This window comes from Bacillus sp. 37MA (assembly GCF_000372765.1).
Classification (GTDB): domain Bacteria; phylum Bacillota; class Bacilli; order Bacillales; family Domibacillaceae; genus Domibacillus; species Domibacillus aminovorans.
This window is the reverse complement of sequence record NZ_KB889752.1, coordinates 528,984-883,194: the sequence shown is the minus strand read 5'-3', so window position 1 is coordinate 883,194 and position 354,211 is coordinate 528,984. Positions and strand designations below refer to the sequence as shown.

At 40.4% G+C, this 354,211-nt stretch carries 386 protein-coding genes, 3 tRNA genes, 13 pseudogenes, 2 riboswitches and 3 other annotated features (1 of these 407 running past the window's edge); of the genes and pseudogenes, 71 read left to right on the top strand and 331 right to left on the bottom strand.

The window, feature by feature from the left end:
* Positions 1-252, bottom strand: a sequence feature (16S ribosomal RNA rRNA prediction is too short).
* Between the two features lie 72 nt (positions 253-324).
* Positions 325-1,208: a sequence feature (16S ribosomal RNA rRNA prediction is too short), on the bottom strand.
* A gap of 463 nt (positions 1,209-1,671) precedes the next feature.
* The 9 genes from A3M5_RS0104905 to A3M5_RS0104860 all read right to left on the bottom strand — a co-directional run bounded on the left by A3M5_RS0104905 (position 1,672) and on the right by A3M5_RS0104860 (position 7,289).
* Positions 1,672-1,746, bottom strand: a tRNA-Gln gene (locus tag A3M5_RS0104905).
* Between the two features lie 16 nt (positions 1,747-1,762).
* Positions 1,763-1,838: transfer RNA gene (locus tag A3M5_RS0104900), tRNA-His, on the bottom strand.
* Between the two features lie 17 nt (positions 1,839-1,855).
* Positions 1,856-1,939, bottom strand: a tRNA-Tyr gene (locus A3M5_RS0104895).
* Between the two features lie 791 nt (positions 1,940-2,730).
* A complete protein-coding gene (locus A3M5_RS0104890) occupies positions 2,731-2,985 on the bottom strand; it encodes a hypothetical protein (RefSeq protein ID WP_018392647.1) in 255 nt (84 codons plus the stop codon).
* Positions 2,986-3,014: 29 nt separating this feature from the next.
* Positions 3,015-3,905 (bottom strand): acyl-ACP desaturase, encoded by an 891-nt coding sequence (locus A3M5_RS0104885; protein WP_018392646.1) that lies wholly within the window; start codon positions 3,903-3,905, stop codon positions 3,015-3,017.
* A gap of 408 nt (positions 3,906-4,313) precedes the next feature.
* Complete coding sequence (locus A3M5_RS0104880) at positions 4,314-5,033, bottom strand: DUF421 domain-containing protein (RefSeq protein WP_018392645.1); 720 nt, start codon at positions 5,031-5,033, stop codon at positions 4,314-4,316.
* A gap of 51 nt (positions 5,034-5,084) precedes the next feature.
* The gene (locus A3M5_RS26385) at positions 5,085-5,210 is read right to left on the bottom strand and encodes a hypothetical protein (RefSeq protein ID WP_018392644.1); all 126 of its coding nucleotides are present in this window, start codon (positions 5,208-5,210) and stop codon (positions 5,085-5,087) included.
* A 1,448-nt stretch (positions 5,211-6,658) separates the two neighbouring features.
* Positions 6,659-6,997, bottom strand: coding sequence for a nucleotide pyrophosphohydrolase (locus A3M5_RS0104865; RefSeq protein ID WP_018392642.1), 339 nt, complete (start codon positions 6,995-6,997; stop codon positions 6,659-6,661).
* Positions 6,998-7,091: 94 nt separating this feature from the next.
* Positions 7,092-7,289, bottom strand: a complete 198-nt coding sequence (locus A3M5_RS0104860; RefSeq protein WP_018392641.1) for an XtrA/YqaO family protein — start codon at positions 7,287-7,289, stop codon at positions 7,092-7,094.
* Positions 7,290-8,616: 1,327 nt separating this feature from the next.
* Between A3M5_RS0104860 and A3M5_RS24370 the strand changes: the two genes are divergently transcribed.
* Entirely contained in the window at positions 8,617-8,787 is a 171-nt protein-coding gene (locus tag A3M5_RS24370; protein WP_018392635.1) for an aspartyl-phosphate phosphatase Spo0E family protein, read from the top strand.
* Positions 8,788-9,084: 297 nt separating this feature from the next.
* Here A3M5_RS24370 and A3M5_RS26380 read toward each other — a convergent pair whose 3' ends face one another.
* Entirely contained in the window at positions 9,085-9,213 is a 129-nt protein-coding gene (locus tag A3M5_RS26380) for a hypothetical protein (RefSeq protein ID WP_018392634.1), read from the bottom strand.
* A gap of 135 nt (positions 9,214-9,348) precedes the next feature.
* Here A3M5_RS26380 and A3M5_RS25980 point away from each other — a divergent pair.
* Positions 9,349-9,450: pseudogene (locus A3M5_RS25980) on the top strand (YjcZ family sporulation protein); the annotation flags it as partial.
* 241 nt (positions 9,451-9,691) lie between these two features.
* Here the strand turns inward: A3M5_RS25980 and A3M5_RS25975 are convergent.
* The 5 genes from A3M5_RS25975 to A3M5_RS23640 all read right to left on the bottom strand — a co-directional run bounded on the left by A3M5_RS25975 (position 9,692) and on the right by A3M5_RS23640 (position 12,328).
* Entirely contained in the window at positions 9,692-9,850 is a 159-nt protein-coding gene (locus A3M5_RS25975; RefSeq protein ID WP_227431920.1) for a hypothetical protein, read from the bottom strand.
* Between the two features lie 150 nt (positions 9,851-10,000).
* A complete protein-coding gene (locus A3M5_RS0104810) occupies positions 10,001-10,534 on the bottom strand; it encodes a hypothetical protein (RefSeq protein WP_018392631.1) in 534 nt (177 codons plus the stop codon).
* 75 nt (positions 10,535-10,609) lie between these two features.
* Positions 10,610-10,882: a DnaB-like helicase N-terminal domain-containing protein gene (locus A3M5_RS0104805; RefSeq protein ID WP_231373214.1), complete on the bottom strand. Its 273-nt coding sequence runs from the start codon at positions 10,880-10,882 to the stop codon at positions 10,610-10,612.
* A gap of 47 nt (positions 10,883-10,929) precedes the next feature.
* Complete coding sequence (locus A3M5_RS26375) at positions 10,930-11,058, bottom strand: hypothetical protein (protein ID WP_269765877.1); 129 nt, start codon at positions 11,056-11,058, stop codon at positions 10,930-10,932.
* A 403-nt stretch (positions 11,059-11,461) separates the two neighbouring features.
* Entirely contained in the window at positions 11,462-12,328 is an 867-nt protein-coding gene (locus A3M5_RS23640; RefSeq protein ID WP_018392629.1) for a PfkB family carbohydrate kinase, read from the bottom strand.
* 786 nt (positions 12,329-13,114) lie between these two features.
* Here A3M5_RS23640 and A3M5_RS24365 point away from each other — a divergent pair.
* Complete coding sequence (locus A3M5_RS24365; protein ID WP_018392628.1) at positions 13,115-13,219, top strand: YjcZ family sporulation protein; 105 nt, start codon at positions 13,115-13,117, stop codon at positions 13,217-13,219.
* 203 nt (positions 13,220-13,422) lie between these two features.
* Here A3M5_RS24365 and A3M5_RS0104790 read toward each other — a convergent pair whose 3' ends face one another.
* The 3 genes and pseudogenes from A3M5_RS0104790 to A3M5_RS0104780 form a co-directional block, all read right to left on the bottom strand.
* Complete coding sequence (locus A3M5_RS0104790; RefSeq protein ID WP_018392627.1) at positions 13,423-14,043, bottom strand: NAD(P)-dependent oxidoreductase; 621 nt, start codon at positions 14,041-14,043, stop codon at positions 13,423-13,425.
* Between the two features lie 294 nt (positions 14,044-14,337).
* Positions 14,338-15,435 (bottom strand): annotated as a pseudogene (locus A3M5_RS22265) (GerAB/ArcD/ProY family transporter).
* A gap of 276 nt (positions 15,436-15,711) precedes the next feature.
* Complete coding sequence (locus A3M5_RS0104780; RefSeq protein WP_018392624.1) at positions 15,712-15,930, bottom strand: hypothetical protein; 219 nt, start codon at positions 15,928-15,930, stop codon at positions 15,712-15,714.
* A gap of 207 nt (positions 15,931-16,137) precedes the next feature.
* Here A3M5_RS0104780 and A3M5_RS0104775 point away from each other — a divergent pair, with 207 nt between their 5' ends.
* Together A3M5_RS0104775 and A3M5_RS0104770 are read left to right on the top strand one after the other, a co-directional pair.
* Positions 16,138-16,368, top strand: a complete 231-nt coding sequence (locus A3M5_RS0104775) for a hypothetical protein (protein ID WP_018392623.1) — start codon at positions 16,138-16,140, stop codon at positions 16,366-16,368.
* A gap of 219 nt (positions 16,369-16,587) precedes the next feature.
* Positions 16,588-16,815, top strand: coding sequence for a hypothetical protein (locus tag A3M5_RS0104770; protein WP_018392622.1), 228 nt, complete (start codon positions 16,588-16,590; stop codon positions 16,813-16,815).
* A 496-nt stretch (positions 16,816-17,311) separates the two neighbouring features.
* Here the strand turns inward: A3M5_RS0104770 and A3M5_RS0104765 are convergent, their stop codons facing one another.
* Genes A3M5_RS0104765 through tenA form a run of 4 tightly spaced genes read right to left on the bottom strand, consistent with a single transcriptional unit; the run spans position 17,312 to position 20,892 of the window.
* A complete protein-coding gene (locus A3M5_RS0104765; protein ID WP_018392621.1) occupies positions 17,312-18,049 on the bottom strand; it encodes an energy-coupling factor transporter transmembrane component T family protein in 738 nt (245 codons plus the stop codon).
* A complete protein-coding gene (locus A3M5_RS0104760) occupies positions 18,046-19,635 on the bottom strand; it encodes an ABC transporter ATP-binding protein (RefSeq protein ID WP_026221587.1) in 1,590 nt (529 codons plus the stop codon). The genes A3M5_RS0104765 and A3M5_RS0104760 overlap by 4 nt, the downstream gene beginning before the upstream one ends.
* Positions 19,613-20,209, bottom strand: a complete 597-nt coding sequence (locus tag A3M5_RS0104755) for an ECF transporter S component (protein ID WP_026221586.1) — start codon at positions 20,207-20,209, stop codon at positions 19,613-19,615. Before A3M5_RS0104755 ends, A3M5_RS0104760 begins: the two co-directional genes overlap by 23 nt.
* A complete protein-coding gene (gene tenA, locus A3M5_RS0104750) occupies positions 20,209-20,892 on the bottom strand; it encodes a thiaminase II (RefSeq protein WP_018392618.1) in 684 nt (227 codons plus the stop codon). Before tenA ends, A3M5_RS0104755 begins: the two co-directional genes overlap by 1 nt.
* A gap of 108 nt (positions 20,893-21,000) precedes the next feature.
* A riboswitch (TPP riboswitch) is annotated at positions 21,001-21,104 on the bottom strand.
* Between the two features lie 585 nt (positions 21,105-21,689).
* Here tenA and A3M5_RS26560 point away from each other — a divergent pair.
* Positions 21,690-21,806, top strand: coding sequence for an immunoglobulin-like domain-containing protein (locus A3M5_RS26560; RefSeq protein ID WP_332455456.1), 117 nt, complete (start codon positions 21,690-21,692; stop codon positions 21,804-21,806).
* A 1-nt stretch (position 21,807) separates the two neighbouring features.
* Here A3M5_RS26560 and A3M5_RS0104740 read toward each other — a convergent pair whose 3' ends face one another.
* The 3 genes and pseudogenes from A3M5_RS0104740 to A3M5_RS0104735 all read right to left on the bottom strand — a co-directional run bounded on the left by A3M5_RS0104740 (position 21,808) and on the right by A3M5_RS0104735 (position 24,038).
* Complete coding sequence (locus A3M5_RS0104740) at positions 21,808-22,461, bottom strand: MIP/aquaporin family protein (protein ID WP_018392616.1); 654 nt, start codon at positions 22,459-22,461, stop codon at positions 21,808-21,810.
* 493 nt (positions 22,462-22,954) lie between these two features.
* Positions 22,955-23,253 (bottom strand): annotated as a pseudogene (locus A3M5_RS24360) (winged helix-turn-helix transcriptional regulator).
* 197 nt (positions 23,254-23,450) lie between these two features.
* Positions 23,451-24,038: an NAD(P)H-dependent oxidoreductase gene (locus tag A3M5_RS0104735; RefSeq protein ID WP_018392615.1), complete on the bottom strand. Its 588-nt coding sequence runs from the start codon at positions 24,036-24,038 to the stop codon at positions 23,451-23,453.
* A gap of 120 nt (positions 24,039-24,158) precedes the next feature.
* Between A3M5_RS0104735 and A3M5_RS0104730 the strand changes: the two genes are divergently transcribed.
* Complete coding sequence (locus A3M5_RS0104730) at positions 24,159-24,602, top strand: MarR family winged helix-turn-helix transcriptional regulator (protein ID WP_018392614.1); 444 nt, start codon at positions 24,159-24,161, stop codon at positions 24,600-24,602.
* A 52-nt stretch (positions 24,603-24,654) separates the two neighbouring features.
* Here A3M5_RS0104730 and A3M5_RS23630 read toward each other — a convergent pair whose 3' ends face one another.
* The 4 genes from A3M5_RS23630 to A3M5_RS22250 all read right to left on the bottom strand — a co-directional run bounded on the left by A3M5_RS23630 (position 24,655) and on the right by A3M5_RS22250 (position 26,439).
* Positions 24,655-24,843: a hypothetical protein gene (locus A3M5_RS23630; protein ID WP_026221585.1), complete on the bottom strand. Its 189-nt coding sequence runs from the start codon at positions 24,841-24,843 to the stop codon at positions 24,655-24,657.
* 219 nt (positions 24,844-25,062) lie between these two features.
* Positions 25,063-25,269, bottom strand: coding sequence for a hypothetical protein (locus tag A3M5_RS0104720; RefSeq protein ID WP_018392613.1), 207 nt, complete (start codon positions 25,267-25,269; stop codon positions 25,063-25,065).
* Between the two features lie 172 nt (positions 25,270-25,441).
* Positions 25,442-25,636: a hypothetical protein gene (locus A3M5_RS0104715; RefSeq protein ID WP_018392612.1), complete on the bottom strand. Its 195-nt coding sequence runs from the start codon at positions 25,634-25,636 to the stop codon at positions 25,442-25,444.
* A 401-nt stretch (positions 25,637-26,037) separates the two neighbouring features.
* Positions 26,038-26,439 (bottom strand): COG3650 family protein, encoded by a 402-nt coding sequence (locus A3M5_RS22250; RefSeq protein WP_018392611.1) that lies wholly within the window; start codon positions 26,437-26,439, stop codon positions 26,038-26,040.
* A 155-nt stretch (positions 26,440-26,594) separates the two neighbouring features.
* Here A3M5_RS22250 and A3M5_RS24355 point away from each other — a divergent pair, with 155 nt between their 5' ends.
* Entirely contained in the window at positions 26,595-26,765 is a 171-nt protein-coding gene (locus A3M5_RS24355; protein WP_018392610.1) for an aspartyl-phosphate phosphatase Spo0E family protein, read from the top strand.
* Between the two features lie 1,082 nt (positions 26,766-27,847).
* Positions 27,848-27,970, top strand: a complete 123-nt coding sequence (locus tag A3M5_RS24350; protein WP_018392607.1) for a YjcZ family sporulation protein — start codon at positions 27,848-27,850, stop codon at positions 27,968-27,970.
* Positions 27,971-28,109: 139 nt separating this feature from the next.
* Here A3M5_RS24350 and A3M5_RS0104685 read toward each other — a convergent pair whose 3' ends face one another.
* Positions 28,110-28,403 carry a hypothetical protein gene (locus A3M5_RS0104685; protein WP_018392606.1) on the bottom strand — a complete coding sequence of 98 codons (294 nt, stop codon included), beginning with the start codon at positions 28,401-28,403 and terminating at the stop codon, positions 28,110-28,112.
* A 165-nt stretch (positions 28,404-28,568) separates the two neighbouring features.
* Here A3M5_RS0104685 and A3M5_RS0104680 point away from each other — a divergent pair, with 165 nt between their 5' ends.
* Both A3M5_RS0104680 and A3M5_RS24345 read left to right on the top strand, forming a co-directional pair.
* On the top strand, positions 28,569-28,760 hold the full coding sequence (locus tag A3M5_RS0104680) for a hypothetical protein (protein WP_018392605.1): 192 nt from the start codon (positions 28,569-28,571) through the stop codon (positions 28,758-28,760).
* 162 nt (positions 28,761-28,922) lie between these two features.
* On the top strand, positions 28,923-29,093 hold the full coding sequence (locus tag A3M5_RS24345) for an aspartyl-phosphate phosphatase Spo0E family protein (protein ID WP_018392604.1): 171 nt from the start codon (positions 28,923-28,925) through the stop codon (positions 29,091-29,093).
* Here A3M5_RS24345 and A3M5_RS22240 read toward each other — a convergent pair.
* The 5 genes from A3M5_RS22240 to A3M5_RS26370 all read right to left on the bottom strand — a co-directional run bounded on the left by A3M5_RS22240 (position 29,088) and on the right by A3M5_RS26370 (position 30,685).
* On the bottom strand, positions 29,088-29,303 hold the full coding sequence (locus A3M5_RS22240) for a DUF1064 domain-containing protein (protein WP_018392603.1): 216 nt from the start codon (positions 29,301-29,303) through the stop codon (positions 29,088-29,090). The genes A3M5_RS24345 and A3M5_RS22240 overlap by 6 nt on opposite strands.
* Before the next feature lie 71 nt (positions 29,304-29,374).
* Positions 29,375-29,596: a hypothetical protein gene (locus A3M5_RS0104665; protein ID WP_018392602.1), complete on the bottom strand. Its 222-nt coding sequence runs from the start codon at positions 29,594-29,596 to the stop codon at positions 29,375-29,377.
* Positions 29,593-29,760, bottom strand: a complete 168-nt coding sequence (locus A3M5_RS25175; protein ID WP_018392601.1) for a hypothetical protein — start codon at positions 29,758-29,760, stop codon at positions 29,593-29,595. The genes A3M5_RS0104665 and A3M5_RS25175 overlap by 4 nt, the downstream gene beginning before the upstream one ends.
* A 96-nt stretch (positions 29,761-29,856) precedes the next feature.
* Positions 29,857-30,102 carry a hypothetical protein gene (locus A3M5_RS0104655; RefSeq protein ID WP_018392600.1) on the bottom strand — a complete coding sequence of 82 codons (246 nt, stop codon included), beginning with the start codon at positions 30,100-30,102 and terminating at the stop codon, positions 29,857-29,859.
* Between the two features lie 451 nt (positions 30,103-30,553).
* Positions 30,554-30,685 (bottom strand): hypothetical protein, encoded by a 132-nt coding sequence (locus tag A3M5_RS26370; RefSeq protein ID WP_018392598.1) that lies wholly within the window; start codon positions 30,683-30,685, stop codon positions 30,554-30,556.
* A gap of 342 nt (positions 30,686-31,027) precedes the next feature.
* Between A3M5_RS26370 and A3M5_RS0104640 the strand changes: the two genes are divergently transcribed.
* Positions 31,028-33,085 carry an alkaline phosphatase family protein gene (locus A3M5_RS0104640; RefSeq protein WP_018392597.1) on the top strand — a complete coding sequence of 686 codons (2,058 nt, stop codon included), beginning with the start codon at positions 31,028-31,030 and terminating at the stop codon, positions 33,083-33,085.
* A 434-nt stretch (positions 33,086-33,519) separates the two neighbouring features.
* Here A3M5_RS0104640 and A3M5_RS0104635 read toward each other — a convergent pair.
* Positions 33,520-33,802, bottom strand: a pseudogene (locus A3M5_RS0104635) (MFS transporter); the annotation flags it as partial.
* A gap of 483 nt (positions 33,803-34,285) precedes the next feature.
* On the opposite strand from A3M5_RS0104635, the gene A3M5_RS0104630 reads away from it, so the two are divergent.
* Positions 34,286-34,711, top strand: a complete 426-nt coding sequence (locus tag A3M5_RS0104630) for an SRPBCC family protein (protein WP_018392596.1) — start codon at positions 34,286-34,288, stop codon at positions 34,709-34,711.
* 940 nt (positions 34,712-35,651) lie between these two features.
* Here A3M5_RS0104630 and A3M5_RS0104625 read toward each other — a convergent pair.
* From A3M5_RS0104625 to A3M5_RS0104580, 10 genes and pseudogenes are all read right to left on the bottom strand, one after another.
* A complete protein-coding gene (locus A3M5_RS0104625; RefSeq protein ID WP_018392595.1) occupies positions 35,652-35,873 on the bottom strand; it encodes a helix-turn-helix domain-containing protein in 222 nt (73 codons plus the stop codon).
* A gap of 15 nt (positions 35,874-35,888) precedes the next feature.
* A complete protein-coding gene (locus A3M5_RS0104620) occupies positions 35,889-36,371 on the bottom strand; it encodes a DUF2975 domain-containing protein (protein ID WP_018392594.1) in 483 nt (160 codons plus the stop codon).
* 95 nt (positions 36,372-36,466) lie between these two features.
* Positions 36,467-36,661, bottom strand: a pseudogene (locus A3M5_RS24340) (flagellin); the annotation flags it as partial.
* A 461-nt stretch (positions 36,662-37,122) separates the two neighbouring features.
* Positions 37,123-37,494 carry a DUF192 domain-containing protein gene (locus tag A3M5_RS22235; protein WP_018392592.1) on the bottom strand — a complete coding sequence of 124 codons (372 nt, stop codon included), beginning with the start codon at positions 37,492-37,494 and terminating at the stop codon, positions 37,123-37,125.
* A 570-nt stretch (positions 37,495-38,064) separates the two neighbouring features.
* Positions 38,065-38,835, bottom strand: a complete 771-nt coding sequence (locus A3M5_RS0104605; RefSeq protein WP_018392591.1) for a DUF817 domain-containing protein — start codon at positions 38,833-38,835, stop codon at positions 38,065-38,067.
* A gap of 138 nt (positions 38,836-38,973) precedes the next feature.
* Positions 38,974-39,168, bottom strand: a complete 195-nt coding sequence (locus tag A3M5_RS0104600) for a helix-turn-helix domain-containing protein (RefSeq protein WP_018392590.1) — start codon at positions 39,166-39,168, stop codon at positions 38,974-38,976.
* Between the two features lie 38 nt (positions 39,169-39,206).
* Positions 39,207-39,686, bottom strand: a complete 480-nt coding sequence (locus A3M5_RS0104595) for a DUF2975 domain-containing protein (protein ID WP_018392589.1) — start codon at positions 39,684-39,686, stop codon at positions 39,207-39,209.
* 236 nt (positions 39,687-39,922) lie between these two features.
* Complete coding sequence (locus A3M5_RS0104590) at positions 39,923-40,459, bottom strand: GrpB family protein (RefSeq protein ID WP_018392588.1); 537 nt, start codon at positions 40,457-40,459, stop codon at positions 39,923-39,925.
* 196 nt (positions 40,460-40,655) lie between these two features.
* Complete coding sequence (locus A3M5_RS0104585; RefSeq protein WP_018392587.1) at positions 40,656-41,096, bottom strand: NUDIX domain-containing protein; 441 nt, start codon at positions 41,094-41,096, stop codon at positions 40,656-40,658.
* A 460-nt stretch (positions 41,097-41,556) separates the two neighbouring features.
* A complete protein-coding gene (locus tag A3M5_RS0104580; RefSeq protein ID WP_018392586.1) occupies positions 41,557-42,027 on the bottom strand; it encodes a hypothetical protein in 471 nt (156 codons plus the stop codon).
* A 1,576-nt stretch (positions 42,028-43,603) separates the two neighbouring features.
* Here A3M5_RS0104580 and A3M5_RS0104570 point away from each other — a divergent pair.
* From A3M5_RS0104570 to A3M5_RS0104560, 3 genes are all read left to right on the top strand, one after another.
* Entirely contained in the window at positions 43,604-44,842 is a 1,239-nt protein-coding gene (locus A3M5_RS0104570) for a saccharopine dehydrogenase family protein (protein ID WP_018392584.1), read from the top strand.
* Position 44,843: 1 nt separating this feature from the next.
* Positions 44,844-45,971 (top strand): carboxynorspermidine decarboxylase, encoded by a 1,128-nt coding sequence (gene nspC, locus A3M5_RS0104565; RefSeq protein WP_026221582.1) that lies wholly within the window; start codon positions 44,844-44,846, stop codon positions 45,969-45,971.
* Positions 45,972-46,435: 464 nt separating this feature from the next.
* Positions 46,436-46,687, top strand: a complete 252-nt coding sequence (locus A3M5_RS0104560; RefSeq protein ID WP_018392582.1) for a DUF2535 family protein — start codon at positions 46,436-46,438, stop codon at positions 46,685-46,687.
* Positions 46,688-47,481: 794 nt separating this feature from the next.
* Here A3M5_RS0104560 and A3M5_RS0104550 read toward each other — a convergent pair.
* Together A3M5_RS0104550 and A3M5_RS22230 are read right to left on the bottom strand one after the other, a co-directional pair.
* Positions 47,482-47,934: a GNAT family N-acetyltransferase gene (locus A3M5_RS0104550; protein WP_018392580.1), complete on the bottom strand. Its 453-nt coding sequence runs from the start codon at positions 47,932-47,934 to the stop codon at positions 47,482-47,484.
* A gap of 68 nt (positions 47,935-48,002) precedes the next feature.
* Positions 48,003-48,473 (bottom strand): annotated as a pseudogene (locus tag A3M5_RS22230) (phage antirepressor KilAC domain-containing protein); the annotation flags it as partial.
* 537 nt (positions 48,474-49,010) lie between these two features.
* Between A3M5_RS22230 and A3M5_RS0104540 the strand changes: the two are divergent.
* Positions 49,011-49,658 (top strand): 2OG-Fe(II) oxygenase, encoded by a 648-nt coding sequence (locus tag A3M5_RS0104540; protein ID WP_094777205.1) that lies wholly within the window; start codon positions 49,011-49,013, stop codon positions 49,656-49,658.
* A gap of 406 nt (positions 49,659-50,064) precedes the next feature.
* Here A3M5_RS0104540 and A3M5_RS0104535 read toward each other — a convergent pair whose 3' ends face one another.
* The 5 genes from A3M5_RS0104535 to A3M5_RS23625 are packed head-to-tail and all read right to left on the bottom strand — an operon-like array spanning position 50,065 to position 54,429.
* A complete protein-coding gene (locus A3M5_RS0104535; RefSeq protein ID WP_018392578.1) occupies positions 50,065-50,412 on the bottom strand; it encodes a hypothetical protein in 348 nt (115 codons plus the stop codon).
* A gap of 31 nt (positions 50,413-50,443) precedes the next feature.
* Entirely contained in the window at positions 50,444-51,832 is a 1,389-nt protein-coding gene (locus A3M5_RS0104530) for a hypothetical protein (protein WP_018392577.1), read from the bottom strand.
* A 37-nt stretch (positions 51,833-51,869) separates the two neighbouring features.
* A complete protein-coding gene (locus A3M5_RS0104525) occupies positions 51,870-52,241 on the bottom strand; it encodes a hypothetical protein (protein ID WP_018392576.1) in 372 nt (123 codons plus the stop codon).
* A gap of 19 nt (positions 52,242-52,260) precedes the next feature.
* A complete protein-coding gene (locus A3M5_RS0104520) occupies positions 52,261-52,824 on the bottom strand; it encodes a hypothetical protein (RefSeq protein WP_018392575.1) in 564 nt (187 codons plus the stop codon).
* Between the two features lie 33 nt (positions 52,825-52,857).
* Positions 52,858-54,429: a DNRLRE domain-containing protein gene (locus A3M5_RS23625; protein WP_018392574.1), complete on the bottom strand. Its 1,572-nt coding sequence runs from the start codon at positions 54,427-54,429 to the stop codon at positions 52,858-52,860.
* A gap of 445 nt (positions 54,430-54,874) precedes the next feature.
* On the opposite strand from A3M5_RS23625, the gene A3M5_RS0104510 reads away from it, so the two are divergent.
* Entirely contained in the window at positions 54,875-55,408 is a 534-nt protein-coding gene (locus A3M5_RS0104510; RefSeq protein ID WP_018392573.1) for a GNAT family N-acetyltransferase, read from the top strand.
* A gap of 165 nt (positions 55,409-55,573) precedes the next feature.
* On the opposite strand, the gene A3M5_RS0104505 is transcribed toward A3M5_RS0104510, so the two are convergent.
* Positions 55,574-55,786, bottom strand: a complete 213-nt coding sequence (locus A3M5_RS0104505) for an XtrA/YqaO family protein (protein ID WP_018392572.1) — start codon at positions 55,784-55,786, stop codon at positions 55,574-55,576.
* Positions 55,787-56,261: 475 nt separating this feature from the next.
* On the opposite strand from A3M5_RS0104505, the gene A3M5_RS0104495 reads away from it, so the two are divergent.
* The gene (locus tag A3M5_RS0104495) at positions 56,262-56,489 is read left to right on the top strand and encodes a hypothetical protein (protein WP_018392570.1); all 228 of its coding nucleotides are present in this window, start codon (positions 56,262-56,264) and stop codon (positions 56,487-56,489) included.
* 103 nt (positions 56,490-56,592) lie between these two features.
* Here A3M5_RS0104495 and A3M5_RS25165 read toward each other — a convergent pair whose 3' ends face one another.
* The 3 genes from A3M5_RS25165 to A3M5_RS0104480 all read right to left on the bottom strand — a co-directional run bounded on the left by A3M5_RS25165 (position 56,593) and on the right by A3M5_RS0104480 (position 59,004).
* A complete protein-coding gene (locus A3M5_RS25165) occupies positions 56,593-56,733 on the bottom strand; it encodes a hypothetical protein (protein WP_018392569.1) in 141 nt (46 codons plus the stop codon).
* A gap of 187 nt (positions 56,734-56,920) precedes the next feature.
* A complete protein-coding gene (locus A3M5_RS0104485) occupies positions 56,921-58,120 on the bottom strand; it encodes an MFS transporter (RefSeq protein ID WP_018392568.1) in 1,200 nt (399 codons plus the stop codon).
* A gap of 44 nt (positions 58,121-58,164) precedes the next feature.
* A complete protein-coding gene (locus A3M5_RS0104480) occupies positions 58,165-59,004 on the bottom strand; it encodes a pirin family protein (protein ID WP_018392567.1) in 840 nt (279 codons plus the stop codon).
* 233 nt (positions 59,005-59,237) lie between these two features.
* Here A3M5_RS0104480 and A3M5_RS0104475 point away from each other — a divergent pair, with 233 nt between their 5' ends.
* A complete protein-coding gene (locus A3M5_RS0104475; RefSeq protein WP_018392566.1) occupies positions 59,238-59,600 on the top strand; it encodes a winged helix-turn-helix transcriptional regulator in 363 nt (120 codons plus the stop codon).
* A gap of 657 nt (positions 59,601-60,257) precedes the next feature.
* Here the strand turns inward: A3M5_RS0104475 and A3M5_RS0104460 are convergent.
* From A3M5_RS0104460 to A3M5_RS25970, 8 genes and pseudogenes are all read right to left on the bottom strand, one after another.
* Positions 60,258-60,707: a DinB family protein gene (locus A3M5_RS0104460; protein WP_018392564.1), complete on the bottom strand. Its 450-nt coding sequence runs from the start codon at positions 60,705-60,707 to the stop codon at positions 60,258-60,260.
* A 798-nt stretch (positions 60,708-61,505) separates the two neighbouring features.
* Positions 61,506-61,697, bottom strand: a complete 192-nt coding sequence (locus A3M5_RS0104450) for a hypothetical protein (protein WP_018392562.1) — start codon at positions 61,695-61,697, stop codon at positions 61,506-61,508.
* A 1,146-nt stretch (positions 61,698-62,843) separates the two neighbouring features.
* Entirely contained in the window at positions 62,844-63,071 is a 228-nt protein-coding gene (locus A3M5_RS22220) for a carboxymuconolactone decarboxylase family protein (protein WP_018392560.1), read from the bottom strand.
* Between the two features lie 10 nt (positions 63,072-63,081).
* Positions 63,082-63,831 carry an ABC transporter permease gene (locus A3M5_RS0104435; protein WP_018392559.1) on the bottom strand — a complete coding sequence of 250 codons (750 nt, stop codon included), beginning with the start codon at positions 63,829-63,831 and terminating at the stop codon, positions 63,082-63,084.
* Entirely contained in the window at positions 63,832-64,593 is a 762-nt protein-coding gene (locus tag A3M5_RS0104430; RefSeq protein ID WP_018392558.1) for an ABC transporter ATP-binding protein, read from the bottom strand. It lies immediately after the preceding gene.
* A 200-nt stretch (positions 64,594-64,793) separates the two neighbouring features.
* Entirely contained in the window at positions 64,794-65,147 is a 354-nt protein-coding gene (locus A3M5_RS0104425) for a DUF1048 domain-containing protein (RefSeq protein WP_018392557.1), read from the bottom strand.
* Between the two features lie 71 nt (positions 65,148-65,218).
* On the bottom strand, positions 65,219-65,539 hold the full coding sequence (locus A3M5_RS0104420) for a PadR family transcriptional regulator (RefSeq protein WP_016131412.1): 321 nt from the start codon (positions 65,537-65,539) through the stop codon (positions 65,219-65,221).
* 971 nt (positions 65,540-66,510) lie between these two features.
* Positions 66,511-66,612 (bottom strand): annotated as a pseudogene (locus A3M5_RS25970) (competence protein ComG); the annotation flags it as partial.
* 509 nt (positions 66,613-67,121) lie between these two features.
* Here A3M5_RS25970 and A3M5_RS0104415 point away from each other — a divergent pair.
* The 3 genes from A3M5_RS0104415 to A3M5_RS0104405 all read left to right on the top strand — a co-directional run bounded on the left by A3M5_RS0104415 (position 67,122) and on the right by A3M5_RS0104405 (position 67,983).
* Complete coding sequence (locus A3M5_RS0104415; RefSeq protein WP_018392555.1) at positions 67,122-67,355, top strand: hypothetical protein; 234 nt, start codon at positions 67,122-67,124, stop codon at positions 67,353-67,355.
* A gap of 124 nt (positions 67,356-67,479) precedes the next feature.
* Positions 67,480-67,620 carry a hypothetical protein gene (locus tag A3M5_RS25700; RefSeq protein ID WP_018392554.1) on the top strand — a complete coding sequence of 47 codons (141 nt, stop codon included), beginning with the start codon at positions 67,480-67,482 and terminating at the stop codon, positions 67,618-67,620.
* A gap of 129 nt (positions 67,621-67,749) precedes the next feature.
* Complete coding sequence (locus A3M5_RS0104405; protein WP_155894664.1) at positions 67,750-67,983, top strand: hypothetical protein; 234 nt, start codon at positions 67,750-67,752, stop codon at positions 67,981-67,983.
* 114 nt (positions 67,984-68,097) lie between these two features.
* Here A3M5_RS0104405 and A3M5_RS26365 read toward each other — a convergent pair whose 3' ends face one another.
* Positions 68,098-68,289, bottom strand: coding sequence for a hypothetical protein (locus A3M5_RS26365; protein ID WP_018392552.1), 192 nt, complete (start codon positions 68,287-68,289; stop codon positions 68,098-68,100).
* A gap of 328 nt (positions 68,290-68,617) precedes the next feature.
* On the opposite strand from A3M5_RS26365, the gene A3M5_RS0104395 reads away from it, so the two are divergent.
* Positions 68,618-69,118, top strand: coding sequence for a YhcN/YlaJ family sporulation lipoprotein (locus A3M5_RS0104395; RefSeq protein WP_018392551.1), 501 nt, complete (start codon positions 68,618-68,620; stop codon positions 69,116-69,118).
* A 21-nt stretch (positions 69,119-69,139) separates the two neighbouring features.
* Here the strand turns inward: A3M5_RS0104395 and A3M5_RS25160 are convergent, their stop codons facing one another.
* From A3M5_RS25160 to A3M5_RS25960, 7 genes and pseudogenes are all read right to left on the bottom strand, one after another.
* Positions 69,140-69,331, bottom strand: a complete 192-nt coding sequence (locus tag A3M5_RS25160; RefSeq protein WP_018392550.1) for an S-layer homology domain-containing protein — start codon at positions 69,329-69,331, stop codon at positions 69,140-69,142.
* Positions 69,271-69,645: an N-acetylmuramoyl-L-alanine amidase gene (locus tag A3M5_RS26555; RefSeq protein WP_082193849.1), complete on the bottom strand. Its 375-nt coding sequence runs from the start codon at positions 69,643-69,645 to the stop codon at positions 69,271-69,273. Before A3M5_RS26555 ends, A3M5_RS25160 begins: the two co-directional genes overlap by 61 nt.
* 394 nt (positions 69,646-70,039) lie before the next feature.
* Positions 70,040-70,339, bottom strand: a complete 300-nt coding sequence (locus A3M5_RS0104385) for a hypothetical protein (protein ID WP_018392549.1) — start codon at positions 70,337-70,339, stop codon at positions 70,040-70,042.
* A gap of 36 nt (positions 70,340-70,375) precedes the next feature.
* Positions 70,376-70,458, bottom strand: a riboswitch (cyclic di-GMP riboswitch).
* A gap of 466 nt (positions 70,459-70,924) precedes the next feature.
* The gene (locus tag A3M5_RS0104380) at positions 70,925-71,134 is read right to left on the bottom strand and encodes a hypothetical protein (protein ID WP_018392548.1); all 210 of its coding nucleotides are present in this window, start codon (positions 71,132-71,134) and stop codon (positions 70,925-70,927) included.
* A gap of 18 nt (positions 71,135-71,152) precedes the next feature.
* Entirely contained in the window at positions 71,153-71,341 is a 189-nt protein-coding gene (locus tag A3M5_RS25155) for a hypothetical protein (RefSeq protein ID WP_155894663.1), read from the bottom strand.
* Between the two features lie 4 nt (positions 71,342-71,345).
* Positions 71,346-71,501: a hypothetical protein gene (locus A3M5_RS25150; protein WP_018392547.1), complete on the bottom strand. Its 156-nt coding sequence runs from the start codon at positions 71,499-71,501 to the stop codon at positions 71,346-71,348.
* Positions 71,502-71,536: 35 nt separating this feature from the next.
* Positions 71,537-71,707: pseudogene (locus A3M5_RS25960) on the bottom strand (DUF1064 domain-containing protein); the annotation flags it as partial.
* Between A3M5_RS25960 and A3M5_RS26550 the strand changes: the two are divergent.
* The 6 genes from A3M5_RS26550 to A3M5_RS24010 all read left to right on the top strand — a co-directional run bounded on the left by A3M5_RS26550 (position 71,702) and on the right by A3M5_RS24010 (position 73,632).
* Positions 71,702-71,824 carry a helix-turn-helix domain-containing protein gene (locus tag A3M5_RS26550; RefSeq protein WP_155894757.1) on the top strand — a complete coding sequence of 41 codons (123 nt, stop codon included), beginning with the start codon at positions 71,702-71,704 and terminating at the stop codon, positions 71,822-71,824. The pseudogene A3M5_RS25960 and the gene A3M5_RS26550 sit on opposite strands and share 6 nt — an antisense overlap.
* Positions 71,817-72,044, top strand: coding sequence for a helix-turn-helix domain-containing protein (locus A3M5_RS0104365; protein ID WP_018392545.1), 228 nt, complete (start codon positions 71,817-71,819; stop codon positions 72,042-72,044). Before A3M5_RS26550 ends, A3M5_RS0104365 begins: the two co-directional genes overlap by 8 nt.
* A gap of 126 nt (positions 72,045-72,170) precedes the next feature.
* Positions 72,171-72,776 carry a hypothetical protein gene (locus tag A3M5_RS0104360; protein WP_018392544.1) on the top strand — a complete coding sequence of 202 codons (606 nt, stop codon included), beginning with the start codon at positions 72,171-72,173 and terminating at the stop codon, positions 72,774-72,776.
* Positions 72,777-72,921: 145 nt separating this feature from the next.
* Positions 72,922-73,062, top strand: coding sequence for a hypothetical protein (locus tag A3M5_RS25140; RefSeq protein WP_018392543.1), 141 nt, complete (start codon positions 72,922-72,924; stop codon positions 73,060-73,062).
* A gap of 11 nt (positions 73,063-73,073) precedes the next feature.
* Positions 73,074-73,274, top strand: coding sequence for a hypothetical protein (locus tag A3M5_RS24305; protein WP_155894661.1), 201 nt, complete (start codon positions 73,074-73,076; stop codon positions 73,272-73,274).
* 22 nt (positions 73,275-73,296) lie between these two features.
* Positions 73,297-73,632, top strand: coding sequence for a DUF4352 domain-containing protein (locus A3M5_RS24010; RefSeq protein ID WP_018392541.1), 336 nt, complete (start codon positions 73,297-73,299; stop codon positions 73,630-73,632).
* Positions 73,633-73,736: 104 nt separating this feature from the next.
* On the opposite strand, the gene A3M5_RS22205 is transcribed toward A3M5_RS24010, so the two are convergent.
* Positions 73,737-74,060 (bottom strand): hypothetical protein, encoded by a 324-nt coding sequence (locus A3M5_RS22205; RefSeq protein WP_018392540.1) that lies wholly within the window; start codon positions 74,058-74,060, stop codon positions 73,737-73,739.
* 647 nt (positions 74,061-74,707) lie between these two features.
* Between A3M5_RS22205 and A3M5_RS0104330 the strand changes: the two genes are divergently transcribed.
* Positions 74,708-74,926: a hypothetical protein gene (locus A3M5_RS0104330; protein WP_018392539.1), complete on the top strand. Its 219-nt coding sequence runs from the start codon at positions 74,708-74,710 to the stop codon at positions 74,924-74,926.
* A 744-nt stretch (positions 74,927-75,670) separates the two neighbouring features.
* Positions 75,671-76,006, top strand: coding sequence for a L,D-transpeptidase (locus A3M5_RS0104320; protein ID WP_018392538.1), 336 nt, complete (start codon positions 75,671-75,673; stop codon positions 76,004-76,006).
* A 51-nt stretch (positions 76,007-76,057) separates the two neighbouring features.
* Here the strand turns inward: A3M5_RS0104320 and A3M5_RS0104315 are convergent, their stop codons facing one another.
* The gene (locus A3M5_RS0104315; RefSeq protein ID WP_018392537.1) at positions 76,058-76,243 is read right to left on the bottom strand and encodes a hypothetical protein; all 186 of its coding nucleotides are present in this window, start codon (positions 76,241-76,243) and stop codon (positions 76,058-76,060) included.
* A gap of 207 nt (positions 76,244-76,450) precedes the next feature.
* Here A3M5_RS0104315 and A3M5_RS24300 point away from each other — a divergent pair, with 207 nt between their 5' ends.
* Complete coding sequence (locus tag A3M5_RS24300) at positions 76,451-76,621, top strand: aspartyl-phosphate phosphatase Spo0E family protein (RefSeq protein ID WP_018392536.1); 171 nt, start codon at positions 76,451-76,453, stop codon at positions 76,619-76,621.
* Positions 76,622-77,150: 529 nt separating this feature from the next.
* Positions 77,151-77,258 (top strand): YjcZ family sporulation protein, encoded by a 108-nt coding sequence (locus A3M5_RS24295; protein WP_018392535.1) that lies wholly within the window; start codon positions 77,151-77,153, stop codon positions 77,256-77,258.
* Between the two features lie 143 nt (positions 77,259-77,401).
* Here the strand turns inward: A3M5_RS24295 and A3M5_RS0104300 are convergent, their stop codons facing one another.
* The 4 genes from A3M5_RS0104300 to A3M5_RS25695 form a co-directional block, all read right to left on the bottom strand.
* Positions 77,402-77,698, bottom strand: coding sequence for a hypothetical protein (locus tag A3M5_RS0104300; protein WP_018392534.1), 297 nt, complete (start codon positions 77,696-77,698; stop codon positions 77,402-77,404).
* Between the two features lie 12 nt (positions 77,699-77,710).
* The gene (locus A3M5_RS22200; protein WP_018392533.1) at positions 77,711-78,208 is read right to left on the bottom strand and encodes a hypothetical protein; all 498 of its coding nucleotides are present in this window, start codon (positions 78,206-78,208) and stop codon (positions 77,711-77,713) included.
* A gap of 12 nt (positions 78,209-78,220) precedes the next feature.
* Positions 78,221-78,661, bottom strand: a complete 441-nt coding sequence (locus A3M5_RS0104290; RefSeq protein ID WP_018392532.1) for a DUF1064 domain-containing protein — start codon at positions 78,659-78,661, stop codon at positions 78,221-78,223.
* Between the two features lie 142 nt (positions 78,662-78,803).
* Entirely contained in the window at positions 78,804-78,977 is a 174-nt protein-coding gene (locus A3M5_RS25695) for a hypothetical protein (RefSeq protein ID WP_018392530.1), read from the bottom strand.
* Between the two features lie 72 nt (positions 78,978-79,049).
* Here A3M5_RS25695 and A3M5_RS0104275 point away from each other — a divergent pair, with 72 nt between their 5' ends.
* From A3M5_RS0104275 to A3M5_RS0104260, 3 genes are all read left to right on the top strand, one after another.
* Complete coding sequence (locus A3M5_RS0104275; protein ID WP_018392529.1) at positions 79,050-79,409, top strand: helix-turn-helix domain-containing protein; 360 nt, start codon at positions 79,050-79,052, stop codon at positions 79,407-79,409.
* 612 nt (positions 79,410-80,021) lie between these two features.
* Entirely contained in the window at positions 80,022-80,204 is a 183-nt protein-coding gene (locus A3M5_RS0104265; RefSeq protein WP_018392527.1) for a hypothetical protein, read from the top strand.
* Positions 80,205-80,615: 411 nt separating this feature from the next.
* Complete coding sequence (locus A3M5_RS0104260; protein ID WP_018392526.1) at positions 80,616-81,176, top strand: hypothetical protein; 561 nt, start codon at positions 80,616-80,618, stop codon at positions 81,174-81,176.
* Positions 81,177-81,433: 257 nt separating this feature from the next.
* Here A3M5_RS0104260 and A3M5_RS0104255 read toward each other — a convergent pair whose 3' ends face one another.
* The 10 genes from A3M5_RS0104255 to A3M5_RS0104195 form a co-directional block, all read right to left on the bottom strand.
* The gene (locus A3M5_RS0104255; protein ID WP_018392525.1) at positions 81,434-81,997 is read right to left on the bottom strand and encodes a hypothetical protein; all 564 of its coding nucleotides are present in this window, start codon (positions 81,995-81,997) and stop codon (positions 81,434-81,436) included.
* 1,049 nt (positions 81,998-83,046) lie between these two features.
* Positions 83,047-85,095: a catalase gene (locus A3M5_RS0104245; protein WP_018392523.1), complete on the bottom strand. Its 2,049-nt coding sequence runs from the start codon at positions 85,093-85,095 to the stop codon at positions 83,047-83,049.
* 342 nt (positions 85,096-85,437) lie between these two features.
* Positions 85,438-85,872, bottom strand: a complete 435-nt coding sequence (locus tag A3M5_RS0104240) for an S-layer homology domain-containing protein (RefSeq protein WP_018392522.1) — start codon at positions 85,870-85,872, stop codon at positions 85,438-85,440.
* Between the two features lie 358 nt (positions 85,873-86,230).
* Complete coding sequence (locus A3M5_RS0104235) at positions 86,231-89,026, bottom strand: response regulator (RefSeq protein WP_018392521.1); 2,796 nt, start codon at positions 89,024-89,026, stop codon at positions 86,231-86,233.
* Between the two features lie 1,481 nt (positions 89,027-90,507).
* The gene (locus tag A3M5_RS0104220; protein ID WP_018392518.1) at positions 90,508-90,915 is read right to left on the bottom strand and encodes a hypothetical protein; all 408 of its coding nucleotides are present in this window, start codon (positions 90,913-90,915) and stop codon (positions 90,508-90,510) included.
* Positions 90,916-91,408: 493 nt separating this feature from the next.
* Positions 91,409-92,218, bottom strand: a complete 810-nt coding sequence (locus A3M5_RS0104215) for a class I SAM-dependent methyltransferase (protein WP_018392517.1) — start codon at positions 92,216-92,218, stop codon at positions 91,409-91,411.
* A gap of 336 nt (positions 92,219-92,554) precedes the next feature.
* Entirely contained in the window at positions 92,555-92,740 is a 186-nt protein-coding gene (locus A3M5_RS0104210) for a type II secretion system protein (protein ID WP_018392516.1), read from the bottom strand.
* Entirely contained in the window at positions 92,730-92,924 is a 195-nt protein-coding gene (locus A3M5_RS22190) for a competence type IV pilus major pilin ComGC (RefSeq protein ID WP_502685414.1), read from the bottom strand. The genes A3M5_RS0104210 and A3M5_RS22190 overlap by 11 nt, the downstream gene beginning before the upstream one ends.
* Before the next feature lie 174 nt (positions 92,925-93,098).
* Complete coding sequence (locus A3M5_RS0104200; protein WP_018392514.1) at positions 93,099-93,806, bottom strand: DNA alkylation repair protein; 708 nt, start codon at positions 93,804-93,806, stop codon at positions 93,099-93,101.
* Between the two features lie 680 nt (positions 93,807-94,486).
* Positions 94,487-95,734 carry an MFS transporter gene (locus A3M5_RS0104195; protein ID WP_018392513.1) on the bottom strand — a complete coding sequence of 416 codons (1,248 nt, stop codon included), beginning with the start codon at positions 95,732-95,734 and terminating at the stop codon, positions 94,487-94,489.
* Positions 95,735-96,206: 472 nt separating this feature from the next.
* On the opposite strand from A3M5_RS0104195, the gene A3M5_RS0104190 reads away from it, so the two are divergent.
* Together A3M5_RS0104190 and A3M5_RS0104185 are read left to right on the top strand one after the other, a co-directional pair.
* Positions 96,207-96,629, top strand: coding sequence for a MarR family winged helix-turn-helix transcriptional regulator (locus A3M5_RS0104190; RefSeq protein WP_018392512.1), 423 nt, complete (start codon positions 96,207-96,209; stop codon positions 96,627-96,629).
* Between the two features lie 334 nt (positions 96,630-96,963).
* A complete protein-coding gene (locus A3M5_RS0104185) occupies positions 96,964-97,179 on the top strand; it encodes a hypothetical protein (protein ID WP_018392511.1) in 216 nt (71 codons plus the stop codon).
* A 46-nt stretch (positions 97,180-97,225) separates the two neighbouring features.
* On the opposite strand, the gene A3M5_RS0104180 is transcribed toward A3M5_RS0104185, so the two are convergent.
* Entirely contained in the window at positions 97,226-98,212 is a 987-nt protein-coding gene (locus A3M5_RS0104180; RefSeq protein ID WP_018392510.1) for an S-layer homology domain-containing protein, read from the bottom strand.
* 386 nt (positions 98,213-98,598) lie between these two features.
* Between A3M5_RS0104180 and A3M5_RS0104175 the strand changes: the two genes are divergently transcribed.
* Positions 98,599-98,832, top strand: a complete 234-nt coding sequence (locus A3M5_RS0104175) for a hypothetical protein (RefSeq protein ID WP_018392509.1) — start codon at positions 98,599-98,601, stop codon at positions 98,830-98,832.
* Here A3M5_RS0104175 and A3M5_RS25690 read toward each other — a convergent pair.
* The 8 genes and pseudogenes from A3M5_RS25690 to A3M5_RS0104145 all read right to left on the bottom strand — a co-directional run bounded on the left by A3M5_RS25690 (position 98,796) and on the right by A3M5_RS0104145 (position 103,732).
* Positions 98,796-99,113, bottom strand: coding sequence for a hypothetical protein (locus A3M5_RS25690; protein ID WP_018392508.1), 318 nt, complete (start codon positions 99,111-99,113; stop codon positions 98,796-98,798). The two genes, A3M5_RS0104175 and A3M5_RS25690, sit on opposite strands and share 37 nt — an antisense overlap.
* Before the next feature lie 43 nt (positions 99,114-99,156).
* Complete coding sequence (locus A3M5_RS26545) at positions 99,157-99,219, bottom strand: prepilin-type N-terminal cleavage/methylation domain-containing protein (protein ID WP_152333368.1); 63 nt, start codon at positions 99,217-99,219, stop codon at positions 99,157-99,159.
* Complete coding sequence (locus tag A3M5_RS26780) at positions 99,220-99,375, bottom strand: hypothetical protein (RefSeq protein ID WP_502685408.1); 156 nt, start codon at positions 99,373-99,375, stop codon at positions 99,220-99,222.
* 36 nt (positions 99,376-99,411) lie between these two features.
* Positions 99,412-99,528 carry a prepilin-type N-terminal cleavage/methylation domain-containing protein gene (locus tag A3M5_RS25955; RefSeq protein WP_018392507.1) on the bottom strand — a complete coding sequence of 39 codons (117 nt, stop codon included), beginning with the start codon at positions 99,526-99,528 and terminating at the stop codon, positions 99,412-99,414.
* Between the two features lie 1,242 nt (positions 99,529-100,770).
* A pseudogene (locus A3M5_RS26775) lies at positions 100,771-100,872 on the bottom strand (competence protein ComG); the annotation flags it as partial.
* Between the two features lie 234 nt (positions 100,873-101,106).
* On the bottom strand, positions 101,107-102,396 hold the full coding sequence (locus tag A3M5_RS0104155) for a homocysteine synthase (protein WP_018392505.1): 1,290 nt from the start codon (positions 102,394-102,396) through the stop codon (positions 101,107-101,109).
* 409 nt (positions 102,397-102,805) lie between these two features.
* The gene (locus A3M5_RS26360; protein WP_018392504.1) at positions 102,806-102,940 is read right to left on the bottom strand and encodes a hypothetical protein; all 135 of its coding nucleotides are present in this window, start codon (positions 102,938-102,940) and stop codon (positions 102,806-102,808) included.
* A 339-nt stretch (positions 102,941-103,279) separates the two neighbouring features.
* A complete protein-coding gene (locus A3M5_RS0104145; RefSeq protein WP_018392503.1) occupies positions 103,280-103,732 on the bottom strand; it encodes an OsmC family protein in 453 nt (150 codons plus the stop codon).
* 180 nt (positions 103,733-103,912) lie between these two features.
* Between A3M5_RS0104145 and A3M5_RS24285 the strand changes: the two genes are divergently transcribed.
* Positions 103,913-104,083, top strand: a complete 171-nt coding sequence (locus A3M5_RS24285) for a DUF4352 domain-containing protein (RefSeq protein WP_018392502.1) — start codon at positions 103,913-103,915, stop codon at positions 104,081-104,083.
* Between the two features lie 567 nt (positions 104,084-104,650).
* Here A3M5_RS24285 and A3M5_RS25130 read toward each other — a convergent pair.
* Both A3M5_RS25130 and A3M5_RS25950 read right to left on the bottom strand, forming a co-directional pair.
* The gene (locus tag A3M5_RS25130; RefSeq protein ID WP_018392501.1) at positions 104,651-104,809 is read right to left on the bottom strand and encodes a hypothetical protein; all 159 of its coding nucleotides are present in this window, start codon (positions 104,807-104,809) and stop codon (positions 104,651-104,653) included.
* Positions 104,810-104,833: 24 nt separating this feature from the next.
* Positions 104,834-105,073, bottom strand: a pseudogene (locus tag A3M5_RS25950) (IS1595 family transposase); the annotation flags it as partial.
* Positions 105,074-105,173: 100 nt separating this feature from the next.
* Here A3M5_RS25950 and A3M5_RS0104130 point away from each other — a divergent pair.
* Both A3M5_RS0104130 and A3M5_RS23615 read left to right on the top strand, forming a co-directional pair.
* Positions 105,174-105,632 (top strand): immunoglobulin-like domain-containing protein, encoded by a 459-nt coding sequence (locus A3M5_RS0104130; RefSeq protein WP_018392500.1) that lies wholly within the window; start codon positions 105,174-105,176, stop codon positions 105,630-105,632.
* 248 nt (positions 105,633-105,880) lie between these two features.
* On the top strand, positions 105,881-106,330 hold the full coding sequence (locus tag A3M5_RS23615; RefSeq protein ID WP_018392499.1) for a DUF5063 domain-containing protein: 450 nt from the start codon (positions 105,881-105,883) through the stop codon (positions 106,328-106,330).
* A 124-nt stretch (positions 106,331-106,454) separates the two neighbouring features.
* Here A3M5_RS23615 and A3M5_RS0104120 read toward each other — a convergent pair whose 3' ends face one another.
* From A3M5_RS0104120 to A3M5_RS0104085, 9 genes and pseudogenes are all read right to left on the bottom strand, one after another.
* Positions 106,455-107,228 (bottom strand): class I SAM-dependent methyltransferase, encoded by a 774-nt coding sequence (locus A3M5_RS0104120; protein WP_026221578.1) that lies wholly within the window; start codon positions 107,226-107,228, stop codon positions 106,455-106,457.
* 380 nt (positions 107,229-107,608) lie between these two features.
* Entirely contained in the window at positions 107,609-107,749 is a 141-nt protein-coding gene (locus A3M5_RS26770) for a DUF7674 family protein (RefSeq protein WP_502685407.1), read from the bottom strand.
* 67 nt (positions 107,750-107,816) lie between these two features.
* Positions 107,817-108,569 (bottom strand): annotated as a pseudogene (locus tag A3M5_RS22160) (PBSX family phage terminase large subunit); the annotation flags it as partial.
* Positions 108,569-109,295 (bottom strand): annotated as a pseudogene (terS, locus tag A3M5_RS22155) (phage terminase small subunit). The pseudogenes A3M5_RS22160 and terS, both read right to left, overlap by 1 nt.
* A gap of 120 nt (positions 109,296-109,415) precedes the next feature.
* Positions 109,416-110,474 carry an S-layer homology domain-containing protein gene (locus A3M5_RS0104105; protein ID WP_018392496.1) on the bottom strand — a complete coding sequence of 353 codons (1,059 nt, stop codon included), beginning with the start codon at positions 110,472-110,474 and terminating at the stop codon, positions 109,416-109,418.
* 131 nt (positions 110,475-110,605) lie between these two features.
* On the bottom strand, positions 110,606-110,749 hold the full coding sequence (locus tag A3M5_RS25125; RefSeq protein ID WP_018392495.1) for a hypothetical protein: 144 nt from the start codon (positions 110,747-110,749) through the stop codon (positions 110,606-110,608).
* A 130-nt stretch (positions 110,750-110,879) separates the two neighbouring features.
* The gene (locus A3M5_RS22150) at positions 110,880-112,376 is read right to left on the bottom strand and encodes a GGDEF domain-containing protein (RefSeq protein ID WP_018392494.1); all 1,497 of its coding nucleotides are present in this window, start codon (positions 112,374-112,376) and stop codon (positions 110,880-110,882) included.
* 186 nt (positions 112,377-112,562) lie between these two features.
* The gene (locus tag A3M5_RS0104090; RefSeq protein WP_018392493.1) at positions 112,563-112,769 is read right to left on the bottom strand and encodes a hypothetical protein; all 207 of its coding nucleotides are present in this window, start codon (positions 112,767-112,769) and stop codon (positions 112,563-112,565) included.
* A 150-nt stretch (positions 112,770-112,919) separates the two neighbouring features.
* Entirely contained in the window at positions 112,920-113,288 is a 369-nt protein-coding gene (locus A3M5_RS0104085; RefSeq protein ID WP_018392492.1) for a type II toxin-antitoxin system PemK/MazF family toxin, read from the bottom strand.
* Positions 113,289-113,526: 238 nt separating this feature from the next.
* On the opposite strand from A3M5_RS0104085, the gene A3M5_RS0104080 reads away from it, so the two are divergent.
* Positions 113,527-113,997, top strand: a complete 471-nt coding sequence (locus A3M5_RS0104080; RefSeq protein WP_018392491.1) for a small multi-drug export protein — start codon at positions 113,527-113,529, stop codon at positions 113,995-113,997.
* Positions 113,998-114,348: 351 nt separating this feature from the next.
* On the opposite strand, the gene A3M5_RS0104075 is transcribed toward A3M5_RS0104080, so the two are convergent.
* The 5 genes from A3M5_RS0104075 to A3M5_RS25120 form a co-directional block, all read right to left on the bottom strand.
* Positions 114,349-114,765, bottom strand: a complete 417-nt coding sequence (locus A3M5_RS0104075) for a hypothetical protein (RefSeq protein WP_018392490.1) — start codon at positions 114,763-114,765, stop codon at positions 114,349-114,351.
* Positions 114,766-114,910: 145 nt separating this feature from the next.
* Positions 114,911-115,441, bottom strand: a complete 531-nt coding sequence (locus A3M5_RS23610) for an N-acetyltransferase (protein ID WP_018392489.1) — start codon at positions 115,439-115,441, stop codon at positions 114,911-114,913.
* Between the two features lie 55 nt (positions 115,442-115,496).
* A complete protein-coding gene (locus A3M5_RS0104065) occupies positions 115,497-115,988 on the bottom strand; it encodes a sigma factor-like helix-turn-helix DNA-binding protein (RefSeq protein WP_018392488.1) in 492 nt (163 codons plus the stop codon).
* 11 nt (positions 115,989-115,999) lie between these two features.
* Positions 116,000-116,191, bottom strand: a complete 192-nt coding sequence (locus A3M5_RS0104060; protein WP_018392487.1) for a hypothetical protein — start codon at positions 116,189-116,191, stop codon at positions 116,000-116,002.
* Between the two features lie 263 nt (positions 116,192-116,454).
* Positions 116,455-116,991: a DUF2238 domain-containing protein gene (locus A3M5_RS25120; protein ID WP_034298961.1), complete on the bottom strand. Its 537-nt coding sequence runs from the start codon at positions 116,989-116,991 to the stop codon at positions 116,455-116,457.
* Positions 116,992-117,727: 736 nt separating this feature from the next.
* Between A3M5_RS25120 and A3M5_RS25685 the strand changes: the two genes are divergently transcribed.
* The 3 genes from A3M5_RS25685 (at position 117,728) to A3M5_RS0104030 (ending at position 121,081) form a co-directional block, all read left to right on the top strand.
* On the top strand, positions 117,728-117,886 hold the full coding sequence (locus A3M5_RS25685; protein ID WP_018392484.1) for a hypothetical protein: 159 nt from the start codon (positions 117,728-117,730) through the stop codon (positions 117,884-117,886).
* Between the two features lie 772 nt (positions 117,887-118,658).
* Positions 118,659-119,294, top strand: a complete 636-nt coding sequence (locus tag A3M5_RS0104040; protein ID WP_018392482.1) for a DUF3862 domain-containing protein — start codon at positions 118,659-118,661, stop codon at positions 119,292-119,294.
* A gap of 1,292 nt (positions 119,295-120,586) precedes the next feature.
* The gene (locus tag A3M5_RS0104030) at positions 120,587-121,081 is read left to right on the top strand and encodes a CBO0543 family protein (protein ID WP_018392480.1); all 495 of its coding nucleotides are present in this window, start codon (positions 120,587-120,589) and stop codon (positions 121,079-121,081) included.
* On the opposite strand, the gene A3M5_RS0104025 is transcribed toward A3M5_RS0104030, so the two are convergent.
* On the bottom strand, positions 121,082-121,261 hold the full coding sequence (locus A3M5_RS0104025) for a hypothetical protein (RefSeq protein ID WP_018392479.1): 180 nt from the start codon (positions 121,259-121,261) through the stop codon (positions 121,082-121,084).
* 383 nt (positions 121,262-121,644) lie between these two features.
* Here A3M5_RS0104025 and A3M5_RS24265 point away from each other — a divergent pair, with 383 nt between their 5' ends.
* The 3 genes from A3M5_RS24265 (at position 121,645) to A3M5_RS26765 (ending at position 122,876) form a co-directional block, all read left to right on the top strand.
* Complete coding sequence (locus A3M5_RS24265) at positions 121,645-121,815, top strand: aspartyl-phosphate phosphatase Spo0E family protein (RefSeq protein WP_018392478.1); 171 nt, start codon at positions 121,645-121,647, stop codon at positions 121,813-121,815.
* Between the two features lie 167 nt (positions 121,816-121,982).
* A complete protein-coding gene (locus tag A3M5_RS24260; RefSeq protein ID WP_018392477.1) occupies positions 121,983-122,153 on the top strand; it encodes an aspartyl-phosphate phosphatase Spo0E family protein in 171 nt (56 codons plus the stop codon).
* 552 nt (positions 122,154-122,705) lie between these two features.
* Positions 122,706-122,876, top strand: coding sequence for an aspartyl-phosphate phosphatase Spo0E family protein (locus A3M5_RS26765; protein ID WP_082193955.1), 171 nt, complete (start codon positions 122,706-122,708; stop codon positions 122,874-122,876).
* 452 nt (positions 122,877-123,328) lie between these two features.
* Here the strand turns inward: A3M5_RS26765 and A3M5_RS25115 are convergent, their stop codons facing one another.
* The gene (locus A3M5_RS25115; RefSeq protein WP_018392474.1) at positions 123,329-123,496 is read right to left on the bottom strand and encodes a hypothetical protein; all 168 of its coding nucleotides are present in this window, start codon (positions 123,494-123,496) and stop codon (positions 123,329-123,331) included.
* Between the two features lie 610 nt (positions 123,497-124,106).
* Here A3M5_RS25115 and A3M5_RS24245 point away from each other — a divergent pair.
* Positions 124,107-124,253: a YjcZ family sporulation protein gene (locus A3M5_RS24245; RefSeq protein WP_018392473.1), complete on the top strand. Its 147-nt coding sequence runs from the start codon at positions 124,107-124,109 to the stop codon at positions 124,251-124,253.
* Positions 124,254-124,356: 103 nt separating this feature from the next.
* On the opposite strand, the gene A3M5_RS0103990 is transcribed toward A3M5_RS24245, so the two are convergent.
* Complete coding sequence (locus A3M5_RS0103990) at positions 124,357-124,650, bottom strand: hypothetical protein (RefSeq protein ID WP_155894755.1); 294 nt, start codon at positions 124,648-124,650, stop codon at positions 124,357-124,359.
* A 160-nt stretch (positions 124,651-124,810) separates the two neighbouring features.
* Between A3M5_RS0103990 and A3M5_RS25675 the strand changes: the two genes are divergently transcribed.
* Positions 124,811-124,984 (top strand): hypothetical protein, encoded by a 174-nt coding sequence (locus A3M5_RS25675; RefSeq protein WP_018392471.1) that lies wholly within the window; start codon positions 124,811-124,813, stop codon positions 124,982-124,984.
* Between the two features lie 191 nt (positions 124,985-125,175).
* Here the strand turns inward: A3M5_RS25675 and A3M5_RS22130 are convergent, their stop codons facing one another.
* The 5 genes from A3M5_RS22130 to A3M5_RS0103955 all read right to left on the bottom strand — a co-directional run bounded on the left by A3M5_RS22130 (position 125,176) and on the right by A3M5_RS0103955 (position 127,008).
* Complete coding sequence (locus A3M5_RS22130; protein ID WP_018392469.1) at positions 125,176-125,355, bottom strand: XtrA/YqaO family protein; 180 nt, start codon at positions 125,353-125,355, stop codon at positions 125,176-125,178.
* A gap of 212 nt (positions 125,356-125,567) precedes the next feature.
* The gene (locus tag A3M5_RS0103970; protein WP_018392468.1) at positions 125,568-126,047 is read right to left on the bottom strand and encodes a LexA family protein; all 480 of its coding nucleotides are present in this window, start codon (positions 126,045-126,047) and stop codon (positions 125,568-125,570) included.
* Positions 126,038-126,160 (bottom strand): hypothetical protein, encoded by a 123-nt coding sequence (locus A3M5_RS26355; RefSeq protein ID WP_286130521.1) that lies wholly within the window; start codon positions 126,158-126,160, stop codon positions 126,038-126,040. Before A3M5_RS26355 ends, A3M5_RS0103970 begins: the two co-directional genes overlap by 10 nt.
* A 29-nt stretch (positions 126,161-126,189) precedes the next feature.
* Positions 126,190-126,483, bottom strand: coding sequence for a hypothetical protein (locus A3M5_RS0103960; RefSeq protein WP_018392466.1), 294 nt, complete (start codon positions 126,481-126,483; stop codon positions 126,190-126,192).
* 15 nt (positions 126,484-126,498) lie between these two features.
* Entirely contained in the window at positions 126,499-127,008 is a 510-nt protein-coding gene (locus tag A3M5_RS0103955; protein ID WP_018392465.1) for a hypothetical protein, read from the bottom strand.
* 225 nt (positions 127,009-127,233) lie between these two features.
* Here A3M5_RS0103955 and A3M5_RS0103950 point away from each other — a divergent pair, with 225 nt between their 5' ends.
* The gene (locus A3M5_RS0103950; RefSeq protein ID WP_018392464.1) at positions 127,234-127,509 is read left to right on the top strand and encodes a hypothetical protein; all 276 of its coding nucleotides are present in this window, start codon (positions 127,234-127,236) and stop codon (positions 127,507-127,509) included.
* 246 nt (positions 127,510-127,755) lie between these two features.
* On the opposite strand, the gene A3M5_RS0103945 is transcribed toward A3M5_RS0103950, so the two are convergent.
* The 6 genes from A3M5_RS0103945 to A3M5_RS0103920 form a co-directional block, all read right to left on the bottom strand.
* Positions 127,756-128,199: a DUF1064 domain-containing protein gene (locus A3M5_RS0103945; protein ID WP_018392463.1), complete on the bottom strand. Its 444-nt coding sequence runs from the start codon at positions 128,197-128,199 to the stop codon at positions 127,756-127,758.
* A 77-nt stretch (positions 128,200-128,276) separates the two neighbouring features.
* The gene (locus tag A3M5_RS0103940; RefSeq protein ID WP_018392462.1) at positions 128,277-128,498 is read right to left on the bottom strand and encodes a hypothetical protein; all 222 of its coding nucleotides are present in this window, start codon (positions 128,496-128,498) and stop codon (positions 128,277-128,279) included.
* Complete coding sequence (locus A3M5_RS25670) at positions 128,495-128,668, bottom strand: hypothetical protein (protein ID WP_018392461.1); 174 nt, start codon at positions 128,666-128,668, stop codon at positions 128,495-128,497. The genes A3M5_RS0103940 and A3M5_RS25670 overlap by 4 nt, the downstream gene beginning before the upstream one ends.
* On the bottom strand, positions 128,665-128,844 hold the full coding sequence (locus tag A3M5_RS0103930; RefSeq protein WP_018392460.1) for a hypothetical protein: 180 nt from the start codon (positions 128,842-128,844) through the stop codon (positions 128,665-128,667). Before A3M5_RS0103930 ends, A3M5_RS25670 begins: the two co-directional genes overlap by 4 nt.
* Entirely contained in the window at positions 128,837-129,217 is a 381-nt protein-coding gene (locus A3M5_RS22125) for an ATP-binding protein (protein WP_286130757.1), read from the bottom strand. The genes A3M5_RS0103930 and A3M5_RS22125 overlap by 8 nt, the downstream gene beginning before the upstream one ends.
* 135 nt (positions 129,218-129,352) lie before the next feature.
* Positions 129,353-129,598, bottom strand: a complete 246-nt coding sequence (locus A3M5_RS0103920; RefSeq protein WP_018392458.1) for a helix-turn-helix transcriptional regulator — start codon at positions 129,596-129,598, stop codon at positions 129,353-129,355.
* Between the two features lie 119 nt (positions 129,599-129,717).
* Between A3M5_RS0103920 and A3M5_RS0103915 the strand changes: the two genes are divergently transcribed.
* On the top strand, positions 129,718-130,095 hold the full coding sequence (locus A3M5_RS0103915; RefSeq protein WP_018392457.1) for a helix-turn-helix domain-containing protein: 378 nt from the start codon (positions 129,718-129,720) through the stop codon (positions 130,093-130,095).
* An 82-nt stretch (positions 130,096-130,177) separates the two neighbouring features.
* On the opposite strand, the gene A3M5_RS0103910 is transcribed toward A3M5_RS0103915, so the two are convergent.
* From A3M5_RS0103910 to A3M5_RS0103890, 5 genes are all read right to left on the bottom strand, one after another.
* On the bottom strand, positions 130,178-130,456 hold the full coding sequence (locus A3M5_RS0103910) for a hypothetical protein (protein WP_231373213.1): 279 nt from the start codon (positions 130,454-130,456) through the stop codon (positions 130,178-130,180).
* Positions 130,457-130,677: 221 nt separating this feature from the next.
* The gene (locus tag A3M5_RS0103905; RefSeq protein ID WP_018392455.1) at positions 130,678-131,763 is read right to left on the bottom strand and encodes a sensor histidine kinase; all 1,086 of its coding nucleotides are present in this window, start codon (positions 131,761-131,763) and stop codon (positions 130,678-130,680) included.
* On the bottom strand, positions 131,760-132,440 hold the full coding sequence (locus A3M5_RS0103900) for a response regulator transcription factor (protein ID WP_018392454.1): 681 nt from the start codon (positions 132,438-132,440) through the stop codon (positions 131,760-131,762). The genes A3M5_RS0103905 and A3M5_RS0103900 overlap by 4 nt, the downstream gene beginning before the upstream one ends.
* A 475-nt stretch (positions 132,441-132,915) precedes the next feature.
* Positions 132,916-133,731 carry an ABC transporter permease gene (locus tag A3M5_RS0103895; RefSeq protein WP_018392453.1) on the bottom strand — a complete coding sequence of 272 codons (816 nt, stop codon included), beginning with the start codon at positions 133,729-133,731 and terminating at the stop codon, positions 132,916-132,918.
* Positions 133,728-134,759 (bottom strand): daunorubicin resistance protein DrrA family ABC transporter ATP-binding protein, encoded by a 1,032-nt coding sequence (locus A3M5_RS0103890; RefSeq protein WP_018392452.1) that lies wholly within the window; start codon positions 134,757-134,759, stop codon positions 133,728-133,730. The genes A3M5_RS0103895 and A3M5_RS0103890 overlap by 4 nt, the downstream gene beginning before the upstream one ends.
* A 569-nt stretch (positions 134,760-135,328) precedes the next feature.
* On the opposite strand from A3M5_RS0103890, the gene A3M5_RS0103885 reads away from it, so the two are divergent.
* On the top strand, positions 135,329-135,514 hold the full coding sequence (locus tag A3M5_RS0103885) for a hypothetical protein (protein WP_018392451.1): 186 nt from the start codon (positions 135,329-135,331) through the stop codon (positions 135,512-135,514).
* 415 nt (positions 135,515-135,929) lie between these two features.
* Here A3M5_RS0103885 and A3M5_RS0103880 read toward each other — a convergent pair whose 3' ends face one another.
* From A3M5_RS0103880 to A3M5_RS0103860, 5 genes are all read right to left on the bottom strand, one after another.
* Positions 135,930-136,658: an MOSC domain-containing protein gene (locus tag A3M5_RS0103880; RefSeq protein ID WP_018392450.1), complete on the bottom strand. Its 729-nt coding sequence runs from the start codon at positions 136,656-136,658 to the stop codon at positions 135,930-135,932.
* A gap of 170 nt (positions 136,659-136,828) precedes the next feature.
* Positions 136,829-137,641, bottom strand: a complete 813-nt coding sequence (locus A3M5_RS0103875; RefSeq protein ID WP_018392449.1) for a DUF899 domain-containing protein — start codon at positions 137,639-137,641, stop codon at positions 136,829-136,831.
* Positions 137,642-138,411: 770 nt separating this feature from the next.
* A complete protein-coding gene (locus tag A3M5_RS0103870) occupies positions 138,412-139,659 on the bottom strand; it encodes a DUF4153 domain-containing protein (protein ID WP_018392448.1) in 1,248 nt (415 codons plus the stop codon).
* A 48-nt stretch (positions 139,660-139,707) separates the two neighbouring features.
* Positions 139,708-139,923: a helix-turn-helix domain-containing protein gene (locus A3M5_RS0103865; RefSeq protein WP_017153334.1), complete on the bottom strand. Its 216-nt coding sequence runs from the start codon at positions 139,921-139,923 to the stop codon at positions 139,708-139,710.
* Between the two features lie 11 nt (positions 139,924-139,934).
* A complete protein-coding gene (locus tag A3M5_RS0103860) occupies positions 139,935-140,417 on the bottom strand; it encodes a DUF2975 domain-containing protein (protein WP_018392447.1) in 483 nt (160 codons plus the stop codon).
* Positions 140,418-141,400: 983 nt separating this feature from the next.
* Between A3M5_RS0103860 and A3M5_RS0103855 the strand changes: the two genes are divergently transcribed.
* The gene (locus A3M5_RS0103855) at positions 141,401-142,957 is read left to right on the top strand and encodes a zinc-ribbon domain-containing protein (protein WP_018392446.1); all 1,557 of its coding nucleotides are present in this window, start codon (positions 141,401-141,403) and stop codon (positions 142,955-142,957) included.
* A gap of 464 nt (positions 142,958-143,421) precedes the next feature.
* On the opposite strand, the gene A3M5_RS0103850 is transcribed toward A3M5_RS0103855, so the two are convergent.
* A complete protein-coding gene (locus tag A3M5_RS0103850) occupies positions 143,422-143,652 on the bottom strand; it encodes a hypothetical protein (RefSeq protein WP_018392445.1) in 231 nt (76 codons plus the stop codon).
* Positions 143,653-144,280: 628 nt separating this feature from the next.
* Complete coding sequence (locus A3M5_RS0103845; protein ID WP_018392443.1) at positions 144,281-144,907, bottom strand: cysteine hydrolase family protein; 627 nt, start codon at positions 144,905-144,907, stop codon at positions 144,281-144,283.
* A gap of 384 nt (positions 144,908-145,291) precedes the next feature.
* Here A3M5_RS0103845 and A3M5_RS0103840 point away from each other — a divergent pair, with 384 nt between their 5' ends.
* From A3M5_RS0103840 to A3M5_RS0103830, 3 genes are all read left to right on the top strand, one after another.
* On the top strand, positions 145,292-145,774 hold the full coding sequence (locus tag A3M5_RS0103840; RefSeq protein WP_018392442.1) for an ImmA/IrrE family metallo-endopeptidase: 483 nt from the start codon (positions 145,292-145,294) through the stop codon (positions 145,772-145,774).
* Positions 145,775-145,976: 202 nt separating this feature from the next.
* A complete protein-coding gene (locus A3M5_RS0103835; RefSeq protein WP_018392441.1) occupies positions 145,977-146,426 on the top strand; it encodes a hypothetical protein in 450 nt (149 codons plus the stop codon).
* Between the two features lie 57 nt (positions 146,427-146,483).
* Positions 146,484-147,578: a thermonuclease family protein gene (locus tag A3M5_RS0103830; protein ID WP_018392440.1), complete on the top strand. Its 1,095-nt coding sequence runs from the start codon at positions 146,484-146,486 to the stop codon at positions 147,576-147,578.
* A 109-nt stretch (positions 147,579-147,687) separates the two neighbouring features.
* Here A3M5_RS0103830 and A3M5_RS0103825 read toward each other — a convergent pair whose 3' ends face one another.
* Positions 147,688-148,785 carry a GerAB/ArcD/ProY family transporter gene (locus A3M5_RS0103825; protein WP_018392439.1) on the bottom strand — a complete coding sequence of 366 codons (1,098 nt, stop codon included), beginning with the start codon at positions 148,783-148,785 and terminating at the stop codon, positions 147,688-147,690.
* Between the two features lie 380 nt (positions 148,786-149,165).
* Between A3M5_RS0103825 and A3M5_RS22120 the strand changes: the two genes are divergently transcribed.
* Positions 149,166-150,062 (top strand): site-specific integrase, encoded by an 897-nt coding sequence (locus tag A3M5_RS22120; RefSeq protein ID WP_018392438.1) that lies wholly within the window; start codon positions 149,166-149,168, stop codon positions 150,060-150,062.
* Positions 150,063-150,164: 102 nt separating this feature from the next.
* Here the strand turns inward: A3M5_RS22120 and A3M5_RS0103815 are convergent, their stop codons facing one another.
* Together A3M5_RS0103815 and A3M5_RS0103810 are read right to left on the bottom strand one after the other, a co-directional pair.
* Positions 150,165-151,169, bottom strand: coding sequence for an SLAC1 anion channel family protein (locus A3M5_RS0103815; RefSeq protein ID WP_018392437.1), 1,005 nt, complete (start codon positions 151,167-151,169; stop codon positions 150,165-150,167).
* 258 nt (positions 151,170-151,427) lie between these two features.
* Positions 151,428-152,348: a LysR family transcriptional regulator gene (locus A3M5_RS0103810; RefSeq protein WP_018392436.1), complete on the bottom strand. Its 921-nt coding sequence runs from the start codon at positions 152,346-152,348 to the stop codon at positions 151,428-151,430.
* A gap of 233 nt (positions 152,349-152,581) precedes the next feature.
* On the opposite strand from A3M5_RS0103810, the gene A3M5_RS24240 reads away from it, so the two are divergent.
* The gene (locus A3M5_RS24240) at positions 152,582-152,767 is read left to right on the top strand and encodes an excalibur calcium-binding domain-containing protein (protein ID WP_082193836.1); all 186 of its coding nucleotides are present in this window, start codon (positions 152,582-152,584) and stop codon (positions 152,765-152,767) included.
* A 223-nt stretch (positions 152,768-152,990) separates the two neighbouring features.
* Positions 152,991-154,154: a tyrosine-type recombinase/integrase gene (locus A3M5_RS0103805; protein ID WP_018392435.1), complete on the top strand. Its 1,164-nt coding sequence runs from the start codon at positions 152,991-152,993 to the stop codon at positions 154,152-154,154.
* A 118-nt stretch (positions 154,155-154,272) separates the two neighbouring features.
* On the opposite strand, the gene glnA is transcribed toward A3M5_RS0103805, so the two are convergent.
* The 3 genes from glnA to A3M5_RS0103790 form a co-directional block, all read right to left on the bottom strand.
* The gene (glnA, locus tag A3M5_RS0103800) at positions 154,273-155,607 is read right to left on the bottom strand and encodes a type I glutamate--ammonia ligase (RefSeq protein ID WP_026221576.1); all 1,335 of its coding nucleotides are present in this window, start codon (positions 155,605-155,607) and stop codon (positions 154,273-154,275) included.
* 47 nt (positions 155,608-155,654) lie between these two features.
* Positions 155,655-156,050, bottom strand: a complete 396-nt coding sequence (locus A3M5_RS0103795) for a MerR family transcriptional regulator (RefSeq protein WP_018392433.1) — start codon at positions 156,048-156,050, stop codon at positions 155,655-155,657.
* Between the two features lie 128 nt (positions 156,051-156,178).
* A complete protein-coding gene (locus tag A3M5_RS0103790) occupies positions 156,179-157,453 on the bottom strand; it encodes a methionine gamma-lyase family protein (protein ID WP_018392432.1) in 1,275 nt (424 codons plus the stop codon).
* 141 nt (positions 157,454-157,594) lie between these two features.
* Here A3M5_RS0103790 and A3M5_RS0103785 point away from each other — a divergent pair, with 141 nt between their 5' ends.
* Positions 157,595-158,197 (top strand): trimeric intracellular cation channel family protein, encoded by a 603-nt coding sequence (locus A3M5_RS0103785; protein ID WP_026221574.1) that lies wholly within the window; start codon positions 157,595-157,597, stop codon positions 158,195-158,197.
* 113 nt (positions 158,198-158,310) lie between these two features.
* Here A3M5_RS0103785 and A3M5_RS0103780 read toward each other — a convergent pair whose 3' ends face one another.
* From A3M5_RS0103780 to glpK, 6 genes are all read right to left on the bottom strand, one after another.
* A complete protein-coding gene (locus A3M5_RS0103780) occupies positions 158,311-158,943 on the bottom strand; it encodes a TetR/AcrR family transcriptional regulator (RefSeq protein WP_018392430.1) in 633 nt (210 codons plus the stop codon).
* Positions 158,944-158,980: 37 nt separating this feature from the next.
* Positions 158,981-159,895, bottom strand: a complete 915-nt coding sequence (locus A3M5_RS0103775) for an AAA family ATPase (RefSeq protein ID WP_018392429.1) — start codon at positions 159,893-159,895, stop codon at positions 158,981-158,983.
* 82 nt (positions 159,896-159,977) lie between these two features.
* Positions 159,978-160,229: an RNA chaperone Hfq gene (hfq, locus tag A3M5_RS0103770; protein WP_018392428.1), complete on the bottom strand. Its 252-nt coding sequence runs from the start codon at positions 160,227-160,229 to the stop codon at positions 159,978-159,980.
* 42 nt (positions 160,230-160,271) lie between these two features.
* Entirely contained in the window at positions 160,272-161,222 is a 951-nt protein-coding gene (gene miaA, locus A3M5_RS0103765) for a tRNA (adenosine(37)-N6)-dimethylallyltransferase MiaA (protein ID WP_196803579.1), read from the bottom strand.
* 44 nt (positions 161,223-161,266) lie between these two features.
* Positions 161,267-162,892: a glycerol-3-phosphate dehydrogenase/oxidase gene (locus A3M5_RS0103760; RefSeq protein ID WP_018392426.1), complete on the bottom strand. Its 1,626-nt coding sequence runs from the start codon at positions 162,890-162,892 to the stop codon at positions 161,267-161,269.
* A gap of 143 nt (positions 162,893-163,035) precedes the next feature.
* Entirely contained in the window at positions 163,036-164,526 is a 1,491-nt protein-coding gene (gene glpK / locus A3M5_RS0103755) for a glycerol kinase GlpK (RefSeq protein ID WP_018392425.1), read from the bottom strand.
* Positions 164,527-164,653: 127 nt separating this feature from the next.
* Between glpK and A3M5_RS0103750 the strand changes: the two genes are divergently transcribed.
* Positions 164,654-165,415, top strand: a complete 762-nt coding sequence (locus A3M5_RS0103750; RefSeq protein WP_018392424.1) for a polyphosphate kinase 2 family protein — start codon at positions 164,654-164,656, stop codon at positions 165,413-165,415.
* Positions 165,416-165,471: 56 nt separating this feature from the next.
* Here the strand turns inward: A3M5_RS0103750 and mutL are convergent, their stop codons facing one another.
* From mutL to A3M5_RS0103175, 115 genes and pseudogenes are all read right to left on the bottom strand, one after another.
* A complete protein-coding gene (mutL, locus tag A3M5_RS0103745) occupies positions 165,472-167,259 on the bottom strand; it encodes a DNA mismatch repair endonuclease MutL (protein ID WP_018392423.1) in 1,788 nt (595 codons plus the stop codon).
* Positions 167,260-167,362: 103 nt separating this feature from the next.
* On the bottom strand, positions 167,363-169,924 hold the full coding sequence (mutS, locus tag A3M5_RS0103740) for a DNA mismatch repair protein MutS (RefSeq protein WP_018392422.1): 2,562 nt from the start codon (positions 169,922-169,924) through the stop codon (positions 167,363-167,365).
* 85 nt (positions 169,925-170,009) lie between these two features.
* Positions 170,010-170,507, bottom strand: a complete 498-nt coding sequence (gene cotE, locus A3M5_RS22115; protein ID WP_018392421.1) for an outer spore coat protein CotE — start codon at positions 170,505-170,507, stop codon at positions 170,010-170,012.
* Between the two features lie 156 nt (positions 170,508-170,663).
* Positions 170,664-171,098, bottom strand: coding sequence for a YlbF/YmcA family competence regulator (locus A3M5_RS0103730; RefSeq protein WP_018392420.1), 435 nt, complete (start codon positions 171,096-171,098; stop codon positions 170,664-170,666).
* A 1-nt stretch (position 171,099) separates the two neighbouring features.
* Positions 171,100-172,638, bottom strand: a complete 1,539-nt coding sequence (miaB, locus tag A3M5_RS0103725; RefSeq protein WP_018392419.1) for a tRNA (N6-isopentenyl adenosine(37)-C2)-methylthiotransferase MiaB — start codon at positions 172,636-172,638, stop codon at positions 171,100-171,102.
* Positions 172,639-172,764: 126 nt separating this feature from the next.
* The gene (locus A3M5_RS0103720) at positions 172,765-173,631 is read right to left on the bottom strand and encodes a 2-oxoacid:ferredoxin oxidoreductase subunit beta (protein ID WP_018392418.1); all 867 of its coding nucleotides are present in this window, start codon (positions 173,629-173,631) and stop codon (positions 172,765-172,767) included.
* A gap of 2 nt (positions 173,632-173,633) precedes the next feature.
* Entirely contained in the window at positions 173,634-175,376 is a 1,743-nt protein-coding gene (locus A3M5_RS0103715) for a 2-oxoacid:acceptor oxidoreductase subunit alpha (protein WP_018392417.1), read from the bottom strand.
* A 231-nt stretch (positions 175,377-175,607) separates the two neighbouring features.
* Positions 175,608-175,868, bottom strand: coding sequence for a stage V sporulation protein S (locus tag A3M5_RS0103710; protein WP_018392416.1), 261 nt, complete (start codon positions 175,866-175,868; stop codon positions 175,608-175,610).
* A 66-nt stretch (positions 175,869-175,934) separates the two neighbouring features.
* Complete coding sequence (locus A3M5_RS0103705; RefSeq protein ID WP_018392415.1) at positions 175,935-176,735, bottom strand: TIGR00282 family metallophosphoesterase; 801 nt, start codon at positions 176,733-176,735, stop codon at positions 175,935-175,937.
* Between the two features lie 67 nt (positions 176,736-176,802).
* Positions 176,803-178,362, bottom strand: coding sequence for a ribonuclease Y (rny, locus tag A3M5_RS0103700; protein ID WP_018392414.1), 1,560 nt, complete (start codon positions 178,360-178,362; stop codon positions 176,803-176,805).
* Positions 178,363-178,610: 248 nt separating this feature from the next.
* A complete protein-coding gene (recA, locus tag A3M5_RS0103695; RefSeq protein ID WP_018392413.1) occupies positions 178,611-179,684 on the bottom strand; it encodes a recombinase RecA in 1,074 nt (357 codons plus the stop codon).
* A 305-nt stretch (positions 179,685-179,989) separates the two neighbouring features.
* On the bottom strand, positions 179,990-181,282 hold the full coding sequence (locus A3M5_RS0103690; protein ID WP_018392412.1) for an O-acetylhomoserine aminocarboxypropyltransferase/cysteine synthase family protein: 1,293 nt from the start codon (positions 181,280-181,282) through the stop codon (positions 179,990-179,992).
* A 69-nt stretch (positions 181,283-181,351) separates the two neighbouring features.
* Positions 181,352-182,596, bottom strand: a complete 1,245-nt coding sequence (locus A3M5_RS0103685; protein ID WP_018392411.1) for a competence/damage-inducible protein A — start codon at positions 182,594-182,596, stop codon at positions 181,352-181,354.
* A gap of 60 nt (positions 182,597-182,656) precedes the next feature.
* Positions 182,657-183,235 (bottom strand): CDP-diacylglycerol--glycerol-3-phosphate 3-phosphatidyltransferase, encoded by a 579-nt coding sequence (gene pgsA / locus A3M5_RS0103680; RefSeq protein ID WP_018392410.1) that lies wholly within the window; start codon positions 183,233-183,235, stop codon positions 182,657-182,659.
* Between the two features lie 25 nt (positions 183,236-183,260).
* Positions 183,261-184,121 carry a helix-turn-helix domain-containing protein gene (locus tag A3M5_RS0103675; protein ID WP_018392409.1) on the bottom strand — a complete coding sequence of 287 codons (861 nt, stop codon included), beginning with the start codon at positions 184,119-184,121 and terminating at the stop codon, positions 183,261-183,263.
* Positions 184,122-184,139: 18 nt separating this feature from the next.
* Positions 184,140-184,931: a YmfK family protein gene (locus A3M5_RS0103670; RefSeq protein WP_018392408.1), complete on the bottom strand. Its 792-nt coding sequence runs from the start codon at positions 184,929-184,931 to the stop codon at positions 184,140-184,142.
* A gap of 136 nt (positions 184,932-185,067) precedes the next feature.
* Positions 185,068-185,313 carry a DUF3243 domain-containing protein gene (locus A3M5_RS0103665; protein ID WP_018392407.1) on the bottom strand — a complete coding sequence of 82 codons (246 nt, stop codon included), beginning with the start codon at positions 185,311-185,313 and terminating at the stop codon, positions 185,068-185,070.
* Positions 185,314-185,372: 59 nt separating this feature from the next.
* A complete protein-coding gene (gene ymfI, locus A3M5_RS0103660) occupies positions 185,373-186,095 on the bottom strand; it encodes an elongation factor P 5-aminopentanone reductase (RefSeq protein ID WP_018392406.1) in 723 nt (240 codons plus the stop codon).
* A complete protein-coding gene (gene yfmH, locus A3M5_RS0103655) occupies positions 186,095-187,390 on the bottom strand; it encodes an EF-P 5-aminopentanol modification-associated protein YfmH (RefSeq protein ID WP_018392405.1) in 1,296 nt (431 codons plus the stop codon). Before yfmH ends, ymfI begins: the two co-directional genes overlap by 1 nt.
* The gene (gene yfmF / locus A3M5_RS0103650) at positions 187,390-188,667 is read right to left on the bottom strand and encodes an EF-P 5-aminopentanol modification-associated protein YfmF (RefSeq protein WP_018392404.1); all 1,278 of its coding nucleotides are present in this window, start codon (positions 188,665-188,667) and stop codon (positions 187,390-187,392) included. Before yfmF ends, yfmH begins: the two co-directional genes overlap by 1 nt.
* 268 nt (positions 188,668-188,935) lie before the next feature.
* The gene (locus A3M5_RS0103645) at positions 188,936-189,661 is read right to left on the bottom strand and encodes a GntR family transcriptional regulator (RefSeq protein WP_018392403.1); all 726 of its coding nucleotides are present in this window, start codon (positions 189,659-189,661) and stop codon (positions 188,936-188,938) included.
* A gap of 147 nt (positions 189,662-189,808) precedes the next feature.
* A complete protein-coding gene (locus A3M5_RS0103640; protein ID WP_018392402.1) occupies positions 189,809-192,073 on the bottom strand; it encodes an FtsK/SpoIIIE family DNA translocase in 2,265 nt (754 codons plus the stop codon).
* Between the two features lie 100 nt (positions 192,074-192,173).
* On the bottom strand, positions 192,174-193,841 hold the full coding sequence (locus tag A3M5_RS0103635; RefSeq protein WP_018392401.1) for a ribonuclease J: 1,668 nt from the start codon (positions 193,839-193,841) through the stop codon (positions 192,174-192,176).
* Positions 193,842-193,986: 145 nt separating this feature from the next.
* Positions 193,987-194,853, bottom strand: a complete 867-nt coding sequence (gene dapA, locus A3M5_RS0103630) for a 4-hydroxy-tetrahydrodipicolinate synthase (RefSeq protein ID WP_018392400.1) — start codon at positions 194,851-194,853, stop codon at positions 193,987-193,989.
* A 36-nt stretch (positions 194,854-194,889) separates the two neighbouring features.
* The gene (dapG, locus tag A3M5_RS0103625; protein WP_018392399.1) at positions 194,890-196,116 is read right to left on the bottom strand and encodes an aspartate kinase; all 1,227 of its coding nucleotides are present in this window, start codon (positions 196,114-196,116) and stop codon (positions 194,890-194,892) included.
* A gap of 258 nt (positions 196,117-196,374) precedes the next feature.
* Positions 196,375-197,427, bottom strand: a complete 1,053-nt coding sequence (gene asd, locus A3M5_RS0103620) for an aspartate-semialdehyde dehydrogenase (protein ID WP_018392398.1) — start codon at positions 197,425-197,427, stop codon at positions 196,375-196,377.
* Between the two features lie 187 nt (positions 197,428-197,614).
* A complete protein-coding gene (locus tag A3M5_RS0103615; RefSeq protein WP_018392397.1) occupies positions 197,615-198,199 on the bottom strand; it encodes a dipicolinate synthase subunit B in 585 nt (194 codons plus the stop codon).
* 3 nt (positions 198,200-198,202) lie between these two features.
* The gene (dpsA, locus tag A3M5_RS0103610) at positions 198,203-199,072 is read right to left on the bottom strand and encodes a dipicolinate synthase subunit DpsA (protein WP_018392396.1); all 870 of its coding nucleotides are present in this window, start codon (positions 199,070-199,072) and stop codon (positions 198,203-198,205) included.
* A gap of 101 nt (positions 199,073-199,173) precedes the next feature.
* A complete protein-coding gene (locus A3M5_RS0103605) occupies positions 199,174-200,415 on the bottom strand; it encodes a M16 family metallopeptidase (RefSeq protein WP_018392395.1) in 1,242 nt (413 codons plus the stop codon).
* Between the two features lie 135 nt (positions 200,416-200,550).
* On the bottom strand, positions 200,551-202,671 hold the full coding sequence (pnp, locus tag A3M5_RS0103600) for a polyribonucleotide nucleotidyltransferase (protein ID WP_018392394.1): 2,121 nt from the start codon (positions 202,669-202,671) through the stop codon (positions 200,551-200,553).
* Between the two features lie 75 nt (positions 202,672-202,746).
* Positions 202,747-203,016, bottom strand: a complete 270-nt coding sequence (gene rpsO, locus A3M5_RS0103595; protein WP_018392393.1) for a 30S ribosomal protein S15 — start codon at positions 203,014-203,016, stop codon at positions 202,747-202,749.
* Positions 203,017-203,128: 112 nt separating this feature from the next.
* Positions 203,129-204,091: a bifunctional riboflavin kinase/FAD synthetase gene (gene ribF / locus A3M5_RS0103590; protein ID WP_018392392.1), complete on the bottom strand. Its 963-nt coding sequence runs from the start codon at positions 204,089-204,091 to the stop codon at positions 203,129-203,131.
* Between the two features lie 21 nt (positions 204,092-204,112).
* Positions 204,113-205,006 carry a tRNA pseudouridine(55) synthase TruB gene (truB, locus tag A3M5_RS0103585; RefSeq protein ID WP_018392391.1) on the bottom strand — a complete coding sequence of 298 codons (894 nt, stop codon included), beginning with the start codon at positions 205,004-205,006 and terminating at the stop codon, positions 204,113-204,115.
* 82 nt (positions 205,007-205,088) lie between these two features.
* Positions 205,089-205,445, bottom strand: coding sequence for a 30S ribosome-binding factor RbfA (gene rbfA, locus A3M5_RS0103580; protein ID WP_018392390.1), 357 nt, complete (start codon positions 205,443-205,445; stop codon positions 205,089-205,091).
* A gap of 25 nt (positions 205,446-205,470) precedes the next feature.
* Positions 205,471-207,249: pseudogene (gene infB, locus A3M5_RS0103575) on the bottom strand (translation initiation factor IF-2); the annotation flags it as partial.
* Positions 207,250-207,521: 272 nt separating this feature from the next.
* The gene (locus A3M5_RS0103570; RefSeq protein WP_018392388.1) at positions 207,522-207,830 is read right to left on the bottom strand and encodes a YlxQ family RNA-binding protein; all 309 of its coding nucleotides are present in this window, start codon (positions 207,828-207,830) and stop codon (positions 207,522-207,524) included.
* 1 nt (position 207,831) lies between these two features.
* A complete protein-coding gene (gene rnpM, locus A3M5_RS0103565; protein WP_018392387.1) occupies positions 207,832-208,107 on the bottom strand; it encodes an RNase P modulator RnpM in 276 nt (91 codons plus the stop codon).
* A 12-nt stretch (positions 208,108-208,119) separates the two neighbouring features.
* Entirely contained in the window at positions 208,120-209,268 is a 1,149-nt protein-coding gene (gene nusA, locus A3M5_RS0103560; protein ID WP_018392386.1) for a transcription termination factor NusA, read from the bottom strand.
* 40 nt (positions 209,269-209,308) lie between these two features.
* Positions 209,309-209,782 (bottom strand): ribosome maturation factor RimP, encoded by a 474-nt coding sequence (rimP, locus tag A3M5_RS0103555; protein WP_018392385.1) that lies wholly within the window; start codon positions 209,780-209,782, stop codon positions 209,309-209,311.
* A gap of 150 nt (positions 209,783-209,932) precedes the next feature.
* Positions 209,933-214,249, bottom strand: a complete 4,317-nt coding sequence (locus A3M5_RS0103550; protein ID WP_018392384.1) for a PolC-type DNA polymerase III — start codon at positions 214,247-214,249, stop codon at positions 209,933-209,935.
* Positions 214,250-214,305: 56 nt separating this feature from the next.
* Positions 214,306-216,012, bottom strand: a complete 1,707-nt coding sequence (locus tag A3M5_RS0103545; protein ID WP_018392383.1) for a proline--tRNA ligase — start codon at positions 216,010-216,012, stop codon at positions 214,306-214,308.
* A gap of 39 nt (positions 216,013-216,051) precedes the next feature.
* Positions 216,052-217,308, bottom strand: coding sequence for an RIP metalloprotease RseP (gene rseP, locus A3M5_RS0103540; RefSeq protein WP_018392382.1), 1,257 nt, complete (start codon positions 217,306-217,308; stop codon positions 216,052-216,054).
* Positions 217,309-217,326: 18 nt separating this feature from the next.
* Complete coding sequence (gene dxr / locus A3M5_RS0103535) at positions 217,327-218,472, bottom strand: 1-deoxy-D-xylulose-5-phosphate reductoisomerase (RefSeq protein WP_018392381.1); 1,146 nt, start codon at positions 218,470-218,472, stop codon at positions 217,327-217,329.
* Positions 218,473-218,485: 13 nt separating this feature from the next.
* Positions 218,486-219,274 (bottom strand): phosphatidate cytidylyltransferase, encoded by a 789-nt coding sequence (locus A3M5_RS0103530; RefSeq protein WP_018392380.1) that lies wholly within the window; start codon positions 219,272-219,274, stop codon positions 218,486-218,488.
* Between the two features lie 25 nt (positions 219,275-219,299).
* On the bottom strand, positions 219,300-220,061 hold the full coding sequence (uppS, locus tag A3M5_RS0103525) for an undecaprenyl pyrophosphate synthase (RefSeq protein WP_018392379.1): 762 nt from the start codon (positions 220,059-220,061) through the stop codon (positions 219,300-219,302).
* A 125-nt stretch (positions 220,062-220,186) separates the two neighbouring features.
* On the bottom strand, positions 220,187-220,708 hold the full coding sequence (gene frr / locus A3M5_RS0103520; protein WP_415874128.1) for a ribosome recycling factor: 522 nt from the start codon (positions 220,706-220,708) through the stop codon (positions 220,187-220,189).
* Between the two features lie 38 nt (positions 220,709-220,746).
* On the bottom strand, positions 220,747-221,469 hold the full coding sequence (gene pyrH / locus A3M5_RS0103515; protein ID WP_018392377.1) for a UMP kinase: 723 nt from the start codon (positions 221,467-221,469) through the stop codon (positions 220,747-220,749).
* A gap of 90 nt (positions 221,470-221,559) precedes the next feature.
* Positions 221,560-222,441, bottom strand: a complete 882-nt coding sequence (gene tsf / locus A3M5_RS0103510) for a translation elongation factor Ts (protein ID WP_018392376.1) — start codon at positions 222,439-222,441, stop codon at positions 221,560-221,562.
* A gap of 163 nt (positions 222,442-222,604) precedes the next feature.
* Positions 222,605-223,357, bottom strand: coding sequence for a 30S ribosomal protein S2 (rpsB, locus tag A3M5_RS0103505; protein ID WP_018392375.1), 753 nt, complete (start codon positions 223,355-223,357; stop codon positions 222,605-222,607).
* Positions 223,358-223,507: 150 nt separating this feature from the next.
* Positions 223,508-223,984 (bottom strand): DUF6115 domain-containing protein, encoded by a 477-nt coding sequence (locus A3M5_RS0103500; RefSeq protein ID WP_018392374.1) that lies wholly within the window; start codon positions 223,982-223,984, stop codon positions 223,508-223,510.
* 36 nt (positions 223,985-224,020) lie between these two features.
* Positions 224,021-224,785, bottom strand: coding sequence for a FliA/WhiG family RNA polymerase sigma factor (locus A3M5_RS0103495; protein ID WP_018392373.1), 765 nt, complete (start codon positions 224,783-224,785; stop codon positions 224,021-224,023).
* A gap of 128 nt (positions 224,786-224,913) precedes the next feature.
* The gene (locus A3M5_RS0103490; RefSeq protein WP_018392372.1) at positions 224,914-225,411 is read right to left on the bottom strand and encodes a chemotaxis protein CheD; all 498 of its coding nucleotides are present in this window, start codon (positions 225,409-225,411) and stop codon (positions 224,914-224,916) included.
* Positions 225,404-226,045: a chemotaxis protein CheC gene (locus A3M5_RS0103485; RefSeq protein WP_018392371.1), complete on the bottom strand. Its 642-nt coding sequence runs from the start codon at positions 226,043-226,045 to the stop codon at positions 225,404-225,406. Before A3M5_RS0103485 ends, A3M5_RS0103490 begins: the two co-directional genes overlap by 8 nt.
* 12 nt (positions 226,046-226,057) lie before the next feature.
* Complete coding sequence (locus tag A3M5_RS0103480; RefSeq protein ID WP_018392370.1) at positions 226,058-226,495, bottom strand: chemotaxis protein CheW; 438 nt, start codon at positions 226,493-226,495, stop codon at positions 226,058-226,060.
* 15 nt (positions 226,496-226,510) lie between these two features.
* Positions 226,511-228,538 (bottom strand): chemotaxis protein CheA, encoded by a 2,028-nt coding sequence (locus tag A3M5_RS0103475; protein ID WP_018392369.1) that lies wholly within the window; start codon positions 228,536-228,538, stop codon positions 226,511-226,513.
* Positions 228,539-228,544: 6 nt separating this feature from the next.
* The gene (locus A3M5_RS0103470) at positions 228,545-229,636 is read right to left on the bottom strand and encodes a protein-glutamate methylesterase/protein-glutamine glutaminase (RefSeq protein WP_018392368.1); all 1,092 of its coding nucleotides are present in this window, start codon (positions 229,634-229,636) and stop codon (positions 228,545-228,547) included.
* A complete protein-coding gene (locus tag A3M5_RS0103465) occupies positions 229,633-230,523 on the bottom strand; it encodes a MinD/ParA family protein (RefSeq protein WP_018392367.1) in 891 nt (296 codons plus the stop codon). The genes A3M5_RS0103470 and A3M5_RS0103465 overlap by 4 nt, the downstream gene beginning before the upstream one ends.
* A complete protein-coding gene (flhF, locus tag A3M5_RS0103460; RefSeq protein ID WP_018392366.1) occupies positions 230,516-231,634 on the bottom strand; it encodes a flagellar biosynthesis GTPase FlhF in 1,119 nt (372 codons plus the stop codon). Before flhF ends, A3M5_RS0103465 begins: the two co-directional genes overlap by 8 nt.
* Positions 231,631-233,667, bottom strand: a complete 2,037-nt coding sequence (flhA, locus tag A3M5_RS0103455; protein WP_018392365.1) for a flagellar biosynthesis protein FlhA — start codon at positions 233,665-233,667, stop codon at positions 231,631-231,633. Before flhA ends, flhF begins: the two co-directional genes overlap by 4 nt.
* 21 nt (positions 233,668-233,688) lie before the next feature.
* A complete protein-coding gene (gene flhB, locus A3M5_RS0103450) occupies positions 233,689-234,768 on the bottom strand; it encodes a flagellar biosynthesis protein FlhB (RefSeq protein ID WP_018392364.1) in 1,080 nt (359 codons plus the stop codon).
* A 4-nt stretch (positions 234,769-234,772) separates the two neighbouring features.
* Positions 234,773-235,549 (bottom strand): flagellar biosynthetic protein FliR, encoded by a 777-nt coding sequence (fliR, locus tag A3M5_RS0103445; protein ID WP_018392363.1) that lies wholly within the window; start codon positions 235,547-235,549, stop codon positions 234,773-234,775.
* Positions 235,550-235,555: 6 nt separating this feature from the next.
* On the bottom strand, positions 235,556-235,825 hold the full coding sequence (fliQ, locus tag A3M5_RS0103440) for a flagellar biosynthesis protein FliQ (protein ID WP_018392362.1): 270 nt from the start codon (positions 235,823-235,825) through the stop codon (positions 235,556-235,558).
* 12 nt (positions 235,826-235,837) lie between these two features.
* Positions 235,838-236,503, bottom strand: a complete 666-nt coding sequence (gene fliP / locus A3M5_RS0103435) for a flagellar type III secretion system pore protein FliP (protein WP_018392361.1) — start codon at positions 236,501-236,503, stop codon at positions 235,838-235,840.
* Entirely contained in the window at positions 236,496-237,164 is a 669-nt protein-coding gene (locus A3M5_RS0103430) for a flagellar biosynthetic protein FliO (RefSeq protein ID WP_018392360.1), read from the bottom strand. The genes fliP and A3M5_RS0103430 overlap by 8 nt, the downstream gene beginning before the upstream one ends.
* Positions 237,165-237,176: 12 nt before the next feature.
* On the bottom strand, positions 237,177-237,542 hold the full coding sequence (locus A3M5_RS0103425) for a response regulator (RefSeq protein WP_018392359.1): 366 nt from the start codon (positions 237,540-237,542) through the stop codon (positions 237,177-237,179).
* Between the two features lie 23 nt (positions 237,543-237,565).
* A complete protein-coding gene (gene fliY / locus A3M5_RS0103420) occupies positions 237,566-238,768 on the bottom strand; it encodes a flagellar motor switch phosphatase FliY (protein ID WP_018392358.1) in 1,203 nt (400 codons plus the stop codon).
* A complete protein-coding gene (gene fliM / locus A3M5_RS0103415; RefSeq protein WP_018392357.1) occupies positions 238,758-239,759 on the bottom strand; it encodes a flagellar motor switch protein FliM in 1,002 nt (333 codons plus the stop codon). The genes fliY and fliM overlap by 11 nt, the downstream gene beginning before the upstream one ends.
* Positions 239,760-239,775: 16 nt before the next feature.
* Positions 239,776-240,225, bottom strand: coding sequence for a flagellar basal body-associated protein FliL (fliL, locus tag A3M5_RS0103410; RefSeq protein ID WP_018392356.1), 450 nt, complete (start codon positions 240,223-240,225; stop codon positions 239,776-239,778).
* Positions 240,215-240,436 (bottom strand): flagellar FlbD family protein, encoded by a 222-nt coding sequence (locus A3M5_RS0103405; protein WP_018392355.1) that lies wholly within the window; start codon positions 240,434-240,436, stop codon positions 240,215-240,217. Before A3M5_RS0103405 ends, fliL begins: the two co-directional genes overlap by 11 nt.
* 60 nt (positions 240,437-240,496) lie before the next feature.
* Positions 240,497-241,336 (bottom strand): flagellar basal body rod protein FlgG, encoded by an 840-nt coding sequence (flgG, locus tag A3M5_RS0103400; RefSeq protein ID WP_018392354.1) that lies wholly within the window; start codon positions 241,334-241,336, stop codon positions 240,497-240,499.
* Positions 241,337-241,366: 30 nt separating this feature from the next.
* Positions 241,367-242,152, bottom strand: a complete 786-nt coding sequence (flgG, locus tag A3M5_RS0103395; RefSeq protein ID WP_018392353.1) for a flagellar basal body rod protein FlgG — start codon at positions 242,150-242,152, stop codon at positions 241,367-241,369.
* A 94-nt stretch (positions 242,153-242,246) separates the two neighbouring features.
* Entirely contained in the window at positions 242,247-242,639 is a 393-nt protein-coding gene (locus tag A3M5_RS0103390; RefSeq protein WP_018392352.1) for a TIGR02530 family flagellar biosynthesis protein, read from the bottom strand.
* A gap of 15 nt (positions 242,640-242,654) precedes the next feature.
* Positions 242,655-243,311, bottom strand: a complete 657-nt coding sequence (gene flgD / locus A3M5_RS0103385; RefSeq protein WP_018392351.1) for a flagellar hook assembly protein FlgD — start codon at positions 243,309-243,311, stop codon at positions 242,655-242,657.
* 4 nt (positions 243,312-243,315) lie between these two features.
* Entirely contained in the window at positions 243,316-244,656 is a 1,341-nt protein-coding gene (locus tag A3M5_RS23600; protein ID WP_018392350.1) for a flagellar hook-length control protein FliK, read from the bottom strand.
* A gap of 53 nt (positions 244,657-244,709) precedes the next feature.
* On the bottom strand, positions 244,710-245,339 hold the full coding sequence (locus A3M5_RS0103375) for a MotE family protein (protein WP_018392349.1): 630 nt from the start codon (positions 245,337-245,339) through the stop codon (positions 244,710-244,712).
* A 5-nt stretch (positions 245,340-245,344) separates the two neighbouring features.
* Positions 245,345-245,791, bottom strand: a complete 447-nt coding sequence (gene fliJ / locus A3M5_RS0103370; RefSeq protein ID WP_018392348.1) for a flagellar export protein FliJ — start codon at positions 245,789-245,791, stop codon at positions 245,345-245,347.
* Between the two features lie 7 nt (positions 245,792-245,798).
* Positions 245,799-247,112, bottom strand: coding sequence for a flagellar protein export ATPase FliI (gene fliI, locus A3M5_RS0103365; protein ID WP_018392347.1), 1,314 nt, complete (start codon positions 247,110-247,112; stop codon positions 245,799-245,801).
* Positions 247,113-247,115: 3 nt separating this feature from the next.
* Positions 247,116-247,874 (bottom strand): flagellar assembly protein FliH, encoded by a 759-nt coding sequence (gene fliH / locus A3M5_RS0103360; protein ID WP_018392346.1) that lies wholly within the window; start codon positions 247,872-247,874, stop codon positions 247,116-247,118.
* Positions 247,867-248,880, bottom strand: coding sequence for a flagellar motor switch protein FliG (gene fliG / locus A3M5_RS0103355; RefSeq protein WP_018392345.1), 1,014 nt, complete (start codon positions 248,878-248,880; stop codon positions 247,867-247,869). The genes fliH and fliG overlap by 8 nt, the downstream gene beginning before the upstream one ends.
* Before the next feature lie 11 nt (positions 248,881-248,891).
* Complete coding sequence (gene fliF, locus A3M5_RS0103350; protein ID WP_018392344.1) at positions 248,892-250,469, bottom strand: flagellar basal-body MS-ring/collar protein FliF; 1,578 nt, start codon at positions 250,467-250,469, stop codon at positions 248,892-248,894.
* A gap of 37 nt (positions 250,470-250,506) precedes the next feature.
* The gene (fliE, locus tag A3M5_RS0103345) at positions 250,507-250,812 is read right to left on the bottom strand and encodes a flagellar hook-basal body complex protein FliE (RefSeq protein WP_018392343.1); all 306 of its coding nucleotides are present in this window, start codon (positions 250,810-250,812) and stop codon (positions 250,507-250,509) included.
* Between the two features lie 16 nt (positions 250,813-250,828).
* The gene (flgC, locus tag A3M5_RS0103340) at positions 250,829-251,275 is read right to left on the bottom strand and encodes a flagellar basal body rod protein FlgC (protein WP_018392342.1); all 447 of its coding nucleotides are present in this window, start codon (positions 251,273-251,275) and stop codon (positions 250,829-250,831) included.
* 2 nt (positions 251,276-251,277) lie between these two features.
* Positions 251,278-251,664 (bottom strand): flagellar basal body rod protein FlgB, encoded by a 387-nt coding sequence (gene flgB / locus A3M5_RS0103335; RefSeq protein WP_018392341.1) that lies wholly within the window; start codon positions 251,662-251,664, stop codon positions 251,278-251,280.
* A gap of 239 nt (positions 251,665-251,903) precedes the next feature.
* Positions 251,904-252,686, bottom strand: a complete 783-nt coding sequence (gene codY / locus A3M5_RS0103330) for a GTP-sensing pleiotropic transcriptional regulator CodY (protein ID WP_018392340.1) — start codon at positions 252,684-252,686, stop codon at positions 251,904-251,906.
* 23 nt (positions 252,687-252,709) lie between these two features.
* Positions 252,710-254,119, bottom strand: coding sequence for an ATP-dependent protease ATPase subunit HslU (hslU, locus tag A3M5_RS0103325; RefSeq protein WP_018392339.1), 1,410 nt, complete (start codon positions 254,117-254,119; stop codon positions 252,710-252,712).
* A gap of 11 nt (positions 254,120-254,130) precedes the next feature.
* Entirely contained in the window at positions 254,131-254,673 is a 543-nt protein-coding gene (gene hslV / locus A3M5_RS0103320; RefSeq protein WP_018392338.1) for an ATP-dependent protease subunit HslV, read from the bottom strand.
* 17 nt (positions 254,674-254,690) lie between these two features.
* Positions 254,691-255,590 (bottom strand): tyrosine recombinase XerC, encoded by a 900-nt coding sequence (xerC, locus tag A3M5_RS0103315; RefSeq protein WP_018392337.1) that lies wholly within the window; start codon positions 255,588-255,590, stop codon positions 254,691-254,693.
* 70 nt (positions 255,591-255,660) lie between these two features.
* Positions 255,661-256,965: an FADH(2)-oxidizing methylenetetrahydrofolate--tRNA-(uracil(54)-C(5))-methyltransferase TrmFO gene (trmFO, locus tag A3M5_RS0103310; protein ID WP_018392336.1), complete on the bottom strand. Its 1,305-nt coding sequence runs from the start codon at positions 256,963-256,965 to the stop codon at positions 255,661-255,663.
* Between the two features lie 151 nt (positions 256,966-257,116).
* Positions 257,117-259,195, bottom strand: coding sequence for a type I DNA topoisomerase (topA, locus tag A3M5_RS0103305; RefSeq protein WP_018392335.1), 2,079 nt, complete (start codon positions 259,193-259,195; stop codon positions 257,117-257,119).
* A gap of 221 nt (positions 259,196-259,416) precedes the next feature.
* Positions 259,417-260,286: a DNA-processing protein DprA gene (dprA, locus tag A3M5_RS0103300; protein WP_018392334.1), complete on the bottom strand. Its 870-nt coding sequence runs from the start codon at positions 260,284-260,286 to the stop codon at positions 259,417-259,419.
* A gap of 71 nt (positions 260,287-260,357) precedes the next feature.
* Entirely contained in the window at positions 260,358-261,260 is a 903-nt protein-coding gene (gene sucD, locus A3M5_RS0103295; protein ID WP_018392333.1) for a succinate--CoA ligase subunit alpha, read from the bottom strand.
* Positions 261,261-261,294: 34 nt separating this feature from the next.
* Positions 261,295-262,455 (bottom strand): ADP-forming succinate--CoA ligase subunit beta, encoded by a 1,161-nt coding sequence (gene sucC / locus A3M5_RS0103290; RefSeq protein ID WP_018392332.1) that lies wholly within the window; start codon positions 262,453-262,455, stop codon positions 261,295-261,297.
* Positions 262,456-262,608: 153 nt separating this feature from the next.
* Positions 262,609-262,881: an EscU/YscU/HrcU family type III secretion system export apparatus switch protein gene (locus tag A3M5_RS0103285; protein WP_018392331.1), complete on the bottom strand. Its 273-nt coding sequence runs from the start codon at positions 262,879-262,881 to the stop codon at positions 262,609-262,611.
* Positions 262,878-264,755 carry a TP0910 N-terminal domain-containing protein gene (locus A3M5_RS0103280; protein WP_018392330.1) on the bottom strand — a complete coding sequence of 626 codons (1,878 nt, stop codon included), beginning with the start codon at positions 264,753-264,755 and terminating at the stop codon, positions 262,878-262,880. The genes A3M5_RS0103285 and A3M5_RS0103280 overlap by 4 nt, the downstream gene beginning before the upstream one ends.
* Positions 264,756-264,778: 23 nt before the next feature.
* The gene (gene rnhB, locus A3M5_RS0103275) at positions 264,779-265,546 is read right to left on the bottom strand and encodes a ribonuclease HII (protein ID WP_018392329.1); all 768 of its coding nucleotides are present in this window, start codon (positions 265,544-265,546) and stop codon (positions 264,779-264,781) included.
* 70 nt (positions 265,547-265,616) lie between these two features.
* A complete protein-coding gene (ylqF, locus tag A3M5_RS0103270) occupies positions 265,617-266,471 on the bottom strand; it encodes a ribosome biogenesis GTPase YlqF (RefSeq protein WP_018392328.1) in 855 nt (284 codons plus the stop codon).
* 31 nt (positions 266,472-266,502) lie between these two features.
* The gene (gene lepB, locus A3M5_RS0103265) at positions 266,503-267,042 is read right to left on the bottom strand and encodes a signal peptidase I (RefSeq protein ID WP_018392327.1); all 540 of its coding nucleotides are present in this window, start codon (positions 267,040-267,042) and stop codon (positions 266,503-266,505) included.
* A 98-nt stretch (positions 267,043-267,140) separates the two neighbouring features.
* On the bottom strand, positions 267,141-267,488 hold the full coding sequence (gene rplS / locus A3M5_RS0103260) for a 50S ribosomal protein L19 (protein ID WP_018392326.1): 348 nt from the start codon (positions 267,486-267,488) through the stop codon (positions 267,141-267,143).
* Between the two features lie 127 nt (positions 267,489-267,615).
* On the bottom strand, positions 267,616-268,356 hold the full coding sequence (trmD, locus tag A3M5_RS0103255; protein WP_018392325.1) for a tRNA (guanosine(37)-N1)-methyltransferase TrmD: 741 nt from the start codon (positions 268,354-268,356) through the stop codon (positions 267,616-267,618).
* Positions 268,353-268,871 (bottom strand): ribosome maturation factor RimM, encoded by a 519-nt coding sequence (gene rimM, locus A3M5_RS0103250; protein WP_018392324.1) that lies wholly within the window; start codon positions 268,869-268,871, stop codon positions 268,353-268,355. Before rimM ends, trmD begins: the two co-directional genes overlap by 4 nt.
* A 5-nt stretch (positions 268,872-268,876) precedes the next feature.
* Entirely contained in the window at positions 268,877-269,266 is a 390-nt protein-coding gene (locus A3M5_RS0103245; RefSeq protein WP_018392323.1) for a YlqD family protein, read from the bottom strand.
* 82 nt (positions 269,267-269,348) lie between these two features.
* On the bottom strand, positions 269,349-269,621 hold the full coding sequence (gene rpsP, locus A3M5_RS0103240) for a 30S ribosomal protein S16 (protein WP_018392322.1): 273 nt from the start codon (positions 269,619-269,621) through the stop codon (positions 269,349-269,351).
* Between the two features lie 212 nt (positions 269,622-269,833).
* Complete coding sequence (ffh, locus tag A3M5_RS0103235; RefSeq protein ID WP_018392321.1) at positions 269,834-271,183, bottom strand: signal recognition particle protein; 1,350 nt, start codon at positions 271,181-271,183, stop codon at positions 269,834-269,836.
* A 12-nt stretch (positions 271,184-271,195) separates the two neighbouring features.
* Positions 271,196-271,510 (bottom strand): putative DNA-binding protein, encoded by a 315-nt coding sequence (locus A3M5_RS0103230; protein WP_018392320.1) that lies wholly within the window; start codon positions 271,508-271,510, stop codon positions 271,196-271,198.
* Between the two features lie 102 nt (positions 271,511-271,612).
* On the bottom strand, positions 271,613-272,632 hold the full coding sequence (gene ftsY, locus A3M5_RS0103225) for a signal recognition particle-docking protein FtsY (protein ID WP_018392319.1): 1,020 nt from the start codon (positions 272,630-272,632) through the stop codon (positions 271,613-271,615).
* A gap of 21 nt (positions 272,633-272,653) precedes the next feature.
* Complete coding sequence (smc, locus tag A3M5_RS0103220) at positions 272,654-276,214, bottom strand: chromosome segregation protein SMC (RefSeq protein ID WP_018392318.1); 3,561 nt, start codon at positions 276,212-276,214, stop codon at positions 272,654-272,656.
* Positions 276,215-276,231: 17 nt separating this feature from the next.
* Complete coding sequence (gene rnc / locus A3M5_RS0103215; protein ID WP_018392317.1) at positions 276,232-276,966, bottom strand: ribonuclease III; 735 nt, start codon at positions 276,964-276,966, stop codon at positions 276,232-276,234.
* A 117-nt stretch (positions 276,967-277,083) separates the two neighbouring features.
* Entirely contained in the window at positions 277,084-277,317 is a 234-nt protein-coding gene (gene acpP / locus A3M5_RS0103210; protein ID WP_018392316.1) for an acyl carrier protein, read from the bottom strand.
* Between the two features lie 60 nt (positions 277,318-277,377).
* Positions 277,378-278,121, bottom strand: coding sequence for a 3-oxoacyl-[acyl-carrier-protein] reductase (gene fabG, locus A3M5_RS0103205; RefSeq protein ID WP_018392315.1), 744 nt, complete (start codon positions 278,119-278,121; stop codon positions 277,378-277,380).
* Positions 278,118-279,065 carry an ACP S-malonyltransferase gene (gene fabD / locus A3M5_RS0103200; protein ID WP_018392314.1) on the bottom strand — a complete coding sequence of 316 codons (948 nt, stop codon included), beginning with the start codon at positions 279,063-279,065 and terminating at the stop codon, positions 278,118-278,120. The genes fabG and fabD overlap by 4 nt, the downstream gene beginning before the upstream one ends.
* Positions 279,065-280,066 (bottom strand): phosphate acyltransferase PlsX, encoded by a 1,002-nt coding sequence (plsX, locus tag A3M5_RS0103195; protein WP_018392313.1) that lies wholly within the window; start codon positions 280,064-280,066, stop codon positions 279,065-279,067. The genes fabD and plsX overlap by 1 nt, the downstream gene beginning before the upstream one ends.
* Positions 280,050-280,640, bottom strand: a complete 591-nt coding sequence (gene fapR, locus A3M5_RS0103190) for a transcription factor FapR (RefSeq protein WP_018392312.1) — start codon at positions 280,638-280,640, stop codon at positions 280,050-280,052. The genes plsX and fapR overlap by 17 nt, the downstream gene beginning before the upstream one ends.
* A 91-nt stretch (positions 280,641-280,731) precedes the next feature.
* The gene (gene recG / locus A3M5_RS0103185; protein WP_018392311.1) at positions 280,732-282,789 is read right to left on the bottom strand and encodes an ATP-dependent DNA helicase RecG; all 2,058 of its coding nucleotides are present in this window, start codon (positions 282,787-282,789) and stop codon (positions 280,732-280,734) included.
* 57 nt (positions 282,790-282,846) lie between these two features.
* The gene (locus A3M5_RS0103180) at positions 282,847-284,511 is read right to left on the bottom strand and encodes a DAK2 domain-containing protein (RefSeq protein ID WP_018392310.1); all 1,665 of its coding nucleotides are present in this window, start codon (positions 284,509-284,511) and stop codon (positions 282,847-282,849) included.
* A 17-nt stretch (positions 284,512-284,528) separates the two neighbouring features.
* Positions 284,529-284,891, bottom strand: coding sequence for an Asp23/Gls24 family envelope stress response protein (locus A3M5_RS0103175; protein WP_018392309.1), 363 nt, complete (start codon positions 284,889-284,891; stop codon positions 284,529-284,531).
* A 224-nt stretch (positions 284,892-285,115) separates the two neighbouring features.
* On the opposite strand from A3M5_RS0103175, the gene rpmB reads away from it, so the two are divergent.
* Positions 285,116-285,304: a 50S ribosomal protein L28 gene (rpmB, locus tag A3M5_RS0103170; RefSeq protein ID WP_018392308.1), complete on the top strand. Its 189-nt coding sequence runs from the start codon at positions 285,116-285,118 to the stop codon at positions 285,302-285,304.
* A 56-nt stretch (positions 285,305-285,360) separates the two neighbouring features.
* Here rpmB and spoVM read toward each other — a convergent pair whose 3' ends face one another.
* The 14 genes from spoVM to remA form a co-directional block, all read right to left on the bottom strand.
* On the bottom strand, positions 285,361-285,444 hold the full coding sequence (spoVM, locus tag A3M5_RS26540) for a stage V sporulation protein SpoVM (RefSeq protein ID WP_034285583.1): 84 nt from the start codon (positions 285,442-285,444) through the stop codon (positions 285,361-285,363).
* On the bottom strand, positions 285,441-286,103 hold the full coding sequence (locus A3M5_RS0103160) for a thiamine diphosphokinase (protein ID WP_026221570.1): 663 nt from the start codon (positions 286,101-286,103) through the stop codon (positions 285,441-285,443). The genes spoVM and A3M5_RS0103160 overlap by 4 nt, the downstream gene beginning before the upstream one ends.
* Before the next feature lie 79 nt (positions 286,104-286,182).
* Entirely contained in the window at positions 286,183-287,058 is an 876-nt protein-coding gene (rsgA, locus tag A3M5_RS0103155; protein WP_018392306.1) for a ribosome small subunit-dependent GTPase A, read from the bottom strand.
* A gap of 11 nt (positions 287,059-287,069) precedes the next feature.
* A complete protein-coding gene (pknB, locus tag A3M5_RS0103150) occupies positions 287,070-289,004 on the bottom strand; it encodes a Stk1 family PASTA domain-containing Ser/Thr kinase (RefSeq protein ID WP_018392305.1) in 1,935 nt (644 codons plus the stop codon).
* A gap of 5 nt (positions 289,005-289,009) precedes the next feature.
* Positions 289,010-289,762 (bottom strand): Stp1/IreP family PP2C-type Ser/Thr phosphatase, encoded by a 753-nt coding sequence (locus A3M5_RS0103145; RefSeq protein WP_018392304.1) that lies wholly within the window; start codon positions 289,760-289,762, stop codon positions 289,010-289,012.
* Positions 289,763-289,767: 5 nt separating this feature from the next.
* Entirely contained in the window at positions 289,768-290,853 is a 1,086-nt protein-coding gene (gene rlmN / locus A3M5_RS0103140) for a dual-specificity RNA methyltransferase RlmN (RefSeq protein WP_018392303.1), read from the bottom strand.
* On the bottom strand, positions 290,850-292,178 hold the full coding sequence (gene rsmB / locus A3M5_RS0103135; protein ID WP_018392302.1) for a 16S rRNA (cytosine(967)-C(5))-methyltransferase RsmB: 1,329 nt from the start codon (positions 292,176-292,178) through the stop codon (positions 290,850-290,852). The genes rlmN and rsmB overlap by 4 nt, the downstream gene beginning before the upstream one ends.
* 1 nt (position 292,179) lies before the next feature.
* Positions 292,180-293,118 (bottom strand): methionyl-tRNA formyltransferase, encoded by a 939-nt coding sequence (gene fmt, locus A3M5_RS0103130; RefSeq protein ID WP_018392301.1) that lies wholly within the window; start codon positions 293,116-293,118, stop codon positions 292,180-292,182.
* A complete protein-coding gene (gene def / locus A3M5_RS0103125) occupies positions 293,118-293,600 on the bottom strand; it encodes a peptide deformylase (protein WP_018392300.1) in 483 nt (160 codons plus the stop codon). Before def ends, fmt begins: the two co-directional genes overlap by 1 nt.
* A gap of 19 nt (positions 293,601-293,619) precedes the next feature.
* Positions 293,620-296,016, bottom strand: a complete 2,397-nt coding sequence (gene priA, locus A3M5_RS0103120) for a primosomal protein N' (RefSeq protein ID WP_018392299.1) — start codon at positions 296,014-296,016, stop codon at positions 293,620-293,622.
* A complete protein-coding gene (gene coaBC / locus A3M5_RS0103115; protein ID WP_018392298.1) occupies positions 296,013-297,218 on the bottom strand; it encodes a bifunctional phosphopantothenoylcysteine decarboxylase/phosphopantothenate--cysteine ligase CoaBC in 1,206 nt (401 codons plus the stop codon). The genes priA and coaBC overlap by 4 nt, the downstream gene beginning before the upstream one ends.
* A gap of 80 nt (positions 297,219-297,298) precedes the next feature.
* On the bottom strand, positions 297,299-297,526 hold the full coding sequence (gene rpoZ / locus A3M5_RS0103110; RefSeq protein WP_018392297.1) for a DNA-directed RNA polymerase subunit omega: 228 nt from the start codon (positions 297,524-297,526) through the stop codon (positions 297,299-297,301).
* A complete protein-coding gene (gmk, locus tag A3M5_RS0103105) occupies positions 297,526-298,143 on the bottom strand; it encodes a guanylate kinase (protein ID WP_026221569.1) in 618 nt (205 codons plus the stop codon). Before gmk ends, rpoZ begins: the two co-directional genes overlap by 1 nt.
* Positions 298,144-298,148: 5 nt before the next feature.
* On the bottom strand, positions 298,149-298,409 hold the full coding sequence (gene remA, locus A3M5_RS0103100) for an extracellular matrix/biofilm regulator RemA (RefSeq protein WP_018392295.1): 261 nt from the start codon (positions 298,407-298,409) through the stop codon (positions 298,149-298,151).
* A 166-nt stretch (positions 298,410-298,575) separates the two neighbouring features.
* On the opposite strand from remA, the gene A3M5_RS0103095 reads away from it, so the two are divergent.
* Positions 298,576-300,279: an Rqc2 family fibronectin-binding protein gene (locus A3M5_RS0103095; RefSeq protein WP_018392294.1), complete on the top strand. Its 1,704-nt coding sequence runs from the start codon at positions 298,576-298,578 to the stop codon at positions 300,277-300,279.
* 100 nt (positions 300,280-300,379) lie between these two features.
* Here the strand turns inward: A3M5_RS0103095 and pyrE are convergent, their stop codons facing one another.
* The 37 genes from pyrE to A3M5_RS0102910 all read right to left on the bottom strand — a co-directional run bounded on the left by pyrE (position 300,380) and on the right by A3M5_RS0102910 (position 340,573).
* Positions 300,380-301,006 (bottom strand): orotate phosphoribosyltransferase, encoded by a 627-nt coding sequence (pyrE, locus tag A3M5_RS0103090; protein WP_018392293.1) that lies wholly within the window; start codon positions 301,004-301,006, stop codon positions 300,380-300,382.
* A 1-nt stretch (position 301,007) separates the two neighbouring features.
* Positions 301,008-301,718 carry an orotidine-5'-phosphate decarboxylase gene (pyrF, locus tag A3M5_RS0103085; protein ID WP_018392292.1) on the bottom strand — a complete coding sequence of 237 codons (711 nt, stop codon included), beginning with the start codon at positions 301,716-301,718 and terminating at the stop codon, positions 301,008-301,010.
* The gene (locus A3M5_RS0103080; RefSeq protein ID WP_018392291.1) at positions 301,718-302,629 is read right to left on the bottom strand and encodes a dihydroorotate dehydrogenase; all 912 of its coding nucleotides are present in this window, start codon (positions 302,627-302,629) and stop codon (positions 301,718-301,720) included. Before A3M5_RS0103080 ends, pyrF begins: the two co-directional genes overlap by 1 nt.
* Positions 302,626-303,405, bottom strand: a complete 780-nt coding sequence (locus A3M5_RS0103075) for a dihydroorotate dehydrogenase electron transfer subunit (RefSeq protein WP_018392290.1) — start codon at positions 303,403-303,405, stop codon at positions 302,626-302,628. Before A3M5_RS0103075 ends, A3M5_RS0103080 begins: the two co-directional genes overlap by 4 nt.
* Entirely contained in the window at positions 303,402-306,608 is a 3,207-nt protein-coding gene (gene carB / locus A3M5_RS0103070) for a carbamoyl-phosphate synthase large subunit (RefSeq protein WP_018392289.1), read from the bottom strand. Before carB ends, A3M5_RS0103075 begins: the two co-directional genes overlap by 4 nt.
* Positions 306,601-307,692, bottom strand: coding sequence for a carbamoyl phosphate synthase small subunit (locus A3M5_RS0103065; RefSeq protein ID WP_026221568.1), 1,092 nt, complete (start codon positions 307,690-307,692; stop codon positions 306,601-306,603). Before A3M5_RS0103065 ends, carB begins: the two co-directional genes overlap by 8 nt.
* Positions 307,689-308,975 (bottom strand): dihydroorotase, encoded by a 1,287-nt coding sequence (gene pyrC / locus A3M5_RS0103060; protein ID WP_018392287.1) that lies wholly within the window; start codon positions 308,973-308,975, stop codon positions 307,689-307,691. The genes A3M5_RS0103065 and pyrC overlap by 4 nt, the downstream gene beginning before the upstream one ends.
* Positions 308,959-309,867 (bottom strand): aspartate carbamoyltransferase catalytic subunit, encoded by a 909-nt coding sequence (locus A3M5_RS0103055; protein WP_018392286.1) that lies wholly within the window; start codon positions 309,865-309,867, stop codon positions 308,959-308,961. The genes pyrC and A3M5_RS0103055 overlap by 17 nt, the downstream gene beginning before the upstream one ends.
* A 190-nt stretch (positions 309,868-310,057) precedes the next feature.
* On the bottom strand, positions 310,058-310,594 hold the full coding sequence (pyrR, locus tag A3M5_RS0103050) for a bifunctional pyr operon transcriptional regulator/uracil phosphoribosyltransferase PyrR (protein WP_018392285.1): 537 nt from the start codon (positions 310,592-310,594) through the stop codon (positions 310,058-310,060).
* Between the two features lie 161 nt (positions 310,595-310,755).
* Positions 310,756-311,667 (bottom strand): RluA family pseudouridine synthase, encoded by a 912-nt coding sequence (locus tag A3M5_RS0103045; protein WP_018392284.1) that lies wholly within the window; start codon positions 311,665-311,667, stop codon positions 310,756-310,758.
* A gap of 1 nt (position 311,668) precedes the next feature.
* The gene (gene lspA / locus A3M5_RS0103040; RefSeq protein WP_018392283.1) at positions 311,669-312,127 is read right to left on the bottom strand and encodes a signal peptidase II; all 459 of its coding nucleotides are present in this window, start codon (positions 312,125-312,127) and stop codon (positions 311,669-311,671) included.
* A gap of 72 nt (positions 312,128-312,199) precedes the next feature.
* A complete protein-coding gene (gene ileS, locus A3M5_RS0103035) occupies positions 312,200-314,971 on the bottom strand; it encodes an isoleucine--tRNA ligase (protein WP_018392282.1) in 2,772 nt (923 codons plus the stop codon).
* Between the two features lie 59 nt (positions 314,972-315,030).
* Positions 315,031-315,252 (bottom strand) — a binding site (T-box leader).
* Between the two features lie 55 nt (positions 315,253-315,307).
* Positions 315,308-315,817 (bottom strand): DivIVA domain-containing protein, encoded by a 510-nt coding sequence (locus A3M5_RS0103030; RefSeq protein WP_018392281.1) that lies wholly within the window; start codon positions 315,815-315,817, stop codon positions 315,308-315,310.
* A gap of 92 nt (positions 315,818-315,909) precedes the next feature.
* Positions 315,910-316,686, bottom strand: a complete 777-nt coding sequence (locus tag A3M5_RS0103025; RefSeq protein ID WP_018392280.1) for a YlmH family RNA-binding protein — start codon at positions 316,684-316,686, stop codon at positions 315,910-315,912.
* Positions 316,687-316,698: 12 nt separating this feature from the next.
* Complete coding sequence (locus A3M5_RS0103020; protein ID WP_018392279.1) at positions 316,699-316,959, bottom strand: YggT family protein; 261 nt, start codon at positions 316,957-316,959, stop codon at positions 316,699-316,701.
* 5 nt (positions 316,960-316,964) lie between these two features.
* The gene (locus A3M5_RS0103015; RefSeq protein WP_018392278.1) at positions 316,965-317,390 is read right to left on the bottom strand and encodes a cell division protein SepF; all 426 of its coding nucleotides are present in this window, start codon (positions 317,388-317,390) and stop codon (positions 316,965-316,967) included.
* Positions 317,391-317,406: 16 nt separating this feature from the next.
* On the bottom strand, positions 317,407-318,081 hold the full coding sequence (locus A3M5_RS0103010; RefSeq protein WP_026221567.1) for a YggS family pyridoxal phosphate-dependent enzyme: 675 nt from the start codon (positions 318,079-318,081) through the stop codon (positions 317,407-317,409).
* A gap of 4 nt (positions 318,082-318,085) precedes the next feature.
* A complete protein-coding gene (pgeF, locus tag A3M5_RS0103005; protein WP_018392276.1) occupies positions 318,086-318,901 on the bottom strand; it encodes a peptidoglycan editing factor PgeF in 816 nt (271 codons plus the stop codon).
* Between the two features lie 51 nt (positions 318,902-318,952).
* Positions 318,953-319,213 (bottom strand): YlmC/YmxH family sporulation protein, encoded by a 261-nt coding sequence (locus A3M5_RS0103000; protein ID WP_026221566.1) that lies wholly within the window; start codon positions 319,211-319,213, stop codon positions 318,953-318,955.
* Positions 319,214-319,287: 74 nt separating this feature from the next.
* The gene (sigG, locus tag A3M5_RS0102995; RefSeq protein WP_018392274.1) at positions 319,288-320,067 is read right to left on the bottom strand and encodes an RNA polymerase sporulation sigma factor SigG; all 780 of its coding nucleotides are present in this window, start codon (positions 320,065-320,067) and stop codon (positions 319,288-319,290) included.
* A 61-nt stretch (positions 320,068-320,128) separates the two neighbouring features.
* Positions 320,129-320,848, bottom strand: coding sequence for an RNA polymerase sporulation sigma factor SigE (sigE, locus tag A3M5_RS0102990; RefSeq protein ID WP_018392273.1), 720 nt, complete (start codon positions 320,846-320,848; stop codon positions 320,129-320,131).
* 22 nt (positions 320,849-320,870) lie between these two features.
* Positions 320,871-321,719 carry a sigma-E processing peptidase SpoIIGA gene (locus tag A3M5_RS0102985; protein WP_018392272.1) on the bottom strand — a complete coding sequence of 283 codons (849 nt, stop codon included), beginning with the start codon at positions 321,717-321,719 and terminating at the stop codon, positions 320,871-320,873.
* Positions 321,720-321,880: 161 nt separating this feature from the next.
* Positions 321,881-323,050 (bottom strand): cell division protein FtsZ, encoded by a 1,170-nt coding sequence (gene ftsZ / locus A3M5_RS0102980; RefSeq protein WP_018392271.1) that lies wholly within the window; start codon positions 323,048-323,050, stop codon positions 321,881-321,883.
* 39 nt (positions 323,051-323,089) lie between these two features.
* Entirely contained in the window at positions 323,090-324,394 is a 1,305-nt protein-coding gene (gene ftsA, locus A3M5_RS0102975; RefSeq protein WP_018392270.1) for a cell division protein FtsA, read from the bottom strand.
* A gap of 220 nt (positions 324,395-324,614) precedes the next feature.
* On the bottom strand, positions 324,615-325,409 hold the full coding sequence (locus tag A3M5_RS0102970) for a cell division protein FtsQ/DivIB (RefSeq protein ID WP_018392269.1): 795 nt from the start codon (positions 325,407-325,409) through the stop codon (positions 324,615-324,617).
* A gap of 47 nt (positions 325,410-325,456) precedes the next feature.
* On the bottom strand, positions 325,457-326,554 hold the full coding sequence (murG, locus tag A3M5_RS0102965; protein ID WP_018392268.1) for an undecaprenyldiphospho-muramoylpentapeptide beta-N-acetylglucosaminyltransferase: 1,098 nt from the start codon (positions 326,552-326,554) through the stop codon (positions 325,457-325,459).
* A gap of 131 nt (positions 326,555-326,685) precedes the next feature.
* Positions 326,686-327,744, bottom strand: a complete 1,059-nt coding sequence (gene ftsW, locus A3M5_RS0102960) for a putative lipid II flippase FtsW (RefSeq protein WP_051080854.1) — start codon at positions 327,742-327,744, stop codon at positions 326,686-326,688.
* A gap of 97 nt (positions 327,745-327,841) precedes the next feature.
* Positions 327,842-329,191, bottom strand: a complete 1,350-nt coding sequence (murD, locus tag A3M5_RS0102955) for a UDP-N-acetylmuramoyl-L-alanine--D-glutamate ligase (RefSeq protein WP_018392266.1) — start codon at positions 329,189-329,191, stop codon at positions 327,842-327,844.
* Complete coding sequence (gene mraY, locus A3M5_RS0102950) at positions 329,188-330,159, bottom strand: phospho-N-acetylmuramoyl-pentapeptide-transferase (protein ID WP_018392265.1); 972 nt, start codon at positions 330,157-330,159, stop codon at positions 329,188-329,190. The genes murD and mraY overlap by 4 nt, the downstream gene beginning before the upstream one ends.
* Positions 330,156-331,631: a UDP-N-acetylmuramoyl-L-alanyl-D-glutamate--2,6-diaminopimelate ligase gene (locus A3M5_RS0102945; RefSeq protein WP_018392264.1), complete on the bottom strand. Its 1,476-nt coding sequence runs from the start codon at positions 331,629-331,631 to the stop codon at positions 330,156-330,158. The genes mraY and A3M5_RS0102945 overlap by 4 nt, the downstream gene beginning before the upstream one ends.
* Positions 331,632-331,756: 125 nt before the next feature.
* Entirely contained in the window at positions 331,757-333,676 is a 1,920-nt protein-coding gene (locus A3M5_RS0102940; protein WP_034298434.1) for a stage V sporulation protein D, read from the bottom strand.
* 74 nt (positions 333,677-333,750) lie between these two features.
* The gene (locus A3M5_RS0102935) at positions 333,751-335,958 is read right to left on the bottom strand and encodes a penicillin-binding protein (protein ID WP_018392262.1); all 2,208 of its coding nucleotides are present in this window, start codon (positions 335,956-335,958) and stop codon (positions 333,751-333,753) included.
* Positions 335,955-336,305 (bottom strand): cell division protein FtsL, encoded by a 351-nt coding sequence (gene ftsL, locus A3M5_RS0102930; RefSeq protein WP_018392261.1) that lies wholly within the window; start codon positions 336,303-336,305, stop codon positions 335,955-335,957. The genes A3M5_RS0102935 and ftsL overlap by 4 nt, the downstream gene beginning before the upstream one ends.
* An 11-nt stretch (positions 336,306-336,316) precedes the next feature.
* A complete protein-coding gene (gene rsmH / locus A3M5_RS0102925) occupies positions 336,317-337,264 on the bottom strand; it encodes a 16S rRNA (cytosine(1402)-N(4))-methyltransferase RsmH (protein WP_034285764.1) in 948 nt (315 codons plus the stop codon).
* A 22-nt stretch (positions 337,265-337,286) separates the two neighbouring features.
* Positions 337,287-337,718: a division/cell wall cluster transcriptional repressor MraZ gene (gene mraZ, locus A3M5_RS0102920; protein WP_026221563.1), complete on the bottom strand. Its 432-nt coding sequence runs from the start codon at positions 337,716-337,718 to the stop codon at positions 337,287-337,289.
* Between the two features lie 147 nt (positions 337,719-337,865).
* A complete protein-coding gene (bshC, locus tag A3M5_RS0102915) occupies positions 337,866-339,482 on the bottom strand; it encodes a bacillithiol biosynthesis cysteine-adding enzyme BshC (protein WP_018392258.1) in 1,617 nt (538 codons plus the stop codon).
* Positions 339,483-339,685: 203 nt separating this feature from the next.
* Entirely contained in the window at positions 339,686-340,573 is an 888-nt protein-coding gene (locus tag A3M5_RS0102910) for a 2-dehydropantoate 2-reductase (protein ID WP_018392257.1), read from the bottom strand.
* A 118-nt stretch (positions 340,574-340,691) separates the two neighbouring features.
* Here A3M5_RS0102910 and A3M5_RS0102905 point away from each other — a divergent pair, with 118 nt between their 5' ends.
* Positions 340,692-341,147: an N-acetyltransferase gene (locus A3M5_RS0102905; protein ID WP_018392256.1), complete on the top strand. Its 456-nt coding sequence runs from the start codon at positions 340,692-340,694 to the stop codon at positions 341,145-341,147.
* A gap of 43 nt (positions 341,148-341,190) precedes the next feature.
* On the opposite strand, the gene A3M5_RS0102900 is transcribed toward A3M5_RS0102905, so the two are convergent.
* The 3 genes from A3M5_RS0102900 to A3M5_RS0102890 form a co-directional block, all read right to left on the bottom strand.
* Positions 341,191-341,955, bottom strand: a complete 765-nt coding sequence (locus A3M5_RS0102900) for an enoyl-CoA hydratase/isomerase family protein (protein WP_018392255.1) — start codon at positions 341,953-341,955, stop codon at positions 341,191-341,193.
* A 111-nt stretch (positions 341,956-342,066) separates the two neighbouring features.
* Positions 342,067-342,240, bottom strand: a complete 174-nt coding sequence (gene rpmF, locus A3M5_RS0102895; RefSeq protein WP_018392254.1) for a 50S ribosomal protein L32 — start codon at positions 342,238-342,240, stop codon at positions 342,067-342,069.
* 62 nt (positions 342,241-342,302) lie between these two features.
* Positions 342,303-342,833 carry a YceD family protein gene (locus tag A3M5_RS0102890; RefSeq protein ID WP_018392253.1) on the bottom strand — a complete coding sequence of 177 codons (531 nt, stop codon included), beginning with the start codon at positions 342,831-342,833 and terminating at the stop codon, positions 342,303-342,305.
* Between the two features lie 146 nt (positions 342,834-342,979).
* Here A3M5_RS0102890 and A3M5_RS0102885 point away from each other — a divergent pair, with 146 nt between their 5' ends.
* Positions 342,980-344,179, top strand: coding sequence for a nucleotidyltransferase (locus A3M5_RS0102885; RefSeq protein ID WP_018392252.1), 1,200 nt, complete (start codon positions 342,980-342,982; stop codon positions 344,177-344,179).
* Here the strand turns inward: A3M5_RS0102885 and A3M5_RS0102880 are convergent.
* Positions 344,171-345,226 carry a SepM family pheromone-processing serine protease gene (locus A3M5_RS0102880; protein WP_034298431.1) on the bottom strand — a complete coding sequence of 352 codons (1,056 nt, stop codon included), beginning with the start codon at positions 345,224-345,226 and terminating at the stop codon, positions 344,171-344,173. The genes A3M5_RS0102885 and A3M5_RS0102880 overlap by 9 nt on opposite strands.
* The gene (locus A3M5_RS0102875; protein ID WP_018392250.1) at positions 345,205-345,996 is read right to left on the bottom strand and encodes a patatin-like phospholipase family protein; all 792 of its coding nucleotides are present in this window, start codon (positions 345,994-345,996) and stop codon (positions 345,205-345,207) included. The genes A3M5_RS0102880 and A3M5_RS0102875 overlap by 22 nt, the downstream gene beginning before the upstream one ends.
* Positions 345,997-346,125: 129 nt before the next feature.
* Between A3M5_RS0102875 and spoVV the strand changes: the two genes are divergently transcribed.
* Complete coding sequence (gene spoVV, locus A3M5_RS0102870) at positions 346,126-347,262, top strand: dipicolinic acid transporter SpoVV (protein WP_018392249.1); 1,137 nt, start codon at positions 346,126-346,128, stop codon at positions 347,260-347,262.
* Between the two features lie 21 nt (positions 347,263-347,283).
* On the opposite strand, the gene coaD is transcribed toward spoVV, so the two are convergent.
* From coaD to A3M5_RS0102855, 3 genes are all read right to left on the bottom strand, one after another.
* Positions 347,284-347,778 (bottom strand): pantetheine-phosphate adenylyltransferase, encoded by a 495-nt coding sequence (gene coaD / locus A3M5_RS0102865; RefSeq protein ID WP_018392248.1) that lies wholly within the window; start codon positions 347,776-347,778, stop codon positions 347,284-347,286.
* A gap of 2 nt (positions 347,779-347,780) precedes the next feature.
* Positions 347,781-348,347, bottom strand: a complete 567-nt coding sequence (rsmD, locus tag A3M5_RS0102860) for a 16S rRNA (guanine(966)-N(2))-methyltransferase RsmD (RefSeq protein WP_018392247.1) — start codon at positions 348,345-348,347, stop codon at positions 347,781-347,783.
* A gap of 105 nt (positions 348,348-348,452) precedes the next feature.
* Positions 348,453-349,862: a stalk domain-containing protein gene (locus A3M5_RS0102855; RefSeq protein WP_018392246.1), complete on the bottom strand. Its 1,410-nt coding sequence runs from the start codon at positions 349,860-349,862 to the stop codon at positions 348,453-348,455.
* Positions 349,863-350,017: 155 nt separating this feature from the next.
* Here A3M5_RS0102855 and A3M5_RS0102850 point away from each other — a divergent pair, with 155 nt between their 5' ends.
* Complete coding sequence (locus A3M5_RS0102850; protein WP_018392245.1) at positions 350,018-350,407, top strand: DUF7147 family protein; 390 nt, start codon at positions 350,018-350,020, stop codon at positions 350,405-350,407.
* Positions 350,408-350,442: 35 nt separating this feature from the next.
* Here the strand turns inward: A3M5_RS0102850 and A3M5_RS0102845 are convergent, their stop codons facing one another.
* The 3 genes from A3M5_RS0102845 to A3M5_RS0102835 all read right to left on the bottom strand — a co-directional run bounded on the left by A3M5_RS0102845 (position 350,443) and on the right by A3M5_RS0102835 (position 352,346).
* Positions 350,443-350,718, bottom strand: a complete 276-nt coding sequence (locus A3M5_RS0102845) for a YlbG family protein (RefSeq protein ID WP_018392244.1) — start codon at positions 350,716-350,718, stop codon at positions 350,443-350,445.
* A 73-nt stretch (positions 350,719-350,791) separates the two neighbouring features.
* Entirely contained in the window at positions 350,792-351,241 is a 450-nt protein-coding gene (locus A3M5_RS0102840) for a YlbF/YmcA family competence regulator (RefSeq protein WP_018392243.1), read from the bottom strand.
* Between the two features lie 37 nt (positions 351,242-351,278).
* Positions 351,279-352,346, bottom strand: coding sequence for a CAP domain-containing protein (locus A3M5_RS0102835; protein ID WP_196803548.1), 1,068 nt, complete (start codon positions 352,344-352,346; stop codon positions 351,279-351,281).
* Positions 352,347-352,523: 177 nt separating this feature from the next.
* On the opposite strand from A3M5_RS0102835, the gene A3M5_RS0102830 reads away from it, so the two are divergent.
* Complete coding sequence (locus tag A3M5_RS0102830; RefSeq protein ID WP_026221561.1) at positions 352,524-352,883, top strand: YugN family protein; 360 nt, start codon at positions 352,524-352,526, stop codon at positions 352,881-352,883.
* A gap of 37 nt (positions 352,884-352,920) precedes the next feature.
* Here A3M5_RS0102830 and A3M5_RS0102825 read toward each other — a convergent pair whose 3' ends face one another.
* Together A3M5_RS0102825 and ctaG are read right to left on the bottom strand one after the other, a co-directional pair.
* The gene (locus A3M5_RS0102825; protein ID WP_018392240.1) at positions 352,921-353,388 is read right to left on the bottom strand and encodes a DUF420 domain-containing protein; all 468 of its coding nucleotides are present in this window, start codon (positions 353,386-353,388) and stop codon (positions 352,921-352,923) included.
* Between the two features lie 66 nt (positions 353,389-353,454).
* A protein-coding gene (ctaG, locus tag A3M5_RS0102820; protein ID WP_018392239.1) for a cytochrome c oxidase assembly factor CtaG crosses the window boundary here: on the bottom strand, positions 353,455-354,211 show its 3' portion. 152 nt of this gene lie beyond the right edge of the window; only the last 757 of its 909 coding nucleotides appear in the window; its start codon lies off the right edge, out of view — the gene reads right to left on this strand; its stop codon occupies positions 353,455-353,457.

The window sequence follows — 354,211 nt, the reverse complement described above, 5'->3', positions numbered from 1 at the left end:
CATGATGATTTGACGTCATCCCCACCTTCCTCCGGTTTGTCACCGGCAGTCACCTTAGAGTGCCCAACTAAATGCTGGCAACTAAGATCAAGGGTTGCGCTCGTTGCGGGACTTAACCCAACATCTCACGACACGAGCTGACGACAACCATGCACCACCTGTCACCGCTGTCCCCGAAGGGAAAAGTATATCTCTATACCGGTCAGCGGGATGTCAAGACCTGGTAAGGTTCTTCGCGTTGCTTCGAATTAAACCACATGCTCCACCGCTTGTGCGGGCCCCCGTCAATTCCTTTGAGTTTCAGCCTTGCGGCCGTACTCCCCAGGCGGAGTGCTTAATGCGTTAGCTGCAGCACTGAGGGGCGGAAACCCCCCAACACTTAGCACTCATCGTTTACGGCGTGGACTACCAGGGTATCTAATCCTGTTTGCTCCCCACGCTTTCGCGCCTCAGCGTCAGTTACAGACCAAAGAGCCGCCTTCGCCACTGGTGTTCCTCCACATCTCTACGCATTTCACCGCTACACGTGGAATTCCGCTCTTCTCTTCTGCACTCAAGTCTTCCAGTTTCCAATGACCTTCCACGGTTGAGCCGTGGGCTTTCACATCAGACTTAAAAGACCGCCTGCGCGCGCTTTACGCCCAATAATTCCGGACAACGCTTGCCACCTACGTATTACCGCGGCTGCTGGCACGTAGTTAGCCGTGGCTTTCTGGTCAGGTACCGTCAAGGTACGGACAGTTACTCCCGTACGTGTTCTTCCCTGACAACAGAGTTTTACGATCCGAAAACCTTCATCACTCACGCGGCGTTGCTCCGTCAGACTTTCGTCCATTGCGGAAGATTCCCTACTGCTGCCTCCCGTAGGAGTCTGGGCCGTGTCTCAGTCCCAGTGTGGCCGATCACCCTCTCAGGTCGGCTACGCATCGTTGCCTTGGTGAGCCGTTACCTCACCAACTAGCTAATGCGCCGCGGGCCCATCCTGCAGTGACAGCGAGATGCCATCTTTCAAAAGAAGATCATGAAATCTTCGATATTATTCGGTATTAGCCCCGGTTTCCCGGAGTTATCCCAATCTGCAGGGCAGGTTGCCCACGTGTTACTCACCCGTCCGCCGCTAACTTGAACGGAGCAAGCTCCGTCAAGTCCGCTCGACTTGCATGTATTAGGCACGCCGCCAGCGTTCGTCCTGAGCCAGGATCAAACTCTCCAAAAAGTGTTTGACTTGCTCATAAATAAAACATAGTAAAAATTAACGTTGGCGTTTATTTTGTTCAGTTTTCAAAGATCAATTTCATTCACCGCCATCAACGACAGCTAGATAATAATACCACCATTAAAACTGAAAGTCAAATACTTTTCGAAGATAATTATTCTTGGAAAATAATTATTCACTAGAAAGCTACTATCTTTGTCTCTCTTTAAAAATTGAATGCCGCATTTATTAATGGCGGATGAATAATATAACATGTTATAGAGTGGATAATCAATATGATTTCAACAAAAGATTTATTTACCAAAAAAACGAATTTTCTTTCACTCTAACATAAAGATATCGACGATTCATACGACATTCTTTAAATAGAAATAAGTGAATGATTCCTTTGAAATCGAACAAAACTATTCTGGCCCTTACAAGTATGGGCGATCACTGAATGTTTCTGCAAAAAATGGCTGGGCTAGCTGGATTCGAACCAGCGCGTGACGGAGTCAAAGTCCGTTGCCTTACCGCTTGGCTATAGCCCAATAAAAAATAAAAATATGGGGCGATCGAGGGGAATCGAACCCCCGAATGTCGGAGCCACAATCCGATGCGTTCACCACTTCGCCACGACCGCCACTCTATAAAGAATAATGGTGGAGGGGGACAGATTCGAACTGTCGAACCCGAAGGAGCGGATTTACAGTCCGCCGCGTTTAGCCACTTCGCTACCCCTCCATATAAAAAAGACTGCTCAAAAAAATGCAGCACTAAACTAAAGCAAAAAAAATGGGCCTGAATGGACTCGAACTTGCGACCGATCGGTTAACAGCCGATTGCTCTACCACTGAGCTACTGCGGAATAATTTATTTAAACGACAGCTTTGAAATAATATCATTTTTTAAATTTAAAAGTCAATAATTTTTTAAACAAATACAAATAAAAGCAATAATGAAGTGCTTCTACTCAATACATTTTACTTTTTCATGTTGATTCACTCTTGAATAATACGTAATAAATAAAAGCACACCCAATTATAATTTGTAAGAATATGATTAAAAGTGTTTTAAACCATCTTGATTTTTCTCTTCCTTATAGCTCATTCAATTTCTTGATTTTAGGCTCTGTTAAACTTTGTTGTTGGATTTTTAATCAAAAGAAAAAGACCTCAATAAACGGTCTTTGTTTGGTAAGGCTTGTTTAACTAACGCACCCGTTAGTTTAAGTATATTTCTTCACAAACGATTAGTTCAATATATAATAAATAAAAAGCCAGTTTTCCGCAAACTAGAAAAACTGGCTTTTTGTTATTGTGCTATGGAATCCTGATAGCTGCTGAAATGGAGTTAAGTAACCACGGTATTCATCGGTTAATCCATGGTAGGTTATGAAAAATGAAGAACTGAATTATAATTGGTCTAGCCCTTTGTATACTTACTCCTAGAGGACAAAAAAACAATTTCCTCCTTGGAAACTGGTCAAATTATTATTTTATATTTTTTCCAAGTTTAGTAATTTGCAACTAGAATTAACTTTCGATTTCAAGAATAGCCTCGATTTCTTCTTGGATCTCTTTATTTACCGAGAGAGAACGTTTTTTTCTCAATTCAAGATCCATTTCTTTGTCAATAAAATTATTGGTATGTTTGTCAAAACAATCGAAACAAATAGAGTAAAAATCTTTTTTCTCTTTCTTTAAAAAATCAAATTCCCACGTTTCAAGTTCTAAATAACTTACTTTATCTTTCGTTTCTTTTTCACATAATTCGCAAGTTGCTTTCATTATAAAAAATCCTTTCTTACATCTACCTTTTATTTTTTTACTAGATGGCGATCTCTAATTCTTTTTAAACGGCCATGATATTTCAATATATTCGCTTGTGATTGTTTGGCATCTTCGCTAGTAGGTTGTAAGTTGGCTATATCCCAATAAGACACAATTACATCTAATACTTGGTCAAAATATTGTAGTGGGCCATAATTCGCATCTATTGCAATGGTTTTCATTCTATCGTTAAAGTCTGGCATAACGGCGCCTGGCATAGAGAAATTAATAATTACATTCTCAAAATAAACAATGAAATTCGGATCAAGTTCAAGATGTGCTTTTACTGTGTCACGATAGAATGCATAATGAAGTGCTTCGTCTTTCGCTAAACGTCGAAGTATTGTTGCTAACTCTTTGTCGTGCGGACTCGCTATTTTAGCTACATTATTATAAAAAACTAGTGTGGCTAACTCTTGCAATGAAGTATAGGCCATTGTTGCTAGAGGGTTAGTGAAGTCTGGAAACCAACCGCTTTCAACTACTCGTCTTCTTAATTCATGCAACCTTGTAGGATTTACGTTTCGTGTCACCAATAAATACGTTTCAAGTAAGTTAGAGTGCTGGTCTTCTTCAGCCGTCCAAGTGCGTACGAAATCATTTATTACTTCCATTGAATTTTTAAATGTATAATCCAAATGCGAAGTATACCAAGGTAAATTTACTTCTGTAAGTAACGCTGTTTCTATCGCTACAATTACACCTTCTGGAAGAGTTACTTGACTCTCATCCCAAGGAACTCGTTTAAAGGACATGGCCTTGTCCCATGGAATAAATTCGTGATAGCTCCAGTCAATATTTGCAGAACGTTCCTTATGTAATTGATATAATTCTTTAATGCGCGGTTCTAAGCGTATATCCAAATCAGAATTTAACATTATCTTTTCTCCTTAAGGTTTTTTTGCTGTCTAACTTTAAATCATTAAAGTTGAATGTAAGATGGAAAATACTTCAGCAACATCCGTTGCTTTGTCCCTCTGCTGGCAATAGCTGCAGTCTTTTGTCTCTTCAACGAACTTTTTTCAAATAGCTCGTTTCCCTTCCTTTTTGTTTTTGCTTTTCTTTTTTCACAATCAAACGGAAAAAATTTTCTACTGGACTTTCTTATATTAACGCACCCGTTACTTTAAGTACAATACTTCACAATCTTCTACGTTAATCAAACAAAACAGGCGATGCCTTATTTAAGCATCGCACCCGTTAGCACAATAAGACCAAAGGCTATTTAAATTATTTCTTAGGCTGTTTTGAACTGTACCCCAAATAGAGACTTTTTTAACTCTTCATTATTCAGAGTACAACTCACTTGCTCTATTTACATCATCTTTATAGTCTATAAAAAGAGTACCATCTGATTGGATTTCTGCATAAAAGACATCTGAAATCGTTTTTACTCCAGCCTGTTGTAATTGTCGTTTCAGCCAGGCTGTGTCTAGGTTCAGTTTCAATAAGTTTGGTGTGTTAATAATTCCATCTGACACAACTTCAGTTATTGTAGGGAGAATAGCCTTATGATGATTTTCAATATTCAAATCACCTTTTGTTACAGGCTGTTTTTGATCTTTTTTCACAACTGAAATTTTTCCATTGATTTCAAAAATAACATATTCCACATCTCTGATTGAAAATATATTTTTTTCTCTTAGCAAGGCATTTAGAGTATCTAAATCTAAACTAGCTTTACGAAGTGGTTTTTCCATAATCTTACCGTTTTTTATGATGATTAATGGCTCTCCATCAATGATTTTTCGTGCCTTTTTAGATTTGATAACAATCCATCCCGTGAAAAAGGTAAGTAAGCCCCATCCGATTAGTGAAATAACACCATTACGAATGCTTAATTGTGAATTGAATACAAGGTTCCCAGCTATGGAACCTATGGCAATAGCAGAAGCAAAGTTGAAAAAAGTCATTTGTGCAATTTCTTTTCTTTCCATAAGCCTAGTTAGACATAATAAGAGTACGAATGATAATAAAATTCTAATGATTACTTCTGTAACGTCCAATTCATATCCCACCTTTCAATGAATATCATTTCTATATTTAAGAAATACTATTCATTGAAAAAGAGAGTTCCGCAAAACGAATGAGAATAACTGGATCGACACTTCCTCAACGAGTGGATAAATAAAGTCAAAATTAATGGCCGCCTTGTTTTTACGGACTAAATGATCGTTCGGCACGAGCTGATACCTCCATTTAATTTCGGTGATCCTCCAGCCTATACAAATCCCCCCACAAGATCTTGTTGTTTTTATTATACAAAAAAGCCTGCAGACATCGTCTTCAAAATAAAAACTTTGTCTACAGACTGTACAAGGACATTCCCTGGAGTCAAGGATGTCCTTGTTTTATATCATCTACCATTATTAAAGAATGACATGAAAGAACCAGCCTGTCTTAACATATTGATTCCATTTGATACATTCCCTACATGTTTCATAACCTGATTTAGATTGTTCCACATACTAGGAGATCGTTGCCCGTTATACTCGTATTGGCGCTGTCTAGGATATAGACCGGACGGATAATACCTAGGCGGGTGGGACATTTGTCTAGGATAAGGCCGGTATGGTCTAGGACCGGGATTTGGAGGATAAAACGACATTCTTCATCACCTCTCTTCTTTTAAAAGGTTTTAGTAAAATCTCGCAAGTGACCATTTTGCTCTTCGTACTACTTATATTTTTATCATATGAAAAAAGCCATAGATTGACTGGGACAAATTCATTTATCAAACCTTTATTTACATCTACACATAATATTTCCAGCTGTGTAATTTTTGAGATAATTGTTTCACCAATCGCCCAAGCTATTATATTCAGGATGCCCGATGAAATATCAGTAACTTGTTCATAAATACCACCTCTTTGCCAATTATTATATTGATAATAGAGATATTTTTCTAATGATTATCAAAAAACGCCACCGCAAGGATAGCGCCTGTTTGTGTTCATATCCACCTTTTTATTTACCTTCTCACATATACGGCAGCTGTATCACAAAAAGAAGATAACAGCTGTAAACGGTACCTTAACTACTCCAGCGGGAACCTTTAAAAATGTAATTACTGTAAATTCGAGTGATGGCTATACAACTTACTACGCTCAAAATGTTGGATTTATAAAAACAGTTTCTAATGGCGTAACGATTAGTGAATTAACTAGTCTAGCCAACAAGAAATAATTTTAAAGATACCTGCCTGCTTATAAATTCCTTAAAGGATTCTTCTTTAACCCTGTCATCTGATAGGGTTTTTATTTTAGGCAATGAAAAAACACCCACGAATAACAGTGAGTGCCCGCTCGATTCTGGAAAGACGATTTAATGCTCGATCTAAATTGTTTTCTAAGTGCTCAAGTTCTTGCTCCTTCTCAGCGTTCCATATAGCGGCCTATTCCGCAGGATTAGCCCCGGAATAGGTTTGGCCATGATAAGGCGGTATATTAGCGGGGGTCACTTTCATTTCCCGTCTGATAAAACCGATCTGCTTTACGATATTGACCTATTTAATAGCATACTCATAATACAAATAATCGAGGTCAATTCCTCTACTGTATTTCTCTAAAAAATGGACTTGAGCTTGTTTATCACTAGCAGTAAAGTAATAAAGCATTTTTTCCCTCTCTTTCTATAAATCAGTATATTTTTTCTTTGAGTTAAAAGCTTTTTCAACTGGATATTTCTTTTCGTTTTTCTTAATCTTTTGCGTTATTGCGTCTCCCGGGTCGATTCCTAGTTGATGAGCTAATAACAAGGAATAAATCATGACATCCGCAAGCTCGTCTTTAATATCATCTTTTTTCTCGGACGCTGCTTCTTCGTTTGTTCTCCATTGGAAATTCTCTAATAACTCACTCGCTTCTATAGAAAGAGATATAGCCAGATCTTTAGGATTGTGAAACTGTTCCCAGTTTCGTTCATCTCTAAATTTTAAAATTTCCTTAATTAAGTTTTCCATCTTATTCATAATCCCTCTTTCTTTTCTTATCGCTGCGTTTATTAATTATTGAAATTTTATTAGTTCGACTCCCATAGTTCTTTTCGAATATTCTGGCCTTCCTTTAGCATTCCTCTCCCTGATCCCATTTAACACGTTTCACTTTCCCCTGATACGTAATAATCTTTGTCTCACCATGCTGCGGCAGGTCAGCAATTTTCACCTTGCCATCACAGATGACAATGGCTTTATTATTCAATTCCATTATATCCAATTCTAGTCGCATAGTACTAGGATCTATCACAATATCTTGTAATTTCATCATTATCTCCTTCTTTTCTCAATAAAAAAGGACACCAAGCTCTAAAGTAGATGTAAACCTACTCTAAAGTTTGATGTCCGTCGGTTTTTCCGTTGGGACGTTGGTTATTTAGTTTTTACGTTTTATCATCGAATTGCTTACCAATCCTCTTCTTTATCCCACTGCGTATAACAATGTCTGCATTCTAAACACTCGTAAACAACCAATTCATAGCCTTCCTTACGATTAAGGCCTTTACTAAAAGCTACCTTACTATAGTCTTTATGGTCACAAAATAATTGGCGTAAGCGAGTTAGAACATTCATCTGATGTTTCTTATCTAAATTTATTATGTCACCCTCCCTAATGCACAGTTTAGCCGAACTGCTTATCATTATTTTTCTAAGGTGTTTAATGCTTCCACCGTCACATGACCAACTTTATCGGGATTTAAAGCCCGCTCTTTTTCTGAATAATAAGCCACCATTTCGTTATAATTCTTCTAAGGCTTTAATACAAATTCCTGCTTTTTTTTCCATTTCTCATAATTTTCTTTGTATGCTTCCAGTGACATTCCAGCATCTTTTCGTAATCGGCCAACTTTATCGGCGTACTGAATTACAATGTTTAAATTGTCAATAAACATGTGAGTAAAGCCGTTCTCTATTGAATAGTCTTGCATTGGAATGGGATACCTCAGTGGTCATCCCTTTCTTTATTTGTCTGCTGGATGGATACGGTTTGATTATTTTGTATAAACTTTTATTAGTCCGTTTTTTAAAGTCGAGGCAACCGGGCTGTTTTATGCAGCAATATGATCGAACTGTTTACTAAAATCGTCCAAGTTTACATCTTACACAAATAACTTCTCTGTCCTTACCACCCTCAGTGAAGCCTTCACAATCTTTACATGTAATTACGTTATTCACTCCCTAATAGTTTCGGTCTAGTATTCATTAAATTTTCCGTTTCTGCGTAGTCTCCAGACGGTCCACCTTGCCACCCATCGTAATGACGACTGTTTCACCTTAATCCGGTAGCTCATGCGGAATCAGCTGACCGTCCTTCACCACGTACATTGTTTTGTTACTCATTAGATCTATTTCGGCTATCATCTTTTCATGGTCAATCTTCATTCCACAGGATGTCCCCAGTCTGTTAAATTAGAGTTACAAGCAATATTCAACGGTTGGGCAGAGTCCTAGCCTTTTATATTTTCTTTACCCCTGCAAGAATGTAATATTTCTGGAACTTTTGTCGAATATCTTGTATTTCTCTCCAGAATATTTTATGATGCTTTTCGTTATATTTTAAACTTAATAAAACAATATTTATCAGGAGAAATGTCATGTCATCCACTCAATTAAATTTAGATGACTTATCCACCCAAATTAACGATATTCGCGAGTTAATGATAGCCTCTGGTTTAAAAAAGGGATTTACAGATATCGAAACCCTTAAATATAGCGAAGAACTGGACAAATTAATTCTCCAATTTCAATTGCAAAGCAGACTTTAAAAATCTATCGCGAATAAATATCATTTTTTGTATAAGTGTCTCTAGATTGGTTAAACTGTTATTGTGTTAGGTTTTCTCATAAGTAAGTTCCTTCCACTCGTTTTAGTCAGGGCAACCTGGCTATTTTTTTATTGCAAAATATAAAATAGTTCCTCTTTGCATAAACTTTTCTGATACGGGCATACTGTTACTGCTTTATGTCAATCCTCGACATTCCAATTCTTTTACAGTTAGGTATTAACCTGACTGTTTTTTTGTTTAAATTTCCACTTTTACTTTGATTTTCATTGGGATTTCCTACGCTAACCGTGCTGTTCTATGACCTGCTTCAACGAGCTCTTCCACCCAATCTTTCGCTTCATCTAACCATTCAAAACTTTCGATGCTGTATGCACCAAATCCACCTGGAACAATTACAAAATACATGTCAATTCCCCTCGGTTATCTGACGAATTGTTACCCTCGTCCTCGCTGCAGATAACGTTTTTTATTTTTATATGACCTTTTGCACAAGATTCCATTGAATTTTTTCATACTATAATCAACAAAGAGGTGATAATTATGAGTTCCGAAAACTGTAATGACTCTGGATCTGGATATGGATCAGGCTTTGCGCTAGTTGTTGTCTTATTCATTCTTTTAATCATCATTGGAGCATCTTACATGGGTGGCGGATACGGCGGCGGATACGACGTTGGCGGATACGGCGGCGGTTTCAACAACGCTGGTTTCAACAACGCCAGTTTCGGCGGCTGATGCTGCTAGGTACCAAGCCATTATCCGTAAGACCCTTTTAAATTAGTCTAGCTCTTATCTTCTCACCCTGCTGTAACCACCAATATAATGTTGTGCGGCTGTATATAGTAAATACAGCCGCTTTTTTCATTCAATATTTGTGAACGTTTTACGCATCCCGCATCATCCTTTCTCTTAACTCAAAGAACCATTCCTTATCTGCAGTCATGATCGCTAAATCGATCATTGCCTGATAGTCTTCTTTTGCGAGCGTATTATTCATCACAGATATCGATCTTAGTGAGACGATAGCCAGGGTGGGTTCCATCCATTCGGGCTCCCCGTCTATAACTCTGGCCACTTTTATTACGTATGCGGTGGTAGTATCCTTCAAAAAATGATCAATATAGCTGATGTACCTACTCTGGCCAGACGCTGCTAAAACCCAATCGCCAATGTTCATCATGCCATCCCTCTCTTAAAATAAGCTGAGCTGTTCGATAAACTGCGATGATTCTTCATCGAATTTCACTGCTTCTGGAGCCTGTTCTGATACGCTTTCTTCGCTTGCCATAAACGTGACAGCTTCATTGCGTCTAAATTTCTCAAAGCAATGCACAGGCAAGCTACCGAGTAGTTCTTCTAGTTCTGGATTAGGATAGTAATCAACATGAATACCGGATCCTCGGACAATAACGTAATATTCTTTATCCATCCGATCTTTAGATGCTTCCCAACACCATATGAGCTTTGCGGCATATACCTCGTTTAATCCCATTTCCACCGCTCGTTTTGGCGGTTCTAGCGGTTCTGGCGGTTCTGGCGGTTCTGGCGGCCATGATATCGGCTTTATTTCTTCCTTGATCTGAAAGTACTTCTTTTCAAAACAATCAGAATGCGCGCTTTTTCGCGGGAATCTTGAAACGTACACATAATCATCATTAGCCGGAAATAAGTAAAATGCTTCTCCTGCCGGTAAAATGTCATTATTGATGCACGTGCCTTGCAGCATGACAATCACCTTTTATCGTTTTCTGTTCCATTCACCCCATTTGTATTCTATGACTGTCACTTCCTGCCCGATCTCCTACGCCTCAATAAATGTGCTATACATTTTCTCAGCGGATTCTTCTGTCGGATTTGCCAGGTAGTCTGTGACTGCTCGTGTCATCAAGCGCTTTTTGTACTGATCAATCAGAATTGCTTGGTAAAACGGAAAGTTCGCCGTTGTCGGTACCGATCCAGCCAATTGACCAAGATAAGTTGTGCCGCCAATATTTTCAATTTGATCCGTATTTACAAGCTCCTGAGTAACGGTCATGACATCGACTGGTGTATTGGATTCGGTCAGCTTTTTCACTGCATGAAAAATGATTCGGTTGGGTGATAGCGTAAAATGCCCGACGGTTAAAATCGTTTCATATGCCAGATCTGGTTCAAGGAAGAAGAGCCGATTGCTGTGCCTTCTACCTCTGTTGACTGATAAACGTCAAGCGAAAGGGTTTGGTGATTTAGGTCGGTGTTTATCTCTCTCAATCCGTTCAGCCCCTTCACGTTCCAACTGCTTTACCTTCTCCAGATGCTCATTTTCCGGTGCTTCATAAACCGATATTTCCGCAATCGGCAGCTGGAGGAAATGCGGCGAATTTGGGATTTTATCAAAAAACAGGGACTGAATAAATAAACACGCTACGGCGTGTATTTATTATTTTCATATTCGATTGCCTTCTAAAGAAAGCAACTAAAAATCCCGCTGGATTCGTTATTCCTCCAGCGGGACTTTTTCTTTGATTTACCGTTATTTATGATACTGTTCTCCGTAACTTTAATAAACTACAAAATTTATTAATTGGAAATATTATATAACTTAAAAGCCATTGAAGATCTTTTTAATGACAATGAATGGCTTTTGTTAGGCTTCTTACTATGATGTTGTATCTTATTTTGTTTGCTCTACAACATGATAGACACCTTCACGAGCGCCGTAATATTTTACACTTTCTGAGGCTACTATTGTAGCTTTTTCCAATGCACTTACAAACGATAATCCCTCATGATAACGATAGTAGCAATACGCACCGTGTAATACATCTCCAGCGGCTAATGAATCGACCGCTTGAACTTTCGGCACTTTAATAACTCCACTATTCGATTTTTCAAACCATAATGTATCATTTTCACCGTCTGTAATCGCTATATTATTGACAGGTGTATTTTCCAAAAATGTGAGTAGATCACTTTCCCGCGGCTGACAGTTTACCGATGCAATAACTTCATCTGCCAGTTTTAGACATTCAGGGAAATGCGGTTTCCATGAACCAGAATCTAAAATAATTTTTTTGTTTAATGCTTTAGATTTTTTCAAAAAATCGATGGATACTTCAGGAAGATTACAATCCGAAAAACAGAAGCTCGCTTCATTAATTAACTTTTCATAACTAGTTTCTTTATGAATAGAAAATTGTTGTTGCCCACTCCAAATGGTACGAGTTGCTTTTTCTATATTAACTAACACACTTGATAAACTAGGCAAAAGGTTAGAACCGGCTGCCATATCAATTACAGTGACATTGTAAACATCGAATAATTCAGACTTAATTGCTTTAGCAATGGTTGTATCGCCAAGGCAAGTTATGAGCGTAGCATTACCACCTAAAATAGCGTATGTAATCGCTGCGTTTGCAGCAGGTCCACCAATAAATGTTTGATAATCATTCGTTTTACTTTTAAAGTTTTCTTTCGGGAACTCATTCTGATAGAATGCAATATCTAAGCCCGTTATTCCAGTAAATACTCCTTGAACCATATCAATTTTCTCCCCTTACAATATCTACTTACTTAGAAAAATATTCTTTAATCCCATTTGCAATCGTTTCTGAAAACGGACTTTCTCGGCAAACATAACAAATCTTGTATGTTTTCTCCAATAGTAGTCTTGCGAGATCGTTAAAATCATTTGCCCTCATAATCTGAAGAAATCTGCAAACGACGGACATCTAGGGTAGGAACTATCTGAAATAACGCTCAAAGAGATGAATGGTTACTTTCGCCGTGGAATTGAGAAGCTCCCACTTCAAGCGTTAGCTAAGCGGTGAATAGTTCACGTGATGTAATAAAACTAGTGTAATGGAAAAGTCACTTTACTTCAATAAAATGATAGAGGTTTTTCCCTGATTTAAAAGGATAAATGCAAAGGATTGCTAAGATAATTTTAATTATATTTAACAATATATTCCCCCTATGTTCTGCACAATCTCTTGTAAAATCATCTCATTCAACACTATTTATTTGGAAATAAAATGGAAAACTCTTCTTATGCTAACCTACTTCGTTAGTTCAATAAGGAAATTAACACGATTCACTAACAGAGCCTTAATCTAAAGCTTCAAAACTCCGCCCAAAACATTTACTCACATAGTAAAAAAGCCGTATCAGCATAATAACTGATACAGTTTTTTCTCATTCTTCTCGTTTAAGCAGCTGTTCTTTGATCACTTTTATTTTCTCTTTTATTTTTCTTTATTTATAGCTCTTTGTCCAACCAGACAATGGAGTTTTTCATACACTGTATTAAAAGGAGGTGAAGTGTATTATGAGTTACTCAGGTGGCAGCTACGGTTCTAGCTTTGTTTTAATTGTGGTGTTGTTCATTCTCTTAATCATTGTTGGAGCTTCTTTTTACGGAGGAGGGTACTAAACCCCAATATCTAGTTTTTGGAACGCTTTTTTAGTCAGTATTCAGTGGCTCTGGTTTCTGCTCATGTTTTCTATCCACCACTCTTTAAACGGCTGTATGAACTACAGCCGTTTTTGTATTTGTTTTCTTTGTTGCTTCAGAATAAAGTTTGATCATTTTTGTGTTTCTTGTTCTACTTGGGCAAAATTTCATAATAAGTCATATTAGTACGCGATGCCGACACGAGATTTTAAATATTTTGTACTTTTAATCTGTTGATATGTAAATTTTGCGGTGTCTGCAACAGATATTACCGTTCCACCTTCAGGCAAAAAATTATGTTCAACACGGTACATATTGGTACATTCTCCGTCGGGTAAATACGTAGGGCAAACAATAGTCCATTCTAATTCTGAGTGAGTGAGAATATCATAAACTCTATGATGTTCTTTGGCTGCACGTGTTGACTTACGTTTTGACTCACTTGACTGATAACGGAGTAAATCAGGAGTTGTTCGACTTTGTAGGATACCAGCTGTACCAACAGTTATTATCCGTTTTATATTTTCTTTTTTCATCGCTTCAATAATTAATGGCATACTTTCTGATAAAGTATTGGTACCATCAGTATTTAATGCGCTAATGACTATATCAATCTCAGACATCACACATTCAATGTCATTTTTGTTCAAGACGTTACCTTGAATAACAGTTAATTTTTTATCCATAATTTGAATGTTATCTGGAGTACGAACTAATGAAGTAACATGATGTCCATCACGCAGGGCATATGAAACCACTTGGCTTCCAACTCGGCCTGTTGCACCTAAGATTAAAATTTTCATGAGAAGCACCCTCTTTCTAAAAACAGTATATATTAATTTGGGAGCTAGTATAGAATAACTAATACATTATCTTTTTCGAAGCAACTTCACCTTATTCTTCTACAATTTTTATTTCAGTTTTCGGATCTCTCCTTTTTACTTTAACCATATACGTTTATCTTTTAATCTATTCTAATGTATGTAGTGGGGATCTCTACCGGTATATTTCATATATTCCTTTTATAGTAACTCTGGAGTATCCGTAACATACCAAATGACGATGACGAATAAACGATAAAAGTGATCTTATTCTTTCTATCCTGCTTTCTTTCTGTTTTTGAAAAAAGCAATGATCAGAAGAAAGATCGGAATGATGACTTGAAACGAGGGATCGACATACGGCGAGAAAATCTTCGTCCATTCTTGAGTATATTCCGTATAATTGCTTGCCATGGCCATGGATACAAGTAAAACGACAATGCCCATCGGATAAGCAAGACGGGAAGGGTGCTTCACCTGAAATAGACGGGACACTGACAACAACGCCACATAAAAAAATATACTTATTTTAACAAAACCAGTGATGATTACAAAAAGGATAAAGTAAATATCTAAACGCTCTAAAAACCCGGCTACTTCAATCGATTGGATCGTCGCTAGAAGAGGAAATTGTGCATGGGAAGTAAGATCAACGCCAAGAGCACTTATGTTACCCGCTGCGAAAAGTGCCAATATGAGGCCACTCATGCCCATGGCCCATAATCCGGTGCGTTTCACTTTTTCACGTTCTTTGACATAAGGCAAAATTATCGCAAAGACGATGATTTGTCCAAATGGAAAGTACAGTGTTTCTGTGAAAGCGGTTTTGATAATCGGCGAAAGTCCTTCTTCCAGTACCGGTTTTAAGTTTTCAATATGAATAATTCCTGAAATCATTATTAAAATGAAGCCGCTCAAAAGAAGCAGAAACATGGCGACAAACAACACTTCACTTGTTCGGGAGATGACTTCAATCCCTTTATCAACCATATAAACAATCACCAGAATGAACAGAGCATTGATGATAAATATAGGCGTTGCCGGGTAAGCCACGGTGACCAGCATTTCCCCAAAAGCGCGCAATATGCCTGCGGCTACATACACAAAATAGAGAACGAAAAAGAAGGCGAGTATTTTTCCTAAAACGGATCCTAGTAAAATTTGCATATATTCCGTCGGTGGAAGATCCGGATAGTAGCGGTAAAGGGCGTAATGAATGAAAAATAGGCAAAAACCGCCGGCCATTGCGATGAGAATCGCCAGTCAAGCGTCTTGTTTCGCTTCACTGGCAAGCGGAAGCACCAAGGCACTACCAAATTCAAATAAAAGGATGAGTGTGAATAGCTGATAAGCACTAATTTTTGCTTTTTCCATAATATGATCACTCTCCTTCCTTTTTCAACGTTGTATGAAGTGAGTTGTTGACTAATCCTTAGCTGCTGTTGATTCCTTCTGTTTTTCTTTTGCTTGAAGAATGAAAAGCATCATATTAACTTACCTTTCTTTCTTTTTTCACACATTCCATCCGAGTACTTCCTTCCTTATACATATTGGTTGTTTAAACAGGCAGGGACGATTGTTTTTTGTAGTATATTCTAAATTACTATCTAATTCTCCCGGAAAAAATATGTAGCCCGTCTACTTACTAATTCAAATGATTATATAATTATATTTAAAATTGGCAGCTGCTAAAATGTTCGATCTTTTAAACGTACGTGTCTGCTTTCTAGTAAAACAATAAGCCTTAATATAATCCTGGTTGGCCGCCGTTACGATGATTTGGCGTTTCATGATCGTATTATCCGTAGCCATGTACATGATTTCAATTGGCATTTTCTCTTCCAACGACGTAAGCAATAATCCATTCATTTTACAGCCCCCTTCTCCATTTCCATCACACCAAACAAACGTTCTTTAATCGACATAAAAACAAACGTATTTTCGTTCCTTTACTAAAAGTTTATGGAAATATTATAGAGTTGTAAAACGCCTGTCTTATTTATTGGGTATATTAGCGATAGAGGTGATTTTTATGCTTAATAAATTGTTTTTTAACGAAGAAAAGGAGATGATCATTTGAAATTGCTCAAATCAGTTAAATTTCATGGTTTATTTCGGTTATGGAATGTCAAAGAGAAAGAAGTGACCGACGCTCTTTTTTTCAGTGAAATTTTAAAGTTTATTAGTAATCAGGAGACTAACTGGGATCCGGGCTTCTTTGAGTGGTACCATCAAGAGGAGATTAACTTTGCAGATTGGCAGGAATTTGAGATTGAGGTTTTGCCAATATTGATTATTGAACAATGACGACTGGCTTCGACCGGTCTTTTTTATTTACATAATCTTGACAAAGCCCCTCACCTCTTCCTTATCTAATAGAAGGAGATAGTTTTTTACATTATAAAGAGGAACCTGTCCAATCATTATAAGCAGGTGGATTTTTCGCTTCTGTAAAATTAAATTTATCTAGTCTTTATAGTAGTTTAATTGAAGATAGTTATCATGAATGAAAAGGAGTTTTTCATGATGAAATTGCTCGAAGCAGTTAAGCAGCCCGGTTTATATCGGCTTTGGAATAGTAGAGGTAAAGAAGTGACCGAAGCTCTTTTTTTCAATGAAATTTTAAAAAGTATTGTTGATGATGGAAATGATTGGGATCCAGGCACCTTTAATTGGTACCTTGAAGATGAAATCAATTTTGCGGATTGGCAGAAAATCGAGGTTGAGGTTTTGCCAATAGTGATTGTAAAATGAAAAAAGCCCCGGCCGCAAACGCGTAACCGGGGCATGCTCGTGTTTATCATTTTTCTTTTCATACAATCGGTTTAAACCCAACAGCCTTTGCAATTTTATCCCGTGCTTCCCCCGAAGTGAACTGCCCTATATATACACGATACAGGCTAGACGTTGTCGTGGCAGCCTTCTCCGTTTTAGGAGCTACACCAACCGCTTTTGCAATACCGTCAGCTGTTGCCTAACATAGCGCATTAAAGTACGCCTGATTGTTTAGCAGCTCCATATCCATTCTTGGCCGTACTTCACTGCACCTGGAGAAAAACAGCCCAACAAAATTTGTTAAACTGTTTCATTTAACAAAACCCGAAACCTCATATACTTATGGTACGGTTCACCGCTACTAATCAAAATGAGGTTTAAGTAATCGAGTGTTTTTCATATTAAACAGGAATGGAGACTATGGGTAGTTATCCTATATTTGAATTTTCATTGAAGCCGTCTCCTAACTTCCACTTCATTTAATAAAAATAAGAACCCCCAGTACAACTATTAACAAAGAGAGTGAATAGGCCCAGTCTTTTGTTACTATTTTAGTTGTTTGATAATATGTTCTGTCCCTTGTACCCGTAAATCCACGTGCTTCCATGGCTATAGCAATTCGTTCTGATTTTCTTATTCCTTGAGTAAACAGCGGTAAAGAGTACCTCATAAAAGCTTTCCATCTATTTTTTTGCTTATACCCTCTGACTTTATGAGCAGTCTTCATTTGGCTTAGTTCAGATTGGAATAGCGGGATAAAGCGGAACCCCGCTAATAGCCCATACGCCCATTTAGGTGACAGTTTACATTGATGAATTAAACTCATAATGAACAACGTTAAGTCTGTTGTAGAGGTAAATAATAATCCATACGTTACAAACCCTAACATCCGCAAAGATATAGTTAAGCCATGATTCATACTCTCCTCAGTAATATGGAACCAGGCCCATTTCCAAATCGTTTCTTCTCCTTCTCCAAAAGCCGCCATCATCCAAAATACAAGAATAAAAAAACCTAAATAAGGAAAAAGCCTTTTCAAAAGGTAAGTAATTCTCCATCCGCCTAAAAAAATGCCGATTAATACAGCAACTAACCATATCAAAAAAGTCACTTTTGGATTTGAAATTGCCATTAGTAGAAACATAACTAAAAAATGAGAAAATAGCTTGCAAGAAGGATTTAGAGTAGCGAGGAATGAGTCGTTAGCCTTCATACCAAAATACACTCCTTTCGTGCCTGCATCAACTGGTAATGGAGTGGTGGAATTAACGCACTTTCACGTAAAATAGTTTGATTAGTAAATAACCCCTTTGGTGTCCCTTGATAGGTTACTCTTCCCTTGTTGAAGAGAATGACTTGGTCTGAAAATTCATCAACTACATCCATATCGTGGGTTACCATGACAATCGTTGTTCCCTGTTCCTGTCTCTCCTTTAAGCGTTTAATAAGTTCTCTAGCTGTTTTTTCATCTTGACCAAATGTTGGTTCATCAAGCAATAATAAAGCTTGATCAAACAATAACATCGTCGCAACACTTAACCGCCGTTTTTGCCCTAAACTTAGAGTAAAAGGGTGAGCATGATGATGAGATTCCAATCCAAACTCCTGTAACAGTTGTTTTGTTTTAGTATTAATTAGCTCTTCAGGCCAATTTCGTTGTCGGCCGCCAAAGGCAATTTCCTCAAATACAGTATCTGTTATAAATTGAAGTTCTGGATTTTGAAAAACAAAGCCTGCTTTTTCATATAATTCTCGATCTGACCATTTTTTTAATTCCGTATCTTGAAAGTGAATTTTACCTTTTTTTATCGGCTCCAAACGAATAAGACTTTTTAAGAAGGTGCTTTTCCCACTACCATTTTCTCCGACGATTGAAATCCATTCACCTTTATGTATTCTTAAATTAATGTCTTTCACTATTGTCTTTTTCCCATAGCCAATCTCAACATTTTCTGTACGGATAAAAATATCCTCTTTTCCGTATTCTTTCGTTTTTACTAGCGGCTTCTTTCCATACATTTTCGATAGTTTGATCGCTAATGGGTGTGAGTCATTTCGAACAACTTCCGTCCATTTTTCTGGAAATACCTTAGGTCGCCAAATACCCGCTTCTTCCATTTGATGATTAAAATTTAACAGAATCTCTTTTGGCTCCCCATCCCCGATAATATCTCCACTCTCATTTATGATAATGACCCGATCCATCCATTCGATGCAGCCATCTAGTACATGTTCTACAAATACCATCGTTTGGTTTGTCTGTTGGCCAAGTTGATTCAATAAATCAAATATCTCGTTCCTGCCAGCAGGGTCAAGTTGGGCTGTTGGTTCATCAAAGAACAATACTTCTGGTTCTAATGCTAATAAACAAGCTAACGCCAATCTCTGTTTCATCCCACCTGATAGTGTTTCAATTGGTGTTTTTTTATCTATCTTTAGCCCTACTTTATTCATCAAGTCAGAAATCATTTTGTCCATATCTTTTCGCGGAATTGATCGGTTTTCGAGACTAAAAGCAATCTCTTCATCCACATGAAGCATGCAAAATTGAGAATCAGGATCTTGAAACATCACACCAGCATCTTTCCTGAGAAATACTTCACCACTTAACTCTGCCTCAATATGCTCAGGGATAATCCCTGCAAGAGCGGAAATCAAAGTAGACTTCCCGCTCCCACTAGGCCCTAGTATTAATACTTTCTCTCCTTTATTTATTGACAAAGTAATATTACTGAGTATTTTTTCAGATCGATTATAAAAGCGAATGGAAAGATCTTTACATCCCAGAAACATTTTCATTGCCGATTTCCCTTTTCCTTTTTTCCTTCATAATTTCATATTGTTCTAAAACACCTGTTTTTGCGAGTGCGTCCACGACTACCTTCGCTAACAAACCACCAAGAATCATTCCGCTAATGATATGAATTACTAACGTGGTAAAAAGTACTCCCGTAGTGTAGTATCCAAAACCGTTGGCCATTAAGTTATAGATCATGCCTCCAACCGCTGCAAGAGCCCCCGATAGCATTAATGTAAAGAGAGTGTAGCGTTTATATCTGAATATCGCGAATGCAATTTCTGAACCAATACCTTGAAAGACACCAATTAAAAGAGCTGATAGACCAAAATGACTTCCAGTTAATAATTCAACAGCTGCTGCTGCAACCTCTGCAATAAACGCAGCTCCTGGTTTACGGATTATATACGCTACTATTGGACTAGCAATCACCCAAATTCCAAACATAAAACCTGCACCCGTCGGCCCCACAATAGCGGAAATCGGAATCCAAAGCGTAGACCATCCTAAATAGATCACTCCACAAGCCACCGCTAGAATGACAGTAAGAACGACTTCTTTCATCTTCCAATCCATCATTTCACTACCTCCATTTTTACAGGCCATTCTTCAAGTTTATAGGCCATATCCCAAAACATATATTCAAGCTGACAACTTAATAAGAAATGCTCTTTCATCTTTTCTTTTTCTCTCTCTGTTGCTTCCTTTGCCCACTCATCTAAACGGGCACAAAATTTTGGTGTTATCGAATCTGTACGATTACCATAAAAATTTATCCACTCATAAAATGGATGAGAACGATCTGGATTAACCTCAGTTAATAATCTTTTTCCAATTTCCCAATATGTCCACGGACATGGTAATAACACAGCTAAAATTTCCCCTAATGTTCCTTCATGTGCAACTGTAAGCATATGACGGGTGTAATGAAGGGCAGATGGAGCTAACGGATACCCTTGTAATACCTCAAATGGAACACCTGCAACTTGACAAAAATTATTATGTGGATGGGTTTCACTGTTTAAAACAAATGAAATTTGCTGATTAAACATAGCCATATCTTCACGTTTCTCACACTTTGAAACCGCTATTCCATAGATTCTGGTAAAGGAATTCAAATATTCAAAGTCCTGTTTAACATAATGAATTAATTGTTCCTTTTTTAATTCTCCATTGGCAATTCCTTGTACAAAAGGATGTTCAAAAATCGCATTAAAGATAGGCGTTGCTTCTTTCCTCAGTTCTGCTGAAAAACTCATACTATTTCCCCCTTATTGGTTAAATGGGAAGACACTAGATGAAGCGACTAAAAATTAAAAACGAAAAAGCCGCTCCAAAAAAGGAGCGGCAGAATAATTGTATATATCCATACACAGACTCCACTTTCCTACGCTAGTATTACCTAGATCAGGTCCAAAGGGTCCAGGATCACTCCTGTCTCAGCCATTAAATGACTCCCCTAGTGGTCTTCCTATTAATTTAATATTTACTCTACACACGCTTTCTAATAAAGTCAATCAAAATTCCAAAAATTTTCATGAAGCTGACAACACGAACATGCTATTTGATTTTTTAGATCCCTAGATGTTATAAGTTATATATTTGGGAAGAAACTTGGACTTCCATTTATCAAACGATTTGGTTCAAGGGTACATATTACCGAAAAAAATATTAATTGGACTCAAAATTATTTTAGGTAAATAATGATACTTTTTACCTAAAATGGGAAGACAAAAACATAATTCTTTTGAATTGTGCTCTGTTAAGGTCTAATATTGATTTTTGTCTGGTTTCTTAAACTAATGCACCCGTTAGTTGAATAAAAAGATTAATGGATTTCTTGTAGCAATAATTCCATTTCATCTTTCAGACTGCTTCACATTTCCTCACTCTGCTCTCCCATCACTTCTGCTGATGGGTATTTGTTTCGATAAATAACAGCATGTTTTAGTTTCAAATATGCACTTAACGGAAAATCAAATTCATTCCATTTTTCGCGGTAGCCAACGAGACCATTTCTTTTAAAATCATAATTAATATTAAGAATGCTAGCGGTATGGAGTATTCGACTGGTACTCAAGTCTTTCTTGAAAAGAAAATTGAAGATGTATGGTATAATGTTCCTATGAAAGCTGAATCTTTTACTGAAGAAGCAATTATTCATCCTCAGTAATCTATTCATGAAGCAATTTATAAATGATGGCAGCTACAATAGCTCCTAATGTTGTAGCTACAATATAAATCCATAAATATTCTAATTGTCCAGACATAAGCGCTGGACCTATATCACGAGCAGGATTCATTGATGCCCCACTTATAGGTCCAGCAAACATTAATTCTAAACCTATTGTTGAACCTATAGCAATACCTGCAAAGGATTTTACTGCTTTTCCATGAACGGCTGATCCAAATATGACCATCATTAATAAAAAGGTAAGTATAAATTCCAATACAAATGATTGCTGCCATGAATATCTAGGCATATTCGCTCCTAAATTAGCTACATTACCGAACATCGCCAATAAAGTTGAACTTGCTGCAATAGCTGCAATGATCTGAACAATAATATATTGAATAGCTTCTTTTATAGAAATATCTCGACTAACTAAAAATCCAATCGTTACAGCAGGATTAAAATGAGCGCCAGAAACGTGACCAAACGTATAAATTAACGCTATAACGACTAAGCCGAATGTTAGGGCAATGCCTATATGTGTTAAACTTTCTGTCAATGTGTTACTGATAATAGCTCCAGTACCGGCGAATACTAAAAAGTAAGTACCAATAAATTCCGCAATTAATTTTTTCTGAGTTATTCCCGTATTCATAATTAAAAATTAATTCCTCCTATTTTAAAAAATCAGAAATTTTAAACTAAAAAGCCACCTTAAGAAACTAAGTATTTTATAACATGTACATTCTCCTCCTTTTATGAAAATGATAATCATTATCAATTATTATAATATTAAAAGGTACAATAATTGTCAATACTATTTTTATATAATAAGTAATTTGCAGATATATTGTCCTCCTTTTCTGGTGATCGGTCGCTTTTGTTGCTTTGAAATAAAGTTTGATCAAAACACGCTCTTTCTATACTCAATTGGATCATTCTTTTATAAAAAAGTTTGATCATTTCTGTGATCCTTCCTCAATTAAAGCGCCCGATTGTTGAACAAAATAAACCTTTTTTCCCTTTCTGCCTTTTTAATATAAGTGAGGATTAAGCCCGAAATCTCACACATAACAAAATATCTAATATATATCTATCGTTTAAAGGACAGGCATTTTATATAACTGAAAACGATCTCGTTATTTTTCTTATTCAAAATAGTTGTTTTCTTGTTTAATTTGATCTATTCTCATTTTTCCCCATTCATACATCATCTCAACGATTGGTAATAACGTCATACAATGTCAGTCATTGAATATTCGATTTTCGGAGGAATGTCTGGATACACTTCTCTATGAACAATTCCATCATCTATGAGTTCACGTAATTGATTTGTTAATATCTTATAGGATATTTTTGGGAAAAGCCTTTGAAGTTCGCTGAAGCGATGTGGCCCTTCTACACCTAAATGCCACAAAACAACAACTTTCCATTTTCCACTAATAATTGATAAGGTATATTCTTTTTCACAATGATAATCATGATAACGTGAAAACTTGTTTGGAAAAGAAGCCCTTTGGAATTTATTCCGGACGGCTTCTTTTCATAATTTGATGAATTAGCGTTTTCGTCTTCTAAAGAAACATTTCTACTTTATTAAAAAATTCAGTACCAACCATTTAAAAAGTAACGAAAACGTTTTTCTTAACAGTCTACTTTTCTGAAATAACGATAAACTTTTTCTAATTTCTTTATTTGTTTTCCCTTAGGACTTTCCATATTGCCAAATTCAAAAAACTTCACTTTTTTGATTCCTACAAAATTAAATAAGGCTCTTTTCATCAATATTTTATGTGCATTATTCAACCAGAGAAGCGGATAATTTGTAGGTCCCTTCATCGTTGAAATACAAACAACCGATCTCCCCTTCAAAAGTCCTTCTGGCAGAAGTCCACCCTTATCTTTGTAGGCAAAGTCTGAGGCAAACATTTGGTCTATATACCCCATAAGCATAGCGGGAGGTCGTCCCCACCAGATCGGATACACGAAAACTATTTTATCGGCCCAAATAATTTGTTCTCGATATTTTTCAAGTTGGGGATCGGAGTGTATATCCCTTCTGCGTTTTTTCTCATTGAAAACCAGGATCGGATTAAACTCCTTCTCATATAAATCTAGCACCTTTATTTCCGCTATATTGGGGTTCTCACTACTTCCTTGCATGACTTTTTTCAAAAATGCATAACTTAGGCTCTGATGATTAGGATGCGTATAAATAACCAGTGCTTTCATCGTACCACCTCTTTACTTATCATTTGATAAATAAATCGTAGCACACCCTATTTTTAGTTGTCAAATGATAATTGTTTTTTGATAATCATTTTGTTATCGTGTCAATAGGAGGTGATCCCTGTGGACAAAAAAGCTTTTTTTCATAAATTTGTGGCCTTTACTACCGCTGTTCATCAAGTGTCACATGAAATTACAAAAGATGTTAAATCCGATGCCATTACCCCCGTTCAATATAGTATTCTTGAATATATAGCGGTTAGTCAGCCTGTTACCCTTAGTCAAATTAGTGATTGTCAGCATATGTCCATGCCGAACACGAGTCGTGAACTGAAAAAACTAAGCGAAAAAAAGCTATGCGAAAAATTTGCCGTTGCCGAAGATCGACGAAAGCAATATATCCGTCTTTCCAAAGATGGGGAAGCCATTATGAACGAAGCCTTTAAACGTATAGAAGCCCGTTTCCTGCAACGGATAAAGGATGCTTCTGAAGAAGAGTTGGAAGAAATCGACCGCGCTCTGGATGTGCTTCACTCAAAAGTGTTTTATTCTGGTAAATCATTGTGATAGGCGTAAAGGCGTATCGTGTGGTACCGTAAAACGACGATAAGCTCTTCTCCTAATAGGAAGAGCTTGTCTGTTCATAATCCTCAAGTTCAAAGTAATGCCATAACTCAATGGTAGCCGCATAAAAATCTTCATCAAACTTTGGGCCATCGTAATCGATTGCTATTTGAGAACGGTACTCTTTTTCTAAACATTTTTCAGAAGTTAAGCCTTCTATTTCGTCTCCACAATGTCTCTGCAAACCCACACTCTTAAGTTCTGTTTTTCCTGGCTTTTAAATTCGTTTACATATTTTCTTTGAAGAACTTTACTCCGTTCTTCTCCTAACTTCCCTAATTCAACACTTCTCTAATTCAACTATACTCCTTTTTAACTCTTTGTTTATCTCACTTTCTGGAATCAATACATACCTATCATCAATCTCATATAGAAAAAAGCACCCCGGAAGATGCTTGTATAATTACATTATAAGTTCTATAGAATAAATATCAGCAGCTGAAAATGTTCTTTCACCAGTGGTATTCTCAAATTTAGAATCCCCTGATTTATTCTTAATCCCTGCTATTAGGACATCGATAAACGGGCCTTCCGTTTCACTCGGATCATAATTTTCAATAGAATTATAAGCAAAAACCTTACCATTTTTAAGCTTTACTACCGCTTTCAAAATACCATCTCCTCTCCCTTATATGATTCGACAAAATCAGACAATTTCCTGCAATGTAGAAGAACACTACAAATGTTTCACATCGCATCGTATCAACCCCTTATGCTATTTGCTTTGTGTATTTTAGTCATGAAAAAAGCATCCCATAGGATGCTTCTACACTATTCTTTCGTTATAGTACACGAGCTTTAATACTGAATGTGCTGTCGTCATTTTTAGCAATGTCTATTATTTCGATTATTCCATCATCTTGTAGCTTTGAAGCTGCTAAGTATTTAGCATTCATATCTTCTTCCGTGTCACAACCGATAACTAAGTGATTTCCGCCTGCTTCTTTTAACTTCGTTAACAATACATCCTGCGACATAGTAACACCTCCCTTCGCCTTACATTTCGACAAAAGGAATCATCCCCCCTCTATGCTGGGTACTTTTCCTGGATTTTTTGCATTATTTTCTCATTAATGGTTATACTGCTTTCAATCGGAACATTTTGCTATGTTCATTTCGAATAATTAAAGCTGGGGTAACCTGGCTTTTTTATATCGAAATATTGTCGTATTGTTCATTTAACTGATTGAATTTTCACAGTTTGAATCGTTGTTGCATAGATTAAATATAAATAGGAGCCTTTTCTTCCTCCTAGCGCCTTTTCCATTTCTTCTATAGCAACTATTCTTGCCCTGGAATAGTTGCTTTTTGTCATATTAGTGTTATGTCTTGCATAACCACCCCAATACTCTTGTTAAAGAGGGAAACTGCTTTTTTATTAAAATTGAATTCCTGGACTCGTTGATATGTCATCTGATATAACGGCAATTTCCGTTACCTTCGTACCCGGCCTTACTTCGGGCTGAACAGAAGAGTTTGATGGATATCCATTAGCTCTATATTTAATCTCCGCATAATATGGTTCTATCCCTCCCCCAGATACAAACATAATCAGATCGTTATATCCGTTTGTTTTATTGCGGCTTACGATAATTGGATTGTTTACTAGCGTAAAACTGGAGATGAGTTGGTAGCTTTGGTTGAGTTGTTTAAAAATGACTAGACTGCATCCACCAGTTCCGCAAACGAAAGGACCGACAAGATATACGATTACTTCTGGTACACCGTCTCCATTAATATCAATCCGATTATAATAGTACCTAACCTTGATATATATCACAGCTGGGCAGAGTCCTGGCCTTTTATATTTTCTTTAGCTCAACAAAAGAATGTAATATTTCTAGATATTTTGTCGAATACATGGTAATTCTCTCTAGATTATTTTATGATAGCTTCTATTATGTTTAATAAACAAACTCGCACAGGAGAGATGTAATGTTATCTACTCAGTTAAATTTAGATGACTTATCCACCCAAATTAACGATATTCGCGAGTTAATGATAGCCTCTGGTTTAAAAAAGGGATTTACAGATATCGAAACCCTTAAATATAGCGAGGAGCTAGACAAATTAATTCTCCAATTTCAATTGCAAAGCAGACTTTAAAAATCTATCGCGAATAAATATCATTTTTTGTATAAGTGTCTCTAGATTGGTTAAACTGTTATTGTGTTAGGTTTTCTCATAAGTAAGTTCCTTCCACTCGTTTTAGTCAGGGCAACCTGGCTATTTTTTTATTGCAAAATATAAAATAGTTCCTCTTTGCATAAACTTTTCTGATACGGGCATACTGTTACTGCTTTATGTCAATCCTCTAAATTCCAATTCTTTTACAGTCAGGTATTAATCTGGCTGTTTTTTTGTTTAAATTTCCACTTCCACTTTGATTTTCATCGGGATTTCTTCTGCCATCATGATGTATCCTAGTTGATGACTATTTTCTGAATTGAATTTTTGCACTTCATCCACTGATTTCATCCTCCTTATATGTCTACTGTTGATCACTCTCCCTTACACCTCTTATATAAGATTTTGTGCTTGATTTCTGTTTCCACAGTATTCTTTTTGTTTAATTTTTTTCCCATTGGGTATGACTAGTAACTAACCCAAATTTACTCAGTTTTCACATAAAAGGAGTATCCATTGTGACGTATTTAATTATTAGTCTAATACTTCTAGCAATTTTATTTTTTATCATCCCAGAATATGGATGCGGTTGTTTAGGCCTAATTATTCTTGTATTGATCGTAATAATTGTATCTCGAGTGTTTCCTAACCTTTTTCTAATTTTGAATCAACTCATCTCTGCATGGCAATGGCAACAACCCTTGGAGCTTTTAAAAGGTATTTTTTAATTTGATTACTTTTTTCTTATGAAACAGTCAGCCGTTTTGAGCCAGAATTATTCTGGCTTTTTATTTTTCTCCGACATATTTAAACATCCTATTGAAATGACTATTACCGTACCGACTAGCCTCAGCTGCCTTTCTTTGCTGCTTAATTCATTCGTATTCGTCATAACCGCGGTAACGATCGACCGTGAAAAGAAATGTTGTTATGGACCCTTGTTACCAAATGAATTGTTGCCCTTGTCCTCGCTACAGATAACACTTTTTATTTTTATAGGACCATTTGTACAAGATTCCATTGAATTTTTTCATACTATAATCAACAAGGAGGTGATAATTATGAGTTCCGAAAACTGTAATGACTCTGGATCTGGATATGGATCAGGCTTTGCGCTAGTTGTTGTCTTATTCATTCTTTTAATCATCATTGGAGCATCTTACATGGGTGGCGGATGCTGCTAGGTACCAAACCTTTATCCGTAAGACCCTTTTGAATTAATTTAGCTCTTGCCTTCTCTCTCTACTGTAGCCACCAATATAATGTTATGCGACTGTATATAGTAAATACAGCCGCTTTTTTCATTCAATATTTGTGAACGTTTTACGCATCCTGCAGAATCCTTTCTCTTAACTCAAAGAACCATTCCTTATCCGCAGTTATGATCGCTAAATCGATAAGGCTGTCATAATCTTCTTTCAAAAGAGACGATTCCAACTGCATAATTAAGTTCAATGAGCAGGTAGCCGGTGCCGGCTGGATGTATTCAGGAATTCCACTTATAAATCTAGCTATTTTCGTAACATGCACCGTTTCTAAATCTTGCGAAAAGCCATCTATATAACTCATATACCAGTATCGGCCAGACGCTGCTAAAACCCAATCGCCTGCTTTCAAGGCTGTCACTCCTTTTCAGTTCACATTTTCGTCGACCTGTTAAGTAGGAATATTCATTTGATAAATGGGTATATAACAAATACTATGGTCCTCTCGTTTATCCTTTACACAAAGTTTTCTCTACTATCTTTAAGGTTTAGAGAAATCTTGGTGGGAGGTGATTAAATGAGAAGAATACAAGGAATCAATCAATTAATTTCTTACCTTGATTCGATCAACTTTCCACTAACTGAAGAGGAAATTCATGATCTAATTTTAAAAAGGGAAATTCCTCACAAAAGACCTATTAACAGCCTTGTTATTTTTGATTTGGACCATATTGATTGGTGGATCAATGAAAATCGAACCAAAGAATAATGTTTTGAAGCCCTATTTTCGAGTGGGGCTTTAATTCTTTAAATGCAACTGATTTCTCGTACTGTGCATTACTATGAAAATAAATACTTCTAGGTTTTTAATGAGCAATGTATAATTCATTCTCCGTTATAAAAGCTAAGAAAAAATTTGGAGGAAAAAATTATGAGCGATAATAAGCTCAAAGGCATCAATACTCAAATTGAAAAATTAAGAACGTATCTCAATGAACTTACAAAAGAAAAATCCCTATCTGACCCAGAAGTCGTTGAAACAAGCCAAATGCTTGATGCATTATTAAATGAATATGATCGATTAAATAATTCAAGATTATAAATCATCTTTTAGGCTTGTTCGACGTCCTGATCCATTACAGCGATAGCATGTAACTCGGCTTGAAGAAATCACATCGAATACTGGCTGTACTTCCACCTTTTCAACAGCTGGATCTGCCAGAAGAAGCTTGTAATAATCGGCTTCGGCTTTGCTGTCAAAAAGAATGCCGTATACAAATGTTTTCTTCGCGTTCCAATTACACACTCTCATTTAGAAACGTCCTCTTTTTATTTATAACTTTGTTCTTTTCATTTTATTATTTGAATTTTACATACTGTTAATTATGTTATTATTATATTTGTTATTTCCTCAATACCGCGTCCCATCCGCGGCATAATGTACCTTGACACAAGCGTCCTGCTCATTCCATCCAACCTTTTGAATGCTGCCTGTGCCACGTCACGTTCTTTCGAGCTAATCGCCGACAAATGCTTTCGTTGCGCATACCAAATCAATTTACGCTGGGCTTTGGTTAAATCATAGTATCCTTTGATTTCGTTCACTCCGCTCCCCCTCTCTGCAGGTCCACATATTTATCAAACATCCGGATGCCTCTAATCAATTCCATTGGACTTGTATTACCGACGGCCAATATCATTTGTTCACTCGTCATCACCTTTCCTGTCAATTGGATGCGGGTAGTGTAGCAAGCGTATTTTTTGTACAAAAAAGGCAACATCCCTTTCTAGGTGTCGTTGCCTTTAAAGGTTTATTCAGCTAAATTCATACTTTCGTATTGGTTAATGTCAGCAATTTTAATCAGCTATTCTTCTTGTACGAACTTCACCACATCATATCCGCACTTATTACAGACCATTAAATGAGGACAAATCTGATTTTTAGCTGTATTGGGATAGCCATCACCCATTTTTACAGTCTCTTCATCATTATAATGACCGTAAGGGTCTAAAAAATCTGATACCTTACCTGAATCGTCTAATTGAGAATTACATTTTGGACAATACATTTCTAATACTTTTAATGAATTACATAAAGGACACATTGCCATAAGTATCACTCCTTTTAGCTTTCAAATTTAGTATCCATTTTTTTTATCGATACTATGTAACATAATAAAAAGTTAATTGATACTGCATTTTTAGCTAGTTCAAGTTCAACAAAAGAGTTTTAGATTGAATGCTCTATAACAGAGCCTTAATCTAAAGTGGCAAGACTCCGCCCAAAACATTTACTTACATTGTAAAAAAGCCGTACCAGTATAATGACTGATACGGCTTTTACTTATTGGAAGCCCAATTCTTTTGCGAAACCTTTTCTTTGCTTTATTAATATCAGTATCCATATCCATAAATTTTCCCTCCATTCTATTGGAGCAATTGTCTTTAATATTACTACCACATCAGAAAAATAAAAAATTTTTTTCCATAACAATCCCTTATTCCAAAATAGCCCCCAGTTACTTGAATAATTAAACTCTTATTTTATTTGCTTTAAATGAATTACTGAGATGTAATCATATTTGCTTCGAGTTCATTTCTACCTTTTGCATCGACACTGTTCCCTTGAAAATAGAAAAATGTTATTGCCAAACCTAAAACAAGAAGAGATAAAACATCGATTTTTCTCTTCATATTCTCACTTCCAAATCCTAATTTTTAATAATATCATATCACAATTTTTTCCACTTAATATAAAGTTCTTGTTAAATTAAACTGGCCCATTAGTTCAAGAAAATGGTTAAATTTAATATTTTTCGTTGATTTCGTTGTTTTATTTCTTCAGTTTCCCTATTATGAAATCGATTCAAAAAACAACATGAAACAAATTAATTTTAAAGATTACAATGACTGTTTTCGTTGTTTATTATGGTTTTTTACAAACATTTAAGGAAATTTTACAGAAATCAACTCATTTATTTACATTCCCTCTTTACAATTGACATGTAACATTATTTTAAATTGGAGGTAAAATGAATGAAATCTAACATGTTTAAAAAAGTAGTAGTGGGTACAACATTATCCATGGCGATGTCGTTTGCTGTAACTAGTACAGATATCCCATATAATGTCTTATCCCATGGGACGTCTTCCATTGCATTTGCTAATGAAGAAACCGTTCTAGACTTAAAATTTGACAACAATGCGAACGATAACTCTTCAAGCGTCGTAACTCCTTCGGTCTTCGGCAATCCCGAATTTGTTAAGGGGCGTATCGGACAAGCCATTAAATTTAGATCCCCAGGACAATATGTAGACTTGGGCAATCGCGACGGGTTCCGTTTCGGTGAAAGTACAGATTTTTCTGTTGCCTTCTGGATCAAATCGGAAGGAATCAAGGGCGACCCTTCCATTATTTCAAATAAGGACTGGAATTCCGGAAGCAACACCGGGTGGATTTTGGCCGTGAACGGTTCGGGTGAACTCATCTGGAACTACAAAACATCTGGGAGCGGGCGATTAGATTATCGCATGCCGAATGTTGCCGACAATTTGTGGCATCATATCGTTGTCACGCACGACCGAAAAAACGGAAGCGCCCGCTTTTATAAAGACGGAAGCCTGATTAAAACAGTCGATATCTCCGGAATGAAAGGAACGCTTGACTCATCCTATACGACCAAAATTGGTCAAGATGGTACAGGAAAATACGGTTCTACTCTGACTGCACAAGTTGATGAGCTTCAAATGTATCAAAATGTCTTGAGCGAATCGAAAGTCCGCGCCATGTACGATAGCGCTCCTCCCCTTCCACCCACTTTAGTAGAATCCGTCTCGCTGGATCAGACTAACGTCAACCTGAAAGCGGGTGCACCTATGCCGCTGACAGCTACGGTCTCTCCAATTGATGCGACGGTAAAAGAGGTCGAATGGATCTCTAGTGATACAACGGTAGCGAAGATAGAAATGATCAACCAGCGCCCCACTATCATTGCTGGGAAGCCAGGCGACGCAACGATCACGGTCAAAACCGTTGATGGTGGCAAAACAGCGACAGCCAAGGTACATGTATCTAACTCTATTGATGTGTCGGGAGATGGGTTGTTAACGAATGATGATTTAAAAATCATCCTGAAAAACCAAAATAGCCGTGAAGGTGACAATCGTTGGGAACAAGCTCAAAAAGCGGATATTAACGATGATAAAAAAGTAAATCGCGCTGATGTACAAATGATGAAAGATAAGTTGGCTCCTTACAAGAAAGATTTTCTTTACAAGCGGGTTGTATTCATCGGAATCGATGGGGCTGGGAATGCAGTAAAAGACCCACAAGCAAACGCAAAAAATATTCAGAAGCTAATAAGCGAAGGTGCTGGAACATATGAAGCAAAAGCAATGCTACCGACGATAAGTGCAGAAAACTGGGGATCCATGTTTCATGGAGTCGGTCCTTCAAAACATCAACTAACCAACGATATTGTAAATAAAAATCCTTATCCTGAGAAAAATCCTTATCCGTCCTATATGAAAATGCTGAAACAAGAGCGTCCTATGCTCCAACAAGCTTCCTTCACCACATGGTCACCGATCAACAAAGGAATCATTGAAGATTCTGCAGGTGCATATAAAGTAAATGGTGGGAATGATGAAACTACGACAAAAAAAACTGTGGACTATATTAAAACAAAAGGTCAAAGCACTCGTAACATTTTTGTTCATTTGGATGAGGTGGATGGTGCCGGTCACGGTAATGGCTATTACACCCCCAAATTTTATGAGCAAGTACAAAAAGCGGATCAGTATGTTGGTCAAATTGTCCAAGCTTTAGAAGAAGAAGGACTGACGGAGGATACGCTAATCATCCTGACTGCTGATCATGGCGGGACAAGTTCTGGTGGTCATGGCGGAAGCTCCCCTGAAGAACAGACTGTTTTTTGGGCAGCAAAAGGAAAATCGATTAAACCTGGTACCGTGTTGTCTGATGAAGTAGAAGTGGTTGATACTGCAGCCATCGTAGCCCGTGCACTACGTCTGGACATCCCTGAAAATTGGGAAGCAAAAATCCCGACAGGACTATTTCAAGACAAAAAATAAGAAAAGTTGAAAAACAGGTACCATTTTTCTTATTGAAGAAAATGGTACCTGTTTTTCATTAATTCTCCTTTTATTCCTTTCGTGAAGAGAGGAATAATATCGTTTGTAGCTTTTGAATAAAGTTTGATAAAAAAGGGGGCAGCAAATCCTAATTTGGCAATAAACAATAAGAAACCATTTTGAAACAAAGATTGATCAGAATGGTTTCTATTCTTGTGAAAATTTATGATGTTTTTATAACAAAGTTTGATAATTTCTGATGATCCTTATTAAAGAAAAGCCCCGGTTAGTTGAACAAGAAAGTAACAAATAATGTGTGATAGAGAATATGAATAAGATGACCATAGAATCACGAAGCAACAATTAAAAAAAGTAATATACCCTGACCAATCCATTAAATATCATCCAATACAAATATTAACTTATGCTAGCCACTATTTTGAACGGGACCAGATAACGATGGGGATAAGCAGTAGTGAAAGAATACCTCCGACAAGTGAGAGCGTAGCGTAACTCAATTGTGCTACAACTATCCCAGAAAGCGCTCCCCCAGATGCCCCAGCCAAGTCCAAGCAAAGCTAGAGCAATGATGAGTACTAGCATGGAATCGGCAGGTGCAATAGCAGCCAAAACGCCCGCAACCAGTAGAGTGAATCCAGAAGCAATTGCCATTGTAGTTCTCCCAATCTTGTCAACAAGTACTCCAGTTACAATTGAGAAATTAATTTTTTACAGTTTCTCAATCTATCTCATCCGACCTGTCCCTTTATGAGACAGGTTTTTTCTTTTACACTTAAAACAAATACCAGTTCTATTTCGTGATTTAAGTACATTCTCTATAATAGCTTTCCTGCTTCACATCAGAGCTGCGCCAATTGTGTACCCACGACAGGCTTGAAGAAGTACATTTTTATTATTACGCTCAAACAAAGAAGATTTGAAAGGAGAACGATCATGGCGGCATTCAGAAAACATGGGAATAAAATGTTCCTGAAAAATTTAAATCGATCTTCATTTTCCATTTCAAAATCCCAATGCTAGTTACAAGGTTAGTGGAAGGGAAGAAATGGATTACAAGGACGGTAAAAGGAACCAATGAAGAAGTAGCGTAACTTTCCGAAATCATCTACTATATAGTCAGGCACCTATTGTGGACAAATCGCTTAAAAAATATTCGTATTAAGAGAGGCGGTAAATGAAATGGAAACATCTAAAAAAATAACAGTAGAAACAATAGTTCAAGCACCAGTAGAAAAGGTATGGAAATATTGGACAGAGCCAACTCATATAACAAAATGGAGTAAAGCTTCAGATGACTGGCACACACCATTTGCTGAAAATGATTTAAGAGCAGGTGGGAAATTCCTTTCAAGAATGGAAGCCAAAGATGGCAGTTTTGGTTTCGATTTTGGTGGAATTTATGATGAAGTAAAATTACATGAGGTTATTGCTTATACACTGGGTGATGGAAGAAAAGTTAAAATCACTTTTAAAGGTCAAGAAAACGAAACCGAAGTAATTGAAACTTTTGATGCTGAAACTACGAATCCAATTGAGTTACAACAACAAGGATGGCAGGCAATTCTAGATAATTTCAAAAAATATGCAGAGCAAACAACCATTTAAAAAAGCAAAGAAGAGATGCTCTAGTTATGATTTTTATAAGGCACTAAAATAAATTAGTGGCGTGTGTCTGTGGCTATGATTATTCAATAACCACGGATACTGCCATTTTTTATTTTTATGATTATCGTAAGAAGTCGTGGTGTCAGGCACCCTTCATGGGCAACTGTTCATAGAAGGTGCCTGACATCTTTCTTTCAAAAAGTTAAGACGTTAGCAGTGCAGCTGTTGAAAAAATGACTCTTCAACTTTTCTGCTTATGATTGTGATAACAAAGTTTTATACAGTCTAATGACGGTCAAGTATCTTCAACAAAAAAGGGCACCATTCCTTACTTCGTTCAACTAACCTGCCCCGTTAGTTGAACAAGAAAATCAACACCAGTCTTTATGTACATATGATCGTCCCTACTTTATAAACAAAGTGATCATCTGACGGCAGCTTTTGTCCTCCATAGGTGTTTTCCCATTTTTCATCTCTCTAACTACTACATTCTTCATAAAATAGGCTACACGTGCTTCTGAAGACTTGCTCATCATCGTCTACCCGTTTTATTATGTTTATCATAAAAATCAATCCATTTAAATTCTGGTTAAAATACGTTTAATTGTTTTTCAGCCCTATTATGAAATTTTATTAGAAATTCGCCGTTACGTGAATCGTATCCGCTCCCTTCTAGGCTTCTATGATACCTGCCTTTGTATGCGTTTATATGTATAGGGACTTGACAGCCTTATATGATTTCTTCTTTGCTCCTTTATAATTAATTTTATAAAACAAAATACAGGAAGAACCAGCCCCTCCTGTTTTCAATTCAATAACTGTAATACTTGTTCTGGTGTTTAGTTCGATTGTGCTAGCATCGTCTGCGCCGCTTTTCTAAAATAGGAATAGAAATTAAAAATCTCTCCTTTTCTTCACAATGTTAAATATCCCTACTTTATTATCCTTGAGTGTCTTCGTCACTTTTGTATTCTAAAATATCTCCAGGCTGACATTCTAAAGCCTTACAAATCGCCTCTAAAGTTGATAATCGAATCGCCTTTGCCTTTCCATTTTTCAATATAGAAAGATTAGCCATCGTTATTCCAACCCTCTCCGAAAGTTCTGTTACGCTCATTTTTCTTTTAGCAAGCATCACATCAATATTGATTATAATTGCCATATTATTCACCTCAGATCAGACTATTAAATCATTTTCCGCTTTTATATCTATGGCTTCTTTTAAAAGCCTTTGAAGAACAGCAGCAAAGACTGCAATCACCATTGAAGCAAAAATAATGACCAATCCGATTACTATGATACCTGGGGCGTCGTCTTTATCCCCCATGAGAAAAAAGAGTGGCATGCCTACCACATACAAGATACTGATTGTGATTGCACAGTATTTGATAGTCTTTAAAGCCTTTACAGATAAATCCGAGAAAGCTTTATTCTTGTCAATATAGCTTAAAAGTTTAAAAGCCTGATACAGAGCAATGTAAAAAGGTATCGCCGCTGCATACAAATCGATTAAAACGAGATATTTCATATAAGCAATATCTGGATACAATTCTGCTGCAAAATTCGCTATCTCAGGAACCAAAAATATGCACAATGCAAGAACTGGAATTCCAATAAGAATAACAGCTATCTTTAAAAAGAGTGTTGTTCCTCGTTTCATAAAAAGCACCTCACTTATTTATTGTTAATTTGATTTTAATACACGATTTATCGTTTTACAATAAAATATTATTGATTTTAATTATATTTTTATTATTACAGAAATATTCCTTTAATTTTAGACAAGGAGAAAAAGCATTCCTCATTTGTTTGATTTGCTTGTGACAGCATTGCCTGAGCGGCTTCACTAATAATATTGTTCTTCGTCAATTCCATCATACTCTTTGCCATATCCATATCACGTATTCTGGACTCTGCCACTGTTAAATTCTCCCCGTAGTTAAAAACATTTTAATTAATATTGTAATTAAATATAGTATAAATGTTGTTTCAATATGGAATGTATATCTTATTGATTGAAAACCAGGTCGCACATCAGATTTGCTTTGATTTTTATTTATCTTTTCAATATGGGGACTTATAAGAAATGACAATATAGATACTTGAAAGTTTTACTTTAGGTTAAAGAAAAACGGCCTATTGTGGTTGTCTTTGATTAGCCCTTTCATCGAATAAGAAGTGGTTTATGTCCTTACTATAAAAACACAAAACAAAAAGACAACGATTCACGTTGTCCTTTCAACCTAATTTTGTAAAGATAATACAGTTATATATAACTCTCTTACTGATCTTTTGAAAACACCCTACCATCGCTATAGGAAAATGACCCAATTTTAAAATAAACCTTTTCAGTATCTGCATCACTAAATATTAAAAAAGAAAAAAATAAGCGCAGATACTTTCAAATAAATTTAATCTGAGAATACATAATCCCCTTCTTTGATTTGATTCTTTTCGAACCATCCAAGATTCACTTCAATTGCATAACGATAAGAAAGTTCCGGATCATAAGTAGGGCATCCTTCCTCTTTACAAGGCTTCATATCTAGTATTTTGAGAATTTTACCATCTGAATCAAGAAAAGCAATAGATAAAGGAATTAAGGTGTTTTTCATCCAAAAACCGCCATATGTTTTTTCTGAAAGCACAAATAATATTCCCTCGTTTTCGGGTAATTTTTCAACAAACATTAAGCCCTTTTCTCTTTTTTCTTGAGTATCTGCAACTTGAACGGTTAATCTGATTTCCCTTTCTCCACCGATTATTTTTATCCTTTTTTTCAATATATTCCCTCACCTTCAAGAATTATTATAAGCAGGAAAGAATTTTGGTATCTTTTTTTAAAAGAAGTTCATTATATTCAAATTTCCCTTTTTCGCAAAAAACGCCTTTTCCCCTTAACCTTCTCAACTAACCTGCTCCGTTAGTTCAATAAGAAAATCAACACCAGTCTTTATATACATATGATCGTTCTTGCTTTATAAACCAAAGCGATCATCTAGCGGCAGATTTTATCCTCTACAAGCGTTTCTCCTTTTTTCAGTTGATTTTTAACCAAATAAAAAAGACCGAAAAAAAATCGGTCTATTTTGCATGTCTTCTTGAACTAACGCACCCTATAGTTTAAGTGAATATTTTCACAAGAACCCCTATTAAATGCATTCCGGCAGTATTATCAAAAGCTATTTATAAAGAAAAAAGCAACAATTCGAACGTTGCTTTTTCCAATTTATCTTATTCGGAATTTTGTACGCTAGGAGAACTTCAACCTAAAAAAGTCGAATTCCTTACTATGCTAAGGATCCGACTTTTTTAAAAGAGGGTTCTTAACAGTTATAAAAATTGACTAGTATCTATCCTAGTGGAATTTTTCCTTTAACCTGCTTTAACGTCGCTACTATAAGAAAGCTAACAATCACTAATAAGAGCCATGAACTCACCTTTCCTAGATGAACGAGACTCCATGCATCGGTTTGGTTTGGATATTCCCAAGCTCCAAAGAACGTTGCGATATTTTCGGCTATCCATATAAAAAATCCGATGAGCACAAAAGAAAGTGCGAGTGGCATACGGTAACGAGTTCCATTAACCTCGTATGTGACCCATGATTGCCAAAAGACGATAATTACAAGTCCAGATAACCACCAACGAACGTCAATCCAATAATGGTGGGTGAAAAAGTTCAAATAAATCGCAGCTGCAAGAGGTACAACTACGAAAAGCGGTGGCCACTTAACCAGTTCAACCTTAAGCCTCCTCCACGCCTGGCAAAGATAACTCGCTACACTTGCGTACATGAATCCGCTATACAAAGGCACTCCAAAAATTTTGAAATATCCTTCCTCTGGATAAGACCAGGAGCCCATATGTACCTTGAAAAGTTCAAGAGCAAGTCCAATAAGGTGGAACAATGTGATAACCTTTAGTTCATCCCGTGTTTCAAGCCCAGAACGCACCATCCACCACTGCATCAGAAGGCAGATGATGAGCAGCCAGTCATACCGTGGTAGGAAGGGAAGTTGCATGATTTGTGTAAAAGCCAAAGAGGCAAAAATAACGACAGGAAACAAACATGATAGGGCCTGCTCCCAACCAAAACGAACGAGTTGTTTTAGTGCTCTCATGATTTGTGCCTCCAAAGGTTTTTTCTGAATATATGTAAGTCCTGCTTAGTATAGTAGCTAAATAGATTTAGGGTTATGTACATAGGTTCACCGCCGAATAACTTTCTTTTCTTTTCGATGTTAAATATTCCTACTTTATTATCCTTGAGTGTCTTCGTCACTTTTGTATTCTAAAATATCTCCGGGTTGACATTCTAAAGCCTTACAAATCGCCTCTAAAGTTGATAATCGAATCGCTTTTGCCTTTCCATTTTTCAATATAGAAAGATTAGCCATCGTTATTCCAACCCTTTCTGAAAGTTCTGTGACGCTCATTTTTCTTTTAGCCAGCATCACATCAATATTGATTATAATTGCCCATGTTATTCACCTCAGACCGTTAAATCATTTTCTGATTTTATATCTAGTGCATCTTTTAAAAGCTTTTGAAGAACAGCTGCAAAGGTTGCAATTACGCTTGAAGCAAAAGTGCACATTAATCCCAGACTTATAACACCTGCTACGTCACCTTCAATAAATATAAGTACGAATATTATTCCTACTACAATTAAGATACTGATTGTGATTGCACAGTACTTTATATACCTCAAAGCTCTAACAGATAATTCCGCGAAAGTCTTGTTCCTATCTATGTAGCTTAAAAGTTTAAATGCTTGATACAACGCAACAAAAAATGGAATAGACAATATATACACACATACTAAAAAGGGATATTGCAAGTAAGCAGTCTCTGGATTCGCTTCCGCATCTCTACTGGCTATCCCAGGCAACCAAAATATACACAAAGCAAGTACCGTAATTCCAATAAGAACAATAACTCCCTTTAGGAAAAATGTTGATCCTCGTTTCATAAAAAGCACCTCACTGATTTATTGTTAATTTGATTTTAATACGCGATTTATTGTTTTACAATAAAACATTATTGATTTTAATTATATTTTTATTGTTATATAAATATTCTTTTAATTTTAGACAAAGATAAAAAGCATTCCTCATTACAAAGAAATGCTCTATAACTTTAAACTATTCAATTTATAACTTGTTCAACTAACCTGCTCCGTTAGTTGAAATAGACAAAAATAGAAGATTACCTTTTATTTTTTTGTCTCCACTCAATTGCTCTTCGTTCCAAGTTTTTGACAAAGTTATCCTTACCATCACTATATCCTTCGATGTCTTTTGGGAACTCCACGGCAAGACGTTCCTTTAATTCCCCATATTTAATTGCTTCATCTTTATGTGATATTAAATATTCACGAACAGCTAGATGGCGTTCAATTTCAAATTCATTATCAAATTGAAAAATGTGTATTTGGTGTGTCCTATTTTCTCCACCTTTTCGGAAATATCTTCTTCCCCTAATCCCTAACTCCCCAAGAGCCTCATATCCTATTTCAACCATCTTTGCATTAAACGTATCAACAATTTTAATATCTTTAACTATTGACATAATATCAATGATTGGTTTAGCTTTTAAACCTGGTACGGCTGTACTGCCTATATGATGAATTTCAACGATTTCGTCTTTAAAAATTTCACGGATTTTTTTTGCTTCAGTTCTGAAAAATTGAATCCAGTCGTCATCATAGTCAGTAACAATAATGTTCATTGCACGATTAATCATTACAATTTACCTCCTTATAAACACTATAAGGCTTCCATAAAAATATGAGGTGTTAAATGTTTCATTTATTCCACATCCTTAGGTAAAACTAAGTTGTATAGATCTCATATTGAACTAACGTACCCGTTACTTCAATATGAAGAGCCATACTTCCCTCTTGATGTATGGCACTCTTTACTTCAATAAGGATATCACTTTAACGAATGAATGCCATTTCTCTTTTAGCAAGGGCATCTTTTAACCATCGAGGATGCATTTTCAACAAGTCTTGCGGTAGGTTCTTTTGTTCAAAAAACTTAATTTCTAATGATTCAGAAGAATTACATTTAAGTTCCCCACCTGTAATTTCAGCAAGGAAACAAGTTGTTATAAAATGTACTACTTTACCTTTTGGGTAATAAAACACTTGTGAATTAGGATCAGAGTAAACACCAATTAACTTTTTAATTCTTATATCTAAGTTGGTTTCCTCTTTCACTTCCCTAATAGCTGCTTCAGAGACCGTTTCACCTATTTCTATATGTCCCGAAGGAATACCCCATAGTTTTACATCAGCTCTTTTCTGTAACAAAACTTGATTCTCTTCATTCAAAATAATAACAGCAACACCAGCTTTTAATTCATCAATTCTCTTCATAACAATAAAACCTCCTTTAAAAATAAAAAAAGTCCGAAAGGAAAGATTTCAACGCATAACAAATACGCTGAACCTTTCCCCTCGGACCTTTTATGTCAATAGGTGCCTTTTACATTTGTAAAAGATGTAGCCCTCGGTCACAGACCTATATAAATAGCGGAACCCTAGCTGCAATTTTCCAGTTCATAAATTATAATTTTTATTTTTAGTGTACTTCATTATTTTACAACTAATATTCAAAAAATTAAAGGTGTTATTAAACTAAACTGCCCCGTTAGTTCAATAAGGAAATTAACACTATTGGCTAACAGAGCCTTCAATTAAAAGCAGATTGCTTCCTGCCGGTGAATGACGGTCTGGTTCTGGATGGGTCAGTTTAAAAGCAAAAAAGACCTTATGGTACTTTTGATAAAAGTATCCTTGCAAGGTCTTTTTTGATGGCCGCATGCATATCCTTGGCTTAATGGTCGTCTCCCTGCTCAAGCCGGCCGTCTTGCTGTCCCGCTAATTCCATTTCATGAAAAAGCGAGAGTTCGGATAGGTCAATATGTTCGTCAGGGCCGACTTTGTTGGTCAGATAGCCTTCATAGCGTGCGTCCATCATGCCGATAAACCCTTCCGGTTTGTCTGAAACAGCCTGGCCGGTTAATTCATAAGCAGGCAGCGCAGTTTGAACAAAACGCATTTTTTCGCGATGGGTAAAGTTGCCCCATTCCGTCATGGAAAACGAGTGAAGGGTTTCTTTGCTGATGGTCTGTTCACCCAAAAAACCGGGTTCCTCTCCGCCCGTATTTTCAGAAGCGACAAGGGATTCTATTTTTCCAAACAGGCTGGAAGAAGACCATTCTTCCACTGTAGCTGATAAGCTTAATCCAGCACTTAACAGCACCATAAAAACCGGCATAAGCAGCAACATGAGTACGTATTTCATAAGAGGCACCTCCTTTTTACGTAGTGTGCTAGGTGTCCCGATGCAAATAGATACCGGGGGTTTTTGCCTTGCTGTTTTCTCGTAAAACAAAGGCTTCGTTCCCCGTAACCTCTATCTTTTCTACAAAAGCGGAAGTTTATTCAAAAAACATGAAAAATATTCCTTTTCGACAGCCCAGTGAACAGGGGACACAAGAGGAAAAGACGGCTCTCTTTTTTATATCCCCATGATTTGTGAAAAAGTGGTTGTGACAGCAGAAGTCTGCTGCAAGAGGTCTAGAATACCCCCTGTTTCTATCTTTGTTAACGATGTGTTTTTAATCTGTTCGCAAAGATAAAAAACAGGCTATGCGAAAAATAAGTATCAGTAAAATTTCAATTCTCAACCAATCACTCTCTTTTATAAGATGGGGTTTTATTTTAAACTAAAAAAGAACATATATTTATAAAAGTTCATCTTTCACATCATCTGGAGACAATTCGATTCTCATTAAGTCCCCCTCCTGCACATCTGATCCTATTTTTCCAACTAACATTAACTCCTGAATCAATTCGTCCTTACGCCAGAACAGCTGTATTGGAGGAATTGTGGCAGACTTGGGAAGTAATCAAAAAACGGGGACTGAATAAATAAACACTCTGATACGTTTATTTAATCTCCCATTCAATGGACTTAAAACAACAAAAATCCCGAACAGGGATTTTTTTAAGTGTCCGCTATTCGGGGTATAGTTCACTCCAACAGGAGTTTTTTAGTTAACAGTTATAAATTATTTTAACGTTGAATAGAAAAAACACTAAAACTAAATATCATTTGTTATTAAGTGACCTCTACCCTGTCAATTCACAAATAAGCGTTTTTTCTCATTTCTTGAACTACCCTTAAAGCCTTTACTATCAAGGCTTTATAGGCATAGTCCTAATCAAAGGACAAATAAGTTAAACTCTTAAAGCTTCTACCAATGAATTATATTGCTAGCTGGAGTTTTTGAATAATTTCTAAACTTGCTGATTGCTATTTTCATTACATGCTGATAATATAAAGAAGCATGAATTGGAAAGCTAATATTCAAAATTCTTGAGTCTTTCCAAGCAGATAATTTTTGACCACTTCCCTTAAGGAAGTTAAGGCCATACGGACAGCCGGGTCAAATGCCGATTGGCAACTTCAGTTGCCTTATTGATTGAGTTAAAAGCTCAAATTTTATAAGTTGGTTACTTTACAACCAGTGCATATGCATACAACTTGTGAAACAGTCAATAAGAGTGATAAAAGTAATTATTTGCTATTTAGACTCTGATCCTATGAAGATATATTTTGAATATTAATAAGCTTCTACTATAATGTCCCAGAGCATTTTAAGGTAGACGTATACATATGACTTTTATCATAGATATACTTATTCTTTTTAATATTTGGTAAATATATTTAAAGCAAGTGTTGTGCGCGATTATGCGTTTTGCACTTGCTTTTTTTGTTGTTCAAAACTTTGAGGGGGTTTACAATAATCTTTTCCATAGGCTGTTATGGAGTCCCTCTTTGCTTTACAAAAATCTAGCTAGGAGATGATAAGAGAATGGGAAAAGCGCTTATTATAGGTTGTGGTGGAGTGGCATCAGTAGCCATCCATAAATGTGTTCAAAACAGTGACGTATTTGAAGAGATTTGTATCGCAAGTCGTACAAAGTCAAAATGTGATGACTTAAAAGCCATACTAGATGGCGGTAAAACAAAAATTACAACTGCACAGGTTGATGCAAACAATGTGGACGAGCTGATTGCTTTGATTGAAGCGGTAAAACCAGATATCGTGATGAACTTAGCTTTACCGTATCAGGATTTAACAATCATGGATGCTTGCCTGGCAACAAAAACAAACTATATGGATACAGCAAACTATGAGCCGGAAGATACGGCAAAGTTTGAATATAAATGGCAGTGGGATTATCGCGAACGCTTTGAAATGGCTGGTATTACAGCTCTTTTAGGTAGCGGATTTGACCCTGGTGTAACAGGTGTATTTTCTGCTCATGCGCTTAAGCATCATTTTGATGAAATTGAATATATCGATATTCTCGACTGTAATGCAGGGGATCATGGCTATCCGTTTGCAACAAATTTCAATCCTGAAATCAATATCCGTGAAGTTTCAGCTAACGGAAGATACTGGGAAGATGGTGAATGGATCGAGACTAAACCAATGGAAATCAAACGCGTTTATAACTTCCCTGAAGTTGGCGAGAGAGATATGTATTTGCTTTACCACGAAGAACTTGAATCTCTTGCTGTAAACATCCCAGGCATTAAGCGTATCCGTTTCTTCATGACATTTGGCCAAAGTTACCTTACTCACCTAAAGTGCCTTGAAAATGTAGGAATGACTTCCATTGAGCCTATTGAATACGAAGGAAAACAAATCATTCCGCTTCAATTCTTGAAAGCAGTATTACCAGATCCTGCTTCACTTGGACCACGCACAAAAGGTAAAACGAACATTGGCTGTATCTTCAAAGGTAAAAAGGACGGAAAAGATAAAACGTATTATGTGTACAATGTTTGTGACCATGAAGAATGCTATAGAGAAGTGGGTTCTCAAGCAGTTTCTTATACAACAGGCGTTCCTGCTATGATCGGTGCCATGATGTTAATGACTGGAAAATGGAATAAACCGGGCGTATACAATATTGAAGAATTTGATCCAGATCCATTTATGGATGCATTAAACAAGTGGGGACTTCCATGGCAAGAAGACCTTTATCCAGATCTTGTAGATTCTGATCCTATTAAAGTTAAAGAATCCGGGCTTGTTCGTTAAGATGCGGTTTGAACAATTACCAACACCATGTTATGTAGTCGACGAAGGTCTTGTGGAAAAAAATCTAAAAATCCTGAACGGAGTCATGGAACGTACAGGATGTAAGATTATTTTGGCACAAAAAGCATTTTCAATGTATAAGATGTATCCTCTCATTGCAGAGTATTTAAGTGGTACGACAGCAAGCGGCTTATTTGAAGCTCGCCTGGGTTACGAGGAAATGGGCAAAGAAAATCATGTCTTTGCCCCTGCCTATCGTGAGGATGAAATCGACGAAATTATCTCGATTTGTGATCATATCATCTTTAATTCTTTCTCACAGGTGGAAAAATTTAAAGAGAAAGTGCTTCAAGCTGGTAAAAAAGTTGGCTTGCGTATAAATCCAGAATGCTCCACCCAAGATGGGCATGCCATTTACGATCCATGCTCACCAGGTTCTCGATTCGGTGTAACCAAAGAGCAGTTTCGTCCTGAATTGCTTGAAGGTGTTTCAGGGCTGCATTTCCACACACTTTGTCAGCAGAACTCTGACGATTTAGCAACCACTCTTCAGGCAGTGGAAGAAAAGTTTGGACAATGGCTTCCGCAGATGGAATGGATCAACTTTGGAGGCGGCCACCATATAACGAAGGAAGATTATAACATTTCATTACTTGAAGATTGTATTAAGAGAATGCAGGAGAAATACGGTTTAGAAGTCTATCTTGAACCAGGTGAAGCCGTTGCTCTTAATGCAGGATATCTGGTTACGACTGTCCTTGATACGACTCAAAATGGAATAGAGATTGCTATTCTTGACACTTCTGCATCTTGTCATATGCCTGATGTATTGGAAATGCCTTATCGTCCCCCTCTTTTTGATTCAGGGGAAGCAGGAGAGAAGCCATTTCTGTATCGACTTGGCGGCCAAACTTGTATGGCAGGCGATGTGATAGGAGATTACTCGTTTGATCAACCATTAAAGAGCGGGGATCGATTAGTTTTTGGTGATATGGCCATTTACTCGATGGTGAAAAATACTACGTTTAACGGTATGGCACTTCCAGCCATTGCTGTACAAGATAAAGATGGAGATTGTCAGGTCGTGCGCGAATTTGGCTATCAAGATTTTAAAATGAGGCTATCTTAAAGGAGCAGTATAAAATTCATAGGTTATTTGTTTCTGTAATGGAGAGCACGGCTTAAAAATGAGGCTCCTCACAGAATACCTTTTAAAGAACCAGATTCTGAAACATGAATCTGGTTTTTTGTGTAAAAACTTATAAAATCCTGTTTGACGGGTTTAACATAATTTTAAGAAAAGCTCTGGTAATCTTTAATGTTGATATTGGATAAGATGCTAATCTGTGTGGAGGGATGCAAGAAGCAGGAAGTCTTTCTTAATAAATGCAACGAGCTTCCTTGTTATTACTATTCATAACAATAAACCACCATTCTTAAGAGATCAGCTAGATGTTTCTCGAAATAAACGATATTTTTAGCCTTCAGTTGATCCAAAAGTATATCGAATTTTATTTAACACATCCTATTTATACATGTTTTGGATGATAATAAGGTATAATATAAAGAAACGGGTAAAAGAGGATGATATTTTTGTTATATAAGAGCCTTGAGTTCAAAAATATTGTTGGACAGAAAGTAAAAGTCATTGAAATTCCTGTATTAGAAAAAAATAATCATTATCATTTTATGATTCAAGTTCGTTTACAAGTTTTTATTTCAACAATTTACAATAAACCTGAACAAAAAAGCTGCTATTCCTTTTATGATTATTTGAAACGAAAAATGAAATGGTCTGATTTCATTGATTTATTTAGTATTCAAGAATTCAGCAACAACGCTTAAGAAAACATTCAATCTGGCTCCTCTGCATTTTTTATATGATCTATAAAGAAGTAAATTAAACACTTATATTATTACCTAAAATGTAATCCAGCAGCTGTGTGCTGCTGGATTTTTTTGAATTTTCAAGTTACTTATAGCAGGTTTATTATAATTAATCTAGAATAACCTCATTTACTTATGATACGGTTAACCTCAATTAATTCTAAAGATAGCTACAGACTCTATGATGGACATCCACTTTTTCTGCAAGCTCTTTATAAGTGATCGTCTCTTTTCTTCCGCCCTTTTTATTAATACGTCCCAAGTGGAGAATACTCTTAATTCATGATTTGACTGCTGGCTTATATAAGTAACTTCCCCTCTACAAACACCCTTTTATTTTTACGTAAAAATGGTACTATTTTCAAATTCGATTATTTTTGTCTCAATGCGCCGCCCCGTCCCCGACCGTACCGCGGTCTGCCCATCCCCATAAGTTCCTTCACTTCCTGCTCAGACAATATTTCCAGCTTTCTCTGTTTTGCAGGTAGGCCCTGCTTTTCAAGATTATCCTGCACATCATTTCTCTTCGCTCAAATCACTACTTGATCCTTAAAATCCTTCACGTGCTCACCCTCACCCCTCTCAAAACGAAAAAAGAGGACACCGATCACACAGCAATTCAGCTGCACAATCAGTGTCCTCAGGCTTTCCTATCTTGGGCGTATTCAGTTACACATATTATAACAAATTTCCAATCGAAAAAGTCGCTAATTACTTTTGAATATAATGCACGTACTGTTAACTAACAAATTCTACAATTCTTGCGATAATCGAACCATATCCCTGCACTGTATACCTTTTTCAAAAATCTCTTCTGAATAGTGTCTGATGAAAAAATCTCTATCAACACCAGTAATTCTAAAACCGCATTTTTGATAGAGAGCTAATTGTCCTATACTTGAATTTCCAGTACCGACTTCTATTGTTCTGTATCCTTTTGACTTGGCTCTCTGAATGGCATCTATTATTAACTGTTTCCCAATGCCTCTGTCGTGATGGGTTTCCATTACGGCAATATTCACTAACTCTACCGTTTCAGGTCTCGTCGGAAGTAACACATAGACCCCAATAATTTGACGATCACTCTCAGCTAAAAAGCATTCTCCTCTCTGAACATAATCCTCAATAAGTGCCTGAGAAGGATCAGCTAATAACAATAAATCCAATGGAAGCTCTTCATCTGTCTTTAGTTTCCGAATATCCATATTTCCCCCTAAAAACTATATTTTCTTTTATTTTATCATATTTTTTTATAATTACTCAGCTTCTTTGTTTAAATAAGACAATTAACATTACTGTTTAATAGATACATATTTCTTTTTCCGTTTCTCTTCCATTCTTTCAATTCAAAAAGCACCGGTACATGCTGCGCGTACGGTTTCAGTTTCCCTTTTGAATCTCGGTATAAATAGCGTTTCTCCAAAAGCTAATTAATTAGCTTTCGCTCACCAGTCTTCAATTCTTTAGCCGTATCACGAAAATTCGTTAGCAGATGGCGATCCACGAGCGCGTCAAAGTATTCTGCTTTTGGCTGCATGACTTCAATTTGCTCGTTCTGCTTTCTGACCGTTTCAAGTGTTGCCCTGAACATCAATTTTGTCTGCGGATCTGCATGGGTTAAATATGTCTGAACAAACAAATCATCGTTTGCTACATATCCGCCGGTTTTTCGAATTGTCGGCAATACCTCATGAGTTATCCAGCATTTAAACAGCTTCGCCTCTTCTTTCCTGCTACCAAGAACAAATTAATAAAACATACAGCAAAATAAAAAGCAATTCTTTTATTAGCGATGAGTTTTACCATTTTTCTACTAAACTAACCTGTCCCATTAGCGGAAGCAACATTAGTCGCTAACAGATCTTTAATCTAAAGCTTCAACACTCCGTCCAAAACATTTACTTATTGGTTACGGTTGAATTAGGTCAACCATCTCCTTCGTCAACTAACACAGCCTATAGTTGACGAAGGACCATTTAAAATTAACTAACTTTATTCTCACATAACATTTCATTGAACATAAAAAGGGCAAATTATTGCACCAATACTTGCGTATGCCAAACGGCAATTTGAAAATGCGGCATCATTTTATAGCCGTGCGGGTTGGGCACTTATATATGCACCCCTTTAACAAGGGAGTATTAGTTTTTGTTCATGTAACAACAATTTGGAACTTTGAACTAAATTTATGATATAATTACTATAGGTAGCCGCTTACACAAATAAAATAAATGAATTATTCAGAAAATTAAATCTTTTAAGGGGCTGATGAAAGTTGATAATGGATAGTAAACAATCAACTATTAAAGAACAAACCATTTTTAATCACATTGGAAGTAATATCCAAACTGAAGATAGAGAAATTAATATCATCGCTCGATTAGAAGAACCTCTAATAGTCATTTTAGGAAATGTTTTGAGTGACGAAGAATGTGATGAGCTAATTACATTATCAAAAGACAAAATGCAGCGTTCAAAAATTGGAACTGCACGCGAAGTAAATGAGATAAGAACAAGTAGTGGCATGTTTTTTCAAAAAAATGAAAACGATATCATTACCAAAGTTGAAAAAAGAATATCATCTATTATGAATATACCCATTGAACATGGGGATGGTATTCAAATTCTTAAATATACTCCTGGTCAGGAGTATAAAGCTCATTTTGATTTTTTTTCACCAACAAGTAAAGCAGCAAAAAATAATAGAATTAGCACACTTGTCATGTACTTAAATGATGTAGAACAAGGTGGAGAAACCTTTTTTCCTAAACTAAATTTTTCAGTATCCCCACAAAAGGGAACGGCGGTGTATTTCGAATATTTCTATAACGATAAAAACGTAAACGAACTAACTTTACATGGTGGAACACCAGTTATAACTGGTGAAAAGTGGGTTGCAACACAATGGATGAGAAGGCAAAAATTATGATGAGCGTTATGTATAATTCCCCTTCTCTTTTATGATGTGTGAATTCTTCAATAAGCCGGAACCAATACTCTTCTTCAAAGAGATGAAAGAAGCACCTGAGGAACAGCTGGAGGAAATGCGGCAGATTTGGGAAGTACTGAAGCGACGCAGCTTAAAATAAAATAAACACGCAAATGCGTGTATTATTTTTGCATATTAAGTGGTATTATTTTCATGATTTGTATGAACTATGCAATAGTGAGAAGAGCATCTAAATGGTTAAGTATACAAAACTAAACAATCAATTTGCTGTAGTTGAGTTTCCTGCCACCTTAGAAAAAATGAAAGAAATATCATTCAGTTCTTCACACATTAGTTTCTTATCGATTTTGAATTAACTTCTCGCCATGCATTATTTTACGTAAGGTCACCACTTAAATGTACCGTCTTTATCACCGGCAAAGTTAGGAACGTGAATTTTCACTTCACGAATTTTTAAAAGTCCAGGATGAAAAGCCTGTCCGTCTTCATCGATAAAGCTTGTATATGGAATACTCTCACTCCCCCTAGGAACCAGTTCTGCATGATATGTATAACGGTCATCAATGGTGATCGTTGCATTTTCCCATACGGTAGGATCTCCATTTTGAATAATAAGATGCTGATTCGTTGTCGTAATCAAAGCAATTAATGGCAATTGGTTCGGTTCATTGGCATAGCTGCAGCCACTAAGCAGCAATATCATCGCCCATCTTGACAGACCGATTTTCCGCATGACTCGTTCACCTCATCTCTTCTCATTATCATTATTTTTCATACGATAGGCTTAAATCAAATAGCAAATTAGGCGATTTAGGATGGCTACGATGAACTTCAACAGCAATTACGTTTGTTCCTTTAACAAGCTTAGGAATATGGTTATTTAAATCTTTGCTTTGATAAATAGCAGGTTCGTTATGAAATGCTAACGATGAATGCATCAATAATCCCGTTCGAATCCCATCACGGGAAACCTCTTCTCCGTTGAGGTATACAACGTAGCCATCCTCATATGTCATATGAAGAAGCAGTTTTGTAAATTGGTTCGGATCCTCGTTAATAACAAACGATTTACGAAAATAATACGTTGGAGACTCCGCAATAACCGGCAACGTTTTATAGATTACTCGTTTCATTTCATTGTCTTTCGTATGCCCTAACGGTGCTTGGCCTAAACTCCAATTAGAATCGTTATACTCGGAACTCCGCCAATCTTCCGGTGGCACAGTCAGCCTTTTGGTGATCGGATTCTCCCCTGTTATGTCATATCCTTCGGGAAGCGTGTTTTGAATATCATTCCCGCCGGGATGATAACGCCAAACGGATTTCATACCTACTAGTGTCGGCATATTTTCGTTTGCATTGAGTTCAATCGAAGTAACATCCTCCTCTAGCTGATCAAGTGGATTTCCCTGACGATCAACGGCTTTCACGCTCAATCGTTCCCCTTGTCCTTCAATCACAAGCATTTGTGTATCCGTAAATTGCACCGCCGGCTTCCATACCCTCCAATCCGGATGTTTTCCTAAACCCAATTCCGACGGCTCTTGAGCAATTAGGTGTGCAGGGGCAAATACTTCATCCTCGGTTATGACGAGATTCACATTCAAATTACGCATCGTTTCCCAGAAAGACAGAAACGTCGGGACTTTATTGATGAAGACGACAGAGTGCTGTTGTTTATTTGTTATGACCGTTTGTTGTACCCAGTTTAAGCCTGCATGGTCAGAATCTAAGATAGCTTTATCATGTAAAAACAAAAAACGGGTATTCGCATAATCTATCGTGTAAACAGACCTCCCGAAATTTTCAATGGCATCTGACGGAAGGTAAGGATAAACGGCATTAAATTGCTCCAGCGAAGAAGAACCGTCGAAAACAGGATAAAAGTTTGACAAGGGCACGGTTGAATTTTTGTCAAATAAACGATCCGCTCCTGCGATAAAAGGAACGCTCTTGTTTTTATCCAACCATTCCTTAATGTTTACCCGATCTGGCGAATCGAGCATATATCCGAATCGAAACGCCGTTTGTTCAGGGGTATTTTTACTTAATGAACCTTCCTTGGGAAGGTTAGTCAAAAATAAAGGGCTGGCAATAATGACTAACATCAATAGCATCATAGAAGACAGTTTATATTTTTTAAAAAAGGACACCGGCAAGACTCCTAACCTCTTTAATGTATCCCATCGTTTAAAATGGCAGCGTCGGAAGCCAACCCCAAATAGCATGATAGACAGGCGGCCATGTAAAGATGATAATTATTGAAAACATAATAATAAAACCATATGTCCATCCTTTTAAAGATACGTTAGTACGTTTGAATATAAAATGAAGAACGAACCAGCTTGCAATCCAAAGCACGAGACCAACCGTTTCTTTCCCTGCGTAGGGCCCGATGCCCCACCATCCCGGCATCCAGGATCCGATTTTCAGCAGTATCAAATGAGAGTTGATTTGGTCAACCACACTCCATATATGACTTGCTATCATACTTATTAAACCAATGCATATAGCAAGAATTGCGGCCGCAATTTCCCCTGTGTTTCTTTGTTTTTTATCCATGACAATTGTTCTCCTTTAATTAAACCATCCGTAATTTCGCTAAACCGATGCCAAGTACAAATCCGATTATTAAACAGATCCACATGAGCGTCACGAGTATGGCTATAACGGAGGCGAAGCCCCTATCTTCACTTAGCTGATCACGAAAACGGCGCAGTATCCAAGCAGCAGCAACGCCTAACGGAAGCGGGAATAAAGAGACGAATTCTTTAAACTCCATCATCACCGTATGCCCTAGCGGATTATGGTGTAAAAGCCACTGCTGCCCACTGTCCGGCGCGCGATAACCGATATAGAGCCAGTTCGCCGTAATAATTGTCGCAAGGACAAGAACATTAGTTAACCATAGCGTTAATTCCAGCTTAGCCGCCGACCCTTTTTTCCCCCGAAGGAGCGGATATACTTGATGGAGGCTGTAACAGCTGATTATAACCGTAATAGTTGCACCTAATCCGTGAAGAACGCTGGCTAGTGTGTAGGAACTGATTCCCATTAGATTAAATAAAGGAATCAAAAGAAAAAAAAGGGCGGCAACGCACGCCTGCGTTATCGCCAAATCACGCGAATTAAAAATAGGCTTCATAGGTTTTGTCATCGCCTTTATAAATTTTTGGATTTAATAATTTACTGTGAGCTTTGGTCGCTGACTTGTTGTCGACGCTTCGCTTGAAGAAAAGTCAAGTCCGTTAGAATTGGCACCATCCATCAAAATCATTCCGTTGTTAACTGCCGGATTATTGATCCAGGATTGAACAAGGGCAATACCTGCCGTGTTCAAATTGATCGTATAGGCTCCGTTTGCACTTGCTGTAATTGTGCCAAGCACTGTCGCCCCTCTGTCAGTGGACCCATTCGCTCCTGCAGTAGCCCAATTGGATCCAGATGTATATTGATTCCATGTCGCAGAGCTTTCCGACCAGTTGCGTTTCATTTCATACAACTCGTATGTTTGGGTACTCGGGTCAACCACATTTAGCGTAATGTTGGCCGAAGTCACCGTGCTTCCTGCAGGAATGGCTGAAACATCCCATTTCAGAATGGACGATACATCCTTCGAGCTGGCGCTAGGCTCGTCTCCATCGACAAGAAGGGTTGTTACATTTCCATAATTTGTAGTCAGGGCGTTTTGGGAAATATAAGTATCCCAGTTGCCTGCATAAGATGTTGTAGGCAACACTCCATTTTGGAACGATTTTGAATTCGATGCCGGAGGAGGTGTCGAACCGTTGCTATTTACCGTGAAAGAATCAATTTGGACATTGTTAACATCATAAACTTTAAAGGTTGCTATCTCATCCGCGATATCCACAACCATATAACTATACTTTGCTACCGGTCCAACAACTACGTTTGTTGAATTGCTGTTCGTGGAAGAAAGCGGTGCGCCGCCTCCGCCGATAGTCACCTGATTAATTGAATTTTCAAATGTATAACCGTTGCCGTTAAAAGTGCTGTCGATTGCACGGCGGTTATAGTTGTGTTCGTGCCCTACTAATACAGCTGTCACATTATATTTGTCGAAAATATCCCAAAGTGCATCGCGTTGAGCTGGATTTGCATCAAGGGAAGCTCCGTAGTGCGCTCCGATCGGATAAGCCGGAACGTGGAACTGTACAAAGTTATGAGTTTTACCGTTATTTTGCAGCACGCTCTCAAGCCAAGCGCGTTGGTTGGCATCAACGACGTACTTGCCGTTAGCATCTTTGCGGTTGGAGTTCAGTGTAATAAAACGAGCATTCCCATAGTCAAAATAATACGATGTTCTTTGATAGCCGGACAATTGTCCTGTCGGCAAATGAGTAAACGCATTACTAAAAATCGTTTCGTCATTTTCATGATTTCCTAAGGAAGGGTAGTACTGGTTGATTGGATAGTAATCGTCTACAATCGCTTTCCAATCCGTTAATTCTGTGCCGACATCGGAACCGCCCTGTACTTGGTCACCTGTAAACATGATGAAAGAAGGTTGTGTAGACAATCCTTTTACCTTTTGCAGCAACGAATGCAATGTACTGCTGTTGATGCCGTCCGTTGATCCTCGGCTATCACCCATAACTACAAAGCGGAACGATGTGGTTGCAGCTTTGGCGTTGTTGTTTTTCATGCTTGTGAATACCCAAAGCATGGATAACAACAAAGCGCAGATGATCAGGATGATCATCCATTTCTTTTTAAGTACCAAATTCATTATCTTTCCTCCTAAATAATATATTGGCTACCACAATAGCTACATTGACGCCAACGTTGACAGGAGATAACTAGTACCAATGTGTTTCCTTCTTCATTATAAAATCTAAATGTAAACGGAATGTAATATAATTATTTAAAAATTATAAATTTTCACTACAATAATCATTCTACTTTAATAGCGAGTAACATTAGAATTCAAAAACAAGGACCACCAATTGTTGGCAGTCCTTGTTCATTGTCGTTTAAGGACTTTTATAATTTAGGTCTTGATAATATTTTATAAAGTTGTTTACTTTTGGAACGTACTGTTGACTAAATTAATCTTTTTAAAAAATCTTTGAACTAAGTTATAATTGAAAAATCACAGTATTCGAAGGGACTGAATTATGCGCAGATATCAATACTTAAATCCACTATTAAATTTAAAATTGGAGGTTAAGATATTGATAACCGATTTATTACGTACAGAAAGATTGTATTTAAGAAAAATGACGGAAGCCGATTCCCCCTGTTTATTTAAAATTTGGTCAAACCCAGATGTTACAAAATTTATGAACATCGAGAACTTTTCAGGTGAAAATCAAGCGAAAGAAATGATTAATTTTCTAAATGAACTTTCTGCTCAAAACAAGGCTATGCGCTATACGATCATTGAAGCAAAAACGAATCAAATCCTTGGCTCATGCGGATTTAATACACTTGATTATGAAAACATGAAAGCAGAAATCGGTTATGATCTTGATAGCACTTTTTGGGGTAATGGCTACGGAACTGAAGCCGTTTCTTGTCTGGTAGATTACGCATTTGAACATTTAAATTTCATTAGAATTGAGGCTAAAGTTGAACCTGAAAACCTTAATTCAATTAAAGTACTGCAAAAATTAGGCTTTACATTTGAAGCTACACTTAGAAAAAGCGAGAAATCTAAAGATAGATTTATTGATCTTAATACTTACTCAAGACTTAAAACAGATTAACCATTTTTCAGTCTCTATTTTTTAAAGATAGAGACTTTTTTGTAGAATGCTTGATAAATAATTCACAGTTTGTGTCATTTGTTAATCAAAATTAAACGACTTTATTGTTTCTAATCACGTACAGTATTAATGAATTCGCAGCTGTCCGGCTGCACATCCGGCTTTTCACCTTGCAAACGTGCTTTCATCCCAGTACGCTTTTGCAAACTTGCCTTTCGATGTCTCAATAACCGTTTTGCCATGTTCAGCTGCTTCGAATTTCCGAACATCGCCGTATACACCATCCATGACGATGACAACAACTTTATCAGGCTCCATTTGTTCAGTGATGGATAAATCATCTTGCAGTTCAACTTCTTTAATTTCACGTTTCGCCACTGTTCTTCACCCCATGATTTTCGGTATAATGTAATTAACTAGTTTGTTGGGGCGGGGCGCTGTTGCTCTGCCTTTTTTCTATTTTGCGGCCATCGCCAATCACGTGGCTTTTCACCTTTCTAATAGCGCGGCCGTTTCTGATCAAGACGCTTTTTATAATTCCCCAGCTGCTCTGGTGTCAGCTGTGAAACGATCACTTGCCCAGTCATCTCCTTTAGCCCCCTCTCCAATCAGAAGAATATCACCATGATTTAATCGGCAATTTCTCTTCTCTCGACGTAAGTAATATTCCGTTCATTTCAGATGCTCCCTTCTTTTTTACAATTTTAACGAACATATGCTTTATAACCAAACAAAAAGAACAGACTTTCGCTTATTTACTTTCGCTAATCTTTACATATATACCGTTTTACACCATATTATCCAGCATATATAATGAAGTGAAAGAGGAGAAAAGGAGCTGGTCAAGTTAATATTGCTCAAAGCAGTTAAATTTCATTGTTTATTTCAATTATGGACTGCTCAAGAGAAAATAGTGACCGATGCTCTTTTTTTCAGTGAGATTTTAAATTGGCTTGTTGATGACGGTAATGATTGGGATCCTGGTATGTTGGATTGGTATCATGAAGAGGAAATTAATTTTGATAACTGGAAGGAAATGAAGGTTCAAATTTTCCCAATGGTAATTAATGATCAAGGATGACTGGCTGCGGCTGGTCTTTTTTATTTACATAACCTTTATACAATGAGTCACGCCTTCTCTTTATATAATAGAAAAAAAGGAGATGAATATTTACAGCCATTATTTACAGGAAGCGGATGAACGTGCTGCCAGTAAACTTGATGCTCTTTTTCCCCCGTACACCAAGAACAAAATAAGCAGGCATAGAAAAAAGCACCGCGCAAAAACGGTGCTTTTCTGTACTTTTATAAAGTTCACCACCCATCTACCACCTAATCCCCATCTGCTTCTACCTACCCTTGTAATAAGAAAAAGAAACACTAAACAAAACGTAATGCGTCATTCAGTGTCTTTTGATTTTTTCGTTAGGTAATAATTATTTTCTAAAAGAAATCATAGTCTCTTTTCTATAGTTTTCGTAAAACACTAAATTTGTGTCCCATAAGGTTGGCTTACGATATTCTATGATTGCGATTAATTTCTCCCGATTGTTGTTTTCTTTTTATGGTAGTAGCGGCAATCTGCACGACCATCATCACTACGTTAATTACAATCAGCCCCGCTATTGCTGTTGAAAAGCTATCCGTCGCATCGTGAATCCAGCCAAGAATAAGGGGGCCGGTTGCCCCGATCACATAGCCGGCTGATTGAGTCATGGCCGACCAAGCAGCCGCCTCCTGCGGATTGTCGGTAGCGTCCAAAGGCAGTAGTAGATTGAGAGAAAACAACCCGCCGGCGCCTACACCAATAAAGATCGTGGCAACCCACGGTTCAATGGAACACGCAAGCATCACAAGCCCGACGAGTTCCAACAGCGCTGCAACCATTAGCCAAAGGCGACGGGAAGGGAATTTGCGAAGCAAGATCGGCAGAACAAGGCTTACCGGAATCTGAACAACGACGAAAATCGTAAGCACGCTTGCAGCGTAGGACTTACTATAGCCCATCCCTTGAATAATGTCTGGCAACCAAGCTGTGAATGAATAGAATAGCATGGCCATCAAGCCGAACGTCAGTGTAAGTAGCCACGCTTTCTTATTTGTCCATGGCATTCTCATCTTCGTGCCGGTTGAAGTGGGATGATCTTGCGGTCTAATATGCCGCATAACGAACAACCACCATAACAGCACTGCGACGAATGCGATTACCGCCCATATCCCGAGCGCGCTCTGCCAAGAGTTCATACTATTCTGCATCGGCACGATCAAGCTCGAGCTTAGTGCTGCTCCCAGAGTAAGCGCAACCGTGTATATCGCAATCATCGAGGGCACATGCTTAGGAAAGTGGCGCTTAATAAATCCGGGAAGAAGCGGTCCTGCAAATGCAATCCCTATACCCGCGATAAATGCGGTAATAAGCAAAAATGAGACCGAATTCGTGAAGAACCTAAGAATAGTACCGACTCCGATGACAAGCAGCGACCATCCCAATACCCGCTCAATACCCCATTTTCCGCTGAACTTTACGGCTACAGGAGCGAAGAGGCCCATGCAAAGAACAGGAATCGAGGTCAGCAAACTCGCTACGGAGGCGTTCATTCCTAAGCTGGTTCTAATCGTTTCGAGCATTGGTGCGATCGAGTTAATTGCCGGACGCAAGTTCAATGATGCAACAAATAAAGCTATTATCATTAGAATATATTTTTTTTCCATGAAAATTCCATACTCTCCTTTAGGATGTTATTATAAATTTCAATTTAAAATTTACCATCGTTATAATCGCGATAAGCCTGTATGATCTCTTGCTCGGTGTTCATGACGAAAGGGCCTCTTGCAACGACAGGCTCGCGAATCGGCTCGCCGGCATACAACATGACACGCATACTGCTGCGTGCTTCGATCTTTATTTCGCTCCGCTCGGCAGTTCCCGCAGATCCCATCCATAATACCTGTCCTTGCTTCCCTACGGTGCTATCGGACCCAAAGGAGCCTTCGCCTTCCAAAATATACAGAAACCCGTTGTAGGAACCTGGAAGCTCATACTTGAAGGCTGCGCCTGGCCCCATATTGATCTCAGCCATCGTAACAGGAGCAATATTTAATGTATCTGAGGCCTTATCGCCGAGTGACCCGGAAAATAGACGGATTTCAGCCCCGTTTTCATGAATGACAGGCATATCGGTCTTCCGCAAGTCCTGATACCTGGAGGGTGACATCTTCTGTCCCGAGGGAATGTTCACCCACAATTGAAGAAGGTTTACTGTCTCGCCCTTTGCCGCGTCCTCGAGGTGTTCAACGCCTCTGCCCGCAGTCATCCATTGCGCGTCGCCGGCATGAAGCGCGCCTGTTCCATGCTTGTTGTCATAATGGTTAAGGTTGCCGTCAATCAAAAAAGTGACCGTCTCCATTCCGCGATGAGGATGGATGCCAAACACTCCGCTGCGCATATGGTCATGTGCCATGAGCAGAAATGGATCATGCTCTTCCCAATGACCGGGTTCAACTATCCATGCCATCGTATGAATGTCGCTATTTCGTTGGAAATGAGGGGTACGGACACTTTTTATACCTCGACTAAATACATCTAGATTGTTCATCATAATCTTCCTTCCGTAAATTATTTATTAACTAACAAAGGTGTTAGGCGGTGTGGATTCATTATGCAACGAATCGAATGATTTATGAAGTACGCACAATAATGAAACCGTGTATCTTCAAAGTAACCTTGCGGATTAGCAAAGCTTCTGGATGCCCTTTACACATCAAGTCGAATCGTAATAAAATTGAAATTACGATACAATAGGATAATCAACAGGCTGGAGGACCAAAAATGGATGAAAAACCGGATAATTGTAAAGTCGCGACAACGTTGGATATGATTGTGGGCAAGTGGAAAATCGCCATAATGCTCCATTTGCTTCATTACGGGACGATGAGGTTTAATGAATTACGAAAAGTAATGCCCGGCGTTTCTCAAAAAGTACTCACCACCCACTTGCGAGAGTTGGAGGAGGAGGGAATAATCATGCGGGTAACTTACCCTCAGGTTCCTCCGAAGGTTGAATATTCGATGACCAAATATGGGGAGTCGCTCCAAATGGTTCTTGATATGATGCATGACTGGGGAATGTCTCATTTGGCACGAAAGCAACGGCAACAATCGCGACAACTGTTCGAGAATGATAATAGTTAACATTTGACACTTACTTTTAATACAGGAGGGGCTGCAATGAGCAGCCCCTTCGCCACGCTATTTGGCAGGAGTGTACAGAAAGTCCCAGCACCTGACAATGTACCCTTATTAGAATGAATATCATCACATAATTTTATGTGGTATAATATGGATAAAATATTCGCCGGAGGATTGATGCATTTGGGCAATAAAGAGACCGTTTAGTTATAGGTCGGTTTCTTTAGTTCTTCATTTCATGTAGGCGATTCCCTCTTTAAAATATCGGACTAGATATATACTCAAACTGAACTGATGGTTCTATATCCTTTTTTAGCTTCACATTTCTCACGCTAAGGATAAATCCTTGATAAATAAGAATTTTCCCTCGTTTTACTTGATGCTCTTTTTTCTCCACTACAACAAGAACAGAATAAGCAGGCATAGAAAAAAAGCACCGCGCAAAACGGTGCTTTTTTTTGTGTTTTTATAAAGTTTACCACCCATTTACCACCCAAATGACTGTATTAGTCCATTTAAGCGTAAACTGTATCACTCAAAATAGCGGCATAAACCGTTGATATAAAAGGGTTTTCCCTCTATCTGTATCATTGATCGAAAAGCAATTGCTTTATTACTTCTCCATCCATTCAGTATTGAACAAGGCTACCCTGAATACATCTATCTCACGAATGTAATAAAGTCAATATTAACTGGTTCAATACCATCTGCTCGAAGTCGTGAGTTAATCTGTCCTCGATGATATTGACCATGCAATGCTACATGAGTTAAAACATCCCGTACAGAATTCTTAAACTCTGTTCCTTTATTATTTGTGTAGAATATTAATTTATCTAGGTCAGCATTTACTAAATTAGTAAGAAACGCTGTGAAGCTCTCTTCATTTTGCCTAACAAGTTCTGCACAGACTTCAATATCGACATTTGACCAGATGGGCAGTCGTGAACTGTCCATTCCTTGTAATCTAGTTATCCATATTCTTTCTCCAAATAGTATATGGGAAAATAAACGATTCCCCTCTTGATTTTCATCTTCAATACTTTGCAATGTTTCAAGAATACGTCGATTAGCCCAATTTAAATGGTCATACATCTTTTGGATAGTTTTCAATAGGATTTCCCCTTTTAAAAATCAATTTTCCCCATTTTAAACTTACCATATAATCTCACTTATTCAAGAGAATTAAAAGGATTCTTCTTCCACTAAACTGCTCCGTTAGTTCAATAAGAAAATCAACATCAGTCTTTATATACATATGATTGTTCTTGCTTTATAAACCAAAGCGATCATCTAGCGGCAGCTTGTGTCCTCTATAGGCGTTTCCCCATTTTCCCATCTTTCACACTACCTTATGCATAAAATAGGCTACACGTGCTTCTGAAGGCTTGCCCGTCATAGTCTCTCTGTTTCAGTTCCATCATGTAATTTCATTAAAAAGTCACCGTTAATTGAATCTGCTCCCCGCTAAGCTTCTATGATACTTGTTTTTGTATGCGTTTATATGTAAATAAGCCAAACAGCCAAACACGGGTTTATGACATAATTTAAATAATTATGTTTACTAAACAGGCTCTGTTAAATTCTATTGTTGATTTTTAACCAAAGAAAAAAGACCGAAACAAAATCGGTCTTTTTTGTATATCTTCTTCAACTAATATACCTCTCAAATTATTCCGACTAATGATATTTCACCCGTACATGATTATTAGCAGCAAAGATCGGTTTTCCCCTTTCTCATGGTTTTTGTACAGTCATTATAAAATAAGCGGAGTATGATGGTATGGATACTAATTATGAAGGAGGAAATTAACTTGTACTATTTTATCCCTGTAATTCCTGTGTTTTATAGTCAGCAGGATCAAGGTGTTCATTTCATTGCCTTCCAGATGGAACATGTATTGGAGTAGATCAAGGAGCTGGATCTCCAACTTCGTTTCCAATACTCCCATTACCTGGTGGAACAGGGACTTTTTCGATACCTACAATGCCTGGACCAACAATGCCTAGACCTGGAATGCCCTCGCCTGGTGGATCACGAGGCTTTGCATGTCCAACTGGCTCTACGTGTTGTACCCGAATTTGTAATGATCCAGACTGCAAAACTTGGATTGATGCTTGTTATTGTTGCTAATATAATTTCTTAAGCTTTTGAGCATTAATTTTATGACGCTCAAGACCTAAAAACTGATTTAAAAACAGTTCTACCCTCTATACCCAGAGATAGGGGCATGAACATTAATGGTTTCGTTCATTCAGTGTTCACACTTTGAGATTACTGGTTAGAAAATTTTTTTGAAAAGGGGTCTTTATGTGTATTATATGTATCCTTTTGTTCCACATTATTACTATCGTAGCCCTAATCCAACAACACTACCAACCCAACTACGATTTCCAACACCTTTTCCTGGGCAGGGGCCTATTATCGGACCTGGTCTATGGCCTAGTCAACCTAGTCAACCTAGTCAACCTGGTCAAGGGCAAAGACCCTCAACACCTCCTCCATCTGTAGTACCAGTAAAACCTATAAGAGGTTTCGCAATTGATGCACCAAGCATGGCACTTTGCCTTTTCCGATGGACTTCTATATGGCTTACTAATGGAACCCAGATTTGGTTTTGGCCGGTTTTTGTTGGTGCCACATCAGTTGCAGGTTTTACTTGGCCTCCAGGGTCAGGAGCATTTGGAATAGATGCTAGACATATCGATGTCTTTGTCTGCCCGTAAATCACCTAATATTCTTTTTTATTAGGAAGAGAAGGTTTTCTTTACATCTATATGGATCTCTGCTTTTCAAACATTAGTTTATGGCATGGCTTAAATAAGTACGTTTAATAAACAGGCTCTGTTAATTTTTAGCCAAATAAAAAAGACCGAAAAAAATTGGTCTTTTTTTCTTTATTCTTATTCAACTAACGCACCCGTTAGTTGAATAAGAAAGAAAGAAAGCAACCTCCCTTATTTGAAGTAAAGAACCTGTTAGTTCTATAAGACTTATTGCAGAGTTGACACAAACTGTGAAGCAAAAAGCCCTCATTCAGAGGACTTGGAAGGATTCGAAATCCGATTTAAGTGAGAAAAATTCTCTCTTTTCGTGCTGCCTTAAAATTTTTTCCTTCAATCGAAAAAAAACTATGAATCACATTCCAACTGAAATGTAATCCATAGTTCCTTAAGTTAATGACATTGATTACCAAAGCGGTTTTGCCTCGGAATCTACTCTTTTACTGTCAATAATATCTATGGGCTTTATTCTTTTAATTTCTCCTCCTGCGAAAGAGCACTACCCGCTGTAAATTCTTCTAAAGCATGCATGGCAAACCTCGCGTTGGGATAAGTGATCGAGCCGCCATCAATCACACCAATTTTGAGGGTTTCCATGATTTCATCGATGGTTGCCCCGGTATTTAAGCAGCCTTCCATGTGATAGCAAATGCATTCATCGCAGCGGCTGACTATTGATATGGCTAATCCCATAATGGTGTACTTACCCTAACTGGCGTTTAAATTCTTTACTGGCGAAGAAGTAAGCGATGACCATGATGCCGACGCACCAGGCAAGCGCGATCCAGATACCGTTGCCAACAGACCCTTCATACAAGAGGGCACGAATCGCATTCACGATTGAAGTCACGGGCTGGTTCTCAGCGAACGCACGGACAATTTTAGGCATGGTTTCGGTGGGGACAAAGGCCGAACTGATAAACGGCAGGAAAATCAGCGGGTACGAGTAGGCTGTCGCCCCTTCCATAGACCCCGCTGTCAATCCGGGAATGACCGCCAGCCATGTCAGCGCCAGCGTAAACAGCCCGAGTATCCCAGCTACCGCGAGCCAATCCAGGATATCAGCGCTGGAACGGAAGCCCATCAAGAGCGCGACGAGGATAACCACCACGACAGTAAGCGCATTGGAAACAATCGAGGTCAACACGTGAGCCCACAATACCGACGAGCGCTTGATGGGCATGGTAATGAAACGCGCCATCAGCCCGCTCTTTACATCCGTAAACAGCCGCACGGAAGTGTAAGCGACACCGGATGCGATAGCCATCAGCAAGATTCCCGGCAATAAATAATTGACGTAGTTGTCCGTGCCTGTCTCTATGGCGCCGCCAAATACGTAGACAAACAACAGCAGCATCATAATCGGCGTAATCGCCACCGCGATAATTGTATCCGGGCTGCGCATGATGTTACGCATTAAACGCCCTAGTAATACCCCTGTTTTGTTTTTCATTTACATCTCCTCCTTTTTACCGATGATCGCGAGGAAAATTTCCTCCAATGTCGGCTGCTTCTCGATGTACTCCACTTTCGCTGGCGGGAACATCTCCTTGAGTTCGGTAAGGGTCCCGGTCGAGATGATTTTTCCGCCATGCAGGATGGCGATACGGTCCGCCAGTTGTTCGGCTTCCTCCAGGTACTGGGTCGTCAGCAAGATGGTCGTGCCGCCGCCGGCAAGCTCCTTGACGGTATCCCAGACTTCAATCCGCGCTTCGGGGTCAAGCCCTGTCGTCGGTTCGTCGAGAAAAATGACTGCTGGCGTCCCGATCAGGCTCATGGCGATGTCAAGCCGGCGCTTCATCCCGCCGGAATATTTTTCCGCCCGGCGGTTGGCCGCATCGGTCAGGCTGAATCTTGCAAGCAGATTGTCGGCGACTTGAGCGGGACTGGAAACTCCCCGCAACTTGGCGATCATCATCAGGTTTTCCCGCCCGGTGAGCATGCCGTCTAAAACTGCGAACTGCCCTGTCAGGCTGATGCTCTGGCGAACATGATCCGGTTGACGCTGGACGTCAAAGCCGCAAATACCTACTTCGCCGCCATCGGCCTTCATCAGCGTCGAGAGGATGTTGACCGTCGTCGTCTTGCCCGCTCCATTTGAACCCAGCAGTGCGAAAATTTCGCCACGCCGCACCTCAAAATCCACCCCCCTTAAGACTTCCTTGTCTTTAAAGGATTTTTTTAACCCTTTTACAGAAATCGCTGCATTGCTCATACTTTTTTCCTCCTTATAAAAAGCGCAGCAAGGCCGCTTGCGAGATCCGTAATTATCCGGTCGAGCGCCTTGCGGAGCTAGATTGCCTATACCCTTCTATTTAGTCTGACTGATAATCTGTATAACTTATTACCGAGTTGAAAATATAACTGAATAGCGAAGGTGGCAATTCACATTTGTAACCAGCTATTCAGTCGGTATTATCTATTGAATTTATTTTTTCCCAATCGCTTCATGATACTCTGATTCAAATCTTCACGATACTTGGCGACATAGGTTTTAGCGTTTGCCACTAGTTCGTCGGCAAAGGACGCCACGTCGTCCCCAGTGATTTCTAGCACTGGTCTGCCTTCCGCCGCACCGGCTTCGAACAACTCGATTAATTCATACTGCATGTGTAGCATATCCATCCCGCTGCCCGCTGAGAAATTCCACATGTAGTTTTGAATTTTCTTAAATACAAACTGGTAGTCCTCTGGCAGGGCTTCAACCCGTGCCATCATCATCTTGTACTCTTTTTTATCACCAATCATTTTTTTGAACATTTCCATCATGTTATTTTTCCTCCTTTTTTATAAAGCTGAACAAGACACTCCAAAAATATCGTACGGAATATCTTATGAAGCTAGATTGACTTCAAGACGTTGATTTTTGATGATACAAAATCCCATTTTTTCCAAAACAATTCAAGTTCCTGGCGGCCAGCCTCATTAAGTGAGTAAAACTTGCGGGGCGGCCCCATATCTGACGGTTTCTTTTCTATGTTCACCAGTTTTTTCTTTTCTAATCGCACGAGGATGGTGTAGACCGTCCCTTCCACGACTTCAGTAAACCCAAGCTCGTTCAGGCGGCGGGTAATCTCGTAGCCATAGGTTTCATGGCGGCTGATGATTTCCAGTACGCAGCCTTCCAGCGAACCCTTCAGCATTTCAGTTAAATTTTCCATTTTCAGAGCCTCCTCTATTTTGTCTGACTTATATTCAGTATAACTTAGTACTAAGGGAAATTTTTACTGAATAGCTTTTGGGAAATCACGCTATTAAGTATTACTTATTACATGTACATTGTAACACCGAGTAGCAGAGGTGTCAGCTATTTTTCTTAAAAATATTTTTGCAACCTAACTATTCAGTGGTGTTGATATCCAGTGTGACCTACTACAGGTATACCGTAACACGTAGTAGGTGGACTGTCAACTGGATTTTCTAAATATTTTTAAAACCAGCTATCCCCATTGGATACAGCCGATTTTCTTTATGGAGCTTTTACTTCCTCCTATGCTTCTTTCAAAATGATTACACCGCGGATCATTCCCATCCAGCAGCTGTATTAGTAAAATAGCTGAGGATTATTAATGTAACTCCTTCGCGTTCTTCACTTTTCCACTATCGGGCGCGATTATGAAATAACTCTTAGATTTAAACGACTTTATTGTTATATTTTTAAGTGCGGTGAAGTAATCTACATCAAAAATTAAATAACTTTATTGTCACTCTACAAATAAAAAACCTTGATTTTTTTACACTAAGCAGAATAATCAAGGTTTTTACTTCCAAAAAATATCTTACCCTATAAAATTCGTGTTTCTTTAATTTTTTTGTATATCGTAGATATGGAAATAAAAGTAAGCCTATGACCCATTTTTACACGTATCTCGGCTGAACCCCTATATATTTACCTATCATTCCTTCTTGAACTATCCTGCCCCGTTAGTTCAATAAGAAAATCAACAACAGTCTTTATATACGTATGATCGTTCTTGCTTTATAAACCAAAGCGATCATCTTAAATTCTGATTAAAATACGTTTAATTGTTTTTCAGTCCCATTATGAAATTTCACTAGTAATTCGCCGTTACTTGAATCCGCTCCCCGCTAGGCTTCTATGATACCTGCTTTTGTATGCGTTTATATGCGCAAAAGCATCGCAGCCTTTTGCATTGATGTTCTGGCTTTGTTTTGCTACATTCGGAATCGCAATGAACAATAAGACGGTAATAACAAGTAAAACAATCATCATTTCAATAATAAGGGGGATAACCTCTAATTTGGAGGGATATCGTGTTTCTTCTATATAATATTGAAATATAAAAAAGCCCTTTACATAAAAGGACTTCTTAGACGAATATCTTCATATAGAAAGCTAACCTCACGTTGCTTCTTGTTGTCTTTGACGTAGTTTGGCAACTTCTAAAATGTTCTCCAGCTTAAACATCCTCTTCTGTTTTCCCGTAAAGCAATAAGCATTAATATAATTGTCGTCCATACCCGTGACGATAATACGTCGGTGATCGTATTATCCGCAGCCATGTACATGATCTCAATCGGCAAATTCTCTTCTTTCGACGTAAGCAATCATCTCTTCATTTTACAGCCTCTTTCTTCACTTTATTACAGCGAACAAACATTCTTAGATCAACAAAAAAGCAATCGTATTTTACTTCCTTTACTGGAAAGTTATAGAAATGTAATAGAACTGTAAAACGCCTGTCTTATTTATTGGGTATATTAGCGTTAGAGGTGATATTTATGATTAATGGATTGTTTTTTAACGAGGGTACAATTTTAAAAGAAAAATTGAATGAAGACCAAATCAAACAGCAAGCCGCATTTTGGAAAGAATGCGTGGATAATGGCAAGGATGACATATATATGATGAGTTATATAAAATTATGCGCTCAGATTAATGAACCTGTGAAGGCAGACATCTTAACGGCTAGACTAGATCAGGTGCATGATATGTGTAACGGAATGATGGTATAAGATCGGTTTCGGCCGGTCTTTTTTGCATACTTACCTCTTTTCATTGGCAAATTAAGTTTGGGTTGATTATAAACTCGTAAAAGTCAAGATGGTTAACAATGCCAAAAGTAAGGAGGTATTATATTTGAGCCCCAAAAACCAGGATCCTGGACAAAAGATTCAAAACACTGTGGACGAACTAAAGAAAAAAGGCGTTCCACCGAGAACAGCAGCATATGCAGCGTCAATGGGTTACTTAAGAGCATTTAAAAAAGGTAAATTATAAAAAAAGCGCCCGCCCACTCGTCATGAGCAGGCGGGTTTTTCGTTATCGTTAATATAAAATTAAATTTACCTAGTCTTTAGAGTAGCTTACTGAAGGGATATTATAATGAAAATAAAGGAGCTGATCAAGTTGATATTGCTCGAAGCAGTTAAATTTCATGGTTTATTTCGATTGTGGAATGTCCAAGAAAAAGAAGTGACTGAACCCCTTTTCTTTAGTGAGATTTTAAAATGCATCGGTGATAACGATAATGATTGGAACCTTGGTGTTTTTAATTGGTTTCATGAAGATGAGATTAATTTTGAAGATTGGCAAGAACTGACGGTTGATGTTTTGCCAATGGTGATGACTGAGCAAGGATGACTGGCTGAGGCTGGTCTTTTTTGTATCGTTAGCTTAATTGATCAATTTGATCCAATAAAAAAAGTCCCGCCATCAATAACAGATAGGGGGCTTAAAAGTTTCAAATTAAAATAATTATTTATTTGGTTTATCCTTTGTCGGTGGTTCTGTTGGTGTTTCCGCCGGGGGTTTTATCGGTGTCTCCACTGGTGGTTCTGTTGGTGTTTCTTCCGGGGGTTTTATCGGTGTCTCCACTGGTGGTTCTGTTGGTGTTTCTTCCAGTGGTTTTACTGGTGTTTCTTCCGGTGTTTCTGCAAAATCGCTCATATCGATCCTCCTTAACTTTAGTAGTGTTTAGTATGATTAATTGACTCTATCCTTATGTTTTAAACTTATTTTTCAAAAAAAGCCCCTACCGCAAAAAGCGTAACCGTAACCGGGGCATGCTTGTGTTTATTCTAATTCTTCGCTGATCCCAATTTAGCAAATGTATTGCTGTATGTCCTCAGCCCGACAGGGGAGACTATTCCTTACCCCTTTCACATTGGAACAGTCATTTGTTTATTCAATGACTGCTTTTTATTACCCTTACTGAATATAAATTAATCCATTGGAGAGCCTATCCTTTATTAACATTTATAAGGGAGGACTTTCAATGAAAAAAATATTGATTTATATGACAGCCTGCATGACCATGTTTTCACTCGGGGCTTGTATGAATAACCGTGATAATGCTACGGATAATGCCAAAAACGATTCGGTCGAAAATGTTGTGCATGATGATCAAAAAGCAGACAATGGCATGGATAATACTGATCAAACCACTAATGCCAATTTGGATGTGTCAGAAAAGACTGCTGACCGTGTTGAAGAATTAGACGAAGTAAATGGTGCAACAGTACTTGTAACAGATCATAAGGCTTATGCAGCCGTTGATTTAAAAAACGGCACGAAAGTAAATGACGATCTGAAAAATAAAATTGAAGAAAAAGTAAAAGAAGCGGATACTTCTGTTGAAAAAGTGTATGTTTCCGAAGATCCAGATTTCAGCACTCAAATGAAGGATTATGCTGATCGGATAAGGGGCGGTGAACCAGTTGAAGGGTTCTTCGATGAATTTAGTGATGCTGTTCGCAGAGTATTTCCGAATGCCTGACTACAAACCTTATCAATTGTTTCATAAATAACACCCCCGGTCGAAACCGGGGCTATTTGCTATTTTGCTTCTCATACGATGCAACATCGACCACACTTCTTCTCGTGTAACCGGACGTTGCGGATATGTTCCATCGCTAATGCCGTTTTCTTTCACCCATTGTTTTGCTTCTTCAAACCGTGGTGAAGGTGCTGCGTCTTTTTTATATTCCACTTCTGTATCCTCCTTTTCGCTTGATATAGCTTGGCTCGAACCTGACACAACTGTGCTAAGTATGTCTGATTATTAAGCAGATCCATATCAGCCTTATTATCAATAAAAGCCATTTCAAGCAGCAAAGCCGTCGCCTTCGTTCCTTTTAACACTGCTAAATCTGGTCGATTTTTAATTCCTCGATCTTTTACGTTGTACTTATCCAGAACCTTTCTAATTTCGGCGTGAATGATACTGGCTTCTTTATTTTGGGAGTATACAAGTGTTTCATAACCCGTTCCCCCACCTGCATTTAGGTGGATCGAAACAAATATCTTTGCGCCTGAGACGAGACAATCTTATCCTGCGTTTCATTTTGTTTATCAATCTGAGCCATAAGCTTATTCTCCCGCTCTTTTGATTCCGTCATCTGAAATCTCAAAAGCCATACAAAAAAGGGTACAAAATACTCCCTGCGCTCATAACTCTGGTGGTAGTTGAGTTAATTCCAATGGTGTGTCTCCTTACTCTCCTTTATGAAAATCTATATAAAAAGAGCGCCCGAATGGACGCTCGTTGTGTTGCTATTTATTTTTCGTTAATCCACTATTTGTTCCTCAAGGATTCCATATCTGTAAACGTTGATTTATCAGCATTTATATCCATTTCTAAAGAGAAATAAATACTACTGTTGATTAACGATTAATGTCTGTACTAAACTTTTTCAACTTACGCTTTTACCTGCTCTTCATAGCTTAAGGATAATTCAGCATATTTTTTGTAATGATATAATTTCTTTTCTCTGAACTCTTTTCTGATTAGTATATTAATACATCCCCGCTCTAAATACTCATATTTCAGATATCTATGTCTATGCCAACCACTGATCGTGTCTAAAACAAGTTTTGATACCTTTAGTTTACTTTCTTTTCTTTTTTGCTCGTACCATTCAATTGCTTTGCTCTGTTTTGAAGTTAAATAGCCTATATAAATTCTCCGAGCGTTTTTTCTCATATTTCTTTTATTCATTTTGTTTCCCCCATCTAAATCGTACGGAGGCCCGTATTCGGCAACTGGCTGGCTTGGCGTCTACTTTAGCCCCTGTAGTTTTGCGTCCCCACTTTTCAGTAGTTTTGCCCTTTCGTACAATTTCAATTTATTTCTTTTATCATACGACAATTCACATAAAAATATAAGCTAAATTTTATTGAAATTTGTCGATCTTTGTAGAATTTAGCTTAATAATTGTTTTTAAATAGTAGTATGATCATGGGTACTGTATTTATAATTGTAAATTTTCTAGTATTTAACATATAAAACTATCAATAAAAAAAGCACTCGATATGGGCGCTTCTTCCGAATTTCCTCAATTATTTTCTCTTCTTCATGAATATTTATTAATACATACTACTCATCCTTATATTTCCTAGTCACACGACCTTTCTTTGAATAACCTTCTATTTATTACGCAGGCTGTGCAATAGGCGTAATCATCTTGATCATATTTTTATTAACAATGCTGTCACCAATAACAACGACGGAAAGGCGCTGGTCATTGATTTGAGATGAATAGTCAGTAGCTTTGTAATTCTCGACGGTTTCTTTCATTTCTGGTCAGTTACTGAGATAAATCGCCACGTTCGCATTCGGATCAATTTCAGACGGCGTGATTGAGACGATAATGTTTTTATTTAAAACAATGCTACCAATGGCAATGGCCATGAGTTTTGGTTCGTTCAGATTCGACGCAAAAGCTGAAGCTGAAAAGTCTGGAATTGTGGCCGAAATGGAGCTCCCGTCATTTAAAGTGATTGAAAGGTTCATAATGTTGTTTCCTCCTTTTTAAATCAATGAATTTAAGCTATCTCGTAATCCGTTTAATTGCCCATGTGTGGTATTTGTATTGCTTGAAACAGCAGATGGCACAGAAACAGGCAGACTCATTTCCGCTATCGCTGACCGCGCTTGGATAAATTGATAGGCATAAGTATTGCTGTCCTGCTGCACAGTATCCATACCGTACGCACTCAAACCTTTATACACTCTTACTTGATTTCAATATGTTGTTATGCGTCGCTATTGCTTTAGCTGCACCGACAGGTAGTTCGTTATTGATCGCTTCCTTCTCTTTCTTCCTTTTCGTCCGATTCCTCACCAGCTGGTCTAGCTCGATCCACCCTCCATCAATCAATCTGCGAATAAGCCACCACAGACAGATGATTGCGGATATTTCGCTTCAAACAGCTTTCTTTTGAGTGCAAATACAGGTGTTGACACACCTTTTATGTCGATCACTTCAATATGCCCGTCATGATGCAATACTTCAAAATCAGCGATGTATTCAATTTTCCGTTGTGTTGTGCCGCCCTTTTTAAACTTATCCTGTAATAAATATCGGAGAATGAAACAAAGCGTATCGATGCCAATACTACCTACGTACTGTGCAAATTCTTCGAATGTGAAATCGGCGATCTAATTAAGCTTGTTGAAAAAGAAGAAAACGCTAGTGAATAATCACCAATACCCGGACCTGCGTGTTGGGCGTATTAAAAGCAACCTGCGCATATTAATGGAACAACATAAAATGTCTATCAAAGATGTTCATGATGCTACTGGGTTAAGCCGCACAACAATTTCAAAGCTACTTAATGAAACGTCCACAACGATTGCTTTTGAAACAATCTTTAAGCTTTGCCGACTCTTTAATATCAAAATCGGTGATTTACTTTGTTAAGAAGAAGAAAACAACCAATAAGCACCACCGCCTTTATGCAATTTTATATATTTACTAATTTGTATAATTCCAGATTTAAATAGGAACTTTCGTTCTGTATCCTTTAATAAAAGGGAGGACTTTCATATGAAAAACAAATTAGGCCTATCTTTACTTTTTTTGCTTTTAAGCTTTGTTTTGGCAGCATGTAGCGAAGAAGCTACACCTGAAAAAGAAACTGCGGTAGAAACAAAAGAAGAACCAGCTGCAACGAAAACCAGCAGTGAAAACAAAACAATCTTGAACGAAACAGGTACGTTCACACAGATTAAAAAGAGCATGAGCGTTGATCCTGTCACGTCCGGCCCATTCACTGTTTCACTCCCACTCGTATCAACTGTATCCGGTAAACTGGCAGGCGAAGCCGCTACTTATTACGGAACAAATAACTTGCAATTCGTCCAAGTGGAAATGGATATAGCGCATTCAACCGAAGCGACAGACAATCTTTGGCTCAGTTTTGTCAAAATCGTAACGAATACGGGCGAGCAACTTGATCCGGACATCACGTTGTCGAATATGATATCTGGTGATTTTTACGGAAAAGTGAATCATACAGGATCATATGTATATGTTTTGCAAAACTCACAGCCCGAAGATATTGAATGGATACGGGTTTTGATTGATCCACCTCATGATGAAAACAATAATGAGATTGGCGAATCGTTCGACATTCATGTTGATTTTCAATAAGCACCACCACCTTTATGTATGAGAAAGCCGAGCCAATGACGGCTTTTTTCTTTGCGCTTTTTCCCTTATTTGTCGAAATTTATCTTGTATGCCAAACTTTTGTCCTGTATCGTTTAGATAATAAATACGTAAAGGATGATAAATAATGGATATTACCGCCCTACTTTTGGCTTTACTCGGTTTTCTCGCTATCGGTGTTGGGATCGTCTTATTGATTGTCCGCGCAATCAAAAAGCGGTCGTTGAAACCAGCTGCATTTATCGCCGGTGGTGGATTAGCGACATAGCAATAATGCCGGTGTCGGAAGAAACAGCGTCTGAGCAAAAATCAGAAGAAACTTCCGAGAAGGAAGCAGCGAAACCTGTCAACTCTGAAAAAGTTGAGAAAGCTGCCGCTGACGAAAAGATTAAAGCTGAACAAGTAGCTGCTAAAAAAAAGGAAAAAGAAGCAGCAGCCAAAGCTAAGACTGAACAAGAAGCAGCCGCTCAAAGTCGCTGATGTAACCTTTATCGCAAAGGAAGTGTCTACTGCTACAAACTTAGGTGGTGAATATGGCGGTAATGCGAAAAGTCAATTCACGCTCATAAAAGTGAACGTCACGAACGAAGGCGACGAAGCTATCACAGTCGATTCTAATTTCTTCAAATTGTTATCGGGCGGTAAAACGTATAAAGCTGACGGATCGGCTGCCATTTATGCAAATGACGACACCGGATTCTTTTTAGAAAGCGTCAATCCTGGCGTAGCATTAGAAGGCTATGTGGTGTTTGACGTTCCTGCTGATCTACCTAACCCACAACTTCAAGTACAAACGGGATTTTGGGGAACGGAAACAGGCATCATCAACTTGAAATAAGGACACCAAGCTCTAAAGTAGATGTAAACCTACTCTAAAGTTTGATGTCCGTCGGTTTTTCCGTTGGGACGTTGGTTATTTAGTTGTTTATATAATACTGTTGACTAACCTTCCAGTGCCTTTCTTGCAATTTCTTTTAAGTTATACAGTTGTAACAAGTAATTTTCATTTAACAAAGGTTCAGAGTCGTTTATTTCTCGCAGTGCTTCCTCATAAGCAACAATAAGATTACTGTTAATACTGCTCGTTTCGTATATTGCTTCAATAACAGTTGTTAGTTGTTCCACGGTTTCAAATAGTAGATGCTCGCCTTGTTCTTCCTCAATGGGGATAGGCGTACCATTTTCCTCTCGTTGCAAAAAGTAAATGCCATCTTCTGTTCTAATTAATAAAGCGCCATTCGCTAAATAGATTTTCTTTTCGGCCATTCCACTTTCACCCCTTCACTTTATAGGTCTACTCATTGCGTCTATATTGGTGCAAGTATTATAAAAAAAAGTGACTAAGTTGGTGATTAAACTTGCGACAACAGCGATTAACATATAACCATTCATAGCGACTTTTTTCCATTTTGTATTAACTGGATACATTTTGTTTATTTTTGTATAAACTTTAATTAATTGGAAATACTGTTATTATACGAAACATTTTGCTGCGTTAATTTCCGGTTTTTAAAGTCGGGGCAACCTGGCTTTTTTAATCGTTCTTTTCATTTAACTACTTACATCTTCACCCTTTGAATCGTTGCTACATATTCTGAAAACAGGTAGGATCCCCTTCCTCCAATCTGCTTTTGCTTAGGTCTTCCTCAGCTTTTTGTATAAAATTCCATGTAGAGGGTAAACTTCTTCATAATTAGATGTTCGACTTTTATGGTAATGGGCTTTTTCCAGCCAGTCTTTGTCCTGGCTGGTTTTTACCTGTTCCAAAATTTCCTCTTTGCAGAGGTTTTCTGCTATATATCGTCGAACTTCAAATTATGGATCTATGCGATATCGCTCTAACTTCATGCGCATTATAGATGGAGTATAAAATCCACTACACTAATGCCATCGGCTAAAGAGGAGGGTTGAAAATGTCTTTAGAAAGTCTAAAAGATCTGTTAGGAACGTTATGTTCTTACAATACGATCGACATCACTCATACCTTTGAAAGAGACGGACAATCTATAGCATCTGTTTGTTGCTTAAAAGACACTTCTACAATTGAAGTAACAATGCTTCAAACTCAATCTATTGAACAATATGAAAATGTAGATGAAGCAGCCATTGTGATCGAAAGATTGGTAAATTAACTATCCATGTATAAATCAAACTTGATTCGTCCATAATGTAAACAAGGGTATTACCCTTCCTACAATTGAATAGTCTTGCTTTGGAACGGGATACCTAACTGGTCATCCCTTCCTCTGTTTATATATTGGTTACCGCACATAAATTTCTCTTGGATGGTTAAACTTTTATTGGATGAGAGTTCATTCTTGCATATGATGTTTCCCCACTCTCTCCGGCCGAGGGGCCCGGATCCCCCGGCCTTTTTTATGCATTTTGATCGTACTGTTCATCTAGCAGATTACATCTTCACCGTTTGAATCGTTGCTGCGTATACTGAAAACAAATAGGAGTTCTTTCTCCCTCCTATTTAAAAGCCATATACCTTTCTTTTCGAGCAACTATTCTCCCCTTAGAATAGCTGCTCTTTTGATCAAGCTGGATATAACTTCGGCTGCCATACATAAATTTCTCAGAAGTGGTTAAAGTATTGTTGCATGAGCGTTCACTCTTGCTTGCGCCAACGTCACCTACCTCTACTGGCCGAGGGTTTTGGCTTCCCTCGGTTTTTTGATTTAACTTTAAATAAAATGGAAATAATTTTATTAACCGGAACATTTCTCCATGTTAATGTCCGGTTTTTCAAAGTCGGGGTGAAAACCCGGCTTTTTATGTTGCGATATTGTCGAACTGTTCAATCAATGCCTGTTAATTAACAAATGCCTGAGTTACTTCATACAATAATTTAAAAAATGGAGTTGATCTTCATGGCAAAATGGATTGACGTATCAACATCACAACATCAATTAAAACTTTTTGATGGAAATAAGGTTATAAAAGCTTACCCAATTGCAGTTGGTAAAATATTGTCACCAACACCTTCCGGGACATACACGATTATCAATAAACAACCTAATCCTGGCGGACCATTTGGAGTGCTTTGGATGGGGTTGTCAAAACCTCATTACGGTATACACGGAACAAATAACCCAGCTTCAATCGGTAAGTATGTCTCACATGGATGTATTAGAATGTTTAATCATGATGTTCTAGAATTATCATCTAAAGTTTCAATTGGCACTAGAGTTTTTATTCATAAATGACTCTATTAATCTTCCTCCCTTACTACATAATTTCGATCTACTGTTGATCATTCATCTTTTTCTACTCGTGTAATGTATGTCGAATCCAATGGGCTTCCCGTGCTGCCAGGCAATAGTTTGTGAACCAAAACCCGTCGGCAGATCATCCACTTTCTTAGGTACTCCATCGACTACGTAATAAGTGGCATTCTCCATCAAATTAATTTCAGCTGTCATTTTTTCATGGTCAATCTTCATACCACAGGACGCCCCCAGTCTGTTAGAATAGAATTGTGAGTAATATTCTAACGGCTGGGCAGAGTCCTGGCTTTTTATATTTTCTTTAACTCAACAAAAGAATGTAATATTTCTAGATATTTTGTCGAATATATGGTAATTCTCTCGAAATTATTTTATGATGGTTCCTATTGTGTTTAGTAAACAAACGCGTACAGGGGAAATGCAATGTTATCTAATCAATTAAGTCTGGAAGACTTATCCGCTCAAATCAATGATATGCGTAAGTTGCTGATAGCCACTGGTTTAAAAAAGGGATTTTCAGATATCGAAACCCTTAAATATAGTGAACAACTAGACAAGTTAATTATCCAATTTCAATTACAAAGCAGATTTTAAAAATTTTAACCAAGAGAAATTTGAGTTTTTTGTATATATTTCTTTGGAATGGTTAAACTTTTATTGTGTGAGTAATTCTCATAAATAAGGACCTTCCAATATTTGTAGCCGGGGACTTTCCTCGGTTTTTTTGTATAAACTTTTCTGATATGGGCATACTGTTTTTATACGACGGTTTACCGTCACACTCCAAACCCTTTATTTTTCCGTTAGTATAGCCGGGGCGACCTGGCTATTTTTTTATTGAAAAATATACCTGTTTCCCTCACCAATTCTTAAACATTCCACAAAAAAGACTATTACCATACCAACTATATCCAGCTGCCTTTCTTTGTTGTTTGATTCATTCGTATTCGTCATAACCGCGGTAACGATCGACCGTGAAAAGAAATGTTGTTGTGGACCCTGGTTACCCAACGAATTATTGTCCTCGTCCTCGCTGCAGATAACACTTTTTTATTTTTATAGGAGCATTCATACAAGACTCGATTGTATTTTTTCGTACTACATTTAAAAAGAGGTGATAATTATGAGTTGTGAAAAATCTGGTGGATACGGCTCTGGCTTTGCGCTATTTGTTGTCTTGTTCATTCTGTTAATCATCATTGGAGTATCATACATGGGTGGCGGATACTGATAGGAAGAAACCCATTATCCGTAAGACCCTTTTGAATTAATCTAGCTTTTGCCTCCTCCCCCTGCTGTAGCCACCAATACAATATTGTGCGACTGTATATAGTAAATACAGCCGCTTTTTTTCATTCAATATTTGTGAACGTTTTACGCATCGGCCATGATCCTTTCTCTTAACTCAAAGAACCATTCCTTATCTGCAGTCATGATTGCTAAATCGATCATTGCCTGATAGTCTTCTTTTTCGAGCGTATTATTCATTACAGATATCGATCTTAGTGAGACGATAGCCAGGGTGGGTTCCATCGATTCCGGCTCCCCGTCTATTACTCTGGCCACTTTTATTACGTACGCGGCGATAGTATCCTCCGAAAAATGATCAATATAGCTGATGTACCTATCCCGACCAGACGCTGCTAAAACCCAATCGCCAATGTTCATCATGCCATTCCTCTCTTAAAATAAGCTGAGCTGTTCGATAAACTGCGATGATTCTTCTTCAACGAATATTGCTACTTCTGGAATCTGTTTCGTTACGATTTTCCCCGATTCGATAGCCAGTAAATTTTCAGCGAGTCGGAAATTCTCAAACCAATGCACTGGCATGCTGCCAAATAGTCCTTTTAGTTCCGGACTAGGATAGTAATCTACATGGGTACCTGATCCTCGGGCAATGACATAATATTCTTTACCACACCGATCTTTAGATGCTTCCCAACACCATATGAGCTTTGCAGTATACACCTCGTTTAGTTCAATTTCTACCGCTCGTTTTGGCGGTTCTGGCGGCCACTCAGACGCTTCAACTTCTTCTTTATCGATTGGAAAACAGCCGGTGTGTGCGCTCTTATGTGGAAACCTCGACACGTACACATAATCCGTACCTGCAGGAAATAAGTAAATCGTTTCTCCTGTCGCTAAAATATCTGGATCAATGCACGTCCCTTGCAACATGGCCATCACCTCTTATCGCTTTCTGTTCCATTTGCCTTTGTTGTATTCTATGACCGTCACTTCCTGCCCGATCGTCTTTTCAAGCAACTTTCGCCGCAATGAAAAATCCCTCGAAGCAGGTCCGCCTTTTACATCCACAATTTCTGTCCGACCATCCTTGTAATAGACTTTAAAATCAGCCTTATATTTGGCCCCTATCTTCATTTTCTCACCTTTTCCCGAGCAAAGGGTACAATTGATAGCCCGTCCTTTTTTCGAGCTTGGCAGCCTACCTGATCCATTACAGCGGCGGCATATAACTCTATATATCGGTATGATTTCAAACATTGGTTGCACTTCTACCTTTTCGACATCTGGATCTGCTAGAAGGCGCATGTAGAAATCGGCTTCGGCTTTGCTATCAAAAAGAATCCCGTATACAAATGTTTTCTTCGCGTTCCAATTACGCACCATGAGCTGTCGTTTCCTGCATATCGATTACTTCATCCATCTTGACTTGGATCTTTTCAAACTCCGCATCTTCAATGGCCTGCTTTTTCTTGCAGACACGTCCCATTCCATCCAGCCATTAATACAGCCAGTCTAAAACGTACTGTCAAGCGACTCCCTCTCTCTGCAGGTCCAGATCTTTATCAAGCATACGACGTCCGAACATCAACTCTGTCGGATCCGTCGATCCACAGGCATTAATAACCTCACCCGCGCTCATGACCTTACCTGTACGATCATGATGAGCTTTCAATATTCGATACACTTCATGACGATTCAAGCTGCATCGCCCCCTAACAGCTTAGAAACGTGATAAAATAATATTGCTGATATAAAAGTTGGTGATTGCCAAGTGATTGGCGAAAGAATCATTAAGTTAAGAGAAAAAAGAGGCTGGAGCCAACGTGAACTAGCAAACAGAGCCGGCTTAAACTTTAGTGTAATGAACCGCATTGAGATCGGAAAAAGAACGGTAACTGATCAGGTAATCACTGTTTTCGCTGACCTCTTTGACGTTTCTACGGATTACCTTTTAGGTCGTAATGAAAAGCCCTTAAGTGATTTGGCCACTGATGAAAAAGAAATGATGGAGTTCATTAAAGATCCAAACCTTAATCTTTTCTTTAAAGAAATGAAAGAAGCGCCCGAGGATCAGCTGGAGGAAATTCGGCAGATTTGGGAAGTCATCAAAAAACGAGGTCAAAATAAATAAACACGCTGCGGCGTGTATTTATTTTGACCTTACACTGGTACTTACTTTTATTAAAGGCTGTTTTCTTAAAGAATGTTGTTTTTAACAAGATGGATTATAAATATTTATAAGTGTATAGTACAACGCTTAAAAAATGCTATTTTGAGGGGGATTTATTCTGAGTAGTTTTAATATTGGAGATATGTTATTTCAATTATTTTCTCTTGGGTTTCTTGCACTAATTATCATATTAATCGTGTCATTTTTTCGTTCTAACAAGAACCGCAGAAATCAACTCAATAGAATTGAGAAGAAAATTGACGATATGAACGAACAAAGAAAAAAAGGGAACGATTAACGGCTGTATAATGAAGCCGTTTTTCTATGCACTTTTTAGCATTTGAACAGTCGCTTTATTCGATTTTGACAAATCGAACTAAGTATTTGCTCCACTCTATTTTCAAATGCTAAGTTCTTATCACTCTATTAAATTTTATTGTTGATTTTTTTTAACCAAAGAAAAAAGACCGAAAAAATCGGCCTTTTTTGTCTGTTTTCTTCAGCTAACCTGTCCCCGTTAGCCATCCAGCGCAAGCACTCCACGACGGACTATGTAAAGAAACCCGCTCTTACATGGGAACTGAAGAAGACATTATGATTGATTATAATGAAGATTCTTCCGTATTGGTTTATGAACAACAAACTAAAATCGACAAGGTGAAAGATATTGTTTTTGGTAACGGTGACTTTGATGACAGCATCTTTAAAGAACTAGAAAAAGTGTTAGGTACGCCACTATCCAGTGATTTTGAATGAGGTGTTGAACAGAATAAATTGCCGCAAACTTTAACAGCTTACTGCGATCCGAAAAATAAATGAATACTTCTGTGCAGTCTTATAAAAAATAAAAAAGCACTGTCCACTAAATGAGACAGTTCTTTTTCCAATTAAAGTAATACGTCATCAATCGGCGCAGCTTGCTTGCATAGGCTAATCCAATCCAACCCTATAAAGTAGATCCTGAGCCGCATCATGAGACACCTCTTCATTATTAGCACGGTCCCAAACAGAAGTTATTTAGATAACATCTAATATAAAACTTATTATACAAGGATTTTATAAATACTTATACTAAGTTTTTTTGTGAAAAATAATTCTTTAATGCACAATTAAGTACGTAATATTAAATTTTTTTAAAAATAAGTACATAGGAGTGTAGGTAAATATATGAAAGTTAATGAATTTATAGAAAGGTTAAATGATACAAATACTTTTAGGTCTTTATGTAAAGAAGTACAAATACCTGAAAAAAGGTCACGGAATGCTTTGAAAGATTTAGGTTTAGAGTACAATAAACTATCTAGAGAGTGGGTGTTTAATGGAGATGAGAATGTATTAGAAGATGAAGTTAACAAATATGTACCAGTAACAAATAAAAGAACATCTACAAGAAGTGAAAATAATGAAGATGTAAAAGCGAGTTTAGAAAAGAACGCAAATGTACAAAAAAGTGCAAAAGATAATAGTGATTTCACCATCGAGGAAATAAAAGAACTTAAAAACATGATCGAAGAACGTAAAAACGATTATGAGTTGTTTGATAAATATAAAATTTATGATGAGTTATCGAAAGTTCCTACTGATGAAGAAATTGAAAGATGTGCCTATAATCTAAGCAAAACAACAAATGCACGATTGAAAAATTACGCAAAAGAACGTAGATTACCACTTCAAGATTTGGTGGAATTAGCGATTATAGATTTGTTGGATAGGTTTGATAAAAACTAACTAAAAATGAGCCATAGCCGGATGGATTTTAGGGAGTTTATAAAAAGGTTCTAGTGCAAAAAATCCAGTAGCTATTGTAGCTTTGAAATAAGTTTGATCAAATTAACTCTAATTAACCTTGATATAAGAACGAATTGAAAGAGCATATTTTATCAAAACATGCTCTTATCTAATGCGATGGATTAACTTCTTTATAAAAAAGTTTGATCATTTTTGTTCCTTGTTTAACTAACGCACCTGTTAGTTAAATAAAAAGATTAATGGATTTCTTGTAGCAATAACTCCATTTCATTTTTCAAATAACTTCGCATTTCCTCATCCCGTTCTCCCATCACTCCTGCTGATGGGTATTTGTTTCGATAAATAACAGCATGTTTTAGTTTCAAAAATGCACTTAACGGAAAATCAAATTCATTCCATTTTTCGCGGTAGACAACGAGACCGTTTCTTTTAATTAAAGAATCGACTTCGATGACAACCTTTCTTAAAAAATCATCATACGGGTACTCTGTTTTGATTAACAATTCTTGATTCTCTTTATCGTCTAAGTCTTCATAATACATAACCTTCAAAGACAACATCCACTTTTCTTTCAGCTCAAACGACCAGACAATTCCCTCTGGTTCTCCATCCCATTCACACTCCGTTTGTTTCTTCAACTCGTATTTTGGAACACAATGGATATTTAAATACATTAACGCTTTCAGGAAATCATCTAAACAATCAGAGAGGTAACTAGCTGTGAATTCAAACTTTTGTGAGTTAACTTCAATAAAGCAAGTTGCCCATCCGGATCCGGTTAAACAATATTTGAATTCCATTCTCGTTTCACTCTCTTTCCCTGTATATTTATATCTTATCGTGCTTCTCCAGCTAACCTCCCCTTTAGCGGAAGAAGGAGTTACCTTTTATTTTTCGTTTAATTGCTTTAACCAATCTATAAACCAATCTTGAGGTAACTTTACTTTTGAGAGGTCTAAGTTCTGCAATTCTTCTGATGAGTAAGTATTTATCAAAAGTCGCTAACAGAGCCTTAATCTACAGTTTCAAATCTCCCTCCACAACATTTACTTACATAGTAAAAAAGCCGTACCAGTGTACTGACTGATACGGCTTTTATTCATTTGTTACGCTTGAGCAACTGCTCTTTTATTGCTCTAGCTCTCTTTAATACTCTCCATTTCTTCTGTTAAAAGTTCCACTTTCACACCCTCTAGAAAGAATTTGATTCTGCTCAAGTTTTTCAACTAACATTAACTCCTGAATCAATTCGTCCTCGCGCCAGAACAGCTTTACTAGAGGATATACGGCAGATTTGGGAAGTCATTAAAAAACGAGGTCTTAATAAATAAGCACACTGCGGCGTGTATTTATTTTGGCTTCATACAAGTAGTAATTTAAAGTTGCAGGGTATGAGTAATTATGAAAAAACAAAGTAAGGCTGTTGTCTACCTCTCTGCATTGCTTCTGGTGATCATCGTTTTCTTCATGTTTCTTCTCAATCAGCTTTTGAAGAATTAAATAAATGTTAGCACAACTATTTGGGAAAACTAACCTTTACCTCTTTCGCTAACCTGTTCCGTTAGTACAGAAATTCAACATAAAGAGCGTTAATCCTTCTTGGATCAACGCTCCCAGTTAGTTTTATCTGGATACTTGTTTTATTTTAAAATGATACCTCAAATTTATTTATATAAACGTATTACTTGTAATCTCTATATTATAATTGTCCTTATTATTTATATAAGTCACTCTTACTCTACAGTATCATTCCCTATTCAATAAGGAAATTTAACTTTTCATATAGTTATCACTTTAATCTATTTTCAATCTATATTTCTCTATTATGAACTCTTAGATTACAAATTCATTAAATTACCTTTCTCTTCCAAAAGCGATGTTGTGAAATCGCATTAATAAATTCATTTGAGAATTGTTCCATATCATCCCCTATGACTACTCCCAGTTTTCCAGCAAAATTGTTTGTTTCCATCCAGTTCTTTACTTCAAGATTGGCACCAATTGGCTTATAATGAGAAAATGCTTCATCAATAAAATAAACTGCATTTTTATTAAACTTCTGACTCTCACTACTTCCTCTTACGAGATAAACTGCATCAAATTGGACTGACTTTGCTGTTAAAAATGTATATTCTGCTTTTAATTTTACGCCATTTGTCCCTTTCACTACACCAATGTTTTTACTGATAATTTTTGGCATGATTCCTTCTGCTGTCAAGCGGTTCAACACATATTTTAAATTTGGACCGTTGAAACCATCTGTAACAATTACAGCGACTGTCAGTGTCTTAGGACTCTTTATGGTATTTTCCTGGCTAAGTGCTGGTGAGGATTGCTTGATATTTGAACCTCCTGATTTAGGAGGTTTTGCACCAATGTTTCTAGCTAATGCTTTGGCTAATTCTAAGCTCACGTTAGCAAACATCTCGACCACTTGCTGTTTTACGGAATCACTCTTAACTTTGGAAAGCTCGAAGCTGAATGCATCAAATATATGTTTTTTCTCTGTTGGACTCATACTATTCCAAAATAGAGTTGCTTGTGAAAAATGATCCTTAAAGCTTTCACTTCTGGCACGAATTTTTCGGCCTTCCACTTTTTCTTGATAAGATTCATACCCACCTTCAGCTGGACTAGCAGGTTCTGGGGTATTTCCCGCTAAAGAATTTCGGTGATAACTCACTTTTCCTACATTGATGGTTTGTCGGTGATATCCATCCCTTTGATTATTATGGACAGGTACGACGGGTCTATTTATTGGAATTTCATGAAAGTTTGGTCCGCCCAATCGGATTAATTGTGTATCTAAATATGAAAATAAACGACCTTGTAGTAATGGATCATTTGTAAAATCAATTCCCGGCACCACATTTCCTAGATGGAAAGCAACTTGCTCTGTTTCTGCAAAAAAATTATCTACATTTCGATTTAATGTCATCTTTCCAATAATTTTAACCGGGACAACTTCCTCTGGCCAAATTTTCGTTGCATCCAAAATATCGAAGCCAAGTTTAAATTCATCTTCTTCTTTAAGAATTTGAACCCCTAATTCGTACTCAGGGTAAAATTCGTTTTCAATTGCACCCCACAAATCATTACGATGAAAATCAGGATCAATTCCTGCGAGTTTATGTGACTCATCCCAAACAAGTGAGTGTACTCCCAGCAGAGGCTTCCAATGAAATTTTACAAAATGCGCCTTTCCTTGAGCATTCACTAATCTAAAAGTGTGCACGCCAAATCCTTCCATCATACGGAAGCTTCTTGGAATCGCTCGGTCTGACATAATCCACATAATCATATGTGCAGATTCCTGGTTATTCGCTACAAAGTCCCAAAAGGTATCATGCGCAGTTGAAGCTTGAGGAATATCATTATTAGGCTCTGGTTTAAATGAGTGAACAAGATCTGGGAACTTAATTGCATCTTGAATGAAAAAAACCGGTATATTATTACCAACTAAATCGTAATTTCCTTCTTCTGTATAGAATTTCGTTGCAAATCCTCTTGCATCTCGAACCGTATCAGAAGATCCACGTGCTCCATTCACCGTAGAAAACCGAACAAAAACAGGTGTTTTTACAGATGTATCCTGCAAAAATTTTGCCTTTGTATAATCTTTCATGTTTTCGTATAATTCGAACACTCCATGTGCAGCAAAACCACGTGCATGAACAACCCGTTCCGGTATACGTTCATGGTCAAAATGAGTTAATTTTTCACGAAAATGAAAATCTTCCATTAATGTAGGACCGCGTTCACCAGCTTTCAAGGAAAACTCATCTTCTGATACTTTTAATCCTTGGTTCGTTGTAAGGTTTTTTCCCTTATCATCAACTCGAAATGGTTCTAACTGTTCATTTTTACTATTTTCATTTACTTTACGCTTATCATCCATGAAGATCCCTCCCTCATCGATAAAACTTATGAGTATATTTAAGGGAATATTCTAGAATGACACTCACTTGCTTATTTCAGGTACAACTTTCTTTTTAACTTCACATGTATAAAAGAATTTCAACCATTCCAAAATTATTCTCTATAAACAAGACAATTACTAAATCATGAAAATCAACATTAGTCGCTAACAGAGCCTTAATCTACAGTTTCAAAGCTCCCTCCACAACATTTACTTACATAGTAAAAAACCGCCAAATAGCTTGGCGGTTTGCTTTTTACTTTAATGTCGTCATCCCAGTCTCTTCCATGCGTTGGAAAAAAGCAGAAATTTGAGCGCGGGTTAATGGCTAAGAGAAGTGATAGTCTTCAAACGTTTTAGCACCAGTCGTTCCAGACGAAAGGTTGTTCTTATACATAAATCCAACTGCTGCTTTTGGTCCGTAAACGGCTCCTTGCGAGCTGCAATGACTTGCGCTAACTGGCCGCGTGTCACTGTACCGTTTTTCGCGGTATCATTCGTGTATCCTTTCAGTGGCAGATTATACGGTTTAAAGAAATCATAGTATTGTTGTGTCCGATGTCCATACGTTGCGCCTGGCTTAAGGCCGAGATACTTAGCTGCGATCACTGTAAAATCGGCTTCTTTTAATAATACAAGCAGCTGGAAGCGTCCGTCCGGATATCCTTGAATCAAGCCTGTCCGAAATGCCCAAGTGATGTTTCCGCGTGCCCAATGATCTTTACGTACATCTTTTGTGCCACATCGTTTCTTCATCAAGCGCAATGCCTTTTACCTTTCCATAATCAGAGAAAATATTTACTTCCCCTACTTTCAACATGTCGATTGGCATTTGTTTTTATACCATTCTTCCGAACTTGAACCTGAGCTGATTGCAAATTCATGAATAACGGTCCCTTCTGGAATCAAATAGTCTTCCCCCGGGAACATTGTGCCTATTAAATCTGTTGCTTTCGGCTGGCCAAAATGAAAGTAGCCAAATTGATTGTCTTCATCAATAAATTTTCATTCATCATACTGATCACGCACCTCATCTTTTCGAGAGCAGTAGTATAATGTCCCAATATCATAGATTTTTCGCACCAGAATCCTATAAATCATACTGAACTCTCACCTATCTGTATAACCATACCCGTATGATTGAAAACAGTTGATCTAAATTTACTGGTTTACTAATATAATCGGATGCCCCTGCCTCAATACATTCCTTTCGATCATTTTTCATTGCTTTAGCTGTAAGGGCAATGATCGGAAGACTTTGGAATTCAGGTAATTGACGGATTACTCGAATCGTCTCAAATCCATCCATTTCAGGCATCATAATATCCATAATAACGAGATCGATGTCTGGGTTTCCTTGCAAAACGGTAATCCCATCTTTTCCGTTTTCTGCAAACATTACTTCAACTTGATAGCTTTCAAGCGCTGTTGTTAAAGCAAACACGTTACGCATATCGTCATCCACTACGAGTATTTTCTTACCTTCTAGCAACGCTTTCCTTTCAGGTATTTGTTTCCAAGAATCCTCTGTCTGAAATGGATACTCAGCCGAAACAACAGGTACGTTGCTTGAATTTTCGAGATGCGTTGTGGCTGCCTCTGCTTCAGAATGGGCTATTTCCTTCCTTGCTATGTTTTGACCTTCCTCCTTTACGATGTTTTGATAATGAGGCAAATATAACGTAAAGGTGCTTCCATAGCCTTCTATGCTTTCGACTTCAATGAAACCGCCTAATAACTGAGCGAGTTCTCTGCTAATGGAAAGCCCTAATCCCGTTCCACCATATTTTCGGCTGATTGTCCCATCCGCTTGTTTAAACGCGTCGAAAATGATGTCCTGATTTTCTGTTGCAATCCCAATTCCTGTATCTTTAACGGAAAAGACAAACTCTATATTTGAATGCGTGAAAGCATCCTCTTTCTCTTTTGAAAACATCCCTTTTTCCGCTTTTTCTATTGTTAATGTGACAGCACCATGTTCGGTGAATTTAAATGCATTGGATAATAAATTTTTCAATATTTGCTGTAGTCGCTGTTTATCTGTATGAATAACCTCTGGCAAATCAGAAGCGAGCTGAACATGCAATTGAATATTTTTCTTACGAGCGACAGGAGTAAATTGCGCCTCCACAAATTCTTTCACGTTAGTCAGTTCCACATCTTTAGATATGACCTCTGTTTTTCCTGCTTCAATTTTCACGATGTCTAAAATATCATTGATTAAATGCAATAAATCATTCCCTGACGAGTAGATGGTTTTCGCGTAACTCACCTGTTTATCCGTCAGATTTCCATCGACATTATCCGTGAGCATTTGAGCGAGAATTAACAAGCTATTAAGTGGCGTTCGCAGCTCGTGGGACATATTAGCCAAGAATTCCGATTTATATTGCGAACTGAGCGTTAACTGCTGTGCCTTTTCTTCCAGAATATCTTTTACTTTTTCGACTTCTTTTGTCTTCTGTTCGGAGTGTTCATACTGCTCTTCCAGTTGTTCATTAACGTTTCTTAACTCCTCTTGCTGAGATTGAAGTTCTTCCGATTGACTCTGCAATTCTTCCGTTAAAGCCTGTGATTCTTGAAGCAGCTTTTCTACTTGCATATGTCTTAAAATACTTTTTATGTTCGTACCGAGATTGCTCATGACCTCTTGCAGCAGCATTTCCTCTAGGTCATTAAACGGTTCAAATGAAGCTAATTCAATCACAGCCAATACCTCTCCTTGAAATTCTGCTGGAAGAACGAGTACATTAGACGGTCGGGCTGAACCTAAGCCAGAAGTGATCTTTATATAGTCTTCTGGAACTTGATTGAGTGAAATGATGCGATTCTCTAGTGCACACTGACCAACGATTCCTTCTCCTAAACGGAAGCTGCTAGCACCAACCTCTTGTTGATTATCATAATGATCTGCATAGGCAGCAAGCTTCTGGAAGCTCCCGTTGTATCTCGTATCCTCCTTTATATAGATGACGCCATACGCTCCCCTCACCATAGGAGTAACTTTTGTGATGAAGATGTGGGCTAACGTCTCTACATTATCTATTCCAGGATACATGGTCGCAATTTCAGCAATTTTCGTTTTTAACCAGCTTTGTTTCTCTGCCGCATTTTTTAATTCTTTCTCCTGCCTTGTATGTGTTTCAAGAGCTTCCGCCATTTCATTGAATGAAATAGCAATTTTTCCAATCTCATCTTTTGTTTTAAGGTGTATACGAGGTAATTTATTCAAGCTATTAAAATTAACTTCTGACATGACGGAACTGACCTTATTCAATCTGCTCGTTACATTTCGCCTAATAAACAGTAACATTGTTAATCCAAGCAAATAAGAGACAGACACATATACTTTAGCTATTATAAATATTTGATTATACGTTTTATTTATTTCGATGGAATTTTCAGCTGCTATACTATTCTCCCTATTTTTTAGTTGAAAGGCAACTTCATTCATATTGTCCATACTTTCTCGAGCCTTATACCAGTACAGTTGAGCTGCTTCCTCATTTTTTCCTTCTTTTATGAGAGTAGACATTTCTTTATCTATTTCAGCATACGTTCTCATCGTTGCCTTTAAATTCTCCACTATTTCCTGTGATTCTTCGCTTTTCTCCAACTTTTCTAGGGAATTAATCGCTAGATTCACATCTTGAAGGTCTTGATCCCGATTTACCTCAATTGTACCTTGAAGGTCTTCAGGTGGATTCGCAATAAGATCTCTTGATTCTTTGCTGTAATCATTCAATCCATCTTGAATGATGTTCGCATACATAAGTACCTCATTGCTTTTAGTAAAATTCTCCATCTCTTGATTAAAGTTAACCATCCTTGTCCCAACATAAATATGCATAAGAGCATCGATTCCATAAATAATGCCAAAAGCTAAAAATAGTTTCTTTTTAAATGTCATATAACTCCTCTTTTCTAGTCTATTATTTTCCTATCAAATATCACTTGCTAAGGAGTAGAATAACGTTCTTTTACTGACTAGTATCACTACCATTATAATAAACATAATCACATGTGATCTTTTTATTGTAATTCAAAATTTTCAGAATTAAAATACAAATCAGAATTATTAAATATTTTATTTCACGGATGTTGATTATCCAAAATCCTTCTATGATTTTCAAAATAAATAGGCAGAATTAACGCTATTTCTGTATGCTATTCCAGTAGCAGCATTCCTGCAAGAAGCATTCGCTGAAAACCGTGGTTCTTCAAGAAAGCTTTGCAGTCTTGTGATTTCTTGTTTTACTAACGAGGATTAAATAAATAAACACGCTGCGAGCTGTCTTTATTATTTTCATATTGGATTGTCTTCTAAAGAAAGCAACTAAAAATCCCGCTGGATTCGTTATTCCTCCGGGGGATTTTTCTTTGGTTTACAGTTATTTATGATACGGTTCACCGTAACGTATCTAAATGAGGTTTTTATTTTTCATTTAGAAAAATAGCATAATCTAATTGAAATTTCATTTATAAGACCTGACTTTAGGTTGGATTTAAAGTAAATAAAGACAAGCTTAATAGCTTGTCTCATTGAGGACAATTGCCCCCTTTATTATGTGTATTAGATTTGTTACAGCTCTTCGTACCCATATTCTTTAAACAATGATTCTAACCGTTGCATTATATAGTCATGTGCTCTTTCTGTTACTTACAGGTGAGACTTCTGTCTATGTGTATAAATAATCTCATTGAAGTTTGACTTTGGATTAGGGTACAAGTCAGTTTGTAACTCCCGAGCAAACTCTCTTAGTGTAATCCCTTCTTTAATAGGACCCTTTAGGAAACGACCACTCGTTAATTCGACAAAGTAAGGATATCTACCTCTCCTTTCATTTGAATTAAAAGGTGCATTATCATCGACAATATTTTTCTCATTATATCCTGATGTAATTGCATAACCTACAATTATAGGAGTCCCTTTATCATCTTTATCAGTACTTACCATAGTCATAAACAATAGTTAACTAAGGCTAATGCTGTTTTATAACCAATGAATGGAGAAATAATTCGAATCTGTTTCTTAGTTGAATCTAATAATGAGAAAAACGTACTTCCAAAATTCTTGTCTAAGAAGCTAATTGGCATTTAAATACCCCCTTTTTATCGCATAGTGCAGTTGTATATCTTCATCATGGAGCGTCTACACTTATCTGGACAGAAAAATTAAGGTCACGTACACTTGACCTAAAACAGATGAGGAGCTCCAAATATGACAAAGCGAGAACGCCGCACATTCACGCCCCAGTTCAAAAAGCAAATGGTGCTGCTGTACTAAAATGGAAAAACGAAAAGAGCGATTATTGATGAATATGATCTGACTCCGTCTTCCTTTGATCTATGGATTCAGCAGACGGAGTTTTATTATATATCGCAGAGAGGTTATTCTCTTTTTTCATATGCCTCGTCGATAAATTCTTTAATATCTTCAAGGTCGTTAACCCAGTCTAGTCTAATAAAAACTTCATTAGGTTTTTCATTAATTTGCATTTCACTTCTGTCGTATGATTGACCTAATTTCTCATCTACTTCATTTTGTTTTTCCAGTCCTAGCCCCCCACGCTTTTTTCCTATGTGAAGAATTAGATTCGGACACCCTTTAATCATCATCAATGTTGCAAATTTTTTTGTAAGACTTCCATCAGTTCTAACTTTTTTAAATCCAACTACAAACTCTTTATCAGATAGCCTTCTTTTCACTAATTCTTTATTTGAAATATAGGCGTCTATTGCTGACCCTTTATATTCAACTATTTGAAACGCTTTTTTGATATTTTTAAATGATGGCATAAAGTTCCCAACTCCTTAATTAATTTTATTAACCATTTTTTCTCATCAAAACCATATTTCTACATAAACAACCAAAATCCCTTTTTATTTTACCAAGCAAATGGTACTGTCTACTTAATGAGGAAATCAAAAAAATAATTCTTTTGAATTAGGCTTTGTTAAAATCCAATGCTGATTTTTATTCAAAGAAAAAAGACCGAAAAAATCGGCCTTTTTTGTCTCTGTTGTTGAACTAACGCACCCGTTAGCAGTCCATGCTACAGTGTGTCACCACAGAAGATGGAAGATCCACCGTTCTTCCATGGCAGTTCAATAAGAAAGGCTGCCTTAGCAACCCTGTTTCTTTAATTCAAGCACCTCATTAGTTGAACAAATAAATTCTTATAAATTTAGTTATAATCGGTTTATCAAAAGAAATCACATCAATATAGCTATTCATAATTACCAATTTGTATCAAGGGAATAACTTTTGTAGGCAGCCTTCTTGGATAATTTATAAGAGCCGCACCCCTTCTACAGCTAACATATACATCGTTAAAGATTGGGCCTCTTGAATCATCCATTCCCGATATTCGTTTTCCGCTGTCACATATTCTTTTTCAGTGATGAACCCATCTCTTTCCATTTGGATTCCTCTGCTTGAAGCAGTATCCGCCCATATTCCAATTCGAGTTTTAAAATCTGGATCTGTTCGTTTAGTTATCTCATGTTGGGGGGTTATAATAATTTCTTCAATACCACTTTTTTGAAACATTTCAGGAAGGTGATCGGCAATCGCATTATCCATACCCGCATCGGAACGCCATTTCAAATATGCAGAATAGAAAGAAAGCATACTTGAGGGAGGCTGTGGTTCCCATGATATTTTCTTATGATTATAATCAGCAACCAAAATACGCCCACCAATTTTAGTGGTTGATATCATCATTTTCAATGCCCTCAAAGGATCAGACAGCCATATTAAAACACGAGCCGAGGTAACGATGTCAAATTCTTTGTCATAGGTAAGATTATAGATGTCGCCTGTTTCAAAAGTTAATCCTGGCGTATTGCCATGAGCTTGACGGGCTTTTTCGATTAGGCTTGGATTACTATCAATTCCTACAACTCGCCCGTTTGGACCTACTGCTTCTGCTATTCCACGTGTAATTGCTCCTGTACCACAACCAACATCAAGAATCGTCATTCCTTTGGTGAGTATCTCTGCAAGCCTTTTATGAGAATTTGTTAACGATCGAGAATCTAATACGTTTGTTAACTTTCCCGATAACTCAGCCCGATTTCGAGCCATTTTTGTATCCATATAACTTCCCCTTCCCAACAATGATAATTTCCACTAAGTTTATTTTATCAATTAATGTCGAGTGTTCTAATAAATAATAAGTAAAAATCTAATTCCAATATGGAATCAATAAGGTTTCACTATAAAATTTGAGCATATGTATTAATGGGGTACCGCCAGCAAAACGCGAATTTACAACGTTAAGGAAATTCCAAAATATAAAGCACAATTTCTCAGCATTAAAATAATGAATGATTAGGAAAATACCCGAAAGTTTTCGAGCTTCTTAATTCAACTAAAAAACCGTATCAGCATAACAACTAATACGGCTTTTTTCTATAATTAAAATGCACTCTGTTAAATCACTCTCAACGTCCGCGACTTTCCTTCTCCCCATGTAACATACCCAGCTTCTTTCATATTCTCATTCACTTCATTCGTTACATTCAAAATCGGAATGAGTACTGCCCCAAAGCAAGCCATAAACACCGTTAACACAAGCATCATTTCCAACAGCGTAAAGCCGCCTTCTTTATGTTTCACTTACCAAAACTTCGCCTTCCGCATCAATGGTAATATCCCCACCACCAGGGCATTTCGTTTCATCCTCTCGCAAGTATCCATCTGTTACCATCGTCCCAATGGAATCAGGAAATTTCTTATTGTCAATCCGATACGCCTGCACTTGTCCTTGTACCATATGTAAATAAGCGGAACAGCCAAATATGGGTTTATGGCATAACTTAAATAAATATGTTTAATAAACAGGCTCTGTTATTTTTTATAGGTCTTATTGAACTAACGCACCCTTTAGTTTAAGTATTTCAACAAAAATAGCGATAAACCCTCGTTGGATCAACGCTCTGGATAATTGAAGATCGTTTCGCGATGCGAGGAAAATTTAACATCTTACATACTTGCGTTTAAAACCAAGCTTTCCTTTATCGACTACTTTTTGAATACTTTCGTAAGCATTTAGGAAACTGCTTTTTTTCTTGTCCCGTTTGACTTCTACTGTACCTATTGCCTTTGCGGTCTCGACTGCCTTTTCATGGAGCGGCAAATATGAAATCCCCACGGTGTATAGAAAATTATTCATAGAGGATTTCGTTCGTTCTGGCGAGTCGTGAATCGTATTTTTCACAATATCAAGCAAATTGGAAATCTTGCTTTCTGAAAATTCAACGTCTAGTCGATTCCCTAAAAGCCAACAGTAGCAACTCCAGCCCGCTGACATTCTCAGCTCTTCACCGCTTGCGATCCATTTATCAGCAACTTCTTGTGCGATATCTGACTCTGATAAAGTTACGGCCACTACAAAATCGGACAGCATATAAAAATACGCCGCATCCATCCACCGATCATAATCCGACTCAGTCATGGCTTTTGGGTCTGCAATAATGCCTGCAAAGTACATTGCATCGTAGTTCCCTGTGGCATAAAGCTCTTCAGCTAAACGTTGACTTATTTTTATTTTCTTTGCGATTGGTTTCATAGCGCCTGTAGTCACGCCAAAAAGCGGCTCATGCGCACCATTGGATATGTATATTTTTTTAGTTCGTTCCTTGCCAAGGGCTTCAAGCTCCTGCATAACCATTTCTAAATTCATCGTTTAGCACTTCCTTCTTTTTGGAGTTTTCCCCCTAATATTTTGCCCATCAAATACATCACCATTATCCTATAACAAACTACCATTCGTCAGCAAAAATACCGTCTGAACGCGTGAGTGTTATGTAGGAATCCACTTAATGCATGTTGGCACTATGTTCTCGAACTGGTGGTAAGAAAGAAATGTTTTACAATGCCTTCTGTTTTAGTTGCTTACAACGCTTAGAATCAAGGTATTACTCCATTAAATAGCCCTATTGTTAGTCACAAATAAAACACGACTCTTAAACTAACCTGCCCCGTTAGCTCAATAAGAAAATCAATAAAATTTTTTTGTACATATGATCATCCCTGCTTTATAAAACAAAGTGATCATCTGGCTGCATTTTTTGTCCTCTATAAGGGTTTTCCCATTTTTTCATCTCTCTAAGCTACACGTGCTTCTGAAGGCTTGCTCATCATCGTCTACCTTATTTCATCATCTTTATCATAAAAATCAATCCATTTAAACTCTGGTTAAAATACGTTTAATTGTTTTTCAGTCCCATTATGAAATTTCACTAGAAATTCGCCGTTACGTGAATCGAATCCGCTCCCCTCTAGACTTCAATTGTACCTGCTTTTGTATGCAATCCTATATATACTAAAGGATTTGCCATATGGCAGATCCTCTAAATAAAATCAATGAACTGTTTCAACAGAATCAACATGCTTTACATGCTTATAATTGAACCAAATAAACAGCACCGAAATAAATACAAACAATGCACCCACAATGAAAGGTACACTTGGGTTGTAAATCTCCGCCAGTTTCCCTGCCATATACGGTGCAATAGCTCCTCCTATGAAACGCAAGAAGCTGTAAGCAGCAGAGGCGGTTGACCGTTCGACAGGTGCTGCATTCATAACAGCTGTCGTAATTAACGTATTGTTATTCCCCAATAATGCACCAGCGAAAATTACAGCAGCGATAACTACCCATTGGGTCGACGTCCAGATGCCCATTGCGACCAAGACGATAGCAAACAAGATCAACATCATACACATAGATCTAATTGTTCCAAACCATTGCTGAAGCTTTGGAGCCATGAAAACAGAGGTGATGGCAAGCAGTATCCCCCAGCCCAGGAATACAAAGCCCAATCCATGCTCATCTAGACCCATAACGAAAGGCGCATAAGCCAACAAAGTGAAGAACCCAAAATTATACAGAGCGGCTGCAATTCCGAAAACTAAGAGAGAGCGGTGCTTCAATGCCCGAAATGGATCCATTAAAGATGTTTTGGATTTTACAGTATTTGTTGGTTTTTTGGATTTTGGCATTAATATAAAAAGACCAATAAAAGCAATGACCATCAATGTGGCGACCCCGAGAAATGGATCTCTCCATGACATAGCGCCTAACCAACCGCCAATCAAGGGTCCGACTGAAATTCCAAGTCCGATCGCTGCTTCATATAGAATGATGGCTTTCGCGGTCCCGCTATTTGAAAGAGACACGATCGCTGCTAAAGACGTAGCAACAAACAGTGCGTTACCAAGGCCCCACCCGCCTCGTAGTCCAACGAGTGTCCAAATATCATTCGAAAGCCCTCCGAATGCTGAAAATAATGCAATGATTACGATACCAGTAAGCATTGTCCACTTAATGCCAATTCTTGAAGAAACGGTACCGGTAATCAGCATCGCAACGGCCATAACGGCATTATAGCTGGTGAAAAGTAAAGTTACTTCACTATGCGAGGCGTTTAATTGTTCGGCAATTGCTGGCAAAATCGGGTCAACAAGCCCCAGCCCCATGAAGGCAATAATACAAGCGAAAAAGACTGCCCATACTGCCTTTGGCTGTTTAAGAAGACTTCCCTCTTCTTGATTAGTTGGTTTTGTGTTACTTATAACAGATGAATCCTTTTGAGTTGCGGATGTCATATACTTCCCCTCTTCTACTAAATATTTTGTTTGGCATTCATAGTTTGATTCGAAACAGGAATATTTTCTAATAAAATGTTGCATTAACTACCTGTAGTGATCCTTAATAACTAATGACTGAGCGTACACTTGGCTGTTCATGATTTCATGAGCATGCATATGCATCCTCCTATAGTGCTTAAAATCGGAACCACAGACAAAAAACAGCTGGCTAGGATTCGATCTATAGAAATCATTAATTATTTCTGACAGTATCACTAAGATAGTTGTATATATTATTCCTAATTAGCCTCCTTTTATATTTAATTGTATGATACAACTATGTAATTGTATCATACAACCATATGATTGTATATTACAATTATATTCCAATTCGTCTAATACGGCTTCTGCTTGATTGTGGTAAATTGACAAACGCTTACGGTAGGTTATCATAGTTTTTATAGAAGGCAATTGTGAGGTGTTAAAAGAGATGAATGAAAATCCACTGGAAACCATAGAACTTGAATTGGCGGTCTTGATTCGCCGTCTCACATCTATTACAGCTGATAAAAGAAATGCTACTCTAGATCGGTCTGCCTATCTTTTGTTACATCAACTATACCTTCAAGGTTCTTCTGGAGTAAGAGCTTTGGCAGATGAATTCCAATTAGATATTTCCACCGTAAGCAGACAAGCTGCAGCTCTTGAGCAAAAAGGATATGTGGACAAAGTTCCAGACCCAATGGATGGAAGGGCCTACTTCTATCAAATTACTGATTTAGGAACAAAGATGTTAGTTGAATATAAACAAGGACGATTGGATAGGTTAACAAAATTGCTGAACGGATGGTCGGATGAGGATTGCGAAAGATTTGGAGATCTGTTGAGAAAATTTAATCAATCTATAAAATGAAGAAACCCAGCTAATCTTTTAATGTGAAGGTAGCTGGATTTTAAAGTTGGATGTGCAAAATAGCACTTAAAATAAGCGCAAATTACCTCCTAAAGTGACAGGCATAGTTAATCCAATAGCAATAGAAAATGTCTGAATATATTCCTGCATAAACAGACGTTTAGATTTCAACTAGTTATGTTTAGGGATTGCTATAATAAAAGCCCCAGCCGGAACCGGGGCATGCTCGCAATTATATTAAGCAGATCGGCTACAGCCGGTCTTTTTCTTTATCTAAACTTTACAAACCTCCTTATCGCTCCTTTATATAATAGAAGAAAAGGAGTTGATCAAGTTGATATTGCTCGAAGCAGCCAAACATCGGGGATTATTTCGATTATGGAATGTCACAGGAAAAGAAGTCACCGAAGCTCTTTTTTACAGTGAAATTTTAAAATGTATTGTCGATGATGGTGATGATTGGGACCCAAGTAGCTTCGATTGGATCAACGAACGAGAGATTAATTTTGAAGATTGGCAGGAAATTGGGCTTGAAGATTTATCACCCTGATGTTAGCAAAGAAAAAGCAGAAAGCCATTTGGCTCTCTGCTCCCTTTTATACGGCTGTACCTACTGTTCCAGGCAGTTTTGTATAATCAAATTTTTCGTTTGGTAGATTATAACTTGTTGTTATCTCGGTTTGTTCATAGTTAAATGGCGCTTCAATGGTATTTTCCCAATCGTCTATAAGCAGAACACCTTTTTTTCCGTCCAAATCATAATTTTTATGCTGAATTGTCAATGTCTTGCGGTCGGCTGATAGTGTGGCTAACGTCGGCTCAAGATCTGTCTCCGATCCATCTTCTAATTTTACTGTAAAGTAGAAGAAATCTGCTAATTCTCTCGGTCTATACTCGGCCGGGACTGCTTCTGTGAAGACAATTTGAGTAGAAGTCGTCGATGTTACTTTCGCACTTTCAATGACTGGAGAATAGGAGTTTTCAATCATAAACGTAAACGTTTTGTCTAACAAGTTAGCAAACTCACCACGTGTAATATTAAGATGTGTGCCATATGAAGTTGGTGTCTTGCCACTAGTGATTTCGGTACCATAAAGGGCCTCAATATAAGGAGCAAACACACCTCCTGCATCTGTGAACGGCGTTTCTATTTCATAACCCTGCAATTCGAACCCTAACACAAGAAATTTTGCCATGGCACCCCGGCTCAATGTATCGTTAGGCTTAAATTCTGTTTTCGTTACACCGGAAATCACACCTATTTCAGCCAATGCATTAACAGATCCTTTAACTCGGCTGTTTAAATCTTTAAATCCTGCATCCGGGGCATTTTCTGTATCCACCCCGATAGCATTGGCTAAAATAACCGCCGCATCTCCTCGCGTTAACGACTGAGATGTACCAAATTTTGTAGAAGAGATCCCCTTAATGATTTCAATTTCATAGAGAAAACTGACTGCTTCCTCATAGTTTGGCCCTACGTCTGTAAATGGATGGCCAGATGCTGCACTAGCAGGTGCTGAAACACTAACAGCAGCAATAGTCACAGCCGTTGCTGCTGTGAAAAGTTTATATGTATTCATCGTGTTGAACCCCTATCTTGTAGTATTACGCTGATTGTAACATTAACCTATTTAACCGTAAATAGATTGTTAATATATGGTGTATGTAAAATAAAGGGTTATGATGCACACAATCTATGAAATTTGAACACACGGATAATACTACTTTCACAAAGGTGCTAAATCCGTATGACGAATAAACATGTATTTAAGTGGAAGCACCACTAGCCTGAAATCATTTTATTAACGATAAAATAATGAATGAGCAAGGATGACGGGCTTCGGCAGGTCTTTTTTATCTACCTAATATTTTAAAACGCCTTCTTTTTTCTATATTTCTAGCATATATAATTATTTCCCCACATATATATACATAGAGATAGTTTAGGAGAAAAGGAGATGATCAATTGAAATTGCTCGAAGCAGTTAAAGTGCCTGGGTTATATCGCCTTTGGAATAGCAAAGGAAAAGAAGTCACGGAAGCTCTTTTCTTCGACGAAATTTCAAGAAGTATTGTAGATGACGGTAATGATTGGGATCCTGGTATGTTAGATTGGTATCATGAAGAGGAAATTAATTTTGATGACTGGAAGGAAATGAAGGTTCAAGTTTTGCCGATGGTGATTAATGATCTTGTATGACTGGCTTCGGCCGGTCTTTTTTGTATCATTAACTTTTTCCTATTGAGTACTATAGGTGAAAGTAGTTTACGCCATTTCCCTTTAGCTGGTTTCACAGTTGCTAAAATGCTCTCAAGCTTAAACGTCCATTTCTGCTTTCTCGTGAAGCAATCATCCTTAATATAATCCTGGTTGACTGCCGTGATGATGATTCGGCGTTTCGTGATCTTACTATCGTCAAACATGTCCATCAGTTCAATTGGCATCTTCTCTTGCAATGACATAAGTAACAAGCCGTTCATTTCAGCAGCTCCCTTCTCAATCTATTATAAGAAACGACTGTCCTTATATTGACATAAAAACAAGCATCATTTCCAACAGTGTAAAGCCGTCTTCTTTATGTTTCACTTACCAAAACTTTGCCTTCCGCATCAATGGTAATACCCCCCCAGCGTAGCATTTCGTTTCATTCTCCCGCAAGTATCCATCTGTTACCATCGTTTCAATGGAATCAGGAAATTTCTTATTGTCAATCCGATACGCCTGCACTTGTCCTTGTACCATGTGTACATAAGCGAAGCAGCCATTTGCATTGATATTCTAGCTTTGTTTCGCTATATTTGGAATCGCAATAAACAATAGAAAGGTAGTAATCAAACGGACGAGCATCATTTCAATTAGGGTAAAGCCCTTTTCATTCTGCAGCCACTTTTTCATCTTCTATTCCTCCTTTTATACTGAGCCCATCATTTCAAGTATTGATTTTTACCATAACTATAAAAAACTTTTCCCTCTCTCATGTTTTTTGTACAGTCATTATAAATTAAGCGGAGTATGATGGTATGGATAATAGAAAGAGGAGATTAAGAAGTTTGTCATGATCCAGAATGCAAAAGATAGTCCTAGTTTTGTTATTGTTGCGAATCGTAATGGTTTCGTTCATTCAGTGTTCACACTTTGAGATTACTGGTTAGAAAATTTTTAAAAAAGGGGTTTTTATATGTATTATATGTATCCTTTTGTTCCGTATTATTACTATGGTAATACTAACCCGACAACCTTACCTGCCCAACTACCATTTCCAATGCCTTTTCCCGGTCAACGCAGTCCAGGGCCAGGTCAGCAAGGGCAAGGACGAGGACAAGGACAAGGGCAAGGGCAAAGACCAACAACACCTCCTCCATCTGTAGTACCAGTAAAACCTATAAGAGGTTTCGCAATTGATGCACCAAGCATGGCACTTTGCCTTTTCCGATGGACTTCTATATGGCTTACTAATGGAACCCAGATTTGGTTTTGGCCGGTTTTTGTTGGTGCCACATCAGTTGCAGGTTTTACTTGGCCTCTAGGGTCAGGAGCATTTGGAATAGATGCTAGACGTATCGATGTCTTTGTCTGCCGGTAAATCACCTAACAATCTTTTTTATTAGGAAGAGACGGTTTTCTTTACATCTATATGGATCTCTGCCTTTCAAACATTAGTTTATGGCATGGCTTAAATAAGTACGTTTAATAAACAGGCTCTGTTAATTTTTAGCCAAATAAAAAAGACCAAAAAAATTGGTCTTTTTTGTATGCCTTCTTGAGCTAATGCACCCGTTAGTTCAAGAAGAAAATCAACAACAGTCTTTATATACGTATGATCGTTCTTGCTTTATAAACCAAAGCGATCATCTGGCGGAAGCTTGTGTCCTCTATAGGCGTTTTCCCATTTCTCCATCTTAACTACTACCTTCTTCATAAAATAGGCTACACGTGCTTCTGAAGACTTCCTCATCATCGTCTACCAGTTTTATTATATTTATCATAAAAATCAATCCATTTAAACTCTAGTTAAAATACGTTTAATTGTTTTTCAGTCCCATCATGAAATTTCACTAGAAATTAGCCGTTAAGTGAATCGAAGCCGCTCCACTCTAGGCTTCTACAGTACCTGCTTTTGTATGCGTTTATATGCGCAAAAGCATCGCAGCCTTTTGCATTGATGTTCTGGCTTTGTTTTGCCACATTCGGAATCGCAATGAACAATAAGACGGTAATAACAAGTAAAACAATCATCATTTCAATAATAAGGGGTGATAACCTCTGAGTTAGAGGGATATCGTGTTTCTTCTACATCTCTCTTTTTCATATTTTCATGATTTAAAAACTTTTCTTCAATAAAAAAAGCAAAAGTATATTTAACAAAATGGCTCCCAAATCCTGTTATTTCTTTCAATTAAAAACGCTACTCTATCATTACAAACTGATAGAGTAGCGTTTTTAATTAGTTTATGATCAGTTGCGGGTAATTAATTATTGCTGGCTGGCCTGGAGAGCCTGATCTAGATCATAAAGAATATCATCGATTGTTTCAATACCGATAGAAAGACGAATCATATCTGGAGTAACACCGGCTTTCGCCTGACTTTCTTCATCCAGCTGTTGGTGAGTCGTGCTGGCAGGGTGAATGACTAATGATTTTGCATCACCAACATTTGCTAAATGACTAAAAATCTTCACATTGTTAATAAATTTCTTCCCTTCTTCTACACCACCTTTAATGCCAAATGTGAAGATAGATCCTGCTCCTTTCGGTAAATACTTTTGAGCAAGTTCATGATAAGGATTTGAGTCAAGACCCGGGTAATTAACCCAGGAGACGTACGGATGTTTTTCTAAAAACTTTGCCACCTTAAGGGTATTTTCTACATGGCGCTCCATCCGCAAAGGAAGAGTTTCTAATCCTTGAAGAAATAGGAAGGTATTAAATGGCGAAGCAGAAGCTCCAATGTCCCTAAGCAAAGTAACCCGTGCTTTTGTAATATAAGCCAGCGATCCCAGTGCTTTTGTATAAATTAGCCCATGATAACTTGGGTCTGGTTCTGACAAACCTAAAAATTTCCCGTTATCCCAATCGAATCTTCCAGAATCTACAATAACACCTCCAATTGAGGTTCCGTGGCCACCAATAAATTTTGTAGCTGAGTGAACCACAATATCTGCGCCATGTTCAATAGGTCTGCATAAATAAGAAGAAGCAAATGTATTGTCGACGATAAGTGGAACATTATTTGCATGGGCAACATCGGCAATTGATTGAATATCCGCAATATCAATTCGGGGATTTCCAATTGTTTCTATAAATACCGCCTTTGTATTATCGTTCATTTTTTCCTGGAATTGAGCTGGATCATCTACATCAACGAAGTGAACTTTAATCCCAAGCTTTGGCAAAGTATGGGCAAATAAAGCATATGTGCCCCCATACAGACTACTAGAAGCGATAATTTCATCTCCTGATTCCGCAATATTCAAAATAGAATATGTAATAGCTGACTGTCCGGATGAAGTAGCTAACGCACCTACTCCACCTTCTAGTTGAGCAACACGCTGTTCAAAAACATCATGAGTAGGATTCATAATACGTGTATAAATATTGCCGGGTTCTTTTAAAGAAAACAAGTCTGCAGCATGATCTGTATCGTTGAAAACATATGAACTTGTTTGGTAAATAGGAACTGCTCTAGAATTTGTAGCTGGGTCGGGTACTTGTCCTCCATGAAGTGCAATTGTTTCAAATCCTAATAAATGTTTTTCCTTCATCATCAAATCCTCATTTCTATAATTTGTGTATTCTAGATATTCAAGCATTATACAATGAAGTTATTCTATTTTCTACAATTCCTTTATTTTTCTGTTAGCATAGTAAGAATTTTTATGAATAATACAAAAAAGGATTGGATTAGATCTGAGTCAATAATCTGTATATAAAAAATTAATCTTAAGCTGTTTTTCTAACCTGGTCCTTAAGGCTTATGATGTTTAATAGCCAATACTGCTATAGATTCTTTTTCAATTATACCAGCCTTCTATAAATCGAAATAAAGCTAACTTTGCTGATGGATAGTCTATGTATTGCGCATGGCTGACTTCTTTTTTCTTTCTGCATCTCGGCTAATTCTTTTGGTGTAAGGGCTTCTTCTCCTGAACCGATAGGTGTAAATTCTTTGATTCACTTATAAATCGTTACGTCTGATATGCCATATTCGCTGCTTAATTCCTTGAGCAAGTTCCCAGAGTGGTATAGATCCACAATCGTTTTCTTAAAATCATCACGATATTTTTTGCCTGCAGGTTTACGTTTCAATCCGGATACATCCTCTCAAAAATAATTGTAAGGACTTAATTAAACTGTGTCCACGAAACTATCCTAACTCTGCAGGCGGATTTTTCATTTCTGCAAAATTAAATTTACTTGTTATTTACAGTAGCTCATTTGCTTGTGACAGCATTGCCTGAGCTGCTTGACTAATAAACTTGCCTCTGATGGGATGATAAAGTCTTTTACATCTGATCTTCTATACAAAATATGAAATCCACCTGCGAATAACCAAAAAAGCCTTATTCCCTTAATAAGAAGAGGAATAAGGCTTTTTATTTTCACTTTTTACAACGGGTTCCCTTTTTGTGATAATGACAGCTAAAGTTATTTAACTAGGTTCTCAACCACTACTTTAGCGGAAGCAAGATTAACTGTATTTGCAATTGTATCTCCTACAGGGCAATGTGCTTCAATATATTCTTTATATGCTTCAATTTTTTCTTCAGGTGCTGTTGTTTCAATATGGAATGTATATCTTATTGATTGAAAACCAGGTCGCACATCAGATTTGCCAAGAAAACCATCAATGTCAATATCTCCTTCTAATTCAACCCAAAAATTTTGCAGATCAATCCCAAATTTCTTCGCATAAGTTCTCGCTACAATTGACTGGCAAGCACCTAGAGCAGAAAGAAGAAGCTCAACCGGATTCATCCCTTTATCTGTGCCGCCTAAATTGGTGGGCTCATCGATAATTACCTTATGTCCTCTGGCTTCAGCTTCCACTAACACATTTTCTTTTAAAACTGTTTTTGCTTTAAATGTTGATAATGCCATGATAGATCGCTCCCTTTTTTCATTTTTATTGATAACAGAAAATTATAATTCCGATTAATTTTATATGTTTTTAAGTATATATCATATCATTTCTTACAGTCAACTATTTTTGATTGTTATTTATCTTTTCAATATGGGGACCTTATAAGAAATGACAATATAGATACTTGAAAGGTTAATGTGAAAAGTCAGTTTACTATTGTAAAAGTTAGCGTACTTAACGAAGGAAACGAAGCAATCACAGTGGATTCATCCTTCTTTAAATTGCTGTCAGATGGAAAGACATATGAATCAGACAGTTCAGCAGCCATTTATGCAAATGAAAACGCTGATTTTTCTATGAAAGCGTAAATCCAAACGTGACACTTGAAGGATATGTTGTATTCGATGTACCGGCAGACCTTCCAAATCCACAAATGCAAGTACAAACTGGTGTATTCGGTACAGAAACAGGCGTTATCAACCTTCAATAAAGAACATACATTTCAAAAAGAGATTTATGGTGAGTCCGCTCCCTTGTACGCTTTTATATTACCTGTTTTTGTATGCGTTTATATGCACAAAAGCATCGCAGCCTTTTGCATTGATGTTCTTGCTTTATTTTGCCACATTCGGAATCGCAATGAACAAAATAAATATAGGTGATAACCTCTAATTTAGAGAGATATCGTGTTTCTTCTATAATAAAGATTGAGATATAAAAACCCGTCCACTCGATATGAGCAGGCGGATTTTTCGTTTTGGTAAAATTAAATTAAATTTACTTATTGTTTACCATGGCTTAATTAATGATATTTATATTTAGGCTACGTTAAATCTTAATGTTGTTTTTTACCCCAAAAGAAAACCGCCCTTTGAAAAGGCGGTTAATTTAACTATCGTTCTCCGTTTCTTCAACGAATTCCGAAGCATTGTTCCCTAATTTTTCTCTAATATAACAAGTGAATATACCATTGGTACCGACCCACCTGCTGCACTCTGAGATACAACCTTCCATCCCTCTTGAAGAAGTTGATTTAACTCACTTAAGTTATTCTTTTTATCGGAATAATAATAAACTACGATTGCCTTTTGCATGTTACACCTCCCGAACCCATTAGTTCAGCAAGAAGAAGCCGTTTGTCGAAGTTTATTGTTTGTCTCGTTTACAGTAAACAGGCACGAGGCGACCAACATATTTTTCTTATTCGACGTTGTGTTCTCATATTCCTTGCTGTCTAGATAACGGAACCAAGCCAAATAATGTTGCAGGTACTTCGTTGCAACGCCGTTAAAGCGGTTCATCCATTTTTTTAGTCGACTATGGTAGCTATTCACGTTTTGGATATGGTAAACACCCTGTTTGTTCTGTAATACGTTGTTTGGACGAACTGTTGATTAACTTTTCTTGCTGTTTCCCCCTCCAATTATTGGTACAATAAAGATAGGAGGTGCTCCAGTAATGAAGAAATATTCACTAGCTGCTTTTTGTTTCACAGCGTTAATTCTTCTTATAACAGGCTGCCAACCAGATGACTCTCAAAGCACAAAAGATTCAGACACATATCTCACAGAAGAAGCTCCTGCTCAAGAAAGACCGAACTCGGAAAATGGCGTTACCATCAAAACGGAAAAAGCCCAATACCCGATATCAGTTGAGAATATCATTGTTGAAATTCAAAATGACAGCAATACACAATACGGTACAGGCACTCACGTTTTCCTTGAAAAAAAGATAGAAGATATATGGTACAGAGTGCCAATGAAAGCAGACTCTTTCACAGAGGAGGGGATTGTTCATTTTCCAGGGGAATTGTCATCCATGGGTTTGGATGTAAATGACCTGAAATATGAACTAACACCTGGTGAATATCGAGCTACTATTAGCGAGCTGGCTGCTCCGTTTAAAGTTGTAGAATAAGAAAAGCCTTTTTAGGCTCTTTTTCTTTTGGATAAATTAATACAGAATCATTTATTTACTTCGACATTTTGTTCGAACTGTTGAGTAAGAAATCCCTCTTTTAAGTGCGAAATTAGTAAGAAATGCACTAAGTAATGTTTGTCACGCTCTTTTCATTTGAGTTTATTATTTATTTTCCTGTTAAAATAATGGAGTAGCTAACGCAAAAACTGTCATTGATTATGATTAAAAATGAGGCGGGATGGAAAATGAAATTTGAAGCAGCAGAAGACTTTTTGGAATCAGCATTACATTACTGTCATCTAATTGATTTATTTAATACGAATGATGGAATTAACCGTCTAAATAAACTCCTTTTTTCTCTTTCTGATTTGTATTCAAAAGCGTTGTATTTACCTCAAGTTGAATCTAATGCAACAGAGGCAGTAAGCTCCGATTTAACCTTGCCACAAGTAGATTTTGACCAGCACGAAATGTATTGGACCATCTTCGAACCTTATCACTTAGAAGAACCTATTCAGGGAAGCTTGACTGATGACATTTTGGATATTTATCAAGATGTAAAAAAAGGAATCCTATTATATCAGCGAAATGAACCTCTAGAAGCAATCTGGCATTGGAAATTCGATTTCGAAACTCATTGGGGGCACCACCTCGTAGAGGCGATGCGTGCCTTACATTCTGTTCGTTTTAACTAAACGTTTACATTAAGTATTCATGGTCAACACTAATTAGAAAACATATAGATCTGCATCACCTTGTTAAATAAACGCCCTCGTTAGTTAAATAAAGGAGTTTCCCTTATAATAGAGAAGTGAACGCTTATTTCCTTCCACTCAAAATCATGGCATTTCCTAATACTTTTTTGTTCAATAAGAGCTTTGGCAATTTCATTTCTTTAGCAAGCTTGTAGCCATTCAATTCAGATACACCATGTTTCTTTAAGACATTTAAGAGTTCTTTTTCATCCCCAAATATTTTTTCACCCATAAACAAATCTAAGAAGACAAATTCACCACCAGGCTTTAACACTCTTAATGCCTCTTTAATTACTTCAGTTTTATTTTCTGTATCTTTTACTTCATGAAATGTTAAACAACTTACAATTATATCAAATTCATCATCATTAAAAGGGAGTTCTGCAGCACTGGCTTTCAGAAAATCAATCCTATCAGAGACCCCTTCTATTTCAGCATTTTGTTGGCATTGAGCTTTCGAATATTCCCAATTCCCGCCCCAATAATCAATTCCAGTTAAAAAGGACTTAGGAAAAGTCTTTGCTAGTTTAATAATCAGTGAACCACTGCCTGTTCCTATATCTAGTATTTTTCCTTTTCCATCCCAATTCACCTTAGCAACAATTAAATCATGTATTTTTGACTGATAATTCCCCCCAAATGCTGCAAATTGGTAAACTGAATAAGAAAGTATAAATGCTATATAAATAAAAGGTAACGCTAAAATCCCTGATAGGACTCGCAGATATAAATTAACAGGTAATAATGTGACCAAGAGAAGAATGAGTGAAATAACGCAAAAAATAAGTAGTTTGTAAATTCGTATCCAAGTTTGATATTTAGCTTTTATTTTCAAGATATCAGCCATCCTTAAATAATCTATTTTTTATTTGTTATAATTATATAGGAAATTAATGATCCTTTTTTAAATCTTTAAAGATATTCTTATTAAATAATCCTAACCTATAGTTTAAGTACATTACTCCGCGATCTGACCCTTTAGGGGTCTCGCCAACAAGAAAATCAATAATATCCTTTAACGAGCCTTTCCTTTAAGTCAGTTATCGAAGGAGCCTTTTACTCAACAGTTTCGATCAACTGCCGTCTAAGTTGGGATTAGTGCTGCTTACTTATAGGGACGAACTGTTGAGCGATAAGTGGTTTTTTCCTTTTTAAATCTCTTGTTTTCTGGGCCACCTACATATTTTGTTTTTCACTCCAAAAATCATTAAGGCGGCTTCACCATTTTAATGATTCTTCCTTCAAATATTGCTTAAAGATCTCAGTATCAATCCGATTACTAATTAATTTATTTTGTATATCTTCTAATAAACCAATTGTTGCTACTTCTCGAACAATATCATCACCATCTGTATGCAATAACTCAATTACATCAAATATTACTGGGAATTCGGCTATCTGATTTTGTTGATATAAATTTACCTTCCATCACAGCATCGTGCGGCTTTACTTCGAATTGTAGCAACACCTTCACGTCGTTCACGCCAAAATGACCTTTCCGGGCAATACGGTAAAGGTCTGGATCATAATCTTTCAATTCATCTAGTTGGGCAACATAGCTTTCTGGCAAAAATAAATTATCTTCTGCTGTGGAATGGTGATAGTAAGTATCATTCGTCACAACTGTTCTTTTCTCATACAGATCCGCGTCATCAAGTATCAAGCGGTTGTTTATCTCATCCTTGAAGAAATGTTTAAAGGACCAATTATCCTCACCTACTGGATTTGTAGACAAAATCATATGCAGTTTCAATGTGGGATGTCGGAGCCGTCCGAGCAATTCTTTAAAACCCGAATATTTCACTTCAGAACACTCTTCGATCCAGACGATGGAGATATTATTGATCGATTTCAGCTTTTGCGGCTTATCCATTCCTTTAAAGATGATCTTGCTGCCATTTGGGAAGCGGATTTGCACAGGAGATGTTATGCATTTAATTCGACCATCCAGGCCTAAATCAATCACCAGCTCTTCCAGTAATGAATATGTGGAATCACGATGCGTGTCATATACTTCGCGAACAACAAGAGCAGTTCTCTTTTCTTCTAGCATCTTCAAAATGAGTTTTAATGCCACATGATAACTTTTTGATGAGCCATAACCACCAACAAGGAACTGAAACTTCGTTGACCAATCAAACAGAAAATCTTCAAAATGGGGGTTCACTTCTTTTTCAATCATGAGCCCGCCTGCTTTCTCTTGATGAATATTTCAATTGGCCCCTCATCCTGGTTGCCATTCAGTTTTTCGACCTCGGCTTTCGTTTTCTCAACCACAGCGCTCATATGCTCAAGCTTCAAGCGGCGTTCATCTTGAATGTGAGCTTGCTCATCAAACTGTTTAATCAGATTGCGAAGCTCTGCCATGGCACGGGACGCTTAAATAAGCATAATATTGTTCGTACGCAAAAGACACTTTATGCGATGCACTGCCTCCGGTATCTCCCCAGCTACTTCCTGACTCTTCTTTTAGATGATCATCACCACCAGCCACCCACATCACTTTTTGAGCACGGATGATAGCAGTATATTGAATAACGATTTGCTCCCAAATTAAATCAATCGGATTTGCCCGTCTCACTTCATCCATTATTTCTAAAAATTCTTCTGGAAGGTGCTTTGCATAAAAACCATGTTTGAGAGCATTTGAGTTTTGTTTCGGAGGTGATGCTGATTTGTTTCCTTTATTCCCTTTCCCATTAGAGTTACCAACGGGTGCGCCCTTCTTTTTGGGTGCATCCTTTTTGTCGACGGTTGCAACCTTTTTCGTTGGATCTCTCGACCATCCTTCACGGCTTTTTCGGCTCTTTAAGGCACCGAGTTTTACATCATGTTTTTCTGCTAATGCAGCCAGCGTGATTTTAGATGTTTCCCACTCTTTTCTGATTTCATCCCAGTTCGCCACGTCACACCATCACCACCTCCACTAATTTATTTTGGGCAAAGAAAAAAGCACCCACTAGCATTAATGAGTGCTCCCTTCATTTTGGGATGTTTGTAAATAAGATGATTACAAACTAATAATTTATTCAGTAATTGTGAATTGTGCCGCCAAAGTTGTAGTCCACTTAGCAACATCGTTATTGTTATTATTATTGTTAAATGATTGCACTACTCGATATTTACCAGCTTTAAGCGGTGATTCAAATGTGTCATCCTTAAGTGAGATAGACTTTTGATATTTTCCTCCAGTTTGCAACGTGTTTATAATCGCTGGAAAAGCTAATTCTTTGTTAAATGGCACTATATACCACGAACCATCTTTCATTACTTCTATTCCGAATTCTGCTCCAAACATTTGATTCAATGAGTTATCATTTGTGATTATCAGTTTAGGCGACTCTGATTTGCTGTAGCTATCTTTATCTAGCGTCATAGATATATCTTTATCAGAGGACGGTAGTTCACCATACAAAGATGGATCTGGGTCTGGTTTATTGGCTTCAAAAATTCTATGAATCATCAACGCCAGTTCACCTCTTGTCAAAGGATCGTCCATGCCAAATCGAGTCTCTGTTTTACCCTGTACAATGCCATAAGCAACTAGATTTTGAATAACTTCTCTGTATCGATCCCCCACATCGTCAAACTTAATGTTCGCTTTTTTATCAGATGGAAGCAATCCAGAAAGAATAACTGCCGCTTCGCCCCTTTTCATCGTATCATTAGATCCAAATAATTTATCAGTCTTACCTCTTATAATTCCCGCCTCATAAAGAGCGGATACCGTTCGAACTGCACGTTGAGGAAGATCTGTGAACGGTGCTTTTTTAGGATTTTGATTGAGTCCTTCGATGCCATAGTTTCCAACGATCATCGCCGCATCCACTCGTTTAAGTGGCTCGGAAACGCCAAACCGAGTTTCGCTCTTGCCTTGAGCAATTCCGTTAATCCACATGAAGTAAACAGCATTTGCGTATCTTGTACCGTTAGCGTCTTGGAACGGTGAGAACCCTTCGCCAGTTTCTAATGGTGGCAACTCTGTCGGCTGTGGTTGCTCCTCTGCAAATACTGATGGGATCGCTGAAGCGAATAACGCCCCTGTTATTGCCGCAACTGCTATAATACGTTTGAACTTTTTCATAAATTTCTCTCCCTTACTTCCAATTGGAAATATATTCATTAATTGATATAGTATAACAGAAATAGAAGGAGATTAATTATAAATATAAATAAAGAAGAACCACATACCACCTTAACCGGGATTCTATTTCTTCATGCCCCGATTTTTGAAACAAAAGAAAAAAACACCCCGCAGGGTACTAGCTCAATGATCACTCTGATTTCTGTTTCTGAAAAATTATCGTCGTCGATTTTAGTTGCTTCCCATTCTTTTCGTATTGCATCCCAATTGACCATGTCACATCACCTTCATTCCTCCCCATCTTTAGTTTCACATTCGATCAACCCCTTGCGCTAGTCGCTTTGTTTATTTCGAGCAAAGAAAAAAGCATCCTGGTAAATGTGGTAAAACAAAGTGAACTTTTTCTTATTTAGTCACTATTTTATTTTTGTCTTTATACATTTCCATATCAGCAAATTTTATTATTTCTTCAAGAGTGATATTCATTCCACTCTTATAATGGAACATACCACGGCTAATAGAAATAAAATAGGGTTTATCTATTGTTTGATTCGTTTTATTTATTTCCTTCATTATATTGTTCCATATGTTATTGATATTGGAAATATCTTTGTTTAAGAAAGCAAGGACAAACTCATCTCCACCATAACGAAATAGAATATCATCATTTTCAATAGCTTTATTAATTGCTAGACAAGTCAATTGAATTAAACAATCACCCTCGAAATGCCCGTATACATCATTAACATATTTTAGTTTGTTGACATCAATAAAACAGACAGTTAACTTCAAATTTTGCTTTTGTGCTTTTTCCAGTTCATGTTGAAGTAATTCCATACCATACCTTCTATTGAATATCCCTGTAAGAGTGTCCGTAGAAGCATGTTTTAACAACTCATTTTCCATCTTTTTTAGATGAGTAATATCTGTAATTCCAGTTAATATACAATTTTCATTTTTATAAACAACTAGTTCACAATTTAGTAATACCCATACATTTGATCCTTTAGAATCTTTTAAATTAAGTGTATAGTTTTTAACACAGCCTGAATCTCCAAGTTCCTTGGCTAGGATATCCCGTTCACTTAGGTCCTTATATAAATGACTTGCTCCAAACTTTTCAAGTGAATCTGTAATCGAATTGAAGAAAAACTTAGCTTTTTCATTAATTAAAATAGCTTTACCATCCCTAACACTTGTAAGGAGCATAGGATAGGGATTTACCTCGAATATTTTCCTGAAATTCCTTTCATTTTCCTTTAGCTTTTTATTATTGTAAAAGTCTTTTTTTCTATAAAAGAAGAATGTTGTAGCAATCAGTACAGCGAAAACTACTGCTGCCGTAGAATTTACTTGTTTTGATAGTAAGGAATACTTCGATTTTTCTAAGATGGAAAGACCTATAAGAAAAAAACTATGATTTATTAAAAGTATAAAAAACAAGTATTTTATATTTACTGGAAACAACACAGCCACCGTGATAAGAATAATCACATAAGCATCAATATTTCCAGTCAGTCGTTGGCTATTAATTGATGCTAATGCACCTAAAAAAACATAACCAAAAATATAAAAATGCGCTATTGCGGACAACAATTTAGGGTTTATTGATCGTTTTCTATTTCTGATCAACCTCTGAAAAGATAAAAAAACAAGGGATAAAATGAACCCAGCTGAATGAATGCATACAAGAGTAAACTTAAAAATCGAATCTAATACATCCTTTAATGCTATAAAATCAAAATATAAATAAAAGACATAACTCATGACTAACACTATAGAAGCAATTTTTATTCTGTACCATACAATCTCATTATTTAGTCTAGTCAACTCTTCCGTGAATATATCTTCCGCAAGGATATCTTTAATATGTCGAAAAAGAATCGGTAGTTTAACAAACAATAACATCATTTCCTTTAATATTAATTTTTATTATTTTAACACACCCCTTCATTTTTCCTTTTTAAGAAATTACTTCACTAAATAAAAACAATTAAAAAAGTTTATCCTTCTCATATATACGGCAGCAGTACGACATAAAAAGTTTATTTTGGACATAGAAAAAGCATCCCGGAGATGCTTGTATAATTACATTATAAGTTCTATAGAATAAATATCAGCAGATGAAAATGTTCTTTCACCAGTGGTATTCTCAAATTTAGAATCCCCTGATTTATTCTTAATCCCTGCTATTAGGACATCGATAAACGGACCTTCCGTTTCGTTCGGATCATAATTTTCAATAGAATTATAAGCAAAAACCTTACCATTTTTAAGTTTTACTACCGCTTTCAAAATACCACCCCCTCTCCTTTACATAATTCGACAAAACTAGACAATTTCCTGCAATGTAGAAGAACACTGAAAATATTTCACATCGTATCAACCTCTTGTGCTATTTGCTTTGTTTATTTTGAGTAAGAAAAAAGCACCCCGGAGGATGCTTCAACTGATGTTTATCATTGTTTCTGTATCAATTCCTAAACTAACCAATATTTTTTCTTCTACTTCTCGCATTTTTTCTTCATCAAGAACCGTGATTTTCGCCCCGATTCTGAACTTATCTATTGTTCTTATCTGTTCAAGCATTATTGTAGAATCTACCTTTAAACCATGTTTCCCTTTGTTTATCTCTACATGAGTTGGAAGTGGCTTCTTATGTACTTTAGTTATTATTGCTACAATCACAGTGCTTGAATATCTATTGCCCACATTATTTTGAATTATAAGTGCCGGTCTAACCCCCAATTGTTCCGACCCTATCCCTGGAGAAAAGTCAATCATGTAAATTTCTCTCCTTTTAATATCAGCCATCAAATCACATCCCCTTCATCCTATATTTCGACAAAATCAGACAATCCCCTGCAATATAGAAGAACACTGAAAATGTTTCACGTCATATCAGCCCCTTGCGCTAATTGCTTTATTTATTTTGGCTCTTTTCGTAAACATTGTTGCTTTTGAATAATACAAGAAAATTAAACGGTTTTTTATTACTATTGTATAATTGGTAAAGAGAGAAAATTTTGTTATTTTACAAGGGGTTGTTCAGATGGTTGAATGGGTTCAACAAGCAGATGGAATTTGGCAATACATCGCTTTATTTTTAATATCAATATTGCCATTACTGGATGTTTTTTATATTATTCCAGTAGGTATTATGTTGGAGATGTCACCTGTAGCCGTTGGGATTATTGCTTTTTCAGGAAATTTTATTATGGTTTTAGTCTTTGCAATGTTTTTTAGACAAATTTCTGAATGGCGTAACAAACGGAGAGAAAAAAAGGGGAAATCAGAGCCTTCAAAAAGAGAAACTAGAGCCAGACATATTTGGGAAAAATATGGTCTTCCAGTGTTTGCTTTGCTTTCACCCTCGTTACTTGGAACAGATTTAGCAGCTTTAACAGCTCTTTTGCTTGGTTCATCTAGAATTAGAGTAATTACTTGGATGGGAATCAGTTTAATCATTTGGTCAATTCTTATGACAGTTGGCTCTGTTTATGGCCTCAAATACGTAAATTGAATTTAAATTTAGACACCATAACAAAAAACTATTTATCTAGTCAGTAAATAGTTTTTTTGTTGTTAGCTAGGATAGTATAATCTCTGAATAACTGGTTAATTAGATAAAATTGTTTTCACCTTCAATACTACTTTATTGCTCAGTGCGGTAGCATCTTTTTTTTACTATCAACTGGTTCCAAAAGTTCTATTTCTATTGCAGCCAGCTTAATCCGTCCATTATTGGCTTCCATTAATTTAAAGGCTGTTTTCTATAGCCATGTCCTAGCAGTATCGGTAAAAAAACAACAATCTTTGCGAAAACAGCCTTTATTTTAGTCATAAAAATAGCACCCCATTAGGATGCTTTTATTTACGCATTTATAATTTTTTCGAACGCCTTTTTTAAATATGAATCAAATCTGCAATCATTTAAATAACCACCCAATCGACTAACACAAATCTCATTACTAGAAGGTAAGATCGAATCCAATATCTTTAGTTCACTTTCTTCTCCTACATCGATGCACACTTCAATACTCCCAACCTTGCGTTTAAAGGCCAGTTTATTGTCATTAATTATAATTTTAGCGAAAAATTCTTCCCCTGGTATATTGTAATTAACCTGAATTTCCCCCCTTGAAACAGGAATGAAGACTCTCATACCCTCTTCAAATCGCTTAACATGGTTATTTATATAGTTCTCAGCTTCATCTAATTTAGTTTGATAATCTAAAGCTTTGACATATTTCCGTCTTAAATGCTGTAGTAACTGACTTTCAAAATTCATACTTAAACATCACCTTTCAACTTATATTTCGTTACATTTCGACAAAAGGTGATGATTTCCTTCAATACAAAATGCTACCTTAAAGATAACTCCTGCGTACTTTATTTTTTACCTTCTCATATATACAACAGATGTACGACAAAAATTAAGTATCTTTCTTTCTCCAAACCAAATCTACCATGTTCATCTTTCTTTCCGAGTTATAGATCAAATCGAATTCGTGTTTCTTGTAAAACTTTTCCAATCTTTCAATGTGATCTTCGTCAATCCTAGATATCCATCCTTCAATAACCTTAAATTTATTATCAATCGCATATTCTTTTAAACAGTTTAAAAGTAAAGAGCCATATCCCTTATTTATAATTTCCCCAAATACTCCAATATCGGCTAAAATTAACTTACCATTCTCATCTTGGTATGCGTGCAAATGAGCTCTCTCTATACTAACTCTTTCTTCTGGTATTATTAATGCTTTAATAAGAATAAATTCAGGCTCCATGTCGTCTCTATTAAAGATTATAACTGTATCTTCCTCCCTCTGAACGATTTTCCTAATATGGTTTCCTGATTTTTTAAGATCATTTATTTGAAACTCAACCTCTTCTTGCCTTGATCTTCTACGTGTTGTTTTTCCTGTATCTTCTGAACTAAATAATCTATAAATTTCATCAAACAAAAAAACCACCCTTTATTCCTGATGTTTTATACCTATAAATATAAGTCAGACTCCTTTATGAAACAAGAAAAAGTCTGCCATTTTTCCGATCTTCAATTTTCCGCTCTGCCCGTTCTAAATACGTCTGAACGGATGATTTTGTGACACCGAGCAATTCGGCTGTATATTCAAATGATAATCCCTCTGCCCTAACCAGTGTGAACACATCTTTTTCCCTTTCTGTTAAATCACCAAGCACGTCATCAAGCAGCCATTGTTCATCCGCTGTGATCTTTCGTTCTTCCATAACCACACGATTCGGCACAACGGCTTCAATCAGTTTCGGATCCAATGTATAAGCACCAGTCTGATCCGCTCCACGCCTTGCATCTGGATTCCGTCCGGACACCATCCATTGAATCACAAACTCTGTTTCGCTGATCATGCTGTTGATTAAGCTTTTATCCTGGTTGTCTTGTTCCGACAATTCCGGTTTCGATTCTATGGCTGCCTTCATTTCTCTCAATGACCGCAATGATTGTTTGTATTCATAAATGAGTGCCCGCATGGTTGTCCTCCTTATTTTTGTCTAAACGCTCCGCCTTTTGCTCGTCCATATCGTGCTCGACCCATTCCCGTGATTTCTTTCCATTCTCGTTCAGACAGCTTCTCCTGCTTCTTCTGTGGTTGCTTTTCTTTCTTCCATTCTTGTTTCACTTCCTGGTGGTCCTTCTTCCACTGCCTCAGCTGCTCTTTCATCGATAGATTCATCACGAACACTTCTTTGGTAGCAAAAATAGATATAAAATTGCAGATTGGTTGCAACGATAGACGCTGTTGCCAAAATGATTGGTTTTGGGTAAATTTGTTACAATCTAAAAACATGGAAAAGAAAAAGGGCACCGAATAGACGCAGCTGCAGAATATGCTTGCGTTCATTCAGTGCCTGTCGGTTTTTCCGTAGAGGCTTTATCGATATTTAAGTTAATAAATATTTTATGCTGTCTTAACGTTTCGACTTCAAAAGGCAAAACTTATTTTGTTTTAGTCAAATTTTTTCGAAGCACTGCATAAATAGCTACAACCACCGCTCCCACTAAACCCATTATCAAATCCGTCATTGTATCCTTATTGCTGTCTTCTTTTAAAGCACCTATAACAGCCCCGGTAAATTCAGCGCTTTCCCACAGAACACTGATCATCACCGAAAATGATAAAACAAACAAAAAGATCATCCATCGCGAAACTCCTTTTTGTAACCCATTTGGCAAAAGAAAGTTGTAAATAGCTATGCCATTAAAACCTGAAAAGGCAGCCCCAAAGAAATGAAGCATTGTATCCCACCATGGAAAACGATCATAAAATTTCAAGGTGGCTCCCAAAAAAAGCGTACAAAACAAGAGAAGATAGTAGCTGATAATCAAAGGCAGGTTAAAAGGAGTCTTTTTAAAAAATAAAAGCGAAAGGGGCACCGCACCGCATAAGATCCTGCCAAGTGCAGCCGGCCAGGTAGAGAAATTTCCATTTAACATGTCTCGAATAACAACTGCTATTATTAGAACGGCAAACATTATACTTAAAAACAAAATAACTTTTTTTTCACATCATCACCCTCTAAAAATTTTTTCTTAGTATGTTCAATAAAGGTCGTCTCAACCCAATGATGAGAGCAACCATCCCTTTATACAATTTTTAAGCGTACGCTGATCAAATTAATCCTTTGAGATTTGTTAAGGTATTGTACCAAAAAGTAATTTTCAGCATGAAATAAGATTGATACGAAGAGTTAGTTGATATCGTTTTATTAACAGGAGGTGAAGATAATGAATAAAAATTAATTTAAATTTTAATCAAAATGGACAAAATTCACCGCTACCAGAAAATTATGCTGCCAAGCTAGCCGTTATTGCTTCAGCAATTACTACGTTCGGTGATGCCTTAGCAACTGTTGCAGCAGCATTAGCATTATAAGAAGCTGAGTCTTCTAACTCCGATACACAAAATCAAAGAAGTCAATCTGACCGTGATAAACAGTTGATAAAGATGCAAAAGCAAATTGACTACTTAACAGATCAATTATCAAATAATAATAAACGGAAGAATTAAGCTACATATCATAGATTTTCACATTTGAAAATGATCACTTTCAAGGTTTGTGTCTCCTGTTGATCACTCTCCCTTACACCTCTTATATAAGATTTTATGCTTGATTTCTGTTCCCTCAATATTCTTTTTGTTTAATTTTCTCTCCTTTGGATAAGACTAGTAACTAATTCAAATTTACTCACCGAAGGAGGCCATCACAGTATGCAATTAATTGATATTGTTGCATGGATAATCTCAATCCTTTTATTTATAGGTTTCGTTTTTTCTTTAATTGCTTTATTAAAAAAACCGAAATTGTCACATGAAACTGAAAGTGAATTTTCCTCAAAGTTGAACAAAGATGCTCTTAAAAGAAAATGATGATGCTTGCCTAAAATTCAACAAGTTCAAATAATTAAGTACTGCGTGATGCTTTATTATTTGCTGTGCAACGCCTACCATTGATTAAACCTTCCGTTTCTGCGTTGTCTCCAGACGGTCCACCTTGCCGCCCATCGTAATAACGACTGTTTCTCCATAATCCGGCAGCTCATGTGGAATCAACTGATCGTCCTTCATGTTGCAGCTGCTCTTTCAAACTAGGTTTCATCACGTTCACTCCTTTTCGACAATAAAAAAGGACACCAAGCTCTAAAGCAGGTGTAAACCTACTCTAAAGTTTGATGTCCGTCGGTTTTTCCGTTGGGACGTTGGTTATTTAGTTTTTAATTTGTATAATTTTTTTCTTGACTAGTTAAACTGTCACTGTTCGATAGTTCCTTACTGAATCCGGCAGATTCACTCCTAACCACCGGGGGTTTTTTAGCTCCCCGGCTTTTTATGCTGTAAGATGATCGTACTGTTCATTTAACTGATTACATTTTCACCGTTTGAATCACTTATTAAAAACAAATAGGAGCCCTTGCCCTCTCCTATTTAGATGCCTTCATTTTATCACCTTGTAGCAACTATCCTTGTCCTGGAATAGTTGCTTTTTTCGAGCAGCTAATTAAAATCGAAAACGACAACCAATAAGCGCCACCATCCTTATGTAATTATATATATTTACCAATTTGACCAAATTTATCTTGAATGTACATCTTTTGTAATGTAAACTAGTGTGAAAATATACATATAAAAGGAGGTTATACACTTGGGTAAACTCTTTAAATTGGGTTGTTTTGGTTTAATCGCTCTAATCATTATCATCATTGTCATCATTACCTTTGTAGCAAATGGCGGCGATGACGCAACCGCTCCGACATCATCGACCGGAACAACAACAGAAGCGCCGGCAGAAACATCCGAACCTGCTCCAAAAGGTGTCCTCACACAAGATAAATTCGATCAAATCAAGGATGGCATGTCTTATGAAGAAGTCGTTGGCATTATCGGTTCAGAAGGTGAGCTCCTTTCTGAAACAGGTGAGGCTGGTACTGAATTCCACACACTCATGTACCAGTGGACATCCTCTGACACCACATTCGGCAATGCAAGCTTCATGTTCCAAGGCGGCAAATTAATCAGCAAAGCACAAGCAGGGCTTGGTAAATCAAGCGATGTAAAGATTACCGCTGAAGAATTTAACCAGATCCAAAACGGCATGAGCTATGCAGAAGTACAAGAAATTGTCGGCGGCGCTGGTGAGCTAACATCTGAAACAGGTAGCGAAGGCGACCAATTCCACATGACCATGATTACGTATTACGGTGATTCACTTGGAGCTAATGCAATACTTAGCTTCACGGCTGATAAACTAGATTCAAAAACGCAATTAGGATTAGAATAAATTTACGGCTCTGCTCACGCAGGGCTTTTTCTTTTGCCCTTTTTGAATAAACCGTACAAATTCGGGTATTAGCCTATAAAAAGGAGAGTTTCATATGAACCAAAAAACTACCTATTTTGAGATTCATAAAGACTACCTACTCCGACTCGACGAACAAACAAGACAGTACGAACTAGATCAGTTTGAGACAGTCCAGCTTCACATGTATAACTGGCTACAAAAGGAACGAAGACTCTCGCCTGATCGAGCACAAGCGGTCATTGAGCATCTTCCCGTAAATCGCACTTTAGAAGAAATACTGTAGTAAGTAACCAATGAGTCTACAGGCTTTTTCTTTTGTCTTAATAAGGACATATATTCTATATGAGACGGAAAGAAAGGCCGGGGATTAGCCCCGCTTGTTTCTTGCATTTCTTTAAAGCTTAAGTTGTATAAATTACTCCGGGATGATTAAACTATTTTTGCATGAGAACTCAACTCCCTCTTGCATACGTCAGATTTACTCCTACTAGCCGAGGGTTTTGGCCCCCTCGATTTTTTGATTTAACTTTAAATAAAATGGAAATAATTATATTAACTGGAGCATTTTGCTATGTTAATGTCCGGTTTTTCAACGTCGGGGTGGAAACCCGACTTTTTATGTTGCGATATGTTCGTACTTTTCATTTAACTGATTACATTTTCACCTTTTGAATTATTGCTGCGTATACTGAAAACAATTCCTTGCTTTTTAACTTTTTTAGAAATCTTGCCCTTTTCGAGTAACTATTCTTATCATGGAATAGTTACTCCTTGGCCATACTGTTGTTCACTTTTGGCTGCCTTACATAAATTTCTCTTGGATGGTTAAACTGTTGTTGCATGAGCGTTCACTCTTGCGTATGTGTCAACCTCACTCTTCTCAGCCAGGGGTTTGGCTCCCCCCTGGTCTTTTTGTTAAACCTTAATTAATATGGATATAATTTTATTTGCCGGAACATTTTGCTGTGTTAATGTCCAGTTTTTCAAAGTCGGGGTGGAAACCCGGCTTTTTTGTGTTGCGATATGTTCGTACTGTTCATTTAACTGATTGAATTTTCACCGTTTGAATCATTGCTGCGTATACTAAAAATAGATAGGGGCTCATCTTCCCCCTATTCAACGACCTTCTTCGAAGCAACTATTCTGCTCCTCGAATAGTTGCTTTTCAACATGCAAAAAATAAGTTTATATTGTATATTGATCGTATATTTTGTTTTCAAATGGATACTTTAGGTAAAAACTCTGGTTGCGAAAAGGAGCAGCAGAACAACATGTATTTTATAATCATCGCCTTTATCATTCCTTGGCTCATTGTGCTGCTACATCTTCATCCAAAAGATAAGAAACTAATCCCTTTGATCGGTCCATTTGGTGTAGTTGTCTCATTTTTAACAAATGAGTTAGGACTTTATTTTGGCTTTTGGGAAGTGTATCCCTTTCCAGATCTTAAAACCATAGCCACGCTCCCTTTTAATTTAGGCCTTTTCCCTATCCTTGGCTGCTACATGATTTTTTTTATAAAAAAGAGAATGACCCACCCTTACTTTGTCGTTTTTCTCGCCACACTCTTTACTACTATTCTTGAATTCATATTCGTTTTAATGGGGAAAGTGACCTATGGAAACGGATGGAACATTCTTTGGACTTTTGTTTCGTATCTGATCCCTTACCTCTCTGCTTATTGGTTTTACCTCTATTTAATAAAACTAAAAGTGAAATGGTACTTTCCATTGATTTTTTCATCAACAGTTTGTGTCTACTGTTGATTAAATTTTTCTTTTCGTATTATCTTCAAGACGATCTACTCTGCCACCGACCATAACAACAACGGTTGAACCATAGTCAGGCAATGTATGAGGAATCAGTTTACCGTCCTTCACCACGTACATTGTTTTATCATTCATTAAATCTATCTCAGCTGTCATTTTTTCATGGTCAATCTTCATAACACAGGACGCCCCCAGAATGTTAAAATAGAATTGCGAGTAATATTTTAAAAGCTGAGAGAAATCTCGGTTTTTTTGCATACATTTTGTCGAAACGGGTATAGTTTAATTGTTCAATACTTTTTCTCAATCATCTCTAATACCTTTTTAATCTTTGTAACCGGGAGAAATCTCGGTCTTTTTTGTTTAGTTTTCTCCTGGATGGTTAAACTGTTACTGTGTTAAGTTTTCTCATGAGTAAGAACCTTCCAATATTTGTAGCCGGGGCTTCCTCGGCTTTTTTTATTTTAAAGATAATATCCTCTCACAAAAACCATTTCATTTTACCTAGTTTTATGATATATTTTACCCGTGTTAGTTACCAGGAAACCAGGAGGATTATCATGAGTAACACTCAGGTTACTTTTTGCGAATTGCTATCTCACATTAACAGCCTTCGACATCTTATGATTACTGCCGAAAAGCAACATGGTCTTAACAGCCCAGAAACGTTACGGTACAGTGAAGAATTAGATGAGCTCATTCTTCAATTTCAACTTCAACTTCAAAAATAAGTAATGATTGTAGCCAGGGACTTGCCTTGGCTTTTTACCTTTTCTGTAACCCATCAAAAATTGTGATATTTTTAGATGCTTTGTCGAATGCATGGTAATTCTTTCCGCGGTATTTTATGATATTCCCTGTTATGCTTTAGCAAACAAATGCGTACAGGGGGAATGCAATGTTATCTACCCAATTAAGTCTGGAAGACTTATCCGCTCAAATCAATGATATGCGTAAGTTGCTGATAGCCACTGGTTTAAAAAAGGGATTTTCAGATATCGAAACCCTTAAATATAGTGAAGAATTGGACAAGTTAATTCTCCAATTTCAATTGCAAAGCAGACTTTAAAAATCTGGGGAAGATCGATCTTATTTAATTTTAGTTTTTTGCATAATCTTTTCTAAATTGAATATATTTTTTTCGTATGACGTATTCTCGTCATACTCATCTCAGGCCTTTATTCTTTAATACTCAATTCTTTTACAGTCAGGTATTAATCTGGCTGTTTTTTTGTTCAAAACTCCACTTTCACTTTGATTTTCATCGGGATTTCTTCTGCCATCATGATGTACCCTAGTTGATGACTATTTTCTGAATTGAATTTTTGCACTTCATCCACTGATTTCATCCTCCTTATATGTCTACTGTTGATCACTCTCCCTTACACCTCTTATATAAGATTTTGTGCTTGATTTCTGTTTCCACAGTATCCTTTTTGTTTAATTTTTTCCCAGTTGGATATGACTAGTAACTAATTCAAATTTACTCAACGAAGGAGACCATCACAGTATGATGCTAATCGATATTGTTGCGTGGATAATATCAATAATTTTATTCATTAGTTTCATTTTTTCTTTAGTGGCTTTATTAAGTAAACCAAGATTGTTACGTGAAACTGAAATGTTATCTACTCAATTAAATTTAGATGACTTATCCACCCAGATTAACGATATTCGCGAGTTAATGATAGCCTCTGGTTTAAAAAAGAGATTTACAGATATCGAAACCCTTAAATATAGCGAAGAACTGGACAAATTAATTCTCCAATTTCAATTGCAAAGCAGACTTTAAAAAACTATCGAGAATAAATATCATTTTTTGTATAATGTTCTCTTTGATGGTTAAACTGTTACTGTGTTAAGTTTTCTCATGAGTAAGAACCTTCCAAATATTCGTAGCCGGGGACTTTCCTTGGCTTTTTTTGTATATATTTTTCTGAATTGGTTATACTTTGGTTATAAGTCGGTTTCACCTAACCGTCATTCTCTTCCCACTCTTGCATCCGGACAGGGAAACCGGTCTTATTTAACTTTACTTATTGTACATATATTTCTATGAATTGAATAAACTAGTATTACGTCAGGGTAAATTCCTTCTATATTTTGTACCGAGGATTTCCCTCGGCCTTTTTTGTGTAAACTTTTGAATAACGGGTATATTGTTTTTGTATGACGTTCCCTCGTCAGACGCACCCTGCAAATACAACTCTTTTACAGTCAGGCTCCGGCCTGGCTATTTTTTGTTTAAATTTCCACTTTCACTTTGATTTTCATTGGAATTTCCTGCGCCATCTTTGCTGTTCTATGGCCTGGCTCAATGAGTTCTTTCACCCGATCTTTCGCTTCATCTAGCAATTCAAAACTTTCGATGCTGTATGCACCAAATCCACCTGGAACAATTACAAAATACATATCAATTCCCCCTCTGTTTTTAATGCATTAATCCTCGTTTAATGTAATTCGGTAACTCTTGTCCGCATCGAAGAGCCTGTGCAAACGTGCATTGAGGACAAATAACTTCCCCTTTATCATCTGGATATTTGAATTCTGTGATTTTACTTTTCGTATCTTTAATCTTCCACCCTGTCAAAAGGACAGGTAGCTAGGTAGCTATCTGTATTAGGTTTATGTCATTTATAGCAAATTTAAAATCTCACCCATGTTGTTTGTCCGTTTCCAAGTTACTATGAGGTGCATCTAATAGAGTAAGTAAGGAGGTGTTTTTAATGTATCGTCCTGTTAGACCAATCATCTGTCCCCCAAAGTGTGTATTTCATGATTCCTACATTACACGTGAGGTTCCTGTTATTCACCCAATCGTGAATATCAATCGTCAACATATTGTCAATGTTCCCCGCCATATTTATCAACCTACTACAAGAAATGTCGTGGTAGACCCTGGTTATCCGACGGATTGTTGCCCTCGTCCTCGCTGCAGATAACACTTTTTGATTTTTATAGAACCATTCCTACAAGATTCGGCTCTATTTTTTCATACTATATTTAGAAAGAGGTGATAGTTATGAGTTCCCAAAATTGTAATGACTCTGGATCTGGATATGGATCAGGCTTTGCACTAGTTGTTGTCTTGTTCATTTTGTTAATCATCGTTGGCGCATCTTTCATGGGTGGCGGATACGGTGGTGGTGGTGGTGGATGCTGCTGCTAGGTACCAAACCATTATCCATAAGACCCTTTTGAATTAAATACATTATTGTGCGACTGTATAAAATAGCTACAGTCGCTTTTTAAATTCAATATTTGTGAACGTTTTACGCATCCTGCAGCATCCTTTCTCTTAACTCAAAGAACCATTCCTTATCTGCATTCATGATCGCTAAATCGATAAGACTGTCATAATCTTCTTTCAAAAGAGACGAATCCAACGGTACAATTAAACTCATTGAGCACGTAGCTGGAGCTGGTTTGATGTTTTCGGGAATACCTTTTATAAACCTGGTTATTCTCGTCACATGAACCGTCTCTAAATCTTGCGAAAAGCTATCAATATAACTCATGTACCAATACCGGCCAGACGCCGCTAAAACCCAATCGCCTGCTTTCAAGGCTGCCACTCCCTTTTTAATAGATAGTTTTGACGTACTGTGACGTATTTTTTTAAATTGCTTATCCATTTCTGCTTTCCAAACATTAAATATAAAATTACTTTTAATTTATCAATTCTAACCATATAATTAAGCAATTAAACGAAAGGAGGAATTGAAATTGAAACATAATGCTTTGCACCAATGGCAAAAAGATCATAATAAACGTGTAAAAGAATTCCATAAAAATCACGCTTCTCAAATAGCCAATGGAGAAAACGGGAATGGTTGGTTAGCCAAACTAGAAAGATTTGTCTATACCAAAGGAAGGACTCTTTTAAAAACAGTGAAATAATATTCTAATAATCAACTGCTCCTTTTTAGGACAGTTCTTTTTTTATTATTGATGTATATTTTGTTACGCAGTTTGTGTCTACTGTTGATCAATCGTCTTTTCGACTGCCTATTTTGATTTCGCTTAAACAACCAAATATGAGTACAATCCACAACGTCGTCCACCATGGATGCTCGAAAAAGATTTCCATATCACACCTTCCTTTTCTCTTTTGTCTCGAATCGGTCCACATTCCCACCCATCGTAATGACGACGGTTTCGCCGTAATCCGGCAGCTCATGCGGGATTAACTGACCGTCCTTCACCACGTACATTGTTTTATCATTCATTAAATCTATTTCAGCTGTCATTTTTTCATGGTTAATCTTCATACCACAGGACGCCCCCAGTCTGTTAAAATAGAATTGCGAGTAATATTTAAAAAGCTGGGGACTTACCTCGGTTTTTTTTGTATAAACTTTTCTGATATGGGCACACTGTTTTTATACGACGGTTTACCGTCACACTCCAAACCCTTTATTTTTCCGTTAGTATAGCCGGGGCAACCTGGCTATTTTTTTATTGAAAAATATATCTGTTTCCCTCACCAATTCTTAAACATTCCACAAAAAAGACTATTCCCATACCGACTATATCCAGCTGCTTTTCTTTGCTGCTTAATCCGTTCGTATTCGTCATAACCACGGTGACGATCGACGGTGAATAAAAATTGCCATTCCATGCCGTCTGGAAGACGAGCCGTTATTAAATCCACTGTGTATGCCTTTGCTTCAATTTCCTTACGACTCAATTCATGTACTCCTGATCTCACAACATCCATCACTTTCTGCACCGGTTTATTTTCAATTCGTGTGACTTCTTTCTGTTTTTCAACACGTTTCTTTTTACTCTTATAGTTAATAACCCCCGCTTTTCGCAAGGTTTGCATATATCGTCCGACTGTACTATCACTCACTCCTCCCAGAGCAAAACCAATCCGTTTGTATGTTGGAAGTACTGCGTGTTCTGCTTGGTACGTCCGGACAAAAGCAAGTGTTTCTCGCTCACGTTTGGTCAAGTGCATGATTTTCCCTCTTTCTTTTCAAGACTGGCAATGCGCTTTTCTGCCCTTGAAAGGCGAATTGTTTGTAAAACTCCAGTAATAACAAGAATGCTAATGGTCATACTCGCCATCATGCTTCCTCCTTTTTATCTCGATCATTCCCCTACGCATCCTGCAGCATCCTTTCTCTTAACTCAAAGAACCATTGTCGATCTCCTGTCTTCATCGCTAAATCAATCAGTTCATCATAATCCTCTTTTATAAGAGACGAATCCAACGGTACAATTAAACTCATAGAGCACGTAGCTGGCGCTGGTTGGATGTTTTCGGGAATACCTCTTACAAACCTGGTTATTTTCGTCACATGAACCGTCTCTAAATCTTGCGAAAAGCTATCGATATAACTCATGTACCAATACCGGCTAGATGCTGCTAAAACCCAATCCCCAATGTTCATCACGCCACCCCTTTTTTAAAATAAACTGAGCTGTTCGATAAACTGCGATGATTCTTCTCTATCGAATATTGCTACCTCTGGAATCTGTTCCGTTGCGATTTCTCCCGATTGGATAGCTTGTAAACTTTCAACGTGTCTAAAATTCTCAAACCAGTGCACAGGCAGGCTGCCAAGTAATCCTTCTAGTTCTGGATTAGGATAGTAATCCACATGGCTACCATATCCTCGAGCAATGACGTAATATTCTTTATCTCGCCGATCTTTTGATGCTTCCCAACACCATACAAGCTTTGCGACATATACTTCGTTTAGTTCAATTTCTACCACTCGTTTTGGCGGTTCCTGTGGCCACTCAGTCGTTTCAACTTCTTCTTTGACCTTGAATCTATCGATTGGAAAACAGCCGGTGTGTGCACTCTTGCGCGGAAACCTAGATGCGTACACATAATCCGTACCTGCAGGGAATAAATAAAATGTTTCGCCTGCAGGTAAAATATCCGAATCGATGCATGTCCCTTGCAACATCAAGGCTACCACTCCTTTTCAGTTCACATTTTGATCGTACTGTTGATTAAAAATTAACTCTCAGTAGCAAATTGTCTCTTTTCAATGATTGATTATTTAACCATTCTCCTTCACTCTTTCGTTTGAGATTTGTTAAGGTATTGTACCGAAATGTAATTTTTAGCATAAAATAAGATTGATACGATGATTCATTTAACATCGTTTTATTATTGAGAGGTGAAATCTATGAATAAAAATAATTTAAACAATAATCAAAAAGGCCAAAATTCATCATTACCAGAAAATTATGCTGATAAGCTCGCCGTCATTGCTTCAGCAATTAGTACGTTCGGTGATGCCTTAGCAACTGTTGCAGCAGTATTAGCATTGGAAGAGGCTGCTAACTCCAATACACAAGATCAAAGAAGTCAATCTGACCGAGACCAGCAGTTGATAAGGATGCAAAAACAAATTGACTACTTAACAGATCAACTATCAAATAATAATAGACGGAAGAATTAAGCTACATACCATAGATTTTCAGTTCATTATGGCATTTGAAAATGATCACTATTCGTAATGAATTTTCGAATTATTGAAACGCGCTAACTTCTCGTTTCCCTTCTGTACTTTTCAGCTTGTCCCATGAACCCTTTTTAGTCTTGATAATTATGCAAATCGCTTAATACCTGATCTCCATTCCAATTCTCAAAAACTCCTTTTACACTCATTGAAATTTACTCCTTCACAGTTTGTGTCTACCGTTGATCAGCGTTTTCTGTACCATTTGCCTTTGCTGTATTCCATGACTGTCACTTCCTGCTCGATCGCCTTTTCTAATAGCTTACGCCGCAATGTAAAATCCCTCGAAGCAGGTCCACCTTTAACATCGATAATTTCTGTCTGGCCATCCTTGTAATAAACTTTAAAATCAGCCGTGTATTTGGCCCCTGCCTTCGTTTTCTCACCTTTTCCCGAGCAACGAGTACAATTGATAGCTCGTCCCGTTTTCGGGCTTGTCCCCTTGCCTGATCCGTTACAGCGATAGCATGTGACTTGGTATGAAGGAATCACTTCGAATACCGGTTGCACTTCCACCTTTTCGACGCCTGGATCTGCTAAAAGACGCATGTAATAATCAGCTTCGGCTTTGCTGTCAAAAAGAATCCCGTATACAAATGTTTTCTTCGCGTTCCAATTACGCGCTCTCATTAAGAAACGTCCTCTTTTCATTTCGTATGTTTTTAATTGAATTTTGCACATTGTTAATTAAATTATTTGTTATTTCTTCAATACCATGTTCCATTTGAGGCATATATCCACCATTTTCCGTCTACAAAATGTACCTCAACACAAGCGTCCTGCGTATTCCAATTCACTTTCTGAATGTTGCCGGTCCCATATTTGTCACGCTCACCTGGGCTCATTGATGATAAATGCTTTCGTTGGACAAGCCAGAACAGTTTGCGCTGTACTTCGGTTAATTCGTTATAGCCTTTGATTTCGTTCACGCGGCTCCCCCTCTCTGCAGGTCCAGATCTTTATCAAGCATGCGGCGCCCAAACATCAACTCTGCCGGATCCGTCGATCCACAAGCATCAATAACCTCACCCGCGCTCATGACCTTGCCTGTACGATCATGATGAGCTTTCAATATTCGATACACTTCATGACGACTCAAGCTGCATCGCCCCCTAACAGCTTCAATTCAGCTTCAGCTATTTTTTTATCAAGCAATTCTCTCCGCGCCTTTCGAATTTGTTCTGGTACCGGTCCGCATGTCGGGCACGCTTTCACAAGACGTCCGATCGCTCCTTCGTATGCGACACGATGAGTGCCGCCGCATAATTTACACACTGCGTTTCAACCTCCAATCCTGTCCTTCTGCATCAAGCAGAAAGCGATATTGTTCATCGCTGCATTGCCCAATCAGTCGGCTAGCTGCAGCATATCCGATCTTGTCCGCCAGCGTGCCTCGATCTTCATTACTGTTAAAGACAATCGGCATTTGCTTGCGGTACCGCTCGTTAATAATCCGGTAGTACATTGTTTCCCTTGCTTCCGTCCATTTTGATTTACCGATGTCGTCCCATATCAATACATCCGCTTCAAGCGCAGGTTCTAACAGACGGTTCAGCTGCTCCCCTTCATCCCCTGCTCGTTTCGCCTGCATCAAGTCATCAATGAAGACTGCATCCGAGACAATCAGCACCTGAAAACCTTTTTTCAGATTGATTCATCTTTCGTTTCTTGCGTTCAAAAATGAGACGATCTAGCTTTACACTTTTCACGTTGCTCCATTCAGTACTGGGTGCTTTTACTTTTTTCTTGGATTTCGTTTTGCGATTGCCACCAGACCACCTCCTTAGCTAACTTCTTTTCGGACCTTTCTACCACACGATACGTGCGGTGAAGGATCAAAAAAAATTTCTTGGACAGTAGTATTGTAATGATTAGCCAGTCTAACTTTTATTTCATCTTTTGGTATACGATGGCCATTTTCATACATCTGTAATGCACTGATGCTAATACCTATTTCAATACTTACTTTTTCACGAGATTCATCACCTCGTAACATCATAAGTTTTTGTCCAATCTCTTTTTTATTCATTTTCACCACCCTTTCCGCACGTTATGTGCTGGTTGTAACTTTATAATAACCCACACATTTCATGCGGTAATTTAAAAATTAACACACATCGTGTTATTATTATGATAGGTGATAAATTTATGAACACATTAGGCGAACGGTTAAAAGCATTACGGTTGAGTCAAGATACAAAAAAATCACAAAAAGAATTTGGTAAGCTCTTTGACTTAAGCGAGAGTACAATAGGTATGTATGAAAGAAACGAGAGAAAGCCCGATTATGAAATTCTTCAAAAATTCGCTGAGCATTTTTCTGTTTCAATTGATTATTTAATTACAGGCAAAGAAAGTATCAATGTTAATACCGATATATCCAGTGGTGAAAAAGAAATGATGGAGTTCTTTAAAGATCCAAACCTTAATCTTTTCTTCAAAGAGATGAAGGAAGCGCCTGAAGAGCAACTAGAGGAAATGCGGCAGATCTGGGAAGTTATCAAAAAACGAGGATTAAATAAATAAGCATATAGCCGTATAAAAAGCAAAGCCTCTAAACTTCTTAATTAGAAGTTTAGAGGCTTTATTTAAATAACTATGAATTAAGTTACTCTGTTGGTTCATCCGGTGTTATAGAGTCTTTATCGCTAGAAATTCCGTTCCAAAAGTTTCTAACTTCAGGAAGAGGATCTATTTCACAAGAATGCTTCCATTTTTCTAATGTATCAGGAATTTCCTCACCGTTTAACTGATACTGTTGGTAAAGCAACGAAGCCAGTTCAGATGCTGCTGATCGAATCTCAGGAATACTCTCTAATGGTATGTTATTATTATCGTTAATCTTTTCTAAGTTTGTTTGTTCTAACAAACTTTCTAATCCAAACAATAATTTTCTCGGTTCTGGTGCAACTGTCTTGAAGTTTTTGCACCAGAACCTCTGAAAGTGGACCTACAACCTTTTTCTATTTATCTTGGTATTTGCACCAGAACCCGATAAATTACCGTTAAAAAGAGGCCAGAGAATTTCTCCCCTGCTCCACAGGTTGACCAAGTGTGTTTACAGACCTTCATCATCACTGAGCTTTTCATCATTTTTACACCGCATTATTAGCCATCATGATCACTTAAAGGTCGATTAAACGTCACGGTTATTTCAGATCCTTTTCCGAGTTCACTTTTGACCTGAATCCTGCCTTTGTGCAAGTCAATTATCTTTTTGACAATGGGCATACCGAGGCCATTGCCGCCTGAATTCCGGTTTCTCGATGGATCGGCTTTGTAGAATCGTTCGAACAGATGCATCTGTGTTTCCTCGCTCATGCCTATACCGGTGTCGGTTATTCCTACAATTACGTGGTGATCGGACGTTTCGAATGCTCTGACCTTAATGGTACCCTCTTTCGGTGTGAACTTAATGCTATTGTGCAGTAGATTGATCCATACTTGTTCCATTAGGTCCCCATCAGCAATTATCGTCAGGGGTTCAAGTGAAATATCCATGTTCAACTCTTTCTCTGACCATTGCGGTTCATTAGCAAGGATGATGCGACGGAGCTGATGATCCAGTCGATAGGCCTTCAGTTCGCAGGGGATATACTCAGACTCCAACGCCGTTAGCTTCAATAGATTATCACTTAATTTCGAAAGCCTGTTGCTTTCTGTTTCAATGATTTCCAAGTAGTGATTCCGTTCCTCAGGGGTAAGATGCTCATTCTTTAGTGCATGGGCAAATCCGCTAATGGATGTCAGGGGCGACTGGATTTCATGCGAGACATTGGAGATGAATTCTTGCCGCATTTCCTCCATTTCACCGAGTCTATCCGCCATATGATTCATACTATCAATAATCTTCGTATACGGATGTTCACCTCCTTTAAATTGATCCCTATAATGGGATAGATCAATACTGAAATTCCCCTCAGCCATCATTTTCATCGCATGAATAATTGGGTGCAGGAATTTATCTTGGCGCTCTCGCACGAATTTAATTTTGGAAATATAATACATGCAACAGCCAAACAGGAACATTCCCAGAAAGGAAGTAATTAGCTGCCTTGCGAATTCAGGGGTTGCCCAATGAATGGCGCTATAGAGCAATGATGTTAACCAATAAGCAAGAGACCAGCATAATAGTAAAGATACAGCGCCCGTTAAAAAGCCCAAAATGCGCTTCACTACTTCAGGTATCTTCAATGTTTCATCTCCAAACGATAACCAAGTCCGCGAATGGTGGTGATGATGAATGGGCAATCTTCTTTGGCAAATCGTTGCCGCAAACGTTTAATATGTACGTCAACAGTTCGCTCATCCCCCTCATAGCCGAATCCCCAAATATCTTCAATCAATTGTTCCCTTGAAAAGGTCTTATCCTGATGTGTTGCTAGCTTGAATAATATTTCAAATTCTTTAAGTGGCAAGGTCAGATCATGATCCTTGAAATATATTTTGTAAGAGGTTCGATCAATTATGATGTCTCCTATTTCAATTTGGTTGGAGAGGCTAATTTGGTAACGCTTGAGTAACGCTTTTACCCTGGCGACCAGCTCAGCTGCGGCGAATGGCTTCACCATATAGTCATCCGTTCCAAGATCGAAGCCTTTTACCTTTTGAGCTGTTTCCCCTTTGGCCGTGACCATTAGAATTGGCATGGAGTCGGAATAATACGTTCTTACCTCGCGACAAAATGTCCACCCATCCATATTCGGCATCATAATATCAAGAATGATTAGATCGATCTTGTCTGTTTCAAGTATCGCTAATGCTTGTTCGCCATCTGTTGCTTCTGCAATCAATATCCCTTCTTTGGATAGCAAGATGTGAATCAATTCACGGATATGGGGATCATCATCAACGATTAATATTTTTGGCATGGTTGTTCACTCCTTTATATGTCTTAATCTTCATTCCTATAGAGCGTTATTCTAAGTTCGGCAAACCACGAAGCCCTTGGGTCCCATATAGAATGAGGGCCGTACAGACTCCCCCAAGAATTGCTGCTCCATGAATACCTCCTTCACCCACTGCTAAAACATTTCGTTAATTCCTTAGTAGGCACTCTTAAAATCGTACACTTCCTACTTATATAGTACAATTCAGCTAAATGGAAAGAGATCACGAAACGATTACAATTGAGGCAGAGCCGCTCCCAGAACCAGCGTATGAAATTCCCCTTAACCCTAATGAGCTAGAAATCGTCACTTAATCACCACGACAGATTGTGCTATATATTAGGATACAACAGGTTGAGAATTTATAACAAAGACCAGGTACACGATCAATTGCTGATTGTGCACCTGGCCTTTTGCCTATTATCCGGAGATTACGTGTATCTTAAACCTTTTTCTCCTAAGTCCGTCTCATGTATGCCCGAACTGTTATCGGTGCAAAGATCGCTACAATAACAGCTGCTCCAATAAGAGAGGCAATCAGGTCCCAGCCGACAGTCCCGGCATTGGCAAGATCTCTGACGGCAGTAACGAGATGCGAGATTGGGTTAACATTCACGAACCATTGCAGCCAATTGGGCATTGTATCTGCTGGAACAAATGCATTGGAAAGGAATGTAAGCGGGAACAATATAATCATCGATATCCCTTGTACGCTTGATGCTGTACGTGCAATAACGCCGAAGAAGGCGAAGATCCAGCTGATGGCCCAAGCGCACACAATGACAAGCAGGGCTGCGATGACAACAGAGCCCAGACCGCCTTCAGGTCGATAGCCCATAATATAGCCCATAGTGAGCGTGAGTACTGTCGCAATCGTGTATCGAACCGTATCTGCAAGCAGGGCGCCCGCTAGTGGTGCGATGCGCGCAATGGGCAATGACTTGAACCTGTCGAACACACCCTTATCCATGTCCTCACGCAATTGGGTACCGGTAACGATAGATGTCGTAATGACTGTCTGAACGAGGATACCGGGTATAATGACTGGCAAATAACTTTGGACATCTCCCGAAATGGCGCCGCCAAAAATATACGTAAACATCAATGTGAAGATAATTGGCTGAAGTGTTACATCGAATAATTGCTCAGGTGTGCGCCTGATTTTGAGCAAGCCCCGATAGGCCATTGTTAATGAGTTGCGGATTGTTTGGCCAAAGCTTGTTTTGTTGCGCAAACGACGCTCAGTACCTTGTGTCATGGAACTCGGTTTCATGCTTCTATCCCTCCTGCTTGTTGTGATTTATTTGATGGCTTTGCTGCATCCTCATTAGGATTATTGCCGGTGATGGTTAGGAAAACGTCGTCAAGCGTCGGTTTCTGCACACTTAGCTCGGCCAATTGGATGCCCGACTGGCGGAAGGCAATAAGTAAGTCGGTGACTCTGTCAGCATCTGCCATCGGGGCCGTGATCTTCCCGCCCTCTGGTGAAACAATGGATTGGACCTTGAGCACCTCTTCCACTTTCTGACGCGCATTTTCGACATCATGGGGATTCTGGATGCTTAATTGCAAGGATGAAGTACCAACGGACGCCTTTAGTTCATTCACAGTACCTTCAGCAACAACGCGGCCATGATCAATCACCGCAATCCGGTCGGCCAGTTCATCTGCTTCTTGAAGATACTGCGTTGTTAATAATACAGTCGAACCCGACTCAACCAAGCGGCGGATCGTATCCCACATTTGATTACGTGTCCTGGGATCGAGCCCAGTAGTAGGTTCATCCAGAAAAATGAGCGGTGGCTGGGCAATGAGGCTTGCCGCAAGATCTAGCCTGCGACGCATGCCCCCGGAGAAATTCTTCAGTGGACGTTTCGCAGCTTCCGTTAGACTGAATTCCTCCAACAACTGCGCTGCCTTTTGCTTCGCCTCTGCACGTCCAAGCCCGAGCAGCCTAGAGAAGATGACCAGATTCTCCGTCGCGCTAAGTGACTCATCAACCGACGCATACTGACCCGTAATGCCAATCAATTGACGTACAATCTGCGACTCCTTCACCACATCATGCCCGAAGATATGTGCCGAACCCTCATCTGCTCTAAGCAAAGTCGCCAACATTCGGATTGTGGTCGTTTTACCTGCCCCGTTTGGACCAAGCACGCCGTAGATCGAACCCGCGCGTACATTAAGATCTACACCGTCAACTGCACGATAATCGCCGAACTTCTTGACAAGGCCACACGCTTCAACTGCCAAATCGCCATTGTTTGGCGTTATTTTACTGCCATTTAGATAATTCATATTTTTTCCTCCCGCTTCGTATCGAAGTTCTCTAGGTTATTAAAGTAAACGCTCTTAAAAAGGTTCGTTTCAATTTGATGTTCAACTGTTCCTGAATTAGATCATATAACAAATGTATGAACTAAATATGAACTTTACATCGGGTTGCTAAAGCATGCAGGAGATAAGCTCAATTTAGCCACTGTAATGATGGCAAGCACTTTGGCCAAATGAGTATTCCAGCTCTTCTATTCTTAAGAAGTCGAGGAGTCTCTTATTAATCGGAATAATGATGTCTTCCAGACGTTCGTAAAAGTAAGCCCATTGCTCCCAAGGATCAAAGCATTCTTCAGGGACTAATAAATATCGCACCTCTACTTCACTATAAGGGAGAGGTTTATTCATTTTTTCAGTCCAATTTAAAAGGGGATTAAGTTCAATAGTACTGACAACCATAAAGATAAGTGAGAGGGTTCTGTTGCAAATAATTGGGGAAGATATAAAGAGGCGAAAAGTTTCCTAGTGGAATCGAGTCTTAAGTTTCTATCTATGCCAACTGGGAATATGGGTTCCGTGACCCGGACAAAGATATGATAGCTAAAATTGCTGAATTATACGATGTAACTACAGATTATTTGATAACAGGCAAAGAAAGTACTAATGTTAAAACCGATATATCTAAGTATGAAAAAGAAATGAAAGAAGCGCCCGAGGATCAGCTGGAGGAAATACGGCAGATTTGGGAAGTTATTAAAAAACGTGGTTTGAATAAATAAACACGCTACGGCGTGTTTTTTGTTTTGATCTCACATAGATACTTATTCTTATTAAATTTCGGGTCTTATCAAGAGTAAAGTGTAAAAAATATTATAAAATCAATTATTTCACTTTGACTACACGTCTTTAAAGAGACCACCATTTTTGATGATTAATCCAAATACACATAACCCCGTTCTTACCAAAACGGGGTTATGTGTATTTAACTTTTAATGTAAAATACTTCACTGCACTAAAAAGTGCTAACAATCAAGTTATTTAAATCTAAGTGTTATTGCATAATCGCGCCCGATTGTGGAATATGATTATTTAAAGGTAGTAATAAAATCTAAAGTAACCTTCATTTAAAACCCCGTGTTGAAGAATTCGTTAAATTAATAGAGTTTAATTTTTACTGGAGTTGATTTTATAAATTCATTCAATTAAAAGGACTTCATCACCCACTTGAACTTCACCTGTTTTTATCACCGAAGCATAAACTCCAAAATGATTATTTCTTTCCTTTACAACCGTTTTGAGCAAAGTCGAATCTCGCTTTGCATTATCAGGATCAACAGTAATAATCATGCACCTTTCACAATGTCTTTTTAATTGAATTTCTACTTCTTTTCCTATTTTCATTCGTTTGCCAAACCACTTTTCCTCAACAAATGGAATTTTTTCTCTTAATGTTATCAGTAAATTAGGACGAAAACGTCTATGATCAACCTCTGCCTTTCCCCATATTTCTTTTAATTTATCTAATGAGGCATCGGTTACTAGTTGAATATTTTCTTCCTCAATGGCCCCTAAAGGTACATGCGAAGGGGTATATATAATTGGAGAGATTTTTCGTTCTGATTTAGTTTCTACTTCTTTCGTTAGTTCTTCATCCCCCCAATTGAATATTTTACCTTCAGGTGTCATAATTTCAACTTTAGGATATTTCTCTATTAACTCTTCTCCTACAAATCTTGCTTTATATCGAACCATTTCTGGAAATTGTGTAATGGTTAAAAACTTTCCTTGTCTTGTATCATCTAAAAAAGCATGACTGCGATCCCCATACAATCCATATTCCATTATTTTAGTTTGATTTACACTCTCGCCATGAAAAGATTTTACAGGATGGCGAACAATTTCCTTGATATGTCCGATTAACATTTCATCACTCCTTAACTAATTTTCCCTATTAAAATTATAACAAGAAAATAAGTGAAATTGCTTTTACTCCACAAAATGTCCAATACAAAAAGACGCCTTCTTATTCAAGAAAAGCACCCGTTTCTTAAACATCTGTTAACTAATATTTATATATAGATGAACTACATTGATTACAAATCGCTCTTTTTTGAATGGCAACAAGAATCCGATTCAAAAGAGTGTTCATATTCGTCATGGCGACGAAGCCATGTCTTGCCGTTGCCGTCACTGCGTCCAGGTGGCTGTTCCCAGTCCTCCTGCCTGCCAAGAGCTGTTAAATCGAGGTAGTTGAAGGTGCCAATTAATAGGTCAGTTCCACGGGCGTAAGTCGTATACGTGTGAAAAATTCTTTCACCATCGCGAAGAAAGGTACTCACGCCAGGCACTTCCATTGACTGTCCGGAATCAAGGGGTACGCCCTTCTGAACAAGCTCGTCCTTGGTCAAGTAGTTGTATTCGATCGGAGCGACGGATTCGTCTAGCGTAACATGAAAGTCATAGTTAAAGTCGCTACCGAAGGACGAGTACCAAGGAATGTTCCAACCCATGCGTTCCTTGTAGCGTTGGAGCTTGGGAAGTGGAGCACGGGATATCAGAGCCAGTGACGTGTTTCGTGCATGCAGGTGGGCGAGATGGCCGATGTTATCCGCAGCGAGCGAGCAAGCCGGACAACCTGCTTCCCAATCAGGATCGAACATGAAGTGATGCACGATAAGTTGAGGACGTCCTTCAAACAGATCAAGCAGACTGGTCTTACCATGCGGACCATCTAAGACATAGTCCTTATTAATCTCTACCATTGGGAGTCGACGGCGCTCGGCATTCAGCGCATCCCGTGCCCTAGTGAATTCCTTCTCTTTGGCCAGCAGTTCCTTACGAGCAACAAGCCATTCGTCTCGTGACACGACATTTGGTAGTTGCAGATGATTTTGCGTTTTTTTCATATAGTCTTCTCCCTTCTTTTGTTTTCTTAAGCTTATCACACACGATGGCTATGGATTTCTTCTCGATTGCTAAAAACATTTCCTTTATTTCTTTGCCATCACTTATATTCAATTAACTGCCCCGTTAGTTCAATAAGGAAATTAACACTATTCTTTACAGATCCTTAATCTAAAGTTTCAAAGCTCCGCCCAAAAGAAGTAAAACCGTATGAGCATAATGACTGATACGACTTTTCTTCATTCGACTCGTTTAAGTTGTCGCTCTTTTATTGCACTGGCTCTCTTTAATACTTTCCATTTCCTCTTTTAAAAACTCAATCTTCATATCTTCTCTTAACTCCCTTTTCCTAGTTCTAAAAAATACTTCTTTTTGTAGGCTCTGTTAAAATCCAGTACTGATTTTAACCAAAGAAAAAAGACCGAGAAAAATCGGCCTTTTTTGTCTCTGTTGTTGAACTAACGCACCCGTTAGTGTAAGTACATCTTTTCACATTTAATCTAAATCAAACTCAAACTTAAAACCTGCAAGTTTAGCTTATCAAATACGTTTCATGAAGTCCTTTTTCGTTGGGCACATGATACTGGACATATTTTAAAGAATCCAGTTGCAACAATATATTATGTCTTCTAGTTTGAATACCCTCTTTTTAACTTTAGTAATGAAAATAAGCCAAAAATATGCAATTCTGTATAAAAAGCTGCATAATATCGGCTCTAAGGATTTTATACGTTATAGAAGATTAGCTTTTCGTTACATTAACAGAGCCTTTCTAATTAAAAATTATAGGAAAAGTAAATGTAACGAAAGCTGCCCAAAGTCCGTAGACCGGCAAATACTTAGTAACGGCATCTTGGATAGTTGAAGGTCCGGATTTGTTTTGTAGAAAACGCATATAGGAGAGCATAATCCAAATTAGATTTGCCCAGATAAGTATGTTTACTCCTAAAACAGCAAGTCTATTAGGCGTAATCCCATAAGAAGAAAGTCTGAACACGATGGCTAACAAAGCCACACTGTCAATGATAAGCGCAAGAACAATTAAGGCAAAATTTATATAATCTGAAATGTTCTTTTTCTCGTCTGAGTCGCTCTCGATAATGGAAAATATGGTAACGGCCAATACACCAAGGAGTATTCCGTTGAAGGCTATCAGGAAATTGCGGTCCAAGAATGGATTTTTTCCGACCCATATAACCGTTATAAGATAGACCAACAATGTGACCAGGACAAGAGGACTAAAAATTTTAGCTATATATGGTGTAATATTCTTAGCAAGTTTAAGATTTATTGATACCAGATATGCAGCCACAATAGCGAGAGCGGCAGCACCAAATAAAACGACATTACTAAAATAGAAGTCTTCTATATCCAAGCCAACAAAGCTAAATAACTGCATGGTTAATGCTGCTAGTACCATTCCGCTAACTGCCATGCTGGCGTAGAGAATACAATATTCCAAATTAAATTTAATATAGGCTAATCTTGTACTGCCTTTTGAATATTCATTTCCTGTAAATGCAAGCCCTACCAATACCCATAAGAATATGGGAAGGTGTAAATAAGCAAGGATAATACTGTCCTTATAATTTAATGGCAGCATATTAAGATAAAACCCGGAAATTAGGAACAACGCTGCAAGGGAATAAATAACACTTTTTTTCGGAGTATTATTGTAAACAAAATAGGCAGCAATAAAGGGAATTATACCAAAAGCCAGGTTAATTGGAGCAATTGCTTCCTGTTCGACAAAATGGAAAATGATCCTGGTGCTTATCCCGGCCAGAATAGCTAAAATGCCCATGAATAAGAAACCTTTTTGAAGCAAGGAAGATTTTTCTGTATTTGCCGTCTCCTTGAAATGTAATCTTTCATACCAAACATCAAGAACCTGAGAATCAGGATTTTGTTCCCATGCGTGTGAGAATGACTTTTTAAAAGCTTTCGGGTCTTTTCTATACATTCTCTCCAGCTCATGAGGGTTAGCAATATTTTCAATAATCAAATTGTTAATGTCCATAGTTATACCTCCCCTAATAATTGTTATATTAAGTTTCATCCACAATGTTTAACTGTCTTCGTCACTTTTGTATTCTAAAATATCTCCAGGCTGACATTCTAAAGCCTTACAAATTGCCTCTAAAGTGGATAATCGAATCGCTTTTGCCTTTCCATTTTTCAATATAGAAAGGTTCGCCATTGTTATTCCAACCTTCTCCGAAAGTTCTGTTACGCTCATTTTCCTTTTTGCTAACATCACATCAATATTGATTATAATTGCCATTGTTATTCACCTCAGACCGTTAAATCATTTTCTGATTTGATATTAATTGCTTCTTGTAAAAGTTTTTGGAGAACAGCCGCAAAGACTGCGATAACCATCGAAGCAAAAGGAACAACCAATCCGACAAAGATAACTCCTGGTGCGTCGTCTACTTCCGCAAAGATATAGAAGAGCGGCCAAACTAGCACATGCAAAATACTGATTGTGATGGCACAGTATTTGATTTTCTTTAAAGCTTTTACAGATAAATCGGAGAAAGCTTTATTTTTGTCAATATAGCGTAAGAGCTTGAAAGCCTGATACAAAGCAAAGTAAAAAGGTATCGCCGATGCATCAAAAGCGATGAAAACGAGATATTTTATAAAAGCAAACTCTGGAAGCAATTTTGCTGCAAGATTCGCCATCTCAGGCACCAAAAAGATGCACAGAGCAAGAACTGGGACTCCTAAAAGAATAACAGCTATTTTTAAAAACAACGTTGTTACTTTTTCCATAAAAAGCACCTCACTTATTTTTTCTGATTTTTATTTTAATATACATTTTATCGTTTTACAATAAATTTTTATTAATTTAAATAACATTTTTATTGTAAGTTTTTGTTTTAAGCAAAAATAAAAAGCATTCCTCATTCAAAGAAATGCTCTATAACTTTAAACCATTAAATTTATAACTTGTACAGCTAACCTGCCCGTTAGTTCAATAAGGAAATTAACACTATTCGCTAACAGAGCCTTAATCCAAAGTTTCGAAACTCTCCTAAAACACTTATTTACATAGTGGAAAAGCCGTATCAGTCAGTATACTGATACGGCTTTTACTTATTAATCTTTATTGAGCAGCTGTTCTTTGATCGCTTTTATTGTCTCTTTATACTTTCCGTTTCTTCTTTTAAAATCTCATTTTTTACATCGCCTGGAGACAATTCAATTCTTATTAATTCCTCTTCCTACACATCTAATTCTATTTTTTCAACTAACATTAACTTCTGAATCGATTGGTCCTCGTACCAGAACAGCTTTGCTGGAGGAAATGCGGTAGTGAACTTTTGATCCGCTATGATACAATCCCCCTTACCTAAACATTCAAAACTTTGTATCCTTTATTATCTTAATAGTCTGATGACTTAGACTTGATTCTTCGAGGTATGAGAGGCATCTTAGCAAAGCTATTCAATATGAAAAATCTCTCTCTTACAAAGGAAAAAACACATCTATGATTCAGCGTGTTGGAAAGGCAATTTTACTTATAGAATTATTATTGTAATTGTACTAAATCATCACATCTCAATACTCTTCCATTTTACGTATAACATTCATTTAATGTGACCAAGACTTATTAACAATTGCCACTTCCCCACATACAAATCATAATTCCCTATCTAAATTCTCACCATCCAAATCCTATATTTACAGTAAGTACCAATAAATCACGATGTTTTTTTTGCTACAATTAACAAGTTATAAAGGAGTGAGATTAAATGGGGAGTAACAAATTGACGGATGAGAATCGTTTATCCATCAAACGTCCAGACGTTGCAAAATGGCTTGCATCAACAGAAATAAATAAAAATATTACAGCTGATAAGTTAACGATCAATAGCAATAAAAAAGTGTACTGGATTTGTGAAGATTGTGGATTTATTTATCCAATGATTGTTCAATCTAGAGTAAAAGGGAGTAAACCTAGACTATGTGATTGTAATAGACTTTCGATAAATAATCCTTACTTGTCAGCCCAGTGGCACCCAAATAAAAACGGGACACTTGTTCCGGAAGAAATTAGTACAGGAAGCCAAAGAAAAGTATGGTGGAAGTGTCATAGATGTAATTATGAATGGGAAACGACTGTTTGGCTACGCCATGTCAGAAATACAGGTTGTAAAAGGTGCAATAGTAAAGGCACCTCACTTCCAGAACAAGCTATTTTATATTACCTTTCCAAAGTCTATTCAGACATTCAACATCGACATATTTTAAAAATTGACAATAAATCTTTCGAAGCAGACCTTTTTATACCATCGTTAAGCGTTGTAATTGAATACGATGGTCACTATTTCCACTCTGGAAAAACTAAAGAGACATATGACATATATAAAAATAGACAATTATTTAGCGCAGGATTGACAACCATTCGTATTAGAGAGAAACTACCACCTTTAGAGCAATCAATTTGTTTCATTAGAAATAATCCTAATAGTCTTTCTTCGCTGGATGAAGTAATAAAAACCTTATTAACTTATCTGGCAGAAAAAGATACCTCAAACACTGAGAAACTTAATGAAGTAAAGGTAAACACATTTGCAGACTTCATTGCAATCCAAAGCCAGTATTATAAAAGTGAAATCAGCAACAGTGTTCTGTATTCGCACAAAGAAATAGTGGAAACCTATTGGGATTTTGAAAAGAATCTGATTAAGCCTGAACATGTTTCTTCAGGAAGTAAGGTAAGGTTATTCTTTCATTGCAAAACACACAAGCAAAGTTGGCAAGCCTATGCTTATAACATTTTTAACGGTAACTATATTGGATGTACAAAATGTGAAGCGAACAAAAGTGCGAGTACCCGAAGAAGCAAAGTGGATTTTAAAGATAGTGTAGCCTTTACCCATCCTAAAATAGTCGAGCAATATTGGGACTTTGAAAAGAATAGAGTAAAACCCGAAGAGATTACAGCAGGTTCACACTTCAAGCTTGATTTGTATTGCAAAGAACACCATAAATCTTGGCAAGCAGTAGCATTTAGTGTTTTTGGTAATAATTCAAGCGGTTGTAAGGCATGTGAATCGAAAAAAAAGTCTGCTGCACGTCGAAGAGTTTCGTTTGAAAAAAGTGTCGCTAATACACATAGTGAATTAGTTGAAAAATATTGGGATTTTAAAAAGAATACCATCACACCTGATAAGATTTCCTATGGTCATAGTGGACGTATTTTCTTTTACTGTAAAGAACATCAAACGGCATGGGATAGCATTGCTTCTAACGTATTCCGTCTTGGAGCTATATCATGTCGTAAATGCAGAACTGCAAATAATTAAATATTATATGTTAGCACGAAGATCGCAAAACCATCCTATTTTGATGGTTTTGCGGTTTTTAATGATCTATATAATCCGGCTCTCAGCCAATTACTGTTTACTTGGAAGCCAATTGAAGTCTTCTCTACCGAGAAAGTTTAAAGTTTAAGAATCAATTTTAGAAATTTTGTTTATTCTCTCTCTTACCAAACAGATAAAAAGCCGTACCAGTATACTGACTGATACGGCTCTTACTTATTGATTACGCTTGAGCAGCTGCTCTTTTACTGCTCTGACTCTCTCTTTAATGCTCTCCGTTTCTTCTTTTAAAAACTCAATTTTCACAGTTTTAAAATTACTTCTTTTTGTAGGCTCTGTTAAAATTCAGTGCTGATTTTAACTAAAGAAAAAAGACCGAAAAAATCGGCCTTTTTTGTCTCTGTTGTTGAACTAACGCACTCGTTAGTGCAACAAGAACCTGATAATTACATAGCTCTTTTTCTTGTGTGAAAAGCAAGAAAAAAAGAAATCGAAGGAAGCAAGACAAGTAATCTAAACCAATTTTCTACACCAGAGAAATATAGTGATGGTAGTATTAGTGCGATTCCACTAAATAAAAATGCTTCCCAATATTTTTCCATATACCCCCATATAAATAAAAGAACCGAAGCTCCAATTAAAAACCAAAAAATAAGACCAATCCAATAAAAATCCATTGATTTTCCTCCTTTATTTCATCTCCTATAATTATTGTATGTAAGTATACTTCAATGCTTATTCTTTAACTTCCTTGTTGAACAATCCGGCCCCGTTTGCTACATAAGAAAAGAGCTGCCGCAGCAACTCCCATTTTCAACAAAAGCACCCGTTAATTTAAGTACAATTCTTCACAAACTCACAAATCGTAAATATTCATAATAAAAAACTGCAGAAAGGTCGTTTACACGAACTTATCTTTTTCCGTACCTTTACAAAATCAAAGTTATTGGTGATATTGAACTAGCTAATAAAGAAGTATGAATAAAAGTGAATTTGTTGCTATCATATCGCATGAGCTTAAATCACCCAGAACTGCTGTGATGTTTAAGTTGGAAGCAATTATCGAAAAGTAGGTCTGTATCAAGATCGGTTAGATATTTGAAAAAGTGCTACAAGATGATGGGAGAGATTCAGGAACTAGCAATGGATATGGTGGAAATCTATCTAATGAAACACACTGTACTTGAATCTAAATTTTATAAGAATGGACTTATTGGATATCGTTAATGAAAGCACCTAACGGCTGCAACATTACAATTAATCAAAGAATAATCTCTTCTTTAGTATGCCTTTTTAAGAGTATCATTACATATTTGAAATGGCTTCACGTGTTGTCCATGTAGCACTACTGAAAGCTCGGTAGTTCGTAACAGCAGCATGAAAATCGTTTTCACTAATCGTGGCAGTTGCATCGTAAACAACAGCTGTCTTGAAGCCATTTTCGATTAAATCTCTCATATGCGATTCAACACATACGTTTGATAATACCCCAGCCAAAATTACTTGTTCTTTTCTGCGTTGCCTTAGTTGATAGACCAAATCATTTGTCTGAGGACTGGCCACCTTGTGCGGTGTTGCAATGACGGATGTTTTGTCCCAGATATACGGAGCTAAAGTTGGAACATAATCGGCTTCCGGAGTTGGAGGACTAAATTGATTTAATTTCTGATAAACACGCAAACTAATCAACATCTCTTGTTCGTTCCCTGTAAACTGCCAATCATAGTCATGTGGATATAAAAAGTGCGGGGAAACAAAGAGCTGATAACCTTTACTACGGGCAGTGCTTAATAGTAGTTCCAAGTTGGCTAAAGTATTATTCTGTTTAATGTTAGCCTTTGTCAAATGATATCCTCTTCCGCCTGGAGACAAAAAGTCATTTTGAGGGTCAGTAATAACTATTGCAGTATTCGCTGGGTTTGGTTTAAACATAGAATTGTTCCCACCTTTTTTATGTTTTGACTTATCGATTATATGAACTACTTTGATTAAAAATTCCTTAGGAAAATGAAATTTTGAATTTAATGAGTGACAATAAAGTACGGATAAACAAATACAACTATTGCATAGAAACCCCATTTCTTTTTTTGTATGATTTCCTTCCAATAAACATAAAAAAGAGCTGTATTTCACCTTACTTGTTCAACCTGCCCCGTTAGTTCAATAAGGAAATTAACACTATTCACTAACAGAGCCATTTTCAGTTGATAATATGATAATTTTCTAAACTCTCCCTTTCCTTAGATAAGCTTTTGCTGTATAATTATACCAAACATACATTCCTATATCTGTTAATTTGGAAAAGAGGCGGTCACTTTGGTCTATACGAAAACACATTTAGAAGATTTTATCGAAAATCTCTACATGAACATTGGAATCCACCATCCTCGACAACTAAACCCTGAACAAATTTCCGAAAAGCTTGGTATTGTCGTTGATTATGTAAATGGCGCCAGCAAGTGCATAGAGCATGAACAATTTTCATTTATCATGCTGAATCAAAATCTCTCCCCTGCTGTGCAATGGCAGGAATTTGCTCATGAGCTCTGTCATCTGCTGCGCCATGCAGGGAATCACTATACACTTACTCCCTTCTTTTTAAGGATGCAGGAATGGCAGGCGAATAGCTTTGCCCTGTATTTTTGTATTCCGACTTTTTTGCTCGAAAAACTTGACTTAACAGATCATAAGCAAGCAGCTATAGAAATTATTGCTCAAACATTCGGTGTTGAATATGATTTTGCCGAAGAACGGCTTGAACGTTGGCTGATTCAACCCTCTATGGTGTATTACGGATAAAAGAAAAGGTTTCTATTTCTCACTTACTTTTTGTCGCATTGTGTCGAAGGAAAAGTGTGGAAATCAGCCTTTTTTTATAGGAAGATAGATAGAATGACTTATCAGGCATTATCAGCACGCTATGGCGTTTTTTATTTTAATCACACACCGGTACTATTTACGCAATAAATATGAATCAATAAATTGAGAGTAGGTTACAAAAATGAAAAAAATCTGGGTTTTAGGAGTTGCTTTATTGTCTGTGGGATTGATTTTAGGTGGTTGTAATAGTGATGAAGACTTTACTAATGGAAGTAACTCTTCATCACAAGAAGCTGTATTGTCTTCCGAAGAACAGCTTAAAAAGGATGCTCAAGTACTAAATTATAAAACAATGGTTGAAGAAGGAATCGAGGAAGGAACTGAAGTTGTTATTGATGGCGATGTTACACATGCTGATGAATTAAGTGATGACAATGCTGTTACAGCTGGCACTACTTTCACATTAGCAAAAGATGAAGATGCTATTGCCTATTGGGTAGAGAATGAAACTGATGAAAAGTTTAAATTGAATTCTAATATAAAAGTGTACGGAATCTACAAAGGTATAGATCCGGAAAGGCTTCTTCCACTTGTTGAAGCAAAATTGATTGAGGGTGAAGTTGTGAAGTGAGTGAACTTTCCCACAACTAATATTCTTAACCAAACTTAATTAAAGGAGGAAAACAATATGAAATTTATCAAGTGGGGCCTTATTGCCTTGGTTGCATTATTTTTTCTTAGTCTTATTATAAATGCTCCATTAACCTTAATAGGTCTGGCTGTTCTTGCTTATGGTATTTATGAATTGCGGAATAAAAGACATGGACGAAATAAGGTTTCAAAGCCTGGATGGGTTGTCGCGGCGGGGATCTTTCTCCTTCTTATTTTACCTTCTTTTTCTGATTCTAAAAATGTAAATGAAGTCACTCAAGAACAGCAGAAAAAGCAAGAAGAGTTAGATGAAAAAGAGAAAGCTCTTGAAGAACGTGAAAAAGAATTAGCTGCTAAAGAAAAAGAATTAGAAGATACGCTGCAGCAAGAAGAACAGGTCGCAAAAGAAGTCGCTGCTCCGGCAACTACAGCAGTTGTTAATAAGGAACAAGCAGCCAGTTCCCTTCCTGACGGGTTAATTGCCGTTACGGTCAATAGAGTCGTAGATGGCGATATGCTAAAAGTGACTATAGATGGCAAAGAAGAAACCGTTCGACTGATTCTTGTCGATACGCCGGAAACAAAGCATCCGCAAAAAGGCGTGCAACCATTCGGCCCAGAAGCATCTGCCTTTACGACTGAACAACTGTCGGGTGTAGAAGTAAAGATTGAACCGGGCATCGAAGAACGAGATCGTTATGGTCGTCTGCTTGCCTACGTGTATGTCGGAGAAAAGATGTTTAATAAGATGCTGTTAGAAAAAGGATTAGCTCGTGTAGCTGTATATCCACCGAATACGCAGTACCTTGACGAATTTGAAAAAATACAGGCTGATGCAAAGAGTAAAGCAATCGGGATATGGTCTATTGAAAATTACGCGACGGACGATGGTTATAATTCTGAATCAAATAAAGAACCAGAGACGATACCTGCTCCAGTTCAAGAAGAACCCGAGCCAATTCCTGTTGCTGAACCACAACCTGCTCCCGACCCAGAACCGGTTGCTCAATATGAGTCCTATCAGAACTGCACAGAGTTGAGAAAAGTGTACCCTGCTGGCGTCGCTTCCGATCACCCTGCTTACGAATCAAAGCATGATCGTGATAAAGATAATTGGGCTTGTGAGAACTAATATATAATACTTCCCCCGCCTGCTTTTGTGCTAACCAAAAAGAGTAACAGCAGCTGGCGGGGATGTTGTAACTAAAATGGATCTCTCCTTAAAAGTTATCTTATTCTTTCTAGACTGCTTTCTTTCTGTTTTTGAAAAAAGCAATGATGAGGAGAAGAACAGGGATGATGACTTGGAAAGGAAGAAGAACATACAGCGGTATAATCTTTACCACTTCTTGAATATGTTCCATAATACTACTTCCACTGGCCATAGATAAAAGTAAAATGACAATGCCCATCGGATAAGCAAGACGGGAAGGGTGCTTCACATGAAATAAATGAGACGCTCCCATCACCGCCGCATAGAAATAAATACTTATTTTAAAAAAACTGCCGATCATCGCAAAAAGGATAAAATAAATATCCAAACGCTCCAAAAATCCAGCTACTTCAATCGACTGGATCGAAGCGAGAAGAGGAAAGTATGCACGGGAAGTAAGATCAACACCAAGAACACTTATGTTAATCGCTGCGAAAAGCGCCAATAGGAGACCACTCGTGCCCATGGCCCATAATCCAGTGCGTTTCACTTTTTCACGTTCTTTGACATAAGGGAAAATCATCGCAAAGACGATAACTTCTCCAAACGGGATGAACAGCGTGTGTGTGAAAGCGTTTTTGATCACCGGAGAAATTCCTTTTTCCAGTATCGGCTTTACGTTTTCGAGATGAATAATTCCTGAAATGATCAGTAAAAGGAAGCCGCTCAAGAGAAGCAAGCACATGGCGATAAACAACACTTCACTTGTTCGGGAGATGACTTCAATTCCTTTATAAACCGTATAAATGATCACCAGAATGAACAGGACATTGATGATAAATAAAGGTGTATCTGGGTAAGCAATGGTGATCAGCATTTCCCCGAAAATGCGCAATATCCTTACAGCTATATACACAAAAAAGAGAACATAAAAGAAGGCGAGCACTTTTCCTAAAAAGGATCCTAGTAATCTTTGCACATATTCCGTCAGCGGAAGATCCGGATAGTAGCAGTAAAGGCTGTAATAAATGAAAAACAGGCAAAAACCACCGGCCATTGCAATGAGTATCGCGAGCCAGGCGTCCTGCTTCACTTCAGGGGTAACCGGAATCAGCAGGATACTTCCATATTCAAATAAAAGGATGAGTGTGAATAACTGATAGCCACTTATTTTCGCTTTTTCCATCACGTGATCACTCTCCCTTCCTTTTCGACGTTGTACAAAATGAAAGCATCGTATTAACTTACCTTTCTTTGTTTTTTCATCCATTTTGTCCGAGTACTTCCAGTCCTATGCATATTGATTGTTTAAATAAAAATGAGGAGGTCACTTTGTTCTATACAAAAACGCACATTAATTCTCACCCAACCCCTCCCTTTTATGAGACGGGGTTTTGTTTTATACTTTAAACAAACGCCTGTTCTATTTCGTGATTTACGTACATTCTCTATAATAGCTTCCCCGCTTAACATTAGAGCTGCACCAATTATGTACCTACGACCATCTTGAAGAAGTACTTTTTTAACATTACGCTCAAACAAAGAAGATTTGAAAGGAGAATGATCATGGCAGCATTCAGAAAACGTGGGTATAAGTGGGAGTATCGTGCCTCATTTAAAAATCCCTTTACACAAGAATATAAAGTAAAGTCCAAAGGCGGGTTTTCCACTAAAAAAGAGGCGCAGATTGCTGCTGCAGATATGGAAAGACAAATTGTTGAAGGCTCGGAAACAAGCGAGGAAAATATGAGCCTTTCCTTTTATTTAAAAAATTGGCTTGTTGAATATAAAAAAGAAACAGTCCGGAAAAATACGTATGAGCTGCATGAACGGAACGTGAGGAATCATATTCTCCCCTACTTCAAAAATATCAACCTTGTTGAAGTGAAGCCGATCATGTACCAAAAGTTTTTGAACCATCTCACCAACCAAGATTACAGCAAGCGTACAGTCGAAATTATTCATGGGACCATGTACAATGCCATGGAAAAAGCTCTTATTCTGGGCAAATTGAAAAAGAATCCTTGCCGTGGCGCGACGATCTCCAATCGAAATGCAAAAGAGGATACCGGTTTAAATTATATGCGCTCAGAAGACGTCCCTACTTTCTTACAGACTGCCTTTAAGTACAATTACATATACTATATTTTCTTTAAGGTTTTAATTGAAAGTGGTATGCGAAAAGGTGAGGCTGCTGCACTCCAATGGACAGACATCGATTTAAAAGAAAGCCGGATCAGCATCACGAAGTCGCTTGATTTCCAGGCTGATTCAGAAGAAGATTTATGCGGAGATACAAAAAACTATAACTCAAAGCGTGAAATTGTGATGAGCCAGTCAATCATGAATGAGCTGTGGGATCATAAGAAATGGCAGAACAACAATAAACTGACGTTAAACGATATTTATAAGCATGATGTAAACCCTAGGAATGCAGCAGCCAACAACATTAATATCATATAGAGTAATTTTGAGCGTTTCATTGAATCTCACATCCCTTAATTTTATTTTGTATATGTGAATTAAGCAGAAAAAAGAACAATATTTTGTTCCTTTTTCTGATGATTATGCTTTTAGAAGTTCACCTTTGAAAAGATAAATTAAAGTACGAACAAATATAACTGCTAGTACTACAGTGAGCACAAGGAGAGTAATAGCAGCGATTGCTTTTAGCGGCCACGTATTTACATGTGCTGCATATTTAAACGCTGCATTAACTACAGCAGCCATTGGAAAGCTTACTGCCCACCAAGATGCATCGAAAGGCAGTCGTCTTTTAAATACCTTTCCAAAAAAAACAATTCCTAAAAATAATCCAAAATAAAATAATATTGAGGCAAACATATCAACGTCTTTAATAATGTTTGTATATGCCAAGAAACCTACTCCAAACGGTGCAATTAAAATCATTAGTGAAGGGGTTAGTTTTTCAGGCATAGGATCGTGATGCATCAAGCGTGAGAAAATTAAAACGAAAAACACGAGCGCTAATATACCTCCTACTGCAAAGCCAAATAAATTTATTTCCTCGCTCCAAGAAAATGGCATTGTGCCACCTGCAACAGCTATATCAAGTGTTCCTACACCTGGAATTAGCCAGGCAGGTGTAGCATGAAGGATTTCTTGTTTTTGATTCATCAGGCGATGAACAATGATAAAAGCTAAAACTATGGTAAGAATTGTCCCAGTAACCCATACTATTTCAGAAAGCGCTTTGCTATAGGGTGCAATAACTGAGGAAAGTAGCAGGATTGCAATTGTTATTGTCCCAAAGAAATTGCCGATTATTGGATTCTTAAATTCTTCAATAACTTTTTGTGGATACTTAAAAAGTTTCGTTATATAAGAAATGCTTAATACGATAAAAATGATAACAGCTAAGGCTCCAATTAACTCACCAATAAGTGCATATGTTCCGAATAGTTCATGAGACCATCTCCATGCTAGGGCGAGCCCCGATATCCCCATTACAGAACCAAATAAGTTTACAGGCAAGAATTGCAGTGTACTTTGTTTACTGGCTGTTAGTTCATCACTCATTACATGATCGTTTTTTGAATATGCACCCATTTTTCCTCACTCCTAATAATTCTAAATTTAATACTAGCAATCTTATCATTAATTTATAGTTGCCCAATGATGTTCACTAATATGTGACTGAATTATAGATGAGAGGGATTTATATAACAATATTATGTTTTCAATAATAATGATAGATAATTTCTATCATAAAACTATATGTTAGCTTATGAATCCCTTATGAGATAATCAGTAATTCCTGTACAGCCTGTTTATCTCACAAAGGAATATTCTGCAAAAATTCAGCCTTCATCCAATTGCATCACAATTTATTGGTTCTTTTAAATTCAAGCTTTTGACGTGATCTGTCAACAAATCTATAAAATGCCGGGCTGCAAATCCAATATATTTATCTTTGTGAATAACAATACCAACCTGCCTGCAAATCGTTGGATTTACAATTTTAATCACTTTTAATTTAGATGTATCATTAAGACCTAATAATGTTTTGGATAAAATTGTTGCTCCTGCCCCAGCCCGTACTAAGCTGATTATAGATTCAAAAGTATTCGTTTCTATATGGGGCTGTATTTTAAATCCTATAGAGTTACATATAATATCAACTAATATTCTACACTGATGGGTTTGTGGAAACATAATAATAGGTATCTTATTTATTTCTGCAAAATCAATCTCCTCCTTACTGGCTAAAGGATGAGTATCAGGTACAGTTAAGAAGAATTCTTCACGGTATAAAGGTATAGTGGTAACTCTTTCATCGGCATGAATAGGTATAATGGTGACTGCTAAATCGATCTCATTTTTTAAAACACGTTCATAAAGATCATCTACGCCCACGAGTTTTATTTGAATATCAGGATACTTATAGTGAAAATCCAGTAATTGTAATGAAACAAGGTGATTTATTTCTCCTGGTAACGCTCCAATCGCAAGTTTCCCTCTTTTCATTTTCTGAAGCTCCCGAATTTTTTCTGAAGCACTTTTTAAGTTGCTAAAGATATTAGTGCATTGCTCTTGCAACAATAATCCTGCCTCAGTAATGGCGATTTTCTTTCCTATCCGATCAAATAAAGGCATTCCTACTTCGCCTTCCAATGCTTTAATTTGATGACTAAGTGTAGGCTGTGTAATGCCTAGTTTTTCAGCAGCCCGGGTAAAGTGTAACTCCTCACAAATTGCCATAAAATATTCTAGTTGTCTGAATTCCATCCTGATCAACCTCATTCTAATTATAATTGGTATTGTTTTTAATGTTTAAAGGCAAAAAACTATTGATTTATTACATAATTCCAAAATAATTCAAAATTCCATATAATATAAAAGCTTTATAGGGTATTAAAACACAAAAGATAAAGGATGGGTAGCATTACTTTCTTATGGATAACTCCACTTTAAGATCCACTTTCTACCGGTTTCTACCATAGCGAACGAAAAATTGAAATGTGTCTTCATGTTCAGCGTTCATTATCGTACTTTGGTTACAACTAAATTCATTATTAAATCATTCCTTATCATTTCAAAACTGCACAGAGTTGAGAAAAGTTTATCCAGCTGGCGTCGCTTCCGATCACCCTGCCTATGAATCACAGCATGACCGTGACAAAGATAATTGGGCTTGCGAGTCGTAATTCACCAGTTTAACAATTCTCACCCAACCTGTCCCTTTATGAGACAGGTTTTTTCTTTTACAATGAATAGAAACATATGTTCCAAAGATCATTTAAGTACATTTCACTCCTTACTGTCTTTAATGAACATTAACGTGAGAGTGACTTTGTACTTTGAACCGTCTTGAAGAAGTACTTTTTTAACATTACGCTCAAGTAAAGAAGATTTGAAAGGAGAATTTCAATGGCTAGTATTCGCAAATATAAAAAGAAAGGCGAGAAAAAGGCCTATTATGAGTATCGTATTCGCTATAAAGATCCGATCACTCATACATACAAGGAGAAATCACAGCGGGGATTCACCTCTCCCATTGAAGCTCAGATTGCCGCTGCTACAGAAGAAAAGCGATTAATCGAAGGATTTGAAGTAAATGAGAAAGTGTATACTTTGAAAAATTATTTGAACTTCTGGCTCTCCGACCACAAGAAAGATACGGTCCGTAAAAACACGTATGCTATCCACGAACGGAACGTCCGGAATCATATTTTGCCCTACTTCCAAAACGTCCTGTTGAAAGATATTAAGCCGATGATGTACCAGAAGTTTTTGAACACTTTTACTGAACGAAAATACAGTAAACGAACCATTGAGTTAATTCATGGCACCATGTATAACTCCATGAACAAAGCCATTGTCCTCGAGATTCTTCAAAAAAATCCGTGTTCTGGTGCAACGATTAAAGGAAAAGAACGTGATAAGAAGTTGAAATTTATTGATTCAGACGATATCTCGTTATTTTTGCAGACCGCATACGCTGACAATTATCTGTATTGGGTATTTTTTATGGTGTTAATCGAAACGGGTATGCGGAAAGGAGAAGCAGCCTCTCTTCAATGGACAGATGTGAATTTTAAAGAAAAAACCATTTCGATTAGTAAGACATTGGATTTTAATCCTGGCGAAAACGAAGGGCAATTCGTCGATACGAAAACATATAAATCCACACGTGTGATTACGATGAGCCAATCCCTAAACAACGCGCTTCAATTTCATCTAAAATATCAAAATCAAAACAAATTGGCTCTTAAAGACTTATACCGTCATGATCTCAATCTTATCCTCTGTCGCAATGACGGCGATATCTTGCCGAAATCGACGCTATTTAATGCCTTTGCACGCATCTTAAGAAAAGCAAACCTGCCTCAGTTGCCGATCCATTCAACGAGGCACACACACGCCGTCCTACTTCTGGAATCCGGCGCTGATATGAAATATGTTCAAGAGCGTCTCGGTCATGGAAGTATGGCCATAACCGCTGACGTGTATGCGCACGTATCGAAAAAGATCGAATCCGGTAACCTTCAAAAGTATGAAGACTTTTCAGAGCATCTATTTAATAAAAAATGACGTCTTGTGGGTGTTTTGTGGGTGCCGCGTTTTTAGAACTCCTTTTTTATTTGATTCACCCACAATTTCAAACAAAGAAAAACCCCTTAAAGCCATACGGCTCAAGGGGTTTAGCTGATTAGAATGTTGTAAGGTATTGTTCACGTTCCCAAGGATGCACTTGTGTACGGAACATATCCCATTCAATTTCTTTCGCTTCAATGAAATGCTCGAGGATGTGTTCGCCAAGTGCATCTTTGATCGTGCTGCTATTTTTAAGAGCTTCAAGTGCCGCAGCAAGTGTTGCTGGAAGGTCACGTACGCCCTCTGCTTCGCGCTCTTCTTTATCCATTGCATAGATGTTGCGGTCTACTGCTGGCGGCGGAGTCAATTGGTTTTTGATTCCATCAAGGCCGGCTTTCAACAGAACAGCCATAGCAAGGTATGGATTCGCTGCCGGGTCCACGCTGCGTACTTCTACGCGTGTGCTCATTCCGCGTGAAGCCGGGATACGGATTAATGGGCTGCGGTTTTGGCCGGACCATGCGACGTAGCAAGGTGCTTCGTAACCAGGTACGAGACGCTTGTATGAGTTAACAGTTGGGTTTGTAATTGCTGTGAATGCTTCTGCATGTTTAAGTGTACCCGCGATGAATTGGTATGCTGTTTCACTCATTTGAAGTTGACCATCTTCTTGGAAGAATGCATTTTGGCCTTCTTTAAATAAAGACATGTTACAGTGCATACCAGAACCGTTTACGCCGAACAATGGTTTTGGCATAAACGTTGCGTGCAAACCATGTTTACGGGCAATCGTTTTAACAACCAATTTAAACGTTTGAATCTCATCACATGCCGTCACAACATCAGCATATTTAAAGTCGATTTCATGCTGACCAGGTGCTACTTCATGGTGAGATGCTTCAATTTCAAAGCCCATCTCTTCAAGCTCAAGCACGATGTCGCGGCGGCAGTTTTCACCAAGATCGGTCGGCGCAAGGTCAAAGTAACCACCGTTATCATTTAGCTCAAGTGTCGGGTCACCATTTTGATCCAATTTGAAGAGGAAGAATTCAGGCTCAGGCCCAAGGTTGAAATTTGTGAAACCAAGCTCTTCCATTTCTTTTAACACACGCTTCAAGTTTGTACGCGGGTCTCCTGCGAATGGTGTGCCATCCGGCATATAAATATCACAGATAAGACGCGCCACTTTTCCTTTTTCAGCTGTCCAAGGGAATACAACCCATGTGTCAAGATCCGGATAAAGGTTCATGTCTGATTCTTCAATGCGGACAAAACCTTCAATGGAAGATCCGTCAAACATCATTTTATTGTCGAGTGCTTTATCAAGTTGGCTCACTGGAATTTCAACGTTTTTAATTGTACCTAGAATATCCGTAAATTGAAGGCGGATAAATTTCACGTTTTCTTCTCCAGCCAATCGTTTAATGTCTTCGCGAGTATACTTGCTCATGTTCATTCACTCCTCCTCAAAAATGTAAAACCTTATATGGCAAAAGATTAGTGGAAAAACCGTCTCTCCACTTCTGAAGAGCGATTGAAACGTCCAGCATTGATTAATTCCTTCCGGAGCAGCTTCCGCAGTTCTTCGTCAGTGAACTCTTTCTTCGGTTTTGCACTACTTTCTTTTGTTTCCAATTTTTCTGTCTGTGATTCATCTTTTAGTAAAATTTTTTTAATCCCGGCCATATTAATACCTTGGTCGAGTAAGTCTTTTACTTCAAGAAGACGGTCAATATCGTTCAATGAATAAAGTCGCCGATTTCCTTCAGAACGATCCGGGGTAATTAAATGATGCTGCTCATAATAGCGTATTTGCCTTGCAGATAAATCAGTAAGTTTCATAACGGTTCCCATTGGAAAAAGTGGCATTGTCCGGCGAATATGGCTGCTCATGTTTTCCCCTCCTCTTTATCTGATGCTTTTACTTTAAATGATGTCACTTAATTTGTCAATACAATGTTATATTTTATAACATAAAAAATTTCTCCTTAAAAAAGGAGAAAAAAGGAGAAATTTTTTCTTTATATCTGATTTTTTTCAATTAAATGATCGATCGCACTTATTACGGCAATTTTCACATGTGCATATGTGAGCCCTCCCTGCACATACGCTGCATACGGTGGACGCAATGGACCATCTGCGGTGAGTTCAATACTCGCTCCTTGTATAAAGGTGCCAGCTGCCATAATAACATCGTCCTCATAGCCCGGCATATACGCTGGGGATGGCGTAACGTGTGAGTTAACCGGTGAGGCATATTGAATCGCCTGACAAAACGCGATCATTTTGTCCCGATCATCAAACTGAACGGCTTGAATAAGATCGGTGCGCTCCTCTCTCCATGATGGCATTGTTTTCATACCGAATAGCTCTAACAGCGCCGAGGTGAAAATCGCCCCTTTTAAACTTTCTGTCACGACGTGCGGCGCGAGAAAGAATCCTTGATACATTTCTTGAAGACTGTAAAGACTTGCTCCTGCTTCTGCACCAATTCCCGGCGATGTCATACGATAAGAACAGCTTTCTACATATTCTTTTTTCCCCGCGATGTAGCCCCCTATTTTGGCAAGACCGCCTCCTGGGTTTTTAATTAATGAGCCTGCAATCAGATCAGCTCCTACATGAAGCGGTTCTTTTTTTTCAACAAACTCACCGTAACAATTGTCAACAAAGACGACCGCAGATGGTTTAATGTCCTTTACAAAGCGGCACATTTCACCTATTTCTTCTATCGTAAAAGAAGGTCTGACCGCGTAGCCTTTGGAACGCTGAATCGCAATCATTTTTGTTTTATCTGTAATGCTTGTACGAATTTTTTCAAAATCAGGTCGTCCGTTTTCATTGAGCTCAACGTGCTTGTATGTAATACCAAATTCCCGCAACGATCCGTTTGAAGGTTCTCGTATGCCAATAATATTATCAAGCGTATCGTACGGTTTTCCGGTAATGTAGAGCAGCTCGTCGCCCGGGCGCAAAATGCCAAACAGAGAGATCGTAATGGCATGTGTGCCAGAAATAATTTGCGGACGCACGAGCGCACTTTCACCGCCAAATACATCTGCATATACATGTTCAAGTGTATCGCGGCCTGAATCGTCATACCCGTATCCAGTAGACGGGGTAAAATGAAAATCGCTCACCTGGTTTTTTTGAAAGCTTTGCAAAACGCGAAATTGATTGTATTCCGCCATCTGTTCTACTTGTTCATGAACAGTCGCAATTTTCCGTTCCGCTTCCTCTGCTTTTTCACGAATAAGAGCTCCATTTTTTAGTAAATCAAATATACTAGTCATCATTATAATCCTTCTTTCTTGTTCACTTTTTCCATCATAGCAAAATCACCGTTTTCTTAAAAGAAAAATAGCCGTTCGTCGAATGATGGATTATAATAAAGCCGAACATTTTACACGTTGAATGAAAGAAGGCTCAGAATGGATATTACATGGGATGTGTTAACAATCATTGGAACGTTTGCCTTTGCGATTTCAGGCGCAATCGTTGCGATGGAAGAAGAATACGATTTATTTGGCATATATGTATTAGGAATGATTACCGCATTTGGCGGTGGAGCGATCCGAAATTTATTAATCGATGTTCCTGTTTCAACTTTATGGGAACAAAGTGAATTTTTTACGATAGCGATATTATCGATAACAGCGATCGTTCTATTTCCACAAAACCTGCTCCGCTACTGGCCTATATGGGGCAACTTATTTGATGCGATTGGGTTGTCTGCGTTTGCTATTCAAGGCGCTTTATACGCAGTAGGCATGGGGCATCCGCTCAGTGCCGTTGTCATGGCAGCAGTGTTAACCGGAAGTGGCGGCGGACTTGTCCGCGATGTGCTTGCTCAGCGGAAACCAACTCTTTTACGAAATGAGGTGTACGGTGTGTGGGCGGCGCTTGCCGGCATGTTCATTGCACTAAACATTGTACAGTCACCCGCACAAATCTTTATTTTATTCCTATTCATAACGGTTTTACGTATTCTTTCCTATAAATATAGCTGGCATTTACCCAAACGAACAATGAAACGATAAACTTTAGCATTCGCCTAGATTCAGCAGGTGCTTTTTCTTTTGCCGACACGCAGAAAATGAGTAAGATGAATAGGTACGAAGAGCTTGGTCCACGTACAAAAACAGAGCCTAGATCACACTGGCTCTGTTTTCAATAAAAATCTGTCGCCTCTTCCTGATTTCATCGCTTCTTCTGTCAGCAAAGAATGAATCATCATATCGTTGAAGATGCGGGCGATCGTTTCAATGGACAGTTCTCCATCTTTTTTAAACCATTTATACATCCAGTTAATGATACCCATAATCGCCATTGTAGAAATTTCAGCGGGTACTTCTTGACGAAAATCACCGGTAGACTGCCCATCTCGAATGACCTGAAGAAGCAGTTTGCGGTATTCATCCCGTTTTTCGTTAATTCGCTCTTCAAAATCACCTTTCAAATACGTACTCTCCTGATAGAATACCGTAATATGCGGTTTGTACAGGTCAAAAATTCTTGTAAATGATGTGATGATGGCACATAGCCTCGACACAGGATCGGTTTCTTTATCGTGTGATTCCTTCGCTTTATTAAGTAAATACGAAATAAATACGTCGTGAATATGATAAAGCAGTTCATCTTTTGATTTAAAATTGTGATAAAAGCCGCCTTTTGACGTACCACATTCATCGACAATCTGATCGACGGTCACACCGTGGTAACCATGTTGTTCAAACATAATTAAGGCCGTTTCAATGATTCTTTCTTTAACGGGTTTCTTTTTCATTATCATCATCCTTTTCGACATTTTACCACATACGTCATTATTTCGACAATTCAAAATCTTCCCCTTTTAATAGTCTCAAATCCTTTTTCGAATGCATCGTCTGTTTCATTAAACGAATCGCCTGCTTTCTTGCGGCTTTCTCGATCATCGTCCGTATGTTACGGCCATTCGCAAAACGAAATCCTTGCTTTCTTTTTTCTTCAGCTATCTTTTCCATCAAAATCGGTTTCGCTGCCGAATCGATGTCGTACCATTTTTCGTGCGCGCTCTGTTCTGCTATTTGGTACAGTTCATCCACCGTGTAATCGGCAAAATGATGTGTAATGGGAAAACGAGATTGCAACCCTGGATTAAGCGTTAAAAAGTGTGCCATTTCCCTTGGATATCCCGCTAAAATTAAAATAAAGTCGTTTTGATGATCTTCCATTTGCTTCACAAGCGTATCAATCGCTTCTTTGCCAAAATCCTTTTCGCCGCCACGTGCGAGTGAATAGGCTTCATCAATAAACAACACACCGCCCAGCGCTTTTTTAACGAGATCCCGTGTTTTTTGCGCTGTGTGACCGATGTATTCTCCGACGAGATCAGCCCGTTCCGCTTCAATAAAATGTCCTTTTTCAAGAATACGAAGCCGTTTAAACATCGTGGCGATAATGCGGGCAGCCGTCGTTTTTCCTGTGCCTGGATTGCCTGTAAAGAGCATATGAAGCATTTGCCCTTTCGCTTGAATGCCTGCTTCGATTCGCTTTTGATTTATATAAGCTGTTGCATATAATTCACGAACGAGTATTTTTAAATCGGCAAGGCCGATCAACTGTTCCATCTCTTTTTCAATATCGAGAAGTACCTCGTGGGCAGGATGACGGTACCATTCTGGTTCTGCTGCCAGCGGCGTTTTTTCTTTCGGCTGAAAGACGACATGAATGCGGCCTGGTTGATTGATCTGCTTCATGCCAACAGCCCCCTTTTCCTTCAATTGTATGCTTAGAAATAAAAAAAAGACCCGCATCTATGCGGGCCCTTCATTCACATCGTCATTGTTTATCCAATTGTAAGCTAACTTCATCAAAATTTAAACTGACGCTGCGCTGAGGAGCAAATGTCGAAATGGCATGTTTGTAAACGAGCTGCTGTTTGCCATCTGTTTCAACCAGTACCGTAAAATTATCAAATCCTTTAATAAGTCCGCGGAGCTGGAATCCATTCAATAAAAAAACCGTGACCATTGTGCTATCTTTGCGCAGCTGGTTTAAAAATTGATCTTGAATGTTAATTGGCTGTTTCATGCTTCGTCCTCCTCTTTCTATCTGTATCCATTAATACTTATTCTATCTTAGATTCAGCTTTCCTGCCAGCAACGCGCAAATTTGTTGTTTTTTTTCATCGCGCAATGCTGCATCTGTCATGTCCACCCATTCAATGTTCATTTTATTGTAGAACCATGTCAACTGCCGCTTCGCATAATGGCGCGAATTTTGTTTTAATAGATTCACTGCTTCATCCAACTGCTGCTCGCCTTTTATATAGCCAAACAATTCTTTATAGCCAATCGCTTGAACAGCTGGGACGTCTTTTAATCCAAGGTCATACAACCTTTCTGCTTCCTCTAACAGTCCGGATTCCATCATCAGATCGACCCGTTTGTTAATCCGTTCATATAACATAGCCCGATCCATTGTTAGACCGACGATGGCACTGTCGTATTTCTCATCCGGTTTTTTACTGCCTCGCTGCTTAGATGCCGGCCGGCCGGTCGTATGAAAAATTTCGAGTGCACGAATTGTTCGGCGTACATTGTTCGGGTGAATGGACTGGGCAGATATAGGATCAACCGCACGCAGCTTTTCATGAATGGCCTCTGCACCGATGTTGTCTGCCTCTTTTTCTAATTCTTTACGGATCGTCTCATCGTTGCCATCCTGTGCAAACTGATAATCATATAAAACAGATTGAATGTATAGCCCCGTTCCGCCGCAAATAATCGGCAATTTGCCCCGCGCATGAATATCCGCTATTTTCTCCCGCGCCAGCTGTTGAAATTCAGCAGCTGAAAATGTTTCGTCCACATTTTTTATATCAATTAAATGATGCGGCACACCATCCATTTCTTTTTTCGTCACTTTCGCCGTCCCAACATCGAGTCCTCGATAAATTTGCATCGAGTCACCACTTATAATTTCACCGTTTAACTGTTTCGCAATAAAAATACTTAAGTCCGTTTTTCCAGATGCAGTCGGTCCAATAATGACCGCCACTTTTTCTTTCGTCATATGTCTCACAGCCTTCTCCATATCAGTCTCCTTATTATAACGGATCCCTATGTTTAAGAACAGGCGGCGATTTCCGCTTCTAATTCCGCAATGTGCTTTTCTTTTTCTGCCTGTGACCAGTTAAAATGATCAGCTAAAATATCCGTGCATATTTCTTTATAGTCAAGAACTGTTTTCAAATCGAACAAAAGCGCACTAATACGACGAATGAAAAAGTCAGCCGGTGTGTATGCCATTTCTTCCTCTATCGCATACATGAGCTGCGCGTAAAGCACATTCGGCATCGGGCTATTTTCCTTCTTATGAGCAAATAATTTATCTACGTTCGAACCGTACTTATTAACGAGTGTCTTTGCCTCTTCTTTTGAGAACCCTTTCTCCATGCCAGTGGCTATTTTTTCTTGAACATACGCCTGAAACTTCGCCGAACCGCCGACGTCACCGCCTGAAATCGGCAAATGTTTCGTTTCGGACGGGCTAAATAAAATGGAGTGTTCTTCTTTAAACCATTTTGCCACGCGCTCCATAATCGTTTCTGCCATTTTCCTGTAGCCTGTCAATTTCCCGCCGGCAATCGTCAATAAACCTGTCTCTGATTCCCAAATTTCATCTTTGCGTGAAATTTCCGATGGGTCTTTTCCCTCTTCATAAATAAGCGGCCGCACGCCTGACCATGAAGATTCAATGTTCGACTCGTTCACATTAACAGATGGGAACATGAATCGGATCGCTTCAAGCAAATATGCGCGGTCTTCCGCTGTCACATCCGGGCGGATTGGATCACGGTCATAAAACGTATCCGTCGTGCCGATATACGTTTTGCCATCGCGCGGAATCGCAAACACCATCCGTTTGTCTGTTGTATCGAAATAAATGGCCTGTTGAAGCGGGAACACAGACTCATCTATGACGATATGAACCCCTTTTGTGAGACGCAAATGCTTGCCATTTTCACCGCCATCTTTTTTTCGGACGGAATCTACCCAAGGGCCGGATGCATTAATGACCTTTTTAGCTGAAATGGTAAAGCGGCTGCCATCGATTTGATCAACCGCTTCAATTCCTGTTACACGTCCGTTATCATAATGAAACTCGGCCGCCTTCACGTAGTTCAAACAAAGAGCACCTTTTTCCATCGCTTTTTTTATTACTTCAATCGTTAATCTTGCATCGTCTGTCCGATATTCAACGTAGTAGCCGCTACCTTTTAAACCAGCTTCTTTAACGAGCGGTTCCTTTTTCATTGTTTCAGAGACCGAAAGCATGGAACGACGTTCAGACCGCTTGACACCGGCTAATAAGTCATATACATGCAGTGCAGCGGACGTTGTATATTTCCCGAATGTGCCTCCTTCGTGCAGCGGCAAAAGCATCCACTCCGGTGTTGTCACGTGCGGTCCATTTTCATACACAATCGCACGTTCTTTCCCAATTTCTGCAACCATTTTTACTTCAAACTGTTTTAAATAGCGAAGCCCGCCGTGCACAAGCTTTGTTGAGCGGCTAGACGTACCCGCTGCAAAGTCCTGCATATCAATAAGCGCTGTCTTCATCCCGCGCATCACTGCATCGAGTGCAATCCCAGCACCCGTAATGCCGCCGCCGATAATGAGTACATCAAACGGTTCGATTTTCATCATGTTTATTTTTTCTGCACGGTTTTTATTGGAAAAGTTCATCTTCTCATCCCCTCGTCTTATTATGTACCCTAAAAAGACAATAAAAAGACCTGAATAGCCGAAACAGTCATCGCTGTTTCGCTTTCCAGACCTCTTCAATTCTCCGGACATTGTATGAACATATGTGTAATGGATCAGTACCATTATTGAAAAGCAATAGCTGCTTTCACTGCTTTTTTCCATCCGCTGTACAATTCATTACGAACGGCTTCTTCCATGCTTGGTTCAAATGTACGCTCCACCTGCCAATTACGGGCAATTTCTGTACGGTCACTCCAGAAACCAACCGCTAGACCAGCTAAATAGGCTGCGCCGAGTGCGGTCGTTTCATTAATTTTCGTCCGTTCAACAGGCACATTCAGCAGATCACTCTGGAATTGCATTAAAAAGGCATTCATAACCGCACCACCATCAACACGGAGCGTTTTTAATGAAATGCCGGAATCGGCTTCCATCACTTCCAGTACATCTTTCGTTTGATAGGCAAGAGATTCAAGCACCGCACGTATGAAATGTTCTTTTTCTGTACCGCGTGTTAAACCGAATACCGCACCGCGCACGTCACTTTCCCAATATGGGGTGCCTAGTCCGACAAATGCCGGTACGACATAGACACCATCCGTTGACGATACCCGTTCTGCATATTGCTCGCTGTCACTCGCGTTTTTTAACATGCGAAGCCCATCTCGAAGCCATTGAATCGCAGAACCGGAGACGAAAATACTGCCTTCAAGTGCATACTCGACTTTTCCATCAATGCCCCATGCGATCGTTGTCAATAAGCCATGTTCAGACTTAATCGCTTTTTCACCGGTGTTCATGAGCATGAAACAACCCGTTCCGTATGTGTTTTTCGCCATTCCTTTTTCAAAACATGCTTGTCCGAACAAAGCGGCCTGCTGATCACCCGCGGCTCCTGCAACCGGAATTTTTTGACCGAAAAAATGAATCGGCGCGGTCGTTCCATATATAGATGATGACGGACGCACGTCCGGCAACAATGCTTCTGGTATATTCAATATATGAAGCAATTCCTGATCCCATTCAAGTGTGTGAATGTTGAACAGTAATGTACGCGCTGCGTTCGAATAATCGGTGACGTGCGCCGCGCCGTCCGTTAATTTCCAAATGAGCCACGTATCCATTGTCCCAAACAATAATTTTCCTTGTTCAGCCAGCGCACGGGCTCCTTCCACTTGATCAAGAATCCATTTTACTTTCGTTCCAGAAAAATATGGATCGATAAGAAGACCTGTTTTATCACGAAATGTCTGCTCATACCCTTTTTGTTTTAACTCGGCGCAAATGTCCGCTGTTTGACGCGACTGCCAGACAACCGCATGATAAATCGGCCGGCCCGTTTCTTTATCCCAGATTACCGCTGTTTCACGCTGATTCGTAATGCCAATCGCTTTGATCTGACTGGCCCGGATCTCTTTTTCAGTTAACACCGTTGCTATACAGGATAAAACAGACCCCCAAATTTCATTCGCATCGTGCTCGACCCAGCCTGGTTGTGGAAAATATTGTGTAAATTCTTTTTGTGCGGAATGAACGATTTCGCCTTTTTTATTAAATAAAATCGCCCGTGAACTTGTCGTTCCCTGGTCAATGGATAAAATATACTTTTCCATGCGAAAATCCCTCCTTGTTAAAACAACTGTTTATCCTACACGCTATTGGAAGCGGTGTCAAATATTTTTTGTTTGTTCAAAGAGCCTTTTTTTCGGGTATGATAAAAAAAGGAGGCGATGCATACATATGGAAGTGAAGTTAAATAAATTAAAACAGGACAAGCACATCGATGCGAAAAAAGAGTATCAAGCAGAACTTGAAAAATACCAGCGCCGCTTGCTCAGTTTACAGCAGCTATTATTTCGTGAAAAAATCAGCTTAATCGTCATTATGGAAGGGATGGATGCAGCCGGAAAAGGCGGCGCGATCAGACGAATGACCGCAAAACTCGATCCGCGCGGCATAGCTGTTCATCCGATATCCGCACCGGCACCGCATGAAATGCGCTATCATTACATGCAGCGATTCTGGCGGAAAATTCCACAGTACGGACAATTGACGATTTTTGACCGGTCATGGTATGGGCGCGTTTTGGTCGAGCGCATTGAAGGATTTGCGGAGAAGGAAGAATGGAAGCGCGCGTATGATGAAATAAACGGTTTCGAGAAATTAATAACGGATGACCGGTACATTATGATGAAATTCTGGCTGCAAATTTCAAAAGATGAGCAGCTGAAACGATTTGAAAAACGGCAAAATAATCCGCTTAAGCGATGGAAGATTACCGATGAAGATTGGCGCAACCGAAATAAATGGGATTCGTATATAGAAGCAGCGGAAGAAATGCTGCGTCGAACCCATCACGACTATGCACCATGGCACGTTATTGAAGGAAATGATAAGAAATATGCACGCGTCGCGATTTTGCGAAAAACAGTTGAGCATATTGAAAAATATTTAACAAAAAAAGGGATTCTCTTACCAGAGTACGCATTGTTTAATGCTTAATGAAAAAGGGCGTGATCTACTGTACGAGATCACGCCCTTTTTCTGTTCCTCCCTTTTTACATAATGCGTTTAAACATTTTTTCAATATCATAGGTTGACAAATGGATCATAATCGGACGGCCATGTGGACACGTGAATGGATCCTCGCTTTCACGCAAATCATTTAATAGCTGCTCAATTTCATCATTTCGCAAATGACGGTTCGCTTTAATCGAGCCTTTGCAGCTCATTAAAATAGCCGCTTCCTCACGAATTTTTTTCACATCCGGCTTTTTCATCTGAAGCACTTCTTCAATCATTTCTTCAATCACATCGCGCTCTTCTCCTGTTGGAAACCAGGACGGATGCGCTTTAACAATGTACGACTTATCACCGAACGGTTCTAAAAAGACACCGACTTCTTCAAGGAATACACGGTTTTCTTCAATTTTCAAATACTCATCTGCAGAAAAATCAAATGTTATTGGAATGAGTAATTCTTGCAGTTCGTTTTCAATCTGCCCCACTTTTTCACGAAAATATTCATATTTTAGCCGTTCTTGAGCAGCGTGCTGATCGATCATGTACAACCCATTTTCATTTTGCGCAAAAATGTAGGTGCCATGCATTTGACCGATTGGATAAAGCGGCGGCATCCGTTCTTTTGAAGGTTCTTCCCGATCAGGGATCGTGACGGTTTCAATCACTGGTATCGTTTCTTTCACCGGTTGATTATAAAATTCGGGCCTATAAAGCTTTTCCACTTCTCTTTTTGGCGGCATAGCAGGCTTTTTCGGCCTCGGTGCCTCAAATTGAAAGGCTCGCTGCTCGGTGAAATCTTTGCGTTTTTTTAACGTCGGCAGAGCATCTGGAATGAGCGTTTCTTTTCGCAGTGCGTCTTTAATGGCTGTTGATAAAAGCGCGCATAGTTCCTGCTCTTTGCTGAAACGGACTTCAAGTTTGGATGGATGTACGTTGACATCGACAAGCAGCGGGTCCATATTCATATTGACGAGCACGATTGGATAGCGGCCGATCGGCAAAAACGTGTGATATCCTTCTAAAATAGCATTCGATACTTTGAAATTTTTGATAAGCCGCCCATTGACCATCATCGACATGTAATTGCGTGAAGCTCTCGTCACTTCCGGCAATGAAAGAAATCCGGACAATTCAAAGTCGAGTGATCTAGCGTTAATTGGTATCATATTTTTGGCAATATTGATGCCATAAATCGCAGCGATAACTTGCTTCGCATCACCATTTCCATTCGTTTTCAGCAGTTCACGGCCATTATGGCGAAGACGAAATGATACGTCCGGCCGGCTGAGCGCGATCCGGTTGACAACGTCTGTAATGTTTCCAAGTTCGGTATGCACACTTTTCATATATTTCAAACGTGCCGGTGTGTTGAAAAATAAATTGGACACAATTATTTCTGTTCCTTTTCGTGCGGGTCCTGGTTTTTTAGATTGAACGACCCCTCCGGAAAGAATAATTTCCGTGCCGGCATTTTCACCCGTTGAAGTTGTCATCGTTAAATCTGAGACAGATGCAATGCTCGGCAATGCTTCGCCGCGAAAGCCGAGTGTACGAATACGGAATAGATCATCTTCATCTTTAATTTTACTCGTCGCATGACGGTAAAAAGCACGTTCAACGTCGTCGTTTTCCATTCCCGCTCCATTATCTGAAACCCGGATCGAAGTGAGGCCCGCTTCTTCTACATCAATTTCAATGACTGTACTTTCGGCATCAAGCGCATTTTCCGTTAATTCTTTCACGACCGATGCTGGACGCTCGACAACTTCACCAGCGGCAATTTTATTCGACAGCGATTCATTGAGCTGAATGATGATGCCCATTTTATCACCTCATTTTATGACTTCATTTTGTGTAGCGATTGATTCAGTTTGCGGAGTATTTACTCAGTTTTCAATCCGATTACTCAGTTTACGGCCACTTTACTCAGTTTGCTGACTTTTTTGCTGATTTTTGCAAGGCATATAATGTATTCATCGCTTCCATCGGTGTCATTTCCATAATGTCATAGCTTAGTAGCTTCGAAACGATTGTTTTATCCTCTTTTAGTGTAGGCTTTGATACTAGTTCTTCTTTAAAAAAAGATAACTGTCCTTCGTTAATTATTTCAGGCTTGTTTTCTTTACTTTCGAACGAGTGCAGCAGCTCATCCGCACGTGTGATGACCGTATCTGGAAGACCGGCTAATTGCGCGACATGAATGCCGTAACTTTTATCCGCAGCCCCGTCTTTTACTTTGTGCAAAAAAACGACTTTCCCTTCTTGTTCAGCGGCGGTGACATGCACATTTTGCACATGCTCGAGTGACTGATCAAGCACAGTTAATTCGTGATAATGTGTTGAAAATAACGTTTTCGCCTGAATGTTTGTATGAATGTATTCGATCATCGCCTGTGCAAGTGCCATCCCATCATAGGTTGACGTACCACGGCCAATTTCATCAAATAAAATGAGTGATCGGTCTGTCGCATTCACAATCGCATGTTTCGCTTCCAACATTTCCACCATAAACGTACTTTGTCCTGAAACTAAATCGTCTGCCGCTCCGATTCGGGTAAATATTTGATCAAATACAGGCAATATGGCTTTATCAGCCGGTACGTAACAACCAATTTGCGCCAAAATCACAATGATTGCCACTTGCCGCATGTACGTACTTTTCCCAGACATATTTGGACCGGTGATGAGCAGCATATCGCGTTTCGGTCCCATAAAGCAATGATTGGGTACGAAAAGCTGGGCGTCCATCACTTTTTCCACGACCGGATGGCGGCCTTCTTCGATAATCATCGTCCGGTCTGTTGAAAAAACAGGACGCACGAACCGGCGTAATTCACTAATAGCGGCAAAACATTGGAGCACGTCAATTTCACTGACCGTCCGGGCCAAGTTTTGCAATCGTGGAATAAACTCTTTCACCTTTTCACGCAACTGTGTAAAGAGTTCATATTCGAGTTCCATCATTTTATCATTCGCTTCTAAAATAAGCGTCTCTTTTTCTTTTAATTCTGGCGTCACAAACCGCTCACAGTTCGCCAACGTTTGTTTCCGCTCATAGCGGCCTTCTTCAAGCAAGCCAAGATTCGCTTTCGTCACTTCAATGTAATAGCCAAAAATGCGGTTATAGCCAATTTTCAACGACCTAATTCCCGTTTTTTCCCGTTCTTCTTTTTCCAGTTCCGCGATCCATTGTTTGCCGTTACGCGCGGCATCACGGTATTCATCAAGCTGCGGATGAAATCCGTCTGCAATCATGCCGCCTTCTTTCACAGAAATCGGAGGCTCGGCAATGATTGCACTTTCGAGCAGATCAAAAAGCTCGGTACATGGATCAAGCTTGTCCGCTAATTGCTGTACGGCATCCCCATTAATTTTTTTCAATAAGTCTGTTAAACGCGGAATTTGGCCGAGTGATTTTTTCAGCTGAACAAGATCGCGTGCATTCACATTGCCAAACGCTACACGCCCTGCAAGACGCTCAAGATCATACACTTCTTTTAGCTGTTCGCGTAGTTCTTCACGCTCGAAAAAAGAGGCTATGAACGTTTCAACTATGCCGAGACGGCGGTTAATGTCTTTTTCATTCAAAAGAGGACGATCGATCCACTGCTTAAGCAGCCGTCCCCCCATCGCTGTTTTCGTTTCATCAAGCAGCCATAAAAGCGACCCTTTTTTCCCTTTTGAACGAATCGTTTCGGTCAGTTCAAGATTACGCTTGGAATAATAATCGATATTCATATGATCGCGGATTTCGTACTGTTCTGCCGGCTGCAAATGATCGAGATTTCGCTTTTGCGTCCGATGGAGATAATGATAAAGACGGACGGACGCTTTTCGAGTTAAGGAATGCGTTAATTTAGTTAAAAGCGCGTCAAATTCAAACTCATCTGTATTCTCTTCAATCGAAATAACCGCTCCAAAACGGTCATTGATTTTCTTCAGGTCTTCCGCATTCCATGCGCTATTCATAATGATTTCTTTTACACCATAGGCAGCGAGCTCGTGCAGTGCGCTGTCAAATGAATGAAAAACAGCCGTACGGCATTCGCCGGTTGTTAAGTCGGCGGCAGCAACAGCATAGTCATTGCCTGACTGCTCAAATGAAGCAAGATAGTGGTTTTCTTTCTCTTGAATCCCTGCACCCTCCATCATTGTGCCAGGTGTTATGACTTGTACGACTTCTCGTTTAATCACACCTTTCGCCTGTTTCGGATCCTCTTGTTGTTCGCAAATCGCGACTTTATGTCCTGCTGCAATGAGTCGTTCTATGTATCCCTTCGCCGAATGATAGGGCACGCCGCACATCGGAATCCGGTCCTGACTGCCGCCTTCACGTGACGTTAAAGTAATTTCAAGTATTTGACTTGCTTTTTGCGCATCATCAAAAAACATTTCATAAAAATCGCCCATGCGAAAAAATAAAAAGGCATCTTCATAGTCTGCCTTCACACGCAAATATTGTTGAATCATTGGAGTATAGTGTGCCATGTTTAATCCCTCTCTGTTGGTCTTCTTCTGTTAGTATAGCACATAGAAAAAAAGCGGGAAAACAGTCTGTTCCCCGCAGCGCATTTTAGTGATGATGCTCCTCAGCCGTTTCCCGCTCGCAGTCCCACTCGTCTTCAAACTCATGGACAGACACCGTTATTTTTGTGTCACCGGTTACTTCCACCGTCAACTCCCGTTCGGCCTGCACATTAATTTTCGTGCCACAATCGCTAATAACCGCTTCCTGGCAGTTTGGCTGCTGAATGACTTTCACCCAGACGTCGTCATCTCCATTGCAGTCATCATCACGATATGAAAGCTTAATCACATCTTTATAGTCCACTTTTTCCGTTACGACAGCTGTTTTCGTATGGTTGTGATAAGAGTACCAGACGTTGATCTCGTACGTGCCAAACACCTCTGTTTTGTGACCGTTTTTCTTGGCCTTGTACTCATGGTTAATGATCCAGCAACCGAGAATGCCGGACGGCTTATTAGGCGGCAAAACAGCATGATGCGTCTGCGTGTACTTCCGGCCTTTGGCGACGACGGACTTCGTGATAATTTCGCGATATTGACTCAAGATGTGCGTCCCTCCCTTTGTTAGTCTCTGTATTGTATGCAGCATGTGTAAGTGTGGTGCCCATGAAAATTATTCGCACAGTATTCCGTTTCTGTTCGCCATTTTTTCCGCGCAAAAAAATCCCGCCACGATGACCGCAGCGGGATATGCAGCTCTTTAGCAGCTGCCTGGTGTGCTATTTTGAACTTGTGCGCCGGTTTCGCCTCTAAGCAAATCGCCGCCCGTTTCTTCAAGAATATTGTCCGTTACTTTGTTTGAAATCGCCGTTGCAACCATTTGTAAAATTTCATTTACATCCGTTTGAGACTGCTTGAACTGCTGGACAATGGGCATTTCATCCAGTTCTGTTTCAATTTTTTCGATTTTTTCTTCAACCATTTTTAAAGCGGATTCTTTGCCGTAATGCTGGAAGTTTACCGCTTGTTTTTGTAAACTTTTCAAGCTCGCCATTTTTTCACGCAGCTTTTGATTTTCATGAATTTTCGCTTCTGCCTGCTTAAAAAATTCCACTTCTTCCGTTGCTGAAATCATGTCTGCAATTTCTGTTGCTTTTGCAATAATGTCATCTTTTGTGTAGATTGCTTTTTCCATATTAGTTCACCCCGGCCATTTTTTGAATTTCTACTGCTTCTCCATCAAGCGACCACGTTTTTGCTTCCGTAATTTTCACCGGAATAATTTTCCCAATCGCTGACTTTGGTGCTTTTACATTGACAAGCTTGCTTTTCGACGTGTAGCCCGCTAAAACATCCGGGTTTTTTTTGCTTTCGCCTTCGATTAATACATCAACAACTTGCCCTTCGTATTTCTTCATTGATTCACCGGCAAGCTCATTAACAAGTGCATTTAAACGTTGAAGACGTGCTTTTTTCACTTCCATCGGTACATTGTCAACCATCTTTGCCGCCGGTGTTCCTTCACGCGGTGAGTAAATGTATGTGTATGCAAGTTCGAAGCCGACTTCACGGTAAAGCGACATCGTTTCTTCAAATTGCTCATCCGTTTCATTTGGATAGCCTACGATAATATCCGTTGTCAGCGTCACATTCGGGATCGCTGCTTTAATTTTACGTACGAGTTCCAGATAGCCTTCACGTGTATATTTACGTGCCATAATTTTTAACACGTCCGTTGAACCTGATTGTACAGGCAAATGAATGTGATCCATTAAATTGCCGCCTTTGGCCAGCACTTCGATTAACTGGTCATCAAAATCACGCGGATGGCTCGTCATAAAGCGGACGCGCGGAATACCGATATGACGAATTTCATCCATTAATTCTCCGAGACCATACTTCATATCGTCAAGATCTTTCCCGTACGCATTGACGTTTTGACCGAGCAATGTCACTTCTTGATACCCTTGTGCAGCTAGATGGCGCACTTCCCGAATGATTTCATCCGGACGGCGGCTTCGCTCTTTCCCGCGCGTATATGGGACGATGCAGTACGTGCAAAACTTATCGCAGCCGTACATAATGTTCACCCACGCTTTAATGTTGCCGCGGCGCACTTTCGGTAAGTTTTCAATCACGTCGCCTTCTTTTGACCACACTTCGACGACCATTTCCTTCGATAAATACGCTTCATTTAAAATTTCTGGTAAACGGTGAATGTTATGCGTACCGAAAATCATATCGACGTGATGATACGATTTCAAAATTTTATTGACGACGGATTCTTCCTGTGACATGCAGCCGCAGACGCCGAGTAATAGATTTGGATTATCTCGTTTTAGCTGCTTTAAAAAACCGAGTTCTCCAAATACTTTATTTTCTGCGTTTTCGCGAATAGCGCACGTATTCAATAAGATAACGTCTGCTTCTTCTGGCGTATGGACAGCCTTATAACCGAGCGCCATGAAAATGCCTGCCATCACTTCTGTATCGTGTTCATTCATTTGGCATCCGTACGTACGAATGTAAAAGTTTCGTTCTCTGCCCATTCCTTGAAACCGTTCATCAATTTTAAAGTCATGGTGATACGTGACTTCTTCTTTTCCACGCTTTTTCGCCTCTTTCAACGAAGGCGGTGTATAAACGGTTTCAAAATACTTGCTGTAATCCTTGTCGGATTTTTTGTCCGATGGATTAATCGCTTGTTGCCCGTCTTTTCGCTGTTCTTCGTTCATCGTAAATCCCCTTTCCGATCTTGCTAAACTATCGTGCACATTCCTTTAGTATATAACGTAAAAACAATGGGCTCAAGCAAACAGACGAAAAAGACGCAGAGATTTGAATTCTCTGCGTCAAGAAAATTACATAAACTCTTTCAGGAGCTCATTAAATGCGGCTTCATCCATTTTCAAATCAGCATGCGCGAGTGGCTCTTCCGAATAGCCATTGACGAGCTGCTGATAAGAAGGGCGTTCTTTATTTTGATAAATGATGCCTGTCACTAAGTCGTCGTGCTGCATCAATGTATTGATTGCACCTTCACGGCTCGATGGATCATAGCCTTCGATGTCCGCAAGCTTCGTTAAGTTTTCTTTAAACCAATCATACGTGTTCACTTTGTTATAGGTCACACAGGGGCTGAAGACGTTAATCAAGGAGAAACCTTTATGATTAAGGCCTGCCTCGATGATGGCTGTTAAGTCTTTCAAGTCCGTCGAAAAGCTTTGTGCGACAAATGTTGCACCTGTTGTGACGGCTAACTGCATAGGAGAGAGCGTCTGTTCGATAGAACCTTGCGGAGTGGATTTTGTTTTGAATCCAGCTGCTGAACGCGGAGACGTCTGTCCTTTCGTTAATCCGTAAATTTGGTTGTCCATAACGATATACGTCAAGTCGATGTTACGGCGCATTGCATGAATCGTGTGACCCATACCGATGGCAAAGCCGTCACCATCCCCCCCTGAGGCAATAACCGTTAAGTCTTTGTTTGCCATTTTAACGCCCTGCGCAATCGGAAGCGCGCGGCCGTGAATGCCGTGAAGTCCATATGAGTTAATGTAGCCGGAAATACGGCCGGAACAGCCAATGCCAGAGATGACAGCTAAGTTTTCCGGTGTTAAGCCAACATTCGCTGCAGCACGCTGAATCGCTGCCTGCACCGAGAAGTCACCACAGCCTGGACACCAGTTTGGTTTTACGTTATTACGGAATTCTTTAAATGTTGCCATGATTAGATCAACTCCTTGCTGCTATCAACAATATGATGCGGCTGGAATGGATTGCCGTCATATTTCAAAATACTTTTAATTTTTTGCGGGTAGCCGACATTCATTTTAATGATGCTTGCCAGTTGACCCGTTGCGTTGTTTTCCACGACGGCGACATGTTTCGCTGATTCGATTAATGGTAACATTTCATCCGTCGGGAATGGATGAATAAGTCGGACACGCGCATGGTTCACTTTCACCCCATCAGCCTCTAGACGCACCATCGCTTCTTCAATCGCACCGCCTGTTGAGTTAAAACCGATTAACAGAAGATCTGCTTCTTCGTGTTTTACATTTTTTTCGATCGGATTTGGGAACGTCGTATGCAAGTTATTCAACTTGCGCATACGCTTGTCCATTTGCGCTTTCCGGTTCGCCGGTGATTCAGACGGTTTACCTGTTTCATCATGCTCAACGCCGGTTACGTGATGGATGCCGTTTTCGACACCTGGAATGACACGCGGCGACACACCATCTTCTGTTACTTCATACCGTTTAAAGTACGCCTTATTTTCCACTTCTGGCAGCCCTTCTGTGACAAGTTTACCACGGCGAATGTCAACTTTGTTGTAATCAAGCTTGTCCACTGTATGTTTACCTAGAGATAGCTGCAAGTCAGATAATATAATAACCGGCACTTGATATTCTTCAGCAATATTAAAGGCTTCAATTGTATCATAGAACCCTTCTTCTGCTGTACCCGGCGCGATTACGACTTTTGGAATTTCACCGTGTGTGCCGTAAACCATCGCCATTAAATCGGATTGTTCCTGTTTTGTCGGAAGACCGGTCGATGGTCCGCCACGTTGTGTATCAATCACAACGAGTGGTGTTTCCGTCATGCCAGATAAGCCAATGGCTTCCATCATGAGGGATAGACCGGGACCTGCAGACGCTGTAAATGAGCGGATCCCACCGTAGTTCGCGCCGATCGCCATTGTAGCTGCCGCAATTTCATCTTCCGTTTGAATGACAGTACCACCAACTTTTGGCAGTTTTTTGATTAAGTATTCCATAATTTCTGAAGCCGGTGTAATCGGGTATGCTGGCATGAGGCGGACACCTGCTGCAAGCGCACCGAGTGCAATCGCGTCGTTGCCGATCATGAACATACGCTTATTTCCGTCCGCTGCCGGCAGTTCAAGTACGCTTGACTGTCCATCCATTTTTTCTTTCATATAGTCATAGCCCTGTTGAATGGCCTCCATATTTTTTTGAACAACCTTTTCCCCTTTACGGCCGAAGATTTCTTCAACAACGTCGAGAAATACCGATACATCGAGGTTGATGATCGCACACGTTGCACCGACCGCGACCATGTTTTTCATGAGAGACGTTCCAAGTTCTGTCGCGATTTCTGTAAATGGAACCGCGTAAAACGCCGCTTCTGTATTAGCCGGTTTCACTGGTTTAAATTTTGTATCGGCCATGATAATCCCATCTTGATGAAGTTCTTGATAATTGACATCGATTGTTTCTTGGTCAAATGCAACAAGAATATCAAGGTCATCCGCTATCGCACTTACTTTCGTTATACCGACGCGAATTTTGTTGTTTGTATGTCCGCCTTTAATACGGGATGAGAAATGGCGGTATCCGTACAGATAGTAGCCGAGGCGGTTCAGGGCCGTGGAGAAAATTTCCCCGGTGCTTTCAATCCCTTCTCCTTGTTGTCCTCCTACTTTCCATGAAAGTTGTTCTAACATTGTTTGTTACACTCCTTTAATCGTGCCAAATCAATTGATTTACTTCCTTTAGTCTATCATTTTTTTAAGTAAATCACTATCCGAATCTCTTATGTTAAAAATACCAAATCACTTATGTTAATACTCATTAAACAAATCAGATTTATATAATATTGGTAGTGTACTCTTTTTATTTTAAAAATGCAAAAGATTTTTCCACAAAAAAAAATTCCGGTCGATTGACCGAAATTTTTAGCGGGATTGAATAATTAATTTCATCGCTGTCCTCGCTTCACCAGCAATCATTATACTTGTAAATGCAGGGATACAGATTAAATCAATGCCGCCCGGTGCAACAAATCCACGGGCAATCGCAACAGCTTTAACCGCCTGATTGAGCGCACCCGCACCGACAGCTTGAATTTCCGCGTTTCCTCTTTCACGCATGACGCCAGCAAGCGCGCCGGCGACTGAATTCGGATTTGATTTTGATGATACTTTCAAGACGTCCATTCGTTTATCCCCTTTCAAAACCTCGATTCGTCTTTCATATATATTCAAATGAGGCGGGGCTATGAATTAATAATCGCTGAATGGATGGTCTTCATTAATTAAAATACGCCGGATCGATTTGGCGAGGCCTGTTTTCCGGTCGGCTTGGACGATGCAGCCTGACAACTGCGCGCGGCCTTCTTTCGGTACTTCAAAGCGAGCTGGGAGTGCATTTTGGAACTTTTTGATGATGGCTTCTTTCTCCATCCCAAGAATGCCGTCATAAGGGCCTGTCATGCCGGCATCTGTTAAATAGGCTGTACCCCCTGGCAACACCCGGTTATCTGCTGTCTGTATGTGTGTATGCGTTCCAACGACCGCTGTTACCCGCCCATCTAAAAACCAACCCATCGCCTGTTTCTCACTCGTCGTTTCCGCGTGAAAATCGACGAAAATAAACGGTGTTCGCTTCCTCGCTTCCTCAACGAGTTCATCTGCCTTTTTAAACGGGCAGTCGAGATCATTCATAAAGACACGCCCCTGGAGGTTGATCACAGCCACTTCAAATTCACCTGCCGGTACATAAGCAATCCCCTTTCCAGGCACTCCTTCTGGAAAGTTAGCCGGACGGACGAGCCATTTTGCCCCGTCAATAAATTCAAAAATATCACGATTGTCCCACGCATGGTTACCGAGCGTGATAACATTGGCCCCGTCATTCATAAATGTTTTATAAATTTTTTCAGTAATGCCACGGCCGCCTGCTGCATTTTCACCGTTTATAATCGTCATCGATGGCCTGTATTTTTGTTTTAATTTTGGCAAATACTCACTTACCATGTCCCGGCCAGGTGAACCAACAATATCGCCAATAAATAATAGTTCCATAATCGCTGCCTTCTTTCTCGTTTTTTAACAAAAAGAAAGCGATGTGACTAGCGCACACCGCTTTCGCTTATTTTGCGTATTCTACAGCCCTTGTTTCACGGATGACCGTTACTTTAATATGACCAGGATAGTCAAGTTCGCCTTCGATGCGTTTTCGAATATCACGCGCAAGTCGATGCGCTTGTAAGTCATCAATTTGTTCCGGTTTCACCATGATCCGTACTTCGCGGCCAGCTTGAATGGCAAATGATTTTTCAACACCATCATAAGATTCGGAAATTTCTTCTAATTTCTCCAAACGACGAATATAGTTTTCAAGTGTTTCACTTCGTGCTCCAGGACGGGCAGCTGACAATGCATCTGCTGCAGCCACAAGAACAGCAATGACGGATGTCGGTTCTGTATCACCATGGTGAGAAGCAATACTGTTGATGACGACTGGATGCTCTTTGTATTTTTGACCGAGCTCGACACCGATTTCAACATGGCTTCCTTCCACTTCGTGATCAACTGCTTTTCCGATATCATGAAGTAACCCTGCACGGCGGGCCAGCGTTTCATCTTCACCTAACTCAGCTGCAAGAAGACCAGATAAATACGCGACTTCGACGGAATGTTTCAGCACGTTTTGACCGTAGCTTGTCCGGTATTTTAAACGGCCAAGAATTTTGATCAAATCCGGATGAAGTCCATGAACACCGACTTCAAATGTCGTTTGTTCACCGATTTCGCGAATGTGCTCATCCACTTCACGTCTTGCTTTATCGACCATTTCTTCAATACGTGCTGGATGAATACGTCCGTCCTGCACTAACTTTTCAAGTGCAATGCGGGCCGTTTCACGGCGGATTGGATCAAAGCCAGACAGAATGACTGCTTCTGGTGTATCATCGATAATTAAATCAATGCCTGTCAGCGTTTCAAGTGTACGGATGTTGCGTCCCTCACGTCCGATAATGCGGCCTTTCATTTCATCATTCGGCAATGTCACAACCGATACAGTCGTTTCAGCGACGTGATCGGCCGCACAACGCTGAATGGCAAGTGATAAGACTTCACGTGCTTTCTTGTCTGATTCTTCTTTCGCACGATGCTCATTTTCTTTGACCATGATAGCAATATCGTGAGACAATTCTTGTTCCGTTCTTTCTAAAATGATGGAGCGCGCTTCATCTCGGGTCAGAGCAGAAATTCGCTCAAGTTCAGACTGCTGCTTTTTCACCATCTCATCCACTTTGCTGTCCATCTCTTCAATATGTTGTTGTCTTGTGTTTAACGCTACCTCTTTAAGTTCAAGCGTTTCTTCCCGCTTATTTAGGGAATCATCCTTTCGATCAAGGTTTTCTTCTTTTTGAAGGAGGCGGTTTTCCTGTTTTTGCAATTCATTTCTTCTCTCACGGATTTCAAGTTCTGTTTCTGTACGCAGTTTATGAATTTCATCTTTTGCCTCGAGTAATGCTTCTTTTTTCGAAGCTTCCGCTTCACGTTTCGCGTCATCCACAATTTGATCCGCGGCGGTTTTCGCGCCTGCGATTTTTGATTCAGCAATTGATTTTCGTACAAAATAGCCAACAACGACACCAATGATAAGGCCAAGCAAAATGGAGATGATTGTAATGGGTTCCATCATTTCACCTCCCCTTGCTATAGATGATTGTCATGTTTTTAACATGTCGGCTGCTGTCACAAATTTAAATGGAACAAACAGCACTACATTTACATTTCCATTTTCAAGATAAAAAATGTCAAATATATATCTTCAATTTTATCGGTGTGAAAATTCATTGTCAAGGTTTTCTCAAGGAATGACACCGATTATATAGGCAATGACACGGTTTTAAACAAAAAACAGGAGGAAGCCCTCCTGTTTAAAATTTATTCTTCTTCAAAAAGCGACGGATCTTGAAGCGGCATATCTTGATCTTGATCATTTTCATCCTCTATCGGCTGCGCAGAGATTTGGTCTAGTCCATAACGCTCACGGATTTTCATCATAATTTCATGGCGCAGTTCCGGGTTTTCTTTCAAGAATTGTTTCGCGTTTTCACGGCCCTGCCCAAGACGCTCTTCATTGTACGAGTACCAGGCACCGCTTTTCTGAATAATGTCTTCATCGGAACCAAGATCAATAATTTCACCTTCACGCGAAATGCCTTCTCCATACATAATATCCACTTCCGCTACACGAAACGGAGGTGCCACCTTATTCTTAACAATTTTAATTTTTGTTTTATTTCCTACGATATCATTGCCCTGTTTCAATGCTTCAGCACGTCTTACTTCGAGACGTACAGAGCTATAAAATTTGAGCGCACGGCCGCCAGGTGTTACTTCTGGATTTCCGAACATGATCCCGACCTTTTCACGTATCTGGTTAATAAATATCGCAATCGTATTTGATTTATTGATAGCACCTGACAGCTTACGGAGTGCCTGCGACATGAGACGGGCTTGTAAACCTACATGGGAGTCACCCATTTCGCCTTCAATTTCCGCTTTCGGCACAAGTGCCGCAACAGAGTCAATAACAATAATATCAACGGCACCACTTCGTACGAGTGCTTCCGCAATTTCAAGCGCCTGCTCACCAGTATCCGGTTGTGATAAAAGTAATTCGTCAATATTAACGCCGAGCTTTTGCGCATAGACAGGATCGAGCGCATGCTCTGCGTCAATAAAAGCAGCCTGTCCGCCTTTTGCCTGTACTTCTGCAATCGCGTGAAGGGCAACCGTTGTTTTACCTGAGCTTTCCGGTCCATAAATTTCCACGACACGTCCACGAGGATATCCGCCTACTCCGAGTGCCGCATCAAGTGCTAGAGAACCACTTGGAATTGTTGATATGCGGCGCTCTGCCTGCTCTCCAAGTTTCATTATAGAACCTTTACCGAATTGTTTTTCAATTTGTTTTAGCGCCATGTCTAAGGCAGCTTGACGGTCGTTCGTCATAAAATTCCTCCTCATAAATCTCTTAATCTATAGTGGGAACAGCTGTTTTTTGGGGTTGTGTAATAACCTGTCATAACTATACCGTATTTAAAAGTGAATTACAAGCAAAAAACGAACATTTATTCGATTATTTCCACCTGCTTTCAATTGAGAATGATACGTCGGGATGAGTAGAGAGATTCTAAGAAGAAGCAGAAGAGTAATAGAAGAGTTTTCTTGCAGCACACCCAGACAGTGTACTTTTTATAGTATAGCATAACATCCATAAAAAAAGCGCGCCTAGATATGACGGCGCGCCGATCAAATTATGAGTTGATTCCCGTTCCTTTTTCAATTGCTTGCTTTAAGTCTGCAATTAAGTCTTTAGGTGATTCAAGACCGATAGATAGACGAATCAATTCTTCTGTTGTACCTGTCTTTTTCATATCTTCCGCACTAAGCTGCTGGTGCGTAGTCGATGCCGGATGAATGATCAATGATTTGCCATCCCCTACATTCGCCACATGCGACCATAATTCAACCGAGTCAATCGCTTTTTTACCGGCATCGCGGCCGCCTTTAATCCCGAATATGACAATCGAACCAAAAGTGCCATTTAAATATTTTTGTGCCAGTTCATGAGATGGATGATCACCTAGTGATGGATGAGAAACCCATTCAACACCCGGATGACTTTTTAAGAATGCAATGATTTCTTGTGTATTTTCATGATGACGCTGAATACGGAGATGCAATGTTTCGAGCCCTTGCAAAAGCAAAAAGGCACTGTTTGCACTAAGTGCTGGACCGAAGTCACGCAGCAGCTGAACACGCAGCTTCACTGCGAACGCTGGACCTTCAATATCCGCATACTTTAACCCATTATACGACTCGTCAGGTGTTGTAAATCCTGGGAACTTATCCGTATTCCAATTAAACGTCCCGCTGTCGATCACGATACCGCCAATGACCGTTCCATGGCCGCTAATCCATTTCGTTGCCGAGTGAACGACAATGTCTGCGCCCCATTTAATCGGCTGAGAACCATATGGAGAAGCAAATGTATTGTCCACAATTAACGGGATGCCATTTTCATGAGCGATTTCTGCTGTTTTTTCGACATCCAGTACATTCAACGATGGATTACCAATAATTTCAGCGAAAACAGCTTTTGTTTTCGTTGTAATCGCTTTACGGATATTTTCCGGATCAGTTAAATCAACAAACTTGACCTGAATTCCATACTTCGGTAACGTATTGGCAAATAAATTGTATGTACCACCGTATAGATTTACATCCGCTACAATTTCATCTCCTGCATGGGCTACGTTCATAATCGCAAATGAAATAGCTGCCATGCCGGATGATAGTGCTACAGCTGCTGCACCGCCCTCCAGAAGTGCAACCCGCTTTTCAAATACATCAACCGTCGGGTTCGTAATGCGTGTATAAATATTGCCGGCCTGTTCAAGCGCAAATAATGCACGCGCATGATCTGTGTCTTGAAAAACATAGGATGTCGTTTCATATATCGGTACAGCACGAGCTCCTGTTACTGGATCTGGATATTGCCCACCATGCAACAAATTCGTTTCGGGCTGCCACTGTTCTCTCGTCATCTATCGTTCCTCCTCGTTGTTCATTCGCTACAAGTATATCGATTCTTCGCGTTCATCGTCAATTTATTATCAGAACATTTCAGCAAATGCCTGAAGTAAATAATGACAGCCGTATTTCACTGTCCGTTTTCGAACGCCCTCACGGCTTCCCACCATTTTTAATGGATGAACAATTGTTTCCAGCCCTTCTGCTGCAATCGCCAGAAAAACAGTTCCCGGTTCATGTCCTTCGAGAGGATCAGGTCCTGCAACACCGGTAAAACTGATACCAATGTCCGATTCGCATAAGTTTCGTACATTTTCAGCAAGTTCTTTTGCGCATTCACTGCTGACCGCACCGTACCTTGATAACGTGTCGCTTTTCACGCCAAGAACTTGTTTTTTCACTTCATTTGTATAACAAACAATGCCGCCTTTAATATGAGTGCTCATACCTGGAATGGCTGTCAATTCCCCAAGGAACAATCCACCTGTTAAACTTTCAGCCGCCGCAATGGTCAACTTTTTTTCTTTCAATTGATCTGCAAGTTCTGCTGCAATGGTCGTTTCATCGTAGCCATAAAAATAGTGTCCAACCCGTTCTAAAATTTCATCTTCTGCCTGTTGTATCATACGGAACGCTTCGTCCGATGATTCATGTTTGGCAGTGATCCGAAGCGTGACTTCACCATCCCCTGCAAGCGGTGCGATCGTCGGGTTTGTCTGCTTCATTAAAATATCATCAATGTCCGTTTCAAGTGTCGATTCACCGATGCCGAAAAAGCGCAGTACGCGCGATTCAATTCGCTCTACTTTTTCTATGACATTTACAATTTCAGGCCGTCCATAATTTAAAAACATCGGTTGCATTTCGCGCGGTGGTCCTGGAAGCAGCACATAATACTTTCCATCCGCTTTTGTAAACATACCTGGTGCCATGCCATTGTCATTTTTCAGCACCGTACTGCCTTTAATGACTAGCGCCTGCTTTTTATTATTTTCTGTCATTACACGGCCTGTTTTGTCAAAATAGGCTTGAATGCCAGCGAGCGCCTCTTCGTTATATTCGAGTGTTGTACCAAGCATCCGGGCGATCGTCTCTTTCGTTAAATCATCTTTTGTTGGGCCGAGACCACCGGAGAAAACAATTAAGTCCGCGCGGGATTGTGCTAGTTTTACCGCTGCTTTAAGCCGCTCTTCATTATCACCAACAACCGTGTGATAGTATATATTCACACCTATTTCAGCGAGGTGCTGTGAAAGAAAACGGGCATTCGTATTTGTAATTTGTCCTAACAATAATTCAGATCCAACGGCAATAACTTCCGCATTCATATGTATTCGCTCCTAAGTTTGAAAAAGGTACCTGTGGAGTTTCCCAAAGGCACCTATCTATTATTTCGAGTTTTTAAAAACAGCTTTATTTAATTTAAAATAATCCCAGCCAGACCACATCGTAAAGAAAAGAGCGATCCAAAGCATAATGTCTCCAAATGGAATACCTATGCTCTCAAATGGTGCATTATGAAGCAATAAAACGGCAATCGCCACAATTTGCGTCCATGTTTTAATTTTACCGAGGGTGTTCGCTGCGACAACTTCACCCGTTCCCGCTAAAATGAGCCTTAGACCGGTCACTGCAAACTCACGGCTAATGATCGCAATAACGATCCATGATGGAGCAAAATTCAATTCTACTAAAATAATAAGTGCTGCTGAAACGAGCAGTTTATCAGCGAGCGGGTCCAAAAACTTCCCAAAGTTTGTGACGAGATTATATTTCCTTGCAATATAGCCGTCAATCCAATCTGTCGTTGATGCGACAATAAATAAAAACGCTCCAACTAAATGTTCAATCGGCATGTCCGTTCCAAATACACTAACTGTTCCCCATCCGAAGTCAACGACCATAATGAGGATGAAAAATGGAATCATGAGTATACGTGAAATGGTAATCTTATTCGGTAAATTCAAAAAAGTTCCCTCCAAGAAACGACCGTTATTGTGCTTTTAAGCGAATGACGATATCTTGCCGCACTTGATCTGCTGCTGGCAACTTATACACAAGTGCTTTGCCATTCACAGTAATAACGGTATCAGGTGCAAATCCAACAACGATATGTGCTTCTTTCTGTCCCGTTAAGTTATGGGCTTGCGTCTGTCCGTTTGCAAGCATGCCGCTGTAATATTTTTTACCGCTGCCATCTGCCAGCTCAACCCATGTTTCGCCCTTTGATGAAACGGCCACCTCAAACGACTTGGCTCCAGCCAATTCATATGCTGTTTTTCTTCCGCTCGTTGATACAGCAGTCAGTGTTTGAACAGGTGCTGCCGGTTTTTCTACTACGGGTTTTTCTACAGGTGGCTCCTTAACAACAGGCTCCTCTGTTCCTACTGCCGAATCTTCCTGAACTTGTACTTCTTCATCAACAGCTGGTTCACTTTCTGAACCGCCTTTCGGAATAATCATCCAGACGAGGAAGACACCGCCAATAATAAATGCCGTTACTAAAATTTTCGGTAAATACTCTAGCAACTTTGATGAACCACGAACTCGTTTCGATGTATCGATACTTGTTGTTTGTCCGGTAGCGGTCGGACGAAGCGGCACTTCGTCTTCTTTAGAAGACGGTATTTCACCTTTAAATTCTTCAAACAGTTCATCTGCGTTTAAGCCTATCGCTTCTGCATACTGCTTAATAAACGCACGCACGTAAAATTTGCCTGGCATGATATCATAATTTCCTTCTTCAATACCAGCTAGATAACGCTTTTGGATCTTTGTCAATTCTTGAACATCTAACAGCGACATTCCCTTTGACTCCCGCTCTTCCTTTAATTTTTTCCCTAATTCTGTCACCCGTAACACCTTCCAATATTAAAAGTTAAAACCACCAAAGTTCGAATCCTGGAACAGGTTGTTTTTTTCTACTGCTTCATACGTAATTTCTTCATCCGGTTCATTCCGAAGCTCAATAATATAGTCAAAATCATCGAGTGAATAATCACTGTTCGCGGCAAATACATCCGGATGCTCAACCACTTTTACTGCCGGAAGCTGCATGACTTCCCGGATGAGTTGCCAATGTTTTTCACCGGCCCGTTTTGCGGAAATAACGCCATCTAGAATAAAAATATTATTTGGACTGTATTCATCACGCAAAAGTTGTTCGCGTACCGTTTGCTTAATCATCGTAGAAGACATGAATAACCATTTTTTATTTGCACAAACACTCGCTGCCACAATTGATTCCGTTTTTCCGACGCGCGGCATTCCACGAATTCCGATTAGCCGGTGCCCTTCCATTTTATACAATTCTGCCATAAAGTCGACAAGAAGTCCAAGCTCACTGCGAATAAACCGAAACGTTTTACGGTCGTCTTGATCACGCTCGATATATCTTCCGTGACGCACAGCCATTCGATCGCGCAATTTCGGCTCACGCAGCTTGATAATGTCAATTGTATCCATTGTCATTAAAATCGACTCAAGCCGCTTAATCTGGTCTTCACTTTCCGCCCGCATTAATAGCCCGCGGCTTTTGTCATCAACGCCATTGATGGTCACAATATTAATTGACAGCATACCGAGCAAAGAAGAAATATCGCCAAGCAGACCTGGACGGTTCTTTTTTATTCTATATTCAAGGTACCACTCTTTTTTCACCATCGAACTCCTCCAGTGGGCATGCTCCTGATGTTTTGCATCTGATTACTATAATAAATGATATTATGTATTTTTAAAAGCAGAAGTGAAAAGAAAACCCTTCTTGAACAGGAACGCTCAAGAAGGGTTTATAAAAGGGTTATTTTTGAACGAGCTTCATCATGCATCTTGCCAATGCTTTTTGCTCATTTTCATCGGCGACCGACCATAAGTCAGACAGCACACGTTCCTGTTCATTTTTTGGATCCACATTCGAATGCAGATAATCACCAACTTCAAGTGCAAGCTTGTTGATTACTTCTTCTGGAATACCCTTAACCACCGCATTATCCATTTTATTGCCTAAAAATCGCTTCCAGTCCTGCCAATTATCAAGTACAGACATATTAAGAAAGCCTCCTTTAAAAGTGGAATCATTCGTAGTATGTTCTGACCGTTTTAATATTATGCGTACCAGCCGCCGTTCACTGATAACGTGTGACCGGTAATATAACTAGCAGCAGGTGACAGCAAGAAAGCAGCTACTCCAGCAATTTCATCCGGCTGGGCAAAACGGCCGAGCGGAATATCCGAAGCAATTTCTTCCTGTTCATCCATCGAAAATCCGTTGTTCATTGCCGTCTGTACAGCACCGGGCGCAATCGTGTTCACACGTACACCGGACGGACCCAGTTCTTTTGCCAATGCTTTTGCAAAAGCAATTTGAGCTCCTTTTACAGCAGAATAAACCACTTCACAAGAGGCGCCTGTTTCGCCCCAAATAGACGAAATGAGCGTAATAGACGCGTTGTCCTGATGAATTAAAGTTGGAATCAGTGCACGCGAGATCATCAGCGGTGCTTTCAGATGAACACGCCAAAGTTCGTCCATTTCCGCATCTGTTACATCTTGAAGCATGCCATATTGACTCATCCCAGCCGCGAATAAAACAGCTGTCGTGTCAGGGGTTGCCTTAACAAGTGATTCAACCTCTTCACGCTTCGTTAAATCAGCCTGAATGACGACTGCTTCGCATCCTTTTTCACGAATCCGGACGGCGAGATGATCAGCTGACTTTTTATTTTGGCTGTAATGAATATATACATCCCATCCATCTTCCGCCAGTTTAAGCGTAATAGCCGAACCGATGCCCCCCGATGCACCGGTGATCAATGCTTTTTTTCGCATTAGGCTGTTTCTTTTGGCAGAATAAAGCAAGATGAAAAGCCTTCTTCTTGAATCATCTTTTCTGCCAGGCCAATAACGTCTTCTATCATCATCGCTTCAAGCACAGGTACTGTTTCAAACAAATTTAACCCGTTAAATTGATACCGTGTAAATTGATTGGCAATATATTCTGGTGAATTAAAGGCCCTCAGCTGCGCCCCAATTTTTTTCTTGCGTGCTCTATTGAATGATTCGTCCGTAATATTTTGCCCATCTTTCGCTTCAAGCAATTGTGTTTTAATACGTTCTGCCAATTTTTCCGGCTCATCTGTATCACCGCCGACAAGTGCAAAGCTGAATCCACGTTCGCCTGTATAATCAAATCCGAACGTATCATCAATGAGCCCTTCATTATACGATTTTTCGTAAAACGCAGCACTTTTGCCAAACAAAATTTCAAGCAGCAGCCCTGCCGCCAACTCTTCTTTTAACTTCTCCGTTCCTATTTTAAGGGAAGCTGGCATTTTTAACCCAACTTCACATTTTGGCGTGTTTACGCTCATATGGATAGCGCGATGCTTTTCAGCAGATTCCGCCGGCTCATTCGGAAAACGACGCTCGACTGACTTCGGTTCAGCAAATGTTTTACCCGACTGATTTTGGCGTACAAGACTCATCATTTCATTCGGATCAACGGGTCCAACGATAAAAAGAGACATATTTGCCGGATGATAAAATGTTTCGTAACATGTATACAAATAATCTTTCGTAATGTCTGCAATCGATTCAACCGTACCGGCAATATCAATTTTTACCGGATGATGTTTGTATAAATTTTCAATCAAACCGAAATAGACACGCCAATCGGGATTGTCGTCATACATACGAATTTCCTGTCCAATGATCCCTTTTTCTTTTTCCACTGTCTGCTCTGTAAAATAAGGTGCTTGCACAAAATCAAGCAACGTTTCGGTATTTTCTTTTATGTTTGACGTTGCAGAAAATAAGTAAGCTGTCCGTGTAAAAGACGTGAATGCGTTGGCCGATGCTCCCTGGCTGCTAAACTTCTGGAACACATCACCATCTTCTTTTTCAAACATTTTATGCTCAAGAAAATGAGCAATCCCGTCTGGTACGTGCAAAAAGTCCGTTTCTCCTTCTGGAATAAAATCGTTATCAATTGATCCGTAATTCGTCGTAAACGTCACATACGTTTTATTAAAGCCTACTTTTGGCAAAATATACACGTTCAAGCCATTTTCCAGCTGCTCATGATAAACCGTTTCATTCATTTGGTCAAAGATTGTTTTCTTCATCATGCTTCCTCCTTACCTGACAAAAAGTACACCGTATCGACAACAACTGTTTTTGCCACCGCAGATACTTCTTCTTTCGTGACCGTGTCAATCTCCTCAATCCATTTATCAATCGGACGATCAACGCCAGCTGCGATATTGTTATACAGCACTTCCACCATGCCACGTGCTGTATCCGCTGATTCCTGCAGCTGGTTTTTCAACAGCGCTTTCGTCTGATCCATTTCTAGATCTGAAATGTGCCCATTTTTGACTTCATCCAACTGCTCGTTCATAATTTGCACCGTTTTATCATAATTTTTTTGATCAATACCAGCGAGCATCATTAAAAAACCTTTATGACTGTCAAAACGGCTTGCTGCATAATACGCCAGACTTTCTTTTTCGCGCACGTTCATAAACAATTTTGAATGCGCAAACCCGCCAAATACACCATTAAACACTTGCATCGCCGCAAATTGCGGATCTGCATACGTAATGCTCGTCTGGCAGCCGATATTTAATTTACCTTGGTTAATATCCTGCGTTTCACGAATAACACGTATCTCTTCTGTTTTGTGAGAAAGGTAATTTTCTTTTAAGATCGCTTTTCGTTTTTTAAATGGCAAATGCGATTCAATCTTCGCAGCCGCATCAGCAGCCTTCACATTACCGATCACAAAAATATCGATCATATCTTCCGCCAATGTTTTCTTGTAATAATCATGGAGAGACGCAGCTGTAATCGGCTCCACTTCTTTTAAAAGGCCACCTGCCGGTAACGCATACGAATCTCCTTTGTACATCTCTTCCACAAGTTTCATTGACGCATAGCGCGTTTTATCATCATAAATGGAGCGAATGCGCTGCTGTAAGCTTCTTTTTTCTTGTTTCATGGTCTGCTCAGAAAAGGCACCTTCTTGTAAGTATGGACGAAATAACACATCAGACATAATCGTAAGCGCTTGATCAAACAAATTGCTTTCCCCGTGCAAAAACTTTTCATTTGCCACATCAATCGTAAATGTCAGGACATGTTCATTTCCTCTTTTTGCGGAATCAGCAAAAAAATGAGCGCCATACAATTCATCGAGTGCCGAACGGAAAGCCGTCGCTGATGGTGCATTTTCCGTTCCCGACTGCAAGACGTGCGGCAAGAGTGCGCGCATCGTAATCGTATCTTGCTCAAGCGGTGCTCTCATTTTAACGATAACTGTATTCGTTTTATATTTTTCCGTTTCAATCACATGGACATGACATCCAGATTGATTAAACGATTGCTCACGTGTTTCTTCCATTATATTTCCTCCCCTAATCGGAACTTCTATATAGCTTTTACTAGTATATCTTCACTATACAGGAGCATTCATGAAATGAAAAAGATTTTGACGCGACTAACGTACGAATAAAGGCATTTTATCCGTACGAAGAGCATTTAACACAAAAAAACACGTCCACAACAACGGGACGCGCTTTCCTTTTCTATTTCCTTTACGATACCAGCGTCCAGAATACGTGAAGCGGGAATGGTAAAGCCTTATGCATATCCTAAGAAAATCATCGTCCTTACATCCGTCTGCGCAAAACATGGAAGCTAAACTTGTCCGCACGAAAAAAGTTGATCGAGTATAAAACAGGCAGCTCACTTTCCGTATAATGCAGTTGCTTCAGTGCAAGCATCGCCGTTTCAGGTTCACATTGTAAAATGGGTGATATTTTTTCATGCCAGCCGAACGGCTCAATATTCGTAACTGCATGAGAAATTGGACCCGTTTCCTGTTCATCAAATAATGTAAAAAGAGACTCACGCCCCGCGTCAAAATGCCCCGGAAAAAGAGCGATAGGTATTTTGTCAATGCAATAAACAACCGGTTCACTGTTGGCTGTTCTTACTCGTTCAATCACCATTAATTCCCCATCTACCGGACATAAAAAGCGGCGTGCATCCTCTTCAGTTGCCTGCTGTACATTGGATGAAAGAAAAATAGTGCCTGGTTCCATCCCGGCGTTTACAATCATATCTGTCACGCTGTTTAACTGTTCAATGCCGGACATAAAAAGCGGTTTTGAATGAATAAATGTGCCCACACCATGGCGCCTAATAATTACACTTTCTTCTTCGAGTATACGAAGTGCTTCACGAAGCGTCGCCCGGCTTACACCGAGCTGTTTAGCTAATTCAAATTCAGAAGGAAGCTTTTCTTTTTCTTTATAAATGCCTTTTTCAATATCCTTTTTTAATCGGTCAATTACTTGTAAATATAAAGGCCGGTTGTCCTGTTTAATGGACACGGATTTTCACCACCTTTTCTTTCAGACATCAGACCTCTGAAGTTTAACATTTACGTTAATTTACCCATAATATATCATTTCTTTCCCTAATTGAAAAGACAATATTCGTCATAAACCGCTTGCTTCTTATGAATGAGACTGTTCTTTTCAGACCATTTCATCAGAAGGTTTTGGAATAAGCACAGTGCGTGGCTTGCTTCCTTCATAAGGGCCTATAATACCGCGCATTTCCATTTCATCAATTAAACGTGCTGCCCGGCTATAACCGATCCGGAAACGGCGCTGCAGCATCGAAACAGACGCTGTCTGCATTTCAGATATGAGCTGTACCGCATCTTCGTATAACTCATCTTCTGATTGAGCCGTCGTTTCTGGGATGTCTTCTGGAATCATTTCCTCTTGATACTGCGCTTTTTGCTGGGAAATAACAAAGTCAACGATATCTTCTACTTCTTCATCTGATAAAAAAGCACCCTGCACGCGGACCGGTTTCACGGCACCTGTCGGATAAAAAAGCATATCGCCGCGGCCAAGCAGCTTCTCTGCCCCACCCATATCAAGAATCGTCCGCGAATCAATAGCTGATGATACCGAAAAAGCAATACGTGATGGAATATTTGCTTTAATAATCCCCGTAATAACGTCTACAGATGGACGCTGCGTCGCAATAATAAGATGAATGCCGGCAGCACGTGCCATTTGGGCAAGCCGGATAATTGAATCTTCCACATCATTTGATGCTACCATCATTAAGTCTGCAAGCTCATCGACAATGACCACAATGTACGGCAAATGCGGCTGCTTTTCACCTGTTTCTATATTATGTTTTATCACATGTCCGTTGTAGCCTTCAATGTTACGCGTACCTGTATGAGAAAATAAATCGTAGCGCCGTTCCATCTCTCCGACTACTTTTTTCAGTGCCTGAGACGCTTTTTTTGGGTCTGTTACAACAGGTGCCAGTAGATGCGGCACGCCATTATACACGTTTAATTCCACCATTTTAGGATCAATCATCATCATTTTGACTTCATGTGGTTTTGCGCGCATTAAAATACTTGTAATAATGCCATTAATGCATACACTTTTTCCACTTCCAGTCGCGCCTGCCACTAGTAAATGCGGCATTTTATTCAATTCTGCTCCGATCGCTTCACCGGTAATATCACGACCGAGTGCCACGTGCAATTTCGAGTCGGGTTTTTCATTTTGTTTTGCCTCAATGACTTCCCGAAAACTAACCATGGCGACTTCCGCATTCGGCACTTCAATGCCGATCGCGGATTTCCCTGGGATCGGCGCTTCCATCCTAATATCTTTTGCGGCAAGTGCCAGCGCCAAGTCGTCTGTTAAACTGACAATTTTGCTCACTTTCACACCCGTATCGGGATGCACTTCGTATTTTGTGACCGCCGGACCAAGATGCACCTGTGTTACTTTTGCTTTGACGCCAAAACTTTGAAATGTTTTCTCCAGCTTTTGCGCATTTTTTTGAATGCGTTTTTTTTCATTGCTCTGATCTACTTGCTGAGGCTGTTTCAAAATCGAAGCTGAGGGTAATTTATATTCTTTGTTTTCTTCTTCCGCAAATGATAAGACAGCTTCTTCCAGTTCTTTTTCCTGCACGGGCTTTTGAGGAGCAGCCAGCTCTTCATTGTACGCTTTTTCAACAAAGCTGGAAATAACCGGTTCCGGTTCGCTTACAACTGCATGGAAATCCGGTTCAGGCTGCCTTATTTCTTTTGACGCTTCCGATTCCATCTGGACACGGCTTTTCTCTTCCCTTCTTTCGTTCACTCGTTCATGCGATCCTTGCCATACCTGTTTCACTTTTTCACTAAATAATACAAAACTGTGCGATATTTTTTGGATAAGCGGTTTGCCACCGATCATCAAAACACCGGAAAGGAAAAGCAACAAGGCAAAAACCCATGTCCCTGGACGCCCAAACAAAAAGTAAAACAAGGTAAACAGTGTGCCGCCGATCATACCACCACCAATATCGACTGCTTCATTATACGTAATGCTTTCTTTATACAAAAGCCATGTTTCAGCTAAATAATTTGTTCCGTCTGTTGGAGTGTCAAACAAGCGTATATGCAAAAAAACGAGAACACTTGCGATGATCAACAAAACGCCAGTAATGCTTCGTTTCCACAAAGGAGGGCGCTGTCGTTTGATTATCATGTAAAGCGCCATTCCGGCAAGGCCTATTAATCCCATTATATATAGACTGCCAAAGAAAAAAGATGCGGCTTGTGTAACAATTTTGCCTGCTATTCCTGTGCCAACGATTCCAACCGTACAGATTGCGAGTATAATCCCACCCGCTCCTTGAAGCTTTAATGATTGCATTCTTTCTTTTTCTTTATTTGTCCGGCGTACCGGTTTTTTTCGTTTCTTTTGTGCCAATTCAATCACCCTTATTTTTGTTCTTTAAACAATCGAAAGCAGCCAAATATGGGCTGCTTTCCAATTATATCATATTTAATAAAAACAAACATACGAGCGGTTATACTTCCATGATAATCGGCAGAATCATTGGTCGACGCTTCGTTTTTTCATGTAAGAATGAATTCAATTGATCGCGAATATCCTGTTTAATACCGGACCATTCAAACGACTCACCGGCCAGATTTTTTTCAACAATATTCGTCACGAGCTTCACAGACTCATCAATTAATTTTTCTGATTCACGAACGTATACAAATCCGCGTGAAATGATTTCCGGACCCGCGACAATTTTTTTCTGCTTTTTACTGAGCGTAATCACAACAGTAAAAATCCCATCCTGCGAAAGTAATTTTCTATCACGAAGAACAATATTGCCGACGTCACCAACACCGATCCCGTCAATAAGAATATTACCGGCTGTTACTCTTCCAGCTGGACGCATCCGGCCTTCCTTAAATTCAATAACGTCACCCTTTTCAGGGATATAAATATTCTCACGCGGTACACCGGTCATTTCCGCCAATTTCGCATGTGATTTTAACATGCGATATTCACCTTGAATCGGTATGAAATATTTCGGCTGCATTAAGTTCAACATAAATTTCAAATCTTCCTGTGAACCATGTCCAGATACGTGAACACGACGGTTGCCTGTTAAGACATTTGCGCCTGCACGGTACAGTAAGTTCACTGTTTTCGCTAAAAGAATTTCAAGACCAGCAGACGGTGTTGCAGTAATGATTACCATATCGCCTTCTTTAATTTTCACATGACGGTTTGTCCCTTTTGCCATTTTTTGCAGTGCTTCAATTGGTTCACCTTGTACGCCTGTCGCAAGAATAACAACTTGGTGATCCGGATATTTGCCAATTTCATTTAAATTAATTAAGATGTCGTCTTCCACCTGAAGATAGCCAAGACGAACCGCAATGTCATTCACTCGCTGAATACTTTTGCCGCTGACCGCCACTTTACGACCATGTTCATTAGCCGTATCAAATACTTGCTGCATGCGAATTAAGTTCGATGCAAATAATGAAACGATAATACGCCCGCTTGCCATATGAAACGCATCAGACAACTGAGTCGCAACCACTGCTTCTGACGTCGTATGCCCCGGACGTTCTGCTTCTGTTGAGTCAGATAGTAGCGCAAAGACACCATTTTTGCCAAGTGTCGCCATTTTGCCGATGTCCGGTGCATAATGTCCTTTTGCACTTTGGTCAAATTTAAATTCACCTGTGTGAACAATCGCCCCTTCAGACGTATGAATTGCCACGCCGATTGAATCCGGAATGCTGTGCGTCGTGCGGAAAAATGTGACTTCCGCATGATCAAAACGAAGGCGTGATTCGGAATGTACCGTATAGAACTTTACATCTTCTTTTACATTTTCTTCACGGAGACGCATTTTTGCAAGCGCTAGTGTCAATTTCGTCCCATATACAGGCGCTTTTACTTTTTTCAATACGTATCCGAGTGATCCGAGCGAATCTTCATGTCCGTGCGTTAAAAAGATCGCTTTAACCCGATCTTTATTTTCTTCTAAATACGTAATGTCAGGAATAACAATATCAATCCCAAGCATTTCATTTTCCGGAAACATGAGTCCTGAATCAATCACAAAAATATCACGATCCACTTCCACAACCGTCATGTTTTTACCGATTTCTCCAACTCCTCCGAGTGGAATGACTTTAATTAATTCATTTGTTTTCTTGCTCACTATTATTTCCTCCTAAACATTTAACAAACCCGATCTACATGTTACGTCTATTATAATCGATGAAGAAAAGTAAAGCCAATACAATCTATATGCAAAAGGAAAAGCCGGTTTTTGCAGAATGATTCTGCAAAAACCGGCCCACCTTTTAAAGCAATGTCGATAATGCTGTCCGTTCTTCTTCTGTTAGTGGAATGAGCGGCAGGCGAACGCCGCCGACATCCAGCCCTTTTAACTGTAATGCCGTCTTAACTGGCACCGGATTTGGTGCGGCAAACAATCCACGGAAAAGTGGAAGAAGCGCCTGATGTATTTTAGCAGCTGTTTGGATGTCCCCTGCATAAAACGCATTGATCATTTTCTTCATTTCATTCCCCGCTACGTGTGACGCCACTGAGACGATGCCTGTGCCTCCAACGGACAAAACAGGAAGTGTCAAGCCATCATCACCGCTGTAGACTAGAAAATCATCTGCTGTATTCGCAATAATTTCCGTAATAATATCGATGCTGCCGCTTGCTTCTTTTGTTGCCACAATATTTGGTACTTCATTAGCAAGACGGATTGTTGTTCTCGGTTCGATTAAAATCGATGAGCGACCTGGAATATTATAGATCATAACCGGGAGATTTGTCGATTCAGCAATGGTTTTGAAATGCTGGAAAAGTCCTTCTTGATTCGGTTTATTGTAATATGGCGCAACGAGCATAATGGCATCGACGCCTTCTGCTTCCGCCTTTTTTGTTAATTCAATGGATGCCCTCGTGTTGTTGCTGCCTGTGCCGGCAATAACCGGAATGCGTCCGGCCACTACTTTTACCGCATGGCGGAAAAGTGCAATTTTTTCTTCTGCTGTAAGCGTCGGTGATTCACCAGTCGTTCCTGCTACAACGAGCGAGTCCGTTCCATTTTGAATTAAATATTCAATCAGTTGAGTTGTTTTATTGAAATCAATGTTTCCTTTTGAATCAAACGGCGTAACGATCGCCGTTGACAACCGGCCGAAAGTAATCATACGCATTCGCCTCCTGTATTCCCGGGCCTTCTAATATTATTCAGCCTGTTGATTTGTTGATTTGTTGTTTTGAAGTAAGAACGTATCATGCAGTGCGTTAACAGCAGCCGGCATCTGGTCTTCTTTTACAAGTACCCAGATCGTCGTGTAGCTGTCAGCTGATTGCATAATGTTAATGTCTTTTTCTGATAGAGCTGTGACGATTTTAGAGGTTACACCTGGTACACCTGTCATTCCTGCGCCGACGACAGATACTTTCGCACAATCCGGCTCCATAATCGGTTCATACCCATTATCGATAAGCTTTTGCTGTGCATGATTGGCATTTTCATCTGTCACGGTGTATGTGACACGGTCTTCTGATATGTTAATAAAATCAACGCTTATACCTTCAGCCGCCATCAGTTGAAAAATACGGGACTGATCCGTTGTCTGAACTCTGATACGGGTAATGTCTGTTACATGAGCAATGCCCGTTACAGGACGATCGTGCATATCAAAGCCGTGATGTTCATCCGATGCGGAGGTAACGAGTGTACCCGTTTCTTCTGAATAGGTCGATCGGATACGAAGCGGCACTTTCGCCTGCATCGCAATCTCCACTGCACGCGGGTGAATGACTTTTGCTCCTTGATACGCCATGTTACATACTTCTGTATAGGTCACGATAGAAAGCGGCCGCGCATGCTGCACAATACGCGGGTCTGCTGTCATAATACCGTTCACGTCTGTAAAGATATCGATGAATTCAGCATGGACTGCAGCGCCTAAAGCAGCTGCAGACGTGTCACTGCCTCCCCGACCCAGCGTCGTCACTTCACCAAATTTTGAAGTGCCTTGAAAACCGGCCACGACGATTACATCGTTCGTTTCCAGTTCTTTTAACAGGCGTGCGCAGTTCATTTCAATAATTTTTGCATTCATGTGATCATGATCCGTGACAATTCCGGCCTGCCCGCCTGTCAACGCCGTTGATTGAAGTCCATTTTCCTTCAACATGTTCGAGAAAACGAGACTAGAGATCAGTTCCCCAGTGGATAAAAGAAGATCGGTTTCTCTTCTGGTCAGCATACTTTCCCCGCCGCCTGTAAGCGCTAATAGCGTATCCGTTGAATACGGATCGCCTTTTCGGCCCATAGCCGACACAACGACAACGACTTTATATCCTTCGCGAACGGCACGCTGTACGTGATTGAGGGCACTGAGCCTTGACTGTTCATCGCGAACAGACGTACCGCCAAATTTCTGAATGATGATTTTCATATTGAACACCTGGCCTTTTCATGAAGAATGGCGGCCGTTTATCCCGCATTAACGGACAGTAAACCCGTCTCTCTTTCAGTCATCGAAAAGAAAAAGCGATGAAAGAGGTTAGGTTAACTGTCCGTAAACGCCCGATTGGTTCCGTGCCTGTACGAAGCCCGGTCACTCAGGTATTGCCGCAGGACGCGGCGCTTTTTATCTGAGTTTTTCTTTTTATTCAGAAGGTCTCAGGTGGTCCCCACTGAATGAAGTTTCGCTTTATTTTTCTGTGACAATCTCCATGTCAATCAATGTTTCTGCGATCTGCACAGAATTCCATGCTGCTCCTTTTAACAAGTTATCAGAAACAACCCACATATGGAAACCATTATCTGTATGAAGATCTTTACGGATACGTCCAACAAATACGTCATTTTTGCCAACACAGTCTGCCGGCATTGGATATACTTGTTCGGCCGGATTATCTTGAAGGACAATTCCCGGCGCATCTTTCAACAAATTTTGTATATCTGCTGCTGTAAGTGCACCTTTTTCCGTTTCAAAATAAAGAGATTCTGAATGGCCTATTGCGATTGGCAAACGAACACAAGTCGCAGCAACGGGCAGACTATCTAGGTGCATAATTTTTTTCGTTTCGTTAATCATTTTCATTTCTTCAAATGTAAAGCCATTGTCTTCAAATTTATCAATTTGCGGAATGGCATTGAATGCGATTTGATAATGTTTTTTATCGCTACCTACCGGTAAAATTTTCGGTTCAAATGATTCGTTGTTAACAATCGCTTTCGTCTGGCTGTAAAGTTCTTCTACCGCCTGTGCACCCGCGCCGGATACTGCCTGATACGTTGACACGATAACTTTTTTCAATCCGTATGCTGTACGGATTGGCTCAAGTGCCACAAGCATTTGAATCGTCGAGCAGTTTGGATTGGCAATGATTCCTTTATGATCGCGCAAATCTTCTTTATTTACTTCTGGTACAACAAGTGGAACTTCCGGATCCATGCGGAATGCGCTTGTGTTATCAATGACCACAGCGCCGCGTTTTGCTGCTTCAGGAGCGAGCTCTTTTGACACACTGCCGCCTGCTGAAAACAACGCGATATCGATTCCGTCAAAGCTTTCCGGTTTCGCTTCCTGTACTGTTACGTCTTCGCCTCTAAAAGAAACGGTTTTTCCCGCTGAACGGGCGGATGAAAGCAGCGTCAATGACTTCATTGGAAAATTGCGCTCTTCCAGTGTTTTTAGCATTTGTTGTCCGACCGCTCCCGTCGCACCGACGACGGCTACGTGAAAACCTTTGTTACTCATGTAAATCTTCCCCTTCCAGAATAAGTAATTCATTTTACGTATAAAATACGTTGTCGAATAGTAGCAATTAGTGAAAAAGTATTTCGATACTTTTAATAGCATTATTTTAACACAATAAAGGATGAATAAAAGAAGAAAATCATTTGTTCGCAAAAAAGACCGTTTTTTTGGGGGATTTACGTGTATTTTATCTAAGCAGTGGCTGAATTTGACGGTTATTGATGGCAGCGACAACTGTTTCTGGAACGAGGTCCATTTTAGCAACGAGTGAGTTTGGTTTTTTTACTGGATCATCCTGTCCAAACGGCACGAAATAAATGTTTTTTGTCGTTAACAACTTAGCAATATTATGACTGTTTAAGCCAAGTCCATCGTTTGTCGAAACTGCTACAACGACTGGTCCCCCATTTCGAAGTGTTGCTTTTACCGCCATTAGGACCGGTGAATCCGTATTCGCATTGGCAAGCCGGCTAAGGGTACTGCCTGTCATCGGTGCAATAACCATGCAGTCAAGCGGTTCCTTTGGCCCGAGTGGTTCTGCATCTTGAATCGTTACGATCGCTTTTCGACCCGCTTCTTCCTCTATCTTTTGCAGCCATTCACCCGCTGAACCGAAACGACTCGCTTCCTTTTGAACAGTAGCCGTCGCTACGGGAACAACATGTGCTCCAAGCTCGACCAATTTTTTCACAACCGGCACTACCTCTTCAAATGTGCAGTGAGACCCTGTCAATCCAAAGCCTATTCGACGTCCTGCTAAAGGCGATTCCACTGTTTACAGTCCCCTTTCCATTTTCCATTCACGGGCAGCATTGACAATAACCTGCCCAAGTATTTTACCTGCTGTTTCCGGCGCCGCTTTCCCCGGCAGACCGAGCGCATGGATGGCTTGAATACCAGCTGCCTCTGCTGCTTTGAAATCCGTTCCACCTGGCATTGAAGCGAGATCGATAATGATCGCTGTTTTTTTCATCTGCCGAATCACTTCATCCGTCAATAAAAGGGCCGGTACTGTATTAATTATGATATCTGCCAGACCCGCCTGTGTGTGAAGTTCCTCCATATAAAACGGATCAATCCCCATTTCTGATGCACGGGCAAATCTACCTGTTTCTCTCACAGCTGTTGATACAGTTGCACCGACCTGATGAAAGAGACGTGCTGTCGTCATTCCAACGCGTCCGAACCCTACTACCATAACCTTTGATTGGTGAATGGTAAATGGTGTTTGCTGCATAGCAATCATAAGCGTTCCTTCAGCGGTTGGAATGGAATTATGAATCGCTGCATCTTCACGTTCAAATAAAATAGTGACTTCACGTTGTATCATTTGTTTGAGCGCAGCTGTTTTTATGCCGCTCATGACTGCACACGATTCTGGTATCTTGTCTGCAATTTCTTTTGTGAAAAAAAGCGGTTCGTTTGCAAACGAAGCTTCAACTTCTCCATTTTCCTTCACACCTGATACAGGCAAAACGAATAAATCGATGGACAAACTATGCAAATCATCCGTTTTTATTTTTTTAACATTTTTAATTATCTCTATTTGTTCAAACCCAATCATCCACACGTCATATCCGTGCTGAACAAGAATGCGGCTTATTTCCAATTGCCTTGCATCGCCACCAAACAAAACGGCGTTCATCTTCATCTCCTCCATCTTTGACGTATTCTTTTTATTGTATGAACTGTTTATTTTGCTGTGCCATTTTACTACGTATAAAAAAGAACCCGCAAAAAGCGGATTCAATTGACAGCTGTTTTCGGCCATTTGCCGTCCGGGCTGATTAATGATGCAGAAAATGGTTTATCAAATAATTGTTTCGCGAGTTCATCAACACGTTCTTTTGTCACGCCATCAATGAGTGAGACAATCTCATCCAATGAGCGGTGATGTTTTAAAAGAAGTTCATTTTTCCCGTTGCGGCTCATCCGGCTATTTGTGCTTTCCAAACTTAACATTAAACTGCCTTTGAGCTGTTCTTTACTGTTGTACAATTCTTTTTCCGTCAATCCTTCCGTTTTCACAAGATGAATCGAATTTTGAATCGTCTCATATAATTCATCGAGCTGCTCGGCACCGGTTCCACCGTAAAAGGTAATTAGACCCGTATCTTTGTAAGATGAATGGTACGAATAAACAGAATACGCAAGACCTCGCTCTTCCCGTACCTCTTGGAACAAACGGCTCGACATGCTGCCGCCGATAATATTGTTCATAACAATTAAATTGTAAATATTTTCATCTCCGATTGGAATACCCTCATAGCCGAGACATAAATGCGCCTGCTCTGTTTCTTTTGAACGCGCTTTTTTCTCGTAATAAAAATGAGAGACTGCTTCCAATTCAGCTGCCTTGCCCCCTGTATACGAACCAAAGAGTGCCTCTGCTTTACGGACGATATCTTCATCAATATTACCAGCGATAGAAATAACAACCCGGTCTGGTGTATACATGTTATATATATATTCTTTCAATGTATCACGTGTAAAAGAAGATAGTGTTTCTTCTGTACCTAAAATTGGCAGACCGAGCGGATGATTACCGTATGCGGCACTGCTCAATAAATCATGGACGATATCGTCCGGTGCGTCTTCATACATTTTAATTTCTTCGTATATTACATTTTTCTCTTTTTCCATTTCCTCTTCCGCAAATGTTGAATTAAAAAACATATCGGCCAGCACATCTAATGCATGATCCGCATGATTATCAAGTACTTTCGCGTAATAACATGTGTATTCTTTTGATGTAAAGGCATTTACTTGTCCGCCAATACTGTCAAAACTTTCAGCAATTTCTTTTGCACTTAAGTTTTTCGTTCCTTTAAAAAACATATGTTCAATAAAATGGGATACACCATTTAGCTGAGGAGACTCATCTCGCGAGCCAGTCGCAATCCAGATTCCAATTGCTGCTGAGCGGACAGTTGAAATTTCCTCTGTTACTATGGTCACACCATTGTTACATGTAAATCGTTTTATCAACGTAATCTATTCCTCCTAGTATCTGTTTCATCTAGATGTCTATTTCGTTATATCAATAAACAACATTAACATAGGTCATTCATTTATTCCAGAAAAAAAGCGCCGCTCTTCAAAAGAGATCGACGCTTTTTATGATTATGATTGTTTTGACGCTTCTTCTTTTTCTCTTTGCTCCTTCAAAACAGCTTTACGCGATACATTTACACGGCCTTGATTATCAACACCGATGACTTTTACAAGGAATTGATCGCCCATTTTCACGACATCCTCTACTTTGCCAACCCGCTCTTCTGCCAGTTCAGAAATGTGGACAAGTCCATCTTTTCCTTTAAACAATTCAACAAATGTACCAAATTTTTCAATTCGTTTTACTTTCCCCATATAAAGTTCGCCTACTTGGACTTCACGAACAATATCTTCAATGATTTTTTTCGCACGCTCATTATCTTCTTGATTAATCGATGAAATAAAGACTGTTCCATCTTGTTCAATATCGATTTTGACGCCCGTTTCTTCAATGATTTTATTGATTTGCTTACCGCTCGGCCCAATAACATCACGGATTTTATCCGGATTAATTGTCATGGTCATGATTTTCGGTGCATACGCGGACAATTCAGCACGCGGCGTGTCGATTATAGACAACATATGCTCTAAAATATGCATTCTGCCTTCTTTCGCCTGCTGCAATGCTTCTTCTAAAATTTGACGGCTTAAGCCATCAATTTTAATGTCCATTTGAAGGGCTGTTATACCTTTTGCTGTACCCGCTACTTTAAAGTCCATGTCGCCAAGGTGGTCTTCCATGCCTTGAATATCAGAGAGGACTGTGTAATGTTCACCTGACTTAACAAGACCCATTGCAATACCGGCAACCGGTGCTTTAATTGGTACACCTGCATCCATCATAGCCATTGTACTCGCACAAATGCTCGCCTGTGAAGAAGAACCATTTGATTCAAGCACTTCTGACACGACACGGATCGTATAAGGGAAGTCTTTTTCGTCTGGAATAATCGGAAATAGTGCACGCTCTCCAAGTGCACCGTGACCGATTTCACGGCGTCCAGGCGCACGAAGCGGACGCGTTTCCCCGACGCTGAATGAAGGGAAATTGTAATGATGCATAAATCGTTTTGACTCTTCTACGCCAAGTCCGTCCAATATTTGAACATCACCGAGCGCACCGAGAGTTGCAATGCTGAGCACTTGCGTTTGTCCGCGTGTAAACATGGCAGAACCGTGTGTCCGTGGAAGCAATGCTGTTTCCGATGCAAGCGGACGGATTTCATTGATTTTACGGCCATCTGGACGGATTTTTTCAACAGTAATTAAACGGCGTACTTCTTCTTTAACGATTTTATCCAAAATTTCAGACGCTTCTCGGACTGACTCTTCTTCGCCTTCTTCTTGAAGAGTTGCTTTCACAGCGTCTTTCACTTTTTTAATCTCTTCGTCACGCGCATGTTTTTCAACCGTTTGTATGGCTCGAATCATGTCGCTCTCACACATTGTGCGGATTTTCGCTTCAAGTTCTTGATCATTTTCATAGAGAGCAACTTCATGTTTTTCCTTACCGCATTTCGCAACAATTTCTTCTTGAAAAGCAATGAGACGTTTTATTTCTTCGTGGCCAAACATGATTGCTTCAAGCATCACTTCTTCAGGCACTTCATCTGCTCCTGCTTCAACCATGTTGATCGCTTCTTTCGTACCGGCAACCGTTAAATCGATATCACTCTCTTCTGCTTGTTCAACCGATGGATTAATGATAAATTCACCATTAATGCGTCCGACCTGTACCCCCGCAATCGGACCTTCAAACGGAATATCTGACACAGATAGCGCAAGAGAGGATGCAAACATTGCCGCTATTTCAGAAGAACAATTTTGATCCACACTCATAACTATACTAATGACTTGAATTTCATTGCGGAAACCATCAGGGAAAAGTGGACGGATTGGACGATCAATAAGACGGCTCGCAAGGGTCGCTTTTTCACTCGGGCGGCCTTCACGTTTAATAAATCCGCCTGGTATTTTACCGGCAGCGTAAAGACGTTCTTCATAGTTCACGGTCAACGGAAAGAAATCTACTGCTTTCGGTTCTTTTGAGGCTGTTGCAGAGCTCAATACAACGGTATCACCATAGCGTATTAGCGCTGAACCATTGGCCTGCTTAGCGATTTGTCCTACTTCGACAGTTAGCTCACGCCCTGCCCATTCGATGGAAAATGTTTGTTTTCCTTGCTCCATATAGTTGCACCTCTTTTATTTTAACATCATATTTTTTCCCTAACAAAAAAGCGGGAAGAATCCCGCTTTTGTGAATTATCGGCGCAAGCCGAGTTTTTGGATCAACTCGCGGTAGCGTGCAACATCCTTGTTACGAAGGTATGAAAGCAAGTTACGGCGACGGCCGACCATTTTTAAAAGACCGCGACGTGAATGGTGGTCTTTTTTATGTGTGCGTAAATGATCATTCAATGTGTTGATTTGTTCAGTCAATACAGCAATTTGCACTTCTGGAGATCCTGTATCAGACTCGTGCGTTCTATACTCCTGAATTAGTTCGTTTTTGCGTTCTTGTGATAATGCCATTATTTTGTTTCCTCCTTTAAATTTGTTTCATCCCCGTCAGCCTAGCATACGTTGGAGACTCGCCATGCCAAGCAGCGGTTCAAAATGTTAAGCACTGTATATTATACGAAACTTAAGGGTGTTCGTCAAGTCGCTTACGGTCAAAAAAACGAATGGCTGCCTGTTTGTCTTTTTCAATTTGCGCAGACAACTCGTCCATGCCGTTGAACTTTTGTTCACCACGTAAGCGAATGTACCAGTCCACGTCGACTTCTTCTCCGTAAATGTCTCCATTGTAGTGGAACATATGCACTTCAATCGATAAAACAGGCTTGTCCGGACTTTTAAATGTTGGCCGAAATCCTACATTGCATACTCCTTCACGCCATTCATTTTGCACATTCATTTTCACTGCATATACACCTGTAAGCGGTAAAAAGTAAGAGTCGTCCGGTTCAATATTTGCGGTTGGAAAGCCCATTTTACGTCCGCGTTTATCGCCATGAATAACCATTCCTCGCATACGGTATGGCCGTCCTAGTAAATCCGACGCATCACGTACGAGTCCGCTTGACAAAAGTTCACGTACTTTTGTAGAACTTATTTTTTCTTGTTCAAAATCAAGTTTTTTCACTCCTGTATATGTGAACTGGCCACGTGAATGAAATTGCATCGTTTCCATCGTTCCTTTGGCAAGACGGCCATACGTGTAATCAAAACCAGCGACGACATGCTGCACATTTAATCCGATGATGAACTCATCCACAAATTGCTGTGGTTCGAGCGCAGCAAAGTCAGATGTAAACCGGACGATGAATAAATAATCGACACCTAGTTCTTCAATAAGCCGTTTCTTTTCTGCTAACGGCGTAATATGACGAATGTGCGTATGTTTGCGGCTGAGTACGAGAGACGGATGAGGATCAAACGTCAGGACTGCACTTTTCCATTCATTCTCGCTGGCAATTTGTTTTGCTGTAGTAATGACTTGTTGATGACCTTTATGTACACCGTCAAAAAAACCGAGTGCGAGCGCCATTGGCTCATACTCGTCTTTCTTTTTTTCATGTGGATGATGAAGCATAATAACTTCCATACGTTGACACCTGTCTTTCTTTCAGTCTGGCATTACTTTGATCGGTTTGACTTTCCCTTCTTTTTCTGGATGAATCTGATAAATAGCAAGCAGTTCATCGTTTAAATAAACTGCTGCTTCTTTTTCTCCATCCGGCCAATCAGTAGGAACTGGCAGGACAGCTCCGTTTTTTATCGTCACTGCTACTGTATCAAATACGTTCCACTTCGGCAAATGAGAAACCGCGATTTCAACCGGCTTCAGCACGTCTTCTGGCATACTTACGGCAATCTCCTCCAATGTTACACAGTCTTTCTCGTAAAAGCCTCCAGAACTTGTGCGGACGAGCTTTGACATATGAGCAGGATAACCAAGTTTTTCACCGATCATGACAGCCAGTGTTCGGATATATGTGCCTTTACCACATACTATACGAATGGAAAAGCGCACCGTCTCACCGTCATGTACAATACTGCTTATTAACTCAATTTGATCAATCGTCACGATTCTTGATGGCCGCTCAACGATTTCTCCTGCACGCGCATATTCATATAGACGCCTTCCATTTACTTTGACAGCAGAATACATCGGCGGTATTTGTTCAATCTGTCCAGTTAACTCCTCAAATATAAGCAGCAACTGCTCGGCTGTGATAGAAGCGTCTATTTTTTTTGATTCAATGACCGCACCCGACGCATCTTCTGTTTCGGTCGATATCCCGATCGTCACTTCTGCTTCGTACGTTTTGCCACTGTCTGTTATGTATTCGGCGAGGCGAGTTGCTTTGCCAATACAAAGCGGCAATACTCCTTCTACATCAGGATCTAGCGTACCCGTATGGCCGACTTTTTTCGTTTTCAGTATTTTGCGCACTTTAAAAACGCAGTCATGTGATGTCATGCCTTTTTCTTTCCATAGTGGTAAAATTCCATTCATTTGACTGGCCTCCTTTCTTCATAAAAAAAGACGTCTGGCAGACAGCAAGATCAAGTCCGCTGCTGCCATGACGTCTATTTTCTTAGGTCGGTTCATTTGATGAATTGTCGATTTCTTTTAAGAGAGTATCAATCCGGCTGCCGTATGCAACCGATTCATCAAACTCAAACGTAAGCTCCGGTGTTTTCCGGAGACGGATTCGTTGACCGAGTTCAGAACGGATAAAGCCTTTTGCTTTCGCCAGTGCTTTTAACGTTCCTTCCCGCTCATCTTCACCACCAAGCACTGTAATGTAGACAGTAGCTTGCTGCAAATCGCCGGTGACTTCAACATCAGTTACCGTTAAAAAACCGATACGTGGATCTTTCACTTTCCGGCTTAAAATATCCGTCAATTCTTTTTTCATTTGTTCTGCTACGCGATTTGAACGCATTGACATGTATATCACCCCTTAAAACGAAAGGTTATTTGCGCTCGATTTCCTGCTCGATGAACGCTTCAATAATATCTCCTTCTTTGACATCATTGAAACCACGAATCGTAATTCCGCACTCATAGCCTTGCGCAACTTCTTTTGCATCATCTTTAAATCGTTTCAAGTCATCGACTTCACCTTCAAAAATAACGATGCTATCCCGAATTAAACGTACGCCCGAGTCACGGGTAATTTTGCCTTCTGTTACATAGCTTCCGGCAATCGTACCGATTTTCGACACTTTAAACGTTTGGCGCACTTCAGCCTGTCCAATAATTTTTTCTTCAAATTCTGGATCAAGCATCCCTTTCATCGCAGATTCAATTTCTTCGATGACTTTATAAATAATACGGTGCAGACGCACTTCTACTTTTTCCACATCCGCTGTACGTTTCGCATTGACATCAGGACGGACGTTAAATCCAATCACAATCGCGTTTGATGCAGAAGCGAGAATAATATCTGATTCTGTAATCGCACCAGCACCTGTATGAATAATTTTGACGTTAACGCCTTCCACTTCGATTTTTTGAAGGGCAGCAGCTACCGCTTCGACTGAACCTTGTACGTCCGCTTTCAAGACGATGTTCAAATCTTTCATTTCGCCTTGTTTCATATGTTCAAACAAGTTATCAAGACTGACTTTTGTTTTTTCACTGCGCTGTGCTTGAAGTGCTTCTTGTGCGCGAGTTTCACCGATTTGACGAGCTGTTTTTTCATCTTCAAATACAACGAAACGGTCTCCCGCGAGCGGTACATCATTCAAGCCTGTAATTTCAACCGGTGTCGATGGACCAGCTGTTTTCACACGTCGTCCAACATCATTCACCATCGCACGAACACGGCCAAATGTATTGCCGACTACGATCGGATCACCGACATGAAGTGTTCCGTTTTGAACGAGCAATGTCGCAACAGAACCGCGGCCTTTATCAAGCTCTGCTTCAATAACGGTACCCATTGCACGGCGCTGTGGATTTGCTTTCAACTCTTCTACTTCTGCGACGAGAAGAACCATTTCAAGCAATGTGTCAATTCCTTCTCCGTGCTTCGCTGAAATCGGAACGAAAATGGTTTCACCGCCCCATGCTTCTGGAACGAGACCATGTTCTGTTAATTCTTGCATCACACGATCCGGGTTGGCCGCGGGCTTATCAATTTTATTAACCGCCACAATAATCGGCACTTCCGCTGCTTTTGCATGGTTGATCGCTTCAACGGTTTGCGGCATAACACCATCATCCGCAGCCACAACTAGAATGGTAATATCCGTCACTTTCGCACCACGTGCACGCATTGTCGTAAAAGCCGCATGTCCAGGTGTATCGAGGAACGTAATTTTCTTTCCATTCGTTACTGCCTGGTAGGCACCTATATGCTGTGTAATACCGCCGGCTTCACCTTCTGTTACTTTTGTGTTTCGAACTGAGTCAAGCAGCGTTGTTTTACCATGGTCGACGTGACCCATGATCGTCACAACCGCTGGACGTTCATTCAAATTTTCTTCTGTCGTTTCTTCTTCAAAATAGGTTTCAAGATCCGCTTTGTCGATTAGTATTTCTTCTTCTACTTCGACATTAAATTCACTTGCAACAAGTTCTATTGCATCTTTATCAAGCTCTTGATTGATTGTCGCCATGACGCCAAGCATGAACAACTTTTTAATGACTTCTGACGGTTCAACGTTCATTTTCTTTGCTAACTCTGCTACTGTCAGTGAGCCTGAAAAAACGATTTTTTCTGGAATTTCTTTCTTTTTAACGACGGGCTGCGGTCTTGGAGTTCCTTTACGTTGGCCTCCCGAACGGCCTTTGCCACGTGGTCCGCCATTAATTCCGCGTTGTCCTGGCTTTGAAGCGCCACCACGTGCACCGCCGCCTGTTTTCTGCTGTACACCTGGTTTAGATCCAGTCGGTTTTGGTTTCGCCGGTCCACGATTCTGTGCCGGCTGGCTTGCTGATTTATTCGTTGTTTGTTGATTATTTGTTTTATTATCCAAGTTTAAATGGCCTCCTTGTCATGACAGTCATATATATGCCGTCATTCCCCATCGATAAGCGTCTTCAACTTTTTGGCGAAACCAGCATCGGTCACAGCAACAACGACTCGGGCATCTTTTCCAATTGCCTGCCCTAGTACAAAGCGGTCCTGTATCCGTCTGAGCGGTACGCCATAAAAGTGCGCCTTATCGGTAATTTTCTTTTCTGTATTACGCGATGCATCTTCTGATAAAATAACGAGTTTTGCATTCCCACGCTGAATTTCTTTGACAGTCAATTCTTCACCGGAAATAATTTTGCCTGCTCGAGTTGCAAGTCCTAAAAATGATGTCCATGGCTGGCTGGCCATATTAATTTTTGTCCTTTGCAATAATTTCAAGCAATTCATCATAAATGGATGACGGGATTTCCGCACTGAGCTGGCGGGCAAGAACATTTTTTTTCTTCGCTGCTTCCACCGCTTCTTTTGATTTTGTTACATATGTGCCGCGCCCTGACTTTTTGCCGGTCGGGTCAACAGACACGTCTCCTTCTTTTGAACGGACAATGCGGATCATTTCTTTTTTCGGTTTCATTTCACCCGTGGCCGCGCATTTGCGGAGCGGGATTTTTTTGGGTACGGGCATCGCTGTTCCTCCTTATTCGATGTCTTCTGAAAAGAAATCTTCAAGGTTGGTATCTGACGCTGCTCGTTCAAACTCGTCATCTTGATCAATGGATACGCTGTTTTTAGACGACGGATATATACCAGCTTCACGTGCGTCTGTTTCACTTTTAATATCTATTTTCCAACCTGTTAACTTCGCTGCAAGTCGTGCGTTTTGTCCACGTTTTCCGATGGCCAGCGACAATTGATAGTCCGGAACAATAACAGTCGTTGCTTTATTTTCTTCATCGAACGTCACTTCAATGACTTTTGCGGGACTAAGAGCATTTGCTACAAATACAACAGGGTCATCTGACCATTTCACGATATCAATTTTTTCACCTTTTAATTCGTTGACAATCGCTTGTACACGGTTTCCTTTAGGTCCAACACATGCACCAACGGGATCGACTTCTTGATTTTCAGAATGCACCGAAATTTTAGACCGGTCACCCGCTTCGCGTGAGACAGAGCGAATTTCGACTGTGCCATCAAAAATTTCTGGCACTTCAATTTCAAATAAACGCTTAAGTAACCCTGGATGTGTACGTGATACGAAAATTTGCGGTCCTTTTGTCGTCCGTTCCACTTTTGTAATAAATACTTTTATACGATCATGCGGTTTATATGTTTCATTCTGCATTTGCTCTGACTGTGGCAATAGCGCTTCGATTTTACCGAGACTGACATAAATGAATCGGGCATCCTGCCGCTGTACAATTCCCGTCATAATGTCTTCTTCACGATCAATAAATTCAGAATAAATAATGCCGCGTTCTGCTTCACGCACGCGCTGCGTAACGACTTGCTTTGCTGCCTGTGCTGCAATACGGCCAAAATCTTTCGGTGTCACTTCTAGTTCAACAATATCGCCAATTTCGTAAGCTGGGTTAATCAATATCGCATCCGGAACCGCAATTTCAAGCCGTGAATCAAATACTTCGTCAACGACTTCTTTGCGTGCATATACACGTATTGAACCGCCTTCAAGATTTAAATCCACCCGCACATTTTGAGCTTGATTGAAGTTACGCTTATAAGCGGAAACAAGTGCTGCTTCTATTGCATCAATTAATACATTTCGTTCGATACCTTTTTCTTTTTCAAGATAAGTGAGGGCATCATATAGCTCTGAGCTCATTGGCTAAAAAGCCTCCTTACATAAATATCTTATTAATTTTTTAAAATGTAACAGCAAGACGTGCTTTTGCTACTTTATTCAAAGAAATCGTCAACTGTTTTTTACGCGTTTTTACCGCATATTCAATCGTTAGTTCTTCTCCGTCAAACGAAAGGAGTTTGCCTTCATACGTTTTTTCGCCGTCAATCGGTTCGTAGAGCTTTACATTTACATGTTTACCGACAGACCGTTCGAAGTCTTCCTTTTTCTTTAATGGTCTTTCCGCACCGGGTGACGACACTTCGAGGAAATAATTGTGTGGAATCGGATCCGGATCAAGCGCGTCCAATTTCTCGCTCAAACGTTCGCTAACCATGGCACATTCTTCAATATCAATGCCGCTTTCTTTATCAATGTACAATCGCAAAAACCAGTTTTTTCCTTCTTTAACATATTCCATTTCAACAAGTTCAAGATTCAATTCTTCAATGATTGGTTCGGCAATTTTCTCTACCGTTTCGATGATTTTACTCATTGTTTTGTCCTCCCGCATGAAAGAATTTGTTTCGGAACATCCCCGCAACAAACACGAAAGAGTGGGGGCGGCCCACTCTTTCGAAGAGAGTTATCATGCAATTTCCATCTTTAAGGATACCATAATTAGGTCCTTTTTGCAAACAGCACATTAGAACAAGGACAGCTGGTTCTGGTCAGGCAATGCATCTAGGCAGCCCATCTTCTCCAAGTATTCCATAATCGTTTTTGATACTTTCCCTCTCTGCTGTAAATCTTCTTTCGATAAAAACTCGCTGTCCGCTCGGGCAGCAACGATATTTTTTGCTGCGTTCGTACCAAGACCCGGTATAGCGTTAAACGGTGGAATGAGTGAACCGCCATCAATGATGAATTCATCAGCACTCGAGCGGTATAAGTCTACCTTTTGAAAAGTAAAACCCCGTTCAACCATTTCAAGTGCTAGTTCAAGCACCGTCATTAAGTTCTTTTCTTTTGGCGACGCATCGAGTCCTTTTGAATTGATTTCCTGAAGCAATGCTTTAATCGCTGCCGACCCTCTCGACATGACGTCAATTTCAAAGTCTTCTGCACGAACCGTAAAGTACGCTGCGTAATACAAAAGAGGCAAATGAACTTTGAAGTACGCAATCCGTACCGCCATTAACACATAAGCGGCCGCATGGGCTTTCGGGAACATATATTTAATCTTTTTACATGAATCAATATACCATTCAGGTACTTCATTTTTACGCATTTCTTCTTCCATTTCATCCGATAAGCCCTTCCCTTTACGGACAGACTCCATAATTTTAAAGGCGAAAGCGGGATCGAGTCCTTGATAAATTAAATACACCATAATATCATCCCGACAGCCGATCACATCTGACAGTTCGCAAACACCTTTTTGAATCAGTTCCTGTGCGTTCCCTAGCCATACGTCCGTTCCATGAGACAGTCCGGAAATTTGAACAAGTTCTGAAAACGTTGTCGGCTTCGTTTCTTCAAGCATTTGCCGGACGAATCGCGTACCAAATTCCGGAATACCGAGCGTTCCTGTTTTACACATAATTTGCTCTTCTGTCACACCGAGCGATTCGGTACCGCTGAAAATTTTCATCACTTCCGGATCATCCGTCGGGATTGTTTTCGGATCAATACCAGACAAATCTTGCAGCATCCGGATGACTGTTGGATCATCATGTCCAAGAATATCTAGTTTCAGCAAGTTATCATGAATAGAATGGAAGTCAAAGTGGGTCGTTTTCCATTCCGATTTATCAGAATCAGCTGGATATTGAATCGGTGAAAAATCATAAATATCCATGTAGTCTGGTACAACGATAATTCCACCCGGGTGCTGACCAGTTGTCCGCTTCACACCCGTGCATCCTGACACGAGACGATCTACTTCAGCACTACGGTATTGTTTCGTATACTCTTCCGCATACTTTTTCACGTAACCATAAGCGGTTTTTTCCGCCACCGTTCCGATCGTTCCTGCTCTAAACACATACTCTTCACCGAATAGCTCTTTCGTATAGTTATGAGCGCGCGGCTGGTATTCACCGGAAAAATTCAAATCAATATCCGGTACTTTGTCTCCTTTAAAACCAAGGAACGTTTCAAATGGGATGTCATGTCCGTCTTTTTTATAAGGAATGTAACAATCTGGACAATCTTTATCTTTCAAGTCAAAACCCGAACCGACAGAACCGTCATCGAAAAACTCGGATTTTTTACATTGCGGACAAACGTAATGCGGCGGCAGCGGATTGACTTCAGTAATTTCTGTCATCGTGGCAACAAATGATGAGCCAACAGAACCACGGGAGCCAACGAGATAGCCATCATCAAGTGATTTTTTTACAAGTTTATGTGAAATAAGATAAATAACAGCGAACCCGTGTCCAATAATACTTTTCAATTCTTTTTCAAGACGTGCTTCCACAATTTCAGGCAGATCATCGCCGTAAATGCTTCTTGCCATCCCGTAACTCATTTCACGCATTTCTTCGTCTGCGCCTTCAATTTTTGGTGTAAACAAATCATCTTTAATCGGCTTGACATCTTCAATTAAATCGGCAATTTTATTCGTATTATCGACGACAATTTCATGTGCTTTATCCGCCCCGAGAAACGAGAATGCCTCTAACATCTCATCTGTCGTACGAAAATGAACGTCCGGCAATGTTTGACGGTTCAGTGGATTCGCACCGCCCATCGATGAAATTAAAATATGCCGGTACACTTTGTCTTCTTCATTTAAGTAATGCACATTTCCTGTTGCAACAACTAATTTCTTCTGTTCATCTCCGAGCTGAATCATATTCCCGATAATATCTTCAAGTCCTGCTTCGTTTTTTACAAGCTCCATTTCCACAAGTGGTGCATAAACAGCTTTTGGCTGCACCTCGAGGTAATCGTAAAATTCAGCTGCCTGACGCGCTGTGTCCATCCCTTTTTGCATCATCGCTTCAAACACTTCACCCTTATTACAGCCTGAACCGATTAATAAACCATTCCGATGTTTTTGTAATACAGAACGCGGGATGCGCGGTACACGATAAAAATAGTCAATGTGCGACTTGGAAACAAGCTTAAATAAATTTTTCAATCCGTCCGCATTTTGTACTAAAATTGTACAGTGGTAAGGGCGTGCCCGTTTATACGCGCCGCCTTCCCCCATATAATTATTAAATTCATTGTGTCGTTTTATGCCTTTTGCATCCGCGTCTTTCAATAGCTTAAGTAAAATATAGCCCGTCGCTTCTGCATCATATATCGCTCGGTGATGCTGTGTTAATTCAACATCGAATTTTTTCGCCAATGTATTGAGCCGGTGATTTTTCATATCAGGATAAATGAGACGGGCTAGTTCGAGCGTATCAATGACCGGATTTCCTATTCGGCCAATGCCGTATTTTTCATAGCCTGTTTGAATAAAACCCATGTCAAATGAAGCGTTATGGGCGACTAATATCGAGTCGCCGCACCATTCTTTAAAATCACCCAATGCTTCATCGACATCCGGTGCATCTCTCACCATTTCATCTGTAATGCCTGTTAACTCAATCGTCGTCGCAGAAAGCGGATGATGTGGATTCGCGAACCGTTCAAACCGATCGATAATGTCACCGTCTTTTATTTTAACAGCGGCCAATTCAATGATCGTATCGTATACAGCTGACAATCCAGTTGTTTCAACGTCAAAAACAACGAATGTATCGGTGGCAAGTTCTCTGTCTGCATCTTCATACGCAATGGGTACGCCATCATCAACAACATTCGCTTCCATGCCATATAAAATTTTCACGCCATTCTTTTTTCCGGCGCTATACGCTTCTGGAAACGACTGAACAACGGCATGATCCGTAATCGCAATCGCTGAATGTCCCCATTTTTTCGCTTGACCGACAAGCGCACTGACCGATGTAACAGCGTCCATCTGGCTCATGGGCGAATGAAGATGAAGTTCTACCCGCTTCTTTTCTACGGTATCTTCACGTGACGGCGAACGAATTTCATTAATATCATTAGCAATCATGACTAGGTCGCGAACAAACGTATCATTTTGAACCGATCCTCTGACACGCACCCACATTCCTTTTTTGACACGATTAAATATTGCTGCATCTTCTTTATCACGGGAAAACATTTTGATCATTAATGAATCTGTGTAATCCGTAATTTTAAATGTAAGCAGCGTACGGCCGCTGCGCAGTTCTTTCGTTTCCGCATCAAAAATATACCCTTCCGTTGCAATACGGCGTTCTTCATCGATAATTTCTTCAAGCCGTTTAAATTCACTGTCCGGCTTAATCGTATACCCAATCGTAACAGGACCCGAATCTTCTGTAGCACCGGAGTCCTGCTCTTTCGCACGATTTTGCATCTCCACAACCGCTTGTCTTGCTCGTTCTGCATCTTCTTTTCGCTTTTCTTCAAGAAACTTCTCATACTCTTCATTTTGCGTATTCTCTGTTATTTGCACGTCAAATGTAAGCGGCGGAAAGCCAAGACTTTCATATATATCACAAAGGCGGCGTCCATATTTATTTTTCAGTGCCATGCCTTCCATTTCATTTTGCGTACGAATGATTAATTTCGTTCCAGATACACCTGGCTGCTGCTCGTTTAACGCAGCAAGAATCGGTGGTGCAATGCCGTCTAACTGGCGAACACAATAGGACCAGTAGTCTAAAATATGCTCCGGCGTACAAGATCGGTTATTGACTTCAATGGCAAACGTAATCGAAGCAATAGACGAAAATGTACTTGAAAGTGCATCAGCAAAACGTATGAGAACACTGCATGGAATAAGTGCCGGTGCCGAAAAAACGAAATGCCATTTTTTATCTTGTTTATGGACAGTCAACTTTTTAATTTCAGTGTCATCAAAATGACGTACAACTGCGTCTTCCGTTAAGCGGAGTTGTTCAAGCAAAATTAAAAAGCGGCTCCGACCGTCGGATGATGATCCATTCATGTTCATTCCCCCTTACGTATAAGAGGATGAACGGCAAATGCCGGTCATCCTCTTTTTTAAATCGTTCCTTGCAAGTCACGAATGACGTTGATAACATTTTCAACAGATGATTCAATGACGTCACCTGTTTTACGTACTTTGATTTCCACTATGCCTTCTGCCGCTTTTTTACCGACCGTGACACGTACTGGCAAGCCAATTAAGTCGCTGTCTGTAAATTTAACGCCTGCGCGCTCAGCACGATCATCCATTAATACACTGAAGCCTGACTGTCGAAGCGTGTCATAAAGTACGTTCGCTGCATTCACCTGAGCTTCATCTTTCACGTTAACCGGAATTAAATGCACATCAAATGGGGTAAGAGTAGCCGGCCAGACAAAGCCCTTCTCATCGTTGAACTGCTCGGCAATCGCCGCCACAATACGAGAGACACCAATACCGTAACAGCCCATAATCATCGGCTGTGTACGGCCATTTTCATCCAAGTATACAGCATTCATCGCTTCACTGTAACGTGTACCTAATTTGAATATATGGCCGACTTCAATGCCTTTCGCAAATTGAATGGTGCCTTTTCCATCCGGTGATGGGTCGCCTTCTAAAATGAATCGAAGATCCACAAATTCAGATATATTAAAATCACGTGCAATATTTGCATTCACGTAATGCCAGCCGTCTTCATTTGCACCGCAGACAATGTTCGTCAGCGACTGAACAGCCTGATCAGCAATGATTTTCACATCTGCCGGCACACCTACTGGACCGAGTGAACCGAACGTTGCGCCAAAAATTCGAGCCGCTTCCTGTTCCGTTGCCATTTCGACCGTTCCCGCATCTAGGTAGTTTTTCAATTTAATATCATTAATTTCATGATCGCCACGTGCAAGCACGATGACCAGTTCTTCATCTACTTTAAAGACGAGCGTTTTCACGCACTGTTCAGCTGGTACGTTCAAAAAGGCTGCTACAGATTCAATCGTTTTAGAATCCGGTGTTTCCACTTTTTCAAGCGGTTTTGGTTCGTCATTGCTTTTCTCGTAAACCGTCACAACCGGTGCCATTTCAATATTTGCTGCATAGCTCGATGTATCTGAATACGCAATCGTGTCTTCACCGATCTCAGACAACACCATAAATTCATGGGTATCTTTCCCGCCCATAGCTCCTGAATCCGCAATAACAGCACGGAAATTCAACCCGCAGCGCTGGAAAATATTCGAATACGCTTCAAATAAACGATCATATACCTCATCCAGACTTTCCTGAGAAGAATGAAATGAATAGGCATCTTTCATAATGAATTCACGGCCGCGGAGCAAGCCAAAACGCGGCCGTTTTTCATCGCGAAACTTCGTTTGAATTTGATAAAGCGTAAGCGGCAGGCGTTTATATGATTTCACTTCATCACGAACGAGAGCCGTAATGACTTCTTCATGTGTGGCGCCGAGTGCGAATTCACGTGAATGACGGTCTTTCAAACGCATCAATTCCGGACCGTACGTTTGCCAGCGTCCTGATTCCTGCCATAACTCTGCCTGCTGCAAGGCCGGCATTAATAATTCTACTGCTCCTGCGTCGTCCATTTCTTCGCGGACGATGTCTTCTACTTTACGAAGCATTTTTTTACCGAGTGGCAAGTAGGTGTACACACCACTCGCATTTTGCCGGATAAAGCCGGCCCGGAGAAGGAGTTGATGACTTTTTACATCCGCATCAGCCGGCACTTCTCTCATTGTTGGAATTAACGTTTTACTTTGCTTCATTCAATCGCACCTCGACTAGAAAATTATTGGTTCTATTTATTATAAAAAGAATCGCTGTATGTCGTTCCATGTGACAACAATCATTAATAGCATTAAAAGCGCGAAACCGACAAAGTGGATCTTTCCCTCCATTTGACGGTCAACCGGCTTACCGCGTACTGCTTCATAAAAGAAAAACAACAGTCTGCCCCCATCAAGAGCAGGCAACGGAAGCAAATTCATAATGCCTAGGTTAATGCTTAAAACACCCGCCCATTTTGCGAGATTCAGAATACCTGATTCGGCAACGGTATCCGTAGACACGTATATGCCAACCGGTCCGGATAACATGTCAATCGAAAATTGTCCTGTTACGATTGTACCTAGCAATTGAATAATCTGGATTGTCCATGCATAAACATCTTTGGCTCCATAAACAAATGCTCCGAAAAACGACTTCTCAAACGGGGTATATACACCAATCATCCCATATGTTTCACCTTCTGCTTTTTCAGCTGACGGTGTAACCGGAAGCGTCAGTTGCTCCCCGCCGCGCTCAATATTAAATGCGAGCTCTTCCCCCGGACTTTTTTGGATGACAGTGACGATATCTTCCCATGACGACATCGTTTCACCGTCAATCGATATAATACGGTCACCTTCTTGCAATCCTGCTTCGACTGCCGCCCCACCCTCAATGACTTCTCCAAGCTGTGGCTCATTTGTTGGGATCCCTTGAATCATCGCCAGAACGACAAAAACGATAAATGCAAGGATAAAGTTAAACAACGGCCCTGCAAAAATGGCCATTGCACGCTTAGGCAATGTTTTTGAATTAAACTGACGGTCATACGGCGCAATTTGTGTGCTTAAATGATCTTCTGTCATTAACGCTTCACGGTGAACGCGAAATGTTTTTAATTCATCCTCGCCCTCTTCATACCCGGTGATGAGCAACTCATGTTCAAGGTCCGCTTTTTCAATTTCGATCACACGGGCCTCTTTAAAACGATCACGGCCATTGACAATTAAATTAATCACTTCGTCTTGTTCATTAAATATAACGCCAATACGCTGCCCAGCTTTTAGTTCGGTCATTTCCGGATCTTCGCCGGCCATTCGGACATATCCACCGAGCGGCAGCAGCCGGATCGTATAAACTGTTTCTCCTTTTTTATGAGCAAAAATTTTCGGTCCAAATCCAATCGCAAACTCACGGCATAATATACCTGCTCGTTTAGCAAAAATAAAATGGCCAAGCTCATGGAAGAAAACAAGTGATCCAAAGATAACGATAAACGCGATTACGGTATTCAAACGGTTCTAACCACCTTTTTATGATAAGAATGAGCGTACAAACGCTCTCCCTTCTGCATCGGTTTCGATAATCGCACCTAGCTCCAGTGACTCAACCGGGTTGTGTTGTTCCATTGCCCGCTCTACTACTTCTTCAATCTGCAAAAATGTAAGTTTGCTATCAAGAAAGGCCGCTACTGCTTCTTCATTAGCCGCGTTCATGATTGCTGGCATCGTGCCTCCTATTTTTCCTGCTTCGTACGCGAGATGAAGCATCCGGTACCGATTAAAATCTGCTTTTTCAAAATGAAGCTTGCCAATGGAAGCAAGATCAAGCGGTGCTGTATCCGGCATCGGAAAGCGATCTGGCCACGTCAATGCGTATTGAATCGGTACACGCATATCGGGTGAACCGAGCTGCGCCATAACAGAACGGTCGTGAAACTCGACCATCGAATGAATGATGCTTTCTCGATGTAAAATAACATCTATTTGATCATATGGCAAGTTAAAAAGCCAGTGCGCTTCAATCACTTCAAGTCCTTTGTTCATCATCGTCGCAGAATCAACGGTAATTTTAGCACCCATTGACCAGTTTGGATGATTCAATGTTTCTTCAACTGTCACGTTTGCAAGTTCTTCCCGGTTTTTATTTCGAAAGCTTCCGCCTGATGCTGTTAAGAGGAGACGGCTTACGTTTTTTTCATGTTCTCCCTGCATACATTGAAAAATCGCGGAATGTTCGCTATCGACCGGCAGTAGCTTAACACCTGCTTTTTTCGCAGCTTCTGTCACAATATGCCCTGCTGTGACAAGCGTTTCTTTATTCGCAATCGCGATTGTTTTCCCTGCCTCAATCGCCTTTAATGTCGGCTGCAGACCCACACTGCCGAGAACAGCATTGACAAGCGTATCTGCTTTTTCATCAACCGCCGCCGCTTCAAGCCCCTCTGCTCCATGCAAAATACGGATATGAGGATACTCTATCTTCAGCCGATTTGCTTCATCTTTCTCAAGAACAGATACGAGATCAGGTTTAAACTCATTGATAATCTGCCGGGCTACATCTATGTTTTTCCCAGCGGAAAAAGAAGATAACCTAAATATTTCTGGTTTTTTTCTAATAATATCGAGCGTTTGTAAGCCTATCGAGCCTGTAGCCCCTAGCAGACTTATCGTTTTCAAAAAATCATCTCCCTTACAGCAATTGAAGTATATGTAAAAGCGGAAATACGAACAGCCAGCTGTCTGTTCGATCTAATATTCCTCCGTGGCCCGGTAGTAATGTACCTGAATCTTTCACATCATAATGACGTTTCATGGCGGATTCAGCAAGGTCACCAATTTGTCCTGCAACCGATAATAAAGCCGTTGCCGTCAGTACCCAAAATGGATTAGCATCAAAGTCGACAATAGATAAAAAGATAACTGCCACTAAAACAGCGGAGCCAATCCCGCCATAAAAACCAGCTACTGTTTTATTCGGGCTAATCTCGGGCCATAACTTCCGTTTGCCGATCGAACGACCAACAAAATAAGCACCTGAATCTGTTGCCCATGTAATGAGCAAAGCGAAAAAGACGAATAGAACACCTGCTTCTCTCGTTTCAATCACATATGAAAATCCGAAGCCTATATAAAGCGGGGTCAGGATGCAAAAGGCCGCTTCATCAAATGTAAATCGATTTTTCGTTACGACTGTATACACTAAGAAAAGGAGCACAAAAACAAGCAATAATTCCAGCTTCCCGTATCCCGCATCCTGCCATTTCCCCGCAACAGCCTCTGGCATGAGTAACATGAATGAAAGCAGGACAGATAATAGCGCGGGCAGCGAAACAGCCGGAACGCCTTTCATTCTTAACGCTTCGAGTACCGCAGTGGCACTCATAATATAAACGAGTATGATAAACGGCCACCCGCCATACGTAACAATTGGTAAAAACAGAGCCGCTGCAATGACGCCCGTTACAATTCGTTGTTTCATAATTCTTTATCCCCCAGCTTTTTCTTCACGACAACCCTCCGAAGCGCCGTGACCTTTTTTGAAATACAGCCACCGCTTCAAGAAGATCCTCTTCTGAAAAATCAGGCCACAATACATCTGTAAAGAAAAATTCAGTGTAAGCAAGCTGCCAGAGCATAAAATTGCTCAGACGATGTTCGCCGCTTGTACGAATGAGTAAGTCAGGCTCCGGTAAATGACTAGTCATTAAGTAATGAGAAATCGTTTCATCTGTCACGTCACGTTTCTCCAGCACACCCGATTGTATATCATTCATTATCGCCTGAACGGCATTGACGATTTCTGAACGGCTGCCATAATTTAAAGCAAAATTTAAAATAAGTCCATCATTGCCAGCCGTTCTGTCTATCGCATTTTGAACAGCCCGTTTCGTATGAACAGGCAGCTTCTCTATATCGCCGATCATTTCAACACGTACATTTTCTTCTATTAACTCCGGCAAAAAAGTAGAAAGAAATTCTTCCGGCAATTTCATTAAGAAATCAACTTCCACTTTGGGACGCTTCCAATTCTCTGTTGAAAATGCATAGAGCGTTAACACTTTTACCCCGATCCGATTGGCACTGCGGGTAATTTTCCGTACGGTTTTCATGCCTTCATTATGTCCGGCAATACGCGGCAAAGCCCTTTTTTTTGCCCACCGGCCATTTCCATCCATAATGATGGCAATATGTTCAGGCACATTCTCTTCTGAAAAGGCTATTTCACCTGTTTGTTTTAATTGCCAGAACCACGGTTTATGTCCCATACAAGATCCTCCACATCGCTTCTTTCCTATACATTTTACCATATAAGACGATTTCATGGTAAATACAGCGATAAAATCAAAAAAAGAACCCTCTTGCATAAGAAGAGGGTTTGCTAATTAGCGTATTACACTTCCATAATCTCTTGTTCTTTATCTTTAGCAATTTCATCCACTTTGCGAATATAATCGTCCGTCTGTTTTTGAACGTCTTCTGTATAGCCACGAAGATCGTCTTCTGTTATATCACCGGTTTTTTCACTTTTCTTCAAGTCATCGTTTGCATCACGGCGTATATTGCGTATCCCCACTTTCGCCTCTTCTGCTTCTTTCTTTACCAGTTTCGCCAGTTCTTTCCGACGCTCTTCTGTCAAAGCCGGGAAGTTTAAGCGGATGACCGCTCCATCATTTGACGGATTTAAGCCAAGATCAGATTTCAAAAGTGCCTTTTCAATATCACCTAATGATGTTTTATCATACGGTTGAATCACTAAAAGACGCGCTTCCGGAATGTTAATAGAAGCGAGCTGATTAATCAGTGTCGGTGCTCCATAGTAATCAATTGTAATGCGGTCTAACACATTCGCACTCGCACGTCCTGCACGGATTGATGCAAGTTCACGTGTAAATGCTTGAATCGCTTTATCCATTCTCTCTTTTGTCTGGTTAATAATTTGTTGTACCAAGATTATTTCCCCCTTACGATTGTTCCGATATTTTCACCCATAACAACGCGTTTAATATTCCCTTTTTCTGTGACAGAGAAAACAATAAGTGGAATATCATTATCCATGCATAACGAAGAAGCTGTCGAATCCATGACTGCTAGTCCTTCTTTAATAACATCAAGATAGGACAATTCCACATACTTCACTGCATCTTTGTCCAATTTTGGATCTGCACTATATACTCCGTCTACATTATTTTTTGCCATTAAAATAACTTCTGCTTCAATTTCAGCAGCGCGTAACGCAGCTGTTGTATCTGTTGAAAAGTATGGATTTCCTGTGCCCGCAGCAAAAATAACGACACGTCCTTTTTCGAGGTGGCGAATCGCCCGTCTACGAATATATGGCTCTGCTATTTGACGCATTTCGATGGATGTTTGCACGCGCGTTTCAATGCCTTGCTGTTCAAGACTATCTTGTAACGCCATCGAGTTCATGACTGTTGCCAGCATCCCCATGTAATCGGCTGTGGCACGATCCATGCCCATTTCACTACCGATTTTCCCTCTCCAAATGTTACCGCCTCCAACGACGACTGCCACTTCTACGTCCAGTTCACTTACTTCCTTTACTTGTTCAGCAACTGATTGAATGACGGCAGGGTTAATACCGAAACCTGCTTCTCCTGCTAATGCTTCACCACTTAATTTTAATACAACGCGTTTATATTTAGGCTGGCTCATGTAGACCTCCATCTGTAATGTACATGAAATCCCTCACCAGATCGGCAAGGGATTTCACTTATTCCATTCCGTCCGACGGAAAAAGAATCATTATTTTTTCACTTGGTTCATAACTTCTTCAGCAAAATTTTCTTGACGTTTTTCAAGACCTTCACCAACTTCATAGCGAGTGAATTCTGTTAATGTTGCGCCTTTAGATTCAAGGAATTGACGTACTTTTTGATCTGGATCTTTAACAAATCCTTGGTCCAAGATGCACACTTCTTCAAAGAATTTTCCAAGACGGCCTTCCACCATTTTTGCAACGATATTTTCAGGTTTTCCTTCGTTAAGCGCCTGTTCCGTCAATACTTTACGCTCACGTGCTACCTCATCTTCAGACACTTGATCGCGTGAAACATATTTCGGGTTCAATGCTGCTGCATGCATCGCAACGTCTTTCGCTGCTGCTGCGTCAGTTGTACCTTCAAGGACAGCAAGAACACCAATACGTCCGCCCATATGCAAGTATTCACCGAATGCTGCATTCTCGCCTTTTGTGCGGATTTCAAAACGACGAAGGGATAGTCTTTCACCGATTTTAGAAATGGCCTCGTTAATATACACATCAACCGTTTTGCCGTTTTGCATTGTTTGCGCAAGCGCTTCTTCAACAGTAGCTGGCTTGTTGGCAAGAAGATGTTCTGCGATTTCTTTCACAAGAACTTGGAAGTTTTCGTTTTTCGCAACGAAATCTGTTTCAGCGTTCACTTCAAGAATAACCGCTGTGTCGCCTTCACTTATAATATAAGTTGTTCCTTCAGCAGCGATTCGATCTGATTTCTTCGCCGCTTTTGCGATACCTTTTTCACGAAGGAAGTCAATTGCTTGATCCATGTTACCGTCTGTTTCAACCAATGCTTTTTTGCAGTCCATCATACCTGCGCCTGTTTTTTCACGAAGCTCTTTTACCATTTGTGCAGTAATAGCCATTATAGTTCCTCCTTCAATATGTAGAGTGTGACCCGCATGATGCGAGTCATGAAAGCGTTGCGGCAGGACACCGCACTTTTAGCTTTCGAATGAATCTTGTTTCTTTATTGTCTAGCTTCAAAAAAAGATGATAAGGGTATCCCTCTTATCACCTTTTTGTTCATTACTCAGCTGCAGCTTCTGCTGTTTCAGCTTGTTGCGCTTCTTCCACAGCAACAGCTTCAACGATTTCTTCGCCTTGCTTCGCTTCAAGAACAGCGTCAGCCATTTTACCAGTCAAAAGTTTTACAGCGCGGATTGCGTCATCGTTTGCAGGGATGACATAATCGATTTCATCCGGATCGCAGTTTGTATCAACAATACCAACGATTGGAATGTGCAATTTGCGTGCTTCTGCAACCGCAATACGCTCTTTACGCGGGTCGATGATGAAAAGGGCATCTGGAAGACCTTTCATATCGCGAATACCGCCAAGGAATTTTTGTAGGCGTTCATGTTCTTTTTTAAGTTTAACAACTTCTTTTTTCGGAAGCACATCAAATGTACCATCTTCTTGCATTTTTTCAATGTTTTTCAAACGTTGAACACGCTTTTGGATTGTAGAGAAGTTTGTAAGTGTACCACCCAACCAGCGTTGGTTTACATAGTACATACCTGAACGTTCTGCTTCTTCTTTCACAGAATCTTGTGCTTGTTTTTTCGTTCCAACAAACAATACTTTACCACCGTCATCGGCAACTTCTCTTACAAATTTATACGCTTCTTCCACTTTGCGAACGGTTTTTTGAAGATCAATGATGTAGATCCCGTTACGTTCCTGGAAGATGTATTTTTTCATTTTTGGGTTCCAGCGGCGAGTTTGATGGCCAAAGTGAACACCAGCTTCAAGCAATTGTTTCATAGAGATTACTGACATGTTTGTTTCCTCCTGTTTGGTTAGATTTCCTCCGCCTTTATCCTATTCAGACAAATTCCGTCACGGACGGCACCGTCTGCCTGAATCAAAAGACGTGTGTATTAACACCGTTAGTTACTATACCATAACGCTTCGTGCCCCGCAACCATTTTATTGTAGCCGATAAAATTTTAAGCCGAGCTGAACTTCTGTAACACCTATTTTTAATTCGCGTGCAATCTCTTTTTCAGAGAATCCTTGTTTTTTCAATTCCATCATCCGTTCTGATGCAGACCGTTCTTTTACCGGCTGTTTCGGCTCTTTTTTCACACTTGCATATGCTTTAGCCACTGCTGCCCGCGGGACAATCGGTGGGAGCACAACCGTATCATCCTGTGGCGCTTCATTCGGTATAGGCGCCGGCTCTTTTCGCTTCGGTTCTTTTTTCGACAACTGTTTGATCAACTGCTCGTTTTCTTCTTTTAATTCCATTAAAAAAACTGACATCATCTCTTCTGTTTCCGCAGCCGTTTGCCGCATTTTCTTTTCTGTCTGCTTCATATTATTTTGCCGTTGAAATAATAAGATAAGTGCAAACAAACTGACCGCATGTATTAAAAAGGAAGTCGTGATTAAAAATGTTATCATACGTGCTCCTTATCCAATTTCACCCATAATGAATGATTACTTTTTCTTCACAAGCTGCTGTTTTAATTTAAACAATGCTTTTGAATGAATTTGTGAAATGCGAGACGTCGACAATCCGAGAATCTCGCCAATTTCCGTCAGTGTTAACTCTTCTTTATAAAAAAGGTCAATGACGAGTTGCTCTTTTTCTGTCAGCTTTTCAATTTGAATAGCCAACTCATTCATTTGTTCCTGCTTTACAAGCTCTTCCTCCGGTGAGATTTTCCCGTCGTCTTTCAATACAAACCCCGGTCCATCCGGCTGACCCAGTTCATTCACTTGCTCGTCTATCGATAAAATGTGTGAAAAAAAGTGTTCAGCGATCGTATCGTGTACTTCATCCGTCGTTATACCGAGTTCTTCTGCTACTTCTTCTGCTGTCACTGCCCGCAAATAGCGTTGTTCAAGCATGGATATGGCTACTTCAATTTTTTTCGATTTTTCCCGGGCAGACCTCGGAAGCCAGTCCGCTTTCCGCAAGCCATCTAAAATCGCGCCACGTATTCGAAATGAAGCGTACGTATCAAACTTCAAATCGCGTGAGGGCTCAAATTTTAAAAGCGCATCATATAAGCCTGATAAACCAAAACTTGTCACTTCTTCTCTGCTCACTGCTTTTGGAAGTGTTGAAACAATTCGCCTGCTATGAAATGTCACAAGAGGCAAATAACGGGCCACGAGCGCATCTCCATCATCCGGATGTTTATCTCTTTTCCATCTTTTCCACAAATCATGCTCTTCGTACGGCGTTAATTTCGTCATTTCATCCCCCCCTCAACTGACATCACCTGGTACGAATTATTTCTGTCTTTAATAATAGTTTAAAGAAAAGTCAGGTATTTGCCAACGTTATGTACAAAAAAGCAGCGGTTTTATATCCGCTGCTTTGCCTACAACCGCTGTTCGCCTTTACTGACCGACCGAATATGCAGAATAGATGTTAATGGATCAAATTCAATCGTTCGTCCGCTGTTTCCACCAACATCCTCGGCAAGAATCGGAATACGAGCTATTTTCAGCTGTTGTTTGACCGCCTCTACATTCCGTGGGCCAATCTTCATCAAATCAGAACCGGACTTATACTGAAACATTTGCGCACCGCCTGCGATCTTTGCTTTTAAGCGAAATGGACGTGCACCGCTTTGTGTTAACTCTTTTATGAGCGCAGGCACGCCCGTATCCGCAAACTTCGCTTCGTTTTTCGCACCTGATTTCGCAAGGCTTGAGTCCGGCAGCATGATATGAACCATTCCCGCAATTCGAGCTGTTTCATCATATATAACGACTCCGACACAGGAACCGAGCCCTGACGTACGTATCGTCCCTGGCGGTCTAACGACATTTATATCAGCAATTCCTACTTTGACAACATCATGTACATTATTCACTGTATCCGGCTCCGAGTGCCTCGAATATAACCGGGAATGAGTCCGGAGACAACAGTAAAAAGAAATGTCCTTTCACAGTTTCTACATTGTCATCTTCAAGCTCAGTTAATACCGTGTCGATCACAATGGCATAGTCGCTGTACTGTGAAATTTCAAGCAGACCGTAACTAATAATCGCACCGAACATATCGATAGCAAGCTCTGGTACAGACGGCTGCAATTTTAAGTGCGTAAAATCGCTCAGCGCAGATAGATAAGAACCGGATAATATATTCCCCATTTCCTGCATGGCTGAAAAACCAATATGCTGTGCTTCACGATTGTGAAATGTAAATAAATCATCTGACATTAACTTACGAATAAAGCGGTCTGCTTCTGCTACTGTGAGTATAAAAAACATGTTTCCACCTGCTTCTCCTTCAATTCGAAGGCTGACACTGACCACTTCTTGTTCAGATCCGCCAGTTAATTCCATCATCTCTGAAAATGGTACAATGCTTACACTCGGTACTTTCATATCAATTCTTCTATTTAAAAGAATAGACAGCGACGTTGCTGCGTGGCCTGCCCCTATGTTGCCAACTTCCTTTAAAATATCGAGATGAATCGGTTGAATATTATCAATGTAGTTCATCATGAACCGCCTTTATTTAAAGATCTTTTCAAGACTAAGCATAATGAGCAGTCTTTTTTCCAATTTTGCAACTCCCGTAATATATTCATCGCCCATGGACCCTACAACTTCAGGCTGTGGCTCAATCGCATCAAGAGGGATGTCAAGTACGTCATTTGCTCCATCCACAATAAGACCGACTTCCATATCATCGAGCGCCGCAATAATAATGCGAGTTGTGTCATCGTATTTTTCGTCTACCAAGCCGAATCGACTACGTAAATCAATAATTGGTGTCACAACGCCACGCAAATTGATTACACCTTTTACAAATGGCACGGTGCCGGGTACACGCGTAATGTGCATTAATTTTTCGATGGAGTAGACTTGATGAACAGGCAAAGCATACTCTTTATCTACTAATTGAAAAGCAATGACTTTCACAGCGCTTGGAGCACTTGTCTCACTCATAGCCGTACCTCCTTCTTATTTAATGAGCGCATTGCAGTCTACAATAAGCGCCACTTGTCCGTCACCTAAAATCGTTGCTCCCGAAATAGCAAATACATTCGTTAAGTAGTTACCGAGTGATTTCAAGACGACTTCTTTCTGACCGATAAAGGAATCAACGACGAGACCGGCCATTTTTTCACCCTTTCTAACAATAACGATCGAATAGAAGCGGTCCTCATCATCTTGATGTGGGACAGAGAAAATATTTTCAAGGAAAAGAAGCGGAACGACTTTGCCACGGAAATCAATGACTTGCTGGTTGTGGGCGTTCAACACCTCGTCCTTCTTGACAATCGCCGTTTCAATAATAGAGGAAAGCGGGATCGCATATTTTTCTTTCTCCACTTCTACAAGCATGACGGAAATAATCGATAGTGTTAATGGTAGTTGAATTGAGAAAATCGATCCTGATCCTTCAACAGAATCAATTGTAATCGAACCACCTAGTGATTCAATCGTCGTTTTGACAACATCAAGTCCGACACCACGCCCCGATAAATCAGAGACAACATCTGCTGTTGAAAAGCCCGATGCCAGTATAAGTTCATAAATTTGGCGGTCACTCAGTGTAAGCGCCTGTTCTTCTGTGACAATTCCTTTATCCAATGCTTTTCTCAACACTTTATCTTTGTGAATACCTGCTCCATCATCTTCAATTTCAATGAAAACATGATTGCCGCTATGGTATGCTTTTAATTTCACTGTACCTTCAGCTGGTTTTCCTTTTGCAACACGGTCTGCTGGCATTTCAATACCATGATCCATCGCATTGCGGATTAAATGAATGAGTGGATCACCGATTTCGTCAATTACCGTCCGATCGAGCTCGGTTTCTGCACCGATAATTTCGAGGTTCACTTGCTTGTTTAAATCCCTCGTCAACTGTCGAACCATTTTCGGGAAACGGTTAAAGACTGTTTCGACTGGTACCATGCGCATGTTCAAAATAATCGTTTGCAAATCACCTGAAATGCGTGACATATGCTCAACCGTTTCATTTAATTCAGAATGGTTCAGTTCGCTGGAGATCGACTCAAGACGGCCGCGATCGATGACGAGCTCTTCAAATAAATTCATTAAAATGTCAAGTCGCTCAATGTTGACGCGGATTGTCTTATTCGTTACAGCATGCTTTGACTCTTTTACGTCGTCCCTTTTCTTTACCGCTGGCTTTATTTCTTTTTTCACGTCTATTTGTTTCGGTTCTTGCGCAGGAGCAGTTTTTTCCTGATGAGACCCATTCATACTCAAATTCGTAACTTCCATGACGGTCACTTGATCAACTTCTGATACTTTTTTTACTTTTTCTTCAATATCTTCTGCTGGTTCTTTCGTAATAAGTGTAACGGTGAAGTATTCATCAAATTTTTCTTCTTCCAATTTTTCTGTAGGCGGAACTGATTTAATCACCTCACCACATTTTTCAAGCACTTCAAATACCATGAACACGCGAGCTGCTTTTAACACACAGTCAGCACGCAAAAAGACTGCAACTTCATAACATGTAAAGCCCTGTTCTTTAGACTGTTCGATGACAGTACGCTCGAATTCATCGTACTGAAAGTCTGATTTTAGTGATAAAGGGGACTCTTCTCCTTTTACTTCTGGTGACAAAACCGTTTCACCCTGTTCAATTTCCAACAGTTTCGTAACGATTTCGGTTACATCCCGCTTCCCATCACCGCCGGAAGAAATATCATTTACCATCGCTTCAAGGTCATCAACAGAAGAAAAGACAACATCCATAATTTCTAATGTAACGGCAATTTTATGATTGCGAATCGCATCAAGCACATTTTCCATTTTGTGTGTCAAGTCAGCAAGATCTTCATATCCCATTGTGGCAGACATCCCTTTTAACGTATGGGCAGATCGAAAGACTTCATTGACAATTGCAATATTCACAGGATCTTTTTCCAGTTCTAGTAAATGCTCATTCATTGCTTGTAAATGTTCTTTACTTTCATCAATAAAAATTTCCAAATACTGATTCGTATCCATCCGTCTTCACCTCTTATCATTTACGTATTTAACAATCGTTACGGCAATTTCATCGACCGGCACTATTTCGTCAACAAGATGTGTCGCGACCGCTGCTTTTGGCATGCCATACACGACGCACGTTTCTTTCGATTCTGCAATGGCTTTGACTACGCCTGTTTCTTTCAACTTGATCAAACCGTCTGCACCGTCTGTACCCATACCCGTCATGATCACTGTGACTTTTTCAACACCCTGGATTGCTGATGCAGAGCGGAACGTCACATTAGCAGCTGGACGATGTCCACCTTCTGGATCCGTTTGATCAAGTGTTACAACAATAGAAGAACCGACTTTCCTAAGCTTTAAGTGATAGCCTCCTGGTGCGATATAAGCCGTCCCTTTTTGTAAAATTTCTCCGTCTTCCGCTTCTTTTACTCGCATGTCCGACAACGAATCAAGCCGATCAGCGAGCGACTTCGTAAAACTTGCCGGCATGTGCTGTACAATCACAACGGGGGCCAAAAGCGCAGCGGGCAGTTTCGTTATAACATGCTGCAGTGCACGCGGGCCGCCTGTTGATGTAGCGATGAGCACGATTTTATCCATTTTTTTATATCGAGAAGGAAGTGTCATACGATCTCTCTGACCCGGATTGGTCTGAACAAACGATTCGATAACTGTCGGTTTTGCTGCTAATACAGGCTTCATGCTAATATTTGCTTTTGCTGCAGCAAGCACTTTTTCAATTAATATATCCTTAATTTCGTGAAGGTCCAGCGAGATCGCCCTGGATGGTTTAGCAATAAAATCGACAGCGCCCATTTCCATTGCTTTTAATGTCGTGTCCGTTCCTTCTTTCGTTATACTCGACAGCATGACTACTGGACATGGCTGCTTGTCCATAATCAATTTCAAAGCTTCCAGCCCGTTCATTTCCGGCATCTCAATATCGAGCGTAATGACATCCGGTTTTAACTCTATTGCTTTTTTAACGGCATCATGTCCGTTTCGTGCAGACGCAATCACTTCGAGGTCCGGGTGCTCGGATAAAAATTCAGAAATCAGCTTTCTCATAAATGCAGAGTCGTCCACAACAAGAATTTTTTTGGATTTCATCGGCTGTCCCTTCTTTCTGTAAAAAAACGCCGCAATTTATCGATGAAACCTGTTGGTTGATTTTCTTCATTCGCAGGCAAACCAGCATACTTCTTTACAATGTTATCAAGCGCTGTTGAAATACGCGCTTCCGGATACAAAATCATAAACGGCTGTCCGGCTGTGACTGATTTCCGAACAACGCTGTCTTCTGGAAGTGAACCAAGAATAGTCGGGCTGACATGCAAAAATGTCTCCATCGTCTGCTTAAGACGACCCGCTGTTTTCCGTCCTTCTTCTGCAGATTCAACCCGATTGCATATTAAATAAAAAATTTTTTCCTGATCACGTAAATAAATATATTTCATCATAGAATAAGCATCCGTTATCGCTGTTGGTTCTGGTATCGTGACCGTTAACACTTCTTCTGCGGCATGCAAAATATTTAAACTTTCTTTTGATGCACCCGCTCCCATATCAAACAATAAGTAATCGTAGTCATCGATAAGTTCTTCGAGAGCCTGAATCCATTTTTCCATATAAGAGTCATCCCACTCAAATAGTTGAATGGCTGCTGAACCGCCATGAATGAAAAAAACCCCTTCAGGTCCAGACTTGATCAAGCTCGCAAGCGGTTCCCCCTTTATGAAGAAATCAGCAATAGAATGTCCAGGATCTTGGCCTATTAAGTGATATATATTACCCATACCGATGTCCATATCAAACAACAAAACTTTTTTTCCCAATTTGGCGAGTCCTATAGCAAGGTTCACTGAAATATTTGTTTTCCCAACACCGCCTTTTCCACTGACAATGGCTACTGTTTTTGCACAGTTTTTTTTCATCCTATTGATTTCAGCCGCTTTTTGCCTGATTTTTTTTCTGAGTGTTTCCGCTTGATCATTCATCACATGTACCCTCGAACAATGATTGAATAATAGATATAGTCGTTGTTTTTTGAAGATCATCTGGTACATTTTGACCATTCGTAATGAATGTTGTACCTACTTTGTAATTATACATTAAATTCAAAATTGTGCCTTTAGTTTTTGTTTCATCTACTTTTGTAAAAATAAAACCATCCACTTGAACCGTTGTGAAATTATGAATGACTTCTTCTAAATCTTCCTGTTTTGATGCTGCACTTAAAACAAGATAGGTAAGAGATTCTCCTTTTTTCTTCGACATCAAGTTCTGTAAATCGTCTACATATTTTTTCTCTCGGTAATTGCGGCCGGCTGTATCAATAAATATGACATCATATTTTGTGAGAGAATGAAACGCTTCTTCCATATCACTTCTTGAATAAGCTACTTTAAATGGGACATTTAGAAGACTTGCATATGTTTTCAGCTGCTCAATAGCTGCAATCCTGTATGTATCCGTTGTAACGAATGCCACCTTTTTTTCTTCATCAAGCACTTTTTGCGATGCAAGTTTTGCAATTGTCGTCGTTTTGCCGACACCAGTCGGGCCAAGTAAATATATGTATTTTGCCGTTTCTTCGTTTACTGTACGGCAAGGTGACAAACACTCCGTAAGAAATTCTATCGTCCACTTGCGTACTTTCACACTCGTTGTCTCACTTCGTTCTTCTTGCCACTTTGTCAAAAGATATTCCGCTGCCATTTGGCGCAGCTCATCAGATAACCCTTGCCTTTTTAATTGTTCAAGTACTGGCTGCAATACATCCGGATATAAAAAATCAGCCTGCTTTGATTCTTTTAACTGTCGGATCATTTGCTTCATTTCCAGCATTTCTTTTTTAAAATCTGCAGGCAGCGGTGGCGGCTGTTGAATGGATGCTGGAGCAGACTTTACATCTGGTGTTTTTTCTACTGCTTCTATATATGGGTCTATTGCTGCGACCACTTCAATATTTTTCTTTTTAAACAGCCCAAAAACGCCACCTGTGTACACTGTTTTTGATTGTAAAATAACCGCCTGTGGGCCAAGTTCAGCTCGCACTTTTTTCATGACTTCTGGCATAGATGACGCCATATATTTTTTCATTTTCATTCAATTGTCACCACCCCTGTACTCTGGACTTCTACACTTGGTTCAAGTTCATTGTAAGACAAAACAGGTATCTGTGGAAAATATCGCTCAAGCAGCTGCTGCACATACATGCGGACTGCCGGTGAACAAAGAATAACCGGTGACTGCTGCATAAATGATGCTTGCTCTACTTGCTGGGCTGTCGCTTCTAAAATGCGCTGTGAGTCATTCGGATCGATTGACAAATAATTCCCATGTTCTGTCTGCTGTACACCATCTGCAATTAATTTTTCAATTCGACCTGATAATGTAATCACATTTAGCGAGCCACTATCATCCGCAAATTGCACCGTAATTTGACGAGCAAGAGCCTGGCGTACATATTCGGTTAATAAATCCATGTCTGATGTCATTTTGCCAAAGTCAGCGAGGGTTTCAAAAATAATCGGCAAATTGCGGATTGATAAATTTTCTTTCAATAATTTTGCCAGCACTTTTTGTACTTCACCGACGGATAGTGGATTCGGTGTAACTTCATCGACTAAAATGGGATACGATTCTTTCAAATGATCGATTAGTTGCTGCGTTTCCTGTCGACCAAGCAATTCGTGCGCGTGTTTTTTTATGATTTCTGTTAAATGAGTTGACACAACGCTTGGTGGGTCCACAACGGTATAACCGAAAATTTCCGCCTGTTCTTTTGCATCTTCTGTAATCCATTTTGCTGGAAGACCAAAGGATGGTTCAATCGTATCAATTCCTTCAACCATATCGTCTTCTTCACCAGGGCTCATCGCTAAATAATGGTCGAGGAGCAATTCGCCGCCCGCTACTTCACTTCCCTTTATTTTCATCCGATATTCATTCGGCTGCAACTGAATGTTATCGCGAATGCGGACGATCGGAATGACGAGACCGAGTTCAAGTGCTAGCTGCCTTCGAATCATGACGATACGATCAAGAAGATCGCCGCCTTGGTTCGTATCTGCGAGTGGAATAAGTCCGTAACCGAATTCAAATTCAATTGGATCGACTGTCAATAAATTCACGACTGACTCTGGACTTTTCAACTCATCTGTTTCGATTTCTTCTTCTGAAGGCGCCGGATCATCCAACTCTTTATTTGGTAAACGGGAATTCATATAGCCGATTAGCGCAAGTCCTATCGCTATCGGAATCGTTAAAATATCGTTAATCGGTGTTGCAATCCCTAGTAAAAAGATCGTGCCCGCCGCAATATAGAGCATTGATGGGTAACGAAGAAGCTGGATGTTTATATCTCCGCTAAGGTTGCCCGTCGATGCGGCACGTGTCACAACAATCGCAGTTGCTGTTGAAATGAGAAGCGCTGGAATTTGTGAAACAAGACCGTCGCCGACTGTTAAAAGAGAATAGCGTGCAGCGGATTCTCCGAAAGACAAATCTTGCTGCATGACGCCGATCACCATCCCGACAATCAAGTTAATAATAACCATAATAATCCCGGCAATCGCGTCCCCTTTAACGAATTTCGTCGCACCGTCCATGGCCCCGTAAAAATCAGCTTCACCGCTCACTTTTTCACGCCGTTCACGCGCCTGAACTTCTGAGATCATACCGGCATTTAAATCAGCATCAATACTCATCTGCTTACCAGGCATCGCATCGAGGGTAAACCGGGCTGCCACTTCTGATACACGTTCAGCACCCTTAGTAATAACAAGAAATTGAATAATAACGAGAATGAGAAAGACAACCATCCCGACCACAATATTTCCTCCGACTACGAATGTGCCGAATGTCTCGACAACGCCCCCTGCTTCCCCGTGACTTAAAATGGAACGCGTTGTCGACACATTCAGACCAAGCCGGAATAATGTCAACAGCAAAAGCAGCGAAGGAAACACAGAAAATTCAAGCGCTTCTTTCATATTCATCGAGATAAGCAAAACGAGCAGCGCAAGAGACATATTTATGATGATAAGTATACTTAATAGCCACGTAGGAAGCGGCACGACAAGCATGGCAACGATTAAAATGACTCCGAATAAAACAGAGAGGTCTCTCGCTTTCATTTTTTTCTCTCCCAACAAAAATTACACTTTATTTTTAATACGGTAAACGTATGCGAGAATTTCTGCAATTGCTTTAAAAAATTCTTCTGGCACCGCATCTCCGATTTCCGTTTGATCATGTAAGGCTCTTGCCAGTGATCTATTTTCAACCATTGTGACGTCATTTTCTTTGGCTATCAGTTTGATTTTTTGCGCAATGAAATCTGTTCCTTTCGCAACGACATACGGTGCATCAAGTTTTGCATCATCATATTTTAGCGCAATCGCATAATGGGTTGGATTTGTGATCACAACATCTGCATCCGGCACTTCCTGCATCATACGGCGCATGGCCATTTCACGCTGTGTCTGACGAATACGTGATTTAATGAGGGGGTCTCCTTCTGTGTTTTTATGCTCATCTTTAATATCCTGCTTGGACATGCGCAAACTTTTTTCAAAATCAAACTTTTGATAAAAGTAATCAAGAACGCCGAGGACAAGCAGTGCTGCAGCAGCGACAAGTCCCATCTGCACGGTTAATGTTCCAACGAGCGGAAGCGTATCTTCAATCGGCTTTAACGCCAGTTTTAGTACATCTTCTTTATTGTTCCAAAGAATAATAAAGGCCGCAGTTCCTACAAAACCAATTTTCAATATCGACTTTAACAGTTCGACAATGGCCCGCATGGAAAAAATACGTTTAAATCCTTTAATCGGATCCAATTTTTCAAGTTTCGGTTTAATCGGCTCACCGGTTACAAGCCAGCCGACCTGTGCATAGTTGGCCACTACTCCCGCAAGGACCGCTGCGCCCATAAATGGACCTAGTATCAATGCGCACTGCTCCATAATTTCAAATACAATCGCCTTTAAATTCGCTTCAGTAACAGGCATAAGCATGTAGTATTCAACAGAGTGCTGAAACATCTGATAAATATTCCGGCCCATCGACGCCGCAAAAACCAATAAAAAACCAAATAATACGAGCAGACTGACCGCTGTATTTAAATCCTGGCTTTTGGTTACCTGCCCTTTTTTACGGGAGTCCTGCTTCTTCTTCGGCGTCGCTTTTTCCGTTTTTTCTCCCGCGAAAAATTGCAGATTCAGTTTCAACAGCATGGTGCTATCCGCCTCCAAAAATCGTCATTAAATCACGCATTGTATGTAGCATCATTCCGAACAATTCGCGTACTAATGTAAAAATAACACCGAGGACAATAAAGACAACGATAAAAGCAACACCAATTTTGAGCGGAAATCCGACAACAAAAATATTGAGCTGTGGAACTGTCCGGGCGACGATACCGAGCATGACATCGGTCAAAAACAACACGGCAACAACAGGCATTGCCATTTGAAACGCTATGATAAAGACGGCATTAAATGTCCTCGCCATATAATAAGCCGCTTCTCCATTCCCAAAGGGCAAGTACAATTGATCCATCGGAATAAATTCATAACTATAAAAAATCCCATCCAATATAAGATGATGGCCGTTAAGTGCCAACAGCATGAGCAATGAAAACATGTATAAATATTGTCCCATTAGCGGACTCTGTGCGCCGGTCTGTGGGTCAATAACATTGGCGATGGCAAACCCCATCTGAAAATCGATAAATCCACCAGCAATTTGAATCGCAGATAGAACGATAAAGGCAGCTAATCCTATTAATAATCCAGTCATTGCTTCTTTTAAAATGAGCAATATGTATTCACCATTTATTTCAAGCGGACTGGCATCTATTGAATAATACATCGTCCATGAAAGTACAAGTGCAAAAGCGATCCGGTGCTGCGCTGGGATTGTACGATATGAAAAGAGCGGCATCGTCACGAAAAATGCCGATACACGTACGAGAATAAGTAGAAATACAGATAGATTAGGAAATAATTCATCCATCTGCCATTACCCAACAAACCTCGTTAAATTTGTGAAAATCTCCATTGTATACGACACAATACGTGACAGCATCCATGGTCCAAAAAAAATCATTCCAACAAGAACAGCCACAATTTTCGGAACGAATGCCAGCGTCTGCTCTTGAATTTGCGTCGTTGCTTGAAAAATACTAACCGCAAGACCGATTCCGAGCGCAAGCAAAAGGAGTGGTGCACAAACGATAATTGTTGTATAAACCCCTTTTTCAGCAAGGGAAAGAACCATCTCTGTATTCATTTCTTCACCTACCTAAAAGCTTTGTAGCAGCGACTCAATGACGAGATACCAGCCGTCGATCAGTACGAACAATAAAATTTTAAACGGCAATGAAATCATTACTGGCGGGAGCATCATCATCCCCATTGACATGAGGACACTTGCGACAATCATATCAATGACGAGAAACGGAATGAACACCATAAAACCAATTTGAAAAGCCGTTTTAATTTCACTTAACGCAAATGCTGGTACAAGCGTTGTGAGTGGAATATCATCAATCGATTCCGGCTGTTCTGCCTGCGTATAATTCAAAAATAATTCTAAATCCTTTTGCCTCGTATGAACGCTCATAAACTCCTTAAATGGACCGCTCGCCAATGTATACGCTTCTTCGAGGTTAATTTCTTCGTTAAAAAGAGGCGTCAATGCTTCATCATTTACTTCCTGCAAAACAGGCGACATAATAAAAAAGGTTAGAAAGAGCGCGAGGCCGAGAAGTACTTGTGTTGGCGGCATTTGCTGCGTTGCAAGTGCCGTTCTTACAAACGACAACACGATAATAATACGTGTAAAACAGGTCATTAAAATTAAGATACTCGGCGCCACCGACAAAACGGTCAGCATTAATAGCAATTTAACAGACGTAGACACATTTTCAGGTGAGCTTGAATTGAAAAACTCCATGAATTCATTCATCTTTATTCTGCTCCCTGTCTGTTAAATCTTGAACGGCTTGTCCACGGCTTTTTTTCAGATCAGCCATTTTCCGCTCTAATTCCTGTTTAAAATCTGATGATCCGGTTGTTTGTTTCTTTCGTTCTACTTGTGACTTCATTCGATTAATGATATCAGAAGGCTGCATCATTGCGTCCAATTGTTCTTCATAGCGGGCAAGCAGCTCATTTCGTTCTTCTTCATCCTCAATCTCTTTTAACAACGCCACATTTTCACCAACACCAAGAATAAGCACACGGCTGCCCACTTTGACAACTTGCACGGATCGACTTCCTCCAAGCGCGGTACCGCCAAGATGACGAACAGTATGATTTTCTTGATACGAGCGGCTTTTTTTATTAATAAACCGCAATAAAAAATAAAGAAGCGCTACAACGAAAACGAGCGCCCCGACCATGCGAACGACATCTAAAAATCCGATTCCGACCGGTTCACTTGCGGTTTTTGAATCCGCTTCTGTTTTCCCGCTGCCTGCCGGCTCTTCTTCTGCACACAAATCTGGGTTTTCAATACATTCTTTCACATTCGAATCAAATGGCTCTGCCGCGGCAATCAGTTGATTGCCAAAGAACAGAGCCATTGCGAATAAAAAGGGCATTATCCATTTTAAAAATAAGTTCACGTGATCACACCTTTATGAGGATAACACTTTAGATATAGCTTCAATCACACGATCCGCCTGGAATGGCTTCACAATAAAGTCTTTCGCACCGGCTTGAATCGCGTCAATGACCATCGCCTGTTGACCCATTGCCGAACACATAATCACTTTTGCTGCAGCATCTGCTGCTTTAATTTCCTTTAATGCAGCAATTCCATCTTTTTCGGGCATTGTGATATCCATTGTGACAAGATCGGGTTTTAATTCAACGTATTTCTCTACTGCCTGTGCACCATTTTCTGCTTCACCGACTACTTCAAAACCATTCTTCGTCAAAATATCTTTAATCATCATGCGCATAAATGCAGCATCATCTACAACCAAAATTCGATTCGCCATTGTTCCTGACCCCCTGTAAAAGATTAATTTAAATTTTTCAACCGATCCGCTGGACTTGCAATATTTGTAATCCGCACACCGAAATTTTCTTCAATAACAACAACTTCCCCTTTTGCCACTAACCGTTTGTTGACGAGTATGTCTACCGGCTCACCTGCCAGCTTGTCCAATTCAATGATCGAACCTGACGTCAATTCTAATATATCTTTGACAGAACGATTCGTCCGGCCTAATTCAACGGTTACTTGCAGCGGAATATCAAATAACATATTCAAATTGCGCGCTTCCTGTTCACCGAGCTGTGGCGTGTCAAATGACGAGAAGACAGCTGTTTCCACGTTGACTGGCTGTTGTCCAAGTGAAGAGCCACCAATATGACGCGGTTCTTCCGATTCCCGTACCGGGATTGGTCGTGTCTGATGAACAGGTCGTACAGCCGGCTGAGGTGTTGCTTCTGGAGCTTGTGGCTGCGGCGGTGCCTCATTTGCAACTGGCGGCGGCTGAGGCGATGACTCCTGTTCTTCTTGTGGAGGATTCATAAGTTCCGTTACAAGCTGCTTTCCGAATTGCAGCGGAATGAGCTGCATAATATTTGAGTCAATTAAACTTCCAACCTTTAAGCGAAAAGAAATTTTGACTATAAGTTCCTGTTTTGGAATGGTATCGTTTCCTTTACCTTCATTCAAATTCAAAAGCGAAATAGACGGCGGTGAAATATCTATTTTTTTATTAAAAATGGTTGACATCGCTGTTGCCGCCGAACCCATCATTTGATTCATTGCTTCTTGAACTGCGCTCAATTGCAGTTCGCCTAGCTCTCTGGCTACATCAACACCACTGCCGCCAAGCATTAAGTCCGCAATAATCGCTGCATCATCCTGATGAATGACAAGCAAATTCACACCAGTAAATCCTTCTGTATATTCAACTTCAATCGCCGCATATGGATGAGGAAATTCATCTTTAAGTCGACTTTCTTCTATAACTGTAACCGTCGGTGTTGTGATTTCCACTTTTTGGTTCAGTAACGTTGATAACGCTGTTGCTGAACTGCCGAATGAAATGTTGCCAATTTCGCCAAGCGTATCTTGCTCAAAATGATCTAAGTATTCTTCTACACGGTTAACCGTACTTTTTTCCTGTTGCGTGAAATCGTCCATTTCATCGCTGCTTCCTTTTAACAATGCATCAATTTCATCCTGAGACAGCATATCGTTACTCATCATCGTTGTCCCCTCCTTTCATGTAATCGAGTACTTGCACGGCAACTTTTCGGTTCACTCGACCTGGCTGTGCCGTAAATTTCGGAACACTTCCCACTTTTATCGTAAGCGGGGCATCGATTAATGTGTTTAATTCAATAATATCGCCTTCTGCTAATAAAAGAAATTCCTCAATCGTAATATCTGACTCTCCTAGTTCTGCAATAACTGGCAAATTGGCTTGTCGAATCCGTTTCTCCAAACTTTGAATATCTTCTGGACTGTGTTCTTTATTATCCGGATTTTGCATCCAGTATTGAACAGAAAGCTTCGGAATAATCGGTTCGAGTACGACGTGTGGGATACAAATATTAATCATACCCGTCGTTTCACCAATCGTTGTATTTAATGAAATGACCACAACGGTTTCGTTCGGTGACACCATCTGTAAAAACTGAGGGTTCACTTCAAAATCCGTCGCGATTGGATCAATTTCAACAACATTTGCCCATGCTTCACGATAATTTTCAAATGCGCGGTCAAACATATTCGACATAATTCTCGATTCGATTTCAGTTAAATTCTCGATTTTATTTACACCGACTCCGCGTCCCCCTAAAAGGCGATCAAGCATTGAATACGCAACATTCGGATTTACTTCCATTAAAATACGTCCTTCAAGCGGAGGTACTTCGAATACATTTAAAATCGTTCGATTAGGAATGGAGCGAATAAACTCTTCATATGGAATCTGATCTGCAGATACAACGTCGACCTGGACGTACGTTCTGAGCTGTGCAGCGAAAAACGTCGTTAAAATACGAGCAAAGTTATCATGCATTCTCGTTAAACTTCGAATTTGATCTTTTGAAAAGCGTAGTGCACGTTTAAAATCATACACCTTCACTTTCTTTTCCTCTTCTTCTTTTTTTAATTCTTCTGCATCCATTTCACCCGTTGAAAGAGCGGAAAGAAGCGCATCAATCTCATTTTGAGATAAGATCTCTCCTGACAAATATGTCCCCTCCTGTTTATTGAATAATATATGAGGTGATATAAACGGCTTCTACTTCTCCACCTTTCATAATACTATTCAACTCGCTTTTGAGCATCTCTGTTAATTTTTCTTTACCGGCCTCACCTTTTAAATCATCTGCCGTCATTTCCGAAAGTTTTTTGATGATGATATTTTTTGCCTGGAAGTCACGTTTTGTCATTTCTTCCATTGCATCTGCGCTGTCTGTCTGTATTTTAAATGAAATACGAATAAAGTCATCTGATGCCAAATTCGTCGTCATTTCAGGCATATCCACCGATGCTTCCAGAACTTCATCAATGCTTGGCCCTTCTTCAGCCTTGTTACCACCAGGTGATTTTAAAATCATGACAACTGCTATTGTCCCAGCAAGCAAGATGACCGCCATCACGATCATCATGATCATCATTAGTTTATTTTTCTGTTCTTTTTTTTCACTCTCCATCGTCGTCCTCCCCTGCTTTTACTTTTCCGAGAAGCGCAATACGCGTATAAAATGATTCAACGTTCGCCGTCACTTCTTTATGCGATTCACGCACAACATATTTTTTTCCGTTTGTGAGCGTAATCGTCGTATCAGGAAAACTTTCGATCGTTTCTATGTAAATAGCATTGAGCGAAAACGTCTTGCCGTTTAGTCTCGTCACAGTAATCATATATACCAAGGCTGAAGCAGATCCCAGCCCTGTCCCCTCCCCACTGTTGAAAATGCTGAATTAACGTTTTAAGTTGGCAATTTCCTGAACAATTTCATCGGCAGTTGTAATAACGCGGGAATTGGCTTGAAAACTACGCTGCGCAACGATCATTTCGGTGAATTCTTCCGAAAAATCAACGTTGGACATTTCAAGCATTCCTGTTACGACAGTTCCCACACCGCCTTCTCCTGGCCAGGTATACATAGGTGCACCTGAATTAACCGTTTCACTAAAATTGTTTGTACCACTTTTTTCAAGACCTTCCGGATTTGTAAATTTTGCTAATGGAAGACCGCCTTGCGTTATCGTCATTCCATTTTCGTCTGTGTACGTGATCGTCCCATCTTTTTCAATGTTAAAGTTGCTCGCTGTTGTCGGAAGGTTAATCGGAATATACAATACAGCGAAAAGTGGATTGGCTGGATCCGGCACAGCTTTAATTAAATAATCTCCATCGCTATTCACAACATGACCATTTTCGTCAAGTGAAAAGCTGCCAGAACGTGTATACTTGTGATCAGTGATTGTCGTGCCATCCCCACGGCCAAGCATGAAAAATCCTTCGCCAGAAATGGCCAGATCAAGTGAACGTCCTGTCGTCTGCAAGCTGCCTTGGGTCTGAATGGTGTCGATTGAACCAATCTGAATGCCTAGTCCGATCTGCAATGGGTTTGTCCCACCGCGATTCGCACTTGGCTCAGTAGCGCCAGATACTTGCTGGCTTAACATATCTTTAAATGTCGTTCGACCTTTTTTAAAGCCGTGAGTATTTACATTCGCAATATTATTGCTTGTAACATCTAACTCAGTCTGTGAACTTTTTAATCCACTGTAACCTGAATACATCGCTCGCAGCATCCAAAAAACCTTCTCTCTATCTATCAATTATTAACGTTTCAAATTCATTAATTCTTGTAATATTTCATCCGACGTCGTAATAATACGTGTATTCGCTTGAAAACCACGCTGCGCAACGATCATCTCCGTGAACTCTTCTGAAAGATCGACGTTTGACATTTCGAGTGAACCTGATGATAATATCCCTCTTCCATCTACACCTGGAATACCAACTACTGGCACTCCAGAGTTGTCCGTTACCTCATATAAATTGGAACCTACTTTTCGTAAGCCTTCCGGGTTCGGAAATTTAGCGATTTCTATTCGCTGACTAGTATTTAAAGTACCATCTATATAACTTATCGTTCCATCAGTACCAATGCTAAGACTTGTAGCAGTCGTTGGAACTTTGAACGGAGTGCCTACTGCACCCAAATAAAAACCATCTGAGTTAACGAGATCCCCGTTTTCATCCATATAAAAATTACCTGCTCTCGTATAATACGTATTTGTGCCATCATTCACTTGAAAAAAACCATCACCACTTATCGCTAAATCCAGCGTACGACCCGTCGTTTGTGTCGAACCTTCTGTATGTATCGTATCAATGGCAGAAAGTTGAGCGCCTAGGCCAACTTGTTTCGGGTTCACCCCGCCGCGCCCGCCGCCAGTCGGCCCATTGGCACCAGCAATTTGCTGTGACACTAAATCTTTAAAAACAGCACGTCCTTTTTTAAATCCGTATGTGTTTACGTTTGCGATGTTGTTGCCGATCACATCGAGTTTCGATTGAAAGTTTTTCATTCCGCTGATTCCAGAGTACATTGAGCGTAACATAGGTTTGTTTTCCCCTTTCGAATATCGTCTGCGTCATTCGGTCGGCAGACGGCTAGGCTTCCTTTTCGGTCCAGCCTGATAATATATAGATCGATTATACGTTGTCCATGACAATTGTACCGTTGATGTTTGTGAATATCTGTGATCTTGCTTCTTCTCGATTCATCACAGTGATCACTGTGTTGTTTTTGGCGCTGGCAATAAGCGCTGCGTCTTTTAACAAGATGAGTGAATCTTTCACGCCTTTTGAACCGGCTTCGGCAAGCTTTTCACCAATTGACTGCCATTGATCACTGTTAATCACGATACCTCGTTCTTTTAAACGCAGTTCTGCGTGTTTTGAAATGATTGGTTTTGAACTGGTTGACATGACTTTTTCAAGCGTCTCACCAAATGAAAATGACGATGACACTTTTTGATCAACGTTTTTTTTAACTGGTGCAAATGGCTGCATGGTTCCTGTAATAATTGGATTTACGGGTTTCATCTGTTCTTCACCCGCCTATTCAATTTTCGTTAAGCTTGAAGCTGCAATTTTTTCATCGTTCATCAGTTGAAGCCATACTTGTCCATCTTTCATTGACACAGATTTCACTGAGGCACTCTGTTCACTGTCTTCTGCTCCCCACGTAACTGTACGTCCGATTAAGTAGCTTGCCTCAACGAGCGGGTTCGAGCTGATTACATTGCCGCCAGATGTTCCTGTGCTACTGCCAATAAGTTCTGATATGTTAGCCGGCTCAAGGACTGTGCCATCTGAGAGCGTAAATTGAACACTTTCACCTGTAAATTTAATCGACGCAACGGTTCCTGTACCTGTTTCTACAACCGGTTCGCCCCCATCATCTGTTTTTTCCGTCATCTTATGCCAAACAACATCTTTCCCTATAAAGGACTGATAGTTAATCATTTGTGATACCTGCTGCGTCTGCGCCATTTCTTCAATCATCGATGTCATGTTAACCATTTGCTCAAGTGTTGTAAATTGTGCCATCTGTGCGATGAAATCTTTATCTTCCATCGGGCTGAGCGGGTCTTGATTTTGGAGCTGTGTCATCAAAATTTTCAAAAATTCATCTTTTCCAAGCCCGCTGTTGCCCGTCTGTTTCGTCTGAACCGGATTATTGGCTAAATAAAGGGATGGATCAATTTTCGACATGAATTTACACCTCGATTTCTATATCTGTTAAAAGGTCCGCAAACGAACCATTTTCTTCTTCCGTTACTTGATTAGCTTGCTGTTGATCATTTTGTTGCTTTTGTCCATTTTGACGATCTTGTTGATTGTTCCGATCAAACATTTGCTGTCTCGTCTCCTGGTTGGTTATTTCAATCTTCTCCACATTGACGTTTTGCTGACCGAATGCATGTTTTAATTGATGAGCATTTTGCTCAAGCAACTCTTTTACTGCTTGCGTCGATGATAAAATTTTCGCCGTTATCACGCCATTTTGCTGCAAAAGTTCAATACGAAGCGTGCCAAGTTGTTCTGGATAAAGCTTAATCAATAATTTTGTGCCATTCGGCGTTTTCATCAAACTTGAATTGCCAAGAATTTGCGTAAATTTCTCGATAAATTGCTCCATATTCATCGGACGTGAATCGGTTTTAACACTCATCGCAACCTGTTCTATTTTCGTCATTTGATGAATGACAGGATTGAGTGCCTCCTGGCCTAAAGCCGGCCGTACCGTTACAGTTTCAACTTTCGCCTTTTCAATGCCGGCTGGGATGAATGTGACTTCCTGTTTTACTAACGGGGTTTCGGCTACTTTCGGCTGCCCAGCCGGCTGGCCACTGATTGCCGCCGAGTTATAGCGTGCATATGCTGTTTGCATCGCTATTTGACGTGTAGAATTCGTTTGTACCGTTTCCTTTTGCAACATTGAGGCTGCCTGCTGTAATGCTGATTGCAATAATTTAGATGCCTGTTCTGCCGGCGGCTGTTGTTGTTCTGTAAATTGCTGAGCAATTTGTGCGGCTTTCATCACCATAACAGCTGCCTGTTTATCGCTTTCCTTCACAATTTGCAGTGCATTAGCTGCAATTAATTGTACGACTGATGCAAGTTCTGCGACTGGTACTGTTTCCGGCAATTGTTTCATCGTTTCCTCATTCGCAAATAAAGACGCCATTTGCTGAATGGATACCATGATTGTTTCGACATCTGTTCCAAGAATGAGTGCAAGTTCCTGCATTGTTGGCATATCACCATCTTTGAGCAGCCGTTCTGCCATTTTCACGAGTTCCGGGTCTAGGTCCATATCTGGAATATCCATAAGCGATTCGACCGGTTTCACGATAGCTCCGAGTACAGTGGTATAATCAGCAGTTAGCGGGATTGCATCAGCCATTGTCCCTACTTTTCCAGATTGAATCGATTGCTGTACAGCGCCGAGCATTTGTTTAAATTCTGTTTTCGATGTCTTTTGGCCTACAATTGAACTTACTCCTGCTGGAATCGATGCACCAGGTAAAGCAATTGACCCGAAAATAGCCTGCATCTTTTCACACCTCTTTCCGCTACCTATTATCTCATAAATATCCTTATTTTTCTTCATTCATTCGACAATATTTTTGTATATTCGGCAGCAATTTCTGCAGGTAATTTTTCAAGAACATCTGCCTGTTTCTCAATGCTTAGCTGCTTTAAAAGATCAACTGCTTCTGCATCAGTCATATTGACAATAATGCCCGCAATGTTTTTTGCTCCCATTGTTTCATATGTTTTAATGAGCGTTTTTGTCTCCGTTTTTGCTGCGGTGCCTTGATCTAACCCCTCTTCTCGCTGCTGTTGCTGCAATTGCTTTAATTCTGAATTTAAACGATCCTGCTCGGTCAATAGATCTTCAATTTCTGTTTCAGAGTCTGTCAATTTTCCTTGTAAACGTTCAATCTCAGCTTCTTTATTTTTCATTTCCGCCTGTAATTCGACTATTTTGTCTCCATCTTTTTTCCCATCCTGCTTAACATCCGCACCAACCCATTCCGAAACGTAAGGAATACTATCTGCCACTTCTTTCGTTTTCTCAAATACATTTACTCCAGCAATCGTCATCACAATAAGTGCAATCGTCATAGCGAATAACAGGGGAATAAAGACAACGAAGATGATCCATTGAAATATGCTGTATCCTTGCTTTTCTTCCGCATCTACAGCCAATGCTTTCTTTTTTTTTCTGGCCATTTCACTCACCTGATCTTTCGGTTCATAAATTGGATAGAAGATAGCTCGTCCATTTGTTTAGCTTCTTCCACGTTCAACCATTTATGATATACTGCTAAATCTTTTGTGCGTATTTTTCCATATTTTTTCACTTCAATATTTTTTTCTTGCAGTTGCTGCTCGCACCATTGCATTCGTCCTCTGGCTGTAATAACAACTTGTTGCTGCTGTTCGATCAGCTTTTCAAGATTGCTAATAAATTGTTGATAATGTTGAATATCTAGAACAGAAAAACCCGTCTTCATTTTTTGCTCCTGCACATCGATCAATTCTTCTTTTTTCTTCAATAAGTCGTATAACTTTTCTGCTTCTATTTCAAACTGTCCAACCGCTTCCCGATACACATTCTCTGACTCTTCTTTTTCCCGTTCACGCAACTGCAAGATTTTATCAAACTTATAATGATAGCCCATTTATTAGTCAGTCCCCTTTATCTGCCAGTTGAACTAGTCCGTATGCTGTTTCTTCTAATGTTGATTTTTCATCTGTCCGCTGTTTCAAAAAAGAAAGAATAGGCTGGTAATTTTGAATCGCCCGATCGATTGCAGGAGAGGAACCTTTTTTATAAGCTCCAATGTTGATTAAATCTTCCGAGTTTAAATACGTATTTAATGAATCCCGTACGGTAAGTGCTGAATCATAATGGCTACGGTCCACAATATGTGGCATCAGACGGCTAACACTTTTCAGTACATTAATGGCTGGATACTGTCCTTTATTCGCAAGTTCCCTGTCAAGTACAATGTGCCCATCTAAAATCCCCCGCACCGCATCCGCAATTGGCTCATTCATATCATCACCGTCAACAAGCACTGTGTAAAAAGCTGTAATCGTGCCATTTTCATTTGTCCCCGTCCGCTCCAACAACTTTGGCATGATCGCAAAAACAGAAGGCGTATACCCTTTTGTGGCTGGTGGTTCACCGACAGCCAGACCGATTTCCCGCTGCGCCATTGCTACGCGTGTCACAGAGTCCATCATAAGCATTACATTGAGCCCTTTAGCACGAAAATATTCGGCAATCGCTGTTGCTGTAAAAGCTCCTTTAATACGCATGAGTGCTGGTTGATCAGACGTGGCAGCGACAACGATCGATTTTTTCATTCCTTCTGGACCGAGATCGCGCTCAATGAATTCACGAACTTCACGGCCCCGTTCACCAATCAGCGCGATGACATTTAAATCGGCATTCGTATTGCGGGCAATCATACCAAGCAATGTACTTTTGCCAACACCGCTTCCAGCAAAAATACCAACGCGCTGACCCTTTCCAACTGTCAGCATCCCATCAATAGCCCGTATGCCGACTTCAAGCTTCTCATGAATTGGTGGTCTTGTTAGTGGATTAGGCGGTTCTGCTTCCGTTTCAATGGACGTCATTGTGCGCGGGAGCACCGTATCATCGAATGGTTCACCAAGCGGATCAATAATTTTTCCAACAAGTGCTGGCCCTGCTTTGATCATAAGCGGATGACCAAGCGATTCCACAAGACTACCCGGTGAAATTTCATTGATATTTGTATAAGGCATTAAAATAATCATTTCATCTTTAAATCCAGTTACTTCTGCCATAATAGTCTTTTTTCCATCTTTTGACTGAATGTAACAGATATCGCCGACAGAACTTTCAGGTCCTTGTGATTCAATCATCAAACCGACGACTCGCTTGACCCGTCCATATCGTTTAAATGTATCGATAGTTGGAATGATGGATCGCAGTTCACGTGCTTTCATCGCTTATTCTCTCTCCAGTATGTCAAATAAAGTTTTCCTTAGCTGCTGTAGCTGCGCATCAATACTCGCATCAATTCGGCCGCTAGTTGTTTCTACAAAGCAAGCCTCTTCTTCCGCTTCCTCATTTGGGAAAATATAACAATTAATTCCGCCTGGAAATAATGCTTCAATTTCATCTTTCTGTGATACAACAAATGAATATCGAGTCGGGTGGACGTGAATTTGGACTTCTTTTTGTTCTCTTACTTCCTTAATAGCCGACTTTACGATACTCATAAACAATTCTTCATTACCTTCCAACTCTGTCTGAAGAATTTTTTCCGCACAGACGAGAGCTAGATTAAGGATTGTTTGTTCAGATCGTTCGACATTTTTTTTATACTCAATCTTAGAGGAAGCAACCGTTGACTTTGCTTCTTCAATCAGCGAATTCATATCACGGTAGCCAGATTCACGGCCTTCTATAGCACCTTGCTCAAAAGCAGCCTGATATGCTTCCGTTTGAATTCTCGCTTTTTCCCGTTCCCATTCCGCCTGCCATGCTTCTGCTTCTTCCATGATACGCTTTTTCTCGGATTCTGCCTGCTCAATAATAGACTGGGCTCTTCCATTTGCTTCTTGAATGACGGCCGATCGTTCGTGTTCATAATCAGGTGTTGCTTCTTCCCGAAATTCATGGTCTGTATGTATCGATTTAATCCCGATTACTCGTTTCGGTTTTTCTGTTGATATCATATGGTCCGGACGAATGACTCTAGACAATAATATCATCTCCTCCACCACGGGCGATGATGATTTCCCCTGTCTCTTCAAGTCGTCGAATCGTTGCTACAATACGTGACTGTGCCTCCTCTACATCACGTAGACGAACAGGTCCCATATATTCCATTTCCTCCTTAAATGTCTCAACCATTCGCTGTGACATATTTCGGAAAACAACTTCTTTTACTTCGTCGCTTGATACTTTCAATGACAATAACAAATCTTCATTTTCACAGTCGCGTATGACACGCTGAATCGAACGATTATCAAGCGTAACAATATCTTCAAAGACGAACATCCGCTTTTTAATTTCTTCCGCAAGCTCTGGATCTTGAATTTCAAGTGCATCGAGAATCGTTTTCTCCGTTGCCCGGTCAACGCCATTCAACACTTCAACGACTGCTTCTACGCCACCGGTCTGCGTGTAATCTTGCGTGACAGTTGAGCTTAATTTACGTTCTAAAATCGCTTCTACTTCATTAATAATCTCTGGCGATGTACTGTCCATAATCGCAATCCGCTTCGCAATGTCCGCCTGTACTTCCTGCGGGAGCTCAGACAAAATCTGGCCAGCCTGCTGGGGATCAAGGTAAGACAAAATGAGCGAAATCGTCTGTGGGTGCTCATTTTGTATAAAATTTAAAATTTGTCCGGCATCCGCTCGCCGTGCAAAGTCAAACGGTCTAACTTGCAGCGACGATGTAAGTCGATTAATAATGTTTTGTGCCTGTTCCGGACCGAGCGCTTTTTCAAGCACTGTTTTCGCATATCCAATTCCACCTTGAGAAATGTAATCCTGCGCCAAAGCAATATTGTGAAACTCTTCAAAAACCTCTTCTTTTATTTCGGTGTCGACTTTTTTTACACCAGAAATTTCAAGCGTCAGCCGCTCAATTTCTTCTTCAGATAAATGTTTATAAATGGAAGCCGAGTAATCCGGTCCGAGGGAAATAAGCAGGATGGCAGCTTTTTGTTTCCCCGTTAGTTTTTTCTCTCTTACAGCCATTCGTAATCCTCCTATTCCTCAGACAGCCATGTACGTAATAGCTTCGCAAATTCTTCTGGCTTTTCTTTTGCCATTTTTTCGAGTTGCTTGCGTCGTGTACTGCCTTCTATTTCTGTTAAAATATCTTCTGTTTCGACTGCCAGCTCTTCTTCAAACTCTTCCTCTTCTTCCACGCGTCGTCTTCTAACCATCATAAATACAAGGACACCGATAATTAAAAGAAGAACGCCGCCGATCACATATACCCACCATGGAATTGTACTGCTTGTTTCTTCTTCAAATGTAACTTTTCCATTGAAAGGCTGAACGGAAACAGCAATTTTCCCTTCTAATGCTTGATCGGTTAAATCCGCATTGTATCCTTTATCGACGGATGTACGGATAATCGTGCCGAGCATTTGCTGGATATCATCAATATTCTCTTGTGGTAATGATTCTGGATCATCTGCTGTAGGGGGTTCGACCATTACTTGAATGCCAAGGTCACGGATTTTATAAGGGCTTTCTGTAATTTGGCGGCGAATACGATTCACTTCTTTATTGATTGTTTCTTCATTTCGTTCATAATCGCCAGTTCCATTTGCTCCTTCCATGTACGTAGTAGCTGTATCTCCTGCGTCTTCTGCCTGTGGAATACCGCCCGCCGCATTTGCTGCATCTCCTGTAAACGTCTCCGTAATACGCTGTGCGCTAATCTGGATGCCTTCCATATTTTCTTCATCAACCGGTTCAACGAGGTTTTCTTCTCTATTTTCCCGAGTGAAATCCACATCAGCTGTAACGGACACAGCTACTTTGTTCTGCCCCATCAATGTGCCAAGCATACTTTGCACTTGACGCTGAATGTCACGTTCAATTTGCTTTTTGACATCCATTTGCTGCGCATATCCATCACCCGCGAAAGAAGCCCCGCTTCCCTCCAAATCGTAATATTCGAAGTTCTGGTTCATAATAACAATATTTTCAACTGGGAGATTCGGCACGCTTTTTGATACGAGATGATAAAGGGACTTAATTTTCTTTTCATCAAACTCATAGCCTGGCTCTGTATTTAACACAACGGATGCTGATGCCTGTTCCGCTTCTTCTGTTACAAATATTTGCTCCTGTGGAAGGTTAATCATGACATTGGCTTTTTTCACCCCATCAATGCCCTGAATTAGCTGGCCAAGTTCTGTTTGCATCGCGTCAAGCTTCAGCACATTAAACTCGTTATCTGTCATACCAAATCCTGCATTTTGACTGAAAAAGCTGTAATCAATCGTACCAGATTGCGGCAATCCTTCTGCAGCAAGATCCACTTTTATCGTATCGACCGCTTCTTCAGGAACGAGAATCCCTGTACCGCCATCCGTAATTTCATAAGCGATTCCCCGTCCCTCCAGGTTTTCTTTGACAGCACCTATTTCAGACGGCGATAATTCACTATACAGAGGAGCCATCGTTGTTCTCGTCGTAAAAAAAACAAGAAGCGACAGCCCGATGACAAAAAAAGTAAATGCACCGACACCAATCGCTTTTTGTTTCCTCGAGCGGCTGTTCCAGTATTCTTTTATTTTAGCTAGCTGCTGTTTTATATTTTCGTTCATTCCAATCCCCCGGTTGCCTCATTGCTGTATATATGAATTAAATTTGCATACGCATGATTTCCTGATACGCTTCTACAGCTTTGTTTCTCATTTCTATCGTTAATTGCATCGTGATGCCTGATTTTTGCGCCGCAGTCATCACTTGATGAATATCAACGTTCTCACCTCTAATCATTTTATCTGTCATCATATTAGATTCCGCTTCTGTTTTCATGACATCATTCAATGAATCTTTTAAAAAGCTAGCAAACTTTTGCTGTGCTTCGTACGGTGTTGAAACTTTTTTCAGAGATCCACTTTGAATTACATTCGGTGAGACTGCATTTAATGCTTCAATCGCCATTTAATTCCTCTCCTTATTATTTTCCAATTTCAAGTGCTTTTGTCATCATTGCTTTTGAAGCGTTAAAGACCGTTATGTTCGCTTCATAAGAACGGGTCGCGCTCATTAAATCAACCATTTCACGAAGCGGGTCGACATTTGGCATACTCACATAGCCATCTCCATTTGCATCTGGGTGTTCGGGATCATAAACCATTTTAAACGGTGTCTCTGTATCTTCTAAAATTTTCGTTACTTTCACACCATTACCCGTCTCTTCCTTATTTGTCGCCATATTAAGAAACGAAGCGAAAGATCCTTCTTTCGGCTGTAAGACGACTGATTTCCGCTGATATGGCTGCCACTCACCGTTCACTAATTTAGCCCGCGTTGAATCGACATTGGCCATATTAGATGAAACGACGTCCATACGAAGTCGCTGAGCCGTTAAAGCAGAGGCCGTGATATTCATCCCATTAAACATGTTTATCTGCCTCCCCTAATCACATTTGACAACGATGAAAACTTAGAGCTGAGACGATCTGTTAACGCGTTATAATAAATTTGATTAGTCGCCAGATCCGACATTTCTTGATCAATGTCTACATTATTTCCACTCTCATTATAAGAAAGATTTCTTTTCGCAATGATGGTACCGTCTGAAGTAGATGATAACGTAAAATGACGCTCATTTGTACGATTCGCCTGTAATGAATCTGACTTTTTTTCTAAAATTTGTTTAAAACTTACTTCTTGAGATTTATAATTTGGTGTATCGACATTGGCAATGTTATTCGCAATCGCTTTTTGCTGCAATGAGGCATAGTTTAACCCGTGCTCAAGAGAGGTTATTGAATTTGAAAAGAGATTCAACTTTTATCACTCCATCTTTCTTATTCCCTTGCTTAATAATATATATTCTTTAAAAAATATATCATAAAAGACAATTACCTACACGTTTCTTTACAATCTTAACAATTTTTTCTCAAAAACGACACATTTATCTTATTTTTGTTATTTTTTCATTATATATTCTCCTTCTCTATTTCACTAAATGTTTTTCAAAAAAAAAACACTAGAAGCATATTTGCTTCTAGTGCAAGTCATGTCAATTAATTCGATTTTATTTTTTCTAATTCCATCAAAAATTTATCATTCAATACTTTAATATACGTACCTTTCATACCGAGTGAACGCGATTCTATAACACCCGCGCTTTCAAGCTTACGGAGCGCGTTAACGATAACGGAGCGGGTAATACCAACTCGGTCTGCAATTTTCGATGCAACAAGCAGCCCTTCTTTTCCGTCCAATTCTTCAAAAATATGCTCAATTGCCTCTAATTCGCTATATGAAAGGGAACTGATCGCCATCTGTACAACCGCTTTGCTTCGAGCTTCTTCCTGCATTTCTTCTGCTTTTTCACGTAGAATTTCCATGCCGACTATCGTTGCACCGTATTCAGCCAAAATAAGATCATCATCTTGGAACTGCTCTTCCACGCGTGACAGCACTAGTGTACCGAAACGCTCACCTGCACCAATAATGGGAACAATCGTCGTTAAACCTTTTTCGAATAATTCCTTGTTTTCAACAGGAAATGCTGTATATTCACTGTTTATATCAAGATTGGATGATGTTTCTGTAATACTAAATAAATTTTTTGTATACTGTTCTGGAAATTGACGTTCTTCCATAAGTATTTTCTTCATGCGTTCCGTTTCAAGTTGCCGATAAAGGCTGTAACCGAGTACTTTGCCTCGCCGGCTGACGACAAATATATTGGCGTCAATCACGTCTGACAACGATTCAGCCATTTCCTTAAAATTAACCGATTTTCCTGCAGCATTTTGAAGCATTTTATTTATTTTTCTCGTTTTACCTAAAAGGTTCATTTAGTTAGTTGCTCCTTCGCAAGTTATAAAATAAATTCACTTAAATCTTTATTTTGTGAAATCGCTGATAATTTTTCATCTACGTATTGTGGTGTAATCGTTATTTGTTCAAGCGTCACATCTGGAGCTTCAAATGACAAGTCTTCAAGCAATTTCTCCATAATAGTATGAAGGCGGCGCGCACCAATATTATCCGTTTCTCCATTTACGTGAAAGGCTATTTCTGCAAGACGCCGTACGGCATCATCTGTAAATTCCACACGAATTCCTTCTGTTTCAAGTAAAGCTTTATATTGCTTTATAAGAGCATTGTCTGGCTCTACTAATATGCGGACAAAATCATCCGTTGTTAATTTTTCAAGTTCCACACGAATCGGGAAACGCCCTTGCAGCTCTGGAATTAAATCCGACGGTTTCGACATATGAAAAGCACCGGCCGCTATAAATAAAATATAATCTGTTTTTACCGTACCGTATTTCGTCACAATCGTCGAACCTTCAACGATCGGTAAAATATCGCGCTGTACGCCTTCACGGGATACATTCGCTCCCGCCTGCGATCCACCTTTTACAGCAATTTTATCCACTTCGTCAATAAATATAATGCCTGTTTGTTCCGCACGGTTTAGCGCTTCTTGTGTCACTTCATCCATATCAATCAGCTTTTGAGCTTCTTCTTGCTCTAACACATTACGTGCGTCCTTGACCGGAAGCTTTCTCTTCTTTTTCTTTTTAGGAATTAATCCTCCGAGAGCATCTTGCATATTCATCCCCATCTGTTCCATTCCCGAACCTTGAAACATATCAAACATGGAAGGTGGCTGTTCCTCTATCTCTACAGTGATAACTTCATTTTCCAATTCACCTGCTGCAAGTTTTTCCGCCACTACACGGCGCTTTTCAAAAAGAGACATATCTTCTTTCGTATTATCTGTTTCCGCTGGTTGTTCTCCCGTTCCACCAAACAGCATTTCAAACGGATTCTTTACAGATGCTGCTTTTTTTCGGGACGGTACAAGCAATTCAACGAGGCGGTAGTTCGCAGCTTCTTTGGCCGGTTCACGCACCGCATTCATTTTTTCTTCTTTTACTAAACGGACAGCTGTTTCAGCAAGATCCCGCACCATTGATTCTACATCGCGGCCGACATAACCTACTTCCGTAAATTTCGTTGCTTCCACTTTAATAAATGGTGCGCCTGCAAGCTTAGCCATACGTCTTGCAATTTCTGTTTTCCCGACACCAGTCGGACCGATCATGAGCATGTTTTTGGGGATGACTTCATCCCGGAGAGCTTCATCAAGCAAACTGCGACGGTACCTGTTTCGCAGTGCAACGGCCACTGCTTTTTTTGCTTCTTTCTGTCCAACAATATATTGATCAAGACGCTCCACGATTTGACGCGGCGTCATTTCCAGTGCGTTACTTTTCATTTTCCCACTCCTCACTGAAGCTCTTCTACAATAATGTTATGGTTTGTGTATACGCATATATCAGCCGCTGTTTTCAGCGATGCTTCCGCAATGTCAAATGCAGACAAATGAGAAGCGTATTGCTTTAATGCCCGGCCCGCTGACAATGCATAATTTCCACCTGAACCAATTGCCAGAATACCATCATCTGGTTCAATTACTTCACCTGTACCAGAAATAAGCAGCAAATTGTCTTTGTCCATTACAATGAGCATCGCTTCTAATCGGCGTAGCATTTTGTCTGAACGCCATTCTTTTGCCAGTTCCACAGCAGCCCTTTGTAAATTACCGCTATATTCCTCCAGCCGCTTTTCAAATAGTTCAAACAATGTGAAAGCATCCGCAACAGAACCGGCAAAACCTGCGACGACTTTTCCATTAAAGAGACGACGCACCTTTTTAGCCGTATGTTTCATTACGACGGCATTGCCGAATGTAACTTGTCCATCCCCTGACATAGCGGACGAACCGTTATGCTTTACTGCAAAGATCGTTGTAGCGTGAAATTGTTCCATTATTTATTTTCTCTCCTTTATGCCCGCGGATGATGATTCATATACGTCTTTTGTAAATGTTCTTTCGTTACATGCGTATACATTTGCGTAGATGAGAGGCTTGCGTGCCCAAGCAGCTCCTGAACCGTCCGCATATCTGCTCCATTATTCAATAAATGCGTCGCAAAAGTATGCCGCAGCATATGTGGATGAATTTTTCCGGACAATGATGCTTTTTCCATTAATCCCGTTAAAATGTGGCGGATACCTCCTGCTGTCAGCGGACCTCCGCGGAAATTGACAAACAGAATTGAATGATCGGTGTTTTTCATCAATGAAGTCCGGCTTGATTTTACATACTCTTCTAATGCTTCTGCCGCAAAACTACCAAAGGGAACATATCGTTCGTTGCCGCCTTTTCCGTGAACAAGAATCACGCCAAGATCAAAATCAATATCTTTCAGTTCGAGTCCAGCACATTCACTTACACGAATACCAGTTCCATACATTAATTCAAGCAAAGCTTTATTTCGTATAGACAATTTATCTGTCTGCTGCACTGTTTCAAACAATTCGTTCATCTCTTCTTCATAAAAAAAAGAGGGCAGCTTTCTCGCACCTTTCGGCCGATACACATTTAAAAATGGATTTTCTTCTACAATCGATTCTCTCATTAAATAGCGGTAAAATCCTCGAAGTGCTGAAATTTTCCGAGATACAGACGCACGAGCCATTTTTTTTTCATGCAGTTTTGTTAAATAAAGACGAGTATCTTGATGTGTTACATCTGTTAGTTTTTCTATATGCTGTTCATTCATAAACATAAAAAATTGCTCTAGGTCATCACGGTAATTTTTCACCGTGTGGACAGAGCTGTTCTTTTCTATTTGCAAATAAGCAAAATAAGAATGTGTATAATTATTGAAAGGTTTTGACATTTTATCACCTCAGAAAGGGCTACTACATGATAACATACGTTAGTAGCCCTTGCAAGAAAGTTTATAAAGTTTACAAAGTTTTCAAAAAAGTTTGAATTGTTTCTAAAGCTCGTTCAGCAAGCGCTTCATATCGCTCTTTCTTCCCTTTTATTTTTACTGGAAGTGGAGGGAATAAACCAAAATTTGCATTCATCGGCTGAAAATGATCGGCGGCTGCATTTGTAATGTAATGGGCCATGCCCCCGATTGCTGTTTCAGCGGGTGCCGTAACCGGTTCTTGCCCATTTGCAAGCCGTGCCGCATTTATACCCGCCATCAATCCACTTGCCGCGGACTCGACATATCCTTCCACACCGGTCATCTGACCGGCAAAGAATAAGTTTGGACGATCTTTCAGCTGATAGGTTGATAATAACGCTTTTGGTGAATTAATAAATGTGTTACGATGCATCACACCGTAACGGACGATTTCAACATTTTCAAGCCCTGGAATAAGTTGAAGCACTTCCTTTTGTGGACCCCATTTTAAATGTGTTTGAAAACCAACAATGTTATAAAGCGTACCTGCCGCGTTATCCTGGCGAAGCTGAACAACCGCATATGGACGTTTTCCAGTGCGTGGATCTTCAAGGCCAACAGGCTTCATTGGACCGAAAAGCATCGTCTTTTTGCCGCGGTTTGCCATTACTTCAATCGGCATACATCCTTCAAAGAAAATTTCTTTTTCAAATTCTTTCAGTGGTACAGTTTCAGCTGCGATTAACGCTTCGTAAAAACGGTCAAACTCTTCTTCATTCATCGGACAATTTAAATAGGCCGCTTCGCCTTTATCATATCTTGATTTCAAATAGACAATGTCCATGTTAATACTATCTTTTTCCAAAATCGGCGCAGCCGCATCATAAAAATACAAATAGTCTTCGCCTGTTAACATCTGAATTTTTTCAGCTAAACCGCTTGTTGTAAGCGGTCCTGTTGCAATAACCGTAATGCCTTCCGGGATGTCTGTTACTTCTTCGTTGATCACTGTTACATTCGGATGGTTTTTTACCCGCTCTGTCACGTGTCCAGCAAATTCATGACGGTCCACTGCAAGCGCCCCGCCTGCTGGAACTGCACATGCGTCAGCTGAACTGATAATGACTGAGTCCAGTTTGCGCATTTCTTCTTTCAATACGCCCACCGCATTCGTCAAACCATTTGAACGCAGCGAGTTACTGCAGACAAGCTCTGCAAATTGATCTGTATGATGAGCCGGTGTTTGCTTCACTGGACGCATTTCATATAAATGGACGTGCAATCCGCGCTCTGCAATTTGAAATGCTGCTTCACTGCCAGCTAAGCCAGCGCCGATTACATTAATTGTTTGAGTCATGTTTGTTTCCTCCTGCTGTTACTATTAAAGGTACGTACCTATGCATCCTTTAAGCATTTTACACTACTCGTATGCAGAAAAAAAGAAAAATGTTGTATTCAACTAAAAGAACTGTCTGAATCATAACCGATTCAGACAGTTGTTATACATTCTATGACTGAGGCTGTTCTTTATAATCACATTCTGTGCATTGAATTTGGATACCTTTTTTCAGCTTTTTCTCGACGAGCATCTTGCTGCATTTCGGACATGGCCGCTCAATCGGTTTATCCCACGAAAGGAAATCACATTCAGGAAACTGGTCACATCCGTAAAAAATACGGCGCTTTTTACTTTTTCTTTCTATTATATTACCTTCCGAACATTTCGGACATTTCACACCAATTTCCTTCACGATCGCTTTCGTGTTCCGGCACTCCGGAAAATTACTGCACGCCATAAACTTTCCATAACGACCCATTTTAAACACCATTTCATGACCGCACTTTTCACAGTCTTCACCGGCCGGCTCGTCTTTAATTTCAACTTGTTCCATCTCTTTTTCTGCTTTTTCAAGATGGCCTTCAAAACCTTTATAAAATTCGTCTATGACCGCAACCCATTCTTTCACACCATCTTCTACGTTATCAAGATCGTGCTCCATTTTCACCGTGAATTCAACATCAATAATGTCTGCGAAAAACTCAACCATTAGTTCGTGGACAATGCCTCCGAGTTCTGTCGGTACGAAGCGTTTGTTATCCAGCGCCACATATCCGCGCTTCTGAATCGTATCAAGTGTCGGTGCAAATGTGGACGGACGGCCTATGCCGAGCTCTTCAAGCGTTTTAACGAGACGAGCTTCTGTGTAGCGCGGCGGTGGCTGTGTAAAATGCTGCTTCGGATCAATCTCACCTGACTTCACGCCGTCACCTTCTTCCAGATTCGGAAGAAAGTTTTCTTTTTCTTCTTTCGCATCATCCGAGCCTTCTACATATACTTTCATAAAGCCTTGGAATTTCACCTTTGAACCCGTTGCTCGGAACATGACCTCCCCGTTGACAATATCGGCACTTACTGTATCCATCACGGCTGCTGCCATTTGACTGGCAACAAATCGTTCCCAGATTAATTTGTAAAGTCGCAGCTGATCACGCGACAAAAAGTCTTTCAGTGTAGATGGCTCACGGAGCATGCTTGTAGGTCTGATCGCTTCATGCGCATCCTGCGCATTTGGTTTTTTTGCTTCTATTTTCTGTCCCAGCTCTTTCACATATTCGTTTCCGTATTGAGACACAATATAAGAACGGCTTTCTGCCTGTGCGACTTCTGATACACGTGTTGAATCTGTTCTCATATACGTAATTAATCCGACCGTACCTTCTTTGCCGAGATCAATTCCTTCATATAATTGCTGGGCAAGCATCATCGTTTTCTTCGCACGGAAATTTAATTTACGAGCGGCTTCCTGCTGAAGCGAGGATGTTATAAACGGCGAAGCAGGGTTACGGCGGCGTTCTTTTTTCGTTACAGATGCAACGTCAAAATCATTTCCTTGAATGGCTGACAGCACATTTTTCATGTCTTCTTCCGAAGCTAGTTTTGTTTTTTTGCCATTCATTCCGTAAAACGATGCCTGGAATGTATCAGTGCCTTTTATAAATTGTGCTTCAATCGTCCAGTATTCTTCTGGAATAAATGCTTTTATCTCATTTTCCCGATCAATGATCAGTCGGAGCGCAACAGATTGTACACGGCCGGCGCTCAAGCCTTTTTTCACTTTTTTCCAGAGAAGCGGGCTAATGTTATAGCCGACAAGCCGGTCTAAAATACGGCGCGCCTGCTGTGCATCGACAAGATCCATATTAATCGGACGCGGATGCTTAAATGATTCTTTAATAGCATCTTTTGTAATTTCGTTAAACACAACCCGGCAATCTGATGACGTCTCGATATTAAGTGAATGTGCCAGATGCCATGCAATCGCTTCCCCTTCGCGATCCGGGTCAGCTGCCAGATAAATTTTTTTCGCTTTTTTAGCGGCACTTTTCAATTCTTTTAACACGGGACCTTTCCCGCGAATAGTAATGTATTTTGGCTCGTAGTTATTGCCCGTATCGACACCCATCTGACTTTTCGGCAAATCGCGAACGTGCCCCATCGATGCCCGAACTTTGTAGTTTTTCCCGAGATAGCGCTCAATTGTCTTCGCTTTCGCCGGGGATTCTACTATTACTAAATAATCCGACATAAGATAAAACCTCCCCCGAGAGGTGAAATGAATAATTAGACATATTATTATGCGTACAGTCCATGTTTGTCAAACGATTATTGTTTGTGTCATTCATTTTCAAGCTCTCTATGTTGCAAAACAGAACATGTTTCGTAAAAATCATTCTGTTGCAAAATCTATATGATATTAGCAGGAATTGCAACTATTTTTATACAAAGGTGCTATAATTTTTTAAAAAGTTAATCAAACTCTGTGTAAATATCTGCTGCTGAATGGACGATTTTTGCACCGTCCCTAATAAGCTCATGAACACCTTCAGACAAAGGCTGTGTAATCGGCCCTGGCACGGCAAACACGTCCATTCCCTGATCTAGGGCATATGATGCAGTTATGAGTGAGCCGCTTTTTTTCGCTGCCTGTACAACGAGCACTGCTTTAGATAATCCGCTAACGATCCTATTTCTTGCTGGAAACTGCCATTTTTCCGGTTTTGTTGTCGGTGCATATTCTGAGACAACGAGTCCATGTTTAATAATTTGCTGAGCAAGACCAACATTTTCACGCGGATAAAAATGATTGAATCCGCCGGCGATAACAGCGATTGTCTTGCCACATGAATGCAGTGTCTGCTCATGGGCAAACGCATCAATTCCTTTCGCAAGACCGCTGACTACCGTTATATTTTTTTCAACGAGTGGTGGAATGAGCAGCTTCAGTGCGTCTTTTCCATATTGGGTACCATGGCGGGAACCAACAATAGCCAGATTTTTCCCCTTCAATAAAGTCAAGTCCCCTCTTGCAAACAACGCCCAGGGCGGTTGTGGCAATGTTTTTAACAAGTCCGGGTAACGTTCATCGTAGATCGGGATAAAATGTGTATTTGAACGGGCGAGTGAAGATAAAATGTGCTCGAAAGAGAGTGAATGAAACTGCTGTAAAATGGAGGCGGACTGAAGTTCGGAGCGGCCGGTGAGATAGGAAAATTGAGATGGTGTGATTTTAGGCAAAAGCATTAAATCCGGATCATGTTTAAATAAATAATAAAAATCTTTCCACCCAGGTCCTTTGCAATAGTAAAGCAGTAGCAAATATTTTGTTGTATCGTTCATGCTTTTTCCCCTCCTTTTTGTCCATAGCAAAATAAGGCACCTGTACAAGAGACAGGTACCTATTCGGTATTTTAATGTGTTTTGCACTCAGCTAAAAGTCCTTTTTCTTCCAAAACTTTAATAAGCGTTTCACCCATAACAGATGGCGTTTCCGCTACTTGAATACCACATTCGTTCATTACGCGGATTTTTTCGTCTGCTGTACCTTTACCGCCTGAAATGATCGCACCAGCATGGCCCATGCGTTTCCCTGGAGGAGCTGTACGTCCGCCGATGAAGCCGACAACCGGTTTCGTCATGTTCGCTTTTACCCACTCAGCCGCTTCCTCTTCTGCTGTACCACCAATTTCACCGATCATAATTACGGCTTTTGTTTCCGGGTCTTCATTAAATGCTTTTAAAACATCGATGAAGTCTGTACCATTTACCGGATCGCCACCGATACCGACAGCTGTTGACTGGCCAATGCCCGCCTGTGTCAGTTGGTGAACGGCTTCATACGTCAATGTGCCGGAGCGTGAAACAACGCCGACATGACCTTTTGTATGGATGTAGCCAGGCATAATGCCGATTTTGCACTCATCTGGCGTTATAACACCCGGACAGTTCGGCCCTACAAGGCGTGTTTTCTTGCCTTGCATGTAACGTTTTACTTTGACCATATCCAACACTGGAATATGCTCTGTAATACAGATAGCAAGATCGAGATCAGCATCAACCGCCTCCAAAATCGCATCTGCTGCGAATGGAGCCGGTACGTAAATAACTGATGCATTTGCGCCTGTTTCTTTTACTGCTTCAGCAAGCGTATTAAATACCGGCACGCCTTCCACTTCTAAACCGCCTTTACCAGGCGTTACGCCGCCGACGATTTTTGTTCCGTATTCAAGCATTTGCTTCGTATGGAAAAGAGCAGTCGAGCCCGTAATACCTTGAACGATTACCTTTGTATCTTTGTTAATAAATACACTCATGCCTGTACCTGCCTTTCTATTGTCAACATCATTATTATTTTACGAGACTAACGATTTTTTGGGCGCCATCAGCCATTGAATCAGCTGAAACAATGTCAAGACCAGATTGATTCAAGATCTCTTTACCTGCATCGACATTTGTTCCTTCAAGACGGACAACGAGCGGTACAGACAGGCTGACCTGTTTCGCTGCTTCAACAACGCCTGTTGCGATGATATCACATTTCATAATTCCACCGAAAATGTTAACGAAAATCCCTTTCACATTTTCATCAGATAGGATAATTTTGAATGCTTCTGTTACTTTTTCAGCTGTTGCACCGCCTCCAACATCAAGAAAGTTTGCCGGATCGCCACTGTAATGTTTAATAATATCCATCGTCGCCATCGCAAGACCTGCACCATTTACCATACAGCCGATGTTACCGCCGAGAGAAATGTAGCTTAAGTCGTATTTAGATGCTTCAATTTCTTTTTTGTCTTCTTCCTCAAGATCGCGGTATGCTAAAATATCTTTATGGCGATACAATGCATTTGCATCAAAGTTTAACTTTGCATCAAGCGCCATGACTTTACCATCACCAGTCACAACAAGTGGATTGATTTCTGCAATAGAACAGTCTTTGTCTATAAAAGCTGTATAAAGGCTTATCATGAATTTAACAGCCTGTCCGACAAGCTCTTGTGGGATGTTAATGTTAAATGCTACACGACGTGCCTGAAACGGGCTAAGGCCTATAATCGGGTCAATGTATTCTTTAAAGATTTTTTCCGGTGTTGCTTCTGCCACTTCCTCAATTTCTGTTCCGCCTTCTTCAGATGCCATTAAGACAACCTGTGACGTTGCACGATCCAAAACAAGACCGATGTAGTATTCTTTCTTAATATCGCATCCTTCTTCAATAAGAAGACGCTTTACTTCTTTACCTTCAGGGCCTGTCTGGTGTGTGACAAGCGTTTTGCCGAGAATTTCTTCTGCATATGTACGCACTTCATCAAGATTTTTTGCGACTTTTACGCCGCCCGCTTTTCCGCGGCCGCCCGCATGAATCTGTGCTTTAACAACGTTTACCGTTGTGCCTAGTTCTTTTGCTGCTTCAACCGCTTCTTCAACGGAAAATGCAACTTTCCCATTTGGTACAGCAACGCCGTAGCTTCTGAGAACTTCTTTACCCTGATACTCATGAATATTCATCATCCAGCCTCCTATCGATCTCAAAACATAGTATATAAACAAAACAGACTGCGACTTCATTGTAGTTAAAAAATGATATTATGTCTAGTTTTTGAACAAAAAAAAACGGTCTCTTTTTCAAGCGCGGAACAATTTCACAAAATGCTTATAATGTTATTCGTCAAAGCACCGGTCAAGACGATAAATGAATGCAAATACCTCGGCAACTGCCTGATACAAATCTTCTGGAATTGCTTCATTTATCTCAAGCTGACCAAGCAGTTCAACGAGTCCGGGATCTTCTTGAATTGGAATATTATTTTCTTTCGCTGTTTCAATAATTTTTTCGGCAATTAGCCCTTTTCCCTTCGCTGTGACAGTCGGTGCTCCGACTACACCTGGGTTGTAGGAAAGCGCAGCTGCCTGTTTACGGTTAGCCGGTTTCATATACGTATGTCTACCCCCAAATATCCTTCATCGTCCATAACACAGGCGAGCGGCGGTTTCGTTCCGTGTCTCTGCGTCGCTTCTTCTTCAGACGGCTCTTTAAATTGAACACCTGACAACCGGTACCCGTGTTCTTCAAGTGCTTCTTTTAGACGATCCATCGTATTTATGCTCATTTGTTTTAACAAAGACGGTGCGGCGGCCGCGACGATGTTTAAATGAATGATTCGGTTTTGCACCTGCATATCGATGACCGTATTTTTCAAATTGGTCATATCCACATAAAATAATACGCGGCAATAATCAGCATCAATTTTTCCATTTGACTTCTTTTTACCGCTCCATTTGATCGTGACATCTCCTTGAAAAGCAGCAAATTGAAACGGCACTTGCATAACGAGCTGCTGAAGCGGGCCAGATTCTGCAGATAAAATATGCTGTGCATTCAACCGGCCAACAATTTGCTCGGCTGCTTCACGAATCGGTGCCGGTATCGTTTCTATCATGAGCTTCAGGAGCTCCTGCTTTACATTTTGCTGCATTGCTTCCGGCTGATTTTTAGACGTGATAATTGCTTCGTGATCAATGCCGAGCAGTCGAAAAGCATCTCTCAATGCAACCGCCACGTCTTTTCCATTAACATGTATCGGCAGCACTTGCGGTTCTTCAATTGGCCATGCATCCGTGCCAAGCAACAGCGCCATTCGTACCGCCGCTTGCTCAGGTACTGTCGCTGCAATGGAAAAAGCGAGTTGAAATAACGAAGCAATTTGTCTGTTTACAGCAGGTACATCTTTCGTTAACTGATCGGTCAATTGCGTTACTTGCTGCATAAGGGCTGCTCTGTCTGGATGATTTGCCGGAATAGACTGGAACACAGCTTCTTTAAATGAAGCAATTGTCTCCAGTGTTACCGGCTTGACTGCCAGCTGAACGAGCATTTCTTTCATCATTTGCACCGGCTGAACAGACGGACTATTTGTTGTTTCGTTATTTTTCACTGTGACTGGCTGTTCCTGTATATTAGCAGCTACAATGGAGGCCGGCGATCTGCTTGTCGTCAAATTGTTTTTCACAATAGAGGCTAGCTGTTTTGGCACATCAGCGGATGAGGCCGGCATGTTCAATACTTGTTTCAGTATTTGAACAGCCGCCACTTTTTCAGATAGACTGCCAGTTGAAAGAGCTGCCGCCAGATGGACCGCTTTTGCATTTACATCTAACAACAGGCTAGCAGCTGTTTTTCCTGATGAAGTTGGTTCCCCAAGCAGCCGATTAAGTGCAGCCGTTGCTTCTGGCATATCCCCTAGTTTCACGAGCGTATGTTGGAGTGCTTCTAACTTGCCAGTCAATGATTCAGTTGAACGAGCTGATACGAGTGCCTGAAAGACATTTTCTGTAATCGGTAAATTGCGGCTGAACATAAACCGGAGTGCTTCCATTCCATCTTTCAGACCCGCTTTTGATAGCCAAGCTGAGCCAAACTGAATGCTATCTTTTGAAAGCGGCTGGCCCATTTCAATCGCAAGTGCAGTGAAAACGACGCTTTCTTTCGTGACCGGTATCTGTAATTTTTCAAGCAACGCAGCCGCTTGGTCGGGCGTTCGCTGCATCGGCGCATTATCCGACACGACTTTTAACTGCATCGCTCCTTTAAGGGAAGCAACCTGGAAAAAGTAACGCCCGCCCGCTTGAAGCGGCACTTCAAGCTGGGTAGTGATCTGCTGACCGAAGACCACCAGCTCGGCCATTTGCCCTGGCAGTAGTTTCATCACTTTCCCAGAAAAAATTTGTCCTTCGTTCAACATGTCAACCGGATTGCGCCCTAGCTGTGCTCTAACTCCCCTTTGAATCGCCGATTGACCGATCTCCATACTCGTCACCTCTTCTTACATCATTATTGAAGCATTTCTTTTACAGGTGCAAACGTTTTGCGATGCTGAGGTGTGATGCCATATTTCTCAAGCCCGAGTAAATGCTCCCGTGTTCCATAGCCCATGTTTTTTTCAAATCCATAACCAGGATATTGACGTGCATATTCTTTCATCAACCGGTCTCTTGTCACTTTTGCGATAATCGATGCAGCCGCAATCGATGCACTTTTTGCATCTCCTTTAATAATCGACGTCTGATGAATATCAACCGGAATCACCATTGCGTCTACAAAAAGGTGGTCAGGGGTCGCAGGAAGTGCCTTCACAGCTTCAATCATCGCTTTTTTAGTCGCTTCGTATATATTGATTTGATCAATTTCGTCTGCACTAATAATACCGACGCCTGTCTGGCAGTTCTTCATAATTAATTCATATAAATGATCACGGGCCGTTTCACTTAATTTTTTTGAGTCGTTTATACCTTCTGGTAAAAAACCTTCTGGCAAAATGCAGGCCGCTGCGACGACCGGGCCAGCAAGCGGTCCCCTTCCTGCTTCATCAATGCCTGCGATGATACAGACTCCTTTTGCCTGCTCTGCACGTTCATACGCCATGATTTGATGCAGGCGGTCCTCTTCCTTTCTTTCTCTTTCAAGACGGCGTATACAGGCTGTAATAGCTGCCTGCACCCCTTTTCGTTCGTCATTTTTCCAGAAGGACAAACGAGAGTCGTCTGTTGTCTTTATAACAGACAACTGTTCTTTAATAAATGCAATCGTTTCTTTTGCCATATACATCTCCCTGTTCTTTTTATCGGTCGTTTCTATTTTTTTTACACAAAAAAAGCGTGAAGGCAGTCCTTCACGCTTTTTCCGGTGGAATATCGAATGTAAGCCGGCCGAATTGACCGCTACGCACATCACGGATCATGATGTCCGTCACTTTATCGTAGTCCACTTCGCCGCCCGACCCAAGACAGCCGCGCCGCTCGCCAATTTGATGAAACACGTACGCCATATCTTCCGACAATACCGCAAATCCATATCGTTCTTCAAGACGTGCTGGATATCGTTCTTCCAAATAACGAAGACCGTAAATCGCTACATCCTGTAGATTTAAAATCGCATCTTTAATCGCACCTGTCAAAGCAAGTTTATAGCCCGTTTCCGGATCTTCAAATTTCGGCCATAAAATACCTGGTGTATCAAGCAATTCAAGGTGCTGCGCTGTTTTAATCCACTGCTGCGCTTTCGTTACCCCTGGCATATTACCTGTTTTAGCAATATTTTTTTTTGCAATCCGATTAATAAGCGTCGATTTCCCGACATTTGGAATACCAACAATCATCGCCCGCATTGCACGCGGTTTTATCCCACGCGAACGCATCCGATCGAACTTTTCTTTTAAAATACCTTCTGCTGCTTTCACCATTTTATCAAGCCCATTGCCCGCCTGTGAATTGACGGACACTGCTTCAATACCTTGTTCTTTAAAATAGCGGATCCATTCTTTCGTCATCACGGGATCAGCCATGTCTTCTTTATTTAAAATAACGAGACGCGGTTTTTGATTGACAATTTCATCAATCATCGGGTTGCGTGATGACAATGGGAGTCTCGCATCTACAAGTTCAAAAATAATATCCACTAATTTTAATTTTTCCGTTACTTGCCGCCGTGCTTTGGCCATATGACCAGGAAACCATTGAATCGTCAAACTCATACCATCCTTTCTATCCTTTTACCTTTTAATCAACGATACGGATCTGGTCAAATGGCCAATAAACAAATTTCGTTTCTCCAACGATTTTATCTATTTTAACCGTCCCGATATGCCGACCGTCTTTACTAAAACGACGGTTGTCACCAAGTACAAATATTTCACCGTCCGGCACTGTTTCCTGTCCGGTTATTTCAGCAAGTGTAAAATCCGGTGTGAGGGGACCGTCTGTTACTTCGCTTTTGTATTCATTTAAATATGGTTCATCCAGTGCTTTACCGTTTACATATAAAACATCGTCTATATATTCGACTGTGTCGCCTGGAAGTCCGATTACTCGTTTGATGTAATCTTTATTTTCAGGCGCGTGAAAAACGACGATATCAAAGCGGTCCGGGTTGCTCATTTTATTCACAATCATCCGGTCGCCGCTCTCAAGCGTCGGCATCATAGATAGACCGTCCACAACAATCGGCGCAAATATAAAGTATCGAATAAGAGCTGCCATGCCGACTGCGATGAGCAGTGCTTTCGTCCATTCCCAAAATTCATTTTTCCCTTCTGTCATGCGCGATAACACCTCCATACAAAGTACAATTATCATATCATGCAACCGGCAAAATCTGAAAGAAAAAGGAGCCTGCAGGCAGACTCCTTTTAATACGCTTAGTATCTGATTTCTTTAATGCGGGCTGCTTTACCACGCAGATTGCGCAAGTAGTACAATTTCGCACGACGAACTTTACCGCGGCGCATTACTTCAATTTTTGCGATTTTTGGTGTATGAAGCGGGAATGCACGCTCAACGCCCACGCCGTAAGAAATCTTACGAACTGTAAATGTTTCGCTTACGCCGCCGCCGCGACGCTTGATTACAACGCCTTCATATACTTGAATACGCTCACGTGTACCCTCAACGACTTTAACGTGTACGCGTACAGTGTCTCCCGGACGGAAAGATGGGAGATCAGAACGAAGCTGCTCCTGAGTTAATTCTTGAATCAATTTGTTCATTTTGTTTTCCTCTCCTTCTAACAAATGCTCATACCCGCGCATATCGGCGGCAGCGGAACACCGTTTTAATGTAGTTATGCACTTTTGCACACTACACGCGAAATTTTATCATATTATTTTGCATAGATCAAGTTGTATTTTTCATTTTCCATGAATCAATTAACTGTTTTTCTTCTTCTGTTAACGGGCAATGATCAAACAGATCTGGACGACGTTCCCACGTGCGCTTCAGCGATTGCTCCCGCCGCCATTCGTCGATATGACGATGATTGCCCGATGTTAAGACATCTGGTACTTTCATCCCTCTAAAATCTGCGGGACGTGTGTAATGAGGGTGTTCGAGCAGCCCCGAAGAAAATGAATCCTGCACAGCAGAATCATCATTGCCAAGTACACCGGGTAAAAGCCGTACAATGCTGTCTGCGACGACCATTGCGCCAAGCTCTCCTCCCGTTAACACGTAGTCGCCAATGGAAATCTCATCCGTCACAAGATGCGTACGAACCCGTTCATCATATCCTTCGTAATGGCCGCACAAAAAAATGAGATGCTCTTCACGTGCAAGTTCTTCTGCTTTCTTTTGTGTATAACGTTCGCCCTGTGGACACATTAAAATGATGCGCGGAGCCGTTTCTGCTTCTTCTTTCAGCGCCTCTACTGCATCAAATAGCGGCTGTGGCTTCAATACCATGCCCGCACCGCCCCCATACGGATAATCATCAACAACTTTATGTTTTCCGTCCGCATAGTCACGGAAATTAACAGCGCGAAACGATACTTTTTCTTTATCCGCTGCTTTCTTCATAATGGATGATGAAAAAACGCCGTGAAACATTTCCGGAAACAGCGTCAATACATCGATTTTCATTCGAGCAGCCCGTCCATCGGGTCAATAATAATGACTTTTTCATCTGGATCAACAGACTTCACGACGTCATCAATATACGGAATATACGCATCATCTCCACCGATTCGGCTGACGACCCAGACGTCATTTGCGCCAGGTGTAAGCACTTCTTTCACCTGGCCAATAACGCCACCGTCAACGGTTCTTACTTCACAACCGACAATTTCATGAAAATAGAATTCACCTTCATCGAGATCACCGAGCTGATCTTCATGTACTTTTAAAACTGAGCCTTTAAACGGTTCAACAAGTTGGATTGATGTATAATTTTCAAACGTCAGCAAGTCAAATGTTTTATGTTTGCGGTGTGCATCAATCGTAACTGGAATGCCCTCTTTGCCGCCTTCTTTAAAAATAGAAAGGGTACTGCCTTTTTTATATCGTTCTTCTGGAAAATCGGTGAGAGACAGCACCCTTACTTCGCCACGCAGTCCATGCGTATTGACGATTTTTCCAACGTTATACCATTTACTCATATCATTCACCTCTGCGTGCGGATTTCAATAATAACACCATCTTTTACAACAATTGTATCACCGTCTCCTCCATCAAAACGGTCGCCTGGCTTTACTTCAACAACGGATTGAATATCACGTTCCTTCAATTCGGTTCCCATCGGCAGCTGATCCAGTTGGCTCATTTGAAATTCAATTACCGAAATTTTCTCCTGACGCTGATCAATTTCCTGTTGAAATCGCGCAGCAACATCCACCTGTTTCAATCCCGCACGTTCCGCTTTTTTCTTTTCAAAAAGAAGCTGCGCGGTTTCTCGTTCCAGCTGGCGCATTCGACTTTCATAGTCATACATTCGGTCCTTCTTTAACGTTTCCGTTACGACTTGAACGACTGATACTGTTTGTAAAATGTGCACATTCACCGCTCCTTTTCATGGAACAAAAATGGCAATTCCCCAAAAGAATCCTTCTTTTGGGGAATTGTCGTCTCGCAATGAATTACTTGCTGTATTTTGCATTATGGAATTTTTCCATGATGCCTTCGTTTGAGAACAAGTTACGAACAGTGTCAGACGGTTTCGCGCCGTCTTGCATCCATTTAAGCGCAAGTTCTTCATTAATTTTTACTTCCGCCGGTTTTGTTACCGGGTTGTACGTGCCGATTGTTTCGATTTGACGGCCATCACGCGGTGAACGAGCGTCTGCTACTACGATACGATAGAATGGGGATCTTTTTGAACCCATACGTTTTAAACGAATTTTTACTGCCATGCTAATAAGCACCTCCGAAATAGTTTCACACAAGATAGAATAATACCAAATAGTTAAAGTGTTGTAAAGTGTTTTTTCTTTACAAGGCTCATAGAAAGTGAGTCATGAAGGCGTTGCGGCCCGATACCACGCTTTTTAGCCTTCGAACCTTGAATAAATTACGTTAGCCTGTCTTTTTGCTTGTCACTCCAGAGCAGTCGGCTCCGTTTTTCTTACATAAACGGTAATTTTGGCATGCCGCCTTTTTTCTTGCCTTTTTGCTGCATAGCGGACATTTGCTTCATCATTTTTTTCATGTCCTCAAATTGCTTAAGAAGACGATTTACTTCCTGGATCGATGTGCCGCTGCCTGTTGCAATTCGTTTACGGCGTCCTGAATTAATAATCTCCGGTTGCTGCTTTTCCTCACGTGTCATTGAACGAATAATGGCTTCAACGCGGCCGATTTGTTTTTCATCGACTTGCACGTTATTAAGACCTTTCATTTTGTTCGCACCTGGAAGCATTTTTAAAATTTCATCAAGCGGACCCATGGAACGCACCTGTCCGAGTTGATCGAGAAAATCGTCAAATGTGAACGACATCGTCCGCATTTTTTGCTCGAGCTCTCTCGCTTTCGATTCATCGACATTCGTCTGTGCTTTTTCAATAAGTGTCAGCACATCACCCATACCGAGAATACGTGAAGCCATACGTTCTGGGTGAAACGACTCTAGCGCATCGAGCTTTTCGCCCATCCCAATAAATTTAATCGGTTTTCCAGTGACAGCACGAATAGACAGCGCTGCACCACCACGCGTATCACCATCCAATTTTGTCAGCACGACGCCCGTAATGCCAAGCTGTTCATTAAAGCTTTCAGCTACGTTTACAGCATCTTGTCCAGTCATTGAATCAACAACAAGGAAAATTTCTTCCGGCGTAGAAAGCTCTTTAATTTGTTTCAGTTCATCCATGAGCGTCTCATCAATGTGAAGACGGCCCGCCGTATCGATTAAGATGTAATCAAGATGCTCATCTTTCGCTTTTTGAATCGCCTGCTTCGCAATCTCAACTGGGCTTACTTGATCACCTAGTGAAAAAACAGGCATATCCAGCTGTTTTCCGAGCGTTTCGAGCTGTTTAATTGCCGCCGGGCGATAAATATCCGCCGCGACTAAAAGTGGCTTCCGATTGTACTTTTTACGGAGCAGATTGGCGAGTTTTCCGGTTGTCGTCGTTTTACCAGCACCTTGCAAACCGACCATCATGATGACCGTCGGCGGCCGTTTTGACGTACCGATTCGGCTTTCTTCACCGCCCATCAGTTCAGTCAGTTCTTCTTTTACAACTTTAATGACCTGTTGACCTGGTGTTAAGCTTTTCATGACTTCCTGGCCGACAGACCGCTCACTTACTTTTTTAACGAATTCTTTCACAACTTTAAAGTTAACATCCGCCTCGAGTAACGCCAGACGCACTTCACGCATCATTTCTTTCACATCGGCTTCAGATACTTTCCCTTTGCCACGAATTTTCTGCATCGTTCCTTGCAGCCGTTCGGCCAATCCTTCAAACGCCATCATGCAGTCCCCCTATTCGAGTTCCTCAAGCGCCAGAACGAGCGGCAAGGAGTGCGCATCTGCACATTCCTTTAGCTGCTCGATCAGTTCTTTGCGCTGCTGGAATTTATTTAGCAGCTTTAATTTCGCTTCATATTCTTCAAGCATCGCTTCTGTGCGTTTTATATTGTCATAAACTGCTTGACGGCTCACTCCATACTCTTCAGCAATTTCGCCGAGCGAGTAATCATCCAGGTAATATAAGGACATATAGCTGCGCTGCTTGTCGGTCAGAAGCATCTGATAAAAATCGGACAGATAATTCATCCGCATCGTTTTTTCAAGCATAGCCGTCCTCTCCTTCGTTAAGTGAAAAACCTTTACACCAAAATAGTGTACCTGCTTCTTCCTCTTCTGTCAAGAAAGATGAAAACCCGGTCCGACTTCCTTTTATTCGCTTGCTTCGTCGTTGTTTTTATCTTCCTTTTCTTCAAATGCCTGTGCAAATAATCCATATGCATATTTCTCAGCATTAAACGGCTGCAAGTCATCTATTTTTTCACCAAGTCCGACGAATTTTACCGGAACACCAAGCTCTTTGCGGATAGCAAGTACGATGCCGCCTTTCGCGGTGCCATCTAGCTTCGTCAACACAATACCTGATACATCTGTCGCTTCTTTAAACGTTTTCGCCTGAATCAGCGCATTTTGACCGGTCGTTGCATCCACGACAAGCAATACTTCATGCGGGGCGCTAGGAATTTCTCGTTCGATGACACGCTTCACCTTTTGTAATTCATTCATTAAATTTACTTTGTTTTGCAAACGTCCCGCCGTGTCACAAAGTAAAATATCTGCACCGCGTGATTTTGCTGCACGAACAGCATCATACATGACAGCTGCCGGATCCGAACCTTCCGTCTGTTTAATGACATCAACGCCGGTGCGTTCTCCCCACACTTCCAGCTGTTCGATTGCACCCGCACGGAATGTATCGCCTGCTGCAAGCATCACTTTTTTACCATCTGATTTAAATGTATGCGCAAGTTTGCCAATCGTCGTCGTTTTGCCGACACCGTTTACCCCGACAAACAAAATAACAGTCAGTTCTCCATCTTGAATGTTCAAATCAGACTCGACTTCTTCACTACCTGAATAAATATCAACAAACTTTTCAGTAATGATTTCGCGGATCGCTGTCGGGTCGTTCGTGTTGCGGCGCTTCACTTCCAATTTCAGTTCATCAATCAATTCCATCACCGTATCGAAACCAACATCAGCTCCAATTAAAATTTCTTCCAGTTCTTCAAAGAAATCTTCATCGATTTTCCGGTAACGGGCGATTAAATTATTTACTTTTGCTGCAAATCCAGTCCGCGTTTTCGCTAAGCCTTCCTCATATTTTTCCGTTGTTTGTTCTTGTTCTGCTGAACCGGAAAATTTGTCTTTTAATTTTTTAAAAAAGCTCATTTATTTCATTCCTTTCACAAATTAAATAGACGCAGCCGCTTCTTCAAGACGGACAGATACGAGACTTGACACGCCCGACTCCTGCATTGCTACGCCGTACAGCGCATCTGCTTCTTCCATTGTCTGCTTCCGATGCGTAATAACGATAAACTGCGTATTTTCGCTAAACTGTTTTAAATAGCGGCTGAACCGATGTGCATTTACTTCATCGAGCGCTGCTTCTACTTCATCAAGAATGCAAAATGGTACAGGACGCACACGTAAGATCGCAAATAACAGCGCAATCGCTGTGAGTGCCCGTTCACCGCCTGAAAGCAAACTTAAATGCTGCAATTTTTTCCCTGGAGGCATGGCCGAAATATCAACACCGGAATGAAGAATATTTTTCGGATCCGTTAATTTTAGCTCTGCCCGGCCACCGCCAAATAGCTGTGTAAAGGCTGGCTGAAATTCCGCCTTAATCGCGTCAAATGTTTCTGCAAAACGCCGCGTCATTTCTATGTCCATCTCATCCATAACATCACGCAATGTTGCTTTTGCCTCTTCAAGATCTGTTTTCTGATCACACAAAAAAGTTACACGGGCAAATGTCGTCTCATATTCTTCAATCGCACCAATATTTACTTCGCCGAGTTCTTCAATCGTTTTTTTTATTAACCGTATGTGTCGTTTCGCTTCATCAAGCGGGCTGTTGAGCGGATAATCACGCTGCGCTTCTTCAAATGTAAGCGAATAATACTCATTTAGTTTTTGTAGAAGTGAATCCATTTCCATTTCAAGACGGGCGATTTTCACATCATGCTCACGCAGTGCTTCAGATAATCCTTTTAACAGGCGGCGGGACTCGGTTAATGATTTTGTTTTTTGTTCAAGTTCTGCCGTTTTTTTCAAACGTGTTGATTTTATTCGGGTAATCTCTTTGACAGTCCGATCTTTTTCAGCTGACCGTTCTTCTGACTGTCGGGCAAGTGTTACACCTGTTGTACCGCTGTTGCTTTGTTCACTCTGAATAAACGAACGCTCTTCTAAAAGCTGTTCATACATTTCTTCTACATCTGTCCATTCCGAAAGAAGACGGGTTTCCTGCTCTTTTTTATAGTCAAGCTGTTCACCCAATACCGCGATTTTCGGACGAAGTACATTCAATTCCACTGCGAGATTTTCACGCTCGGCAGAGGCTGATTTCCGCTTTGATTCAAGTGAAGCTATTTGACGATCAAGTGATTGAATAGACTCTTGTTCTTCTTTCAGCGTTAATTCCACTTCTTTTTTTCTTTTTTGCAGAAAAGTTTTTTCATCATCAAACTCCCGTTTTTCTGCATCATATACAGCTAAACGATCATTGATGGACTGTTCGTTAAATGACCATTCCAATAGCTGGTTTTTCACTTCCTGCAATGACTGTCGGTACATTTCACCCGTTTCTTCCAGCTTCTGCACATGTTGATCTTGCTCAGCAGAACGAATTTGCAAAGATTTTACGTCTTGTTCAGCGGATGCTGTTTTTCGCTCCATCGCTTCGATCTGGCTGTTCAATGTATCGAGTTCATTTTTCCGCCCAATTAACGATACGCCTGTTTTTTTCACAGAGCCGCCTGTCATTGAACCGCCTGCATTCACAACATCACCGTCTACAGTTACAATACGGTAACGTTGATTTATTTTGCGGGCAATATGATTTGCTTCTTCTAGTGAAGCTGCAATAATAACATTTCCAAGCAAATGACCAGCTGCCCTGGCATATTGCTTATCGTAATCAGCAAGTTCATTCGCTGTACCGAGAAATCCTTTTTCCTGGCGAATGGTTGACAGTATATGATCCGGAAGTGTTTTTTCTTTCACCGTCGAAAGCGGTAAAAATGTCGCTCTTCCGTATTTGTTTTTTTTCAAAAATGCAATCGCTGCGCGCGCAGACTGCTCGTCTGTCACAAAAATATGCTGCAGTGCACCGCCAAGAGCGGTTTCGATTGCTAGTTCATATTCTTTCGGGACACGGATCAGTTCAGCAGCAGCGCCGATTACGCCAAGCAGCCGATTGTTTTTTTCTTTTAATACTTCTTTTACACCAGAATAAAAACCGGCATACTCATTTTCTAGCGACGACAGCAAATCACGGCGGGACAATGCTTCCTGCAAAATTTGATACGCTTTATATAGAGCAGTGCGTCGTTTTTCGATTGTTTCTTTTGCGGCATCACGTTCTTTTTTTGCTTCTCTATAATAAGCGTTATGCTCATTCAGTTTCTGTTCGGCTGCTACCCGTGCTTGCTCAAGCTTCTGTTTTTCTTCTTCAAGTAATTCGCGTTCGTGCAAGTATTGATTATTGCTACCGCCAAGACGGGTTAATCGTAATGTAAGCCGCTCGAACTGCCGATCAATCTCACGCAGCTCATTTTTCGCTGCCGCTGCGCGATTTAAATGATCAATGTAGTCTGATTTTAACGATTCCAGTTTTTCTTCAGTATTTTCGGAAAAAGCTTGAAAAAGTGTCTCTTTTTCTATTGCTTCACGCTTTAGCTTTTCAAGTTCTTCTCTCTTTAATTTTGCAAGTTTGCTTGCTTCTTCTCTTGATGCTTTCAAAGATAAACGTTTTCGCTCTGCTTCTTCGATTGATTTTGCCAGTCGTTCTTCGTTGTATGATGCATTTTTTAGACGCTCATCCATAAGCCGGCGTTTTCCTTCAATTTTTTCAAGTGATTCAATAATGATGAGTAAATTTTGCTGAGCAGCCTCTTCCTGTTCACCAAGCTGCTTCAAATCCTGTTCCATGGTTTTCATTAATGTCTCAGAAGATTCTACTTGTTCGGACAATCCGGCTGCCTTTTGTTCATTTCGCTTTTTTTCTTCTTTTTGATGTTCCCATTCCGTATGAGATTGGGCGATATCATGTGCCCATACTCCCGCCTCAATTTCTTTTAACTCAGCTTTTTTCTCCAAATAATCTCTGGCCGCAGACGCCTGCATTTCAAGCGGTTCGACCCGTTGTTCAAGTTCATGCAAAATATCGTTCACGCGGCTTACATTCTCTTCTGTTTCCTTAAGTTTTTGTTCTGCCTGTTTTTTACGCGTTTTATATTTCAACACCCCGGCTGCTTCTTCAAAAATCGACCGTCTTTCTTCCGGACGACTGTTCAAAATTTCATCAACGCGGCCTTGTCCAATAATTGAAAAGGCACCACGGCCGAGACCTGAATCCATAAATAATTCAATAATATCTTTCAGACGACAGCTTTGCTTATTAATAAAATAATCGCTGTCGCCGTTCCGATTTACGCGGCGCATGATGCTTACTTCGCTGTATTCCAACGGCAGCGCACCATCCTTGTTATCAAGCGTAATCGTAACAGCAGCTTCGTTCAATTTCCTTCTTGAATCACTGCCGGAAAAAATGACATCTTCCATTCTCCCTCCGCGTAAACTTTTCGCCGATTGTTCGCCAAGCACCCAGCGAATGGCTTCCGTAATGTTACTTTTACCGGAACCGTTTGGGCCGACAACCGCGGTTACGCCAGGCATAAATTCGAGCGACACCTTTCCAGCAAATGATTTAAATCCCGCAATATCCAGCTTTTTCAGGATCATGCCTATCCACCTGTCTTCTAATTCGATTGTTGTTTCATGTTTTCTAGCGCCATTTGCGCCGCGAACTGTTCTGCTTCTTTTTTCGATCGGCCGGCACCACGGCCAAGCACTGTTCCATTTAGTGACACTTCAGTGACAAATTCTTTATGATGCGCTGGACCTTTTTCTTCTAAAATGCAGTACGTGGGTGCTCCTTTTAATTCACGCTGGACATATTCCTGCAACTGGCTTTTAAAATCCATCACATGAGAAAAAGCACCGGCGCTGATTTTAGGAAAGACAACCCGTTCTAAAAATGGAATAACAGCTTCCATTCCCTGATCTAAATAAAGCGCACCGACAAAGGATTCAAATACATCGGCTAGAAGAGCTGGACGCATTCTTCCGCCGGTCATTTCTTCTCCCTTTCCAAGTAAAATGAGCTTGCCAAATTCAAGTTCATTTGCAAACGTGACAAGTGACGGTTCACAGACGACAGCTGCACGTAATTTCGTCAATTCCCCTTCAGACATGACCGGATATGTTTTATATAAAAATTGCGATACGGTCAATTCTAGTACAGCATCCCCAAGAAATTCGAGCCGCTCATTGTCTTCGTATGGTTTTCTCCGATGCTCATTCACATATGATGAATGGGTAAATGCTTGTTTTAATAATGATTCGTTTTGAAAACGGATATCCATGGTTTCTTGAAATTGTTCAAATTCCATATCTTTCCGTTCGGAATAACGCTCCCGATTTGTTTTCTTCATTGATGTTCCTCCGAAAAGTTAAAATGCATACAAAAACAGTTTAGCTGAAAAAAATGCATAGCGCAAAGACAATTGAAAAAGCAGACCCGCACTAGCGGATCTGCCATTAATGGACGATTAGTTTTTGCTGTTTATGTATGTTACAGCGTCGCCTACCGTCGTAATTTTTTCCGCGTCATCATCGGAAATTTCTACATCAAATTCGTCTTCCAGCTCCATAACAAGCTCAACAACGTCAAGAGAATCCGCACCAAGATCTTCCTTGAATTTCGCATCAAGGTTAACTTGTGATTCTTCCACGCCTAGACGATCGACGATAATTTTCGTTACACGTTCTAATACATCTGCCACTATGATTCACCTCCCTTCAATGTATTATAGTCGATTTGCAGTCTTAGAACACGTCTTTTCTTACATTGCCATGCCGCCATCGACACCAATGACTTGGCCCGTAATATATTTAGCCCCATCACTCGCTAAAAATGCAGCCGCAGCCGCGATATCTTCCACTTCACCAAGCGTGCCTAGCGGGATTTGCCCAATTAACTGCTCTTTTGCTTCAATTGGCAGTTCATCGGTCATATCTGTTGCAATAAAGCCTGGTGCAATTGCATTGACGGTAATACCCCGCGCTGCTAGTTCACGTGCTGACGCTTTCGTCAAACCAATCACTCCCGCTTTGGCCGCTGTGTAGTTTGCTTGACCCGCATTGCCGATTCGACCGACTACAGAAGAAATGTTAATAATTCGGCCGCTCCTCTGTTTCATCATCTGACGTGTCACCGCTTTTGTACAAAGGAATACACCTTTTAAATTCGTATCAATAACGTCATCCCACTCTTGCTCTTTCATACGCATAAGTAAGTTATCACGCGTGATGCCTGCATTGTTGACAAGAATATCAAGACGGCCGAATTGATCCACTGTTTCTTTCACCATTGACTGAACAGCATCGCTATCGGAAATATCGCACTGAATGATGAATGACCGACGGCCTATCGCTTTAATTTCTTCTGAAACGTCCTTTGCTTTTTGTTCATTGCCTGCATAGTTAATTACTACATCAGCGCCGAGTCGCGCTAGTTCAAGCGCAATCGCTTTGCCAATTCCACGTGATGCACCGGTGACAAGTGCTATTTTTCCATCAAGATTCATTTTGCTTCCTCCTTCAGCGCTGCCGCTGTTTTCATAATCGATTCCTCATCGCTCACCGCAAACGTACGCACGCGGCGATTTACTTTTTTTATTAATCCCGATAGCACTGTACCTGAACCAATTTCAATAAACGTATCTACGCCTTCGTTCAATAGTGCATTTACGCTGTCTTCCCATAAAACAGGCGAATAAAGCTGGCGAACGAGATTTTCTTTAATCGTTTCCGCATCTGTCACAGGTTTCGCATCGACATTGGCCATAACCGGTACTTTGCTCGATTGAATGTTTGCAGCATCAAGCACTGCACGCAATTTTTCGGCCGCTGGTTTCATAAACGGAGAATGGAATGGACCACTGACGTTAAGTGGAATAACCCGCTTAGCGCCTTTTTCTTTTAATCGTTCTGACGCTTTTTCAACGCCTTCTTTTGAACCAGAAATGACAATTTGGCCCGGACAGTTAAAATTCGCTGCAGCCACAACAGCACCGCTGTTTGAGATTTCTTTCATCACTTCTTCAAGTGAATCGCGGTCCATACCGAGGACTGCTGCCATTGCACCGAGACCTGCTGGGACTGCTTCTTCCATCAACTTCCCGCGCTGATGGACAGCAACGACAGCTTTTTCAAATGTAATAGCACCTGCCGCTGCAAGAGCGGTATACTCACCAAGACTGTGACCTGCTGTAAAGTCCGGTACAATACCAACCGTTTCAAAGCGTCTTAATACGGCCATACTCGTTGCTAAAAGAGCTGGCTGTGCATTTGTTGTTAACGTTAGCTGCTCATCTGGACCATTAAACATAATATCCGTTAACGAATACCCGAGTTTTTCGTCTGCTTGATCGAGCATCGCACGGATGTCTTCATGCTGATCCGCAAGTGATTTCCCCATTCCAACCGTTTGTGATCCTTGTCCCGGAAAAACAAAAGCAATTTTCCCCATTAGTTTGAATCTTCCTTCCTACTGGAAATTTGTGTTTCAATAATTGCTGGTACGTTTGATTTCGCCATTTTGTATGCCTGCTCAATCGCATGAAAAAATGCATTTGCATCCGATGAACCGTGCGCTTTAATAACAGGTGCTTTTAAGCCAAAAAGGCCGGCACCGCCATATTCTGCATAATCCATTTTGTTTTTCAATTTGCGCAGCTCATCTTTTAACAAAACAGCACCGACTTTTGATTTTGTTGAAGAGGTGAAAGCCGTTTTTAACATCGAGAAAACAGATAGCGCTGTTCCTTCGATTGTTTTTAATACCATGTTGCCTGTGAACCCATCTGTTACGACAACGTCAGCCACTCCATTCAGCAAATCACGTGATTCAACGTTGCCGATAAAGTTAAGATCACCTGCTTCACTTAAAAGAGCGAAAGCGGCTTTCGTCAATTCGTTCCCTTTTTTCTCTTCTGTACCGATATTCAGCAAGCCGACGCGCGGATGGTCAATGCCCCGCACTTTTTCCGCATAAACAGAGCCCATAACAGCATATTGAAGCAAGTGCTCTGGTTTTGCATCCGAATTAGCACCCGCATCAAGTAGGACGAATCCTTGACCATCAATTGTCGGCAAAGTTGGGGCAAGTGCAGGCCGTTCAATACCATCTATACGGCTAACGATGAAAAGCCCTGCAGCCATTAACGCTCCTGTATTACCGGCGGATACACATGCCGAAGCTTCATTATTGGCGATCGCCGATGCCATCATTACGAGCGATGACTCCCTCTTCCTCCGAACAGCCCGAACCGGCTCGTCAGTGCCTAGAATAACATCTGGTGCATGAATAACTTCCACTCGGCTATTCACGTCTAAATATGTACGTATTTTCTGTTCATCTCCGAACACGATTAATTCGAGTTCTGGTATTTGCTTCAATGCCCGATTCACCCCAAGAATGATTTGCTCCGGTGCATTGTCGCCGCCCATTGCATCAATTGCCAGTTTCATCTTGGCCCTCCTTATCTGGTAACGGCGCGCGGAACATGGAGAATTCTCCACGGAAAACAAGTTCGGTGCCGACAAAACTTGATACTTTCACTATTGTTTGCAATTTTTCCGTGCGGATCACTTTCGCTTTTGCCACAATGCGCTCATCTTCTCTTACCGGACGTGTAAACTGGATATCTGCTTTTCTCGTCAGCGCCATTTCGTCATTAATAACGGCAACAGCAAGGGAATTTGCCTGAGCGAATAAGTGATGACCACGCGCAATGCCATTTCGTGTAAATACATGTTCTTTTTTTACATCGAAAATCGAAATCGCACTTTTATCAAGTTCAATGTCAATAATATCACCGATTACTTCTTCAATCGGAAGAGATCTCACTTCATCATCCATGTTTCGTTCTGCTACGTATTTTATTCGTTCACGCAATTCAGGAATAGATAGCTCCATCCGGTCAAGTCGGATCGTTTGGACACTGACATGAAATTGACCCGCCAGCTCTTCATCAGTCACAAAAGGATTAGCCTGAATCGTTTCCTGAAGATGTTCCTGCCGCTCTTTTTTTGTTCTTCTCATTTTATTTGCCACCATCCATCCGATATTAGGACTAGGTACTAAAGTTAGTATAGAGACAACAAAAAAAGAATGCAAGGATAATCTTGCATTCTTAGTCAAGCTTTTCATCAGACAGTACACCCGATTCTGTTAACATAGCCCGTAAAAGATGATATTCATCGCCTGTCCAGAATGATGGAGAGCCAATGAATGTCTTTGCATCTTCCCGTGCTGTCTCAAGCGCCCGATAGTCATGAACCATATCGGCCATTTTGAATTCAGGCAATCCACTTTGCTTTCGACCGAAAAAATCGCCCGGTCCGCGTAGCTCTAAATCTTTTTCACTGAGGACAAATCCATCATTTGTTTCTGTCATGGCAGTCATCCGTTCTTTTCCTGTTTCCGATTTTGGATCCGCAATAAGCATACAATACGACTGCTCGGATCCGCGTCCAACACGTCCTCGCAGCTGATGAAGCTGCGACAAACCAAATCGTTCCGCATCATATATAATCATCACCGTCGCGTTTGGTACATTTACACCGACTTCAACGACCGTCGTTGATACAAGTATGTTCAATTCATTGGCACTGAATGATTTCATGACCGCCTCTTTTTCATCGCCCGACAGACGGCCGTGCATGAGGCCAACTGCAAATTTCCCATCATAATAACTGCTTAATTGTGCATGAACGTCGAGTGCATTTTGAAAATCAAGCTTTTCTGATTCTTCAATGAGCGGACAGATAACATAGGCCTGTCTCCCTTTGCTCAATTCTTTTTCGGTAAAATCAAGTACGCGGCCAAGCATTTCTTCTTTTGCCCAATATGTTTCGATCGCTTTTCGCCCTGCCGGCATTTCGTTAATAATCGACACGTCCATTTCACCAAATACAGTAATCGCAAGTGTTCTCGGAATCGGTGTGGCTGTCATAAACAACACATCTGGATTTTTCCCTTTCGCCCGCAAAACGCGGCGCTGGTTAACACCGAAGCGATGCTGTTCATCCGTGATAACCAGACCTAGGTTGTGAAACAAAACGTCATCTTGAATGAGCGCATGCGTTCCAATTAAAATATCGATCTCCCCCGAAGCAAGTGCCTCAAGAAGTGCCCTCCGTTTTTTCCCTTTGACTGTTCCCGTTAAAAGAGCTGTATGAATGCCGAACGATTCAAGCATATCATGAAGCGATTTTGCATGCTGCTCGGCTAAAATTTCCGTTGGGACCATAAGTGCTCCCTGATAACCTGCTGTGACAGAAGCGTACAATGCCAGTGTCGCCACAGCTGTTTTACCGCTTCCCACATCTCCTTGCAAGAGCCGGTTCATTCGATAAGGTGATTTCATATCTGCACAAATTTCATTCACCGCTTTTTTCTGCGCATTCGTCAGTTCAAATGGCAAAGAATCAATCAATTTTTTTAATTTGGCGAGATCATATTTTTGCACAATGCCACCCGATTGCTCACGGATCACTTTGCGGAGTGCCTGCATTTTCAATTGAAAATAAAAAAATTCTTCATAGACAAAACGACGCCGGGCTTGTTTCATTTCTTCCTGTGATTCTGGGAAATGAAGCGCCCTGATCGCCTCTTTCCGTTCCATAAGCCGGTATTTCTGCAGAAGATCCGCCGGCAATGTTTCTTCAATGTATAAACCATATAACTCAATGGCCTGCAAAACCAATTTACGAAATAATTTAAGCGGAATGGCATTTCTTAGCAAATAAACTGCTTCAAAATCCGTCTCGCGTCTGTACTGTCCTACTTCAAGTACTTGACCAGATAACGCCAGACGATGGCGATCCCATTTCCCGGTCACTGTTACTGTATCGCCGATACCCGCTTTTTTCTTTAAATATGGCTGATTAAAAAACGTAACATTAATTACATGCGAACCAGAAAGCATCTTAAATGTGAGTCGTGATTTCTTTTTTCCATAGTACATGACAGACGGCTCTGTTTGAATCGTTCCTTCAATTGTCACTTTCTCGTCATGTGCGGCATCGGACGGGCTTTTTAAACGCGTATCATCATACCGGGCTGGCACGAATTCCATTAAATCACCGACCGTTAATACACCAATACTTGCAAGTGACATCTCCGTTTCTTTTCCCGCTCCATTTAAAACACTTACCGGCAGCTGTAACGGTGATTCGGCTTTATTCACATCGTTCCCCCCTTTCTAAAAATAAGAAAAAGAGAGAGATCTCTCCCTCTCTCATTATTATTCAATCGAGAAAATAAACGGATAAAGCGGCTGCTGCCCGTTATGGATTTCCACTTCAGTATCGGGAAATTTCTCCTTAATATAAAATACGACTTGCTCGACTTCTATCTCCGTTGCATCCTGTCCATAAATGACGGTCACAATTTCTGATTCATCTTCGAGAAGAGTCTCAAGAAGTTCTGTCACAGCTGTCATTTTATTTTGATTTGTCACTGTAATTTTTCCTTCTGCAAGCCCTATAAAGTCGTTTTTCTTAATGTCAATACCATCGATGCTCGTATCGCGGACGGCATATGTGATCTGTCCTGTCTTCACATAGCCGGCAGCGCTTGTCATCGCACTTTTATTCGTCTGCTCGTCTCCATCCGGATTAAAAGCGAGCAGTGCTGCAAGACCTTGAGGAACCGTTTTTGTCGGTATAACGATAACACTTGCTCCAGATATCTCTGCTGCTTGTTCTGCTGCCATAACAATATTTTTATTATTTGGTAATAGGATGACGTGATCCGCATGAGAATCATGAATGGCTTTTACGATATCTTCCGTTGATGGATTCATCGTTTGTCCGCCTTCGATGACAAATGTAGCGCCGATGCTTTTAAACAGTTCTGCAACACCTGCGCCCATTGCGACAGTAACGACACCATAACGGGCTTTTTCTGCTCGTTTTGGTTCTTTAACGGATCCCCCTGTAATAGCACTATGCTGTTCACGCATATTTTCAATTTTCATATTGATTAAACTGCCATATTTTTGTCCAACTGTCAGTACGTCACCCGGATACTCTGCATGAATGTGCACTTTCACCATTTCATCATCTGAAATGACGAGCAGTGAGTCCCCATATTCACTTAATTCATCACGGAATCCTTCTTCTGAAAACGGATGTTTTGCTAGTCTTTCATCATCAAACTTCACCATAAACTCCGTGCAATAGCCGAATTCAATGTCTTTTGTATTCATAAAGCTTTGAACGCTTTTATGATGTTCAGCACTGACAATGTCTGTAAAATCTTGACGCGTCGAGAGCGCTGTCGGAAGTGCTTCTCCTTTTAATCCAGCAAGGAATCCTTCGTACACAAGCAGAAGTCCCTGACCGCCGCTGTCGACAACACCGACTTCTTTTAATACAGGCAAAAGATCAGGCGTCCGATTTAACGAAGCCTGTCCCTCTTCTACAAGCGCTTCGACAATAGCGACAATATTTGTTTCAGTCTGCGCTGTCGCTACTGCTTTTTTCGCCGCATCTTTAGCAACGGTTAAAATCGTTCCTTCAACCGGTTTCATGACCGCTTTATACGCTGTCTGAACGCCAGCTTCAAAGGCAGCAGCCAATTCAATGGCTGTTACTTCCTGTTTACCCGCAACCGCTTTTGAAAACCCGCGGAACAGCTGCGATAAAATCACACCCGAGTTTCCACGCGCCCCCATTAAAAGCCCTTTTGCGAGCGCTTCCGCTGTTTTGCCAAAGTGCATTTGTTTGTTTTGTTCCGTTTCTTTTGCTCCAGACGTCATAGACAAATTCATATTTGTTCCTGTATCTCCGTCTGGAACCGGGAAAACGTTCAGCGCATCCACCATTGCAGCATTCGCTGATAGATGCTGTGCACCGGCTTGTACCATCTTAGCCAGCCTAGCCCCGTCCAATGAATTAATCACCACGAAGTTTCCTCCTTATACTAAGGGCCCGTTACCCGCACACCCTGTACAAAAATATTAACAGACTCAACCGAAAGGCCGACTGTTTTATTAAGTGTATATTTAACTTTTGATTGAACATTGCTTGCCACTTCTGAAATTTTCGTTCCATAGCTGACGATAATATACATATCGATAAACACTTGGTCTTCTTCCTGGCGAACAATGACGCCACGCGTAAAGTTTTCACGACGCAAAATTTCAGTAATACCATCTTTCAACTGCTTTTTCGATGCCATTCCGACAATTCCATAGCAATCCACTGCTGCACCACCGGCAATCATCCCAATAACTTCATTTGAGATATCAATGTGTCCAAGTTCTGTTTTTAATTCAATCGTCACGAAAAGTCCCTCCTTGCGAATCGAACTATTGTCATTTTACTATACTTATATATATGTTCACAACTTACTAACCAAGATAGATCGGCTTTTTCACTGTCAAGGTTTTTTTCTTGAAAGACTTTGTTTAAGTAGTTGCATTCGTTATGTTATTATGATAAATTATTTAAGTGTCTTGCAAATATAAAATAGACTATATGAATCCTGAACAGTAAGGAGTGAATAAAATGCCAAAACAATGTGTAATCTCTGGCCGTAAAGCACGTACTGGAAACAATCGTTCACACGCGATGAATTCAAGCAAACGTACATGGGGAGCTAACCTGCAAAAAGTTCGCATCCTCGTAGACGGTAAACCGAAACGTGTATGGGTTTCCGCTCGTGCGCTTAAATCTGGAAAAGTTGAACGTGTTTAATTTTTCATAATAAAAAAGCACCTGTGCACAGTTCATACACCATGCACAGGTGCTTTTTATTTGTTCTTTTTCCCTGCAGATAAGACCATTCGAATCATCCCACCTACAAATTTCGGTAGCTTTAATGTATAAAATTTCAACGGTTCATCCCCCCGTCAATACTTCTTATAACCATTAATATGCCTGAACGGAATGAAAAGACCGCTTTTTTTCCGATTATTTCATTGCTCACACACCTAGATGAACCGCTTTTTAGCAAATGATTTACAAGCGGATATTTAAACCCTTTAAGTGTCAATTCTTCCACTTTTTCGTTCATTGCAAAAAACGAATAATAATGCTTGTTTTCTGCTGCTTCTACTTCTATCCGCCCTGGTTTATATAATGCAATGTGGTTGTAACGGTCAATAATCGCAACAGTTGTTCCTTCGTTCATTACTTCGTCTTTCATAAGAAGCGTCACGGCACCGAAAAAGTGATCAAGCCGGCCGCCCGTCACACCGTAAAGATGGATTGCATCCGGCTTCTTACTAATAGCATACGTTAGTGCAATTTCTAAATCCGTTTCATCTTTTTCAGCAGGAAACTGGACATGATCAGGAACAGCATTGACAATTTTTTGCTTTTCTTTATCCGAAACTGAATCGAAGTCACCGAGTGCTTTCATCGGTGTGATCCCACGGTCCAGTAAATAAAGCGCTCCACGGTCCACTCCGATCCATACAGTGTCCCTTACATCTAATAACTGCAAATCCGGCAGTTCCTGCTCCGGCCCGCCGGCGACAATGCGGATAATCATGCGTTTTTTGCTGCTGAGCAAATGTTTTTAATCGCAGCTCCTCGATCTTCTTTATTGTGAATAGTTTTGATCATCACAACTAATACCTCGGCTTTCTCTCTTTAATTTCCTCGATAAATTGCAAATAATGATCGTAACGGTACGATGGAATGTCGCCATCCTCTACCGCTTTTTTGATCGCACATTTTGGCTCATTCACATGAATGCAGCCTCGGAATTTACATGCGTTACTCCTTTCCGCCATTTCTGGAAAGCAAGAAGACAACTCCTCTACTTCAATTCCATCAAAATCCAGCGAACTGAATCCAGGTGTATCAGCGACTAGTCCGCCTGCTGCTAGAATGAGTTCCACATGACGAGTCGTATGCTTGCCCCGGCCGAGCGAATTAGATATTTCATCTGTTTTCAAGTGCAGATCCGGACGAATCGCATTTAACAAAGATGATTTACCGACACCCGACTGGCCGGCAAAAACAGACGTTTTTCCTTTTAAGTAATCACCAAGTGCTTCCAGGCCATTGAACGTTTCAGAGGATGTCTCGATCACGGTGTAACCAATATTCCGATAATTTGATACATAATGTGCCAGTTCATCTACTTTATTTAGCAAATCCGTTTTCGTAATACAAATAATCGGTTCAATATCTTTTGATTCAATAAGCACGAGAAAACGATCTAAAAGTGTTGTACTAAACGCAGGCTCCATTGCTGAAAAAACGAGCACCGCCTGATCAATATTCGCTATAGGGGGACGGGGAAGTTCGTTTTTGCGCTCTTCAATCGACAAAACATATCCTTCTTTATCATTTTCTGCTTCATATTCTACATAATCACCGACGAGCGGCGTAATATTCTGTTTCCGGAATACCCCCCGCCCTCGGCATTGAATGATGTTTTCTTCGTTTAGAACATAGTAAAAGCCGCTCAACGCTTTAATAATTTTGCCTTCTGGCATGAAGCACCACCTTATTCATTTTCTTCTTCTGGGAATAAAATCGATTCGTCCATAATGACAGTTTGGTCACGAATGACTTTATATCCCGCTTTCGTTCCTTTTTCAATGACAAATTCAAGCGTTCGCTCTGTATCTTCAGTAATTAAAAACTTCTCATACGGTTCAGTCATGCTATGGTCGATATCTTCAATGTAAATCTGCACTTCTTGCGTTTCACCTTCTGTTTCCGGCTCATAAGGAATTACAATGTCTTTTCTAACCGTCTTGGGTGGAATTTCTTCCAGTCCTTTTGATAAAGTAACTTTGACCGTGCTGCCCGGTGCAACTTCACTACCTGCCTGTGGTATTTGTGTCAACACCTGTCCTGCATCGACTGTATCTGAATATTCTTCTCCCGCAATATCGATGATAATACCAGCAGAGTCCGCATAGTCTTCAAGACTTTTTTTGTTGTAGTCTGTCAAATCAATGAGGATAACATTTGCAAGACCAGCGCTTACAGTTAATTCTACATCTACTTCTTCCGGAATAACTTTTTCACCAGCTTCAGGATTTTGTTCCAGCACGGTTCCTGCTTCACTTTCATCATGAATCATTTCTACATCCACATTTCGAAATCCCGCTTCTTCCAACAATTCGCGTGTTTCTTCCAATGTCTTTCCCACGTAATCTGTCATTTCCACTTGCTCTTTGCCCGCAGACACGTACAAGTCCACCGTGCTATCTTCCTTCACACTTTCACCAGCCGCAGGATTCGTATAGATCACTTTTCCTTCTGCAACATGCGCATTGAATTCTTCATGCGTTTCTCCAACAATGAGCCCTGCTGTGACGAGTTTAGATGCCGCAGCATCCAGTCTGTCCTCTGTTGTATCAGGTACTTCAATATCTTTCGGCGCTGTCACAATTGGCCAGATAATCACCGCGGCTATCGCGATTAACAAGAGTATGGCAAGAAACCATGGCCACTTTTTGCGTTTTTTCTTTAGGTTTGGTTTCTCCGTTTTTTCTTCCGGCACTGGTGTAGCCATTATTCGTTCCAGAGGTTTTGGTATAACAATCGGAATTGACTTCGTCTCTTCGTCATCTTCATCTGGTATAGTAAATTTCTCTTCACGAAGGCGATAGTCTTCCAATGCAGTGGATAGGTCTACTTCCATTTCCTCTGTATTCGCATATCGGTGAAACGGATCTTTCGCCGTCGCATGGAGCACGATATTTTCAATACTTTGTGGAATCGTTGGGTATAACTGCTTTACAGACGGTGTCTCAGATTGCAAATGCTTTAAAGCAATGGAGACAGCCGACTCCCCTGAAAAAGGAAGCCTTCCTGTTAACAACTCGTACATCACAATACCAAGAGCGTATATGTCGGACTTTTTGGTTGCCATTCCGCCTCTTGCCTGCTCTGGGGAAATGTAATGAACAGAGCCAAGAACCGTGTTGGTCTGTGTAATCGACGTTGCACTCATCGCCATCGCAATACCGAAATCAGTCATTTTCACCGTGCCATCATGATCGATTAACATATTATGTGGTTTTACATCCCTATGAATAATCGAGTGCTGATGTGCGAATGCCACTGCTGCCGTCATCTGCTTCATAATATCGATTACTTTTTCATATGGAAGAGGTGAATATTGCTGAATGTATTCTTTTAACGTCATACCATCTACATATTCCATCACAATAAAATTGACATTGTCTTCTTCTCCGATGTCGTAAATACTGACAATATTCTGATGAATAAGACTTGACGCAGCTTGAGCTTCTCGTTGAAACCGGCGCAAAAACTCATCTTCTCCGACAAAATCAAAACGAAGCACTTTAATGGCCACATCGCGGTCTAATATGATATCCCGGGCAAGATAGACATGAGCCATACCGCCGCCGCCAATCATCCGTTCAATTTTATAGCGGCCACTTAAGCGTTTTCCAATTAACATTCCACTCACCCGCTTTCACTGCCCGCACACTGTTCGAGAAGCACAACGGTAATATTGTCTTCCCCACCATTTTCATTGGCCATCTGAATGAGTGTATCCGCTTTTAGCGGCAGCGAATCCGCAGATTGAAGAACATGTTGCATATGAGTGGTCGTCACTTTATTAGACAAACCATCTGAGCATAGAAGCAAATAATCGTCTTCTTCGAACATAATCGTCCGGTAATCAACGATTAGTTTTTCATCTGTACCTAGTGCACGTGTCAACACATTTTTTTTCGGATGATTTTCCGCGTCTTCACGTGTGATCTCTCCGGATTTCACAAGTTCATTGACAAGTGAATGGTCTTCCGTTACTTGCGTAAAACCACTTTCACTTTGCAAATAGCACCGGCTGTCGCCGATGCTTGCAATGGTGCAAAATTTCTCTGTACATAATGCAGCAACAAGCGTTGTTCCCATACCACTGCATTCAGAATGTTCATTTGCATGATTCAAAATATCCTTATTAACGACTAAAATAATTGATTTCAGCCATTCAACTGCATCATCGGATGATTTAATAGTTGATGCCGACGTGTTCCAGGCACGCTCCATCGCTTCAATCGTCATCCGGCTCGCGATATCACCTGCGTTGTGACCGCCCATCCCATCTGCTACTACTGCTAAACAAAGATGATCTCCATGATAAAACACGCCGCCATGATCTTCATTATGAGCGCGAACACGGCCTATGTCCGTTTGAAATACAGCATTCACACTGATCACCTCGTTTCGCTGGCACGCTCTTTCGCACGGAGTTGTCCGCATGCCGCATCAATATCCGTTCCTTGCTCACGGCGAATCGTTACATTAACGCCGTTCTGTTTCAATGTTTTTTCAAATTCAAAGATTTTATTGCGTGGTGTACGAACGTAATCACGTTCGAGCACATAATTGACTGGAATTAAATTAACATGGCATTTAATTCCTTTAATAAGCGTTGCTAGTTCTTCCGCATGAGCAATCGAGTCATTTTCACCACCGAACAAACCGTATTCAAAGCTAATGCGGCGTCCTGTTTTTTCCGTATAATAACGAATAGCTTCCATCAAATCCTTTAATTTATACGCTCGGTTAATTGGCATTAACTTTGTGCGTAATTCATCATTTGATGCATGAAGAGACACAGCGAAATTAATTTGTGTTTTTTCATCCGCAAATTTGTATATTTTCGGCACGATGCCGCTCGTTGATACAGTAATGTGGCGGGCACCGATATTTAAGCCTTTTTCATGGTTAATGATGTGCAAAAATGACATCATTTCATCGTAATTATCAAATGGTTCCCCAATCCCCATAATGACGACAGAACTAACACGTTCTCCCACTTCATCAAGTGCCTGCTGTACTTTTACAACTTGCGCGACAATTTCACCAGCTTCTAGGTTTCGTTTCAATCCGCCTAGTGTCGATGCGCAAAATGTACAGCCTATGCGGCAGCCAACCTGCGTTGTCACACAAACAGAGTTGCCATATTCATGACGCATTAATACAGTTTCGATTGAATAACCATCATGCAGTTCAAATAAAAATTTAATCGTCCCGTCAGCTGATTCTTGCTGGATGGCTGTTTTTAATGCGGTAAACAAAAAGGACTGTTCTAATTTTTCACGTAATTCTTTTGACACGTTTGTCATATCTTCTACTGATGTTGCTCGCTTTATATATAGCCAGTCAAAAATTTGATCGGCACGGAAAGGTTTTTCCCCATTTTCTAAAAGCCAGTCTTTCAGTTCATGAAGCTCCAATGAATATATCGATGGCTTCGGCTTCTGCTCATCTGTTTGTTTTTTCGTTACTGCATTCATTTATGTTTTGCCTTCTTTCTAAATTTACTAATGAAAAATCCGTCTCCGCCAAAGTCGTCTGGAAATACTTGCAGCATAGTTGACTTCGGCTGTATGGAGATATGTTCAAGCGGCTCAGGCTGGAATTCCGGATGAGTCGCTAAAAATGACGTAACTGTTCCTTCATTTTCTTCTTTATCTACTGTACATGTACTGTAAACAAGCACACCATTTTCTTTTACTAAAGGTGCCGCCGCCGCTAAAATATTCAACTGAATCGTCTGCAAATTCTCCAAATCTTTTTCCACCTTGGCGTATTTCAAATCCGGTTTTCGGCGAATAACACCAAGTCCGGAGCACGGAGCATCAACGAGAATCGCATCAAATGTTTCTTTTTCAAAAATGTCACCGGCTTTTCTCGCATCTTGTTTTTGAACATGAATGTTTGAAAGTGATAGACGTTCTGCATTTTGTGTCACAAGTTTCAATTTATGTTCATGAATATCAAGCGCATCAATATGCCCTTTATTATTCATTAATTCTGAAATGTGAGCTGTTTTCCCGCCAGGTGCCGCACACATATCAAGAACATGCTGTCCTGGCGATGCGCCTAAAACTGGCGCTACAAGCATGGAGCTTTCATCTTGAATGGAAATGATGCCTTCTGTATATAACGATGATTTCGCTGCGTTGCCTTTTGCAATTCGTATTGCATGTGGTGACACCTCAGAAGGCGATGCGTCAAATCCTTCTTCTTGAAGTTTTTCAATCGCCTCATGACGTGTGATCTTCATTTCATTTACACGGGCTGTCTGATCAGGCGCTGTTAAATTGTGCTGGCACATGGCTTCTGTTTTTTCGACGCCGTATGCACCAATCCATCGTTTCACGAGCCAGAGCGGATGACTCGTTTCAATGGAAATACGCTCTGTATCATCTTGAATCGTCTTTGTATCCGGTACCCCTTCTCGTTGAATAGAACGGAGCACACCGTTTACCATACTAGCAATTCCTTTATGACCGCGTTTCTTTGCAATGTTAACCGCTTCATGAATAATAGCTCTCTCCGGCACTTTATCAAGATAGACCATTTGATAAAGTGATAAACGGAGTAAATTGTTCACCCATCGCTCCGGTTTTTTGTTCAAAAAGGGAGCCAAGTAAAAATCAAGTGTTAATTTCCGTTGAATCGTACCGTACATGATTTCTGTCAACAGTGCTGCATCACGTCCAGATATGTTGTTCTTTTCAATCGCATTATTTAACATTAAATTACTATATGAACCGCTTTTTTCAACTGTATCAATTAATTCAAGCGCTGTTTCGCGCACGTTCATTATTCCCATATTACTCTCCAAACTTCATGCCGACTTTTAATGTAGAACCTGAACCACGTAAATAATCGCGCGCACTCATCCGCTTTTTACCAGCAGGCTGTAATTCAATGATTTTAAGTGCTGTATTCGATCCAGTAGAGACGATAAAACTGTCTTCCTCGATAGCTGTTACTACACCTGGTGCTGATGATCCTGTTTCTTTTTTTGCTTTCCATACTTTCACAACATTTCCATCAAGCGTCGTATAAGCAACCGGCCATGGATGAAGACCGCGCACTTGATTATACAACTCTTCACCAGATCGGTTCCAGTCAATTTTTTCATCCGTACGACGTATGTTCGGTGCAAATGTCGCTTTTGATTCGTCCTGTGGCGTGCGACTGGATGTTCCTGATAAAATAGCTGGGATCGTTTCAGACAACAGTGCTGCCCCGACTTCGCTTAATTTATCGTGCAATATACCGGTATGATCTGCTTCTTCAATTGGAACGACCGACTGGCTAATGATATCACCGGCATCTAGCTTTTCTGCCATATACATAATCGTAATGCCTGTTTCTTTTTTCCCTTGTAATAGTGAATAATGAATCGGTGCTCCCCCACGCAATTCTGGCAGTAATGACGCATGAACATTAATGCAGCCATATTTCGGCGCTTCCAGCAGTTCATTTGGCAAAAGCTGCCCGTATGCAGCCGTTACAATAAGATCCGGTTTCAGATTAATCATTTGCTGTAATTCATCAGACCTTAACAATTTTTCCGGCTGTAAAACGGGTAAATTGTGTGCAATAGCTGCTTCTTTTACCGGCGGCGGTGTCATCACTTTTTTACGGCCAACAGGTCGGTCTGGCTGTGTGACCACAGCAAGAACGTCATACCCGTCTTCAATCAGTTGACCGAGAACCGGAACAGAAAATTGAGGGGTGCCCATAAATATAATTTTCGTCATTACGTATCCACCCTTTCTAATTCCCCTGCTGGAATGTATTTTATTACTTTTGATGTAAATAAAACGCCATCAAGATGATCCATTTCATGCAGAATTGCTCGGGCTAAAAAGCCTTTTGCCTGCAATATATACGATTGTCCTTTTACATTTTCCGCTTTAATTTTAATAACATTTGGGCGGTTTACTTCACCGTATAATTCTGGAAAACTTAAGCACCCTTCAATGTCCGTCTGCTTGCCTGACGACTCTATTAGTTCTGGATTAATTAACACAATTAATCCGTGCTCATCTTCAATGTCTACAATAGCTAGGCGAATATCTTGCCCGATTTGCGGTGCAGCCAGACCGACGCCGTCCGCTTCAATCATCGTCTCTTCCATATCGTGCACGAGACGTTTTAGCTTGCTGTCAAACTGCGTCACCGGACGGCATTTTGTTTCTAAAATAACGGAAGGGTGTTCAATAATTTTTAACACTGTCATATAATATAGTTCCTCTTTTCTACATTAACATATATGGATGTATATCAACGGACACTAAGAGTTCGTTCGATTTTCCTTGTTTTGCATAATGTTCAAGCACTTCTTTTAAAACGGCTGTTAACTTCGGTTCACGTTTGTATTTTATCAAACATTGCCATCGATATCTATCGTTGATCCGTGCGATTGGCGATGCAACCGGTCCAAGAATAACAGCAGCTGGTGAAAGCGATGGTTTTATTTTCGTGACAATTTTATTTGCGGCGCTGGATGCTTCAATGGCTTCTTTATGACTTACATTAATCAAAGCTAAATAATAAAATGGAGGATAGCCGCCCATTTTTCGCATCGTCATTTCCTGCTGATAAAACGACTCATAATTTTGTTCCGCAGCAAGTTGAATGCTGTAGTGCTCCGGCGTGTATGTCTGAACAACTACTTCACCTGGCAGATGATGACGACCTGCACGTCCACTCACTTGTGTTAACAGCTGAAACGTTTTTTCCGATGAACGAAAATCAGGCAAATGAAGCATCGTATCAGCGCTCAGTACACCGACGAGCGTAATATCAGGAAAATCGAGTCCTTTTGCTATCATTTGCGTCCCAAGTAAAATATCAGCTTCTTTATTAGCAAACTGACGGAGCAATCTTTCATGTGATCCTTTCGTTCCCGTCGTATCAACATCCATGCGAATAATACGCACTTCCGGCAAGAGCTTCAACAATTCTTCTTCGATTTTTTGCGTACCGGTGCCAAAATGACGGATATGCTCACTGCCGCATTCCGGGCATATATTCGGTGCCGGTTCTTCATAGCCACAGTAATGACACTTTAACTGATGGCGGTGGCGGTGATATGTCATCGACACATCACAATGTGGACAGCCGGCCACATACCCACAGTCACGGCACATGATAAAGGATGAATAGCCGCGTTTATTCAAAAATAAAACGGTCTGTTCTTCTTTTTCGAGCCGATCTTTTATTTTATCAAAAAGTGTACGTGAAAACATCGACCGGTTCCCTTCACGCAGTTCTTCTCTCATATCGATAATATCAACGCTCGGCAGCGGTCGGTCATTGACTCGATTATCAAGCGTTAAAAGAGTATATACACCTTTTTTTGCACGAGCGAATGATTCCAGAGATGGTGTTGCACTCCCTAAAATAACCGGGCAATCATAGTAAGCAGCTCGCCAAATCGCTACATCACGTGCATGATAACGGGGATTTTCTTCCTGTTTATAGCTCGTTTCGTGCTCTTCATCAATGATAATAAGCCCTATATTTTCAAACGGCGCAAAAACAGCCGACCGCGCACCGACGACGACTTTCACTTCTTTCCGGCTAATTTTCCTCCATTCATCATACTTTTCTCCGATAGACAGACCGCTATGTAGCACCGCGACATCATTTCCAAACCGGCGCTTAAATCGCTCCGTCATTTGCGGTGTCAATGAAATTTCCGGCACAAGCACAATGGCTTCCTGTCCTTTTTCAATGACCTGGCTGATCGATTGCAAATAAATTTCCGTTTTCCCGCTTCCTGTAACACCATGAAGTAAAAATGTCTCTGTTGTACCATCGTTTATTGTAGCTAGAATCGGTTCGATGGCTTCCTGTTGATTTTCTGTTAATTTAAGCGGCTTGTCCGGTTCAAAATGCCTTCCACTATGTGGATCACGATACATTTCTTCCTGCTTTTCTTCTATCCATCCTTTTCCAAGGAGCGATTTCGCTGTTGCCGATGACATACCGGTTTCTTTTAACGTCAGCCAGTTACCTCTTCTCCCCGAAAAGGCGAGCAGTGCTTCTTTTTGTTTAACCGCATTTTTCGCCATCGTTCCAACTGTTTCAGCCAGTGCTTCTTCTGACAATAAGCATCTCACCATACGGACCGTTTTTTTACGTCCTTTGCTTTTAACCGAATAAATAACCTCGATCGTGCCCTTTTTCACTTCTTTTCGAATATCGGCTAGTGCACCAGCATCAGACGCTTCTTCCCATGGAATTTCCGTTTGGCCTTTAAATAAGGAAGCCAGTTCTGGTGGAAGAGACTTCTCCCCTGTCAGGCGGATTAGTTTTGAATACTTCACTTTCATCGCCGCTGGCAGCATTACGTGAAGTGCAGATATTTTAAAGCAAAGTGATTCGATTGTTAGCCAGTGGGCAAGTTTCATCAGTTCTTCGCTTAAAACAGGGATAATATCCATCGGCTCTACGATTGGTTTTAGCTTACGGATCTCTGTGTCCACTTTTATCTCAAGGACGAATCCTTGCACGTGGCGCGGACCGAATGGCACGATAACACGCATTCCAGGTTGAATGACTTCTTGCCACCGTTCCGGAATTTCGTAGTCAAACGGGCGGTCTGTCTGCATGACAGCCACATCGACAATGACAGATGCTACATTCATTGCCCATCACCCATTTGCTCAATCGCTTCTGTTAAAAGGTGAACAGCTGCTTCCTTTTTCGACATCATATCGAATTCTTTATGCGACCCATCACGATGAAAAATAGTAATAATATTCGTATCGCCTCCGAATCCTGCACCTGCCTGCTTCACGTTGTTTGCCACAATCATATCGGCATTTTTGGACTCAAGCTTTTGTTTCGCATACGTCTTGACATCGTTCGTTTCAGCTGCAAAACCAATTAAAAACTGATGTTTTTTTTGTTCACCAAGTGTTTTTAAAATATCAGTCGTCCGCTCAAGTTCTATTGATAATTCACCGTCTTGTTTTTTCATTTTATGATCATAGACACGTTTTGGCCGATAATCTGCAACGGCTGCTGTCTTTACGACGATATCTGCTTCATCATAAGACGACATAACGGCTTGAAACATCTCTTCTGCACTTTCAACATGTGTAACGGAAATACCTGAAGGCGGCTCAATAGTAACTGGACCGGAGATAAGTTCAACATCCGCACCGAAGTCGCGCGCTGCTTCAGCGACTGCATAGCCCATTTTACCAGTTGACCGGTTTGTGAAAAAACGGACCGGATCCACTGCTTCACGAGTCGGTCCTGCTGTGACAATGACTTTTTTTCCAGCGAGCGGTTTATGCTGCTGCCCTAAAAAATACTCCGTAACGAGTGCTGTAATGACCTCTGGTTCTTCCAGACGTCCTTTTCCTGTATAGCCGCATGCAAGATACCCTTCACCTGGTTCAATAAACCGATATCCGAATGATTTGAGTGTATTCATATTGTTTTGCACAGCCGGATGAGCATACATGTGAACATTCATCGCCGGTGCGATCCATCGCGGTGCTGTACCGGCAAGCAAAACGGTCGAAACCATATCATCACCGATGCCATTCGCCATTTTTGCGATCATATTAGCTGTGGCCGGAGCAACGATCACAAGATCTGCCCAGTCAGCAATATCAATGTGCGCAATTTTCGCTGGGTCCTTTTCGTCAAATGTGTCTGTGTAAACAGGCTGACCAGACAGCGCTTGAAACGTAATCGGTGTTACAAATTGCTGCGCAGATTCGGTCATGACAACTTTCACCTCGGCACCTGCCTGTTTTAACTTACTCGTAAGGGCAGCCGCTTTATAAACAGCAATACCACCGCTGACGCATAGTAAAATATGTTTTCCATTCATATCATGTACCCCTCCGTTCAAATCATTCTGATAAAAAAGAAAAGGCCGGTGTAAGCCGCCCTTTTACATTTGTTCATTATTTATACTTCGTCTGAATACGTTTCGTTCGCGTTTTTCTTTTTCATCACAAGTTCATCAGCATAAATTTCTTCAAGCGCTTTGCCAACGTATTTATGTGACTTATATGAATATAACAATTCTGACCCTTTATTTTCCTGCATATAACGTGCACGTTTAGCGGCAACACTAACGAGCGAGTATTTTGAATCAATTTTCGTCAATAAGTTATCAATGGATGGATATAACATTAATTTTCACCTTCTAGCATAATTTGATAGCGGTGTTGCACACGTTCACGTCGGCAATGCTCCGCTTCAATAATCGATTGGATGCGGCTGCACGCCCGCTCGACTTCATCATTTTCAACGACGTAGTCATATAAATCCATCATCTCAATTTCTTTTCTTGCCTGTTCCATACGGCCATGGATCACATCATCTGTCTCTGTGCCACGATTAATGATCCGGCTGTGCAGCTCGGAAAGACTTGGCGGTGCAAGAAAAATAAACAGTCCTTCCGGAAACTTTTCTCTTACCTGACGAGCGCCTTCCACTTCGATTTCGAGAAAAATATCGGTTCCTGCATCGAGTGTTGCGCGCACATAATCAACCGGTGTTCCATAATAGTTGCCGACAAATTCAGCATATTCCAACAGCTTTCCAGCTGCAATAAGCTGTTCAAATTCCTCACGGGATTTAAAAAAGTAATCGATCCCATCGACTTCTCCTTCACGCGGCTTGCGTGTCGTCATCGAAATCGAATAGTCGAACTTTACATCGTCCCTTGAAAAAATTGCTTTTCGCACCGTCCCTTTTCCGACACCTGATGGCCCGGACAATACGATCAGCAAACCTTTTTCTTTCACGTCTTTCACATTCCTTCCTCTGTGTCCTCATCTTTCAAAACAGCACGGTTCGCCACCGTTTCTGGCTGAACGGCTGATAAAACAATATGGTTGCTATCCGTAATGATAACTGCACGCGTCCGGCGGCCAAATGTCGCATCGACGAGGTTTCCCCGTTCACGTGAATCTTGAACAAGCCGTTTGATCGGTGCCGATTCTGGACTGACGATAGCTACAATCCGCTCTGCCGAGACGACACTGCCGAAACCAATATTGATTAACTGCATCGTCCACATTCCCCTTTGTTATTCTTATCCGTTCTTGCATACTTGATGTATTATATCATATTTTCTCCTATTATCGCTTAAAAAATAAGCGAACTGCAAATTTACGTATTCATATATTCCATGATATGATGGATAAATATGTTCGTTTGAAAAGGGAGTATGACTTATGGCATTTGATGGATTATTTACGAAGGCAATGGTGGAAGAATTGAACGAAGCGCTCACAGGCGGACGCGTCAATAAAATTCACCAGCCATATAAAAATGAATTGATTATGGTTATTCGAGCACGCGGAAAAAACAACAAGCTTTTGCTATCTGCTCATCCATCTTACGCACGAGTGCAATTGACAGATACGGTACAGGACAACCCATCCGAACCACCGCTTTTTTGTGTCATGATGCGTAAACATTTAGACGGAGCGATTTTAGAAAATATCCAGCAAAACGGTCTTGACCGGACGATTATGTTTGAGTTTAAAGGCAAAAATGAAATCGGAGATATTTCATACAAACAGCTGTACGTGGAAATAATGGGCCGCCATAGTAACATCATTCTCGTTGATAAAGAAAAAGGTACGATGATTGACAGTATTAAACACATACCGCCAGCGCAGAATAGCTACCGAACTATTTTACCAGGTTCACTTTACGTAAACCCGCCAGCGCAAAACAAAAAAAATCCACTTATCGCTGATGTGGAAACAGTCTTGCAGTCTATTGATTTTAATACCGGTAAAATTGGAAAACAACTCGTTGCTTCTTTTGAAGGATTATCTCCGCTCATTAGCAATGAAGTCGTTGCGTGTGCTGGTCTTGCCAACCGCGAAACGATTCCGGGTGCGTTTGTTAAAACAATGAAACCGATTCTTGAAAAAAAATATACGCCCGTTATGATCGATAGCGGTGATAAAACCTATTTTTATATGATCGACTTATCCCATTTAAAAGGTGAACGTACGAAACTTGATACATTATCCATGCTTCTGGACCGTTATTATTTCGGTAAAGCTGAACGCGACCGTGTCCGCCAGCAAGGAAATGACCTCGAGCGTTTAATCAGCAATGAACTTCAAAAAAACCGTTCAAAAATACACAAGCTCGAACGGACTCTTGAAGAAGCGGAAAATGCCGGTGAATATCAGCGTCTTGGCGAACTGTTAACAGCAAACTTGTATGCAGTAAAAAAAGGCATGAATGAGATACAAGTGCTCAATTATTATGATGAAGCAGGTTCCATGATTACGATCCCGCTTGATCCACGTAAAAATCCCGCTGACAACGCACAAAAATACTTTTCACGCTATCAAAAAGCGAAAAATGCGATCATCGTCGTTCAAGAACAGATCGCGAAAACGAATGATGAAATCTATTACTTTGAAGCTTTGTTTCAGCAGCTTGAATCCGCATCACCACGGGATATTGAAGAAATTCGTGAAGAACTCGTGGAAGAAGGCTACATTAAAGCACGTCATGTGAAAAAGAAAAAGAAACCTGAAAAACCAGTTATCGAAGAATATGTATCATCCGACGGTACGCTTATTCACGCTGGCAAAAACAATCGACAAAATGATTATTTAACGAATAAAGTGGCAAGACGTGATGATATATGGCTCCACACGAAAGACATTCCTGGCTCACACATCGTTATCCAATCAGCCGAACCGTCAGACGAAACCATTTTAGAAGCCGCGATCATCGCCGCCTACTATAGCAAAGCGAAAGAATCTTCTTCCGTACCAGTCGATTACACGAAAGTTCGCCACGTCAAAAAACCATCCGGTGCTAAACCTGGCTTTGTTATTTACGATCAGCAGCATACAGTTTATGTGACACCTGACGAAGGTAAAGTGATGGAGATGAAAAAATAAAAAAGCGAACAGAACAAGCTTGATTTTCTAACTTACACGCGAATCCTGTTCATTTTGTGCAAAAATAAAGAGATCGGTCACAAATTTGTGACCGATCTCTTTATTTCGTTCCCCACGCATCAGGGTTTTGTTTCCATTGTTTCAATGTTTCAATGTCGCTAGCCTCTACATATTCTTTTTCCGCTGCAACTTCAATCAATGCATCATAGTCGCTCAACGAAGCTGCTTGTAATTGAGCTTCCGCAAGACGTGAATCTCCTTTTGGCAATCCGTATGTAAAGATTGCTGCAACACCAAGGACGTCACAGCCTGCTTCGCGTAACGCTTCTGCCGCTGTAATCGCACTGCCTCCCGTTGAAATTAAATCTTCAATAACGACAACTTTCGCACCTTCTGCAATTTTACCTTCAATTTGGTTGCCTTTTCCGTGTTCTTTCGCTTTCGAGCGAACATAACACATTGGCAAGTTTAACACGTCTGATACCCATGCAGCATGAGGGATACCAGCGGTTGCTGTTCCAGCTAGGATTTCCGCTTCAGGATAGTTCGTTTTAATTAATTCAGCTAATCCTTTAGCGATTTTTTGACGCGTTTCTGGATAAGACAACGTCAACCGGTTATCGCAATAAATTGGTGACTTCATGCCAGAAGACCATGTAAATGGATCATTTGGCTGTAAATACACCGCACGGATTTTCAATAATTCTTCTGCAATTTCTTTTTTCATATTAAGATTGTCCCTCCCACAGTGCTTTCACATGATGATAGGCAGCGACTGGATCGGCTGCTTTCGTAATCGGACGGCCTACAACAATCATAGTCGAACCGATTTCGCGTGCTTCTCTAGGATCAGCAATTCGCTGCTGATCATCCACATTTCCATCTTTTAAGCGGATGCCCGGCGTTACTTTATAAAAGTCTTCACCGCATGCATTACGAATAGCCGATGCTTCAAGAACCGAGCAGACGACGCCGTCACAGCCTGCTTCTTTCGCTTTTTTCGCATAATGAAGAACAGACTCATGGAGCGGTACAGAAATTAACTGATCGGCCTGCATGGCTTCTTCTGATGTCGAAGTCAATTGTGTCACCGCCAGCAAAACTGGACGTTTGCCGTTAATAGACCCTTCATCCAGTCCCGCACGAGCCGCCGCCATCATTTGAACACCGCCTGCTGCATGAACGTTAATCATGTCCACACCGAGTGATGCGAGTCCTTTCATCGCCTGATGCACTGTATTTGGAATATCATGCAATTTTAAATCAAGGAAAATACGATGATTCATTTCTTTTAACCGTTCAATAATAAACGGGCCATTTTGCAAATAAAGCTCCATGCCGACTTTCACATACAGCTGTTCTTGATCAAAAGGGGCAAGAAATTGTTCGGTTTGCTCCCATGAAGGGAAGTCGAGTGCAATAATTGGTTCTCTCTCCATTACTTCCAGCTCCGCCCCTTCAGTTCGCTAATATGATCCACGTTATGTGCTTCTAAATATTGATCTAACTGCTCGATCAATTCTGTACATATAAACGGATTGACAAAGTTCGCTGTGCCAACTGCGACTGCATCTGCACCGGCAAAATAAAATTCAATAATGTCTTCTACGCTTGAAATGCCGCCCATGCCGATAATCGGTAAATTTGTATTCTGGCTGACTTCATAGACCATCCGAACAGCGACCGGTTTTACCGCAGGACCGGACAAGCCGCCTGTACGATTCGATAGTACTGGACGTGCTGTTTTTAAATCAATGCGCATACCGATTAATGTATTAATCATCGTAATGCCATCTGCACCGCCATCTTCTACGGCTTTCGCCATTTCAACAATATTCGTTACGTTTGGCGACAGCTTCACGTAAACTGGCACATCTGATACTTCTTTTACACGCTTTGTCAGCTCTTTCGCTGTTTCAGGAATGGTACCAAATGCGATGCCGCCTGTTTTGACGTTCGGGCAGGAAATGTTTAATTCAAGCGCATGAACGTTATCCACTTTGGAAATTTCTTTCGCTACCTGCACATAATCTTCTGTCTGTGATCCAGCTACGTTCGCAATAATCGGGACGTCAAATTGTTTCAACCACTCAAGTTCATTTGCGATGACTTTTTCAAGACCCGGGTTTTGAAGGCCGATCGCATTGAGCATGCCCGCCGGTGTTTCCGCGACACGTGGCGTGGCGTTGCCGTAGCGCGGTTCTTCTGTCGTCGCTTTAATCATGATTGCACCAAGCGAGCTTAAATCATATAGCTGGCTGAATTCACGGCCGAATCCAAAGCAGCCTGATGCTGGCATAACAGGATTTTTTAACGAAAGACCAGGAAGCTCAATATTTAATCTATTCAAAGCGCTACCTCCCCAGCTGAAAAGACTGGGCCATCGCTGCAAACTTTCAAATACGCAGTGCCCGATTCATCTTCTTTTGGATGGCAGACACAGGCGAAGCAAGCACCGATCCCACAACCCATCCGTTCTTCAAGCGAAATGTAACCGTGAGGAGCTGCATGAAGCTGTTCGACTGCTTTTAACATGACTGTTGGACCGCATGAATAAAAAATATCGGCTTTTAATCCGTGATTGTTCACAACATCTGTGACAAATCCTTGCTCACCGAGTGAACCGTCTACTGTAGATACATACGTGTCGCCAAGTGATAAAAATTGCTCTGTGTAAAACGCTGCTTCTTTATTTTGAAAACCAAGTACATGAATTGTTTTAACGCCTTTGGCATTTAAACGGCGCGATAATTCATACAGAGGAGGAACACCAATACCGCCTCCAATTAAAAGAGCTGTTTGCCCTGGTTGTGCTTCCTCAACTGGAAAACCATGACCGAGTGGACCTAGTACGTCAACAAAGTCGCCTGTGCGCTTTTTCGCAAGTGCATTCGTACCTGCCCCTTCTGCCCGGTAAATCATCGTAAATTCCTGTTTTTCCTGTTCGATGCGGGCAATGCTGATTGGGCGGCGCAACAGTGGGATCATTTCGTCACCTGCTTTCAAATGAACGAACTGACCTGGTTCGTTCATTTGATTAACAAGTGTACCTTGCAATGTCATTTCATAAATATTATGGGCGATTTCCGTCTGGTTTGTTACGGTCATCAACTCTTTTTGAATCATATATGAGCCGCCTCCAATGCCGGTTTTGGCATTGCTTCCGCGTTAAAGATCATTGATTCAAGTACTTGCAAAATTGCATCAGCTGTATCAAGTGATGTTAAGCATGGGATACCATTTTCGACTGTTTCGCGGCGAATACGGAATCCATCACGTGCTGGCTGTTTGCCTTTTGTGAGCGTATTAATAATAAATTGTGCCTGTCCACTGCGGATTAGATCAAGCATATCCGGACCTTTTGCACCAATTTTCGATACCGTTTCAACCGGTATACCGGATTGACGCAAGAAGTTCGCTGTACCGTATGTCGCAAGCAGCTGAAAGCCTATGTTGTGAAAGCGTTTTGCAAGTGCAAGTGCTTCGTCTTTATCTTTATCGGCTACAGTTAGCAGGACAGCACCTTTTCTCGGAATTTTCATACCGGATGCCACAAGTCCTTTATACAATGCTTTTTCAAGTGTATCATCTTTCCCCATTACTTCGCCTGTCGATTTCATTTCAGGACCGAGCGTTGTATCAACGCGGCGCAATTTAGCAAATGAGAATACCGGCACTTTAACATAGACACCCTCTTTTTCAGGTATAAGACCTGTCTCGTAGCCCATTTCTTTCAACGATTGGCCCATAATAGCTTTTGTGGCAACGTTCGCCATCGGAACATTGGTAATTTTGCTCAAGAATGGAACAGTACGACTTGAACGCGGATTCACTTCAATGACAAATATATCGCCTTTAGAGATAACATATTGAATGTTCAATAGACCGATAATGTTTAAGCCCTTTGCCAGTCTTACTGTGTAATCAATAATTTGTGCTTTTTGATCCTCTGTCAATTTTTGTGGTGGATAGACGGCAATGGAGTCACCTGAATGAACACCTGCGCGCTCAATATGCTCCATAATGCCCGGAATAACAACATCTGTACCATCCGAAATCGCATCGACTTCGATTTCCTGACCTGTTAAATAACGGTCAATCAATACTGGGTGCTCCGGGTTGATTTTTACTGCATTTGTCATATATTGAAGAAGTTCTGCCTCTTTATAGACGATTTCCATCGCACGTCCACCGAGTACATAAGAAGGACGGACGAGCACCGGGTAGCCAATGTTGTTCGCGATTTCAACCGCTGTCTCAACAGAGAACGCCGTTTTACCGAGCGGCTGCCGCACATCAAGTTCCTGCAATGCCTGCTCAAATTTATCTCGGTTTTCAGCACGGTCTACGTCTTCTAGGCTCGTACCAAGAATTTTCACACCATGTTCAACGAGTTTATCCGCAAGATTGATCGCTGTCTGTCCGCCGAACTGTACGATAACGCCTTCCGGTTTTTCATGATCGATAATGTGCATCACATCTTCAATTGTAAGTGGCTCAAAGTATAGTTTATCGGAAATACTGAAGTCCGTTGAGACCGTTTCTGGGTTATTGTTAACAATGATTGCCTCATAACCCGCTTCTTTTAACGCCCATACAGAGTGAACAGTCGCATAATCAAACTCGACACCCTGGCCAATACGAATTGGACCTGACCCAAGAACGACAACAGATTTGCGATCTGTCACGATTGATTCGTTTTCTTCTTCATAGGTACCGTAGTAGTACGGTGTTTCGGATTCAAATTCAGCGGCACACGTATCAACGGTTTTGAACACAGGAACGATGCCGTTTTCTTTGCGCCAGTCGTAAATTTCTTTATCTGTTTTCGCCCACATTTGTGCGATTGTTTTGTCTGCAAATCCGAGCTCTTTCGCTTTTTTGGCAACTGCGGTATCAAATGGATTATTTTCTATCTCTTTTTCAAAACGAACGATGTTTTCGAACTTTTTCAGGAAAAACAGGTCAATCTGGCTCCACTCGTGAATCGTTTCAATCGTAATGCCGCGGCGCAGTGCTTCACCAAGATAGAACAAACGCTCATCGCCTGCTTTACGAATACGTTTTTCAATAAAAGCATCCTCTTTATCCGCAAGTTCATCAAGTCCGAGGTGAAAAACGCCGCTTTCAAGTGAACGTACCGCTTTCAACATGGATTCTTCAAACGTACGGCCGATCGCCATGACTTCGCCTGTTGCTTTCATTTGCGTGCCAAGTGTCCGGTTTGCGTTTTCAAATTTATCAAATGGCCAGCGTGGAATTTTCGATACGATGTAATCAAGTGCAGGCTCAAAACATGCGTATGTTTTTCCTGTAACAGGGTTCATCATTTCGTCAAGGGTTAATCCGACCGCAATTTTCGCTGCAAGTTTCGCAATTGGATAACCTGTTGCTTTTGACGCAAGAGCAGATGAACGACTTACACGCGGGTTCACTTCAATAATGTAATACTGGAAACTATATGGATCAAGTGCAAGCTGTACGTTACAGCCACCTTCAATACCGAGCGCACGAATGATTTTCAATGACGTGTTGCGAAGCATTTGGTATTCACGATCCGTCAATGTTTGGCTTGGCGCCACAACGATCGAGTCGCCTGTATGAACACCGACTGGGTCAATGTTTTCCATGTTACATACAACGATCGCATTATCGCTTGAGTCACGCATCACTTCGTATTCAATTTCTTTAAAACCGGCTATGCTTTTCTCAAGAAGACATTGCGTTACAGGGCTATGCTTCAATCCGCTCGTGACAATTTCAATCAATTCTTCTTTATTCTCGCAAATTCCGCCGCCCGTGCCGCCTAGTGTATAAGCAGGACGCACGATCACTGGATAGCCAATTCGTTCAACGAATGCATATGCTTCTTCCAAGTTATGAATGATATCACTATCCGGTACTGGCTCGTTCAAATCATTCATTAAGGTACGGAAAAGATCACGGTCTTCAGCTTGTTCAATCGCAGACAATTTTGTTCCGAGTACTTCTACTTTGTATTCTTCAAGCACACCTGCATTGGCCAATTCAACCGCCATATTCAAACCTGTCTGCCCGCCAAGTGTCGGCAAAACCGCGTCTGGACGTTCTTTTTGGATAATGCGGCTTACAAATTCAAGTGTGATCGGTTCGATATAAACAGCATCTGCAATTTCTGCATCCGTCATAATCGTTGCCGGATTCGAGTTAACAAGAATGACTCGATATCCTTCTTCTTTTAACGCAAGGCATGCCTGCGTTCCTGCGTAGTCGAACTCTGCTGCCTGGCCAATCACAATAGGGCCGGAACCAATGACGAGTATACTTTTAATATCTGTGCGTTTAGGCATTTTGTTTCTCCTTTGCAACGTTCTTTTTCATCATATCAATAAAGCGGTCAAATAAAATATTGTCATCTTCCGGACCTGGTGATGCTTCTGGATGGTATTGAACCGTGAATGCCGGATATGTTTTATGAGCAAGTCCTTCGACTGTACCATCGTTCAATGCAAGATGCGTCACTTTCAAGTCTGTGTTTTTAATCGTTTCTTCATCTACAGCATAGCCATGATTTTGTGATGTAAGAGCTGTTCGTCCTGTTTCCAAATCTTTAACCGGGTGGTTCGATCCCCGGTGACCAAATTTCAACTTAAATGTATCCGCGCCTGATGCAAGCGCGAACAGCTGATGGCCAAGACAAATACCGAAAACCGGCACTTTTCCGATCAAATATTTAACCGTTTCAATTGCATACGGCACATCTTTTGGGTCTCCAGGTCCGTTTGTCAACATAATACCATCTGGCTTGAACTGCATAATTTGTTCACCTGTCGTATCATGCGGCACGACGGTGACATCACAGTCACGGTTGTTTAGCTCTCGTAAAATGCCATGCTTCATACCAAAATCAATGAGCACAACGCGGAATCCGCGGCCCGGACTTGGATATGCAGATTTCGTTGACACCTGTGCCACCTGGTCTGTCGGCAATACGGTTGCCTGCAGACGGTGAACAACTTCTTCTGCATTTGCATCTGCAGACACAATAGCACCTTTTAATGCCCCATATTTACGAATGATACGTGTTAATTTACGTGTGTCGATACCAGAAATGCCTGGAATGTCTTTCATTTTTAAATATTCATCAATTGAAAATTCACTTCTGAAGTTAGAAGGAAAATCAGCTGCTTCTTTTACAACAAGTGCTTTCACAGCCGGTTGAATCGTTTCAAAATCGTCACGGTTTATACCATAGTTTCCGATTAATGGATACGTAAATGTGACAATCTGTCCGCAAAACGACGGATCAGACAATGTTTCCTGATAGCCTGTCATTCCTGTTGTAAAAACGACTTCGCCTGTAATATCTTTGTTACTTCCAAACCCCTCGCCAGTAAATATCGTTCCGTCTTCTAAAATCAGCTGTTTTTTCATGATTGTTTCGTTCCTTCCTGCCATACAAGATTTCCTTCAAAAAATGTTACTGTCGGCCATCCAGTTAACTTGCGGCCTGTAAATGGCGTGTTTTTCCCTTTAGATAAAAATGTTTCTGGATCGACTTCTTTTTCTGTTTCAAGGTCAATAACCGTAATATCCGCTACAGCCCCTACTTCTAAACGGCCAAACGGCAAATTAAATGTTTCAGATGGCTTGATCGTCATCCAATCAACAAGTTGTTTCAATGTCATCACATTTTTTTGCACAAGTTCTGTATATAGAAGCGGGAATGCTGTTTCAAATCCTGTAATGCCGAATGGTGCTTTTTGAATGCCGGCTGCTTTTTCTTCCGCAGTATGCGGTGCATGATCCGTTGCGATGAAATCAATTGTCCCATCAAGCAGTCCTCCGATTAACGCCTCTTTATCTGCTGACGAGCGCAACGGTGGATTCATTTTAAAATTCGGGTCTTGATCTGGAATATCAAGATCTGTTAGCACAAGATGATGCGGTGATACTTCTCCTGTCACACGAATGCCGGCTTTTTTTGCATCGCGGATGACGCGGACCGATTCTTTTGTACTGACATGACAAACGTGATAGTGACAGTTTGCTGCTTCGGCAAGCAGTACATCACGAGCAATTTGCACCGATTCACAGATCGCAGGAATACCAGGAATACCTTCACGTTTTGAATATTCTCCTTCGTGAACGGCACCGCCATAAATTAAACTGTTATCTTCGCAGTGTGCAACAATCGCCATGTCGATCGCTGCTGCTTTTTTCATAGCTGCATGCATCATGCCTGCCTCTTGAATACCCACGCCATCGTCTGTATAAGCAAATGCACCATTTTCTTTTAATAGGGGGAAGTCAACGAGTTCTTTCCCGGCTTGGCGAATCGTAATCGATGCATATGGCAATACGCGGACGTGCGCTTTTTGATCGATTAAGCCGTTTACTTTTTGGAGGTTTTCTACTGTATCTGGTACAGGGCGTGTGTTTGGCATGGCGGCAATTGTCGTGAACCCGCCTTTTGCTGCGGCCATTGTGCCTGAATCGATCGTTTCTTTATGCTCACCACCCGGCTCTCGCAAATGAACATGCAGATCTACAAGGCCCGGTGCAACTAAGCTGCCGCCTGCATCGATAACTTCTTCATTGGATGCTGTAAGATCCGTTCCGATTTCAGCAATTTTACCGTCCTGAATGCGAATATCCGCACTCAATAATTCACCGTTTTCGCTTAAGATTTGTCCATTTCTAATTAACCAGCTCATTTGACAGTCTCCCTTCAAGTACCTCTTTTAATACAGCCATACGTACGTATACCCCATTTTCCATCTGTTTAAATATACGTGATCGTTCGCATTCAACCAAGCTGTCGGCAATTTCTGCATCGCGGTTTACCGGTGCTGGGTGCATAATAATACTTCTATTTTTCATACGGTGTTCCCGCTCTTCTGTCAATCCAAAGCGAACGTGATATTCTTCTTTCGTCATCGAGGACGCCACTTGGTGCCGTTCATGCTGAATGCGCAGAAGCATGAGTACATCCACCTGCTCGATGAGTTCATCAATTTCAACGAATCCGCCCGAGTTCATAAATTCATCTTCAAACCATTCTGGTGGTCCTGAAAACTTCACATCTGCGCCAAGTCTTTGCAATGCTTCTGCATTCGAACGGGCGACACGGCTATGACGAATGTCACCGACAATGCCAATTTTCAGTCCTTCAAACGAACCAAATTCCTGTTGAATAGTGAGTAGGTCAAGCAAACATTGTGTCGGATGCTGTCCACATCCATCGCCTGCGTTAATAACTGGAATGTCAATATGGCCGACAAGTTCATCATAATATGCATCTTCTTCGTGGCGGATGACAACTGCATTCACACCGATTGCTTCCATCGTACGTACCGTGTCATACAGCGTTTCACCTTTTAATACACTCGAGCTGCCGACATCAAATGGAATGACACCAAGTCCTATTTTTCGTTCTGCCATTTCAAAACTCGTTTTCGTTCTCGTACTCGCTTCGAAAAACAAATTTGCGACAAATAATTTTTCATCTGGTGACCAAACCTCGCCTTCCGCAAATTTCTGTGCCTGCATTAATATTAACAAAATTTCATCTTTATTCAAATCCCTAATTGAAACTATATTTTTCATCGTCGATTTCCGCCTCCGTTTTCATGAAAAAAACACCCTCAAGAATGGGGTGTTTTCTCGTCTTTACAGCATAACGAAGCTGTACTGCACAAACGTGCAGAACGATTTCACCCTTAAATGCCTCTCGTGCACTTTTAAAAGGTTGTCAATGTTCATAAAGCCTCTCACGACTTTCATTTAACATTCATCTTTATTCATATATACTAATACGATCAAATTCGTCTACTTCTTCAAGTGTAACGACAATACGCTCACTTTTTGCTGTCGGGATATTTTTCCCGATGTAATCGGCTCGAATCGGCAATTCCCGGTGACCTCTATCAACAAGCGCCGCCATTTGAATATGCGACGGCCTTCCGATGTCCATGATCGCATCCATCGCCGCTCGTACGGTCCGTCCTGTATAAAGCACATCATCGGCTAAAATAACGGTTTTACCATTGATATCAATTGGAATGTCTGATCCTCTCACTTCTGGATCGTGACTTTTCATTTCATGCGTCAAGTCATCACGATATAGCGTAATATCAAGCTCACCAACTGGAATGTGTAGTCCTTCTATTTGAAAAATACGTTCTGCCAGCCGCTTTGCAACATAAATACCTCGTGTTTTAATCCCGATTAATACACAGTTGTCAATGCCCTTATTCCGCTCAATGATCTCATGTGCAATTCTCGTCAGTGCCCTGTGAATTGCCTGCTGATCAAGCACAACTGCTTTTTCCACAAAAAAAGCCTCCTCACCCGTTACGGTGAGAAGGCGTACTGATCCCTACGTATGCGGTATTACATATACCGCATTTTATCCGATCCCTTCCCAGCCTCTCGGGACTGTTCTTAAAGGTTCTTATTCAACTGCATTTATTTTAACGATAACCGCACAGATTGTCAATTATTTTTCTTCAGTTCAATAAGAAGGTCGTCAAATTCTTTTGGGGCAGGTGCTTCAAACTCCATGTATTCATCTGTACGTGGATGAACAAATCCGAGAATACCTGCATGAAGCGCCTGTCCATCATGTTTAAGCGTTTTTTTCGGTCCATATTTCGGATCGCCTGCTAGGGGAAAACCGATATACTTCATATGCACGCGAATTTGATGCGTACGTCCTGTTTCGAGTTCACATTCAACGAGCGTAAATTCTTCAAATCGCTCGATCACATGAAAGTGAGTGACCGCGGCTTTTCCATTATCAACGACCGCCATTTTTTGACGATCTTTCGGATCGCGGCCAATTGGTGCTTCAATTGTGCCAAAATCATGTGGAATCACACCATGCACAACAGCTTTATATTTTCTTGTGACTGATTTTTCAACGAGCTGATTGACAAGCTTTTCATGTGCCATGTCGTTTTTCGCGACCATTAACAGCCCTGACGTATCTTTATCAATCCGATGGACAATCCCTGGACGCATAACACCATTAATGCCCGACAAATCTTTACAGTGAAACATTAACCCATTCACAAGCGTACCGCTCACGTGGCCCGGTGCGGGATGAACGACCATGCCACTCGGTTTATTCACAACAATAACATCCGTATCCTCATAATACACATCGAGCTGTAAATCCTCTGCTTCAATTTTCAATTCTTCTGGTTCTGGAATGTGAATCGTCACTTCATCACCGGCGACGGCTTTATAGTTCGCTTTCACAGGTTTGCCATTAACGAGTACGTGCCCTTCTTTTAACCAATCCTGGACTTGTGTCCGTGAAAACTGTTCATCTTGTGCTGCAGCCAATTTGTCAATCCGGCTGCCATTTTCTTCTTCCGCTACGGTAAAATTCATGTTTTCCATCTTATTCCTTCTTTCCTTTTCGATCTTCAATAAACATAGCTCCAAATAATAACAGAACACCAATCGTCAGTGCTGCATCCGCAATGTTAAAAATTGGGAAGTGGTAACCGAAAATAAACGTCTGTATGAAATCAACGACTTCGCCGCGAAACAACCGGTCAATAAAATTGCCGATCGCACCACCAAGCAAAATTGCCAGCGATGTTTTCATTAATGGTTTTCCTTTTGCCTCTGTCTGCATAAAATACACAAGAGCTACGACGACGACTGCGGTAATGATATAAAATAGCCAGAATTTACCTTCAAGCATCCCCCATGCCGCACCTCGATTTCGGTGAGATGTTATATGAATGATGTCGTCAATCACTTTTACACTTTCGCCGATTTCCATTGACGCAACAATGAGCCACTTCGTCCATTGATCTAATAAGATTACTAACAGTGTCAATATATAATACATCTATACGTTCCTCCATCCGCCTGGATAACGGTGAAAAGAGGTTAGCGGTTGCTAACCTCTTTTTCTTATCCTTTAGTTTAATTCTGGATAATGCTCGGCTACAACCTCAGCACAGCGGGGGCAAAGTGTTGAATGTGCTGGATCGTGTCCAACTTCTTCAGTCACCGTCCAACAGCGTTCACACGTTTCACCGGACGCTTTCTCAACGACAACAGACGCTGTGTCAAGCTTCACTGCATTGCCTGGTGCATCTGCTTTGGAACCCACTACTTCAAACCCGGATACGATAAACAATTGTTTCAAATCTTCCTGAATGGATGCAAGAAGGTCCGTTACATCACTGTCAGCGTATAAACGTACGTGTGCTGTAAGCGATTTGCCGATCACTTTCTCATTACGCGCTTTTTCCAGCGCTTTTAACACATCGTCACGCACATTCATAAACGCTGTCCATTTGGCTGTTAAACTTGCTGCATCCGCGATCTCTTTATACTCCGGCATATCTGTCAACTGAACGTATTGTTCTGTTGCCCCCGGTACTTCTGTCCATACTTCATCTGCTGTATGCGGCAAAATTGGAGAAAGTAGTTTTGCAAGAGCTGTTAACGTTTCATAAAGAACTGTTTGAATCGCCCGGCGCTCCGACTGATCTTCCGCTTCGATATAAAGAACGTCTTTAGCAAAATCAAGATAGAACGAACTCATATCTACTGTAAAGAAATTGTTGATTGCATGATAAATAGCTGCGAATTCATAGTTTTCATAATAGCTGCGGACATTTTTAATCAATTCATTTAATTTCACAAGCATAAACTGATCAACTTCACGCAAGTTTTCATGCGAAACAGCATGCTTTGCGGGATCAAATCCATCGAGGTTTCCAAGCAGGAAACGGAATGTATTGCGGATCTTCCGATATACTTCTGTAACCTGTTTCAAAATCGCATCAGATACACGTACATCCGCCTGAAAGTCAACAGACGCTACCCATAAGCGTAAAATATCCGCCCCGAGCTGATCCATCACTTTTGATGGGATAACCGTATTGCCTAGTGATTTGCTCATTTTACGGCCTTCGCCATCAAGTGCAAATCCGTGGCTAAGAACACCTTTATACGGCGCTTTTCCTGTTACAGCAACGCCAGTAATAAGAGAGGAATTAAACCAGCCCCGGTATTGGTCTGATCCTTCTAAATAAAGATCGGCCGGACGCTGTGCGTCATCACGAAGTTCAAGAACACCTTGATGAGATGAGCCTGAGTCAAACCAAACATCCATAATATCATTTTCTTTCGTAAACTCACCATTCGGACTGCCTGGATGTGTAAAACCTTCTGGCAATAAATCTTTTGTTTCACGCTTAAACCAGATGTTCGAACCGTGTTCACGGAACAAATCGGATACATGTGCTATTGTTTCATCTGTAATGATTGGCTCACCGTTTTCTGCATAGAACACAGGTATTGGCACACCCCACGCGCGCTGACGGGAAATACACCAGTCGCCTCGGTCACGGATCATGTTGAATAGACGCGTTTCACCCCATGATGGTACCCATTTCGTTTCTTTAACAGCTTCTAATAATTCTGGACGGAATGCATCAATTGACGCAAACCATTGCGCTGTTGCACGGTAAATAACTGGTTTTTTAGTCCGCCAGTCATGCGGGTATGAATGTGTAATAAATTCCATATTCAAAAGCGCACCGACTTCCGTGAGCTTTTCCGTAATCGCTTTGTTTGCTTTATCATAGAAAAGGCCTTCAAAACCAGGTGCTTCTTCTGTCATCACACCTCGGTCATTCACTGGACAAAGAACATCAAGACCGTATTTTTTACCGATGATAAAGTCATCTTCTCCATGTCCGGGTGCTGTATGAACGCATCCTGTACCGGAATCGGTTGTCACGTGTTCGCCAAGCATAACGAGTGAATCACGATCGTAAATCGGGTGAGCAGCGATAATGTTCTCCAACTCTTCCCCTTTGACCGTTTTTTCCTTCGTGTAAGAGCCCCAGCCAATTTTCTCCGCTACCTCTTCAAGAAGGGCTTCTGCCACGACAAAACGATCGCCGCCTGAATTTACGACAGCATAAGCAAGGTCCGGGTGAACAGCAATACCAAGATTCGCAGGAATCGTCCACGGTGTTGTCGTCCAAATGATTATTTTCGTGCCTTCTTCAAGTACACCATTACCTTGTTTTACATTGAACGCCACATAAATAGACGCAGATTTTTTATCCTTGTATTCAATTTCCGCTTCAGCAAGTGCTGATTCAGACGAAGGCGACCAGTAAACTGGTTTCAGTCCTTTATAAATATAGCCTTTCTTCGCCATTTCACCGAATACTTTAATTTGCTGTGCCTCGTACTCCGGCTTCAATGTAATGTATGGATTTTCCCAATCACCACGAACACCGAGACGTTTAAACTGTGTACGCTGACTGTCAATTTGTTTATAGGCATAGTCTTCACAAAGCTGGCGGAACTGAGCCACTGTCATTTCTTTTCGATTCACACCCGAGTTTGTAAGTGCCTGTTCAATTGGCAAACCGTGTGTATCCCAGCCTGGAATATAAGGCGCGTAATAACCGCTCATTGATTTAAAGCGGACAATAAAATCTTTCAAAATTTTATTCAACGCATGTCCGATATGAATATCCCCGTTTGCATAAGGGGGTCCATCATGTAAAACAAACATCGGGCGGTCTTTCGTACGATCGAGCACCTGCTTGTAAATATCTGCTTCATTCCATGTTTTTTGCATATCTGGTTCACGTTTCGGCAAATTGCCCCGCATCGGGAATTCTGTTTTAGGCATTAATAATGTCTCTTTATAATTCATGTCCCATTCTCCTTTAATCTAAATGTAATAAATACAAAAAAACCTTTTACATCCCCTAAATAAGGGACGAAAAAGGTTTCCGCGGTACCACCCTGATTGACAGCAACTACACTGTCCGCTCACCATCCGTAACGTGGATGAGCCGCTTGTCCGCTACTATTCGTTCACGAAAAGCACTCAAGGGTGATCTTCCGTCAACAATCAGCAGCCGGGCTTACACCCTCCCCGGTTCGCTTTAACACTGATTTATGTAAACGTACTGTCCCCGTCATCGTTTTTGCTTATATAGTTATTTGAATGAATCCATTATAAAAATGAACCGGTCATCCGTCAAGTTTACATGTCGTCTTCGCTTAATTGCTCGATTTCATCCGTATCCACTTCAAAACCCATTAACGCATCCCAATCGTCGTTGCTCAACAAATCTAACTGTGCTTCCATCAACATTTTAAATCGTGTCCGGAATACTTTTGACTGTTTTTTCAATTCTTCAATTTCAACTGCAATACGACGCGCCTTTGACAAAGACTCCTCAACAATACGATCCGCATTTCTTTCAGCTTCCCGCACAAGCAGTTTCGCTTCTTTTTGTGCATTGCGTTTCACGTCTTCCGCTGTTTCCTGCGCAATGACAATCGATTTGTTTAATGTTTCCTCAATATTGGATAAATAACTAAGCCGCTCCGTCTGTGAAGCAAGCTTTGTTTCCATTTCTTTTTTTTCACGAATAATGAGTTCATAATCTTTTATTATTTGATTTAAATAATCATTCACTTCGTCTTCATCATACCCACGAAATGAACGTCCGAATTCTTTTTTATGTATGTCCAACGGCGTTAAGGGCATACAGTCACCTCCAAAGCGTTACATTAACAACTGTATTTTATTATAAAGGTTTTTTCGCTCTTTTGTATGGAAATCTTTTTATTTTCTTAAATTTATTTCAAAATACCCAGCGTCAGGCGCCATTTCTCTCTTTTCGTTTGTCCATCAATCGATAAAATTTTCATCCGTCCGCTACCCCGCACAGACAATACATCTTGTTCTGCACATTCAAACGACGGATTGTCGACCGCTTTCCAATTTACCTTCACAGCACCGCCTTTAATTAACTGTTGTGCTTTTTGCCTAGACATCGCAGGTAATGAAGCAATAACAGTGTCCAAACGGATAGATGTGACCGTAACAGACTGTTCGTGCCAACTTTCTATCGATTGAATAGCTTCCTGAAACAATTTTTCTTTCAACTTGACTGGCACTTTACCAACATGTTCAAAATGCGTATCCATATAACTAGCCGTTTCTTTTACGACAAAAAGCTGAAAACGGCTGCCATCTGTCATGATGTCACCAAACTTTTCCCGTTTTAACCCGAGTCCCATTAAACTGCCGAGAATCTGAGGATGACTAATGGTTGAAAATTTTTCTGGATAATCAATTTCGTATAATACGACATCGTAATCCGTTACATCCGGCTCATAGTAATCCGGATGAATAAGAGCTCGCTTCCGTTCTGCCGATTCCGTACCACCAAAAAAAGATACTCGCACGTCTTCATCTGAACCGACAACAGAACGGATAATCTGTCTTTCGCGCGGATCAAGAAATCCGGTCAACTTTGGCGCATACATTTCCGTAACTTGCTGCTTCCATTCTATCGCTTTATCAATAAACTCTTTTTCTTCCGGTCTGAAATGCTGATAAATTCCGCTCAATCTATTCTCCCCTTATACCCACAGTGACAGCTGCGACAGACCGCTTTGCGCTAAGCGCAGCACGATTAACGCGACAATAGGCGAAATGTCGAACATACCAATGGCCGGGACAAAGCGGCGAAACGGTTCAAGATAGGGTTCACTGATCTTTGTTAAAAAGCGTCCAATCGTTGTTTCTCGTGCATTTGGAAACCATGACATCAAAATATATGCGATCAACACCCATGAATATAGTTCTAGAGCTCTGTAAATAATATAAATGATTGTATCCATTCGACTTATTGCCACCCCGTTTTATCATGATCGTTATTGCCAAATTGTGTAATACTTCCACTGATTTCAACATTTTCAGGTGCGCAGAAAAAGATTTTTTCTCCGATTTGCTGTATTTCTCCACCAATGGCATACACTGTACCGCCTAGAAAGTCAACAATACGGCGTGCTTGATCCGTTTGAATGCGCTGCAAATTGACGATGACCGCTTTTTTCATTTTTAAATGATCGGCAATTTCCTGTGCTTCCGCGAAAATGCGCGGTTCAGCCATAATGACTTTTGCTGGCTTTTGCGCACTTTTCAAGCTGACAACATTCTTTTTTCGCGTTGTAGACTGCTCATGTTCTTCTTCATATACATCTTCTTCCACCATATCATAATCTTCTTCGTCTAAAAGAAAAAATGATTTAAATTTCGATTTCACTCCCACGGTTCCACCTCCGCTCTCATTCTTCACCAACAAGCGCTGTGCCAATCCGAACCATCGTTGCTCCTTCTTCAATTGCAATGTCAAAATCGTTGCTCATACCCATTGAGAGCTCATTGCATGGTGCATAATCAAGATGTAATGCCTGCACACGGCTTTTGCATTCTGCTAACCGGCGAAAACAGGCACGAAGCACTTCTCGGTCTTCCGTAAGCGGTGCCATTGTCATCAATCCACACACACGCACATTTTTATATACAGCAAGTGCTTCAATAAATGGTATAACCGCTTCCGGCTCTAAGCCATGTTTTGATTCTTCGCCGGACACATTGACCTGTACAAAGCAGTTTACCGTTTTACTCGTACGGCGGTCAATTTCTTTAGCGAGCGATTCACGGTCAAGCGAGTGAATATAGTCGATTTTATCAATAACTAATTTCACTTTTCTCGTCTGCAATGAACCAATAAAATGCCACTTTGCTCGGTTACCAATTGCTTCATACTTTGCATTCAATCCCTCATCCCGATTTTCACCAAGGTCGATGATACCTGCTTCCACGGCTTCTTCTGCCCGCTCTACAGACACGTATTTCGTCACCGCAATGATTTTTATCTCATTAGGATTCCGCCCCGCATGGCTTGCGGCTTCCTCAATACGATTTGTAATGGTTGCTAAATTCTCACTGACTCTCATCATTTCATTCCTTCCAGCCAATATAACTCATCATTCTGCCTGTATGACCTCCGTCGCGCCGATAAGAAAAAAAATCGGGTGAACAACTTGTACAAAGGTGCGTCATGTAAATATTTTCTTCCAACACGCCCGATTTTAAGAAAATGTCCTTATTAAAGTTCTGCAATGAAAAATAAAATGTATCCGGTTCATCTGAAACCGGTAAAAACGATCTTGTTTCATAGCGGCTATACCATTTTTCTGCTTCATCTGTGACCATTTTACCCACTTTATAGCAATTGCCACAAATGGATGGACCGATGACGACCTCAATATCTTCAAGTCTACTCCCTTGCTTTTCCCATTTTTTGATCATCGCGGAGCCGATGCCTCCGACAGATCCTTTCCAGCCGGCATGCGCTGTACCAATCCTTTTTGACGATCGGTCGCAAAAATAAAGCGGCACACAGTCTGCATAGCAAAGTGTCAATAAAATGCCTAGGTCATTTGTATAAAGACCATCTGTAGACGAAAGCGCACTATTATAATCAAGCGCGCCTCGTCCACTGTCTTCTTTCGTTACTTGTTCAATATGCGTGCTATGTGTCTGCTCACACCCAACCCACTGTCTTACCGGGATACCCGTTTTCTCTCCGATACGTATTCGATTCTGTCGAACAGCTGATGGGTCATCATGTACGTGAAACGCTGTATTTAATTTGTTAAAAATGCCTGATCCCTCGTTCTTTGATGTAAATCCGGCTATTAAGCCTGGGAACTCTTTTTCCCAACGTTCAATACGATACAGACCATCTATTGATTTTTTAAAAGGTTCTGTCATTATCTTCTCCTGCACATTTTCCTCTAGTGTACCACACCGAACCATTTTACGTCATTGTTCATCTTCTTCTGATGGCTTTTCACCATGACGAACTAAAATAACATCGCCGCCAATTTTTACAATATTCATCCAAAAAATAATGATTTCTTCTTCTTTGCCGAATAAACCGAATTTTTTCCCGCTTTGTTCAATAATTAATGCAGAAATGGCTCCTGTTGTACTGTTTAATTCAATATCAGCAAGCCTGCCAAGTTTTTTCCCATCTGTCACATTGACGATATCTTTTAATTGAAAATCAGAGATGCGCATGATAATGCCCCCTTTCTCTCATATGTATGTATCAAAACAAAGAAAAAAAACAGGAAGTAAAAAACTCCTGTTTTGAATTAGTCGTTTATTCTCTTTTTCATTTGCTTAATGGCTCCTTTTTCAAGACGGGACACCTGCGCCTGGGAAATACCAATTTCATCCGCGACTTCCATTTGGGTTCTCCCACTGAAAAATCGTCTTTCCACAATCATTTTTTCTCTTTCTGACAATCTGTTCAATTCATCGGTTACCGTCATCGAATCAACCCATTCTTTTTCACGATCTTTTCCGTCACTTATTTGATCCATCATATAAATCGGATCGCCGCCATCTTGAAATACAGGTTCAAACAGCGACACGGGGTCTTGAATAGCATCAAGCGCAAATACCATCTCTTCTTTTGGCACATCAATCGCCCGGGCAATATCTTCAGCAGCCGGCTCTACAGATCGTTCTGCTGTCAATCTCTCTCTTGCCTGTAATGCTTTATACGCAATATCACGAAGCGAGCGCGAGACACGGATCGGATTATTATCTCGCAGATAGCGTCGTATTTCACCAATAATCATCGGCACAGCATACGTTGAAAAGCGGACATTATGACCTAAATCAAAGTTATCAATCGATTTCATTAAACCAATACATCCAACTTGAAATAAATCATCCGCCTGTTCATTGCGATGATTGAACCGTTGAATAACACTTAAAACAAGACGCAAATTTCCTGTAACAAGTTCTTCGCGCGCACTTTTGTCACCGCTTTGATATTTTATAAATAGAACTTTCATTTCAGGATTTGTTAAAACAGGAAGCTTTGATGTATCGACACCGCACAGTACAACTTTATTCCGGGCCATCACTGTTCCTCCTCATGATGTCTGTTTCTTAGAACAGTATTTCCGACCCGGAAAATTTTATTCAGCGCAGTTTATTCAATTCTTTCTTCAGTCGTCCAATGATTTTCTTTTCCAGACGTGAAATGTATGACTGTGAAATGCCGAGTAGATCGGCGACTTCTTTTTGCGTTTTTTCTTCCTGCCCATTTATCCCAAAACGCATTTCAATAATCTGTTTTTCACGGCCTTCCAGATCTTCAAGTGCTTCTGCCACTAAATGTTTGTCAACATCTTCTTCAATCCCTTTCGTAATAATGTCATTCTCTGTTCCAAGCACATCTGACAAAAGCAATTCATTGCCATCCCAGTCAACGTTTAGTGGCTCGTCAAATGAAATTTCTGAGCGTATTTTATTATTGCGGCGTAAATACATTAAAATTTCGTTTTCAATACAGCGTGATGCATATGTTGCGAGTTTAATTTTCTTTTCGGGATTAAATGTGTTCACCGCTTTAATTAATCCGATTGCCCCGATACTAATTAAGTCTTCGATATGAATACCGGTGTTTTCAAACTTACGGGCAATGTAAACAACAAGCCGTAAATTGCGCTCAATCAACATCGCCCTAACCGCTTTATCACCGGATGGAAGCTTCGTAAGCAAGTGCGCTTCTTCATCACGCGACAACGGCGGCGGTAACGCTTCACTTCCACCAATATAGTAAATCGCTTTCGACTTCATTCCCGCTTTTTGAAGCACATTATACATCACATACATCCATTTCGTTTTGACTGGCCGCATATAAACCCACTCACCTTTCCATTCATTGTCGAACCATATTCGGATGCAAAATAAAATCAAAAGATTGATCATCCGAGAGTATTGCTGTCGTAAATGTCACAAGCGCTTTCGGCGTCTGTACAGCTTTCCCGTCCATAAAAACTGTTAATTCATCTGTTCGAAAAGCAGCGAGCAATTGTTTTTCAGCACCTAAGGAGCGGGCTGGAACCCAAATCATCTTTTCCGCCCATCGATCAGGCAGCCCTGATAATACCTCCTGTTCCCCGCTATGAACCGCAATTGGCCAGCTTTCACCAGCTCGAATTTGACAGACAGCCACTCCTTTTTTCGTAATCGGATCACATAATGAATTTCCCGTATCAATCAGTGCTATACCGGACCATTTCATTCCACAAATGGAAAATGTAACTGGCACCGTTTGTTTTTTTATATTCCGTTTCGTACTCAAGTTGAATAGACGGCGCTGAATAAAATAAAAAGCAGCCGAGATAGATACAATGAATAACATGACAAATGAAAACTGACCAGAAGAATTTCCATTAAAAATAACAGACTGGAACCCGTATAACACACCGCCTGTTAAAAAAGTAACAAAATAAAAGGTGACAGCAGCAGATAAAAGGACAGCAATGCCGGTGATTTTAAAGGCAATAATAAGCATAAAAACAGGTGACAACATTTTAACAGCAAAATGATTAAGCCAGTCCCATCCTGTAATTAAATGCATGAACAACGGGATTGTCCCGATCATCGAAGCTAGTAAAAGCCTTCGTGCCTGTAACCGTTTTCCCAATAAAATACCTGTCACAAGCAGCAGCAACCCATCCGCCGCAAAATTAAAAAGGACAATGACTTCTGCGTAACCGGTCAATTCACCCCTCCCTCTTTCCGGCTGCCTGTCCCATGATTATTAGTGTAGCGGATTTAGATTTCAATTTGTGTCGCAATGTGAGTGAATTTTTACAGCGATTTTTCCGAATTATGTCACTAACACAAAAAACCCTGCCACATATGTGGCAGGATCCGTACTATTTATCTTCTTCTATTTCGGTTACGCAAAAATGTTGGAATATCAAGCGTATCATCCGTACTTGATTGCTGCGGCTGACGAATTGGCTGTTCAAGCGGCGGCGTATCTTCACGTTTCACATCACGCGGTTTTGACTGCTGCGGTGCTGCCTGCTGCTGAGGCTTCACCTGGCCAAGGCCAGGACGAGACTGTCCACTTGGTCCACCGGGCTGAGATGGGAGTTCTTTAAATCCAGTCGCAATGACCGTGACAATGATTTCATCTTTTAAGTTCTCATTAATAACAGAACCGAAAATCATATTTACTTCTTGATCTGATGCAGAGGATACGATGTCCGCCGCTTCCTGTACTTCATAAAGACTCAAGTTACTCCCGCCAGTAATATTCATTAACACACCTTGTGCACCATCAATAGCCGTTTCAAGAAGCGGGCTGGAAATGGCTTTTTTCGCTGCTTCAACAGCACGATTTTCACCAGAAGCGACACCAATTCCCATCAAAGCAGAACCTTTATTAGACATGATTGTTTTCACGTCAGCAAAGTCCAGGTTAATCAAACCAGGGACGGCGATTAAATCAGAAATACCCTGGACACCTTGTCTCAGAACGTTATCCGCTTCACGGAACGCTTCAAGCATTGGTGTGCTTTTATCAACAATTTCAAGCAAACGGTCATTTGGAATGACAATCAATGTGTCAACAGATGCCTTCATTGATTCAATTCCCCCAGCTGCCTGTGTCGCACGTTTTCGCCCTTCAAATGTAAATGGGCGTGTTACGACACCAACTGTCAGCGCGCCGAGATCTTTTGCAATTTGTGCTATAACCGGTGCTGCTCCTGTGCCTGTTCCACCGCCCATGCCGGCTGTAACAAACACCATGTCTGCACCTTTTAATACTTCTTCAATTTGCTCTTTACTTTCTTCTGCAGCTTTTTTACCGACTTCCGGGTTGGCACCTGCACCTAAACCGCGTGTCAATTTTGAACCAATTTGCATCTTTACTTCTGCTTTTGATAAATTTAGCGCTTGTGCATCCGTGTTAACTGCAATGAAGTCAACACCTTGTACACCGTGCTCTATCATTCGGTTTACGGCATTATTTCCGCCGCCGCCTACGCCGATCACTTTAATTGTTGCTAACGAATCTAAACTCGTATCAAATTCCAACATGGCAAATCCTCCTAATTCGTCATAATCTATTCATCTTCATTATTCTTCAAAAAAGTAGCCGAAAAGCCGTTTCATTTTCGATCCGACACCATCTTTTTGCTTGTCATTTTCTTTTTTGGACGGTTTAGCTTCCTTTTGCGTATCCTGTCGTTCTCTTCTTTCTTCTTTTTCCTTAGGCTGAACATCATTCGGCTCGCTTATTTTTCGACCGGTAAGACGAGCGGTTTTATACGCATATTTAATCAAACCGACGGCTGTCGTATATTGTGGCTCACGAACGCCAATATAATCCGGGATCGCTACACGAACACGATTTTGAAAAACATCCTGTGCTAGGTCAAGAATGCCATTCATAGCCGATGTGCCTCCAGTTAATACGAAACCGCCTGGTACATCGTGGATACCTGTTTGGCGAAGATCCTCCACAATCATCATAAATAATTCTTCCATTCTAGCTTCAATAATTTCTGAAATTTCAAGCTGATTAAACTGGTCATGTTGATCGCTTCCAATAACTGGTACGCTGAAAACTTCCTCTTCAGATGCAAGATCATAAAATGCATGACCATGCTTCGATTTAATTTGTTCCGCTTCTTCCGTGGATGTACGAAGGCCAATCGACAAATCTTTCGTAATATGTTCGCCCCCAACAGGCAATACCGTTGTTTGCTGAATATAACCATCTTTGAAAAATGATACGGTTGTCGAACCGCCGCCAATATCAACTAACACTGTACCAAGATTTTTTTCATCGTTTGAAAGAGCAATTTCACCGCTTGCAAGCGGCTGAAGAACAATCTCGTTAATGTTTAAGCCGGCACGTTCTACACAGCGCAATGTGTTATGTAAAAAAGTTCTTGAACCGGTAACGATAATTCCTTCCATTTCTAAACGGACACCTAGCATACCACGCGGATCATTAATCTCATCAAACCCGTCCACAATAAATTGTTTCGCAATAACGTTTACAATTTCTCGATCCGGCGGGATAGACATAACCTGTGCCGCATCTTTTACACGAATGACATCTTCGCTCGTAATTTCACGATTTTCACTTGAAACGGCCACAACACCGTTGCAAGAATGAAGAACCGCATGATTGGCTGCAATACCTACAATGACAGAGCTAATTTCAACACCAACCATACGCTCCGCTTGCTCAATTGCCTTTTTAATAGAATGGACCGTATCGTCAATATCGACGACCGCACCTTTGCGAATTCCTTTTGACTTTACACTGCCGACACCGATAATATTTAAAGAATCATTGACCATTTCCCCAATGATCACCTTAATAGCGGATGTACCAATGTCAAGACTGACTAGTATTTCATTACTGTTCATGCTGCGGCACCTCCTTTACCATAAAAACCTGAATAATCGAACAACAATTCGCACCTATGTTCGTTAAAACATGTATAAAGAACGTTATTCGTCATATTCAATATATTTTCCTTTTTTAAGTTTAATATTTTTCTAATGTAATGTCTTTGAAACTCTCTCATACAAGTCTACACTAAGATGAGATGCTGGAAAAGGCTAAGTTGTCCCGTTTTCAAAAACTTTATGGGCTTTCCGCCTCTTCCATGCCTTCTTCTCCTCCTTGCTGCTGCGAAGGATCATATGGTTCAAAATAAGAACCAACTTCAAGGTTAATGATTCCTCTTACATTCGGGTCCAGCTGGTTGGAAATGGACGGGTAATAGACCATCTTATCTGCAAATGTTGAAAGCGTCGCGGATACTTCAAATCCATCTGTCATAAATGCTTTTATGTGAAGCGAATCACTTTTTTTCGGATCATAATAGACTTCTGAAATTATGTTAACGACTTCATCCGGCAACATTTCAATCGCTTTCGCCAAGCGATTCAGCGCATCGCCTTCTTTAAAGTTATATAAAATAGGCAACTGTGACGGTGCTCCTTGTATAGGATCACTTACAATTTTACCATTTTGTAAAATTGGGTATATACCACCTTTGCGGGCTGCATAGGCAATTTCATTTTGTTCAACGACCGTTATCTTTAAATCATTTGGAAAACCTATGGATATTGTTGCCTCTTTAATACGCTCATCTTTTAAAAGCCGCTCTTCCGCTTTATTTTTACCTGCTGCCCATATGCTTCGGCCGGCTTCAAGCCCACTTTGTGCAATAATTTCCCGCTCCGTCGTTAATGTATTGCCTTCTACATGAATTTGTGCCACTTTACTTAGCGACGACTGCAAATAAATTAAGAAAAGAGCAAGTAAAAAGAACATAGACAGGAGAATGAGAAGACGGCGGTTTGCTTTCCGTTTACGCATTTGTTTCAGCTTTGGAATACGCTCTTCTATTGAAATGATTTTTTGTTTATTCATGTACACACCTCTGTCCGTTTACGGACCAACAATCAGTTTAACCCCCATTATCTTCCCCCTGCAAGATCGATCATGACATTGTATAAACGATCTGCAGCATCTCGAATACCGAGTCGTTCTGCTTCTTTTTTCATTTGGATTAATGATGATTCATTCATCAAAATCGAGTCGAGCTCCCCAACGAGGGTGTCAGCATTCAAATCTTTTTCCAAAAGTAAAATAGCTGCACCACGGTCAGTGAGGGTGCGCGCATTTTTCTCTTGATGATTATTTGTTACATATGGACTCGGTACAAGAATAGATGGAATACCGAGTGCTGTTAGTTCAGCAAGCGTTGTTGCACCTGCACGCGAGACAACAAGATTAGACGATGCGAGCACTTCCGGCATATTATGAATAAATGGCACAATCGATACATTAGCCGGTTTTCCGGCTGTTTCAAGCATCGATGAAACCTTTTCGTAATGAACGTCACCTGTTACATACAACACTTGATAATCACGGCTCGCCAAGTTCGTTAAGGCACCGGTAACGGCATCATTAATCGGTTTTGCACCACGGCTTCCACCAAAAATAAGCACTGTTTTTTGTTCGCTTTGTAAGTCAAATGTTTCCATTATGCCTGTGCTGCTTGCTTCTATCACTTCAGAAGCACGCGGGTTTCCCGTTAAAATCGTTTTCTCTGCTGGGAAAAATTCTTTCGCTTCTTCAAAACAGACCGCAATTTTCTCGACATATTTACTTAAAAACTTGTTCGTTAAACCTGGTACGCTATTTTGTTCATGAATGATCGACGGAATACCCATTTTCGCCGCTGCATAAACGACCGGTCCGCATACATAACCACCTGTACCGATCACAACATCCGGTTTAAATTCTTTCAGCATTTTTTTACATTCATTTACGCCTTTTAAAAAACGCATAATCGTTTTCACATTTTCAAAGGAAACCGCTCGACGAAAACCTGTAATATCAACTGACCGAAAAGGAATGCCTTCCCGTGTAACGAGCTTAGACTCTAGTCCTTTTTCAGTTCCGATATATAAAAAAGATGTTTCCGGATGTTTCAATTTAATCATTCGAATGAGTGCGAGTGCCGGATAAATGTGTCCCCCAGTTCCCCCGCCGCTGACTACGATTTTCAATTACATTCACCTCAGTATTCATCTGGCAGCCTCGTGCTGTTTACACTGGCTGTCTAATGCATTCTCATCTTAAATCAATGCGTCACGAGAATCAAATATTATCTTGAAAAAGCAGAAAAATTCCTCCATTTTTACCCCTTTAAGCGACTAATGCCCAGCACAATCCCTGCAGATGCCAGTGTCATCGTCAAAGAAGAGCCCCCATAGCTTAAAAATGGCAGCGTTACACCTGTCACCGGCATCAGCCCGATCACAACACCTAGATTAATAAATGACTGCAGACTGATCATCGCTGTAATCCCACAAACAAGCAGTGCAGCAAATGAATCTTGTGTGCGCATGCCAATATGAATACCGCGCCAGATAAGCAGAAAAAAGAGCGTTATAATGAAGACCGCTCCGATAAAGCCCGTCTCCTCTGCCCAGATGGCAAAAATAAAGTCTGTCTGCGGTTCTGGCAAATAATAATATTTTTGCCTACTTTCTCCATATCCGTGTCCAAATAATCCACCCGGACCAACTGCGTAAAGCGACTGAATGATTTGAAAGCCACTTCCAAGCGGGTCAGACCATGGATCAAGATACGCTGTTATCCGTTTCATCCGGTATGGCGCAGATGCAATTAAAATCGCAAGTCCCCCTAAAGCAGACAAACCAGTCATAACAAAAAAACGAATCCGGGCGCCCGCGATAAACAATAGAAGAAAGGCAGTACCGCCCATCACTGCTGCCGTCCCAAGATCAGGCTGCAGCATAATGAGCCCAAATGCCATACCAAGAACAAAAAGTGGTTTAAATAGTCCTTTCCAGAATAAATGAATGACGGTTTTTCGTTCAGAGAGCAACACGGACAAATAAAAAATGAGCGCAATTTTCATTAATTCTGATGGTTGAAACGAAAGTGATCCGACCCCAATCCAGCTTTGTGATCCGTTTCTCACCATTCCAATCCCTGGAATGAGTACGGCTATTAATAAGATGAAAGCGAGTAATAGCAATGGTCGTGCGATTTTTTTCCAGACTCGGTAATCAACATATGAAACACCAGCCATGGTGATCAAGCCAATTGCAGCAAAGAATGCCTGTCTCTGGAAAAAATAAAAAGGATTTTCATAGTTGAACTGCCCCCACACTTCTCCCGCACTTGCAACCATAAATAAACCCGAGCCGGTCAAAAGCAATACAAGCATCAAGAATACATAATCCGGCGCTTGTCTGAAAACGATTCTGCACTCCTTTCCAATACCAAAAATAAGAGCCGGAGCCTCATCCGGCTCCGGCTCTTTCTTATAGTGTATTCACGCAATTAATAAATATGTCGCCGCGCTCTTCAAATGTTTTATATTGATCCCAGCTCGCACAGGACGGTGACAAAAGAACAACGTCACCTTCCTCTGACAATGAAACAGCTCTTTCTACTGCATCGGTCATATAATCGGCTTTTTCAAATAATGAAATTCCCGCTTTCGCAGCTGTATTTTTCCATTTTTCAGCTGTCTCTCCAAATGCAATAATCGCTTTTACTGATGTTAAATGTGGAAGTAAATCATCAAATTCATTGCCGCGGTCCAGCCCTCCTGCAAGAAGAACGATCGGTGACTTGAAAGCTGTTAATGCACTTTTCGTTGCCAGTGTATTTGTCGCTTTTGAATCATTGTAAAACTTCCGGCCGTTCCATTCACGGACAAACTGGGTCCGGTGGCGAACACCTGCAAATGTTTTTAGAACATGGCAGATTGCTTCATTCGAAACACCCGACAGTTTTACAGCCGCAACCGCCGATAAAATATTTTCGAGGTTATGATTACCTGGCAATGCAACGTCCTCTGTATGCATAATTGCTTCCTCTTGAAAAAAAATAGTTCCTTCTTTAATATACGCTCCATTTTTCACTATTTGATTCACTGAAAATGGAATAACCGCCGCTTGACTCGAACCTGCCATCGACAGAAGTGCTTGCTGGTCAGCGTTAATAATCAAATAATCTTCTTCTGTCTGGTTTTTCGTAATATTCATTTTCGCACCGGCGTATTCTTCTTTTGAACCATGATAATCCAGATGCGCGTCATAAATATTTGTAATAATCGCGATATGCGGGCGGAACGTTTGAATGCCCATCAACTGAAATGAGGATAGTTCGATCACAACACGGTCGTCCGGTTTTGCTCTTTGCACAACTTCCGATGCGACTTCCCCTATATTTCCAGCTAGTACTGTCCCTTTGCCATCTTCTTTCATCATTTCATTAATTAATGTCGTCGTCGTTGTCTTTCCGTTCGTTCCAGTAATGCCGATGAAAGGCGCTTCTGAAATGAGTCCCGCGATTTCTACTTCTGTAATGACCGGAATGCCTCGTAGCACTGCTGTTGAAATAATAGGGTTCGAATACGGAATACCCGGGTTTTTAACGACGACTTCAAATCCTTCATCGAGAAGTTCAAGCGGATGGCTTCCGCAAATGACATTGATCCCTTCTGCCTGAAGGGTCCTTGCCGCCTCATTTTCTTCAAGTGGTTTACCGTCGTTAACAGTAACGACTGCTCCTAATTTTTTCAATAGAGTCGCTGCCGCAAGTCCGCTTTTTGCAAGACCGAGCACGAGCACTTTTTTTCCATTATACTGATTGATTTGCTTCATAAATTCCATACTCCAATCCAGACGCCAATCGCTGCAGCCACAACCCCGACAAACCAGAACGTAACGACAACGCGCCATTCTGACCAGCCGCCAAGTTCAAAATGATGGTGCAGCGGGCTCATTCTAAAAATTCGTTTACCTCTTGTTTTAAAAGACCACACTTGTAAAATAACCGACAGCGTTTCTGCAACAAAAACGATACCAATTAACAATAATAAAAATTCAAATTTCGTTAAAATAGATAATACTGCAATCGCACCACCGAGCGCCAGTGAACCGGTGTCACCCATGAAAACGTGCGCCGGATAAGCATTGAATACAAGAAAGCCGATAACTGCACCGACAACGGCAAAAGCAAAAATCGCTGTTTCTTCAAGCCCCTGACTCCATGCGATAACCGCGTAGGCACCAAATGCAACGGATGCAGTGCCGGATACAAGACCGTCTAGTCCATCTGTTAAATTGACAGCATTTGAAAATCCGACAAGCCAAAATAAGACGAACAAGGCATATAGAATCCCAATATCAATCGAAAAGAATCCGAATGATAGCTCTGTTGATAATCCATGTTGTGCATAAATAATATAAAATATAACAGAAATGACAATTTGCCCGATTAATTTTTGCAAAGATGTCAATCCAAGGTTCCGTTTCATGACAACTTTAATGAAATCATCGAGGAAGCCAAGCAGCCCGAAACCAATTGTGACAAGCAACAATAAAATCGTTTCTGGGCCTACCGATCCAAACAACTGCACGAAAAACAATGTTGTGATTACGATGGACAGTAAAAAAACGAGACCGCCCATCGTCGGTGTACCCGATTTTTGCTGATGCGACTCTGGTCCTTCTTCTCGAATACTCTGCCCAAATTTTAGCCGGCGTAAAAATGGAATAAATAACGGTGCAATGAGAACCGTTATAAAAAAGGAAACAGCGATGACTAATCCAATCTGCCATTCACTCATGCGATCCCTCCTGTCTTGTCACCAAACGCTTCTTTTGCGACTTCACGGTCATCAAAATGAATCACATCCTGACCAATAATTTGATATGTTTCATGTCCTTTGCCGGCAATCACAACAGCGTCACCCGGTTTTGCCAAAGCGATGGCCTGGTGAATCGCTTCTTTCCTTTCGCCAATGACCGTATACTGCTGTCCAATCACGCCTGCTTCCATATCGGCTAAAATGGCCGCCGGATCTTCACTTCGAGGGTTGTCCGATGTAAAGATTGCTACATCTGCATACTGACAAGCTGCCTGTGCCATTAATGGCCGCTTCATTTTATCTCGATCGCCCCCGCATCCAACGATGACCATGACCCGCCCGGTCGTCAGTGGACGAACGGTTTGAAGCACGTTAACGAGACTGTCCGGTGTGTGAGCATAATCGACAATAACGGAAATACCACTTTCGTTTGGTACCATTTCAAATCGGCCCGCTACACCACTTACTCGTTCAAGTGCCAATTTCATTGTTTCCGCTGTAACAGATGAAACGAACCCTGCTGCAAACGCTGCAAGTACATTATATACATTGAACAATCCCGCTAATTTGGACTGAATATCAATCGTTCCACCTGGATAATGAATAGTAAATGCCGTTCCTTCTGACGTAAGGCGAATATCCTTCGCTTGAATATCCGCGTGGTGTTCGATACCGTAAGTAACGACAGAAGCGGCTGTCATCGCTTCATATACGCGTGATGCCTCATCGTCCACATTGAGCACGGCGAAGGCTTGATTCCCTGCATGAAACGAATTGCCAAGACGTGCGAACAGAAGGCCTTTCGCTGTCCGATATTCATCCATTGTCCGATGAAAATCAAGATGGTCCTGCGTTAAATTTGTAAAGACCGCCACATTAAACTGTGTACCATTCGTACGGCCCTCTTGCAGTGCGTGAGAGGATACTTCCATCACAGCAGATGAGACACCTGCGCTCTTCATCTTCGCAAACGTTTTTTGCAATGTTAAGCTTTCCGGCGTTGTGTTTTTCGTTTCAATCATTTCATCACCAATTTTCATATACATCGTCCCGATTAAGCCAGTCGTCTCGCCGTTGGCCCGAAGAATTTCTTCGATCAAATGACTCGTCGTCGTTTTTCCATTCGTACCGGTAATAGCAATGAGATGAAATGATTCAGTTGGGTGTTCATAAAAATGCGCAGCCAGCTGCGCCATTACTCTTTTCGTACTGCGCACATAAATAACAGGTACCGGTACATCTACCGGCTGCTCGGCAATAATGGCTACCGCTCCTTTTGCTGCTGCTTCTTTTGCCGCACTATGGCCATCAAATGTATACCCTTTTATACAAATAAAAATCGACCCGTCAGAGACAAGACGGTGGTCGTTTTCAATCGATGTAACTGCCGGATTCCCCACTTTATCCTGACTGTAAAATGGAATGGCCGCGAGCAAAGTTGATAAGTCCACACTTTTCAATCCTTTCTATTAAAGAACAATATGTACAATTCCTGAGATTTCTATTGTAACGAAAAAAAGCCACCGAAGCGAATGCTTTTCAGCCTGTTTCGGTAATTTTCGGCGGCTTCGCTCAATTATTTTAATAAAACGCGCACTTTACTGCCTCTTTCTACTTTAACACCTGCTGATGGTGACTGCGATGCTACTGTTTCACCACTGCCTTCAATTTCAATATCAACATTAATTAATTGCTCTTTTAATTCTTGCTTCGTCAAACCAACAAGATTAGGCACTTCGATCATATCGGGGTCATTCCACGTTTTTTCTTTTTCTATCTGATTTTTTTGCGGTTTGACACCGAGCAGTGGCAGTACATCAGCCATCATCTTCCCGACAATCGGTGCGACTACCGTTCCGCCAAATTGTACCGTTCCTTTCGGGTTATCGATCGCTGTATAAATGACCACTTTCGGATCGTTAGACGGTGCCACAGCGATAAACGAAACGATATGATTATTTTCTAAATAACGTCCGTCTTTCGCTTTTTGCGCAGTTCCTGTTTTCCCGCCAATCCGGTAGCCTTCTACAAACGCGTTTCGACCGGTTCCTTTTGCGACGACACTTTCAAGTGCCCGACGAACTTCACTCGAAGTTTCCTCTGAGACGACACGCCTTACTTTTTTCGGCTCGTTTTCAATCATTACTTTCCCCGTTTTCGGATCCGTCCAGTTCATCGCTACATACGGACGATACAGTATACCACCGTTGACGGCTGCTGAAACCGCGGTAACCTGTTGGATAGGTGTGACGGCTACCCCCTGTCCAAAGGCCGTTGTTGCATCTTCAACAGGACCCGCTGACTGCTCTGTAAATAAAATACCTGTTCCTTCCCCATATAAATCAATACCCGTTTTTTGTCCAAATCCAAATTTACGAATATATTGGAAGAGTGTTTTTTCACCGAGACGGCTCCCCATTTCAACGAAGCCCGGATTACATGAATTTTCAACGACTTCAAGAAACGTTTGATGACCATGTCCTCCTCGTTTCCAACAGCGCAGTCTGGTCCCATTGACGACTACATAGCCTGGATCATGAAAATGTTCTTGATCAAGATCAACTTTCTTTTCTTCTAGCGCCGCCGCTAGTGTAATAATTTTAAATGTTGAACCCGGTTCAAATGTACTCCACACCGGCAAATTTCGGTTATACACATCCGGGTCATAATCCCCAAATGATGACGGATTGTATGACGGCCGGGATGACATGGCTAGTATTTCACCGCTGTTCGGATCCATCGCAATCGCCATTGCCCCTTCCGGCTTGTACATTTTTTCCGCGATGTCTAGTTCTCGTTCAACTACGGCTTGAATTTTTGCATCGATCGTTAGTTGCAAATCCATTCCGTCTTCAGGCGGTATATAGCTATCAGCCATACCTGGCATTTTTTCTCCTTTCGCGTCGGTGTACATTTGAACGGAACCGGCTGTTCCTGCTAACTTTTTATCGTAGTATGCTTCGATTCCTGCCAGTCCCTGATTATCTACACCGGTAAAACCAATAACGTGAGCAAGGCGTTCATTCAATACGTAATCCCGGATCGAATCTTCTCCAACCCATACACCTTTCAACTGCAATTTCGTTACTTGCCTGGCTGTTTCAACTGAAAGATTCCGACCTCTTGATTGAAGGCGTTCAATCGATGAGCGCTTCGTCATTCTTTCCAATAAAATGGATTCTTTTTCATTCAAAATAGTGGCCAGCTTACGCGCTGCTGTTTGAGCATCTTCAATTTGTGCTGGAATCACGTAAACAGATGATGTATGTTTATTTCCAACAAGAACTGTTCCATTTCGGTCTTTAATAAAGCCACGCTCCGGCTGAGCAGGAATGCTTCTTCCCCATAGTTCTTCCGCTTTTTCGGTTAACTCGCTACCGATTGACAACTGAATATAGGCCGTGCGAACAATGAGGGCTGTAAAGGCTATGAGTGAAACAGCAAGAAGCCAAAACATTCTGTTGCGCAAAGATTCCCTCTCCTTTCTCCCCTCCATGACTATATGCAGAAAAAAAGAAAAATTGACAAAAAACCGTTATGGAATCCGTCATCCATAACGGTTTTTATCAATTAGCGGGGTTGATCAGAATCTTCTTTTGCCTTTTCATTCGCTTCTTCCACGTTTCCTTGCTGTTCAAGCTGCACGATTAATTTTTGTCCTTCTTTCAATACACTATCCGTCTCAATATTTTGTGATATGACGTACCCTGTACCGGAATAGCTTAGTTTCAGTCCGACAATTTCGGTTATTTTCATAACGTCACGGATCGCCCATCCTGTCATGTCAGGCATTGTCCAGTTATCCGATGTAAGAAGCACAGCTTTTTCACCTTGTAACATCTTCTCTCCAGCTGCTGGCACCTGTTTAACAATTTTGTTTCCTGTTCCAATAATGACAGGATCTACTCCATATTTTTCATATGCTTCGCGCGCTTTAAATGTTTTTTCACCTGTAAAATCTTTTAATTCCACTGTTTTGGAGACAATATTTTCAGCTGGTTTTACATTCAAATATTGAAGGCTGTTCCTCATAACAGGATTGAATATCCTTGAAACAGGGGCAGAACCTGATTCATTTTCCAGCTTTGGCTGTGCGACTGCTACATAGACAATCAGCTCAGGGTCATCTTTTGGTGCTATGCCCATGAATGAAAATAAGTAGTTGCTTGCTCCAGTTAAATATTTTCCATCTTTCCCAACAAGCTGTGCCGTTCCCGTTTTCCCTGCTACATCATAGCCTTCAATTTGATAAGTTTTACCGGTTCCTTCTTCAGCTGTCAAAACGGTCTCAAGCACATCCAGTGTTTCGTCAGCCGTTTTTTTGGAGATGGGTTCACCAACAACTTCTGGTTCTACGTTAATGATCGTGTCACCAGTCTCATTATCGGCAATTTTATCAATGACATATGGTTTCATCATTTTCCCATTATTTGCAATCGCAGTTGCACCTTGAATCATCTGCATAGCGGTCACCGTTGTTCCTTGACCAAATGAGGTTGTCACTTGCTCAAGCGGGAAATTATATAATATACTTCCCGACGCTTCATTCGGCAGTTGAATACCTGTTTTTTGCCCAAAATGAAAGTCTTCCAAGTATTGACGGAAAACACCCGGTGTCATTTTCTCCAGAAGTTTGGCCATTGCGACATTAGAAGACCGCTGTATGCCTTCCGCATAAGTGATTTCTCCCCATCCTGCGCCGCCATTATGGTCTCTTACACGGTTCGGACCAACTTGATAAGTACCTGATTGATACGTTTCTTCCCCATTAAATACACCCTCTTCAATGGCCGCTGCAAGCGTAAATATTTTCATCGTTGAGCCCGGTTCATATGAATATTCAACAAGATCATTCATCCAATTGACATCCAGCCCTTCACGTGTACCTGGATGAAATGTCGGCCGCTGACTCATCGCTAAAATCTTTCCTGTTTTTGCTTCCGCTACAATCGCAAATGCTTTTGATGGATCATATTGCGCTTCCACCTCATTTAACGCATCTTCAAGAAATGTTTGAATCTTAGAATTAATCGTTAAGTAAATATCATTTCCGTCTTCTGGTTCAGCGACCATTTCGTGACGGTCTGGCAATAAATATCCCCACAAATCGCTCGTATAACGAATTTTACCGTCTTTCCCCTTTAAATATTTCTCATAAGACTTTTCAATCCCCATTTGTCCTTCTGTTTCAAACGTAATTTTACCGTCTTTCCCCTCTTCTTCTATTTGCTGCGTAAAGCCAATTAAGTGAGAAGCAAATTTACCATTCGGGTAAAATCGTTTTGCTTGGCGGATAAACGTGATACCCGGCAAATTTTCATCTTCAATTTTGCGTTTCACACTGTTAGACAAACCACGACCAGCGCTACCAAACTCTACTTGAAACGGATCACCATCTTTTTTTAATCGCTTTAGTATTTCCACTTCTTCCATGTCGAGATATTTAGCAAGGACTTTCGCTGTTTTCTCTGGATCAGTCACATGATTAGGTTCTTTTTGGTCCGTTGTCACAGACGCATCTAATATTGCTGCAATTGTAAACGATGATGTGTCCTCTGCAATGACTTCATTATTCGCGTCGTATATCGTGCCTCGTTTAGCTTCTAATACATCCGTTCGTCTATATTTTTCGAGTGCTTCATTTTTCAACTCATGTCCGTCTGCTTTACCAGTTGCTTGAATGAATAGTACTCGCGAAAATAAGATAAAAAAGAGGAGGGCGAATCCAACAAAAAGGATCGCAGCTCCTATCTTTTGATTATTTCTATTTTCAATCATTTCGGTTCAACAACCTTAATGTTTTGATCACTTAAATCAAGACCCATTGCCTTTGCACGTTCCCATATCTTTTCATATGTGCTTTCTTCACTAATTTGCATGTCGAGGTCGCGATTCACTTTTTCTTGTTCCTGAACTTTTGCATTCATGTCCTGTATTTGTTTATTCGTTTCATAAATTGCTGCCTGTGTAGAAATGAGTTTTGCGCACATAAAACAAACAGTCAGAACAAAAACAACAAATAATACTTTTTCACCCGGGGTAAAGAAGTGCTTATTCATTTTGCGCTGCTTGACAGACGACGTTTTCGGTTGTTCAATGATTGGTTGTTTCGCTGTATTGTTCATCTTGATCCCCCCTAAACGGTTGTCTTTCTTTTTTCTGCAATGCGCAGTTTTGCGGATCGTGCCCGATTGTTTTCTTCTAATTCTTCTTCCGCTGGCATAATTGGTTTTCTAGTCACAAGTTTTAAAACAGGCTCAAATTCTTCAGGTATGATCGGTAATCCAGACGGCAGTTCTGGTCCTTTTGACGCTTCTTTAAACACTGTTTTACAAATACGGTCTTCAAGCGAATGAAATGTAATGACGCTAATACGCCCATTTATATTTAAAAGAGCTATCGCATCGTCAAGCGAACGCTCAAACACCCCAAGTTCATCATTCACCGCAATACGGATCGCTTGGAAAACGCGTTTAGCCGGATGCCCGCCTTTTCGTCTAGCTGGTGCTGGAATAGCTTCTTTAATTAATTCTGTCAGTTCACCAGTTGTTTCCACCGGTTTTTTTTCACGTGCCGCTTCAATTTTACGGGCAATTTGCTTCGAAAATTTTTCTTCTCCGTATTTAAAAAAAATGCGAACGAGTTGCTCAAATGGCCAATCATTTACGACATCATAAGCAGACAAAGCGGCACTTTTATCCATGCGCATATCAAGTGGTGCATCGTGATGATAGCTAAACCCTCGTTCCGGTGTATCCAATTGTGGGGATGAAACACCAAGATCATATAGAATCCCATCTACACCCGTTATGCCGCGGCTTTTCAGTTCACTTTTTATGTGTTCAAAATTGCTTTTTATAAAAACGACCCGGTCACCAAACGTGGCGAGACGTTTTTTCGCATGTTCAATGGCTGTTTCGTCTTGGTCAAACGCATACAATTTTCCATCTGGACCAAGCTGAGACAACAAGTATTCGCTGTGGCCTGCTCCACCCAATGTACAGTCTACATAAATTCCATCTGGGCGAATATTAAGCCCATCGACCGTTTCACGCAATAGCACGGTCGTATGATTAAATTCCATTTTCATATCAGTCCAATCACATTTATAAATCAAAATCCGTTAAACTTTCAGCGATATCCGAGTAGGACTGTTCCGATAGGGCGAGGTAATCGTTCCATTTTGAAGTATTCCATATCTCCATCCGGTTCGAGACGCCTACAATGACACAGTCTTTTTCAAGCGATGCATACTTCATAAGCAGGTCTGGTAAATTAATGCGGCCCTGCTTATCGAGCGGACAGTCATTAGCTCCTGAAAAAAAGAATCGGGTAAAGGCCCTCGCATCTTTTTTCGTCAGCGGCAATGTTAACAGCTTCTCTTCAAGCACTTTCCATTCGCACGGCGGGTATAAAAACAAGCATTTATCAAGGCCTCTCGTCACGATGATCGTTTTGTCGAAATCCTCACGAAACTTTGCTGGGATAATGACTCTTCCTTTTTCATCAATTGTATGACGGTATTCGCCCATGAACATCGCTGCTTCCCCACTTTCTAACCTAACTTTACCACATCCCCCCACTTTGCACCACCATTTTCATTTCTTCCTACATCCTTTGTTTTCTTCATGTCTTTTTTCTTTTTCAACCTGAAAAAAAGCCTGCCAAAAAGGCAGACTTTTGCTTCACATATAGATAAGATAATGGTCCCCTTTATGGTCAAATGACTGTTCCATTAACTTCTCGATAAACGATGGTCCATACGTATTTAAAAAGGAATAAATATTCCATATTCTTTCTTGCGGGCCGCCCGGATGCAGCGCCGATTCAAGACGATCAAAACGCAGTAAAGTTGCCGCATGTGTTTGTTCAAGCACGGCATCACTTTTTTGAATTAAAAATTCAATTTGTCGTTCATGATACGCTTTGTTTTTTTCAACAATCGGCATCAGCCCGTTATGAAGCTTACTTGCCCGCTGCTCGATTTTCTCATAACTTGCAAAAAGATCCGCTTTCATTTCAGCTACCAGATCATGCAAATGATGATCACGGACCGACTCAATATACGCTGCTTTTTCCATTTTGACGCCCGACTGAATGATCTGTTCCATCGTCAAATCGATTTCAGCAGCGATTCCCGCAATGGGACGTTCGACAATCGAAATATTGACACGCGGCACAATCACTGGCATTTTCATCTCGAAATGATGAAACGCGCGATTCAGTTCTGCCCAGTAGGCAATTTCACCTGGACCTGCAATAAATGCAAGCGTCGGAAATAGCCATTCCTGCATTAACGGACGGGTAACGACATTGTTGCTGAAGGTATGCGGTGACATTTCAAGCAGTTCAAGCAATTCGCTTTCTGAATAAGAACGCCCGCTTTTACTTCGATATAGATCGCCGTCCCTTTCAAGTAAATGGCGTTCACCATCTTCAATTAAAAATAAGTTAGCTGGCTGTTCTCCCGTTTCAATCGCTAATGTGTATGCTGCTTTTTTGATTTCTTCTTGCGCTCCGGTAACCGATGCAGCCAGTTGTTTATTTTCTATAATTAATCGTTTAAAAAATGGAACTTCTAGTTGTCTTAACGCTGGGTCCGCTGCATCAATAAGCAAAAGACCATACTTGCTAAACAGCGTTTGCGTTAACTGTGCAAAAAAAGCAGTCAATGTATCGTGCTGATGAACAGCTTGAAGCACATCTTGCAGAAGCTGATTTGTATGATTTGTTTCTTTCATACAGGAAAAAATAGATGTAACCCACTTCTCCATCGTGACCTTGTCGTAGATCGTTTCCGAAGCCATTTGTTTTTTTATAAATCGTTCCGGGTAGCCTATTTTGTGCATTTGGCCTTCTTTTTCTACATAGACATGATTAATTTCCAGAAGGTCATGATCTTCACCCGCGATCCAAAAAACAGGCACAATAGGAAGACCTAATTTTTTTTCCTGATCGGCTGCGAGTTGAATAATTGATATGATTTTATGTATAGAATAAAGCGGGCCGGTTAATAGTCCCGCTTGCTGTCCGCCAATGACGACAAGAGATTTCTCATCACGCAGTTTCGCGAGCGATCGTTCCGTTTCTTCCGTCATTTGAAATGTTTGCATATAGTTGTAAATAATGTCTGCCAACTTCTCGCGTTCATATCGCCGCGTTTGTATATCCGCTGCTCTGGCCGCAAACTCCGTCTGATGGAACGGATGATAATCAAAATAAGGAGCGGTCTGTTCATCTCCGCTTATGTAGTCTTTTGCAAAACGATTTAAAGCGGGAACAGAAATGCATTCTTGTTCCATAAATGTACTTCCTTTCTGCGCACAATTTTCTTGTTTGAGTATACCATCTGATGGAACGAAAGGAAAAACAATGTGCCTATTTTCTGAATATTATTTCAGAAAATTTTTATCTGATAATGATTATCATTGTAATTTAGTTGACAGTTTTGCTGATCGTTTGAAAAAAGAGCGTTTCCCCTCATGAAAAAAAACAAATCCTGAACTTATTTTGATATAAGTCCAGGCTTATTTTCTTTCCCCTTGACCATATTGTATAAGAGATGAAAAGAAGGCACACACTGATCCTGTTTTTCCGCTTCTTTTAACAGGACACCAACGATCGCGTCGATTTCAGTAGGTCTCCCTGCTTTTACATCTTTTAACATCGATGATTCATTGTCTACTGTTTTGTTACAAATAGAGAGAACAGATTGAAAGATCTCTTCTTCTGCTTTATATGGATAAACAGATGCAAATTCCTGGCAAAGATCTTTCACAATCGAACGATACTGCTCATTATCCGCAATCTCTCCATTCTTCACTTGAAGCACAGCCGTCAGTGGATTAATGACGGCGTTTGCTGCCATTTTTTCAATGAGCATATGTTGAATATCTTCTCTCCATTCAAAAGGAAAAGATTTCGTTTGAATGTCTTCTATAATCGTTTCGGTTCCGCCTCGATAAATACCGATATTCGTTTTATTTCGCCCATTTACTTGAATCGTCCGCTCATCCATTTTGACAATACCATGTTCAATTGATGCCACATATACGTTCTTCTGTGGCAGCTCATTCATCAAATCTAGATGACTCATTCCGTTTTGAATAAATAGAATAGCATGTGCATCTGCGTTTTGTAACACCTTTATAATTTCTCCCATATGATATTGTTTAACCGCAACGACGATCAAATCCGCTGTTACAGTTCCAATCATTTTTGAATCTACATGATCAACGGTTTCAATTCCATTCTCGATCACACATATTCCTTCAGATTGAATTCGTTCTGCCTGTTGCTTCGTTCTTGTCTGCAGCGTCACAATATGATTGCGGCTCCACTCCGTGGCAAAAAATAATCCGACGGCACCACCGCCAATAATATGAATGTTCATACTTGACCCCCACTATATATGTAAGCGCTAACAATATTCCGCTACATTTTTGCTTATATTTATTATATAATAGAAGTGAACATACAGGTCAAGATTGAGGGCTAAGGGGGAAAAGCGTATGGGGCTAAATGTTGAAAATTTAAAAATGAATTTTAAAACGATTGAGGAATTCAAATCGTTTAAAGAGTATGGGCTTGAGGAGCTATCCATGCTTGAAGAATTACACATTTCAATGGTAGAAGATAATACATCGTCTCCTTTTTATGGTATTTATTATGGTGACCGTCTCGCCGCACGTATGTGTTTATATATACGGGAAGATAAGCTGAACTTAATTCCGATGAGCGAAAAATATTTGGAAATCTGGAAGCTTGAAGTTTTGCCTGCATTCCAGCATAAAGGATTTGGCCTTATGCTTGTAGAGTTTGCCAAGTCATTTCAATTGCCAATTATGACGAAACCACGCGTTAAATCACAATCATTCTGGGAAAAAATGAACTTTGTTCCAGTATCAGAAACGAGTACACGTCTCATTTGGGATCCGAACGCAGTTGACACACAGATAATAAGCTGACTCTAAAAAAGTGTGCTGTCTCAAATTGAGGCAGCTTGCTTTTTTATTGCTTATCTTTTGATAAAAATGATGCGACTGCTTCTTGATGAGCATCCTGTGCCCATAAAATCGCACATTCTTTTATTTCCGTCTTCATACGATTTCGTAAATCACCGGCTTCCCATTTCGCGATCAGCATTTTTTTATACGCGGTCAGAACCGAAATTTTTATTGTCTGTTCATTTTCGAAAAAAGCTCTTGCTTCTGACAGTTCAGCCTGCTCGCTTATCCGGTCGATAAAACCGAATTGATCAAGGTGCTCTGCCCGAAAAACAGCCGCTTCTGACAGCATTTTAAATGCATAGCGAGGTTCGATCCGCTCCATTAAAAGCGTTCCGCCGCCCCAGCCAGTTGTAATGGCCATACATCCTTGAATAAACCCAATTTTCACACCTGTACGAGCAATACGGTAATCACATGCCGCTGCAATTTCACATCCGCCCCCTACTGCTGAACCATTCAATAGGGCGACTGTTGGCTTCGGCAATGTCGCCAGCTTATATAAAACGTCACCCATTTTTGCTAGCATGTTATATGCTTCTTTTTCTGTACGGAGTGCATGAAAAATGGACAGGTCTCCGCCAGAACAAAAGGCTTGCTCTCCTACCCCAGTAATCGCAAGCACTCGCACATCGTCCTTCTTTGCCCGCTCCACTGCTGCTTTCAAACCGTCCATCACCGCATAATTGACTGCATTTCGTTTTTCTTCCCGCTTAATCGTAAATAATAAGATGCCGCTCTGTTCATCCAACTCGACTATGTAATCCATCAAAAGAATTCCCCCTCACATTCATTGTAGCGCTTTCACAATTTGAAAAACAAGTACAAAAAAGGCAGAGAGCCATGGTCTCTCTGCCTTTTTTGAAAGAATAGAAAAGTCTTATTTGCTAACGACTTCTTTACCTTTATATGTTCCGCACTCTTTGCATACGCGGTGCGCAAGTTTCATTTCACCACAGTTCGGGCAAGAAACCATACCGGGCACTTGCAACTTGAAATGCGTACGGCGTTTGTTTTTGCGTGTAGTGGATGTTCTTCTAGCAGGTACTGCCATGTGATATACACCTCCTTAAAGGAATAAAAACTATATGAAGCCAGAATAGCTGTACTTCTCAATTACTCTTCATCAGACGTAAAGAAGTTTTGAAGTCCCGCCAAACGCGGATCTACCGCCGGCTTCTCTTTTTCGGGAAGCTCTTCTTCTTTTTCATAAAACGTCCAATCTTTTCCTGATTGCACAATATGTTTGTCTGCTTCTTCACTAAATATTTGCAACGGTACTTCCAGAATGATTGCTTCTTCTAATAACGGACGGAAGTCAATGACATTTCCTTCCGGCAGATGAACATCATCCGTTTCATATGACTCGCCTTCTTCCGGTTTCAAAAGAAACCTTTCGGTAAGGGTAATGTCGAACGGGTATGGTACGTCAACAAGTGTTCGTGAACAAGGGACAATCATTTCCCCTGTTGCTTTCACATTGAAAACAACTTGGTCATGTCTAATATCCACACGTCCTGTTACGTGAACAGGTGAGATCCGGCGAATATCATTGTCAAGCGTTGTTAGTTCGGTTAAATCGACCATTTCGTCGATTTCAAGACCACGGTCGCGGTATTTTTGCAGTTGAATTATTGACCATTTCATTTAATCACCTCAAGGCAACAAAAGTAATTATAGCCCTCTCCTGATAGATTGTCAATATATTTTCTTTACAGTGAAATGCCGGTTTGACTTTTTTTCCACCATCTTTGAAAATGAAGGTACATTCTTATAAAGAAAGGAATTTTCCTATGAACGCAGCTGGTATTGTCGTTGAATATAACCCATTTCATAACGGTCATTTTTTTCATGTAAACGAGACGAAACGCAAAGCAAAATCAGACGTCCTCATTGCGGTCATGAGCGGCTCTTTTTTACAGCGCGGTGAACCGGCACTCGTCGATAAATGGACGCGGACGAAGATGGCTCTTTCCAATGGTGTTGATATCGTTGTCGAGCTGCCCTATGCTTTTTCTACACAAAAAGCGGAAACATTTGCTGCCGGTGCCATTCAGATCCTTGATCATATGAAATGCCGATCGTTTTGTTTTGGCAGTGAAGAGGGCCAATTGGATCCATTTCTTCAAACCGCGGCTCGTCTCTACGAAGAAAGAGAAGCACTGAATGAATATGTCCGATCCAGTATGAAAAAAGGGATCAGTTATCCCACCGCCCAGACGCTGGCAAGAGAAACGCTCTTTCAAGATCAGCCTTTGCCACTTGATTTATCCAAACCAAACAATATACTCGGTTTTCATTATGTAACGGCGAACAATGAACTGAATCATCCCATGCAGCCGCTTACGATTTTACGTCAAGGAGCCGGTTATCATGATGAACAGGCATCTGGACATATCGCAAGCGCAACGGCGATCCGAAATTTATTATTTGATCAAAAACAGGCAGATCATTTTTTGCCTCATTCTGTCCTATCCATTTTAACAGAACATAAGCAAAATGGGTTGATCCATTCATGGGAATTGTACTGGCCTCTTCTCCGCTATCGTCTTCTGTCCATTCATTTAGATGATCTGAATGCTATTTATGAAATTGAAGAAGGCATCGGTCCACGGCTCATTGATGCAGCTTTAAAAAGTAATACATTCCTTTCGTTTATGGAACGGGTAAAAACGAAGCGGTATACGTGGACAAGGATCCAGCGCATGATGACGCACGTGTTAACAAATACGAATAAAAAAGAGATGAACGACGCAGCGGCACATGTTTCCTTTGTCCGCCTGCTCGGGATGACAGAAAATGGCCGTAGCTACATTCGGGCGATCAAAAAAGAGATGGCGGTACCGCTTCTATCCAGAACAGCAGCCGCTGTAGATTTGCTTTCGCTCGATATTAAAGCATCACGCGTTTACGCTGCCGCCTCGACAGCACCTGCTCATTATACAGAACAGCTTTTAGACCATGAGTTTTCTGCACCACCTATTTTACTTTGATACGGTAATATTAGCCAAGTAGTTAACAGCGTCTGAAAATGTTTGGACCGGTACAATTTTCATGTCGGTCTTTATGTCTTCAGCCGTTTTTTTTGCCTGTTCATAATTGGTCAGCAAATCCCCCCCTTGTTCTGGCAACTCATCATCCGGAGCAAAAAAGATTTCAGCGCCAGACCGATCGGCTGCAACCACTTTTTGATCGATTCCCCCGATCCGTCCAACTGTTCCATCTTTTGCAATCGTTCCCGTGCCTGCTACTCGAAGCCCTGCAGCAACATCCTCTGAAACAAGCTGATCATAAATTTCCAGGCTGAACATGAGCCCCGCAGACGGTCCCCCAATCTCTTCTGCTTTAAGTGTTACTTTCGGATGACTTTTCAATGTCCGATCATCCGCCAAACTAATGCCCAGTCCTGATTTTCCATCCAACTCTGGAAAAGCTCTTAGTTCAATTTCCACTTCGTTTTCTTCCTTATCCCGCTCATACATCAACGTCACCGTCTCACCCGGTTCTTTTGACTGTACATAATCGGTCATTTCTTTTGATTCTTTCAGCTTTTGTCCATCAATTGCTGTAATACGGTCTCCTGCTTCAAGCACTTTTTCTGCCGGCATGCCTGGAAATACGCCAAGCACAAAAATGCCATTGTACGTCCAATCGTACGTTTTTCCGGCTTCATCGAATGCTACGGTAATCGCATTTTGTTGGGACGTATTCATTAAATAATATTGTCTTACATTGTATTCCTCATCCGATTCATATGGATAGCGTACGTCTTCTTCTGGTAAAATTTTTTCATAGTCACGAAATTTTGCCCATATATAGGAGTAAATATTCGCCGGCCCCATGCTAATTGTCGTCAACATTAACGTGCCTGTATCATCGTGATCACCGCCATCGACGTGAACAATCGGATCAAGCTCGTGCGCGCCGCCTGGCTTTGTTACGTAAAATGGGAGAGGAATAAAGGCAGCTGCAATAATGGCAATCAATAAAATATAGATTATCGCTGTTCGTTTATTTTTCACAATTGTTCTTCCTTCCATGCCGAAATCAGCTGTTTAATCAGATCCACTTGTTCACGTGCTGCCCGTTCTCCAGCTGCAATAATATCTGGAATGTGTGTATATGCGCGTGAATTGTATGAATCGATAGACGGCCGGATCATCACATCCGACGCCATCGTTCTGCTTTCAATAATTTCAAGCTGTAAAATATCAATACTTTGCATAATGACATCAAAAATGGTGGTTATTTCAGCATTTTTCTTCACAGATGTGACATCGACACCAATGACGATATCAGCCCCCATCTCTTTCGCCACTGACACTGGCACGCGGTCGATCACACCGCCATCGATGAGCAACCGCCCGTTTACTTTCTCCGGAACCAAAATACCTGGTATCGCAATACTTGCTCGTACCGCTTCCGCAATCGGCCCCTCCGTAAAAACAACTTTTTCTGCTGCCTGTATATCGGTCGCAACAATCGCCAGTTGCACATTTAAGTCTTCGATTCGTTTCCCGTGTGTAAAAAGACGGATAAAATCTTTTATTTTACGTCCCGCAATAAAGCCCATTTTCGGTACAATCCAGTCGAGAAAGAATTTACGTTGAAAAGCAGAAGACAATTTGTACAACATCTCCATATTATGTCCCGCTCCGTACAATGCACCAACAAGAGCGCCCATACTGCTTCCTGCAATGATATGAACGGGAATCTTTTCTTCCTGAAATACTTTTAAGACGCCAACGTGAGCAAATCCACGTGCTCCTCCTGATCCGAGTGCGAGGCCAATTTTCGGTTCAGCAGCCATGAAAACACCTCCTGTCGCCTTACATCCATTCTATTCTTCTGTACGCGGCATATCCTTTCGTACAAGCTATTTTTTATTGTACAAAAAATGATGCAAGAAAACTGTATTCATGCTCGGGAGGATTTTTAAATGAACGATATTCCATGGAAAACGGTTATCGCCGCTGTCTTTATGACCGTGTTGACAGCTGCACTTCTTTTTTTTCCTGAAACGGGAGTATATGCAGCTCGGCAAGGAATGGATATGTGGTGGAAAACGGTTTTTCCCTCTCTTCTCCCTTTTTTCATCTTAACAGAAATGCTTCTCGGTCTCGGAGTCGTCGCTTTTTTCGGTGCACTTTCAGAAAATATCATGCGTGTTCTTTTTCGTCTTCCTGGACCCGCTGGTGTTGCCTGGATTCTATCACTTGCTTCAGGATTTCCAACTGGTGCACGACTCGCAGCACGACTTCGGAACGATAATGTAATTACGCAAATCGAAGCAGAGCGTCTTGTTGCCTTTGCCCACTCGTCCAATCCGCTATTTATTTTAGGTGCTGTTGCAAGTGGCTTTCTTCACGATCCGGATGTTGGATTTTTACTTGCTGCAGCCCATTATAGCGGAGCTTTTTTTGTCGGTATCACAATGCGCTTCTATGGTGGACAGACACCAGTTTCCCGTTCCGTATCAACACGTGCCATTCAAGCATTTGTGATGGCTCGCAAACAAGATGGACGGCCTTTTGGTACATTGATTGCCGATGCAGTTATTTCCTCTGTTCAAACACTCATGCTCGTCGGCGGGTTTATTATCTTTTTTTCAGTTATAACTGAATTATTGAAAATAAATGGGGTCTTCCCTGCTTTTTCCTTTCTCCTTTCAAAGGCAGGTCTGAATACGGATATGGCTGCACCACTCCTATCAGGATTGATCGAACTCACTGCCGGCACAAAACAAGCTGCCGAAATGAATGGTGAGCTCACCGTTTTACTCATGGTGATCAGCTTTATTTTAGCCTTCAGCGGCTTCAGTGTTCATGCCCAAGTCGCAGCCATACTCAGTAAAACAGATATTCGTTATGCACCTTTTCTCGCTGCGCGTGTGCTGCACAGTATATACGCCGTACTAATTACGTTTTTATTGACTTCCGTTAAGCTAGCCGATTCACCCGTGTCCGTTTCGATGATCCCACCTGAAAACGGGATAAGTATGACCGTTTTATGGATGACCATTGCTTCTATTTTGTTCTTTATTCAATATAAAAACAGCCGGCGCAAAAGAAATTGATTTCTTTCGTACCAGCTGTCCTCATGCAGTCGGTCCTGCCAGCCGTTTTTGATTTAATGCAGCTTCGACTTCTTTCGGTACGAGCTCTGAAATATTCGCACCGTATTTCGCCACTTCTTTCACAATACTAGAGCTTAAAAATGAATATTGACTGTTTGTCATCATAAAGAACGTTTCCAATTGATCATCTAAAACGCGGTTCATCGACGTGATCTGCATTTCATATTCAAAATCAGATACGGCACGTAATCCGCGCAAAATCGCGTTAGCTTTTATTTCCTTCGCATAATCAACGAGCAGACCTTGATAATGATCCACTTCAACATTCGGTATATGCGCAGTCACTTTTCGAATTAACTCCGCACGCTCTTCTGTTGAGAAAAGCGGCTGTTTCGCTGAATTGCTCAATACAACGACATATACTTTATCAAATACTTTCGCCCCACGCTGAATAATATCAAGATGCCCGTTCGTAATTGGATCAAAGCTGCCCGGACAGACTGCTATACTCGCCATTATTATTCCTCCCCATCCTTCATCCAATAATAAATAGAAATGGCAATCATCCCATACGTCTCAAACCGTACACGTTCAAACGGTCCTGCCACACGTGGTAGATGGACATCTGAGCCGTGTTCGCACATAATAAATCCATCTGTTGAAAGCAATGACTGCTCGCCAATAAACTGAAGCATTGACTCAAGCTTTTGCTTTTTATAAGGTGGGTCAAGAAAAATACTATCAAAGACGATACCGCGCTTAACAAGTGCTTTTAATGCACGCTCCGCTTCATTTCTATACACTTCCGCTGCCTCTGCAAACCCGGTAGAACGAAGATTTTCTTTCACCGTTTGAATCGCTTTCATATCACGGTCAACAAAAATGCCCTCATCAAATCCCCGGCTAAGTGCTTCGATACCAAGCCCGCCAGAACCTGCAAATAAATCCAGTACGATACCACCTTCAAAATAAGGTCCAATCATATTGAAAATAGATTCTTTTACTTTATCTGTCGTCGGCCGTGTATCTTTACCTGGCACTGCTTTTAGTGGATGCCCTTTTTTCGTCCCAGAAATAACTCTCATTCTATTCAACCTGCCATTCATTTTTCTTCGTTTATGGTATCATAAACAAACAGTTGAATCTACAACATAAAAAAAGAAACCTTACATATGATTGACAAGGTTTCTTTACAATTTATACGGCTGTAAATTAATTTTTTCCGTCATTTCCTGAACTTCAATGAGAAAGATTTTCTGAAACCAAATTTTATCGACGTGCATCGTTCCATTTATATTTTGAAGCGCTGTATCGTACAGCACATAATTATGCTTATTAAACAAGACACGGTTTTCATTTATATAAAAACGATACGTCTCAAATTCTTTTTGCATGAGCCATTCCTGACCGACAGATAACTCTTGAATGGTAAACCCGAGTGATTCAGCTGCTTCTTTCAATGGCACATAAAGAACTCCCTCTTTTTTCTTCATATGAAAAGCCGCTTCTTTTCCTTCAATTATCACCGGACGGCCATCGAAAAAGATAAGTGGTAGGACGGCTGTATCCCTTTTTTTATTGTTCGTAAAAAACTGGGTTTCTTCCCCTTTAACGGATCCGAGTAAATCATCGAGCTTCTGTGCACTCACTTCTTTTCCCTTTAAACCCACTAATTCTTCCAGCCATTCAGCCTGTTCCGTTTCGGTCAATTGAGCAGTAATTTTTTCTTTCATGACAGCCGCTTTTGAAAAAACAGGCTGTGAATCATATAAAGAGACGACTATAAAAGAAGCCAACCACTTTTCACTTTCCTGAAAAATGAAATGCTGTAATGCATAATTATGAATGATCTGATTGCGAATCGTCTTTAGTCCATCCATGCTTTGAACGAGCGTTAGTCCGCTTAATTCTACTGGCCTTACATCGGGTACAATGACAACCGTTTGCGGAGCAATTTCATCTTCGTCAAACGGGAAGTCGAATGAAGATGCAGTCGATTGGACACTTTCAACATTATATACGGTTAAAATCGGTGAAAGTACACTTTTTATGAGCGGCGATTTTTGCCAATACAACGGTGCTTGTCCGGAATTTCCTTGAAACGAATAAAAGTCAATAAGCGACATTTGTTTCGCAGCCGTCTGTTCAAGGGACGATATCCATTCTCCGCCCCGCTTTGTATGGTCTATTACCATGACCGTTGTTGCCGATATGTTGACGTCAGAGAATGAAGCATACCAGTTATTTAATGTAAAAGATGCGTCTATATGCGGAGCTGGCAATCGGTAATGAATCGTCAGACTTTCTCCACTTATATCAACTGTACCCGCTTGACCTCCGATTTCACATACATCTCCCTTTGAACATGAGACTTCATCTGCATCCGCCGGGAGTTTGAAGACCATTTTTTCGTTTTCGGGCAATAGCCTGATTGTCTGGCTTACAATCAAGTGGTCTTTCTTTACATCAAGTTCAATTTCTTGTGCAGAAATAATCGTTTCAGATGCTTTTGATATTTTTTCATATCCAATCCATTGGACCGTTAATAGCACCCCAGAGACAATAAGTAGCAACAAACTAATTATCAGGACTTTTTTCATACATTTGTCTGCCTCCTGTAGGATGATGATTCACTTTCATCATAACAAATTTTTTGCGTTTTTAAAGACGCAATTTATTATAATCACGTGAACAGTTATTGTTTATTAAAAACAGAAGGGGTACGATAGGTAAGAAAAGAATGGAGGCATTTAAATTGATTCAACGATTTATTGAACTTGGGGAAGGTTATTCCGATTTGTATGAACTGATTGATGTCGCAAAAAGAGCTGAACAGCGCGTTCTGCATTTTCTCGCACTACACTCAAAAGTGAATGAACGGCATGTAACGTCATGTGCCGTTGTTCTAACGCCTACTACACCGGGCGATTTCCAACCAATATACATATGCCGAGAAGGCATTCCTTACCTACATGAAAAGCCAAACGAGCGATACCGTCTATTTGAAGAAACAGCGCAGTCACTTCATAAAAACGTCATTGAGTTGGACGTCAAATCGTCTGTTGCTTTTGCAGAAACAGCGCTCTACTATCAATATCTCATCGGCATTTTGCGGCTCAACCATCACATTCCACCGCTACAATGAAAAAAGGGGATCTGTCACGATGACAGTCCCCTTTTTTAAACACCAATTTTATAATCATATTCTTTCGCTTTATCCGGCCGGGAATTTTCATAGTCTACTTTTAAAAATGGTTTCTCTGAAAATTCCACTTTTTTCACAAATGAAAATGTGTCAAGCTTCTCTGCAAGTGCGGCTATTTCCGACTGGTCACAGTACAGCACGACATATTTCATTTTTTTTGATACGTAATGAACATTTCCATACTTACGTAGTGATTTAGCCGGCTTAAGTGAATGAAGCCATACAATTAACGCCTGTCGTTCCGTTAACATATTTCGCCCTCCGGCACTATATTTTTTATCCTGCTTTAATGAGTTGTACAAACCTCCGCTGAATAAAGTTTCACTATGCGGAACATCCGCAAGAACCGCCGCTTTCGCTGCTTCCACAACTTCCACAGGCACTTGAGAATACAGAACCTGCACCCGGCACTTTTACCTGATCAGAAACAGAACGGGCAATGAGCAAACTAACATCGTCAAGTAGCTGCTGAAGTTCCGTCTCTGCTCGTCTAAACGCGGCGACATGTTCATCCATGTCCATTTCGCGCTTTGCCTGGCGCGTTTCCATCATAATCTTTTTATAATCAGGATGGTAGCGGCCAAATCGCTGCACATCTTCATAATGATCTTTTAATCGGCTGAACGCGAAAATTTTTCGTTTCACCGATTCATTTGTATAAAGCAATTTATAACAGTCGCGATATTTAATAGCTGTTTCAGACTGGAGAATCATCTCTCCAAGCTCGTCTGCTGCATCCGCTGCACTGATGAGTTCCATCGTTGTTGCAATCATGAAATGCACCTCCATCGACTCATTTTACCATATAACTTTACTCTTCGGTAAAATTTTGTGTGTAATGTTTCCGATAAGCGCCCGTACCAAGTGTAGAGTACGATTCACTAAGCATGATCTCCCTGTGCTCCTTTGAGTTGAGCCATCCTTCCATCGCCGCAGCAGCATCTACATAGTTTGCCGCAATATTTTCACCAGCTGCACTATACATAATATCTGCACGCCTAAGACGATCTTCAAGGCCACCAAATTGCGGTGATTCATGATCGAAATAGCCTGCTGAAAACATATCTTTACTATGACTTTTAGCTGCAGCCGCAGCTCCAGTATTCCATTCAAGCAGTGATAAACCAAACCGGCTTCTCATCACATTTGTAATCTCATATATTTGCTGCTCGCTGCCTCTCTCAATATGAACCCATGCTGAGCGCCCTGGCGACGGCACTTCAGGCAGCGTTCCTTGATACACTAATTCATATGGTCTCATTTTTAGCAGCACATCCTTCGTCATAAAACGAACCGCAGAAAGAGTTCCTGAAAACTGGTCAATATATAACTGAGCATAAAAGTTCCCAATCGGTACAATCGGACGAAGATTTAAATCTTCTTCAGACAGTTCAAATCGATAGTAACTGTCGTTCGCATTGACAACTATCTCGGTTTCAGGATAACGTGATCGAAAAATTTCATTCGATGAAATACCGAGTGTAAAGGGCTCCGTATCCATGTTGCCTGTCGCATATATTGTCACGATACGGTTATTTTCTACACCTGCAAGAAAATACGCATTGCCTGTATGATACACCCACCAGTCATATCCATAAGCAGATGGTTCTTTCCGAACAGGCGGTCCATATAAAGTCAATAACGTCTCTGCGGACTCTCCAATAAAAGAACCGGCGCCTGAATTCGGTGTTGTTTCTGTTTTTGTTTCTTCGGCTGGCTCTACCTGACCGCTATTAACAGACGGTGGTACTGGTGTTGTTTCTTCTTTACGCTCATTCATCGATTTATCTGTATAAATGCCTACAAGCATAATAATCAAAAAGATAATTAAAATTTTAAAAACAGATCGCAGAAAATCTCCTCCTTTATAAACCGGCACATCCATATACCTTTATCAGTATATCATTCCAAATTCATGATTGAACAAAACTTTCTATCTAATCTTTTCAAAATTGTCATAGACAATTAAATGAAGCACATTGCATGAAAGCAGAATTTCGACTATTATGGAAGAGGAAGCAAAAACATGACGGAAATGCAGGAGGGATCTTTTTTCATGAAATTTGAAAATATTGGTTTAGAAAAAACACAAATCGATTTAAACCGCCTCACTTATATTATGGAAGAGCATGGAATGGTGCTCGCCGGTCAGTGGGATTACGAGCGCGTTACATATGATCGCAAATTTGAACTAAAAGAAGGCGTTTATTACTTGCGTGTATTCGGCTTCGCAGTACAAGGCGATGTCGGAACAGATGATGCTACTATTGAATTAATGACGCCAATTCTTGGTAAGCATTACTATCCACATGGTGTAGAATATGGTGATGATGAATATTATCCGGAATCACTTGTCAAAACATGTGAAAAATTACTTGCTGATATTAAAGCCGATATGGTTCATTACATTGGCTAAGAAAAAGCTTTCCCCCTTAAATGGAGGAAAGCTTTTTTTATGAGCCAAGAATCGCTTTAAACACAGATGTTGTTGGGCCGCCTGTGTAAAAAACATATAAAAGAAGATAAACAGCTACCCCTGTAATACCTGTAAAAAACCAGATGATACTCGTATATGGACCAATTTTCCGGTGACGAATTAAATTGCTTTTCAATCCACTCACAATAGAAACAATTCCAAAAACGGCTCCTATCGTGGCGAGACAAATATGAAAGATAAGAAAAATAGTGTAATATTTTTTGATATCATCTGGCCCCCCGAATGCGGTGTTTCCGATAAATAACGTTCTGCTCACGTAAATGATAAAGAAAATAAGGGCAAAAACACCAGCAAGCAGCATTGTTTTTTTATGTTGCTCCACTTTTCTCTGTTTAATTTGTGCCCAGCCGATTGCAACAGTGATCGCACTAAGCGCAATAAAGATCGTACTGATAGTAGGCAAAATCGGTAACGACATGAACATTCCTCACTTCCATTGTGTATGAAACGAGGGGAACAGGTCCCCCATCGTTTCTTTTGTCTTATTTAATTAAGACATTGATTTATCATGACGTGCTAGAGCGGCTTCCGTAATTTCATCCGCCTGCTCGTTCTCTTTACGGAACCATTCAAAAAACACTTGGGCTAATACTACACCGTACACAATTTCTTGAATAATTTTCATAATCACGCCGCCAAGCTGCTGATCTTCGACAACAGGCATATTTGAAAACAGTTCGGGACCGCTCAAATTAAGACCAGCCAGCGTATCAACAGGTACACACAATTCCATCGCTTTCAGCCAGACAGAAGCGTCTGAATAAGTGGCATAAAGCGGTGTTGCTGCGAAAATAATGAGCGCACATGCCGGTGTCAGTAATATACCATCTGCAAAAATGTACCCGACTTTTTTCAAACCGTGTAAAGAGCGTCCTTCCCGCTGTTCATTTACAAGTGGCCACCACATAAAAATGGCGAAGAAAAAGAGCAAGACCGTGTATAAACTATGAAGTGTATTACTCATTTTAATGAAATCGAAAATGAGCGGAATATGATAGAACGAGAATAAACCATTAAAGAAAATTAACGCGATCAACGGACGTGTTGCAAATGAAAAAATCGAACGAATAACTGGCAGCTCAATTGTTGCTTTCCATACCCACCAAGGGATTGCTTTAATAAGCAGCGGTGGTACGACAAGATATAAGACCGCCATTTGAATCATGTGATATGTCATCATAATGTGACCCATCAAATCGATCGGAGACCCTTTGACTGCATAGAGGATAGCCATCGTTGTTAAAAAA

Excerpts from the sequence above, each read along its gene's own strand:
- A3M5_RS0102875 (WP_018392250.1), bottom strand. The coding sequence starts at position 345,996 with ATGGCTGCTGAACCGAAAATTGGCCTCGCACTCGGATCAGGAGGAGCA.
- pgeF (WP_018392276.1), bottom strand. The coding sequence starts at position 318,901 with ATGACAGAACCTTTTAAAAAATCAATAGATGGTCTGTATCGTATTGAA.
- A3M5_RS25120 (WP_034298961.1), bottom strand. The coding sequence starts at position 116,991 with ATGTTTGCCGTTCTAATAATAGCAGTTGTTATTCGAGACATGTTAAAT.
- A3M5_RS0104590 (WP_018392588.1), bottom strand. The coding sequence starts at position 40,459 with ATGATTAATCGTGCAATGAACATTATTGTTACTGACTATGATGACGAC.
- ileS (WP_018392282.1), bottom strand. The coding sequence starts at position 314,971 with ATGAATTATAAAGAGACATTATTAATGCCTAAAACAGAATTCCCGATG.
- A3M5_RS0103830 (WP_018392440.1), top strand. The coding sequence starts at position 146,484 with ATGAAATTTATCAAGTGGGGCCTTATTGCCTTGGTTGCATTATTTTTT.
- ymfI (WP_018392406.1), bottom strand. The coding sequence starts at position 186,095 with ATGCGAAAAAAAGCATTGATCACCGGTGCATCGGGGGGCATCGGTTCG.
- flgG (WP_018392354.1), bottom strand. The coding sequence starts at position 241,336 with ATGCTGCGAGCGATGTATTCAGGTTACAGTGGATTAAAAAGTTCACAG.
- A3M5_RS0104065 (WP_018392488.1), bottom strand. The coding sequence starts at position 115,988 with ATGCGGGCACTCATTTATGAATACAAACAATCATTGCGGTCATTGAGA.
- dapG (WP_018392399.1), bottom strand. The coding sequence starts at position 196,116 with ATGAAAATCATCATTCAGAAATTTGGCGGTACGTCTGTTCGCGATGAA.
- A3M5_RS0104430 (WP_018392558.1), bottom strand. The coding sequence starts at position 64,593 with ATGAGCAATGCAGCGATTTCTGTAAAAGGGTTAAAAAAATCCTTTAAA.
- A3M5_RS0103855 (WP_018392446.1), top strand. The coding sequence starts at position 141,401 with ATGGGGAGTAACAAATTGACGGATGAGAATCGTTTATCCATCAAACGT.
- A3M5_RS0103285 (WP_018392331.1), bottom strand. The coding sequence starts at position 262,881 with ATGAAACCGGCTAACCGTAAACAGGCAGCTGCGCTTTCCTACAACCCA.
- fliP (WP_018392361.1), bottom strand. The coding sequence starts at position 236,503 with ATGAATGAATTCATGGAGTTTTTCAATTCAAGCTCACCTGAAAATGTG.
- A3M5_RS0104315 (WP_018392537.1), bottom strand. The coding sequence starts at position 76,243 with ATGAAGATTGACCATGAAAAAATGACAGCTGAAATTAATTTGATGGAG.
- pnp (WP_018392394.1), bottom strand. The coding sequence starts at position 202,671 with ATGGAGCAAGGAAAACAAACATTTTCCATCGAATGGGCAGGGCGTGAG.
- A3M5_RS0103405 (WP_018392355.1), bottom strand. The coding sequence starts at position 240,436 with ATGATTACTGTGACGAGACTAAACGGCAAGACGTTTTCGCTCAATGCT.
- A3M5_RS0102890 (WP_018392253.1), bottom strand. The coding sequence starts at position 342,833 with ATGAAATGGTCAATAATTCAACTGCAAAAATACCGCGACCGTGGTCTT.
- dapA (WP_018392400.1), bottom strand. The coding sequence starts at position 194,853 with ATGATTACTTTCGGCCGGTTGTCAACGGCGATCGTTACGCCGTTTGAT.
- A3M5_RS0103945 (WP_018392463.1), bottom strand. The coding sequence starts at position 128,199 with ATGAGAGCGCGTAATTGGAACGCGAAGAAAACATTTGTATACGGGATT.
- A3M5_RS26355 (WP_286130521.1), bottom strand. The coding sequence starts at position 126,160 with ATGATGGCGAGTATGACCATTAGCATTCTTGTTATTACTGGAGTTTTA.
- A3M5_RS0103545 (WP_018392383.1), bottom strand. The coding sequence starts at position 216,012 with ATGAAGCAAAGTAAAACGTTAATTCCAACAATGAGAGAAGTGCCGGCT.
- A3M5_RS0104740 (WP_018392616.1), bottom strand. The coding sequence starts at position 22,461 with ATGAATACGGGAATAACTCAGAAAAAATTAATTGCGGAATTTATTGGT.
- fliF (WP_018392344.1), bottom strand. The coding sequence starts at position 250,469 with ATGAACGAAAATATAAAACAGCAGCTAGCTAAAATAAAAGAATACTGG.
- A3M5_RS24260 (WP_018392477.1), top strand. The coding sequence starts at position 121,983 with ATGTTATCTACCCAATTAAGTCTGGAAGACTTATCCGCTCAAATCAAT.
- tenA (WP_018392618.1), bottom strand. The coding sequence starts at position 20,892 with ATGAGTTTTTCAGCAGAACTGAGGAAAGAAGCAACGCCTATCTTTAAT.
- A3M5_RS0103920 (WP_018392458.1), bottom strand. The coding sequence starts at position 129,598 with ATGAATAAAAAAGAGATTGGACAAAAACTTATGATGTTACGAGGTGAT.
- A3M5_RS0103895 (WP_018392453.1), bottom strand. The coding sequence starts at position 133,731 with ATGAAACCGAGTTCCATGACACAAGGTACTGAGCGTCGTTTGCGCAAC.
- fliY (WP_018392358.1), bottom strand. The coding sequence starts at position 238,768 with ATGATGAGTAACGATATGCTGTCTCAGGATGAAATTGATGCATTGTTA.
- A3M5_RS0103750 (WP_018392424.1), top strand. The coding sequence starts at position 164,654 with ATGGAAGTGAAGTTAAATAAATTAAAACAGGACAAGCACATCGATGCG.
- A3M5_RS0103495 (WP_018392373.1), bottom strand. The coding sequence starts at position 224,785 with ATGACGAAATTAACGCCGTACGAAGAGCATGATTTGTGGAAAAGATGG.
- ftsW (WP_051080854.1), bottom strand. The coding sequence starts at position 327,744 with ATGCTTGTATTGCTTTTGACCGGCTCGGGTTTATTTATGGTTGCAAGT.
- A3M5_RS0104425 (WP_018392557.1), bottom strand. The coding sequence starts at position 65,147 with ATGATGGAAATGTTCAAAAAAATGATTGGTGATAAAAAAGAGTACAAG.
- A3M5_RS25685 (WP_018392484.1), top strand. The coding sequence starts at position 117,728 with ATGCAATTAATTGATATTGTTGCATGGATAATCTCAATCCTTTTATTT.
- A3M5_RS0102825 (WP_018392240.1), bottom strand. The coding sequence starts at position 353,388 with ATGTTCATGTCGTTACCGATTTTGCCTACTATCAGTACGATCTTTATT.
- A3M5_RS0102900 (WP_018392255.1), bottom strand. The coding sequence starts at position 341,955 with ATGGATTACATAGTCGAGTTGGATGAACAGAGCGGCATCTTATTATTT.
- A3M5_RS0103690 (WP_018392412.1), bottom strand. The coding sequence starts at position 181,282 with ATGACGAGAGAACAGTGGCAGCCCGAAACGAATTTGTTGCATGGTGGG.
- A3M5_RS25165 (WP_018392569.1), bottom strand. The coding sequence starts at position 56,733 with ATGGGTGGTGAACTTTATAAAAGTACAGAAAAGCACCGTTTTTGCGCG.
- A3M5_RS0104080 (WP_018392491.1), top strand. The coding sequence starts at position 113,527 with ATGGTTGAATGGGTTCAACAAGCAGATGGAATTTGGCAATACATCGCT.
- fabD (WP_018392314.1), bottom strand. The coding sequence starts at position 279,065 with ATGGGGAAAATTGCTTTTGTTTTTCCGGGACAAGGATCACAAACGGTT.
- A3M5_RS0104265 (WP_018392527.1), top strand. The coding sequence starts at position 80,022 with ATGGGAACTGAAGAAGACATTATGATTGATTATAATGAAGATTCTTCC.
- A3M5_RS0103475 (WP_018392369.1), bottom strand. The coding sequence starts at position 228,538 with ATGGATACGAATCAGTATTTGGAAATTTTTATTGATGAAAGTAAAGAA.
- A3M5_RS0104190 (WP_018392512.1), top strand. The coding sequence starts at position 96,207 with ATGAATGAAAATCCACTGGAAACCATAGAACTTGAATTGGCGGTCTTG.
- A3M5_RS0103020 (WP_018392279.1), bottom strand. The coding sequence starts at position 316,959 with ATGGATACAATCATTTATATTATTTACAGAGCTCTAGAACTATATTCA.
- pyrE (WP_018392293.1), bottom strand. The coding sequence starts at position 301,006 with ATGAAAAAAGAAATTGCAGAAGAATTATTGAAAATCCGTGCGGTGTAT.
- A3M5_RS0104220 (WP_018392518.1), bottom strand. The coding sequence starts at position 90,915 with ATGCCATCATTTAAAAATATCAAAAAAGCGTTTCAAATAGTTGAATAT.
- A3M5_RS23640 (WP_018392629.1), bottom strand. The coding sequence starts at position 12,328 with ATGGTTCAAGGAGTATTTACTGGAATAACGGGCTTAGATATTGCATTC.
- A3M5_RS0103825 (WP_018392439.1), bottom strand. The coding sequence starts at position 148,785 with ATGGAAAAAGCGAAAATAAGTGGCTATCAGTTATTCACACTCATCCTT.
- A3M5_RS0102880 (WP_034298431.1), bottom strand. The coding sequence starts at position 345,226 with ATGGAAGGAAGAACAATTGTGAAAAATAAACGAACAGCGATAATCTAT.
- rplS (WP_018392326.1), bottom strand. The coding sequence starts at position 267,488 with ATGAACAAATTGATTCAAGAATTAACTCAGGAGCAGCTTCGTTCTGAT.
- A3M5_RS0104620 (WP_018392594.1), bottom strand. The coding sequence starts at position 36,371 with ATGAAACGAGGAACAACACTCTTTTTAAAGATAGCTGTTATTCTTATT.
- A3M5_RS0103790 (WP_018392432.1), bottom strand. The coding sequence starts at position 157,453 with ATGATGACTAGTATATTTGATTTACTAAAAAATGGAGCTCTTATTCGT.
- sigG (WP_018392274.1), bottom strand. The coding sequence starts at position 320,067 with ATGGCCCGGAATAAAGTTGTACTGTGCGGTGTCGATACATCAAAGCTT.
- A3M5_RS0103890 (WP_018392452.1), bottom strand. The coding sequence starts at position 134,759 with ATGAATTATCTAAATGGCAGTAAAATAACGCCAAACAATGGCGATTTG.
- lspA (WP_018392283.1), bottom strand. The coding sequence starts at position 312,127 with ATGTATTATATATTGACACTGTTAGTAATCTTATTAGATCAATGGACG.
- topA (WP_018392335.1), bottom strand. The coding sequence starts at position 259,195 with ATGTCGGATTATTTAGTAATAGTAGAATCCCCGGCGAAAGCGAAGACA.
- A3M5_RS0103160 (WP_026221570.1), bottom strand. The coding sequence starts at position 286,103 with ATGATTATCCGCATTGTCGCCGGCGGGCCGGAGCAGGAACTGCCGGAT.
- glpK (WP_018392425.1), bottom strand. The coding sequence starts at position 164,526 with ATGGAAAAGTATATTTTATCCATTGACCAGGGAACGACAAGTTCACGG.
- uppS (WP_018392379.1), bottom strand. The coding sequence starts at position 220,061 with ATGGGACATAAACCGTGGTTCTGGCAATTAAAACAAACAGGTGAAATA.
- A3M5_RS25975 (WP_227431920.1), bottom strand. The coding sequence starts at position 9,850 with ATGGAACCCACCCTGGCTATCGTCTCACTAAGATCGATATCTGTGATG.
- rimP (WP_018392385.1), bottom strand. The coding sequence starts at position 209,782 with ATGAGTAAAATCATCGAAACGGTAGAGAAAATTGCCGAACCAATCATT.
- A3M5_RS0103720 (WP_018392418.1), bottom strand. The coding sequence starts at position 173,631 with ATGGCAACATTTAAAGAATTCCGTAATAACGTAAAACCAAACTGGTGT.
- A3M5_RS0104865 (WP_018392642.1), bottom strand. The coding sequence starts at position 6,997 with ATGAATAAGATGGAAAACTTAATTAAGGAAATTTTAAAATTTAGAGAT.
- A3M5_RS26560 (WP_332455456.1), top strand. The coding sequence starts at position 21,690 with ATGGAGTATTCGACTGGTACTCAAGTCTTTCTTGAAAAGAAAATTGAA.
- rlmN (WP_018392303.1), bottom strand. The coding sequence starts at position 290,853 with ATGAATGCAGTAACGAAAAAACAAACAGATGAGCAGAAGCCGAAGCCA.
- A3M5_RS0103055 (WP_018392286.1), bottom strand. The coding sequence starts at position 309,867 with ATGAAAAATATAGTTTCAATTAGGGATTTGAATAAAGATGAAATTTTG.
- fliQ (WP_018392362.1), bottom strand. The coding sequence starts at position 235,825 with ATGAATACAGAGATGGTTCTTTCCCTTGCTGAAAAAGGGGTTTATACA.
- A3M5_RS0104060 (WP_018392487.1), bottom strand. The coding sequence starts at position 116,191 with ATGAATCTATCGATGAAAGAGCAGCTGAGGCAGTGGAAGAAGGACCAC.
- A3M5_RS0104320 (WP_018392538.1), top strand. The coding sequence starts at position 75,671 with ATGGCAAAATGGATTGACGTATCAACATCACAACATCAATTAAAACTT.
- A3M5_RS0104570 (WP_018392584.1), top strand. The coding sequence starts at position 43,604 with ATGGGAAAAGCGCTTATTATAGGTTGTGGTGGAGTGGCATCAGTAGCC.
- A3M5_RS0103485 (WP_018392371.1), bottom strand. The coding sequence starts at position 226,045 with ATGAACTACATTGATAATATTCAACCGATTCATCTCGATATTTTAAAG.
- nusA (WP_018392386.1), bottom strand. The coding sequence starts at position 209,268 with ATGAGCTCAGAGCTATATGATGCCCTCACTTATCTTGAAAAAGAAAAA.
- dprA (WP_018392334.1), bottom strand. The coding sequence starts at position 260,286 with ATGAACGATACAACAAAATATTTGCTACTGCTTTACTATTGCAAAGGA.
- A3M5_RS0103795 (WP_018392433.1), bottom strand. The coding sequence starts at position 156,050 with ATGAGCAGCCATATTCGCCGGACAATGCCACTTTTTCCAATGGGAACC.
- truB (WP_018392391.1), bottom strand. The coding sequence starts at position 205,006 with ATGAATGGAATTTTACCACTATGGAAAGAAAAAGGCATGACATCACAT.
- A3M5_RS0103845 (WP_018392443.1), bottom strand. The coding sequence starts at position 144,907 with ATGTTTAAACCAAACCCAGCGAATACTGCAATAGTTATTACTGACCCT.
- carB (WP_018392289.1), bottom strand. The coding sequence starts at position 306,608 with ATGCCTAAACGCACAGATATTAAAAGTATACTCGTCATTGGTTCCGGC.
- A3M5_RS0104860 (WP_018392641.1), bottom strand. The coding sequence starts at position 7,289 with ATGAAATTACAAGATATTGTGATAGATCCTAGTACTATGCGACTAGAA.
- A3M5_RS0103835 (WP_018392441.1), top strand. The coding sequence starts at position 145,977 with ATGAAAAAAATCTGGGTTTTAGGAGTTGCTTTATTGTCTGTGGGATTG.
- A3M5_RS24245 (WP_018392473.1), top strand. The coding sequence starts at position 124,107 with ATGAGTTCCCAAAATTGTAATGACTCTGGATCTGGATATGGATCAGGC.
- A3M5_RS0103715 (WP_018392417.1), bottom strand. The coding sequence starts at position 175,376 with ATGTTAGAACAACTTTCATGGAAAGTAGGAGGACAACAAGGAGAAGGG.
- rsmD (WP_018392247.1), bottom strand. The coding sequence starts at position 348,347 with ATGAGAGTTATTTCTGGGACGAAAAAAGGGCATCCACTAAAAGCAGTG.
- rpmB (WP_018392308.1), top strand. The coding sequence starts at position 285,116 with ATGCCAAAACAATGTGTAATCTCTGGCCGTAAAGCACGTACTGGAAAC.
- A3M5_RS0104630 (WP_018392596.1), top strand. The coding sequence starts at position 34,286 with ATGGAAACATCTAAAAAAATAACAGTAGAAACAATAGTTCAAGCACCA.
- xerC (WP_018392337.1), bottom strand. The coding sequence starts at position 255,590 with ATGTCAAAACCTTTCAATAATTATACACATTCTTATTTTGCTTATTTG.
- ribF (WP_018392392.1), bottom strand. The coding sequence starts at position 204,091 with ATGGAAGTTATTATGCTTCATCATCCACATGAAAAAAAGAAAGACGAG.
- A3M5_RS0104105 (WP_018392496.1), bottom strand. The coding sequence starts at position 110,474 with ATGAAAAAGTTCAAACGTATTATAGCAGTTGCGGCAATAACAGGGGCG.
- A3M5_RS0104540 (WP_094777205.1), top strand. The coding sequence starts at position 49,011 with ATGGATAGTAAACAATCAACTATTAAAGAACAAACCATTTTTAATCAC.
- fapR (WP_018392312.1), bottom strand. The coding sequence starts at position 280,640 with ATGAGAAGAACAAAAAAAGAGCGGCAGGAACATCTTCAGGAAACGATT.
- rpsO (WP_018392393.1), bottom strand. The coding sequence starts at position 203,016 with ATGGCATTATCACAAGAACGCAAAAACGAACTAATTCAGGAGTATAGA.
- rpsP (WP_018392322.1), bottom strand. The coding sequence starts at position 269,621 with ATGGCAGTAAAAATTCGTTTAAAACGTATGGGTTCAAAAAGATCCCCA.
- A3M5_RS0103030 (WP_018392281.1), bottom strand. The coding sequence starts at position 315,817 with ATGCCCTTAACGCCGTTGGACATACATAAAAAAGAATTCGGACGTTCA.
- dpsA (WP_018392396.1), bottom strand. The coding sequence starts at position 199,072 with ATGAACGCCGTTTTGTTTGGTGGCGATGCAAGGCAATTGGAAATAAGC.
- coaBC (WP_018392298.1), bottom strand. The coding sequence starts at position 297,218 with ATGAATGGAAAACATATTTTACTATGCGTCAGCGGTGGTATTGCTGTT.
- A3M5_RS0103865 (WP_017153334.1), bottom strand. The coding sequence starts at position 139,923 with ATGGCAATTATAATCAATATTGATGTGATGTTAGCAAAAAGGAAAATG.
- A3M5_RS26365 (WP_018392552.1), bottom strand. The coding sequence starts at position 68,289 with ATGAGCGATTTTGCAGAAACACCGGAAGAAACACCAGTAAAACCACTG.
- mraY (WP_018392265.1), bottom strand. The coding sequence starts at position 330,159 with ATGAGTGAATGGCAGATTGGATTAGTCATCGCTGTTTCCTTTTTTATA.
- ftsL (WP_018392261.1), bottom strand. The coding sequence starts at position 336,305 with ATGAACAATACAGCGAAACAACCAATCATTGAACAACCGAAAACGTCG.
- sucC (WP_018392332.1), bottom strand. The coding sequence starts at position 262,455 with ATGAATATTCATGAGTATCAGGGTAAAGAAGTTCTCAGAAGCTACGGC.
- A3M5_RS0104200 (WP_018392514.1), bottom strand. The coding sequence starts at position 93,806 with ATGAATTTAGAAATGGTTATGCAGGAGCTTGAAGCCCTTGGCAAGGAA.
- spoVV (WP_018392249.1), top strand. The coding sequence starts at position 346,126 with ATGAACGATATTCCATGGAAAACGGTTATCGCCGCTGTCTTTATGACC.
- fmt (WP_018392301.1), bottom strand. The coding sequence starts at position 293,118 with ATGACGAAAATTATATTTATGGGCACCCCTCAATTTTCTGTTCCGGTT.
- rpsB (WP_018392375.1), bottom strand. The coding sequence starts at position 223,357 with ATGTCAGTAATCTCTATGAAACAATTGCTTGAAGCTGGTGTTCACTTT.
- A3M5_RS0103470 (WP_018392368.1), bottom strand. The coding sequence starts at position 229,636 with ATGAAATCCAAAAAAATTCTTGTTGTGGACGACTCTGCATTTATGAGA.
- A3M5_RS0103045 (WP_018392284.1), bottom strand. The coding sequence starts at position 311,667 with ATGGAAAACATGAATTTTACCGTAGCGGAAGAAGAAAATGGCAGCCGG.
- A3M5_RS0104765 (WP_018392621.1), bottom strand. The coding sequence starts at position 18,049 with ATGAAGGCTAACGACTCATTCCTCGCTACTCTAAATCCTTCTTGCAAG.
- lepB (WP_018392327.1), bottom strand. The coding sequence starts at position 267,042 with ATGACAGAAGGGAAAAATGAATTTTGGGAATGGACGAAAGCACTGCTC.
- rnc (WP_018392317.1), bottom strand. The coding sequence starts at position 276,966 with ATGAAGAAAACAAATCGGGAGCGTTATTCCGAACGGAAAGATATGGAA.
- A3M5_RS0104655 (WP_018392600.1), bottom strand. The coding sequence starts at position 30,102 with ATGGCAATGTGTCCTTTATGTAATTCATTAAAAGTATTAGAAATGTAT.
- def (WP_018392300.1), bottom strand. The coding sequence starts at position 293,600 with ATGACAGTGTTAAAAATTATTGAACACCCTTCCGTTATTTTAGAAACA.
- A3M5_RS0104735 (WP_018392615.1), bottom strand. The coding sequence starts at position 24,038 with ATGAAAGCACTGGTTATTTATACGCATCCTAATCATCAGAGCCTAAGT.
- flhF (WP_018392366.1), bottom strand. The coding sequence starts at position 231,634 with ATGAAAATGAAAAAATATATGGCGTCATCTATGCCAGAAGTCATGAAA.
- A3M5_RS0104780 (WP_018392624.1), bottom strand. The coding sequence starts at position 15,930 with ATGAATGGATTATTGCTTACGTCGTTGGAAGAGAAAATGCCAATTGAA.
- A3M5_RS0103010 (WP_026221567.1), bottom strand. The coding sequence starts at position 318,081 with ATGAGAGTCAGTGAGAATTTAGCAACCATTACAAATCGTATTGAGGAA.
- sigE (WP_018392273.1), bottom strand. The coding sequence starts at position 320,848 with ATGCGGCCAGTCAAAACGAAATGGATGTATGTGATGTATAATGTGCTT.
- A3M5_RS0102935 (WP_018392262.1), bottom strand. The coding sequence starts at position 335,958 with ATGATTGAAAATAGAAATAATCAAAAGATAGGAGCTGCGATCCTTTTT.
- A3M5_RS0104130 (WP_018392500.1), top strand. The coding sequence starts at position 105,174 with ATGAAGAAATATTCACTAGCTGCTTTTTGTTTCACAGCGTTAATTCTT.
- A3M5_RS0104260 (WP_018392526.1), top strand. The coding sequence starts at position 80,616 with ATGAAAGTTAATGAATTTATAGAAAGGTTAAATGATACAAATACTTTT.
- A3M5_RS0104155 (WP_018392505.1), bottom strand. The coding sequence starts at position 102,396 with ATGAAGGAAAAACATTTATTAGGATTTGAAACAATTGCACTTCATGGA.
- ftsZ (WP_018392271.1), bottom strand. The coding sequence starts at position 323,050 with ATGTTGGAATTTGATACGAGTTTAGATTCGTTAGCAACAATTAAAGTG.
- A3M5_RS23600 (WP_018392350.1), bottom strand. The coding sequence starts at position 244,656 with ATGCAGGCTATTTTCGGGTCAATTGCTTTACCTGGTGCATCGATTCCA.
- A3M5_RS0104525 (WP_018392576.1), bottom strand. The coding sequence starts at position 52,241 with ATGGATAAAAAACAAAGAAACACAGGGGAAATTGCGGCCGCAATTCTT.
- codY (WP_018392340.1), bottom strand. The coding sequence starts at position 252,686 with ATGAACCTTTTAGGTAAAACGAGAAAAATAAATAAAATGCTTCAAAAT.
- recA (WP_018392413.1), bottom strand. The coding sequence starts at position 179,684 with ATGACGAACGACCGTCAAGCTGCCTTAGACATGGCGCTAAAACAAATT.
- ftsY (WP_018392319.1), bottom strand. The coding sequence starts at position 272,632 with ATGAGCTTTTTTAAAAAATTAAAAGACAAATTTTCCGGTTCAGCAGAA.
- A3M5_RS0103950 (WP_018392464.1), top strand. The coding sequence starts at position 127,234 with ATGAATAAAAATAATTTAAACAATAATCAAAAAGGCCAAAATTCATCA.
- A3M5_RS0103780 (WP_018392430.1), bottom strand. The coding sequence starts at position 158,943 with ATGAAAAAGAAACCCGTTAAAGAAAGAATCATTGAAACGGCCTTAATT.
- fabG (WP_018392315.1), bottom strand. The coding sequence starts at position 278,121 with ATGAATCTTGATGGAAAAATAGCACTTGTCACCGGTGCATCACGTGGA.
- A3M5_RS0103665 (WP_018392407.1), bottom strand. The coding sequence starts at position 185,313 with ATGTCTGTACTTGATAATTGGCAGGACTGGAAGCGATTTTTAGGCAAT.
- A3M5_RS0102905 (WP_018392256.1), top strand. The coding sequence starts at position 340,692 with ATGGGGCTAAATGTTGAAAATTTAAAAATGAATTTTAAAACGATTGAG.
- sucD (WP_018392333.1), bottom strand. The coding sequence starts at position 261,260 with ATGAGTGTATTTATTAACAAAGATACAAAGGTAATCGTTCAAGGTATT.
- smc (WP_018392318.1), bottom strand. The coding sequence starts at position 276,214 with ATGATCCTGAAAAAGCTGGATATTGCGGGATTTAAATCATTTGCTGGA.
- A3M5_RS0104030 (WP_018392480.1), top strand. The coding sequence starts at position 120,587 with ATGTATTTTATAATCATCGCCTTTATCATTCCTTGGCTCATTGTGCTG.
- rpmF (WP_018392254.1), bottom strand. The coding sequence starts at position 342,240 with ATGGCAGTACCTGCTAGAAGAACATCCACTACACGCAAAAACAAACGC.
- A3M5_RS0104025 (WP_018392479.1), bottom strand. The coding sequence starts at position 121,261 with ATGAAGATTGACCATGAAAAAATGACAGCTGAGATAGATTTAATGAAT.
- pyrC (WP_018392287.1), bottom strand. The coding sequence starts at position 308,975 with ATGAGCTGGTTAATTAGAAATGGACAAATCTTAAGCGAAAACGGTGAA.
- nspC (WP_026221582.1), top strand. The coding sequence starts at position 44,844 with ATGCGGTTTGAACAATTACCAACACCATGTTATGTAGTCGACGAAGGT.
- A3M5_RS0103850 (WP_018392445.1), bottom strand. The coding sequence starts at position 143,652 with ATGGATTTTTATTGGATTGGTCTTATTTTTTGGTTTTTAATTGGAGCT.
- A3M5_RS24265 (WP_018392478.1), top strand. The coding sequence starts at position 121,645 with ATGAGTAACACTCAGGTTACTTTTTGCGAATTGCTATCTCACATTAAC.
- A3M5_RS0103095 (WP_018392294.1), top strand. The coding sequence starts at position 298,576 with ATGGCATTTGATGGATTATTTACGAAGGCAATGGTGGAAGAATTGAAC.
- A3M5_RS0102830 (WP_026221561.1), top strand. The coding sequence starts at position 352,524 with ATGAAATTTGAAAATATTGGTTTAGAAAAAACACAAATCGATTTAAAC.
- A3M5_RS0104420 (WP_016131412.1), bottom strand. The coding sequence starts at position 65,539 with ATGGAAAATTTAACTGAAATGCTGAAGGGTTCGCTGGAAGGCTGCGTA.
- A3M5_RS0104290 (WP_018392532.1), bottom strand. The coding sequence starts at position 78,661 with ATGGTGCGTAATTGGAACGCGAAGAAAACATTTGTATACGGGATTCTT.
- A3M5_RS0103390 (WP_018392352.1), bottom strand. The coding sequence starts at position 242,639 with ATGAAACCCGTAAATCCAATTATTACAGGAACCATGCAGCCATTTGCA.
- rbfA (WP_018392390.1), bottom strand. The coding sequence starts at position 205,445 with ATGTCAATGCGTTCAAATCGCGTAGCAGAACAAATGAAAAAAGAATTG.
- A3M5_RS25130 (WP_018392501.1), bottom strand. The coding sequence starts at position 104,809 with ATGCAAAAGGCAATCGTAGTTTATTATTATTCCGATAAAAAGAATAAC.
- fliL (WP_018392356.1), bottom strand. The coding sequence starts at position 240,225 with ATGGAGAGTGAAAAAAAAGAACAGAAAAATAAACTAATGATGATCATG.
- A3M5_RS25955 (WP_018392507.1), bottom strand. The coding sequence starts at position 99,528 with ATGAAAAAGTGGCTGCAGAATGAAAAGGGCTTTACCCTAATTGAAATG.
- fliR (WP_018392363.1), bottom strand. The coding sequence starts at position 235,549 with ATGGATGAATTATTTCCTAATCTATCTGTATTTCTACTTATTCTCGTA.
- A3M5_RS0103900 (WP_018392454.1), bottom strand. The coding sequence starts at position 132,440 with ATGCCAAAAATATTAATCGTTGATGATGATCCCCATATCCGTGAATTG.
- A3M5_RS0104600 (WP_018392590.1), bottom strand. The coding sequence starts at position 39,168 with ATGCTGGCTAAAAGAAAAATGAGCGTCACAGAACTTTCAGAAAGGGTT.
- A3M5_RS0104240 (WP_018392522.1), bottom strand. The coding sequence starts at position 85,872 with ATGAAGAAACGATGTGGCACAAAAGATGTACGTAAAGATCATTGGGCA.
- A3M5_RS0104085 (WP_018392492.1), bottom strand. The coding sequence starts at position 113,288 with ATGGCTGATATTAAAAGGAGAGAAATTTACATGATTGACTTTTCTCCA.
- yfmF (WP_018392404.1), bottom strand. The coding sequence starts at position 188,667 with ATGGAAGAAACACGTGAGCAATCGTTTAATCAATCTGGATGTCATGTC.
- A3M5_RS0103960 (WP_018392466.1), bottom strand. The coding sequence starts at position 126,483 with ATGAACATTGGGGATTGGGTTTTAGCAGCATCTAGCCGGTATTGGTAC.
- A3M5_RS0104380 (WP_018392548.1), bottom strand. The coding sequence starts at position 71,134 with ATGAACCTTTCAATCACTTTAAATGACGGGAGCTCCATTTCGGCCACA.
- flhB (WP_018392364.1), bottom strand. The coding sequence starts at position 234,768 with ATGCTGTTGAAACTGAATCTGCAATTTTTCGCGGGAGAAAAAACGGAA.
- plsX (WP_018392313.1), bottom strand. The coding sequence starts at position 280,066 with ATGAAACTGGCAATTGATGCAATGGGCGGCGACAATGCACCGGAGCAA.
- A3M5_RS0104810 (WP_018392631.1), bottom strand. The coding sequence starts at position 10,534 with ATGCTGCAAGGCACGTGCATCAATAATGACATTTTACCGGCAGGAGAA.
- A3M5_RS26765 (WP_082193955.1), top strand. The coding sequence starts at position 122,706 with ATGTTATCTACTCAATTAAATTTAGATGACTTATCCACCCAGATTAAC.
- fliE (WP_018392343.1), bottom strand. The coding sequence starts at position 250,812 with ATGGCGATTGAAGCATTAAATGCAGTCTCACCGAATGTAATTCAAAGT.
- A3M5_RS0103530 (WP_018392380.1), bottom strand. The coding sequence starts at position 219,274 with ATGAAACAACGAATTGTAACGGGCGTCATTGCAGCGGCTCTGTTTTTA.
- rny (WP_018392414.1), bottom strand. The coding sequence starts at position 178,362 with ATGGAACCCATTACAATCATCTCCATTTTGCTTGGCCTTATCATTGGT.
- A3M5_RS0103815 (WP_018392437.1), bottom strand. The coding sequence starts at position 151,169 with ATGGGTGCATATTCAAAAAACGATCATGTAATGAGTGATGAACTAACA.
- rimM (WP_018392324.1), bottom strand. The coding sequence starts at position 268,871 with ATGAGTAAATGGTATAACGTTGGAAAAATCGTCAATACGCATGGACTG.
- A3M5_RS0104235 (WP_018392521.1), bottom strand. The coding sequence starts at position 89,026 with ATGACATTTAAAAAGAAACTATTTTTAGCTTTTGGCATTATTTATGGA.
- A3M5_RS0102855 (WP_018392246.1), bottom strand. The coding sequence starts at position 349,862 with ATGAAAAAAGTCCTGATAATTAGTTTGTTGCTACTTATTGTCTCTGGG.
- A3M5_RS0103550 (WP_018392384.1), bottom strand. The coding sequence starts at position 214,249 with ATGAATGGATCATCATCCGACGGTCGGAGCCGCTTTTTAATTTTGCTT.
- A3M5_RS22240 (WP_018392603.1), bottom strand. The coding sequence starts at position 29,303 with ATGAGAGTGTGTAATTGGAACGCGAAGAAAACATTTGTATACGGCATT.
- pknB (WP_018392305.1), bottom strand. The coding sequence starts at position 289,004 with ATGTTAATTGGAAAACGCTTAAGTGGCCGCTATAAAATTGAACGGATG.
- A3M5_RS0103915 (WP_018392457.1), top strand. The coding sequence starts at position 129,718 with ATGAACACATTAGGCGAACGGTTAAAAGCATTACGGTTGAGTCAAGAT.
- A3M5_RS0102840 (WP_018392243.1), bottom strand. The coding sequence starts at position 351,241 with ATGATTGCAACAACGATGGAACTCATCAGTGCAGCGGATGCAGCAGAC.
- fliJ (WP_018392348.1), bottom strand. The coding sequence starts at position 245,791 with ATGGGCTATCATTATAAGTTTGATAAAATCTTGCAGTTGCGTGAACGG.
- bshC (WP_018392258.1), bottom strand. The coding sequence starts at position 339,482 with ATGGAACAAGAATGCATTTCTGTTCCCGCTTTAAATCGTTTTGCAAAA.
- A3M5_RS22120 (WP_018392438.1), top strand. The coding sequence starts at position 149,166 with ATGGCAGCATTCAGAAAACGTGGGTATAAGTGGGAGTATCGTGCCTCA.
- A3M5_RS0103705 (WP_018392415.1), bottom strand. The coding sequence starts at position 176,735 with ATGGAACTATTATTTATTGGCGATATTGTTGGTTCACCTGGCCGGGAC.
- A3M5_RS24345 (WP_018392604.1), top strand. The coding sequence starts at position 28,923 with ATGAGCGATAATAAGCTCAAAGGCATCAATACTCAAATTGAAAAATTA.
- A3M5_RS0103375 (WP_018392349.1), bottom strand. The coding sequence starts at position 245,339 with ATGGCCAGAAAAAAAAAGAAAGCATTGGCTGTAGATGCGGAAGAAAAG.
- rsmH (WP_034285764.1), bottom strand. The coding sequence starts at position 337,264 with ATGGAATTTAATCATACGACCGTGCTATTGCGTGAAACGGTCGATGGG.
- A3M5_RS0103805 (WP_018392435.1), top strand. The coding sequence starts at position 152,991 with ATGGCTAGTATTCGCAAATATAAAAAGAAAGGCGAGAAAAAGGCCTAT.
- A3M5_RS0103425 (WP_018392359.1), bottom strand. The coding sequence starts at position 237,542 with ATGGCGAATCGAATTTTGGTTGTAGATGATGCTGCATTTATGCGCATG.
- A3M5_RS24365 (WP_018392628.1), top strand. The coding sequence starts at position 13,115 with ATGAGTTACTCAGGTGGCAGCTACGGTTCTAGCTTTGTTTTAATTGTG.
- A3M5_RS0103685 (WP_018392411.1), bottom strand. The coding sequence starts at position 182,596 with ATGAATGCGGAAGTTATTGCCGTTGGATCTGAATTATTGTTAGGACAA.
- A3M5_RS0103480 (WP_018392370.1), bottom strand. The coding sequence starts at position 226,495 with ATGAGTGAGACAAGTGCTCCAAGCGCTGTGAAAGTCATTGCTTTTCAA.
- A3M5_RS0104640 (WP_018392597.1), top strand. The coding sequence starts at position 31,028 with ATGAAATCTAACATGTTTAAAAAAGTAGTAGTGGGTACAACATTATCC.
- A3M5_RS0104760 (WP_026221587.1), bottom strand. The coding sequence starts at position 19,635 with ATGAAAATGTTTCTGGGATGTAAAGATCTTTCCATTCGCTTTTATAAT.
- A3M5_RS25125 (WP_018392495.1), bottom strand. The coding sequence starts at position 110,749 with ATGGTCAATTGGGATGCAATACGAAAAGAATGGGAAGCAACTAAAATC.
- A3M5_RS0103810 (WP_018392436.1), bottom strand. The coding sequence starts at position 152,348 with ATGGAATTCAGACAACTAGAATATTTTATGGCAATTTGTGAGGAGTTA.
- rnpM (WP_018392387.1), bottom strand. The coding sequence starts at position 208,107 with ATGCCCGTACCCAAAAAAATCCCGCTCCGCAAATGCGCGGCCACGGGT.
- A3M5_RS26370 (WP_018392598.1), bottom strand. The coding sequence starts at position 30,685 with ATGAAGAGAAAAATCGATGTTTTATCTCTTCTTGTTTTAGGTTTGGCA.
- A3M5_RS0103230 (WP_018392320.1), bottom strand. The coding sequence starts at position 271,510 with ATGCTTGAAAAAACGATGCGGATGAATTATCTGTCCGATTTTTATCAG.
- A3M5_RS22205 (WP_018392540.1), bottom strand. The coding sequence starts at position 74,060 with ATGGCCGAAAAGAAAATCTATTTAGCGAATGGCGCTTTATTAATTAGA.
- trmFO (WP_018392336.1), bottom strand. The coding sequence starts at position 256,965 with ATGACTCAAACAATTAATGTAATCGGCGCTGGCTTAGCTGGCAGTGAA.
- A3M5_RS22200 (WP_018392533.1), bottom strand. The coding sequence starts at position 78,208 with ATGTTGCAAGGGACGTGCATTGATCCAGATATTTTAGCGACAGGAGAA.
- fliI (WP_018392347.1), bottom strand. The coding sequence starts at position 247,112 with ATGAAAGCACGTGAACTGCGATCCATCATTCCAACTATCGATACATTT.
- A3M5_RS0104890 (WP_018392647.1), bottom strand. The coding sequence starts at position 2,985 with ATGAAAGCAACTTGCGAATTATGTGAAAAAGAAACGAAAGATAAAGTA.
- A3M5_RS24370 (WP_018392635.1), top strand. The coding sequence starts at position 8,617 with ATGTCATCCACTCAATTAAATTTAGATGACTTATCCACCCAAATTAAC.
- asd (WP_018392398.1), bottom strand. The coding sequence starts at position 197,427 with ATGAGTAACAAAGGTTTTCACGTAGCCGTCGTCGGTGCGACGGGAGCG.
- A3M5_RS0103870 (WP_018392448.1), bottom strand. The coding sequence starts at position 139,659 with ATGGACATTAACAATTTGATTATTGAAAATATTGCTAACCCTCATGAG.
- A3M5_RS23625 (WP_018392574.1), bottom strand. The coding sequence starts at position 54,429 with ATGAATTTGGTACTTAAAAAGAAATGGATGATCATCCTGATCATCTGC.
- A3M5_RS25115 (WP_018392474.1), bottom strand. The coding sequence starts at position 123,496 with ATGTATTTTGTAATTGTTCCAGGTGGATTTGGTGCATACAGCATCGAA.
- A3M5_RS0104255 (WP_018392525.1), bottom strand. The coding sequence starts at position 81,997 with ATGGAATTCAAATATTGTTTAACCGGATCCGGATGGGCAACTTGCTTT.
- priA (WP_018392299.1), bottom strand. The coding sequence starts at position 296,016 with ATGAATGTAGCATCTGTCATTGTCGATGTGGCTGTCATGCAGACAGAC.
- pyrH (WP_018392377.1), bottom strand. The coding sequence starts at position 221,469 with ATGAGCCAGCCTAAATATAAACGCGTTGTATTAAAATTAAGTGGTGAA.
- hfq (WP_018392428.1), bottom strand. The coding sequence starts at position 160,229 with ATGAAACAGCCAATTAACATTCAAGATCAATTTTTAAACCAGCTGCGC.
- A3M5_RS0102845 (WP_018392244.1), bottom strand. The coding sequence starts at position 350,718 with ATGTTAACGGAACGACAGGCGTTAATTGTATGGCTTCATTCACTTAAG.
- remA (WP_018392295.1), bottom strand. The coding sequence starts at position 298,409 with ATGCAGTTAATCAATATTGGTTTCGGCAGTGTCGTCTCGGCAGAGCGG.
- frr (WP_415874128.1), bottom strand. The coding sequence starts at position 220,708 with ATGGATAAAGCGATTCAAGCATTTACACGTGAACTTGCATCAATCCGT.
- A3M5_RS0104885 (WP_018392646.1), bottom strand. The coding sequence starts at position 3,905 with ATGTTAAATTCTGATTTGGATATACGCTTAGAACCGCGCATTAAAGAA.
- ffh (WP_018392321.1), bottom strand. The coding sequence starts at position 271,183 with ATGGCGTTTGAAGGATTGGCCGAACGGCTGCAAGGAACGATGCAGAAA.
- coaD (WP_018392248.1), bottom strand. The coding sequence starts at position 347,778 with ATGGCGAGTATAGCAGTCTGTCCGGGCAGCTTTGATCCAATTACGAAC.
- A3M5_RS0104385 (WP_018392549.1), bottom strand. The coding sequence starts at position 70,339 with ATGAATAAAAGAAATATGAGAAAAAACGCTCGGAGAATTTATATAGGC.
- A3M5_RS0104215 (WP_018392517.1), bottom strand. The coding sequence starts at position 92,218 with ATGGATACAAAAATGGCTCGAAATCGGGCTGAGTTATCGGGAAAGTTA.
- mutS (WP_018392422.1), bottom strand. The coding sequence starts at position 169,924 with ATGGCACACTATACTCCAATGATTCAACAATATTTGCGTGTGAAGGCA.
- flgG (WP_018392353.1), bottom strand. The coding sequence starts at position 242,152 with ATGTTACGCTCAATGTACTCTGGAATCAGCGGAATGAAAAACTTTCAA.
- A3M5_RS0104755 (WP_026221586.1), bottom strand. The coding sequence starts at position 20,209 with ATGGATTGGAAGATGAAAGAAGTCGTTCTTACTGTCATTCTAGCGGTG.
- A3M5_RS25140 (WP_018392543.1), top strand. The coding sequence starts at position 72,922 with ATGGATATTACCGCCCTACTTTTGGCTTTACTCGGTTTTCTCGCTATC.
- A3M5_RS0104300 (WP_018392534.1), bottom strand. The coding sequence starts at position 77,698 with ATGATGAACATTGGCGATTGGGTTTTAGCAGCGTCTGGTCGGGATAGG.
- A3M5_RS0103860 (WP_018392447.1), bottom strand. The coding sequence starts at position 140,417 with ATGGAAAAAGTAACAACGTTGTTTTTAAAAATAGCTGTTATTCTTTTA.
- A3M5_RS0104790 (WP_018392627.1), bottom strand. The coding sequence starts at position 14,043 with ATGAAAATTTTAATCTTAGGTGCAACAGGCCGAGTTGGAAGCCAAGTG.
- glnA (WP_026221576.1), bottom strand. The coding sequence starts at position 155,607 with ATGAGCAAGTATACTCGCGAAGACATTAAACGATTGGCTGGAGAAGAA.
- A3M5_RS23615 (WP_018392499.1), top strand. The coding sequence starts at position 105,881 with ATGAAATTTGAAGCAGCAGAAGACTTTTTGGAATCAGCATTACATTAC.
- mraZ (WP_026221563.1), bottom strand. The coding sequence starts at position 337,718 with ATGTTCATGGGCGAATACCGTCATACAATTGATGAAAAAGGAAGAGTC.
- A3M5_RS0104475 (WP_018392566.1), top strand. The coding sequence starts at position 59,238 with ATGGATGAAAAACCGGATAATTGTAAAGTCGCGACAACGTTGGATATG.
- A3M5_RS0104520 (WP_018392575.1), bottom strand. The coding sequence starts at position 52,824 with ATGAAGCCTATTTTTAATTCGCGTGATTTGGCGATAACGCAGGCGTGC.
- A3M5_RS0104535 (WP_018392578.1), bottom strand. The coding sequence starts at position 50,412 with ATGCGGAAAATCGGTCTGTCAAGATGGGCGATGATATTGCTGCTTAGT.
- A3M5_RS0102910 (WP_018392257.1), bottom strand. The coding sequence starts at position 340,573 with ATGAACATTCATATTATTGGCGGTGGTGCCGTCGGATTATTTTTTGCC.
- ftsA (WP_018392270.1), bottom strand. The coding sequence starts at position 324,394 with ATGAACAGTAATGAAATACTAGTCAGTCTTGACATTGGTACATCCGCT.
- A3M5_RS0103885 (WP_018392451.1), top strand. The coding sequence starts at position 135,329 with ATGATAGCTAAAATTGCTGAATTATACGATGTAACTACAGATTATTTG.
- flhA (WP_018392365.1), bottom strand. The coding sequence starts at position 233,667 with ATGAAAGCGAGAGACCTCTCTGTTTTATTCGGAGTCATTTTAATCGTT.
- rnhB (WP_018392329.1), bottom strand. The coding sequence starts at position 265,546 with ATGGCAAAAGAAACGATTGCATTTATTAAAGAACAGTTGTCTGTTATA.
- A3M5_RS0103075 (WP_018392290.1), bottom strand. The coding sequence starts at position 303,405 with ATGATTCAAAAAGAGTTGATGACCGTAACAAACCAGACGGAAATCGCC.
- hslU (WP_018392339.1), bottom strand. The coding sequence starts at position 254,119 with ATGAAAAGTAACGCACTGGAAATGACGCCGCGTCAAATCGTGGAGCGT.
- A3M5_RS0104580 (WP_018392586.1), bottom strand. The coding sequence starts at position 42,027 with ATGAAATACGTACTCATGTTGCTGCTTATGCCGGTTTTTATGGTGCTG.
- A3M5_RS0104625 (WP_018392595.1), bottom strand. The coding sequence starts at position 35,873 with ATGGCAATTATAATCAATATTGATGTGATGCTTGCTAAAAGAAAAATG.
- tsf (WP_018392376.1), bottom strand. The coding sequence starts at position 222,441 with ATGGCTATTACTGCACAAATGGTAAAAGAGCTTCGTGAAAAAACAGGC.
- A3M5_RS0103065 (WP_026221568.1), bottom strand. The coding sequence starts at position 307,692 with ATGAAAAAACAGCTGATTTTAGAAGACGGAACGATATTTACTGGCGAG.
- A3M5_RS0103465 (WP_018392367.1), bottom strand. The coding sequence starts at position 230,523 with ATGAATGATCAAGCGGAAACACTCAGAAAAAAAATCAGGCAAAAAGCG.
- A3M5_RS0103670 (WP_018392408.1), bottom strand. The coding sequence starts at position 184,931 with ATGGTGAAAAAAGAGTGGTACCTTGAATATAGAATAAAAAAGAACCGT.
- A3M5_RS24350 (WP_018392607.1), top strand. The coding sequence starts at position 27,848 with ATGAGTTCCGAAAACTGTAATGACTCTGGATCTGGATATGGATCAGGC.
- A3M5_RS24355 (WP_018392610.1), top strand. The coding sequence starts at position 26,595 with ATGTTATCTACTCAGTTAAATTTAGATGACTTATCCACCCAAATTAAC.
- A3M5_RS0104415 (WP_018392555.1), top strand. The coding sequence starts at position 67,122 with ATGATTAATGGATTGTTTTTTAACGAGGGTACAATTTTAAAAGAAAAA.
- A3M5_RS0103760 (WP_018392426.1), bottom strand. The coding sequence starts at position 162,892 with ATGAACTTTTCCAATAAAAACCGTGCAGAAAAAATAAACATGATGAAA.
- A3M5_RS0103970 (WP_018392468.1), bottom strand. The coding sequence starts at position 126,047 with ATGCACTTGACCAAACGTGAGCGAGAAACACTTGCTTTTGTCCGGACG.
- rsgA (WP_018392306.1), bottom strand. The coding sequence starts at position 287,058 with ATGCCAGAAGGCAAAATTATTAAAGCGTTGAGCGGCTTTTACTATGTT.
- A3M5_RS0104550 (WP_018392580.1), bottom strand. The coding sequence starts at position 47,934 with ATGGATATTCGGAAACTAAAGACAGATGAAGAGCTTCCATTGGATTTA.
- fliG (WP_018392345.1), bottom strand. The coding sequence starts at position 248,880 with ATGGCTGTAAGAGAGAAAAAACTAACGGGGAAACAAAAAGCTGCCATC.
- A3M5_RS0104605 (WP_018392591.1), bottom strand. The coding sequence starts at position 38,835 with ATGAGAGCACTAAAACAACTCGTTCGTTTTGGTTGGGAGCAGGCCCTA.
- rsmB (WP_018392302.1), bottom strand. The coding sequence starts at position 292,178 with ATGGGAATAATGAACGTGCGCGAAACAGCGCTTGAATTAATTGATACA.
- A3M5_RS0103570 (WP_018392388.1), bottom strand. The coding sequence starts at position 207,830 with ATGGCCAGCCAGCCATGGACATCATTTTTAGGACTTGCAACTCGAGCA.
- A3M5_RS0102940 (WP_034298434.1), bottom strand. The coding sequence starts at position 333,676 with ATGGAGGGGAGAAAGGAGAGGGAATCTTTGCGCAACAGAATGTTTTGG.
- A3M5_RS0103730 (WP_018392420.1), bottom strand. The coding sequence starts at position 171,098 with ATGGAAAAAGCAATCTACACAAAAGATGACATTATTGCAAAAGCAACA.
- A3M5_RS0104360 (WP_018392544.1), top strand. The coding sequence starts at position 72,171 with ATGAAAAACAAATTAGGCCTATCTTTACTTTTTTTGCTTTTAAGCTTT.
- A3M5_RS0103875 (WP_018392449.1), bottom strand. The coding sequence starts at position 137,641 with ATGAAAAAAACGCAAAATCATCTGCAACTACCAAATGTCGTGTCACGA.
- hslV (WP_018392338.1), bottom strand. The coding sequence starts at position 254,673 with ATGGAACAATTTCACGCTACAACGATCTTTGCAGTAAAGCATAACGGT.
- A3M5_RS0104585 (WP_018392587.1), bottom strand. The coding sequence starts at position 41,096 with ATGAAGAGAATTGATGAATTAAAAGCTGGTGTTGCTGTTATTATTTTG.
- A3M5_RS0104595 (WP_018392589.1), bottom strand. The coding sequence starts at position 39,686 with ATGAAACGAGGATCAACATTTTTCCTAAAGGGAGTTATTGTTCTTATT.
- A3M5_RS0104195 (WP_018392513.1), bottom strand. The coding sequence starts at position 95,734 with ATGACATCCGCAACTCAAAAGGATTCATCTGTTATAAGTAACACAAAA.
- A3M5_RS0103500 (WP_018392374.1), bottom strand. The coding sequence starts at position 223,984 with ATGATAACATTTTTAATCACGACTTCCTTTTTAATACATGCGGTCAGT.
- A3M5_RS0104435 (WP_018392559.1), bottom strand. The coding sequence starts at position 63,831 with ATGAAAAACAAAACAGGGGTATTACTAGGGCGTTTAATGCGTAACATC.
- A3M5_RS0104075 (WP_018392490.1), bottom strand. The coding sequence starts at position 114,765 with ATGAATTTTGAAAGTCAGTTACTACAGCATTTAAGACGGAAATATGTC.
- A3M5_RS24300 (WP_018392536.1), top strand. The coding sequence starts at position 76,451 with ATGTTATCTAATCAATTAAGTCTGGAAGACTTATCCGCTCAAATCAAT.
- flgD (WP_018392351.1), bottom strand. The coding sequence starts at position 243,311 with ATGTCGAAAATTGATCCATCCCTTTATTTAGCCAATAATCCGGTTCAG.
- A3M5_RS0104680 (WP_018392605.1), top strand. The coding sequence starts at position 28,569 with ATGAGAAGAATACAAGGAATCAATCAATTAATTTCTTACCTTGATTCG.
- pyrF (WP_018392292.1), bottom strand. The coding sequence starts at position 301,718 with ATGGAGAGAGAACCAATTATTGCACTCGACTTCCCTTCATGGGAGCAA.
- A3M5_RS25690 (WP_018392508.1), bottom strand. The coding sequence starts at position 99,113 with ATGAACGGCTTGTTACTTATGTCATTGCAAGAGAAGATGCCAATTGAA.
- A3M5_RS26380 (WP_018392634.1), bottom strand. The coding sequence starts at position 9,213 with ATGTATTTTGTAATTGTTCCAGGTGGATTTGGTGCATACAGCATCGAA.
- A3M5_RS0102885 (WP_018392252.1), top strand. The coding sequence starts at position 342,980 with ATGAACGCAGCTGGTATTGTCGTTGAATATAACCCATTTCATAACGGT.
- miaB (WP_018392419.1), bottom strand. The coding sequence starts at position 172,638 with ATGAACGAAGAACAGCGAAAAGACGGGCAACAAGCGATTAATCCATCG.
- A3M5_RS0104330 (WP_018392539.1), top strand. The coding sequence starts at position 74,708 with ATGTCTTTAGAAAGTCTAAAAGATCTGTTAGGAACGTTATGTTCTTAC.
- A3M5_RS0104480 (WP_018392567.1), bottom strand. The coding sequence starts at position 59,004 with ATGAACAATCTAGATGTATTTAGTCGAGGTATAAAAAGTGTCCGTACC.
- A3M5_RS0104145 (WP_018392503.1), bottom strand. The coding sequence starts at position 103,732 with ATGGCATTATCAACATTTAAAGCAAAAACAGTTTTAAAAGAAAATGTG.
- A3M5_RS0104485 (WP_018392568.1), bottom strand. The coding sequence starts at position 58,120 with ATGGAAAAAAAATATATTCTAATGATAATAGCTTTATTTGTTGCATCA.
- A3M5_RS0104715 (WP_018392612.1), bottom strand. The coding sequence starts at position 25,636 with ATGTCGCAGGATGTATTGTTAACGAAGTTAAAAGAAGCAGGCGGAAAT.
- flgC (WP_018392342.1), bottom strand. The coding sequence starts at position 251,275 with ATGTTTAATGGGATGAATATCACGGCCTCTGCTTTAACGGCTCAGCGA.
- yfmH (WP_018392405.1), bottom strand. The coding sequence starts at position 187,390 with ATGAAGAAAACAATCTTTGACCAAATGAATGAAACGGTTTATCATGAG.
- A3M5_RS22130 (WP_018392469.1), bottom strand. The coding sequence starts at position 125,355 with ATGAAGATTAACCATGAAAAAATGACAGCTGAAATAGATTTAATGAAT.
- trmD (WP_018392325.1), bottom strand. The coding sequence starts at position 268,356 with ATGAAAATCGATGTATTGACGCTGTTTCCGGAAATGTTTCACGGCGTT.
- A3M5_RS0104245 (WP_018392523.1), bottom strand. The coding sequence starts at position 85,095 with ATGGATGATAAGCGTAAAGTAAATGAAAATAGTAAAAATGAACAGTTA.
- A3M5_RS0103955 (WP_018392465.1), bottom strand. The coding sequence starts at position 127,008 with ATGTTGCAAGGGACATGCATCGATTCGGATATTTTACCTGCAGGCGAA.
- A3M5_RS0104395 (WP_018392551.1), top strand. The coding sequence starts at position 68,618 with ATGAAAAAAATATTGATTTATATGACAGCCTGCATGACCATGTTTTCA.
- A3M5_RS0103880 (WP_018392450.1), bottom strand. The coding sequence starts at position 136,658 with ATGTTAATCGGACATATCAAGGAAATTGTTCGCCATCCTGTAAAATCT.
- A3M5_RS0103280 (WP_018392330.1), bottom strand. The coding sequence starts at position 264,755 with ATGGAGATCGGTCAATCGGCGATTCAAAGGGGAGTTAGAGCACAGCTA.
- mutL (WP_018392423.1), bottom strand. The coding sequence starts at position 167,259 with ATGGGCATCATCATTCAGCTCAATGAATCGCTGTCGAATAAAATTGCC.
- A3M5_RS0103775 (WP_018392429.1), bottom strand. The coding sequence starts at position 159,895 with ATGAAGCAGATCAATCAACCAGGCCGCATTCATGTCGTCTTTCAGCCG.
- A3M5_RS0103710 (WP_018392416.1), bottom strand. The coding sequence starts at position 175,868 with ATGGACGTCTTGAAAGTATCATCAAAATCAAATCCGAATTCAGTCGCC.
- A3M5_RS26780 (WP_502685408.1), bottom strand. The coding sequence starts at position 99,375 with ATGGTACAAGGACAAGTGCAGGCGTATCGGATTGACAATAAGAAATTT.
- murD (WP_018392266.1), bottom strand. The coding sequence starts at position 329,191 with ATGAAGCAAATCAATCAGTATAATGGAAAAAAAGTGCTCGTGCTCGGT.
- A3M5_RS22220 (WP_018392560.1), bottom strand. The coding sequence starts at position 63,071 with ATGGGATTAGCCATATCAATAGTCAGCCGCTGCGATGAATGCATTTGC.
- A3M5_RS0104180 (WP_018392510.1), bottom strand. The coding sequence starts at position 98,212 with ATGAATACATATAAACTTTTCACAGCAGCAACGGCTGTGACTATTGCT.
- A3M5_RS24295 (WP_018392535.1), top strand. The coding sequence starts at position 77,151 with ATGAGTTGTGAAAAATCTGGTGGATACGGCTCTGGCTTTGCGCTATTT.
- A3M5_RS0104770 (WP_018392622.1), top strand. The coding sequence starts at position 16,588 with ATGAAATTGCTCGAAGCAGTTAAGCAGCCCGGTTTATATCGGCTTTGG.
- rpoZ (WP_018392297.1), bottom strand. The coding sequence starts at position 297,526 with ATGTTATATCCATCCATTGATAACTTATTGACGAAAATTGATTCAAAA.
- A3M5_RS0102970 (WP_018392269.1), bottom strand. The coding sequence starts at position 325,409 with ATGAATAAACAAAAAATCATTTCAATAGAAGAGCGTATTCCAAAGCTG.